Below are 452,790 nucleotides of genomic sequence, written 5' to 3'. Positions count from 1 at the left end.
CCGCCAAGATCTCCTATGCCGGTTACGACCCCGTCTTCCTGTCGATCGCGCGTTCGATCATCGGCGGCTTCTGTGTCTTCCTCTGGTGCCGCTGGCGCGGCATCGCGCTGTTCACGCGCGACGGCACCTTGCTTGCCGGCATCGCAGTGGGCGTGCTTTTCGGCGTGGAATTCCTTTGCCTTTACGTTGGCCTGGAACATACGACCGTTGCCCGCAACACGCTGCTGGTCAATACCATGCCGTTCTGGATGCTGATCGGCGGCCACTTCCTGCTTGGCGAACAGATCACCTTGCGCAAGTTCCTCGGCCTGCTCTTGGCCTTCGCCGGTCTTGCCGCGGTTTTTTCCGACAAGCTCGGCGGCGGCGGGGACATGCTGTTCGGCGATATTCTGAGCCTGGGTTCCGGCTTCTTCTGGGCCCTGACCAACATCCTCATCAAGCGCTCGAAACTGGTCGAGGCGAGTGCCGAAAAGCTGCTGCTTTACCAACTCGCCGGCGCGGCCATCGTTGGCCTCCTGGTTCTGCCTTTGGCGGGCCCGCCGGTTCGCGATCCCGCGTTGCTGCCGACCTTGGCGCTGCTGTTCCAGGCGCTCTACATCGTCGCCTTCACCTACGTGTTGTGGTTCTGGCTGCTGCGCCGCTATCCGGCGTCGGGCCTGTCCAGTTTCACCTTCCTGTCACCGGTGTTCGGTGTTTTGTGCGGCGCAATCATCTTGAACGAACCGCTGACCATCCGCATCTTCCTGGCACTTGGTCTGATTGCCGCCGGCCTGATCATCGTCAACCGGCCGGCGCGCAAGCTGACACCGGTGTGAGAGAGATTTTCATGCGCGATATCCTCAACGACCTCGAAGCGGGCAAATACCTTTCCGATCCGGACCCGGTGCGCCGCGCCCAAATCCAGATGAAGACACCGCTGCCGAAGCGCTTCTACAAGACCGTCTCGGTTGCGCCGGTGGAAGACGGGTTTGCCGTCCATCTCGACGGCAGACCGGTGCGCACACCGGGCAAGGCGCTGTTGTCGCTGCCGACCGAAGCAGCCGCGGCGCTGGTTGCCGACGAGTTCGCCGCACAGGGCGAGACCATCAATCCAGTGACAATGCCGGTGATGCGCCTGGTCAACACCGCCATCGATGGCGTCGCCAGCGATCCGCAAGCGGTGCTGGAAGACATATTGCGCTTTGCCTCGTCCGACTTGCTTTGTTACCGCGCCGATGCGCCGCAAGGGATGGTCGAGCGGCAGAACGAGCACTGGGACCCGGTGATCGATTGGGCACGCCGCAGCCTTGGTGCCCGCTTCAACCTTGCCGAAGGCATCATCCATGTCGAGCAGCCGCGCGAGACGATCGCCGTGCTGGGCGCGCATCTTGCTCAGCGCGCCGAGCCGCTGCGGCTTGCCGCCATCCACGTCATGACCTCGCTGACCGGTTCGGCGCTGCTGGCGCTGGCTGTCGATTTTGGCGAGCTCGACGTCGAGGCCGCCTGGGCCGCCGGCCATGTCGATGAGGACTGGCAGATCGAGCAGTGGGGCCAGGACGCGGAGGCGGTGGCCCGCCGCTCCGCCCGCAAGCGCGACATGATGGCCGCCGTCCAGCTCCTGGAAGCGCTCAAGGCCTGAGCGTCGCACGGCTTTGCCGCACCGCACCTAATACCAAAGTCATAATCCCATCGTCGCTCTGCCGCCGGGGGGCGCTTTCTGTCATTTTTTCCGTGACGGCTGTCGTTGAGTCCGCGTTCGGAGGAGAACGCCGACGATTAAAACGCAGCGTCGAGGACAAGGGTCTCACGGGAGGAAAACGCAATGGCATTGGCATCGACCGCCGGCGGAACGAGCCGCGGCATGACGCGGGAAGAGAAGAAGGTCATCTTCGCTTCCTCGCTCGGCACCGTCTTCGAATGGTACGATTTCTATCTCTACGGCTCGTTGGCGGCCTTCATCGGCTCGACCTTTTTCGCTCCGACGATCCCTGAGGCGACACGCAACATCTTCGCGTTGCTGGCCTTTGCCGCCGGCTTCCTGGTGCGTCCGTTCGGCGCCCTTTTGTTCGGTCGTATCGGCGACCTCGTCGGCCGCAAATATACGTTCCTAGTCACCATGACGATCATGGGCCTGTCGACCTTCCTGGTCGGCCTGCTGCCGGGGTATGCAACCTTGGGCATCGCCGCTCCGGTGATCCTGATCATCCTGCGCATGCTGCAGGGCCTGGCGCTCGGCGGCGAATATGGTGGCGCGGCGACCTATGTCGCCGAGCACGCGCCCGATGACCGCCGGGGTTTCTACACGTCATGGATCCAGACGACGGCGACGCTCGGCCTGTTCCTTTCGCTGATCGTCATCCTGATCGTTCAGGGCTCGTTGAGCAAGGAAAGCTACGCCGCCTGGGGCTGGCGCATTCCGTTCATCGTTTCCTTCCTGCTGCTCGCCGTCTCGATCTGGATCCGGCTGTCGCTTTCGGAGTCGCCGACCTTCCAGAAGATGAAGGACGAGGGCAAAGGCTCCAAGGCGCCGCTCTCCGAGGCTTTCGGTCAGTGGAAGAACGCCAAGATCGCGCTGCTGGCGCTGCTTGGCCTCACCGCCGGCCAGGCCGTCGTCTGGTACAACGGCCAGTTCTACGCACTGTTCTTCCTGCAGAACGTGCTGAAGGTCGATGCGCAGTCGGTCAACATCATGATCGCCATTGCGCTGGCCATCGGCTCGATCTTCTTCGTCGTGTTCGGCTGGCTGTCCGACAAGATCGGCCGCAAGCCGATCATCATGGCTGGCCTTGCGCTGGCCATTGTCTGTACCTTCCCGCTGTTCAAGGCATTGACCTGGGCCGCCAATCCGGCGCTCGCCAAGGCACAGCAGAGCACGCGGGCAACGGTGACGGCAGCGCCCGGCGACTGCAGGTTCCAGTTCAATCCGGTCGGCACCGCCAAGTTCACGACGTCCTGCGACATCGCGACTTCGTTCCTGACCAAGAACTCGGTTCCCTACGACGTCGTCTCGACGGCCGCGGCCGGAACAGCCGCGTCGGTCAAGATCGGCAACGAGACGGTGGAGTCCTACGACGCCGTCGCCGCCGGCGACCAGGCCAAGGCCAAGGACGCCGCCTTCGTCAAGGCCGTCAACATGTCCCTGCAGGACAGCGGTTATCCGCTGAAGCGCGCGGCAATCAAGGTTGCCGACCAGAAACTCGACGCCTTCATCGCCGCCAACCCTGAACTGAAGCTCGATGCCGCCGCCATCCGTGGCGGCGAAAAGACAGCGGTGCCGACCGAGCAGGCGGTCAAGGACAAGATCCTGACCACCGATGAGGCAGCAGGCGCGCCCGAAGTCACTGTCTATAATATACCGGGTGGCGGTCCCTTCGCCATGTTCGCGGATCCGGCAGCCGTCAACTGGCCGATGACAATCGGCATCCTGTTCATCCTGGTGCTGTTCGTGACCATGGTCTACGGCCCCATCGCGGCGATCCTGGTCGAGATGTTCCCGACCCGTATCCGCTATACCGGCATGTCGCTGCCCTACCACATCGGCAATGGCTGGTTCGGTGGCCTGCTGCCGGCAACGGTGTTCGCCCTCAGTGCCTACAAGGGCGACATCTACTACGGCCTTTGGTACCCGGTGGTGATCGCGGCGATCACGCTGGTCATCGGCATGATCTTCGTCAAGGACACGCTCGGAACCGATCTCCACACCAAGCAGTAGCCGATCGGATCCGCTTGCCAACAAAAAGCCCGGCGTGAGCAATCACGCCGGGCTTTTTCGTGTCCGACACCTGAAGAGGCGGCTCAGCTCTTCCGCTGGTCTTCTTCCTCGACGGCCGCTTCGTGATACCAGCCGTCAAAATCGGCGTGCGTGTTGCGCAGCGAGGCAAGCTCTGCCGCGAACTTGGCCTTTGCGCCCAAATTTGAGGCAGATTTGCGGGCTGCCAGAGGGAACATCAGGATCTTTGCCGACGGACGGGAGATGGTGACTTCCATAAGCGGCCTCCTTTCTTTCGCGGGAGCTTTTCGATTCAGCTTTATTGCAAGATAGGTTGTGCGATTCATTTAGGCAATATGCCTACGAAAAGATCATATTTTGCATATTATTTGTGCATTTTGCATTGTTGATCGATCTCGATCCATCCATGAGGCGGCTCAACAAATTCAACCGTGTATCGCCGCCATTTTGCCGCACCCGCCGGCGCCCGAATGGCACACGAATTGCATTTTAGTGATCCGGCAGGGCCGGCTGCTGACGGCAGACGCGTGTCGACGCTGTTCAGTGTTCGGTGATCAAGCAACGAGAGGCTAGAATGACGAAATACAAGCTCGAGTACATTTGGCTCGATGGTTACACCCCGGTCCCCAACCTTCGCGGCAAGACGCAGGTCAAGGAATTCGCCGAATTCCCGACGCTCGACCAGCTGCCGCTGTGGGGTTTCGATGGTTCCTCGACCATGCAGGCCGAAGGCCACAGCTCCGATTGCGTGCTGAAGCCGGTCGCGGTTTATCCGGACCCGACCCGCACCAACGGCGTGCTGGTCATGTGCGAAGTCATGATGCCTGACGGTGTGACACCGCACGCCTCCAACAAGCGCGCCACCATTCTCGACGACGAGGGTGCCTGGTTCGGCTTCGAGCAGGAGTATTTCTTCTACAAGGACGGTCGTCCGCTCGGCTTCCCGGAGACCGGTTATCCCGCCCCGCAGGGCCCGTACTACACCGGCGTCGGCTACAAGAACGTCGGCGATGTCGCACGCCAGATCGTCGAGGATCATCTCGACCTTTGCCTCGCGGCCGGCATCAACCATGAAGGCATCAACGCCGAAGTGGCCAAGGGCCAGTGGGAATTCCAGATCTTCGGCAAGGGCTCCAAGAAGGCCGCCGACCAGATGTGGATCGCCCGCTATCTGCTTCTGCGCCTGACCGAAAAATACCGCATCGACATCGAATTCCACTGCAAGCCGCTTGGCGACACCGACTGGAACGGCTCGGGCATGCATGCCAACTTCTCGACCGCCTACATGCGTGAAGTCGGCGGCAAGGCGTATTTCGAATCGCTGATGGCGCAGTTCGACAAGAACCTGATGGACCACATCGCCGTCTACGGCCCGGACAACGACAAGCGCCTGACCGGCAAGCACGAGACCGCGCCGTGGAACAAGTTCAGCTACGGCATCGCCGACCGCGGTGCGTCGATCCGCGTGCCGCACTCCTTCGTCAAGAATGACTACAAGGGTTACCTTGAAGACCGCCGTCCGAATTCGCAGGGCGACCCCTACCAGATCGCTTCGCAGATCCTGAAGACGATCTCGCAGGTTGCGACCGACGCATCGGTTTCGGCTGCCGCCTGATTGTTTTCGCGGCGCGGACGCAAGATCTGCGCCGCACCAGAACGACCACGAAAAAGGCCCTTGCGGAAAACGCGAGGGCCTTTTTCGTTATGCTTGTGGGGCGAGGCACGTCCGCCTTGGTCAGCCGGCGTCAGCTCCACGTGCTTTTAGCGCCGCGACAACCTTCGCATGCGGCAGGGCAGGGCTGCGGTTGCCGTCGCGGCAGATCATGTCACTGTTGGCGACGAGCGCATTGAGCACCGCCGCCTTCGGGCGCCCGAGCCTGATCGCGACGCTGCTGATCATGGCCGTGGCGGCGATCTATTACGAACTTGCTGGATAGATGTCGAACTTGCCGGATAAGTGACGACTTGCCGGATAGGCGGTCGTGGTGCTCGCCAGGCGAACCGACTGGAACCTGCACGGCCCGGACGCGTCGCCCTCCGACGTTCTGTCCTTGCGAGAACCCCGGCCTTCTGAACTGACCCCCGAAGGTTGTGTCCAACTTTTGAGGGCAGTTCGCCGGGGTTCTTTTTGCCGTGCTGGCCCGGCGGGGCGAATTCCCCCAAAAAAAGTCAGGTTGAAAAGGACGGGGCAATTTCCTGTCACGGAGAGGCTTTTGGCAGGCGCCTTTTGCCGTCACGAAATGTCCAGCGTTTCCGAGTTCGTTGAAAAAGCCCGGAAAACAGCCAGTTTCAGCTCGTCCGTAGACCAATGATCCCCTATATAAGCCACTGTTCATACAACGAAAACGGCGATTTATGCCTCGGGCTGGCGGCGTTGACAGATCACGCCGCGGCATGCGTATTCGAACCTTGGGTTACGCCAAAGCGATGCTGTTCGAACGGGGCGGGGTTTCTTGAACGACGGCATTGGCGGGGGCGCCGGACGAGCGGGCATTGCAGCCTGAGGCAGTGTGCCGCTCGCTCCTGGCGATTTTTCCGCGCGGAAAACCATCTGCCGCTCACCGCAAATGGGCCGCGATGGCCCAGTGTTCCGACCGTGACCGACGTTGCCTGCCCTCGGCAAATCCAGCTAACAAACGATCCCCGTGAACCAAAAGCGGTTGGCCGCTGTCGCATCGCTGGTCACGCAAACCATCCGCGGACATCTGGTGGCAGCAAAAAGCCCTTGAAGGCGGAAATCCTTCAAGGGCTTTGCAGGATTATGCGAACGAGATTTAGACCGAGTAGTACATGTCGTATTCGACCGGATGCGGGGTCATTTCGAAGCGCATCACCTCGGCCATTTTCAGCTCGATGTAGCTGTCGATCTGGTCGTCGTCGAAGACGCCGCCGGCCTTCAGGAAGCCGCGGTCCTTGTCGAGGCTCTGCAGGGCTTCACGCAGCGATCCGCAGACGGTCGGGATCTTCTTCAGTTCCTTCGGTGGCAGGTCGTAGAGATCCTTGTCCATCGGCTGGCCGGGATGGATCTTGTTCTTGATGCCGTCGAGACCGGCCATCAGCATGGCGGCGAAAGCGAGGTAGGGGTTCGCGCCCGGATCGGGGAAGCGGACCTCGACGCGCTTGGACTTCGGCGACGAGCCGAACGGGATGCGGCATGACGCCGAGCGGTTGCGCGCCGAATAGGCGAGCAACACCGGCGCTTCGTAGCCCGGCACCAGACGCTTGTAGGAATTGGTCAGCGGGTTGGTGAAGGCATTGATCGCCTTGGCGTGCTTGATGATGCCGCCAATGTAGAACAGGCAGCTTTCCGAAAGACCGGCGTACTCGTTGCCGGCGAAGGTCGGCTTGCCGCCCTTCCAGATCGACTGGTGGACGTGCATGCCCGAGCCATTGTCGCCGAAGATCGGCTTCGGCATGAAGGTGGCCGTCTTGCCGTAGGCGTTGGCGACCTGGTGCACGACATATTTGTAGATCAGCATCTTGTCGGCGTTGCGGACCAGCGTGTCGAACTTGATGCCGAGTTCGTGCTGGGCGGCCGCGACCTCATGGTGATGCTTCTCGACGCGCACGCCCATTTCGGCGAGCACGGTCAGCATTTCCGAGCGCATGTCCTGAGCGCTGTCGATCGGCGGCACCGGGAAATAGCCGCCCTTGATGCGCGGGCGGTGGCCAAGGTTGCCGGTCTCGTAGTCGGTGTCGTCGTTCGACGGCAGTTCGGTGGAATCGAGCTTGAAGCCTGTGTTGTAGGGGTCGGCCTTGTACTTGACGTCGTCGAACACGAAGAACTCGGCTTCCGGGCCGACATAGATGGTGTCGCCGATGCCTTCCGACTTCATGTAGGCCTCGGCCTTCTTGGCCGTGCCGCGCGGGTCGCGATTGTACGATTCGCCCGAGACCGGATCGAGGATGTCGCACAGGATGACCATGGTCGACTGCGCGAAGAACGGATCCATGTGGACCGTGTCCGCATCGGGCATCAGCACCATGTCGGACTCGTTGATGGCTTTCCAGCCGGCAATCGAGGAGCCGTCGAACATCACGCCATCGGCGAACATGTCTTCCTCGACCTCGATGACATCCATCGTCACGTGTTGCAGCTTGCCCTTCGGGTCGGTGAAGCGCAGGTCAACGAATTTCACGTCGTTGTCCTTGATCTGCTTCATGATGTCTTTGGCTGTCGTCATGTCATGTATCCCTGTTTGATGACGTTTTTTGATGATGACGTTTTTTGATGGTGACGTTGGGAAGGTGGTCGCGTCAGACGGCGTCCATGCCGGTTTCGCCGGTGCGGATGCGCACGACTTCCTCGATGTTGGAGACGAAGATCTTGCCGTCGCCGATACGGCCTGTCTGGGCCGCCTTGCGGATAGCCTCGATCGCGCCTTCGACGGCGTCGTCGCCGAGCACGACCTCGATCTTCACCTTGGGCAGGAAGTCGACGACATATTCGGCGCCGCGGTAGAGTTCGGTGTGGCCTTTCTGGCGCCCGAAGCCCTTGGCCTCGGTCACGGTGATGCCTTGCAGTCCGGCCTCCTGAAGCGCTTCCTTCACTTCGTCCAGCTTGAATGGCTTGATGATCGCTTCGATCTTTTTCATGTAAAAAGTGGCCTCCACTGCCAAAAAAACGGGTTGTGAGCCCCCGCTTGCGCCTCCATCAAGCACGAACTGTGCCAATCCGAGGGATTCGAAGCGGTCTCATGCGATTTCGAAGCCGCACCGCGCCGGGATGCAAATTCGCGTCATTCGCTGTACCGGATGCGGCACCGGCTTCCGGAACCTACACAGTGCCATCCGTCGTCGCAGCACAATAATTAGGCATGTCGCCCATCGCGTGGGCAATTTTTGCCTGTGATGCCTCTCATCCGAACATTATGGCTGCCCTCGCGCCACCTCCTCCTTGTTTGCTTCGGATCGAAAAGTGGACAATGCTTGATCGAATGCGGATCGGCAATCCATGAGCGATGAACTTCTTACTCCCGCCGAAATGGCCGAAGCGGACCGGCTGACGATCGCCGCCGGCCCAGCCGACGGCATCGGCCTGATGCGTCGTGCCGGCGAGGCCGTCGCGGCCGAGGTTTTCAAGCGCCATCCGGCAGCGGTGCACGTCCACGTGCTGTGCGGTCCAGGCAACAATGGCGGCGATGGCTATGTCGTCGCTCGCATCCTGACCGGCAGCGGCGTCGCCACGACGGTCTGGGCATCCGGCGCACCGAGGCCGAGAAGCGACGCGGCACTCGCAGCCGCGGAGTGCCCGATCAAGCCTCGGCCGCTATCCGGCTTCAAAGCCGAGCCCGGCTCGATCGTGGTCGACGCGCTGTACGGGGCAGGGCTGTCCAAGCCGCTGTCCGGCGATGAAGCCAGGGCGATCGATATTGCCACCGACATGCGTTTGCCCGTTATCGCCGTCGACCTGCCATCGGGCGTGTCCGGCGACAGCGGCAAGGTGCTCGGCAAGGCATTTGCCGCCGAAATCACCGTGACCTTCGCGCGCAGGAAGCCCGGCCATCTGCTCCTGCCTGGCCGGGAGCGATGCGGCGAGGTCGTGCTTGCCGATATCGGCATTGGCGACGATATCATCGCACGGCTCCGGCCCCGGACGTTCGAGAACACACCGGCGCTTTGGTTGCGTGGTTTTCCCGTGCCGGCCGTCGATGCGCATAAATACAAGCGCGGCCATGTCGGCGTCTTCTCCGGCGGCCCAAGCGCCACCGGCGCGGCGCGCCTGTCGGCATTGGCCGCTGCGAGGAGCGGGGCGGGGGCTGTGACCGTGCTGTCGCCGGGCAACGCCATGCAGGTCAATGCGGCCCATCTGACCTCGATCATGCTTAGCAAGGCCGATGACGTCGCCGACATCGAAGAATTTGTCGGCGAACGCCGGCCGTCGGCCTTTGTCCTCGGGCCCGGCTTTGGCGTCGGTCAGAAAACGCGGACCTTCGGGCTCGCGCTGCTTGCCTCCGGCCAAAAACAGGATGCTCCCGCCCAGGTCGATGGTCTTGTCTTTGACGCAGATGCGATCACCTCCTTTCGCGACGCGCCGGATGTCTTGTTCGAAGCCGCGCGCCGGCAAAACGCGCCGGCCTTGGTGATGACGCCGCATGACGGGGAGTTCGCCAGGCTGTTTCCGGACATCGCCGGCGACGATGCAACGTCCAAGCTCGACAAGGCGCGTGCGGCAGCCGCCAATGCCAATGCGGTCATCATCTACAAGGGTGCCGACACGGTGATCGCAGCGCCCGATGGCAGGGCGGCGATCAATGCCAACGGTGCGGCCTGGCTTGCCACCGCGGGGTCGGGCGACGTGCTGTCGGGCATATCAGCCGGTCTGCTGGCACAAGGCATGCCGGCGTTCGAGGCGGCCTGCGCGGCGGTGTGGATCCATGCCGAGGCCGGCAGCCGCCTCGGGCCAGGGCTGATTGCCGAGGATCTGCCGCAGGCGATGGTGACGGTGCTGCGCGAACTGGTCAAAGCACGCCAGAAGGCGCCCATCAGATGAACCGTTCCGCGCTCGCCGTTGCGGCCATCGCGCTATTCGCCGCAAGGCGTGCGCGCCACAGGTCCTTGACGGTTTGCGGCGGTTGAATTTTCGGGTGCCGCTGGTTCACCGCTGGAGATAGTCCGCCATCTTAGCAGTCCATGTAGCGTCGAATTCCGCAATATGCTGGTCGGCTGCGCTTGAAGTTACCTGCGTCGAGAGGGCGGTTACCTCTATTGGGTCCAGGTCAGGTGGCTCCGAGTAGCCAAGCGCCGCCAGTCTTTGCGCCCACGAAGGGTGGGTGGACTTTTCATCATCCGGACTTTTCCATGCCTTGCGAGCACAGGCATTCAGGCAAGCGGGTTCCCGCAACTGCCCAGCCGCCTCCAAGAGGCGATCGAGTGGCGGTCGCGGGGGACGCAGTGCTCCCCTCAACTCATGCTGCAAAGGATCATAGACCGCTTCTTTGAAATGCACGTCTGCCGCGGCGACAAGCAAAAGCGCTCGAGCGGCCTGCTCGGCATCTCCGGAGGACGCTGCATGCCGATCCGCCTTGATCTCGGCTTCGCGCGAAAGCCGGATTTCTTCCCGTTCGAACGATCCCGATAGCCAGCCGATCGCGGTGTGGAGTAGGCTGCCTGTAATCGTGGTGCCCGGAGGAGCATACTCGAAGACGAATCCAAAACCGTTCTCGAATTCTGCGAGATTAAGACCACCATTGGTGTCCTTGTTGCGGACATGCGCATCCTCATGGGCGAGGATCGCGGTAAGCGTCGTTTCATCGGTCACGGCAAGCAGAGGGATCCCGACGGTCAGAAACAGCCGGTTACCGAGCAGGCCGAGAAGCGTGCGCTCTTCCCTAACTGAAGCGTTAAGGTTGTTCTCCAACGAGATGACGGTGCGCGCCGCACGACGCGGTCCGGCAACGGTTCGCCAAAGCGCCCACAGGCCAGGCGCCTCTGCTTCGCTGACGCCTTTAGTCTTACTGCGCCGGAAGCCGGCAAACAACGTGCCGAACAGGAATGCCAAAGCAGTGGTCGCGATTGGCATAGCAACAAATCCACTGGTGATGAGCCAGATCGGATGGCTGTCGAGCAGGGACATCCAGGCGCAAAAGATGATGGCGGCAGGGACAATGTAAAACAGGACGGCGAACCTGCCAAACCGTCGCCCGGCGGCGATGATCATTCGCGACATGGGAGTCATAACGGTATGTTGTCGTGCTTCTTCCAGGGGTTTTGCATGTCCTTGTTGCGCAGCATCCGCAGCGCCCGCGCAATGCGGCGGCGGGTCGAGTGCGGCATGATCACCTCGTCGACATAGCCGCGCTCGGCGGCGACGAAAGGTGACAGGAAGCGATCCTCGTAAGCCTTTGTATGGGCAGCAATCTTTTCCGCGTCGCCGATGTCCTTGCGGTAGATGATCTCGACCGCGCCCCTGGCACCCATGACCGCGATCTGCGCCGTCGGCCAGGCATAATTCATGTCGCCGCGCAGGTGTTTGGACGCCATCACGTCATAGGCGCCGCCATAGGCTTTGCGGGTGATGACGGTGATTTTCGGTACGGTCGCTTCGGCGTAGGCGAACAGGAGTTTCGCGCCATGCTTGATCAGCCCGCCATACTCCTGCGCCGTACCCGGTAGGAAACCCGGAACATCGACGAAGGTGACGATCGGGGTCGAAAAACAGTCGCAGAATCGCACGAAACGTGCCGCCTTGCGGCTGGCATCGGAATCCAGAACGCCGGCCAGCACCATCGGCTGGTTGGCGACGAAGCCGACCGTGCGCCCCTCGATGCGTCCGAACCCGGTGACGATGTTCTTGGCGAAGCTCTGCTGGATCTCGAAGAAGTCGCCCTCGTCGGCGACCTTCAGGATCAATTCCTTGATGTCGTAAGGCTTGTTGGCGTTGTCGGGGATCAGCCGGTCGAGCGACAAATCGTGGTCGGTGACCGACTGGTAGCATTCGATCTCGGGGAGTTCCGATGTGTTGGAGGCCGGCAAGAGGTCGACCAGCCGGCGCATCTGCAGGAGCGCCTCGACGTCGTTGTCATAGGCGCCGTCGGCGATCGAGGATTTCGTCGTGTGGACCGAGGCGCCGCCGAGGCTCTCGGCGGTAACCGTCTCGTTGGTGACGGTCTTCACCACGTCCGGCCCCGTGACGAACATGTAGGAGGTGTCGCGCACCATGAAGATGAAGTCGGTCATGGCAGGCGAGTAGACGTCGCCGCCGGCGCACGGACCCATGATGACGGAAATCTGCGGAATGACGCCGGAAGCCAGCACGTTGCGCTGGAAGATCTCGGCATAGCCGCCAAGGGCCGCCACGCCTTCCTGGATGCGCGCGCCGCCGGCGTCGTAAAGGCCGATGATCGGCGCGCGGTTGCGCAGCGCCATCTCCTGCACCTTGATGACCTTCTCGGCATGGGCTTCCGACAGCGAGCCGCCGAACACCGTGAAGTCCTTGGCGAAGAGATAGACCGGGCGGCCGTTGACCGTGCCCCAGCCAGTGACGACGCCGTCGCCGGCGATCTTGGTCTTCTCCATGCCGAAATCGGTCGAGCGGTGCTCGACATACATGTCGAACTCCTCGAACGAACCTTCGTCGAGGAAGACCTCGATGCGTTCGCGCGCGGTGAGCTTGCCCTTCTTGTGCTGCGCATCGATGCGGGCCTGGCCACCGCCCATGCGGGCGATGTCGCGCCGCCGCTCGAGTTCCTTCAGCACGTCCTTCATCGCTTGGTCCCCAAAATGGAAGCTGCATTTGTGGTAATGATGCCCGCCGGGGAGCGCAAGCATAGGCTTTTGGTCAGTTCTTGCTGCGTTGCAACATGACACCCCTTGCATTCCGGGGCGAACTCAGCCATATGCAGCCCATAGGCGCTTGGGCCGGGAGATTCCGGCCTTCTCGACAAATGAGACTGGTTGCGTCTGTTTTCCCTCTTTCCGGTATATCGGCCCTCTTTCCGGTACATCACAAAGCGGCGAAAAAGCCCCGTGGCATGACGCCTGCGGGCACGACAGCGCAGCCGAGTGGACGTTACCGTCCGCCCGCCTTGTCGTTTCACATCGAATTTTTCGACGGCAGGTTGCGCCCTGCCGCCATTGACGTTTGCGGCCAGAGGCCGCGTGAAAGAAGATTATTTTGACCAACGAAAACACATTGTCCGGTAAGGACACCGGGCCCGACACTGCGGAACTCTCTGGTTTCGCAGCGCTGGGAATTACGGGTGCGCTGCTCAAGGCCACCCACAATGCCGGCTTCACCGAACCGAAGCCGATCCAGATGCAGGCGATCCCGCCGCAGCTGGAAGGCCGCGATATATTCGGCATCGCCCAGACCGGCTCCGGCAAGACCGCTGCCTTTGCGCTGCCGATCCTGTCCAAGATCATCGCGCTCGGCACCAAGCGGCGCGCCAAGACGACCCGGGCGCTGATCCTTGCGCCGACCCGCGAACTCGCGGTTCAGATCGAGGACACCATCAAGATCCTCGCCAAGGGCGCGCATGTCTCGACGGCACTCGTGCTGGGCGGCGTCTCGCGTTTCAGCCAGGTGAAGAAGGTTGCGCCCGGCGTCGACATCCTGATCGCCACACCCGGCCGGTTGACCGACCTGGTGCGCGAGGGCGACCTCATCCTCTCCGACACCAAATGGCTGGTGCTCGACGAGGGCGACCGCATGCTCGACATGGGCTTCATCAACGACGTCAAGCGCATCGCCAAGGCGACCGCGCCTGACCGCCAGACGGCGCTGTTTTCGGCCACCATGCCGGATGAGATCGCCGAACTGGCCAAGGGGCTTCTGAAGAACCCTGTGCGTATCGAAGTCTCGCCGCAAAGCACCGCGGCCGCCGAGATCGTGCAGGGCGTCGTGTTTGCCCGCACCAAGCAGAAGCGCCAGGTGCTGTCGACGATGCTCGCCGACGCGGCAATGAAGTCCGTCATCATCTTTTCGCGCACAAAGCATGGTGCCGACCGGGTGACCAAGGATCTCGAGCGCGATGGCTTCAAGGCCGCCGTCATCCATGGCAACAAGTCGCAGAACGCCCGTCAGAAGGCATTGAACGATTTTCGCGATGGATCGGTGCGCATCCTCGTTGCGACCGACATCGCGGCGCGCGGCATCGATGTTCCCGGCATCAGCCATGTCGTGAATTTCGACCTGCCGGACGAGGCTGAAAGCTACGTCCACCGCATCGGCCGCACCGGCCGCAACGGCATGGACGGCATTGCCATCACGCTTTGCGATCCGTCTGAAAACAGCAAGCTGCGCCAGGTCGAGCGCATCATCCGCACCAAGCTGCCTATCGTTGCCGACCATCTCGGCAGCCCCGATCCGCAGCGCAATCCGGCTGAAAGGAACGAGCGCTTCGAGCCCGCTAATGACCGCAACGACCGCAATGGCCGTCGCGACGGCAGGCGTCCAGGCGGCGAGAACAAGGGCAATGGCTTCGGCAAGAAGCGCTTCGGCGACAAGCCGGCCTTCGCCGGTGAACGCAAGCCGGAAGGCGCCAAGCCCTTCAAGGGCAACAACAAGCGCCGCTTCGGCGGCAAGCGTCCGGCGGCGCGGGCTGCCTAAACAGGCCGCCTCAGCCGAACCTTTGCATGATCGGCTGACCAGCCAGCGACAGAAAAAAGGGCGACCGCGGTGATCTCGCGGTCGCCTTTTGTGTCTGGACAATCAGCTTACTTGACCACCGCTTCGAGCCAGACGGCGATCCTTTGCGCGAGGAAGGCCGTGGTCGACGGCGACAGCGCGTCGCCGGCGATGACATGGTTGTCCGGATCGCCGGTGTCGTCGACCGGCACCAATTCGTGCGGCGCGCCCCATCGCCCGGCAATTTCGCGGGTGCGGTCGGGCCGCACCACCTTGTCCGAGTCCGAAAAGATGAACAGCGCCGGGATGGTCGCTTTCTCGACCAGTGCGCCAAAGGCAAGTTCCGTCAGCGCTTGCATCGGCAGCGTTGCGGCGATCGGATATTTGGTGGTCCAGAATCTCTGGTGCAGGGCGTTGCGCGGGGCGAAGCTGCGTTCCTTGCCCGCGACGAGTTCGGCGATCTGTTTGCCCCATGGCAGGGTAAGCATCTCGGCGCCGGATGCTTTCACGCCGAAATTGGGCGAGATGAATGCAATGGCCGCGACCCCGTCCGATGCTCCCGGCTGCGTTGCCGCCCACACCGCCAGCGAGCCGCCCGTCGAGGTGGCGATGACGACCACCTTGTCGCCGATCGCCCGGCCGATGGCGAGCGCCTCCTCATAGTCGTTGATCCAGGCGTTGACGCTGCCTTGTGTCATCGCCGCGCCGTCCTGCCCGTGACCGGTGAGGCGGGTGTAGAACAGGTTGGCGTCGAGCTGATCGGCCACATCGTCGGGCACGGGGCGAACCTCGCCCTTCGATGCGGAGAAGCCGTGGATGTAGACGATCGACAGCGGCGTCTTGGCATGCACCATCGGGTTGGCCCAGACGATCTCTTTCTCCAGCCCATCGCGTATGCCCGGTATGGCTGCTTCTGTCCTGGCCACATAGGCTTGCGGATCGTCACCGATGACGGAAGGATCGAAGCGGATCGTGGTGTCGATGGGAACGCGTGGGCCAAGGAGGAAGATCAATGGAAGGACGGCGATCAGGCCCAGCACGGCAAGCACGATCCGTCGCCCCATAGCAGACTCCACGCAACAACAATGACCCTATGGCGATGGCCGTGAACAGGCAACGGCCGTTCAGGCAGCCAAACCATCAATCCTGTGGGCATCTATTCCTTGGGCGGCGGCTTGCGCTCGTAATGCAGCGGCCGCGCCTTCCAGCTGGTCGTCAGGCTGATCACCCACCGGGTGATCGGCCTCGGCAGCAGGGCGAGAAATTTCAGCGGCCAGCTCGTCCGATACGGGAAGGTAACTTCGAAGCCACCGGATTTGATGCCCCGTACCATGCGGCGCGTCGCGCGGTTGACAGGCATCAGGCCCGGCATCGGCAGCATGTTCTTCTCGGTCAGCGGCGTGTCGACGAAGCCCGGATTGATGACCTGGACGCGAATGTTCATCTTGTCGAAATCATATTTCAGCGACTCGGCCAGGATGTTGATCGCCGCCTTGGTGCCGCCATAGGCGGCCGTGGTCGGCCAGCCGAAATAGGCGGTGACGGAGCCGACCAGCACGACATGGCCGCGCGCCCTGATCCGCATGTAGTCGAGCACCGGCACCAGCCCATTGATGATGCCGAAATAGTTGACCTCGAAGGAACGGCGAAAGTCGCGGACGACGAGCGCCTCTCCGGGCGTGGAGATGTAGTTTCCGGCATTGAAGATGGCGAGCACGATGGGGCCGAGTTCCTTCTCGATCGCGGCAACCGTTCTTGCCATGCGCGGCTCATCGGTGACATCGCAAGGAAAGGCCGTGACGCTGCCGGGCATCTGCGCGGTCTCGACTATGAGCGTGTCGATCGGATCGTCGTCGAGCGCCGTCACCGCCACGGCGTAGCCCTGGGACGCCAGATCCCTGGCCAGCGAACGGCCTATGCCGCTGCTGCCGCCGGTGACCCAGGCGACGCCGTGTTTCGGATCGGCCCGATAGAGTGTCATGCTGCGCCCTGTCGAGTTGTTGCCGTCTTGCTCTAGCGGCGAAGAAATCGAATGGAAAGAGTGCTTTTCGACGTCGGATGTAAATGAACTGTGCGATACCGATCCGGACTTGAGGGCGTCCATGCACAACAGTGCTGGAAATGCGACTGGACCAGGCGAATTCTTGCCTTGAAACCGAGGCTTGGGGTTTCTAGGGTTTCGGCGCACGCACATAAGGAATCCTGAATGCCCCGTTCTGTGATCGACGCGATCGGCAACACGCCTCTGATCCGCCTCAACAAAGCCTCCGAGGAAACCGGATGCGAGATCCTGGGCAAGGCCGAATTCATGAATCCGGGGCAGTCGGTCAAGGATCGCGCCGGCCTGTTCATCATCCGCGATGCCGAACAGCGTGGCTTGCTGAAGCCGGGCGGCGTCATCGTCGAGGGGACGGCCGGCAATACGGGCATCGGGCTGACGCTGGTCGCCAAGGCGCTGGGATACCGCACCGTCATCGTCATTCCCGACACCCAGAGCCAGGAAAAGAAGGATACGATCAGGCTGCTCGGCGCCGAGCTGATCGAGGTCCCGGCCGTGCCCTACAAGAACCCAAACAACTACGTGAAACTGTCGGGACGGCTGGCCGAGCAGATGGCCAGGACCGAGCCGAATGGCGCTATCTGGGCCAACCAGTTCGACAATGTAGCCAATCGCGACGGCCATATCCGCACCACGGCGCAGGAGATCTGGGCACAGACCGGCGGCAAGGTCGACGGTTTCGTCTCTGCAGTGGGTTCTGGCGGAACGCTGGCGGGTGTCGCGTCCGGGCTGAAGGGCAAAAACAAGGACGTGAAGATCGCGCTCGCCGATCCGCTGGGGGCTGCGCTCTACAGTTTCTATACCAGCGGCGAGCTGAAATCCGAGGGCAGTTCGATCACCGAAGGCATCGGGCAGGGGCGCATCACCGCCAATCTCGACGGGTTCACGCCGGACTTCTCGTTCCAGATCAAGGACGAGGACGCGCTGCCGATCGTCTTCGACCTGATCCAGGAGGAAGGCCTGTGCGTGGGCGGCTCCACCGGCATCAACATCGCCGGCGCGATGCGGCTGGCCAGGGAACTGGGTCCCGGCCACACCATCGTGACCATTCTTTGCGACTACGGGACGCGCTACCAGTCGAAACTATTCAACCCGCAATTTTTGCGCGAGAAAAACCTGCCAATTCCGGGCTGGATGGAGCTGCAGAGCAAGATTTCGGTGCCTTTCGAAAAGGTCGCATGATGGCGTACAGGACGGAAGCGCTGTTTCGCGACGACGCCTACCTGAAGACGGCGGATGCCACGGTGATTGCCGTCAACGATCGTGGCGGCATCATTTTCGACCGCACCATCTTCTATGCCACCTCTGGCGGCCAGCCGGGAGACTCCGGTGCATTGGAGCGCGCGGACGGCGACCGCATCGAAATTGCCGCAACCATCACCGGCGAGACCAAGGACGAGATCATCCATGTGCCGGCACCTGAACAGGCGGCCTTGGCGGTCGGCGAGAAGGTGAAACTCGCCATCGACTGGGAGCGGCGGCATCTCCTGATGCGCATGCACGCGGCCTGCCATCTGCTGACCGTCGTCTGCCCGTTCCCGATCACGGGCGCTTCCGTTTCCGAGGACGACAGCCGTGTCGATTTCGACATTCCGGACGCCAGCTTCACCAGGGAAGAGGTGACCGCTGGCTTGATGGACCTGGTGCGCGCCGATCACCCGATCTTCACCAGGCTGATCAGCGACGAGGAACTGGCCGCCAATCCGGGCCTGGTGAAGTCCAAGAACGTCAGGCCCCCGGTGGGCACCGGCAAGATCCGCCTGGTCTGCATCGGCGAAAATGCTTCCGTGGACAGCCAGCCCTGCGGCGGCACGCATGTGAAGAGCACCGGCGAAGTCGGCGAAATCCACATCGGCAAGATCGAGAAGAAGGGCCGTGAAAACCGGCGCTTCCGCATCCGCTTCGGCCCGATGCCGGCGAACTGAAGTCAGATCGCGGTCGGCCTTGTACAATTCTTCGCGCGGTCGTGAGACACCTCACGCAAGATGGCGGAAACCGGAAAGCGGTCTCTCCACCCAGGCTTCAATCTGCTCGGTGACGAACTTGGCTGCCTGATGGTGGATGAAGTGACCGGCGCCGGGCAGAGCCACCAGCGAGGTCACATTGTCGACCTCACGAAAGGTGCCATCGAAAGCGCTGACCGGAACATAGGGATCGTCGGTGCCAAACAGGATCAGGGTCGGCGCCTTGACGAGTGGCAGTTGCCCCAGGCTAGGCACCTTGCCGAGCGGAATGTTAGCCCTGTAATAGCCAAGCATTGCTTCCGGACTGGATCGCCGCAGCGAGGCCGTCAGCGCCTGCCTGTCCTGCGGATCGGCGACCCAGGTTGCGAGTTCGTCGATGTTCAGCATCTGGGCTGCGCCGGGCACCTGAAAACCGCGTATGTAAGCGATCATCTCCGCGTTGGACGGATCGGCAATGGCGTTCAGATGATTGCGCGGGTGCGGCGTCGACAGCAGGACGAGATGGCGCACGACCTGCGGCGCGCGTATAGCCAGCCACCATGCAATGATGCCGCCCCAGTCGTGGCCGACAATGGCGGTTTGGGTCAGCTTTTCCGCCGCGAGAACGGCCAGCACATCGTTGACCAGGTTCGTCAGCACATAGTTGCCGTAGCCCTGCGGCGCATCGCTTTGCCCAAAGCCCCGCAGATCGGGCGCGATCACACGGTAGCGGCCGCAAAGCGCCTCCAATTGTCGGCGCCAACCCATCCCGTGATCCGGAAAGCCGTGCAGAAACACAATCGGCGGGCCTGAGCCCGCCGCCGTGTAGTGCAATCTGACATTGCCGTTGATGGCAACTCTGGATTCGAACGCCACTTCCTGTTCCGTCAATTGCAATCCATTCGACGCAGTAGTCCGAGCCAGGAGGCTCGAATTGCTGGTCTACATCTTGACTTCCAGGCGCAGGAACGGCCCGTTGAACGTTTGGGTGCTCTTGTCGGACAGCTCCAGCAGATTGTGCCACTGCTCGACCCGGTAGCCTGCGGTGAACGTCGTGTTATCCCACGGCCTGAAGGTCACGCCGCCGGAAAGATCGATGTTCGTCACAACCTCGCTGGAATGCTGGCTTGCGCCGACATTGACGGGCGGGTCGGGCGTGGGATCCGACGGGTCGGTCTCTTCCTCATGCAAGCTGATCTTGTCCGTCCGGCGGCCCCACATGGCCGAGCCGGAAACCGCCCCGGTCAGACCCCATGTTTCGCCCAACGGATAATAGACTTCAGCCCCGACACGCGGGCCGATGCCGTAGAATTCGGACGAGCCAAGCTTGTCGGCGCTACCAGCCTTGTCCGTCGCCGGATCAGTCGGGGTAACGCCCTCGTGGAGGTTCAGCTTTTCTTTCGAGTGCAGCAAGCGCAGGCCGCCGAAGAAGCGGATATCAGCGCTTTGCGCTTGCACGTGCTTGCCGATGTCGAAGTCCAGAGTCTGGAAATTGTAGCTGTTGCCGAACGATAGGTCGACGGTACCACTACCCGTTGGGACATTAAAACCGAAGTCGTTGTCCTGTCCGGCATGGAAGGCACCGGCAAGCCGCCAGTCGACATCCGCAGAAATCGCCTTGGTCAGCGCGACCGACCCATACAGATCGCCAAAGCCGTTGTTTTCACCCAACTTATCGCTGCTGTCGCCAAGCTTGTCGACGTTGGACTGATAGACAGCGCCTTCGAAGGCAATCTTGATACGGGAATCGACCACTGCCGGATCTATTACCTGCGCATCGGCGGCATGAGCCGCGACCACACCAACAGATGTCACCGAAGCAGCTGACGCAGCAACAGTAGCAAGAAGCTTGCTTGAAACGTGATTTCGCATTTTTCCCCGCCTGGAATCAAACTGAATAGTTATTAGCCCACTCGCACATTACCGCAGCGGTACCTTGCGAGATAGCTGCTATAATAATTTAAGCAGGCAGTGTTACGCGTTTGCCACAGATGACTTTTTATCTCTGCGAATCAAATAAGATAGCTGCGAGTTTTGTAGTCGAAATTTCGGCGCGCCGCCTGCGGCGTTCGGGGTTGCCGCGGGGAGCATTGATGAACGATCAGACGCAAATCGAAGACGTTCTCAACAACCTCGTCTACGTGCTTTTTGCCCAAAGCGGGCAGATGGAAACGAATGGACAGGCTGGCAACCTTGGCAATCTGATTGTCTTCGACAATCCGGAAGCCGTTGACGCCATCGTCAAGGCGCCAGAACTCTTCCGCAAGAACTTCTCACTGATTTCGGCACTCGGTTTCAGCCGCTTCAACACCAATGGCGAGGATTGGTCCGTCCGGCGCGCCATAACCCAGGACACCTACTTGGCGGCAGCCAGGCCGGCGCAGCAGCATCCGATGGCAGAACTGTACACCGCCGTTCTTGCCGAGAGCGACCCAACGTTGCCTTCCATCCAGCAAGCTTTGTTCTCGGCATCGATGACGATATTTTATCGGGCTTTCGGCCTGGTGCCCGACATGGCGGCGACGCTCTTGCTGCTCGACAGGGTCCGCGATGTGCTGAGGCGCCTCCAGTATTATTCCTGGGTGTCGCCGACGAGCGCCGAGCGCGCGAATGTTATTCAGGACGCCCGCACGGTGGTTGCCGATTTCACATCGCTGCTGATGGCGGACCCCCGGGCGGCCGCTGAGATGGATCGCTTCAGGAGTATGGCTTCCGATCTGGAGGGCTTCTCGCCGGTGGAGGAGTTCATCATGAATTTCTTCGCCGGCGCCGAGACGACGGTGACCACCGCGCTGTGGGTGATCGACCGGCTGGGGGCCAACCAGCAGGTGCAGGAGCGTATCCATGCGGAGGTTCTCTCGGGCGAAACGCAAACGCCGTACACCGATTGCATGATCAACGAGACGATGCGCTATTTCCCGCCGATACCGTTCCTGACCCGGGAGGTTGGCACCGATACGGTTCTCGACGGCCAGAAGCTCTATGCCGGCCAACTGATCATGGTATCGATCGTCGGCGTGCACCAGCATCCGGCTTTCTGGTCAAACCCGCGTGTCTTCGACGCCAGCCGCAAGGAATTCATCGAAAACAACTTTGATCGACGGGCCTTTATTCCCTTCCTTACCGGACCGCGCATGTGCGGTGGCGCACGTCTCGGCCGGCTGGAAATCAGGGAGGCGGTCCTCGCCATCGTTCGGCAGTTCGCTTTCAGTCGAGCCGACGACGTGATCCGGTTCGACTATGCGCTGGCACTGCGCCCGGCGCAGGGGTCTTCGGTCAGTGTTTCGCGCCGATGAAACACCAGGTCAGGTATGGTCCTGCCAGAACCGCCTGACGTAGTCCCCAAATTGCCTTTTGATCATGGTCTTGAATTCGACATCATGCGCATAGCGCTTACTTGCCGCTATGGCTTTTGATCTCAGTTCGAAGCCTGGAAACCAGTGGCTCATTGTGGCCGAAGCGTTTTCCTGCTGGTTCGTGATGAAGTCCTCATAGCAAACCTCAGCCACTCTGCGCTGATCAAGGGCGTTCAGGTAATTTTTCCACCTGATCTCGCTATCGAAAATGTACTGGGCGGTATCCCGGACAACCCTCTCGGTCAAAATTGTCACCGTGGGAATTCCAGGCAGCGTCTCCTGGCTGTCGAAAGGCTGGCCGGTATGCAGCATGGAGAGCAGGCTAATAGTCTGGTCAATCTTGTTTCTCCTGGAGAGGAATACATAGAACGAGCAGTCGTCGTCATGGCCGATTGAATCGCGCGCGAATGGCAGGTTTTCGAAGAATATCTTGGCGGCGAATACGCCGTTCTCCGTCCTTTTTGCCAGGAGGTGGCGACCATAGTCCGGCGCCTGCTGATTAAGTTTTTCAAGGTCCAGGCCGTTGTCGGCCGACCACCGTCTCATCAACGGCAAGGCATACTGCCACTGAAAATACTCCGTGGGTATTCCCAGACCGAACTGCTGCAGGACCTGACAATAGGAATGCCCCGCCGTTCGCGGAGTCGTACAAATCAGGATTTTGGCAGGGTTTTCGGCAGAGCTTTGGCGATCATAGATCGCGGCGATATAGTCACTGTACAGATCGTCGAAATGCATTTCCGGAACCAACCCCACCACGATACGCCAGGTTTTCAGTCAGCAGACAAAAACCCCAAGATGAGCAGAGCTTGGTCCAGCGTCATCAGCGATGGCGGTTCGCCGGCATCGATGTTGTCGACAAGCCACAGACCAGGCCGTGCCAGCCGCGTGCGCTCGATAGCCTGCCGGTCGATGACCTGGCTGTCGCGGCCGTACATCAGCAGGATGCGGGCGTCGATCTTGGCGGCAATTGGGAAAAGATCGTATTCACGGCCGGCCAGGGCGCCGAAATTTCCCGTCGTGGCCGGGTCATACGCGAGCCGGAAGCCGTCGGGTCCGCTAGCGATCCTGTTCTCGACGTAGCGGTTGAAAACTGTGTCATCGACCGGGCCCATGACAGCTCTGGTGGCGCTTAGATAGTCCTTGGCCACCGCGCGGGTTTCGAACGCAAGCGTACTTTCTTTGAGGACTTCGTCTCTCATCGCGTCGACCTTCGGCCCTCCCATCATGGGTACGTCATTGAGAATGATTCTAGAGGCCTTGGAGCGGGTCATCTGCAGAAACAGCAGCAAAATCGTGCCGCCCCACGACGTGCCAATGAAGTGGTTCTCTGTACCGGCGAATTCGCCGAGCGCGCGCAGGCATTTGGAATAGACATTGATGTCGTATCCCGACCCCAGATAGGCGCTGCGCCCGCGTCCCAACAGGTCAGGACAAACAACCAGAAAGCCATTGCGACACAGGAAGGTGGCGAGATAATCGAAATCGGCACCATTGCCGGTGAAGCCGTGCAGGCAGAAAACCGTTGCGCGCGGCGGGCCGGAGGGGCGCCAGATGCGCACGAACATCGCGGCATAGCGATCAGCCAGCCGGATGAGGATTTCTTGTGTCAGTGCCTCGGCGGGAGCGGCCGTGTCCATCAGATGTCGCGCTTGCGGACGGCGCGCTTGACCGAGCCGCGGTTGTCGATGAAGTCGCGTTTCCAGAATACCGATTTGTCCAGGTTGATGCGCTTGGCTTCCTTGATCATCGGGAGGATGTGGGACGAGGATCGCGTCGCCAGCACGGTTACCGCAGTGGCATCGCCACCCGGAAAGGGGTTGAGCGGCCCGCCATTCGTCGCCCAAGCCTCCGCTATCTCGCGGCTTGTCTGGATCCAGCCGACGTATGCGACGATGGCGTCGTCGATCGAGCCGATCATATGTGTCTGCTGATCCAACTGATACCGCAGCGTCTTCACCATCAGGCCGAACTCGTAGCCGTCAAAAGGCGGATGATGTGCGATGAAGTTGCAAACCAGTCCCAGCGAAACCGGATTGCTGGGAACACGCGAAAACAGAAGATTGCTCATGCAGAGATTGTTGACCCCACCCGCCCCAGATCATAACGATCAATCCGTACTCGCCACGAAACATGAAAACAATCGGAATTAACGGGCCACTGCGGGTGGCCCACATCGCGTATTCAAAACGAATGTCGCGCTCTGAACGCATCCGATTGCCAAGCTATATATAGTTTTGCCAAAGACGAAGCAGGAGAACAAGATTGGCCCAGGACAGCCCTTTCACAGTCGACGCGGATTGGCTGCAGACGCGCCTCGGCGAGCCTGGCCTGACCATTGTCGACGCATCCTGGTACCTGCCGGCGCAAAAACGCGACGCGCGTGCCGAATATGACGCGGCCCACATTCCCGGCGCTCGTTTCCTGGACCAGGATGCGGTTTCGGATCCCGACGCCGCCTTGCCGCATACATTGCCGTCGCCGCAGCATTTTGCGCAATATGTCGGTTCGATGGGGGTTTCGGCCGATGACACCATCGTCGTCTACGACGGTCCAGGTTTCTTCTCGGCACCCCGGGCATGGTGGATGTTCCGCATCATGGGCGTCTTCCAGACCTATATTCTGGATGGCGGCTTCGACGGCTGGAAGGCCGCGGGCCGGCCGGTAACGGCCGAGCCGACGAAGATCGCGCCAAGCGTGTTCCATGCCGATTTCGACGCCGGTCGCGTCGCCAGCCTCGCCGACATGCGCCGGATCGTCGAGACCGGCGCCAGCCAGGTTGCCGATGCCCGTGGACCCGGCCGCTTTACCGGCGCCGAACCCGAGCCCCGTGTGGGTATCCGCTCCGGCCACATGCCGGGCGCGCGCAACGTGCCGTACTCCGCCCTGTCGGAAAAGGGCGTGCTGTTGTCGAAGGATCGTTTGCGCCAGGTGATCGAGCAGGCCGGCATTGACCTGTCGAAGCCCGTCGTCACATCTTGCGGCTCCGGTGTCACCGCCGCGGTGGTCACCCTGGCGCTGGAGACGCTTGGCCACACCGACAACAGGCTTTATGACGGCTCATGGACCGAGTGGGGTGGGCTCTCCGACACGCCTGTCGTGACCGGCCCCGCGAAGGCTGGCAAGGAATGAACGCGATGGAAAACGGCGTGCTGCAGGACATCGAAGTCACGGTGACTTTCCTCGAAATGCACGCGCCTCCCGCCGCCTCGCCGCCGGTGCCCTACAACCGCCAGGTCGCGCTGCTGAAGACCAAGGATATCCCCTTGCATTTTTACCGCTACCTGGTGGACCGGGTGGGGCGCAAATGGCATTGGGTGAACGTTCTCAGGCTGAATGACGACGAACTCTCGGCCGGAATCCACCGCGAGGATCGCGACATCAGGGTGCTCTATCTCGACGGTGCGCCGGCAGGCTTCTTCGATCTCAAGCCGCATTTGCCCGAGGAAGTCGAGCTCGCCTATTTCGGCATGATGGAACACGCGACCGGACTGGGCATCGGCCGCTGGTTCCTGGGTGCCGCGATCTCTGCTGCGTGGTCTTACGGGCCAAAGCGGGTAGTCGTGCAGACCTGCACGCTCGATCATCCGGCGGCCCTGCCGCTCTACCAGAAGCTTGGTTTCACGCCGGTCGCGCAGAAAAAGGAAACCGTGCACCCGCTGCCTTTCGCCGAGCGCTCGGCAAGCGTCATGCGGCCATGACACGAGCCGGAACCTGAATCTTTCGTTCATCGCCGATTCAGCCTGCCTTTGGCATTGTGCCCGCATCGCCAATGCGGCCGAGGCCGAAGGAGAAACATATGCTGACCCGCCGTACACTCGCCGCCGCGCTGATCGCAGCGATTGCCATGCCGAGCCTTGCCGCCGCGCAGGCGACAACACCTTCGGCCGCGACAATCGAACGGAAGCTGGAGGCGGCACCCCGCATGAAGCTGCGGCCGAACGAGCGCGTCACCATCCGCGAATTCAAGCGCCGGCCGGATCTGCGCCGCATGGCGCGCTCGATCGATATCCAGTCGATCAATTTCGCCTTCGGCTCGGCGGCCATTTCCAGTTCGCAATACGACAAGATCGAGACCATCGCCGATGCACTGAAGCGCATCCTACGCCGCGACCGCGGTGCCCGCGTGCTGATCGAGGGGCATACCGACGCCGTCGGCTCCTTCCAGTCGAACCAGGTCCTGTCCGAACAGCGCGCTGCCTCGCTGAAACGCACGCTGGTGCGGGAATTCGGCGTACCCGGTCATGCATTGGAGACTGTCGGTTACGGCGAGGAGTTCTTGCTGGTGCCGACGCAGAGTGAAAACTGGCAAAACCGCAGGGTGACGCTGCGCCGCTTTGACGATTTCATCCGGTGATTGGGTCCGGCTTGCTCTTTGGCTAGCCGGGTTACTTATTGGCTCGGCGATGCCGGCTAATTGTCGCAGCTTGCGGGGACTGATCGCTCGCATCGGATCGGTCCTTCGATCTTTGCATGAAACGGGTGGGAACCACTGGCCCGAGCCGCTAATTTCCGGTCGACAACACCGGAGATTTCACCATGGCCATCCAGTTCCAAGCTCTGCCGACCGAAGACGTCAGACCCCTGCAGCGCGGCGGACCCGACGCCTACGGTCACACGCCCGAGCGGCGGATTTCCGACGGCGACGGCATGCCTTGCCGGCATTGCCTGAAGAACATCGCAGCCGGCGATACCTATCTCGTCCTGGCCTATCGGCCATTCCCGAACCTTCAACCCTATGCCGAAACGGGGCCGATCTTCCTGCATGCCGACGAATGCGAGCGCGCCGGCGAGGCAGGAACGCTTCCCGAGATTCTCGGGAGCCCGGACTATATCGTGCGTGGCTATGGCAGGGACGACCGCATCGTCTACGGCAGCGGCGGCGTTATCGCGACCGACGCGATCGCCGCACGGGCCGAGACCTTGTTCGAGCGCGACGACATTGCCTACGTGCATGTCCGCTCGGCACGCAACAATTGCTATCAGTGCCGCATCGAGCGGGCGTGAAGCGTAGGCTTGCCGGCCGGGAAACTTGTCGTAGTTCCGTCGCATAGATGCGCTAAAAAAGCGATTGTCGATCGATTGGCCGACCGCGGATGAACCGGCGGCAATCTCGATATCGAGGAAGCGGGGCTTTGGCTCCGCTTTTTTGTTGCCCGTGTTTAGGCAAGAAAAACCCGCCGGCATGACCGGCGGGCTGACGGAGGAATAATCCAAACGAAATCAGGCGGCCAGAACGGCTTTCGGCTCGACCAGCTCGTAGCCGAGTGCCTCCGCGACCGCGCGGTTGGTGATCTTGCCCTTGTGGACATTGAGGCCGTTGCGCAGGTGATGGTCGTCGATGACAGCCTTCAGGCCCTTGTCTGCAAGCTGCAGGCCGTAGTGGAGCGTCGCGTTGTTGAGCGCATGGGCCGAGGTGACCGGCACCGCGCCCGGCATGTTGGCGACGCAATAGTGGATGACGCCGTCGACTTCATATGTGGGCTCGGCGTGGGTCGTCGCATGCGAGGTCTCGAAGCAGCCGCCCTGGTCGATGGCGACGTCGACCAGCACCGAGCCCTTCTTCATGCCCGACAGCATCTCGCGGGTGACGAGCTTCGGCGCGGCGGCACCGGGGATCAGCACGGCGCCGACGACGATGTCGGCCGAGAAGCATTCCTCCTCGAGCGCCTCGACCGTCGAGTAGCGGGTATGGACGCGGCCGGTAAAAAGATCGTCGAGCTGGCGCAGGCGAGGGATCGAGCGGTCGATGATGGTGACATCGGCGCCAAGGCCGACCGCCATGCGAGCGGCATGCAGCCCGACGACGCCACCGCCGAGCACGGTGACCTTGCCGGGCAGCACGCCGGGCACGCCGCCGAGCAGCACACCGCGGCCGCCATTGGCCTTCTGCAGCGCCGTCGCGCCGGCCTGGATCGACAGGCGGCCGGCGACTTCCGACATCGGCGCCAGCAGCGGCAGGCCGCCACGGTCGTCGGTCACGGTTTCGTAGGCGATCGCCGTCACGCCCGAAGCGAGCAGGCCCTTGGTCTGCTCCGGGTCTGGAGCCAGGTGAAGATAGGTGTACAGGATCTGGCCGTCGCGCAGCTGCACCCACTCATTTGGCTGCGGCTCCTTGACCTTGACGATCATGTCCGACTTGGCGAACACGTCGGCGGCCGTCTTGGCGATCGTGGCGCCGGCGGCGCGGTAGGCGTTGTCGTCGGCGCCGATGCCGGCACCGGCGCCGGTCTCGACCAGCACTTCATGGCCATGGGCGACATATTCGCGAACCGCTCCGGGCGTGAGGCCGACGCGGTATTCGTGGTTCTTGATTTCCTTGGGGCAGCCGACGCGCATTTTTCTTCTCCTGATCCGGCCCCTTAGGGGCTCACTCCCTGTATGCACAGAGTGAACCATGAATCGGCCTGCAGGTGTTTGCGAATGCGCTTGCGTGAACCGGCATGTTTCGATAATCGTTGCGCAAAACAGCCGGATATTCGCAGGATTCCCGAAAAATGCCGCTCGACAGGATTGATATCGCCATTCTCGAGAGTTTGCAGAAGGATGGCCGGATACCCAACGCGGCGCTTGCCGAAAAGGTTGGCCTGTCGCAATCCGCCTGTTCGCGCCGGCTTGATAATCTGGAGAAGTCCGGAACCATTCGCGGCTATCACGCCCGGCTTTCCAATGCAGCGCTCGGCCATCAGATGACGGCGATCGTGCATATATCGCTGTCAGGGCAGTTCGAGAAGACGCTGTCGGATTTCGAGGCGGCGATCAAGCGTTGCCCCAACGTGCTGTCCTGCCACCTGATGTCGGGCGAATATGACTACATCCTGCGCATCGCGGCGAAGGACCTCGTCGACTATGAGCGCATCCACAAGGAATGGCTGTCGGCCATGCCGCATGTGACCAAGATCAACTCGTCATTCGCCTTGCGTGAGATCGTCGATCGTACGGCCATGGGCATGAAGCCGGAAATGGCCTAGCGCCAAAGGCATACCCGGACGTCCTTGCCGACATAGCATGCGCCTTCGCGGCGAAGGTCTCCCCAATCTCCGGGTTCACCGTGCGTTGCGCGAATGTCCGAGTTCCCATAGCCTTCCCAAAGATCACCGTCCTTGTATACGACGGCCCAGTAATCCTTGGACATTTCACCGGCCCCGCTGTTCGTATCGGGATAGTCGATACCTGCAAAAACTTGCCTGGGCCCCTGGATATTAAAACCGCCGCCCCTCTCGATTTGATAGGAGCATCTTCCGGATATGCGTGTCTGACCGTTAACAGCAAGCAGGCAGCGGCCCCATTTATAACCGCTCGGCAAACGATGCCGTGGTTGCGCATGCAAGGGCGAAACGGAAAACGCTATTGCAACGGCAGCCGCTACAGTTCGTCCGATCATCGTGTCACCGTCGTCAACCGGTCTCATTTCCCAAACAGGTTTTTACACCTCCGTCACGATCCGATCCATCGGGATGTCGTGCGGCTGCGGATAGATGGTGGCGATGCGCTGCAGTTCGTAGCCGACGCCGATCACCAGCGGTTTGAACGGCATGGCGGCCAGCGTGCGGTCGAAGAAGCCGCCGCCATAGCCCAGGCGATAGTTTGCCGGATCGATGCCGACGATCGGTGAGATGACGATGTCGGGCAGCACCGGATCGCCCTCGGCCGGAATCGGGATGTTCCAGACGCCCTTTTCCAGCCGGTCGCCCGGTTTGTAGGCGCGGAAGATCAGCGGCTGTCCTTTCTCGATGACAATCGGCAGAGCGGTGCGGCCGCCACGCTCATTGACGGACGCCACCCATGGCCGCAAGTCCGGTTCGCCGCGAAACGGCCAGTAGAGGCTGACCATGCGCCCGGTGATGTCGCCGATGATCGCGTCGAGCCCATCCGCGATGCGTTGCGACATGGCCGTTCGCGCGTCGGCCGAAACCGCGAGCCGGGCGGTGATCAGCCGTTCGCGCTCGGCCTTGCGCCAGCGCCTCACATCGGTCCAGTCGGATAGCGGCGCTCGGAACTCCGGGTCGAGTTCGTGCATGAAGCAAGGCGGCGAGGAATACTGCGCCGGACCCGGGTCGTCATGATCATTGGCCATGCGTTACCTCGTAAGCGTGTTCGATGACGCTATACCTCGCGACACGATACAACATGTGCATTCACGACATGGAACGACGAGTCCCGGGCACTGTCCTTCTGTTGCTGCATTGCACAAAAATACCTACATCTGGGCTAGTAATCTAGCTATCAGGGTGAACGAAATGAGCCAAGCCAGCCATCATGTCGTCGTTGTCGGCGCGGGTTTCGGCGGCCTCGAATTCACCCGTGCGCTCGCCGGCGCTCCGGTGCGCATCACCATGATCGACAAGCGCAACCATCATCTGTTCCAGCCGCTGCTCTACCAGGTGGCGACGACGGCACTGGCGACCTCCGAGGTTGCCTGGCCGATCCGCCATCTCCTGCGCAAGCGCAAGGACGTGACGACGCTGCTCGCCAATGTCACTGGTGTCGACCGCGCCGGCAAGCGCGTGCTGCTCGATGACGGCAGCGCCGTCGCCTACGATACGCTGGTGCTCGCCACCGGCGCCCGCCACGCCTATTTCGGCCACGATGAATGGGAGCCGTTCGCTCCAGGCCTGAAGACGCTGGAGGACGCCACCACCATTCGGCGGCGCATTCTCCTGGCCTTCGAACAGGCCGAGCGGGAGACCGATCCCGCCAAACGCCAGGCGCTGCTGACCATCGCGATCGTTGGCGGTGGGCCGACCGGCGTGGAGCTGGCCGGTACCATCGTCGAACTGGCGCACGACGCGCTGCGGGGCGAGTTCCGCAACATCGACACGCGGCAAACGCGCGTGGTGCTGATCGAGGCCGGTGACCGCATCCTGGCCAATTTCGCGCCAAAACTCTCCGACTACGCCAGCAAGGCGCTCGAACGGCTTGGCGTGACCGTCGAGCTTGGCAGAGCCGTGACGCGCTGCGACGCCGAAGGTGTTGTTTTTGGCGACAAGCAGCTGGCGGCCCGAACGATCCTGTGGGCCGCCGGTGTTGCCGCCTCGCCAGCCGCCGAATGGCTGGGAGCGAAGGCGGACCGCGCGGGCAGGGTGCTCGTCCAGCCTGACCTCAGCGTGCCCGGCAGCCCCGAGATTTTCGTCATCGGCGACGCCGCCCTTGTGCTGCGGCCCAACGGACGGCCGGTACCCGGCGTGGCGCCTTCCGCCAAGCAGGAGGGCCGACATGTTGCGGCCACCATCAAGGCCAGGCTCGGTGGTGACACGGCAGTGCGTCCTTTCCACTACAAGCATGCCGGCGATCTGGCGACGATCGGCAAACGCGCCGCCGCGATCGATTTCGGCTGGATCAAGCTCACGGGCTGGCTCGCCTGGTGGCTGTGGGGAATTGCGCACATCTATTTTTTGATCGGTTTCCGCAACCGGCTTGCGGTTTCCCTGAGCTGGCTATGGATCTACGCCACAGGCCAGCGCAGCGCCCGGCTGATCACCCAGGGCGACGACGACAAGACCTGATTTTTTTCACTGCTCCCTTCATCCGCGCGTCATCTGTTGCTGATTGGCTGGCGCTCCAATGCACGCGACTTCTTGAATGGACTTGAGCCGATTTCGGCGCGAAGTTCGCTTCGGGGCAGGGCTTGTTACGTCGAACTAGGAGAAAACATGTCGCAGCTGCTCCATCCCGTCTCTCGTCGTGGTCTCCTCGCGGGCGCCGCCGCCACAGGGGCGCTGATCATGCTCCATCCCTTCTCCGCCCGCGCTCAAGCCAACCAGGCGCATCTTCGGATCATGGAAACCACCGACATCCATGTGAACGTGCTGCCTTATGATTACTACGCCGACAAAGCCAACGACACGATGGGCCTGTCGCGCACGGCATCGCTGATCGACGCGGTGCGCAAGGAAGCCGTCAACTCGATGCTGATCGACAATGGCGACCTGCTGCAGGGCAACCCGATGGGCGACTACATAGCCTATGAGAAGGGCCTGAAGGATGGCGACCTGCATCCGATCATGAAGGGCATGAACCTGTTCGGCTATGAGTGCTCGACGCTCGGCAACCACGAGTTCAACTATGGCCTGTCGTTCCTGGACAAGGTGCTGGCCGGCGCCAATTTTCCCTTCGTCTGCGCAAACCTGATCCGGGGCACCCAACTTGCCGCGAACCCTCGCAACGACAAGCTCTACCTCAAGCCCTATGTGATCCTCGACAGGAAGATCAAGGACGGTTCGGGCGCCGAGCACGCGATCAAGATCGGCATCATCGGTTTCGTGCCGCCGCAGATCATGGTCTGGGATCTCAAGAATCTCGAAGGCAACGTCAAGACGCGCGACATCGTCGAGGCGGCCAGGGCCTGGGTGCCGCAGATGAAGGAGGAAGGCGCCGACATCGTCATCGCGCTCTCGCATTCCGGCATCGATTTGCAGCACGGCGACATGATGGAGAACGCCTCGTTCTTCGTCGCCGGCGTCGACGGCATCGACGCGGTGTTCACCGGTCACCAGCACCTGGTGTTCCCCGGCAAGAAGGATTTCCAGGCGCTCGAAGGCGTCGACGCGCAAAAAGGCACGCTGCAGGGCAAACCCGCCGTCATGGGCGGTTTCTGGGGCTCGCATATGGGGCTGATCGACCTGATGCTGGAGCGTGACGGATCGAAATGGAAAGTTGTTTCGGCGACATCCGAGGCGCGGCCGATCTTCGAGCGCGTCGACAACAAGAACAAGCCGACGGTGCCGGACGACAAGCGCATCATCGCCGCACTCGAACAGGACCATCAGGCGACCCTGGCCTATGTGCGCCGTCCCGTCGGCAAGACGTCCGCGCCGCTCTATTCCTATTTCGCGCTGGTCGCCGACGATCCGTCGGTTCAGGTCGTCAGCCAGGCGCAGACCTGGTACCTCAGGGATATTCTCAAGAGCACGCAGTGGAAGGATGTGCCCCTGCTGTCGGCCGCCGCACCCTTCAAGGCCGGTGGGCGCAACGGCGCCGATTACTATACCGACGTGCCGGCCGGCGATATCGCCATCAAGAACGTCGCCGACCTCTATCTCTATCCCAACACCGTACGGGCTGTCGAAATCACTGGCGCCGAGGTCAAGGAATGGCTGGAAATGTCGGCCGGCATCTTCAACCGGATCGAGCCGGGCAAGGCCGACCAGGCGCTCATCAACACCGACTTCCCGTCCTACAATTTCGATGTCATCGACGGCGTCACCTACAAGATCGACCTGTCGCAGCCGCCGAAATACGACGCCAAGGGCGGCGTCGCGAATGCCGGCGCCAATCGCATCGCCGACTTGATGTTTGGTGGCAAACCAATTGATCCCAATCAGAAATTCGTCGTCGCCACCAACAATTACCGCGCCGGCGGCGGCGGCAATTTTCCCGACATCAATGCCTCGAAGATCATCTACGAGGCGCCGGACACCAATCGCGACGTCATCGTCCGCTATATCGTGAGCGAGGGCACGATCAACCCGTCGGCCGACGGCAACTGGTCGTTCGCGCCGCTGCCCGGAACCAGCGTTGTCTTCGAGACCGGCGTCAAGGCCAAGGATTTCATCGCCGATGTGAAATCGCTGAAGATCGAACCGGCGGGCGAGGGCGAAGCCGGATTTGCCAGATATCGCATACTGCTCTGATACGGCCATTTGAGGCGTTCCAGGCCACGCCGCCATGCGGCGTGGAGCCATGTCACGGCCGCCCGAAGCGCGCTTTGATCACGGGCAGGACGAGATCCGGCGCATCCGTGGAAATGCCGCCGGAGTAGCCGTCCGGCAACTGGTCGATGAGCTGTGGGTCGTCGAGTCCTTCCGAAAAGCCGCCGCCCGAATAAGGGCCGAGCAGGTAGACCTGTGTATCGACGGCCTGCATGCGGTCGAGAAACCGGTTGGGCCAACCCCACATCCATTTCGCGATATTGATCGGGATGAGCAATGTCCCCTGGCGGCAAGCATCCGGGACATAACCGCTCCAGCCCAATGCGGCGTATCGTGCGATGCACTGCGTGAGCGACGCGCGGCTCAGTGTATGCATGTCCGCAGCGCCGCCTTGACCGCGGAAATCGGCTTGTCGCCGCCATAGCCTGTCCCGGCCTCGCGTCGGGCGGTTATCGAGCACCCGCAGCGAGTTCCTCGAAAAAGACCTTTAGCGAACGCGGTTCATGCCCGAGTATCGCGCGTAGAGTCAGCGGATTACCGAGCAGGTTGTAGTGGTCGTAATGCTCGAACATAGTCCTTTGACCTGGACCAACTTCGCCGAGCACACCTGGATCACGGCGCTCCCTGATCTCCCGCCCGAGGACCTCACCCAATAGAGTGACCACATCGTGACGATTGTGCCACCCGGGCGCGCACAGCTCGAATGTGCCGTAAAGCAGACGATCCTCGGTTAGGGCAATAGCGGCGACCTCCGCGATATCACGATAGTCTACAAGAGAGAATCGGGTCTCGGCCGACCAGGGCTCGGCCAGCACGCCGGTTTCGATGACCTTCGGCCAGAATGCCTCATAATTCTGATAAAAGCGGGATGGGTGAAGGAAGGTGTATTCCAACTTCGAAGTCAGAATCGCTTCCTCGACCGGGGCTTTCGCTATGTGGTTGCCCAGCACGGAAAGTACGGGGTGGATGACAGACGAGAATACAAGCCGACGGACACCTGCGCGGATCGCGGCGTTGACCAAGCCTTTGCCGACTTCGGCTTCCTCGGCCATGAACGCAGGCGCGATGTAGAACACAGCTTCGATATCTTTCAGAGCTGCGTCCAAGCTCGCCCGGTCCCGAAGGTCGCCGACAACCGTTTCCGCGGCACCATGCTCTCGTACTTGAGCAATTTCTTCCGGCTTTCGCACAAGGCCGCGCACACGGGCGTTACGCTGGGCGAGAGCCGGGATGACATTGCCGGCAAATCGGCCGGCAGCGCCAACAGCAAGAATCGTCATCATTACCTCCTATGATTTTTCTCGTCTCCTGAGGTTTCGCGTTCCCTGGTCCAGGGTCACCTGCTCCAATAGATTGTTGCGCATCCCAAGCGGTCAAGACGACCGCTGCCGCAGCAGATCGAGCACGGTGGGTCGAGAGCTTAGCGTGGTCGGAAGTGACCTATCGCAGCAGTTTTTGCAGGCCTCGGATGGGCGCGGCGACTTTTGGAGCCCGGCGACGGAAGTTTCAAAGCGCTTCGCCGGAAAACCGAATGGCGCTTTTCCTTGGGAATTACGTAAAAACAAAGAGATAGGTCTCCGTTTCCGTGAAACGGTGAAATGCTCTAAGCCTTGTAGACCACCTGGCGTACGTCGATGTAGCTGGCACGAAAGCCGGCTTCGCAATAATGCAGGTAGAACTCCCACAGTTTCTTGAAGCGATCGTCGAAGCCGAGCGGCACGATCTTCTCCCACGATACCCAGAAGCGCTGCCGCCATTCGGCGAGCGTGCGCGCATAGTCATCGGGAAACACGCGCTCGCGCAGATGCGCAAGGCCATGATCCTTGCCGAGCGCCTTCAGGATCGACGGCGTCGGCAGCATGCCGCCCGGAAACACATAGCGCTGGATGAAATCCGGCCTGGCACGATAGGTGTCGTAGGCGGATTCGTTGATGGTGATGATCTGCAGGCCCGCGGTACCGCCGGGCTTCAGGCAGGCCTTCATCTTGCCGAAGAACACCGGCCAGTATTTCTCGCCGACCGCCTCGAACATCTCGATGGACGCGATGCGGTCGTAAGTGCCTGTTTCGTCGCGATAATCTTGCAATTTGATGTCGACCTTGTCGGCAAGTCCAGCCTTGGCGATGCGCGCCTTGGCGAAGTCGTGCTGCTCGCGGCTAATGGTCAGCCCGGTAACCCGGCAACCGATCTCGCGCGCGGCGAATTCGGCAAAGCCGCCCCAGCCGCAGCCGATCTCCAGCACGTGATCCTTGCGGCCGATGCCGATATCCTTGGCCAGCGCCCGATATTTGGCGGCCTGCGCGCTCTCCAAATCATTGGCGCCGTTGGCATAGAGCCCCGAGGAATAGGTCATGCTCGGGTCGAGCCACTCCTTGTAGAAGGCGTTGCCAAGGTCGTAATGCGCCGAGATATTGCGTTTCGAACCGGTGCGTGTGTTCTCGTTGAACCAGTGGCGGATGCGCTGGACCGTATTGATCAGCCAGCTCGCGCCGCCGGCGACCTTCTCGCCAAGGGCCGAGTTGACCACGAACAGCTCGAGGAAACTGGTCACATCAGGGCTTTCCCAGTCGCCGTCCATGTAGGATTCGGCAACGCCGATCGTGCCGCCGGAAAAGGCGCGGCCCGGTAGGCGCCAGTTCTTGAGCACCAGTTCGGCATCGGGACCTGGTCCCTTGCCGCCGACCAGGACGGAGCGTCCATCCGGCATCCTGACCTTCAGCGAACCGCGCGGCAGGTTCATCGCCGCCGACAGCACCAGGCGCGCCTTGGCCGGCAGTCCCTTGACGATCTCGGCGAAATTGAACTCGTCGAGCCTGACCGCTTCGGCAGGCATCGTGCCAGACTGTTCCTTGTGACCCATGTCCCGCCCCTGGACTTCCGCGATGCCGGCTGACAATTGCCGGTTCCGTTTCTTGCGGTTCATCGCCGGGTTCGGACGCCGTGGCCTGATCCGGGATCGGCTACGTACAGATCCGAACAAAAGCGTGCGCGCTCGACCAGAGCTTCGGCGCTTCCCAGTGAATCCCTGCGACAATCTTCCACGTCATCGCCGGGAACTTCAAGAGGCAAGCCGCGAGCTGGGCTGTGCCACGTGCGCACTCTGGTGGAGTCGAACATATCAAAACGCCTATGGTCCACACCGTGCTTGTGCGATAGCTTTAGCCATGCGTTATGTAATCGTCATTGCCGCCATCGCATTCTTCCTGATCTGGGACGGCCTGTACAATCAGGGCCGCTACCTCGACCTCTCTGTCAGGGAGCTCAATCACGCCGTCCGCTATGTCACCGGCAAAGCCTGATACCTTCCAGAGGCAGTAGCCCGCGCTGTGCGCGGTGTGCGGCGGCCGAAGCGCGTCGCATGGACGCGTGGCGCCGTGAACGGTTGACGCGAAGAGACCGCCGTCACAAAAGACCCCGCATTCAGATCGAGGAGGCGGGATTGATCCGGCATATCGTTTTCTTCAGCGCGCGGCGCAAAGAGGATGTGGAGGCGGTGCGTACCGGGCTGCTGGCGCTGGGCAACATTCCCCATTCCAGTCTCTTCGAGGTAACCCTCAACACCAAGATCGACCCGCTGTCCGACGAGATCGATGTCGTCGTCTATGCGGAGTTCGCCGACGACGCGGCGCTGGCCGCCTACAAGGCGCACCCGCTCTACGCGCAGACCACCAGCAAGGTCAGACCCTTGCGCGAATTGCGCTATTCCGCCGACGTCGTGGCCGGGAGCTGATCCAGGGCCTGTTCCAGCTGGTGCCTTTTTCGACGCCCCCTGAAATAGCCAGGCAGCACATGAAGGCCGCCAGGCAGATTGTCGGCCTTCCGCCAGGCCTGCAGTTCGGCCAGCACGACGCTGAAATGGCCCTGCATGGCTGCTTTCAGCGCGCCGCGCACCGTCAGATAGCTGAGGATCGACCCGTAGCCGCTTGATCGGTAATCGGGACAGCGGCCGACGAAATCATCCAGCCCCTTGATATAACCGGCATGGGTGCGCGAGATCGAGTTCGCCGACCGGTATTTGAGGACGTCGGTGGCCGTGCCGAAGGCGATGCGATGCTGTCTCGCCAGCCGCAGCAGCAACTCCCGGTCCTGATGGCGGCGCAGGTCCGGATCGTAGCCCCCCACCGCGTCAAAGGCCGCGCGGCGAACCGTGACGGTCGAGTTGGTCAGCGGAATGCAATGGCAGAGCAGAAGCTGCCGCAGTGTCTCGCTATCGGGGGTAAGGCGGGGCAATCGGTGTATTCGTTCGCCGCGGTCCGAAATGTCGCTGAAGCCGTCGATGGTACAGGCGACGTCCGGGTTCTCGTCGAAGAATGTGATCAGCCTGTCCACACGCCCGGGGCGGAAGGCGTCATCCGAATCGAGAAAAGCGATGAGCAGTGCGCTGGACAATGCCGCGCCCTGGTTGCGAGCTTCGTTGGCACCGGCCGCTACCGGTATGCGGCGCCATTTCAGGCGCACATCGTCGAGCGAGGCCAGATAGTTTTCGGTGCTGTCCGTCGATCCGTCATCTATCACCACCAGTTCGATATCGATTCGCGCGGTGCAAAGTACGGATGCCAGCGTGCGCGGCAGGCTTTCACGGCGATTGCGGGCAGGCACGACCACGGCAAGACGAGGCGTGGCGACAAGGCCCGCTTCCATCGCACGATTGGTCGGCAGGACTGTCATGGCCGGAACTCGTGCATGGTCGTGCGGGTGCAGCCGAAGTCCGCCTTGAAGGGTTCGTCGCCGATGGTGAAATCGAAGGCTTTGCCGCCCTCGGCGGCCCAGGCCGCCATGACCTGGTCAAGCACCACGCGGCCCGGAGAATGGCGCGCATGGGCGCGATAGTCGCAGGCCAGCAGGATGTAGCGAAAGCAGTCGCCGTCGACCAAGCCGAAGACAATAGCGACCGGACCATCCTTCGAAGCGAGGCGATAGGTTCGTGCAAGGCCGGAGCGTGCGCCGTTCGCAGCGACATCGATGTAGAATTCGAGGCCGTGCGGCGTTTGCATCGGATCATCCGGGAAGCGCCCGGCGCGGAAGTCGCGCGCTGCAACCAGGGCCTGATGCACACTGTCGGGCCCGACCAGTTCCAGCTTCAGCCCGCCAGCTTCGGCAAGCCTGCGCGCCTTACGGTCGAGGCTTCCGGCGCCGCGGCAGCCAAGGTTGGTCCTGCGCCATTCGGCATAGGGAAAGCCGTAGCGCACGGCATGCGCGCCGAAATCGAGCGCGGACGGCTCGGATCCCAGCAACTGGCGCCATTGATGCAGATGGCTGTGATGAACAGGTCCAATTCTCAAATCCGCATGGTGCCCAAGGACATCGCGAAAATGCCGCCTGGTTTGTACGCTGACTGTCACGCCCCTGGCCACGATCGGACAGGCATAATCGGTGACGCCCAGGAAGGCATATTCGATCGCCCGATCGCCGCGCCGCACCAGCGGAACCACCAGTTGGAGTTCGCCGTGGCTGTCGCGGCCGGTGATCACCAGCGGCTCGGCGCCATGCGCCGGAGCGATGTTGCGGTAGAAAGCCGTGAGCCAGTCGGGATGCTGGAAGGCCGATGCCGATGCGCCGCAGAACAGCCGCCGGTATTCCACCGAGCCGAAATCGAAGCTGTCGGACGCCTCGAGCACGATCGGCCGATCCGAGATCGGATGTCCTGGCGCGGCGCGGTCAAGCACGCTTCAGCCCCGTGAAAAGTCTCCTGAACGCCTGTTGCGGGAGAAGGGCAGGGTCGTCGAGGCCGATGCGGCCGCCGGCCGGCAGGTCCACGGCCCGCAAGGCGGCGTACAGCCTGCCCTCGGAAAGCTTCTGGGTTTCGACCCGCCCGGGGTGCGTTTCCCGATAGATCGTGCCGTGGGAGCCGTGCGCCGGATTGGTGTTGATCTCGAAGATTTGCGGATGCCCGTCGACCAGCGAGAAGTCGGCGCGCCCATAATCGATGCCGGCGAGGTCGAATGCCCTGCGAAGCACGTCTTCATACAGGTTGCCGACGACGAACCGGCGCTCGTTTGGGACGAATGTCGCCAACATGGGATGGGCAAGCAGACGCTGCTTGTCCTGCACGTCCTTGGCCGCCCAGCGGAAATCGACGACATTGTGATGGGCGATCAGCCGATCGCCGACGCGATAGGTGGCAAAGCGCTGCCAGACGCCGGGGCTGACCTCCTGGCCGGCATACTCGATCACCAGCTTGCCGGCCAGCGGTATGCCGTTCGCTTTCATCCGGCTCAGCGCCGCCTCGAGCGCCGGCTGGTCCGCAATCAGCTCGAAGTCCGCGGAAAGGTGATCGAATTCGTTGCGGATGAAGACCGGAAAGGCGTTCGGACGCGGCTGGCTTTCGCAACGCCAGGCCGAGAAGCAGTTGATGCCGGCCGCGTGCAGGGCTTTCAGCAGATCATGACGGCCAAGCACACGAGCGGGATGATTGAGAACGCGTGCCCCGCCGCGCTCGAGCCGATTGGCGACCCCGGCGGCCAATGCGATCTCGAAGTGCGAAAGCCGCTCGTGATCCGTGAAGACCCAGGTGCCGGAGCGCAGCTCCTTCTGCCGAAAGAGGCGCTCGTAGCTCCAGTGGCGTGCGTTGCCCAACTGGCGGATCAGATGGCGAACGGTATAGCCGTGGCTGCGCGTGGTGACGAAGTTGATCAAGCGCCATCCGGCGAGCCGCCGTCCTCCTGCAAGGTGAGAACGCCGGCCGGCTGCCGTGATCCGTTCACCGAGCCTGCGAGGACCGAAGCATAAAGGCAAGGTTGAGCGCCACCGCCGAATCCAGCGAGAAATCCCGCACGCGCCGGCGCCCTCGCGCGATGAGGGTGTTCCTTTCCTCGCTATCGGCAAGCAACCGAAGCGTCAGGTCGGCGAGCGCTTCGCGCCGTCCTTCCGGTACCAGCGCCAATGCCTCTGGACGACCGGCGACGTCGGTCACGCCGCCGACGCCATAGGCGACCACCGGTACTTCCGCCGCCATCGCTTCGAGCAGGACGCTGCCGAACACTTCGCGCCGGGAGGGCAGGATCATGACGTCGGAGATCTTGAGTGCCTTCTTGACCTCGGCTGGCGAGACGAATCCGGTGATTGCCCAGCAGCCTGGCCTGGAGATCGCGGCGAGCGCCGCTTCAAGCTTTCGGCGGTCGGGACCGTCCCCGCAGATCAGCAGGAACACATTTTTCCCTGACAGGCGCTCGACGAGCGCGGGCAGGTCCTGCCAACCCTTTTCACCGCTGATGCGGCCGATAAAGCTGACGATTGGCCGTTCGTCCGGGATGCCGTGCTCACGGCGAAAGGCCCGAAGCAACCCAGGTGCGACTGGACGGAGGAACGCTTCGACATCAACCGCATCGGGGATCACCTCGATGCGCGAGGCATCGAGCCCCAGCTCCGAGGCCGCGCTCCTGCCATATGTATCTGTGAGCACGACGACCCGATCGGCCGACCTCAAAGCCAGGCGTTCGAGCCACCGGCTGACGTCGTAAGATTTGCCCTTGAGCCGAAGCGCGCTCTGAAGCCCGGACCAGAGCGGCGTGTTCATCGAAACGACATGCGGTATCCTCAGCCTGCCGACAATGACGGCGATGATCCTGCACCAGACCGAGTGGTTGAAATGGATGTGGACCACATCGTAGCGGCGTCGGGCTCGAAGAAGCTCCGGGATCGCGCCCAGAAACCAGCTGAAGCAGAGCATCGGCCCGGCCAGGAACTCGGGCAGCCGGAAGCCCGTGCATGTCACCCGCATGGTCGCGGATATCCGCACATGCCTTGGGCTGCCTGGAATGTAGCTGGTCAGAACCGTCTGGGTCGCGCCGGCCTTGTCCATGGCTTGCGCGATCGTCCATGTCTGGTTCTGCAATCCGCCGACAGGATCGAACGCGATCGGCCAGTTGCCTGGTCGATAGAAATGCGGCGTGATCCGCAAGATCCTGAGCATGCCGTTGCCCGCCATCCGTCGTTCCAGCCATGCACGCAGGGCAATGGGCGCCATTCGACGTCGAATCGCGACGTCACGACAATCGTCCAAGACGGAATTCGCAGCATCCCCCATGCGGGGGATATCTTTACGTGAAATACTTTCGCTGCAGAAGAGAAAAGCGGGCGAGCATTTCTGGTGTTTTTTGCCATGCCCTGGCGCCAGGGCGCGCAATCACGTCTTGAACGGTTATACGGAATGATGCACATCGCGCCTGCATGACCCGTTCCACAGCCGCCGGAATTCATCCGCTCGATCATCTGGTGCTGCCGACGCGGAGCCTCGACATGGCGCGCGCCCGGCTCACTGCGCTGGGCTTCGTCGTCGCTCCCACCGGCATCCATCCCTTTGGAACGGAGAATTGCTGCGTTTTCCTCGCCGACGGCACCTATCTGGAGCCGCTCGCGATCGGCAGCGAACAAATAGCATTTGACGCGGCCGCCGAGGGCAATGCCTTCGTCACCCGTGATCGCATCTATCGCGACAGCCATGGCGACGAGGGGTTTTCCGCGTTGGTTCTGGGCACCGATAATGCCGATGCCGACCACGCGCGCTATGTGGAAGCCGGTCTCTCGGCGGGCGACATGCTGAGCTTTTCGCGCGCTTTCACCGACACGGCGGGCAAAAGCGATACCGCGTCATTCAAGCTCGCCTTTGCTTCGAACAGCGGCGCAAAGGATGCTTTTCTTTTTGCCTGCCAGCGGATCAACGCACCGAAAGTGGATCGGGCGGCCTTGCAGGCCCACCCCAATGGCGCCACAGGCATTGTCGAAGTGGTGGCGGTCAGCGACCGACCTGACGAGCAGCGTCGCCTGATCTCCGTGGCGGTGGACGATCCCGCCGCCATTGGGCTGGAGGGTGCGTTCCGGCTGCCGAATGCAGTTCTGAGCATCCTCGATCCCGCGTCTTTCACGGCCCGCTTCGGCAGTCCGACCGGCATGCCCACCGAACTTCGGTTCGCCGCGGTCGTCTTTGCGGTCCGCGACGCCGATGCCGTTTCAAGGCTGCTTGCAGCCAACGCCATCCCGCACGATATAGCGGGCAATGACATTGTCGTGCAGCCGGCATCAGGGCAGGGCGCGGCTTTCATCTTCCGGGAGATCCCATGAACAAGCCCCCCAATTCGATGGCGCCCAATTCGGCGGTAACCGTCGGCAACGTCGTTTTCGACAACAACGCGGCCTTGGCGCTGATCGCCGGACCGTGCCAATTTGAATCGCGTCAGCATGCTTTCGACATGGCCGGTGCGCTCAAGGAATTGACCGGCAAGCTCGGCATAGGCCTCGTCTACAAGACCAGTTACGACAAGGCCAACCGCACCTCGCTGTCGGCGACGCGCGGCGCCGGCATGGAGGCAGCACTCCCTGTCTTCGACGAACTGCGCAAGGAATTCTCGCTTCCCGTGCTGACCGATGTCCACACCGAGGAGCAGTGTGCCATCGTCGCGCCGCATGTCGATGTGTTGCAGATTCCGGCCTTCCTGTCGCGCCAGACCGATATGCTGGTCGCCGCCGCCAGGACCGGCAAGGTGATCAACGTCAAGAAGGGGCAGTTCCTCGCGCCCTGGGACATGAAGAACGTGGTCGCCAAGATCACCGGTTCCGGCAACCCCAATGTCTTGACCACCGAGCGCGGCGCCTCCTTCGGCTACAACACGCTGGTGTCCGACATGCGCGCTCTGCCCATCATGGCCGAGATCGGCGCGCCGGTGATCTTCGATGCCACGCATTCGGTGCAGCAGCCGGGCGGGCAGGGCGGGTCTTCTGGTGGCGAGCGGCGTTTCGTCGAGACCTTGGCCCGCGCGGCGGTTGCTGTCGGCGTTGCCGGCGTCTTCATCGAGACCCACCAGGATCCGGACAATTCGACCTCTTCCGACGGCCCCAACATGGTGCCGCTGAAGGACATGCCGGCACTCCTGGAGCGTTTGATGGCGTTCGACCGCATCGCCAAGGGTCGCTGAGGCGGCGCTTCTCGTCGGTGGCAAGATTGCTGCCTATCGCGTCAACATGAAGGTGACCTTCATTCTCGCGGAGTGATCGGCCGACACCGTAAAAACCGGGGAACTTTCGCCCGCCTCCGTCATTGTCGAAGCAGAGTTTGACGACAATGAGGAGCACATCATGACAACTCAAACAGGCCACACCCAAGCCATTGCCGCTTCGCGAGTCATCGGCACGACAGTTTACAATACTGCGGGCGACAGCATCGGCAGCATCGAGGACGTCATGCTCGACAAGACCTCGAACGGCATCATGTTCGCAGTCATCGGTTTTGGCGGCTTTCTCGGCATGGGCGAGAAGTATCATGCCATTCCTTGGGCAAGTCTCGATTATGATCAGGACAAGGGCGGCTATGTCGTGCCCTTCTCCAAGGAACAGCTGAAAGCAGCGCCCGCCTATTCGATCGATGAATTGACCGGCGAGGATGGCGAGCGCGCGCGCGACGCATCCTACGAGTATTACAACGTCAAGCCATACTGGCACTGATGTGACAAAAAAGGGCCTCGCTTCGGCGGGGCCCTTTTCGATTCAACGCAATGCTTGATGGGCTTACCGGGCCTTCGGGGCTATTGGTTGATGCTCAAGGCCGGCAAAGGCGCGACTGCCTTTGGCGGTGACTGCTGGTTGTCGCACGACGTCAGGAACGCCGCCGCGATCAGGAACAAACTCACGATACCGCTGAACTCGGACATGGCGAAACTCCTCCTGTTTCGCCCCGCGCTTCGAAACCATATCTCGAAACGGGCGTCTGGCAGCATGACTTATGATGACAGGAATTTGCGCTTCGTGAATCAGGCGGCCCGCACTATTTGGCCATGGCCCGATTGCCTTTTGCGACGCTTTGGCTAAGACGGGCGCGACCTTTCTTCATATCAATCGGGGACATCGCAATGACCGCCATCGTCGATATTGTCGGGCGTGAAATCCTGGACAGCCGTGGAAATCCAACCGTCGAGGTCGACGTCGTGCTCGAAGACGGCTCGATGGGCCGCGCCGCGGTGCCCTCGGGCGCATCGACCGGCGCCCATGAGGCCGTCGAACTGCGCGACGGCGGCGCCCGTTATCTCGGCAAGGGCGTGCTCAAGGCCGTCGAAGCGGTCAATGGCGAGCTGTTCGAGGCGATCGGCGGCATGGAAGCCGAAAACCAGATCCACATCGACCAGACCATGATCGAACTCGACGGCACGCCCAACAAGAGCCGACTCGGCGCCAACGCCATCCTCGGCGTGTCGCTGGCGGTTGCGAAGGCGGCGGCCGATGCCTCCGGCCTGCCGCTCTACCGTTATGTCGGCGGGACCAAGGCGCACATCCTGCCGGTGCCGATGATGAACATCATCAACGGCGGCGCGCATGCCGACAATCCGATCGATTTCCAGGAATTCATGATCCTGCCGATCGGCGCGCCGACGCTGCGCGAAGGCGTGCGCTGGGGCTCGGAAATCTTCCACACGCTCAGGAAGAAGCTGAAGGACGCCGGCCACAACACCAATGTCGGCGACGAGGGCGGCTTTGCCCCGAACCTGAAGAGCGCGCCGGTGGCACTCGATTTCATCATGGAATCGATCGAGAAAGCCGGCTTCAAGCCGGGCGAGGAGATCGCGCTCGGCCTCGACTGCGCCGCGACCGAGTTCTTCAAGGACGGCAATTACGTCTATGAGGGCGAGAAGAAGACGCGCGATCCCAAGGCACAGGCCAAGTATCTCGCCAAGCTCGCCGCCGACTATCCGATCATCTCGATCGAGGATGGCCTTGCCGAGGACGACTGGGAAGGCTGGAAGTACCTGACGGATCTGATCGGCAAGAAGACGCAACTGGTCGGCGACGACCTGTTCGTCACCAACACGGCGCGGCTGCGCGACGGCATCCGCATGGGCGTGGCCAATTCGATCCTGGTCAAGGTCAACCAGATCGGCTCGCTGACGGAAACGCTCGACGCCGTCGAGACCGCGCACAAGGCCGGCTACACCGCCGTCATGTCGCACCGCTCCGGTGAAACCGAGGACTCGACCATCGCCGATCTCGCTGTCGCCACCAACTGCGGACAGATCAAGACGGGTTCGCTGTCGCGCTCGGACCGCATGGCCAAGTACAACCAGCTGATCCGCATCGAGGAAGAGCTCGGCAAGCAGGCGCGCTACGCCGGCAAGTCGGTCGTTAAGGGCTGATCCGGAACGCGCGGGTCCGCGATATCTGGGAAAGGGCGGGATTATTCCCGCCCCTTTTTTTGGGCACGTCCTAATGCATGTTGCCCGAAACTGAACTCGGTTTTGGGAGAACGACATGCATAAAACAAAGGCCTAAAGCGGCTGTCCGTAACCGTCCGTTAAGCACAATCGGGCGAAAAAGGTCGTGAGCCGCCTGAGTTCGCGGCCGCGAGGGAACGGGCGATGTGGACGCGTCAGCACAAGCAGAGAAACACCGGCCGGCTGATCATCCCTTCGCTTTGCGTGGTATTCCTGGCCTATTTCGGCTTCCACGCCTATCACGGTGAATTCGGCATCAATTCGAAATATCAGCTCGAGGCCCAGACGGTCGCGCTGCAGGCGCAGCTCGATGCCGTCAAGGCGCGCCGGATGGAGCTTGAACGACGCGTTCGGCTCATGCATGACGGCACGCTGGAGAAAGACATGCTCGACGAGCAGGCGCGCAAAGCGCTCAACCTGTCCCAGCCTGATGAAATCACCATCATGTTGCCGGCCTCGTCAAAGTAACTGAATTTCAGTTAATCACCAATATTTTCAATGATTTTAATCGCTTAGGCGCATGCCAGCTATGCAAATTCGTCATGGCGCAACGCTGTAACGCGTGTTAGCCTCCCATAAATCGGTGGGGAGGCTGATCTCCCCGGGAGCAGATTTCCTCTAGCTCCAATGTCCGCAAAGAGACGCCAACAGGGAGTGATGCATGGCCACCGCAGCCAGAAAAGCGCCTGCCAAATCGAAATCCGACGGCAAATCGGTGCTTTCAGCACCCAAGCCTGCTGAATTCACCAAGGACGAAGAGCTTGCCGCCTACCGGCACATGCTGCTCATCCGCCGCTTCGAGGAAAAGGCCGGCCAGCTCTATGGCATGGGCTTCATCGGCGGCTTCTGCCATCTCTACATCGGCCAGGAAGCCGTCGTCACCGGCATGAAGATGGCGCTGATCGATGGCGACCAGATGATCACCGCCTATCGCGATCACGGCCACATGCTGGCGATGGAGCTGTCGCCGCGCGGTGTCATGGCCGAGCTGACCGGACGCCGCGGCGGCCTGTCGAGAGGCAAGGGCGGCTCCATGCACATGTTCTCCAAGGAGAAGCATTTTTACGGCGGCCACGGCATTGTCGGCGCGCAGGTGTCTCTGGGCACGGGCCTCGCCTTCGCCAACCGCTATCGTGAAAACAACAATGTCTCGCTGACTTATTTCGGCGACGGCGCCGCCAACCAGGGCCAGGTCTATGAAAGCTTCAACATGGCCTCGCTGTGGAAGTTGCCGGTGATCTACATCATCGAGAACAACCGTTACGCCATGGGCACCTCGGTCTCGCGCTCGTCGGCGGAAACCAATTTTTCGCATCGCGGCGCTTCGTTCAAGATTCCGGGCATCCAGGTCGACGGCATGGATGTGCGTGCGGTCAAATCCGCCGGCGATCAGGCAACCGAATGGTGCCGTGCCGGCAACGGGCCGATCATTCTCGAAATGCAGACCTATCGCTATCGCGGTCACTCGATGTCCGACCCGGCGAAATACCGCTCCAAGGAAGAGGTCCAGAAGATGCGCTCGGACCATGACCCGATCGAGCAGGTCAAGGCGCGGTTGACACAGAAGAAGTGGGCGACCGAGGACGAATTGAAGGCCATCGACAAGGAGGTGCGCGACGTCGTCGCCGACGCCGCCGAGTTTGCCCAGAACGATGCAGAGCCGGATCCGTCCGAGCTCTGGACCAATATCGTACTGTAAGGGAGCGCGAGGAACATGCCGATCGAAATTCTCATGCCCGCTCTCTCGCCGACCATGGAAGAGGGCAATCTTTCCAAATGGTTGAAGAACGAGGGCGACAAGGTCGTCGCCGGCGACGTCATCGCCGAGATCGAAACCGACAAGGCGACGATGGAAGTCGAAGCCGTCGATGAGGGCACGATTGGAAAGCTCCTGATCGCCGCCGGCACCGAAGGCGTCAAGGTCAACACACCGATCGCGGTTTTGCTGCAGGACGGCGAAAGCGCCAGCTCCATTACCTCCCCCTCTGATGGGGGAGGTCGCGCCGCAGGCGCGGGAGGGTGACGCGGCCGCCACACCCCCACCCCGGCCGGCGAGCCGGCCGACCCTCCCCACAAGGGTAAACAAGCACCAGTCGCAGCCGCACCGAAAGCGGAAATCGCCGCCGATCCCGACATTCCGGCCGGCACGGAGATGGTGTCGACCACGGTGCGCGAAGCCTTGCGCGACGCGATGGCCGAGGAAATGCGCCGCGACGGCGATGTCTTCGTCATGGGCGAGGAGGTCGCCGAATACCAGGGCGCCTACAAGATCACCCAAGGCCTGCTGCAGGAATTCGGGCCACGCCGCGTCGTCGACACGCCGATCACCGAGCATGGCTTTGCCGGCGTCGGCGTCGGTGCGGCGATGGCCGGGCTGAAGCCGATCGTCGAGTTCATGACCTTCAATTTCGCCATGCAGGCGATCGACCAGATCATCAACTCGGCCGCCAAGACGCTTTATATGTCGGGCGGCCAGATGGGCGCGCCGATCGTGTTCCGTGGCCCGAATGGTGCTGCGGCCCGCGTCGCCGCACAGCATTCGCAGTGCTACGCCGCCTGGTACAGCCACATTCCCGGCCTGAAAGTGGTGATGCCCTATACGGCCGCCGACGCCAAGGGCTTGCTGAAGGCCGCGATCCGCGATCCGAACCCGATCATCTTCCTCGAGAACGAAATCCTCTACGGCCAGTCTTTCGACGTGCCGAAGCTGGATGACTTCGTGCTGCCGATCGGCAAGGCGCGTATCCATAAGACGGGCAAGGACGTCACCATCGTCTCGTTCGGCATCGGCATGACCTATGCGGTCAAGGCGGAAGCGGAACTGCGCGGCATGGGCATCGATGCCGAGATCATCGATCTGCGCACGATCCGCCCGATCGACCTCGACACGATCATCGCATCGGTCAAGAAGACCAACCGGCTGGTGGTCGTGGAGGAAGGCTATCCGCAGAACTCGGTCGGCGACCATATCGCCAACCAGGTCTCGCAGCGCGCCTTCGATTTCCTCGACGCCCCGGTCATCACCATTGCCGGCAAGGATGTGCCGATGCCCTATGCGGCCAACCTCGAGAAACTGGCCTTGCCGAATGTCGGCGAGGTCATCGAGGCGGTCAAAGCCGTCGCGTATCGCTGAACCGGGCGGGAGGACAAAATGCCAATCAACATCACCATGCCGGCGCTCTCGCCCACGATGGAAGAGGGCAATCTGTCGAAGTGGCTCGTGAAAGAGGGCGACAAGGTTTCGCCGGGCGATGTCATCGCCGAGATCGAGACCGACAAGGCGACGATGGAAGTCGAGGCTGTCGATGAGGGTACGGTTGCAAAGCTCGTCGTTCCAGCCGGCACCGAAGGCGTCAAGGTCAACGCGCTGATCGCCGTGCTCGCAGCCGAGGGCGAGGATGTGGGGGCGGCGGCGAAAAGCGGTGGTGCTGCGCCCAAGGCGGAAGCCGAGGAAGACAAGGCGCCAATCTCCCCACCCGTGGGGGAGATGTCGGCGAAGCCGACAGAGGGGGGCGCTGTCCCGCCGTCCTCTCAGCGCGAGGCGCCCCCCTCTGGCCTGCCCTCTTTGCCACCACTTGGCATCTCCCCCACAGGGAGGGAGATCAGCCAGTCGCCTGAAGGCCGTACCTTCGCCTCGCCGCTCGCACGGCGCATTGCCAAGGAGGCCGGCCTCGATGTGTCTGTTGTGACCGGCACCGGTCCGCATGGCCGCGTGGTGAAAGCAGATGTCGATGCCGCGATTGCCGGCGGAGGAGCCAAGGCAGCACCGGCGGCCAAGGCTCCGGCTGGTGCACCGGCCGCTGCCCCGGCGGTGAAGGCGATGTCGGACGAACAGGTGCTGAAGCTGTTCGAGCAGGGCTCTTACGAACTCGTCCCGCACGACAATATGCGCAAGACCATTGCGCGGCGCCTGGTCGAGGCCAAGACCACCATCCCGCATTTCTACCTGACGCTCGACTGCGAGCTCGATGCGCTCTTGGCATTGCGTACGCAGATCAATGCGGCGGCTCCGGTGAAGAAGACCGAGAAAGGCGAGGCGCCGGCCTACAAGCTGTCGGTCAACGACATGGTGATCAAGGCAATGGCGCTGGCCTTGAAGGCGGTGCCGGATGCCAATGCCTCCTGGACCGAAAGCGCCATGGTCAAGCACAAGCATGCCGATGTCGGCGTTGCCGTCTCGATCCCCGGCGGCCTGATCACGCCGATTATTCGCAAAGCGGACGAAAAGACGTTGTCCACCATCTCCAACGAGATGAAGGACCTGGCGAGCCGCGCCCGCAGCCGCAAGCTAAAGCCGGAAGAGTATCAGGGCGGCACCACGGCGGTGTCCAACCTCGGCATGTTCGGCATCAAGGACTTTGCCGCCGTCATCAACCCCCCGCATGCGACGATCCTGGCGGTCGGTGCCGGCGAGGAGCGGGCGGTGGTCAAGAACGGCGAGATCAAAATCGCCACCGTCATGTCGGTGACGCTGTCGACCGATCATCGCGCCGTCGATGGCGCGCTCGGCGCCGAACTGCTGGTCGCCTTCAAGCGGCTGATCGAAAACCCGATGGGCATGCTGGTCTAGGAAGGAAAAGGGCGGTGCGGAAATTCTTCACCAGCCTTTTCGTCCTGATCATTTCCGGATTCGCCGGCGGGTGAAACGCGGCAAGACAGACATAGGCGGGCTGAGCGGATGAAGACGGTGCTTTGCTACGGCGACTCGCTTACCTGGGGCTACAATGCCGAAGGCGGCCGCCACGCCTTTGAGGATCGCTGGCCCAGCGTGCTGCAGGCAGGGCTCGGCGGCGGCGTCCAGGTCATCGCCGATGGTCTCAATGGCCGCACCACGGCCTTCGACGATCACCTTGCCGGTGCCGATCGCAACGGCGCGCGGCTGCTGCCGACGGTGCTGACGACGCACGCGCCGATCGACCTGATCGTCATCATGCTCGGCGCCAACGACATGAAGCCATGGATCCACGGCAATCCGGTTGCCGCCAAGCAAGGCATCCAGCGGCTGATCGACATCATACGCGGCCACGACTATCCAATCGACTGGCCCGCGCCGCAGATCCTGATTGTTTCGCCGCCTCTCGTCAGCCGCACCGAAAATGCCGACTTCAAGGAAATGTTTGCCGGCGGCGACGACGCCTCGAAGCTGTTGGCGCCGCAATATGCCGGGCTCGCCGACGAAGCCGGCTGCGGCTTCTTCGACGCCGGCACGGTCGCGCAAACCACTCCTCTCGACGGCGTCCACCTCGACGCCGAAAACACGCGGAACATCGGACAGGCGCTGACGCCGGTCGTGCGCGTCATGCTGGAACTGTGAATAAGGAGAAAAATCGTGGCTGAGAACTACGACGTCATCATCATCGGCTCCGGTCCCGGTGGCTATGTCACGGCAGTGCGTTCCGCCCAGCTTGGCTTCAAGACGGCGATCGTCGAGCGCGAGCATCTCGGCGGCATCTGCCTCAACTGGGGCTGCATCCCGACCAAGGCGCTGCTGCGCTCGGCCGAGATCATGCACTATTCCGATCATTTGAAGGACTATGGGCTGAAGCTCGACGGCAAGGTCAGCGTCGACACATCGGCTGTCGTCGATCGCTCCCGCAAGGTTTCGCTGCGCCTCAATGGCGGTGTCGGCTTCCTGATGAAGAAGAACAAGGTCGACGTTATCTGGGGCGAGGCCAAGCTTTCGAAACCGGGCGAGATCGTCGTCTCCAAGACGGGCAAGAAGCCGATGGAACCGCAGCCGCCGGTGCCGAAAGGCATCAAGGGCGAGGGCACTTACACCGCCAAGCACATCATCCTGGCGACCGGCGCCCGGCCGCGCGCGCTGCCTGGCATCGAGCCGGACGGCAAGTTGATCTGGACCTATTTCGAGGCCATGGTGCCGAAGGAGATGCCGAAGTCGCTGCTGGTGATGGGCTCGGGCGCCATCGGCATCGAATTCGCCTCCTTCTACCGCACCATGGGTGCCGAGGTGACCGTGGTCGAGCTTCTGCCCGCGGTGATGCCGGTCGAGGACGCCGAAATTTCGAAATTCGCGCAAAAACAGTTCGAGAAGCAGGGGATGAAGATCATTCTCGAAGCCAAGGTGACCAAGGTCGAGAAGGGTGCCAACTCGGTCACCGCGCATGTCGAGATGAAGGACGGCAAGGTCGAGAAGATCACCGCCGACCGCATGATCTCGGCCGTCGGCGTGCAAGGCAACATCGAGGGCCTCGGCCTGGAGACGCTTGGTGTGAAGACCGAACGCGGCTGCGTCGTCATCGACGGCTACGGCAAGACCAATGTGCCGGGCATCTATGCCATCGGCGATGTCGCCGGCCCGCCGATGCTTGCCCACAAGGCCGAGCATGAAGGCGTGGTGTGCATCGAGAAGATCGCCAATTTCCCCGGCGTGCATGCCACCGACAAGCTCAAGATCCCGGGCTGCACCTACTGCAATCCGCAGGTTGCCTCCGTCGGCCTGACGGAAGCGAAAGCCAAGGCCGAAGGCAAGGATATCCGCGTCGGCCGCTTCCAGTTCGCCGCCAACGGCAAGGCCATCGCCCTTGGCGAGGACCAGGGCTTCATCAAGACCATCTTCGACAAGAAAACCGGCCAGTTGCTCGGCGCCCACATGGTCGGCGCCGAAGTGACCGAGTTGATCCAGGGTTTCGTCGTGGCGATGAACCTCGAAACCACCGAGGAAGAGTTGATGCACACCATCTTCCCGCATCCGACGCTGTCGGAGATGATGAAGGAAAGCGTGCTCGACGCCTATGGCCGCGCGCTGAACGCATGATAGATTCGCCGCAGGAGACTCAGCCCCGAAAGCTGCGGGAACTCGGCGGCAAGGCAGTTCGTTTCCAGATGCATTTTTACGCGCGCAAGGAGAAGGCAAATGCACTTGAACGGCGTGGGCTGGATCGCAGCCATCATCATCGGCGGCCTGGCAGGCTGGTTGGCCGAAATGTTCATGAAGAGCAACACCGGCATTTTTATGAACATTATCATGGGCATCGTTGGCGCGGTGGTGCTGAACGCGATCTTGCAGGCGCTCAATTTCGGCCCATTCGGCGTCGGCTGGATCGCCTATCTGATCACCGGCTTCATCGGCGCCTGCCTGCTGATCTGGGTCGGTCGCCTGGTGCGCCGCTAGTCGATATGGTTCCGGCTATGCGAAGACGGTCGTAGCGGCATGCGCCGCTGCAGCCTTTTTCTTTGTGCCGAAAAGTCCTAGATGACGTAAAGGTGACGATCGCCGACGGGCGGTCGCAAGAAAAGCCAGGATTCAGATGGTCACTGTCCTCGACACGATCGCCAACGCGCCGCGGCTGCGGCATCCCGAGAAGGCGCACAAGCCCGACCAGGAAGTGCTGCGCAAACCCGACTGGATCCGCGTCAAGGCGCCGGTCTCCAAGGGTTACGCCGAGACACGCGAGATCGTGAAATCCCACAAGCTGGTGACGGTCTGCGAAGAGGCCGGCTGTCCCAACATCGGCGAGTGTTGGGAAAAGAAGCACGCCACCTTCATGATCATGGGCGAAATCTGCACGCGCGCCTGCGCGTTCTGCAACGTCGCCACCGGAATTCCGACCGCGCTCGACCCCGATGAGCCGGCTCGCGTCGCCCATGCCGTCAAGCAGATGGGCCTCAGCCACGTCGTCATCACCTCGGTCGATCGCGACGATCTTGCCGATGGCGGCGCACAGCATTTCGCCGAAGTCATTCGCGCCATCCGCGCGGCAACGCCTTCGACCACGATCGAAATCCTGACGCCCGATTTCCTGCGCAAGGACGGCGCCCTGGAGATCGTTGTGGCGGCCAAGCCCGACGTCTTCAATCACAATCTGGAAACCGTGCCGTCGAACTATCTGAAGGTTCGGCCGGGCGCCCGCTATTTCCATTCGATCAGGCTGCTGCAGCGGGTCAAGGAACTCGACGCGTCGATCTTCACCAAGTCAGGCATCATGGTGGGTCTGGGTGAGGAGCGGAATGAAATCCTGCAGCTGATGGACGATCTGTGTTCGGCCAATGTCGACTTCATGACCATCGGCCAGTACCTGCAGCCGTCCAAGAAGCACCATCCGGTGATCCGCTTCGTCACCCCGGAAGAGTTCAAATCCTTCGAGACGATCGGCCGGACCAAGGGTTTCCTGCTGGTGGCATCAAGCCCGCTGACGCGCTCGTCGCACCATGCCGGCGACGATTTCGCCCGGCTGCGCGCAGCGCGGGAAGCGCAGCTCCAGAAGTCGCTCTAGCCGGTCTTATGCCGAAATTCGAAGCCACCCGCCGCGTCGCCCACACGCCGCAGCAGATGTTCGCGCTGGTCGCCGATGTCGAGGCCTATCCGCAGTTCCTGCCGCTGTGCGAAGCGCTGACGGTGCGCTCGCGCAAGGAGCGTGACGGACGCACCGTCCTCCTTGCCGACATGAGCATCGGCTACAAGGCGATCCGCGAAACCTTCACGACGCAGGTGCTTTTGAAGCCCGACGAGAACGCCATCGACGTGAAATACATCGATGGCCCGTTCAAATATCTGAGCAATGTCTGGCGTTTCGAACCCGATGGCGCCGGCTGCGCCGTGCGCTTCTTCATCGACTATGAATTCAAGAGCCGCATCCTGGGCGCGCTGATGGGCACCATGTTCGACCGCGCCTTTCGCATGTTCGCCGAGGCTTTCGAAAAACGCGCCGACGTCATCTACGGTGTTGCGCGGCAGGCCTAATTCTGGCTGAGCGCTTGCAGGCCCAGCTTCAGGGCGTGTCTCACCGTCTCGTGGCGGATGAATTCGCGGCCCTTGTGGCCAAACAGCTGGCGCTCGGCGACAACCGGGTGGCCGGCCAGGGCTAGGCCGAACCAGACGAGACCGACCGGCTTGTCGGCCGAACCTCCGCCTGGACCGGCAATGCCGGTAACGGCAAGAGAAAGGCTTGCGCGTGAATGCGCCAGCGCGCCGGCCGCCATCTCCAGCACCGTTTCGCGCGACACGGCTCCATGCGCGTCGAGCGTTTCGGCGGAAACGCCGAGCATCTCCATCTTGGCTTCGTTGGAATAGGTGATGAAGCCGCGGTCGACCACAGCGGAGGAGCCGGCAATGTCGGTGAGCGCCGCGATGATCGGCCGCCGGTGCAGCTTTCCGCCGTCGCCAGCATGATGCCACGTTGCTGGCAGGCCAGCAGCAGAGAGTTTGCGAGCTCGGCGTTGCTCATTCCGGGACCTCGCCGGGAAACACGACGCTGGCGGTGGCGATCGCCGCAATGCCTTCCTCGCGGCCGACAAAGCCGAGCTTCTCGTTGGTTGTCGCCTTGATCGAGATGCGGTCGGCGGAAATGCCCAGCATCCGTGAAAGGGCCGATGTCATCGCCTCGCGGTGCGGGCCGACGCGCGGCGCCTCGCAGATCAGCGTGATATCGGCATTGGCGATGCGGCCGCCGCGCTCGCGCACCAGTCTTGCCGCATGTTCGACGAATATCCGGGACGCAGCCCCCTTCCACTGCGGATCGGACGGCGGAAAATGCGTGCCGATGTCGCCGGCGCCGCAGGTCGCCAGCAGCGCGTCCGTCAGGGCATGCAGACCGACATCGGCATCGGAATGGCCCGACAGTTTCTTCTCATGCGGAATGGCGACGCCGCACAGGGTGACATGGTCGCCCGGCTCGAACGCATGGACGTCGTAGCCGTTGCCGGTGCGGATGTCCGGAAAGTGTATCCGTTCGCTGGAAAGCCGCTGGTGCGCCATGGCGATGTCCCGTGCCCAGGTGAGTTTGACATTGTCCGGCGAGCCCGGAACGATCTTGACCGGAATATGCGCCCATTCGGCGATGGCCGCGTCGTCGGTGAAATCCAGCCTGCCCAGCTGATGGGCCCTGTCATGCGCGGCAAGGATCGGCCCGTAGGGAAAACCTTGCGGCGTTTGCGCCGCGTGCAGCCCGCTGCGGGAAACCGTCTCTGCGACCACGCCGGAGGCCGATTCGCGTTTCAGCGTGTCGGCGACGGGCAGAGCGGGCAACGCCCCTTCATGTTCGCCGATGGCGGCGATGGTGCGGTCGATCAATTCCGCGTCGAGGAACGGACGCACGGCATCGTGAATCAGAACCTGGGCCGGTTCGTGGCCTTTCAACGCAAGCAAGCCGAGCCGGACGGACTCCTGCCTGGTCGCGCCGCCGATGACGGCGGTGACGCGCTGGGCGTGGGGGCCCGCCGCTTGACGGAACAGCTCATGATCGTCGGCATGGATGGCGACGACGATCTGGCCGGTGCGTGGATGGGCGAGGAACATCTCCAGCGTATGGGCAATGACGGCGCGGCCGCCGATGCTCTGGTACTGCTTGGGCCCATTGGCCTGCCCGGCACGAGCGCCGCGGCCGGCGGCGACGATCACCACGGCAACCCCGCTTTGCGCGCTCGAGTTTTCACTTCCCTCGGTCATGCCGATTGGCTTAGCGCACGATCCCGAAAAGTGTAATCGGTTTTCGGAAAAGATCGTGCGCCAAATATGTACATCCAAAGCGTCCTTTGCGGGTCCCGGAGGAATGCGCGGCGCTCTCGTCGCGGCACAAATCCGGCGGCAGGCATTTTCCCAATTGCGCCTTAATGTGGCGTCATTCCGCGTTGCACATTGCGGCGGTTCTGGCTAGAGAATGTGCAACGAATGGACATGCTTGGTTTTTGTGCATGGTTAATGTGACCCAATTGGCCGCGCCGCTCGACGTCGGCGGCGTGAGTATCCGCAATCGCGTGTTCCTCGCGCCGATGTCCGGCATTACGGACCAGCCGTTCCGGCAGCGCGCCCATGCGCATGGCGCGGGCCTTGTCGTGTCCGAAATGGTGGCCAGCGGCGAACTCGCCAAGGGCCGGGCCGGCTTCGACCTGCGCATACGTCATTCCGGCCTGCCCGTCCATATGGTTCAGCTTGCCGGCCGCGAGGCGATCCATATGGCCGAAGGCGCGCGTATAGCCGCGGGCGAGGGCGCTGATATCATCGACATCAACATGGGCTGCCCGGCCAAGAAGGTCACCGGCGGTTATGCCGGCTCGGCATTGATGCTGGACCTCGACCATGCGCTCTCGCTGATCGAAGCCGTGGTCGGCGCGGTCAAGGTGCCGGTCACGGTCAAGATGCGATTGGGCTGGGACGAGGGCGCACTTAACGCGCCGACGCTCGCACGCCGTGCCGAGCAGGCCGGCGTCAGCATGGTCACCGTGCATGGCCGCACGCGCTGCCAGTTCTATCAGGGCAAGGCCGACTGGCGCGCGATTGCCCGCGTCAAGGAAGCCGTATCGATCCCGGTGGTCGCCAATGGCGATGTCTGTTCCCCGGCCGAGGCCGCCGCGATCCTCGAGCAGTCCGGCGCCGATGCAGTGATGGTCGGCCGCGCACATTACGGCGCGCCCTGGATCGCCGGCGGCATCGCAGCCGCGGCCAGGGGCGAAACGGCCGCCAATGTGCCGCAGGATCCCACGGCGCTGGCCGACTATGTCGTCGCCCACTACGAAGACATGCTGGCACTTTATGGCGTCGAGAGCGGCTTGCGGCAGGCGCGCAAGCACCTGGGCTGGTATCTCGATCGCCATGCCGTCGCCGACGACAGCCGGAAGGCAATATTGACCGCGTTTGAACCGCCACGCGTCATTGCCTTGCTGCGGGATGTGTTTTCGCGCGATCCGCAACCCTTGAACCTGCGGAGCGCCGCATGAACGCCACCGCTGGCCAGGGCATTGAAATGACCGATGCCGCGCAGATCGTGCTCAACACCATCCGCCGTCCGGTGATCATGATCAGCGAGGAAGGGTTCATTACCTTCGCCAATGCCGATGCCGAGGACTTCTTTCGGTCCAGCGCCACCATGCTGGCACGCAACACCCTGTCCAAGCTCATCCCGTTCGGCAGCCCGCTGCTGACCTTGGTCGACCAGGTGCGCGAGCGCCGGGCTCCGGTCAACGAGTACAGGGTCGACGTGTCGTCGCCACGCCTCGGCATCGAGAAGGTCGTCGATCTCTATGTCGCGCCAGTGCCCGAGTTTCCTGGCTCGGTGGTTGTGATGTTCCAGGAACGGTCGATGGCCGACAAGATCGACCGGCAGATGACGCATCGCGGCGCTGCGCGCTCGGTGACCGGCCTGGCGGCGATGCTTGCCCATGAGATCAAGAACCCGCTCTCGGGCATAAGGGGCGCGGCCCAGCTGCTCGAACTGTCCGCATCCGACGAGGATCGTGCGCTGACCCGGCTGATCACCGACGAGACGGACCGCATCGTCTCCCTGGTCGATCGCATGGAGGTGTTTTCCGACGAGCGGCCGATCGATCGTTACCCCGTCAACATCCATGTCGTGCTCGACCACGTGAAGGCTATCGCCAAGAACGGTTTTGCGAAAAGAATCAAGATATTGGAGGATTATGATCCATCATTGCCTCCGGTCTTCGCCAACCGCGACCAACTGATTCAGGTGTTCCTCAACCTGGTCAAGAATGCCGCCGAGGCGATCGGCAGCGACCCGCAGGGCGAGATCGTGCTTTCGACGGCGTTCCGGCCCGGCATTCGCGTTTCGGTTCCGGGCACGCAGGACCGCGTGTCGCTGCCGCTGGAGTTTTGCGTGCGCGACAATGGCTCCGGCGTCTCGGAAGATATCCTGCCGATCCTGTTCGACCCCTTCATCACCACCAAGCCGAACGGCTCGGGGCTGGGGCTTGCACTGGTCGCCAAGATCGTCGGCGAACATGGCGGCATCATCGAATGCGAATCGACGCCGCGTGCCACCACGTTTCGCATTTTGATGCCCGCCTGGAAGGAAACCCAGTTCGGTGCCGATGAAGACGGCGAAGGAGACCGCAAATGACCGTTCGCGGCAATATTCTCGTCGCCGACGACGATGCGGCGATCCGCACCGTGCTCAACCAGGCGCTCTCCCGCGTCGGCCACGAGGTGCGCGTCACCTCCAACGCCTCGACCTTGTGGCGCTGGGTGGCGGCGGGCGAGGGCGATCTGGTGATCACCGACGTGGTCATGCCGGACGAGAACGCCTTCGACATGCTGCCGCGCATCAAGAAGGCGCGGCCGGAACTGCCCGTCATCGTCATGAGCGCCCAGAATACCTTCATGACGGCGATCCGCGCATCCGAAACCGGCGCTTACGAGTATCTGCCGAAGCCCTTCGACCTGACCGAGCTCCTCAACATCGTCAACCGCGCGCTGTCGGAGCCGCGGCGGCCGAAGATCGACGCGCGGCCCGAAGAACAGCCCGACGCGATGCCGCTGGTTGGCCGTTCGGCGGCCATGCAGGACATCTACCGCATGCTGGCGCGCATGATGCAGACCGACCTGACGGTGATGATCTCCGGCGAATCGGGCACCGGCAAGGAACTTGTGGCGCGCGCGCTGCATGAATATGGCCGTCGTCGCGGCGGCCCGTTCGTTGCCATCAACATGGCGGCGATCCCGCGCGACCTGATCGAATCGGAACTGTTCGGGCACGAGAAGGGTGCTTTCACCGGCGCCCAGAACCGCTCCACCGGCCGCTTCGAGCAGGCCGAGGGCGGCACGCTGTTCCTCGACGAGATCGGCGACATGCCGATGGAGGCGCAGACGCGCCTGCTGCGTGTCCTCCAGCAGGGCGAGTACACGACCGTTGGCGGCCGCACGCCGATCAAGACCGATGTGCGCATCGTTGCCGCCACCAACAAGGATCTGCGTACGCTGATCAATCAGGGCTTGTTCCGCGAGGATCTGTTCTACCGCCTCAACGTCGTGCCGCTCAGGCTGCCGGCGTTGCGCGAGCGCTCGGAGGATGTGCCCGATCTCGTGCGCCATTTCTTCAAGCTCGGCGAGATGGAAGGGCTGCAGACCAAGCGCATCTCGTCCGGCGGCATCGAGCTGATGAAGCGCTATCCCTGGCCGGGCAATGTGCGCGAACTGGAGAATCTCGTCCGCAGGCTCGCCGCGCTCTATTCGCAGGACGAGATTTCGGCCGAGATCATCGAGGCCGAGCTCAAGACCGGCGAGCGTCCCGTGGTACCGGATGGCGGCAACCTCATTCCCGACGACCTGTCGATCGGCCAGGCCGTGGAGCACTTCCTGCAGCGCTATTTCGCCTCGTTTGCCGGTGAATTGCCGCCCGCTGGCCTTTACCAGCGCATTCTGTCCGAAGTCGAATATCCGCTGGTCCTGGCCTCGATGACGGCAACGCGCGGCAACCAGATCAAGGCGGCGGAACTGCTGGGGCTCAACCGCAACACGCTGCGCAAGAAGATTCGCGAACTGGGCGTCAATGTCTACAAATCATCGCGCCCGGGCTGAGCGCTGATCTGACGCGGTCTTTTCAGGGGACGGAACGGCGAAAGATTCCCGTCGTTGTCACACTTGTTGCATAATCGCCACAATGCGTTGCATAGATCGGACGCAATCATTGGCTCCATACGGCGACATGACTCCGCAGGCACCGAACCTCAACAAGCCGCTTTTCAGCGAACGTGGCACGCGCGACGGACGTCGCTTGCTGGCGCTGCCCGGCGTGGTGGCGGTCGTCGGCGCGCTGATCATGGCGGCCATCTCCTTCACCATCCTGGTCGGGGCGACGCCGATCGCACCCGATGCCAGGACGACCTGGGCGCTGATCGCGCTCAACGCGGTCTTCGTGCTCTTCCTCATCACGTTGGTTGCACGCGAGGTGCATCGCATCGTCATGGCGCGCCGGCATGGCAAGGCGGCCTCGCGGCTGCATGTGCGCATCGTCGCCATGTTCGCGCTTGTCGCCGCCATTCCGGCCATCATGGTGGCGATCATCGCCTCGATCACGCTCGATATCGGCCTTGATCGCTGGTTCGAGATCCGCACCAAGACGATCGTCAATTCCTCGCTGTCGATCGCCGATGCCTATGTTCAGGAGAATGCCCGCAATCTGCAGGGCACGACACTGTCGATGGCCTATGACCTCGATGCGTCACGTACGCTCTACGGCCTTGATCGCACGGGCTTTCTCGACCTCATGAGCAAGGAGGCCGTGGGCCGCTCGCTGGCTCATGCGGCGCTGATCAGGTCCGACGGCTCGTTCGTCATGAGCGCCAAGACCGATGCCGATTTCGCCATGCCGGAACCGCCGGAAGGCTCCGTCAGCGGCGCCACCGACGGCAGGCCGGTGCTGATCGAGCCGCGCACCCGCAACATCATGGGCGCCATCGTCAAGCTGCGTGAGATCGAGGGCATGTACCTCTACACCATCCGATTGGTGGACCCCGAGGTGATCAAGGCGAGGCAGATCGTCAGGTCCAATACGGACGAGTATCGCAATCTCGAAGACAACAGGCGCACCTCGCAGGTGGCTTTCGCGCTGCCTTATCTGTCGCTGACGCTGATCATCATCCTGTCCGCGATCTGGACCGGCATTGCCGTCGCCGACCGTCTGGTGCGCCCCATCCGCCAGCTCATCGGCGCCGCCGACGAGGTGGCGACCGGCAATCTCGACGTCGCGGTCGCCGTCAGGCCCTCGGACGGCGATGTCGCCTCGCTTGGCGACACCTTCAACAAGATGCTGCTGGAATTGAAATCGCAACGCAACGAGATCCTGTCGGCAAAGGATCTGATCGACGAGCGGCGGCGCTTTTCGGAAGCGGTGCTGGCCGGCGTCACCGCCGGGGTCATCGGCGTCGATCCCTTCGGCATCGTCACCATCGTCAACCGTTCGGCCGAATCGATGCTGGCCATCTCCGCCAGCGCCGCACTGGGACAAAACCTCTCCGCCATTCTGCCGCATGTTGGCCGCGTCTTCGAGATCGGCCGCCAGTCGGGCAAGCCGGTCTATCGCGAGCAGGTGACGTTCTTCCGCGCCGGCACCGAGCGCACCTTCAACGTGCAGATCACCGTCGAGGCTGGCGATGACGGCTCGGAGGAGAAATCCTACGTCGTGACGGTCGACGACATCACCGACCTGGTGCAGGCGCAGCGTTCTTCCGCTTGGGCCGACGTGGCGCGGCGCATCGCCCACGAGATCAAGAACCCGCTGACGCCCATCCAGCTTTCCGCCGAACGCATCAAACGCCGCTATGGCAAGGTCATCACCGAGGACCGCGAGGTTTTCGACCAGTGCACCGACACCATCATCCGGCAGGTCGAGGACATCGGCCGCATGGTCGACGAGTTCTCGGCTTTCGCGCGCATGCCCAAACCTGAGATGAAGGCCATCGATTTGCGCGAATCACTGCGCGAGGCTTCGTTCCTGGTCGAAGTCAGCCGCGCCGACATCACCTTCGAGCGGATCTTCGGCAACGAGCCGCTCAAGGGCACTTTCGACAGCCGGCTGATGGCGCAGGCTTTCGGCAATGTGATCAAGAATGCCGCGGAGGCGATCGATGGATCGGAACAAACGGACGGTTCGCACGGCATAATCCGGATTCAAGCCGGCCGTCAGAATGGCGCGATCAGAATCGACGTCATCGACAATGGCAAAGGCCTGCCGCGCGAGAATCGCCAACGGCTGCTCGAGCCCTATATGACCACACGCGAGAAGGGCACCGGACTTGGTCTCGCTATCGTCAAGAAGATCGTGGAGGACCATGGCGGCAAGCTGGAGCTCCATGATGCGCCTGCGGACTTCCATGGTGGGCGCGGCGCGATGATCAGCATCATCCTGCCGCCCGCCGCGGCTGCACCATCGCGTGGTGAAGCCAGGACGGAACACGAAAGAGAAACTGAAAAGGTCGGTAATGGCGTCTGATATTCTCATCGTCGATGACGAGGAAGACATCCGCGAGCTCGTCGCAGGCATCCTGAGCGACGAAGGTCACGAAACCCGTACGGCATTCGATGCCGACAGTGCGCTGGCTGCCATAGCTGATCGCGCGCCGAGGCTGATTTTCCTCGACATCTGGCTGCAGGGCTCGCGTCTGGACGGGCTGGCGCTGCTCGACGAGATCAAGACCATGCATCCCACCCTGCCGGTGGTGATGATCTCCGGCCACGGCAACATCGAAACGGCGGTCTCCGCCATCCGCCGCGGCGCCTATGACTTCATCGAGAAGCCGTTCAAGGCCGACAGGCTGATCCTCATTGCCGAGCGTGCGCTCGAGACCTCGAAATTGCGGCGCGAGGTTTCCGACCTCAAGCTGCGCAGCGGCGAAACCTTCGACCTGATCGGCATGTCGTCGGCGATGAGCCAGCTGCGCCAGACCATCGAGCGCGTCGCGCCGACCAACAGCCGCGTCATGATCATCGGCCCCTCGGGCTCGGGCAAGGAACTGGCCGCGCGCGCCATCCACACGCTGTCGGCGCGCAAGGGCGCACCGTTCGTGACGCTGAGCGCCGCCAACATCACGCCCGAACGCATGGAGATCGAGCTGTTCGGCACCGAATCCAACGGTGTCGAACGCAAGGTCGGCGCGCTCGAGGAGGCCCATCGCGGCATCCTCTATATCGACGAAGTGGCCGACATGCCGCGCGAGACGCAGAACAAGATCCTGCGCGTGCTGGTCGAGCAGCAGTTCGAGCGGGTAGGGGGCACCAAGCGGGTCAAGGTCGATGTGCGCATCATTTCCTCGACCTCGCAGAACCTCGAGGCGATGATCGCCGACGGCCGCTTCCGCGAGGATCTCTATCATCGCCTGGCGGTGGTTCCGGTCACGGTGCCGGGGCTGGCCGAGCGGCGCGAGGATATTCCCTATCTGGTCGACAATTTCATGAAGCAGATCGCCCGCCAGGCAGGCATCAAGCCGCGCCGCATCGGCGACGACGCGCTGGCCGTGCTCCAGGCGCACAACTGGCCGGGCAACGTTCGGCAGCTGCGCAACAATGTCGAGCGTTTGATGATCCTGGCGCGCGGCGACGATGTCGATGCGCCGATCACCGCTGACCTTTTGCCCGCCGAGATCGGCGATGTCATGCCGCGCACGCCGAATCAGTCCGACCAGCACATCATGGCGCTGCCGCTGCGCGAGGCGCGCGAACAGTTCGAGAAGGACTATCTGATCGCGCAGATCAACCGATTTGGCGGCAACATCTCGAAGACCGCCGAATTCATTGGCATGGAGCGCTCCGCTCTGCACCGCAAGCTGAAATCGCTGGGCGTCTGACGAACGACGTCCATTCAGCCGCGCCTGGGCCAAGCATTTGCCGGTTACGGCGACGCCGGAATCGCATAAGAACCCGTTTCGAAATTCGCTCTGGCGCCGTCAGATGGCCGCCGGAGTAGAATTGCCAAACGGTTTTCAGAAGCCCGAGAGTTATCCCAGGGGTTGCCAATGCCGCGCATTGCCTATGTCAACGGGCGCTACGTCCCCCATGCGGACGCTTCCGTGCATATCGAGGACCGTGGCTATCAATTCGCCGACGGTGTCTACGAGGTCTGCGAGGTGGCGCGCGGCTTCATCGTCGACATGCCGCGCCACCTTGCCCGGCTCAACCGCTCGCTGACCGAGCTGTCGATCGCCTGGCCGGTCACACGCAACGTGCTGCCGCTGATCCTGCGCGAGGTGGTCAACCGCAATCATGTCGCCAACGGCCTGGTCTATGTCCAGGTGACGCGCGGCGTCGCCAGCCGCGATTTTGTCTTTCCTTCGGCGGACACCAAGCCGGCTTTGGTGGTGACTGCCAGGAAGGCGGACCCGGCCGCCGGCGCAAAACGGGCCGACAGCGGTATCGCCGTCATCACCGTGCCGGAGAACCGCTGGGACCGCGTCGACATCAAGAGCGTCGGGCTGTTGCCCAACGTGCTGGCCAAGCAGAAGGCCAAGGAGGCCGGTGCGCAGGAAGCCTGGTTCGTGGATGCCGACGGCAACGTCAAGGAAGGCGGCTCGTCTAACGCCTGGATCGTCACCAGGAATGGCGTCCTGGTCACCAGGCCGGCCGACCACGGCATCCTGCGCGGCATCACCCGCACCACCATGTTCGAAGTGGCGGCAAAGCTCGGTTTGAAGATCGAGGAGCGCGGTTTTTCCATCGCCGAGGCCAAGGCGGCACGCGAGGCGTTCATCAGTTCCGCGACGACGATTGCCATGCCTGTCGTGGCCATTGACGGCGATCCGATCGCCAACGGCCACCCCGGCTCAATAACACTTTCGTTGCGGCAGGCCTTTTTTGACATTGCGGAAAAAAGTCCAGCCTGATAACCGCTCAGGTGGAATGAACATCAATATATCTCGTTCTGCTTGTCGTTACTGACGGCAAGACGGTGTTTGCGTGCTTGACATGTGCCGGCTAATTTGGCGCATTGGCTGCAAACCGAAGGGGATCGGCGAAAGACAAGAACAATGGCGGAACGATCGCAAAACCTTCAGGACCTGTTCCTGAATTCAGTTCGCAAGAGCAAGAACCCGCTCACCATCTTCCTCATCAACGGCGTGAAGCTGACCGGCGTGGTCACTTCGTTCGACAATTTTTGTGTGCTGCTGCGCCGTGACGGTCACTCCCAGCTCGTCTACAAACACGCCATTTCCACGATCATGCCGAGCCAGCCGGTTCAGATGTTCGATGGCGAGGAAAGCCAGGGCGCCTGATTGGCACGTGAGAAGGACGCGGACGCCACCGTTCGCGGAAAACCAACCCATCATCCCGGGACGGAAGCCGACGGTCCGACCCGGGCCGTCGTCATTGTGCCGGTGCTTACCCGCCAGCCTCGCGGCGACGACGAGACCAATCGTCCGCGGCTGACGCGTTCGGCCGATGCGCGCCATGACGAGGCGGTCGGCCTCGCCCGCGCCATCAACCTCGATCCGGTCCATACGGCGGTCGTGACCGTCAACGACCCGCGGCCGGCGACCTTGCTCGGCAGCGGCAAGGTTGAGGAGTTCGCCGAAATCGTCAAGGAGCGCCGTGCGGAACTGGTCATCGTCGACCACCCGCTGACGCCGGTGCAGCAGCGCAACCTCGAGAAAGAGCTGAACGCCAAGGTGCTGGATCGCACCGGGCTGATCCTCGAAATCTTCGGCGAGCGTGCCCGCACCAAGGAAGGCACGCTGCAGGTCGAACTTGCCCATCTCAACTACCAGAAGGGGCGCCTCGTTCGCAGCTGGACCCACCTTGAGCGCCAGCGCGGCGGCGCCGGCTTTCTCGGCGGTCCCGGCGAAACCCAGATCGAGTCCGACCGGCGGCAGTTGCAGGAAAAGATCATCAAGCTGAAGCACGAGCTGGAGACCGTGCGCCGCACGCGCGACCTGCACCGCGCCAAGCGCAAGAAGGTACCGTTCCCGGTGGTGGCGATCGTCGGCTACACCAATGCCGGCAAGTCGACGCTGTTCAACAGGCTGACCGGAGCGGACGTGCTGGCGCAGGACATGCTGTTCGCCACGCTCGACCCGACGCTTCGCCGCGTGCGCCTGCCGCATGGCACGCCAATCATCCTCTCGGACACGGTCGGTTTCATCTCGGACCTGCCGACGCATCTGATCGCGGCTTTCCGCGCCACGCTGGAAGAGGTAGTCGAGGCCGATCTCGTCATCCATCTGCGCGACATTTCCGACCCCGACACGGCGGCGCAGGCCGACGATGTCGAGCGCATCCTGGCCGATCTCGGCGTCGATGCCGGGGATGCAAAGCGCGTCATCGAGGTCTGGAACAAGATCGACCAGCTCGACGAAGGCAACAGGAGCCGTCTGCTTGCCCCCGACATCGCAAACGGAGGCGCCAATGGTGGCAAGGGCCCACCGATCGCCGTATCGGCGGTGACCGGCGAGGGCATCGATGCGCTGAAGGCGATCATCGAGACCCGGATGGCGGGCGAGCTGGAAGACCTGACGGTGACGATCGAGCCGGCGCAGTTCGGTCTTGTCGACTGGCTCTACCGCAATGGCGACATCGTTTCGCGAACCGACAATGAAGACGGCAGCGCCACGATCTCGCTCAAGGCCACGCACAGCGCCCGCGAAGAGATCGAAAGCAGATTGCGCCGCAAAAACAACGGCTAACCCCCAGTAATTCCAGGAAAAGTGTAGAACGGTTTTCCGTCTGGAATTGCCGCTATAGGCTCATTTCGCGCTTTTTGCTTCCTGCCAGAGTGCTTCCATCTCGGGTAGGGTCGCCTTCTCCAGCGTGCTGCCGGATTTCTCCAGGGCCTGCTCGACATAGTGGAAGCGCGACCGGAATTTTTCGTTGGTGCCGCTGAGCGCGGCTTCCGAATCCAGTTTGAGGTGACGGCCGAGATTGACGACGGCAAACAGCATGTCGCCGAACTCGTCCTTGATCGACGCCGTGTCGCCCTTGGCCAGCGCCTCGCGCAGCTCGCCGATCTCTTCCTCGATCTTGTCGAGGATGGGCGCCGCCTCGCTCCAGTCGAAGCCGACACGGGCGGCTTTTTCCTGAAGTTTCAGCGCCCGCGTCAGCGCGGGCAGGGCAACCGGAACGCTGTCCAGGAACCCCCTGCCATTGTCTTCCGGGTCGAGGCCGCGCGCCAGGCGGGCGTCTCGTTTTTCGGCCTTCTCCTGCGCCTTGATCTTCTCCCACATGCCCTTGGCCATGCCGGCGCTGCGGGCCTTCTCGTCGCCGAAGACATGCGGATGGCGGCGGATCATCTTGGTGGTGATTGCCTGGACCACATCCGGAAAGGCGAACGCGCCGGCCTCCTCGGCCATCTGTGCGTGGTAGACGACCTGCAACAGGAGATCGCCGAGCTCGTCGCGCAGATCGTCGAGGTCGCCGCGCGCGATGGCATCCGCCACCTCATATGCTTCCTCGATCGTATAGGGGGCGATGGTCGCGAAATCCTGCTCGATGTCCCACGGACAGCCGGTCTTCGGCGCACGCAGCGCCGCCATGATCTCGATCAGGCGTGAAATGTCTTTCGATGGCGTCATCTAGAGCTATTCCAGGAAAAGTGTGAAACGGTTTTCCGTCCGGAATTGCGTCAAAACGGAGAGCTAGAACGGTTCTGTGTTTTCGCGAAAACACAGAACCGCTCTATTGGATGCTACCCTGCCGCCGGTCTCGCGGCCAACGCCGTCAGCCGGCGAGGGCGCCTTGTCCACAGCTGAGCCGCTTCAGTCGAGCACGGAAACGATCGCCTTGGCGAGGTCGTCCATGCCGTCCTCCGGCAGGCCGGCGACATTGATGCGGCTGTCGCCGACCATGTAGATGCCATGCTCGGCACGCAGCCGCTCGACTTGCGCTTCCGTGAGGCCAAGCCGCGAGAACATGCCGCGATGGCTGGCGACGAAGTCGAAGCGGTCGGAATTGGACTGCCGGCGCAGCGCCTCGGCGAACTGGACACGCAGCCTCAGCATGCGCAGGCGCATCTCTTCGAGCTCGGCTTCCCAGTCGGCGCGCAAATCGGCGTCTTCCAGCACGATGCACACCGCCGCGGCTCCATGGTCCGGCGGCATCGAATACATGGCGCGCGCTGCCGACAGCATCTGGCTCATCGCTACATCGGCCTGGGCGCCATCCTTGGCCAGCACCATCGCCGCGCCGACGCGGTCGCGGTAAACGGCAAAGTTCTTCGAGCAGCTCGACGCGACGACCATTTCCGGAACCTTCGCGGCCAGCAGCCGCAAGCCCAGCGCGTCGGCCTCGAGCCCATCGCCAAAACCCTGATAGGCAATGTCGACGAACGGCAGCAGGCCGCGCTCGACGACCAGGCCGGTGACGGCCTCCCATTGGGCCGCGTCCAGATTGGCGCCGGTCGGGTTGTGGCAGCAGCCATGCAGCAGCACCACATCGCCGCTATTGGCCGTCCGCAGCGCCGCCAGCATATCGTCGAAGCGCACAGCGCCCAACGCGGCATCGAAATAGGGGTATTCACGGATCTGCAGGCCGGCGGCGCGCATCACCGGCATATGGTTTGGCCAGGTCGGATCCGACAGCCAGACCGTTGCATCCGAACGCGTCCGCTTGAGCAATTCCGCCACCAGCCGCAGCGCGCCTGAGCCGCCCGGCGCCTGTGCCGCCCGGATGCGCGTCATGTCCGCGCCCGGGCCGAAGGCGAGCTTGGCCATCACCGTGTTGAAGCCGGTATCCCCGGCAAGGCCAAGATAGGTCTTGGTGTCCTGGCCTTGCAGCAGCCGCTTCTCGGCCTCGCGCACGGCGCGCATAACCGGCGTCTTGCCGTCGCGGTCCTTGTAGACGCCAACGCCGAGGTCGACCTTGTTGGGGCGCGGATCGGCGCGATAGAGGCCGATCAGGGCAAGGATCTTGTCGGTGGGAGCTGGCTGCAGGTCTTCGAACATCACTATGGTTCCGTTGGCGCGGCGGATTGATACTGAAATCGAGCCCGCTTCACCAGCGGTTTCGGTTAAAACAAAGGCGAAAGCGACATTTGGCGATGCCACTTGTTGCGCCGCGAGATCGGCATCGGACAAACAGGACGGTTGCCCGGTTTTGTCGGTGAGGCGAGCGCCGCCGAGAACGATACCCCACGCGGTCCCAACGAAAAATTGGCAGGGACCGGATTAAAATCCCCACATGCTCCGTAAACAGGGCATGAAACGCTCGATGCCACGCTTTGACATCATTGGACAGCTCGGCTCGCTGCGACGTTACGCCCGTTCGCTGACACGGGACGGCGCGGACGCCGAGGATCTGGTGCATGACGCGCTGGTGCGCGCCTATGAGCGGCGCGGCACGTTCCGCTCCGGCGGCAATTTGCGCGCCTGGCTGCTGTCGATCGTCCACAACACGTTCATCGACCGCATGCGCTCGCGCCGCTCGGAAGCTGCACGCATCGAACAGTCCGGATATCTGGCCGAGGGCAGCACGCCGGCGCCGCAGGAGCATTCGGTGCGCCTGGCGCAAGTGCGCGACGCCTTTTTCAGTCTGCCGGAAGAGCAGCGTTCGGCGCTGCATCTGGTCGCCATCGAGGGCCTTTCCTATCAACAGGCGGCCGACGCGATTGGCGTGCCGCTGGGAACGCTGATGTCACGTATTGGCAGGGCCCGGGCAGCGCTCCGTCAGATGGAAGACGCCGCCCCGGCGCGCGGCAAAAATCACCTCAGGATCGTGGGAGGCGAGTCATGACGACCGCTGCAGTCGACCCCGTCACCGACATCGATCTCGACGCCTATGTCGACGACCAGATCGACGTCACCCGCCGCATCGAGGTCGAGGCTTTTCTGTCGGCCCGTCCGGAAGCGGCGGCGCGCGTGATGTCTGACCTGCGGACCCGCGACGAGCTGCGCGTGGCGCTTGCCGGCTCCAAGGGCATGGCGCGGCCGGCGACGGCCGACGCCGCGCGGCGGCTGGAGAGGGGGCTTGCCCGGGGGCGTATCTTCGGCGTGCTGCAGCGCGCGGCGGCGGTGGCTGCCTTCGTCGCCGCCGGCTGGCTGGCAAACGGCATTGTCGGCCCGATGTCGGTGACCAAGGTCGTCGCTTCGCCACAGCCGCCGGCCTATGTCGAAGATGCGGTGCGGGCGCACAGGACGACGCTGGTGCGCGAAACCATGCCCTCGCAGCCCGAGGCGCCCAATTACGACGCCGGCGAGATCCGCGCCGCGACCGCCATTGTCATGCCGTCGCTGCCCAAGGACTGGAAAGTGCGCGACGTGCAGATCTATCCGTCGCGCTTCGGTCCAAGTGTCGAGATGGCTGTCGATACCGGCGATATGGGACTGGTGTCGCTGTTCGCCATCCGGCCGGGAACCTTCGATGTCGTCAAGCCGACCGTCGCGCCCTCGGGCGACATTGCCTCGGCCTATTTCCAGATCGGCGAGGTCGCCTACGCGGTGGTCGCGAAAAGCGACGTCCACGACCTAGACCGTGCCGCCGAGATGCTCGCCAGAACGCTTTACTGACCGATCCACAAAGGAGAACTCAAATGAACACGCCCAATCTGGGATATCGCGTCGGTACCGGCGCCCAAACTGGAGCCGCCTTCGACGAGGGCCTGCGCCAGCATATGCTGCGCGTCTACAACTATATGGGCCTTGGCCTCGTGGTCACTGGCCTCGTCGCCTTCATGGTGTCGTCGACGCCGGCGCTCTACGTGCCGATCTTCTCCAGCCCGCTGAAATGGGTGGTGATGCTGGCGCCGCTGGCCTTCGTGATGCTGTTCTCGTTCAAGATGCAGACCATGTCGGCGGCAAGCGCGCAGATGATGTTCTGGGCCTTCTGCGGGGTGATGGGCCTGTCGCTGGCCTCCGTGTTCCTGGTTTTCACCGGCACCAGCATCGCGCGCACCTTCTTCATCGCCGCCACCATGTTCGGCGCCACCAGCCTCTACGGCTACACGACCAGGCGTGACCTGACGCAGTTCTCGTCCTTCCTGATCATGGGCCTGATCGGCGTGGTGATCGCCAGCATCGTCAACATCTTCCTCGGCTCGACCGCGCTGCAGTTCGCCATCTCGGTCATCGGCATCGCCGTCTTCATCGGCCTGACCGCCTGGGACACGCAGACGATCAAGGAGCAGTATTCCGAGAATTTCGACGGAGAATCGCGCCAGAAGCTCGCCGTCTTCGGCGCCTTCTCGCTCTACCTGAACTTCATCAACATCTTCCAGCTGTTGCTGAATTTCACCGGCGAGCGCGAATAACCACCATCCGCTGTAGGCAAGGGCGAGGATCATCGTCCTTAATGCAGGGTGGCCGGAGGGAAACCTCCGGCCACAATTCGTTTGCGTCCCAGGAGCTTGAGTCCCCTGGAGCTTTTGCTAGTCTGGCCGCCGGCCTTCAACACCGTGCGAGGACATGTGGCAGACAGCCAAACGCTTCATGGCGACGGCATCTCGGCTGTCATAGTCGGGCAGGGCGCCGAACTGGTTTCACTGCGGGACGAGCGGGGATTTGAGTTCCTGTGGCAGGCCGGACCGGAGTGGCGGCGCCATTCACCGGTGCTGTTTCCGATCGTCGGCCGCCTGAAGGGCGACCAATTGCGCCATCGTGGCCAGACGTATCCGATGACCCAGCACGGCTTCGCGCGCGACAGGCCGTTCGCATGGGCGCAGCGGAGTTCCCGGTCCTGCACGCTGGTGCTTACCGACGATGCCGACACCCGCGCCCGCTATCCCTTCGCCTTTCGCCTTGATGTGACCTACACGCTGGATAGCCGCCAGCTTGGCGTGGCCTTCGAGATCAGCAACACCGGTGACGAGCCGCTGCCGGCCTCGATCGGGGCGCATCCGGCTTTCAATTGGCCGCTGCTGCCGGATTTGGCCAAGGCGGACTACCGTCTGACCTTTGCCGAAGACGAGCCGGCGCCGGTCCGCCGCCTGAAGGATGGTCTGTTGCTGACAGCGCCGAAGCCGACGCCCATCGAGGGCAGGACGCTTGCACTGTCCGAACGGCTGTTCGATGACGACGCCGTCATCCTGGATCGGCCCGCGAGCGCCACCGTACGCTACGCTGCCGACCACGGTCCGGCGATCGAAATGTCATGGCAAGGAATGGAAGAGCTCGGCATCTGGTCCAAGCCAGGCGGCGCGCCGTTCCTGTGCATCGAGCCCTGGCACGGTATGGCAAGCCCGGCCGATTTCGACGGCGAATTCGTAGACAAGCCAGGCCTGATGCTGATCGAACCGGGCGCGAAGCGTTCGCTGAGCTATGGGATTGGGCTGGAGCAGGGGTCTAGGTAGTCTCTCAACGACTGGAAGGAGCGCCCAACGTATCTGGTCAGGATTGCACAACCGGCCGGATGCGGTCACTTTTGGCCGGGTTCGCTTGAGGCAAAGCCGTCAATTTCGCGACGCATTACAGTAGGTAATGGCTCCGCGCGTTTTCCCTTCCGGCTACCGCGGCGGTATTCGCTCTGATACTCGCGACGCTGTTTGGCAGTTTCGTAGAGAACGATACCCGAACAGGTTCCGAGGTTTAGGCTCTCGATCATCCCGAACATTGGGATTGCTACGCACATCTCGCTGCGCTCGACCGCCAGTTGGCTGATACCCCGCTTCTCGTTTCCGAACCAGACGGCAAGTTTAGTGTGCCGCGTATAATCCCCTTCATGCAGGAAGATGCTGGTCTTTCCCTTTATGTGCGGCGAGGTAACGACGGATATAAAGCCCCGCTCTTCCAGATGGTTGAGGCAGGCATCCGTGCTGTCGAAACGTTTCACAAACGTCCATTTGACAGCAGATACAGACGTTTCCGAAAGTGACTTCCGCCGGCGCATTTGCTGCCAGTCATCGGGAAGTGCTTTGCGGGGATCGACGATGTAGACTTTTTCAACACCGAGAGCGTTTGCGTTTCGAATTACCGTTCCGATGTTCCTGATGTCATTTGGATCCTCGACGACGGCTACTAAGTTCTTGCAGCGAAACGGCTTCACCGCGGTCGCGCGCCAGCGAACCGATGCTCTGGGTTTGTTAGCCTCAGGGATTTCCATAAGAGGCTTCTTACCAGAGGCGCTCCTAAATCCAAGGCCCGTGGGGACAATTTGGCCCGCAGCTCACCTCCGCAATGGTTATAACAAAAAGTCGCATAAGATAGATTATGGAACTTACGCGTTGGCGAGCAGCTGGAAATTGCTGCTGATTTTCACGGGCTTGAGACCATCGATGCGTGTTGCCTTGCGTGAATGGCCAACGCTACGCTGTGCGTATGACGACAGCAAAGCGTGAGATGGATTCGGCGATCGAGGTGTTCGTACACGGGTTCAGCACCGACAAAAGCCGCACCTTTCCTTATGAGGCCAGCCGTGTCGGGCCATTGTGGCTGATGCGCGATGCCGAGCGCAAGAATCCTCGCGAGTACCGCAGCGAGGAATGGGTCGTCCATGACGTTGCCGCCCAGCAGGCCCATGCGATCGTGCGGCAGCATGCGCGGCCGGGTTTCACCATGTCCGTCATGATCGCGAACGACGATCCGGATGGGCCGACGCGAACCGCGTACAAGGCTCTCGGCTATCGGCTGCTGCGGACGGAAGGCTTCTTCGTCCAGCCATTGCGCCGGATTCCAAGCCCGCCGATTCCAGGCCCGCCGGCAGTCGTCTCGATCGAACGCGTGCGGACAGCCGAACGGGCGGCGCAGTTGGCAAAGATCGTGCGCAGGCGGCCGATCCCGGACGAATTGCTCGGCGACGGCGCCCCGTTCCGCCAATATGTGGCGGTCGATGGCGACGACATCGTTGGACGCGTGCGCAGCGTGGACGCCGTGGGCGCCACGTGGTGCGCGGCCATGTATGTCGAGCCTTCGCACCGGCGTCGCGGCATCGGCCAGGCGCTGATGTCGAAAATGCTGCTCGACGACCGGGCCCATGGGTCGACATGCTCGGTGCTGGCTGCGACCCACGCCGGAGCGCTGCTATACAATCGTGTGGGCTATGAGCGGATCGGCACGCTGCTGATATTCCAACCGAAGAAGCAAGCGGCCAAATGAGAAAACGAGCTTATCACGCTGTTTCATAAGGGATTTCGATCACCATGCCATCGTAGGCGGGCTCGACGTCATCGGGCGTCTCGGCCGCCACCGTGGCGTAGTCGAGCGGCACATGCATATGCGTCAGGACCGAGCGTCCGGGCGCCAGCCGTTCGATCCACTCGAGCGCCTGGCCAAGCGACAGGTGGCTCGGGTGTGTCCTGTACTGCAGCGCGTCGATGATCAGCACGTCGAGGTCGCGCAGCCGCTCGACGGTGGCGTCCGGAAAGTCGCTGATATCAGGGCAATAGGCGAGCGCGCCGATGCGGAAACCGAGCGAGATGATGTCGCCATGGATCTGCGGCAATGGCTCGAGGGTGAGGGTGCCCCCCTCGCCTTCGATCACGACAGGCCTTGCGTGATCGATGATATGGGCGTCGACGATCGGCGGATAGGAACTGCCTGGCGGCGTCTCGAAGCAATAGCCGAACGCCTGGCGCAACCGCAGCATTGTCGGCAGGTCGGCATGGACATCGATCCGGTGCCGCTGGTCGAGGACGAAGCCGCGCAGATCGTCGATGCCGTGGATATGATCGGCATGCGGGTGCGTGTAGACGACCGCATCGATGCGCCTGACCGACGCCAGCAGCATCTGCTGGCGGAAATCCGGTCCGGTGTCGATGACGACGGTGGTGCGGCTGCCATTGGCCTTGATCCGTTCGACCAGGACAGCGGTGCGCATGCGCCGGTTCCTCGGATTGTCCGGGTCACAATTGCCCCAGTCGCCGGTGATGCGCGGCGTACCCGGCGACGAGCCGCAGCCGAGAATGGTGAGGCGCAGCAGGTCAGTCATCGTTCAGGCGCTTTGCTCGACGGGTCGCGGCATCTTGCCGAACAGACGGAAGAAATTGTTGGTCGTCGACGTGGCGATTTCAGCCTCGCTGACGCCGACCGTTTCAGCCAGCACCCTGGCGGTTTGCGCGACATAGGCCGGCTCGTTGCGCTTGCCGCGAAACGGTACCGGCGCCAGGTATGGCGCGTCGGTTTCGACGAGCAGGCGGTCCTGCGGGACATTGGCGGCGATGGCGCGCAATTCGACCGAATTCTTGAAGGTCAGGATACCCGAGAACGACACATAGCCGCCGAGCGCGACGCCGACCTCGGCCAGCCGGCGCCCTGACGAAAAACAATGCAGGATGAAGGGGAAGGCGCCCTTCCCTGTTTCGTCTTCGAGTATGGCCGCCATGTCGTCGTCCGCATCACGCGAATGGATGACCAGGGGCAGCCCGGTCTCGCGTGCGGCTGCGATATGAGCGCGAAATCCCTGCGCCTGCGCATCGCGTGGCGCCTTGTCGTAGAAGTAATCGAGCCCGGCCTCGCCGATCGCCACCACCTTGGGATGAGCCGAAAGGTGGACAAGATCGGCGGTGGTGACGTCGAGTTCTTCGGCTGCGTTGTGCGGATGGGTGCCGACCGAACAGTAGACCTCGTCGAAAGATTCCGCGATTTCAAGGATTTGCTGAAACCGTTTCACGCGGGTCGAGATTGTCACCATGCGGCCGATTCCGGCCGCTTTGGCGCGGGCGACAATGGCCGCCCGCTCCTCGGCGAAATCTGGAAAATCCAGATGGCAGTGGCTGTCGACAAGCATCAGGCGTTCGCGCCCGGCTGTTCGACATAGCGTGGAAAGACGCCCTCCGGCACGGGCAATGCCGTGCCGGGCACAAGCGCATGGTCGGCATGGACATGCTCGAAATCACGCTTGTCCGCCGGCACCGCCAGCAGGTCGAGCAGCTTCGCGGCCGATCCCGGGACAAAGGGCTGGCACAGCACCGTCACGCGCCGGACCACTTCGGCGGTCGTCCACAGCACCGTTTCCATGCGCTCCGGATCGGTCTTTTTCAGCGCCCATGGTGCCTGTCCGGCGAAGTAGCGATCGGCTTCCGCCACCACATCGAAGATCGCCGCCAATGCAAGATGAATGCCCTGCCCAGCCATGGCCTTTCGGGCCGTGGCAAGAGCCGCCACCGCCTGATCCAGGATCGCGCTGTCGGCCTCCGTCAGGTCGCCACGCTTCGGCACCGCACCGCCGCAGTTCTTGGCGATCATCGAAAGTGAGCGCTGCGCCAGGTTGCCGAGCCCATTGGCGAGATCGGCGTTGGTGCGGTTGACGATCGCTTCATGGCTGTAGCTGCCGTCCTGGCCGAACGGCACTTCGCGCAGGAAGAAGTAGCGCACCTGATCGAGACCGTAGTGTTCGACCATGGTGAACGGGTCGATGACGTTGCCGACCGACTTCGACATCTTCTCGCCGCGGTTGAACAGGAAACCGTGGCCGAAGACGCGCTTCGGCAGCGGGATGCCCGCCGACATCAGGAAGGCCGGCCAATAGACCGCGTGGAAGCGCACGATATCCTTGCCGATGATGTGCGCATCCGCCGGCCAGAAACGCCATTTCTCATCATTTTCATCGGGGTAACCGACACCGGTGATGTAGTTTGTCAGCGCGTCGACCCAGACATACATCACGTGCTTTTCGTCGCCGGGCACCGGCACGCCCCAGTCGAAGGTGGTGCGCGAGATCGACAGATCCTTCAGTCCTGATTTGACGAAGCTCATCACCTCGTTGCGGCGCTCGGCCGGCCCGATGAAGTCGGGCTGGCTTTCATAAAGCGCAATCAGCTTGTCCTGATAGGCCGACAGCCGGAAGAAATAGCTCTCTTCCTCGACCCATTCGACCGGCGTCCCCTGCGGGCCGTAGCGGACATTGTCGGCGCGGACCTCCGTCTCCTCCTCGCCGTAATAGGCTTCGTCGCGCACCGAATACCAGCCGGCATAGCCGCCCTTGTAGATGTCGCCATTGGCGTCCATCGCCTTCCAGATCGCCTGCGATGAGGCGTAGTGCCGCTCTTCCGTGGTGCGGATGAAATCGTCGTTGGAGGCGTTGAGGGCGGCCGCCATGCGCTTGAAATCGGCCGAATTGCGGTCGGCCAGTTCGCGCGCCGAAATGCCTTCGCGCTTGGCCGTCTGCAGCATCTTGATGCCATGCTCGTCGGTGCCCGTCAGGAAGAAGACCTGCTTGCCGTCGAGGCGCTGGAAGCGCGCCAGCGCGTCGGTGGCGATCAGTTCATAGGCATGGCCGATATGCGGCTTGCCGTTCGGATAGGAAATCGCGGTCGTGATGTAGAATGTGTCGCGTGACATGAATGAACCGTCATGAATGTCTGAATGGAAGCTGTGGCGGTGGATATCGCATCGGAATGGCGATTGCCATCCCGGTGGGGCCGTCACATTCGCATCGCAGAGTTCAGGCGGTCGATCATGGTCAAGGCGTGCTGCTTCTTGTCGAGATTGTAGGTGTCGGTCTCAGATATAGCGTCCAGCGCCTCATGCCAAGTGTCCGAAAGGTTTTTGGCCCGCGTGAGATCCCCAGACCGCGCTGCCTGGCTCGCCGCGTCTGACAACAGGTCAAGCGCACGGCGATTGAAGATGTCGAACTGGATCGCCTGGTCGCGTCCGGCGACGGCCTCGGCAAGGCGATAGGCGCCGCCGATATCGCTCTTTCCTGCCGCCACCAGCCCATCGAGGGTCCGGGCGATCTCCAGCCCGCCATACTGCGTGAGAAGGATGGCGTTGCGGGCGCTGCCCCTTGCCCGTTCGACGAGCGCCGCCCGCGCGGCCGGATCGTCCGGCGGCGGCGGCTCGGCGGTTTCCAACACGGCCAGCAACTCGTCGGCATCGAGCGGCGTCAGGCGCACCACCTGGCATCGCGAGCGGATCGTCGGCAGCAGGCTGCCTGGCGCGTGGACGATGAGAACGAACAGCGTTCGTGCCGGCGGCTCCTCAAGGTTCTTCAGCAACGCATTGGCGGCATTGGCGTTCATGTCGTCGGCCGGGTCGACGATGACGACCCGGTAGCTGCCGTCATGCGAGGTCAGCGACAGGAAGCGGCTGACCTTGCGGATCTCGTCGACGGTGACGACGGTCTTGAAGCTTTTGGTCTTGTCGTTCAGCGGACGGGTCAGATGCAGCACGCCCGGATGCGCCCCAGTGGCGATCTGGCGAAACAGCGGCGAGGCCGGATCGGGAACGGCAAGGCTTTCCGGCGCCTGCCCGAAGGCCGGGTGCTTCAGCAGATGATGCGCGAGGTGGAAGGCCAGCGTCGCCTTGCCGATGCCGACCGGCCCGGCAAAGATCAGCGCATGCGGCAGCTTTCCCGAGCGATAGGCGGCGGCGAGCATGTCCGCGGCCTGCCGATGCCCGACCAGACGAGGCGTTTCAGACGGTTCGGGCACGCCGTCCAGCGTATCGTGCTGTTCCGGCGCGATGCGTTCGAAGATCATACCGGTGCGGCCTGCCTGTTGCGCGTGGGCGCCCTCGCCTCCAGCGCCGCGAACACGGCGGCGGTGACGACGTCCTCCACTGTGTCAGGCTTGGCGGACGCATCGACGACGATGCAGCGCTCCGGCTCGGCCGCGGCGATCGCCAGAAAGGCCGCGCGGCGCGCCTGGTGGATGGCCAGCGTCTCTTTTTCGAAGCGATCGGCGCCGGCATCGCTGCCGCGCCGCAGCGTCGCCCGCCTGAGACCCTCTGCCGGGTCGATGTCGAAGATCAGCGTCATATCGGGCATCATGCCGTTGATGGCGACCTGCTCCAGCGTCGCCATGAACGCCGGGTCGATGCCGCCGGTAACCCCCTGGTAGACGCGCGAGGAATCCAGGAAACGATCGCAAAGCACAATGGAACCGCGCTCGACCGCCGGCCGGATGACCTGCTCGACATGGTCCGAACGCGCGGCGGCGAAGAGCAGCGCTTCCATCTTCGGTCCGAAGGGTTCCGCCGCACCTGAAAGCAGGACATGCCTGACCGCTTCGGCGCCCGGCGAACCGCCAGGTTCGCGCGTCAGCAGCACATCATACTTCTTGGCGCGCATTTTTCTCGCCAGCCGCTCGATCTGCGTCGACTTGCCTGCGCCCTCGCCGCCTTCGAAGGTGATGAAAAATCCGCGCGCCAATCGAAAGGGCCTTTGTCCATGTTGGAGTGGATTGTTGCGCTCTAGATAGTCCGCGTTCGGGGAAACGTCCATGCTGTCGGTGCTATCGCAGCCAGCCGATCGCCAGTTCCTTGACGGCATCGAGCGCGCGCTGCGGCAGGGTGCCAACGCTGATCGACTCGGCGGCGAAAAGCGGTGTCTCCTGGCTCAGCGTGTCGCCGATCCAGACGCGCAGCGCGCCGACCGGCTGGCCTTCCTCCACGGGTGCGGCGACCGGGCCGTTATAGACGATCTTTGCCGTCAGCTTGTCGCGGTTGGTGATCGGCAGGAAGATGGCGATCGGCCCTTTCGCCTTCAGCGTCACGCCGGATTTCGCGCCGCCGAAAACCTGGGCCTCGCCGACCACCTCGTCCTTGGCGAAGATTTCGGTTTTCTCGAAGGAGCGAACGCCCCAGTCGAGCAGCTTGCGCGCCTCTTCGGCGCGTTCCTTGTCACTGGCCAGCCCGCTCAGCGCCGCGATCACCCGCGTGCCGTTGTGGCTGACCGAGCCCACGATGCCGAAGCCGGACGCCTCGCTCGCCCCGACGGCCAGGCCATCGGCGCCGATATCCATCGCCAGCAGCGGGTTGCGGTTCCTCTGCGAGATCTTGTTCCAGGTGAAATCCTTCAGGCTGTAGTAGCGATAGAAATCCGGGTAATCGCGCCACAGATGCAGGGCGAGTTGCGTCAGCTCGCGCACGCTCGTCTGCTGGCCATCGGCCGGCAGGCCGGTCGAATTGACGAAAGTCGATGTCTTGAGGCCGATCTGGCGGGCGCGTTCGGTCATCTGCGCGGCAAAATTGTCCTCGGACCCGGCCATGCCTTCGGCGATGACGATGCAGCCGTCATTCGCGGCCTGCACGGTCACCCCCTGGATCAGATCCTCCAGGCGGATGGACGATTTGAGCTTGGCAAACATCGTCGACGTTCCAGACGGGGCGCCGCCCTTGCGCCAGGCGTTCTCGCTCACCACGAAAGTGTCGTCGAGCTTGAGGCGTCCAGACTTGATGGCGTCGAACACCACCTCCATCGTCATCAGCTTGGCCATCGAGGCCGGCTGGATCGGCTTGTCGGCATCCTTCGAGAACAGCACCGTGCCGGTGTCGGCATCGATCATGAAGGCCTGTGCGGCCTTGGTCTCGAAAAGCTGTGCGTGGGCCGGAGAAAGCAGGAGGCCGAGAAGAAGGAACCCGGCAAGAGGCTGAAGCAAGCGAAACTGCATGAAATTCGACCCGTTGGCCGGTTCCTCCCGGCAAGCCCGTGAAACTATGGGGCTTTTTCCAAGGCGGATCAACTGTGACGGATCAACTGTTCAGCGGAAAACCGGCTCTCGCAATCAGTTGCGCACGGCCAGCGCGTCGGGCGCGCCATGCGACCATGCCGCCTGCAGCATCTCGTCCAGGCCGCCATGGCCATTCGGATAGAGATTGACCGCATACCAGTCATTGCCGTCGAGATCGGAACGCTGGATCTCGGTTCGGCCAAAGGGCTGAAGTGCCGCCGCCACGCGTTTGGCTTCAGCGGCATCGTTGAACGTGCCGGCGGCGACATAATCGGAACTGGACGGCGACGCCTGCGGATTGGACTTCTTCCACGACCGCAGGATGTCGGCCGGCGACATGCCGCTGTCGTCCAGCGCGGCAAAGACATCGGCACGCTGGACGCGTTCATTCGCATAGGACAGCGAGGCCACGGCAAACGGCGATTGCGGCGGCAGGCTGATCTCCGGGCGCTCGGGCACGATCGGTCCGAAGTCGGGCAGCACCACGTCGCCGAACGCGGTCGCTTGCGCCGACAAGGCCGGCTGCGCCGCGAACGCCTCTCCGGAATTCGTCAGCTGGCCCGGAAACGGTGCGGCGGCGACACCCACCGGCAGGCTCGACGACGGTCCGTTCATGGCCACCATGACACCGGTTGGCAAGCCGTCCGACGGATCGGGTATCCTGTTGCCTGGATGGTAGGATGCCATCAGGTACTGGTCGTCGTCGCCGTCGAGCGGCGCACGACCGACATATTCGACCTTCACTTTCGCGGTGCCCACCTTGGCGTAGTCGAGCATCTGCGCCGCGCGCTCCGAGACATCGATGATGCGCCCCTCGTGATACGGCCCCCGGTCATTGACGCGCACGATGACCGAGCTGCCGGTTTCGATGTTGGTGACACGGGCGTAGCTCGGCAGCGGCATGGTCGGATGAGCAGCGGTCAGATGGGTCATGTCGTAGACTTCGCCATTGGCGGTCAGCCGACCATGAAAGGCGTCGCCATACCACGAGGCCAGGCCGACTTTGGCGTAGCGCTTGTCTTCCTTGGGATAGTACCACTTGCCGCGCACCTGGTAGGGCTTGCCGAGCTGGTCGCGACCGCCGCCGCGCCGCATGAAGGCGGCACGCGGGCTTGCCTTCACGCCATATTCGGTTTCGGCGAAATACTCCTTGGAGCGATGCCTGGGATTGACCATCCCCTTCGGCTCAGGCTGCGACGCGCAAGCAGCCAGCAAGGCGGCCGACGCGGCAAGCAGCGTGAGCGTGGAAGCGCGACGAAGACGCTGATGCGTCGTAGCCTGCATTTTTCCTGAAATCCCTTACAGTCTCACTCAAAACGCCGTCGTTTGAACATCTGAGGAGCCAAAGCACTCACTCGACAACACTAACGACGCCTTGAAACCCCGATCCTTTGTGCACAGGAATTGTTTATCACGGTATTAACCGATTGTGGCCGGAACCGGGCAAGATTGTGGCCTTCCCCTTGCTGTGCCTCGGACCGCCTCGGCGTATTTTAGCATCTGCTTGAATTTCGTCTGAAGCAGGATCATGATGCAATGGGTCCAGAGGGGTAAGACGTCATGGAATTCGCAAGCTGTTATGAGCAGAGCGCGAGCATTTTTGCGTCGTCTGCCTTCCTGAACATGACGGCTATTTTCGTGATTTTGGCCGCGTTTGCCGCTGCACGGTTGATCGCACTGTCAGGCACGGGATCTGTTGACCGGCTTCAGATCGCGTAAGGCCCGATGCATTTGGCCGGGAAAAGGGTGACCGCATGGGGCATGATGCTCTGGGCGGACTGAACAACGATGCGGTTGCGGCAGGCCTTGCTGCCCGACGTGGCAAAACCGATATCGTTGATCGAGCCGATGGCCTACTCCAAAGGCGGCTCTTCGCTAGGCGGCCCTTCGCTCGGGGGCGTCAAAACAGTGATATCCATTCTGGCGATTGTCGATGCGGCGCGCCCCTGGGCCCCAGGATCAGTATCGCCTGTTTCGGCGACCATGGCCTTGGCGCGATGTCCTACGCTATCTGCGCTTTTGCCTGGCGCAAATCCTTCGCCAGTTTCTGTCTTTGCGGGTTTCAGTAGGGTTTCCGGTGTTTGCCGATGCTGACTTCCAATCGCCGAGACCATGGATACCTCCGCTTGTGAGGCCCCTATTGTAGCTGGGTAAGCTGTCGCGAGCCTGACCATGGCGCCGGCAAGGGCAGGTTCAATAGATTTGCACGCCCAGGCGGTCGTTTCGTCTCCATCGGAGCGCTGCACGGTATCGGGCATCGTCCGCCGGCACGAGGAGGATAAAGCGTTCGGGAACAATGGCGCTCGGGTCGACCCTCAGCTCCGCGCCGTGAGCATGCTGGTTTCTGATCGAGCATTTTATGGTCGAACTCTCGGTGACTATCGTCCCTTCCTTCAGAACGGTCTGCCGAGCATGAAAGCGGCGCTCTTTCTGGGGTTGATTGGGATCGGTCATCTCGCTGCCACGACGAACTTCAGACGCATGTACAGAACTTTCACAAGAACCGCGTTTCGATCAGCATGTGCTAAAATAGTTCCGGAACACTTTATTCGATGTGGAAGCCCACCAGATCTCTCGGCCTTGCCCTGCCTTGCCCGCTGTTCAGCCGTGTAAGACCGCGCCGGACAAGCGAACCGTCGTTCACGTTGAACATTCCGGTCGCGCTGAACATTTATGCCGACCAACTGCCGGTACAGCAGGAAGGCACCGCAGCGGTGGTTGACGTGGCCCTCAATGCAGCTTTACAGGAATGAACAGCGACCGGTCGGGAATGCCTTCGGTGCCAATCCGGTGCCCGCAGGCGAAAACCCGTCGGAAGCGCACTATCCAAGTGATTGAAAAATCACGACGGAGGGATGGCCGAGCGGTTTAAGGCACCGGTCTTGAAAACCGGCGTGGGCGCAAGTTCACCGTGGGTTCGAATCCCACTCCCTCCGCCATTGAGTGCCAAGGTCCGTTTCCTCACTAGGCATTAGCCGGCTATCGACGTCGGACCAAAGTCTTGACAGCCGCAAGCAAAGGTCTGACGTAACCGCTTTGGTTCCGCACTTGTCCATTGGACGTTCTTTAATTTAGCCAATATGAATATATGATTGCGTTGAGGGAGCGCCGCTGTGTTCATTGACTACTACGAAGTTCTCGAAGTCAGCCCAAACGCCAACTCCGAAACGTTGGAACGGGTGTTTCGTTATTTTGCCATGCGTTACCACCCCGACAATCAGGCCACCGGCAATGAGGCACGCTTCAGCGAAATCGTAGAGGCTCACAACACGCTCAAGGATCCTGTCAAACGTGCGCAGTACGACATCCAGTACAAGGACCATGCGGGGCTCAGCCGGGAGTTGTCCGAGGAAGCCGGAAACACCAAGGGCATGGAGCGTGACGTCGTCATTCAAGCCAGGCTGCTCGCGCTCCTTTATGTAAAGCGCAGACAGGACGTCAACAATCCCGGCATTGGAGATGTCGAGCTTGAGCGATTGTCAGGCTGTCCGCGAGAGCATCTCGAGTTTCATCTCTGGTATATGAAGGCAAAGGGTTGGATCGCAAGGATCGAGAACGGGACGATGGCGATCACCGTCGAAGGCATCGATCGCGCCAATTCCGAACACCGCCGTGACCCGACCACCAAACTCCTGGACCATACGGTCTCTTGAAGCGCGCGCTTGGCGCCGGCCGGGCGGCGTATCCGCGGCGATGAGGAGCGTTGCGGTGCGGCGACGGTCCGATTTGCTCAGTCGGATCTCTGGGTGCGCTCGGCGATGGCAAATGCCTGCAGGTTCCTCGCCTTGCCCACGTCCTGATCCGCATTTGCGATGATCGAAAAGAAAGCCGCCCTGGCGATGTCCTTCTCCGAGGCGCCGGGATGCTCCTTCTTGGCAGCCTTGACGAGCTGCTTGGGAGACATGTCGGGCGTGACGACCCTCATGAGGGTGTCACCGATCGCACTCATTTCATTTGCGTCCATGATGGGCATCCCCTGCTGACTGCAATGCCACGATAGCAAGGACAACTCGCGGCCGCCAACATGGTTCTTGATCAACATGGGCCTTGAAACGAAAAACCCCGCCGGCAGGGACCGGTGGGGTTAATCCTGGGAGGACGCGCGTAACGCTGCGTTCGTCGACCGCGCGTTCCCCACATACCGCTCGATTGCGACACCGATGTGACACGCAGGCGGGAGCGGCTGCTCCATGCCCGGCATAACCGGGAGATCGGCATCAAGCCTTTGGAAAGGAGAGATGTGGTTCTCTCGCAAATCGCAAGCGCTGGAGGCGCTGCCGAAAGACAAGGCGATAGGCGGGCGAATGGACATCTTTGGCATCAAGACGCTGTTGATCTGCGCGCTGATCTTCATTCCGTTCGAACACCTGTTCGCCGAGCGGCCGCAGAAGATCTTCCGCGAGGGCCTTGGTGTCGATCTGCTCTATCTGATGTTCAACGCCTTCATCATCAAGGTGGCCATGGTCATCATGGCGGCGGGTGTCCTCGGCGTCGCTGCAATCCTTGTCCCGCAATCGGTAACGCAGGCCGTCAGTGGCCAGCCCATCTGGCTCCAGGTTACCGAAATCATCCTGATCACCGATGTCGGCGTCTACTGGGCACATCGGGCCTTTCACAAAATTCCGGCACTTTGGAAGTTCCACGCGGTTCACCACGGCATTGAGGAACTGGATTGGCTCGGGGCCTTCCACTCCCACCCGGTCGACGCAATCGTCACCAAGGCGATATCGCTGACCCCGATCCTTCTGCTTGGCTTTTCGGAAGGCGCGATCGCCGTCTTTTCGCTTATCTATCTCGGGCACACGATGCTCGTTCATTCGAACCTGCGGATTCCGTTCGGCCCCTTGAAGTGGCTGATCGCCGGCCCGCAGTTCCATCGCTGGCACCATGCCAACCAGCGCGAAGCCTATGACAAGAACTTCGCCGGGCAGTTGCCTTTGCTCGATGTGGTGTTCGGCACCTACAATGCCACCGGCGACAAGGTGCCCGACAAATACGGCGTCGACGATCCGATCCCGTCCACCTATTTCGGCCAGGTCGGCTATCCGTTCATGCCCCGCAAGAAACCGTCGGATCGCGTCGCGCCGGGTCCCGAAGCCCGGCAGCCGACGTCGACGGAGCACGGCCCGTTGCCTCCGGTCTTGCCCGACATTGGCGGTATCGCCCGATTGCCTCGAGGCTAAGACACCTTCCCATCGGGCAGGCATTTTGCGTCGAATCGGCTAAGTCTTGCGGCATGAACGAGACCTCACTCTATGCGCCGGTGAAGCGGTTCCTCGAAAGTCTCGACTTCGTCGTGAAAGGGGAAATCGGCGGCTGTGATATCGTCGCGCTGCGCGAGGGTGAACCGCCGGTCGTGGTCATCTGCGAGCTGAAGCTGCAGTTCAATCTGGAACTGGTGCTGCAAGGCGTCGACCGTGCGGCCGCCTGCGACGAAGTGTGGCTGGCGGCACGCATGTCGGCGCGCGGCAAGGGGCGCGAAAGCGACGCCAGGTTCCGCAATCTCTGCCGCCGGCTCGGCTTCGGCCTGCTCGGCGTGACCGCGAACGACCGGGTCGAGGTCCTGCTCAGCCCGGTCGCATTGGCGCCGCGCAAGAATGCGCGCAAACGCTCTCGGATCGTCGATGAGCACCAGCGCCGTCGCGGCGATCCCGTGGTGGGCGGCGGAACGCGCAATCCGATCATGACCGCCTACCGCCAGAGCGCCCTCACCTGCGCCGCCGCGATGATCGATGGACCCAAGCGGCCGCGCGACCTGAAGGCCTTGACGCCGATCGCGCCGAAGATTCTGCAGCACAATGTCTATGGCTGGTTCGCGCGTGTCGACCGCGGTCTCTACGGCCTCACCGATGCCGGCCGCGCCTCGCTGGTCCGTTGGCCGCAGGCTTCGCACGATGAAGCCCGACACGAGATTTTGATTGCGCCGCCCCCCTGAAAGCGGGTGCTTGCCGAGCATGAAGCGCCCCGCTTGGTTGATTTGTCAGATAAAATATGCTGCTAGTCCCGCCCATGAATAGACCCTGCATGATGGCCATCGCGTCCCTGGCGCTGGCTTTTCCGGCCAGCGCGATGGACAACGCATTGCGTGCCGGACTGATGAAACTCGATCCGCAAACCCGCCTCGAACAGCGCTGCGACGCCGAGGTCCTGGACCGGATCACGCATGACGATCGCAAGTTCAAGGCCGACCGTGTCGTTGCCTATGCCTTCGCGACGCCCGAGATGAGCGCCGACGCGATCAAGAGTTCGGGTGCGGCGTTCCGCAGCAAGGGACAATGGTACCGGCTGAAATTCAAATGCCAGACCGGGCCGGACCATATGGAAGTTCTCCAGCTCCGCTACCGCATCGGTGACGAGATTCCCGAGACCGACTGGGCGAAGTACAATCTCTACGACTAGCTCGTCCGCCGGCGATTGCTGACACCCCTGCAATGCCACGGCCACGAAAGTGGTTTTCAAGCGTTGTCCATTGCTGCGTCTTGACGCCAGCGGACCATGCCTTTAGGCCCGTCTGGACAGTCGACGACGAACACTCGGCACGAACGAGCAAGGGCCTCCTGGTCGATGGAAATATTCACTGCCGCGGGCTTATCAGCTCTTCTCCAGGTCATCGCCATCGACCTTGCGCTCGCCGGAGACAACGCCATCGTCATCGGCCTCGCCGCGGCGGGTCTGCCCGCCAACCAACGCAAACAGGCCATTCTCGTCGGCATCGCGGCGGCCACGGTCCTGCGCATTTTTTTCGCCCTGATCACGCAATGGCTGCTGACCATCGGCCCCATTCTGCTCATCGCCGGCGGCCTGCTGCTGCTCTGGGTCTGCTGGAAGATGTGGCGCGAACTGCGCGTCAGCCACGAGCAGGAGCGCGATGCGACCGAAGCGCTGTCGAATGGCGACTTCGACAAGGACGGCGTCATTGGCGGCAAGGGACCGAGCAAGACCTTCTCGCAGGCCGCGTGGCAGATTGTCATCGCCGACGTTTCGATGTCGCTCGACAACGTTCTGGCCGTAGCCGGAGCGGCCATGAACCATCCGACGGTGCTGATCATCGGGTTGGCCTTGTCGATCGCGCTGATGGGCTTTGCCGCGTCGTTTGTCGCGCGCCTGCTGCACAAATACCGCTGGATCGCCTATATCGGCCTGGCGATCATCCTCTACGTCGCGGTGAAGATGCTGCTTGATGGCGCCGTGCAGCAATTCCCCGATCACTTCGCCTTCCTGGCGCCCTGGTTTGGACCAGGAGGCGGCCACTAACCGCTGCGAGAGCAGCCTTGCCCGCGACGGTTCGCAATGACCTGGCCTGTCGTCCGGTTTGCTTGATCAGGCAAGCCATGCTATTGCGCCGCGCGTATTGGCTTGTGCCAAGCGCCTCAGACCGACATCTATAGCGACTTGAGGCCGGACCCGTTTCGGCCCGTACCCCCATTGGAAACTTGCCTATGTCCGCCCCCCGCGTCAGTTTCGTCAGCCTTGGATGCCCGAAGGCCCTTGTGGACTCCGAGCGCATCATCACGCGGTTGCGCGCCGAGGGCTATGAGATCGCCCGCAAGCATGACGGCGCCGATCTTGTCGTCGTCAACACCTGTGGCTTCCTCGATTCCGCCCGCGACGAGTCGCTCAACGCCATCGGCTCCGCGCTGTCGGAAAACGGCAGGGTCATCGTCACCGGCTGCCTCGGCGCCGAGCCGGACGTGATCCGCGAAAAGCATCCAAACGTGCTGGCGATCACCGGACCGCAGGCCTATGAGAGCGTCATGGCCGCCGTGCATGAGGCCGCTCCCCCTTCGCACGATCCCTATATCGACCTTTTGCCGCCGCAGGGCGTCAAGCTGACGCCGCGCCACTATGCCTATCTCAAGATTTCGGAAGGCTGCAACAACCGCTGCACCTTCTGCATCATTCCGGCTCTTCGCGGCGATCTCGTCTCGCGGCCCGCGGCCGACGTGTTGCGCGAGGCCGAGAAGCTGGCCAAGGCCGGCGTCAAGGAGCTGCTCGTCATCTCGCAGGACACCAGCGCCTACGGCATCGACATCAAGTACCAGACGTCGATGTTCGGCGACCGCGAAGTGCGAGCGAAATTCCTCGATTTGTCGCAGGAATTGGGCAAGCTCGGCATCTGGGTGCGCATGCACTACGTCTACCCCTACCCGCATGTCGCCGACGTCATCCCGCTGATGGCCGAGGGAAAAATCCTCCCCTATCTGGATATCCCGTTCCAGCATGCCTCGCCGCAGGTGCTGAAGAACATGCGCCGGCCCGCGCACGGCGAAAAGACGCTCGAGCGCATCCGCGGCTGGCGCGACGTGTGCCCCGATCTCGCCATCCGCTCGACCTTCATCGTCGGCTTCCCCGGTGAGACGGACGACGATTTCGAGATGCTGCTCGACTGGCTGGACGAGGCAAAAATCGACCGTGCCGGCTGCTTCAAATATGAGCCGGTCCGGGGCGCCCGCTCCAATGACCTCGGCCTGGAACAGGTGCCGCAGGAGATCAAGGAAGCGCGCTGGCATCGTTTCATGCAGCGCCAGCAGAAGATCTCGGCGACGCAGCTCGCCAAGAAGGTCGGCAAGCGCCTGCCGGTGCTGATCGACGAAGCGCACGGCACATCGGCAAAGGGCCGCACCAAATACGACGCGCCCGAGATCGACGGCTCGGTCCACATCCAGTCGCGTCGTCCGTTGCGCGCCGGCGACATCGTCACCGTCAAGATCGACCGTGCCGACGCCTACGATCTCTACGGTTCGGCGGTCTGACAGCCTCGATCTGCCGAAAGGGCGCCTTTACGGCGCCCTCGTTTTGGCAATGTTTTCGTCAGAGCTTCACGGCCTCGATTGCAGACAGAGACCGATCGATGCCCTGATTGAGGGTCTTGTCCAGCCGCGAGCCGGCGGACTGGCCTTCGATCACCGACAGCCTCGCGGCAAATCCCAGATGGTAATCCACGAACCACTCGGGCCGCGGCTCGGGCTCCGGAAACGGTCCCCACCACGGAGGCAGCTTCGGCAGCTTCGGTGGCGTCGGGCACCAATCGTCGAGGTCGCTCAGCACCCCTTTCATGTCTTGCCCGCCGCGCTCGGCGATCCATGCGTGGCGCACGAATTCGTCGGCTATCGCGGCACCCAGCTCGTGAGGCGGGAGCGGCTGAGGATTGAGGGCGATTTGTGCAAGCCGCCCCTGTGGTCCGCGCGGAATGACGTCATAGATGGCTGGAATTCGCCTGCCAATAATGGCTAGGAGTTTTTTATTCAATTGCATAAGACTTTCTCCTGATGACGTTCGTAACGCCGGTCAATTTTGTCCGGGTCGGAAGATGAGCATGTAAGTAAAAATGCAAAGCAGTCTGTGAAAGAGGTCACGGAGCTGCGTCACGGACAATTAGGCCCGGTCGATGCTTCTGCCGCCATTTACCAAATTTCGCGATAGTTGCCGCCGTTTACTCTGTTTGGCCGCGACCCGCGCTATGGCTTTGGGATCAAAAATGCGGGAATTCGGATGGATACTAGACCTGCCAGGCAGGATCACATCGCGACGCTGGATCTGCTCAGACTGGTGGCGGCACTTGCCGTCGTGCTCTTCCACTATTTCTTTCGTGGCGCTGCCGCCGAGGGCGTCCTTGCCGTGGGTTATGCCGATGCCGCGCCATTCGCCATCTACGGCTACCTTGGCGTCAATCTGTTCTTTCTGATCAGCGGCTTCGTCATCGCGTGGTCGGCGGAAAGCCGCAGCTGGCACCAGTTTGCGATCGCCCGTTTCGTTCGCCTCTATCCCGGCTTCCTGTTTTGCATGACGATCACCTTCATTGTCGTCGCTTCGGTCGGTGCACCGCTGTTTGCAACCTCTCTCAGACAGTATGCCGCCAATCTGTCGATGTTCGCGCCGGCCCTCGGCCAGCCTTTCATGGACGGCGTCTACTGGTCGATCGTGCTTGAACTGGTTTTCTACGGATGGATGACGCTGGCCCTGCTCAGCGGTGTTTTTCAGAAGCGCAAGCTTGGGCTGATCTTCGTCTGGCTGGCGATATCGGCATTGAACGAATTCTTCGTCGGCAGTCACGCGGCAAGGCTGTTGTTCATCACCGAGTTCGGCCCGTTTTTCGCCGCTGGCGTGCTGGTCCACCATCTGCATGCGCACGGCCGGTCGTGGCCGGCGTTGCTGCTGCTTGGCGCAGCTTTCCTGTTGTCCTGCGGCACGCTTTCGGTGACGCAGCACTGGATGCTGAACGAATATGGCCTCGCCGTTTCGCAGCGCCCTCTCTGGGCCGCCAATGTCGTCATGCATGGCGCATTGATCGGCGCGGTCCTGCTGCGCAATCATGTCAGGCCGTCCGCTCTGACGATGGCGCTTGGCGGGCTGACCTACCCGCTCTACCTCCTGCACCAGAACATCGGCTATCTCGCCATCGATGCCGCCGCACCGTTGGTTGGCAAATGGTTCGCGGCGTTCGGTTGCATCGCGGTTCTGCTCGCCGCTTCCTGGGCGATCTGGGGCTACTGGGAACGACCAGCCCAACGGCTGCTCAAGACATGGCTTGGCCGTGCCGTGGAAATCGTGCTGGCAAAGTATCAGGCGGCCCCCGGCCGAACCCAACCCGCCGAATGAAAAAGGGCGCCGCGCGGCGCCCTTTTCCGTTCGAGATCCGTGCAAGCTTACTGCGGCAGCTTGTCGTCGACACCCTTGACGTAGAAATTCATGCCGAGAAGCGTGCCGTCGTCGGCGACTTCGCCGTCCTTCAGCCATGCCGAGCCGTCCTGCTTGGCGATCGGTCCGGTGAAGGGGTTCCAGCCGCCGGCGATCTTCTTCTCGGTCGCCTCGGCCATCGCCTTCACGTCGTCGGGCATGTTGGTGTAGGGCGCAAGCTTCACCGCGCCGTCCTTGATGCCGAGCCAGACATTGTCCGGCTTCCAGGTGCCGTCGATGGCCGCCTGGACCCGGCTGATATAGTACGGACCCCATTCGTCGGTCAGCGAGGTCAGCTGCGCGTTCGGCGCGAACTTGATCATGTCGGAAGACTGGCCAAAGCCGTGCAGCTTGCGCTCCTCGGCCACCTGCAGGGCGGCGGTCGAATCGGTGTGCTGGACGATGATGTCGGCGCCCTGGTCGAACAGGGCCTTGGCGGCATCCGCTTCCTTGCCCGGATCGAACCATGAGTTCACCCAGACGATCTTGGCCTTGAAGTTCGGGTTGATCGACTGCGCGCCGAGCATGAAGGAGTTGATGCCCATCACCACTTCCGGGATCGGGAAGGAAACGATGTAGCCGGCGACGCCGGACTTCGATTCCTTGGCGGCGATCTGGCCGAGCACGTAGCGGCCTTCATAGAAGCGCGCATTGTAGATGCCAAGATTGTCAGCGGACTTGTAGCCGGTGGCGTGCTCGAACATCACCTTCGGGAACTTCTTGGCGACCTTCACTTCGGCGTCCATGAAGCCGAAGGAGGTACCGAAGATCAGCTTGCAGCCTTCGCGCGCCAGCCGCTCGAAGGCACGGTCGGCATCGGGACCTTCGGAGACGTTTTCCAGGTAGGCGGTTTCGACTTTGTCGCCGAGCGCCTTCTCGACTTCGAGCCGGCCCTGATCATGCTGGTAGGAATAGCCGAAATCGCCGATCGGGCCGGTGTAGACCCAGCAGGCCTTCAACTTGTCGGCAGCCTCCGCTGACACCGCCAGCGACAAGGCCGCTGTCGTCGTCATCAGGGCAATAAGCAGTTTTTTCATTGTGTTACCTCTCTGTGTTAAGCCTTGGAGCTTCCCGTTTTTTATTGTTGTCAACGATCCGGAACGAATGGCTGCCCCAGGGATGCCGGCGTGTTCATCATCGTCAGACGCTTGTTGCGCGAGATTAGAACGAGAACCACGACGGTTGCCAGATAGGGCAGAGAAGAAAGCATCTGCGAGGGCACCGGAATGCCAAAAGCCTGTGCATGAAGCTGGCCGATCCACACCGCGCCGAAGATGTAGGCGCCGGCCAGCACCCGCCACGGCCGCCATGACGCGAACACCACCAGCGCCAGCGCGATCCAGCCGCGGCCGGCGCTCATGTTCTCGACCCACTGCGGCGTATAGACCAGCGACAGATGGCCGCCGGCAAGGCCGGCGCAGGCGCCGCCGAAGATGACCGAGAGATAGCGGTAGCGGATGACCTTGATGCCGAGCGCATGCGCAGAGGTGTGGCTGTCGCCGATCGAGCGCAGCGTCAGCCCGGTGCGGGTCTTGAACAGGAACCACATCACGGCGGCCGTCAGCGCGATCGAGATGTAGAAGATCGGGTCCTGGCCGAACAGCAGCCTGCCAACGATGGGTATGGAGCTGAGGCCGGGAATATCGAGATTGGGCAGCCTGACGCCGGGCTGGCCGACGAAGCTGGTCCCGATCATGCCGGAGAGGCCGAGGCCGAGCAGTGTCAGCGACAGGCCGGTCGCCACCTGGTTGGTGGCCAGCGACAGCGTCATGACGGCAAACAGCAGCGAGAACACCGCCCCCATGGCGATCGCCGCCAAAAGGCCGATCCAGGGCGAGCCGGTCAGGTAGCCGGCGCCGAAGCCGCCGACCGCGCCCATGATCATCATGCCTTCGACGCCGAGATTGAGCACGCCGGAACGTTCGACCACCAGTTCGCCGATCGCCGCGATCAACAGCGGCGTCGCCGCCGTGGCGATGGTCAGGAGGATGTTGACGGTGATGTCCATCAGCGGGCTTCCTTCAACTTTGGCGCGGCCTCGAGCTTTGCGGGGGCTTCCTTTTTCGTCAGCGCCAGGCCGATCAGGCGGATGCGGTAATGGATGAGCGTGTCGCAGCCGAGCACGAAGAACAGCAGCATGCCCTGGAAGACGCGCGCCACCTTGTCGGAAATGCCGAGCGCGCTTTGCACCGCCTCGCCACCGAGATAGGTCAGCGCCAGCACCAGGCCGGCGGCGACGATGCCGAGCGGATTGAGCCGGCCAAGGAACGCCACGATGATGGCGGTGAAGCCGTAGCCGGGCGAAATCACCGGCTGCAATTGCCCGATGGCGCCGGAGACTTCCGAGATGCCGGCCAGGCCTGCCAGCGCGCCCGACAGCAGGAAGGCGAAGAACACCATCCGGCTGAGGCCGAAGCCGGCGAAGCGCCCTGCCCTCGGGCTGGAGCCGAGCACGCGGACCTCGAAGCCTTTCAGCATGCGGCCCATCAGGAACCAGATCAGCACCGCGGCTACCAGCGCGAAGATGAACCCCCAATTGGCGCGTCCGGCGTCCGGCATCAGTTCCGGCAGAATGGCCGAGTCGCCGAACTGGATCGTCTGCGGAAAACCATGACCCTGCGGATCGCGCCATGGGCCGCGCACCAGCCAGTCGAGGAAGAGTTGGGCGACATAGACCAGCATCAGGCTGGTCAGGATCTCGTTGGTGTTGAACCTGGTCTTCAAAAGCGCCGGGATCGCCGCGTAGGCCGCGCCGCCGACCATGCCGAGCAGAAGCATCAGCGGCAGCACCAGCGGTCCTTCGAATTGCGGGAACAGCACCGGAATGGCGGAGCCGAAGATGGCGCCGAAGATGAACTGGCCTTCGGCGCCGATGTTCCAGATGTTGGCCTTGTAGCAGACGGACAGGCCGACGCCGATCAGGATCAGCGGCGCCGCCTTGATCGCCAGCTCATGCAACTGCCAGACCTGGCTGATCGGCTCGATGAAATAGATCCGGAACGCGGTCAGCGGGTTGACGCCGAGCAGCGCGAACAGAACCGCGCCGGCAATGATGGTCAGCGCGAAGGCGATGAACGGCGAAAGTGCCGAAAACAGCGCCGAGCGCTGCGGGCGTTTGACGAGTTCGAGGCGCATCATGCCGTCTCCAGCGTGTGTTCGGCGTGGCCGGGCTCGGCGCCGCCCATCAGCAAGCCGACCTTCTCGAAGGTTGCTTCGGCGATCGGCAGCGGCTTGGAAAGTTCGCCATTGTGCATGACGGCGATGGCATCCGATATCTCGAACAGCTCGTCGAGATCCTGGCTGATGACCAGCACCGCCGATCCGCTGCGCGACAGTTCGATCAGCGCCTGCCGGATGTGAGCGGCGGCACCGGCATCGACACCCCATGTCGGCTGGTTGACCACCATGACGCTGGGCCGGCGGTCGAGCTCTCGACCGACGATGAACTTCTGCAGATTGCCGCCCGAAAGTGCCGCGGCTTCCGGATCCGGCGCGCTCTTGCGCACATCCATCGCTTCGATGATGCGTTGGGCGGCGGCGTAGACAGCGCCGCTCTTCACCATGCCGCCGGTGCCGACAAAGGCCTTGCCGTCCGTTGCATGGCGCGACAGCAGGAGGTTCTCCGAAAGTTTCATGCGCGGTGCCGCGCCATGGCCGAGGCGCTCTTCCGGCACGAAGGCGGCGCCCAGCAGCCGCCGTCCGGTGATGGTGAGACCGCCGGCATCCTTGCCGCGGATGCGCACGGAGTCGGCATCCTGCTGCAGCACCTCGCCGGAGACGGATTCAAAGAACTCGCCCTGGCCATTGCCGGCGACGCCCGCGATGCCGATCACCTCGCCGGCGCGGACATTCAAGCTGATGTTCTTGAGCGGAATGGAGAACGGCGTTGCCGGTTTGCGGGTGAGATTGCGGATTTCGAGCAGCGGCTGCGCGGTTTCGATCCCCTCGACCGGTGCGCGCACCACGGCCTGCACCTCGTTGCCGACCATCATGCGGGCCAGCGATGCCGCCGTCTCCTCGCGCGGGTTGCAGTGGCCGACCACCTTGCCGTGCCGCAGCACGGTCGCGCGGTCGCAGATGCGTTTGACCTCTTCCAGCCGGTGCGAAATGTAGAGGATCGATTTGCCTTCCGCGCGCAGCCGCTCCAGCGTCTCGAACAGCTTGTCGGCCTCCTGCGGCGTCAGCACAGAGGTCGGCTCGTCGAGGATGATGAGCTGCGGCGTCTGCAGCAGGCAGCGGATGATCTCGATGCGCTGGCGCTCGCCGACCGACAGGTCGCCGACCAGCGATTCAGGATCGAGCGGCAGGCCGTAGCTGTAGGAAAGCGCCCTCGCCTTGGCGGCGATGCTGCTGATCGGCGAGCCGTCATCCAGCGACAGCGCGATGTTCTCCGCCGCCGTCAGCGCCTCGAACAGCGAGAAATGCTGGAACACCATGCCGATGCCGAGCTTTTTGGCAGCACCCGGGCTGGTGATCCGGACCGCCTGGCCGTTCCAGAAAATCTCGCCGGAATTGGGTTCCAGCGAGCCGAACAGCATCTTGACCAGCGTCGACTTGCCGGCCCCGTTCTCGCCGAGCAGCGCGTGGATTTCACCTTTGGCGATGTTGAGATCGATATGATCGCACGCCGTCAGTGTGCCGAATATTTTGGTCAGGCCACGAACCTCGAGCAGGTTCGCCCCATCATGATTTGCACTCACAGTGCCTCCCATCCGTATTGCCGGATATGTTCTGTGTTCCCGCAAGCATGGTAGGCGCCGCCGGCTCTCAACGGAAAGCGGCACGCGTCTTGAAAGAGCTTCAAGAATTTCAGCGGAAATTCAAGGGATAACAAGGCTGGCGGGACTAAGGAACGAGAATTGTCGTTCCGGTGGTCCTGCGGCCTTCGAGATCCGAATGCGCCTTGCCTGCATCCTTCAGCGCATAACGCTGATTGATCTTGATCTCGACGGCGCCGCTCAGCACCACCTCGAACAGGGCCGCCGCCGAGGCGTCAAGGTCCTCGCGCTTTGCGTTGTAGACGAACAGCGTCGGCCTCGTGGCGAACAAGGAGCCCTTCTGGGCCAGCAGCGACATCGAGAATGGCGGGATCGGTCCCGAGGATTGGCCGAAGCTGACGAACATGCCGAGCGGCCTCAGGCAGTCGAGCGAGGCCGGAAAAGTATCGTTGCCCACTGAATCGTAGACGACGTCGCATTTCCTGCCGCCCGTGATGGCCGCGACGCCGGCGACGAAATCCTGTTCCTTGTAATTGATGACATGGTCGAAGCCGTGTGCCCTGGCGAGCTCGATCTTGTCGGACGAGCTTGCCGTGCCGATGACGGTTGCGCCCAGATGTTTCGCCCATTGACCGAGGATGAGTCCGACGCCGCCGGCGGCGGCATGAAACAGGATGGTGTCGCCTGCCTTCACCTTGAAGGTCCGGCGCAGGAGATATTCGGCGGTCATGCCTTTCAGCATCATCGCCGCGGCCTGTTCGTCGCTGATGCCATCCGGAACCTTGACGACCCGGCTGGCATCGATGACGCGCTCCTCGGCATAGGCACCTGTCGTCACCGCATAGGCGATCCGGTCGCCCGGCTTCAGCCAGTCGACATCCTGCCCCACCTTCAGCACCACCCCGGCGGCCTCGCTGCCCGCAATGAGCGGAAATCCGCCCGGCGGCGGATAGAGGCCGGAGCGATGATAGACATCGATGAAATTGAGACCGATCGCCGTATGCCTGACCAGGATCTGCCCCGAACCCGGCTGGCCGGGATCGGCATCCTCGTAGTTCAGAACTTCCGGGCCGCCATGGGCGTGGATGCGGATCGCTTTGGACATGGATGGGCTTCCTCAAGACGTGGGCTGGTCAGGCCTTCTTGGCACCAAGATTTGGAAAGAACTGCATGATGCCACCGATACAGCCGAGGTAAAGCCCGGTAACGGAAATGCCGATCTTGGTGAACGTGCCGACCTGTTCGCCAAGCACGCCGATCTGGTCATAGAAGGCCGCGAGAGCCGCCTGCGCAAGCGCAAGCGCGCCGAAAGCGCACCACAATAGCGTCATTGTCAGATTGATGCGCCGCAGCCGCACCACCCGCACCGGGTGAATGAAATTGATCGGGACGAAGGTCAGGATGCCGGCCACCACCACCACCGCGAACGAAACCCATTGTCCCGGCTCGATGACGAACAGCGTGAACACCACCATGTTCCAGACGACGGGGAACCCCTTGAAGAAATTCTCCTTCGTCTTCATGCCGGTGTCGGCATAGTAGATCGCGCTGGAGACGACGATGATCGCCGCCGACAGGAACGACAGGCCCTCGCCCATGAAGCCGCGCTGGTAAAGCGCGAAGGCCGGGATCAGCACATACGTCACGTAGTCGATGATGTTGTCGAGCATTTCGCCCGACCAGGTCGGCAGGATTTCCTTGACCTCGAGTTTCCGCGCGATCGGCCCGTCGATGCCGTCGACGAACAATGCCAGCCCGAGCCACCAGAACATAGCAGTCCAACGCTCTTCGCTCGCCGCCACAAGCGACAGGAAGGCCAGGAACGAGCCCGAGGCGGTCAGCAGATGCACCGAGAACGCCCTTGCCTGCGGCCAGGTGACTTTCTTCCTCGGCCGCGGAATCCGGTCCGCGATCTTCTTGGCGGCTTTTCTGGCAGCCGTATTCCTGGCCGCCAAGTTCCTGGGCGCCAAGTTCCTGGGCGTTGTGTTCTTGCTCACGGGCCCCGCCAATCCAGCTTGCAGATTTCGGCCGAGCGGCCGGCAAAATTCCAGTTGCGGCCAAAGGCCCGCATCTTGCTCTTGTCGGATTTGGCCACGATGATCTCCGGCGCGATCCAGTATTCCGAATTGCTGATCACCGTATCCTTCTCGCGATCCTTGCCCGCTATCGGCGTCACCGCCCCGTCGATGACCTTCGGTATCTGGAAGATGCGCGTCTTGTCCCGCGTCTCATAGGTGATCGGGACCTGTTCGACGCCCAGGAATTTTCCGACGAGGATCGACAGCAGCGACGTGGTCCCGCCCGCCTTGCCGGTGAAGATCTTGGTCAGCGCCTTGACAGCGTAGATCGAGGCGCGTTGGTCGATGAACAGGCCCGCGGTCCAGTTGCCGCGGCTCATGTAGCCGGGGATTTCCATGACCAGCCCCAGGTTGAGGCCGGAGAGGTCGACCTCTCCGAAATGACCGGCATCGATACGGAAACCCGCCCAGGTCTGGCAATAGCCCTCGGTTGGCGGATGACTGCCAAGCGACAACACGCAAGGGCAAAAAACCGTGCAATTGCAGGAGAGTACGAGCTCTCCTTTCATTGCCCAGCCCGGATCTGTCATTGAATTTCCCCCACTCCAAGCGAGACTACTAGCAGCGCGGCTGCCCAGACAAGCAGTATCGCACCGGCCAGCCGGGTTGGAAGACGGCTCGCCGTTTGTTTTTCGATGAGGGTGAACAGACCGATCAACGCCATCCAGAAGACGTTCATGACGCCAACGGCGAACATCACCAGCATCAGCGCCCAGCAGCAGCCGAGGCACCATATGCCTTGCGCAACTCCGAGCCGGAAGACGCGGACGGCTCTCGCACTCCAGTTCGAAAACAGGATCGAGAACGGGTTCCGGCATTTCTTCAGGCAGGCCTGCTTGAGGCCGCTGAACTGGTAGAGGCCGGCAACCAGCAATGCAAAGGCGCCGGCGATGCCCAGCACCGGATCGTACATCCGGCCGGACGCGGCGGATGCATGCACCGCAACCGTCAGCAGCGCGAACATCGCGGAGGCGAGGAACCAGACGCTGAGATACCCTGCGACCAGCACCAGCGGGTGGACGACGGGCTCCCCCTTGATCCGTGCCGTATCGGCGATCTCGCAATAGGTGCGGATCATCGGCGCCGCGGAAGGCAGCATCGCCGCGATCGCCATCAGGAACCACATCAGGATGAGCGCCAAGGCGCGCGGGCCGATGCTTCCCTCCAGCGGCGCCGGCGACAGGCAGAGCGCGAAGAACCGTTCCAGGACATCGGGCAGCGGCAGTTGCGGCAGGTGGCGCAGCAGAGCGTCGCCGGGCGCGCTGCCGCCGGTCTCGGCGCCGCGGATCGCCATCGCGGCCAGGAACAGCCAGGCAAGCGCGATGCCGGCGCCCACAACGACGTTGACCGTCAAGCGCGGGTTGCGTGCAATGTCGGCCATGGCGCGGCCGGCGCGGTCGAGATGGCTGAAGTCGTCCTGGTGGCCGGTCATGACAACCGAATGGGCCGAATCGCCGCGTTGATCAAGCTGCATGATCTGACCTATATGCTCAGCAACTGGCAGGCCGGGTGGCCCGCCTCGCACAGCAAGCCGGAAACCGATCTTGGAGCGTAAGCAAACAGCACGGATACTGGTCGCCGGCACAGGGCCGGCGGGACTGATCGCGGCACTTGCCTTCGCCGATGCCGGTTTCCGGGTAACGCTCGTCGGGCCGGAGGCTTCGGTCCCCGATGGGCGCACCACGGCCCTGATGAACCCTGCTTTGAAGGTGCTTGAACGGCTCGGCGTGCTCGAAGACATCAAGCCCAACGCCGCACCCTTGAAAGCGATGCGCATCGTCGATGCGACCAGCCGGCTGATCCGCAGTCCCGTCGTCACCTTCCGCGCCAGCGAGATCGATGAGGACCAGTTCGGGCTCAATCTGCCCAACGCTGTCTTCGGCCCCGCACTGGCCAGCAAGGTTGCCGCGCATCCGGGGATCGAACGGCTGGTGTCGATGGTCAAGACCTGGCATCTCGACGCAGACATGGCCCATGCCGCTCTCGCCGACGGCAGCGAGGTCGGCGCATCGCTGGCGGTCGCCGCCGATGGACGCCTGTCGCCCGCCCGCGAGGCAGCGGGCATTTCGACCGCGTCGCGCTCTTATCCTCAAGCCGCGCTCGTCCTGAACTTCCATCATAGCCGCGAACACGCTTCCACCTCGACGGAGTTCCATACCGAGACCGGTCCGTTCACGCAGGTTCCGCTGCCCGGCGATCGCTCGAGCCTTGTCTGGGTGGTCAAGCCCGAGACCGCCAGGGAACTGGCTGCATTGGACGACGCAGCGCTCTCGTTGCGGGTCGAGCAGCAGATGCAGTCGATGCTGGGCCGGGTGACCGTGGAGCCGGGCCGCCAGATTTATCCGCTTTCGACCGTGACCCCCCTGCGCTTTGCCCGGCATCGGGTGGCGCTTGTCGGCGAGGCCGCCCATGTGTTCCCGCCGATCGGCGCGCAAGGTCTCAACCTAGGCATCAGGGATATTGACGATCTTGTTGGAATCGCGAGTGAAAATCGTGACGACCCTGGCACGGCCAAGGCGCTGGCCGCTTACGATTTCAAACGCCGGCCCGACATTCTGGCGCGCAGCAGCGCTGTCAATCTGCTGAACATGTCGCTGCTTTCCGACATGCTGCCGGCGCAGATGGCGCGCGGTGCCGGTCTCGGCGTCCTCGGGGGCGTTGCACCGCTGCGTGCCTTTTTCATGCGCGAGGGACTTCGTCCCGGCAGCGGCTTTGCAGCACTTGCGGGTGGCCTGCGAAAGCCGGTGCGGCGAAACTAGCGATCTTGCGGATTTTGCCGCGATATCGCGACTTCAATCAAAAACTTTGCTCCGCGCCCTGCGTAGCTTGAAGACGCTAAAAACGCTTCGGGATTGAATTGACTCGGAGTCTGCGCCAAATAAAGCCAAGGAATTCAGTGGTGAGTACGATGAAAACGGCCAAATTCGCGATCGGACAGGTGGTTCGCCACCGGTTGTTTCCGTTTCGTGGCATCATTTTCGACGTCGATCCACAATTCGCCAACACCGACGAATGGTACGAGGCCATCCCCGCGGACGTGCGGCCACGCAAGGATCAGCCATTCTACCATCTACTCGCCGAGAATTCTGAAACCGAATACATCGCTTACGTATCCGAGCAGAATTTGCTGGCGGATCAGTCGGGCGAGCCGGTTCGTCATCCGCAGATCAAGGAGATGTTCGACAAGAGGCCGGATGGGCGCTACGAGCCGAAACGGCAGTCCAGGCACTGATTTTCCGGCATTCCGGATGCGGCCAGGAACGAAAAAAGCGGGGCATGACCCCGCTTTTTCTTTGGCTTCGGTATTGGCCCGATGCCGGTGATCAGTTGGCGGTTTTCGCCTTGTCCTGTTCGTCCTTGAGCTTCTTGGCGAAGTCCTGGTTGTTCTTGGCGACGAAGTCCTGCAGCTTCTTCTGACGGTCCTCGATGTCCGACTGCTGCAGCGGCGGGCCGTCATAGGCGCCGCTGAAGCCTTGCAGGGCGATCTTGATCGGGTTGGCCTGGTTCTGGAAATTGATCGAGGTCAGCGTGATCCCCTGGCCCTTCTTGAACGAGGCGACAAGCTGGTCGGTCAGCGGCACTTCGGCCACGCAACGGTCCGGGAAGCAGATGACATAGTCGAGCTTCTGCGCCTTGCCTGTGTCGATCTGCAGGCCGATGCCGGGAGGCACGAGGCGGCCGGTCGGGACCGTCACCTGGAACACCTTGCGGTTCACCTTGCCCTTGAGCTCGATCAGGCTGACACCAGTGACGAGCTGGCCGTTGCCCGCGGTGACGATATTCTGGACGTTGCAGATGTCGACGTCTTCCTGCTTGGTGCAGGCCTTGAACCAGCCCTGTGGAATCTGCGGCTGCTGCTGTGCGGAAGCAGTGGGAAGCCCTGCACCCAGAAAGCCGACCACGCCCGCGGCCATGACCGAAAGGCGGTACGCATTGCTGTTCAGGCTCGTCATGTCGTGCACTTCCTCTCAAATAATCCCGGGACCGGCTTCTTCGCGCCGCGTGGTCCAGCTACCTGTTGCCGAAATGAGGCAACAGAATGACTTCGGACGGCGTGTTACACTGCAAGCGGTGTCGAATCCAGCCCGCCCACTTGTAATTCTTGAAGACACCATTGGCCGGCACGCAGCCGCCTCATGCTAGTGTGCGCATCGAATCATCAAGCCGACCTGTTAAGGAGACGGTCATGGGCCGCGTTCTTGTTTGGCTGATCACCGCTATATCGTTTCTCACCCTGCCGCAGCCAGCGCTTTCGGCGCCAAAATACGCCATTGCGATGCAGGGCGAACCGGCCCTGCCGCCGGACTACACCCATTTCAGCTACGTCAATCCCGACGCGCCGAAGGGTGGCAACATCACCTATTGCGTCGTCGGCAGCTTCGACAACCTCAACCCTTTCATCCTGAAGAGCCTGCGCACGACGGCGCGCGGCATGATGGACACGATCTTCGGCAATTTGGTCTTCGAGCCGCTGATGCAGCGCAGTGCGGACGAGGCTTTTACCCTCTATGGGCTGCTGGCGGACAGCGCCGACATGGACCCGGAGCGCAAGAGCATTGAATTCCATCTCAACCCGAAGGGCAAATGGTCCGACGGGCAGCCGGTGACACCCGAAGACGTGCTGTTCACCTATGATGCCTACACGCAGAAAGGCCGTCCGCCCTACAGCGACCGCATGGCCAGGATCGCCAAGCTGGAAAAGACCGGCGACCACAGCGTACGCTTCACCTTCAACCACAAGGCTGATCGCGAGTTTCCACTGATCATCGCGCTGACGCCGATCATCCCCAGGCACGCCTTCGCCATGGACACGTTCGACAGGACGACGCTGAAGCCGTTGATCGGCAGCGGTCCCTACACGATCGCGCAGGTGCAGCCCGGCCAGCGCGTCGTCTTCAAGCGCAATCCCGACTACTGGGGCAAGGACGTTCCCGCCAAGCGCGGCTTTGACAATTACGACCAGATCACCATCGAATATTTCCTCAACGCCAACGCCAAGCTCGAAGCGTTCAAGAAGGGCCTTTGCGCCATCGACGATGACGGCGATCCGGTCAAGCGCGAGCGCGATCTCGACTTCCCCGCCTTTCACAAGGGCGAGGTGGTCTCTGAAACCTTCGACACCGGCATTCCACCTGTGGTGACCGGGTTCCTGTTCAACACCAGGCTGCCAAAGTTCTCCAATCCGGTGGTTCGGCGCGCGCTCGGCATGCTTTACGATTTCGAATGGGCCAACAAGAACCTTTTCGGCGGCAAATACGCGCGCACAATGAGCTATTGGCAGAACTCCGAGCTGTCCGCGCTCGGCCATCCGGCCGACGACAGGGAAAAGGCGCTGCTGGCGCCCTACCCCGGCCGTGTGCCGTCCGACGTGATGGACGGCACTTGGAGACCGCCGGTGACCGATGGTTCGGGCCAGGACCGCAAGGTGTTGAAGACGGCTTTCGATCTCCTGAAAAGCATCGGCTACCACCTGCAGGGCGGCACGATGCTCGATCCCGACGGCAAGCCATTCGGTTTCGAGATCATGACCTCTTCGCAAGACGAGGAGCGCCTGGCCGGTATCTACCAGCGCACATTGGAGAAGATCGGCATCAACGTCACCATTCGCAGCCTCGACGGCGACCAGATCCAGTCGCGCAAGCAGCGTTTCGATTTCGAGGTGCTGGTCGGCTCGAGCGGCTTCAACAATTCGCTCTCCCCAGGCATCGAGCAGATAGGGCGTTGGTCGTCCAACGCCGCCAAGACCGAAGGATCGTTCAATCTCGCCGGCGTCGCCGACCCGGCGATCGATGCCGCGATCGAGGCAATGCTGCGGGCTCGCTCGAAGGAGGACTATGTCGCCGCGGTCCGCGTGCTCGATCGGCTGCTGATCTCGGGCAACTATATGGTGCCGATGCAGTACAACACGCAGCAATGGCTTGCTTACTGGAATTATCTGGAACATCCGAAGAAGACGCCCATATTCGGTTATCAACTGCCAAGCTGGTGGCGCAAGCCGAACTGAAAATCCGGAGATCGAGATGAGCGAAGCGAACGCCATTACCGTCGATGTGGTGTCGGACGTCGTCTGCCCGTGGTGCTTCATTGGCCAGAAGCGGCTGGACAAGGCGGTCGCCGCGGCCGGCGATGTCGAAGTGCACATACGCTGGCGGCCATTCCAGCTCGATCCGACCATTCCGCCCCAGGGCAAGGATCGCCGTGAATACATGCTGGCCAAGTTCGGCAGCGATGAGCGCATTCGTGAAATTCACGCCCGCATCGAGCCACTTGGCGAGGCCGAGGGCATTTCCTTTGCCTTCGACGCCATCAAGGTGGCGCCCAACACGCTGGACGCGCATCGCCTGATCCGCTGGGCCGGTGCCGCCGGTGAGGCCGTACAGAACAGTCTCGTGCGCCGCCTGTTCCAGTTGAATTTCGAGGAAGGCGTCAACATTGGTGACCATGCCGTCCTGATCGAGGCCGCCCGCGAGGCCGGCATGGATGCGTCTGTCGCGGAGACACTGCTGCCGACCGACGCCGATGTCGAGGCGGTGCGCACCGAGATCGCTACCGCCGCGCGCATGGGCATATCAGGCGTGCCGTGCTTCCTGCTCGAAGGCAAATATGCCGTGATGGGCGCGCAGGATGCCGACACCCTGGCCGACGCGATCCGTCAGGTGGCGGCCGCCAAGGCGCGTGGCGAGTTGGATATGGTCGGCTGAGCCGATCACGGGCCATTTCCGGCTGCCGGCAAAGATAACCGGCGGCAAGGAATCAGGCATCCAGCACGGCGTGTTTTCGCAAATTCGGATTGGTCCGCCGCTAAAAATCGGCCTGCCGGGTAAGCCAAAAGAAGTAACGATATCGTGTAAATGCTTTCCCCAAGGGAAGGTGGAGACGTCTCGCCTCGCCATCGGGTAATCATTTGAAACTATTATGTTAAATTTCCCTTTGGTCGGCTTCCGCGCGACGCTGGGAAAGCCCGTCCTGTTGCCTTGTCGACACGCTCGCCACCACAATCCGGCTGACCCCCTACAAAAATTAATAGAAAATGATCAATTGGTGTTACCATCCGTAACAAAAGAAAAAAGGTTTGGGCGGGATCGTGATTCGGATCGGCAGACGATCGCAGGAGTCAGTACCGGATGGACTACACCGCGGCGCCGCAGGGCAGTCGCTTTTGACGCCGGTATCCTCGATGCGCAGTTTCTGGGGGCTCATGCGAGCTTACTGGATCTCGGATCGCTGGAAGGAAGCCTGGACGCTGACGGTGGTGATCGCACTGCTCACCGCGGCATCCAGCAAGGCAGGCGTCTGGTTTGCCGAAGCGTCCGGTGAACTGGTCAATTCGATCGCCTTCTTCCACGACGCCGCCAACACCACGCCGCTGCGCACACTGCTGGTCAACGCCGGCATCCTCGTATTGCTGGTCGTGCTCAAGGACGCCGGCTTCACGGGCGTCCGCAACCTTGTCTCGGTAACCTTGCACCGCAAATGGCGCGGTTGGCTGGACAGCCGTTTCAACGAGGCGCTGCTCGACGGCAACCACACGCATTTCCATGCCCAGCATGCGTCGACCGGCGGCAGCACGCCCGCTCCCGACAACATCGACCAGCGCATCCAGGAATCGATCAAGGACATGACCGGCGGCGCCATTGGGCTGGCCATGGGTGTGCTGGGCGTCGCCACCTCGCTCTATTTCGTCGGCCAGAAGCTGCTTGAAAACTCCGTCGAGGTGAAAGGGCTTGAGTTCCTCGGCAGCTATGGCAGTGCCGTCCTGGCCTTCCTGGCGGTCGCCACCTACGTGCCGTTGAACACATGGATCGCGGTCAGGCTCGGCAGCCTGCTCGAGCGCCTCAACGTTCGCATGCAGCAGGCCGAAGGCAGCTACCGCGGCGAGCTTACGACGTTCCTGCGCCGCAGCTTCCATGTCGCGGCATCCCATGGCGAAGGCGTGCAGAAGAGCATGCACCGCCGGCTCTATGTCGACATCGACGGAACCTGGTCGCGGCTGAACATCGTCAACACCGTCTATATGTCGTTCGAGCTGATCTACAATTTCATCGGCGCCCGCATTGTCGCCTACGGCCCCGGCCTCGTGCCGTTCATCCATAACGGCCTTGACCTCAAGGGCTATATCACCGGCTCCGAACTGGTCAATTCGTTGATCGGCCAGTGTTCGTGGTTCATCCATGTCATGCCGGCGATCGCCACGCTACGCGCCAACAGCCAGCGTGTCACCGAACTCGCGAATGCGATCGAGACGGTTCAGCATCCGCAGGAATTCTACAGCCAGACCGGCCGCTCCGACTTCCACTATGCCAGCCAGAATCCGGTCTTCGGCCTGACCATCCAGAAACTCGAACTGGCGCATCAGGGCGAGGATGCAACGCCGTTCCTGAGTGCCGCCAACCTGCGCTTCCGGCGCGGCGAGTGGACGTTCCTGAAGGGCGAGTCCGGTTGCGGCAAGACCTCGCTGATCAAGGCGATCAATGGCCTGTGGCCCTATGGCCGCGGAACGATCGTCTTCCCCGAAGGGGTGAAGAGTTTTTATGCCGCCCAGGAGGTCAAGCTTCAGCAGGTGTCGCTGAAACAGCTGGTCTGCCTGCCGGGCTCCGAATACCACCATGGCGACGCACAGGTAGCCGCGGCGCTGCACAAGGCCGGCCTTGGCGACTTCATCGAGCACATGGCCAACGAGCACCGTGAGGGCAAAAGCTGGGATCAGGTTCTCTCGGGCGGCCAGAAACAGAAGCTGGTGGTGGCGCGCATCATCCTGCAGCAGCCGGGGCTGCTGTTCCTCGACGAAGCGACCGGCGCGCTCGATCCCGACGGCAAGATTGCGTTCCATCAGGCCATCAAGGACAACTGCCCCGATGTCACGGTGATCAGCGTCATGCACGAAGCCGTGGCGCCGAGATCCGTTGCCGGCACCGAGTTCTACCACTCGATGGTGCTGATCGCCGATGGCGTCGCCTCAAAGAAGCCCCTGGCTCCGAGCCTGCCTGTCGAACTCACCACGATCCTCGCGCAGCCGCGGCCGGTCGAAGACAAATGGCTGCGGTTCCCGCGCCGGCTGAAGCAGAAATAACGACGCTTTCACCGAGACTTGCCGCGCCTGGCGGCGGTCGGTGATCACAGTCTCGCGATCGGAGCCGTCAGGCGCCGTTTTCCTCCCTCACGATGATTGACTCGGCAAAGCGCGCTTCTATGTTGCGCCGGCTTGCAGATAGTCGAAACGCAAACCCGCAAGCGGAAAGGTCACCGCGCCATGCCTGGCGACAGTATTAGTCGAACGCAACCGCCGTCCGCCTAGACGTGACCTGAACGGTTCATGTCCTGCCGGACGGCAAGGAGTGAACCATGAACGATTTTTTTCCCGTAGCGGACGATGAGGCCGTCGCCATCGCCCGCATCCTTGCAAACGACCATGTCGCCGACGTGGTCGAGGCACTCAATCACGAACCGCGCGAAACAGCGACCGAGTTGCTTTGGGAGGTGCCGTTCGAGCGGTTGGTCGAGATTTTCGATCAGCCGGAGCTCGATGGCGCGTCCGCACTCGCGGAAGCCTTGCCCCGCCCCAAGGCAAGCAAGCTGCTCACCGCCATGTCCGTCGACCGCGCGGCCGACATCCTGCGCGAGCTCGATGAACCGGCACGCTCGGCACTCCTCGGTACGCTGGCGCCGCCGCTGCGCGCGACCCTGCTTTCCATCCTGGGTTATCCCGAAGGCAGCGCCGCCTCGATCATGACGACGGAGTTCGTCAGCGTCCCCTCGGACTGGACCGTTGGGCGCACGCTCGACTACATCCGCAAGGTCGAGCGGACACGCGAAACCGTCTACGCGATCTACATCGTCGATCCGCAAACGCATCTCCTGGTGCGCTCGACTGGCCTGCGCCGGCTGATCACCGGCGAACCCGGCGATTCGATCATGTCCGTGGCGCCGGATCGCATCCCGGTGACGGTCACCCCGCTGACCGATCGTGAAACCCTGGCGCAGACGATCTCCAAATACGATCTGCTCGCCGTTCCCGTCGTCGACCAAGGCAAGATCCTCGGCATCGTCACCATCGACGACATCATCGACACGATGATCGAGGAGACGACCGAGGACGTGCACCGTTTCGGTGGCATGGAAGCGCTCGACGAGCCCTACATGAAGATGAGCTTCCTCGCCATGATCAAGAAGCGGGGCGGCTGGCTTTGCGCGCTGTTCATCAGCGAGATGCTGACGGCGAACGCCATGCAAAGCTATGAGGGCGAGCTGGAGAAGGCGATCGTGCTCACCTTGTTCATCCCGCTGATCATGAGCTCCGGCGGCAATTCCGGCTCGCAGGCGACGTCCCTGGTCATCCGGGCGCTGGCGTTGCGCGAGATCGGCCTGCGTGACTGGTGGCGGGTGGCGCTGCGCGAACTGCCGACCGGCCTCGTGCTGGGCGCCATGCTCGGCATGGTCGGCATCTGCCGCATCGCGCTCTGGCAATATATGGGCTTCTACGATTACGGTCCGCACTGGCCGCTGATCGCCACGACCGTCGGCGCGGCGCTGGTCGGCATCGTCACCTTCGGTTCCCTGTCGGGGTCGATGCTGCCGTTCGCCTTGAAACGGATCGGCTTCGACCCGGCCAGCGCATCGGCGCCATTTGTTGCCACGCTGGTCGATGTCACCGGGCTGGTGATCTATTTCTCGGTGGCGCTGGTGATCCTGCGCGGCACGCTGCTGTAGCAGCGTCAAAGCTTTCCGCCGCTGGCAGTCGCCGGCGGCGGAACCCTCTCTTCCCCGAAATGATCTTAGACCTGCCTGCCGTAGATGGCGTCGCGGAGTGCGTCGGGGAAGGCGCCCATCATGCCTGCTATCGCCGTGTTGGTCAGCGCCACCACCGTCAGGTCCAATGCCGGATCCACGAACCAGGAATGACCATAGACGCCGCCCCAGCGCCAGGTCCCGGCGGTCTGGGGCGTCGATGCTGCGAGCGGGTCGCGCAGGACGCCAAATCCGAGCCCCCAGCCCCAGCCGGGCATGGTGGTTTCAATACCCGGTATTGCGTCCATGGCCATCGCCGCTGCCGTCTCGGGACGGATGACCGGGCTACCGCCCGAACGCAGCGCTTCGAGCAGCTTGAGGACATCGCTTGCCGTCCCATTCATCCCGGTGCCGCCCGAGGCGAAGGAAGCAGGGTCGAAGACGCGCGCGGGCGAGAATGCGATGAAACCGTCGGCGAAGGGCACGCGGTGATACGAGCCCATCGCGACGGCCTTGCCCGGCCCATCGGCATAGGGCGTCACCAGCCGCGATCGATCGCGCACGGCAAAGGACGCATCATGCATGCCGAGCGGCTGGACGACCAGGCGATCGACCAGTTCCGGCAGGGAAGCGCCGGTGGCCCTCGCCATCACCTCGCCCAGCACATCCATCGCCACCGAATAGCCCCAGCCGGTTCCCGGCTCGTAGGACAGCGGCACCGAGGCGATACGGTCGAGGTTGTCGGCCATGGAGAGGCCGGGCTGGTCGAGGCCGTCGGAGACGCCGGCGCGATGATAGGGGCCGTCCGCCGGTTGCCGGAAACCGTAGCTCAGGCCGGCGGTGTGCGTCAGCAGCTGCCGGATGGTGATGACGGGCTCGCTGCCATCAGCCAGCTTCGGGCGGAATTCAGGGATATACTTCGATATGGGATCCTTCAGGCGGATGACATTCGCTTCGACCAGGGCAAGTGCCGCCGTCGCGACCACGGGTTTGGTCACCGACGACAGCCGGAAGATCACATCCGCCGTCATCGGTATGTTCGTCTCGCGATCGGCATGGCCGGCGGCGCGGCTGTAGAGGATTTCGCCACGCCGGGCGACAAGGATCATGGCGCCGACAATGCGCCCGTCCTCGATGGCCCGGTCGACGACCTGATCGACACGTCCGCCAAAGCCGCCGTCAAGCGGTGTGGAAATGGTGGTCCCGGACATCGATGGCTCCCTTGACCGCAAGCGCCAGACGGCGGACGAAACGTGTCAGACGCGCTCGCCGTTCTTCACACGGTATGTCGGCTTGTACATGGTGACGAGCTCTTCCGCCGCGGTCGGGTGCACGGCCATGGTGCGGTCGAAATCATCCTTGGTCAGTCCCGCCTTCAGCGGAATGCCGAGCAGCTGCGCCATTTCGCCGGCATCCGGCCCCAATATGTGGGCGCCGAGCACTTTTCGCGAAGTGCCATCGACCACCAGCTTGATCAGCATTTTCTCGTCGCGGCCCGACAGCGTATGACGCATCGGCCGGAAGCTGGCGCGGTAGATCTCGATATCGGCGAAACGCTTGACGGCTTCATCCTCCGACAGGCCCACCGTGCCGATTTCCGGCTGTGAAAAGACGGCGGTCGCGATCGTGTCGTGGTCGGGTGCGCTCGGGTTGTCCTTGAATGCCGTCTCCACGAAGCACATCGCTTCGTGGATCGCCACCGGCGTCAGCTGCACGCGGTTGGTGACGTCGCCGATCGCCCAGATGTTGTCGATGTTGGTGCGGGAATAATCGTCGACCTTGATCGCGCCGACAGGGGTCATCTCGATGCCGATGCCTTCAAGGCCCATGTTCTCGGTGTTGGGGATACGCCCGATGGCCAGCATCACCTGGTCGACCGTCAGCGTCTTGCCGCTGGTGAGAAGGGCGTCGAGCCGGCCGTCCGGGCGCTTGCGCACCCACTCGGTCACCGAATGGCAGAGTATCTTGATCCCCTTCTTCTCCATGGTCTCGTGCAATGTGCGGCGCAGATCCATGTCGAAGCGGCTGAGGATTTCCTTGCCGCGATAGACCAGCGTGGTGTCGACGCCGAGGCCGTGGAAGATGTTGGCGAACTCGACCGCGATATAGCCGCCGCCTTCGATCATGATCGCCTTCGGCAGCTCCTTGAGGTCGAAGGCCTCATTGGAAAAGATGCAGTGCTCGTGGCCGGGCAGCGCCGGATGCGCCGCCGGACGGCCGCCGGTGGCGATCAGGATCTGGTCGACGGTGATGGTGCGGTCTTCGCCCAGAAGATGGATCACATGCGGATCGACGATCACCGCCCGCGAGTGAAAGGTCTCGCCGCCGGAGCCCTCGACATTCTTCTTGTAGATCGCCTCCAGCCGGCTGATCTCGCGATCCTTGTTGGCGACCAGCGTTTGCCAGTCGAAAGTGGCTTCCGGCACGGTCCAGCCATAGCCGGCCGCATCGGCAAAATGCTCCGGAAATTGCGAGGCATAGACATAGAGCTTCTTCGGCACGCAGCCCCTGATGACGCAGGTGCCGCCGAACCGGTACTCCTCCGCGATGCCGACGCGCTTGCCGAGCGACGCCGCGACGCGCGCCGCCCTCACCCCGCCGGAACCGCCGCCGATGACGAAGAGATCGTAATCATAACCGGCCATGACGCGGCTCCTTGAACTTCAGGAAATGAGCTTCGGAAATCCCGTCACAGGTAGGCTGCAAACCGTCAAAAGAAAAGCCCGGACGAGCCGGGCTTCATGAATGGCCGCAAGGCCGTTTGCTGCATCAGTTTGCCGAATTGTCCGCGGGGGCCGCATCATCGGCCGGGGCTGCTCCGTCCGCGGGAGCGGCAGCATCGGCGGGCGCCGCCGGCGCCTTCGCCTTGGCCGCCGCGGCCAGCGTTTCGCCGACCTGCTGCGCGAGATCGCGGGCAACGCCGTTTTGCCAAATGTCGGCCGCCTTGACCAAATCACGCGTCACGGTCGGGCCGCTGTCGAGCAGCTTCTTGCCTGCCTCGGAGGTATAGAAGGCCGCGATGTCGTTGAGATCTTTTTCGGAAAACACCTTCGCGTAGGCAAGGGCTGCTTCCTTCTCGAGATCCGCACGGCGCGAGGCCATGGCCAGCGCCTTCTCGTTGATCGTCTTGCCGATCAGTTCCTGCATGTCCGGGTTCTTCTGGATGAGCTGCGATTCGAGCGCGGCCGCCGCCTGCGGCAGGATGTTGTCGAACGGGTCGGTCGCATGGATCGCCGCGACCGCCGCCCGGGCAGCCTTCAGGTGCGATTCCGTGACATCCTGTGAAAACGCCGGCGAGGAGAAGGCGATGACGGCCGAAGCCGCCAGGACGGCGCAAAGGCTGCGAACCCGGTTATGCAACATCATGGTCGGTAGAACTCCCTGGTTTTCGGGCGGCATGGACGGTTTGGATACCGTCGCCGCCGGCGATGATGGCCGCTGACGCCAGCCCGATGAAAAGACCATGCTCGACCACGCCCGGAATGGCGTGGAGAGCATTCGAAAGCGCTCTTGTATCCGGAATGCGGCCAAAAGATGCATCGAGGATAAAATGGCCGCCGTCTGTAACAAAAGCCTGGCCTCCCGTCATCCTCAATGTAATCGGACCGGAAAGGCCGAGGTTTTCAGCCGCTGCCGCCACCGCGATCTCGGTGGCGCGCAGGCCGAACTGGTTGACTTCGATCGGCAGCGGAAACCGGCCGAGCGTCTCGACCATCTTCGACAGGTCGGCAATGACGATCATGCGCCGCGAGGCCGCGGCGACGATCTTCTCGCGCAGCAGCGCGCCGCCGCCGCCCTTGATCAAGGTCAGTTCCGGATCGACCTCGTCGGCGCCGTCGACCGTGAGATCGAGTTCCGGCGTTTCCTCCAGCGTCGACAGAGGCACGCCAAGTTCAAGACACAGCGCAGCCGTGCGTTCCGAAGTCGGCACGCCGATTACCGTCATGCCGGTCGCGACCTTTTCGGCAAGCAGCCGCACGAACTCTTCCGCCGTGGTGCCGGTGCCGATGCCGAGCCGCATGCCATCCGTGACATGGGCAAGCGCCGCCCGCGCGGCCTCGACCTTCAACTGTCTTGCATCCATGCCGCTTATTGCCCAGAAATCTTGGTGTTTTGGGCTCGTAGCATTTTTGCCGCCGGGGTCAAAGCTTTTGACCGTGATCAAAGCCTTTGGCCGCCCGTCCACCCGTCTGCTTGCCTTGACGCGCGGCAGCCGCTATCGCCTGCCGATGCACAAACCTGCGCAGGATGGATCATGAGTCGCCCGATCATCGTGTTCGATCTCGACGGAACGCTGATTGATACGGCGCCGGACCTGCTCGACAGCCTCAACCACAGCCTGGCGGCAAGCGAGCTCGCGGCCGTCGACGAGGCCGGCTTCAGGCGTTTCGTCGGCCATGGCGGCCGCGTGATGATCGAGCGGGCCCACGCCGCCCAGCAGCGATCGCTCGACGTCGCCGAGCACGACCGGCTGCTGAAGCTGTTCCTGGACCACTACACCGACAACATTCCCGGCAAATCCCGCCCCTACCCCGGTGTCGTCGAGGCGATCGCGCGTTTCGAGAAGGCAGGCTATCTGCTGGCCATCTGCACCAACAAATACGAGGCCAACTCGCTGGCGCTGATCGAAGCGCTCGGCCTGACCAGGCATTTCGCGGCCATCGCCGGCCAGGACACGTTCGCGTTCCGCAAGCCCGACCCGCGCCACCTGACCGAAACCATCAAGCTCGCCGGCGGCGATCCGCACCGCGCCCTGATGGTCGGCGATTCGCAAACCGACATCGACACCGCCAAGGCAGCCGGCATTCCCGTCGTCGCCGTCGATTTCGGCTACACCGACCGCCATGTGCGCGAGTTCGAGCCCTCGGCCGTGATCTCGCATTTCGATGCGCTGACGCTCGATCTGGCGCAAAGGCTGATCGCCGCCGCGGGACACTGACGGAAAAGCGCTCGGTCCCAACCCGGCGACAGGCTCCCGACAGGCGGCAAATCCGATCCGTATCAGAACGCCGGACACCGCCTTGACTTCCCCAGCCTGCCTCCCTTATATCGCGGCTCGCTTGGCCTTCGGGCAACGAGCGGGCGATTAGCTCAGCGGGAGAGCACACCCTTCACACGGGTGGGGTCGCAGGTTCAATCCCTGCATCGCCCACCATTCTTTCCCAGACGTTTTCGGTCTTGTCTTTTTGGCGTTGACAACGGTTCGGCGAGTTTCAGTCTGCGCAACGTGGCCGGCCCCCTATTTTACCCTTCTGGAACAAACCAACCCACCAGCGAGTTTTCCTTTGTTGAACCTTGAGGGAAACCCATGTCCAGATTTCTCGTGGCCACCAGCGTTGCCGTCCTTCTCGCTACCGGACCAGCTTTTGCCGCGGACGATATGCCACTGCCGCCGCCCAACGCCAAGAAGCTGTCGGATATCCTCGCCAAGGTCGAGCAACGCGACGGCTTCCGCTATGTGAAGGAAGTCGACTGGGATGATGGCGCCTACACCGTCACCTACTACACGGCGGACAAGGCCAAGGTCGAAATCACCTATGACCCGGTGACCGCCGAGCCGAAATAAGGCTCCTCGCAAGCACCTGTCGTTCGGCTGATCGTGCGCCGGCAGCTGTCGGCGCAGTCAGCGGCGCAGCATCTGTGCGGTGGCGCCTGAGCCGCCTGCGACGCTTGCCATGATGACACGGCTTTTCGGCCTCTTGCGTTGGCTCGTCTTTGATGGCTGACTGCATCGGCGCCGCATTGGGGAATGGGCATGGCGACGGCGAAGCACATATTGAAGCGCATCCTGATGATGCTTGCCGGTTATCTGGTCGCCGTGCTGGTCGGCCTGGTTGCCGTGGCGGCGATTTACGGCGTGCTCAGTTCCCTGCCCGACGCGCCCCAGTATTTCGACGTCATGGGCGTCACCCCGATCGCGGTCCTGGTGGTGCCGCCGCTCGGCATGTTCGTCTATTTCCTGACCATCGTGGTGACCGGCTTGCAGACTCTCATCTTCGCGCTGATTGCCGAGTTCTTCTCGTTGCGCAACTTCCTGCTGCACACGTTCTTTGGCGCCGCCGCCGCTGCCGGCGGCTTCTTCCTGATCTGGCCAGGCACAACGGAGGACATGGATCCTGAACGCTGGGCCGACATCGGCATCATCGCCGCCGCCGGCCTGTTCGCTGGACTTGTCTATTGGCTTATCGCCGGCCGCGAGGCCGGCTTCCGGCGGCCCCTGTCGGCAGGTTGACTATGATCAGCTCGACGGCGAGCGCACCGCTTCGGTCGCGTCCATGGCTTGCTTCAGCCGCGAATCGCGATCGTAGACATCGCCGAAATATTCGACCTTGCCGGACATGTCGGGCCAGGCGGTGAAATAGGCGACATAGACGGGAATCTTGCGGGTCACATCCTGCGTCGAATGCCCATGCTTCAACTTCTCGGCGATATAGTCGACCGAGGTGTCGAGCACGGCGGCGGCCATGCCGCGCGGATCCTGCAGCCGCACGCAGCCATGGCTGAGCGCGCGCATATCCTGCTTGAAGAACGATTTCTGCGGCGTGTCGTGCATGTAGATCGCGTGCTTGTTGGGGAACAGGATCTTCAGTTCGCCCAACGCGTTGGCTTCGCTCGGCTGCTGGCGCACGCTGTAGGGGATGTTGGAGCCATAAGCGCCCCAGTTGACCGCCGATGACGGGATGCGCTTGCCGCGCGAATCGGTCACCTCATAGCCGGCACGGTCGAGATAGCCGGGATCGTTGCGCAGCCTGGGCAGCATTTCGTTGACGATGATCGACTGCGGCACGCCCCAATAGGGGTGAAAATCGACCTGCTTGATCTGGTCGTAGAAGAAAGCGGTCTGGTTGGTGGTCCGGCCGATCACGGCGCGCGTCTTCAGCTTTTCCTGGCCGTCGTCGATATAGCTGGCGGTGAATGCCGGCTGGTTGATGAAAACGCGCGGACTGCCAAGGTCGGAAGGCAGCCAACGCAGTTCTTCCAGCGCCACTTGCACCTTGAGCAGCCTGTCGGCCTTCGACGTCCCGGCCAGCAAGGCGACCGTGCGCGGTCCGATCACGCCGTCACCCTTCATGCCTTCCTTCTGCTGCACCGCCTTGATCAGCGGTATCAGCTCGGGAACGTACACTTCGCTCGTTGCCAGCCGCGACAGCATCTCGCCATAGGCGCCGCCCATCTCGTCATCGAGATTGCGCGCGATCAGCGTCAGCAGTTTTGGGAGTTCGGGGCTGGTGTCGCCCGGCTTCAGCAGCAGCTTGGGATCGACGACGATCTCGTTTTCGGCGCTGGCCTGCAAGGATTCCAGCTCGACGCGCAACGCCTGGTATTCGGGGTTCTGCGGATGACGCGATTCGAGATAGGTGCGCACTTCCTGTGTATGCGCCAAGGTTTTCAGCACACCGACGAGGTCGAGCGGCTTGGCCGGGAAATCATAATAGCCGGTCATGCGGTTGGGTTCGATTCGGCCGCTCTGGGCGTCATGGGCGTAGCGCAACACACGTGCCGACAGCGCCATCTCGAAGCGTACGAGTTCCTTCAGCCGTGCCGCCTCGTCGGCCGTCGCGGCGCTGGCCGCGGGCACCTCGACCGTGTAGTCGGCGGGCGTCAGGCCATAGCTCGCGGCCTCGCCCAGCACCCGCACCGCATCCTGCGCACGGCTGTTCGGGGTTGATCCGCCCACCCAGATGAAATCAGGGTTGGCCGAGTAGTAGGCGATCAGCGCCTTGGCGATGTCCGGCTCGGCGTAGAGCTCATAATCGGAAAGCCCTGCAATGGCCTCGTGGAAAGCAGCGACCGTGGCCGATGGCACGAAAGCGGCGTCTTGCGGCGTCGCCGGCTGCGGCGCGGCGGCCAGCGCCGAGAAGTCGACGCGCACCAGCCTGTCGGCCTTGTATGTATAGTAGGAGGGGCTGCTGATCCTCACGCCATCACCGCCGCCAGCCGAAACTTTCGGCTTGGGTTTGTTTGGCGGAGGAGGCGGAAAGTCGCCTTTTGGCGAGTGCTTGACGCCGCCGCCGAACAGCATGTCGAAGAGCCCTTGAGCGCCTGCCTGAGGCGTGCCGAAAGCAAGTGTCGCCGTAATCGCCATCAGCGACACTACGGTTGTTTTTTTACCGAGGAATTTCATGGATCACCCGCTCCGGCCGCAACCGGTTCCCGTTCCGCACGTAAACCGTCCCGCTCACCGCATGGCGGATGTAAAGCGCGACTATACCGATTCATACCGATTTCGTTAAGCTTTCATAAATTTCCGGAAGCCTGTTGCAGAACAGTTTCACAACATCGTGACGGCTAGAGCGAGGGTGTTCGCTCCAGCCCGGGCAACGCCCTGGAATCAGGCGTTGGCGCCTCCGTCGTCGATGGTCAGCGCTACGCCGGCGCGCGACGGTGCTTCGTGCGTCGCACTGATGGCGACGGTCGCCGGGGCGATGGCCGCCTGGCGGACGATGGCCGGCGCCGACAAGACGTGACAAACGCCAGCCATTGTGCTGGAAATCCAAACAGCAGCCAGATGCGCGATCGGGAGGAAAGCCTGTGAAGAAGGGTTATCGCGAACTGCTGGATGAGGCGAATGCCGAGATCGAAGTGGTTTCGCCGGAGGAAGCCGCCGGACTGCTTGAGGACGAAGGCACCATCTTCGTCGACCTACGCGATCCGCGCGAGATCGAACGCGACGGCAGGATTCCCGGCGCCAAGCATGTCACCCGTGGCATGCTGGAATTCTGGATCGATCCCGAAAGCCCCTACCACAAGCCGTTCTTTGCCTCGGAAAAGAGCTTCGTCTTCTTCTGTGCGGGCGGCTGGCGTTCGGCGCTGGCCACCAAGACGGCGCAGGACATGGGGCTTTCACCGGTCAAGCACATCCTTGGCGGCTATACCGCCTGGAAGGCGGCCGGATTGCCGGTCGAGCCCGCCGACAAGAAGAAATAATCTCGACGTCGCTCAATGCAGCAGCGACGGCTCGCGGGCCACGAAGGCGACGGCGCGTTCGACCACGCCCTTGTCGGCGAGAATGCGCCGGTGGCCGAGCCCGTCGGCCCAATGCAGCCGCACGTGATCACCGGCGCCGGCATAGCGCCTGGCATGATCGGCCGGCACCTCGCGGTCGTCAGGCGCGTGGATGACAAGTGTCGGCACCGGCGCCTGGGCGAGCTGGCGGTCGCCGGTGAATTCGTGCAGCGGCCGGCCGGAAAGGTGTTGGACACGGTCCGCCATCGCGACCTGTGAGCGCGGCCCGACATTGAGCATGCGGCTGAAGTCGGCGAAGATCGCTGGCAGCGAGCTTGGCGCCGCGATCAGCACCAGACGTCCGGCCGCCAGTGGCGGGATGTTCTTGACCGAACCGGCGATGGCGTTGGCCGCAACGGCGCCGCCGAAGGAATGGCCGATCGCCGCCGCGAACGGACCGAACCATTCGCCGGCAACGCGCACCGCTTCAATGGCGTTGACCATGTTGAGGTGCCTGCCCTGCGACTGGCCATGCCCCGGCAGGTCAAGCGAAACGACCCTGTAGCCGGCCGCGCGATAGCCTTCGATCAACGCGCGCATATATTCGGTGCGCGAACGCCAGCCATGAACGACGAGCACCGTGCCGGCGGCCGCCCTGCCAGGCTCCGGCCTGAATTCGTGCACCATGACGCAGCCGGTCGCGGTCTTCAGCCGATGATGGCGCGCTTCTGTCATGAACTCGGCGGCGCGGCCGATGGCGCGGCGCTCGCCGTCGGTCAGCGCCTTGGCGCTCGGCGTGCGGCAGAACAGTTCAAAGGCCGCGCGCCCGGTGATGCGTGGCGCGATATGTTCGGCCGCACCAAACACACCTCGGATGACCTTCAGCCCGAATGATGCCATAGTGAGAATCCATCCATACGTTCAAGCATGAACATAATAGTTCAAAGATGAACAATAGACAAGAGCTACCCTGGGACAACCCGCGTTTTCGCAACTGGGTCGCGGTGGCGCGCGCCTGCCATGTGCTGGAGCGTACGCTGGCGGTGAAGCTCGCGCCGCTCGATCTCAAGCCGGCACAGCTCGACGTGCTGATGAACCTCTACCGCCACCCCGGCATGTCGCAGCACGACCTTGCCCGCAAGCTGCTCGTCGGCCGCTCCAACATCACCATGCTGCTGCCGCAGCTGGAGGCACGCGGCCTGCTGCGTCGCGAGACCGACGAGAAGGACAGGCGCATCCTGCGGCTCGCTCTGACCGAAGCCGGCGAGGCACTGCTGATGCAGGCGCTGAAAGTGCACATGGCGCTGATCGAAAAGGCGATGAGCCAGTCGACGCCGGAACAGTGCGACATGATCGGCGACCAGATGCGCAAGATCTATGAAGTGCTGAAGGAAGCCTAGCACCCAAGGTGCACCGGCTACCACATCGTCTTCTTCGCCCGCTCCGGCCATTCCTTGTCGTAAGCCTCGCCGTCGATGTTCTTGCGGCTGGTGATTTCCAGGATCTGTCCGGGCGTCGGCAGCGACTTCGGATCGACATGCCTGGCCGGATTCCAGAGTTCCGATCGCACGATGGCGCGGGCGCACTGGAAATAGACCGAATCGACATCGATGACGGTCACCGAGCGCGCCGCCTTGCCCTCGATCGTGAACGACGCGCAAAGTGCTGCATCCGTGGTGATATGGGCCCGACCGTTGATGCGCAGCGTGGTGCCGGAACCCGGCACCAGGAACAGCAGCCCGACACGCGGATCCCTGATGATGTTCTTCAGCGAATCGGCGCGGTTGTTGCCACGCCGATCCGGCATCATCACCGTTCGCGGATCGACGATCCTGACGAAGCCGGCGAGATCGCCGCGTGGCGAGCAGTCGAGCCCCTCCGGCCCGCTGGTCGCCAGGGCGACGAAGGGCGAGGCCTCGATGAAGGCGGTATATTCAGGGATGAGATGATCGAGTTCCTTGACCAGCGAGGCCTCGCCCGGAATTCCATAGAGCGCCTCGAGCTGCTCGACCGTGGTGATGATGGACATCGTTTTCGCCTCCGAACCTTTGCCGGCGCTACTCCAGATATGTGACGTCCTGACGACGCCAGCATGCGGGGAATCAGCGATCCCGGCTCAAGCCCTTCTCCGCCAATTCCGCGACATAGGCATTCCAGCGCTCGTCCTTCTCGTGTCCGAGCGTGTGCAGGTAGTTCCAGGTGAATATGCCGGTGTCGTGGAAATCGTCGAAGGTGATGCGCACGGCATAATTGCCAATCGGCTCGATCTTCAGGATCGCCACATTCCGCTTGCCGGGAACCGTCACGCGCTGTTCGGGCGAATGGCCCTGCACCTCCGCCGAAGGCGACGCCACGCGCAAGAGCTCCGCCGGCAGCTCGAAAGGCTGGTGACCGGGAAACGTCACGGTGAGCTGCTTGCGGTCCTTCGAGACCCTGAGTTCTTTTGGCGCGGTCATTCTGTTCGATCCGGTGTCATCCACCCTTCCCTACGCTGCTTCGCCAGGTCGGAAAAGGCTGTTTGAGATGAGCCGACATGCAATGTCGGCCTCGAGATGTTACCAGGGATCAACACCTTCTATCTTGAATGGCTGGCCGCTTCGTATCACATAGCGGTATATAACGATGCCACTCATGGCTACGGGAAGCGCTTGAAGCATGGACATGATCGACCCCTTCGGTCGCACGATCAGCTATCTCAGAGTGTCGGTCACCGACCGCTGCGATTTCCGTTGCACCTATTGCATGGCCGAGGACATGGCCTTCCTGCCCAAGAAGGATCTGCTGTCGCTGGAAGAACTCGACCGGCTCTGTACCGTCTTCATCGAAAAGGGTGTCAGAAGGCTGCGCCTCACCGGCGGTGAACCGCTGGTACGCAAGAACATCATGCATCTGGTGCGCCAGCTGTCGAGGCACCTGGAAAGCGGCGCCTTGGAAGAATTGACGCTGACGACCAACGGCTCGCAGCTTGCGCGCTTCGCCGCCGAACTCGCCGATTGCGGCGTCAAGCGCATCAATGTTTCGCTCGATACGCTTGACGCCGACAAGTTCCACAAGATCACCCGCTGGGGCCATCTCGACAAGGTCATGGCCGGCATCGACGCCGCTCAGGCGGCCGGGCTGAAGGTCAAGCTCAACGCGGTGGCGCTGAAGGATTTCAACGACGCCGAACTGCCCGAGATGATGCGCTGGGCGCATGGCCGCGGCATGGACCTGACGGTCATCGAAACCATGCCGATGGGCGAGATCGACGCCGACCGCACGGACCAGTACCTGCCGCTGTCGCTGCTGCGTGCCTCGCTGGAGCGCCAGTTCACCTTGACCGACATCCCCTTCAAGACCGGCGGCCCGGCGCGCTACGTTCATGTCGCCGAGACCGATGGAAAACTCGGCTTCATCACGCCGATGACGCACAATTTCTGCGAGAGCTGCAACCGCGTCCGGCTGACCTGCACCGGCACGCTCTATATGTGCCTCGGCCAGGAAGATGCTGCCGATCTGCGTGCGCCCTTGCGTGCGTCCGAAGGCAATGAGTTGCTCGCCGACGCTATCGACGAAGCCATCGGCCGCAAGCCCAAAGGTCATGATTTCATCATCGACCGCCGAACCAGCCGCCCATCGGTGTCCCGGCATATGAGCGTCACCGGCGGCTGACCTTCCCACGGATTTGTGCAAGGATTGCCTCGTGGCCTTCGGACAACGGGGTAAGGCATGAGGCGGTTCTTTTCGATCGTGACGTCTTTCGCGACGATTTCGGCAAGCGCCGCGATTGCCGCGCCTTTCACCTATGTGAACGAGCGTTTCGGCACGGTCTGCACCTTCCCGGATGAGATATTCAACGATCGCCAGCCTGAGCCCGACAATGGCGACGGACAGGTATGGCTGAGCGCGGATGGTGCCAGCCTGACCTGCTCCGGCATCACCAACATCGATGACGAAACCCCGAAAGGCTTCGTCGCCGAAGAGAAGGCGAGCAAGGAGCCAGGCTACAAGATCACCTACAGCAAGACCGGCAAGGACTGGGCGGTGTTGTCGGGGCTCAAGGACGACAAGGTCTTCTACGAGCGGCGCTTGTTCGGAAAGGACGGCGTCATCCGCACGGTGTGGATCGATTACCCGCCGGCTGTGAGATCGAAATACGACCCGCTGGTCGGTGCGATCGCCGGCAGTCTCAAAGGGCCATGAGCATTCTCGGGCACATCCCAGAAAAAGTCTGATCCGCAAACGGTTGTCGGATTTACCGCCAGCACGTTCCGGCCTAGCTTTCGCTCGGCGGAATCGTCACTCACAGGGGGTTACATCATGCGCAAACTCATTCTTTCTCTCGCATTGCTCGGCCTTGCGGCCGTGCCCGCGACAGCCCAGTCGATCGGCGGCACCTACACCGTTGCCGGCACCAATTTCGACGGATCGCCCTATGGCGGCGAAGCCACAATCACGCTGACCAGCGGAACCACCTGCACGATCCATTGGGAAACGGGCGGCTCTTCTTCCGACGGTATCTGCATGCGCAACGACAATGCCTTTTCGGCCGGCTATGTAATGGACAAGGACATCGGCCTCGTCGTCTACAAGGTTCAGGATGATGGCTCGCTGCATGGCCTGTGGACGATCGCCGGCAAGGAAGGCAACGGCACCGAGATCCTGACGCCGAAGAAATAGCCATCGCGGCGGCACGGCTCGTCGGGATGCGAATTCGCTTTCCGGCAGATACGCGACGAATCCGGACATGATTTCCCACCAGGACGATGGGTGACCGGGCCCTGGTACAGCCCTTTGCCGTTGCTGTTTCGCGGCGGGCTGTTACAGGCTTGCTTGCCAAAGCAACCGGTAGATGTCTTGCCTCTTTCTCCAAATCTTCGCGGCGCGTTGTTCATGATGGTGGCGATGGTTGGCTTCACGCTCAACGACGCCATCACCAAATACTCGTCGCAATCGATGAACATGGCGCAGGTCATGCTGATCAGGGGAGCGTTTGCCTCGCTCTTCGTCGGCCTGCTGGCCTGGCAGCGTGGCGCGCTTTTCCAGCCGCGCCTGATGCTGCAGCCTTTGGTGGCAATCCGCGTCCTGGCCGAAGCCGGCGCCACGGTGTCATTCCTCGTGGCGCTGGCCCATCTGCCGATCGGCAGTGTCTCGGCCGTTCTGCAGGCGCTGCCGCTGGCGGTGACGACGGGTGCGGCGCTGTTTTTCGGCGAAGCGGTCGGCTGGCGTCGCTGGCTGGCGATCGCCGCCGGTTTCGCCGGCGTTATGATCATCGTGCGGCCGGGCTTTGACGGTTTCAGCCTGTATTCCCTTTGGGCGCTGGCCAGCGTTGCCTGCTGCACCGTGCGCGATCTCGCCACCAGGCGCATCCCTCGGGCCATCCCGACCATGCTCGTCTCGACCGCCACCGCCCTTGCGATGACCGTCGTCGGCGCGGCGTTGCTGGCGCCGATGGGCGGCTGGACGCCGATGAGCGGCAAAAGCACGGCGCTGCTGGCGCTGGCGGCGGTGCTGGTGCTCGTCGGCTATCAGTTCATCATCATGGCGATGCGCTCGGGCGAAATCTCCTTCGTCGCGCCATTCCGCTACACCGCACTCCTTTGGTCCATACTGCTCGGCTTGATCGTCTTCGGCGATTTTCCGGACGCGCCGATGATCGTCGGCGCAACAATAGTCGTCGGCTCTGGTCTCTATACGCTTTATCGCGAACGGGTGGTCGGCCGGCGAAGGATCGTCGCCGAAAGCACCGGGCCAGCCATGGCGCCAGATGGTATCTAGGAAGACGGGATCTAGCCGGATGGGATCTGGAGAGACGGGATCCAGGAAGTTGCTTGCGATTTTCGGCGGCAGGCCTACAGGCTGAGTGTCATGAAGCGAGACGTCGCAGGGATCATCCTGGCCGGTGGCCAGTCGAGACGAATGGGCGGCGGCGACAAGAGCCTGTTGCCGCTCGGCGGCGGCTGCGTGCTCGACCAGGTGCTGTCGCGCCTTGGCCCGCAGATCGAGACCCTGGCGCTGAGCGCCAATGGCGATCCGGAACGCTTTTCCCGTTTCGGTTTGCCCGTGCTTGCCGACACGGTCCCGGGCTTTGCCGGTCCGTTGGCCGGCATCCTGACCGGTCTCGAATGGGCCGTTGCCGGCAGGCTTTGCGAGGCGATCGTCACCGCGGCCGGCGATACGCCTTTCCTGCCGCTTGACCTCGTCGACCGCCTGGCGGCGGCGGCAGGCGAGCATCCAGGGTCAATTGCCGTCGCCTCTTCGGCTGGCCGGCGGCATCCGACCTTCGCGCTGTGGCCGGTCGAATGCCGTGATGCGCTGCGGCAGTTCCTGGTCGATGAGGACAACCGGCGGGTTTCGGTCTTCATCGAGCGCCATGGTCATGTCGAGGTGGAATTTCCGGTCCTGCAATCCGCCGGGCTCGACCCTTTCTTCAACATCAACGTGCCCGACGATCTTGCCCAGGCCGCGCGCCTGTTGCAGAGCATGACGCCATGAACAGACGCGTCTTCGGCATCACCGGCTGGAAAAACTCCGGCAAGACCACACTGACCGAAAAGCTGGTCGCCGAGTTCGTGCGGCGCGGCTGGAAGGTCTCGACGGTCAAACATGCTCATCATGATTTCGACATCGACAAGCCGGGGGCCGACAGCTTCCGCCATCGGCAGGCCGGCGCCACCGAGGTTGCGATCGTGTCCGGCAATCGCTGGGCGCTGATGCACGAGTTGCGTGGCGAGGACGAACCGCCGCTGGATGGCATCCTCTCGCGGCTCGCCCCGTGCCACATCGTGCTGGTCGAAGGCTACAAGCGCGAATCCCACCGCAAGATCGAAACCAGGCGGCTGGACGCAAAGGACCGGACGCCGCTTTCGGCGGATGATCCCAATATTGTCGCTGTCGCCGCGGATTTCGCCATCGCGGACAAGAGCCTGCCGGCATTCGACCTCGATGACATAAAATCGATAGCCGACTTCATCGAGCGCACGACCGGCCTCGTTGCCTGACAACTAACGTAACGGCAGAACGCGATTGCCGATCTTGGTGGTTTTGCAGTTGCTTTTTTCTTGGAAAGAGTGGGAGTATCGCCCTCAGCGGGCGGTCAAAAGCACCGCCCCACAGAGCCGTTTCGGAACGACGGCCGGGACCATAAAGAGAGGACTATCATGCGTATTGCACTGCGTATCGCGCTCGCCGCTTCGGCCGCGCTGCTGACGCTCGGCGTAGCCCAGGCCCAGGAGAAAACCCTGAGGATCGGCACCGAGGGCGCCTACCCCCCGTTCAACAACCTGACCTCTGACGGCAAGCTCGTCGGCTTCGACATCGACATCGCCCAGGCGCTTTGCGACCAGATGAAGGTCAAGTGCACCTTCGTCGCCCAGGATTGGGACGGCATCATCCCGGCGCTCCAGGCTGGCAAGTTCGACGCCATCGTCGCCTCGATGTCGATCACGCCGGAGCGGAAGGAGAAGGTCGACTTCTCGCATAAATACTACAACACACCCTCGGCGCTCGCCGTGCCGAAGGACTCGACGCTGAAGGGTGTGACCAAGGAAGATCTCGCCGGCAAGACCATCGGTGTCGCCACCACGACCACCCATTTCAACTATGCCTCGAAGACCTACACCGACAGCACCGTGAAGGGCTATCCGAGCAGCCCCGAGGAGCAGGCGGATCTTGCCAATGGTCGTCTCGACGCCATCGAGGACGATATCGTCGTGCTGCAGCAATGGCTGGATTCGCCTGATGGCGCCTGCTGCAAGATCCTCGGCCAGCCGTCGCCGCAACCCGTCGATATCTTCGGACCGGGCGCAGGCATTGCGGTGCGCAAGGGCGAGACCGACCTGGTCAACAAGCTCAATGAAGCCATCGACGCCATCCGCGCCAATGGAAAATACAAGGAAATCAACGACAAGTACTTCAAGTTCGACGTCTACGGCGCCGAGTCCTGATAGACAGGTTCAAGACGGCGGGGAACTCCCCGCCGTCTTTCTATTCATCTTGGGAACGCCGTGGGGATAAGATCCGTCGATGCCAGCCCAGAGCATATGGACACTTCTCAGTTGGGGACCTGATGGCTGGAGTGACGATATTGCGTATGGCATCGTAGTAACGGTTCTGCTTGCGCTGGCGACGCTGCCCATTGGTTTGACGATTGGCTTTTTCATTGCGCTGGGCAAGCAATCCGAAGAGCCCTCGCTGCGCCTCGCCGCCAATATCTACACCACGGTCTTCCGTGGCCTGCCGGAACTGGTGACGCTCTTCCTGTTCTTCTTCGGCGTGCCGATCCTGCTGCAGCACCTCATCCGCTATTTCCGGCCTGAAGCAACGATCGACGTCAACAGCTTCGTCGCCGGGATGATCGTGCTCTCGCTGATCTTCTCATCCTACGCCAGCGAGGTTTTCCTTTCGGCCTTTCGTGCCATCCCGAAGGGGCAATATGAGGGTGGCTACGCCATCGGACTTTCGTACGGGCAGACAATGCGCAAGGTGATCTTGCCGCAGCTGCTGCGCATCGCCTTCCCCGGTCTCGAGAATTGCTGGCTCAGCCTGTTGAAGGACACCTCGCTGGTGTCGGTCGTCGGTCTGGCGGAGACGTTGCGCAACGCCGGTGTGGCCGCTCGCGTGACAAAACATTCGTTCCTGTTTTATGGCGTGGCGGCCTTGGTCTTTCTCGGTCTGGCCATCGTGTCGTCTTTCGCCACCAGCGCCATTTTGCACTCGCTCGGCAAACGGGAGGCGCAACGATGAGTGCCACCGCCACCATGGTTGAACGGCCGCCGCCGCAGGTGCGCGGCTGGCCACGCAAGCGTATCGTCGGCTATGCGCTGGTTGGCCTGTGGATAGCCTTCGGCCTCGGCATCGTCAGCTACCTCTTCTTTGCCTGGAACGCCGCCTTCTTCGCCAAATATGCACCCGCCTATCTGCGGGGGCTGGGCGTCACCCTGTCGCTGGTGGCCATCTCGATGGTGCTTGGCGCCGTTCTGTCGATGCCTGTTGCGTATGGGCGTATGTCCAGGAACCGGATCCTGTCCGGCCTTGCCTATTGCTACGTCTACTTTTTCCGGGGCACGCCACTGCTGGTCCAGACATTCCTGGTCTATTACGGGCTGGGTTCGTTCCGGCCGGAGCTCCAGATGGTCGGGCTTTGGGATTTTTTCAAGGATGCCTTCAACTGCGGTGTCTTTGCCTTTTCACTCAACACCGCCGCCTACCAGGCGGAAATCCTGCGCGGCGCCATCGAGAGCGTGCCGAGGGGCCAGTGGGAAGGAGCTGCTTCGCTTGGCCTGCACAAATTGCAGACGCTGCGCAAGATCGTCCTGCCGCAAGCGCTGATCGTCGCCTTGCGGCCTTACGGCAATGAGCTGATCCTGATGGTCAAGGCGTCGGCGATCGTCGCCATCATCACCGTCTACGACCTGATGGGCAATGCAAAGCTCGCCTTCGCCAACTCCTTCGACATCCAGGCCTATATCTGGGTTGCCCTGGTGTACCTTGTGATGGTCGAGTTGCTGCGCCATGGCATCGAATGGATCGAGCGGCGGATCACCATCCACCTGAAGCGCTGATCATTTTTCGAATCGGCTGCACCAGTCGATCCGACCATGCGCGTCTTGACGAATTGAGCGCAGAGCCTAGAGCTTTCGCAACAATTCGATTTTCAGTCTGAAGGGCAAGCTCATGGCATCTGTGGCATTTCTCGGTCTTGGCGTCATGGGCTATCCCATGGCCGGGCACCTGAAGAACAAGGGCGGCCACGACGTCACCGTCTACAACCGCACCCGCGCGAAAGCCGAACAGTGGGTCTCTCAACATGGCGGCAGCCTTGCCGCGACGCCGGCGCAGGCCGCCGAGGGCAAGGATTTCGTCTTTTCCTGCGTCGGCAATGACGACGATCTGCGCTCGGTGACGACTGGTCCCGAAGGCGCGTTCAAGGCGATGAAGAAAGGTTCGGTCTTCATCGACAACACCACGGCCTCGGCGGAAGTCGCGCGCGAACTGGCGGAAGCCGCGCGGTCGAGCGGGTTTTCCTTCCTCGACGCGCCGGTCTCCGGTGGCCAGGCCGGCGCCGAGAACGGCGTGCTGACGGTCATGGTCGGTGGTGATCAGGCTGCTTTCGACAGCGCAAGGCCGATCATCGACGCCTATGCCCGCATGGTTGGACTGATGGGACCGGTGGGCGCCGGCCAGCTCACCAAGATGATCAACCAGATCACCATTGCCGGTCTCGTGCAGGGTTTGGCCGAAGGCATCCATTTCGGCAAAAAGGCCGGGCTCGACATCGAGAAGGTGATCGAGGTGATTTCCAAGGGCGCGGCCGGTTCGTGGCAGATGGAAAACCGGCACAAGACGATGAACGCCGGAAAATATGATTTCGGCTTCGCCGTCGACTGGATGCGCAAGGATCTCGGCATCTGCCTGGCGGAGGCCGACCGCAATGGCGCCAAACTGCCGGTGACCGCGCTCGTCGATCAGTTCTACAAGGACGTGCAGGCAATGGGCGGCAAGCGTTGGGACACGTCCTCGCTGCTGGCGCGGCTGGAGAAGTAGGCGACGATGTCCCTGCCCGTTCCAGGTTGGACCGCGCAGGACATCGTCACGCATCTGCGCTCGATCGGCACCGAGGAGAACCGCGCCGGCATGGCGCGGTTCGGCATCAACACCGCGACCGCGCTCGGCGTAGGCAACACGGATTTGCGGCCTCTGGCGCGCAAGGTGAAGCGCAACCACGAGCGCTCCCTGGCGCTGTGGAACAGCGGCATTCGCGAAGCGCGGCTGATGGCGGCGTTCACCGGCGAGCCGAAGAGGATCACCATCGAAGATTGCCGCCGCTGGGCCGGCGACTTCAATTCCTGGGAGATCGTCGACACTGTCTCCGACCTGTTCGTCGACACGCCGTTCTGGCGCGACTTGATCGAGGAGTTCGCCGCCGACGAGCGTGAATTCGTCCGCCGCACGGCCTTTGCCATGCTCGCATGGGCAGCCGTGCATCTGAAGAAGGAGCCGGACGCGACGTTCCTGTCCTACCTGCTCTTGATCGAAGCCCATGCCGGTGATGAGCGCAACTTCGTCAGGAAGGCGGTCAACTGGGCGCTGCGGCAGATCGGCAAGCGCTCGACGGACTTGCATGCCCCTGCCCTTGTCCTGGCGCGGAAACTTGCGGCCGCCACGGACAAGACCGCGCGCTGGATCGGCAAGGACGCCGCGAAGGAACTATCCGATGCCAAGACACTCGAACGCCTCGCCGCCGGAAAAGTTTGACATCGCCAATACCCGTTTCACCGACGTGACGCGGGCAACGCGCGGTGGCTTCGAGACCTTGTTCGAACAGCCCGACGCGCCGAAATACTGCTGGTGCATGGCTTGGCGGCGCTCCGGCCGCGAGCACATCCAGAGCGACGAGAAGAAACGCCTGATGACGGCGCTCATCGATACCGGCACACCAGTCGGCATCCTCGCCGAGATAGGCGGCAAGGCGGTCGGCTGGTGTTCGGTTGCGCCGCGCGAAACCTACCGCAGACTTTCAAATCGGCAAGACGACAGCGAGACCGGCGTGTGGTCGATCGTCTGCTTTTATGTGCCAAGGGCGCTGCGCGGCGGCGGCCTTGCCTCCGCATTGCTCGACGCAGCCATTGACCATGCCTTCGCCAAGGGGGCGCGCATCATCGAGGCCTATCCGGTGGAGGATGCGTCGCCGAGTTATCGTTTTATGGGCTTTCGCGATCTGTTTGCGGTTCGCGGCTTCCACGAGATCGGCATGGCCGGTTCTCGCCGACATGTGATGCGGTTGGAGCGTTGACGTCGGCGGCGGCGGCGTCTTTACTCGCCCGCAAAGGAAGCGGCCGATGAGCAATCTTCTCAAGTCAATCGTAGCGCTCGCGGCCGCACTGTTTGCATCCGCGGTCACTTCCGCCTCGGCCGAAACCGCACATATCTTCTGGAAGGATCTTCGCCCGGCGACCCAGGCGGTTGCCGAAGACGCAGGGTTGCCGATGATCGCCGCGAAACTGCCCGATCACGGCGAGACGCTGTCGCTCGATCTGAGGGACAGGACCATAGAATTGGCCGGCTATGCATTGCCAGTCGATCGCGACGGCGACCTCGTCTATCAGTTTCTGCTGGTGCCGTGGACGGGTGCGTGCAGCCACATGCCGACGCCACCGCCCAACCAGATCGTGCTGGTCACACCAGCCCATCCGTACAAGATGTCGCAAGCCTACCAGCCGGTGGCCGTCACCGGCGCCCTGAAGCCGGACATGGAGAAGAGCCAGTTGTTCATTCTGGACGGCGTCAGCGTTATCCAGTCCGGATACGCGGTACGCAAGGCGGAGGTGGTCGGCGTCGACACGGTGCCAGACACCATCACCCTGCCGGTGAATTCGCCCTGGAGTTTCCTCAACAAAAAGAAGAACTGAGCGAGCCGCCTCGTCTTAATGAATATCGCCCAAAAGTGAGCTCGGTTTTGGGAGAACGACATGCATGAAAACAAAGACCTAAAGCACGTCGCATGAATCCGTTTCAGCGCGACGCGCTTTAGGCAGCGTTGGCACCCGATTCCTTGTCCAGCACCATGTAGTCGAGCGGGATTTCGGTAGTGTACTTGATCTGCTCCATGGCGAAGGACGACGACACGTCGCGGATCTCGATCTTGGCGATCAGCCGCTTGTAGAAGGCGTCATAGGCGGCAATATCGGGCACCACGACGCGCAAGAGATAGTCGACGTCACCGCTCATGCGGTAGAACTCGACCACCTCGGGAAATTCCTGGATCACCTCGGAAAACCGCCGCAGCCATTCATGGCTGTGCGAATTGGTGCGGATCGACACGAAGACGGTGACCCGCACATTGACCTTCTCATGATCGAGGATGGCGACGCGCCGCTTGATGACGCCCTCCTCCTCGAGCTTCTGGATCCGGCGCCAGCAAGGTGTGGTCGACAGGCCGACTTTCTTGGCGACATCGGCGACCGCGAGCGTCGCGTCCTCCTGCAGGAGGCGGAGAATTTTTCTGTCGAGGCGGTCCATTGAAGCGCTCCTGGGGAATAGATTGGCTATACTCCCTCTTATTTCGGCCGTTCACAAGAAAGAAATTCTGCCGAACGGCGTAAAAGCGAGTGATTTCTTGCTGAATGCCTAACCGAGGCGATAGCGGATTTCCGACCGCAGGAAAGGCAGCAAATCCATTTCAAACCACGGATTCTGCTTCAACCAGCCGGTGTTGCGCCAGGACGGATGCGGCAGCGGCAAGACTTTCGCACCAACGGAATTCTCCCAGATGGCGCGCCAGTCCCCCACCGTTTCCGTCAGCGAGGGGCGGCGCGCGGCGCCCATGTGCCAGGATTGCGCATAGATGCCGATCGTCAGCACCAGGTCTATCCGCGGCATCAGGGCCATCAAGGGCGCGCGCCAGGCAGGCGCGCATTCGCGCCTCGGTGGCAGGTCGCCGCCCTTGGCGTCCTGTCCGGGAAAGCAGAAGCCCATCGGCACGATGGCGAATTTCTCCGTGTCGTAGAATTCGTCGCTGGTCACGCCGAGCCAGTTGCGCAGGCGGTCGCCCGAGGCATCGGTGAACGGCATGCCGGACAAGTGCACCTTGGTTCCCGGCGCCTGGCTGGCGATGAGGATGCGGGCGCTGGACGATGGCCGCAGCACCGGCCGCGGCTCATGCGGCAGCGGTTTGCCGATGGGATTTTCGACACAGATGCGGCAGGCGCGGACCGCTGCCGCGAAGCTGTCGAGTTCCTCGCTCAAGCAGCCGCACTCGGCCGGCTGGAGATCGCCTGATGCCAACGCAACACATTGGTGCATTCCTCCGGCACCTTGATGCGTGCCGGTTTCATGAAGTCGACGGCGATCAGGCCGGTAATATCGACAATCGAATAATCGTCGCCGGCGGCGAATTCCCGGTTCGCCAACTCGCCGTCGAGAAGTTTGAGAAATTCGACGGCCTTCGGCTTGTTGGCCTCGCCCCATTCGGGGATCTGGGGGATTTCCCAGTCCTTCATGGCCGGATGGATGTGGCGAAAAGCCTGCGTGATGCTGCTGAGCAGGTTGAACTCCATCCGCCTCTGCCACATCTCGACCTGCGCCTTGCCGAGCGCACCGCGTCCGAACAAGGCCGGCTCCGGATGCAACTCCTCGAAATAGCGGCAGATGGCGACGGATTCGGTGATGACGGTGCCGTCATCGAGCTCCAGCACCGGCAGCCTTTGCAAAGGGTTGCGCGAACGTACCGCCTGGCCCTTGTGCTCCAGCGCACCCATGTCGATGGGCACCAGCGGCACCGCGATCCCCTTTTCGGCAAGGAAAACACGAACCCGCCGCGGGTTGGGCGCCCGGCCACCGTCGAAGAGCTTCATTCGATCCTCCTTTTCCTTCAAACAGATACGCTTCACCAGAAGCGAAAAATCTCCCGAGCGGCGTCGCCAATCGACGCCAGCGTACCGTGTTTTCGTTCCACGACCTCGCCGTGATGGCTGTCGCGCCAGTCCTGCGGCTGATCGAACGTGCCCGCCCAGATACCAGATTTCGCCGCGCGGGCAGTCGCTTCCTCGCTTTCGAAGCCGCCATAGGCGACGGCCCAGCCGGCCTCGACCTGGGCGCGGTTGAGGTCGGTGCCCCCGGCCTTGCAGTCGCCAAGCAACCGGCCATAGCGGTCACGCTGCCAGCCGCTGCAGGTGACGGGCCTGCCGGCGATCAGGCGTACCAGCGACTGGCGCGCGAGCGTTCCACAGGGATAATCGGCGCCGTTCCTGCGGCAGGTCTGGGTGTATTCAGGGGCGTCGATGCCGCGCATGCGGATGCGTTCGGTGCCGAGCGTGATGGAATCGCCGTCATTGACGATGGCCGCGCCTTGCGTCTTGCGCGTCTCGACCCGGTCGAGGCGCGCCGCGAGCAAGATCAGCAGCCCCAGGATAATGGCAGCCAGCCCGTAGTCCAGCACCTTGCGCCACAGGCTTCTCTGGCGCGGCGCCGCGTATCGCCGGCGCGGTCTTGGCGACCAGGAACGACTCATATGGCAAACGGTTGGTTAATCATTCGAACGTAGCTTAACACCTTGAAATCGCTGCGCGCATAAATTGAAGTTTCCATGCCTTTGCAACGCTCGAACACAGCGGACAAGTTCATTGTGGACCGCAGGAAACCCCATCGCAACAGCGATGTGGCACGCGCGGTGCGCAAGACGCGCGACCGTCTTTCCCAGCAGGCCGGTAGTCTCGATTTCGACCGTGAACTCCTGAAACTGCACGCCCGCGCGATGACAAGCGGCGCCGTGGTCATCCCGCTGCTCGTCCTGGCGATCGCCGCGGCCGGCCGGCTCGCCGGTGTCGGCAACGAGATTGGGCTCTGGGCGCTGTTCACGCTCACCTGCTACACGGTCGTCGTCTTCATGGCGCGTCAGATCGAGCGCACGGAAGCTTCCGAGCTCAACCCATTGCAAGCGCGCGGGGAATTCCTGGTTGGCCATTTCCTTTGCGGTCTCGGCTGGGCATGGTTCGTCTGGCTGGGCTGCGGCGCCTGCGCGGTCGACCAGTTCCATGTGGTCAAGGCGGTGGTGCTGTTGTTTGCCATGGCAGGAACGGCGGTCATGGCCTCGTCCCTGCGCGGGGCACTGTTGGCGACCTTTGCCGTTCCGGTGGCGCTCTATGCCTATGCCGGCGCCAAGCTGTGGATGCCGCTCGAGGCGATCATGGCCGGACTGCTGGTCTTGTCATTGCCTTTCTTCGCCTATGTCGCCCGCCACCTCAACGATTCATCCCTTATGATGTTGTCGTTCCGCTCGGAGAAAGACGCGCTGATCGCCGAATTGGAGACGGCGAAATCGATGTCGGACGAGGCGCGGCGGCGGGCCGAGGATGCCAATTTGGCAAAATCGCGCTTCCTCGCTTCGATGAGCCATGAATTGCGCACGCCGCTCAACGCCATTCTCGGCTTTTCCGAGGTGATGGCGAACGAAGTGCTGGGACCGATGAGCAATCCGACCTATCGCGACTACGCGCATGACGTGCATGATTCCGGCCAGCATCTGCTCGACCTGATCAACGAGATCCTCGACCTGTCGCGCATCGAAGCCGGCCGTTACCAGCTCAATGAAGAGCCGGTGATGTTGCTCAACATCGTCGAGGATTGCTGCCACATGATGGAGCTGAAGGCACGCAACAAGGATATTCGCGTGATCCAGGATTTCGAACAGACATTGCCGCGCCTGTTCGCCGATGAGCGCGCCTTGCGCCAGATCACGCTCAACCTTCTGTCCAACGCCATCAAGTTCACCGCCACCGGCGGCGAGATCCGTGTGCGCGTCGGCTGGACGGCGGGCGGTGGACAATACATTTCGATCAAGGACAATGGCCCGGGCATCCCCGAGGACGAGATCCCGGTGGTGCTCTCGGCGTTCGGCCAGGGCTCGATCGCCATCAAGAGCGCCGAACAAGGCACGGGGCTTGGCCTGCCGATCGTGCAGGGTCTGCTTGCCATGCATGGCGGCGAGTTCGAACTTCATTCCAAGCTGCGCGAAGGTACCGAGGCGATAGCCATCTTCCCGCTGACCCGGGTGATGGAGGAACTGCCGGCGCTGCCGACCGCGGCGGTGGCGGCACGGCGGCGATAGCGGATTTCATCGAAGTGCGGAGCGTCTAGCCCCGAACCGCCGCCGCCATACCCGAGCTGGTCAGTGCCGCCGCCTTGACCAGGCCTGCGCCAAGCGCCGCCCCTGCCCCTTCGCCGTGGCTTATGCCCCAGTCGAGCAGCGGTCGAAGGCCGAGCCGTTCGGCGGCCTGGGCGTGGCCCGGCTCCGGGGACAGGCTGGCAAGAAGACAATGGTCTATTGCCGAAGGGTTCGCGGCATGCAGCACCGCCGCGGCGGCCGTCGCGGCAAAGCCGTCGAGCAGCACGGGGATATTCTGCATCCGCGCGGCGAGGATGGCGCCGGCCATCGCCGCGAACTCGCGGCCGCCGACCCGGCGCAGCACCTCCAACGGGTCATCGAGATGGTCGGCGTGAAAGGCCAGCGCCGCATCGACGACGTCCGCCTTGCGGGCCTGCATCGCCGCATCGGCGCCGGACCCTGGGCCGACCCAGTCGGCACCCCTGCCCCCGAACAGCGCGGCGAGCAGGGTAGCGGCGACGGTCGAATTGCCGACGCCCAGATCGCCGAGGCAAAGCAGATCGGTTCCGCCGGCAATCGCTTCCATGCCGAAGGCCATGGTGGCCGCGCAGCCGCGCTCGTCGAGCGCGGCGTCCTCGGTGATGTCGCCGGTCGGGATGTGCAGGGCAAGATCGAACACTTTCAGCCCGAGGTCGTTGGCAATGCAGATCTGGTTGATCGCCGCGCCGCCGGCCGCGCAAAGCTCGACCGCGTTGGCGGTCGCCGCCACCGGACGCGGCGAAATGCCGTGCCTGACAACCCCATGATTGCCGGCAAAGACCGCCATCAGTGGCCTTGTCACCGCGGGCGGAGCCCGGCCGCTCCAGGCCGCAAGCCACGCGGCGACGTCCTCTATACGGCCAAGCGAATTCCCCGGTTTGTCGGCTTTGGCGAACAGCGTGCGTACGCGTGCCTGGGCTGTCGTGTCGGCTGCTGGCAAGTTGGCGAGCAGGTTGCGAAAATCGTCGAAAGGCAGTGCGCTGGTCATGTCGGGAGCAATCGTTCCTGGAGGTGGTGAGCGGCATAACTGCCTTGCGTGATCGGCACAACCTCTCGATCGTCCTTCTTGCCCGATCGTCCTTCTTGCTTGATTGCCGCAAAGACGGCGGCGGAGGGCGCGATCGCGAGGGCTTGCATTGGCTTTGCCGTTGCACCATGTGGAGTGGAACGAGGGATTCCGAGCGGAAACCTCAAGAGAAAGTCATGACGGCCATCGAATCCCCGTGCATCCTGGTCTGCTCGATCGACATGAAGACCGGCTTCTGCTTCGGCTGCGGCCGCACGCGCGAGGAAATCGGTGCCTGGATGGGGATGACGCCGGAAACGCGCCGCAGCGTGATGGCCGAACTGCCGGCCCGGCTGGAAACGGTCGAGCGCCGGCCGCGCCGGGAAACGCGCCGCACCCGCATGGCGCGCGAACGCGACGCACTCTAAAGCAGTTGACCATTTCACGGAAACGGCGAACTGCTCTAACTCTTTGGTTTGATGAGGCACGGATGGGCCGGCTGTTCTGGATTCTGATGGCCGTGATCGGCATGGGGGCAGTCCTGCTCATGCTCAACGATTCCGCCGGCAGCACGCTCGGCGTCGACAATGACGATTTCGGCCGGCTGATCTGGCTTGGCGCCTTCGGTGCCCTTATCGGTGCCGGCCTGCTGCGGTCGGGCCGCCCGTGGGGCGATATGGCCCGCAATCTTGGCGCCTGGGCGGCAATCGTGCTCGCGCTGATCGCCGGCTATCAGTATCGCTACGAACTGCAGGACGTTGCCAGCCGGGTGACCGCGGGCCTCGTTCCCGGCAGTCCGCTGGCGCTCGGCGTCGAAGACGGCCACGCCACCGTGACCCTCGACAAGGCCGACAATGGCCACTTCGAAGCGCGCATCCTGATCAACGGCAACCCGGTGCGCGCCGTGGTCGACACCGGCGCGACCAGCACCGTGCTGACATCGCAGGACGCACAAGCCGCAGGCTTCAATCCGGCGGTGCTCAACTACACGATACCGGTTTCGACCGCCAACGGCATGGCGCGCGCCGCAGCCGTCAAGACCAACGAGGTGGCGATCGGCGGCATCGTGCGCAAGGACATGTCGGTGATGGTGGCGGCACCCGGCATGCTCAGCCAAAGCCTGCTCGGCATGAACTTCATCGGCTCGCTGTCGGGCTTCGACGTGCGCGGCGACCGCATGGTCCTCCGGGACTGAGGTGTTTCAGGCCGCTTCCGCCGCTCCGCCGAATTCCACAGCCGCGAAAGCCGTCTTCAGCACGTCCGGCCCGGCGCCGGGCCGGGTCGCGTCGGTCGACAGGATCTGGCGGTAGCGGCGCGCGCCGGGCAATCCGTGGAACAGCCCGACCATGTGGCGGGTGACATGGCCAAGCCGCCCGCCCTGTTCGATATGGCGCGCCGCATAGTCCGCCATCGCATCGATCAGGGCGGTGAAATCGAATGCCGCTGGCTCGGTGCCGTAGAACGCGGCATCGACGCCAGCCAAAATACCTGGTGTGTGGTAGGCGGCGCGGCCAAGCATGGCGCCATCGACGTGGTCGAGATGCCCACGCGCTTCGTCAAGCGACTGAATACCGCCATTGATACCAATGAATTTGTTCGGTTTTCCGGCCTTCAGCCGATAGACCCTGTTGTAGTCGAGCGGCGGGATGTCGCGGTTTTCCTTCGGGCTCAACCCTTCCAGCCATGCCTTGCGCGCATGCACCCACAAGGCGTCGGCGCCGGCTTCGAAAACCCCGTTCGCCAGCGCATCGAGCGCCGGTTCGGGATCCTGCTCGTCGACGCCGATGCGGCATTTCACGGTGACGGGGATCTTCACCGTCGCTTTCATGGCCGCGACGCAGTCGGCGACCAGGTCGGGCACTTTCATCAGACAGGCGCCGAACGTACCTGACTGGACGCGGTCCGACGGACAGCCGACATTGAGATTGATCTCGTCATAGCCGAACGCTTCGCCAATGCGCGCCGCCTCGGCAAGTTTCGCGGGGTCGGAGCCGCCGAGCTGCAGGGCGACCGGATGTTCCGCCTGATCGAAGCCAAGCAGCCGATCGCGCGCGCCCTGGATGACCGCATCGGCCACCACCATCTCGGTGTAGAGCAACGCACGGGCCGTCAGCTGGCGATGGAAGAAGCGGCAATGCCGGTCCGTCCAATCCATCATAGGCGCCACGGCCAGTCTATGGTCTTGAATTTTCAGCATTTTTTCTTTAACATCAAATCGTTAGAACCTGCCGAGTGCACACGAATTTACGCCAGAATACGACCCTTTTCGCCACGTTTCGATCTCTCAGTGCACACGGAGCGCACACGAAAAAATGGCCACCTACACAAAACTCTCGTCCGGTTCCTGGCGTGTCCAAGTCCGTCGCAAAGGTCGCTACGTCAGCGAGACCTTCCTGCGCCGAGACGACGCACGGCGCTGGGCAACCGAAACCGAGCGCCAAGTCGATCGTGGTGAGACGCCGACAAAGTCCCGCATAGCGCGCCTGAAAACCTTCGGCGAACTCATCGACCTCCATATCGGCGACATGTGCGATGTAGGCAAGTCCCCTCTCCGCTCCAAGGCCGCGACACTCGATATGCTGCAAAGGCATCTTGGAAAGTGCAATATGGCGGCTCTCGATCGCGAACGGCTCATTCGTTTCGGCCGCGATCGCGCCGCCCAAGGCGCCGGACCGGTGACTCTCGGTATCGACATCGGCCTGATAAAACTCATCCTATCCCACGCTGCTGCGGTGCACGGTCTACCGGTCAAAGTCGAACCAGTGGATCTCGCGCGTATCGCCCTAAAGAGGCTTGGCCTTGTTGGCAAAGGGCATGAGCGCGACAGGCGGCCTACCCAGGATGAGCTCGACAGGCTGATCGCTCACTTCGATGCAAACCCTCGTCAGTTTGCACCGGTTAGCCAGATCATACGTTTCGCCGTCGCAACCGCGATGCGCCAGGAGGAAATTTGCAAGGTCCGTTGGTCCGACCTGGAATCTCGCACGCGGATGCTTCTTATCCGTGACCGGAAAGACCCGCGGAACAAGAAAGGCAACAATCAGCGCATACCGCTATTCGCAGCAACCGGATACGATGCCTGGGCAATTGTCGAGGAGCAGCAGGCAAGGCGCAGCAATGACGATGATCGAATTTTCCCTTTCAATCATAGGTCAGTTGGCACCGCCTTCCGTCGAGGTTGCGTTGATCTGAGTATCCACGACCTTCATTTTCATGACTTGCGGCACGAAGGAACAAGTCGCCTTTTCGAAGCTGGATTCACGATTGAACAGGTAGCACTGGTCACGGGTCACAAGGATTGGAAGATGTTGCGGCGCTATACGCACCTCAAGCCGGAAATGCTTCACACTATCCAAGCGGCGAGGGCTGCGTAGACGAGTGAAGTTGGCTTAGCAGACAGCAGTCTCTCCGGCGGCAATAAACGCCTTCGATCAATGGCCGCGGTTACGATCACTTCAAACATGCCTCGATCGGCATCTGTCGTTAAAAGCCGCGCGGTTTTGGAGACCGAATAGCCCTCGTCCATCTCGTTGTTTGCGAACGGATTATAGCCGCTTTCACAATGGATGTGCAAGGATTTGTGTAACAAAGTCGACCCAAATTATCGCGCATCTGCGCTGGGGACACAGGGCCTCGCGAAAACGAAGCGGAAGGAAATTGGGTACCAGCTTTAGCGCTTATGCACAGGAGAAACTCCGTAAGAAAAAGACTTTCAGGTTTGTTCCTGCTATGTTCGCCGCATTTCCACCAAGCCTTTGAGGTCATAGAAAGCAATGCATACTGTTCGTTTTTTCCCGATAGGTAACGCGGACTGCTGCTTCATCCAGCTTGAAAACGGGCGTACCGCCCTTTTTGATTTTGCTGATATGCGCAACCCTGATGACGCGGCGGACAAACGCTGTGACTTGGAGAAGGAGTTGCGCGAGTGCCTAGGCGATAAAAAAGAGATCGATGTGGTCGCCTTTACTCACCTCGATACTGACCATACCAAGCGCGCCAAAGAAGTATTCCACCTGAATCATGCGGATAAGTACCAAGGCGACGGTCGGATTCGTATCAAGACCCTATGGGTACCTGCAGCCGCTGTTCTCGAGGTGGGCGTCGAAGGCGAGGCGCGGACCTTGCGTGCCGAAGCCCGCCATCGCTTCCTGGAGGGTGAAGGTGTGCGGGTGTTTTCGCGCCCTGACCCCTTGAACGAGTTCTTGCTTGATCGGGACATTGACCCTGCGAAACGCAGAAATCTGATCAGCGACGCGGGTACGTTGTGCCCAGAGTTCAACCTGGATGCCGATGGGGTCGAGTTCTTTGTTCACTCTCCCTTTGCAGAGCATTGTGAAGGTGACCTGATCATACGGAACTCCTCTGCTCTTTTTATGCAGGCCACTTTTCGGGTAGCGGAACGCCTGACACGACTCATTCTGTCGGCAGACGTCGAGCATGGCACGATCGACGACATTGTGCGTATTACCCAATTCCATGGTCACGATGACCGGCTGTTGTGGGATATCAATAATGTGCCTCACCACACCAGTTATAAGTCGTTGGCTGACGATAAGGGTGACGGCGAGACAGTCCCAGTAGACCGACTGAAGTGGCTTTACGAAACCCAAGGCGCGGAAAAGTCCCTGCTGGTTTCAACTAGCTCCGTTATACCCGAAGTTGATAGCACGCAGCCGCCACACAGGGAGGCGGCGGCCTATTATGAAAGCGTCGCAAAGGCCAAGAATGGCCAGTATTTGGTGACGATGGTACATCCGACGGTCTTTAATCCCAAGCCGCTTGTCATTGAGATTGGCGGTAGCGGCTATACCATTAAGAAAACGGCGGGCGGTTCGGCAACCATCACAAGCAGTGCCGCGCCAAGGGCTGGAGAAGCGTGACTGTTTTGAAGTCGGCCAGAGCTCGCGCGATCGTCGCCTACCTCGCAGCCCATGACTATCCCTATGCCCGCCTGGAGAACGTTGAAACAGACTCCAACCAAGATCTGATCGATCTGGTGGTTGAACCGGAATTGCCCCAAGATCGGGCGGTGGCAATCAGCGATGCAGAGCCTATTCGCCTCAGCATTCCGGTAGACGATTCCGCCTCTCCCTTCGTGTTTTCTCGACGAGCCGACTTCCCGCACAATCAGGTGCACACAAACGCCACTCCTGATTCGAACGGAATTTGTCTTTGCATATGGGAAGAGAATTGGGCGGATCTCCGTCGTGGGCTCACGGCGCAGGCCCTTATTGAGCGCATCCGCAATTGGTTCACACGTATGGCAACAAAGACCTTGCACCAGGAAGGGCAAGCGTTGGAACCCTTGCTGCGGGCAACCGCGAACAGCCTCATCTTGCCTGCTGCCCCTTTACCAACGAATTTGGCCGTTTGGAGTGCGGACAAATACAATGGTCAGTGGACAATGCTACTGGGACCGCCGAGGGCGAAGTCGCAAGAAGAGCAGTTCGAGATTTCCGTGCTGACAATCACGTTCCCTCCACAGGTTCAAGGTGCACTGCTCCAAGCACCGCAAACCCTCAGTGAGCTTATTGAATTTGCAGCGGCGCACGGCGTCCCTGATTCCCTTACCCAGATTAAGAGTTGGCTATTGCAGCCGGAGCAGCTTCAGCGAGCTGACAAACGCCACGTGCTGCTGATGTTCAAGATCCCGAAACTCGAGGAGATCGGCGGCGAGGTTGAGGGCTGCGAAGTCCGTGCATTCATGCCTGACCAAAAGCTCTCACAACTGGGTGAACTCCTGGGAGGTACCTATTTCCAACGAGGTACAGTCGTCGCACGAATCCCTTCCGGTGCAGCTGGCGATCTCAGCAAAACCTATCTGGATCAGTGGCGTGTAATCTGGAGACTCGACCGTGCAACCGCGCGCCTTTTTGCTGCATCACCAATTGGAAAGGACCGGCGCTTGGTGGCAATTGGCGCTGGTGCCATTGGGTCAAACGTCGTCGTCGGCACGACGCGCGCCGGGATCGGCATATGGACGATTATAGACGACGATATTGTGCTTCCCCACAACACCGTGCGTCAGTTTCAAGACAACCGTGCCGTGGGGGTCGGCAAGGCCCAGGCCCTAGCGCTTGATGCGAACTGTATTCTGGCTGACCATGACTCTGCGAATGAGATTAGGGCCAATATCCTTGATCCCGGAGAGTTGGGTGCAGAGATCGAGGAAAAACTTGAACAGGCCGATTTGGTCGTAGACTTCAGTGCGTCACCGGCTGTCCTTGGGTATGTAGCGGACCACGGCCGGCTTCGGCGCGCCGTAAGTTGCTTTTTCAATCCATCAGGTAGCGATCTTGTCATTTTGGCGGAGGATCCGGCGAGAGCGTTACGCTTGGACGAGATCGAGGCGCAATATTTCTTGGCAGTCGCCATCGACGACCGCCTGCAGGGGCATTTAAGCGGCGGTCGCCTCGATTTTATTCGTTACGCCAATGCGTGCCAGGATTTGTCGCGTCCTCTCCCTCCTTGGCAGGTACAGACACTGACTGGCCTTGCAGGGGGGCAGTTGATCGGATTGTTCGAACGGACGGTTGCTTCATCTCAAGTCTGGCGCCTTGATCCTAAGAATGGCGCGATTACGCCAGTTAACCTGGAACTTTCAGGCGTCGAGCGTCACACCATTGAGGATTGGCGCTTTACGATTAGTCACTTCGCCCTCAACGCGATGCAACGGCTCCGTGGTGAAGCGGCTCCCAATGAAACCGGCGGAATTCTGATTGGCACCTTTGATCTGAGCCGGCGCGTTGTACACATCCTGGCTGCACTGAGAGCGCCGCCCGATAGTGCCCAGTCCCCCACCTATTTCATCCGCGGAGCAAAGGACCTGAAGCCGATGGTGGACCGCCTTGGCGTGGCTAGTGCAGGAAGCCTTGGTTACGTTGGAGAATGGCATAGCCACCCGGATGGTGCCCCAGTGCGGCCCAGCAATGACGATGAACAGGTTTTTGCGCATCTCGCCAAGCATATGGCGCCTACCGGCGGCCCATTCCTTATGGCGATATGTGGAAGGGAGGAATTCTGGTTCAGGCTGGGAGCCGATGGGCGCACGTGTGGCGAAGCTGTGACACATGGTAAAGCTTAGTACGAGTAAGGCCATCAGCGATACAAACCAGCCTGAAAGGCTAGCGCTAGCCTTGTCTGGCGGCGGTGCACGAGCCATGGCGTTTCATCTCGGCTGTTTGCGAGCGCTGCATTCCTCAGGTATTTTGGGACGAATAGAGGTTATTTCATCCGTATCCGGCGGCAGCGTCCTAGCCGCGCTTTATTGCCATCACAAGGGCGATTTTCCTGACTTTGAAAAGACCGTCAGGCAGGTTCTCGCGAGAGGTTTCTTGCGGCCCTCGATCATCAAGGTTTTCGCGACATTGGAAGGAATCAAGGCGATCCTGTATTCCTTACCACTCGTCCTGATGCAACTATTTAAGTTGTTAATCAGGCTTGCCCTAGCGCTTCTGCCGGTACCTGCACCAGTGCGTCTGCGTCTTATTAGATTGCTCCGAGCACCGCTATTCCGCCGCCAGGCAAGCCGAACTACGATTTTGAGACGAGTTCTATCGGAAGACGTTTTCAATCACGAAACGCTGACGGACTTACGAAATGATCGCCCAAAATTAATCATTGTAGCCTGCGAGCTTCAGACAAAGTCGGCCTTCTATTTTGCCCGTGACGGTGTCGGATCTTGGCGCCTTGGTAGGGCCCAGGCGCAGGGAATTGAGATTGCCCACGCGGTCGCTGCTTCCGCGGCATTTCCCGTCCTTCTACCTGCTCTCGACGAGTATCTGGTCCTTGAGAAAAACGGCGTGTCGAGCTCTCAGCGGGTGATCCTGACGGACGGCGGTGTCTACGATAATCTTGGCCTAGCACCGTTGTGGCCAGACCGTGATCCGGCCATCAGCCTTCATGCTGAAAAGCTTGATACCATAATAGCCTGCCGCGCAGGCTATGGTCTTGATCTCTCACCACCGTCGATGCTTTGGCCATCCCGTATGATTGCGGTATTGGGGAGTATCCACGGTCGCGCCCAGAATCTCGCGATGAACCGCCTTTTTGACCTAAAGAAAGCTGGGGCTTTAAAGGGCTTCATTATCCCCTATCTCGGCCAATCTGACGATAAGTTGGCATTTCCCCCTGTAGATTTGGTGACGGCCGAAATGGCTGCGAGCTACCCCACGGACTTCTCGGCAATGCCGGTCGAATGGATTGATCGGCTGTCGATGCGAGGGGAGCAACTAACATTGGCCCTGATACGGGAGTATTTGCCACATCTTCTGTAGGTTGGAAGGATCCGTAACTGGTCCTTTACGATGCAGCGCCGTTACATTCGTCCGGGGTGGAACGGGCATCAATCAGCCGATATTTAGCGCGCTTTCCAATGCCAGTCTGGCAGTTGCCAGCTAGGATATCCGTGCAGCATGCCGGCAATGGCTTCTGTCAGCGTCATCCGCTTTATGTGCCGGCCTCTGCCGAACCTGATTGGTGGCAAAACATCGGGGTAAGTGTCCTTTCCGGCAAGTTCTATGGCAAAAGGCACTAACTCCTCGCAATCGCATAGGACCTCGCCAGTCTCACGGCGGTACTGGCTGTTTTTGTAGCTGAGGGCCTTTGTCAGACGCAAGGCAACCGGCTTCTCGGACATGATCCAACAACACCCGACACCAGAGCGCCGATAGCGGTCCGTCCTGGTTAGGAAATCGTCCAAGTGCTGGCTTGAGAGTTGAATCTCGAATGCGACTCGCCTGCCATCAGGCAGGACAACCAGCACATCTGCTATCCAATCGGCGCCTGCTCCGTCTGTCCCCCAGGCCTCAAGTTCCGCCCGAAAGCCCATAGCCCTCGCTGCCCTGACCACATCAATCTTTAGGCGCGTGTGAGCGTAGCTCTCCGGGCTGGGGAGCTGACCTGTAAATCCAGGAGCGTGCGCGAAGAATCGTAGGCCCCGGATTGACGTTTTGGGCACGGCCGGCCAGGCCGTGCGCGGCATTAGCCATGTCCCGAGCGGCGCATTGCAAATACTCAGCCAGGCGGCATCGGAGGCCGAGAACGCTTCGGCCATGTCCCTTGTCGCCGCGTTGTACGCGATCTGCCCCAATTATCCGAACCCTCTTACGTAAGATCGTGTCGTCGACGCTGTCCAAATCTCCCGCTCATGACGCAACCGCCGGCCGCAGCTGAGGCGATGCCGAACAGACGACAAGCATTTTCGATCCTCGCGTCATCGCAACATAGAGGTGTTTGGCATCCATCTCTGTCACATCGAGGATGACCGCAACGTCGGCTTCCAAGCCCTTGAGTGTCAACGTGCTCCCGACGCCACGCGCCGGAAGCGGCCTCCCGCGGAAACGGTTTTCCTCGCGTGCACGGATTGCTGCTTCATGCAATGACGACGGATCGTCTTGATTTGCTGAATTTAGCGCCCGGATGCATGCGCTCATCACGGTGGGCCGGTGCTGACGAGTGCCCGGGCGTCTGTTCGCCTCAACCAGCAGGTCGACGGCACTCTTGAATGTGCGCGCTTGCTCAAAAGCGATGGCGGCTTCTTCTGTCTCGGTCGCCTCTTTCCGTTGGCGCCCGGCCAGCAAGGTTGTGACACGCTGCTGAAGGTCGGCCGCTCCTACATTCGTCATGACGCTCTCGGCAAAGGCGAGAAGCTGGCTTAGCGCGTCAGGTGCATCGAGCCTGAACTTCAGCGCGAATTGAATGAAGTCCTTCAGGTCAACGCTTTCGACCGTGACCGCTCCCGGTGTTTGGCTGGCGAACAGCCGCTGGCCCTGCGGTTTTTTGCTGTCACCCATAATGAGCACAGTCCCCTGGCCGCCCTCCACCTTGGACAGCCCCGCCCGCAGGCGCCGCTGATGATCCTCCGTGCCGTCAAGATGCACCCAGCGGACCTCGGCTGGCGCCCCCCTTAGATCAACCACCTGCCCGGCCTTCAGAGCCTTACGGACCCCAAGTAACCATTGACCAAACTCCTCCGTCCTCGCGTTTTTCCAGCGCCATGGCGTCGTTAGCTCGCCCGCGTTCGGGAAATATTTCAGAACATTGGTATCCCAGTCTGGCAGCGGCCCGCTGAAGCCGAATACGGCCTGCATAGGGTCGCCGAGGACGCAGGTCGGCAAACTGCGGGACGAATAGTAAACCAGCCCGTGCTGGGATTGAGAACAATCCTGATATTCATCAACGATCTGCCGGGAAAAGCTGGCGGCGAGGATGTCGTCGACGTGGCCGGCTTTCGCGAGCTCAGCAGCAGCCTGCTGGATCGTCTTGTAATCAGTGCGGGCATTCGTAATACCCAGCACTTCGGGCGGAACACCGCAGCGAGCCGGGAAAGTGCTAGCCAGTTTGATGGCCCAGCCATCCAGGGTCATCAATCGGTAAGCCGCAGATGGCACGCCAAGCTGCTGCAGGCGGCCCCGCAACGCAACAACACCGGCAACGGTGTGGGTCAGTATGAGCGCTGGCTTAGCATAGTCGTGTTCCAGCAAATTGGCGGCGATGAGGTGGGTTTTGCCACAGCCTGCCGGGGCGGTGACCGATCCCCGTCTGATCGCAAAGAGATCAATTTCAGCGGCCATTGCGCATCCATGCGAAAAGCGCGTCAATGATCGCGACAAAAGACACGTCCGCGTGTTCAAGCCCTGGCGCGATAATGAGACGCGCGGCGTTTTCCATCAATGTGACCTGCTTGAACCAGCCATTGCTGCGTGTGCTGGAAGCCACGCCGAGCAATTCACGGGTGGCTTGGTCGAAATCGCCCAGTAGGAGGGCGGTGTCCACGTCGTTGTAGGTCGTCAAGCCGCCGGACTTCGACTTGATATGCTCATCAATGAGGTCTTCGCCGTGCAACTCGACGGCATAAACGACGAGATTACCTGCCGCATTCTCTCCGAGGCTCAAGAATAGCTCCTGTTCGAGTTTGCGCTTGGCGGGCCATTTTGTGACTGCGCCGCCCCCTGCGAGGAACGCAGCCTCGTCGGCAGCGTCTGGCTCGACGTCATCGTCGCGAAGCACGTGACAACGGTAGCCGAGCTTAAGCAATGCATTGGCCCGTTTGTAGATATTGCCAACCCCGCCGGCATCGAGCAACGCGATGCCAAGCGCCGTCAGTGACTGCTCGCCCTGCGCGATGCGAAACTGATCGAGCCCGCGCAGCAGGCCCACCTCGCTCGCCCCTTCACAGATGATGACGGACGGAGCAAGGAATGCTTCCGGATTACGACGGATGGTGCTCTGAACGTCATCTTCTGCGCCGACGGTTTGTACCGACACCTGACCGCCATTGCGCCTGACGATCATCAATTGTGTGCCGCTAAGCTCCTGCAAAGCCACCGGTGAATGTGTCGTCGCGAATACCTGCAAAGGCAGATTGGTATCCTTGCTTCCTAGAGATCCCAGCAGCCGATGGATGCGATGCGGCTCTAGGCCATGTTCGAGTTCATCGACAAGCACCATAGTCGCCTCTGCCGCGGCCTTGCGTTGCAGGCCTGCTGTCAGAAGGCGCGTCGAGCCCACGCCCAGAGCACGAAGGGGGATCCCAGTGTCGCCGTGCAGAGAAATGCTGCCGCCGCTGAAGGACACCGAGTGGGCGTCAAGCATGGCTTTTACATTGTCGCCCACCTGGATACCGAGTTCATCGGCCGTGTCTTTCACGACGGCCAGTGTCGCACCCAACTGGGCACCGGCACGGTCGCCAAAGCCGGCACGTGCCTCGCGCGCGGCTTTCACCAATTCTGCCGAGATGTCGGCTTTCTCTTCCGAGAGCTTGTTCAGCACGGACCCTCTGCGCCACGCGAGGTTACCGTCTGCAAACGCACCGATGCGTGTGGGCCCGATCGCCTGCCGGTCTGCCCATACGAGATTCCGGGCCAGACCTGCATCGGCAGCGCGCTTCGAGACGAGCGTCCAGACCGGCTCGAGATCACTACCGACACTGAGATTGACGGTAAGCACGGTTTCGCCCGTAGCCTCCGGCTCATCCTCCAGCTGCGCCGTTTCCGAGATGAAATTGCGGACATGGAGTCCGTAAGCCTCGATGTTCTTCAATCGGTCGGTCAATGCCCCAATAGTGCACGAGATCGAAATCGGCTGCGTCACGTCCAGGTTGAAGAAGTCGGTGTCGGTGATTTGGAGATTTCGGCGCGCACCGAGGCAAAGGTCAATAGCGTCGAGAATTGAACTTTTGCAGCTATCCCCGGGGCCAACCAGGCAATTGATTCCAGCGGATGGAGCCCATGTAAGCTCCTTGATTCCCCGGAAATTCGCGATCTCTATCAACCGTATGCGTGCCATGAGGCGTCCCCCGAACAAGAATTATAGACCGTGACGACCATCCGGTCATGAGTATTGCCTGGCTGATCGTTCCGCGAGCAAGCCCCGCCGAGGTCCGGTAGTTTTGGTAGTCGAGAACCCGGTTACACGAAAGTTAGATGAAAGAATCTAACTGGATTGGATTTCATGTAACTGATTGAAAAATATGGTGGGCGGTATAGGATTTGGACCTACGACCCCTACAGTGTGAAGGCAAATAACAGGTCAGGGATTTTCACTTTACGGCGAAGAAAAAGAGCCCACGGTAGATGGCCGGAGCGAAGCAGGTGCATGGGAACGGCCCCGCATTGATTAATGGACGAACTCGCGGGTTGCTACGAACTCCGCTGCAAGCACTTTTGAAGCCATCTTGCGGTCAGCATGAATTCCTTCGTCGGTCGCCTTGGTGTCCCTATTCGCATCGACCTCCGCCAAATTCCTCCCCCAGTGCGGCGATGGGTGAGCCATTCAATTCAGGCAGCTCGCACTCCTCGTAGAGCAGCGGCAGCACCATGACCTCCCCCCGGGCGATCCCCCTGTTCATCACCACGTCGAGTTCCTTCTTCACCCACGGCGCGCCGATCGACTTCTCGATAACACGACGGCGATGTTGCGTTAATACACGGCATCTCAAGCCGGAAACCCTGCACACGATCAGGGCTGCGAGGGCATCCTGGCCGGCGCAAGTGCGATCTGCTGTGAGCCACCAATAAAACTTCAATCTCTGCCGCTTTCTGAGGAATACCTATCCACCTCTAGCAGGCGGCTCCGTGGAAAACGCAGCGATGATCGCCTCGAGCGACACATTCAATGCCTTAGAAAAGGTCCTGCCCTTCTGCCAAATCGCCACGTAGTGATAGAGCGCGGATGGTTCCACTGGCTTTATTCCCAGGTGAAACGCCGCGTATTCGCGCGCAATGATCTCATTGGTTATCGAAATGCCCAGGCCAGCCGAGACGTATCCGGCTTCGTGACCGTTGCAATCGAATTCCACCAAAATGTCCGGCTCAACGCCGGCGAAGCGCAATGCATTGAAGTTCATTTGGTGGGCAGCGAACTGCGGATCGATATCGACGATCGTTTCGCCTGCCAGGTCGTGAGCCTCGATACAGGTCTGTTTTGAAAAGCGATGGTCGGGGTGAAAAATGCATACGTTTCGTGCCGACCCAAGCGGCGCCCACTCAAACAGACTTGGATCCAAGGGCAGCCTCGAGATTCCGAGCTCCGCCCGCCCTGCCAGAATGTGCTCGCCGATCTGCTCGTAGCTTCCCGAAATCGAGCGGACATTCGAAGCGGTCTTTGCGTGGATAATCGCCACGACCTTGGGCAAGGTCACGAAACCGAAAACAGAAGGCGCGGCAATCGCAATCCGCTGCTTTTCCTCGTTCTTCATAGCGAACATCGACGCTTCCAGCCGATCCAGGGACGTCAGGGCAAGTTCCACGTTTCGCAGGAGTTCCCAGGCTTCCTGCAAGGGGACGATGCGGTTGGCTGATCTCTTGAAGAGTGTGATGCCGAGCGTGGTCTCGAGTTGCTTCACATGTTGACTGACGGCCGGCTGGCTTATCCCGAGCGCTGCCGCCGCTCGCCTTGTCGAACCGGCCCGCAAAACTTCTCGGAAGACCTTCAGTTGACGGAGCTTCAGGTCGCTCTGCAGCAACTCCATTCCCTGCGCTCCTTTCCCTGACAACGCCACCCGGGACGCAGATAACGCCAACCTGGGGAGCAACGAAGCGCCTCAGTATATAACGGCACGTTATAGATAAAAGAATAAAAATTATAGATTGAGTATGTAATTTCAAGCGTTAGAATTGGGCAATATCTCCAATTAACTCCAAATTACCAATATAAAAGTTCGCAACCTTGGGTTATACGACTTTGTCTGCACGGACCGTCGTATCTCGCGGTATTGCGAGCCAAGGAACGCGCCCCATGGGTGGTTTTACTACTCAGTTTGTTGTCGCACTCACCGTGACCATAAGCCTGGCTCTTGTCAGCGGCTGTCTGGGTACGGCATTAGGGCTGTTTCTGGCCATTTCGAAGGGCACGGCACAGCCGCGACTCAACAGCGTCGTGACGGCCTACACGACAGTTGTCCGTGGTGTACCAGAACTTCTCATTATCCTGCTCATCTACTTCGGCGGAACGTCCCTCGCCAGCAAGATCGCCGGCCGGTACGTGGAGGTGAACGCATTCACCGCAGGCGTCATCGCGCTCTCGGTCGTCTTCAGCGGCTATGCGACCGAAGTGTTTCGCGGCGCGATTGCGGCGGTGCCAGCGGGTCAAGCCGAAGCGGCAAAGTCGCTTGGGCTGAACGCCTGGCAGCGCTGGGCGTTCGTCATCGGACCTCAGATGCTGCGGCTAGCGCTGCCTGCCTATGGCAATCTCTGGATTTCGCTCTTCAAGGATACGGCGCTGGTTTCGATCGTCGGCCTGACCGACATAATGCGCGTTGCGTATGTGGGGGCCGGATCCTTGCGCGCGCCCTTGACCTTCTACCTTGCGGCCGCCGCTCTCTACCTCTCGCTGACCACCGTCACGCTGCTGTCGATCCGGCTGGCTGAGCGACGCTATCCGGCCCTCGGCCGGTAGGAGGGAGCGACCATGAACCTCGGCTTGATGTTTGATGCAATGGTTGTCCTGCCTTCGGGCATTGGCCTCACCTTGACGCTCACGGTCCTGTCGCTGACGGCTGGATTTCTTCTGTCCGTGCCGTTGGCCTTCATCCGCGCGTTCGGACATCCCGGCCTGTCGCTCGCGGTGCTGGCATACACCTATGTGATTCGCGGAACGCCGATGCTCGTTCAGCTCTTCCTGCTCTACTATGGCCTCGGTCAGATCGAGGTGGTGCGAGCCAGCATCTTCTGGGTGATCCTGCGTGACCCTTTCTGGTGCGCCCTTCTGACATTTTCGCTGAACAGCGCGGCACACACCACCGAGATCCTGTGCCGCGGTCTCCAGTCCGTGCCTAAAGGTGTCACCGAGGCGGCCACGTCTCTCGGCCTAAAACGCTTCCAGATCGCTCGCCTGGTCACCTTCCCGATCGCTTTCAGGATATCGCTTCCGGCCTACGGCAACGAGGTCGTGGGGATGATCAAGGGTTCGTCCCTGGCGAGCACCGTGACGCTGCTCGAGATCACCGGCATGGCGAGACAGATGGTGTCTACCACGTTCGCGCCGTACGAGATCTTCATCGTCGCCGGCGCGATCTACCTATCGCTGACGTCGATTGCCGTAAAAGCGATGCAGTTCCTGGAACGGCGACTGTCGACCGACGGCCATCCTGCGCCTCGACGAAAGCCGCGATTGCGCCCGCCATTTTCTGATCCCGAGATCACGACGACGCCCCTGCCCTGACCTGCGGGTTTTTGGCGACCCTTTCCATCTTAACCAACGAAGAGGTGCATCATGCGCATACCCCTGGCTATTGCTGTTTCTATCGCATCCCTGATGTCGGCATTTCCGGCCAGCGCCGAAAGCAGGAGCGTCATATCGATTGCCACTGAAGGCGCATCGCCGCCCTGGGACGGCACCGACGCGAACGGTCAACTCTACGGCTATGATATCGATGTCGGACAGGAGTTGTGCCGTCGCATCCAGATCAAATGTACCTTCGTCCCGCAGGATTGGGACGGGATCATTCCGGCACTGCTTGTAGGCAAGTTCGACGTCATCATGTCCGGCATGGCGATCACGGAAAAGCGCAAGCAGAAGATCGCGTTCTCCGTTCCCTACGCCACCGGCTTCAACCAGTTCGTTGTGCGCAAGGACCTGGGTCTCGATCCTGGCGACATCAAGCAGAAGGTCAACCTCTCGACCATCGGCGACGAGGAGAAGGCGACCATCGAACGCCTCAGATCGACACTCGCCGGCAGGGCGATCGGGGCCCTGCGCTCGTCGAATTCGGAAGCCGTGGTGAAGGAAATGCTGGGCGATGTCGTGACCATCCGCAGTTATGACAGCCAGGACAACATGAAGCTCGATCTTGCCGCGGGTCGCATCGACGGCGGCCTCGCCGACTATTTCACCTGGCGGGATTTCCTGGAGACGCCTTCCGGTTCGGATGTGGTGTTTTTCGGGCCGGAACTGAAGGGTGGGCTCTGGGGACCGGGCGTTGGCGCCGGCATGCGCAAGGACGATACCGAGTTGCTCGCCAAGTTCAACGCGGCCATCGACGCTGCCACCAAGGACGGAACGATCAAGGCGCTGAGCCTGAAATGGTTCAAGAGCGATATCTCACCGGCCCTCTCGCAATAGCCGGCAAGCAGCTTCGACATCGACGTGGCGCTGGCCGCAACGCCACCGCCCTCCCCTCCTTCAAGGCGAGTTCCATGAAAGACCAGTTCTGCGCGGTCGTTACCGGCCAATCCCTGATCAAACACGACATCCGTGACGTCAAAGACGAGCGTTTCATCGCGGTTACGGACTTCCTGCGCCAAGGCGACGTCGTCTTCACCAACTTCGAATCGACAATCCTCGGCAAGCACGGCGGGTGGCCGACCAAGGGCAAATACTTCGGCTATTCCAGGGCTGAAGTGCTCGACGCATTGCAGGCCATCGGTTTCAACGCGCTTGCGCTCGCAAACAACCACGCCTTCGATCTCGGCGCCGGCGGCATCCTCTCGACGCTGGAGGAGGTGGAAGCGCGCGGTTTCCTGCATGCCGGCATCGGGGCCGGCGAGACGGACGCGAGGAAACCCGGCCGCCGCCGGCTGGGCGCGCGCGAGGTCGCGCTTCTGGCGATGGATGCAGGCCCCGGCCCGACCAACATGTATGCCGAAGACCGCACGGCCTTCCGGCCGGCTCGGCCCGGCGTCAATCGTCTGAGCACCGTTCGCAAGATGGGGGTGCCGGACGGTCACTTCAGCAGACTGGCAAGGCTGGGCGCGCATTTGCAGAGCTCGCCCTTTGAACTAGCCAACTATGCGCAACCGGAGGACCCGGTGGAGGTGGCAGCCGGCACGGAGATCAATTTCTACGGCACGGTGTTCACGCAAGCCGCCGATTTCGGCCGTCTGATCGAAGTCGATCAGCGGAGCGCGAGTGTCCATCTCTCCGCCATCCGGCATGCGGCGGCACAAGGCGATTTCGTCATCGCCTATCTGCACCACCATCATTGGGAACCAGGTTGGCAGGATGTGCCGCGCTGGGTGCAAACCTTCGCCCGGATGTGCATCGACGCCGGCGCCAACCTATTCGTCAGCCACGGCGCTCCGGTGCTGCAGGCGGTGGAGATCTACAACGCCTCGCCGATTTTCTACGGCCTCGGAAATTTCCTCTTCCACGTGCACCCCGACGAAACCGAATGGGACCCACCGGAAGTCTGGCAGAGCATTGTCGCCGCATGCCGCTATGATGCGGGCGGAAGCCTGGAAGGGATAGACCTTCTGCCCGTCGTGATCGGGGCGGAAGCTCAAGCTCTCGGATCAGCAACGGACAGACTGGTGCCCGTCGCCGTCACTGGAGGCGCGGCCCGAGACATCCTCGAGGGATTCGCGACCCGCTCGCGAGCTTTCGGCGTCGAAATCGAAGTATCCACGGCTTGCGGCCGCATCGCCCTGCCCGCCGCCCGAAAATTCGGCTAACAGGCCCGACCGGCCGTCAGACGGTCTTGCATTCGGCCGGCGCGGATTCGCCGGCCGTTTCTCGATCCGTCTCTGTGTCTAGCAGGGTCAGTTCTTCCCCCAACGCTGCGATCAGGGACGAGACGCGACCGCGCACACGGGGCGGAAGGTTCACTAGACCCTCAATCAGGCGCCGGCCCTCCGCGCTGGCGATGAAATCCAGGCGCTCGTCGACCGGCAGGGGCCGCGCCTCGAGGCGGGTCTCATCGTTTCCCGGCAGGCCTTCGAAGAAGCGGCCGACAGGAACGCCGAGCGAGCTGGCGATCTCGTAGAGCATCGATGCGCTCACGCGGTTTCTAGCGTTCTCGTATTTCTGGAGCTGCTGGAAACTGATGCCTATCGATCGGGCAAGCTGGGCTTGCGATACGTCGGACTGGACGCGAACGGTCGCAATCTGCCTGCCGACATGCTGATCGGCGGGATGAGGGTCACTTTCGATCCTTGGCTTCGGCTCCGTCCGTAGGAGGACGGTGCGTTGCGGTTTCAACAAGGCCTTTCGAACCTCCACTCGTCAGCCGGATAAAGTCTGTCGCCTACGCTCCGGGCTCTTCGCACCGATGTTATCTGCAGATGGAATCGCCACTTCATATACCTTACGGGGTGCAAAATAACCCTATAGGTGGCAAAGAATATCCGGCTGCCGATTGTGGACTGATGGTCAGTCCACGACAGATTCGAGCCGCGCGGGCTTTGCTTGGTTGGTCGCAGCAGGAGCTTGCTGACAAGGCCATTGTGTCGCTGAATGCGCTGGTCCGGTTGGAAAACGGCAAAGTAGACTCCCGGATTAGCACTTTGCAGGCTATTGAAGCGGCCCTGACAAAAGCGGGCGTCGAATTCTTGTCCGTCGGGCAGAGGGGTGAAGGTGTCCGGCTCTCAAATCCTCGGGCTTGATAGTGAATTTGGCGTGTGTTTTCTGTGTGATGCGGTGCTCGATTGGCACCCTTGCGTTTCGTTCGGTGACGTTGCGGAGTAGCCATTCGCTATCTGCCCGATCCACCTTCCTAGCTGCGCGATCCTGGCCTGCCTGATGGGTTGCCAGACCCGTTATGGCCGCACCAGCGCACAACTTGGTTGCAGACGGATATCCAATCGTTCCGATGGGTCTGCTCCAGACGCTGCTGCTGACAGCACACCCATTCAGTCTTTTCGTGAACCTGCCGACGTCCGCACAACGTGCTATTGCAGGACCAACTGATCGGCTCGCGCCCAGAACACTGTTAGCAAACGCGGTAAGGCTTGGCCTTGCAGCTGCAATTGTCGTTCCCACAATTTCTCTCCTGCGGGTGACGACAGACAAACTCGTGGTATTGTCGGAATCAGCCATGATCCGAGTTCCATACAGCTTGGGTTGTGCCCAGGCCGAACGATGTGTTGAAGCACGACGTTCGGCCACCAAGAGCGAACCATATTACGTACATACCGTACATTACGGACACCGCCATTGTCAAACGTTCCTGATCCTCTCGACAACAAAACTGAACGCTTCGAGTTGCGGCTCTCGACCGACTTACTTGCTCGCATAGACGAATGGCGTCGCACGCAGCCAGATCTTCCCACCAGATCGGAAGCGTTCCGGCGATTGGTGGAGGCTGGGCTAGCTTCAAAATAGGTTGCGGCTTGGTAGAACCATCTCGGGCGCGCTTGGCGAGCAAAGCTGAGTCGGTCGAAGCTGGAGGCGTCTCGCGAGCTATGGTTGTAGATTTAGAAAGAGGATTGCGTAGGCCTCACCGTGACAACGTCGAATGCTTTCGCACTCCATTGCCGACATCGATTTATTCCAGAGAACGGAGGCCGCGTGTGCGGTTAGCCAAACGGCACCTACCGACGCCAAACGCACAGTTTCGAGCGATCGTTGAAATGTGAGGCTGGCTTCCGGCACCTTTGCGCCAAGCGCCTATTGTGACGTTGAAGGATCGAAAGGAGCCGCAAGCAGTCGGAGCACTTTGGCGGTTCAGCTGGGACGGGCTGCCCGCTACCGATATGCTACAGTTCCACACTGCCATTTATGCGACTTTCCAGCACAAAAGGCGAACATAGCCTAGCGACTTATATCCGACGCTAACAATTCTGGCTCAGTTCAGCGACAGGCGGAATGTCTGAATGGGGCGGCAAGATGATCGCAAGTCCGAGGGCGATGAGGGCCAAATAAAAAGTAGCTGGGCCTGATCATGTAGACAGGGCTGAAGCGCGTCGATGTCTTGCTTCTCGATGCATGTTGACGGGCGTGGCGCGGAGAACTCGCGAAACCATTTCGCCGAGAAAAAGTCCAGGCGAAAGCTCGGTCGGTATGCGATCCTTGATAACTTTCACCTTGGGCAGACCGTTGATGATTTCGTCGATCGTGTCATCGAGCATTGGCTCCGGAACTTCTTCGGCCTCGTCCTCAAGCTCGGGGCCTGGCTCCAATATTCCATCTGCTGGAGGAACAACGTCTGCGTCTGGAAGTACAATGTCGCCTCCGTATTCCATCAAGACCAAACACGTGGCGTGGTAAGCATCGTCTTCCTGCCCAAGCTTGACAAGAAGATCGAACAGCCATTCCGCTGTCCCGGGTTCCTTGTGCAAAATATCGGAGCGCAGCCCAAAAACGAAACCGAGTGCGGCTAGCGGATGCCGCAGCCGCAAATTCTTGGCGTCACCGTACGACTCCTCGATCCTGTTCGGAGCATTCTTTGCATACGACGAGTCCATGCGCTTGGTTGAAACAAGCAGCTCCGGGCCGGTCGCCCAATCCGTAATGATGACATCGACCTGCTTCAGGTAGTTCTTGCCAAGTATGGCCGCTGACGATGATGTGACGCCACGAATCGATGAGCGTTTCTCGATCCGCTCTTCAATTTCGGCTCGAAGCTTGCCTGGCAACGAACTGATCAACGACGTAATCGCGGCAGGAAGGACGCGCGGATTGCGCGGCTTGGGCCAGACCTGGTCTGATCTGAACCCTGCTCTGCGGAGTTCGTAACTCAACCATACATCCAGGGCTAGCGCGGGAACACCTGACTGCGTTGAAGCCTTGAGATGCAGTGGAACACCCAGCAAGAGCTCAAGCGTCCCATAGTCCGGCTCAAAGCGCAGCTGGGCATCTGGCCTCTTAGTCCATGGATTGCTGTGCATCCCGCCGGTGGCCGCCCGAGCGACGATATAGTCGAAAAGTCCCCAGGCCTGACTTTTCGCAGTTTCTTTAGCGCCCATCGGCTTTTTTTACCCTTGTCCATTTGGCGACAACGCAATCAAGCCGCCGCCTCAGTCAGCATAGTGGCGCCAGCGCTGAAGAGATCCAATGGCCTCTTCAAGTTCGTCGTTATCAGTCCTATCGATAGTCGCGGCTGCTGGGAAAACAATCCGTCCGGCCTCGCGTGGCTCAAGCTTTAACATCCCTCCCCCGAGCGCGTGGCCTTCGAGTTCGCAGCTTAACCTCACGAAGGAGGACGACCATGCCGGCAGCAATTTGCTCGCAAGGGACCTATTGCGGACCCGAACCGAGTGGACGCTGTTGGTGCAGGATACGCCAGCGGCATTTTTGACAAGGTTCACGCTGCGCCCAGACATGTAACTCATCATGAAGTCAGGTATCTGGACGTCAGGCACCGCATACCAAGGCGCGCGATTGCGGCACTTGTACGCCTGCCTTGCTTCCTGGCCGACGCTGCTGTCGAGATACTTGCTCACCGAGACTGGAAGCTCTTGATGGCGCGTCAGCCGCAGCAGCAACATCGGATCGTCGCGCTGCTTCCATTTTTCGACCGTGGCCTTGGTGATCTGCTTGTCTGGCATCGCCCGGCCGTTGCGCAGCGACGGCTGCAGTAGGGCCGACGGGATTCGCAGGCGATCTGCGTCGGAAGGCCGCAAATGGAAGAAATCATTATGACCACTTACGTAACCGATGCCGACGGCCGCAAAATCGGCCAACCGGTGTGTGCGAGGGTCCGCAAGCGCTGTCGCGTATAGAGAGCGTACTGAGGCAGGCAGCAGATAAGGGCGCAGGCGCCGGTTCCAGACGGTGCGCCATTCATCGAGGTCTATCCTCATGACCGGCTTCGGCGGTGTCCTTCCCGGGACAAACTCCTCGATTACGCTCATGCCGATTGCATCGGCTTTCCCGCCAAAGCCGTCAGTGTAGAGCAGCCAGCAATCCTCGGAGAGCGTAGGGAATAACTTTTTTCGCACAGCAATGATCTGCACCTTCGAGAATGACTCGACGAGATAGTCAAGAAGCGGCGCGGCGTAAGGCGCGTGGCCGATCTCGGCGGGCACGACAAAAGCCATCCGGCCGCCGCGTTTCAGAAGGCCGGCGGTCGCGACAATGAATGGAGCCCAGGACGAGGCCAGTCCGCTGAAGCGGGCGCCAAGATCGAGGCATAGGTCAAGCGCCTGACGCCGCATTTCACCCTTGAACGTCTGGTAACGAATGAAGGGTGGGTTGCCCGCGGCGCACTCAAACCGTTCGCGGGTCTCAAGAGCCCAAGTGAAAAAATCCCCTTCGTGGACCAAGGCACCCGGTGCGCGCACTATCGCGAGATGCGCCGAGGTCGGATTCTGCTCGATGCCGACGCTGTTTCGGTGAAGGGCCAGAAACTGACCGTCGCCACAGGAGGGATCAAGCATCCGATCGGAGGGTTTATGACAGGCCCAGGCGACCAGCGCCTGGCTCACATCGTCTGGCGTGAAATACGCGCCGGAGCGCTTCCGTGAATATTCTGGAGATCTGCCCACCATCGCCCGCACCTTAGTCAGATCGAATCGCACCGCAACAGCGGAAATTGGAACATAACGCGAACAACCAGAATCGACAACCTGATGGGTGGCTGGTTGGCCCTTGAGATCGCGTGGCGGCCTGAGGAACCGGCGGGCGGAGTCTACGTTGAGGCTTGGTCGACAACGGTTTCTAACCATTTGTCAGCACTCATCAGACGTCATTTCGTTTGTCAAAGTGGACCCTTGAAAGGGTGGGTGCTATGGTATCCAAATGGCGAACTCACCATATCTAGCGTGCATGGCGCGTAGCATTGGACGCCAACTTTGGTCTTTCGCGAGGAATTGAACATGGCAACCGGCAGGGTGAAATTTTTCAGTTCGACAAAAGGGTTTGGATTCATCACGCCTGACGACGGCGGTGGTGACGTCTTTGTTCGCGCTGAGGAAGCCTCCAGAGCCGGACTATCAACATTGGATACCGGTCGTAAAGTGAGTTTCGAAGAGGTTGGTGCCGAAGGCGGGAAGGTTTCGGCGACGCAGATAATCAAAGAGGAAGGGTCCACTGGTATCCAGCGCCCTTAAGCAGCGCCAATTTTTCTTGCGCGCAGTCCGATGTTAGGTTTTATCTTGGACATCCAAACATTGGTGCGCGGGAAAACTGAGAATGGCTGCCATACCAAGTCGGTTCGTTGACCATTTTCTGCTCGGGCGGGCGAGTCCTGGCGAGCTTCAACGATTTACCCAAGATGCAGGCATTGTTGCGGACGTCTGGCTCAGCTTTGCCGAAGATCTCACCCTCCCGCGGACTATCCTGTTTACGCCCGTGGACGGCGTGCCCGCAATTGATGCCGCGACCGTCGTTCATCAAGCACTCCGCCGGTATCGGGAACAGCCGGCCCTACCGAACGACAGCCTGAAGGCACAAATCACGACCAATCGAATATGGGCAAACGTCTCGCCGCTGGAGAGCTTTGTTGCGGCTACGGTATACTTCGATGAACTCATACGGGTGGTTCTGCCACTGACCCTGTGGTGGTCAAGCAAGAACCTGAATGCGCTGCGCGAGGAACGGCTGGTACTCAGCGGATTCCGTGCAAATCTGGAAACGTACGTTTCCCGCCGCCTAGGCCAGCAAGGCTCCAACGCCCCGCCTTTTGCTGCCGATGTCGAACGTTCCTTTGCCGACAGACGGTCCTTGGACGCGAAGGTCCTGGAAGCGACCTCAATCGTTGCTCTGATCGGTCTCTTTGCGGCCGTGGCGCGTCAGCCCCATTTAATAGATCCCACTGTCGCCTCGCAGTTCGACGGCGAAGCTATTGCCAATTGGACTGCAGGCCACGCCGACACGATCGCCAAGGCGGCGGTCTCGGAACTGGATCGCTCTGTGCCAGCTCCAACTTCGAGCGTATTGGGTTCCTTTCCGGCCAATCCCCATACCCGAAGCACCGCACTTATCCAAAGAGTGTTCCTGGATCGAGAATCACAGCTGGCAGAGACAGAGGCGATCTGCACGGTGAAGGCAGACGCAGCGGACCGCGTATTCGATATTTCGTGCCGGTCTCTCACCTGGGCAATTATTGACAGCGGAATCGCAGCTAGTCATCCTGCCTTCGACGAGTTCGAGGCGGGGACGAATGGCAGCCAACCCAAGCGCGCAAGTCGGGGAAGAGTGCGTGCGACTTTCGATCTCACCCGCATCGACCTTATTCGCAACCTTGACCTGACAACGGATGACCAAGAGCTTCGCGAAGGCGTCATTGAGCACATTCTAGAGGACTTGAAAAAGGTGCCGGGACTTCGTGCGCCCGACTTTGAGAGAGTTGCAAGAAAAAACTTGAGGTTGATAGCCATGCAGCTACGGCGCCGTTTGCTTCCGGACTGGGCGCTGATCGAACCACTGATCCGGATCATGGAAGACGACGGGGTGGGCCTATCTTCCGATCACGGCACGCATGTAGCGGGCATTCTGGCCGCTGACTGGCGTGAGCTTCCGACTGGTGTACCGAATGGTGGTGCGGAGGAGGTTGTGCTGCGTGGGATATGCCCCGACATTTCACTCTACGATCTGCGCGTTCTCCACCCCAAATCCATCAAGAACACCGAGTTCGCGATTATCGCCGCCCTGGAATTCGTACGCCATCTAAACAGCCGAGCCGCGGGGCCACCTCTTATTCACGGGGTCAACATCAGCCTGTCGATACCCCACGAGGTGCGAAACTACGGATGCGGCGTGACGCCTGTATGCGTGGCCTGTGACGACTTAGTCCAATCTGGTGTCGTCGTTGTTGCCGCGGCTGGGAACCGCGGATGGAATGAACGAGAGTTGGGGTTTGGAAATTTCGTGTTCTGTTCGATCACCGACCCTGGCAATGCGCAGCGCGTCATCACTGTCGGCGCTACACACAAGGCCAAGCCACACACATATGGCGTGAGCTATTTCTCCAGCCGTGGCCCTACCGGTGATGGTCGAGTGAAGCCCGACCTTGTCGCTCCGGGCGAAAAGATTCGTGGGCCCATTCGTGGCGGTGCCGACGATGAACTCGACGGAACCAGCATGGCAGCGCCATTCGTTAGCGGCGCTGCAGCAATGCTGATGGCTCGGAACCGCGAGCTGATGCGAAATCCCCAACGGATCAAAGAGATCCTGTGCGCAAGCGCCACCGACCTCGGGCGCGAGCGCTATTTCCAGGGGCACGGCCTGGTTGACGTATTGCGCGCCTTGCAGTCGATTTGAGGAGGTGCAGGAATGTTGTTCAGCCTCGAGGTCCTGCCTGCTGCTGAAGGCGACTGCCTTCTGCTACATTGGGGCGCCCCGCCCTCGATCGCAATCGTAGATGGCGGACCCGGCAAAGTCTTCGAAAATACCCTGAGAGGACGTCTTGATGAGGTCCGTCGAAACCTTCAACTAGATACCTTGCCCATTGAGCTGATGATGGTCAGCCATGTCGACAATGACCATATTATTGGCGTCAAGAAGCTGTTTCGCGAGCTCCGCAGCGACCAAACCAACAACATTCCGGAAGACCAGCGCAAGTTCAGGGTTCTGCGACTCTGGCACAATGCCTTCACCGACATCCTCGGCGACAAATTCGATAGCTACTATACGGCACCGGTAACGGCAGCCTTGACGGCTGCGACGTCACCTGGCGCCTCCTCAGCAACACTCGCAGACGCCGGCCTCGCCAACCTCCCAGAAGATGAGGCGCGTCACTTGGCCTTCGTCCTGGCGGGGCATGCAGAAGGGCGAGACCTCCGCGACGACTATAAACTGTTATTCGACGCCGGCCAAATCAATCGACTGAATACGCCGTTTTTGCGCAATGGGGATCCAAGTCCCGTCATGCGTGTATCTCCGATGGTCAAGCCAAAGATCGCTGGATTGGAGTTGCTGGTAATCGGTCCGAGTGAGGTAGAGCTCGATCGACTTCGCGCGGATTTTGACAAATACCTCGTCAAAAATGGCCTCACGCTTCCTGAGGCCTTGGTCGCTGCAGCTGCCGAACAGGACAACAGTCCGACCAACCTTTCCAGCCTTATCTGCCTGGCAAAGTTCGGCGGAAAGACGATTCTGCTCACAGGTGACGCTCGTGGCGACCGTATCCTTGACGGTCTTGCAGCAGCCGATCTGCTTCGAGGAGGAACGATGCACGTTGATGTGTTGAAGGTGCCGCATCATGGTAGCGCCCGCAATGTCACGCCAGATTTCTTCAAGGCGATTTCTGCGGACACCTACGCAATCTCAGCCGATGGAAAGCACAGCAATCCCGACCGGGATACAATCAAGTGGTTGATCGACTCCCGCGAAAAGGATGCTCGTTACAAAATCGTGTTTACGTATCCGCTCGCCGAGATTGACGCCACGCGCCGCAAGATTCAGGAGCGCAAACAAAAGTGGGACGCGGACCGAGACGCAATAGATACCTTGCTCACCTCCTATAAGCAGAACGGGTTCGCGTTCACATTCTCGAACGGGCGTGCTGTAATTGATCTCGGCGACGACGAGCTGCGGTGGTGAGTGGTTCTGTTTAGGAGACCAATATCCTCTTACATTACGTTGTTTACAAAGCGATATTTGCTTTTTTCAATTGATGGGCAAGGATTTGTGGAACGAATGGAATACCTAGGCCCCTGCACCGAACTCGCCGCGTGGCGGCCCGGGTCACGGCATTGAATCGCGAAGTCCCCCAAGTGTAGCAGGTAGAGCCAACCGCCGGCGGAGAGGAATAAGTCCGAGACACGGCAGCCTCGTCGTTTGCGGCGTTTGCCAGTTGAGCGACATGGGCTTCAGAAGCACATCAACGAGGTGCGCGGCGTGACCCAGTGAGATCGGCAGCACGACCTCAGCGGCGATCGCCGCGGCGTCGAACGGCGCCGAGCGCTGGGATAGTGCGAGTTTATCGGTCTGCGCGCAAAGGTCGGGGAGCGCGTCACCGTCCCGATGGAGGCCAAGCTGGCCGAGTATCTTCTCGAGCCGATCGGGCGTTGCTGGAAGCGCATAACATTTCAGGAAAAGGCCCATTCCTCATCGGCGGGGGTGACCAACCCCCGCCGCAGCCGGCTGTTAAGTTCATGCCACAACGGGTCCGACACGAAGCCTTTCATGCTTCCACATGCCTCGGCGAAGGAAATGTCGCCCAGACGATCGATAAGATCACTCATCCCGCTGTCCCTACCATTGAGAATCAGCTCGAACGGATCATCGTCAAACTCAATGACCCGATGTCCCCAGGCACCCGGTATGTCGTCGGTTGCGAGAGCCTGCCGAAGATCTCCATCCACGCCTGCGGCCTCAAGCGCCCGGCAGACGACATAACGCATCAGGGGGTAGTAGATCGGCTGATAGCTGCCTCCAAGCGCGCGCACGCCGGGCAGGATCGACAAAACCAGAAACATCAGCAGGAGATTCGGGACAAGGCTGCGGTTTGCCAGCCGCTCGAGGATGTCGGGGGCGGTGAAGCACGCCACCTTCATACTGGTCGCAGGATCGATGAGCTCGCCGGCGATCAGACGCAGCGGACGGCGTTTGCCATTTTCATAGAACCAGAAGAAATCAGTGCCCCGAGCGAGCCAGCCACTCCAGGGGCCAGACGCGAGCCCGTCGAGGCCGGCAAGGATATTGGAAGCGAACTTCGGGTCTTCCAGCAGTCTCATGCGTAACCAGGAATTTTCGTCCGACAGATGGTCGGCCACCAGGTCGGCAACATCCTCGTCGTCGATCTGCAGGAAAGCAAAGCGGCCTCCGAACATTTTTGGCCACAGGATGAGATTGGCTGCCTTGATGGCGTGCGCGGGCCGCTCGAACTGCGTCTTCGGCAAAAGGCTACGCAGCAGCATGAGCGCGTCCCTCTCAGTGTTTGGCTCCGTCGGCAACAACTCGAACCTATAGGGTCCCTGCCCGGCCAACAGGCTGTATCCGATCATCCGGCTTCGGCTGAGGCCAAAGACGTTGACCGGCTTCCCGTCGACATTGAGCCAGCCTGGCCCCTTACGCGGCTTTTCAACAAGGTTCACCGTCGAAACGGCGTAGGAAACATAGGTCGAACAGCCATGCGCCGAGAGGCCGAGGAGGCTGAAGACGTGTGTGTAAAAGGCTTCCGGCTCCATGAGGAGAAACAAATGAGGGCCTGTCTGCATCACACGGCGCCTTTCGAAATCCCTGCAGATTTCCGAGGCGGCATCAGTCGATAATCCGTTTCGTGTCGCTGCCTTCCTGATGATGCCGACTAGTTTGGTGAAGGCTCGAAGCCGGCTTTCTGGCATGTAGGTGGAAGCTGGCGCCTCGAACAGGCGAAACGCATAGTCGCGTATTGGCCGGGAATGATATGGGCTCATCCAGGGGTAGAGTGCCGTCAGCGACCCCAGGACTGCCTGTTTCGCATCTGCATCTGCAGTTAGCTCTTCCACCTCACGATTCACCTTTTTCTTGTGGCTGAACGACAACGCTCAAACACAAAATACTGATGAGGAGCACCACTCCGAAGCTAAAGAAAAACGTCGAAGGAAATGCTCGATCTCCTGCAGCGGCGCCGATGCCGAAGACGAGTAACCCGAGCGCCACGGCCACACTGTGCATAATGCCTTTGGCACGGCCCAACAGATAAACGGATACATGCGACTGCAATGTGACTTCAACGCTAACGCGTCCAAGATTGTATAGAAATCCGAGCGCGGCGAAAAGGATCACTGTCCAAGGCGTGCGCAGAGATGCCAGCGCCATGAGTACAAGCGCCGTAAAGCCCAAAAGCATGAGATGCCGCGCGTGGATACTCATTGCTCCTTCAATCCGGTATAGAGAGACCGCGCCGATCAGTGAGCCCGCCGACCATGCGGCCTCGAGGTAGCCGAAATCGACGGCAGTACCCTTCTGCTCCTGGAAGACGAAGCTCGATCCCATGACGCTGACAAGCACCGCGCTTGTATAGAGAAGCGCGTAGACGACGATGAGACGACGCAGGCTCGGATCGATTAGTGCTGCAGAGATCTTGGCGATGCGGACATCGCGCAAAACCGGCTCCAGCCGCATCAAGGCAAGGCAGCCCGCTGAAAATAGGAAGAAGGCAGCAAGAACGGTGAATGGCAGGGCTGGTGAACGCTGATGTAACAAAGGCCCTGAAAGCAGAGCCGCGCCGAGGTTACCGAACTGCATGACGAAGAAGACGGTGGAATTGGCGGCTACAAGATCGCGGCCGTCAGCTATCACGGGGATCATCGATTGAGAGCTCGTAAGCGCGACACGGTCGCAAAACGAAAAGAGGGCCGCCGACAGGCAGATAATCAAAAACACGTCCATGAAAAGGAGCGCGCAAGCGGTCGCCAGCATAACGACGAAGCGGCCGAGGTCTGCCGCAACGTTCAAGCGCCGCCTGTCAAATCGATCCGCCGCCAAGCCGGCCAGAGGACTCGCGATGAATTCGACAATGCTTGCGATCGCAAGGAAGCTCGCCACGCCGGCAGTTCCGTACCCTCGCTCGACGAGAATCCAGGCGGATGCGATGTAGTAGCCGTTTCGGGCGACAGAAGCCGATAGCGTGCTGGCCAGGAATCCGAAGCGAGGATTTGACCGGTCGGCCCGTCCTTTAGCATGATGAATTCGAACCAGGTCTGACATGAGCGGCGTATCCGGGCTGACCGCCGATGAATACCTTCTTCCGCCAAGCCTGCTTTACTGTGATGTCGGGGTTTTCCGATACTTGCTGAGAACCGACAAGCGGCGGCCTAGATTCTGCATTGACGGCGAAATTCCGTCGGGGCGGCGCCGAAAGCCTGCTTAAAGGCGGTCGTGAAATGGCTCGAACTGCCGAAACCACACTCCATGGCGATCTCCGTCGCCGACAAGTTCGTCGATCGCAGCATATCCGCCGCGTGCTCCAATCGGCGCTGTGCAATGAATGCGTGCGGTGTCATGCCAGTCGACTGCTTGAAGGCCCTCCAGAAATGGAACCGGCTAACCCCAACCTCTTTCGCCAAATCGGCGAGCGTAGGTCTGGCGCCCGACAAGGCCTCGATCATTCCCACCGCTCGCTTGAGATCGAACGATGACAAACCGCCTTTTGCCGGTTCCTGATGCACGCCGTTCAACCTGAACATTTGCCCGAGCAATTGCGTGGCCTGGCACTCCGCCATCGTCGCGCTGATGGGGTCGGGCTGCTTGAGCTCCAGGACAATCCTCTGCAACGCCAACTCTACAGTCGTGTCCCGAAATCCGATCGAGGGCGGCAGCGCTGCCGCGCGATTGCGAGTCATTCCCGCAAACACGTCGTCGGCGAACCCTTTTTCAATCGAGACCAGGACGTAGGAAGCGGTCGCATCCCCCTCGTCCCACCCATTCCAATCACTGCCAGCGGGAATGAAGATTATCGAACCGGCCCTACGCGGCGAAAAGGAAATCCGGCGCCCGTCGACAATGTCTTCTCCGCGGCTCGCCGTGCCCTTCAGGTTCATCAAGAACAGATGGTTCGGCTGGAGGAGTCTTGTCTCCTGGCGCTCAAGCCCGGTTCTTTTGACCACGTCCGCCCGTACGCTGCCCCAATTCTCATACTTGTGGGCAAGCGATTGGTGGCGTGACCGGCGGTTCTCGGTCGGGTCGAGGGCAAGAGTATTCACGTATCCACAGCCTCCTTACTGGCGAGTGGCCAGTCGCTGCGTGATGTGGCGAACCAATGGTTGCTGAACAACACGCAAATAACTCTGGATTGCTAGAAGATGTGACTTTAGCGAAAAAATGGCAAGCCAGTGAAAGCCGTCTGTATCCGGCAGCCCTACCAATTGCCTCAGCCAATACTTGAGCCGGGCGAAATATTAGACGCCACTTATCTTGGTGGAATTTCCCGCCATCGACGTATCGGCATCTCACCAACGGAACGGTGCTGGAGGCATACTGCGATGCGTGGACTCGACGACTTTCTGGCTGAGTGCGACAACGGTCCACGGATCAACGGGCTGGCCGGTTTTTTCGCGGCGACCGCGGCCGGAAAGAGCGGGATGCCAATCCGCAAGCCCGTCGCCGATGCCCGGCTTCTGCCGAGCGATGAATTGCTGAGAGATGTGGTTGCCCTGCATGCGGCACGACAAGGTTTTTTCGACCAGCACTACCACGGCAGCATTCCCTACAGATTGGAGGAAGAGTGCCGGATGGCCTACGCAGTGCTGAAATATGCCCGGCACCGTGGCGCTCCGCTTTCGCTATACAGCCTTGGAACGGCAGAAGGCACGATGGCGAGAACATTGTCCGAGATTTCAGGGGGGCAGATACGCACACTGTCCTGCAGCCCCAACGCGGAGAACTACACAAGCTTCATGGCCTATGGCGAACCACCGCACGCCGACTTCTTCATTGGCCCCTTCCATAAGTTGACCAAGGACGTTCTGGGTTCAGATCCGCGACTGGCAAATTTCGCCCAGGGCTTCGATATTATTCTGGAAGATACGACCTTTCAGATGTACTCGCCAAACAGAGCAAGCCAGATCGAGTTCGTGACCCAGCACCTCAAGGCGGATGGAATCTTCGTCTTCGTCGAGAAGTTCCGGGCGGCCGAGGAGCCGGACTACAGGCGCCGCGAATACCAGAAGGATTTCGGCTTCAAGGCGCGCTATTTTCCCCCAGACGAAATCGAGAAGAAGCAAACCCTCGTTCTGGATACGATGTTCGGCAATGAGGTCACTTTGGGGCAAATGGCTGACGCGATACGCGCGCATTTCAGCTACTGCGCCCTGACCTGGAACAGCGGAAATTTCTGCAGCCTCGCGGCGAGCAATAGCGAGGAAAACCTAAACCGGTACCTCTCCCAGATGGCCACGCCAGCCATTCCGCACGAGTACGTCTATGAAACCAGTTTGTATTCGACCATGCCGGTTCGCATCGCCGCCGCCCAGGAATAGGCGCTTAAGCCTTGGGACAGGTCGATAACACGCTCCGCCGTTTGGACCATGTCTTCGCAGCGGTCGACCATGGCAGCCTGAGGCAGGCTGCCAGAGTTCTCAAAGTGAGGGAATCCTGTGTCAGCCGCAACATCGTTGCTCTCGAGCAGTCGCTGGACATGCAGTTGTTTGACCGCGACGCCCATGGCGTTCGGCTGACCGAGGCGGGTCGGGCCTGGGTCGATCTTGTCCGCGCTCACTATGAAGGCTTGCACGATGCCCTAGCCGGAGGTGGCCGCGGTCACCAGGATGCCAAAACGGTCAGGATAGGGTTATGCGCCCAGATGGGGCGCACGTTCGTGGCACGCCTGATCGATCGTTTTGGCCGTTTGCATCCGGACGTGTGCGTCGCGATCGAAGACGTTCCAGTCGAACAGTGCCTGGCGTCGATACGTCGCCGTCGCCTCGACATCGTCTTCACGCATGGGCTTGAGAACGCCGCCTTATGCCGCAGCGAGATATTTGCGCACGAGCGTTTGTTCGTTCTCCTGCCCTGTTCCCATCCGCTTGCTGAACAGCCTGCGGTGACATGGGCAGACCTTGCAGATACGTGCCTGCTGGTTTCAGGCGGATCGCCGCAGGATCCGCGTTTGCTGGAGCATATTGCTGCGAATGATGGCCCCACTGTCCAGATATGTCGCGCCAGCGAAGCAACGGTGATCCTCAAGGTGCAACTCGGTCAAGGCGTGACTCTGGCGGGCGAGGGTTTTGCCAGGACACTTGCCATCGACGCCACGGTGTGGAAACCTATCAGTGGCCAGAGCAGCATTAGCCGGATCAAGGCAGTGTGGCTGGAATCGAACCCAAAGCGCGCGCTTTTGCGGCTGGTTGGGACCGCGAGAAACATGGTGGCTGCAACGCGACCAGGCCCGACCCCGGTCATGGCAGGAAGTACGGAACGCCGCGGCGCGATTTCTGAAATCGCCATGACTGGGAGGCGCGACTGACCCGGTTCGCCTCAGTGGTCCGGTTTCTAACCACCGTTCGAACGCTTTGCCCTGGCAAAGCCCCGATCCGTCGCGATGAACCTTTCCAACATCGCAACGATGAGGCGCGTCGCGTCGGCGGGCCGTTGTCCCGCGTCGCGGCCGAGTATCTCGGCATAGGCGGTCAGGTCACGGTGCAATGCCGCGGGGAGTTCCACCATCACCTTGACAGGTTTGTCGTCGGCAATCGGGCCCAGTTTCAGCTTGGCCATTTTTTCCAGCCTCCGTAAGGTTCAAGCACGAGATCGCGCGTGACGATGACGCGCACCGGGAATCCCGGTCTGATGGTGAGCGTCGGCGCTATGTTGAGCTGCCGCTGGACGATCTGCTGGCCCGTCTGGCTGATGCTGTCGGAGGCGCCCTGGCGCAAAGCGCGCAGGATGTCGCTCTCCTGGCCCGATGAGCCAGCCTGCGCCCCGATGCTCAGGACCGTGGAAAGTGCTGCAGCCTTGAAGAGCTCGCCCCAGTGGTAGTCGACGCCATCCTCGAGGCCAGCATAGCCCTCGGCGTCCGCGCCGGGCTCACGTTCCAGGACGATGGAGCGACCGTCAGGAAAAATCAGCCTGGTCCAGACCAGCAACACGCGACGCTGGCCGAAGCCGACGCCATTGTCATACTGGCCAAGGAGGCGCGTGCCCTGCGGAATGAGAAGAATGTGGCCGGTTGGGCTGTCATAGACATTCTCCGTTACCTGCGCGGTAATCTGGCCCGGCAGGTCGGAGCGAATGCCGGTGATGAGGGCGGCTGCGATGACGGCGCCCGCCTGCAGGACGTTCTTCGATGCCGGCGGCGCGACGCGATCAGGCGAGACGGTACGCTTGTCCGGCGTCTGATCGAGGAATGCGAGCTGGCGGTCCTGCGCCGAGGGCGTCGCGGGCGGCGCGAGGCCAAGACTGGCGAGATCGGTCTGTGGCATGGCGTCTGTCGCGGCTCGGGCGACCGTTGCGTCACTGGCGGGCCGTGTTTGCGTGGACGCGAACAGACGCGCGGTCCTCGCCGCTTCCAGCTCCTGTTCCCGGCGCTGCTGCTCCGGGTCCGGTCCAACCAGGCCGGTCGATGGCGCGGGGCCGCCATTCTGTGCGGCGAGGATCGGGCGGCCGAGATCGCCGGGAAGCGGTGGGCCAAGTTTTGGAACGCCCGCATAGTCCTTAGGCAGGCCGGCGAGCCCATCGGGCGTCGAACGGTTATCGGTTGAATACAGCTCCTGCCCCTGGCCTTGCTGACGGTTCTGCAGCGCATAAAGCAACGCCCCGCCGACAGTCAGGCTGGCGGCGAGCCCCAATCCGGCCAGCGCCTTGCGGGACAGACGCGTCACGCGCGGCGGCTCGGCGCGCAGCCGCATGGCCGCGGCCGGCTCGCCCGTCAAAGGCCGGGGGTCATCCTCGACCGGTGTGTCCGGCCGGGCGTCATTCGCTGGCCCCCGGTCTTCTCCCTTCCCGGGGTCGAATGTGTTGCTCACGATGACGACCCTCCCCTGCCAGTTCGGAGGTACGTCGCAGGCGGGCTCGTACCAGGGCCACGCATCCATGAAAATCGACTGCTCTTCACCCCATCGGTGCGGGAGACGCGGACGCGCTTCTGGTTCTTGCCGGCGCCGAAACGCAACTCGGCGGCGGCAAACAGCCGGTCGACGATCATGTAGTTGCCGCGGACGCGATAGTTCACCAGTTCCGACGTGTCGCCTTGCGGCCCGACCACGAAGAGTGGCGGCATCTCGCCCTGGCCGATGCCTCGCGGGAACTCGATGAACACCTGCTTGCCATCGTCAAAGGCGCGCAGCGGCCGCCACGGTGCGCGATCGCCCGTCACGTCGTAGCGGAAATTGACGCGAGAAAGATCGATGCCCGTCGAGACCGGCTGTGCGGCTTCAGCCTCCTGGTTCTGACGGCGCAAGGCAATGAGTTGGTCCTGCGGGTATTGCCAGGAAACCGATGCCATATAAGTGGACGGCGTCGAGCGCAGTTCCATGTGGTAGGTGCGCCGATCGGTATTGATGACGAGATTGGTTATCAGTTCGGCGCGCGTGGGCTTGACGAGGATATGGACCTGCTTGGCCCCGCCCGCACCGCTCTCGGTATCGCCGATGATCCAGCGCACGGTGTCGCCGGCGGCGACGGGACCGGAGCCGACGAGCTGCTCGCCGGGCTGGAGCGCGATGTCGGTGATTTGCCCCGGCGATGCGTAGACCTGATAGAGCGCGCCATCGACGAACGGATAGACCTGCATCGAGTTGATGAAGCCATTGCGCACAGGCTGAACGCGCGCTGCGGCGTTGGCCAGGTTCACGCGCGCGGCCGGATCGGTCGGTTCCGGCTCGGGCTTTGCGCCCTTGCCGACCGGCTTCAACTGGCCGGGAAGAGGCAGCGGCTTTGACAACTCGACCACCTTGACGGGCGGGGGCGGATCGACGGCTTGCACCGCCGGGATCGGATCGTCATAGGAAATCTCCGGCGGCTTCTGCCTGGTGGCACAGCCTGCAAGCACCGACGTGCAAAGCAGAAATGCTGGAAAGGCTATCTTGCGGATAGCCGGCACTGCGTGGATGAGGAAAGTTGGACACCCCCGTAGGGCGGCCTTGAAGAGTGCGGGGGTCATTGTCCAAGCTCCTTCGACCAGTTGATGGCGTTGATGTAGATGCCGAGCGGGTTCTTCCTCAGTGCGTCGGCGTCGCGCGGGGGCTGCACGACAATTGTGAGGATCGCAGACCAACGCTCCGTCGAAGCGAGGGAACCGTCCTGATAGCGGCGTTCGACCCAGGCGATGCGGAAGCTCACCGGGGATGCGCGGATGACCGACGACACGTCGACCGCGACCTGTTGTTTGCCGACCTTGGTGAACGGGTCATTGGCGCGCGCATAGTCGTTGAGAGCCAGCGCCCCGCCCTGCGTCGCGAAGTCGTAGGCGCGCAGCCAGTTCTGCCGCACAATGACCGGATCGGCGGGGATAGACCTCACCTGTTCGATGAAGTGCGCCAGGTAGAAAGCGATCTGCGGATCATTGGGCTGATAGTCGCCGACCGCGGGGGCGACAGCCTGCGCCTGGCCGAGACGATCGACCTGCACCACCCAGGGCACGATCGAGCCGTTGGCGGATTGCCACACGAGCGCGGCGGAGAACCCGGCGGCGAGCGCCAGGCAACCGAAGGCCATGTAACGCCAATTGCGCGCCTGCACGCGAGCCGAACCGATGCGCTCGTCCCAGACCTGTGCAGCGCGTTGGTAGGGCGTCTCGGGTTGTGGGGATCTGCCGTAGTGCGTGGACGGTCGTTTGAACATGCTTAGTCTCTTTCAGAGAGGTTGATCGATGAGCCGCCGCCATGGCTGTCGCCACTGCGAACGGCGTGGGCGGCGGCCTGGACGCCATGGGTCATCTGTTGCGAGCGCTTCATGCGCTTCGCCCAGGCGGGCTGACTTTCGGCTACGGAAGACGCGACCGGAGCGGAGCCGGCTTCGCCGGTGTCCGCGCCGATTGTGCCAGCGGTGGATGATCCGCCCGTCGTCTCGAAGGCCGCGCGAGCGCCGGACTGGTAGCTGTGCTTCATGCTGCCTGCCGCATTATTGGACGCGCGCTTGAGCGGTGAGATGGCACCCTGGGCGCCGGCGCTGATGACACCGCCGAGCCCGGATGCGACGCCGGAAAAACCAGACTCTCCGGCCGCGCCGAGATTGTAGGCTGTGGATGCCCTGCCCGCGGTCGCGGCACCGCCACGGGCCGCCGCTGCAGCACCGCCGTTGACAGCCGCGCCGCCGGACATCACGGCGCCGGCGGCCGCGGCGCCCACTGCTCCCATGCCGCCGGCGGCGAGCCCGGCGCCGACCGCCGCGCCCGCGCCGAGTTGCGGGCCGCCGGAGACGAGACCGGTGGCAATACCCGGTCCAAAGATGCCAAGGCCGAGAAGCGACAGCGCGGCCAGCACGATCGCCATGGCATCGTCGATCGACGGCGTGTTGCCGCCGAAGCCTGCGGTGAACTCGGAAAAGAGGGTCGAGCCTATGCCGATGATGACGGCGAGCACCAGCACCTTGATGCCGGACGAGATGACGTTGCCAAGCACGCGCTCGGCCATGAAGGCGGACTTGCCGAACAGGCCGAAGGGGATCAGCACGAAACCGGCAAGCGTCGTCAGCTTGAACTCGATCAGCGTGACGAAGAGCTGGATCGCCAGGATGAAGAAGGCCAGCAGCACCAGCGCCCAGGCGAAGAACATGCAGGCGATCTGGATGAAGTTCTCGAAGAAGGACCAATAGCCCATCAGGTTCGAGATCGAGTCCAACAACGGCCGTCCGGCGTCAAGCCCGGTCTGCGCCACCTTGCCCGGGCGCATGAGGTCGTTGACGGTAAAACCCGTACCCGAGGCCTTCAGGCCAAGCCCGGCGAAACTTTCGAAGACGATGCGGGCGAGATTGTTCCAGTTGGAGATGAGATAGGCAAAAACCCCGACGAACAGGGTCTTCTTGACGAGGCGAGCAATGATGTCGTCGTGCGCACCCCAGGACCAGAAGAGCGCAGCCAATGTCACGTCGATGACGATCAGGGTTGTGGCGATGAAGCCGACCTCGCCGCCGAGCAGGCCGAAGCCGCTGTCGATGTAGCGCGTGAAGACTTCGAGGAAATGGTCGATGACGCCCATGCCGCCCATGTCAGCGGGCCTCCGGCCGAGGCGGCTCGACCTGCATCGCGGGAGCGGTCACATCCGTCCCCTGCCCTTCCTTCCGGGCGGCCGACGCCGCCACATTTGGAAACAAGGTTGTCGGCGCCACCGGAGCAGGCGCGGTTGCCGCGCCACGTTGACCGAGAAACCGGCGCCGGCCTTCTGCCCATGCTTTCAAGCAACCGGGATCGCGGGGGCCGGCCTCGCCGAGCCCGGAACAGCGGCGCAAAACGGCCGCGAGCGGGTCTTGTGACGCGACGGAGGGATCCCGTGTCGCCGGGGCGCCGGGCTCAACGTCCTTTCTGCTCATCTCGATTGCGGTCACTGTCAAAGCGACCGCGATGAAGACGACTGCACTGACACTAGCGAAGATCTGGCCATCCATCGCGCCGGCCTCAGTTCTTGCCTTGGAACATCTGCGCATTGCCGGGCTGGTAGCCCGAGCCCTGCGTCAGGAAGCGGCGGCGCTGCTCCCTTCCCTGCTCGGCGGCGGCGGCCTGTTCGGCCGATTGCAATGCCTGCGCCCGACCGTTGGCGGCAACCACAGCGGTGAGATCGGCGAGTTGCTGCACTTGGAGCGCGAGGAGCTGGTTGCCGGCCTGTGCTGCCTGAAGCGCGCCCGTCGCACCCTGGCTCTGGCCGACCAGCGCCGACATCTCGTTGCGATTGGTGTCGATGTTGCCAACGACGCCCGCCTGCACACGCATGGCATCCTGAAGGCCACCAACCGTGTTGCCCCAGCGCGAGCGCGCGTCGGCAATGAGTTGCTGATCCGAAGCCGACAGCGAGACGTTGCCGTATTTCTGCTGGAAAGCCTGATCGATCTGCTGGACGTCATAGGCAATGTTCTGCGCCTGGCCGAGCAATTGCTGCGTACGCTGCACCGACTGCTGGAGCTGTTGCAGCGAGGAGAACGGCAGGCTCGCGAGATTCCGGGCCTGGTTGATGAGCATCTGCGCTTCATTCTGAAGCGAGGTGATCTGGTTGGTGATCTGCTGAAGCGAGCGCGCTGCCGTCAGGACGTTCTGCGTATAGTTCGAGGGATCGAAAACGATCAACGCCTGTGCGGGCGTCGCCAGCATCGGCGAAAGCGCGGCGGGGGCGGCAAGCAGGGCGGCAGCGAACCGCACGGCAAGTGAACGGCGCATTTTCATTGGGATTTCTCCTTATTGGTGGGGGCGGGGCTGGCTAGTGCGGGAACGAGTTCGGCGGCCCAGGCGACGCCACGGTGGTTGAGCCACGCGGCGAGGAAGCCGTCGCGGCCATGCTCGGCGACGATGCGGGCGATCGCGGCCTGGTCGGTCTTGGCGGATACAGCGCAGAGCGCGAGTGCCACATCCGACAGGCCGAGCTCGAACAGCCGGTTGCCGCGACGGGACTGGCAGTAGTAATCGCGCTTCGGCATTGCGCGGGCTATGATCTCGATCTGCCGGTCGTTGAGGCCGAAGCGGCGATAGATCGATGTGATCTGCGGCTCGATGGCGCGCTCGTTGGGCAGGAGAAGCCGGGTCTGGCAGCTCTCGATGATTGCCGGCGCGATCGCCGAGCCATCGATGTCGCTGAGTGACTGCGTGGCGAAGATGACGCTGGCGTTCTTCTTGCGCAGCGTCTTCAGCCACTCGCGGAGCTGGCCGGCAAAGCCGTCATCGTCCAGCGCAAGCCAGCCTTCGTCGATGATGAGAAGGGTTGGCGAGCCATCAAGCCGGCCCTCGATGCGATGGAAGAGATAGGACAGGACCGCGGGCGCAGCACCCGTCCCGATCAGCCCTTCGGTTTCGAATGCCTGGACCGACGCCGATCCGAGATGCTCGCGCTCGGCATCGAGCAACCGGCCGTAGGGACCTCCAACGCAATAGGGGCGCAATGCCTGCTTGAGATCGTTTGATTGCAATAGCACGGCCAGACCGGTGATCGTCCGCTCCTCGACGGGCGCGGACGCCAGAGAGCTCAACGCCGTCCAGATATGCTCCTTGACTTCAGGGGTGATCGTCACATTCTCGCGCGTCAGGATCGCCACGATCCAGTCTGCGGCCCAGGCGCGCTCGGGGACATCATGAATGCGGGCGAACGGCTGAAGGCTAACGCTGTCGATCGCCCCATCGCTGAGATCGCCGCCGAGATCGTGCCAGTCGCCGCCCATGGCGAGCGCCGCGGCGCGGATCGAGCCGCCGAAATCGAAGGCGAAAACCTGTGACCCTGCGTAGCGGCGGAACTGCAGCGCCATCAGTGCCAGGAGCACGGACTTGCCGGCGCCGGTCGGGCCGACGATCAGCGTATGGCCGACGTCACCGACGTGAAGCGAAAGCCGGAACGGGGTCGAGCCTTCGGTCTTGCCGAAGAGCAGAGGGGGCGCTGCAAAATGCTCGTCCCGTTCCGGCCCCGCCCACACCGCGGAAAGCGGAATGATGTGGGCGAGATTGAGGGTGGAGATGGGAGGCTGACGGACGTTGGCGTAGACATGACCCGGCAGACTGCCGAGCCACGCGTCGACGGCGTTGATGGTCTCGATCATCGCCGTGAAATCGCGGCCCTGGATGACCTTTTCGACCCGGCGCAGTTTTTCGTCGGCGATGCCGGGATCATCGTCCCAAACCGTCACCGTCGCGGTGACATAGGCCATGCCGGCATAGTCGGCGCCGAGTTCCTGCAGCGCCATGTCGGCATCGGCGGCCTTGTTTGCGGCGTCGGTGTCCACGAGGACAGACGCCTCGTTGGTCATCACCTCCTTGAGGATCGCGGCGACCGATTTGCGCTTGGCGAACCATTGACGCCGGATCTTTGTCAGCAGCCTGGTCGCATCGGTCTTGTCGAGCAGGATCGCGCGTGTCGACCAGCGATACGGGAAGGCCAGCCGGTTCAGTTCGTCGAGCAGACCCGGCGTGGTCGCGGTCGGGAACCCCGTGACGGTCAGAATGCGCAGATGCGACGCGCCAAGCCGCGGCTCAAGACCGCCGGTCAGCGGCTGGTCGACCAGCATGGCATCGAGATACATCGGCGTTTCGGGAACGCGGACACGGTGGCGATTGGTCGAGACGCAGCCATGCAGATAGGTCAACGTCTCGGCGTCATCGAGCCAGCGGCACTCCGGCATGAAGGCTTCGACAAGGCGCAGGACGCGGTCGCTGCGGTCAGTGAACCCGGTCAGCACCGCATTGGGGTCGAGGCCCTTCTTCTCGCGGCCTTCGTAGAGCCAGCTTTCCGCACGGGCGGTGTCTTCGGCGGGCGCAAGATAGGTGAGCGTCAGGAAGTAGCTGGACTCGAAGTGCGCGCCGGCCTCCTCGAAGCCCGCCTTTCGCTCCGCATCGACCAGCGTCGAGGCCGCATCCGGAAAGTGGCTGTCGGGATAGCGGGTCGAAGCATGGCGCTGCGCCTCCACGTAGATCGCCCAGCCGGACCCCAGACGGCGGAAGGCATTGTTGAGCCGGCCGGCGACGGCGACCAGTTCGGCCGGAACGGCGCTGTCGAGATCGGGGCCGCGGAAACGCGCGGTGCGCTGGAAGCTGCCGTCCTTGTTGAGGACGATGCCGGCGCCGACCAATGCCACCCAGGGCAGGAAGTCGGCGAGCCGGCTGCTACGGTTGCGATATTCGGCAAGGTTCATCATCGTTGCGACCTCGCTCAGATCGTGAGATGCGCCGGGATGCGCAGATGCCGGCGAACGACGTCGGCGAAAAGCGGATCGCGCTTGGCGGCCCAGACGGCGGCAACATGGCCGATCGCCCAGATTGCGAGGCCGACCAGCCACAGACGCAGTCCCAGCCCCACGGCGCCCGCGAGCGTCCCGTTCATGATGGCGATGGCGCGCGGGGCGCCGCCGAGCAGGATCGGCTCGGTCAGCGCGCGGTGCACGAGGACCGTATAGCCCGGCACTGCATAATCGGGCATTGGGCCGCCCTGTTCGACCGAACCCGCCATCAGATCAGCGCTCCGCCGCCGAACGAGAAGAATGACAGGAAGAAGCTCGACGCCGCGAAGGCGATGGACAGGCCGAACACGATCTGTATGAGCCGGCGGAATCCGCCCGACGTGTCGCCGAAGGCGAGTGTCAGGCCGGTGACGATGATGATGATCACCGCCATGATCTTGGCGACCGGGCCTTCGATCGACTGGAGTATCTGTTGCAGCGGCTGTTCCCACGGCATCGACGAGCCGGAGGCAAAAGCGGGCGCGACCATCACGAGGATGAGCGTGGGAACGGAAACGGTCATGGTGAGACGATGACGCGCGAGGCGCAGGCGTTGGATCACGGATTTTCTCCTTCAGGGCTTTGGATGAGCAAGGTCGGGCTGTCGTCGCCCTCGTGGACGGCTGGAGCGACCCGGTAATCGCCGTCCGGGCGAAGGCCATCGACACGGGCGAGTTCGGACAGCCGGCGCGCGGAGCCGCGGCCGGAAAGGACGGCAATCAGGTCGATCGTTTCGGCGATCAGAGCGCGTGGAACCGTGACGACGGCTTCCTGGATGAGCTGTTCCATCCGTCGCAGCGCGCCAATGGCGCTGCCTGCGTGGATCGTGCCGAGGCCGCCGGGGTGGCCGGTGCCCCAGGCCTTCAGCAGTTCGAGCGCCTCGGCTCCGCGCACCTCGCCGACCGGAATGCGGTCGGGGCGCAGGCGCAGCGATGAACGAACGAGATCGGAGAGCGAGGCGACGCCGTCTTTCGTTCGCATCGCCACGAGATTTCGCGCGGCGCATTGCAGTTCGCGCGTATCCTCGATGATGACGACGCGATCGGCAGTCTTGGCCACTTCGGCCAGCAGCGCGTTGATAAGCGTTGTCTTGCCCGTGGATGTGCCACCCGCAACGAGGATGTTCGCGCGGTTGGCAACGCCCTGGCGCAGCGCGTCCGCCTGCTGCCCCGACATGATCCCGGTCGCGACATAATCTTCAAGGGTGAAGATGGCGACGGCAGGCTTGCGGATCGCGAAGGCAGGCGCCGCGACGACGGGAGGAAGAAGCCCCTCGAACCGCTCCCCTGTCTCGGGCAGCTCGGCCGAGACGCGTGGGGCGCCGGCATGGACTTCAGCACCGACATGATGAGCAACGAGGCGAACGATGCGCTCGCCGTCCGCCGCCGACAGGCGCTCTCCCGTGTCGGACAACCCCTCGGACAGGCGATCGATCCACAAACGTCCATCGGGGTTGAGCATTACTTCGACGATGCCCGCGTCGTCGAGATAGCTCGCGATCGCCGATCCCAGCGCTGTGCGCAGCATGCGTGCGCCGCGCGCCAGACCGTCTGAATTGTGAGGCGAAGCTGCCATCCTGTCCCCGTTTCGATCCGGGGAACATGGGCGGCCCCTGGACGGGGATGATTAAGAGAGCCGCATCTCGAGTGGTTTCAACACCTATATCGAGGCGTAGTGGCGTAGCGTGCAAATACAGGAGATTGGCGGTGCCGCTCGGCAATCAAGGCTGACGAACTTGAGGCAAATCCGTTCCAGAGAGCGTTGAGCTAGGACAACATTTGCTGACGTTGGGTTGGCGTGGGATGCTTACTACCGCAAACGGTGCCCTTCTACATTGCGTAAATGGTGATGACAGAACACAACTATCCAGGAGAGCTGGCCTCCCCGCAGCAGATCCATGAACTGGCCGAAGAGTACCGCAAGGCGGCAACCCTGCTCCTTCAGCTCGGCCGATCAGGCAAGCCGCTTACTCGGGCGCCGTTCAGACTCTCCGCCATCCACGCGATCGAACTCTATCTGACCGCGCTTTTGCTCCACCGCGGGCACAATCCCAATCAAATCCGGAAGATGCAGCACAACTTGGCGGAGCGGACGGAGCGCGCCCTGGAAGTGGGGCTGCGCCTTCGCGCGAAAACCGCCAATCATCTTCAATCCCTCAGCCAGAATCGGGAATATCTCGTCACCCGCTACGGCCCGGAACTGGCGGCAACCACCTCGCAGATCAACCGGCTTACCGCCACCCTCGAAGAGGTGGCGGTAAAGGTTACCCTTTTGATCGCGCCGTCCTCAAGAACGGTGCAACAGGCTGACGCGGCCGCAACTGACAAGGTCTGAGCCGATTATCGCCTTGGGGCGTTCAAGGCTGCGGTTCGGCGGCCTCCCTGTCTGCCTCATCCGCCAGACCAATGACATGATGCACCAGAAATACATCGACGTAGTAGGCAACCTCGTCGCGCGGCATCGGCAGCTTGTCGACTAGGTCGGTGGCCAGCCAACTGTCGATGTAGTCACCGGCATCCCAAAGGCTTCGGGTCAGTTCCTCATTGTTCGGTTCAATCCGCTCAATAACACGCTCGAACGCGGCGTTGGCGGCGTCGATCAGTACAGCGCGGTCGGCCCCTGCAACCGGCAGGGACGCAATAATGGCATTGGAATCCATGAGAGGATCATCCTTCTTGGAGTGGCGTTCTGTGACATCAGCCTGTCGGTCGCCATCCCGACGGTGGTTCTTAGTGTGGTGGCCAATCAGGGCGCCAGGCGCCACCTTATGCTCACATGCGCATAAGCAGGATACGCAGGAATTTCGCAGATGCAATCCCAGCACTGAAATGCGAGCTCGCCGCGCCTGCAGTCATAGAGACAGCAGGCACCTTCAATGCCGCCTACACTCTCGTACGGGTGGCGAAGTTGCTGGCGGTACCAACATGAGCGCGCCGGCGAACTGTCAGGTGATCGGCCGCTGGCGCATCGTCGAGGTGCCGATCTTTGGGATCGCGGCTATCTCGACCTCGGTGGACCCGCCACTATCACCATCGGAGCCGATAGCCGTGGTGAGATCGCGCTTCGCGTCGCTGCGAACCCCAGCTGCGAAATTGTCGCCGTAGGTCTGACGAAGGGTGTCCATCGTCGTGTTCCCGTGCTTTCTAATCCTACCGTCCTGGTCGCCGTTGGGCCCATCCAAACCTGGACAATCAACTGTCCGCTCGTCGGCAAGCCGCCTGATCAAGCGGCCTCAGCACGAGTTGACCGTCGAGGCTTGTGGCGAACCACTACGTCGACCTTGTAGTCGAGCCGGTCCAGACAGCGAACCAGCCTGTCTATTGAAAACTTAGCCGTGCGCCCGGTGACGATCGCGGAGACGTCGGGCTGTTTCATTCCGAGCAGTTCAGCCGACTTCGCCTGGGTCAGGCGCCGGCGCTTGATAATGGCGCGGATCTCGCGGGCCAGCTTGGCCTTGAGCAATTCCTCCTCGGGATTGTCAAAGCCGAGGTCCGCAAACACGTTGCCGCTGCTCACTTCGGCGGTGATGTCTTCTGTCATGACCTTGATCCTTTCGCGGTAGTGCGCCTCGGCCGCCTTCAATCGCACTGTCACGAGATCGATTTCGTGCTTGGGCGTCTCCCTGCCCTTCTTCGACTTCTTCTGGAAGCAATGAAGCACGTAGATCACCCCGGCAAAGCGCACCGCATAGACGGCCCGGTAGGTATCTCCGTCGAAGTCGTCGACCACCTCGAGGATGCTGCGGCCCCCAAACCCTTTCAGGGCTTTGGCAGCCGGGTGCTCCTCACCATTCTGGGCATCGTTGATTGCGACACCCATCAACCGGCGAACTTCGACCGGAAACTCGCGCAGGTCGGCCTTCGACGACCCCATCCATACAGCGGGCTTTTGGTTCTTCATTCTCCCCCTGCCTTATAGCATACAGACTATAATTTCAACGACGAATCCCGACACCGCTTGGCCGTCGAAAATAGCCGATTCGGGTGAAAACGGCTGTTTTTCGAAGTGATCGTGGAAGCTCTTGAAGAGCGTGGTCCTTCATGTTGACGGGATCTTAAATTTGCGGAGTTCGCGCCAGGTCCGTCCCGTGGTTGCCACAGCGCTCATGTGCTTCCCGTGAAGCGACCCCACCCTGCGGCTGCAAACTCAGCAGGTCGGCAAAGCGTGATCTATGACAACAACACATCATTCCAACGCCTTGATCTTTCTGCCATATCGATGCGGGCAAGATCTCATTCCGCCCGTCCATTTAGCCCACTGGCCTGCCGGGCTGGAGTGTGTCCGGGCCGCTATCGATGTCCTCGGAAATTTCCTGTCGAAGCTTTGGACCTTTCGCCAGGCGCCGGCCGAGGGCGGTGACAAAGGCATCATAGCGCTCGGCCGCTTTGGCGTGGGCAGCCTGGGCCGCAGGCTCTGGCAAAGCTGGCGTTGTCGCCAACCAGAAGCGGACGAAGACGGCGAGCGTCTCCACCGCAATTCCAACATCGCGCTCCTGGCGTGCCGTACGGCGATCGAGTTGATCGAGCCGTTTGGTGATCGCCGCCTCCTGTCGCTCGGCGGCATCGGGTGAGAGGAACGATTCGATCGCCGCCTCCGCGACGAGCGATCGCGAAAGATCTCGGCGTGCGGCATGTTCGGCGAGCCTGGTCATGACCCTCGGATCGAGATAGACGGACAGGCGTTGTTTGCGGGGTGGCTTTGCCATCGGAGCCTCACATATCCACACCGTCGCCGGGATCGAGCGACGCCTGCCGCGCAATGCCTTGCATGAGGCGCGTCAATCGACGATTGCGGGCAACACTGTCTTCCACGTCGTCCTGGTGATCGATCTCGAATTCGTTTTCGATCGCAGGCTTCGCGACCAACTCGACGCGACTGAGCTCAGGTTGCCGACGACGTTCGGAATCAGTTTGGTCCTCATCCGCTGCCGACGGCGCCGACATGGCTTCGGCAATTCGGGGACGGGAAGGCAGAGGCAGTTTGGTCCAGTCGTCGGGCCTCCCCTCCGCGGCCGCCACCAACGCCGGAGGCGGCAGGATACGCTCCTTGAAGCGTGCATCCTCATGATAGCGCGCCTTTTTGGCGCGGATCGGCGGCGCACCCGAGACCATGACAATCTCGTCGGTGGCAGGCAGCTGCATCACTTCACCCGGCGTGAGCAGCGGGCGAGCCGTCTCCGAGCGGGAGACCATGAGATGACCAAGCCACGGCGACAGCCGGTGGCCGGCATAGTTCCTCATGGCCCTCATCTCGGTCGCTGTTCCGAGCGCATCGGACACGCGCTTGGCGGTGCGCTCGTCGTTGGTGGCAAAGCTTACCCGGACGTGGCAGTTGTCGAGGATTGAGTTGTTAGCACCGTACGCCCTCTCGATCTGATTGAGGGATTGAGCGATCAGGAAGCTTTTCAGTCCGTAGCCGGCCATGAAGGCGAGCGCCGACTCGAAGAAGTCGAGACGTCCAAGGGCCGGGAACTCGTCGAGCATCAAAAGCAGCCGGTGCCCTTTCGCCCTCACCTGCAGATCTTCGGTCAAACGGCGACCGATCTGATTGAGGATCAGGCGAATGAGCGGCTTGGTCCGGTTGATGTCGGACGGCGGCACGACGAGGTAGAGTGTCGTCGGATGCTTGTCGTCGACAAGATCCGTGATGCGCCAGTCGCAGCGGCGCGTGACCTCGGCCACGACAGGATCGCGATAGAGGCCAAGGAACGACATGGCTGTGGAGAGCACGCCAGAGCGTTCGTTGTCGGATTTGTTCAAGAGTTCTCGGGCGGCGCTGGCGATGACCGGGTGCGGACCGCCCTCACCCAGATGCGCCGTTTTCATCATCGCAGACAGCGTCGATTCGATCGGACGCTTTGGATCGGAGAGGAAACCGGCAACGCCGGCAAGCGTCTTGTCCGGCTCGGCATAGAGAACATGCAGGATCGCGCCGACCAGCAGAGCATGGCTGGTTTTCTCCCAATGGTTTCGCCGCTCGAGCGAGCCTTCGGGATCGACCAGGATGTCAGCGATGTTTTGCACGTCGCGGACTTCCCATTCGCCGCGACGCACCTCGAGCAGCGGGTTGTAGGAAGAGGATTTCGGATTGGTGGGATCGAAGAGCAGGACCCGGCCATGCCTGGCGCGGAAGCCCGCGGTGAGCTGCCAGTTTTCGCCCTTGATGTCATGGACAACGGCTGAACTCGGCCAGGTCAGCAGCGACGGGACGACAAGGCCGACACCCTTGCCCGAACGTGTGGGCGCGAAGCACAGCACATGCTCCGGCCCGTCGTGGCGCAGATAGGCACCGTCATATCGTCCAAGCACCACACCATCGGGTTCGAGAAGGCCAGTTGCCTTGACCTCCTGCTTGTCGGCCCAGCGGGCGGAGCCGTAGGTCTCGACCTTCTTGGCCTCGCGTGCCCGCCAGACCGACATGCCGATGGCGACGGCGACGCAGGCGAAACCGCCGGACGCCGCAATAAAGGCGCCCTCCACGAAGATCGACGGCGCGTAGGCATCGAAGCCATACCACCACCAGAAGAAGGACGGCGGAAGGTAAAACGGAAAGCCGAGGACATGGAACCATGGCCTGCCAAGCTCGGGCTGGAATGCCAGGCGCCAGGCTACCCATTCCGTCGCGCCCCAGGTCGTAAAAAGTACGATCGCGAAGACCGCGAGGATCTGGCCCCAGAGTATCTTGGTGGCGGACATGGAAGCGGTCCTTTCTTCAACATGAGGTCAGAGGCCGAGGCCTCGCTTGCGGGCAAAACTCCACTCGATGCCGATGTCATTGCGAGCGACGCCAGAGACGTGGCGGCCAAGATGCTTTTCCAGGGACGGCGTCCAGGGCACCAGTTGGAAACCGAGGCCATCATCGATCATGGCGAATCGGCCGGAGGCGAGCAGGAAGCGTTGCCGGTAGGAACCGGCGACGAACTCGCCGCCGCGGGCGCGGTTGAAAGGCTGGCCGGTTTCGGCCGAGAGCTTTTGCCCGAGCGCCTCCACCTCGCGACGACGCAGCGTGTCGATCAGGTTGGGCGTGAACCTGACGCGTTGGCCATGCCGCTCGCCGAGACCCCGGTCGACGAGATGGTCGGCACGGCGCTGCATCGCGCGCCGCACCTCGGCGCCGAAGCCACCTTCCGAGAGTGCAATCGGTTCGCGGGCGATATTCTGACGGTCGAGCCAGGTCGCGCCGGCGGCCGTGACCTGCCGCTCAATATCGAGATCGGAACGGACAGCGAGCGCCACGCGCCCCTTCCCCTTCGCGTCATGGAACTTGCGCAGCTCGACGATCGAACCCGGAACGCTGTCGCCGGCTGCGTCGAGGTCGGACAGCTTGACGTGATGTGTGCGGCCATCGGTGCCATCGACCACGGCGTAGGCGCTGCCCTTCAGCTCGTCATCAAGGCCGCGGTCGACCAGCCGACCGACGATCGGCGTATCGAGGCGCTCCGCCGCCAGCACATAGTTGGCCGAGCCGCGCTCGATGCCCTGTTCGGACAAGGCACGGTGCATCCGCTTGATGATGTCGCCGCGTTCGCCAAGCTCACGCAGCGTCGCCTCGGCCTTGTCGTCGATCATCCACTGGCCCGGGCCGACCTGTTCGGCAAGACCAAGGGTTTCGAGCTTGCGCACCCGCCCGACCTTCAGCACCTGATACTCGTCGGGCTGGGCGTTCGCGGCGGTGGCAAGGTCGATGACGCCTCGGTCGCGCCCGTTGCGAACAAGCTGCCGGTCAAGCTGGGTCCAGCGCTCGGCTTCGACCTGGCGCTGCAGATTGCGATGGATGTCGAGATCGCTGCGCGGGCCGAGCTCCTGGGTAACGAGATCGGCCGCACGGGCGCGCATCCCCTCCTTGATGTAATCGCGGGAGATCACGAGATCCTGCCCGTCATCAGTTTGGCCGCGCAGGATGATGTGGAGGTGGGGGTTGTCGGTGTTCCAGTGATCGACGCCCGCCCAATCGAGCTTCGTGCCGAGGTCCTTTTCCATCTGGCCCATCAGGTCGCGGGCGAAGGATTTGAGATCAGCCATGTCGACGGCGTCTTCCGGCGAGACGATGAAGCGGAAGTGGTGCCGATCGTCGCCGCACCGCTCGGCAAAAGCACCGCCATCCACCTCCCCGCCTTCCGGCCCGAACAGCCTTGCCTTCTCCCCGTCACGGGTGACGCCCTCGCGGCGCAGGTAGGTGAGATGGGCGGCAAGCGGGGCGCCGCGCGCGTGATGGCGCACCAGCCGTGTCTTGATGATCACGGTTCGCGAGCGTCCGGTCAGGAGACGATTGGCGCGCACGCTGGCCGAGCGACCGCGCCCGAAGGTCGAGCGATTGCCGGGACTGATCCGGCCGGAGCGAGAGATGCGGGCGCCGGCCTTCCGGGCGGCCGCAAGCGCCTGCGCGATGAAGGGCCTGGCACGCTGGGCGCTGGGCGAGCGGATGCGGCCGGGCCGGATACGGAAACCATCCTCACCGTTCATGGCGAAGATCCGTACATCGTGTCAAGCCACGGAAATCACAGGCAAATCGGTGTTCTGGCGCGGTGCGCCAAATCTTCGCACCTCGTGGAAATGCTTCATAACCCATTGAAACAACACAACCGACCGACGCCGCACCTCGCGGCCTTTTATCTCGCCATCTTCCGGTTGTTCTGCCCACATTCCGCCTCCATCCACGCCACGGTGCGCTGGAGCTTGCGGTTGCGCGAAAACGCCCATGCGCGCTCATGGCTGGATCCCTTCGCCCGCTCGCGCCACGAAGAGGCCTCCGGACAGCGGCACGATGGCGGAGACATCGCGCACGATGGGTGCAGAGCTCGCGTCACTTGGTGGTCGTTCGGTCGGCACGAGAGCGACAGCTTGTATGCGATCCGGCTGACCTACGAAGAGCGAGCCGTGCTTCCAGGGAATGGCCTCGACAGACGTGACGGCGAAAGGGCGGGTGGTCGCGCGGCCTCCGACAAGCGGGGCAAGGGCTGCGACATAGGCGCGGGTCTCGGCCGGTAACGGACGGCCAGTGAGGTAGGCTTCGTAGCGTGCAGGCCCGGCGTTGTAGGCGGCCAGAAACCCCGGCGAACCGTAGCGATCGTGCAGTTCGCGCAGATACGCCGTTCCAGCCATGATATTGTCGCGAGGATCGAACGGATCGCGCCCAAGCGACCAGCGGGCGCGCAGATCATCCCATGTGCCGGGCATGATCTGCATCAAGCCGCGGGCACCAGCGCTGGAGACGGCGCGCGCGTCACCCCCACTCTCCTTGCGCATGACGGCGCGTATCCACGCGGTCGGAACGCCGAAGCGGTGCGAGGCTTCTGCGATATGCGCGCCGAACGGATCGCGCTGCGACGACCGCGCGAGGACCAAGTCCTGCGCCAAGGTCGCCGCCGGCATGGCGGTCGCGACGGACAGGCCGCAAAGGAGGAAGAGAGCCATGCGCCGGGCCGCGCGAAGCGGCCCGGGCGCACCGTGATGGCTCGTCGACGGACGGCGATCGCGCATCGGTCAATCCTTCTCGCTGCGGTCGCGCGGGCGCGACCAGTGTAGCGACCAGGACGACTTGTCGTCGCCATTGCGAAAAAGGTTCGCGCGTATCGGCTGCGCGAACGTCGGGTCGTCGAGCTGGATCGAGACATAGTCTCCGGCCTTCTCGCTGGAGCGTTTCCAGCCGGCGCCGATCTCGGGGCCGTCATCGCTTCCGGCGTGAACGCGGTAGTCCGGCGCATTCTCCGTTTCGCTCGCCTCTGCCGCCACGATGGCGATATCCAGGTTGAGGCTGAGCGTGTGGATGCGCCCGCTATAGCCAGTCTTCTGGCGCGTGAATTCTCCGATCTGCTGCATGTCATGCTCCTGTTTTCGATGGTGCGGTGATGATGGCTGGCGGCACGACGCGCGCCGCCGGTCGCGCGCTCACCGCGTTGACGCGCGCCATTCGAAGCGGCCGTTGCCGCCCTCGTCCGTCCACAGCGGGATGGCGCGGCCGATGATCTGGCTCGTGGAGAGGAGGCCGAAGTAACGGCCGTCGAGGCTGTCGCGGACCTGCCAGTTCATCAGGAAGACTTCGCCGGTCGGGATGCGGCGGCAGCCCTGCCAGACAGGCAGGTCACGGCCGGCCAGATCACGCTCGAGCGCCACGCCCGCCTCGACGCCATCGACGGTGATGGTGAGGTTCAAGCGACAGACACGTTGCCCCGAAACGCCAAGGATGCGCTTCAAGAGTGGCACGCCCCTCGGCAGATAGCCGCGATCAGCGAGGAACGCGGCGAGTGGCTCAGGCGCGTCGACGGCGACAAGATCGGTGACCTCGAAAGGTCCGTCGAAGTCGATCGTGTAGAAGCCGATCGGTGCGCTCGCCGACGCATTCCAGATGAGCTTCGTGGGCATCGAAGTGAGGGCGGGATAGCCGACGCTGATGGTTGCGACAACGCTGGCCAGGATGATCGCGGCGCGCGTCACGGCTCGGTCCCCTTGCGCAGCAGGAAGGCGCGATGCTGGTCGAGTGTGTAGCTGCGCGGCTCCTGGCCGGCGGTTATCCGGTTGTGGATGTGCCGCCAATGATCGGGCGACACCAACTCAGGGTCGATGTCGAGGCGCTGGATGGCGTCGATCGCCTGCAGCACGCGTTCGACCTTGGGCCAGCTCTCGACCTTCAGAAGGATGTCGCCGCCGGGGCGCACGAAGGGCAGTGTCTGATAGGCATCGCCACGTGCGACCGCACGCACGATATCTATGCGTGAGATGATCGTTCCAAAATCGTTCGCGGCCCAGCGAACGAGCGCGAAGACCGCGCCGGGGCGATAGGACAGGATGCGCCGGCGACGATCAACGATCTGTTCCTTGGCGTGGGTGCCGAAGCGTATCCAGTTCTCAATTTTCTTCTCGACCCAGGTCAGTTCGACATGGACGAGTTCGTCGCGAGCGTGGTGCGTGGCGGCGATCATCGGGTGGCTCCCGAGCGCGGATCAAGAGGCGGATTCGGGGCTTCGGAGACGCTGGTTGCCGTGCTGCTGCCGTCAGAAACCGATGGCGCATTCGAAGTCTTGTCGGTGTCTATGCTGGGTGCGTCGCTGGTTCGTCGGATGAGCCTCTGCACATCGCGCGCGCTCTCTTCAAAGTTAGACTCTGGGTTAGATTCTAAGTTAAGGGCGCGATTTCGGCTTTGCTTCCCTAGGGTTAGATCCCGTTTGGGTTCCTGATAGCACGAGCCTGCGGTTCCCGATGGCACGACAGGTCCGGTTCCCGATAGCACGAGGCCGTCCACAGGCCTTCCACAGGAGCCGATCCGCTCGAAGGCGAGCAGCGTCCGGCCGCCCATCTCCACTTCGAGGAAGAGCGTGTAGCCGGGCAGCGGCTGGCGGCGGATGATGTCGCGCAGCTCGAAGGCAAAGCGCTTGTGGGGCGACAGGCTGCCGGATTTCTGGTGAAGATGACGGAAGTCGAAGCGCCAGCCGTCGCGCTGGCGTCCGCCATGCTTGCGCACCAGCCGATATAGCCAGCGCTCCAGCCCGCCGGTCAGCTCGAAATAGGCGCGATCGATCGTCAGCACGAGCGCGTCATCGAGGACTGCCTGGTAGAACCAGTCGGGGACGATCAACTCGATCCCCGCGGGTTTGCCATGGCGATCGATGCGCTCCTGCCACTCGTTGATCCATGAGAACCGGTGACGCCTGCCCTCGGCGGGCTGACGGATGGTCGTCGAGACGGTGGTCGACTGCAGCCGGTCAAGCGCCGCCTTCAGGCGTTGATAGTCGCGCAGGCTCTTGCCGCGGCCGACGAAGGTGAGAATCTCATAGGGCGTGGCGGCCATCAGGCGCGAGGTACGAAGCCCGGTGTCGCGCGCCTCGACGATCTGGCTCGCGGCCCAGATCAGGATGTCAGCGTCCCAGATGGTCGCCATCCCATGATCGGGTACGGCTTCGACCCGGATCGTGACGTTGCCCGCTGCAAAATCGATCGGGGTGACGCGATGGGTCTTGGAAAGGGAGAAGAACGGATAGGCCATGAGATCCTGCGCGTCTCGTGGGGCGAAGTCGCCAGGCAGCGCCCGGAATAGGTCGAGTTGCCCGCGCTCCGAAAGGGATTGGTTTCGCGAAACCATTTGAAACCCGCGCGCGGTCAGCGTGCGTATCGTCCGCCGTGCGCCGGCGGCATCGATGTGTGACGCTTGGCCGGCAGGACCGATCCACGCGGATCGGATGTAGAGGTGACGGCGCCGCGTTCGGCCCAAGCCTGAAGATCGTCGACGGCATAGACGACACGGCCGCCGAGCTTGCGGTAGGAAGGACCAGTGCCATAGGTACGGTGCTTTTCGAGCGTGCGGGCGGACAGGCTGAGGAAATCCGCGGCTTCCTTGGTGCGCAGGAAGCGCGGCGGCAAAACGGCGATATCGGGTCGCATGGGTCGGACCTCCGTGGGGTTTTTGGCAGCCGCTGGCGTTCAGCGGTGGACGGGGACCACGGTGGCGGAGAATGAGCTTCGCAAGGGATGGGAAAGTTGAGGGAGGCTAAAATCCCACCCCCTGTCCACTGTCACCAACCGCTACAATCGACGGCGATGACGCAGGATCTGCAAATAGCCGCCGCCGATCAGGGCGGTGGCGCCTTCGACCAGGCCGATCACCGCATCGCGCAACGCCGAGGTCTTCCAGGGATCGGCGGCGATGCGCTTGTGTCCGTAGAACGCAATCGCAATGTCGCGGTAGCTCGCGCCGTCCGCATGGCCGTCAGCGGCCTGCATCATCAGACGAAACCGGCGGCGCTGCTGTGGGGTCATACGTGTGTCCGAAGCCGTTGGGCGCCCCTGCAAGGAACGCCAGAAACGGGTGAGTGCTTCGATCCGTCCCAACGTTTCTGCATCCAGGGGGATCAGCGCCGCCAGGTGGCCGTGCGGATCACTGCCGGGCAGAAGAAGAAGTTGGGTCGCGACACCTGCACTGTGGACAGTGTGACGTCCTTCCGGGCTGTCGTGGACCGCCCCCAGGCCGGTCAAAGGCGCCGATCGCAAGGACGACAGGAATTCCGGCGCCGGTACGAGGGAAACCACAGCTGGATCGACGTCAGGCGACCACAGAACATCTTGCGCCAAGGCGGACAAATCCGGCCTGGCCGGGAAATCGCAACCCCCACAGCCGCTGTGTCTCAGGTTTGAAGGGTGCCTTTTCGGCTCTTGTGGTCAGGAGGGCTTGGTAATGCCGTTGGTAGGGTTCGTGACGCCGCAGACACTCCCAGGCGAGCCCTTCGATGGGCAATGTATCGAAATAATCATAGCTGGCATTGTCTCGCCAATGCGACGTATCCGGCCTCATCCAAGAGCTCCTCGCAACAAACGCGTAGACCCCGCCTCCAAACGATTCCGGGTCGTAGCGATTGGCGGAAGACCCTTGCCAGGCATCGGGTGATGCCGTTTCGGCATCACTCGGGGACGACAGGAGCGGTGCTGCTAGCTGCCGGGTTGACGCAAGAGATGGCGGTAGCCAGCACGCGCCATCCAGCGCGCTCGCGCCAAGTGGCTGTCATGGATACGCCGGGCGCGTTGTGGCTCGCTTGTCAGATCAATCCCGAAGAGAATTTCGACCACCTCGCGCCAGTCGGCGCCGTCGTCGGCGGCGTCCAACAGGCGAGCATAAAGTTTCACGTGTTCCCGATCGTATTCGGTCAGTTCTTCACCGGTCGGCGCGGTGTCGTCGAATGGCTCGATCATTGCTTGCCCTCCTCTCCGGAGTGAAAACCGCATTCTATAGAAACAACAGCCGGACGGAGGATGGTTGATCGGCATCAGGCGATGCGGTTTCGGCATCGCCCAGGCTTGGGGGATGAACCGGCCGGCCGCGCAAGAAGGCCCCGGCCTTCCGGCCGGGGCCTGCGCGGGTCCTTAGTCACCCCGCCGCGCGTTCGGGCGGGACCAGATGAGGGAGAAACCCTCACCTTCCTCATCATCGAAGAGGTTGGCGTAGATCGGGGCGTTGAAGCTCGGATCGTCGAGCTTGAGACCCAGATAGTCGCGGCCCTCGTTGGAGGTCTTCGACCAGGCGGCGCCGATCTCGGCGCGGCCGACCAGGACGCGGTGGCTGGGAGCGTTCTCGCCAGTGGCGCGGGTGTCTGGGACGATGCGCACGTTCTTGGCCTGGACGCTGAGGGTGACGATTTCACCGGTGAACTCATTCGCGGCGGTCTTCTTGAAGGTGCCGATGGTAGCCATTGTAAAGTCTCCTTTTCTGTTCCCGAGCCCGCACCATGCGGCCTCGATGGCGATCACTTGGCCGGAGGCGACCGACGACGCATCGCTTGCGACCGGAGCACGCGGAGGACGGCGCAAGAACGACTTTCTTGTCTCGCGAGGAATGGCGGCGCTCGGGGTCCCCATGCGCTTGCGGCATGGGGTGGGAGCCGGCAGGGGAAGAAAGTCGAGACGCGCCGTTGCGTCCTAGGCGGTCGAGGCTTCAGCCGTCCTTCGGCCAGATCAGCCCATTGAAGAGGCCGTTTGGAGCGCTCTGGGGACGGATTGGCAACGGAGACGTTGGCGTCCAACGCGCCGCCAGCAGATCGTTACGAGTTCACTGGCATCGTCCACGCATTCCAGGCGCCGGGAACCCCACGCACCTCCAACGCCACAGCACCGGCTGCGCTGCCGTCCTGCCACCGACTGGTCCGCCTGCCATGCGGCATGGACCGAAGAACGTCCAGGTCCACAGACGGCGCCGCGCCGGCAGGTGGCCGTTGCTCGATCCTTGGCATGCAGCCCGATTGCTGCAACCACCGATGACGAGGAGGCTAGGCCTTCGTCGGTCTGGTCCACCCGCCTCGCCCGCGCGGGTCTAGACTCGAACCACGTCCCTGCCGGATTGGTCGGCGGCGGCCATGCCCGCGACCCGCAGATATGCCGTGACGCCGACGGCGGTCGCGCCAATGACGGAAAAAACGATCTGCCAAATTTCCAACGGCATCATGTGCTTCGCGATGCCATGAGTGGCATGGTAGCCGGCAAGGATCGCGGGAGCGACGAAGACCAGCGTGATCGCCAGCTTCGCCCACATGGGCCTGATAACGCTGAGAAGGAATTGGCCGACGCCGAGCGTCAACCCGGCTGCGAGGATGCGGACAAGCATCGCGCCAGGCCAGCCGGAGGAAAAGCGCGGGTGAAGCCCGCCAGTGTTCTTGCATCGCCAGGCGCGATGTCCGCCCGTCATGGGGCGAACGGGTCGATTTCGCCGATGATGGCGGTGTCGTCGCCTTCATACTCGTTCGCCGGCACGACCGAGAGAGTGCCGTCGCCGGCTCGAAAGATGACGATGGTGACCATGAGAGTGGCGGCGAGGCTGAAGGCGAAGGCATGTGCGTCGGCGAAAGACATTGATCCGGCTCCTGTTTGAGGCGGAGGACCCTCCCCCACTGACAGGCGCCCGATGTGTTCGGCCGATGGCCGCAATCACCGCAAAGGTGAAGCCGGAGCGGCGGCACGCTTCGCGTAGTCCGACCCCTTGCGGGTTGATGGCGTCAGGCCAACGGCTGAACCAAGGATCAGCGTCGTACAGCAGGGATGGTGCTTCGTTCCAGGAAACTGAGGGACGGACAATGGCCGGCGACAGGCGATCTGCCGAACTCGCCTGCCTCATTCCTTCCGAGTGAACGCCGCACCTCGGCTCGAAGAGTGGTCGTCGGCCGCCCGTCGAATAGCCGATCTGGGGCCATAACCAGATTGGCAGCTTTCGGCTGCAATCTCCGAGAACGGAATCGAGGTTCAGGCGGGTATCGACGTGATCTGATGGTGGACCTTCACGGAAACCCTTCGTGGGGAGTTGAAGATCGGCCATGGTTCGCCGAAATTTCGAAATTCGCCACCGAAATGCTGTTTAGAACCGGTCGGACCTAAAACCGGAGAGCAATGCCTTATTACTTCCGTGGACCACCTCGGCTACCAGTCGGGCCGTGATTGGTGCGAGCGTCAGCCCCAGATGGCCATGGCCGAAGGCATAGATCACGTCCGGCGACCTAGCGGAAGGTCCGATGACCGGGCGTGAGTCCGGCAGCGACGGTCGGAAGCCCAGCCATTGCGACGAAGGCTGGCCAAGATCGGGAAAGAACTGCCGCACACCACGGTCAAGCAGCGCCAGCCGGCGCGGATTGGGCGGCGCCTTGAACCCGCCGAGTTCGACGGTGCCGGCAACGCGCAGCCTGCCTTCCATTGGCGTCATGTAGAAACCGAGATCGACCGGACAGACCGGACGGTTGAGCAAAGGTGCCGCCGTCGGAAACTCGAGATGATAGCCGCGCTCGGTGTCGAGCGGAATCCGGTCGCCGGCTTGGGCGGCGAGCGCGCGCGAGCGCGCGCCCGCCGCAATTACTACTTTTTGCGCCGTGATGGCGAGGCCCGGACCACTCAGCCGCACGCCGCCGTCATCCGCTGCGAGGCCGGTCACACTCGCGCGCATGAATTGAACACCGCGAGTCGTGGCGGCAGCCGCCAGCCGCGCCATCACCGTCCTGGGATCGCTGACATTGATCGAGTCCGGGAAAAACAGGCCCCGGGCCTCGAACTCCGCAAGCCGCGGCTCCAGCGCGGCCACCTGCTCGGCGGTCAGGACCTGCTGATGGACGCCAAGCTCGGCCCGCAAAGCCCGTCCGCCCGCGGAGGCGGCAAAATCGCTGTCGTGGCGATAGACGTAGAGGCAGCCATTGCGGCGCATCAGATCCTGAAGGCCGGCCTCCTGCACCATTTCCCCCCAGGCCGGCAGGGCTTCGGTGAGCAGGCCGGCGAGCGCCAGCGCATTGGCACGGGTGGCCGCCGGCAGCGATTGCCGGACAAAGCGGACCAGCCATGGCGCGAGCTGGAAAAGTGCTGCCCAGCGCAGCGAAAAAGGGCTGTCGGGATCAAGCAGCAGCTTCGGCAGCGCGCGCAGCACGCCGGGGTTTCCGACCGGCATGCAGGCATATTCGGCGATCGTCCCGGCATTGCCGAATGAAGCGCCTGAGCCCGGCTCGTTTGGGTCGATGAGCAGAACCTCGCGGCCGTCGCCGGCAAGGCGCAAGGCGCTCGCAAGGCCGACGACGCCGGCGCCGATGATGGCGATCTCGATTGTTTTCGGCACAGTTGTGGAGGTCATGACCTTAGACGAAGCCCGGCAATTGCAGGTGACCGGCGGCAAGCAGCTCGGCCATCGTGGTGAGCGCCGAGCGCAGATCCTCTCGCGAGCGCGCCGCGCCGACATTGATGCGCACGCCGTGCTGTACCGGCTCGCGACCGACCGCGAAAGCGTCGCCCGGCAGCACGGCCACGCCTCGCTCCAGGCAGGTGCGGGCGAAGCCAGCGCCGCGCCAAGGCTCAGGCAGCCGCAGCCAGGCATGAGTCGATATCGGATGGCTCTGGATATCGAAACGGCCGAGGATCTCGCTCAGGATCGCCTGGCGCTGGCGCAATTCCTGTTTCTGGATGTCGATGATGCGCGCCGCCGCCCCTTCCTCGATCAGTCTGGCGCCGATCAGCGCCGTCAGCGGGCTGATGCTCCAGCAATTGATGCGCAGCGCCGCCGCGACCTGGCCGGCGATCGGGCGCGGCGCGATGACGAAGCCAAGGCGCAGGCCCGGCGCCAGGCATTTCGACAGCGCGCCGAGATGGATCGTCAGTTCAGGCTCGAGGCTGGCGAAGGACGGCGGGGGATCGTCGGCCAGCGGCCGGTAGACGTCGTCTTCGATGATCAACACGTTGTGGCGGCGGGCGACCGCTGCCAATTCATGCCGGCGCTCCTCGCTCAGTGTGATCGTCGTCGGATTGTGCAGCGTTGGCACCAGGAAAACGGCACGGGGGCGAAGCTGCGCGCAAGCGGCCTCGAAGGCGTCCGGACGCATGCCGCCGCGATCCATCGCGACGCCGCGCAAGTCGAGCCCATGAACGCGGCACAGCGCGTTGATGCCCTGATAGGTCACCTCGTCGGCAAGTATCACCTCACCTTGCCTGGTGACGGCGCCTAGAACGCAGTCGAGACCATGCTGGGCGCCGGCGGCGAGCACGACGCGGCCCGGGTCGCCATCGCCGGCCACCGCTTTGAACCAATCGGCGACCGCCACGCGTCCCCAGAGCGGTCCTTCCGGCGGATGATAATCCTGCAGCGAGGCGTAGTGGCGATCCTTGGAGAGGCGCGGCATCAGCGCCGCGACGGCATCGAGATAGGCCGTCGTGGCCGGCCGGTTGACGGAAAGATCGATGATGCCGCTCTGGTCGCTCGGCGCGGACACGAAACCCGGCCGCTCGACGGCGTCACGGGCGGCAACCGTCGTGCCGCGTCCGGGGCGCGCCTCGATCAGGCCTTGCTCCTGCAAGGTGGACAGCGCCCGCGTCACGGTCGTGACGTTGATGCCAAGGGCGCGGGCGATCTCGCGCTGCGGCGGCAGCCGGTCGCCGACCGCCAGCGTGCCAGCGGCAATGCGTTCGGCGATCGCGTCGGCAAGACGGCGATAGACCGGACTTTCATCCCCGGTGAGGCGAAGATCTTCGAGCATGGGGATTCGAACTGGCTGACATCTCTCTTGTCGGGCATCTAGCATAAGACAACGATCCATACAATAGAAGTTATCTGGCGCTCAACTCGACCACAATTATCATACAACGCCGCAGTTTTGGGCTTGACGGGCAAAGTTGTCCGCATTTATGGTCGATTTCAGTTAAGTTGTGTGACCATACAAGTCGGGCGGCATGCCATTCGGTGAGCCGGTACCGGGAGGACGAGGCATGGACCGCAAGTCGCATAACGAATCGCTCAGCGACAGCCGGGACTGCGCGCGATGAGCGCCAGCCAGGCCGTCGCGCCGCCCGGCGGAGCGACGACTGCGCGTCCCGCGCAGGCGAGCGCCGGCCAAGGCTTCGTCGAATTCGCCGGCGTCGAGAAATCCTATGACGGGCGCAGCTTCGCGGTAACGCGGATGAACCTTGCCGTCGCGCGCGGCGAATTCCTGACGCTGCTCGGCCCCTCCGGCTCCGGCAAGACGACGACGCTCAACATGCTTGCCGGCTTCGAGCGGCCGACGCACGGCACGATCACTCTCGAGGGTCAGCCGGTCGACCGCCTGCCGCCTTACCAGCGCAATATCGGCATGGTCTTTCAGAATTATGCGCTGTTCCCGCATATGACGGTCGAGGAGAATGTCGGCTTCCCGCTCTCCGTTCGTCAGGTGAGCAAGGCCGACATCGCGGCCCGCGTCGGCCGCGCGCTCGACATGGTGCGGCTCAAGCAATTCGGCGACCGCCGCCCGGCCCAGCTTTCCGGCGGCCAGCAGCAGCGCGTGGCGCTGGCCCGCGCGCTGGTCTTCCAGCCGAGTCTGGTGCTGATGGACGAGCCGCTCGGCGCGCTCGACAAGAAACTGCGCGAGCACATGTAGCTCGAGATCAAGCAGATCCACACGATGCTCGGCGTCACCATCGTCTATGTCACGCACGATCAGAGCGAGGCGTTGACGATGTCGGACCGCGTCGCGGTCTTCAATCAGGGCGGTATCGCCCAGCTCGGCTCCCCCGACGATCTCTACAACACCCCGCAAAACTCATTCGTCGCGAGCTTCATCGGCGAGAACAACACGCTGGAAGGCGTGGTCGACCGTGTCTCGGGTGAGCAATGCCGCGTCCGGCTGGACGGCGGCGGCGAGATTACCGCGCTGGCGGTCGGCGTGACGCAAGGCAGCATGTGCCATGTCGCCGTCCGGCCCGAGCGGCTTAGCCTGTCGGCGGCCGCCAATGGCGGCAATGCACTATCGGCGACCGTCGATGGACGCATCTATCTCGGCGACCATCTACGCCTTCTGGCCGACTCGCCAACGACCAGGTGCTGACCGTCAAGGTCGGCCCCGAAGCGACGATGGCAAACGGCGAGACCGTGACGGTCTCCTGCGCGCCCAACGATTGCCGTGCCTTTCCGGCCGATGCCGGAATGGGCGGCGCCATTCCAAAACAGGGGAAAACAAAATGACACAGATCAGAACACGCCTACTTGCGTTCGCGGCCGCCACGGCCTGCATGACCATCGCCGGCGCGGCCTTCGCCGACGAGCTGTCGATCATGGCGAGCGGCGGCGCCTGGCAGGACGCACAGCGCAAAGCCTGGTTCGAGCCGTTCGCGAAGGAAACCGGCGCCAAAATCCTAGAGCAGGAATATCTCGGCGATCTCGGCAAGGTCAAAGCCATGGTCGAGACCGGCAATGTGCCGATCGACCTGGTGACGGTCGAAACCGCCACCGTGCTGCAAGGTTGCGACGCCGGCATCCTCGTGCGGCTCGACTATTCCAAGATCGGACCGCGCGACAAGTTCATCGACGGCTCGGCGCTCGATTGCGGTGTCGGTCTCGACGCTTACGGCGACATCCTCGCCTATGACCCGACGGTGCTCAAGGAAGCGCCGACTTCGGTGCTCGACCTCTTCGACACAACGAAATTCCCCGGCAAGCGCGCCATGCGCAAGTTCCCGGCGCAGAACCTCGAATGGGCGTTGATGGCCGACGGCGTGGCGCCTGCCGATGTCTACAAGGTGCTGGCGACGCCGGAAGGCGTCGACCGCGCCTTCAAGAAGCTCGACACGATCAAGAAGGACATCGTCTGGTGGGATGCCGGCGCGCAGCCGGCACAGCTTCTCGCCTCCAAGGAAGTGGTGATGACCACCGCCTGGAACGGCCGCATCCAGAACGCCATCGACACCGATGGCAAGCCCTTCAAGGTCGTGTGGAATAACCAGATCCTCGAATATGACATGATCGCCATCCCGAAGGGCGCGCGCAATCCGGAACTCGCCTACAAATATCTCGCCTATATCAGCAAGCCGGAGAACAACGCCAAGCTCGCCAGCTATATCACCTACGGGCCGGTGCGCACCGACGCGGCGTCCTTCGTCGCGGCCGACGCGCTGCCGAAGCTGCCCAATGCTCCCGATCATCTCGCCGGCGCTTATCTGGTCGCCGACACCGAGTTCTGGGGCGATTATGGCGAGGATCTCGTCAAACGCTTCAACGCCTGGCTTGGCCAGTAGGAAAGGCGAAATGTCGGAGCTTCAGCCCAGCAAACTCGACCGGCCGACGTTGGCCCGCGACCGGTCAGCCGCCGATACGGATCTCAAATCCGAGTCGGCGGCGCTGCGGCGCGCCGAATTCGGCGACCGCATGCGCTCGCTGCTTCTGGCTGCGCCGCTGCTCGTCCTTCTGGCACTGAGCTTCGGCATCCCGATCGTGCTGCTGCTCTCGCGCGCCGTCTATGATCCGACCATCGCAGATGCTTTGCCCAAGACGACCGCGGCCCTGGCCGGCTGGAACGGCCAGGGCCTTCCCGGCGACGATGCATTGGCCGCCCTGGCGGCGGACCTCAAGGACAACCAGGCCAAAGGCACGGCCTATGAGCTGGCAAAAAGCCTCAACGCCCGCCTGCCGGGCGCGCGCAGCCAGGTGCTGAAGACGGTGCGCAAGCTTGAAAGCGCCGATGGCCAGGCCGCGCTCGACGCCATGAAATCAGTGCCGTTCTGGTCGGCGCCGTCGACCTGGCCGACGATCCAGAGCGGTACCCGCAGCCTCACTTCGTTTTATCTGCTCAGCGCGCTCGACCTGCGCTGGAACGCCGACGGCGGCATCGAGCGGGTGCCGCCGGAGCAGGCGATCTTCATCCAGGTGTTCCTGCGCACCTTCTTCGTCGCGGCAGCGGTGACGCTGGCAACACTGATCCTCGGATTCCCTCTCGCCTATCTCATCGCCAACGTGCCGAAGGGGCTGGCCGCCATCCTGATCGTCGCGGTGCTGCTGCCGTTCTGGACCTCGATCCTGGTGCGCACAGCCGCCTGGACAGTGCTGTTGCAGAAATTCGGACTGGTCAACGACTTCCTGCTGTTTGTCGGCATCGCCAGCGACCGGCTCGACCTGATGTACAGCCGCATCGGCCTGATCATCGCCATGACCCATATCCAGCTGCCGTTCACGCTGCTGCCGATCTACAGCGTCATGCGCACCATCCCGCCGTCGCAGATGAAGGCCGCCTATTCGCTGGGCGCCAGGCCGTTCACCGCGTTCCGCCGCATCTACATTCCGCAGGTGTTCCCGGGCGTGATGGCCGGTTGCATGCTCACCTTCATCCTATGCCTCGGCTATTACATAACGCCGGCGCTGATTGGTGGGGCAAGCGATCAGCTCATCAGCAATTTCATCGCGAACTACGTCAATGTGGAACTGAACTGGGAGATGGCGGCGGCGCTGTCCTTCATCCTGCTCGTCTTCACGCTGGCGCTGTTCGGCATCTTTGCCCGCATCCTCGGCCTCGATCGCCTGAAGCTGGTGTAGTCATGCTGCTCTCTCCTTATCCAACCACAGGCGAACGCATCCGCATCACGCTGCTGTGGATATGGTGCGGGCTGGTCATCCTGTTCCTGCTGGTGCCGATCCTCATCCCGGTGCCACTCTCCTTCAACAGCGGCGCTTTCTTCATCTTTCCGCTCGAGGGGATATCGACGCGCTGGTACGAGGTGGTGCTCGGCACGCAGCGCTGGCAGTCGGCGATCGGCAACAGCCTGATCGTCGCCCTCGGGACCACGGTGATTGCGACGACGCTCGGCACACTGACGGCGATCGCGCTTTCCGACGAGAAATTCCCGGGGCGTCGCATCATCATGCCGCTGCTGTTGTCGCCGCTAATCGTGCCGGTGGTGATCACAGCCGTCGGCTCATATCTGTTCTACGCCCGCGTTGGGCTCGCCAGCACCTATGCCGGCATCATCCTGGCGCATACCGCTCTGGCCAGCCCCTTCGTCGTGGTGACGGTGGGGGCCAGTCTCACCGGCTTCGACCGCAACCTGATGCGCGCCGCGGCGATCTCCGGCGCCAAGCCGCTCACCGCATTCTTTCGAGTGATGCTGCCGTTGATCCTGCCCGGCGTGCTTTCGGGAGCGGCCTTCGCCTTCGTCACCTCCTTCGACGAAGTGGTCGTCGTGCAATTCCTCGCCAGCGCCAGCCAGCGAACGATGCCGCTCGAAATGTTCATCGGGTTGCGGGAAAAATTGAGCCCGGCAATCACCGCCGCTGCGACCCTAATGATGGCGCTGTCCATCCTGCTTTTGCTGGTCGCCAACATTCTGGCGCGGCGTGGCGGAAGGGCACCGAGCCGCTGAAGGATAGTCGCTGTCGTGATCCGTCGATCGGCAAGACATTTCTTCAGCACCAATATCCCACCGGCGCCACCACGACCGCCAGCACCGGTCAGCTTTCAGGAAACAGCAAAGCTGATCTGTACGGCGCGAGATAGGCGCGTTGCTGACTGGCAGTTTGGGGGCCGGAGAACGAACCCGCTGCGCGGGATGGGCGCGTGGGGTGGGGTAGAGATCAAGAAACCGGTCGTCGCGCTCGCGTTGAGCCTCGTTCGGCTGGAGCAGAGCATGGCGGGCTTCTTCAACAAGGAGCCTGACCATGCACCATCCCGTTCTCGATGCACCCGTCAGCCCGCTGCGCCAGCGGCTGATCGACGACATGAACATGCGGCGCTTCTCACGCGAGACGCAGCGCAACTATCTCCGCGACATCGGACGCCTGGCGACATTCCTCGGGCGTTCACCAGACACCGCTACCGCCGACGACCTGCGCCGGTTCCAGATCGAGCAGCAGGAGGACGGCGTTCCCGTGCCAACGATGAACAGCATCGTTTCGGCGCTGCGCTTCTTCTTCACCCAAACGCTCGACCGCCCGGACCTGGCGCGCCGGCTCGTCCGGCTGTCGCATCCGCGCAACCTGCCCGTGGTGCTCAGTCGCGACGAGGTGGCCCGGCTGCTCAACGCCACCACCTGCCTCAAGCACCAGGCCGCACTGTCGGTTGCCTATGGCGCGGGCCTGCGCGTCGCCGAGGTGTCGATGCTGAAGGTCACCGACGTCGACAGCGAGCGCATGCTGCTGCGCGTCGAACGCGGCAAGGGCGGGCGGTATCGCAACGCCATGCTCTCGGAGGACCTGCTCACTCTTCTGCGGCAATGGTGGAAGGTCGGACGTCAGCAGGGCGTGATGCACCGCGACGGCTGGTTGTTTCCCGGGCAGCACGCGATGAAGCCGATCAGCACGAGGCAGCTCTATCGCATCGTCGTCGAGGCGGCCCAGGCCGCCGACATCGCCAAGCGGGTGGGGCCGCACACGCTGCGCCACAGCTTCGCCACCCACCTGCTGGAGGACGGCACCGACATCCGGATCATCCAGGTCCTGCTCGGGCATGCCAAGCTCAACAACACCGCCCTTTACGCGAAGGTGGCGACCCGGACGGTGCGTGCCGTCACGAGCCCGCTCGACAAGCTCGGGCTGTTCAAGCCGGGAGAGGTCTTGCCCGACATCTGAGCCGTGCGCGCCTCGATCGAGGTCGCCAACATCTTCCGTGCTGCCGGACCCGCTTACCGGGCCGCCCATGCAGGTCACCTGAGCCTCGCCCAGCTCAAGGTCATGTCGGCGATCGAGTATTGCCGCACCCCAGCCCTTGGCGGTCACGTCGAGGCTTGCGAGGACTGCGGCCAATGGCGCATCGCCTACAACTCCTGCCGCAACCGGCACTGCCCGAAGTGCCAGGGTGCTACGGCGCGGACATGGCTTGCCGAGCGCGAGGCCGACCTGCTGCCGGTCGGCTACTTCCATGTCGTGTTCACGCTGCCCGCCGAGGTCGCCGACATCGCCTTCCACAACAAGGCGCTGGTCTACGACCTGCTGTTCAAGGCGGCGTCGGAGACGATGCTGACCATCGCGGCCGATCCGAAGCATCTCGGCGCGCGCATCGGCATCACCGCCGTCCTTCACACTTGGGGCTCGGCAATGACGCACCATCCGCATGTGCACATGATCGTGCCGGGCGGTGGCATCTCGCCGGACGGAAGCCGGTGGATATCGTCGCGTCCGGGCTTCCTGCTGCCGGTGCGCGTGCTCGGCAAGCTGTTCCGCCGCCTGTTCCTCTCCCGGTTGGTCGCGCTGCACGACGCAGGACGGCTCGCCTTCTTCGGATCGATGGCTCACCTGTCCGCGCGGCAGGCATTCGTGCGGCACCTGTCGCCGGTCCGCAAGAAGCGCTGGGTGGTGTACGCCAAGGCGCCGTTCGCCGGGCCGGAGGCGGTGCTCGCCTATCTGTCCCGCTATACCCACCGGGTTGCGATCTCGAACCGCCGCCTCATCCGGTTCGATGAGGCAGGGGTCACGTTCCGCTACAAGGACTACCGCCGCGACGGCGCCGATCGGCAGCAGGTCATGACGCTCGCAACCGATGAGTTCATCCGCCGTTTCCTGCTCCACGTCCTGCCACGTGGCTTCCATCGCATCCGGCACTACGGCCTCCTCGCCAGCGGCTGCCGCAAGGCCAGCCTTGCGCTCGCCCGCGAACTGCTGAACGTCGTTGTGCCGCCCGATGACGGCGCCCCGGACGAACCGGACGACTTCCGACCGCCATGCCCGTGCTGCGGCGGACGCATGATCGTCATCGAGGTATTCGAACGGTGGGGGCAGCCGCGCGGACCGCCGGACACAACCGCAGCAAACCGGGAGAACTCTCCATGACCCGGCATGGCATGCTCCAGCCTTCAGCCGCAGGCACTCAGCCTCCGGCAACGAACCCACGCACGTCCATCGTGATCATCGACGCCGAACGGGTCGCGTCCGGCCGCGCGACGAGCCGACAATACCGCATGGCTGAAAGGCGAAGCGGTCCGGCCGCATCAAACCCGTCGCTTCCCGGCGGCGGTCGCGCCATCGCCAACACCAGCCGCAAATCGAAATCCCCATAGCCATCGCCTGTGGCCCGCGGGTTCCTTCCTCGGGGACTTTCGTACGCCTGCCGGCGCCCGAAACTCTTCACGGAAGCGGAACGGCAACTTCTGGCATATGACAGGCGATAGCAGACATTCGTCAGTTAGGATTGGCGTCTCAGGCTGACCCGGATCGGACACATAAAGAATGCCAGCAATGAACAGGCCGGGTGGAGATGCGGAGACCGTCCAAATTTCCGGGGATTTCTCGCCTCGGCTTATCTTTTGCTGGCCCGACCATCAGTCGAATGGCATCGTGGAGATTTGCGAACTCCGTCATTTCTGGCGAAAGGCGGAATGGAACGACACAACCAACGGGCCTAGAATGTAGTCGAGTGCGGTGCGTTCCTCCGTAACGACCATGACTGATGCAGGCATTCCCGGATAAAGCGCAATCTGCGGGGCTGCAGCCAATTCCACCGGGTCGACCGCCACGTCGGCAAGATAGTAGGGAAACCCGGTCTTGCTGTCGGTAATGCGATCCGCCGAAATGCGAGTGACGCGGCCATGAATTATGGGTATTGAGCGCTGCTTGTAGGATGTGAAACGAACTTCAGCGGCCATATCGGGTCGCAGGTTCGATATGTCCTCGACGCGAATCTGCGCCTGGACGATCAGCGAATTTTCAGTCGGCACGATGTCGAGGATGGTCTGGCCTGGGGCAACGATGGCGCCGATCGAGAAGACGCTGAGATCCATCACCTGGCCATCATAAGACGCGCGCACTTCGGCTCGGTCCATGGCGGCCTGGGCGGCAAACATTTTGGGCACGAGGTCGGCAAGGTTCGATTGCGTCTCGATCAGCATGGCCGACAGTTTGGCTCGGCGCTCATAGGTCAATTGGGCGATCTGGCCCTTGAGTTCGGCTTTGCTCTGTTGGCTGCCGGCTATGGCGCCGAGGTTCTCGTCGATCAGGCCCTGCAGATCCGAGGCCGATCTTTCCAATTCCAGAATGCGCGGGCGGGTCGTCAATCCAGCCTTGAGCAGCTTTGACAGACTGGCCTTCTCGTCGATCGTCGATTGCATCTGGGCCTGGTAGGATTGGACCCGAGCCTGCTTGCCCTGGATCTGCTCCTCGAGCTCGGCAATTCGCCGCTCGAGGATCTGCCTGGCGCCGGCCATCGAGGTGCGTTGGGTTTCCAGATCGGCAATCTGGTTTGCCATTGCATCCTTGAGGTAGGCCTCGTGCTCCTTGAGGATATCCTGCGGGAAGGCAACAGCCACGCTGCCGTCCAGTTCGGCCCGGATCCTTGCCTCGGTCGCGCGCAACAGCGCATATTGTTGGGCATAGAGATTGAACTCGGACCGAATCCGGGTGTCGTCCAGCATCAGCATCAAGTCGCCCTTCCTGACGACGTCGCCATCCTTGACGCGGATGTCCTTCACGGTTCCGCCGTCGAAGTGCTGTACGCTCTTGCGATTGCCTTCCACCTTGACGACGGCGTCGGCGAGTACAGCGCCGTTCAGCGGGGCAAACGCTGCCCAGCCGCCGAAGATCCCAAAGAAGGCGACGATGATGAGCAGACCGATACAGGCCGGCACCCGGATCGAATCCGGGGCAAGGATACCGGTTTCGCCGCGCAGGCTCCGGTAAGTGAGGGCGCCGTCGCTCATCGATCTCTCCGGCCACAGCTCATTGGGTCGCCACCGCCATTGGCGCCGCGCGCTGGTTGAGCAGCGCTACGATCTCGTTTCTCATCCCGAATGCCTCGACGGCGCCATCGCGCAACAGAAGGATCTTGTCGACATTGGCCAACGTCGAGGGCCGGTGCGAGACTATGATCACCGTGCTGCCGCGGCGTTTCAGCTCAAGCGCGCAGTCACTCAGCGCGCGGTCACCATCGGCGTCGAGATTGGAACTCGGCTCGTCGAGAATGATCACATTCGGTGTGCCGAACACCGCCCGGGCAAGGGCAATCCGTTGCCGATACCCTCCTGACAGCACTGCGCCGCCTTCGCCGATCTGGGTCTCGTACCCCTGCGGCAGGCGGATGATCATCTCGTGCACGCCAGCGAGCCGCGCGGCCTCGATCACCTCCTGGTCGACATTGGTCTTGAAACGGCCGATGTTGGCGGCGACCGTGTCGGAGAAGAGCTCGATATCCTGCGGCAGGTAGCCGATGTGGTCGCCGAGCGCATCGTGCCCCCATTGCGACAGGTCAGCGCCATCCAACCTGACGGTGCCGCGGCTGGGTTGCATGACGCCCGCGAGATGACGCGCCAGCGTCGACTTGCCGGCGCCGGAAGGGCCGACGATTCCCAGCGCCTCGCCTGCGTCCAGCCGGAATGATACGTCCCGGAGAAGCACTTTCTGCTGGCTGACAATTGCAAAGCTGACCTGCTCGACCGAAATCTTGCCGGTGGGCTTCGGCAGGTTGAATGATCTTTCGTTCTGCGCGCCCCCGTCGACAAGCTTCTCGACCCTTGCCAACGCCGCCCGCGCCAGGATCAGGCTGCGCCAAAGGCCAACGATCTGCTCGACCGGCTGTAGCCCCCGGCCCAGCAAGAGACTCGCGGCAAACATGGTGCCGCCGGTGATCTGCCGCTCGACCACCAGATAGGCGCCGAGGCCGAGGATCAGCGACTGCATGGTTAGCCGCAGGAAACGGATCAGGCCGGACATCAGGGCGGCGCGATCGCTTGCCTCCGCCTGGCGTCGCAGCGCCAGGTTGCGGTCGCGCCCCCAGCGGCGGATGAGACCGTCGATCATCCCCATGGCGCGAACGACTTCCGCGTTTCTGAGGCTCATCTCGGTAAAGTTATAGTTGGTCGTCGCCAGATCGTTGGCCTGCTTCAGCGGCGAACGCACGAGATACTCGTTGAGCACGGCCATCGCGATCAGGAGCAGCGAGCAGCCCAGGGCGAAGAAGCCCAGCCACGGATGGAGAAGAAAGATGATGCCGATGTAGATGGGCGACCACGGCAGATCGAACAGGGCATGGATGCCGCTGCCGGTGATCACCTGCCTGAACGTGTCGAAATCGCGGATCGGCTGGCTTTGCGAGGAGCCCGGCGATGGGGTCTCGACCGACGCGGCGAGGACTTTTGCCGAGAGCAACCGGTCGAGCCGCGCGCTGGCACGCGTCAGGATGGAGGCGCGCACCAGGTCGAGACCGGCCAATGAAAGGAAGGCCGTCAGCAACACCAGGGTCAACATCACCAGCGTGGTTTCGCTACCGCTGGTGACGACCCGGTCGTAGATCTGCAGCATGTAGAGTGGGGAGGCGAGGTAGAGCAGATTGATCGCCAGGCTGAATGCCGCCGCAACCAGGAAATAGCGGCGGCATGCCCGAAGCGCATCCTTTACAATTCGAGACTTGCTATCCACTTCCAGAACCCCACTCGATACGCGTCAGGCCAGGTGAGCCGCCGCTGACGGCGGCCCTTTTGGTTCACACCACGAAGTCACTTGAAATTGCTCCATCGCCGATGCCTGTCAGCGTGAATTCCGCCGGATTGTACGACACGGCGGTATGGCCCTGGCCATCATCGGCAAGCTTGAAGCCATTCGCATCATAGGAGCCGACCAGATGCAGCGCGGTACCGTGGGTGCCGTCCGAAACGGTCAGCGTTCCGCCGCTGCCATCCTGGTTTGCCTGATAGACGGCCGTCGTGCCCGCACCGAACAGGATATCTTCGAGCTCCAGCCTGTCGTCATTGGTAATGCCGCCGATCCGCCCGCTGAAGTCGAAGGAATCGTCGAGCTGCAGCGTGCCGGCGGCATCGTGCGCAAAGGTGACGTCCGTCGACGAGGCGCCGCCGAACTCGAGCTTCGACAGGTCGCCGATCGTGGCATCGCCCTCGCCTGTGACTTGGCCGTTGATGGCAATGTCGCCGCCATTGGCCCACAGCATGCCGGAATTCGCTAGCCCGCCGGTGATCGTCAGGCCACCTGAACCGGTCGCCTCCAATGTTCCGGAGTTGGTGACGACGCTGCCCCCTGTGTCGATGACGAGCGCATTGGCACCGGAGGCGATGATGGTGCCCCGGTTATCGAGGCTCAGCATCCCGCCGCCCAGCTGGCCGGCGCCCGATATCGTGTTGTCGACATTGACCAGAGTGACGTCCGGCCCGGTGCCGGAGATTACGTTGGCGGCGCTGTCGGACAGCAGGATCTCTCCGCCACCCTGCAGGGTCACGCCATGCTGGATGATTTGCAGCAGCGTTTCACCGCCGGTCGAGTCCAGCGAGATGACGCCGCTATTGTTGGTCGTGCCGCTCAGCGGCAGCAAGGCGCCGTCGCCGATCGTCATGGTGCCTGGATTGTCGACCACCGGTGTCTGGTCGAAGACGAAGTTGCTTGCCGTCAGCGCGCCCGAGTGCACGCCATCCAGCGTGATCGACTGCCCGTCGCCGAGCACAATCACCGCGTTGCCGTTGGCATCGTCGGCGATATGGGTCTGCAGGTCGGCAAAGTCGGCCAATCCATTGTAGCCGATAAGGTCGATCTGGTCGGCCGCGGCGTCGAAATTATGCACCGTATCGGCACCGATCGGCTGCGAGAAGACGAAGAGGTCGTTGCCGCTCGATCCGGTCAGCACGTCGTCGCCTGACCAGGCGAAGATCGGCGAACCCGGAGCGTACGCCTCGACATTGTCGGCGATCGACGCGCTGCCCGTCGTGCCGTCGGCATTGGTCCAGGTCAGTTGCACGTCGAGCACCGCGGCGCCGGTGAATTCGACCGGTGTGGTCACGGTCAGCCCGCGCAGGTCGCTGGTCTGTGTCGTCCAGCTTCCGTCGGCGTTGTGGGTTGCGCCGTCGATGGTCCAGCCCGAAGGCACGTCGTTCACCGTGACGGTGATGAGCGCACCCTCATGCGATGGATCGGTCAGGGCAAGGTTGATGGGCTCGCCGGAAGTGCCGGCAGGCAGGCTGAATGCCGGCGTACCGATCCCGGGATTGCCAGCTATGTCGGTCCAGGACGACGTTCCAGTGCCACTGGACACGACTTGCACGGTATGCGCGCCACCGCCGACCGGCTTCGTGACGTCCAAGGTGTAGATGTCGTGTCCGATGCCATCGATGCCGACATGTACGAAGGTCCCGGCCGTCGCGATTGCTCCTACCAGCGCGATGTCATTGATGTCGAAGCCCGAGACGGCCTCACTGAATGTGAAGGTGATCGTCTGCTTGGCGCCGTTGTTGTCGTGCGAAATGACGACCGTCGGCGCCGTTGTATCGCCGCCCGTCACGTTGACCGTCGCCGTGGCTGTGCCTGTGTCTGTACCCCCATTGGCCGCGCCGTCGCCGTCCACCAGTGTATAGGTCACGGTCTTTGCTATGGTTCCGCTGGTTGCGTTCGCATAGAGGATGTGATCGGCAAGGGCCTGCGCGGCCGCCGCGGTGGCATTGGTGTTAAACGTCACGACCAGGTTCGACCCGTTCGTGCCTCCGCTGAAGGTACCTATGAGCGTGCCGCCATAGCTCACATTATTGCCGCTGACAGTGATCTGGCCGGCGCCGGGGGCTTGGTTCTGAATCGTAAGCTGGTCCGTGGCCGCGCCGTTTGCCGTGAACCCGACAGTGAGCGAGCCACCGCCGAAGTTGGCAGAGTCGATATCGGTTATCGTCGCCGAAGGGGCTATGGTAGTGGCGGCGGACCCGGCCGTGTAGCTCAGGCTTGTAGATGTTCCGGCCGTCCCGCTGTTGAGATCTATGGCCGGGGCGTCGTTCGTGCCCGCTATGTTGATCGTCACCGAGGTGGTGGTGCCGTCGGCGCTGGCCACGTTGAAGGTGTCAGTGTAGGTGGTGCCGGCGACGAACTCGTTGTGCGCAGAAGACGCCGTGTAGGTCCAGGCACCGGCTGCGTTGATTGCAAACGTGCCATACGTTCCAACATTGGCCGCTTGGGCGACGAAGGTAGCCGCACTGTCGACGTCCGAGACGGTGAGAGTGCCCGAGGTCGAGATGTTGGCGACAGCATTGGTCTCGGTCAGGTTGACCGAAGCGGATGACAGCACCGCCGCATCATTTGCACCATTGATGGTGACGGTGAGTACTGCCGTGTCGGTCAGGCTGCCGTCGCTGACCGTGTAGTTGAACGTATCGGTGGTGGAGCCGCCGGTGTTGAGGGCCTGCACCGCCAAGTCGTTCTCGTTGACCACGTAGGTGTAGCTGCCGTTGGCGGCGATGGTGAGCGTGCCGTGCGCGCCGACCAGGCCGACGCCCAGCAAACCGGCCGTGCCGGCGCCTTCGGCGCCGCCGGTACGGATCGCGCTCACCGTCAGGCTGGCGCTGTCGACATCGCTGTCGTTGGTCAGCACGTTGCCGGAACCATTGTTGCCACCGGATCCGTTGAGTGTGCCGCTCTTCTCGGTTGCGGCAATCGCACCAGCACTGGCGCCGGTGTCGTTTGCACCGACAGGCGCATCATTTGCACCATTGATGGTGACGGTGAGTACTGCCGTGTCGGTCAGGCTGCCGTCGCTGACCGTGTAGTTGAACGTATCGGTGGTGGAGCCGCCGGTGTTGAGGGCCTGCACCGCCAAGTCGTTCTCGTTGACCGCGTAGGTGTAGCTGCCGTTGGCGGCGATGGTGAGCGTGCCGTGCGCGCCGACCAGGCCGACGCCCAGCAAACCGGCCGTGCCGGCGCCTTCGGCGCCGCCGGTACGGATCGCGCTCACCGTCAGGCTGGCGCTGTCGACATCGCTGTCGTTGGTCAGCACGTTGCCGGAACCATTGTTGCCACCGGATCCGTTGAGCGTGCCGCTCTTCTCGGTTGCCGCAATCGCACCAGCACTGGCGCCGGTGTCATTTGCCGCAACCGGCGCATCATTGGTGCCGACGATGTCGATCGACACCACCTGGGTGACGACACCGCCATGGTGATCGTCGACCTGCACCGTGAAGCTGTCGGCCAGATGCTCGCCGACGGCGAGCGCATCGACCGCGCCGCTGTCGCTGACCGTGTAGTGCCAGGTGCCGTCGGGATCGACGCTGGCCGTGCCATAGGTGGCGGCAGCGCTCACCGACAAGGTATGGGTGTCGCTGGTGTCGACATCGCTGAAGGTGACCTGACCGGTCGCCATCTGGGCCGCGGCCGGCAGGCCATCGCCTTCCGAGACATTGCCGGACTGGGCCGCCGAGGTGATCTCCGGCGCATCATTGGTGCCGACGATGTCGATCGACACCACCTGGGTGACGACACCGCCATGGTGATCGTCGACCTGCACCGTGAAGCTGTCGGCCAGATGCTCGCCGACGGCGAGCGCATCGACCGCGCCGCTGTCGCTGACCGTGTAGTGCCAGGTGCCGTCGGGATCGACGCTGGCCGTGCCATAGGTGGCGGCAGCGCTCACCGACAAGGTATGGGTGTCGCTGGTGTCGACATCGCTGAAGGTGACCTGACCGGTCGCCATCTGGGCCGCGGCCGGCAGGCCATCGCCTTCCGAGACATTGCCGGACTGGGCCGCCGAGGTGATCTCCGGCGCATCATTGGTGCCGACGATGTCGATCGACACCACCTGGGTGACGACACCGCCATGGTGATCGTCGACCTGCACCGTGAAGCTGTCGGCCAGATGCTCGCCGACGGCGAGCGCATCGACCGCGCCGCTGTCGCTGACCGTGTAGTGCCAGGTGCCGTCGGGATCGACGCTGGCCGTGCCATAGGTGGCGGCAGCGCTCACCGACAAGGTATGGGTGTCGCTGGTGTCGACATCGCTGAAGGTGACCTGACCGGTCGCCATCTGGGCCGCGGCCGGCAGGCCATCGCCTTCCGAGACATTGCCGGACTGGGCCGCCGAGGTGATCTCCGGCGCATCATTGGTGCCGACGATGTCGATCGACACCACCTGGGTGACGACACCGCCATGGTGATCGTCGACCTGCACCGTGAAGCTGTCGGCCAGATGCTCGCCGACGGCGAGCGCATCGACCGCGCCGCTGTCGCTGACCGTGTAGTGCCAGGTGCCGTCGGGATCGACGCTGGCCGTGCCATAGGTGGCGGCAGCGCTCACCGACAAGGTATGGGTGTCGCTGGTGTCGACATCGCTGAAGGTGACCTGACCGGTCGCCATCTGGGCCGCGGCCGGCAGGCCATCGCCTTCCGAGACATTGCCGGACTGGGCCGCCGAGGTGATCTCCGGCGCATCATTGGTGCCGACGATGTCGATCGACACCACCTGGGTGACGACACCGCCATGGTGATCGTCGACCTGCACCGTGAAGCTGTCGGCCAGATGCTCGCCGACGGCGAGCGCATCGACCGCGCCGCTGTCGCTGACCGTGTAGTGCCAGGTGCCGTCGGGATCGACGCTGGCCGTGCCATAGGTGGCGGCAGCGCTCACCGACAAGGTATGGGTGTCGCTGGTGTCGACATCGCTGAAGGTGACCTGACCGGTCGCCATCTGGGCCGCGGCCGGCAGGCCATCGCCTTCCGAGACATTGCCGGACTGGGCCGCCGAGGTGATCTCCGGCGCATCATTGGTGCCGACGATGTCGATCGACACCACCTGGGTGACGACACCGCCATGGTGATCGTCGACCTGCACCGTGAAGCTGTCGGCCAGATGCTCGCCGACGGCGAGCGCATCGACCGCGCCGCTGTCGCTGACCGTGTAGTGCCAGGTGCCGTCGGGATCGACGCTGGCCGTGCCATAGGTGGCGGCAGCGCTCACCGACAAGGTATGGGTGTCGCTGGTGTCGACATCGCTGAAGGTGACCTGACCGGTCGCCATCTGGGCCGCGGCCGGCAGGCCATCGCCTTCCGAGACATTGCCGGACTGGGCCGCCGAGGTGATCTCCGGCGCATCATTGGTGCCGACGATGTCGATCGACACCACCTGGGTGACGACACCGCCATGGTGATCGTCGACCTGCACCGTGAAGCTGTCGGCCAGATGCTCGCCGACGGCGAGCGCATCGACCGCGCCGCTGTCGCTGACCGTGTAGTGCCAGGTGCCGTCGGGATCGACGCTGGCCGTGCCATAGGTGGCGGCAGCGCTCACCGACAAGGTATGGGTGTCGCTGGTGTCGACATCGCTGAAGGTGACCTGACCGGTCGCCATCTGGGCCGCGGCCGGCAGGCCATCGCCTTCCGAGACATTGCCGGACTGGGCCGCCGAGGTGATCTCCGGCGCATCATTGGTGCCGACGATGTCGATCGACACCACCTGGGTGACGACACCGCCATGGTGATCGTCGACCTGCACCGTGAAGCTGTCGGCCAGATGCTCGCCGACGGCGAGCGCATCGACCGCGCCGCTGTCGCTGACCGTGTAGTGCCAGGTGCCGTCGGGATCGACGCTGGCCGTGCCATAGGTGGCGGCAGCGCTCACCGACAAGGTATGGGTGTCGCTGGTGTCGACATCGCTGAAGGTGACCTGACCGGTCGCCATCTGGGCCGCGGCCGGCAGGCCATCGCCTTCCGAGACATTGCCGGACTGGGCCGCCGAGGTGATCTCCGGCGCATCATTGGTGCCGACGATGTCGATCGACACCACCTGGGTGACGACACCGCCATGGTGATCGTCGACCTGCACCGTGAAGCTGTCGGCCAGATGCTCGCCGACGGCGAGCGCATCGACCGCGCCGCTGTCGCTGACCGTGTAGTGCCAGGTGCCGTCGGGATCGACGCTGGCCGTGCCATAGGTGGCGGCAGCGCTCACCGACAAGGTATGGGTGTCGCTGGTGTCGACATCGCTGAAGGTGACCTGACCGGTCGCCATCTGGGCCGCGGCCGGCAGGCCATCGCCTTCCGAGACATTGCCGGACTGGGCCGCCGAGGTGATCTCCGGCGCATCATTGGTGCCGACGATGTCGATCGACACCACCTGGGTGACGACACCGCCATGGTGATCGTCGACCTGCACCGTGAAGCTGTCGGCCAGATGCTCGCCGACGGCGAGCGCATCGACCGCGCCGCTGTCGCTGACCGTGTAGTGCCAGGTGCCGTCGGGATCGACGCTGGCCGTGCCATAGGTGGCGGCAGCGCTCACCGACAAGGTATGGGTGTCGCTGGTGTCGACATCGCTGAAGGTGACCTGACCGGTCGCCATCTGGGCCGCGGCCGGCAGGCCATCGCCTTCCGAGACATTGCCGGACTGGGCCGCCGAGGTGATCTCCGGCGCATCATTGGTGCCGACGATGTCGATCGACACCACCTGGGTGACGACACCGCCATGGTGATCGTCGACCTGCACCGTGAAGCTGTCGGCCAGATGCTCGCCGACGGCGAGCGCATCGACCGCGCCGCTGTCGCTGACCGTGTAGTGCCAGGTGCCGTCGGGATCGACGCTGGCCGTGCCATAGGTGGCGGCAGCGCTCACCGACAAGGTATGGGTGTCGCTGGTGTCGACATCGCTGAAGGTGACCTGACCGGTCGCCATCTGGGCCGCGGCCGGCAGGCCATCGCCTTCCGAGACATTGCCGGACTGGGCCGCCGAGGTGATCTCCGGCGCATCATTGGTGCCGACGATGTCGATCGACACCACCTGGGTGACGACACCGCCATGGTGATCGTCGACCTGCACCGTGAAGCTGTCGGCCAGATGCTCGCCGACGGCGAGCGCATCGACCGCGCCGCTGTCGCTGACCGTGTAGTGCCAGGTGCCGTCGGGATCGACGCTGGCCGTGCCATAGGTGGCGGCAGCGCTCACCGACAAGGTATGGGTGTCGCTGGTGTCGACATCGCTGAAGGTGACCTGACCGGTCGCCATCTGGGCCGCGGCCGGCAGGCCATCGCCTTCCGAGACATTGCCGGACTGGGCCGCCGAGGTGATCTCCGGCGCATCATTGGTGCCGACGATGTCGATCGACACCACCTGGGTGACGACACCGCCATGGTGATCGTCGACCTGCACCGGAAGCTGTCGGCCAGATGCTCGCCGACGGCGAGCGCATCGACCGCGCCGCTGTCGCTGACCGTGTAGTGCCAGGTGCCGTCGGGATCGACGCTGGCCGTGCCATAGGTGGCGGCAGCGCTCACCGACAAGGTCGCTGAAGGTGACCTCCGGTCGCCATCTGGGCCGCGGCCGGCAGGCCATCGCCTTCCGAGACATTGCCGGACTGGGCCGCCGAGGTGATCTCCGGCGCATCATTGGTGCCGACGATGTCGATCGACACCACCTGGGTGACGACACCGCCATGGTGATCGTCGACCTGCACCGTGAAGCTGTCGGCCAGATGCTCGCCGACGGCGAGCGCATCGACCGCGCCGCTGTCGCTGACCGTGTAGTGCCAGGTGCCGTCGGGATCGACGCTGGCCGTGCCATAGGTGGCGGCAGCGCTCACCGACAAGGTATGGGTGTCGCTGGTGTCGACATCGCTGAAGGTGACCTGACCGGTCGCCATCTGGGCCGCGGCCGGCAGGCCATCGCCTTCCGAGACATTGCCGGACTGGGCCGCCGAGGTGATCTCCGGCGCATCATTGGTGCCGACGATGTCGATCGACACCACCTGGGTGACGACACCGCCATGGTGATCGTCGACCTGCACCGTGAAGCTGTCGGCCAGATGCTCGCCGACGGCGAGCGCATCGACCGCGCCGCTGTCGCTGACCGTGTAGTGCCAGGTGCCGTCGGGATCGACGCTGGCCGTGCCATAGGTGGCGGCAGCGCTCACCGACAAGGTATGGGTGTCGCTGGTGTCGACATCGCTGAAGGTGACCTGACCGGTCGCCATCTGGGCCGCGGCCGGCAGGCCATCGCCTTCCGAGACATTGCCGGACTGGGCCGCCGAGGTGATCTCCGGCGCATCATTGGTGCCGACGATGTCGATCGACACCACCTGGGTGACGACACCGCCATGGTGATCGTCGACCTGCACCGTGAAGCTGTCGGCCAGATGCTCGCCGACGGCGAGCGCATCGACCGCGCCGCTGTCGCTGACCGTGTAGTGCCAGGTGCCGTCGGGATCGACGCTGGCCGTGCCATAGGTGGCGGCAGCGCTCACCGACAAGGTATGGGTGTCGCTGGTGTCGACATCGCTGAAGGTGACCTGACCGGTCGCCATCTGGGCCGCGGCCGGCAGGCCATCGCCTTCCGAGACATTGCCGGACTGGGCCGCCGAGGTGATCTCCGGCGCATCATTGGTGCCGACGATGTCGATCGACACCACCTGGGTGACGACACCGCCATGGTGATCGTCGACCTGCACCGTGAAGCTGTCGGCCAGATGCTCGCCGACGGCGAGCGCATCGACCGCGCCGCTGTCGCTGACCGTGTAGTGCCAGGTGCCGTCGGGATCGACGCTGGCCGTGCCATAGGTGGCGGCAGCGCTCACCGACAAGGTATGGGTGTCGCTGGTGTCGACATCGCTGAAGGTGACCTGACCGGTCGCCATCTGGGCCGCGGCCGGCAGGCCATCGCCTTCCGAGACATTGCCGGACTGGGCCGCCGAGGTGATCTCCGGCGCATCATTGGTGCCGACGATGTCGATCGACACCACCTGGGTGACGACACCGCCATGGTGATCGTCGACCTGCACCGTGAAGCTGTCGGCCAGATGCTCGCCGACGGCGAGCGCATCGACCGCGCCGCTGTCGCTGACCGTGTAGTGCCAGGTGCCGTCGGGATCGACGCTGGCCGTGCCATAGGTGGCGGCAGCGCTCACCGACAAGGTATGGGTGTCGCTGGTGTCGACATCGCTGAAGGTGACCTGACCGGTCGCCATCTGGGCCGCGGCCGGCAGGCCATCGCCTTCCGAGACATTGCCGGACTGGGCCGCCGAGGTGATCTCCGGCGCATCATTGGTGCCGACGATGTCGATCGACACCACCTGGGTGACGACACCGCCATGGTGATCGTCGACCTGCACCGTGAAGCTGTCGGCCAGATGCTCGCCGACGGCGAGCGCATCGACCGCGCCGCTGTCGCTGACCGTGTAGTGCCAGGTGCCGTCGGGATCGACGCTGGCCGTGCCATAGGTGGCGGCAGCGCTCACCGACAAGGTATGGGTGTCGCTGGTGTCGACATCGCTGAAGGTGACCTGACCGGTCGCCATCTGGGCCGCGGCCGGCAGGCCATCGCCTTCCGAGACATTGCCGGACTGGGCCGCCGAGGTGATCTCCGGCGCATCATTGGTGCCGACGATGTCGATCGACACCACCTGGGTGACGACACCGCCATGGTGATCGTCGACCTGCACCGTGAAGCTGTCGGCCAGATGCTCGCCGACGGCGAGCGCATCGACCGCGCCGCTGTCGCTGACCGTGTAGTGCCAGGTGCCGTCGGGATCGACGCTGGCCGTGCCATAGGTGGCGGCAGCGCTCACCGACAAGGTATGGGTGTCGCTGGTGTCGACATCGCTGAAGGTGACCTGACCGGTCGCCATCTGGGCCGCGGCCGGCAGGCCATCGCCTTCCGAGACATTGCCGGACTGGGCCGCCGAGGTGATCTCCGGCGCATCATTGGTGCCGACGATGTCGATCGACACCACCTGGGTGACGACACCGCCATGGTGATCGTCGACCTGCACCGTGAAGCTGTCGGCCAGATGCTCGCCGACGGCGAGCGCATCGACCGCGCCGCTGTCGCTGACCGTGTAGTGCCAGGTGCCGTCGGGATCGACGCTGGCCGTGCCATAGGTGGCGGCAGCGCTCACCGACAAGGTATGGGTGTCGCTGGTGTCGACATCGCTGAAGGTGACCTGACCGGTCGCCATCTGGGCCGCGGCCGGCAGGCCATCGCCTTCCGAGACATTGCCGGACTGGGCCGCCGAGGTGATCTCCGGCGCATCATTGGTGCCGACGATGTCGATCGACACCACCTGGGTGACGACACCGCCATGGTGATCGTCGACCTGCACCGTGAAGCTGTCGGCCAGATGCTCGCCGACGGCGAGCGCATCGACCGCGCCGCTGTCGCTGACCGTGTAGTGCCAGGTGCCGTCGGGATCGACGCTGGCCGTGCCATAGGTGGCGGCAGCGCTCACCGACAAGGTATGGGTGTCGCTGGTGTCGACATCGCTGAAGGTGACCTGACCGGTCGCCATCTGGGCCGCGGCCGGCAGGCCATCGCCTTCCGAGACATTGCCGGACTGGGCCGCCGAGGTGATCTCCGGCGCATCATTGGTGCCGACGATGTCGATCGACACCACCTGGGTGACGACACCGCCATGGTGATCGTCGACCTGCACCGTGAAGCTGTCGGCCAGATGCTCGCCGACGGCGAGCGCATCGACCGCGCCGCTGTCGCTGACCGTGTAGTGCCAGGTGCCGTCGGGATCGACGCTGGCCGTGCCATAGGTGGCGGCAGCGCTCACCGACAAGGTATGGGTGTCGCTGGTGTCGACATCGCTGAAGGTGACCTGACCGGTCGCCATCTGGGCCGCGGCCGGCAGGCCATCGCCTTCCGAGACATTGCCGGACTGGGCCGCCGAGGTGATCTCCGGCGCATCATTGGTGCCGACGATGTCGATCGACACCACCTGGGTGACGACACCGCCATGGTGATCGTCGACCTGCACCGTGAAGCTGTCGGCCAGATGCTCGCCGACGGCGAGCGCATCGACCGCGCCGCTGTCGCTGACCGTGTAGTGCCAGGTGCCGTCGGGATCGACGCTGGCCGTGCCATAGGTGGCGGCAGCGCTCACCGACAAGGTATGGGTGTCGCTGGTGTCGACATCGCTGAAGGTGACCTGACCGGTCGCCATCTGGGCCGCGGCCGGCAGGCCATCGCCTTCCGAGACATTGCCGGACTGGGCCGCCGAGGTGATCTCCGGCGCATCATTGGTGCCGACGATGTCGATCGACACCACCTGGGTGACGACACCGCCATGGTGATCGTCGACCTGCACCGTGAAGCTGTCGGCCAGATGCTCGCCGACGGCGAGCGCATCGACCGCGCCGCTGTCGCTGACCGTGTAGTGCCAGGTGCCGTCGGGATCGACGCTGGCCGTGCCATAGGTGGCGGCAGCGCTCACCGACAAGGTATGGGTGTCGCTGGTGTCGACATCGCTGAAGGTGACCTGACCGGTCGCCATCTGGGCCGCGGCCGGCAGGCCATCGCCTTCCGAGACATTGCCGGACTGGGCCGCCGAGGTGATCTCCGGCGCATCATTGGTGCCGACGATGTCGATCGACACCACCTGGGTGACGACACCGCCATGGTGATCGTCGACCTGCACCGTGAAGCTGTCGGCCAGATGCTCGCCGACGGCGAGCGCATCGACCGCGCCGCTGTCGCTGACCGTGTAGTGCCAGGTGCCGTCGGGATCGACGCTGGCCGTGCCATAGGTGGCGGCAGCGCTCACCGACAAGGTATGGGTGTCGCTGGTGTCGACATCGCTGAAGGTGACCTGACCGGTCGCCATCTGGGCCGCGGCCGGCAGGCCATCGCCTTCCGAGACATTGCCGGACTGGGCCGCCGAGGTGATCTCCGGCGCATCATTGGTGCCGACGATGTCGATCGACACCACCTGGGTGACGACACCGCCATGGTGATCGTCGACCTGCACCGTGAAGCTGTCGGCCAGATGCTCGCCGACGGCGAGCGCATCGACCGCGCCGCTGTCGCTGACCGTGTAGTGCCAGGTGCCGTCGGGATCGACGCTGGCCGTGCCATAGGTGGCGGCAGCGCTCACCGACAAGGTATGGGTGTCGCTGGTGTCGACATCGCTGAAGGTGACCTGACCGGTCGCCATCTGGGCCGCGGCCGGCAGGCCATCGCCTTCCGAGACATTGCCGGACTGGGCCGCCGAGGTGATCTCCGGCGCATCATTGGTGCCGACGATGTCGATCGACACCACCTGGGTGACGACACCGCCATGGTGATCGTCGACCTGCACCGTGAAGCTGTCGGCCAGATGCTCGCCGACGGCGAGCGCATCGACCGCGCCGCTGTCGCTGACCGTGTAGTGCCAGGTGCCGTCGGGATCGACGCTGGCCGTGCCATAGGTGGCGGCAGCGCTCACCGACAAGGTATGGGTGTCGCTGGTGTCGACATCGCTGAAGGTGACCTGACCGGTCGCCATCTGGGCCGCGGCCGGCAGGCCATCGCCTTCCGAGACATTGCCGGACTGGGCCGCCGAGGTGATCTCCGGCGCATCATTGGTGCCATGAATCGTGATCGTTACGGTCTGCGTGTCGGTGCCGCCATGGCCGTCGTTGGCCGTGACCATGTAGGTGAGCGTCAGCGTCTCGCCCGCCGCCAGGAAGTCGAAGGCCTGCGGTGTCGAGTTGAAGGTCCAGCTCAGATTGTGGGTTTCGCCCAGATTGGCCGTCAGCGAGGCCGGCGAAATCGTCAGCATGTTGATGACGGCAGCGCTGTTCAGGCCGCCCATGGTGCCGCCGAGCGACACCGAGGTCACGCCCGCGCTCACCGTATCGGCGACATCGGCATCGTTGACGGTCAGCGTGCCGCTGGCGGTCAGGGGCGTATTGGTCTCGGTCAGCGAGGCGGCGTCTTTGTCCGTCGTCACCAAATGGATGTCCGGCTTGTCGTTGGTGCCGGTGAACTGAATGATAGTCGTGGCCCAACTCAGCGTGCCATTTCCGAGCTGGATGGCGTAGGTCAGTTTGTCGGTGAGAATCTGCCCCTGCGCTAGTGCCTGCAATAGCCCATTTATATCCGCAGTGTTGTAATGGATCGTACCGTCACTGGCTATCCAGATATGGGCGCCCAGAAGGCTAGTGTCCGTGGTCCCGGCCAGTCCCGCGCTGTCACTGCTGTAGGTTGTGTCACGCGTGAGCAAGTCAATAGGCGAGGGTGTTTTTGTCGGCGTCAATCCGGCCTCTGCTACCGAATTGTCGATGGAATACAGCTGTTTGGCCGCTCCTCCCAGATCGTTCGCCAATACATTCAGGATCAAGACGCCATTGGCATCTTCCGAAAAGGCAAGAAGTTCGTCCTTCGCCTGCGGCGTGTTGGAGAACGACGTCGTGGTGCCGCCGGCACCGGTGACCTGAGTAGCCATTTTTCAACCCCTGTTGTTCTACGACAGACGCCCCTACGCCTGTTTATTGATAGCTCTGAACGAACCATTGCTCTGAGCGAGCAAGGATCGCACGATTGGCACACTTGGAGGTGGATTGCCGGCGCCTCATTGAGGGAGGCCGCCGCGCATGAAGGGCCAGCTGGAGCTGGCCATTCACGAACGGACAAGATTTTCCCTGATGGCGGCGCAGCGACCTGGTCGCAGCGTCTCTTTCCTACCCCAACTGCATCGTCCCAACTCGTTGGTTGCCCAACCACGAGTCTTTAGAAACTTCTTATATTAGGAGATTATTAACTCTACGACCGAGGAATCGTCAACGTGTAAAGTTTGCAAACAGTTAATAGTTAAAAGGCAAAGCAGAGCCAGAGCTCCGGCAGTGCCTCGACTCGACCAATGGTGTGGCAGCCAGGTGGGTAAAGTTCCTAGGCTGAACCCGCCCAAGGTCTGCTTTCACGAAACGGCAAAGCTGATCGCAATGGCCGACATGGGGCGCTTTGCGGTCCGGCAGCTTGGGGGCCGGGAGCGGACTGTCCGGTCAGGGCGAAACTGCCTGGAGCAGCCATAGCAAACAACCTCAAAGTTGGCTGGGTGATGATCGTTGCTGTCGCAAGATCTGAACGGTGAAGACCTCCGCGATCTGCGGTGGAACGTCGCCACCCGCATCGTCCCCTCACAACCCAGCGCCAAGAGTGGCTTGGCTGGGGTCAGATGCGATGGCGGAGCGCCTCGACGATCACCGCCATCGCAGGCGAGAGCTGCCGCCTGCTCGGGTAATAAAGGTGATAGCCCGCAAATGGCGGACTCCAATCGTCAAGCACCAACCTGAGGCGTCCGCTGGTGATATGGTGGCTTACGAGATTTTCCGGGACATAGGCGATCCCGCAACCGCGTATCGCAGCCTCGATCATGGGTATGGACGAATTGAAGGTGAGTTGTCCTTCCACCCGCACGCGAAGGTCACGTCCATCCATTGCGAACTCCCAGGCATACAATCCGCCGAAAGTCGCCTGTCGCATGTTTATGCAGTTATGATCTACGAGTTCCTGGGGTACGGTTGGCGCCGAATGGCGGGCGAAGTACTCCGGCGAAGCCACGGCCACGAGCCTCCAGTCCGGACCGATTCTCACTGCGATCATATCCCTGTCTATGCTCTCGCCGAGCCGCACGCCTGCGTCGAAGCGCTCCTCCACAATGTTCTTCATGCCGTTGTCGCTGTAGAGCTCGACGCGCACGTCGGGATAGTCGCTGAGCACGGGTTGCAGCTTCGGCCAGACTGTCGTCTGGAGCGCATGGTCGGACAGCGTGATGCGGACCGTTCCGGAGGGTTTGCCGCGAAAGGCCACCAAGCTTGCAAGGTCGGCTTCGATTTCCTCGAAGCGGGGAACAAGAGATTGGAAAAGTCGCTCGCCGGCCTCGGTCGGGGCGACACTTCTCGTCGTGCGCGTGAGCAAACGGACTCCAAGCCGAGCTTCCAGATCCTTGATTGTCGAACTCAGGGTCGACTGCGAGGTGCCGAGCTTGGCCGCCGCCTTGGTGAAGCTGCGCTCTCGGGCGACCGCCACGAACCATAGCAGATCCTTCATGCCATCGCGCTGCATAGGTCACCTCCTGACGGGCATTTATATCATGAATCGATAAGTCCATGCGAATTACTCAGTCTAATAGAATGGGTCCCGCATCGATATATTCCGGCATGGCGACGGGGGTGGCGGCTGATCCGCCCCGGTCGCCTTGCAAGGATGCCAATTATGGAAACGACCTACGACACGAGATTCGTCGAAGCCCGCTCCGCATGGGGCGCGGTGCTTTCGATGTCGCTGTGTGTCTTCGTGCTTATCGCGTCGGAATTCATGCCGGTCAGCCTGCTCTCCCCGATCGCGGCCGATCTCGGCATCACCGCAGGCCGGGCCGGACAGGCAATTTCGATTTCGGGTGCTTTTGCCGTCGTGACCAGCCTCCTAGTCGCCGGCCTCACGCGGCGAATTGACCGCCGGCTGGTCGTCACCGGCTTTACGGCTCTCCTCATTGTTTCCGGGCTCGCTGTCACCTTTGCGCCGAATTACGCGCTCCTCATGGTTGGCCGCGCGCTGCTCGGTGTCGCGATCGGCGGCTTCTGGTCGATGTCGACCGCGATCGTCATGCGCCTCGTGCCCCAAGACATGGTTCCAAAGGGCCTCGCCATGCTGAACGCTGGCAATGCCATTGCCGCCACGGTTGCCGCACCGCTGGGCAGCTTTCTTGGCGCCTATATCGGCTGGCGCGGCGCTTTCTTTCTCGTCGTGCCGCTCGGGCTGCTGGCGCTGGTCTGGCAGAGGATCAGCCTTCCAGCGCTGCCCCCGCGCCAAAGGAAACGCCCAAGCAATCCGCTGGGGCTGCTCGGCCGTCTTCCAGTCGCTATCGGCATGGCGTCGGTCATGATGATGTTCATGGGCCAGTTCGCGCTTTTCACCTATCTGCGCCCCTTCCTCGAGAGCGTGACCCGGCTCGACATCACCGCGCTTTCGGCGATCCTGCTGGGGATGGGGCTGGCGGGCGTGGCCGGCACCTGGTGCGTCGGCCGGCTTTTGCGCACGCGCCTGTTCAGCATCCTCATCGTCATCCCGCTGGTCATGGCCGCGCTGGCCGTTGCGCTTATCGCGCTCGGCGCGCTGCCGGTTCCAACAGCGCTGCTGCTCGTTGCCTGGGGCTTCTTCGGCACGGCCGCTCCTGTCGGCTGGGGCACGTGGCTCAGCCGCACGTTGCCGGATGATGCGGAGGCCGGCGGCGGACTGCAGGTGGCCGTCATCCAGCTCGCCATCACCGGCGGCGCCGCTATCGGCGGCACGCTCTTCGATACGATCGGCTGGTGGGGAGCGTTCACTTTCGGCGCGGTGCTGCTCTGCGGGTCGGCGCTCACCGCTTTCGCCGCATCGCATATGGCCTGGAGATCCTCGCAATGATCATCGAGCATGCGACGCTCAGCCGCCGGACACTGCTCGGCGCCGCGCTCGCGGTGGTGGCCTTGCCGCGCGCAGCCGCCAGCCAAGAGGGCAAGGCCCCAGCCAGCCAGGAGCCCACCGACATGAAGATCAGGATGATTTTCAACGGCCGCACCATGACCGCCATGCTCTACGACAATCCGTCGGCGCGGGATTTCTTTTCGATGCTGCCGCTCCATCTCACCATCAGTGACTACGCCCACAATGAAAAGATCGCCTATCTGCCGCGCAAGCTAACCGAGGAGGGAAGCGGTCCGTTCGCCAACGAGCAGCCTTACGACCTCTGCTACTTCATTCCCTGGGGCAACCTGGCGATGTTCTACGATGACTACCGCCATCCCGGGCTGATCAGGCTCGGCCGCTTCGACGAGGGCGAACAGGCGCTACATGTGCGCGGCGAGTTCCCGCTTCACATCGAACGCATCTGAGGACGCAAAGGAGATCATCATGGACATTCTTCGCGCGGGCAGCAGGCCTTCCGGCCAAGGACCGGCTGACTGGTTCACCGGCACGGTGCGGATCGACCCGCTCTTCAATCCCTTCGACGCCGCGCGAGTCCAAGGCGCGCAGGTGACGTTCGAGCCCGGCGCCCGCACGGCCTGGCATACGCATCCGCTTGGCCAGACGCTGATCGTCGTTTCCGGGCTCGGCCGGGTCCAGCGCGAAGGCGGCCCGATCGAGGAGGTCCGGCCCGGCGACGTCATCTGGTTCGCGCCCGGCGAAAAGCACTGGCACGGCGCGTCGCCCGTGACGGCCATGGCTCATATCGCCCTCCAGGAGGTTAAGGACGGCAAGGTCGTCGACTGGATGGAGCATGTGACGGACGCACAATACGGCGCCTGAGAAACCAACCATCAACTTTGGGGAACTGTCATGATCAAGGACAAGGTGGTAATCATCACCGGAGCTTCATCGGGCATCGGTGAGGCAACCGCGAAGCTGCTCGCCAGCAAAGGCGCCAAGGTCGTCCTTGGCGCCCGGCGCGCTGACAGGCTGAAGCGGATCGCCGACGAGATCGCGAAGGACGGCGGTCATGCGGCCTACAAGGAACTGGACGTGACGAAGCAGTCCGACAACGACGCTATCGTCGAGCTGGCCAGGAAGGCGTTCGGTCGCGTCGACGTCATGTTCCTGAACGCCGGCCTGATGCCGATCTCGCCATTATCGGCACTGAAGACCGACGACTGGCACCAGATGGTCGACGTGAACGTCAAGGGCGTCTTGAACGGCGTCGCCGCGGTGCTCCCGGAGTTTGTCGCACGCAAATCCGGGCACATCATCGCCACCTCGTCGGTCGCCGGGCTCAAGGCTTACCCGAACGGCGCGGTCTACGGAGGCACGAAATGGTTCCTGCGCGACTTCATGGAAGTCCTGCGCATGGAATCCGCCATGGAAGGGACGAACATCCGTACGGCGACCATCTATCCGGCCGCGATCAACACCGAGCTGCTTGAAACCATCAGCGATGAAGGCACGGCCGCCGCGATGCAGAATACCTATGACAAATACGGAATCTCGCCCGATCGGATTGCTGACGTGGTTGCGTTCGCCATCGACGCACCGGAAGACACCACGATCAACGAGTTCACGGTCGGGCCCGCCAACCAACCTTGGTGATCCGAACCGAAGCCCCGCAAACAACGTCATCAGATTGCTTCCGACGAATGACACACCTGCCGACATCGTCAACACCATTGCGTTCGGTAGCGGTTAGCCTGCTGGCCCCCATGGCAGCGGTGTTGGCCGGGTTTGTTGTCATCGGCGCAGCATTGCCTGTGCTTCCGCTGCACGTCAGCCACAATCTAGGGTTCGGTAGCGTCATTGTCGGCATGGTGGCAGGAACGCAGTTCGCGGCGTCCCTGGTTTCACGCGTGTGGTCGGGTTCCTTTGCCGACGAGAACGGAGGAAAACGAGCCGTTCTGGTGGGGCTGGTTACCGCAGCGGCTGGCGGGCTGTTCTATCTTGTGTCCGTTGCCGTCGCGAATTCGCCCGTTCTCTCCGTCACGATCCTTGTCGTCGGACGCGCGCTGCTCGGCGGTGCCGAGAGCTTCATCATCACTGGTGGCGTAGCTTGGGGCCTGGCGCTCGTGGACGCCGGGCATTCCGGGAAAGTCATTGCATGGGTCGGCACTGCGATGTTCGCGCCATTGGCCTTCAGCGGACCTTTCGGAACCATGTTGTTCACAGCCTACGGCTTTGCGGCGATAGGGCTGCTGACCACAATATTGCCGTTGCTTGTCATGGGATCGCTCATGCGAGCGCCAAACCCTCGGATACAGTTGCGGCAGAGAAAATCCGATCTGAGAGCGGTTTTTGGCGCGGTGTGGCTGCCAGGCTTTGGTGCGGCACTCGCCAGTGTCGGCTACTGCTCAATCCTTGCCTTCAGCTCCCTTCTGTATGCCGACAATCATTGGCGACCCATCTGGGTTGGATTTACGGCGTTTGGAGCTGCGCTGATTGCAGCGCGCATGGTCTGTGGTCATTTGCCTGACAGATATGGCGGTGCGAAGATCGCCCTGCTGTTCGTACTCGTGCAGTCAGCCGGGCTTCTGCTCATCGGGTTGGCACGAAGCAGCTTGCTTGCTTTTTTCGGAGCAGCGCTGGCGGGCCTGGGCTATTCCCTCGTCTACCCTGGGCTTGGCGTGGAGGCGGTTGGTGGCACATCGCCGGAAAACCGCGGCTTGGCGATGGGCATCTACACGGCCTTTCTGGATGTCGCGATGGCGCTAGGAAGCCCGGCGTTGGGATGGGCTGCCGATCGAGCAGGTTTGAGCGTTGTCTTCTTTATCAGCGCCGGTGTCACCTTTTGTACAACCGCCATTGCATTGCGTTTAGCGTACAATGCCCGTCGAGGCCGACAGGCGCACGGCTACCCACGTCCGTTAAACCGGGGTGGGTTCGACCGGTCACTGCAACACCTTGTGTAGCCTATCGGCGGGTGTTTCGAAGTCCAGGGTTTTTCGGGGGCGCTGATTGAGCCGCAGGGCGACGCTGTCGAGTCGGGCCTGCGGGACCTGCGAGAAGTTGGTTGTTCTGGGGAAGTACTGCCTGAGCAGGCCGTTGGTATTTTCGTTGCTGCCGCGTTGCCAGGGACTGCGCGGGTCGCAGAAGTAGACCTGGAGATCGGTTGCGACGGTGAAGCTCTTATGACGAGCCATCTCCTTGCCTTGGTCCCATGTCAGCGAGCGCCGCAGCTCTTGGGGCAATGTGCCGATTTTCTCGGCGAGGGCCGCCACGACAGTCGCTGAGTCCCTTCTGGCCAACTTCACAAGCATCGTGAACCGGCTGTGTCGCTCGACCAGGGTGACGATGTTCGTGTCGTTTGCTCCGGTGAGCAGATCACCCTCCCAATGACCTGGGATGGCACGATCCTCCGCCTCGGCGGGACGCTCGCGGATGGAGACCATATCGAGGATTTGACCTTGCCCCGTTCGGTTGCTCTGTGCACCTTTGCCGAGGCGCATCTGTCGTTTGGTGCGCAGATGGGCTGTCAGCTCCTTCTTGAGCACCCCTCGCGACTGGATGAACAGGCTGCGATAGATCGCTTCATGAGATATCCGCATGCTTGGATCGCCTGGGTACGCTCGCTTCAGCCAACCCGCAATCTGCTCTGGCGACCATTGCAGTGCCAGCTTTTGCGCCACCCGCCACCTTAGCCGTCCAGAGCATGCCAGGCGACATTGCTTCGGGCGAAGCGCGCGCTGCCAAGCCTGCTTGTCGGCTCGGGTTGCGCGATACGCTTGGGCACCGCCATTGCGCGAGATCTCGCGACTGATCGTTGATGGGGATCGCCCCAGACTTCGTGCAATAGCGCGGATGGCAAGACCTGCCGCAATCCCGCGAGAGATCTCTTCGCGCTCCCCCAGCTCGAGCGCCGAGGCCGCTCTACGCCTTGCTGACGGAGCAATGCCGCCGTGTAAGGATACGATCCGCTGAACGCCGCCCTTGGTCCGGCGGTCTAGTGCCCGCGAGATCGATGAAATGCTCTGACCCTGTTTCCACCGCTCCCAAAGCTCGGCCTTCTGCTCCGGGGTAAACCAGATCCGTGACGTCACCATGCGACACCTCCCAATCCTCTCAGATTAAAGGTGTTGCAGTGACCGGTTGAACCCACCCGGCCAAAGTAGCCATTCAATCGCAAGGTTGAAAATGACCGCGTGCGGCGCGACGGCGACCTCCCGAGCGGTCGCCTGCAACGTCGGCTTTCGGAACAGGCAAAGCTGGCCTCTCAGTCCGGCTTCGGGCGCAAAGCCGCCGTTCGCGTTGTGAAGTTCGTCCACTTGGTGAGATTGCCGAATAGGCTGCCCCGGGCGTCACGAGCTGCCGAGACGATAGACCGGGATGCCGAGCTTGCGGGCCTTGTCCGCAAGGTTCTCCTGAATGCCGGTGCCCGGAAAGATGATGACGCCGATCGGCATGACGGCCAACATCTGGTCGTTGCGCTTGAAGGGAGCGGCCTTGGCATGTTTGCTCCAGTCGGGCTTGAAGGCAACCTGCGGCACCTTGCGATGATCGGCCCAGCGGGCTGCGATCTTTTCGGCGCCTTTCGGTGATCCGCCGTGCATCAGCACCATGTCGGGGTGCTTGGCGCGGATTTGGTCGAGCTTAGCCCAGATCAGCTCGTGATCGGCGGTATCGCCGCCGGAGAAGGCGATCTTGGGGCCGGCGGGCAACATGATTTCGGTTTCCGCGCGCCGCCTTGCCGCGAGGAAGTCGCGGCTATCGATCATTGAGGCGGTGAGATGGTGGCGGTTGACCATCGACCCCGTGCGCGGTCGCCAAGCCGAGCCGGTGTACTGATCGTAGTGGTCGGCGGCCTGGTCACGCATGAGCTCGAAGGCGTCGCGCCGTTCGATCATGGTCTGGCCCTGGGCGGTGAGTGTCTCGAGTTCAACCGCCTTGATCTCGCTGCCGTCCTGCTCGCGTTGAAGGCGGTGCTGGGCCTGCTCGTTGTCGTCCAGTTGCCGCTCGATCCGTTGTACAGTGCGGTGGAAGACATTGGTGACTGACCAGAAGAGGTCATCGAGGTCGGGTTCGAGGCGCGTGTCGGCCAAGGTGGCGATGAGGGCGTCAAAGATGTCGGCCACCGCACCGGCCACCTGGTCGCCGCCGGGGAGCGGTCGCGGATCGGGCTCGTCGGCAAATGGGCGCCAGCCATAGAGCTGGAGTTCGGTGAGGATGTGATCGGTCGGAGAAGCGGCGTGGTTCGGTTCGGTGTCGTCGTGCTCGCTCATGGCGATGCTCCCGTCGGTTTTGACCGCGACCCTCGCGGCCTTCATGGCGACGAGAGCCCACGGACGGGACGGACCGACACCCACAGCGAAGCGGAGGGCCGCAGCGCAGCGGAGGATGGCTGCGGCCGACTATTTTGCCTCGCGATGGAAAGGCGCCGCAATCAATCGCTGCCATTCGCGAGCAGTAGCGCCGCCGGAAAATAGTCGGCCGCCGCCATTGCCTGACCGGCACGACTGTGGGCCCGATCGCCCTCTTGAAGGCCGGGCCGCGGTTCTCTGCCGGCGGACCACGCATCAATGCGGCGCACCGGCACCATGCGCCGCGCGCTTCCCCTCACGGCTCATGCCGCTTGTGTCAGATAGCGGTGACGATCCCTGCGCGTGAGTTGTTCAGCAATCGAGGCCCGGACGGCGGCAAGTCCGAAATGGCGGAGGTCGTCGTTGAAATCTTCCATCGCCGGCGAGAGCACGATTGCCTCGATTCCAAGGTCCGTCGCGCGCTCGATCAGGCTGTCTCGGGCACCGTCGCCGGCTGGATCGTTGTCGCGGATGACATAGAGCCGCCGCAGGTTCGGAGGGAACAGGATGGCGGCGAGATGGGCTGCCGAGAGTGCCGCAGCCATCGCCATGTCGGGCAAGGCGCATCTGAGCGATAGCGTCGTCTCGATGCCTTCGCCTGCCGCCATGACGCTGCCGGGTACGCCGAAGCGGACGGCGTGACCGAGGAGATTACCCATTGCCCTGCGCGGCGTGTCGACAAGTGCCTTGCCGGCGCCGTCCGGTGCGAGCCAGGTGCGGTGCGCGCCGGTCAGATGTCCATCGAGGTCGGTGACAGCGGCGATCATCGCCGGCAAGGTCTTGGTCGGTCCATGATCGTCTGGCCGGTAGTAGCAGTGTGGATGGAACTGCAAGGCTGCGGTTCCGTGCAAAGTCGTAATGCCACGTCCACGCAAATACGTTTCCACGACGGTGCCGATAATGGGCTTCGACATGGCGACCAGTCGGCGAGCCGCTTCCGGAGATCCAATGGGGACCCGCGTGATCGGCTCGGCGGGTCGGGGTGGCATGGCATCTGGCATAGCGAGAAACACGCGCGCCTCGTCGGCGACGTCCCGGAAATTGACCAGCCCGAGGGATTCGCGGATGACATCGAGCAGGTCGCCATGCTCGCCGGTAGCGGCGTCGGTCCATTTGCCTGGCGGTCCCTTCGGGGATGGCTGCAGACGCACGAACATCGAGCGGCCCGGCGCATTGCGGACGTCGCCGACGGTCCAATAGGTGCCTTGGCGACGGCCATTGGAGAGGTAGTGGCGGCACACCGCCTCGGCGTGTTCGCCGAGGCGGTGTGCGAGGTCGGATGCAGCGTGACGCGCAATCATGCAGCCTCCCGCTCACTGACCCGCTCGATTGGGAAGCGGTCGAGCACGCGCTCCAGCACGGCGAGCCCGCTAGCGTCGATCGGCACGAACATCCTGAGCTTCCACGAAATGATCTCGTGGAAGAGACCGTAGGCGGTGAGGCGCTCGCGCATCGTGTCGGTGAACCCGGACAATTCGATGCGCCATGCGCCCATGACGCGGCTGCGGCGAAGCTGGATATCCTCGGCTAGATCGAGGATGGTCCGGCCGTCCATTAGAGCCGCAAAAGCCTGCTCCGGCGATAGCGTAACCACGTTCGTCGCAGAGGCGTTGGCCGCCCATGCCGGAGAGACACGGCGGCCGATGAGGCGCTCGCCCTCGTCGGTCTGAAGTCGATAAACGCGGGTCGACTCGTTGGGCAGGCGCTTCCAGATCGGCAGCAGCAGGCCGGTGACCATGTGCAAGACCGAGTCCGAAAAGTCCGGCACCCTGGCGATTTCGGCCGTCCAGGCAGTTGTGAAAGCCTCGCGGTCGGCCTCGACCCAGCGTGTTTCGCCCATGGCCTTGAGCGGCATGTTCTGGCCTTCCATCGGCCGGACTAGGCGGACCCGCCGCTCGACCTCGCCATCGTCGAGCATGACGCTGGGGATCGGGATCTGCACGGCGGCGCGGCCCGATTGCTCGTTGATGAGCGGTACGGCACGCGGATCGCGGAGATGATCGAGAGCCGCATCGAGCGTGACGGGCCGATTGCGCTTGCGTTCGGTGATCGTGAGCAGGCGGCTTTCGGCGCCGGTGCGCGGATGGGTGTAGATCACCTGGCGGTCGGTGACGACGAAGTTTTCGGCCTGCAGCGTCTCCAGCCCGGCGTCGTAGGTGCCTGACGCGATCGCGCCCTCGATGCGCGCCGCCAGCAGTTGCTCGAAGGCGCCGAACAGCACGCCCTGTAGCGCAATGGTCAGTGCGAGCAGGCGATTGAGGAAGGTGGTGATCGGCGGCAACTCGTCCTTGATGCCATTGGCATCCATCAGCTTGAGACCCGTCGCCGCCTCGAAACGCTCGAGCGAACAGCCCTCGACCTTGCCGCGTATGATCAGCAGATAGAGTTGCCGTAGCGCATCGCGGGCATAGTGGCTTTCCAGATTGTCCTCTGGCCGGAACAGGCCCTGGCCGCCGGTCTGGCGCTGGCCGCGCGTGATTGCGCCGAGCGTATCGAGCCTCCGCGCGATCGTCGAGAGGAAGCGCTTTTCCGCCTTTACATTGGTCGAGATCGGCCGGAAGAGCGGCGGCTGCGCCTGATTAGTGCGATGCGTGCGGCCCAGGCCCTGAATGGCCGTGTCGGCCTTCCAGCCGGCTTCGAGCAGGTAATGCACACGCAGCCGCGTGTTCCGGGCCGACAGTTCGGCGTGGTAGCTCCTCCCCGTTCCGCCCGCGTCCGAAAACACCAGAACGCGCTTCTGGTCATCCATGAAGGCCTGGGTCTCGGCGAGGCTGGCTGACCCGGCACGGTTTTCAACAACAAGGCGCTCGCCCTTGCGGACAATGCGGCGCGAGCGGCCGGTGACCTCAGCCACGATGTCCACCCCGAAATGCTGGATGATCTGGTCGAGCGCGCCGGGGACAGGCGTCAAGCTGGCGAGTTTGGCGATCAGCTCGTCGCGCCGGGCGACCGCCTCGCGGCTCTCGACGGGTTGGCCGTCGCGGTAGACCGGGCGCGAGGACAGATTGCCTTCGGAGTCGGTGAAGGGCTCATAGAGCTGCACCGGGAAGGAATGGGCGAGATAGTCGAGGACGTATTCGCGCGGCGTGATGTCGACTCGGACGTCGTTCCATTCCTCAGTCGGCAGCTCGGCCAGCCGCCGTTCCATCAGTGCCTCGCCCGTCGAGACGATCTGGACAACGGCCGCATGGCCCTCCTCCAGATCGCGGGTGATGGAGCGGATCAGGGTCGGAGTCTTCATGCTGGTCAACAAATGACCGAAGAAGCGCTGCTTGGCGCTTTCAAAGGCGCTGCGCGCGGCCGACTTGGCCTGGGCATTGAGCGTGCCGGTGCTGCCGGTGATGTTGGCCGCCTGCATGGCCGCATCGAGATTGTTATGAATGATGCCGAAGGCGTCGGCATAGGCATCATAGATGCGGATCTGTTCCGGCGTCAGCTCATGCTCGATCAGCTCGTATTCGACGCCGTTGAAGGAAAGCGAGCGGGCCGTATAGAGGCCGAGTGCCCTGAGGTCGCGTGCCAGCACCTCCATGGCCGCCACGCCGCCGGCCTCGATCGCCTCGACGAACTCGGCGCGGGTCGAGAATGGAAAATGCTCGCCGCCCCAGAGGCCGAGCCGCTGGGCATAGGCGAGATTGTGCACGGTGGTGGCGCCAGTCGCCGACACATAGACGATGCGGGCATTCGGCAGGGCGTGCTGGAGCCTCAGGCCGGCACGGCCTTGCTGGGAGGGAGCGGCGTCGCCGCGTTCGCCCTTGCCGCCGCCGGCGTTTTGCATGGCGTGCGCCTCGTCGAAAATGATGACCCCATCGAAATTCGGACCCAACCATTCGACGATTTGTTTGACCCGCGAAACCTTCCCCCCGCGATCGTCGGAGCGCAGCGTGGCATAGGTGGTGAACAGGATGCCTTCCGCCAGCGTGACCGGCTTGCCCTGCGGGAAGCGGGAGAGTGGGGTGACCAGCAAGCGCTCCATGCCGAGCGCCGACCAGTCGCGCTGCGCATCCTCGATGAGCTTGTCGGACTTGGAGATCCAGACCGCCTTACGACGGCCCTGCATCCAATTGTCTAGGATTACGGCGGCGGACTCGCGGCCCTTGCCTACACCCGTTCCGTCGCCGATCATGAAGCCTTGCCGGAAGCGCACGGCCCCTGCGGCGTCATCGGCCGCGGCGCTAACCACGTCAAAGGTATAGTCGAGCGTCCAGGCGCCGGCGAGATATTCGGTGTGAGCCTCGCCGACATAGATGACGGTCTCGAGCTGCGCGTCCGAGAGCAGGTCAAGGACGTTGTTCGGCAGGCGGGGCCGGTAGCTCGGCTTGGGTGGCGCCACCGAGGCCATGGCCGCCGATTGAACGAGCTGGGTGGGGTGAGCCCGAGAGCCGGGAATGCGGATCGCCTGAAGCCCGTAGGCCTCATAGATGGCGTCGCTGATCTGGCCGTCCTCGGCCGCCTGCCAGTCGACGGCCTCATAGGCAAGGTCGATGGCTTCCGGTTCGGCGATCGACATGCGTGGCGTGGTTCTCGCCGAGCGTGTGAGATAGCTGTGCACGGTGCGGGGCGTAACGACCGCCGATGCCGCGCTGGAACCGGCGGCCATCACGACCGGCGGCCGCGTGGGAAGGCGCTCCTCGATCCACGCGAGGAGCGTCGCCGCATCCGGAGCGATGCCGGGAGCATCCGCGAAGACGGCGGGATCGTCCGCCGGGAGCTTGTCGATGACGGTGAGGCGTGTCGGAAAGGTCGTGCCATGCTTGGCGTAGGCCGAGCCGTCGATGGCGGCGGAGAAGACGACGCGCCCACGTTCCTGCAGCCGAGTGAACGCGGCGGTCCAGGCCGGATGGTCGGGCGCGACGTTCGCACCGGTGATTGTTACCAGCCGCCCACCGGGCGCCAGGCGCGCCAGCGCCGAGGCGACATGCCGCAAGGCCGCGTCGGCCATGCGGCCCTCGACATTGGCCATGACCGAAAAGGGCGGATTCATCAGCACCACGCTCGGCACGGCGCCCGGATCGAGATGGTCGTCGATCTGGGCGGCGTCGAAGCGGCTGGCGCAGACGGCCGGAAAGAGGCAGGAGAGAAGCGCCGCGCGCGTCTCGGCAAGCTCGTTGAGGACGAGGGAGGCGCCGGCGATCTCGGCCAGGATGGCCAGGAGCCCAGTGCCGGCGGAAGGCTCCAGCACTCGGTCGGCCGGCGTAATGGCGGCGGCCGTTGCCGCGACCAGGCCGAGCGGGATGGGAGTCGAGAACTGCTGGAAGGTCTGCGCCTCTTCGGACCGACGGGTATGCGTCGGCATGAGCCCGGCCATCTTCGACAATGCGGAAAGGCGGAGAGCCGGAGACGCGGCTTTGCGGAACAGCGCCTTTCCATACTTGCGAAGGAACAGGACCGTCGCGGCCTCGCAGGCATCGTAGGCCTGCTTCCAGTCCCAGGCGCCGGCGGCGTCGGAGGCGCCGAATGCGGCTTCCATCGCCGAGCGCAGCGTTGGCGCGTCGATGCACTCGCCGCGTTCGAGACGGGGAAGCAGCAGGCCGGCGGCGGCGAAGATAGCGCCGGCTGCGCCGGTTTGGGCGAGCGGGAGCGGCGCGGCAGCGGGAACCGTCACAGCAGGCGAGATCATGTACATGGTGTGAACCTCGGGAGAGCGGGACAGGATCGAGCCGCGCGGCGCTCTCTCTGGACCGCGCGGATTCAAACCCATCCCGGCCTACCTCTCCCTCTCAGGGCGTCGGCCGAGCCAAAAATGAAACAAACGCCCCGCCATGAGGTGGAGCGCTTGCCGGTATCAATCGATCTCGATCATATTCCGCCGTCAGGCTCCGGCTTCCGCAGGAAACGATTGCGGTCGTCGTGCTGACCCTGAAAAAGCGCCCGGCGCTCGTCCGAATCCGGGCCGCGGTGGTGGAAGGATCGACGCTGTGGGTGTGCGGTGTGACGCCGCGCGGGTCAGGCCGCCGCCCGTCCTTCGACGACATCGGCGCCGACCTCGTCGGCGGTGATGTCTTCAAGACGCGCATTGCGGTATCCGGTCTTGGCCGTCCAGAGTTCGGCCGCATCGCGGCTCTCGGCGAAGTGCAGCAACTCGTCGTGGTCGCCGATCTGCTGCAGGACCCCGACCATACCGATCGCGGGCCGCTCGACGATCTCGAAGCTGAGCGCGCTGTCGAGCGAGTAGGTGCGCATAATGGTCACGAGGATGATGCCGCCGGAGGAAAAATTCCCTTCGTTGAGCGTGATGGAGGCCGGAGCGCTGTAGGTCGGACGGTCGCGCGGGGGTGACTTGCGGACCAGCCGGCCGAGACCGTTGCGGCGGTCCCAGTCCGCGAGCTTGCGGGTGAAGCGGGCTGGCGGCTTCTGCGAACCGTCCGAATAGCGGATCAGCGAACCGAGCGGGGCGTTGTCGTAGACGATGTGGGCTGACATGGACATTATCTCCTGAAACGAAAATGGCCCGGCTTGGAGCCGGGCCGTGATGTGAAGGGGAACGTGGCGACGGGAGCCGCGCTCTCGATTGGTGCTATTCGGCAGCGACCGCGTGAGCGGTGACCTCATCGGCTGCCGCCGAGCCGTCCTCATCATATCCGGCGAGGAATTCGGGCAAGGCACCCTCCTCGCCCTCGTCCGGCTGCATGGCCGGTGCGTCCTGAGCGGTCAGACGGAGTGGTTCAGGCAGCCAGCCACTATCGGCCAGGAGGCGTTCGGCCTCCTTGGCCATGTCACCCTTCTTGAGATGATCGATGAGTTGGGCCGCCTGCTCGCCGGCGCCCTCACGCACGGCTTCGAGGATCCGGGACTTAGTGACCCGGCCGAGGTAGTTTGCGACCGTTGGGCGCCAACCCGCAGCCACCAAGTCGAGCCCGGTGGCACGAGACAGCCGATCGGCCTCGCGCAACCGCTGATCCAGCCCGTGCTGGGAGACGCCGCTGCCATAGGGGTTGGGCCGTTCGAACAGGGCGTTGATGCCATAGCTGACGCAGTGCGCCAGCAGCGCCTGCCGGCTCGCTTCATCGAGACTATCGAGCCAGACCCACAGAGTCTGGTCGTCACCGAGCGGGATGTCGCCCTTCCATGCCGCATGGCGCTCATCGACCGCTTTGGCCGCCGGGCTGTCTTTGATGTCGGCGTCTTGCGCCGGCAGGTGGATATGCCGGACAAACGCCTCGACGCAGCCGGTCGCGGAACGCTGACCGAATGTGTCGAGGACGAGCCGATGCAAGAGTGCTGTCATGGCCACATGCTGGTTCTCGGCCACGGCATTGCGCAACGCCAAGGTGCGATGAGCGGTGAGCTCGATCACCAGGCGCTCGGGCAGCGGCTTGATGGTGTCGCCGTCATCCTCATCGGGCTCGGACGCCTGCGCGCCGATGGTGATAATGGCGCGGTGAACCGAAGGATCGTCCCTGCCCTCCTCGCTCTCGGTCGCTCCGTCGGGCTCGGCGGCGTCGTCGTCGACCGCTTGCATCGCTTCGTCCTCGGGGCGCACATATCCGCGATCGACGACCAGGTCCCCGGCACGGTCGATGCTGATGAAGGCGCCGGCGCGGCCAATATCGGCGGGATCGTAGATCATCGGCCGGCTCTCGAAAGCCTCGAGCGCGGACTCGATCTCGCCGAGGCGCTGATCGACCTCATCGGGGAGCTCGTCGGCTTCGCCATACTCGGCTTCCAGCCGATCGTATTCTTTGCGCAGCGCTTCACGTTGTGCGCGCTCCGCGTCAGTTAGATCGACGGGGTTGACGGCGAGCGCCCTCAGGCCGTGACTGTGGCCATAGGGCAGATCGACATCGACCACGATCCACTTCCAGCCTTCGGCGGCGATCTCATCTGCGATCGACTTCAGCTTGTCGCAGACCAGGCGGTCAAGCAGCACAGGGTCCTCCAGCCAGCCGCCATTGTCGGCCTCAAACAGGTCGCGCAGCACCGTGCCGCCGGCTGCGACATAGGCCTCGACACCGACGAACAGCGCCCGGCGATCGCTTGCCCGAACCGTGGTTTCGGTCAGCATGCGCCGGATTTGATGCGGCTCCTTCGACCACGAATGTTCGAGCGCCTCCCAGACCTGTTCCTGACGGGCGTGATCGTCGGCCACGGTGAAGGCCATGAGTTGATCGAGCTTCATGCCGTCCTGCTCGTAGATATCGTGCAGCTTGGGCGAGACCTTCGCGAGCCGCAGGCGTTGCTGGACAAAGGTGGCGGACACGAAGAAGCGTGCGGCAATCTCGTCGCGGCTCGCGCCCTGATCGTGCAGGGTCTGGAAGGCACGGAACATATCCAGAGGATGGAGGTCCTCACGCTGGAAGTTCTCGGCCAGCGAATCTTCCTCGATCGGCACCTCGCTATCGGCGTTGGTGACGACGCAAGGCACAGGCTCGGTCTTGACCATGCGCTTCTGCCTGATCAGCAGCTCAAGGGCGCGATAGCGGCGGCCACCAGCCGGCACCTCAAACATGCCGGTCTCGTTGCCCTCGCCATCCAGCACTGGCCGGACGTTGAGGCTCTGGAGCAGGCCACGCCGTGCGATCGAGGCGGCGAGGTCCTCGATCGTTTCCCCGCGCTTGATGCGCCGGACGTTGGACTGGCTCAGCATCAGCTTGTTGAACGGGATGTCGCGCGAAGCGTTGAGGGTGATCTTCTGCTTGACGGTAGCCATCTTGATTATCTCCGCGACGGGCGGCCGAGACTCTCTCGACCTCCAAACCCGTCACAAAGACGGGCGCAGCCCTCTCACTCTGAGGACTGCGCCGCACACGGAAGATCCGGAGGGGCACAGGGCCACAGAGACGACTTTGCGCATCTGCGGCTTTGCGGATTTCAAGCTGAGATTCCACTCGCCGTCTCGGCCGGACTGGGCGGCGTTGTAGAGGATGCGTTCGGCGTCGCGAATGCTTCCGGCCAGCTGGGCGGCCTCTGCCCGCACCGAAATCGGCAGGTCTGTGGCAAAGTGAATGTCACGTTCGATGCCCATGTCGAAGGGCAGCCGGACCGACGTCATCTCGAGGAGCGAGAAACTGCCCAGTTCGGGATAGCCGAGATCGGCGAGACCGAACATGGTGTCGCGATCGGCATCCAGCTCGGTCGCGAGCCAAACTCCTGAGCCGAGCGGATTGAAGAACTTCACGACGGGTACGTGATCGGCGTTGCGCTCGCGGCCATTGGCGAGCAGGTGCTCGCGCAGTTCGTCGGTGAGGAGGATCATGCCGCCGTCCTGTCGATTTCGCTATCATCGACGTCGGCCAGGCCTGCCCTGAATGCCCCGTCAGGTTCCGGCAGGAAGGAGAGCAGCCAGTCGGCCGCCCTGGTGGCCTGGGAGGCGGCACGCACGATGGCGCGGTTGTCTTCGCGCAGAACCTGAAGCCAGGAGGCCAGGTAGTCGGCGTGGCGCACGGTCGGCACGATGCCAAGCGAGGCGCAGCAAAAGGCTGCGTTCATCTCGGCGACCAGTTCCTCGAAAGCGTATTTCTTGGTGCCGAAGGCGCCGCCGAGGTCACGGCCGACGCGCGAGGCATGGCCGGTCGCATGCCCGAGCTCGTGCAGGGCGGTGCGGTGCCAGTCGATGGTCTCGAAATAAGCCTGCGGCGGCGGCACCCGAACATAGTCATGCGCCGGAGCGTAATAGGCGCGATCGCCACCGATGCGGAAATCGATCCCGGTCGCCTTGATCAGCGCCTCGACGGCCGGCTCGATCAGTCCAGGCTCCGGTGCAGGCGGAGCCACGGCCAGATCGTCGGGGAGATTTTCGCATTGCGCGACGTTGAACACGCTAAAGCGTTTCAGGAACGGTATCGCCTGTGCTGGTTCGCCGGTTTCTCGTGCGCGATTCTTCTCATCGTCAGGAATGAAGCGGTCAGCATAGACTACGGTGGTGCCGTGTTCGCCCTTGCGGACATGACCGCCCAGCGATAGCGCCTGGCGGAAAGTCAGCCAGCTATGGACGGGAAACCCATGCTCGGCGACCGCACCCCACAGGATCAGCACATTGATCCCGGAATAGGCGCGGCCGGTCGCGGCGTTGGCCGGCATAGCCAGAGAAGCTTTCGTCGCCGTCGTGCCCCAGGGCTGCACCCATGGAAAGCGCCCAGCCTCCAGCTCGGCGATGATCTTGTTGGTGATTTCGTCATAGAGGCTTGCCCGGTCGGCGCCGGCGCGAGCGTAGTGTCTGGACATCGCGGTTCTCCGCGACGGGCGCCGGAGGCCCTCCTCCAGCTCTCAACCCGTCATGGCAAACCGCTCCGTACTCTCACTCTAGACCGGGCTGTGGGGGCTCCCGCAGAAGGGAGGACGCTCTCGAATTTGGGCAAAAGCGGTCCGAGCCAGATCGGCAAATGTCACTGACCATCTAGGATTGTCATTGCTACCGGACTGCGTGGCGGATGCGGCCAGTAAGCGTTTGTTCGACGTCGAAATAACCCTCCCAGGCTTCGGGTAGCTGAGCGCGCGCGGCGGCCGCGAAAACATCGAAACCGTTGGCGCTTTCGCAGGTGGGCAACTCCTCCCAGCTGACCGGCACCGCGCACGACGCCCCCGCGCGTGCCCGAGTCGACCAGGGACAGATTGCAGTGGAGCCCTGGCCGTTGCGCAGGTAATCGAGAAACATCCGGCCCTTGCGCTTCACCTTGCTCATGTTGGCAACGAAGCGTGATGGATCTGTGCGGGCCAGTAGTTCGGCGAAGTCTTGGCAGAAGCTCTTGACCTCGTCCCAGTTTGCCTCCGGGACGAGCGGCACGACCACATGAACGCCCTTGCCGCCGGACAGCAACGGCCACGACTGCAGTCCAAGCGCTTCCAGAATGCCCGAATGTCGAGGGCTGCCTGCTTGACGGCGGTGAACCCCAGGCCCTGGTCCGGATCGATGTCGAAGATCATGCGGTGCGGCAGATTCGGCTGCTGGCGCAGGCTCCCCCAAATGTGGAATTCGAGCACATTCATCTGGACGCCCGCGATCAGCCCCGCCAGGTCGCCGACCCAAAGGATGCGGCTTTCCTTACCGGACATCTTCGCCAACTGGCCGTCATGAATGGCCTTGGGCATGCCTGGCAGTCTGTGCTTCTGAAAAAAGGTCTGCTGAAGGTCGCCGTCGGTATCGCGCACCAGCGACAGTGGCCGATCCTGGATGTGCGGCAGCATCTTCTCGGCGACTACGGCGTAGTAGGCGGCGAGCGTGGCCTTGGTCACCTTGGTCCCCGGGTACATGACCTTGTCCGGATGCGTCAGCTTGACGCCGACAGCAGCGGCGATCTCCTTGCCGATTCCCGGATCGAGATTGGCGGAGCCAAGAGTAGCCGGCGTCTTCGGCATTTCCATCACCACCTGGTCGGCTCGCTTGTCTTCGCGCATGCCCTCAAAGCTTGGATGTCGCAAGCTGCCGTCCGGGGTCACTTCGGCATAGGTGACTTCAGCGACCAGCTCGGGCTTGACCCACCGGGCACGGCGGGCAATTTCTCTCGGAACGGATGCGAAAGCCGGTTTCTCAACATGGCGTTTCTCGAGCTTCGCCAGGATTTCCTTGCGCATCGCCGCCGTGAACCCAGTGCCGACGCGGCCGCGATAGATGAGCTTGCCATTGTCGTAAGTGCCGAGGATCAGCGAGGCCATGCCATGTCCTGTGTCACTTGGGCGATAGCCGCCGACAACGAATTCCTGTCGCTTCGTGCACTTGATCTTGAGCCAACTCCCGGTGCGATCGCCGATGTAGGAGCTGTCGGCGCGTTTGGCGATGATACCTTCGTGGCCGCCCTCGCACATGGCGTCGAACACCCTTTTGCCCTGGTCGACGATGTGGCTGGAGAATTGCAGGCAGTCGTCTGGCAGGCGAGTGCCCAGCAGGGACTCAAGTTGCTCCTTGCGCGCAAGGAGCGGCTGGTTCGACAGATCTTGGCCATCCAATTCAAGCAGATCGAAGGCGTAGAATTTGAGCAGCAGACCCGCTGCAATGCCGGTTTTCAACATGGAGAAGTTCGAGCGGCCCTGGCTGTCGATGGCGACGATCTCACCATCGATCAGTGCCGCGCCCTTTGTCAGTCTCTGAAGCGGCGGCAGGATGACCTTGAACTGTCGGGTCCAGTCGTGGCCATTGCGGGTATAGACGACGACATTCGAGCCGGAGATGGCGACTTGGGCACGATAGCCGTCGAACTTCATCTCGAAAAGCCAATCCCCGCCCACCGGGATTTGCTCTGTCAATGTGCAGAGCTGGAACGATCGAAACCCCGGCAGCGGATATGCAGGGACAGATTCCGAGTCTCTGCGCCGCGTGCGCCTTTTGCTGATGCTTAGGATGCCATCTCCAGGCGACATACGGAACTCGGATACATAGTCCGATTCAATAGCCTGCCCCGGGTTCGGTTCCATACCAAGCATCTACGCGCCGGCGACCGTCGGCGCTCCAAGGAAGAACGGCGTATAAGCCGCAGTCCTGCGCGCGTCCGCAACAGCGGACATTGTCGCGCGCTGGACGGAGGAAATTCGCCCCCGCCGCGGGCGGTGGACGGGACAGCCGTAGGAGCGTCAGCATAGCGCCGGCCGCAGGACGGGACGCGGGACCGACTGTCCCCGTCCGCGGCGGTCCGCATGGTTTGCATTCAGGATATGGATGCGACCGGTATCGTTCGCACGCATCGGCGACGATAGGATTGGCCGGTACAGCGGCGAGTTTGCCTGATGAATCGATCAGGTTGTGCTCCCTTCGGCTCTGCTCAGTTACGTGGCAGCTTGTGAATTTCAAGCCGGACAGGCCCGCCCCTGTCACAGCTCGTGCAGAAAAGCGCTCGCTCGACCGAGCTGAACAGAGCGGCTTTTCCATAGCGTTGGATCAGCCCGGCAGGCTTTACCGTTGCATGGTGCGAGCAGGATCTGCACCAGGCCCGCAACACATGCCATTCGCGAAGATCGCCGAGCGCCACATCGAGGCCGGCATGGACGCTGCCATCGATGATGGTCTGCGGCGGGATCTTCACCTCGCCCGGCGTCAGGATCTTCTCCATCACATGCCGACTGTTGTAGTGGATCAGCAACATGCCCGGCCGGCGCCGGATGGCGGCTTGCCAGGCTGCCTGACTCACCGTTGAATCGGGGGAACGCGAAATGGTTTCCGCCAAAGCCTGCTCCTCGCGATCCCAGACCTCGATCCGAAAATTGTCTTCCGCTGTCTTTGCCATAGCTTCGCCGGCCAGCGCGATTGACGCCGTGCCATGGTCCCATGCTGCTTCCAGTCACGCTGAAATAAGGAACATATTCCTCTCGCGTCAAGGGTGCGCTTGACTCTCTGTTCTCATTTTGTTCACATTGGCCGGATTAGGTCACAGGAGGCGAACCATGGAACTTCGCTTGAACATCGAGGACGCAACACCCGAAGAGCTCGCACGAGGCATCGCCGCAGCCGAAGCCGTGTTTGCACGCGCTGGCATCACAACTTTGCAAGGAGCGGAAGGGCTGTTTGCGTTGGAAGGGTGGGATATCAAAGGCTTCCCAGAAGACGACAAGCCTACCGAGGACGAGGACCGGGCCGCCGCAGTTTGGCTGGAGGCCGATGGGGCTGCGGCAGCGGCTTGTTGTGCGGGCTGGCCGGAGGACAAAATTCCGCGCCATCAAGTCATGGAACTGATCAATGTTCCTCGCACAAAGTTGCAGGCGGAGGCGCTTCCAGACACCTGGCCGGAGCGGAAACAGCTCTATCCTGACGTGGTCAAGCGGCTGGAGATCACTACCGGCCCAGATCGCCAGATCGATTTCGATATTGCCTTCGTTCTGGGTTGGGTTCCCGAGCGGCCGACGCTGGACCGCGTTGAGCCGCTTTCGGAAGATGGAGACCGTATCCCTTTCTTCACCAGCGACCTTGCCCAGGTTGAAGAGATGGCCCGCAAGGCGCTCAAGGACTGGACGATTGAGATTGACCGGGATCCTTGCGATGCCCACGTTTTCGACCCGGCGGCCAGTGATGACGATGATGAATTGCGCATGGCCGCATGGCGTGATTTCGACGGCTCCTTGTATATGGAAAAGCCGCCGGCAAATCCTGCAATCGCGCTGACGCTGGCCATGATGCGCGGGCAGTCTATGCATTTCGAATAGTGGTCAAACGCAGTCGGGGCTTACCAACACCATCGGTCATCGACCGCGACTGGCCACATCAAGTTGCGCTGCTAGATGATCTTTGCACGGACCGCAACTTCACCATGATCGCGAAGTTCTGCCGGGAACGAGGGCTCAAGCACCAGACGCGGCATGTGCAGGCGGTATGGCCGAACGGCAAATATGAAACCTATCGGCTCCATTGCTTCAGCGATGCCGAATCCGCACAGGCCTTTCTGGATCATTTTGAGGGGCTGAGGTTTGATCCGAAGCGGGATCGGGAGAATGGAAAGGTGCGAGGCGTCTGGCGCCGCGCGGGCGAATACCGGCGGGTTCTCGATCTCGGTCCGCTCAGCGTACCAGAGATTCTGCGCAGCTAAGTCGCGAGCTTTCGGGGCGAACTGTTTCGACCGAGATTGAGCCGGCTGGAAGCGGCCGCAAAAGCTCAGCCTCGGGCTTCGTCAGGTTGATCCAGGCCGCCCAATTCTCGGGCTGAAGCACCACGACCTGACGATTGTGATATGGCGCGACATCCGGCCCGGGATCGGTCGTCAGCATGGTGAAGGTGGGCGCCTTGTTGCCGACAGCTTCACGCCAAAGCCCCGCGATGGCCATGAACGGAGAGCCGTTGAGCGTGAAGCGATGTTTCGCCTTCGGATATTTCGTTCCCGTGAACTCGAAGAACGCGGACGCAGGAACGAGGCAGCGTTTGCTGTTTCCGAACTGCCGACCTTCGGAGCGGAAGTTGAACACTGGGCCGCCCTTTGGTCCGGTCGGCGGAAACCCGAACGTCATTGACGCCAGTTCGATTGTGTCATCAGCGGCCCGCATTATCGGCGCTGGATCGTTGATGCGGACGTCGTCCGCCTGTGGCAAATCGAGTTCGGTCTGGTGGCTAGGGATTTTGAGCGCCAGCGACGCCATCACCCGGCAATATTCGGCCCATGCGACATGCTGCTCGTAATCGTTGCACATGGGAGGCTCCGGACTTGGGCGGGCTCTCTATGGTAACGCTGTCGAGGGCACGTTGAAAAGCGTGTCAGCGCTCAAAGAAGATGTCTGCCTCCTTTGCGGCCTCAATGAAGGGCTTGCTAGCGTCGCGGATTTCTTTCAGGCCCTCGCCGGGGCGAACCGCTGCACACCGGCTGGCTAATCATTGACTGAAATCGCGAAGGGTAGACTTAGGTGAAAGGTTGCACCGCGCCCGTGGGAACCGATCGCCCACATGCGCCCACCATGCGACTCGATGATTGAACGGGCGACCCGAAGTCCCATGCCCGTTCCGTCTGGCTTTGTTGTAAAGAACGGATCGAATATCTGTTCCGCGAGGTCCTGGGGGAACCCTGGGCCGGTATCGCTGACAGAAACAAGTATGTGGTTGTCGACGCGCTGCGACTTGACGACGATCTCTCTTACCCCATCGACGCTCTTCATCGCTTCGATGCTGTTGACGATCAGGTTCATTGCGACCTGCTGCAATTGCACGCGATCTCCAGCGATCCGAGGAAGATCGGTCGCCAGCTCCGTTCGTACCGATATCTTGTATCGCGCTGCCTGGTCGCGCAATAGGGCCACGGTTCCTCGATTGATCTCGTTTAGATCGAGAACCTCACGATCCAGGCTGCCCCTTTCGAACTGTGAGCGTATTCGTTTCAGAATGTCGGCGGCACGTTGCGCATCTCTTACCATTCTGTTGACGGCCGTGCGCAGTTGATCGTAATCGGGCTGGTCTCGATCGAGTCCTCGCAGGCAGACGGTGGCATTGGTGAGCGCACCGGTGATCGGTTGAGTGACCTCATGCGCAAGGGATGCTGCCAGCTCTCCCATGGTTGTCACCCGATTAATGCGAGCAAGATCGCCCTGCGCTTGGCGCAAGGCTTCTTCGGCCCGCTTCAGGTCGTCGATGTCGGTCGTCGTACCGACGAATCTGAGGAGTTTGCCCTCGGAATCGCGCAAGACCACGGCTTGTTGGAGATGCCAACGATATGCCCCGTCCCGAGCGCGCAAAGATCGGGTCTCCATTGCGAAATCCTGCCCCGAATGTACCCCGTTCCAAAAGCTCTTGATCGCCATCGCCCGATCATCGGGGTGGATCGCAGTCATCCAGGCCTCGGGATGCGACCGGGCGAAATCCAGGGTCTGGCCCGCAAACTCGAGCCAGACTTGGTTCACGAAATCCGGCGTCCCATCGGGCTTGAGCGTCCAGGCGGATACCGGAAGTCGCTGCAGCAATCCAACCTGGAGCTGCAGGTCGTCATACGCTTGCTGCAGCCCTGTCCACATCTGGTTGAATGCCCCGACGAGAAAGTCAAGCTCGTCGCTTGGCCGAGACGGGCTCCGCTGGAGTCGAAGCGGTTCTTGCGAACCACGAAGATCATATCCCCTGAGTGAGGTTCCTATCGCCGTGATGTGACGTGTAACCAGCCGGTGGACCGTAAAGAGGATGAAAAAGGAAACCATGAACGTCTTTATCGCCTGAGCGACCATGATCGTCGCCGCAGTGTTGAGAAGCTGGCGATAGATTTCATCGTACGTCGCTTCGACCGCAAGAATGCCAATCAACTGCCTGGCGTCGCCTTTGGAATAATAAATCTTGAGTTCGTGCCGCTCGGGTGGATTGGGTTGGTGGGAACCTGCGGTTACGACGAGGGGGGCAGCTTGATCCGTGGTCTCTCGCAGTTCGACGTAGCGGATATTAGGCAAGCGAAGAATCCCCTCGACCTGCAATTGAAGCTGGCGCCCGTCCATCTCCCAGAGCCCTTCGCTGAGACTTTGCCGGTAGCTGCTGTCAATCTCGGACATCTTTTGATCTATTGCTTGGACGTCGCTGCGATAGTCGAGGTAGAGCTGCGCCAATGTCAGAAGAAGCGTGATCACCGAGCTGAAGATCAAGACGCGAACAAGCAGTCGCCCCCCAATGCCGCGGAGAGGGTCTGGCAACAAGCGCCAAACAGACGCGCTGCGCCTCAGCTTCGGCGATCCGCGATCGGATTTGCCGCCGCCGGTGTTGGCGTATGTCGATCCAGGTTGCAAAACACACCCTTGCGGCGACAAACTCGCACAATTCATGTTAGCATCACTGCTAGGCCGCGCGAGATGAAGACCTGTACCATCGCATAGTTCGCCTTCCTACACTATCGTGCGAATGTGGAATGCAAGGGACGCCCGCAAATGGCGAGATGGGCCGGCTTCAGGCGGTTGTTATGTGGGATTGTCGCAGTTGCCGGGACGCTCGGCGGACCAGCGTCCGCGGCGAAGCGTTTGCAGTTTGTCAATGATGATTTCTTGGGTTCTTTCGAGGGCATAGCCGACGACAAGGCGCCGGGATTCGGGGTCGAAGTCCTCAGGCAGGTCTTTGCTGGCTTGGGACAGGACGCCTCCTTCGAATTCTTCCCCGCTAGGCGCGCGTGGATGATGGTAGTCCGCGGCGAGCGCGATGGAATGCTCGCCACGTTGCGAACCGAGGGACAGCGGTTCTGCTCTTTTCCGGACGAACCGCTGATCCGGGATAGGTGGGTTTTGTTCGTGCGGACGGCCGACATCGGAAGACTGAAGTTTTCGTCGCTTGACGATCTCATTGGACACACGGTCGCCGTCCGCAGACCGATCCCCGGCGTGTCCGAACAACCGACCGTGTCGCCCGAGCTGTGGAATTTCTTGCGCGAGCATAAAAACATGGTCCCAACAAACGACACCGACGCCAGCTTGCGCATGCTGGCAGCCAGCCGTGTCGATTACGCGGTCACGAGCCTCGTCTACGGGATGAGTGAGATTACAAAATTGAGATTGTCCGGAAAGATCGAGCCAATCTTGTCCCGTGGCGTGGCGGAACAAAATGTATATGTCTGCTTCACCAAGGCGCGCGTTTCGCCCGCTCTGATCGACGCCTTCTCGATCGCTTTGAAGCAGTTCAAGCAGACCGAAAAGTTCCAGGCGATCTACCGAAAATATTTCCCGAACGGCGCTCCGTCCGATTTTCCGCGATGAGCCATTCAGCATCTTAGCCAAGACCAAGGCCTGGCTCGAGGAAAAGGTAAGCGTGCTTCCAGGACTAACCGTAGACGACATGCGGTTTACTCTGACCCACTTCGATGATGTAGCCGTCTGGATCGCGAATGTAGCAGCGAGTCTCCCCATACTTTTCCATCGGCTCCGTGATGAACTCAGCGCCCCGGCCTTGCCAGCGTCGATAGCATTCGTGGATGTCAGCAACACGGATGTTCATGAAGCTGCTGAGCGAATCGGGATCTGGGGGAACACCGAGCGTCACCGACGGTTTGTCAGGTGTGGGACCGCCGCCGATGTTGACGATGAGCCACGTGTTCGCGATCCGGATGTATCCTGGCGCGCCACTGCTATCGCCCAGGCTCAGGATGCGGCCTCCGAAGACCATCTCATAAAATCGTGCGGAGCGTTCGATGTCGGCGACTGTCAGAAAATGTGCGACGGTAAAGCCATGCTGCGGGGGCATTGTATAGATGTGATCCTCAACTCGTACTTCGGGCATTCGTGGCTCCTATTGAGAGAGTTCTTGAGGTCTTCGCGGGCCGCCACGGCCCGCGCCGACAGGTTTTAGTATGGCTTCGCCGACACGGGTTTAGTTGGCCTTTGGTATCGATCCGTCTCTCAGCCGGGGCCAGCGACGTACAGGACATTCTACCTCGACGGTGTCACACATCATGGCTGCCGACGTCGGAGACGAAACCGCCTCGGCCGAAGCCCCCAGTATGCTTTTCGCGAAACGCGATGAGGGCTCAAACGCCCTTCGCGGCCAGCAACTTGCGGTATTCGGCGACGGGCATCCCGCCCCAACCCCAATTCTCCATCTCCACTTCCTCAAACACGACCCAGGTCCAGTCCAGCGGCTTGCCGAGGACGTCGAGCAGCACCTCGCTCATGCCCTTGTAGATGGCTGCTTTCTGCTCCGCAGTTACATGGTTCACACCGGGCTCGGTGCCCTCGCGCGTGAGCTGGACGGTAACAATAGGCATGAAGAGCCTCCCTTGACTGATGGCTCAGTGGCCAGCGCTCTGGCCGCCGTCGACATGAAGTGTTTCCCCCGTCACGAAAGAAGCGTCCTCCAGGTAGAGGACCGCGCCGACGATGTCGGAAATCTCACCCAGGCGGCCTAGCGGATGCAAGGCCGCCAGCCTCTCGTAGGTCTCCGGGGCATGCATCGGCGTCCTGATGACGCCAGGAGACACGGCGTTCACCCGGATTCCGCTGCGGGCATATTCGATCGCGAGACTGCGGGTCGCTGCATCAACTCCGCCCTTGGTCAGCGAAGCAAGCACCGATGGCACCTTCGAACTGGCCTGCTTCACCAAGCTGGTTGTGACGTTGACGACATGGCCGCTACCCCGACGTTCCATTGCGGCTATCACGGCCTGGGTGACGAAGAAGAAACCGGTCAGGTTGGTGGCAACCGCGCGGGCGTAATCCTCTGCCGAATAATTCGTGAAACTGCTGGCAAGGAAGACTCCAGCGTTGTTTATCAGCGTGTCGACCCGCCCGAAACGCTGCAGTGCTTCCTCGACCACCCTTGGCCCTGTCGCGGGGTTGCCGATATCGCCCGCGATCGTGAGCAAGTCCGATCTGTCGGAAGGTTGGATAGATCGAGAGGTGGCGACAACGCGGCAATTCCGGCCGAGATACGCCTCAACCAGCGCTGCGCCAATGCCTTGCGACCCGCCGGTGATGACAACCACTTTCTGTTCAGTTTCCATGACAGACCTCAGCGAGACTGAACCCTGACGACTGGACTGCGCCGCGTCGTGTTCAAGACGAAATGTACGTGCAGTATGGTCAGGCGCCATCGTCCAATGGTGTCGCATATACTTTAGTATCGGCATTCATACGACGATCTACGCTACTTTGTAGTCGAGTGGCGCCTCCACAGTGCCGAGAATATTTGACGGGGACGAGCACTGCTCGCCAATACGCGGGGCGCCTTCCACGCGGCGTATCTCCTAAAGTCCTAAAGTATTGCCGACACCTTGGCTCAATAGAATGCTTCGGCGGGATCTGCTGTGATTTTTCCGGAACATCGCGAACGGCGTTTCCGAGGCGGGGCGGCGTTAGTGGAGGATCTGGTCATGCTAACAGGACGCGCGAATCCATCATCCGCATCGTGCCAGCCGCTGGCATCGCATCTTATAGAAGAGATCAGCCATCGGGTGATCAACGAATATGGCGAAGCGATCGCGATTCTGTCGCTGGCAGCCTCCGTGGGAGAGGCTGCGCCGGCGTTAAGGCGCGCAGCGGACCGTCTGCTGACGATGGCAGAGGCGCATCAATCGCTTCTCGTGCCCATCACTGAGGAATATATCGACCTCGGTGATCATGTTGGGAAGCTGTGTCACAGCCTTTCACGCACCTCCCTCGACGAGCGGAGCATTCAGCTGACCGTGGCAACGGACGAAATCCGGCTCGACGCCGCGCGCTGCTGGCGCGTCGGTCTGATTGTCTCCGAGTTGGTCCGGAACGCAGCACGCCACGGCCTGGGGGATAGCCATGGTTCAATCCGTGTCTCACTGAACAGGAGTGGCAACAGCGTCTGGTGTGTTGTCTGCGACGACGGATGCGCGGCCTATCATCGGCCAGAGGAAGGCGGGCGGCGGCTGATACGCGCGCTGACGGCGGAAATTGGCGGCTCTGCGCAGTGGAAATTCACCCCGCGTGGATCGGTTTCGTGTGTGTGTTTCCCTCTGATCACGTCCTAGCTTCTGCACACGAAACTGCCAGCATCGCGGTCTGCGTTCCATCGGAATGTCGGCGGAAGTCGAGCCAATTTCACGCGCCAGAGCCGATACGGATCGATACGGAACGGAGTGCGCCATCCTTGCCCACTTTTCGCTCAGGCGCGGCAAATCTCGTAGAGAAACCAGCTGCGCCGTTCGCTTTCGTCGATCCATCCTTCGATCAGGCTTGCGGTGGCAACGTCCGAATAGCTGTCGCACAGCTCATGCACGCGACGCAGCTCCGCCACCAACTGCTTGTTGTCGCCATGAAGCTCCGCGAGCATGTCTTGGGGATGAACGTAATCGGCGTTGTTGTCGAGGATGCGCTGGCGTCCCGCGATATCGGAGATCGAACGGATCGTGGTTCCGCCGATCTTACGCGCACGCTCGGCGATCGCGTCCGTCATCGCGAAGATTTGGTCGCCATGTTCATCGAGCAATAGGTGATAGTCCCGGAAATTCGGACCGCTGATGTGCCAGTGGAAATTCTTGGTCTTAAGATACAAGGCGAACACGTCAGCAAGCAGACCGGCGAGGCCGGCAGCGATGTCGCGGGTTGCCTCGGAACCAAGATCTGTCGGAGTGCGAAGGAAGCGATCCGAACCGGCTGTCTTGCTCAACTGTTGCGTCATTTTCTCACTTCCCTCTATAGGCCGCGCACCGGCGTCGTTTCGATAGACGACATAGGAAATGCCGTGTTCTGATCCAATCAGACGAAGGTGTGGGGGATCGCAGCGACGCTATGCATCTACTCTGGGCTTCACGTGTGAATTGACGCGAGGAGGATTTGGCGCGTTCACCGTCAAACCGTATCCCCGAAAAGCTACCGCATTGAAATGGTGACGCTGAAGCTGCTTGCCGACACCAAGGTGCTATGGACGGTGTCAGTCAGTACCGGCATCGTGTACGCGTCGTTAAACCGATGTCCAAGTGACGAAGACCTGTCGCCGATAACGCTTGGGGCAAGCATCAGGCGCCGCAGTATCGTCTCGCTCGATGAAGCCCACGTCATCATGATGAAAACTGCGGTTGCGCGGCGTCCCCGGTTTCTCTGTGGCGAGTGTATTCGCGGGCTGTTGGAGCGCCGGATGCCTTCAAGCCCCTTCATCTGGTTTGACCAACGCTGTTGACGCAAGGACAGGGCCATGGCTGACGAACTGGATACAAACGCGGCCGCCGTTCAGCCCGTTGCCGTGGAATCCAGCAGTCTGCGCGACCAGGTGACGACAATCAGAGCGGCGCTGGTCGGCTCGCCGGTCCGCAAATGGCTGCTGTGGACTTCGGTTGTCGTCATGGCCGTCATCGTCGCGACATCGATAGGCCAGGTGCTGCTCAACAGCTGGAACCAACCTTTCTACGATGCGCTGGCGCGCCGCGACATGGCGGCCTTCCTGCACCAGCTCATGGTGTTTGCGATGATCGCCGGCGGGCTGCTGGTGCTCAACATCGGCCAGACCTGGCTCGACCAGATGTTCCGGCTGAAGCTGCGCCAAGCGCTGACGCTCGACCTGATCGACCAGTGGATGCGCCCGGCGCGCGCCTTCCGGTTGGCCAACGCCGGGGCTATCGGCGTCAATCCCGATCAGCGCATGCAACAGGACGCCGCACATCTGTCCGACCTGTCGACCGACCTTGGCGTCGGGCTCTTACAATCGCTCATCCTTTTGGTGTCGTTCGTCGGCGTGCTTTGGCAATTGTCGTCCGGCTTCGTCTTCCACGTCAACGGCTGGTCGCTGGCGATACCGGGCTACATGGTGTGGGCCGCGTTCATCTATGCCGGCATCGCCTCGTGGCTGAGCTGGCTGGTCGGGCGCCCGCTGATCAAGCTCAACAGCGATCGCTACACCCGCGAAGCCGAGCTGCGCTCGTCGATGGTGCGCGTCAACGAGAATGTCGATGCCATGGCGCTCTACCATGGCGAAGCCGATGCCAAGCGGCGGCTCGAAATCGACCTTGGCACGGTGCTGGTCGCGATGCGCCGCATCTATACCGCGCAGATCAACCTGTCCTGGGTGACCGATACCTATGGCTGGATCACCGTCGTGGCGCCGATCCTGGTTGCCTCTCCGGTTTTTTTCGCTGGTGACATCAGTTTCGGCGGGCTGATGATGGCGGTCGGCGCCTTCAATCAGGTGCACTCGTCCTTGCGCTGGTTCGTCAACAACATCGGCAGCATCGCCGACTGGCGCGCCACGCTGATGCGCGTCGCCGACTTTCACATCGCGCTCGATGAAACGGATGTGCTGCACGACCAGGAAAGGCGCATCGAATTCGGCGACAACGCCAATGGCAGCCTGACGTTCGAGAAGCTCCAAGTCGCCTCGCCAGAAGGCTGCATCAGGCTCACCGACAAGCACGTCGAAATCCGGCCCGGCGAGCGCGTCATGATCACCGGCGAGCCGAGCGCCGGCAAAACATTGTTCTTCCGCGCCATTGCCGGCCTGTGGCCCTGGGGCGGGGGAAAGATCGGCCTGCCGGGTGGAGAAACCCTCATCTTCGTGCCGCGTGTGCCTTATTTGCCGGCCGGCACGTTGCGCGAGGTGCTCAACCACGCGAATGGGCATGCGCCCGCAAGCGATACCGATATCGCGGCGGTGCTTGCCGAGGTTGGTCTTGAACGGCTGGCGTCCTCACTCGAATGGGTCAGGCGATGGGATCATGAATTGGCCGATGACGAACAGCGCTTGCTGGGTGTGGCGAGGCTCGCCTTGCGACAGCCGAAATGGGTGATCATCGACGAGGCGATGGACGCGTTTGAAGGGCCCGTGCTTCGGCGCGTGCTGTCGATGCTGGAAAAGCACCTGAAGGGTGCCACGATCATCAACATCGGGCGCGGCCAGCATCACAACCGGTTCTTTCCGCGTGGCCTGACAATCGTCAAGGATGCCGGTGCCAAGCCGTTGAAACCTGCTCGCGTCAGGGCCGGCGCCATTGATCCGCCGCCGCCTGCCGTCGGCCGCGAGCATTAGACCGATTTCACAATCGCGCCGGCCGGCGCCATCGCCTCTTCGGTCGGCCACCGCTAGATTCTTTTACGCGATGACCAAGCGTTCGCTTGAAGCAGCGCTTATCCCGCAGAGGATCTGCAGACCAGAAGTTTGCAGCGCGATTGGGGCGTGCCGTTTGATCACCGAGGGAAAGGCCCTGCCCCGGCAGACCGACACCATGGTCTCGGCGACACGTTCGTCTAATCGCGGGCCAGCAGCCAATGCCTCATCTTCTAGGCACAGAGTAGGTAAACATCCAAGGAGCTTCCAGTGGACACCAAGGTAACTACCTCGCAGATTCGCCTGACACGCCGGACGCCCAGCTATTGGCGTGTCACGTTCGAGAATGCCCCGCTCAACGTGATGGGTCCACAGATGGTGCAAGAATTCACACATCTGATTGACGCCATTGAGGCTGACGAACACGTTCGGGTGGTGGTGTTCGACAGTAGCGTCGATGGATACTTCCTCAACCATTCAGACTTCAAGGCACGGATCGAGGATATGCTCGCGCTGCCGCCAGGGCCGACGGGCCTGCCGCCCTGGCCGGATTTTCTTGTGCGCCTGACGCGCGCGCCGGTGGCCTCGATCGCTCTCATCCGAGGTCGCGCTACCGGTAATGGCAGCGAAATCACCCTCGCCTGCGACATGGCTTTCGCTAGCAAGGAAAAGGCCATCATTTCACAGTGGGAGGTCGGCGTGGGTATGGTCGCCGGCGGGGGACCGATGGCCCGCCTGCCTCACCTGATCGGTCGCAATCGCGCCATGGAGGTTCTGCTGACCTCCCAGGACATCCGTGGAGAACAGGCCGAGGCATATGGCTACGTGAACAAAGCCCTGCCCGACGCAGATCTCGATGCGTACGTTGACGCGCTCGCCATTCGGATTTCCAGGTTCGACAAATGGGCGATCGGGCAAACCAAGCGCTTGGTCAACACCAGTCTCACGCCAGATGTCGAGCTAGGCGCCGGCTGGGAAGCCTGCATAGCCTCGCTGGGCCGACCCGCCGCTCAGGAAGGAATAAAAGCGCTGACCGCAAAGGGCTTCCAGGCCCCGGGAGACGTCGAGAATCGGCTGGCTTTCCACTTGGGCGAGTTGCCGGCGCGGTAGACCGCTGTCGATGGTAACGGCGCTCCCTCTTAAATAAGGATATCCCCCATGGATCTGCTCACCAAAGCGAAGTCGGTTGCCCAACGTGTGGAGGCAGAGGCGACAAAGGCCGATGTCCCTGTCGCAGTCTGCATCATAGACGTTCACGGCAATCTTGTGCTCCAACATCGGATGAACGGCGCGCCTGTCTTCGCGCTCGAGATCTCCGAGCGCAAGGCGTATACCTCGGCCCTCGTGCGCCTGCGCACCGCGGACATCCTGCCATTAGTACAGCCGGGGCAATCGCTGTATGCGTTGCCTACGGTCGGCGGCGGGCGCTTTTGCCCCATGGGTGGAGGTATCCCTCTGGTCGACGAGGACGGTAAAATTTATGCAGGTGTCGGCGTCAGCGGCGGCACTGCAGAAGAGGATGTCGCCATCGCCGAGGCTGCTGTCGGTTAGCCACTCTTCGGGCTGGTTCGTCAGAGCCTGGGGGAAATGTGCCCGGATCACGATCCAGTCCGACGTAGTTTTTTTTGCGAAAGACAGCTGTCCCGAACTTTCCTTAAGGTGACATACCCCCTCCTGTGCATGAACGCGTTCGCCGTGGTTTGATGGCCAGCATCACCATCGACAAGGGCCACGAGGCATATGGTCCGTTCGAGGTGCTTCCTGGCGTCTCGGCCGACGTTTCCGAACGCAAGTGGTGCTCGTCCGCCGCAACGCGTGCGGAAAATCGACGCTGCCAATTACCCCGGGCATCAAAAACATGACCTGCGGGACGGTCGGCATGGGCGGACGGGTCGCTAACGACGTGCCGCGCAAGGTAGCGCGACATCTCCACTGTGTTCCAGAACTATGCACTTTATCCGTATATGTCGGTGGCTGAGAACATGGCGTTCTCACTGAGGCTGGTCGCTCCCACCGGGTGGCGATGGATCTGTCGATCGTGCGCGACCATGTTTTCCTGTCCGATGAATCGCTCTCCGAGCTCGAGGCAAAATCTGCGCGTGGCTATGGGCGCCTAAATCAAGAGCTTGCACCGCAGGCTCGCCACCCTCGTTCACGTGACCCACAACCAGGTCGAAGCCATAAACATGATCGATCAGATTGTGGTTGTGAGCGGGCAGTATCAGCTCGGCCGGCGGCTTGACCTTATGATTACGCCGAGGATGTCGTTACCGAATTCATCGGTTCGCCGAAGATGAACCTACTGAAGGCCACTTAGAAAGCACCGATGGGCGGCCCGTTTTGTCGACCGATGGCGGCATCGTGCTGCCGCTGCCCGGCAACGTTCCAGCCTTCCGGCACGGACTCCGTCCACGGTGTCGGCCGGAATATTTCGCCATCTCCGGAACGGTCCAGCATCCCGGCCCAAATCGTAGTCGTCGAGCCGCTTGGTCCCGAAACGAAGCTAACGCGTGACCGTGGCGTGCAGACCGTGCTGACGATGGTCCACGAGCCGATCAACGGGCAACCTGACGAACATCTGCTTGCAGTTGCAGGCCATCACGTCCGCCTTCTCGACCCCACAGACGACGCCTGAACGAAGACTCTGTCAAGAAATTGGGCCCTGTCCGGCGGACCTAAGTACGCATCCTGAAGGGTAGCCTCACCGCATCGACGTTCGTTGCGTGCATGCAGCTGACTACTTCCCCTCTTTCCCCTCTGGGGGAGCGGGTAATAATGAGCCGGTCACGGCCAGAATGATTGTTCTAGCCGCCAGCCACATGATGAGCAGGTTTGCGGCCGCAAAAATTGGGAGAGCCAAGACGCCAGCCAGGCCCGCGTCGCCGCTGATGGCCAGCTTCTCAACCGTTGTCGCCAACGCCGTGGCGCCGAAGCTGACGCTCCAGAGACCGGCGGAAAAACGGCCAACGATGCGTGGAAGCACGCCGCCAAGGACAACTGCCTGCAGGATGGCGTAACCTATGAGACAGTGAACAAAAACGTCTCCGGAGGTGCCCGATGCGTTGACATAGGCTAGCGAGCAGACCGCCGGCGGCGCGAGCTGGACCCCAAGCGTCGGCCGGATCTGATCTCTAAGCGGCTCGCCAAAATAGAGCCGGTAGAATAAGACGGAATCGATCGTAAGCCATGAGAAGAGCCCAGCGCCTAAAGCCAATTGGGCCCACTCAGATCGCCCAAGTGCCGATAGCCCGATGCTAAGGACAAACGACGCAGCGGCGACAGGCAGGTACAACGCCGGCGTAGCGTCCGATAGAGCGATTGCCGCTTTCCAGATCATTTGCGAGTGCCAGAACCCGAATCCAACCGCGAACAGCCCACCGATGCCCAGGAGGATGGTGGCCGCTGTCGCGCTGAACGGCAGTACGCTCACCGCGGTTAGCATAATCCCGACACCCGCCAGGCCAGGAAAGCAATTCTGAACGGGATCCGCGAGTTCAGCGCGCACGGCCAATGGTGCTAGCCACAATTTCAAAGCGTATAGGAACAAAAGAGCGGCCCACACGCACATGGCCAATATCACCATCGCTAGAGCAATTCCTTTGGGAGCCGCCCACAGTTGACACGCAACCTGCCACATGACGGCAAAAGAGCTTGTCCCGAGGCCGATGGCGAAGAATGAGGCCGGAAACCGGGCTATTAGAGATCGCTCCGTCGGCAGATGGAGCACGGGCTGACGCTCCAATGCCGCCATTGCTCCGGCAGGCAGTCCACTCACTTGGACCACGCCGTCAGATTCGAGCAACTCTTTCATAATTGCACCTCACGGATCTGCACGGAATCGCAGGGCATTCCAACCAAGTCTAGCGGCCCGAGCCCATCGAGCCGCTACGTATCGCGGGCAATTTCAGCGTCACGACTGTGCCTGACCCCAGGGTGCTTTCAACATCGATGCTCCCTCCCGATTCTTCAACGAAACGTTTCACCATCGGCAATCCAACGCCGCCCAGGCCGTCGCCTTTTGTCGTGAAGAAGAGATCGAATGCCCGGACCATCGTCTCGCTTGTCATTCCAATTCCATGGTCTTCAACGCAAAGATCCACGTGGCTGGAATTTGCAGATACAGAGGCACGAACTGAGATCAAACCGCCGTCAGGCATGGCATCGCGCGCATTAAACAGAAGGTTGAGGACCGCATTTTGCAAGCCAACCCGATCGCACGTTACCAAAGGAAGGTTGGAGCCGACGCAAATCTCGAGATGAATGTTCTCATTCCAGGCGCTTCGAACCAGGGAATGGACGTCCGCCAAGCAAATGGCCACGTTTGCGTGCGCAATCACGCCTTCGATTTCTTTAGCTGTCCTGATGGTTTGCCTGACAAGGCAACCAGCTCTTTCCAGCGCGCTTTTGGCACCGGCAATTACGGTCACTGCTCCCGGAGCCGTTGCGATGTTCGGGTCTCGACACAGGTGGTTCAACGCCGACGAGGCGACCTGGATGAGATTTCCCAGATCATGAACGATGCCGGCGGTCGACATCTGCAGGGCCAGACGATCCTGGGGAAAATTCGTCCGGGCGGCAGATACATCTATCTCTGTACCCGACATTCCATTCCTCCGTTTGCTCGGTCGACAGTACTCGCGTTACAAGTGCACACGCCGTCTCGACCGTCCTGGTTGAGCCGGTCTAACTGGATGCCAGAAGCACTCTTCTCTGGGCCGGGTTCAAATAACTCCCGCGCACAGTCCGGCCCCGACGGCCACGCAGATCACGCCGGCAATGCGGTTGATCGGACCCGGGGCCACGCGTTGCAGAGTGAACCCCAAGCCGATGCCGATCGCATGCAGGACGGCCGTTGCGAGCAAAAAACCCGCGACGTATTCCAGCCCATTCACGCTATGGGCGACCTCCGCTCCGTGAGCATGTCCATGCAGCAGCGCAAAAACACCAATGATCGAGGCGCCGACCCATACCGGCGGATTGACCACCAACGCCACCATAAGTCCCAGCATGACGACTGAAGCCAGAATGCCGGCCTCGACGAAGGGGACGGCAATCTGCGCCAGGCCAAGCAAGCCGCCGACCAACATGATTGCGACGAAGGTAGATGGCCACACCCAGAGAGCGCGTCCTCCTTTGACGGTTGCCCATAAGCCGACTGCCGTCATAGCGGCGATATGATCGAGCCCGCTTATCGGGTGTGCGACGCCGGCTGCGAAGGAGGCGCCCAAACCGATGCCCGGATGCGCCGAGGCGGACGTCACGAAGGCTAAGGTTAGAACTATCCAAGTCGAGATCACGCGCATTGTAGTCTCCTTCGGTTCAACAGATGGAAAGTCGTTACGCGTCTCCTTGCAGAAAGGGCACGCAGAGATCACAGGGCACTGCTGTTAATCGTGAGCACTGTGAGGGGGACCCAAATAAGGGAACTCAGCTAGCAGATCGCTATGCGGCCCAACCCCGTCTTGCGGCATCTTGCCGTTGGTAAGGATGGCCATAAAAGCATCCGCGGCATCATCCGTAAGGGTCCTGCCATTTTCGGGAAAGGACGCAGGCCGTCTGGGGTCATAGGGCATGATGTCTGGGAGCAATGTTCTTGCCACCCGCTCGGCTTCGTCCGGCACATATCCACCCGTGTGCTCTAGCGCGTGCGCGAATGTTGCGACAAACCGGGCATCATCTGCAGGTTCGCCTGCAAGGTAAGCGCCTTGCTCCTCACCGGGCAGAAATACGGCCTGCTGAGGGCGCGCGCCCCGTTCAACCTGCACCCAGCCCTCATCCTTCTTGTCAAGCGTGCGTGCCCACAGGCCAACCGGTTTGGTTCCCAGCGTGGAGTTGGGCACTTCCAGAACAATGCTGCAGACGTCTTTGTCGGCAAAGAAATCAGCACCAGTAAAATGCAGATCGTTCACGGCACCCAAGGTGTCAAAGAAAAATGCTTCGCTTCGCCAGCCCGCGAAAAAACGATAGCCACCGGCCTCGGTCACCTGCGCATCCCTGCCTGTCGACACCGGAGCATCCTGAAAGAGAAGCTCTCCACCGTCGCCTATACCAGCGGCCAATGGGCCATCAACGCGGCGTACCGTGGCGATCTGCATCGGTCCTTGTAAGGAGGAGACGCGGACACGAAACGCAATGTCGGCGACTGCATCACCATTGGTGTCAATCTTGATCTCATAGAGGCCGTCAGGCGAGAACGGTTCGTTGGTCGTAGGCTCCGGATCGATTACCGTAGAGGACGGATGCACATTCATGATCAGGATCGACTTCTCCGGGTCTCCCGGCTTCGCAAAGGCATAGAGATCCGTGAGGTCCAGGCGTGCGTCCGCACGGGGGAACCCGAAATTGGGACCTGAATAGTGATGTGACATCGTGATATCCTCCTCGGCGGAAATTGAGCGACCCGGTCGAGATCCGAAACGACAGTCTTTTTTGTCGTCCAAATTCAGCTGCTGGCACCGACTACAATCAACGGCTTCAACCAATAGAGTACTGACAGCGGTCAAGGACCAGATATATTGAACGAAGGTATTCCCGATACTTTGGTGTCGATCGCTTCGGTGGCCCGGCGTGCTAGTCTCCATTGGTGGGCGCTGACGCTGAGCATGAGGGCTCGCCGAGCGCGACTGGCTGGTGGTGGCTGGCAGAAAGGACGCAGTGATGGCTCGCTTGTTGTCGGTCAATGTGGGTTTGCCGCGTGGCATTCCTTGGAACGGAAGGACCGTCGACACTTCAGTCTGGAAAACATCAGTCGAGGGCCCACGCCAGGTGCGACGGCTCAACGTCGATGGCGACAGGCAGGGAGACATGGCAGGGCACGGCGGCGAACAGCGGGCCGTTTTGGTCTACCAATCCGAATCCTATGAGTATTGGCAACGCGAGCTGGGCCGCAACAATTTTTCCTACGGACAGTTTGGCGAGAACTTCACAGTCGATGGCCTGCCGGATCATGATGTGTGCATCGGCGATCGCTACCGGATTGGGAGCGCCTTGTTCGAAGTGACCCAACCGCGCGTCACTTGTTACCGGATCGGTATTCGCATGAATGAGCCGCGTATGGCCGCGCTGCTGGTTGCGCGAGGCAGGCCCGGCTTCTATCTGCGCGTCCTGGAGGAAGGCCAGGTCGAGGCTGGAGACGAAATCGTCCAAGTCGGGAACGGCCCTGAGCAAATGACCGTGTCGGAGGTCAATGCCCTGCTATATTTGCCCAGTCATCCTCGCAGCCAGATTGAGCGAGCATTGCGCATCCCCGCGCTCAGCGAAGGCTGGCAGGGATCCTTCCGGGCGTTGCTCTCACAAAACAACGACCGTGATGCCACGACAGCCAATGCGGGGCTTGATCCGATGTCTGAACCACCTCCTGCGTGGACAGGATTTCGCCCGCTGCGTGTGGTGCACAAGATCCGCGAGAGCATCAGTGTGATGTCGCTGGTCCTGGAGTCCGTCGATGGGTCCCGCCTCACAGCAGCGCTTCCTGGACAGTTTGTCGTGCTGCGCCTGCAAGTGACGCCCGACGCCCCGGCCGTTATGCGCAGTTATTCTTTGTCGAGTGAACCTGGTGAGCCCTACTACCGAATAAGCGTAAAACGGGAAGTCCAAGGTGTGGCGAGTGCCTACATTGATGACCGGGTCGAAATGGGAGACGTGCTGGACGTCAGCGCACCACGCGGCAGCTTCACTCTGCGCCCAGGCGATGGTCCAATCGTGCTTCTAAGTGCCGGGGTGGGTGCGACGCCCGTGATTGCGATGCTCCATGCGTTGGCCGCAACGGGTTCGACAAGGGAAGTCTGGTGGCTCCACGGAGCTCGATGTGGCAACGAACATGTTTTCGCTCAAGAGGTTCGAGACTTGCTGAAAGACCTGCCGCACAGTCACAGCCATGTAAGCTACAGCGCGCCCGATCGCGAGGACAGGCAAGGTGTCGATTTTGATGCCGCGGGACACCTGAATATCGAGGTGCTTCGAAAACTCGACGTTCCGCGCCATGGGAATTTCTATCTCTGCGGGCCATCTGCGTTTATGGGCGACCTGAGCGCAGCGCTTGCAGCCTGGGGTGTCGCCGCAGACGCAATCCATACGGAGCCGTTCGGCCCAGGTCCTTCGAGTACACCGGGTATTGCTACATCCCCGAGCCGGCGGCCCCATCCACCTGCGGAATCGGCCGGCACGGGACCTCTGGTTTCGTTCGCACGGAGTGGCTTGAGCGTCCATTGGGGGGCAGGATTCCAGAGTCTGCTTGAACTTGCTGAAGCCTGCGACGTCCCCACGCGATGGTCGTGCCGCACGGGCGTTTGTCACATTTGCCAGACTGGCCTTGTGGCTGGAACGGTTGCCTTTCGGCCTGATCCAATCGAGCCGCCGACAAGCGGCACCACCTTGATCTGCTGTTCCCAGCCCAGTGGCGACGTCGTCCTTGATCTCTAAAGGTAGCCAGACAGGACTTGTCGGACAGTCATGTCCCCGCACCGAGCTCGATTACTGCCTCGGCGAAGGCCCGCGGCGCTTCCTGCGGCAGATTGTGCCCTATGCCGCCCGTGATCAGGCGGTGAGAGTACCTTCCTGAGAACATCTTCGCGTAGGCGCTGGCTTCCGGGTGAGGCGCACCATTAGCGTCGCCCTCCAGCGTGATTGTAGGCACGGTGATGACGGGCGCCTGCGCAAGCCGCTTCTCCAGGTTCTCATATTGAGGTTCGCCCTCCGCGAGGCCGAGACGCCAACGGTAGTTATGTATCACAATCGCCACATGATCGGGATTGTCGAAGGCGAGCGCGCTACGGTCGAAGGTCGCATCGTCGAAATCCCATCGCGGCGAGGCGAGACGCCAGATCAGCTTTGCGAATTCGCGAGTAAATTTCCCATAGCCAGCCTGCCCGCGGTCGGTCGCAAAATAGTACTGATACCACCATTGCAATTCCGCGCTCGGTGGCAGCGGCTGCCTGCCTGCCTGCTGACTGCCGATCAGATAGCCGCTCACCGAGACCATGGCCTTGCAGCGTTCTGGCCATAGCGCTGCCACTATATTGGCCGTTCGGGCGCCCCAGTCACAGCCGGCAATAATTGCCCGTTCAATTCCGAGGGCATCCATCAGCTCAACGACGTCCAGGGCAACTGCCGACTGCTGACCGTTGCGCATCGTATTGTCCGAAAGGAACCGTGTTGTGCCGTATCCGCGCAGATATGGAACGATCACGCGATAGCCTTTGGAGACCAACAAAGGCGCGACACCGGCATAGGTCTGGATGTCGTATGGCCAGCCATGGAGCAGGACCACCGGCGCGGCGGTTCGCGATCCCATATCCGCGTATCCGATGTTAAGCATTCCGGCGTCGATCTGCCTCAAAGAACCCAGCAACTCTTGTGTCGCTTTGGTCGCGAGACCCTTGCTTGCGTGATCGACAGAGGATCTCGCCGCCGCGGGCCTCTCTGTCCCGAGCTCGAACGCAGTCATAGCCGCAACGGCCGTGCCGAGTAGGCGACGGCGATTGTGGTCGATTTGTTGGGGCACGCCATTCATGTTTCAAGCCTCCTCAGGGAAATGATCCGTGTCTTCTTGCCCCACCTGCAACTCAAACGCGCGGCCGGGTGGAGGGGCGACCCGGCCGCGCTACTGGGCGAAGGCGATGGGGGGAGGATCGCCTCTTTCGCCTCAGATTGATCGGCGTAGCGATCTGAACGCCTCTCTTAGCTCGGCACAGAAAACGTAAGGCTGCTCCCACGCCGCGAAATGCCCGCCTCTATCCACTTCATTCCAGTAAATGAGGTTGCGGAAGCTTCTCTCGCCCCAACTCCGCGGTGCGCGGTAGATCTCGGCCGGATACACGGTGACCGCCACAGGGACCTTCGGGATGTCAAACGCGTCGAACGGGCCACCGCCTGCTTGCGCGCCTTCCCAATACGATCGCGACGATGAGGCTCCCGAGTTGGTAAACCAGTAGAAAGAGATGGCATCCAGCATCTCGTTGTAGGTGAAGATCCGTTCTGGCTCTCCATCGCTATCCGTCCACTCGGAGAATTTCTCGTAGAAGTAAGCTGCCATCGCGACCGGAGAGTCGCAGAGGGCATAGCCGACGGTTTGCGGGCTCTGATTCATCATCGCCGCGTAGCCAAAACCGTCGCGATAGAAGTGCAGCAGCCGATCGTAGGCACTCTTCTCCCGGTCGGATAATTCCGCTGGCGCCGGGTCGAAATTGCGGAGATGCCGAACAATCTCAAGAGGTACAGTCCCTGGCATATTAATATGAATGCCGAGAAGACCTTTCGGAGCCTGAACGGCCAACAACTGCGAGACAATCGCGCCCCAGTCGCCTCCCTCCGAGACGTACCCGGTGTATTCCAGCCTGAGCATCAACTCATGAAACGCGGCAGCCATCCGCGCCGGAGCCCAACCGGTCGCGGTCGGCTTACCCGAGAAGCCGTAACCCGGCATAGTTGGAAGCACGAGATGGAATGCATCTTCTGCCCGCCCCCCGTGCACAGTCGGATTGGTCAGCGGACCAATGACCTTCAAAAACTCCACAATCGAGCCGGGCCAACCATGGGTCATAAGCAAGGGCATTGCCCCTTCGTGCGGTGAGCGAACGTGCGCGAACTGAAGATCCAATCCGTCAACGCAGGTGATGAATTGCGGCAACTTGTTCAGTTTGGCCTCCACCTTGCGCCAATCGTACCGGCTGCCCCAGTAGTCAACGAGCGTTTGAAGCTTTGCCAGTTGGACGCCTTGCGATCGATCATTGACGGTCTCCCTCTCCGGCCATCGTACCGCTTTGATGCGCCTGCGGAGATCTGCAAGCGCCCAAGTCGGGACATGGATACTGAACGGGCGGATGGATTCTTCTCCGGCCGCAGCCCGCAACGCTTTTGGCACCAGATTGACAGCTCCAACTGCGGTAGCTCCAACAATGACATCGCGCCGAGTTGGTGATAGCGATATCGCTGACATTATTTCTTCCTCGGTCGTGTTTTATGCGGACAGCAATTGGAAGATCTATATCCGAGGCGCGCAAGTCTATCGCACCATAGTATCGGCAATACCTTCTGGTCAGTCAGACAAAATCGTCTGCAGCCGTGACGATTTCATTCCCGGACGTTACGCACCGTGTATTATTCAGGAAAATACAACCGCTATGCGTCGATACCATCTTCCGATGACCGTGATACCGACCGGCGAGGAGCAGCAACTCCATTGCCGGAACACTACAAACTTCAATGATCGACCCCGCGCATCCTCAGACGCGTTCGTGGGCATCGTCCCTGTCGCCCGCGTGCGCGGCTACACCACCGCTCAGGTCGGCAGCGGTTTACCGGCCTGTTCCGCTACCATGTACTCAGCGTACCAATCGGGCCAGTTCTCATCCGCTTTGTCCCCCGGTCCGCTTCTCATGCTCACCATGGGCTCCCGCCGCGCGTCGGAGCGCGGCTGCAAGTTCGGCCGGCGCGGTAAACCTGGTATCGGCATCGATGCGTCCGGGGAGTCTCGTGGTGATTTCCTGTAACAGCCACGCATTGCCGTCGGGATCATTGAACGAAGTGAAAGAGTTGTAGGTTCGCCGCTCCGGATCCCTGCCTTTGATCGCCGGCTGTCCAGGCCCTGTACGGTATGACACTTCGCTCGCGTCGACCCCGCGAGCCACGAGTTCAGCGTGCGCCGCTTCGATATCGGAGACAACGAGATAGAGCCCCTGTACCGATCCGGGCAAGGCCGACGTGAGGCCGATACCGAAGTGGATCGAGCTTGGCGAGCCGGGGGGCGTGAACTGGACGACCCGAAATGTGTCACCAACGGCAAAGTCGGCGTCGAGCCTCCAACCCAAGTTACCGTAGAATCGCTTGGCCCGGTCGACATCCGAAACAGGAATGACAACGACCTCGAGCTTCATATCGACTGCCGGCGATCCCTGGCGCTTTTTCGCGGCCTCGGTGCGCACTACATCATTGCTCATATCGAGCTCCCTCGGTTCGGCGGCGATACCCGCCCAAACGCGAACACGAGAGCAGAGCAGCGCAACGGCATCAATTGCCCGATGGTATCGGTGTGCGGCCTTCCACTGCACACGATGACTGGAGCGAGCAGCGACCTCACCATGGCGCGCGCCCGCTCGCGCAGAGTCATCTTCGATCCATATCTTGAGCGTTCCGGGAGGGGCGCCGACGATCCCCACGGTCGCCAATGCCGAAAGGAACTCGCGCTCTGCAGGCAACAATGATCTCCTTGGCATGACTCCAGCCTCATCCGATGGAGAACAAATCTAAGATCTACCGCTGGGCGGGGCGACCCGCGTAGATGAAACGATGTCCCGCTCGCACCGAAATTGTGGGTCGCTTAAAGTGCGAGGTCCATGACGCTTTGGTATCGGTCCCCAGGCGGCGTGGCATTGGCATTGCGCCAAGGAAGTTCCTGCACATGGCGGGAAGCAATTGGAGAGCTGAGGAAGAATGGCCAACGTACTGAATCCTTCCGCGGAATCCGGCTAACGCACATCGGATCAGCATCTCCCGACCGATCGATGCCAAAGTATCGGCAATACCATTGAACAATAGATTCACGACGATCTACAGATACATAAAAATTCATCCGGTTAAGTTCTGACCGGGGGAGGTTAATAGAAATCGTCACCAGCGTCGTCGATCCGGCGACTGCCTCATTGAGGAGAAGGAACACGTCATGAACGTTACCGCTAAATGTCTCGTCACAGTATTTGCACTCTCAATAATCGGGGGAAGCGCATTTGCCGGCGCACTTGATGTCATCGACCCGATCAACCAGCAGTCGTCTACCTACACCAGTTCCATCAAGGGTCCGACCCATACCGATCCGGTTATGAGGAGCAGGTTCAGGGCAGCGTTGGAAACCCTGCCGATGGGTAAGCGCAAGGCGATGATGAGAGAATGCCAGGACCCGGGGATGACCAAACCGTACGGGGAATTCTGTGCTGATCTGAATGCTCTTGGTCACGGCCATTGAAAGCCGTTCCGACCAGACAGCGGTGTGCTTGCTGCCCGCCACTGTTGTTCGAGGTACCAGGTGAATCGGCCTATCGCATCGGTTCGAGCGGATTGCCGGGTCGGTGAGTTTCGCTTTCTCACAATCGTGAGAAGCTCGCAGGGGAATTTTGAAATCAAAGTATCCGCAATATCCGAGACCAGCAAAACCTTTGGTTTACCGACAAGTCGTCCCCGACGAACAATATTTAAAAATAGGAGATTTGTTATGCTTCTCTACCGTTCCGCTCTTTCGAGGGCAGCGGCAAATGCCGGTTGCCTTATGCTCACTGTTGGATTCGGCTTGGCGCCAATCGGCGGTGCCTGCGCCGACACCTTGCCAGGACAGCCTGGCGTCCCTTACCAGGGCATGCCGTCGTTGGCGCCGATAGGTTCGCGCGTCGATCACTACCTTCCGATTCCCAAGGAAGACGTAACCCCGGCCATCGACCCGAAGAAGGGATACCGGAGCCAAAAGCTGGGTCGTGGCCTCTACATGGTCACCGACAACGGGTACCAGTCGATGTTCCTGGTGTATGAAACGGGTGTGGTTGTGATCGACGCCCCTCCGGGGTACTCGGCTCACATACGCCAGGCGATCACCGAGGTGACGGATCAGCCTATCACACATGTCATCTACAGCCACGCGCACGTGGATCATATTGGCGGCGCGAACGATCTCGGCGGCCATCCAATTATCATCGCCCAGGAAGAAACCCTTAGGCTGCTCGAACGGGCGAAAGATACCAGGCGCCCTCTACCGACCGTCACCTTCAAGGACCACTATACTTTGAAGGTTGGAAGTCAGGTTCTTGAGCTGAGCTATCCCGGCAGCAGTCCCCATGAGCCGGGCAACATCTTCATCTATGCTCCAGAACAGAAGGTGTTGATGGTGGTGGATGTGATCTTTCCCGGCTGGATGCCCTGGCGTCGCTTCGCACTTGCCAAGGACATCCCCGGCTACTTCGAGCAGGTGGGCTATATCGACACCTTGCCGTTCGAAACCCTTGTCGGGGGTCATGTCAATCGCGTGGGCACGCATTCCGATGTCCGTACCCAGCTCGAATTCATGAATGACCTGAAGGCCGCGGCCGCTGCTGCGCTGAAGTCAACACCCCCCGGCGAAGAAATGGAAGCAGAAGACAGGGGCAACCTCTGGGCCGTCTACGACAACTATATCGATCGCGTCGTCGTGAAATGCGTCAATGAGGTCACGCCCAAGTGGCAGTCCCGACTGGCCGGGTATGACGTGTTCATCTGGGACCAGTGCTACGCCATGGAGCAGAGCCTTCGTATCGACTGAAGGCTTGCAAATTCGAGGGTTCAGGCCGGGTCGTCGTTATGGGCGGTCCCGCCGGAAGGTGGTGCGGTCCAAGGGATTTACCGGAGCAGCAGCCGACATGGCGACTGGTCGGTGATCCCGGGCACCACCAAGCAATCTTGCAAGTCGACTAGCCACATGTTGGAGATTGGATCGTTGAGATGCTCCGAGCTGAAGGCTTTGTACCCGCGCAACCGCCGTTGAGGAGTGATGACCAATCGCAACCAGCGGCATCTCGCGCATTCGGTCCTGTGGCCTCGCCTGCATCAACGCGGGCGCCGATAGGTCGGGCCCGGAAGGTCGCTATCCTGGTGGTCGCGGCTGTAACGATGTCGCTGTCGGCAGCCTGGGCCTGGCAATGGTATTTTCACGGCCGTTTCGAGGAAACCACCGACAACGCTTATCTGCGCGGCGATATAACGAGCATCGCGCCCAAGCTCTCCGGCTATGTGGTGGAAGTCCCGGTTGGAGACAACGCCGGCGTTCGCAAGGGGAATTTGCTGTTTCGCATCGACGACAGTGACTACCGCGCGAAAGTTGACCAAGCCCTTGCCACTCTGTCCACGCGACAGGCCGATATCGCAAACATTGAAGCAACGCAGAAACTGCAAGATGCATTGATCGGACAAGCGGCGGCACAGGAGCGGTCGGTCTCAGCGGATCTGCTGTTCGCGAGAGCCAATCTTGACCGCTACACCGCGCTCCAAAAGAGCGGAACGGCCAGCGAACAAAAACTCCAGGATGCGCAGACCGGGTTTGCAAAGGCCGAGGCTGCGGATAAAGCCGCGGCGGCCAATACTCTAGCGCAGAAGCTCAGGCTTGGCGTGCTCCAGGCGCAACTTGCCGGCGCCCAAGCAGCGATGGCTCAGGCGAAAGCGTCTGTCAGCCTGGCCCGGATGGATCTTGCCAACACTCTCATCCAGTCGCCAATCGACGGTGTCGTCGGCAACCGGCAAGTTCGCGTCGGGCGGTATGTCACTCCCGGCACCCCGGCGATGGACATCGTTCCGGTACAAGATGTTTGGGTCGTCGCCAATTTCAAGGAGATCCAACTAGATCGAATGGAAATCGGACAGCCAGTTCGGGTGACGATTGACGAGTACCCTGGTGTTCAGATTGATGGTGTCGTCGACAGCTTCGCCCCGGGTAGCGGAGCTGCCTTCAGCGTGCTGCCACCGGACAATGCGACCGGTAACTTCATCCGCGTCGTTCAGCGCGTTCCAGTCAAGATAAGACTTACACACAATCCGTTGCCTGGTCGGCTGGTTCCTGGACTTTCAGCTCGCATTGCTGTCCGGGTGGGCCGAGCAACCGATCCCGCAACCACCTCGTCGAACCCGGCCGGCGACGTTGCCGGAAAGCGGCCCGGTGCGGCACAATGAGCCGTCAGGTCGAACCGCGACAGGCGAAGCCCGGAGCGCTGGGCGACGCGTTGGTCTTGATCGGAGTTGTACTGACCGCCGTCATGGATTCGATCGCCAGCACGGCGCTCTCTATCGGGCGCCTGGATATGCTGGGCGACATACATGCCACGAGCGACGAATTCGCGACTTTCGACATCGCCTTTCTCGCGGCCAAGCTGACCGGTTTTTTGGTCGCGCCGCTGTTTGTTGCGGCGCTGAAGCCTACGCCCTGTTTGCGCGCCGGCGCGGTCGCGCTTCTGTTGGCGTCCGCTGCAATGATCTCTTCCGCCGATATTGCCTGGATTGACTTCTGCCGCATCGTTCAGGGTTTTGCAGGCGCGACTGTGCTCGTGGCAGGCCAGACGCTGCTGTTCTTGCGCTTCCCGAGCCGTCAGCAACCGATAGTGCAAGCTGTTTTGGCCCTTGGCTCGGTCATGGCCCCGACAACCGTGACGCCAGCGCTGCAAGGTTGGCTTGTCGACCACTTGTCATGGGACTGGATATTCCTGAGCAACGTGCCGGTGGGTATCGTCGCCCTGGTCATGCTTGCGGCGGACCGCAGGCAAACGTTCCGCGACAAGATCCGCCTCCCCTATCCCCAGGTCGCGCTAGCTGGACTCGCCGCCGCATCCTTGACGTATGTGTCGCAGCAAGGCAGCAGGTTCAATTGGTTCGACGACGGGCACATCACCCTTTTCACCCTTAGCGGCCTGCTGGCGGTCATCCTCCTGCTGCTGTGGGAATTTGAATTTACATCGGACCGTTCGATCCTCCCCACGTCGCCTTTGGGTGATCCCGACTTTCGCTTCGCACTTGTCGTCAGTCTGGTAGCCGGATTCGCCTTGTCCGGCAGCGCCTTCCTCATCCCGGCCTTTGCCCTAAACGTTCTCGCTTTCACGGCTACAGATGCTGGAACACTTCTCTTGCCGAGTGGAGTAATCTTGGGTTGCACACTGCTGGTTGCCGGAGTCGGCGTTCAGAAATGCGGAATAAATCCGCTTGCTTTGGCCCCTGTCGGCGTCGTGTTTTTCGCCTCGTCAATGTGGTTCCTGTCGGGTTCGACAAGCGACAGCGGGACTGTGGATCTGGAGTTTCCACTGCTCCTGCGCGGCTTTGGGCTGGGTCTCTTGTTCATCAGCCTGACGCTGTTTGCCTTAATGCGGCTTCCTGCCAAGGCCCTGCCGTTCGGCATCGGTCTTTTCGCTCTTGGCAAACAGGTTGGTGGTCTGACGGGCACCGCTCTGCTGCAAACTTATCTTGATCGACAACTTGCCTATAACAGGACAATCCTGGCGTCCCATCTGGCCATTGGCGACGTCTCCCTCGAAGAGCGTCTGAAGGCCGTGGCGGGCCAACTTGCCGCCAGGGGCCTCGACAGTGTTGTCTCTGGTAGGGCCGCGCTATCGCTTCTGCGGCAGGCTCTCGATAGGCAGGCGATCGCCATTTCCTTCAATGAGGCCTTCTTCGCGCTTGTCCTGTTGTTCTTGATCGCGGCGCCTTGCCTGGTCATCGCCAGGAGGGTTCTTGGCCGTCGATCTTCGGCCCAAAGTTTATCGAGGATCTAGGCTGCTATTGCTGGGAAACGCCGGTGAGACATGTGTCCTCAACTGATGACGAAAAAATAGTCGACATGACTCAGGCCTCGTCCTGCGGCGTTCCCATAGCCGCCTGGGCTTCCTGGGCATTGGCTGGGCCTCGGAGAACCTTGGCAGCCAATACGGCAACAATCGTGCCGACGACCGGTCCCACGACGTAGACCCACCACGTGGACAGATCGCCTCGCGCCAGGTCGGGTCCGAAAGCACGGGCAGGGTTCATCGCCGCTCCTTCGTAGGGGCCACCCAGGGTTCCTAGCGACATCACGTACGCACCCACGGCGATAGGGGTAAACTGGCCATTGAGCTTTGGGCCGTTTGCCATCGAGATCACCATCAAAACCATTCCAAATGTCAGAATGGCCTCGAAGAACACCGCTTGGATGAGTTGTTCAGGTTGCGGAATCGTGGCCGCGAGATTGCCTTCGATGCCGAAGAATGAACGAGCAAGAAATGATCCCGCCGCCGCGGCAATGAGCTGCACAACGACGTAGGCCGCGCACATCGGCCAACCCATATCGCCGCGCAAGGCAAACGCTAATGTCATGGCGGGATTAAAGTGCGAACTAATGTCGCCGAGAAAATAGATCGCTGCGACCAGCCATAGTGCAGAAATCGCCGACAGAATGAAGGCAGTGACGATGGGCTCAACCTTTATCCCGCCGTGCAAAACCAGAATCGCTGCACCGGCTGACAGCACGAACGTCAATCCTGCAGTACCGATAAATTCTGACAATAGGCGCCGGAATCGATGTCCGGGACTTTTCCAGTCTGCGTTGAACCGAGGCTCGCCGATCTGCAGTGCGAGAGCGGCCTCGCCGAGGCCAACAGGATGGGTGCTCATGGATATCCTCCTGGAATAACTAACTGAAGGTGATGAACGCCTTGACCAGGCCGGCAGCGGCCGCCTGTAAGTTGTGTCGACGAGCGAACGCTCACCTATCCGGATGTCGCGACGTAGGGTCTCACCATCATTTCTGGTTCAACCACGCGGTCGAACACTGCTTCGGAAACGAGGCCGAGCTTCAGAGCAGCCGCCCTCAGTGTGAGATCGTTGTCCATCGCATAGTGCGCAATCTTTGAAGCTTTGTCATAGCCGACCACAGGCGAGAGTGCGGTAACGAGCATCAGCGAATCGCGGACATCCTGGGCAATCTTCTTCCTGTTGGGCTGCGTACCCTCGACCAGGAACCTACGGAAGTTCGTGCAGCTGTCGGTGACGATCGTGATCGAGTGGGTGATGTTGTGGATGATCAGTGGCTTATAGACGTTCATCTCGAGATATCCGCCGGCACCGCCGAACCCCACTGCAACATCATTGGCCATCACCTGCACGGCAGCCATGGTTAGCGCTTCGGCCTGGGTGGGATTCACTTTGCCGGGCATAATCGAGGAGCCCGGCTCGTTCTGCGGTATTACAAGTTCGGCAAAGCCTGTTCGGGGTCCGCACGACATGAGACGAATGTCGTTGCCTATCTTGTAAAGTGAAGTTGCCAGCGTGCGCATCGTGCCAGAAAACTGTACCAGGGCATCATGTGCGCCCTGGACAGCGAACTTGTTGGGCGCGGTTACAAACGGAAGCTGGGTTTGCCTAGCGATTTCGGACGCGGCGGCTTCTGCGAAACCTGGTGCGGAATTGATCCCGGTGCCAACCGCCGTCCCGCCGAGGGCGAGCCGATAGATGCCGCCCAGTGAACTCTCGAGCCGATCCAGGTTGTCGGTAAGCATTTCGGCATATCCAGACCATTCCTGGCCCAAAGTCAGCGGCGTTGCATCCTGCATATGGGTGCGGCCGATCTTGACGATGTCTTTCCACTCCTCGGACTTGGAGCGGATAGCTTCCGCAAGCTGCTTGACAGCCGGGATCAGGCGCCGTTTGGCGTTGGTCGAGGTCGCGATGTTCATCGCGGACGGAAATGAATCGTTCGACGATTGCGCCATATTGACATGGTCGTTTGGATGAACTGGTGTCTTACTGCCGAGGACGGTCCCGGCCAGCTGGCAGCACCGGTTAGAAATCACCTCATTAACGTTCATGTTGAACTGAGTGCCGCTGCCCGTCATCCACACGTGGAGCGGAAACATGTCCTGATGCTGCCCCGCCAAGATCTCGTCACATGCCTGGACAATCAGTCGATGGACTTGAGGATCGAGCCGTCCGCCTGCATGATTGGCGTTGGCAGCGGCTTTCTTCAGCACCGCATAAGCTGTTATCATTTCGCGCGGAATCAGATCTCGCCCGATGGAAAAATGATGGAGAGACCTCTGCGTCTGGGCACCCCAAAGCTTGTCGGCTGGGACGTCTACCTCACCCAGACTGTCGGTCTCCTTGCGCATGCGAGTCACGGTCCGTCCTCTTCATAACCCTTGACGTTGCTCCGTTTCCCAGTCTCCGCAACCGCTACCGATACTTGGCTGTATATTCGTTGAGGTTTCTCTCGACGTTCCCGGGCCGCTGCAGTCCTTCCTCGACGAGCACCTTCAGACGCGCCTGGGCCGCAGGCCGTTGTACGGAAGTGATGAACGCGTCCCACCCCGGCTGCATCTCAGAATCCGGTGGCAGGCTAGCTTGATTGATCAGAGTCTTGGCGTCGGCAATCGCCTGCCCGTCGAACGACGCAATTCGCGTCGCCAAGGCGTCGACAAAACTGTCCAATTGTGAATCGGGCAACGCCCGATTCACATAACCGTAGCGCTCGGCAAGTTCGCCATCAAAGCCCTCGGCACCGATCAACATCTCCATGGCGCGGCCGCGGCCGACCAGCCGAGGCAGCCGCGCCATAGGGCCGCCTCCAGGAACAAAGCCGGCGCCGACTTCAAACTGCGACACAACCGCTTTCTCTCGACTTGCAAAACGCATATCCGCCGCGAGCGCAAGCTCGCTGCCTATGCCACTCGCCCGCCCCCGAATTGAAACAATCGTCGCAGCCTTCAGCCGGCTTATGCGTACCATGACGTCAGGCACGGGATGCATACCCGTTGGCCCGGGCTCCATGCCGGTGGAATCCTTAAGGGGACCTAGCAGGTCGTAGTGAGCTATGAAATAGCCCGGGACCGCGCTGTCAAACACCACGACCTTGACCCTCCCGTCGGCTTCGATCTGACCAACAATTTTTGCAAGCTCGCGGACTTCGGACGGGCCGACGATATTGAGTGGAGGATTGTTGAAAGTGACTTCCCAGTAGGCCTCGCTCTTGCGTGTCAGTCGGATCTTCTCCGTCGTTGTGCTCAGTGTCGCTGCAGGCGGTGCGCTAGCAGCACTGGGCAACTTTGATTCCTCTGCGAAAACATGCGCGGACCCTTGCAGGACGGCGACAACGGAAAACAACAATGCCGACTTCTGAATCTTACAATACGTCATAGCCACTTTACCTCGCCAAACGTTAAAACCCGCAACATCCGCCATGATCAAACAACGGCGCCATAGGCTGCGTTAAGTCATCCCGATACGTAAAAACCATCTGCCACGGCGTCTCATCGCCAGCCATAAGTCCGATCTTCAATTAATATTTCAGTCTATCTTGCCCATCAAAATAGATGTACCAAGATCGCGCGCGCGACCATAGTACGATGGTATCGTCAATACCTTGGGATTGATGGGCTTCCCATTGCGCGATGTCGTTTGGATCGAGGCGCCAGGCGCGGTGAAAAGTCTCTACTGAGTGATGCCCAGTCGGGCCGCCATATTCACCAGCTGGGCCAGTGAGCGAGCCTGCATCTTGCGCATAGCTTGGCCACGATGCGCCTTGACTGTGATCTCGCTGATACCGAGCTCAAAGCCGATTTGTTTGTTCAATAGACCCGAGACAACCAGCGTCATAACCTCTTGTTCGCGACGGCTAAGCGACGTATGGCGATCCTTGAGGGCCTGGAATTCAGAATCGAGAGCAAGCGCGCTCTTGCTTCTTTCAAGTGCCAGCTTGATCGCACTCAAAAGTTCCTCGTCGTCGAATGGTTTGGTCAAAAACTCGATAGCCCCAGCCTTCATCGCCTTGACTGTCATTGGTACGTCGCCATAGCCGGTTATGAAGATGATGGGCATAGGGGTACGCTCGTTAGCCATCAGACTCTGCAGGTCGAGCCCACTCAGATCCGGCAGATTGACATCCAAGATGAGACAGCTCGAAACCAGGGCCATCTGGGGTCGATCGAGGAAATCTTTTGCTGAACCGAAGGTCTGCGGCCGCCAACCCGACGAGCAGATTAGCAACTCTAGCGATTCGCGCACCGAAACGTCGTCGTCTACAATAAACACCACGGATGCTTCGTCCGACATTGCGACGCTGCCCAGTTCAGCTGCTCCACCCGTGTACATGGCAAATTATCCTCCTAGACCGGCATTAACAATCACCACCTTCAAGGCTTACAGACCGCCAGTTGGAGAGCCTCCTGAAGGGCCCTGTCGCTGAACGGCTTGAATAAACACTCGACCGCACCCTGTTCGATGAGACGAAGCCGCATGGCGCTGCTCCGCTGCGCGGTAATGTAGACGATCGGAATCTCTTGCCCGCGACGCGCTAGTTCCTCTTGCAGTTCGGGGCCTGTCATGACGGGCATGGTCACATCGAGAACCAGGCACTTGGTTTCATGGATGCTGTCAGACGCCAGAAACTCCGTTGCCGAAGCGAACGTGTCCACCCTGAAACCCAGCTCCTTGACCAAATCTGGTAAGGACTCGCGCACCGATTTATCGTCGTCAACAACTGAGACCAGTGCACCCGCAGGCTTCATCTCGTTCCCACCGATCTTCGAACACCACCGACCGCGGACGCCGTACCAACACTCACATCCTGCACAGACGATCGCTCTCTGGAGTATTCGGGCACAGAAAACGTGAACGTCACTCCCGGGCCATCATTTGCCGCTGCCCATAGACGCCCGCAGTGGCTCTCGATGATGGAACGGCTAACGGACAATCCCATCCCCATGCCTTCATTCTTGGTGGTGTAGAAAGGTTCAAAGAGCCGCTCCGCATTATCTGGGCCGAAACCCGTGCCGGAATCCCGTACAGATAAGCGCACATGATCATCTTCATCGGGCTCGGTCTTGATTATTAACTTCCTGGGGCGATCATCGACCCCGTTCATGGCGTCCACTGCGTTGCGCAGCAGATTCATGATCACCTGCTGAAGCTGGACACGATCTCCCGCAACGAGCGGCAGACCCTCCGCAAATTCAGGCTGAAGAACCACGCGACTGCTCTGAAGGTCACCCGACGACAAGGCGATCACCTCCCTTGCCGCCTCGTTCAAATCCACCGACTGAACGGTAGGAGCTCGCTTGCTGAAGAGAGCGCGCAATCGCGTTATTACATCTGAGGCTAGATTGCCGTCGCGTATGGTTCGCCGGGCGGTTTCGCGTGCGCCGTCAATGTTTGGAGGATCGGCTGCCAACATGCGGAGGCAGGTGCTGGCGTTGGTGATGATCCCCGACAACGGTTGACTGACTTCATGGGCAATCGAAGCGGTCAAGACTCCGAGGCTCGAAACCCTGGTTACATGTGCGAGTTCAGATCGGGCCCTGCCAAGTGCTTCTTCAGCCTGCCGCCGCTCCGTCACGTCCTGAACCGCGGTGAGGCATTCCATGCGGTCATCCTGATGACGAATGACCCTGCCAAACGTGCGTAGATATTTGACCCTGCTATCCGGCATCCGCAGCCGGATCTCATAGCCCAGATAACTCTGCCCGGTGCGAACCCGAGCCATCTGGGCAGACAGCGACTGGAGGTCATCCGCGTGGATTCGCTCACGCAGGCGCTCAAGCGTCACAGGGGAGTTCGGATCGAGTTCGAAGATATGATAGAGTTCCTCGGAAAAGGCGATCTCGTCAGTATCCAGCCGCCAGGAGAACGCGCCGGTGGAACTTAAGCGTTGTGCTTCCGAAAGCAACGTTTCGCTCCGCCGGAGCGCTGCCTCTATAAGGGAACGTTCGATCGCAATGCTGGCGATCTGTGTGGCGTGCGCGATGAGATCCTGATGGTGCGGCGAAGGGCTCGCAGGCTTCCGTTGGACGATGCAAAAGGTGGCAAGCACCCGCCCCTCTCTGGAACAAATCGGCGTGCTCCACACCGACCTGTATCCGTGCTTCAGAACATGTAGCCGCACAGGCGACGTATACCAGCGGGGATCGGATTCCATGTCCACTGCGACCACCTGCGTTTTTTGATAAGCCGCTATGCCACATGGCAACAGATCGCCGTCGACCGGCATGCCGGCAATCGGCGCGATGTAGTCGGGAGACAAAGAAGGAGCCACGGCATATTCGAATGTCGAGCTGCTCCAATTTATCAGGTGGACGTCACAGAAGCAGTCGGGGGCGGCGTCTTCGACAAAAACGCACAACGCGCTGAGAACATCCCGAAGCAAACTGCCCGACGCGATCATCTCCAGCAAATGCTTTTCGCTGGCGACAAAAGCTTCCGCCCTTTTACGACCCTCAATATCGTGACTGATGCCGTACCATCGGATCACTTTTCCAGCTTTGTCGTGGACCGGCACGCGACGGGCAATGTGCCAGCGATATGCCCCGTCACTTGCACGCACGCGGTACTCATGCTCGAACGGTTCTCCGGACGCGACACATTCGTGCCATTTGCGCTCTTCGAGTTCGATGTCATCTGGGTGGATCGTGTTTCTCCAGCCACCACCCGCCAAATCGTCGGTTGAGAGCCCTGTAAATTCTCGTCCGCGCTCGTTGATAAAAATACGCGTGCCGTCGGCCGCGAAAGCCCCAACCAGGGCTGGAATGCCGTCGACCGTTCGTTGAAGCTCGCGTTCGGCTTCAATTGCTTTTTCCTCGGCGCGTTTGCGTTCATCGATGTCGACGTTCACCCCATACCATTTCACGACGTCGCCGCGTTCATCCCGCGTCGGATTGGCGCGGAGCAGAAACCACCGATAACTCCCATCAGATCCACGCAACCGAGCTTCAGCCTCCCCTCCTTCACCCGAAGTCAAGAAGGTGTTCCACGCTGCGAGCAGACCTGTTACGTCGTCAGAATGGATCGCAGCCGTCCAGCCCCAACCTTGCCCCTGCTCCGCTGAAAGCCCCGCGTAGTCGAGGTAGTGCTGGCTCAGAAACTCGGTATACCCATCTGGGCGAGTCGCCCAAGCCAAGGCCGGAATTGTATTGATAATCAGCTTCAGATCGTGCTGACTTGCCGCCAGGGCTTCCTCGCTTCTGCGCAGTGCTTCTTCCGTCCGGCGCCTGTCCTCGACTTCCTGAGTCAACGTTTGATTGGCCGCGACAAGTTCACCTGTTCGTTCCGTAACACGCCCGTCAAGTTCCGACGCCAGTCGCTTCTGTTCGCCTAGTTGACGGGCCCCCTGCAGGGCAACGACAGCCTGATTTGCGGCAACTTTCAAGAGAAGCCCGTCGGTCTGGTTCGGAAAGTCGGAGCTCTGCGACCCGGTGACCACGACACCGACCTCTCCTTGCAGGCCGAGCAACGCCAACCCAGCGAAGAACTCGACGCCTCCAATATGGATCTGCCCGCTCGGCGGCCATTTCGACGCGGCATCGCCAAACATCTGATAAAGGGCTCGCCCAATCTCCTCCGGCTTTACTTGGACGATCGAATGAGCGAACCGCGCGATCTCGATCGGCCATTCCGTGTCCGCGTCGAACAGACGCACATAAACAAAATCAACCGGCAACATGGCAACAAGCACGTCAAGCAAGGTCTCAGCGATCTGAGGAGGACTTCCTCCGGCCCAAATGGCGGGTAGAGCAAGCAGGCTCACCAAATCGTTCATCGAGCGCTTAAGCCGTTGAATCTCTTCGCCAAGGGTGGCCAGCGCAGGTTCCATGCTAGCTCGTCGTCTTGTCGGGCGACACCTGACCCAGCCGCCGTTGACGGAGCTCGCGAAGGAAGTCCTCAGGCGGCATAAAGAATGGATTCTGTTGCAAGATGCCGCCAATGACGATCATCGGATGGGTCCGCATGATGTCAACGACCGTATCGCCACCAAATTTTGCCAAGTCGTACACGCAGATTACCGCGTCATCGTGACGGGACCATACGTCGTTTACCCGAGCTTCAAACTCCACCAGGTCGTCAATATGCGACCTCACCTCGGAGGCCCAATCCATGTGGCAGACAATGCGACTGAGGGGAAATCCACTCTCGGCATTCCCGCTGGCCAGCGTTTCAAACACCTCCAGCATCCGGTCTTGATCGAACCGACCGTCCCGGAGGTAGGCTTCGGTGTTGGTGCGAAATTCAAGCTGACCGCTTTGCTCCGCAGTTGTCGTGTCGATGCCCGCCATTCTTAGTCGGTGCAAATGCCTGCAGCGCTCGCCTGGATTAACAATGTGAATGATTTTGTCGCCGCATGCGAAACCATCCTGCATGAAGGGAAACAACACACGAAAGGCATCATCGTCGCCGTTGAAAAATGCACAGGCATGACGCATGTCCCCAAGTTGGGATCCCGCAAAAGGAATGGGATGTGGGGTCTTCCTCATGAAGCGTCGCCTAGCGGAACGTGCCTACCTCCGAACCATGAATGCACCCGGCCGACACGAACGTCTATTATGCGTTGGTGTCGATTTTGGATGGGCGAGATCGACACCCTTATCGAAAAAGAGGGCACCATGCCGTTTGGCGTCTAGCGAGGTTCGGGTGCCAGCGCGTTATGATGGAAGCGTCACTGCTTCAGGGCGGCCATCGTGGTCGGGAAGACCATCCGTGGACAAGACCGAAGGCCTGGGATCCGGGCTGGAGGCGGACCGGCTCATGAGCGACGTCCGCTCGGGCGGTCAGCGCATTACAGCGTTGATCGCATCGAGTAGTGCAGTGTCCGTGAATGGCTTCAGCAGGCATTCGATTGTCCCGCTTTGGCGCAGACGACGGCAAAATTGCTCATCTCCATGGGCCGTTATAAAAACAATTGGTATCTGTCGGCCTTGTTGCGTCAGCTCGCGTTGGAGCTCGATCCCCGACATCCCTGGCATTGCGATGTCAAGGACCAAGCACTTGGTGTGATCGACTAGTCTCGAGGCCAGGAACTCTTCCGCGGAGGAGAACGCTTCGGCTCCGTGACCAAACATGCCAATGAGGTCAGGAAGCGCCTCGCGCACGGACTCATCATCATCGACAACAGCGATAATTGCGCGTTCCATCATCATACGCTTCCGATATTCTCCGCCAAACTCGGCGGCATGCCCCTAAAGCAGTTCGACGAAATTCTCACACTGCGCGAAAGAAACGCAAGCCACAAAGAAGAGGCAGAGTGCGTCAAGGCAAAACGCCCCGCCGCCGGCACGCTGATGCTGACTGCGACCGCCGCGCCAGCTTGGTAAGCCGAACGTACCCAGGACCGCTCCGGCAGAAAATGCGCACAATCGGGCCCGCGTCTGGTAAAAATGATTTTGAGAAATAGTGCGGCAACCTGATCGAGTTCGGCATGTAGGCCGCATAGCATAGCCATATTGTTTGCATCTTTGAGGCGGCGGAGTGGAAGCTCTCTGTACTCAGCCAAGAGAGCGCCGGATGTCATCATTATCTCGCAGTTCGCTTAGAGCGCTCATTCATAGCCAGTATCGCCTGCAATGACGTCCTCACCACAGGTTACGGTGCCCCTGCTTAGCCAGAGAATCCATAGCACTTTGGTATCGACCGGGATCTTTCCATGTTGCTGAGTGCTATTGGTTGGTGAGCCGACACCAAGGCATAATGGACCAGCGCACCGAGTGGGTGCAAACTCGCTCGCGCGTATGTGCCAGCATCTTGGGAGGGCGGGTACATGATACGACGGGGCACCGACACAAACGTCGCCGGCAGGGGCTTTTTCGGAGATCACAGTTTAACATGGGACGTCAACGCGAGGGCGCTAGCGCGGAAACTGAGCGTCTGTATCGGTGCATGAATAACCTAGCCAGGTTGGTTGAGGTTCCCATCTTGCTAAGCGGCGACATGGCTTCCGAAGTCGTTTGCAAATTGCTCGATACGCTCGTCGATATGCTGAGGCTCGATTTTGCTTACATTCGACTGAACCAATCGTCGTACGAGGAACCCGTCGAAGTGGCCCGTGCAGGCCAGCAATTTGCCGTCTCACCCGAAGCGATCATCCGTGAGTTTCACGGACTAAACGAGGTTGATCTGGCTGACTGGCCATTGCTGAACAGCTTTCAAGGAGACGTTCCTATATCGGTCGCGGCCTTGCGGCTGGGGATACTCGCCGACATCGGAGTTTTGTTCACAGGGTCAAGAAGGGTCGATTTTCCACTGCAGACCGACAGCCTTGTTCTGAACGTAGCCGCAAACCAAGCGGGCGTGAGGTTACAGGAGCTGAAACTGTCGAGTGACAGGAGACGTCTGGCCAAGGAATCCTATGAGATCGCGGCTGAAGAGCCATCTGAAGTGGCCGTCCGCGAAAATGAAGACGACGCCAAACTGATAGCGGACAGCATTCCGGCCGGAATTGCTGTTTTGACGCCGACCGGCGAGATCGAAGCCGTGAACAGCTATATCGCTGGATACTTCGGCAAACCTAAGGATGAACTAAAGGGATGGGGAACAGCGGAGACGGTTCACCCCGCGGATATTCAGCGCGTCGTCGAATCTTTCAGATATTCGATAAAGGCGGGGATGCCTTATGAAGTCGAGGCGCGACTTCTCGGCGCCGACAACAAGTACCGTTGGTTTCAGATTAGAGGGCTTCCACTCGAGGATCGAAATGGGCGCATCATGCGCTGGTACTCCCTGCACATTGATATCGACGAGAGGAAGCAAGCCGAAGAGGCACTGCGGGAGAGCGAGGTCAATCTCCGAAAGATCATCAATACGATCCCCACATCCGCATGGTCTACCCTGCCGGACGGGTATTGCGACTTCCTCAACGACCGCTGGCTCGACTATGCGGGGTTCACATCCGACCAGGCCGTGGGATGGGCTTGGGCGGCCGCAATTCATCCGGATGACGCCAGTGGTCTGGCCGAGTATTGGCAATCGTGCCTCGCATCCGGCACACCAGTCTCGACGGAAGCCCGCATTCGTCGATTCGATGGAGAGTATCGATGGTTCCTGTTTCTCGCCAATCCGTTGCGAGATGAGGCTGGTACCATAATCAGATGGTACGGGACGAATGTGGACATAGAAGATCGCAAACGCGCAGACCAGGCGCTGCGGGACAGCGAAGTCAATCTCCGCAAGATCATCAATACGATTCCGACATCCGCGTGGTCTACCCTGCCGGACGGGTATTGCGACTTCCTCAATGACCGCTGGCTCGACTATGCGGGATTCACAGAAGACCAGGCGGTGGGATGGGCCTGGGCGGCCGCGATTCATCCAGACGACGCCAGTGGTCTGGCTGAGTATTGGCAATCGTGCCTCGCATCCGGCACACCAGTCTCGACGGAAGCCCGCATTCGTCGATACGATGGAGAGTACCGATGGTTCCTGTTTCTCGCCAACCCGTTGCGAGATGAGGCGGGTACCATAATCAGATGGTACGGGACGAATGTCGACATAGAGGACCGCAAACGAGCGGACCAGGCACTGCGCGAGAGTGAGCGCAACCTGAGACAGATTATCAACACGATTCCGACAGCTATATGGTCTACCCGTCCGGACGGCTACTGCGACTTCCTTCACGATCGCTGGCTTGACTTCACCGGTCTCTCGATGGAGCAGGCGGAGGGATGGGGCTGGCGGGTTGCAATCCATCCAGATGACTTTGACGAGCTTGTGCGATTTTGGAAGGCATCCCTCGCATCAGGCAGTCCAGGTGAAACCGAAGCGCGCATGCGCCGTTTCGATGGCGAGTATCGGTGGTTCCTCTTTCTCGGCGACACTTTGCGCGACGAAGGCGGAAACATCGTCAGATGGTATGGGACCAACGTTGAGATTGACGATCGAAAACGCGCGGAGCAAGCGCTGGTTGAGAGCGAGCGCCAGTCACGGCTTATCGTCAATACGATTCCGGGTCTCGTGGCTATTTTTGACGAAGATGGCGAACCGGAAAGTCTCAACGAGCAATTTCTCGAGTATCTTGGCCAGACCCTGGAAGAATTCGCGCACTGGGCGACCAACGGCACGGTCCATCCGGATGATCTCAGCCGCCACATTGACGCTCTAACGCAGTCGCTCGGGACTGGTCGGGGGATTGACTTTGAAACCCGGCTTCGACGTTTCGACGGCACCTATCGCTGGTTCCAGCTCCGAGGCCAGCCACTTCGAGCCAGCAATGGATGCATCGTCCGGTGGTACGTGCTGATGACCGACATCGACGATCGTAAACGCGCCGAAGAAGAGCTCCGGCGCAGCGAGGCGTTTCTAGCCGAGGGTCAGAATCTTGCACGAATGGGGAGTTTCTCCTGGGATGTCTCGAAAGCGGAGATGGTGTGGTCGGAGCAGCTCTATCGTATCTTTGATCTGCAGCCGGGCCTTCATGTGACTTTCCAGCTGATTGCGAGCCGCTTCCATCCCGAGGACATGCCAATGCTAGGCGATATGGTTGAACGGGCAGAGCGCGGTGAGAACGACCTGGAATACCGGCACCGGATCATCACGTCCGACCGGTCTATCAAACACCTGCACCTCATTGCACATGGCGTGCGAAACTCGATTGGCGCGATGGAGTATATTGGCGCGGTCCTCGACATCACACAACGTAGGCTCTCTGAAGAGGCGCTTGAGAAGGTGCGAACAGAGCTTGGATTGGCTATGCGGATCATGAGCCTGGGCGCCCTGACCGCATCTATTGCACACGAGGTCAACCAGCCACTGGCTGGCATCATTACGAATGCCGGAACCTGTCTGCGGATGCTGGCCGACGACCCACCAAACATAAATGGCGCTCGCGAAACGGCACGCCGGACCATCCGCGACGGCAATCGTGCGGCCGACGTGATAACGCGACTGCGAGCGCTCTTTAGCAAGCGAGCGGCCGTCATGGAACCCGTGGATCTGAATGAGGCGATCCGCGAAGTGATTGCGTTGTCCTTGGGAGAACTTCAGCGAAACAGCATTTCACTTATTACTAAACTTGCCACCGGACTCCCAATGGCGGCCGGCGATCGTGTCCAACTTCAACAGGTCATCATGAACCTGCTGCGCAACGCGATAGACGCCGTGATGACCGTCAGTGATCGCCCGAGGCGGGTGGTCATCGCGACCGAGCTTGGCGAAGACGGCAACATCCGGCTTTCCGTAGAAGATGCCGGTATTGGCTTCGGCGCTCAGGACATGGAGCAAATTTTTGAAGCCTTTTACACCACCAAAGCCGACGGCATGGGCATAGGGCTTTCGGTTAGTCGTTCAATCATCGAGAACCATCGCGGCCGCATTTGGGCAGAGGCGAATGATGGCTCAGGCGTAACCGTTTGCTTTTCAATTCCCGAATTCCTGGAGGATCGGACATCCCAACTTGATGGACGCGTGCCGACGCCAGGTGGCGCCGGCATGCAGAGGGGATTTTAGACCAGTTGGGACCGTCCCGATCTGGCGATAAGATCGGCCTGCGAGAGGAACTACCCCTCGCCGGCAATGCCGATGACCATACGATCTGAGCATCACCCTCCAAGGCCGTCACGACCTGTCCGAATTCCCAACGACTTCCGGCTCCATTACATTCAGAGCGGGCTGTGAAAAGTCGCTCCCTAACACGACGGTGAGAATGGAGAGAGGCGAATCTGCGGCGTCTTCGCATCCATCTAAAGGCCTCTGCGCTGACGCGGTGACAAGGTGTGGATTTTGTGGCTGATCGCGGGCGGCCACCATTGGAGGATCGTATTGCTAAGACCATATTTCGTACCAGAAGCTTCCATGTTACGATCACCACCTCATTCAATGGTATCGGCAACACTAACGTATAAATAGATTTGATCCCGCTCCCGCTTTGTAATCTCCTTTGTCTACAAGTTTGGTGACTCGAGTTTTGCGACTTGTCAGCGAGGATGAACATGCGGTCCAATGTCGTACCTGGCTCTATTTTCCCGGACTATGAGCTTTCGGATCACACCGCTGCACGGCGCAGGCTTTCCGAGTTGCAGGGAAGCGACCCTCTGGTCCTTGTTCTCGGCAGGGGTGGCTATTGCCCCAGGGATCGCCGGCAGGCGGAAGGGCTGGTCCAGCTGCATCGTGAAATGGAAGTGGGTTACTGCCGGCTTGTAACCATCACGACGGACAATCTTCTGGAGACGAACGAATATCGTTCCGGGGTAGGCGCCCATTGGTCTTTTCTCTCGGACCCGCGGCGCGTTGTACAGCAGGACCTCGATATTGCCGAGTACACGGATCCCGCGCACAACCCCATGATCCCTCACGTTATCGTCATGGAACCGGGGCTGATCGTTTACAAGATCTACAACGGGTATTGGTTCTTCGGGCGACCCACCGTGGAAGAACTGCGACAGGACATGCGTGCGGTTACGATGAAATGCCGGCCGGATTGGGATATCACCACGCCGGACCTCAGGAACGCGTGGCAGGCGGGTCGTAAGGAGCTCTTCTACCCCTACGGAAAGACTCGCGCTCAAACGCTTCGCGAACAGGAATGACTGGAAGATCACCCGCACGTATGTCGGGTGCATGTCAGCCGTTCAATCGCTTGTTCCGCCCGCCGCGACTGCGCTTGCGATCCGACGAGTGATGGATTGCTCCTAAACTTCCCAGCCGGGCCACCGATGCACGACAACGTGGATCAGCTCGGCGAAACTCAGCCCCCGCTTTACGACCCGTGATGCCAGGGCGCAGGGAGGTAGCTCATCATCCATGCAAGTCGTCGGCTGGCGATTGGCGTCGCTTGATCGGAGAGTGGACCAAGACCAGCCAGCAACGGCGAGCATACACACGTAAGGAGGCGCCGTGCTCGCCCCACCAAAGTGGAACGGCCACGGCGCCAAACGGCCCTGAAATTGGAGGACCGGAGCAGTTCTCTACACGGGCAGGATCAGGCGCTACGCAACGACCCGAACGCGGCCCGAAGCTCATTGGCGAAAACCTGCGGCTGTTCCCAAGCTGCGAAGTGACCACCTTTCGGGAGACGATTGTAGTAGATCAGCTTGGGATATGCCTTCTCGGTCCAACTCCGCGGCGCCGTGTAGATCTCGTCCGGAAACGCACTCACTGCGGTGGGGAGAGGCACGCCTTTTGGCGCGAAGAAGGCCAGCTTGCTTTCCCAGTAGAGGCGCGCCGATGAGACCGCGGTATTGGTCAGCCAGTAGAGCGCGATGTTGTCGACGACGTCTTCCTTGGACAGACCTTCGGACTTTCCGTCGAAGACGCGAGCGATCAGGTCGTAGCTGCGTGCATCGTGGTCGAGCATCCAGGCTGCCAGCCCAATAGGTGAATCGGCCAGGGCGTACAGCGTCTGCGGTCGGTTCGCCATCTCTTGCGCGTAGGCCAACCCATGCTTCCAAAAGAAGTCGAGTTGATCCCAAGCATAGCGTTCGTCGGCGGACAGATCGGAGGGCGCAGGGCCGCCCGTGGCGAGCGCGCTCGACACTTGATCCGGCAACGTGGCTGGCATGTTCGTGTGGATCCCGACAAGACCAGACGGCATCTGGAGGGCCATCTGCTCGGTAACGGCATTCCCCCAATCGCCACCCTGCGCTACATACCGCGTGTACCCGAGGCGGATCATCAGCTCGCCCCAGGCCCGCGCGATCCGGATCGGATCCCAGCCAGGCGCCGTCGGCTTTCCTGAAAACCCATGCCCCGGGAGCGAGGGGATCACCAGGTCGAAGGCGTCGGCAGCACTACCCCCATGGGCCGTCGGATCTGTCAGAGGACCGATGATCTTCAACTGCTCAATAATGGAGCCGGGCCATCCATGGGTAACGATGATCGGCAGCGCGTTCGCATGCTTCGAGCGAATGTGGATGAAGTGGATATCAAGCCCATCAATCTCAGTAACGAACTGCGGCAAACCGTTCAGATAAGTCTCGCAATTGCGCCAATCATATTCGGTCTCCCAGTAATGCGCGAGAGCCCGCATTGTCGCGAGCCGAACGCCCTGACTGGTATCTTTCACCGTCTCGCGCTCGGGCCAACGCGTGGCTTTGAGACGGTGCTTGAGGTCGACGAGATCCGCGTCTGCAACTTGGACGCGGAATGGACGAATGGCAGCAGTTCCGCCACTCGTCGAAATCGCTCCGGCGACACCCGGCGAGGTAACTATTGCAATAGCCCCTACGGCGGATGCCGCGAGAACTTCCCGACGGGTGGACATTGAAGATAATGATGACATCTGTACCTCCTCATAACCTGACCAAAGCTGCTCGCGTCGAGACAGCATCAGCCCATGAGGCCAGTAAGTACCGGTAGGCTCTATTGAACGTTGGTATCGCCGATACGTTGGTATGCTCCGGCGTCAAGCGGATCTCGCAGCAAGCCGAGGATCCGCCACGCTGATGCGGAGGCGCTCGCGGCAGGACAGCGCCAATGGCGGCGTACCCACGTCGTCGCCGGAACAAAGGTATCGGCGATACCTGGGTCCAATGGATTTTGCGGGGCAGCGCGGGTCTGATAGCCGCGAAATGATAATTCGGCGGTGACGTCGATTTTCCGAAATGGATTTATGTTGAGTAAAGAAATCAAAGCAGCGGCGCTGACTCGTTCCTGCCGGGCCGCTGGCCATGGACCGGCGGTCCAATGACCGCCGTAAAATCCGCAGTATGTTGGCCGGGACGGAGAAACAGGCGAGCCTGACTGTCCGCTCCGCCCGCCTGGCCAAGGGTTGGAGGCAGGCGATGTCGGAGACGATTTCAATATTGCATCGGCAAGGGAGAAGAAGATGGCTGAAGATCATATCAAACCGAATGGACCGGATCTGGCCAACGGCATCGCCTTATCCGACCTTCCCGACGGCGGAAATCTCGTCGGCCATTCTGGCGGTGAACAGGTGTTGTTGGTACGCCGTGGGACTGAGGTCTTCGCCGTCGGGGCGAAATGCACCCACTACGGCGGGCCACTCGTTGATGGTCTGGTGGTTGAGAACACGGTTCGGTGCCCTTGGCATCACGCCTGTTTCGACTTGCGCACGGGCGAAGCCTTGCGCGCGCCTGCCTTCAATCCACTCACTTGCTGGTCGGTGGAGCTGCGCGATGATCGGATATTCGTAAGAGAGAAACAAAAACGGATGGCATCGAAGCAGCGCGTAGGTGGCTTCGGCCAGGCTGCCGGAAAGATCGTCATTGTCGGCGGCGGCGCGGCCGGTTTTGCAGCAGCCGAAAAACTGCGACGCGAACACTACCAAGGCAGTATCGTCATGCTAAGCAACGACGACGCGCCGCCGGTTGATCGGCCTAATCTTTCCAAGGAGTATCTGGCTGGCAAAGCGCCGGAAGATTGGGTTCCGCTTCGCGACGAAAGCTTTTACGCAAAGAACGATATCGACCTGCGTCTCAATGCGGAAGTCGCCAGCATCGATGCACGCTCTCGCGAGGTTGTACTCGCGGACGGGACCCGGACACCTTACGACAGGCTACTGCTTGCGACCGGAGCCGAGCCGGTTCACCTGGGCATAGCCGGCGCAGACCAGCCACACGTTCACACGCTCCGGTCGTTCGCAGATTGCAAGGCCATCATCGAGCACGCATCGAGCGCGCGCCGCGCTGTCGTGCTCGGCGCCAGTTTCATTGGCCTGGAAGTTGCCTCGGCCCTGCGCTCGCGCGGTATTGAAATTCATGTCGTGGCGCCGGATAAACGCCCCATGGAACGAATTCTTGGTTCGCAAATGGGCGACTTCATCCGCGCCCTCCACGAGGAGAATGGTGTCGTATTCCATCTCGAGGACACCGCGATCAGCATCGATGGCAAGAAGCTGAAACTCAACAGCGGAAATACGCTTGAGGCGGATTTCGTCGTCGGCGGCATCGGCGTGCGACCCCGGATCGGGCTCGCCGAAAGGGCCGGGCTCAACATCGATCGCGGTGTCGCAGTAAATGCTTTTCTGGAGACGAGCGCACCTGGGATCTTCGCGGCAGGCGACATTGCGCGGTGGCCAGATCCGCATAGTGGCGAGAATATTCGTGTCGAGCATTGGGTGGTGGCAGAGAGACAAGGGCAAACTGCAGCACTCAATATGCTCGGCCATCGCGAGAAATTCCTCGCAGTGCCGTTCTTTTGGAGTCAGCATTACGACGTCCCGATCAACTACGTAGGTCACGCCGAGCGATGGGACGAGATCGTAGTTGATGGAGACATTGGCGCAAAAGACTGCCTGCTGCGCTTCAAGCGCGCAGGCCGTACGGTGGCCGTTGCATCGATCTTCCGCGACATCGAGAGCCTCGAAGCTGAGGCGGCAATGGAGCGGCAATTGAGTGTTGGAAAGCCGTAGGGGTTTCGGGACGACCCACAGCGCTTTCAGTGCGCGAAGAATCGCCACAGAGATGAGGCGGCGAGCGTTGCCGTCCAAAATCCATAAACGAGAGAAGTCTCCTCGAACGCCGCAGCGCATTTTCGCCATTGGGTAGGAGAGATTTCTCGGACGCTGGCTAGCTCGGGGTCTTCACATCTCCTTAAGACCGCAGTCGGCAGTGGCACTGAAATTCAAGCCAGGTTCACGTGTTTCAATGTTGAGAACCAGGCACGGCAAAAGGGCTGCTACGCGAGTCCGATCCTGCCATCCAACTGAGCACACCAACACCAAGGTATCGGCGACACTTTGGTGCGATAGATTTGGCGCCGCTCAGCGGTTCTGATGGTGAGACATTTATCAGAAAGGTTGGGTCATGTGCAGCTTCGTCAATATTGGTGCGATCGTTGGGGCATTTAGTCTGGCCGGCGCCACTGTCGCCCTCGCCGGCGAGCCGAAGCCCACCATCGTCTTGGTCCACGGCGCATTCGCGGAGTCCGCCAGCTGGAACGGCGTGATCGCGGATCTGACGCAAGATGGATTCACAGTGATCGCGGCGGCCAATCCTTTGCGAAGCGTCTCTGGAGACGCGGCTCATGTCGCAAGCGTCGTTGGTTCGGTAAAGGGACCGGTCATTCTTGTGGGCCACTCTTACGCTGGGACGGTGATCTCCGATATGGCGGGCCAGTTACCCAACGTGAAGGCACTCGTCTATGTTGCTGCCTTTGAGCCCGACGTTGGTGAGAGCAGTCTCGAGCTGACTGACAAATTTCCGGGAAGCACGCTCGGGCCCACCCTTGCGCCCCCAGTCAATCTGGCAAACGGTGAGCAGGATTTGTACATCCAGCAGGACAAATTCCATGGGCAGTTCGCTGCCGACCTCCCCGAGGTGGACGCGCGGCTGATGGCTGCGGCGCAACGACCGGTGAATCAGGCCGCCCTGGCCGACCGCGCAGTTCGTGCGGCGTGGAAGACCCTGCCGTCCTGGTCGATTTACGGGGCTGCAGACCGCAACATTCCGCCGGTCGCGATGGCTTTCATGGCCGGCCGTGCCCATGCGCGGAAAACAGTGGTCGTCCCAGGCGCTTCCCATTTGGTTATGGTCTCCCACGCTCGGGAAGTGGCTGCTCTGATCGAGGATGCGGCGAGCGCAAAATGATAACGCGCAACGGCGCCGGAATAAGCGGTCGAACTTCGACGAACCTACACTGCAGCATTCGCAACACTGAATAGGGGCGCGACCCGGGTTGCTACGACAGCCCTCAATAGGCCCGAGTGGAGGCGGCGCTGAAGCTTCCCCGTACCGTCACGAGCCTGTTACTCGCTTCGTAAACCTTCGCTTCGCAGTGCGACAGGTCGGTCAAGAATCAAGCTATGCGTCCACTGGACAACGAATGTCTTTTTTCGTTGCCCACGAGGATCATTAAGCCCCGCACGTCGGAGCGAAATATAGGCCCGAAGACGCCGGCTCGAGGCTCTCGATAGCGCGATCAGCCCTCTCGGATGCATCGGCAAACCTCGGCGGTTGAACGCAAAACTTCGCCTTGACGCCCGATCCGATGCACTTTAATACGTATTAGGAGCTTATTGTTACGTATAAGGGACGAGTTTCACTTGCGTACGGGCCGGGCCACACAGAAAGACGTCGCACGGCTGGCCGGTGTGTCGCAGGCCAGCGTGTCGATGGTGATGAGCGGCGGCGGGTCTCCGGCGCTGTCGTCCGAGACCTGGCAGCGGATCACCAATGCGGCGGCGAAGCTCGGCTATACGCCCAATCGGTTCGCGCAGGCGCTCAAGACCAATCGCACCATGACCATCGCCTGCATCGTGCCCGACATCACCAACCCCTTCTATCCGGCATTGATGCGCGGCATCCAGTCGGTGGCCGAGGATCTCAACTATGACGTGATCGCGGTCAGCACCGATGGGTCGCCCGAGCGGGAGCGCCATTTTCTCGACTGGTCCAGGCAGGGGCGCGTGGACGGTGTGATAGGCGTGTTCTTCACGTTGCGCGCCGGCGACTTCAAGCCGCTGGTCGATGCGGGCGTGCCGGTGGTGCGCATCGAATCGAGCAAGAAACGCGGCGGCGATATCGCCATCGACGATATTTTTATCGACAGCTACGCCGCCGCCCTTGCGGTAACACAGTTTCTCATCGGCCGGGGCCATCGCCGCATCGCCATGGTCGCCGGCCGGGGCGGCCCCCAGGGCGTTCGGGTCGAAGGCTACCGCACCGCGCTCACCGAGGCCGGTGGCACGCCCCATATCGTGATCGACGAAGAATTCAGCGAAACCGGCGGAGCCCGGGCGGCCGAGACGGTGCTTGCCAGCGGCTATGCGCCGACGGCGATCTTCGCTGCCAACGATCTCATGGCCATCGGTGTGATGCAGGCGCTGCGCGAGCGCGGCATCGCTATTCCGGGGGATATCGCCGTCGCAGGCTTCGACGATATTTCAGCGGCACGACTGGTCACGCCGTCGCTCACCACGGTTTCCCAATTCCAGGGCGACATCGGCATCAAGGCCGCACAGATCCTGATGGAACGGCTGCGCGGCTCCACGCCCGGCGCCGGCACCGCGCTCGAGATGCCCTTCAGCCTGATCGAACGCGGCTCAACCTGAAACAAGAAACGAGAAAGATCGGAGGAGAAAACATGGAACGCCGTACATTGCTCAAGACCGGCCTCGGCCTCGCCGCCCTGCCGCTGCTGTCGCGCCTGGCCTTTGCAGACGACAAGAAGCCTATCGGTTTCTGGTACGAATCCGCCTCGCCGGAAAACCAGGACAATCTCAAGACCATTCTGATCGACCCATTCAATGCCGCACATCCACAGGATGATCTTTCGATCGACTTCCGCGGCTCCGACCTCGACAAGCAGTTGCGCATTGCGATGCTCTCGGGCAATGGCCCCGATGTCGTCTTCACCGCCGGACCGAGCTATGTCGCGTCGATGGCGCAGGCGGGGCAGTTGCTGCCGCTCGACGACTATGCCGCGAAGCTCGGCTGGGACGACCGGCTGCTGCCGCTGTTCATGGAACTGGGAAAATACGAAGGAAAGCTCTACGCGCTTGCCAAGACCTATGAGACGCTGGGCCTGTTCTACAACAAGACGCTGTTCGACAAGAACGGCTGGAAGGCGCCGACCACAATCGCCGAACTCGAGGCGCTCGCCGACGAGATGAAGGGCAAGGGCCTGGTCCCGTTCGGCTGCGGCAATGCGGACTGGCGGCCGGCCAACGAGCACCATGTCTCGATCGTGCTCAACTCGGTGGCCGGCCCCGACAATGTCTACAAGGCGCTGACCGGCGCCATTCCGTGGACCGACCCGTCCATTCAGGCGGCGATCGATAAGCTCGATGAGTGGTGGCAGAAGGGTTATTACGGCCCGAACTATTTTTCGCTGACGCTGGAGCAGGCATTCGCCCAGGTGGCGACCGGCCAGGCCGGGATGGCGCCGAGCGGCACCTGGAGTTTCACCAACATCCCGACCTATTTCCCGCCCAACAATGCCGAGCCGGCCTTCGTTGGTTTTCCGAGCACGAGCGGCCCGCCGGTCTATGCGCTCGGCATCGGCTCGACGCTCTCCATCAACGCGAAATCCGAAAATGCCGATGGAGCGGCGGCGGTGCTCGACACTATTTTCAGCGATAAATTCTACGGCGACATGAACTCGGTGTGGCAAGGCGAGTGGAACCTGCCGCTGAAGGATCTGTCGGGAGTGAAGCTTTCCGACAAGGTGTTGCCGCTCTACACCGAAACGATGAAGAACCTGTCGTCGGCCGTCGGCGCCGGCCAGTACGGCTACACGACATGGACCTTCCTGCCGCCCGCCACCGACACCTATCTGGTCAGCGGCATGGAGGAAGTCTGGCTGAAGAAGATCAGCTCGAAGGACTACCTTAAGAAGCTCGACGACGCCTTCCAGCAGGAAAAGGCGGCCGGCAAGGTGCCGGCGGTCCCGAAGCGGGCTTGAGGCCGGCACCGGTATCAGCCACGAACCATCCGAACCAGCGAAGGAGCGGCGCCTGACAGGGCGCCCTCTGAAAACCCAGGGCAATTGTCCATGCACCGGCTCTATCTCGTCCCGACGCTGATCATCAATTTCGTCATCGTGCTGGTTCCGGCATTGCTGACGGTCGTCCTGGCGTTCTGCAACTGGGACGGAATTTCGACGCCGACCTTTTCCGGGCTGGACAATTTCCGGGCATTGTTTGCCGACGGCGTCTTCTGGTCGGCGCTGACCAACAATATCATCTGGACCGCCATCTTCCTTGTCGTGCCGATCGCCATGGGACTGCTGGCGGCCTCGATGCTGCTGATCGTCAGGCGCGGCAGCAATTTCTTCCAGGTCATCTATTTCCTGCCCGTCGTCATCGCCACGGTCATCACCGCGCGCGTCTGGCAAGGCATGATCTACAGCCCCGTCACCGGTGTGTTCGGCATGCTGGCGCGCATGGGCTTGCCCGTGGCCAATCCGCTGGCGCAACCATCGACGGCATTGTTCGGCGTGGCGACTGTCGACCTCTGGCATTGGTGGGGATTTCTGTGCGTCATCTTCTTCGCGGCCCTTCGGCAGGTGCCGCAGGAGCAGATCGAGGCGGCGCGCATCGAGGGCGCCAGCTACGCGCAGATGATGCGCTACGTGCTTTTGCCGGCGATCCGGCCGACCATCATGCTGATGATGATCATGACGGTGATCTGGAGCTTCCTCGCCTTCGACTTCGTCTACATCCTGACCCAGGGGGGGCCGGCGTTTTCCAGCGAGGTGCTGTCGACGCTGGCCTATCGCCACGCCTTCTACGATCTCAATGTCGGCGAAGCGGCGGCAGCGGCGCTGGTGATCAGCCTGTTCGGCCTCGTCGGCACGTTCTTCTATGTGCGCCTGCAGACGCAGGAGGGCGAGCAATGAGAATGGTCGAAAGCCGGGCCACGCTCACCATCTCCTACATCGTGCTCGGCATCGGCGCCTTCATCGCGCTGTTTCCGAATGCGCTTTTGGTGCTCAATTCGCTGAAGCCGGCGGCGCAGATCGTGCAGAGCCCTCTGTCACTGCCGAACCCGATCCGTTGGGAGAATTTCGTCAACGCCTGGACCCACGCCAAGTTTTCGAAGACCTTCGTCAATTCGCTGCTGCTTTCGGGAACGACGATCGTCCTCGTCTGCTCGACATCCTCGCTGTCGGCCTACGTGCTGGCGCGCAGGAAAATCGCCTCGTGGAAGATCTGGACGTTCTATCTGCTGGCGACGACCACGGCGCCGATCCAGCTCTACATCTTCCCGCTCTATTTCGGCTTCGCCAAGCTTGGGCTGATCAACAACGTGTTCGGCGTCGCGCTGATCTACACCGCCCTCTACAGCCCGTTCGCGGTGATGCTGCTGAGGACGTATTTCATCGCCGTGCCGAAGGAACTCGAGGAGGCCGCGCTGATCGACGGCGCCACCCACTGGCAGGTCTTTTCCAAGGTCATGCTGCCCATCGTGTCACCCGGCATCCTGACGGTCGCGCTGATCATCGGGCTCAATTCCTGGAACGAATTCCTGATCGCGACCACGTTCCTGCAGAAGGCGGACAAGGTCACCGCGGTGATCGGCTTCTACCTGCTCAGCGGCCAATACAGTTCCGATTGGGGTGAGATCATGGCCGCCGCGCTGATCATCGTGGTGCCGGTGGTGGTGCTGTTCGTCGCCATGCAGAAGCGGTTCATCGAAGGCATGGCGGGCGGCTCGGTCAAGGGCTGAACTTTTTCGATCATCTGGAGCAGAACATGCAGTTGCCAAACGACTATCTGGAACGGGTCTATGCCGGCGTGCTCGGCAAGCTGGTGGGTGTCTATCTCGGCCGGCCGTTCGAGGGCTGGACCTACCAGAAGATCATGAAGGAGCTCGGGCCGATCGACTATTACGTGCATGAGCGCCTGAACCAGCCGCTGGTGGTGACCGATGACGATGTCGCCGGCACCTTCACCTTCATCCGTGCACTCGAGGATTACGGCATCTCGCCAGATCTGCCGGCCGAGGCCATCGGCAAGGCCTGGCTGAACTATATCGTCGAGGAGCGTTCGATCCTGTGGTGGGGCGGCAGCGGCAACTCGACCGAGCATACCGCCTGGCTCAATCTCAAAAAGGGCATACCGGCCCCGCATTCGGGGTCAATCGCCACCAATGGTGCGACCGTCGCCGAGCAGATCGGCGCGCAGATCTTCATCGACGGCTGGGCGATGGTGGCGCCGGGGCAGCCGCTTCTGGCGGCAAAACTTGCCGAACAGGCCGGCAGGGTCTCGCATGACGGCGAATCCGTCTACGCGGCGATGCTGTGGGCGGCCATGGAAGCTGAGGCCTTCGTGTCCAGCGACATCGACCACCTCATCGACACCGGCCTGTCGGTGATCCCGCGCGACAGCCTGATCGCCAAGCTCATCGCCGATATCAGAGGCTGGGTGAAACAGCATCCGGACTGGCACGACACGCGCCAGAAGATCGAGGACAAATATGGCTACGACAAATATCCCGGCAATTGCCATGTCGTGCCCAACCACGCGCTGATGGTGATGGCCGTGCTTTATGCTCCTGACGATTTCCAGAAGGCGCAGATGATCGTCAACACTTCCGGTTGGGATACCGATTGCAATGCCGGCAATGTCGGCTGCCTACTGGCGCTGATGCTCGGCCTCGACGGCATCGAGGCCGGCCCGGACTGGCGGGGGCCGATCGCCGACCGCCTGCTGATCTCGTCGGCTGATGGCGGCAACTCGATCAACGACGCGGTGCGCACCGCGTATTACATCGCCAATCTCGGCATGACGCTTGCCGGCGGCACTCCGCTCGATGCACCCAAGGACGGCGCACAGTTCCATTTCTCGCTGTCCGGCAGCCAGCAGGGTTTTCGGCCCGTCGAAGGTCATGGTTCGGCGATCGGCGTTCGCGTCGGCAATGTCGAGTTCGAGAATGCCCGTGCGCTGACCATAAACTACGAGGCACTGGCGCCTGGGCTGAGCGCCGCGGTGACGACGCCGACATTCTCGCCGCACGAGGTGCTGTCGATGCGCACCTACGATTTGATGGCGACGCCGCTGGTCTATCCCGGGCAAGTGGTCAAGGCGCGCGTCGTCGCCGATCGCCACAACAAGGGCGCGGTGTCGGTGCGGCTGCGCATCCGCGCCTTTGATGGCGAGGATCGTCTGCGCGACATCGATGGCGATGCGGTCACCGTGAAGGCGGGCGAAGAGCGCGTCCTGTCTTGGCGCCTGCCGGATCTGGACGGCCAGCCGATCGCCGAGATCGGCATCGTGCTCGCCAGCGACGGCAGGCGCGCCGATGGCAGCGTGCTACTCGACTACCTCAGGTGGGACGGAGCGCCGGAACTCACGCTGCACCGCCCCGCCGGCGACTGCGATTTCTGGCGCATGGCCTGGGTCAATGGCGTCAGTTTCTTTTCCAAGCGCTATCCGCCGAGCTTCCGCGTTTCGCAAAGCCGCGACGAAGGGATCGTCATTCACGGCACGCGGCAATGGACCGACTACAAAGTTTCGGGCGACATCGTCATTCATCTCGGCAATTACGGCGGCGTCTGCGCGCGCGTTCAGGGCCTGCGGCGCTACTACGCCGTGCGCGCCACCCGCGACGGCAAGCTGCAGATCGTGCGCACACGGGATGCCGACACGGTCGTGCTGGCGGAGACGACTTACGACTTCGTCTTCGAACAGAGGATCCCGGTGGCGCTGACCGTCAAGGGCAGCCGAATCAAAGCGTTGTTCGGTGGTGTGGCGATCGAGGCTGATGACACCAGCGCCGAGGCGTTTGCCAACGGTGGCATCGGACTGCTGATTGCCGAAGGCGCGCTGTCCACCGATGAATTGCATGTGAGCGGCGCCTGAGCGTCCCACGATCACAGGGAAGACCTCGATGGCTTCAGTCGAAATCGACAATGTCCTGAAATCCTACGCCGGGCACGCCGTGCTGCACGGCGTCTCGGTCAAGATACCGGACGGCCAGTTTGTGGTGCTGGTGGGCCCCTCGGGCTGCGGCAAGTCTACATTGCTGCGCATGATCGCCGGACTGGAGGACATTTCGGGCGGAACGATCAGCATCGGCGGCAAGGTGGTCAACAATCTGCCGCCGAAGCAACGCGACATCTCCATGGTGTTCCAGAATTATGCGCTCTACCCGCACATGACGGTTGCCGAGAACATGGCGTTCTCGATGACGCTTGCCAAGGCGCCCAAGGCCGAGAAGGACGAGCGGGTCGCGAAGGCGGCGGAAATCCTCGGCCTGACGCCGCTGCTCGATCGCTACCCGCGCCAGCTGTCAGGCGGCCAGCGGCAGCGCGTCGCCATGGGCCGCTCCATCGTGCGCAACCCGCAGGTCTTCCTGTTCGACGAGCCGCTGTCGAACCTGGACGCCAAACTGCGCGTGGCCATGCGCGCCGAGATCAAGGCGTTGCACCAGCGCCTGCGCACCACCACCGTCTACGTAACGCACGACCAGATCGAAGCCATGACAATGGCCGACCAGATCGTCGTGTTGAACAACGGACGGGTGGAGCAGATCGGCACGCCGCTCGATCTCTACGATCATCCGGTGAACATGTTCGTCGCGACATTCATCGGCTCGCCGTCGATGAACATCATCAGCGGCGTGGTCGCACGCGACAACGGCGCGCCAGTGGTGCGAACAGCTGACGGAACGCCACTGCCGGTCGGTTCAGCCTTTAGCGCGCCAGACGGAAAGCCGGTCCAATACGGGTTCCGGCCAGAGCATTTGAGCGTCTGTGCACCGGGCAAGGGGACCGCCGCGTTGGTTGGCGTGGTTGAGCCGATGGGTTCGGAGACCCAGGTTCATCTGACAATCGGCGGCGAACCAGCGGTCGCCGTGTTTCGCGACAGAATCGGCGCCCGTCCCGGGGAAACCCTCTTCGTCGCTCCCGACATCGCCAAGTTGAACCTGTTCGACGCCGAGACCGGTCAAGCTTTGGATCGATGGTAACGAGATCTCGCCTGGCCAGATGCATTGTCTCGAGATCAAAAGAGCGTGTCGCGACTGATCGGCCTCACATCACGCAGTTTTGAAGAGTTTCGAGTAAGCCATTCGCCATGCGCCCCTGTGGCGAACCAGTTGTGTGGCGCGGTCCTTCCTGTGCAAGACTCATCGTCGAGAATGACGAATTGCCGGGGCGACGGTTCGGGAGCGAGCTGCGCCGTGCCGAGTTGCGGGATCAGAACGGTTCGCTTCATCAATGCGCCGGACTTCTGACACGAGGAACTCCAGGACAAAAGACTCTTTGTGGAGAGTAGCGTTTTGTCCGGCAAGGCTAGGATCGGGCCGCAGCGCATTCGCAGCAAACCAATAAAGATTGGACGCTCCGGCAGATTGACAGTAGGGTCGTGCTCGACTTCGGATTTCGCGGGCCAATCTCTTTCTGTGACAAGGGCTCATTCTCCTAGCAACAAGAAGCTTGATGGCCGAGGATTCCGAGTACGCCTTGGAGGTGCTTCGCGAAGGGCCGGAGTTCACGCTCTACCGCGGCAAAGAGCTCGGCAACCAGACACCGATTCTAGCGGTGTCGGTCGCTGCTGAGCAGCCGTCACTTCAGAGTATCCGGCGGCTCGAACACGAATACGCGCTGGCGAGCGGACTTGATGCAGCATGGGCGGCCCGGCCCCTCGCCATGGCTCGCCACCGAGGACGAATGCTCCTCATCCTTGAGGATTCAGGAGGTGAACCCTTAGATCAAGCAATAGAGCAGCACAAAGAACTCCCCATCGATTTATCCCGCTTCCTGCGTATTGCCATTGGTTTGGCAGTGGCGCTCGGCCAAGTCCATAAACAAGGGCTCATCCATAAGGACATCAAGCCGGCGAACGCACTTGTAGACGAGCGCGGTCGCGTTTGGCTCACCGGCTTTGGGGTTGCGTCTCGGCTTCCGCGGGAGCGTCAGCAGCTTGAAGCGCCCCAATTCATCGCTGGATCGCTTCCGTACATGGCTCCCGAACAGACGGGGCGTATGAACCGGTCTATCGATTCCCGGAGCGATCTCTATTCTCTTGGTGTCACGCTGTACGAAATTTTGACCAGCCGGCTCCCGTTCACCGCTTCTGATCCGATGGAATGGGTGCACTGCCATATTGCGAGGCGTGCTGTGTCGCCCACTGAGAGGATAAGCGAAATTCCTCAGGTGCTCTCGTCAATCGTGATGAAGCTTCTCCTGAAGACGGCCGAGGAGCGCTATCAGACCGCAGGGGGGGTCGAGGTCGACCTGCGTCGGTGCCTGGTGGAATGGCAGCTACATGGTCGCATCGAACCATTCCCGCTAGCCATCCACGACACATCGGGCCAGCTGATGATCCCGGAGCAGCTCTATGGGCGCGAAACCGAGATCGACTCTCTGCTCGCGTCGTTCGATCGGGTAGTGGTCGAAGGCACCTCCGAGCTAGTATTGATATCCGGCTATTCCGGTGTCGGCAAATCCTCGGTGGTGAACGAGTTACACAAGGTCCTCGTTCCATCGCGGGGACTTTTCGCTGCAGGCAAGTTCGACCAGTACAAGCGCGATAGCCCATACTCAACCCTGGCACAGGCCTTCCAGACCCTGGTCCGTCAGATTCTCGTCAAGAGCGAAGGGGAAGTGGATCGGTGGCGGCGTATCTTGTCAGATGCGGTCGGTGTGCACGGACAGCTGATCGTCAACCTCGTTCCCGAACTGGAGTTCATCATCGGGAAACAACCGCCCGTTTCCGACCTGTCATCCCAAGAGGCACAAAACCGATTTAAGGCTGTGTTCCGTCGCTTCCTTGGCGCGTTTGCCACGCCGGAGCACCCACTCGTGCTGTTCCTAGATGATCTGCAATGGCTGGACGCAGCCACACTCGACCTCATCGGGCACCTGATCACGCATTCGGAAGTGCGCCACCTTCTGCTGGTTGGCGCCTATCGAGACGACGAGGTCGGTCCCGCTCACCTGCTTTTGCATACGCTGGATACGATCAAAAAAACGGATGCGAGGATCGGTGAGATAAAGCTGGGTCCCCTCCGGTCCAACGAGATCGGCCAGCTTACCGCGAGTGCAATCCGCTGTGACATCCAGCGGGCGCGGCCTTTGTCGCAGCTGGTTCAGGAGAAGACCGGGGGAAACCCATTCTTTGCAATCCAATTTTTGACGGAATTGGCCGACGAGGCATTGCTCACATTTGATCCTGTTGCGCAAGCTTGGCATTGGGAAATCGATCGCATACACGCCAAGGGCTATACCGATAATGTGGTGGATCTCATGGTGGAGAAGCTGAAGCGGCTTTCTCCCCCGACCCAAGACGTGTTGAAACAACTCGCCTGTCTTGGCCACGCCACCGACGTCGCCATCCTGACTCTGGTTCAGAAAGAGACAGAGGAAGCAATGCACGAGACGCTCCGGGAAGCCGTCTATGCTGGTCTCATCGATCAGCAGGATGGCGCGTACAGGTTTCTGCATGATCGAATTCAACAGGCGGTTTATTCGCTTATCCCCGACGAGCATCGAGTTGACGCTCACCTGCTCGTGGGCCGCACGCTTCTAGCGAACATGACTGATGACCAGCTCGTCGAGCACCTGTTCGATGTCGCCGGCCAGCTCAATCGGGGCGCTGGACAACTGATTGAACCTCGGGAGAAATTCCAGTTGGCGACGCTCAACCTGCGCGCAGGGAGAAAGGCCAAAGCGTCCGCTGCCTACGTGTCCGCATCCGTGTATCTAGCGGCCGGCATGGCTATGCTCGACAAAACAAGCTGGAACAACCAATACGAACTGACATTCGGCCTCTGGTTAGAACGTGCGGAATGCGAATTCTTGAGCGGCAACTTCGAAGAAGCCGAGCAATTGATAATTGATTTGCTGCAACGCGCGGCGTCGAAAGTCGACCTGGCGACTACCTATCATCTGAAAGTCCTGCTCCACACTCTGAAATCGGAAAACGCCCAAGCCGTCGACAGCGCACTCTCATGCCTGCGCCTGTTCGGCATTGACATCTCGGCGCACCCGACTGAGGCGCAAGTCCAGGCCGAATACGAAACGGTCTGGCAAACTCTTGGCGGACAGCCGATCGAAAACTTGATCGATCTGCCAATGATGACGGATCCAGAAATGCTGGCCGCGATGGATGTGCTGTCAGTGCTCCTCTCCCCTGCTAATCATACCGACTTCCATTTGTGGTCGCTGCTCGCGTGCCGGATTGCGAAGATGACAATGCAGCACGGAACCTGCGGCGCATCGGCCCATGGCTATGCCGATCTCGGCCAAATCCTCGGACCGGTATTTCGCCGTTACAGAGACGGTTATCGATTCGCCGAGCTCGCCTGCGATGTTGTCGATAAGCAAGGTTTCGTCGCGTACCGCGGGAAGGCCTATCATGCGAAAGGCGTTGTCGCCGTCTGGACCCAACCGATCGCAACCTCGATAGATTTTCTGCAAACGGCCTTTCGCATAGCAACTGAAACCGGTGATCTGACTGTCGCCTGCTACTGCATGGACAAGTCGATAACGAATTTTCTGGCGCGGAACGATCCGCTGGAGGCAGTGTGGCGGGAGTCGGAAAGGGGCCTGGACCTTGTCCGGAAAGCTCGGTTTCATGACGTCGCTACCGTGATCGAGGCCCAGCAACGCTTCGTTGCGACCATGCAGGGCCGAACCTTAACTTTCTCTACCTTCAGCGATGCGCAATTTGACGAAGTGGATTTCGAAGCGCAAATCACCGCAGATGGGACGGCCACGGCGGCCTGCCTGTACTGGATCTTGAAGTTACAAGCCCGGTTCTTGTCAGGCGATTACGTCGAGGCGCTCGCATCAGCCGAGACGGCGAAAGAATTGTTGTGGGCTGCACCGGTCCATTTCCAGCGACTCGATTATATTTACTATACCGCGCTGACCTTGACCACGCTCTATGAAAACGCTTCGGTCGGCGAGAAGGGAGCATGGAATGATCTGCTGGCTCTGCACCTGGAGCAACTTAGAGAGTGGGCCGAAAACTACCCACCGACCTTCGGCGACAAACACGCACTCGTAGCTGCAGAGATCGCCCGTATCGAAGGACGCGACGCTGACGCCATGCGGCTCTACGAGGAGGCAATTTCCTCTGCTCACGATCAAGGGTTCGTACAGACCGAAGGCTTGGCCTATGAGTTGGCCGCGAGGTTTTACAATGCGCGCGGCTCACAGATTTCCGCCATCGCCCATCTGCGTCATGCTCGGCGGTGTTATCTCCGCTGGGGCGCCGAGGGCAAGGCGCGGCAGTTAGACCGGCTTTATCCGCACCTGGCCCCTTCGGAAGCGCAAGGTCGTGACGTGGCCACCGGCTCCCGGGTTCAACATCTGGACGCAGAGAGTGTCATAATAGCCTCTCAGGCTTTGTCTGGCGAGATCGAGTTGCCCAAGTTGATCAAGCGGCTGATGAGAACCTTGATCGAGAACGCGGGCGCGGATCGTGGGCTTCTTATTCTGCCCTCAGGCGGTGAATATTTGATCCATGCGGAAGCGCGGGCCGCCGGAAATCAGATCGAAGTCGCGCTCCATCAAGAGCCGATCACCCCAATCACGTGTCCAGAATCCCTCGTCCGCTACGTCATCCGTACACAGGAAAGCGTCATTCTCGACGATGCCTCGAAACCTAACCTGTTCTCCGTGGACGACTATCTGAGCCATCGACAATCGAAGTCAATCCTGTGCGTTCCGCTGATCAAACAGGGAGAGTTGACCGGAATTCTGCTCCTGGAAAACGCGCTGACGTCACACGCGTTCACGCCGGCGCGAATCGCGGTGCTGGAACTGCTGGCGGCGCAAGCAGCGATCTCGCTCGAGAACACACGCTTGTACAGCGATCTCCAAGAACGGGAGGCGAAGGTTCGACGCCTTGTCGACTCCAATATCATCGGAATATGTATTTTCGATCTAGATGGTCGCATTACGGAAGCCAACGAGGCCTTTCTCCAAATCGTGGGATATGGCCGCGACGATGTTACTTCGGGCTCGTTGCGCTGGAACTCCTTGACCCCCTCCGAATGGAGCGGGGCCGACGAACGAGCATTCGCGGACATGGCTTCCAGTGGAACCTGCAGACCGTATGAGAAGGATCTTCTTCGGAAAAATAACGATCTCGTGCCCGTACTTGTGGGTGGAGCGACCTTCGACGAACTGCGACATCAGGGCGTGGCCTTCGTTGTGGACCTGACGGAGCGAAAACGCGCCGAGGCAGAGCTGGCGCACGCCAACCGCGTAGCGACAATGGGTCAACTGGCAGCCTCCATTGTCCACGAAGTCAATCAACCTATCGCTGCCACGCTTACGAATGCTGGAACCGCGATGCGCTTTCTCGCTCGTCAGCCGCCAGATTTGGAAGGGGCGAAGCACGCCATTGACCGCATCATCAGAGACGGTAAGAGGACCGCCGATATTGTGAGCCGGATTCGTGACTTTTCCAAAAATGCGCCGGCTCGGAAGGAAAATTTGGAAATCAACGAAACAATTTTGGAAATTTCGGCTCTAGCCCGTCTTCCAATGTCAGAGAGGGCCGTCGTAGCGAAGATGCAACTGGCAGAAGGGTTGCCACGCATTTTAGGGGACAGAGTCCAATTACAACAGGTGATCCTGAATTTGATTATGAACGCCATCGAAGCCATGAGCGAGGGTGGGCAGCCACTGCGCGAATTGTCGATCAGCACCAGCAAGGCTGACTCGGACGCCGTGCTTGTCGCGGTAAGTGATACGGGTCCGGGCCTGTCTCAGTCCAATCCCGACAGCATCTTCGAGGCCTTCTACACGACCAAGTCCAGTGGGTTGGGGATGGGATTGCCGATCTGTCGCTCGATCGTGGAAGCGCATGGCGGCAGGCTATGGGCAACGCCGAACAAACCTCATGGCGCAGTGTTTTCCGTTTTGCTGCCAATCGGCGAAAAATCACTAGAGAACCCACCTGAGACTCTGGCTGAGTTCCCCCCCATCGTTGCGCAGTCGGAGACAAGATAAGGTTTGCGGCACCAACGGGAGCTGCGAACCCGTGCCGCGAAACTTTCCCCGCGATAAGTCCGCCCGCTAGCGAATTCGGGTCGGTGCGAGAAGAATGGACCCGCGACAAGCTCGCCGGCAATTCAGGCGTGGATCCGTTGGTCATCGAAGAATTCGAGCGTCGGATCACCCTCCCCAACTGGGACATCTGCGACAAGCTACAAACCGCGCTCGAAAACACCGGTGCCGCTTTCATTGAGGAGAACGGTGGCGGTATCGGAGTTCGCCTGAAGCTCAACCGCTCCGAAGTCAGACGGATCGACGTTCTGGAAAATGAAGGCGGCATCGTCGGGATAGATGCCGTTCCATTGGCTCAATTGCTTCGAAGTGAGATTGACCTACACGAGCCATCGGTTTGCGACCAAGGAGATCCTATCAGTGGCTATGACCGACAACGCACTGTACCTTTCGCCGGGGAATCCCCTCCACCCGCGGAGAGAGGAGCGGCAGCGGGCCCTGCCCCGACTTCGAGCCTGAGAAGTGAGTCTCGTCGGTGATCGCGTCACCGTGGTCGTACGCTGGCGTGTGGCCGCGTATCCCTTCGACCTGAAGCCAGTTGCCGGACAAGCCCCAGCAGATCATCGTGCATTCAGGGTGCCTTGGCGCATCCTCTCGTCGAAACAGAAGCAAACCAGAGGGTGAGACCTCGCGTGTGCACGGTGCGGTATAAGTGGTTGTTTACTTACCTCTCTGTCCAGTCCATCCGATTTATATCCGGCCCTATCCGTCGCTACTACGCCATGGAACGCCGAGGTTGTCGGTCCAGCACATGGCTCGTAAACAACCGAGGTCTATTGCGGCTGGATTTGAAAGCCAAGGTGTGCGCCGGCTCGGATGTGCAGACCAATACACTACGCCTCGTTTGTTCTGTCGTGAACACTCGGCTTCGAGCATCCCGACGCGAGACCGCCACCGACGCTAATGATAATGAGCGTGGGAAGAAAGCGGACTCATTTCCAACCGCTGCACACCGGCTGGCTGCTCATTGACCTGAAATCGCGAAGGGTAGGCTTAGGTGAAGGTTGCACCGTGCCCCGTGGGAACCGATCGCCCACATTCAACCCTGTGCGGATCAAGGCCGCATTGAAGCTGCAGATGCTGAGCCCCAGCAGCGCGCGGCGGTAAATGGCAGCCATTACAGAATAGCTCGAGCGGGCTTTGTGTTGTTGCGAGGGCCGTTGCCTCATCGCTCTCCTGGCAATCTCGAACGATATCTGCGCGCATCCACCGCCTCAGCCGGTACCCTCGACCACACTGGTTCTGGTTGGCATTCCGCTAGACCGTCTGGAGCGACCTCCTCGGATTTAAGCATGTGAGAGTGCGCCGAATGCCGGGCGGCTTATTAGGCAAAGCCACAGCCATAGGCGTTCGACAAGGCAGATGTTCAGGAGAATCCAGATGAATACCAAAGTGTTGATAATCGCCGCGTTTGCTTTGGCCATGCCAGCGACGCAGGCGCAAAGCGCCCAGCCCAGCGCTATGAACGGAATGAACATGAAAGGAGCAACCGCCCCTGCATGCAGGAGAAGATGCAGGCAATGACGCCGACGAACGAACCGAACAAAGACTTCGTCGTGATGATGGAGCCCCACCATCAGGCGGCAGTCGACATCGCCGAGGCTTACCCCAAATATGGATTTGACCCGACTTTAAAGAAAATGGCCCTGACATTGTGAAGAGCCAGACGAAGGAGATTTCCGCAATGGAGAAATGGAAGTCCAAGCACGATATGGCAGGAGAATAATCATGCATCAATCATCCGAGATGAGGGCCTGTATCGACGACTGTCTGGCCTGTTACTCCACCTGTCTGAAGACGGCGATGAACCATTGCCTCGAATTGGGAGGCAAGCACACGGAACCTGGACATTTCCGGCTGATGATGGCTTGCGCGGAAATCTGCCGTACCAGCGCGCATTTCATGCTGATAGGTGCACCGCATCACAAACACACATGCCGCGAATGCGCAGAAATTTGCGAAGAATGTGCGCGAAGCTGCGAACAGATCGGCGACATGCAAGAATGCGTTGATGATTGCCGCCAATGCGCTGAGAGTTGTCGCAAAATGGCAGCTTAGTCTGAAAAGGGGAGCAGTCAGCTCCCCTTTTCTACATGAACCGATGGCGGCGGGGGGAGCTTGACAACGGATCACGTCCGTGGCTGCGACGTAGCGCCCTCCCCGCACTCACGTCATGACCACATTATTCTGTCGGAGGCACCCTAGCTGGAGACAGGGAAGCCCGCCACCGTGAGGCAGCGGGCCAAATTGCGTCATCCAACTCAACGCGCTGCCGTGCCCTAACCAGCGCCACCTTCCTCGGTCGTTTCCGCCATCATCGAGCCGAGGAACACGGAAATGACGGGCCTTTCCGTCGCCAAGGAGCTCGAGAACGCCGCCGATAGCATCGGCGACATGTCTCGGACGGATCTTCAGATCATCTTCGGCGGGCTGCGTTTGATGCTCCGGAACGTCGCAGGCCTCCCGCTAGAGCCAGCCACGGAGGAAGCACTGAACTCCATTGCCGCCGAAATGAAAATCGGCCGTCGGATCTCTCTCAGATCGTCCTGCGTGAGTGGCTGCAGACGAATGCTTATCTGCCAGTCCGGATGATTGACGAGAAAAGGGAGACCGACGGGAGCGCTTACCAACATGGCTCTCAAGGGAATGACCTGCAGAAAAAGGCCCGTGCCTAGCAGGGGCCAACTACGTTTCGGGAACTATGCCTAGAGCGGTTATTCTTAGCCGCCCATCTTCTTCGCCATGGCGCAGAAATCCGCGTGCGACTTGTTGAGCGTGGTGTCGCCGCAGTCTTTCAGCACCGCCTTTTGTTCATCCGGTTTCATGGACATCCACGCGGTCTTGAAATCCGCTTCCGACCTCAAGGTTTTCATGCCGGCATCCGTGAAGAAAGGTGACATCTTTGCAGGATCATCGAGCGCGGAAGTGGTGCTGCTGCCTGCCAGCGCTGAGCCAGTCATCATTGCGAGGGCCATCGCGCCCATCGTAAGCATTTTGATGCTCATTTTTTCCTCCGTTAGTTCTACACGCGCAAATCGCGTGACCTGGGGAAAAACGTCGGCGTCTGAACTCTGTTCCCGCATCTTGCCGATTCCTCATCGACAGCCGTCTGACGCGCGCTGGCAGGTCTCGTGGAGGAATGGCCGGTGCAGTGGGGGATCCACCGTGGGGCAACGGACAAACCGGCCAATACGGATGCGATCGGCAAACCTGGTCCCATTAACCGCGACCGCGGACTTGATGCCGTCGCTATGCGCATCGCGGGCATTGTCAGATCTGCAGGCTCGGCCTGATCGATCTCCGCCGACCCGCAACAACTGGCCCAGATCCTGTGCATCGAGGAGGAGCGCGTCGTTGCCCGTGACAACACGGTCGCCTTCGAGCGGCTGCGATTGCAGCTCCCGCACAGCCTGATCCGGCATCACTTCGTCAAGGCCACGGTCAAGATCAGGCGGTACCCGGACGGCACCCTCGCGATCTTCCACGGGCCGCGCCGCATTGCGCGATACAGGCCTGACGGCGTCGCAATCGAAGAAACTTGCCCCATCAGGCAAGCCGCGTGAACCGCTTCGAAGGGGCTTTTCTATGAAATCTATCCTGCTTGCGACCACTGTTCTCATGGGACTCTCCGGCGGCGCTTATGCTGCCGATGCCATAGTGTCAGAGCCAATTGCCGCTTCATTTGATTGGACTGGCGCTTACATTGGTGTGAATGCCGGCGGCGGCTTTGGCAAGTTCAAGTACGACCCCAATTTCGGCACTGGTCTCGATCTCACGGCAAGTGGATTCCTGGGGGGCGTCCAGGCTGGCTACAACTGGCAGTCTGGGCAAATGGTCTACGGCGTGGAAGCGGACTTCCAGGGATCCGCCGTCAAGGCTTCCATTTCCGGCATAGGCGGCCCCGGCACTGCTCTCGAAACAAAGATTGACTGGTTCGGTACGGTGCGCGCCCGCATCGGCTACACGCCCGTCGATCGCTTCCTGGTTTATGGCACTGGCGGCTTGGCCTATGGTCACGATAAGACCACTTTTGGCGCCGGGGGCGACTTCTCCAAGACCAAAACCGGCTGGACCGTTGGTGCAGGCGTTGAGTACGCCATCAACACGAATTGGACGATCAAGTCTGAATATCTCTACACCGACTTGGGCAAATCGACCTTCACTGTTGGGCCGAGCAGCATTGACGTCACCGATAAGTTCCACGTCGTTCGGGTCGGCCTGAATTACAAGTTCTAGTCCATCAGCAGACCACAACACCAAGGCCCCGGACGATGCCGGGGCCCTTTGTTTCCCACGACGAGCCCAGGCTCCCACTTTACGGCGCGCTCCCGGTATTCTTGAAAGAGGCAGTCATTTCTCCCTGAAATCCAGCAGCTTGGCATGGCGCAGCTTCTCCTCGCCCTTCAGGAACCGCACCCGGCCGACTAGACCAGGCTTCAGCCATTCGGCCTTGTCGCTCTTGAGCCTTACAGGCGCCGGTCCGCCTATCTTGCCTTGGACACGGTCCCAAAGGCGCTGCCGCTTGTCTGCCTTGAAGGTAACGAAGGCGGCGCCGGCATACCGACCCTTGTCGGCCATCAGCACCATCGCAGGCTTGCCGGCTTCCCGCTGCACGCCAATGATGTCCATGTCCTTTTCGGCATAGCACTTGATCTTGCGCCAGTTCATCGTCGGGCCGCTGCGGTACGGGCTGTCCTTGCGCTTCGACACCATCCCCTCCAGACCAGCCTGGTCGACAAGGTGATAGACAGCATCCCCCGTGCCTGGCATAGCCTCGCTGAACTGAATGCGGTCGCCGGTAGGAACAAGCTCCTGAAGGATCTCGCGACGGTCCGCTGCCGGCATGTCGCGCAGATCGTGTCCGTTCAGGTGTAGAAGATCGAATGCAACCAGATACAGGTCGCGCGATGGATTGCGGCTGGTGACGGCTGACTGAAGCGCGTGGAAGTCGGACAGGCCCGCCTCATTAATGGTGATCGCCTCGCCATCGATGATGAAGTCTTCCGCCTCGATCGCCGCCGCTTCGCCTGCGAGCTGGATGTAGCGGCCCGTCCAGTCGTAGCCGTTCTTGGTGATCAGCCGGATGCCGTCTTCGTCCTTGATGACCTGGGTGCGGTAGCCATCAAACTTGATCTCGTGGAGCCAGTCATCGCCGTGCGGTGGCGTATCGACCAGTTCGGGCTCCATCGGATGGATAAACTTCAAACGCATGAAACTGACTCGCTACAGACGCGATTCAATCAGCTTTAGCTAAACTAGTTCCGAATTTGCAAATCGAAGCGGGTTGCAACAAACCTGCTGCCTATGCGTTGCGAAGCGACGGACCGCCAGGAGACCGCCATGGCAGACGACAAGAGCAAGCGCGACTTCCGCGACCGCGACCGCGTTTCGACCGATGAAGACTACGAGGTCGAGCATTTCGCGATTGGAGGTATGTTCCACGACGAGCGATCACATTTTAGCATCTGCTTACGAAACAAACTCGCCTGCTCCGAGTTTGAATCCGCATGGCTAATGGCAGCATCAAAATAGGCGATGAGGTGGCAATCGAGCTTATCGGCAACGTCACTCACATCGATGGTGATCTGGCGACTGTGAACTTTGGCGTGACTATCACCGTCAACCTAGACAGCCTGCGCCTGGTGAATGCCTATAAGCCGCCGCCCAGGAAGAAACCGCTGGTGGACGAACCGACATGACCAAACTATCTGACCTCGGTCCGCCCGTGCTTGGCAAGCGCCACGGCGCAAGGGGAAACGGCCCCGACAATTTCTATTCATGCGCAACTTGCGGCCAGAAAGTCGACATGCGCGACTTCCGACAGGTGATGTGGCACGAGCAGCAAAATCATGGAGCATTAGAGCCGGAAGACAGCGCCCAAATAATCAACTTCCCGAAGCGGCCGAAATAACCGCCATGTGCGCCGCCGGCCAGAAGCCAGCAGCCATGAAAAGCAGAACCAGCAGACCGAATAACCACAGCCTCATCGCTTCACGCTACCACGCCGAAACGAAAAAGCCCGCCCATTCCCAGGAATTGCCTATTTCTTCGCCAGGCGGCAGCACATCCCAACAACTTGCCGCCGATTAGGCCCAGCGCCTTTCGCTGGGTGCCCCGCCGCAACTAGACTAAGCCGTCGGGCCGCAGGTTATGGAATCGGCCGGCACGAAAGCTGTCGAAGACAAAGAAGTGTTGCCCGAGTTCCGGACAGACAGGGGCGTTGAGCTGTCGGCGGGCGGCTCTTCCCAAATTGAGGGTTGGGTGGCATAATGACCCTAGGGCCAACCTCTTCTATGGCCCCCTTTCCTATGGGTGACCGACGAGTCCCCAACCCCACCCCCGCCCAACGTCGGTCGCCCTGTTTTTCGACAAGCCACCGGCTTCATTTGCTCGATAGGGCCAAAGGGTGTTGTGTAACGAGCACCCAGGAGGATCGTTTTGATGCTTCTGACAGACAATGGTGCTGCGCTGCGGCTCTCAGATTTCGTCGGCCCTGACGATGCAGTGAAGGCGGCTCTTGAGCTCTACGGCCCGGAAGCGCAGACCGCAGTGGCCTATTGTGCTTTGGAAGCTCACTATCATGGTCGGTCGGCTGATTTCCGATCTGGTCGTCAGTCTTCCGAGATCTAGTCGGCGCTGTTCATTGAGAAGACGCCGGTGGTGGAAAAACCGAAGTCACCGATCGTCTCCGATGTGGATTGTCGCCAGCTTCATCGGCCCGTGCTCTCCTCCCTATTGCTGTTCTCGTACTTCATTCTGATAGCTTTGATGTAATTAGCATTTTCGCATAAATAATCGAGCCGACGGCTCCGTGCGCACAGACAGCCCGACGGTTAGGCCCGGTTCCTGTTCGCCCCAACCCACAGGCGCCGGGCCGCATCAATTGCCGGTTAACCAGCCCCCAGCAGGTAGAGCAAGGCACAGCGAGCGATCCGCCGCCTATGAGCACCACGCGGCGCCGCCGTTTGCGTCGAATTACCGGCTTCTTTTCGTCAGAAGCGGCATATGCGCTATAGATGCGCCGGCCGTCCTCTCCATAGCGGTCGCTATTTGGATATGCCTTTTTGGCTTCGGTCTCGGTCGAAGTATTCCCATGGGCCTTGCCCCTGCACTATCACCGACCTCAGTTTAGCTGGGTCTTATGTGCGGACTCGACCGTTGAATGGAAGCGCCATTCTCTACCCTTCAAAGCCGCTGCCGCTTATCTATCAATCGGGCCGGTTTCGTCTTGTGCTCACTACCCATGTCTAGGAACACCGTGCTTCAGCTTATTGCCGCTGTCATCTTCGTTGTCATTCTTGTCGGCATCCACCAGGGCCTTGGCTGGATTCTCGACCAGATGATAATCCAATTCATCTACGGCGCCGCTTCGGCGTCGATCGTCATCCTGAGCGTGTTCGCCGTCGCCTTCTGGATGGAAGGTTCGGTCGAGGAAAGCAAAAGCGCCCGCGCGACACGATCGACCTGTGACTGTTGCAAGCGGGAGCCTTGGCCGGCCTTCATGAGTGCCGCAAGGACGGGACTCTGCTGACCACTTGTGAGTGCAGCGGCCATCTGAAAAATTGCTTTGTCATTTCCAGCGGGTCGATCTGCCAGCCCCAGCCTGCCCAATAATATTCGATCGTGTGAACGGGCCGACGATATTTGAAGCGTTCGGTTCGTCCTCTGGTTGCCAACCGCTCGCTGTTCGATCGCCCGAGCAGCCTTTGCGCCATCCGCAATTCTTGAGCGTCCAGGCCGGTGAGCGCCGACAACGGCTTCCCGCCTGCCAGCAGCAAGGCTCCCCTCTAGGCCCCCCTGAAGTTCTCCCGAGGTATGGCCTAGGGGATCCGGTACTCAGTTGTCCAGCTCATACGCAGCGAGGAGCATCCCTTCCTCGATAGCAGCCAGCCTGAAGAACCTCCTGGCCTCCTGGGCTTTCGCATTGCCCTCGATAGTGGCGCTTGCTGCTGACCCGTCAGGCGAATCGCCCGTATGAGAGCCTGCTCTTCAGGTCGTTGGCGTTGAGGAGTATCACCAAGTCAGTCGCGTAGGTGACGTCCAGGCCGACCGCTGGGTGACCTTCGGGCTCCGCTGGTTTGCCGGTGTGTCGGTCGACCACCGACCACCCCTTCGGGTCCCTCTTTAGTTCGTACCTTGGTTCCATGGGACGATACGTTGTGCTTCCGATTAAGCTCGTCAAGCTTGGACCGCTGCTCCTCGGAGAGATCCGGGTCTGCAGGGAATTTCAGCAGTTGGAAGATGTAACGACGCAGGGTCTCAGAAGTAATCCACTTCCGAATGAGACGCGATATAGCCTGCTGTTGCTCGGTAGACAGTTCTTGCATGGTCGGCCTGCACGGTTGCACTGAGCCCAACCATTGGTGGCCTTGATGGTTCCCTGATTGGACTGCCTCAAATCGGCTATTTGAGTTCCAACGATTGCGCGAGTTCGTCACCGCGCAGCCCAGCCTTGTAGCGGGCAATCAGCGCCAGGGCCGCCGCTTCAGCTTCATGGCTTTGGCGCTCTATCCCGCGCAGCAAACAGAGTTGGTCCATCATTTCGTACAGAAAGGTCAGATCTTCAGGTTCAAAGACGCTGTCTTTCGCGAGGCGTGCTATCGGCATGTAATCCCCTGCCCCCGATTTGGCGGATCATTTGAGCGGCCTCGCGTGAATGTCAACTCGGACTAAAGCCCGACCGATGGTGTCGGAATTAGTGCAAATCTCTGCGCGGGTGATCGGAGCCAGGCAAGGCTCAGGCTAGCCAACTACATGGAGGGTTTTAGAGACGAGCCGCGAGCGTTAGAAGCTAAGAATGATCGAGTGCGGGTCCCAGAATATGGCGACCTTCTCCGATAGCACCGGCAAAAAGCCCGTCGCTTGCGGGAGACGGGCTTTCTGACTGGCCGAAGGCTAGGAGAGTGTCATACCGCCTTACGGCTGGTTCGCACTTCCGTCCCGGCTGTCCAGGTCAACGGCCGCCGATCAGTAGGCAGAGCTGGCGCAGGTCGCGGTCATAAGTCTCTTGGCTGCCAAGCACGTCTACGCACCGCTTCTTCATGCGAGCCAACTTGCCATCCGATATATTAGCGACGGCACTGGCTACTTTGGGACCGGTCGGATTGCTCGGGTTGCTTGGGCTGCTCGGACTGTGTCCGACGCCGATGCCGAGAGCCATATTGACGCCGTTGCCAATGCCTACACCCGCCCCAGTACCAACGCCGCTCGTGCCGCCCACGGTTGTACCCAATCCGGCCGTCACACCGTTCGTTCCGCCTACCCGCGCACCGGCTCCGGCATTAATACCGCTGGAGCCGCCGACCGACGCCCCGAGACCGGCATTGACGCCGCTTGAGCCACCGACCGAAGCCCCTGCCCGCAATGTATTGGGGCCACCGATCTTTGCGCCAATTCTAGCCTTCAAAACCTTCGGGCTGCCCACCGTCGCAGCGGCTCCGGCACTGATGCCATTGGTGCCACCAACTGATGTTCCGAGGCCGGCGTTCACGCCGCCTGCCCCTGCAACCGAAACACCAGCACCGGCATTGACGCCGCCCGCGCTACCGACCGAGGCGCCGACGCCAGCGTTCACTCCGCCCGAACCGCCGATGGAAGCACCCACCCCGGCATTCACGCCGCCGCTCCCACCGACCGAGGCTCCGGCTCCGACGCCTATCCCGCCCGCATACGCCGGCATGCACATAACTGCAATCATTGCACCACTCGCCAATGCTTTGGCGGTTCTCGCAAGGATACTGGCCATGACACTCTCCTGTGGCTGTCTAACTAAGTGCAGCAAGCGCAGGGCCCGCTACTCACATTAGTACGCGCTAAGGTGCCACTTCGTTGCCGAATAGACAGGATATTCGGCGGCATAGTGTCCTTTGCATATAGGACAACGATAAGATTTTACTTAATTACTTGGGAATGCAGGCCCAGGGCTGGTCGAGGTGTTCAGCCGGTGCCCCCACTCATCAGCCGGCTGCCCGGTGAACACGTCGAACACCGTCCAGCTCCCATCCGGGTCTCGCCTCAAGTCGTACCTCTGCTGGCTCATGAGGGTAATTTAGGGCTTCCTGATGAGCCTGTTCAATGGCGTCGAGGAGTGAGGCTAACGTCGGCGGCAACTCAGGTTCGACCTCCAAACCGAAGGCCCTCCGAACCTGACGACGGTTGTCCTCGTTTCGGATCAGTTCTTGAAGAGAGCCGGCGACGGTCTTGTGGCCGGCTTTGTCACGTTTCGCCAAGGGAGCCCCCATGAGTCCTGGCGCCTATAACTTATTGTCGGACAAATGGTTCCATTGCGGGTCGGAATTGCGATCCGCTGATATGATAGGTTTAAACAGCGGGCGCTGGTCTACTCGTGCAGGTCGAAGAGGACGGCTTTCCCAGTCTGCGCAGCGATTTGAACCACCTTTTCACATAGTGGGTTGTCGTGGCCGAGTTCGTCCAGATCGCCCTTTAGGTCAGGGCGCTTCGTTCGGATGAATGCGATGGCCTTCTTAAGGGAGACGATATCGCCCTGAATAGCCTGGTCTATCGCTTGTTGTATGACGTCGTCGGACTTCAACAGGCGTTCCATCCACGTGACCTCCCAATCAGTGGCATATTGGGAGAACCTGCTGAAAAACCAAATCACATTATGGGGTCGGAATATTTGGTAAAAATTTCTGCGTCGGTGATCGGATAATTGGGCCGCGCGCCGGCCCCCGTGGGGGTGCCTCCCGGCCGTCATTGATCCGCGCCCGCTTGGGACATGATGCGCGCTCTGGGTTCGCTGCTCGCCATTCTCGACCGTGTATTCAGTCCACGCGTCCCTGACGACCCGCTCAGCAATTCGTCGGTGGCTTTCCTTCATCTGGAAGCCGGGCAAACTATCGGGCTGTGAAATCTGCCGCTCTTTCCCGGAGACCCTCAAGGGAAGCGTCGCGGCTCGCCGAGTCGTGCCGGCTAACAATCCAGACAGGACCCAAAGTGTGCAAACGATGTTTATTGAACGAAGGGCATCTTACTTCCTTGGAGAGTTGAACATGAAAACCACCCTGATTCTGGGCGCGCTGGCGCTTTGCTTGGTCGCTTCCATTGCCTCGGCGGATGCGATCGTTCTCACCACGAACCAGCACCGCCATCACCATCGTGCGGACGCTGTCGTCATCAATGAGGACGGAGCTCGCCTCCATCATCGCCGTCATGGCACCGAGGCGTTTTACGACAATGGCAATCGCCATTATTGGCGCAGACATCATCGTCCCGATACCATCATCATTAAACGTTCGGACGACCGCCCGATGCACCGCCGGCATCGTCACGTCGTGATCGAGAACAACGACTACTAATCCCGACTCCGGACCCGGCTCTCAGATCGGAGCCGGGTCACACGGCGCTGCCTCCGGGGCGCTGACCCTGTCCAGATCGCAGCCAAAGCTCGCGCTGATCGGAGTTGTGGAACTCGCGAAGTTCGCGGTTGATGGTGCCCCCCTCAAAGCCTGCGCGCTGCATCTGCCCGCCCGGTCGCACGATCTGCTTCCAGCAATTCGTGGCAGCGGCGCCCCGCTTTGCCGAAAGCACCTTGCTAAATCGGCATGCCGCAGCAGTTGCCGGGGCCCCTAGACTGATCTCTCCAGTCCTCGCGTGACGAGGTTGAAGCCGCGCCGGTTCTCCGCTGCCTTCGCCACGTAAGTCGACATAACAGTGGACATCTCCCGCAAACAGGCCAGGTTTCACCTGTTCGCTAGACGAATGGCGGCACGCAAGCCGAGCGTCGCGTAGCCACTGCCGACCGTGTGTTCCCAGAAGTGCGGCAGTTCCGTTGCCGGTCCTTGGCAGCGTCATCGAGTTGGCGCCGGCGAAGCCGTTTCAGCAGTTCACGTGATCCCGCAATCACCTGTAGGATGTGATCCACATCCGGGCGAAATGCGTGGGCTCCGACCATTGAATTGTGCTGTGACTGGAAAGCGGCTTCGACAACCGCCCGAGCGACTCTTTCCATGATGATCGGATACCTCGGGCTCGGCGCACCGTTCCAGATCGGGAAAGCATTCCCCATGTGCTCGACATCGCCGGGATGAGCAAATTCGAAACGCCGCACCATGTCCGGGATTGTCGTTTTGACGAAAACGAGCCCACACATGAGATCACCAGCCTGCCGTTGCGGAAGACCAAAATGGGAACGCGTCGGGAACGAGTGAAGCGGTACCGATCTTTGGTTCGCGGTGATCCATGGCCTCGGCGATGACGTCGAACACGCTGGGCACTTCGTCAATGATTTCCGTGGTGGCGATGCCGGCCTCATCGGCCGCTTTCATCGCGCTATCCGCAAGGTCGCTGATCGCAACCGGATCGTCAGTCATTGCGTCGGCAGTTTTTCTGCTATCCAACGGTCGAGGAATTAATGCCGCGCGTGCTGATCGAGCACATAAGCCAAAGCTAAGAGCTAGGTTCCGGAGTCAGGACGGTCGACTGCTGTTTCGTCCACCTCCGCTTCCATGCTGGCGCTCATCGGCTTGGGCTCGCTGCCTAGTGGCACGCCGTCGAAGCCATGCAGCCAGGCTTCGGCGTGCTCGGTCCAATAGCTTGGCACGGCGCGTTCCTTGCCATCCTTGTGCGCCTGCTGACCGTACATCCAGGCGTACGTGACGCGCTCCTGATCCTTCTTAGCCAATGCCATCGTCGTCCTTCCAGAAATCGCGCAGCATCGCTTGGTGCAACGTCTCTTCGTTTTTAGGGAAGCGCGCCTTCGCCTGAAAGGCCCGCCTTCAGCCACTCGGCTTTTTGCTTTTTGAGGCCCTTCGGCGGCGGCGCACCGACCTTGCCCTGGACGCGATTCCAGAGCGCCTGGCCTTGAAGGTAACAAAAGCGCCGCCCGTGTAGCGGCCCTTGTCGGCCATCAGCACATCCGAAGCTATCGTATGCAATTCAAACGGTAGGGTTCCTGTCCTGCAAAGTACCGCGTCTTGATGCCACGGGCGATGGACCTGTTTCGACCATATGTCCTTTCCATCGGGGATCTCACCTACGGCATCTCAAGCCGGAAACCCTCCACACGATCCGGGTTGCGAGGGCGTCCTGGCCGCCGCAAGTGCGATCCGCTATGAGCTGCCAACAAAACCTCAATCTCTGGCGCTTCCTAAGGAAAACTCTAGCAACCTCTAGCAGGCGGCTGCTTGGAAAACGCAGCGATGATCGCCTCGAGCGATACATTCAATGCGCTGGAAAAGGCCCTGCCCTTCTGCCAAATCGCCACGTAGTGATACAGCGCGGATGGTTCCACAGGCTTTATTCCCAAGTGAAACGCCGCGTATTCGCGTGCAATGATCTCATTAGTTATCGAAATGCCTAGGCGAGCCTGTATTCCACGGTCGCACAAATCGTTAGCTTCTGATGCTGGCACCGCGATTGCAGCGCCATTCGATCATCAAAGCAGGTGTCATAGGAGATGGCTTGTTGTGGGACGTATGGGGCCGTTAGGAGTTAGAGGACGCCCCTCCGTACCGGCGCAACTTTGTGGAACACGGATGCCTCGCGGGTCTTCAACTGCATAGAAGTCCTGTGAGCAATGGCAGGCCGGGTTCAATCGCGATACTGCCCCCCGCCGCCAGCCTGAATGTTCAAATACCGTGCGCAAGCAATTGTCAGCTTTCGGGAGACGATGAAGTTAGTTTGTATGACCGTTGTTGGGCGCAAGGCTGCTGTCCGCCAGAAATGGAGATCTGTGTCCAGTCAAAACCCGCCTATTCGCACGTCGTTACCGCCGATCACCGCACTCATCACTGGGATTCTTTCAGAGTAAGAGCATCTGCACTACGTGTCGCTGGTGTTAACGAGCAGGAGAATTTAGCTCCCGGATGAGGATGAGCGTTTGCCCTTACGCTGCACCGCTTCCGGGAAACGATCAGATGTACGAATAACTAACAACAGCTCTCGATAGCCCACTTTTGCGGCGGATTCGGGTTAACCCGCTGAAATCTAAGAATCTTGGTGGGCCCGGAGGAGTTTTGGAAAAGACGCTAAATCAAGCAGTTAGGAACTAGTGGGACAGCAAAGCGTTCAAATCTGCTCCGATGTTTTTCGATGTTCTTGTCCCACCTACAACGCTGCATTTCGCCCGATGAACGCCTCACTCGCGCTATCTCGCGAACATCGTGACGGTGTTCAGTCCCTCATTGGAAAGGCGCGGTACGAGCAAGGAGCGTCTCGATGGGGTCGGAAGCGGGCCCGGACGATTCGGGCATGGGACCTTCAAGGGCGGACTCTCAGTTCGGCGAGCATCACCGCAAGTGAACGATGCAGACTCTCTCGCTGCTTTTCAGAACCGGGTAGAACGCTCTGCCGGTTGGGGCGACTTCAAGCCGTGGCAAGAGCATTCAGGATTAGCCGGAAGACACGCCGCGGTCTCCAGCGCCACCCGCGAGGCTGTCATGGAGAGGCTCGGCAACACGTCCTCCTGCAATAATGCCTGGCGATTGCGGTCCATATAGTCGTTGAAACCTGCCGTTACGAACGCAAGAGGCACGAAACACGCTCCAATTTCGCGCGACAAGGTGGCCTCAGGGGCGATCGAATGGTTGAGCACATCCGCCCCCAGGTTTCGAAACGCCAAGGCTTCGGCCGGGGTGGTCAGCCGCGGACCGTAACAGTGGCCAGCGACTAACTGCTGCTCGATGCCATGAACGCGGCATTCGGCTGGCCAATGACGGCGGGCGGTTTCGACCAGAACCGCTGCACATCTTGGACATACCATCTGTTTGCCCGAGCAGTCGAAGCTCTGGCGGCCGGGAAGCAGTGAAAACGGCGTCTGCGTCAGTTCGATGATATCGGCGTTCACCACCATGTCGCCGGGCTTGATCGCCTTGTTGACGGCGCCGATGGTCGAGCAGGACAGCACTTGCTTTACACCCGCTTCCATCAAGACCCAGAACGCGCGGCGGTGGCAGGAATGGTCTATATGATCGCGGGGATTGCCGTGCGAATACATGCACAACGCACGCTTGGTGTTGCCTTCGGCGGTAATCGAGGCATCGAACTCGAGAAGCTTCCAGTTGTCTGAACGACCGAAAGGCGTTTCAAAACTCATGTCGCGCCGCAACGTGCGCACGCCCAAGAATTCGACATCTTCCGGGAAGGCAAGCCCCCAGTTTGCCGAGCCGGTGATGATGGCCAGCCCCACCTGAGGGATGTCCGTTGAATGATACGCCGGAGCAACGGCTGCGTGATGGTTGTGGGGCATGTTTCCAGTCTCTGTCAGGATTTTTGGCGAAGGCTCACGATCAGGACAGCGATCAGGACGATGACGGTCCACAAGGTCGAGATCGCCGCAATAGTCGGATCGATCTGATCGCGCAGCGACAGGAACATGAGCTTCGGCAGCGTGCTGTTTTGACCGCTGGCGACGAAGATCGAAATAACGGACTCGTCGAGTGACGTCAGAAAGGCCATCAGCGTGGCCGACAACAGACTGATCTGAAGTTGCGGGACGATTATCCCGCCTATGGCTCTCGCCCAGTTCGCGCCGAGGCTTCGCGCCGCCTGCACCTGGTTCCAGTCAAAGCGGGCCAGGGCCGGCAACAACACAATGCAGGCGACAGGAATGGCCAGCACCACATGCCCGACCAGCACGCCGAACAGCGTTCCGACCAGACGTTGCGCCGCGAGCACAAAGAAGAGACCGATCGCGAGCAGGATGCCCGGCACAATAGACGGGGTGAGCAGAACGCCCTGAATGGTTGCGGCGGCCTTTCCGCCGAGCCTGTTTATTGAGATGCAGGCCAGCAGCCCCAAGGGCACTGCGAGCGTCGCCGTCAATGTCCCAAGGATCAGGCTCGTTCTGAGCCCGGCCATCCATGTCGCCGAACCGAAGAAATTCTCGTACCAGCGCAACGAGTATGCGCGCGGCGGAAACTCGAGGAGATCGGACGCTGAAAAGGAGAGCGGCACGACCACCAGCGTCGGCAGCATCAGGAACGCCAATATGAGCGCGCAAAAGCTCCACAGGAGGATACGGGCCAGGCTGTTGTCTGGATAGGCTTCAAGCATGGGCTGTACCGACTTTGCGCCCGGCAATCAGCCGCTGCGCAGCCAGAAACATCACCCCCACCAAGGCTATCAAGATGAGCAGCAGAATGCCCAGGACGCTCGCCGATCCCCAGTCCTGAAAGGTCGACAGCGTGCGCTCGATCCGGATGGAGAGAGGATTTACCTTGCCGCCGCCGAGCACCGCCGGCGTGATGAAAAAGCCTATGGTGTAGATGAAGACGATCAATGAGCCCGAGAAGATACCGCCGGTCGAAAGCGGCAGGATGACGGTGCGGATCGTTTGCCCGAGCGTGGCGCCCATGCTCGCCGAAGCGCGGACAAGGTTGGCGTCGATATCGCGCATCGCGGCATAAACGGGCAGCAGAAAGAGCGGCAGCATGTAGTGAACCATGCCGATGAGCGTCCCGGTGAAGTTGTAGACCAGCGGCGATGGCTCGGCCGTCAGGCCTGAACCCGTCAAAGCCGCGTTGATCAGGCCATCGCGCCGCAATAGGACGAGCCAGCCATAGGTGCGCACCAGAATGGAGGTCCACAAGGGCAGCATCACGAAGGCCATCAGCAAATTGGCCACCCTTGGTCTGGCGCTGGCCAGGGCGAGCGCCAGGGGGGTACCGAGAAGAATGCAGATCGCCAGCGTGCCCAGGGACAGTTCAACGGTTGTGACCAGCGCCGACCATGTCAGTCCGCTCGAAAGCACCTTCTCGTAGTTGCCGACCGTGTACTCGCCCGCCGTGGTCAGGAAGGATTGCCGGATAATCCATAGGATAGGCAGGATCGCCGCCAGTCCTACGATGAACAGCGCAGGCAGTGAAAGCGAGAGGAAGAACCGCCGCTCGCGTCGAGCGTCTGCCGCGAGAGCAGGATCGGCAAGGAAGGTCACGGCACCGCTCCCGGTATCGCGTGAACTTTCGCTGCTGGTGCATAGGCGGTCACCCGCTGACCGGCGGCAAGGTCGGCGCAGTCTCTGGCCAGCGCCGCCGGAATGCAGACAAGGACTTCTTGCCCGCCGTCAAGCGCCAGTGTCAAAAGCCAGTTCTCACCGCGAAACGCCTTGGCGCGCAGCATTCCCTCAAGCGCCACTCCGTCTCGCCCGACGAGGGTCGCATCAAGATGAAAGCTTTCCGCGCGGATCATCAGGGTCTCGCGTGACGCATCGGCGCCGTCGATTCTGCGTGCTGCTCCTGGGGCCACAATGTTGGCCTCGCCCATGAACTCCGCGACGAAGCGGGTCGATGGACGATCATAAATCTGCTGTGGCGTATCGATCTGCTGAATGCGGCCGGAGTTCATCACCGCAACCCGGTCTGACATGATCAGTGCTTCGCGCTGGTCATGCGTCACATAGATGGTGGTGATCCCGAGATCATCGTGCAGACGTCGGATCTCGTACTGCATGGTTTCGCGCAGATTCTTGTCGAGCGCCGACAACGGCTCATCCATCAGCATCACGCGTGGCTCGAAGACGATCGCCCGCGCCAACGCCACCCGCTGGCGCTGGCCGCCGGACAATGCGGCGATGTTGCGCTCCGCCAGGCCGTCCAGCTTCACGCGGGCCAAAGTGTCGAGCGCCCTCTGGCGGGCCTCGGCTTTCGGCGTTTTGCGCAGCACCAAGGGATACTCGACATTTGCCAGAACGCTCATGTGTGGAAACAGGGCATAGTTCTGGAAGACTATGCCGATGTCCCGCTTGTTGGGGGCCAGGCGAGTGATGTCGCGATCCCCCAACAAGAGTTTACCGCGATCGGGCCGGACAAAACCGGCCAGAGCCATGAGCAACGTGGTCTTGCCCGACCCGGACGGCCCCAGCAGCGTGAGGAATTCGCCAGCCTGAATGTCGAGTGAGACATCGTCCAGCGCGACGTAAGATCCATAGGCCTTGCGCACGCCGTCGATGGTGATCGGGAGCGACTTCATCATGTGCTGCAACCCTGGAGTTGACGAATTCGAGGCTCAGCGGTTCATCATTTCATCGAAGGCCTTTTGAGCGGCCTCGCCGTTCTTGAGCCACCAGTCGGCATTTGAGAACACCGAAGTGCCTGCGTTTTCAGGCGCGGTCGCCAGGGTCTTCAGACGGTCTTTGGGGATAAGGCCACCCTCATAGCCGGCAGGATTGACCGGTCCATAGGCGATGAAATCGGTCAGCTTCGCCACGCGGGCGGGCTGTGTCATCGCCGCGATGAGCTTCATGGCCGCTTCCTTGTTCGGCGCCCCCTTCGGCACCGCGAGGCAGTCCGTGCCGATGACGGAACCCTTGAACGTGTAGTCGGCTGCGCCGCCATCCGCTTTCACGGTCTGGGCTCGTCCATTCCAAGTAACCAGCAAGTCCGCCTCGCCATCTTTCAGCATTTGCGCGGACTGCGCTCCCGAGGTCCACCAGACCGAGACATTCGGCTTGATCGCTTCAAGCCGCTTGATGGCGCGATCCAGACCCTCCGGCGTGCTGAGCACGGGATAGACGTCGGCCGGCGACACGCCGTCGGAGAGCAGCGCGATCTCTATCAGATCCTGCGCATTGGCGCGCAGGGCGCGACGGCCCGGGAACTTGGCGACATCCCAGAACTCCGCCCAGGTCTTCGGCGGGTTCTCGCCATAGGTCTTGGTGTTCCACGACATGACGGTGCCATAGGAGTCGAACGGATAGCAGTAGTCGGACTTTGCGCCTTCCGGCACGGACTTTGGATCGATGATCTTGTAGTCGAGCGGCTCCAGCAGCGACTGTGCGGCTGCCTGCGCACCTTCCGGTGAGCCCAGGTGGATGATGTCTGTCGAGACCGCGCCCGAGGTGACTTGCATCTTGAGCGCTGCTAGGCCGTCGCTCTGCGTCTCCTCGCGAACATCATAGCCAAGCTCTTTTGCAGCGGGGGCCCACATGGCCTCCTTTATGGCGTTGCCATAATCACCGCCTGCGGTGGTGATGGTGACCGTCTGGGCCGAAACGGGGAAGGCAACGGTGACCGCAATTGCGGCCAATGAAATGCGTAGCCAAGACATATGTTCTCCTCCCTGGGATTTATAGAAATGGCGCTCAAAAGCGCTATTTTTGTTAATCGTAACGTTACGATTACATCCAAAGACAATGGAGTCAAGTTGCTTTAGCAAGAGCTTGGATTGACCGTGAGTTGGAATCCGGTAACGTTGCGACGGTCTGCAAAATCAGCCGGCGCTTTCGCAAATGAATTCAGGCGATGATGGCCAATCTAAAACAGATCGCGGCGGAACTTTCCCTTTCAGTGACCACGGTATCGCGGGCGCTCAAGGACGGGCCGGAAGTGCATCCCTCGACCACGGCGCGCGTCAAGGAGGTAGCGAAGCGGGTCGGCTATGTCCCGAACCATCATGGTCGTGCGCTGAAAACCGGACGAACCCTGACCTTGACGGCAGTGCTGCCCATGGAAACGCGCGACTACCTTTCCGATCTGGCGAAGCTCCCTCTGGTCGAGGGCATGACGCTGGCGGCGAGGAGAGCGGGTTATAGTTTGTCCATCTATTCCACCACGCCCGACGACGACCCGGTCGAAAGCGTGCAGCGCCTGCTTCAGGCGCATAGCGCGGACGGCCTCATCATCACACGCCTGGTGTCGGGTGATCCGCGCGTCAAGCTGCTGCTGGACGAACGCATCCCATTCGTCGCGTTTGGAAGAACCGACCTGGCTACCGCGTATCCCTATGTCGATATCGACAATGAACAGATTGCCTACGAGGCGACCCGACGGCTCATGGACAAGGGCTGCCGACGTATTGCGCTGCAGCTTCTCGTTCCGGAGGATCAGGCGAGCACCATGCGTCTCGCCGGCTATGGAAAGGCGATGGCCGAGGCCGGTATTTCGATAGACCAGTCGCTTATCGGTCACGGCATGTTCACGGTGGAATCGAGCGCAGCCTGGTTCGATCGCTTGCTGGCGTCGTCAAATCCGCCGACAGGCTTGGCATGCGCCAACGAACTGGGCCTTTTAGGGGCGTTACACGCTGTTGGCAGAAAAGGCTTTGTGCCAGGCAGCGACATCCACATTGTCACTCGGGACAGCACGCGACTGGCACGCTTCCTACCGGCGAACATCGGCGTTCATTTCGTGGACATAGCGGGGGTCGGACGCAAACTCGTCGAAGTCCTGGAGAGCCGGATTGCCAATCCGCTTGGACCGGTCGCGACAGTCCTATTCAAAGGTGAGTTCGATCCTGGCGAATAGTCGGATCGGAAGAAGTCGGCGAGCGGGATGTCCGCTTTCAGGAGCAGCTAGGTTTACCTCTACGTCCGAGATCGGGCGCATTGCCGTCCCATCCGATCCATATGCATCTTCGGAAGGAGGCCAAGCACGACTCGTCCGCCTGGCTTGAGCACACGTCCGAGTTCCGCGGACCCAGCTTTAAGGCTTTGCCAGAAAACACTGTGTGGACGCTGAGAGCCTTGGAATGTCGCATCCGGCAAGGGCAGGCCCTCAACTGTGTCGACCCGAAACTCGGCTCACCCGGCATTGACTGCATCAGTGAACCGACGCGCGGCGGCGTCCACGACGCTCTCAGAGCGATCAACGCCGCAGACGAATAGTGCGCCCTCGAGAAGTCGCGGCAGCACCGTCCCACCGCCGAATCCGACTTCCACGGCACGATCTTCCGGAACCAACAGCAATTGATCTAGGGCGTAAGTGTTCAGCCGGGCATTGCCGCGGTTCATGCCTGCCCGGACAAGCCAACCACCGATCCCAGTCGGCCATGAAAGCTGTTTGGCTATGAATCTTGGCGTCATCCAATCCCACCCCGCGCCGGATCATAGGGCGGTTCCTCTGCCAGGGGCCATTTGCCCGATTAGTCCTGTGAGAGCACCTCTCGCAAGAGTGGGTCACCACGCCGGAACGCGCGATGCTGATGCGTTGCGATGAGAGGGCGCGCTTCGGGCTTGTTATGTTTTGAAGGGCCTCGAGGGTGGCTCCGCAAGAGTGATGCGATTTCCGTCAGGGTCCGCAAACTGAGCGATCCTTCCGTAGTCGCCCTCCGATTCGGCGGTCAGCCTCACTCCAATTTCTTCGAGCGATTTGCGGGCATCATCTATTCTGGGCACGACAATGGTCAGTCTACCTGACCCTGCATTCTCTTTGTCCTGGAAGATCTGGATGTTAGCGCCTGCCACGCCACGCCATTGGATCAACCCTTGCATGGGACGATCATCCGGCCCCCGGCCGAACAGGTGAGTATAGAACTTCTCTGCATCGCCCATGCTCGATGTCGCGAGCGCGGCGTATATTCCTTGGATTTCCATTGTGCGCGTCCTTCCAGTCGCCTGACCTGTAATGGGAGAACGCTGGTTCGGTTCCACGCGGGGAGCGCCGGGTAGGGATCGATGCGGCAAAGTCACTCTCCCGTGGTTAGCTACCTGACATACGCTAATCCGTTCTAACCCGGCATCATCAAGAATATGATCCTGCCAAGGGCGCCGAAAAGTAGGGCGAATGCGGCGAGAGCTTGAATAAAGAAGCCGGGGTACCGCTTCAGCGGCGCGGACCGGTAACCGACGAAATAGGCAAGCCTCCCGACTATCCATAGCAGCCCCAGTGCAGCCGCCCATGGAGCGTTCCAGTAGACAGCGAAAAGCCACATCGACGGCAGAAAGATCGGCAGCCATTCGATTGAGTTTGAATGGGCGCGGATTGTCCGCTCAAGCAGCGGATCGCCAGTCATCGTCGGGGCAAGAATCCCCGCCTTCTTGTGGGTTCTGGCGACTGTCAGCGCCATGCCAAAGGTCATCAGGCTGCAAAGCAGCGTCACAATAGCCACCGAGAAATACCGTTCCATGCCTGCCTCCTTTCATTGCGGAACGGGTAGGCAAGCAAAGGTTGTCGCCAGTGGCAAGCTTGCCTCTCTGTCATTCCTGACAAACAACGGTCAGGCGCCTTCCAGCTCCTCCACGGCCGACTCAGGACCGACTGGCTAAAGGCCACGCAATAATACAATTCCATAATAGCCGCTGATAGCCGGTCAGTTCGTACGGGTAGCTCCCGCCTTATCAGCTATCCGCTCTAGCAGCTTGCGAGATTCCTCGATTGTGTGCCGCGTCTCTTCACTTGCCAAAATAGCGTCGGTTATGTGGCCCAAAGTCCGCTGAATGCGCCATCGGGCGACGTTCAGGAATAGCTGCAGTTGGGCCTCATCCATCGCGTACCTCACGTGACAGTTCGAACGTGACCTTGACGACGAACAGCTGGCTCGCTTGGTCTCGGACGCGGAAGGCAACTTCTCTGAAGCCGTGCGACTTCTGATCCTTGACTATTTCGAGAAGGGCTCTAGTCGCTTCGTTCTCAACGGATTCCAAGGTGGGAAGGTCGACACCTTCGGTGTCGGGGTGAATTTCGCCGTCATCGGCTAAGTCGAAGAAAAAACGGGGCATTCCCTTCTAAGTTCGGATCGCGAAAAAAGTTCTCTGTACGATTTTTACGGAGCGAAGCGTTGCGGCGGCGAGGCCGCCTATAAGGCCGTCGATCATGTGCATTGGTCGTGAATGGCATGCGCTTTTTTGTCCTTTGTAGAACCTCGTGTTCAAGAACCCGTTCCAGCGGTGGCAGCGCCTAGCGCTGCTGGTCAAGGAAAGGCAACCCTTGGCCGGGCTCGCACCTCCCCAAGTGGGGCGAGCCCTCTAGACGCCAATCGGGTATGCGCCCGCGCGTTCGCTCGTGCTGGCGACACCAAGATGTTCCGGAACAGTCCATCCTTGAACGAGATCAGGGAGAAAGCGCCGAAACAGAAGCCGGTCGCCGAGAAATCCTGCCCATAATTAAGGCCCGCAAACTGCTTTCTTGACCGCTACCTCTCATTTGATGAGCATGAATCACGCGGCCTCTCGAATGTCTACGCACTTGGCGCTAACCTGCTCTCGCGACAGGTCAGGCCGCCTAGCCCAGTTCCTCTCAGCGTCGAGCAGTTCGCTCTCCGCAGTCAGGCCATTCATAAAAAGCCGGAGTACGTGCGCAGCTATGCGCTCTCCGTCCTGCGAAGCAAGCGCTACGCCGCGCTCATTGCAGACCGTCACACACACGTGGGCAAGCTTCACGATATCGCTCGGCCCCAAAAATCGACCCGGATACAACATACGGTCCTCTCTCGGAAACTACTGTGAGCTGTCCATTACGCAGCGTCACCCGCAGGCACAATCACCTATGATAGTCATGCACCTCGAGTCTGCCTAAAAATACAGAGTGGCCACGGCATGCGTTTGCGCTCGGTCCCCATTCCCGGATGCATAGGTACTGAACCGGAATATCTACTGGCAGCCGGAACTGACCCGCGCCGACAATAGGGATCTGTCGGTGTCGGCCATCAGGCGACTCTCCCTTGCGACAAACGACGCTTGAGGTCTTCTGAATTCAGGAGGGCTGCCAAATCCTCGGCGTACCCCTGATCTAGGTATTCAGCCGGTGCCCCCCATGCATCGGCTGGCTGTCCGGTAAACACGTCGAATACGGTCCAACTCCCGTCTGAGTCTTGCCTTAAGCCGTACCTCGGTTGCATCATGAGGATAGTTTAAGAGGCCGGATTGTTTGGCGCAAATGTCCGAGCGAGGGCTCGTGCGTTGCGGGCACGGGCATGTAGTCAATCAAGAACCGTCAGGCCTGCTTGTTGATTGAGAAGGGTTGCCACCCCGGTGATGATCTGGGGCATGGCGAACGGCTTGGTTATCATGAGGCTATTTGGTACCCCGAGTGAGGGCCAGTCCTCCGCACCATCGGCACTCATGTAGATGACCGGCAAAGTGGGGTTGACGGATCGCATGTGACGCGCGACTTCCCAGCCGGTGGAACCGTCGCCAATTCGCACATCGGTCACCAAGGCCGCGACACGCTCCGGGTTAAGATCAAAGGCCGCGATGGCATCATGGCCTGTATAAACCGCGATGGCCTCGAACCCTGCCTCAACGAGGGATTGCTCGACGTCCAACAGGATGAGGCTCTCATCCTCCACAACTAGGACAGCACCTGAGGTCATCGGAAGCTAGCGGCTTGTTGTTGCGCCCGACGCGCAACGAACGGAAGTCCCGAAGGTTCCTCGCGGACTAACACATGTTAATCGGGCAGCAGCATCTCCTCCTCCTGAGCCGCGTCCTTAAACAGCAGTCGGAACTCGTTGGCTGGCATCTTGCCATCCATGGCCGAAAGGCATGCCTCAGCCGCCAGTCGCCATCTGGATCCACGGTTGGGCCACTTCAGGAGTTCCTCGGCGGCAGTATCGACACGGCTGACCCCAAGGCGAACCCCCGGAACGTCGGTCCTCACATAGACCGGGGGATTGAACCAGCGCAGCGGCATCAGGGCTCGCGGATGTCGAACGCCACGAACAGCCTGTGTCTGGTGGCAAAGTCGACGATCATCGCGACCAACTGGCAATCGGTCTCGTGAAGATCACGGACACGCTCGCGGACCTCTGCAATGGTCGCCTTTACGGATATCATGTCGCCCGGTTGGAAGCCCAGGAGAGCCTCGCAAACCAGCTCTTTGGCTGTTTGCCGTGCAGGCCAGACAGGTGCTTGTTTGTCCATCCCACCCTCCCAGAGAGACAGAACCTCAATCACCTATTCTGTGGCGCAGCTTCCCGATAAATCAAGAGTCGAAAACGTACACAAAGCTTGCGGCCCTTCTCACGCTCTAGCGGCTGCATCACTCTGCGATTTCGCGGCGCGTCCAAGCGCGTCCTGCTGACCTGAGTTGCCCTTAAAATCGGGGAGATAGAGAGGAACATTTATCAAATGCTACGGTTGGGGCGATCCTGAAAGGATCTGTCACATGACACCCTCCGAGCGTGGCCTTGCCAAGAAGCTCTTGGAAGAAACCGGCATCACTGAGGCGCAGGCGCTCGAGTTGATCTCGCTTTTAGGAGCGAGTTGGTCGTCCCTGATACGAGAGGCAAAAGCCATCAAGAAGGATCGGAGGGCGTCGCCCTCGCGGATGTAATGCTGACCGCTGGCTGTCCTCTCTTCGGCTGGACAGCGGGGGAACATTAGTGCCCACTGTAAGTTGGGCACCAACCCCAATCAGGTTCTTGATGACAAAGATTCCCTCCTCGAACATTTTGATCCGCAAGCTCCAGACGATCTCTGACCTCGGACCATCAGACACTGCGATCTTGGGAAACGTCGCAATTCAGGAGAAGGAATATCAGGCCAATGCAGACATTCTGCGCGAGGGCGACCATCCGACGCTTTCGTTTGTTGTTCTGGACGGTCTGATAGGCTCGACCAAAATGACAGGCGACGGCAAGCGCCAGATCACCTCCTTTTTTGTTCCCGGCGACATTCCCGACCTTCATGGACTGCACCTCTCGGTAATGGATTGCACCTTTGCGCCTCTGATGGCCTCTCGGGTGGGCTTCATGCGGCATGACGCTCTTCGCGCTATTTGCGACCAGCATCCTTCGATAACCACAGTGTTTTGGCGCTCGACGCTTGTCGATGCGGCGATCTATCGAGAGTGGGTCACCAACGTCGGAAGACGCGACGCCTATGCTGGCATGGCTCACATTCTGTGCGAACTCATTGTCCGCCTCCGCGCGGTCGGCCGCATCGAAGATCATGCGGCCCGTCTTCCGATAACGCAGGCTGCACTTGGCGATGCGCTTGGCCTTTCCACCGTGCATGTGAACCGAGTCCTTCAGGAACTTAGACGCGACGGTTTGATATCCACCGTGGGCTCGCGTTTTCATGCTACCGACTGGTCAGGGCTCGTTCGCGCCGGGGATTTTGATGGCACGTATCTGCACCAAAGGGCCGCTGACGCGTTGTGGCAGTAGAGGTGTTCCATGGCCAGATATTTCTTTGACAGCAGTGTCCGCGACGAAGTCATGAAAGATGATGAGGGGATCGAATGTGATGGGTTGGACGGAGCATGCCGAGAGGGCATGGACGGGCTCAGAGATTTGGCGCGAGAATGCCTCAAGGACCTCGATGGCCAGCAATTGGCGATCTACGTCAGGGACGAGACTGGTGAAAGGCTGCTGAGCTTGAGCATCACCCTTCAGAAGAAGCTGAGCGGGCTTTGAGCTTACCCGGTTTTCCTTCTAAGTCGTGCGAGCGCGTGAAGCCGCCATAGGCATCGTTGGGGCCTGCCAACAGGCCGCCGGGCCATTGCGCCACAACCAGTGAGCTGGTTTCGGCTTGCGCACGAGTCATGCGCCTCCTAGCCTGCCACAAAAATCCGGCGCACCTTCTTCGTACCTTTTGAGGTGCGCTTTATCAGCGAGGGCACGGTTGGTTCCTGTGCCAGACGGGCTTCTTTCAACCGCGCAGTTTTGGCAGCACGTTCGGCCCTTTCTTTTTCTACAATAAGTGTCGCAGCCGCTGTAGCTCGCTCGTTACGGCCGTCATCGCTCGACCACGGCATCTCAGTGTTTCCCCTTAAGTTTCATCGCCCGCCGTGCCATTTTGTATCTGAGCCGCGCTCTGGCTTCTTCTATTTGATCCTTAAGCGTGGTTTCAGTCGCCTTGACCGGCTTCTTGCTTGAAAGATTATTGTCGTTGAAAGCTGGATTGATGCGCATCTCGGTTCTCCAATGCGAGCCCGAACTTCGAGACGCCGGAAGAGTTCCCTCTTCGCACTCAGGAATCCTGCGCATCGTATGGAGTGATCGAACGTCTATGCTGGGCAGTGGTCGACCTCGCAGCGGCGGGCAGCAATGTCGCCGACATCACGATGGCCAAGCCGCTGCTGGATGCCGCCGGACGCGCGCTATACCTGATCGCCGACAATGGCGTATCGAAGCTGCCTTCTGCAGGCTCAAGGATTTCCGCCGCATCGCAACCCGCTAGGACAGTAAGCGATGTTCTCAGGCCACTGCGCTGAGTTCGTGAGCCTGGATGTAGGCCCATGGCAAGAGGTCGTCGATCTGGCTGTTCGGGTGGCCATTGACGATCCTGGTGAGGACATCGGCGAGATAGCCGAGGGGCTCGACGCCGTTGAGTTTGCAGGTTTCGATTAGCGAAGCGACGACGGCCCAGTGCTCGGCGCCGCCGTCCGATCCGGCAAAGAGTGCATTCTTGCGGTTTAGCGCGATAGGACGGATCGAGCGTTCAACAGAGTTGCTATCGATCTCGATGCGGCCATCATCGAGGAAGCGCGAGAGGCCTTCCCAACGCGACAGCGTGTAGCGGATTGCCTCGGCGAGCTTGGTCTTCTGGCTGATCAGCCCGAGCTTCTCGCGCAGCCAGGGCTCGAGAGCGACGGTGATCGGCAGGCTCTTTTCCTGGCGCACGGCACGACGCTGCTCCGCCGATCGTCCACGGATGTCGTCTTCGATGCGATAAAGTTCGGCGATCTGTCTCAGCGCCTCGCAGGCGATTGGCGCGGGACCGGCCGCGGCGAGTTCGTAGAAGCGCCGGCGCACGTGCGCCCAGCAGAAGGCGAGCGTCACGCCGCTCTTGTCGGCGAGCACGCGATAGCCGCCATAGCCGTCCACCTGCAGGATTCCTGTGAAGCCCGCGAGATGAGCGATCGGACGCTCAGCTTTGCGGTCGGGCGCGTAGACATAGGCGACGCCGGGCGGATCGGCTCCGTCCCATGGCCGATCATCGCGGGCATAGGCCCAGAGCTGGCCGGTCTTCGTTTTGCCGCGACCGGGATCGAGCACCGGCGCCGTGGTCTCGTCGGCGAAGAGCTTTGGCGAGGACTTCAGCTTCGCCAGCAGCCGTTCGTGAACCGGACGCAGGTGCCAGGCGACACGGCCAACCCAGTCCGCGAGTGTCGAGCGGTCGAGATTGATGCCCTGCCGGGCGTAGATCTGCGCCTGGCGATACAGCGGCAGGTGGTCGGCATATTTGGAGACCAGAACCTGGGCAACCGTCGCCTCGGTCGGCAGGCCGCCTTCGATCAGCCGGGCGGGCGCGGGAGCCTGAACGATCACGTCTTCGCAGGCTCGGCAGGCATATTTGGGTCGGCGCACGACGATCACACGCAGCTGCGCCGGAACGATGTCGAGCCGCTCGCTTACGTCCTCGCCGATCCGATGCAAGTCCTTGCGGCAGCACGGGCAGGCATGGTCCTCGATGTCGACCACCATCTCCGTGCGTGGCAGATGGGGTGGCAACGCACCGCGGTTCGCCCGACGCTTGTGACACGCGCCTGACGCTCCATGGGAGCAGCCTGTTCGTTCTCCTCCTCGCCGGCCGCCTCGATCTGCTCGGCTTCTTCAAGTCCCAGCAGCAGCTGGTCTTCCGGCAGCGTCTCAGCACGACGGCCGAAGCGGTGGCGCTGCAATTCCTTGATGATCTGGATCAACCGGGCGTTCTCGACGTCGCGCGCCAGCACCATCGCCTTCAGCGCATCCGGATCGTCGGGAAGCTGGTCCGCCGTCATCGCCATGAGTGGATCAGACCATATTCGTCGACAGCCCGCGACAGCGGAATCCAGGCTGATTCACTTGGTCGCGGGTCAGCCCGCCTGGGCTGGAACACGGGTCCGGCGCGCCTCGTGGACGCGCCGCCAGTCGAGTCCTTCGAGCAGCGCCGAGAACTGCGCCGCCGTCAGCTGCATCACGCCATCCTGAACCTTTGGCCAGCGGAACTCCCCGTCCTCCAAGCGCTTGGCATAGAGGCAGACGCCGGTGCCGTCCCAGAAGATCAGCTTGATCCGATCCGTGCGTTTGGCGCGGAAGACGTAGATCGCGCCGCTGAACGGATCGGCGCCCATCGTCTCGCGCACCAGCGCCGCCAGGCCCTCCGCGCCCTTGCGGAAGTCCACCGGCTTCGTCGCCACCATGACCTTGACCGCACCCGTCGGCTCGATCACGACGTCGCCTTCAGCGCGCGGATCACCGCCGCCACCGTCTTGGCGTCGGCGCCACGGCCGACCCGCATGGCGACGCCGTCGATCTCCAACTCGATACGCCGGCGTCGCGAGCAGCTTTCCGTTTGCGTTGTGGCTGTTGTTTCCCCGTCGGTTCCGGCTTCGGAGCCGGCACCACTGCCGGCACGAACAACGGTTCCGGTGCCAGCGCTTCCGCCAACGGCACACGAGCAGCCCGACGCCAGGCGAACAACTGCTGCGGGGACAATGCATACCGGCGGGCCACGGCACTCACGGTCTCGCCGGCATCGTAACTTTCAGCCACGATCCGGGCTTTCTCTTCCGGCAGCCATTCGCGCCGCCGACCGGAACCCGTGAACACCTCGAAACGGCGCGCGGGCTCAAGATTGCTGGATTTAAGCGTAAGCTCTGAAATCGTCATGTGTCGAAGCCCTCAAAGGCTCCGAACATCGTTCCTCACGACCACGCGCGAAAGGTGCCACCAGAACAGCGCTTACCTAGGACAAGCTCGCAAGGAATTTTCTCTCCGCCGTCGCACTCGCAACGCTCATCGCATTCTGGTCTGATGGATCACGCTCTTCTCGCCGTACAAGTTGAAGCGTCAACTGTTGGAAGTTTCAGAACCAGTGTCAGACCAATAGTCGGACAAAAGCCGCTCAATCTTACCCAGTCGTTCGATAACATCGAGCAAAACGCTCACACTCTCCTGGCTCGCGACACCTTCGGATCGGCGAATTTCACTGATGACCTCGGAGAGACGGTTGCGCACGCTTTTGCCACCCGTCGAGAGCCCCAACTCCATCTCGATCAAATCGATCAGACCAATCAGGTCGCTTACCGGGTCAGCGGCGCCAACTGGCACTCTCTCAACTATTTTCTTGAACATTGATCCTCACGAGTCCGCTCGATAGGCAGAGAATTTGCCTTCTCGGAACTGAAGGCAAGATCAGCCCTCTACGTTGATTGAGTCTGAACGCTAGTGCACTGCCCGTTCATCCCTACGGCTGGGTAGCGCCTGAGACAATCCAGTCAACCAAGCCAGCTTTAATCTGCTCGCACCCGGTGAACTCGAAAACCAAGCTCTTAGCCAGATCCCGCCATGACAGTCAGGCACTCCCGTTTCCAATACCATATCGTGGAACACCTTGCGGATAATGTCGGCGTCGAATGCGGACACTGTTGTTGGGGCCGGTTCTGCATCTGCCCTCGCCTTGTGAGCATCATCGCGCTGGCGCTGGCGAAGCCTTTTCAGCAGTTCTCGTGATACCGCAATCGTCCGTCTGGTTCGATCCATCCTGGCGGAATGCAGCGGCTCCGACCAAGGAATTGTGTCGCGACAGGAAGCTGGCTTCGATAGCCGCTCGGGCGATGTCTGTTTGCGTTGAAATCATCGCGGCGTCCCTTCCAGCGAAGGGTAATTGCTACACTGTTTGGAAGCGCGTTTCAAAATGATTCAAAGTGCGTTCTTTACCAAGTGAAGGAGGCCCGGCCTGTCGTGCCCCCGAAGCCAATCTGTTGAGAAAGTCTGCCCAGAGGCGTCCCTGACATCCATGCGAAACGGGCAAGTTCCTCAAGCAAAGCACGCGTTAGCGCCCGCTGCTGCGCTAGGCTTGACCGCAGGGCGCGAGCGAGCACGATCTCATTGAAGGCGGGGGCGGCAAGCATGGCCGGAAAAACGGCCATTGGGGAAATCTTCATCCCCCATATAGCACGCCTCGCTGCTTATCTCGTAATCGGTCTGCCAAAAACAATACGGTCGCCTAGGATAGGGACAAGGCAGCCAAACGCGTTCTGCCGTTCTGCGGATGGAGAATGAAATGCAAGCTTCGGACCGTGCGACTGGTGACGAGACAATCACTCCGTCGGAGACTTCGCGAAAGCTGTTTGCTGTTCTCGAATGCAGGTTTATCGAATTTTGGACGGCAGGACTAAACTTCAACATGACCCAACCAACCTAACGCAGCAAAGCTCGGCAGCATTCCGACATGGGGCCGTAACCCGTCTGTCAGCTATTAGCACGCGTTGAACCAACGGCCGCCATTAGGCGTGGGGGCATGCGCGTCGTCAAATGGGCAAATCGCCGAAAGTTTTGGCCAACTTGTGAATCGTGTGCATCGCCACAAGCCGCGGTTCCAGGCCGAAGCAAAAATGTGTAGATGCAAAACATGACAGGGGCCGCTGATATTTTGGCAACCCATTACATGGCTGGACTAAGCGCTGACGAAGCCGCGAGTGGCTTGCCGTCTCCAATTAACCAGAAGCAATAGTTCCCCGGCGTCCGGCAGTGCCGCTCGACTCCCCGGCCCTGCCCTCACAGGGTCCGACCGAACAGCGTCACGATCAGGAGTCGCCGATCCGAGCCTGTGGGTTGACTGGATTAATCAGGAAAAGCTAATGAAGCAGCGATTGAGCGCGATGGATCTCGCGCCTGCTTCTTGGATTTCGACATGATTTTGTCGCGATCGCAATTCCTGGTGAGGCGGCTGGGAACGCCCGAGTAATTTTCGCCGCGAATTCGCCGATCATTGAAGAGCAGTACTGACAGCATGGCAGCACAGCCGTTTTTACCGTTCCGGGGGGAGAAAACGAAGTCGCCGATGATCCAGGACAAAGCCACGGTTGGCGTCATAGTCCCTATGTTCAATGCCGAGCGAACCATTCGCTCCACCCTGACCAGCATCTGCCAGCAGACCTACCAGGCATTGGACATTATCGTGGTGGACGATGGTTCGACGGACGAGTCTCCATCAATTGTAGCCTCCTATGCCGAGAAAGATCGACGTATACGCCTCATAGGGCAGTCGAATGGCGGCGTTGCGCACGCTCGCAACCGCGGCGCGGCTTCCACGGACGCGGAGTTTCTGGCGTTTGTCGACGCAGATGATCTTTGGGCTCCCTCGAAAATCGCACTGCAATTGCGCGCCTTGCGGGAAGGTGGCTCCTCGGCGGGCTTGGCATATTGCTGGTTTGCGCATATCGACCAGGATGGCCGGGTATTCTCGCTGCGCCATCAGCCTGACGCCGAAGGTCACGTTCTCCAGCGCATGTGCAGACAAAACCTGGTCGGCAACGGAAGTTCGATGCTCCTACGTCGCTCCGCATTCGAGCGGGTGGGACAATTCGATCCGTCCTTGCGAGCCAGGAACGCACAAGGCTGCGAGGACCTTCTAATGTGCCTAAGGATAGCCGAAAATTACGAATTTCGCCTCGTGCCTCAGTACCTTGTCGGTTACCGGATGACAAACGTCAATATGTCGAGCGATGTCATGCAAATGCTTCGTTCCTGCGAAATCGTCCTTGCCGAATTTCGTGAAAAATATCCGTCATTCGCGAGCGATTTCGACGCCCATTTCTTCGACATGATTCATTGGCTTGCTACACGAGCTTTGATTGAGGGACGATTTTTCGCAGCCGGCGAGCTGCTGAGGAGGTTCTTTGTGATGGAACCGGGCGTTGCGATCTCTCGCATGCCCAATATGCTCGAAGAGTATTGCAGGGCCCGACTGGTTCCTCAATGGCTCAAGATATGCGTGAGACGAATGCGGAACGACAAGAACGAATTTCGGCCCCTCTATGGCGAAATGAGCTGGTGAAGATGTCCGTCACGCCGAATCGGCGCGCAAATTTGTTGAACTCAGAACTGCACAAGCTGTTTGGCCCGGATGGCTGCTCAGGTATCCGGCACGTGGATTTAGACACTGAAGCTGCTCCCAAGGATTGCGATTCTGGCATGATCGTGCTGTGGCGCGGCGGGCTTCCAGTCGGGCATCTTCTTAGAGGGAGCGACGGTGAATGCCGCGCCGCCCCAATCGCGGCCTCGCCTGACCGAAGACCAGCTCCACCGTTTCCGGACCTACCGAACGCCAGCGTGATCATATGCACACGCGACAGGCCGGATGAGTTGCGTCGTTGCCTCTCCTCGCTTCCACAGCAAAGCGTCCCGCCGGCAGAAGTCATCGTGGTCGACAACGCATCGACAGGCAGCCAAACGCGCGAGGTAGCACTCGCTGCCGGCGCAATATACGTCCGCGAGGATCGACCTGGCTTGGATATTGCCCGCAATCGGGGCGCTAAGCGCGCATCCTCGGAAATCATCGCCTACACCGACGACGACGTCTTGCTTCATCCGCAATGGCTTGAGCAGCTGATCACGGCATTCGACAGACCTTCGATCGGCGCAGTGACGGGCCTTGTACTGCCCGCCGAAATTGCCACCGAAGCCCAGCTTTATTTCGAGACGTTCTGGAGCTTCGGGCAAGGCTACAGGCCTCAATTTTTCCGCGCGGCCGACTTTGCTGCCAGCAAGCACGACGTGTTCCCGGCCTGGAAAATCGGCGCCGGTGCCAGCATGGCCTTTCGACGCGAGGTGTTTGACCGCGCGGGATTGTTTGACGAACGCCTCGACGTCGGCCAGGCTGGGTGTTCAGGCGACTCCGAATATTGGTATCGGTTGCTCGCCAACGGATATGACTGCCTTTACCAGCCAACCTCCGTCGCGTTCCATTTCCACAGGCGGACGATGGACGGTCTGGCTAAGCAAATCTACTTCTACATGCGCGGTCACTCGGCCGCATTGCTCGTCCAGCATGAACGAACTGGCGTCAAGGCGAATTTAAAACAGGCTTTCAAATGGAAGCCGCTTTGGTACCTCGGCAGAGTTCGCAGAAGGCTGCTTGGACGCAGGATTCCCGAGGATCGGTTCCTTTGGCATGAAATCGCCGGCTATGCTTCAGGAATCCTGTTCTACCTCCGAACCAAGCGCGGGTAGGGAGACGTGGCGGACAATCCCTTGGTTTCAATCGTGGTGCCCGCGCGCAACGCGCAACTGACGCTCGCACCCAGAGGGTGGCGGCGAGGCTGAAGGCGAAGGCATGTGCGTCGGCAACGGACATTGATCGGCTCCTGTTTGAAGCGGAGGATCATCCCCCCGCTGACAGGCGCCCGATGTGTTCGGCTGACGGCCGCAATTACCGCGAAGGTGAAGCCGGAGCGGCGGCACGCTTCGCGTAGTCCGGCCCTTTGCGGGTTATTGGCGTCAAGCCATCAACGATCAGCGAGGGATGGTGCTTCGTTCCTGGAGATTGATGGACGGACAATGGCTGGCGAGATACGACAAGCGATCTGCCGAACCCGCCTGTCCCATTCCGTCCGCGCGAACGCCGCACCTCGGCTCGAAGAGTGATCTCCGCCGCCAGCGAATAACCGATTTGGGGCCGCAAGTAGACTGTCCCCATTAGAAGCAATCTCGCGCAAGCAGTCGCCGCGCCTTTGATCAAGCCAAACTCGACCAGAGTTCGTGTCTCCCGGCGCGCCATTTGTGAACAAAAACTGGGCACCCCAGCCGGGAGACGCGCCGCCGTCCATCGCCCTAAGCCAGCTTGGTCGAGGTCAATCGGCGACTTTTGCTTCCGAAACGCCCCCTTGCCTTCGGCCACCGTCTGACCGGCGAACTACTCGATAACGGCCAGGTGATAGGCCATGGTGTCGATGGAACAGCTTCGAAAATGCGGCCGCGGTCTCATAGCCGACACGGGTCGCAATCCGAGCAATTCCCTCGTCGCTTGTTTCGAGCAGAAAAGCGGCCTCCGACATTCGGCGTGCGATAAGATAGCGGTACATGGGCTCGCCAACGAGCTTGGTGAAACGAGCCGAAAACGCCGACCGACCAAGCCCCACGCTTTGCCCAAGCTCGCCAAGCGTCCAGGGCCGATCCGGTCGTTCATGGATCAACTGAAGTGCCGGTCCTATGTGCGGGTCCGCCATCGCCCCCAGCCAACCGCCTTCCCCGGGGCCGAGCGACTTGATCCAGCTTCGCAACACCTCGACGAAGAGCACTTCTGTCAGTCGTGAGAGTGCAACGCCTTGGCCAGGACGCGCGTGCGCCGCCTCGCTCACCATGCGTTGCAGAATCGCCTCGAGCCATCCTCCGTCTTCCGTCGGCTTGAGGAGAAGCAGGGGCGGAAGCAACTCCAAAACACTGCCGCGCGAGGGCCGTGCCACAGTGAAATTGCCACAGATCATCGTCGCGTGCGGCTGCTCGCCGCCTCCGTGACGAACGAGCCCAAGACGCCCGTCCAGTCGATCGATATGGAGAATCGGTAACGGTTCGATCCGGCTGTCCGAGTAGAGCGCATGGGGCTCGCCACGCGTGACGACAACAAAGTCGCCCTCCGTCATGTGGAGTTCTCGTCCACTTTCGAGCGCGAGGGTGGCTGAGCCACGGCTGAGATAGTGGAACAGGGCGTAGGGGCGCTTTGCCAACGCAAGATTCCAGGGATGGCCGAGCTCGAAGTGGAACAGCAAGGTTCCGCCCAGGCGAACGCGATCGAGCACTTCAGCGAGGATGTCCATCGTCCCGATGGTAGTGCGACGGACGGTCAGACACAATATTCGGACGATTGAGGCCTAACGTCCAAATGCTCCACGTACTAGTTGATCGCAAGTCGAGCCAACGGGTCGCGCGGCAACCATCACCCGAACGGCAGATGGGAGAACCGCGGCTGTTGCCGACACGCCTGCCCTTCCCCGGACCCGCCGTCGTCCGTCATCTCAACAGGAGCAACCAATGCGAAATCTTCTACTCACCGTCGCCACCGTCCTCATGGCCGGAGCAGCAGTTGCCGCCCCGGCCCAATCAGCTCAGCTGCCCAAGGGGGCGGCCCACAATATCGTGCTCGTCCACGGCGCTTTCGTCGACCAGACGAGCTGGAAGGCGGTTGCCGATATCCTCACGAAGAAGGGCTATAATGTAACGCTCGTCGAAAACCCGCTCACCTCCCTGGCGGCGGACGTCGATGCCACCAAACAGGCGCTCGCCAGACAGAACGGCAAGACCGTTCTCGTTGGCCACTCCTGGGGCGGTGTGGTCATCACGCAGGCAGGTGGCGATCCCAACGTCTCGGCGCTCGTCTACGTCTCCGCATTCGCGCCTGACGTGGGAGAATCTCTGGCGAGCTTAGCCAAGAGCGGCCCGGCAACCGAAGGAGCCGCGGCGATTCATCCCGACGAAAAGGGCAACCTCTACATCGATCCCAAAGTGTTTCCTGCGGCAGTCGCGGCCGACCTTCCTCCGGAGATCGCAGAATCCTTGGCAAATCATCAGCTCCCGTTGAACCACACGGCGTTCGAGGCCCCCGTCGATAGGGCAGCTTGGCACGACAAGCCGACGTTCTATGTGATCAGCACGAAGGACAAGGTCATCGCACCCGAGGTCCAGAAGATCTTCGCCAACAGGATGAAGGCACAGACGACGGAGGTCGCCGGCAGCCATGCCTCCCTGGTCATCCACGCCAAGGAAGTCGCCGCAGTGATTGAAAAGGCCGCGCTCGTGAAGTGACGATACCGCTCCCGGCACTTCGTGCCGGGAGCGCCTCGCGTGCTGGGCGGACTACGCGATGCCTTGGGCCGCGAGCGGCTCGGACCTGGCTGAACCGCACCAGCTACTCTCACCCAACTATTTTACGCCAAGCATCCGGAGGATGACATGACTGAGTTCGACACCGCGAGCCAGGACGACGCCACGCTGGAAACGGCGCCTACCCGTTACATCGAAGGCGCCGGTATCCGCTTTGCCTATCGCCGCCTCGGCCCATCGACCGGAACGCCGCTGGTTTTTCTGCAGCATTTCTCGGGGAACATCGATGCATGGGATCCCGCAGTCGTGAATGCCCTGGCCGCCGATCGCCCGGTGATCGTTTTTGACAACGCCGGGGTCGGCCGCTCGACAGGACAAACGCCGGACAATATCGAAGCAATGGCCCGAGACGCGGTCGCCTTTATCAACCTGCACGGGCTCTCCGAAGTCGACCTTCTGGGGTTTTCTCTCGGCGGATGCGTCGCCCAGCAGATCGCCGCCGAGCACACAACGCTGGTCCGCAAGCTCATCCTCGTCGGCACGGCTCCGAAAGGTGGTGAGGAGCATCTGTTGGCGGTTCTGCAGGACGCGTTTTCCCAAACCGAGGCGCCGGACCCCCGCCTGCCGCTGTTCTTCACGAAGTCGTCCGCCAGCCAGCAGGCCGGCCTGGCGTTTCTGAAGCGGGCGAAGGTGCGTAAGGAAGATCGTGATACCGACAACGGCAGCACGGTGACCGATCCGCAGGCCAAGGCGCTGATTACCTGGTGCGCAACTCCTGATCCCGAGCACGCCACTCTGCGCGCCATCCATCAGCCAGCCCTTGTGCTCAGCGGCAGCCACGACACCATGCTGCCCGCAGACAACGCCTACGCAATGTTCAAGGCTCTAAGCGACGCCCAGCTGGTAATCTATCCCGATTCCGGCCATGGCTCGCTATTTCAGTATCCCGAATTGTTCGTCAACCACGTCCGAACCTTCCTGGAAGCGTAGTGGGCGGTTGTCACACCTTATTCTTGAGAGCTGTTGCGGAGAAAGAAATGACAATCGCAAAGGTCGAGGTTGAGCGTTTCAGCCTGACGTGTTCCAAACCATTCGACGCCGTTGTTGCCGCGCTCAAGTCAGCGGTCGGGCAACCTGACATGGTCGAATTTTTCAAGGCGACGAGGGCTGCAAATTCCTTTCCGGATTTGGAGCGCATTGTGCAAGGCGGCCTCGGCCGCACAGCTCTCATGCTCTTCGCGGAATTCGACTTGGGTGCCATTCTGCGCCGCGAAACCGGGGCCGAGACTCACAAGAGCATGCGGCTTTTGGTGGGCAATCCACTCATCATGAAAGAAATGGTCAAGCACGTTCCCGATGCTGGATCTTACGCTCCAGTTACAGTTCTCGTTGATGAACGTCCCGATGGCGTGCATGTCTCCTACGACAAAATGGAGAGTTATCTGCTCTCCTATGGTAGTTTGGAGGCTCTTGCTGTCGCCCGCAGACTTGATGCGAAAATCACAACTTTGTTACGCGAATGCGCAAGCTAAACTCTCCTGATGATGCTTCAGACGCATGGAAGTGAAAGCCCGTCCCGAACACGGACGACGCGCATGGGTAACGTGCGGCGACGGCTTGGAGCAATGCGGTCGCCGAAGTGATTGTGGGCTCGGCATCACCTGCGTCACGACGCGCCCCGCGTTTTCCCAAGCGAACTCGCTGGCTCGGTCGAACTCCCCGCAGGCGGCAGCTGTCATTCTTTAAGCGCATCGAATGAACGGCTGCCTTTAGGCGCGGCGACTATCACTTCGAGCGACCGAAATCGGGCGGTGGGTTCAACCGGTCACTGCAACACCTTGTGTAGCCTATCGGCGGGTGTTTCGAAGTCCAGGGTTTTTCGGGGGCGCTGATTGAGCCGCAGGGCGACGCTGTCGAGTCGGGCCTGCGGGACCTGCGAGAAGTTGGTTGTTCTGGGGAAGTACTGCCTGAGCAGGCCGTTGGTATTTTCGTTGCTGCCGCGTTGCCAGGGACTGCGCGGGTCGCAGAAGTAGACCTGGAGATCGGTTGCGACGGTGAAGCTCTTATGACGAGCCATCTCCTTGCCTTGGTCCCATGTCAGCGAGCGCCGCAGCTCTTGGGGCAATGTGCCGATTTTCTCGGCGAGGGCCGCCACGACAGTCGCTGAGTCCCTTCTGGCCAACTTCACAAGCATCGTGAACCGGCTGTGTCGCTCGACCAGGGTGACGATGTTCGTGTCGTTTGCTCCGGTGAGCAGATCACCCTCCCAATGACCTGGGATGGCACGATCCTCCGCCTCGGCGGGACGCTCGCGGATGGAGACCATATCGAGGATTTGACCTTGCCCCGTTCGGTTGCTCTGTGCACCTTTGCCGAGGCGCATCTGTCGTTTGGTGCGCAGATGGGCTGTCAGCTCCTTCTTGAGCACCCCTCGCGACTGGATGAACAGGCTGCGATAGATCGCTTCATGAGATATCCGCATGCTTGGATCGCCTGGGTACGCTCGCTTCAGCCAACCCGCAATATCCGGCGACCATTGCAGTGCCAGCTTTTGCGCCACCCGCCACTTTAGCCGTCCAGAGCATGCCAGGCGACATTGCTTCGGGCGAAGCGCGCGCTGCCAAGCCTGCTTGTCGGCTCGGGTTGCTCGATACGCTTGGGCACCGCCATTGCGCGAGATCTCGCGACTGATCGTTGATGGGATCGCCCCAGACTTCGTGCAATAGCGCGGATGGCAAGACCTGCCGCAATCCCGCGAGAGACCTCTTCGCGCTCCCCCAGCTCGAGCGCCGAGGCCGCTCTACGCCTTGCTGACGGAGCAATGCCGCCGTGTAAGGATACGATCCGCTGAACGCCGCCCTTGGTCCGGCGGTCTAGTGCCCGCGAGATCGATGAAATGCTCTGACCCTGCTTCCACCGCTCCCAAAGCTCGGCCTTCTGCTCCGGGGTAAACCAGATCCGTGACGTCACCATGCGACACCTCCCAATCCTCTCAGATTAAAGGTGTTGCGGCGACCGGTTGAACCCACCGGCGCAAAGCCGCCGTTCGCGTTGTGACGTTCGTCCACTTCGGTGAGCTTGTCGAAAAGCGCTGACCACACCTCGACTGGGATTTGGTATGTGAGCGGCGCTACGAGCTGCCGAGCCGATAGACCGGAATGCCGAGCTTGCGGGCCTTGTCCGCCAGGTTCTCCTGAATGCCGGTGCCCCGAAAGATGATGACCCCGATCGGCATGACCGCCAACATCTGGTCGTTGCGCTTGAAGGGGGCGGCCTTGGCATGCTTGCTCCAGTCGGGCTTGAAGGCGACCTGCGGCACCTTGCGATGATCGGCCCAGCGGGCGGCGATCTTTTCAGGACCTTTCGGTGATCCGCCGTGCATCAGCACCATGTCGGGGTGTTTGGCGCGGATTTGGTCGAGCTTTGCCCAGATCAGCTCGTGATCAGCAGTATCGCCGCCGGAGAAGGCGATCTTGGGGCCGGCGGGTAACATGATTTCGGTTTCCGCGCGCCGCCTTGCAGCGAGGAAGTCGCGGCTATCGATCATCGCGGCGGTGAGATGGTGGCGGTTGACCATCGACCCGGTGCGCGGTCGCCAAGCCGAGCCGGTATGCTGATCGTAGTGTTCGGCGGCCTGGTCACGCATGATCTCGAAGGCGTCGCGCCGTTCGATCATGGTCTGGCCTTGGGCGGTGAGTGTCTCGAGTTCAACCGCTTTGATTTCGGTGCCGTCTTGTTCGCGCTGCAGGCGGCGCTAGACCTGCTCGTTGTCGTCCAGTTGCCGCTCGATCCGTTGTACAGCACGGTGGAAGACGTTGGTGACGGACCAGAGGACGTCATCGAGGTCGGGTTCAAGGCGCGTGTCGGCCAATGTGGCGATAAGGGCGTCAAAGATGTCGGCCACGGCTCCGGCCACGCGGTCGCCGCCGGGGAGCGGTCGCGGATCGGGCTCGTCGGCAAATGGGCGCCAGCCAAAGAGCTGGAGTTCGGTCAGGATGTGATCGGTCGGAGAAGCGGCGTGGTGCGGTTCGGTGTCGTCGTGCTCGCTCATGGGGATGCTCCCGTCGGTTTAACCGCGACCCTCGCGGCCTTCATGGCGACGAGAGCCCACGGGGGGGACGGTTCGACAACCGCAGCGAAGCGGAGGGTCGGAGCGTAGCGGAGAATGGCGGCGGCCGGCTATTTTGCCTCGCGATGGAACGGCGTCGCGCCCAATCGCTGCCATTCGCGATTGTAGCGCGCCGCCGGAAAATAGTCGGCCGCCGCCATTGCCTGACCGGCACGCCTGTGGGCCGATCGCCCTCTTGAAGGCCTGGCCGCAGTTTTCTGCCGGCGGGCTCCCATCCATGCCATGGGGCCACACCGCACGCCGCACGTTTCCCCTCCCGGCTTATGCTGCCTGTGTAAGATAGCGGACGCGATCTTTGCGCATGAGCTGGTCCGCAATCGAGGCCCGGAAGGCGGCAAGTCCGAAATGGCGGAGGTCTTCGTTGAAGTCCTCCGTGAACGGCGAAAGAACGATCGCCTCGATCCCGGCGTCCGTCGCGCGCTCGAGCAGGCTGTCTCGGGCACTAGAGCGGTTATTTTTAGCCGCCCATCTTCTTCGCCATGGCGCAGAAATCTGCGTGCGACTTGTTGAGTGTGGTGTCGCCGCAGTCTTTCAGCACCGCCTTTTGTTCATCCGGTTTCATGGACATCCACGCGGTCTTGAAATCCGCTTCCGACCTCAAGGTTTTCATGCCGGCATCCGTGAAGAAAGGTGACATCTTTGCAGGATCATCGAGCGCGGAAGTGGTGCTGCTGCCTGCCAGCGCTGAGCCCGTCATCATTGCGAGCGCCATCGCGCCCATCGTAAGCATTTTGATGCCCATTTTTTCCTCCGTTAGTTCTACACGCGCAAATCGCGTGACCTGGGGAAAAACGTCGGCGTCTGAACTCTGTTCCCGCATCTTGCCGATTCCTCATCGACAGCCGTCTGCGCGCGCTGGCAGGTCTCGTGGAGGAATGGCCGGTGCAGTGGGGGATCCACCGTGGGGCAACGGACAAACCGGCCAATACGGATGCGATCGGCAAACGTGGTCCCATTAACCACCTTCCTGGATAGATTGCGACGGATCGTGGGGAGTTTGGGGTTGCGCCGCCAACAGGCCGGCAAAGGTTGGGCGGTGGCGACCTTCTCGGGTGCACTGCCCAAGGGCTGAACCTGCGGAACACGTCCTGACGAGAATTTACGACGGCGGACTTGATGCCGTCGCTATGCGCATCGCGTAGGGGGCAGCACCGGACCTGTAGTGTTCCACCGGATGAACTCGACTTCCTTCCCGGTCACTTCCCGCACGGCTTTCAACAGAGCCTCATGCAAGACACGCGTCTGCCTGTAGTGGTCGCAGTGTGGCGATATGAACGGCTTGATGATGCTCAGGTGCAGCGCTTCCGCAGCCGCCAGAAAACGCTCGATTTCAGCCTGTGCTAATTGCTTGGAAGGTTTTGCCCTGGCCATGGTAGCGAACTCCGTTTGAGGGTGATCGCCGCAACGAGGACTATACTCCTGAAACTCGTCGGGGCGGCAACCGCGCCCAGCAAAACCGCCGCGCCAACCCCATTGTATGAAATCAACCAACCATCTCAGCCGGGAACACGCTCAGCGACTGAGCGTTGATGGGATCATATAACGCCGCCGCCGCACTGAGGCGGGGCTGAAGGTTCGTATGCTGAACCAGCGTAGCTTTAGAACCTGCCTCAGCCCTCACGATCTGGCTGTTTGCCAACGTGTCTTCGACAGGGTTTGCGCCGCCGAAAATCTCGATCCCCTAAGCCGAGACGCTGCGATAATAGCGTCGATGGTAGTTGGAATTTTTCGAAATGCTCACACCACCGAACGCGAATTGCTCGAAGCAGTCATGTCTCGTCGCCTTCCAAAGGTCACATCCCCCTAAGGTTGCTCCCTGTAATCCAGCAGCTTGGCATAGCGCAGCTTCTCCTCGCCCTTCAGGAACCGCACGCGGCCTACCAAACCAGGCTTCAGCCATTCGGCCTTTTCCTTCTTTAGATCGATTGGCGCTGGCCCGCCGACTTTCCCTTGCACGCGATCCCATAGGCGCTGGCGCATATCGGCCTTGAAGGTGACGAAAGCGCTGCCGGCATATCTGCCCTTGTCGGCCATGAGCACCTTTCCCACCTCGCGCTGCACGCTAATGATATCCATTTCCTTTTCGGCATAGCATTTGATCTTGCGCCAGTTCATCGTCGGCCCGCTGCGGTAGACGCTGTCCTTACGCTTTGAGACCATGCGGTGCCGGGCATGGCTTTGCTGAACTGAATGCGGCCGACGGCTGGTATCAATTCCTGCAGGATTTCGCGGCGGTCTTCCATCGGCATGTTGCGCAAATCATGCCCGTTCAGGTGCAGGAGATCGAAGGCCACCAAATACAGGGCGCGCGATGGCTTACGGCTGGTGACGGCTGATTGTAGGGCGGGGAAGTCGGACAAGCCAGCCTCGTTGACGAAGCTACCCGATCTTGGACCACCGATCCCCGGCAAGCAGCATGGCGGCGAGCCGGCCGACAAGAACGACAATTTCTATACCTGCCCGACTTGCGGGCAGCAGGTCGACATGCGCGACCTGCGCCAGGTGATTTGGCACGAACGGCCAATACACAAACCGCTCCTCATGGTGGGACCAAAGTCCCATCGGCGGACGCAAAGGTCCTATCCCAGAAACATAAGGCGTGCCGCTTCATTGACACGGAACTGACGGACAAACGTCCCTTCACCGTCAGTTCACAAGATGCCCGCCGCCTCCTGGTGAGGCAGCGGGCATTTTGTTTGCGGAGAGCAGGATGCAATTTGGAGAGATCATCGCGAATGTCTTGGCCACCGCCCTTCTCGCGTGCGGCCTGGCAGCCGTATTGTTTCTGTTTGGAAGGCCGATTTGGCCCGAGCCCAAGGCCAGGATGGTAATCCTTCTCCCGGCCGATGCCATGACGACGGCTTCAGTCAGGAAAGGCAACGAACCGAGCTTGCCAGAGACGTTTGATATTAAACGCGCGCTGCCCCGACCCAAACTGCATTAGACGCCCCCGTCTGCTATGTTAGGTATCCCTAATGAATGATTCGTGAGGGGTGGCGGTGTCGTATCAGATACGTGAGCTTTTGGCGGGGCGCGTGATAGCGGAATTTCGCGCGGAAGCGCCGACATCTTTTCGTGCAGCGGAAGTGGCAACAGGTCGACCTTTGACGCTCCACAGGACGGGAGACTACTTCATCGAGGTGACTGACGAGGCCAGCGGGAGAGTGTCCGAGTTTCAGTTCGCCGACTTGCTGTACTGAACAACCAGGCGCTGCGAGCCGCAGGTGGGTCCGCCCCCACTGGCGGGCAGAGGCGGACCCGGCCGAGGGTTGGGGCCACTCGGCTGGCAGCGGGGGACGCTGCCGCCTTTAAAACCTGCTTCGAAATATCAAGCTCCGCTAATGCACAAAAAAGCCCGCCACCGGGTGGCAGCGGGCAGGGTCTGGAGTGCTGGGATCAACCAGCATGAGAACCGCGGCAGGGTTGGTTGCGATAGTCGGGCGGACGCATGTCGACCCGCCAACGCTCGGTTCACCCGCCCTGCGCCGTGTGCGCCTTTTGCTGATGCTTAGGGTGCCATCTACAGGCGACATGCGGAACTCGGATACATAGTCCGATTCAATACCCTGCCCCGCGGTTCGGTTCCATGCCCAGGCATCTGCGCGCCGGCGACCGTCGGCGCTCTAAGGAAGAACGGCGTATAAGCCGCAGTCCTGCGCGCGTCCGCAACAGCGGGCATTGTCGCGCGGTGGACGGAGGAAATTCGCCCCCGACGCGGGCGGTGAACGGGACAGCCGCAGGAGCGTCAGCATAGCGCCGGCCGCAAGACGGGACGCGGGACCGACTGTCCCCGTCCGCGGCGGTCCGCATGGCTTGCATTCAGGATATGAATCGGGTGTCGTTGGCGCGCATCGGCGACTGGAACCGATCAACGTTCCGAGCACGAAGTTGCAAGCTGAGGCCATTCAAGACATGTGGCCAGAGCGCGCAAAGCAGCTCTATCCTGACGTCGTCAAGCGGCTGGAGATCGCGGCCGGCCCGGACCGCCAGATCGATTTCGACATTGCCTTCGTTCCGGGTTGGGTTCCCGAGCGGCCGAATCCTCTTCTTCACCAGCGACCTTGCCCAGGTCGAAGAGATGGCTCGCAAGGCGCTTAAGGACTGGACAATCGAAATTGACCGGGATCCATGTGACGCCCACGTTTTCGACCCGGCGGCCAGCGATGACGATGATGCATTGCGCATGGCGGCATGGCGTGATTTCGACGGCTCCTTGTATATGAAAAGCCGCCGGCAAATCCTGCCATCGCGCTGACGCTTGCCATGATGCGCGGCCAGTCCATGCATTCCTTCGGGCCCGTTGGCCTTCATCAGGTCGACATAGAACTGCAGCGTCTTCTTCCACTCGGGCTGATCGAATTGCGGCTTCCAGTTCTCGTCGGACCAGCGCGCGCCGAACGAGTTCGACATGGCGGTCAGGAACGCCATGTTCTCGCCCCAGCCTGCCTTGCCGCGCAGGCACACGCCGTTCACGCCGCTGGCGCGGTGCCACTCAACCGGACAAGAGAAGATGATGAACCTTGAGGTCGAGACATCTCAAGCCTTAGACGCGCGCCTGGCTGATCTCCAGGCGAGAGTGCGGGCAGCAAGCATAACCAACCCGAAATGAAAACCTTCCAGAAGGTCGCAGCCATCATGGATAACGGGCGCGGCCAGATTGCTGCCGAGACTTGATCGCAGCAACATTCCTCGTCGAACAAGAGCCCTTGAATGGGTAGGCGCATGTTGGCAAGGAATCGGCGGCCAAAGGGCGCGAAGCCTGGTGCGACTGGCACTAACGAAAATCGCGCTCTCGTCCCCTTGAAGGACCGACTTTGACGGTCATATCGTCCTATATGCCGAGGGAAAACAGCAAACGCCCTTCGATCCTCGACCTTGACGCGCTGCGGGAGGCTTTCATGGAGTCTGTCCGCGAAAACAACGTCACAGCGGCTGAATGGGACAAACACGCCGAAACAGTTCATTCGCCAGCTGGCGGACCACAATCTTAGCGAAGATGCCGTTAGCCAGATCACAGGGCCGCAGGACGCCAGCCAGCCGTAGGCGAGATGGCCGGTGCGGTGGGGGCATCGGGGCTACGACCACACCGGCCACTACGGGAGGGGTTTAAGTTCCCCGCGTCGTTAAAATTATAGCCATATTAGAAATCGCACAATTAACCCTATAGGGCTACCCAGCCGTCGACGGTCGCCCATGTCGAAGCAAAAAAGCCCGGCACCGTAAGGCACCGGGCAAAGTTCCAACAAGGGGAATCATGCACCGATGGGAGACGGTGCAGAGCCGGAAGCGATTGGGCGCGTAAATGTTCCTCAAAACACCTACAGACCGCCACCTGGCGGAAGATCCTGCTGCACGCCGCCTGGCCGGAAATATGCCGCAAGCACGGGCTGACATCGATTTTGAAATTTCGGACGGAATGCTCTGCCATCGGGCGCTCCTTGACAGCCCGGCTAACTGCGCCTTACCCGATTGTTCCAGCCGGATACTGCACCCGCAACTACTTTCAGGGATCAACGCTTGCATCCCGCTCTATCCCAACCATCTTCGCCAGCCGGCCGAGGAAGTCCACCAAAGCAGCTTGCGGGTCATCGACTTCGCCGATGACCACTGAAATGCCCCAGCGCTCAAGCACGGCTTCCTCCACAGGGTTTCGGCTGGTCATGAAAATGAACGAGGGAGGACGATCTTTCTCATAGCCAGAGCGATGCCACGTCTGCCAAAGGCGGTGCAACAACAGCCGAATGTTCGGATCGGAAAGGCTATAGCCGATGAAGAGGATCGTGCTGCCGAGCGCGTCCGAGCGAAAACGCACGTCCAGCGGTGAATTGAAGGAAAGGCGATCGAGGTAGTCCGTTTCGGTAAGGACGAGGGAAGTATCGTCGTCGAAGTCACCATGAAACTTGACGATGTGGGGAATGCCCTGGCGGGCCTGAGCCACATCGCGTGCATTGCCCACTTTGGCATAATCCCTGCCGTATATCTCAAACGCCATTTCCAGGTTCCGGTCATAGTTAGTCGTGTAGATGACGGGAAAATCGAGGCTCACGATCAGACGGTGCAATTCCGACTTCCCGATCCGGTCCTTGGTGACCGACCAGTTTCTATCCATCCAACTGCGAAGCGGCCCGATGCTGCCGTGTTTGATCCGATAGTATTCGGCCAAGGTCTGAAAACGATCCCGCCGCATGGAAAATTCATCGTCGACGCCGAGCTCCTTTGCCATTCGCTGTATGAGCTTCTCCCACGAGGGAAGCCCGACGCTCATCGATACCCCCGCCCCCACGAACAAAATTGCGCTGCGACGACGAATTGCATTGGCGAGCGAGCCTATAGGATCATCGTTCATGAACAGGTCTTTCGAGGAAACTTGCACAGGTCGAACCTGAAGACGCCTGAAACACTCCGGTGCGAGCAAACTTGGACCCGGCCCGGCGTTTCGAGCCCACACGGCACACTTCGGAAGCAATGGGCTTCGTCGTCGTCGACTGAACCGGCTCCGTGACGGTCCGCCAGCGCATAAGAGCCGGCGCTCGCCGTCCTGGCGAGCCGCTTGCCACCAAAGCTGAAGTGGCGGACGCGGCGGCGGCGGAGAAATGGCAATGGTCCTGTCGCGGTTTACCGGTCATGTTGGTCCGGTTCCGAGCCAGCCATATTGCCCTGAATTCCATCCGGTTCGGCATTCACCAACAGGTCGCGTCGTTTCGAGCCGATAAAGATGATGATGCAGTAGATCATTGTCATACAGCGATGATTGTCATTGCGGCCTAAACATTAGTTGGCCGACATGTTCCTTGTGCCTGGAAAAATCCTTCGTGTGCCGGAGCTTTCGACGTTCAAGATACCGCCGCATCGCGTCTGCCCGTCGATCTTTGATCCAAACGTCCCAATGTCGAAGCACACCCACTGTCACCGCTGGAAGCGTATCCTAGAGCGAGCCGGCCCGCCGCACATCGGCACGCACGGTATCCGCCACCGCTCGGCGAGCGACATCGCCAATTCCGGCGTGCCGGTGAAGGTCGGCATGGAGCTGACCACGCTGGGCTATAGGGGCGGCCAACTGTTCCGACGGGTCCTCTTTCCCCAGGTGGCTTTGACGGCAATCCCCAACCTCACAACCATCGATGATGGTCATCATGAAGGCGCTTTCGCTCTCATTCGCCATCAAGGTTGTCGATATCTTCACCCAGTCCCAACTAACCGCGGCGCTGAATTACTATTACCTCGAAGCGTTCGTGATTGCTGTCGTGCTCTACATGGTGATTGCCTATACTGTCACCCAGAATGCCGACAAGCTGGAACGGGCGCTTAGGGTGCGAACGTGAGCGGGATTTGGGATAGAATCGTTTTGCGCAACACAGCAGGACTAGAGCGTCGGAATCCGCGACCGATCAAAACGGACAATGCGAAGTCTACCTGATGTTGTGCAAGAGGTTTGGATATTGCGAAAAAACGTACTATGTGCCTCGTGGTGGCCAATGAACGTCGCTCAAATTCTCCGATACAATAAGAGGAAATTATATGACCACTGCTCTCGAACACGACGGCCAACTTGACACTGTGTCCATCGCAGCCGACATCGTCGCCGCCTATGTGTCAAACAATCCATTGCCGGTCGGCGAGTTACCGAAGCTGATCGGCGATATCCATGCCGCTCTGAAAGGCATTGGCACTCCGGCGAGAGAACCTGTGGTCACGCGGGAACCAGCGGTATCGATCAGGAAATCGGTGACGCCGGATTTCATCATCTGTCTGGAAGACGGGAAAAAGTTCAAGTCGCTCAAGCGCCATCTCCAGCATTTTAATCTGACCCCCGACCAATATCGGCAGAAATGGAATCTGCCCTCCGACTATCCGATGGTGGCGCCGAACTACGCGGCAACCCGCTCGGCTCTGGCGAAATCCATAGGGCTCGGGCGCAAGGCGACTGTGCCCACCCCTGCCGCGGGGAAAGCAAAACGGGCCGTTCGTGCTGCCGCAGCGACGACGACAGCGGCAGCCATCAAGTCGCCGCTGAAGAAGACGCGCAAGGCACCGGCCAAAACCTAAGTTCTTCGTCTGGTCGGGGTGTCAGGCTGGGTCGGACTTGAATCGCGAAGCCCCGCCTTGCAGCGGGGCTCGTGTTCCGTGCCTCTCAATGGCTGGCCGCGCGACAAGCCCCATAGGTGCAGACGCCCGGCCGAGGGGGTGTCCTATGGCGGCACGCAACCACCAAGTAGGAGTTCTGAGCAACGGGCACGCTCAGCTGCTCTCGGCCAGGAAATGATTGACCAAGTGCCAGTCCGCATCGCCTGCCGTAACTGCCCGTTCACCGGCCACTCCGCACCCGAATTCGGCGACCTCAGGGGGAAGCGAGCCTTGTTGCGGACGATCGCAACCACCAGTGTCACGATGGTGATGAGCAAAGCCGCTCTCAACAGGAAGAGACGGCTGGGTGGTGCAACAACATGCCCTACGTGGACCGTTGAAGGCGCCCGCTGCGAGGGTGCAGCGGGTGAGCAACTGTGGTGTTAAACCTGATGATAGGTGGACCTGCCGTTGATGGCGCCGCGCTAAGAGATCGAGCCAGGAAGGTCACCAAACGTACCCAGCAAGCCAAGGCGGTATTGCCCGTCAGTAATGCGACTTGGTGCCGCTGCCTGAGCGTTTCAGGAGATGGCGACCCACGTCCAACACGCGAGCATGACGAGCGGCGCCATTGTTCTTCCATTAGCGATGAGGGACATTCTCGGCCCAGCGAGGTTCCTGGCGTCAAAGGGGGACCAGCCAGCCATGACCCGCGACAGGACGCCATGGAATATCCGAGCCCGCAGCAGGGTTTCCGACAGGTCGAGAGGATGAACCGGACCATTAAGGATGCAACCGTCAAGCGCTTCTACTATGAGAGCCACCACCAGCTCCGCCAGCACCTTGCCGACTTCATCTCGGCCTACAACTTCGGTCGCAGGCTCAAGACTCTCAAAGGCCTCACACCCTATGAGTCGATCTGCAAGGCTTGGGCCGATCAGCCCGAACGCTTCAAGCGTGATCCGCTCCAGCAAATGCCGGGACTAAACATCTAACCTTTGTTGCCATGGTCGTCGTGACGATTGTTCCGATCGGGATGCCGCCTGTGTCAGGCTTTGGACCGGAACCCGCGCGAATAGCCGCTTTTGTGGCCTTTGGCTTGCTGTTCGGGTTCGCATATCATCGCAATTGGGCTCCTGACCCTCTGCCTTGTCGTTGCTGCCGGATTCGGCATAGAGGCCTTGCAGCTGTAAGCCCAACACGACACCCAGCCGTCGATGACGCTGTCATTGAGGCTGCTACGAGTGGTGCCGGGGTCATGGCGGTTGTCTAATTGCGAGGAACGGTCAGTCACAACAGAGCCCGCAACAACTCTCTTGCCCACGTATTCACAACTGAGGTTTTGCCGATACGGGTGAGGACGCACAATCCGTGGACCTGGGGTGCAAAACCGTTCGGTGGTGAATCGCTTGGGAATTTGAATAGATCAAACCTTGGGACGACAGGGCTAGTCCCTTTGCATGCCTGCATCATCCAAGTTGTGGAATGGACTGACCGTAGTGCCGGACTGTACGCTCACCAGGGGCATTGTACCCGAGCCGAGATCCTCCCGCTTGCCGCCCGTTTAGGTTGCATGCCGGTTTATGATTTGTTGGAGAATTCGGCGCACCGTTCTATGCGGACATGCCATGTGATTCGTTCATGTCCAAAGGCCTCGGCGGCTCACCCACCGCCGAGGCCTATTGGTGCCTAAAACTGTTGGCTCGACAAGCCTCGGTCCGTTTCGTGCAACGCATGCCACTGGCTCAAACGACGGTTGTCCAAGGTGAGTTTTTAGCAATTGCTTGACTAACGACCCGCACGCGGTGATTTTGCCCCCGAAGGGAGGATCTGAGCATGGCTCCATGCGTGAGACCGCGATTGGTGGAAATTCAGGCCAACCGCGCTCTGCGGCGTCGGCCGGCCAAACGTGTTTGCTCCGGCAAACGGCTGGAAGCCGCAGCTCGTTTGCTTACAGTCCTAGGGAATGGCAGGCGCCTGCTTACTGTCATGCATCTGATGGAAGGTGAGAGGACGGTGACGGGCCTGCGCTCGCGAGTTGGCGTAAGCCGGTCCTCCGTGTCACAGCATCTGGCCATTCTCGTTGAACACGGAATCGTGGAAAGCCGGACTAAAGGAGCCCGGCGATATTATTCCTGCAGATCGGAGGACGCCAAGGCTCTCATCGCGGTCCTTGATGTTCTAGCCAGAGACGACGCGCTTCCTGCGCTCTCCGGCGTCCCTGCAGCGCCACCCGCCGCTAATTGAGGAATGCTGGCTAAGCCCCGCTCCAGAGCCTGCCCGCTGCTAATCCGCTAACAGGCCTTTTGTCGCCATCGGGACATTGCGCATGGGAATTCGGGACCTGCACGGTTCCCGTTCAATGCGTCTTCTTTACTTTTGCACAGGCCCGCTGCCGACAGGTGGCGGGCCACTTTACCGGACGGAGCTCTGACGAAGGCCCGTCATGCGGTGGCGGGCTTTTCCATTTCAGCGGTTGAACACAGATTGGTAGAACTCGTACCGAACCATCCGTCGATAACCCGCCCGTCGTTCGCTATCTTGCCCGGAATTCCCTGAGACCCTATCTCAATTCAGAAGATGACTGCCCACCAGCCACAGCCTAGCCACGACGTTGACGCGGTGGCGCCGATGCTGTTCGTGACTGACGCCGGTCCGGTTTCCCAGCAATAATGTTGCTTCGTTCTCGCCGATTGCCGATGTGCTGATCACCGGGATTAGTGACGGCGCTGCAGTCTTATCTCGGCGCTTTTTCAGCGCTTCGATTTCGTCGTCACGCCGCGCGATCCGGCTTTCCAGATTGGCGATGCGCTCGGTGAGTAAATAACGGCCCACGGCAAAGCCTCCCGATCCGAAAAGGACTGCGAAGGTTGTAAATGCGACCGGGTTGGCCAGAACCAGCGAGGCATTCGTCTGCAAGAAGGCGATCAAGTCGTGCATTTTCCAAATCCTCTCAGTTTCGCGGCAGCTTGTGAATTTCCAGCCTGACGGGTCCGCCCCTGTCGCAATTCGTGCAGAACAGCGCTCTTTCGACACTGCTGAACAGCGCACCCTTGCCATATCTGCGGATCAGCCCTGCCGGCTTCACCTCGGCATGATGTGAACAGTTCTTGCACCAAGCTCGCAACGTGTGCCATTCGCGGAGGTCGCCGAGGGCGACGTCCAGTCCTGCATGGATGCTGCCGTTGATGATCGTCTGAGGAAGGATCTTCACCTCGCCTGGCGTGATGATCTTTTCCATAATGTGACGGCTGTTGTAGTGGATCAGCAGCATGCCCGGCCGACGGCGTATCGCCGCCTGCCATGCCGCCTGGCTGACCATTGCATCCGGTGATCGACAGATCGTTTCGAGCTGCGTCTTCTCCTCGCTATCCCAGACCTCGATCCGGAAATTGTCTTCGGCTGTGTCCACCATATCAAGAACACGCCTTGTGCCAGCCGCGTGAAAAGCCGTTCGAGGCCGCCCCTCGCGACAGCGCCAGCTCGCCCTCGAGCCGGGCGCATCTGGCCAGGACATTGAGCAAGGCAACCACAGCATCCCCGTCGGCAGCAGCAAGTGCCTGCTGGGCCGCCAATTCCAATTCCGATATAGCTTCGCCATCCGGCGCGTTTTGGCGCTTTCCCATGGACCTTTCCTGCTCGGATACCGACAGGATTAAGGAACATATTCCTGCTAGGTCAAGAGGTGCTTGACTCTTTTGTTCTCATTTTGTTCGCCATTGGCTGGGATAGCCACAGCGGGCGAGCAATGAAGCTTCGCCTGGAGATCGAGAACGCTTCGCCGGAAGAGCGCGAGCGCCGCATCGAGGTATCTCGGCCGAACAGGGAACAATCAGATCGAGCTCCAGTTTGGCCCTCCAAGAAAACACGAGCGATGGATGGAGCACGCCATGAGATATTCACACAGGACGACGGCCGCGGCCGCTTTCATAGCTCTCACCTTCCCCGCGATGGCCCAGACAAGCGGAACACCGGCCCCCTCGACACCTGCACCCACTCCGGCGACCGAACAGCCGGTCGGCGGGCAGTTGCCGGATGCGAACCAACAAGCGGACGGACCAACACGCGAAATGATCCGCCAGATGGTTGAGCAAGCGGTCCGGGAGAGAATGCAGCAGGATCGCGGTTCTGAGAAAGGTTACCGCGACGAGGAAGATCGCTACATGGACCAGGACGGCCGGAACAAGGATGCTGATCTCGCCGATGAAGCCGACCGTCAGGGCGACGGGTGGCGGAGCCACGGTGATCGAGCGCGCGGACAAAGAATGGCTGGACAAAGGCATCATCAGATCATGCGCGGGGCCGGCATGCGACTGGTGTTTGGGCTGTTGGACATGGATGGCGACGGTTCATTGTCCCAGAACGAGGTTGAAGGCGCGGTAGGCAGGATCTTCAGCAACATCGACGAGAATGGTGATGGCAAGATCGATCTGGACGAAGTCCAGTCCTTCATGCACGACTCCAACATGCATGGCCCAAACAGCGAAGACATGCCGTAGCTGTTTTAAAGGTGAAGACCTACTTCAGACGAGGCGGCGAGCGGGTGGCGGTCGAGCGCAAGGTTGCTTCTTCGCTGGTAGGCGCTCGGCTGCTACTGAGTTGCTCAAGCTATACTGAGAGCAGGATTGGGCGAGCGACGCTTTGTCCTCGCTGTCCAGGAGACAAAAACCGGCGAGCTAGAAGTCCGGGGCGTCGTCGTATTGCGCGACCCAAGCGGTGAGCGCCTGACCGCTGACGCAAAGGCCGTACCCGCGCCGCCGCAAATTCACGCCGTTGCCATGGCCACTGAATCGGAAGCGGACTTCAGCTTCGCGAGCGACTTGGGAATTCACGACTCTCTCCTGGACGATCGCCGAAGCCGCAAGCTGGTCGAGCGTACCGCCCGGTGACGTTCGTGATGAGATGGGCCGCATCATCGGAGACTTCGAAAAAGCCGGTGATCTTTTTCAAAAAGAATGGCTGCACAGCCGCAAGAGCGTCGTTTCGGCCCGCCCCGGCACGGATCGAATCGCGTTCCAGGCCGCAGTGCGCGATTTTCTGGGAGAGCAGTTCGGGAGGCATCGGTATGTGTTCGCACTGCATGATCCAGCCGATGACACCAGGGAGGTGTGGCGGGGCGGACGCCGGCCGCATGTTCATGCCCATGCCATCGTTACCATGCGATCCGACACAGGCGAGCGGGGTCGTAACAAGCCCGCAAGTCTTTCGGCAATGGCGCGCGTTGATGGCCGAGAAGGCGGGGAGCATGGTATAGACATGGAGATGACCGACCGCCGCGAATTTGGCAACCCGCCGGCATTTGCGCGAAACCAGGTGCGACCGGTGAATTATGCTGGTCGTACCAAACATAAAGGGACGAGCAGCGCTGCACGGTTCGTTACGACGGCAAGCGCGCCAACCGGCACTCCGCGCCGAAGTCATGGCGCAGCGTCGGATATACGACATGCTACAGCTTCGTGCGATGGCGCAAAGCCGGGGTCTGGGATCGGCTGCTGGCGGCGGTTTCCAAGGCTTTTGACGGCGAGATCATCATGATCGACTCCTCCTGTGTCCGCGTTCACCAGCACGCGGCCACGGCAAAAAAGGGGGCGATGACGATGTTTGCATGGGACGTTCCCGCGGCGGGCTCACCACCAAGATCCATGCGCTTGTCGATGCCGAAGGGCGGCCAATCGATCTCGTCCTGACGGCCGGACAGGCGCATGACGGCAAGCCCGCTCTCGCCATGCTCGACGCCCTCCAACCCGATGCGATCCTGCTCGCCGACCGTGCTTACGAAGTCGCTTGGCCAAGAACCTATTCGTGGCCAATTGCACCGTCCGGTCTCGCATTCAGTTCCAGCAGTCCGACAGGCTGCTGGGCCGAACAACAGCGTCGTGTCTGCGGGCGAGCAGTTTGCTAATCAGCTCTTGCCCGGCTTTGTTGCCTCGAGTAGGCGGACCGGGCGTTAGGTTCCGGGCCGAAGCGACCACCGACCACCAATTTCACTAGGTCGAAACCTAGCGCTTTTGGTTCAGCCAAGGATCATCTGAGCTATTACAATCGTGAGAACCATTGAAGCCGGAACGGCTATGAGACAACACGTCTCAACGATAATGTTTTGTCGCTTGTCCATCTTCGCCGCCTCGCGTTTTCGTTCTCATCTTGGCGTCAACGTAATGCCATAGGAAGCGGTTAAGTCGGGGTGGGGTCAAAGAACTCGTCGGTGATGCATATTAGCTACACCTTGTTAACCAGCGGCCGCCCGCGTTCATCCGGAACTCGGCCTCCAGCCCGACTCTAACGCCTGCTGAACGAGCGACGTCTTGTCCGCGATACGGCATGAGAGCTCTCTTTGGGACCCAAGTGGCCGAACAGAGGATCAACATCGGCATCGCAACATGCGCTTGCCCGTTGATGACGGCAAGATGCAGCGTATAAATGGCCAGGAATTCTTCAGCAACTGCGCAGAACGACGCTAGCACCTAAGCAAGCAACGCTCTGGCGGGTCGATGGCGCCCGATGATCTTTGATATCGAAAGAACGCCTGCTGTGCCAGTCAGTGACGATGCCTGGCCATTTTCGTACGCTCTTTCAACAAAACCTTGTTTAATTCCCTCACCGTGCACACTCCCCGCGCATTCTCTCAGAGCCGCGAGAATCAGCGAGCAATCGATCTCCTCGGTACAAGAAACCTGTAAATCAGCTTCCGCCAATAAAGACTGAGTACGAAGCGATTTCAATCTGGCCATCTTGGCGGCACGTGCGGCGCGCTCAGCTTCGGCGACCGCCATCTCGGACCGACCATTTTCGCCAAATCGCAGCTCCGGGAACACTTAACCGAAGCTGCCATGGCCGATCCCGACGCCTTCGGCTTGGTATCGGGCCGACCGAGGCATTTCCTCATCGAAACAGACGTGGAGGCCGTTTGGCTTGGAGGAGCGGCCTGACAGAGGAGCGCATTATGTCCGCAAGGCATTCCTCATTGCCTCGTTTCACCACTGCCGGAAGCGCAGACCGCCGTGGCCTACTGTGCTTTGGATGCACACAATGACGGTCGGTCGGCCTTTCCGTTTCTGCTGCGCAGTCTTTCGAGACCCGACTGGCGCCGTTTCTCGCCTAGTGAATGCCTAGGAGCCGCCGACCAGGAAGATGCCGCTGAGGCCAAACCGAATGACCACATCCTGCCGGAAAAGGCGCTCCAGCTCTGCCCGGCGGTCCCGAAAGGCCGCCCACTGATCCGAATCCTGCGCCAGGATGAAACCCGGAGGGATATCGAATGTAAAGCCAAGCTGCCGGACGCCGAAGGGCTTCCAGGCTTCGGCCTGAACCCACGTGGTTGAGATGAGAAAGGCTGTAAGGGCTGGCAGTAAGCGGCACATTGTTTGATGTAGCTTCGCCTGACATGGCGTCCAGACCGAAAGAGGGTCCGTGACGCAAATTTGCAGTTCGAAGCTGGAGCGCGAGCGCGTACCGCGGGATTGGCACAAACGATCTTTGCCCGGGGGACTTCGATGTTGGCGGTGTCGAGACGGGAGCAAGCAAGTTGCGCAATTTGGGGGCTATTGCTGTCGTTGATCTCGTCGGCCCTTTTGCCGTTTTAAGGGATCCTGCCGCTCGACGAGTTTAGGTCAGATATCAGCGGGAGGCAGGGCCCGGGGGAAGGTGTAGCTGCCCACCCAGTTTATAGCGTCCCCAATCGTATCCAAGCTCTCGTGCTGCTCGCTCGGCAACCCGAAGCCTGTCTCAAGAACCATTTGCCCCTCGTGGAGTAGGTTTCCTCGTCGATCCGAGTAAGAACTGCATCCAGTTGATCAAATTTCCAGACCAGAAGCCTCAATTCTCCGCCCTTGACCGTTCCGATTCGGCCTCGTTGAGCCAAAATCCAGGAGTAAACTTTGCTTTTCCCCCCTTGATAAATCTCTTCATCGCGGAGCCTGGGTATGTAGTGGGCGTGAATTCATCAGCTCCCGACAAAGCGATCACATCGGATGGCCGTTCTCGAGAAAGGGGTACCCCTTCTGTGCTTCAAATAGATCTTGCGGACGTGTCATCTTTTCGTTCCCTGACGGGCCAGACGCGAGAGTGAGCACACCATGGTTCATCGCCCAAACTGCAGCCTGCGTACGGTTGCGAACCCGAATCTTTCGAAGGATCGCCTTCACATGTACCTTCACTGTAGCTTCGGCTATTCTAATCTCGCGCGCGATGGTTTTGTTGGACTCCCCTTCGACCAAGCAACGTAGAATACATTTTTCCCTGGTTGACAAAAGTGATAGGTCTCTCTCCACATTCTCGATTTTAACAGCCGCGCTTGTAAAATCATCTGTCACAGCATCATATTTAAGACTACGCCTTATATCTTGAATGAACGCTGAAGGTTCTACAGGTAGTACCGTCTGCCCAAGCATAACCAATTCCAGAGCTTTGATGAACGTTTCGGAAGGAGCGGCTTTTGTCAAATATGCGTCAGCCCCCGCACGAAAAGCCGAAACTATATCGCTCGATTGACAGTGATCGGCTAGAACAACAACATGACTGTTCGCACAAATTGCCTTAAAGTCAGCAATTTGTGCGAATTCGGCATCTGCATCAGTACCGCCGACATCCATGATGAGTAAGATGGGCCGGTGCTGGGGTAGCGGCTTCTGCAGAAGATCGTGAACACAAGCCGCAGAAAAAAGAATACGAAAATTTGCTGTATCCAAGATTCGCCTAATGCCTTCTCGGAGTAACTCGCTCGGCCCGACAAGCACTGTTACAAAGGATTGTTTTGTCATCGTAGCTCCCCAGCGCACCTGGTAAGGCGCTCGGCGCGCCAACCGCATTAACGTTAACGTTACGCTAGGAAAACCCTAAGCCAAAATACCGCCCTTAGGCGTAGGGCAGCATCGCTGCCAAGTGCTCGGCGTAGGGCTGGTCGAGGTGTTCAGCCTGTGACCCCCACTCATCAGCCGGCTGCCCGGTGAACACGTCGAACACCGTCCAGCTCCCATCCGGGTCTCGCCTCAAGTCGTACCTCTGCTGGCTATGAGGGTAATTTAGGGTTTCCTGATGAGCCTGTTCAATGGCGTCGAGGAGTGAGGCTAACGTCGGCGGCAACTCAGGTTCGACCTCCAACCGGAAGGCCCTCCGAACCTGACGACGGTTGTCCTCGTTTCGGATCAGTTCCTGAAGAGAGCCGGCGACGGTCTTGTGGCCGGCTTTGTCGCGCATTGCCAAGGGAGCCCCCATGAGTCCTGGCGCCTATAACTTATTGTCGGACAAATGGTTCCATTGCGGGTCGGAATTGCGATCCGCTGATATGATAGGTTGAACAACGGGCGCTGGTCTACTCGTGCAGGTCGAAGAGGACGGCTTTCCCAGTCTGCGCAGCGATTTGAACCACCTTTTCACATAGTGGGTTGTCGTGGCCGAGTTCGTCCAGCTCGCCCTTTAGGTCAGGGCGCTTCGTTCGGATGAATGCGATGGCCTTCTTAAGGGAGACGATATCGCCCTGAATAGCCTGGTCTATGGCGTGTTGTATGACGTCGTCGGACTTCAACAGGCGTTCCATCCGCGTGAGTCAGGTATGCGCCCGCCCGTTCGCTCGTGCTGGCGACACCAGATGTTCCGTTCGGAACGGTCCATCCTTGAACGAGATCAGGGAGAAAGCGCCGAAAACAGAAGCCGGTCGCTGCGAAATCCTGCCCACAATTATAGGCCCGGCAAACCGCTTTCCGCCACCTTCATTTGAGGAACATCAATCATGCGGCCTCTCTGATGTCTGCGGAGTTGGCAGGAACCTGCTGTCGCGACAGGTCAGGCCGCCTAGCCCAGTTCCTCTGAGCGTTTAGTAGTTCATACTCCCCAGTCAGGCCATTCATAAACAGCTTGAGGACGTGCGCCGTCCTGCGAAGCAAGCGCTCGTCTCGTGGACGGCGGCGCAGCGGCTGAAACGCTGCGGCGAGATGAGTACCGGGGCAGTATCAGCATGATCAGCGATGGCCAATCTCGATCCGTTGATCGGCCGGATCTCTCCACGGACTGCCTCGCTGGGGCCCAAGCACGGGCATGATGCGTTGGTGACCCTCGGAAGGGGCCATGTTCGGGAAGTCCGACCGGCCCGATCCGTGAGAACGAAGCCGAATGGCTGACCTCCCAGCCAAAGACCGGTTTCAAGCCGTTCACGTTCGTCGGCCTCGGATGGCGGGGAGTGTGGGCTCCCCATTTGCGAGATTTTACGCAACCAACTTGGTTTGCCAGCATTAATCTGGAAAGCACCGGATGTTCCCCATGCTGCATTACAGTGTGCCTCGGGAGTTCGAGATTGGCGACGAGGTCGCGTTGACCTCTACCGTCATCACGGTTCTCCCTAGCGGACGCGCCAGGGTCAGCATTCCGTCCTACGACCATCCTTATCCGGTGGATGCACCACCTAAAGCCCGAGCTGGGGATAAACTTGTTCTTGTTGGAGACATCATCCGCATCGATCGCGAAGCCAATAAGCTGACGGTGCGGATTGATTGCGGCGGGGTGATAACCATCGACAAGTCTGCCATCGCTAGGCTAAGAAAGCACCGTCAGCGTTCGCGGCCTGACGCTCACTAGGAAGCCGGCTCATGCGATCGCTGGGACGGGCGCATGCCTACCTGCCTTCGCTTCGAACGCTTCGCCGCGCCGGGTTGCCGCGAACGCCCGCAACGTTCCCGGTGCAGTATACGGGAGCGAACGTTCCGCAAGCTGGGCGGCGGGGTCGTGCTTTTCACTTTTGCAGGCGATCATCGGCTTCCAGCCCGACGCTCCAAATGGCAAGCTGTACATCGATCCCAGGCTGCCGGACTGGATGCCTGAATTCACCTTAAAAGACGTGCGGCTTGGGAAAGAGCGGCTCGAACTCCATTTCTAGCGCTCCGGCGCCGAGAGCTGTTGGGAAGTTCGAAGCGGCGATCCGTCCTTGGTGGAGGCGCGCAGTTGCGGCGCTACCGGTGCCCTCCTTGCGCTAGGCTGCCGGTCGCGGTGCGCGTTCGGCGTTCTGGTTAGGTGTCGCCTTACTGCACAAGTCGCAACTTATAGCCAGGCCAGATCGAAGCCCGCCCAGACAGTTTTGCTCCCGTCCGGGGCGGGCTGTTGAATCTGAATGGAGGCAGCTCCGACCTTGGCTACGGGGATTCAACCAAGGCAGATTCCGAACTTCACGCGTCTACGAATGTTCCAAATGTCGGTTGGAGACCAGGCTAACCGGTTGGCGCAAGATGAGGCGATGACGAACGCCAGCCAGTGGCTGGCCGCCCCGGTCAACAGACCTCAAAGACCACGCTCGAGACCGCCGGATGATCACGGTGACGAGCATCGTCCCGGTGTTCGGCTATGCATGGATGAAGAGACCTTCCGCACCCTCACAACAGGTCTGCGTTGCTGATCTTTGGCCCTGTCATCCACGGCGGTGCTGTAGGCACATCCTCGATGATGCCGATCTTGCGGGCCCAAGTCGTGAAGGCCTTGTGCGCAGCCTCGACAGGCTTGCGGCCATCGTAAGCCGAGTAGCACGCCTCACAGGCCGCCGCGTGAAGGAGACCACGTTTTTCGACAGGCCATTCTTCCAGAAACTCAATAGCATTCATCACGCAGTCGATTTTTTGGATGTAGCCATTCTCCCCTACGAAGACTGGCTGCTTGAAAGCATCACTTTCCATAGTGACCTCCCTTCAACAACTGGACCTGGTGATCGTTTCCGCAGATGCACTGCTCGTTCTCGAACCGCTGAATGCCGGTTGGACATCACAGAAGAGATTGGAAGCACCTCTTTTACATTCAAGACCAGCTCGCCAGGCAAACGCCAGCAGTATCTCGAAGCCGATTGCAGGCACTCCGGCTGCGATTGCTAAGAGCGAACGGCCAGCGGCACCAGGCCCTCGTGCCGTTCACCGAGATAGCAGACGACCCGGTCGCCGACGCGCTGGAAATTGAGATCGACCTTCGCCTCCCCAACGGCTAAATGCCGGATGACGATGTTGTCGATGCCGATCGGCAACCGTGGGCGTTCGACATTGATCTCGCGCTTCCAACCATCGATGCGGATCCCAAGACAGGCCTGCAACATCATGAAGGCCGAACCGGCAGACCACGCCTGCGGCAGACAGGCAACCGGATAAGCAATCGGCGCGTCGCCGATGGCGCGCGTAAAGCCGCAGAACAGCTCCGGAAGCCGCATGTTGAACTGGACCGCCGCCTCGAACATGCTGCTCAAAAGCTTCACGACGCTGGTGCGCTGCTGATAGCGGGCTAGTCCTGCGGCACAGATTGCGGTGTCATGCGGCCAGATCGAGCCGTTATGATAGGACATCGGATTGAACGGGAGCTCGTCGTCGGCCAAGGTGCGAACGCCCCAACCGCTGTGGAGATGCGCCGACAGCAACTGCTCGGCAATTGATTGCGCCCGTTCCGCCGATGGCAGCCCGACATAAAGGAGGTGCGCCGCGTTGGAGGCGCGCACCGCGCATTGCTTGCCTTCCCCATCGATTGCTAAGGCGTAGAAGTTTCGCTCCGGCATCCAGAACCGGGTCTCCACTGCGCTGCGGATTTTTTCCGCCATGGCGCTCCAGTGCGCTGCCTTGGCCGCGTCGCCGCGTTTGGCTGCCAATGCAGCCATGCCTTGATAGGCTGCGAAGACATAGCCTTGCACCTCCACCAGTGCGATCGGCCCCTTCGGTATCGTACCATCGGCATGGAAGATCGCGTCGGCGCTGTCCTTCCAGCCTTGGTTGAAAAGCCCGGTATCGGCCGCCCTGCTGTAGGTCACGAAGCCGTCCCCGTTGCGAGCTCCCACCTCCTCCATCCACCCGATTGCCGCACATAGCGAATCCCACATGCGGTCGACGAATTCCTGATCTCCGGTGCGATCAGCGTAGGAACAACCCAGATAGACATAGAGCGGAGTGGTGTCGACGCCACCATAGTAGCGGCCGAACGGCAGTTCGCGCAGGACAGCCATTTCCCCCTTGCGGGTCTCGTGCATGATCTTGCCGGGTTCGGCATCGTCAAATATCGAAGTCTCTGTCGACTGATAGCGGGCAAGGAACGCCAGGACTCCGCGAGCGAGCGCGGGGTTCAGCCACAGCATCTGCAAGGCGGAAATGACGCCGTCGCGGCCAAAAGCGGTCGAAAACCAGGGAATGCCGGCATACGGATATGGCCCGGTCTCCAGATCGGTGGTCAGCAGGGCAATGTCGGCCCGTGTTCGCGTGAGCCAGTCGTTGAACACGCGGCCCGAGCTGAAGATAGTGGCGCCCTGCCGACGCTTTGAGCGCATGGCAAAGCGAGCTCGCGCCGCCGCCGCGCGGAAGCGATCGCTGGATGGCACTTCTTCGTTTTGACCGACCTCCAGGTACAATGCTCTTCTGGCGCGCCTTTCCACCCGAATGAGGAACTCGGCGTGATTGGGATGCACCTGATCAGGCCTCATCGAAAACGCGATAACAGATTGGCGCGAAACATTGTCGAGGCCTTCGTACCGGAACGTGACGCTCGTCTCACCGACCAGCGCGTCATGGGCGCGACCACGGCGGCTTCGAGTGGTGCCGCGCACCTCGAACATGTCACGAAAATCGGCGTCAAAGTCGAAACGAACCGGCAGCAGGACCTCGCGTCGGGAGTAGTTCGAGAACGCGATTCGCTCGAACATGCGGTCTTGCCAGATGAACCTGGTCCGCTCGATGTGCACGACGCCCGGCAGCGCCTCACTACCGCCCGATCCGATTGTGGACAGATTTGTGAGATTGGCTGTGAATAGGATGTTGTCCTGCGACAGCGAGGCGCCGAGCAGCGAGGGCATGTGGTCGCCGACGAACAGCCGGAAGCGCGACAGCACACGCGTATCATCGCGGAAAAGCCCGTCGCCAGTGCCGCGTATGTCGCCATAACTGTCCGCAACGACGAAACAGTCCTCGTGCTTCAGCGCGAATTGTCTATGCGGCTCGCGCGGCGCCGATTCATCGAGTGCGGGAAGAGCAACGGCTGGATCAAGCTTACGTTCTTCGACTTCGATGCTCATCTCAACCCTCCTGTTCAGACGGCCGATGCTGGCGCTTATTCCATTATGGTTGCGCCCGGCCATATCCTATCAATGGTGTTTCGCATCAAACCCGCGATGCGCGGTTGCGGAGAGCGTCCTTCGAATCCTTGGCGGATTTTCGGCGAAGTTCCGCTGTTGAAAGTCGACTGAGGCCGGCGCGAATCTGGCGGCTCAGACAGCCAACACTCCCGAAACAGGGCTGGTTAGCGTATCTGCTTTTGCCGCGACGCCATTTCGCGAGCCCAGTGAGAATCGTTGGTCGCGCGCCAGCGAGTGGTAGATTTCCAAATAATCGCTGCACATGCGCTCCACCGTGAATCGCTTTTCAAAAGCTTTCCGCACTCGGACGCGATCGAGACCGCCTATCCGCCGTACAGCCTCTACGGCCTCGTCAACGCTTTCCACGATCAGTCCGGACACACCATCATCGACGACCTCTGGAACGGCGCCGCGGTTGAACGCTATCACCGGGGTGCCGCAAGCCATCGCCTCGATGGTTACGAGGCCGAATGGCTCCGGCCAGTCTATAGGAAACAGCAGCGCTGCCGCATTGCCGAGAAACTCCGCCTTCTGCCGCTCATCGATCTCGCCAATGAACTCGACCTTCGAATTTCGAAGCAACTGGGGTTCGACTTTCTCACTCCAAAATGATTGGTCCACGGCGTCGATTTTGGCCGCGATCTTCAGTGGCATTCCGGCGCGCGCAGCGATTTCCATCGCGACTTCAGGCCCTTTTTCCGGCGAGATGCGGCCAAGGAACGCCAGATAGCCCGAGGCCTTGGGCTGGAAAGGGAGAATGTCGGGCGGCAAACCATGATAGACGGTTCCGAGCCAATTGACCGGCGGCATCGGCTGCCGCTGGTCATTGGAAATCGAGACCAGCGGAATGTCGTCGAACATCGCGTAAAGCTGCGCCAGATCCGGAAGGTCGAGCCGACCATGAAGGGTGGTAACGGTTCGCTGCGCGAACTCACGGATTATCGGAAAGTGCAGGACATCAACGTGAAAATGCAGAACGTCGAATTCATCCGCCCGTCGGCGAACCTGTTCCAGCATCATGACATGGTACGGGATGTGATTATGGGCGTTCGGGTTCAGGCGCAGTGCAGTATCGCAACACGCCACAAGTTCGGCCGAAGTGCTTGAATCGCCGCTGGCGAACAACGTCACATCGTGGCCCTGTCGAACCAGCTCTTCGGTCAAATAGGAAACGATACGCTCGGTCCCGCCATAAAGCCTCGGCGGCACCGACTCCATCAGAGGTGCGATCTGGGCTATCTTCATCTGCACATAGTCGCTCAAGAGTTTGAGACGGCCACGAAAAGCGATTGTCCCTGCCGTTCGATGCGGAACAGGATCGGCTTGTTCTGCTGCCGGGATTTCGCCCACTCCTGTCGGACATCCGAAGGCTGGGTAACATTCTGGTTGTTCGCCGAGACGATCACATCGCCGGGCTTGAGACCGCTTTCAGCCGCAAGACTGTTCGGCGCGACCTCCTGGACAAACACGCCGGTGGTACCCGGCTGGAGACCGAGCTGCTGGCGCGCTTCATCTGGAATTGGGCTGAGCGACAGCCCGAGACCTTGATCCGCCGCTTCTGGATTCGGAACAGCACCGGTCCGCATCTCCTCGTCCTTGCGCTGGCCCACGGTCAATTCCACCTCCTGCTGGGAGCCGCCGCGGTTCCTTGTCAGCGTCGCTCTCGACCCCGGCTTTTCGTTCGCCGCAGCCAGCGTCAAGTCATGGACACCCTGGATGTCCTTGCCGTTGAACCGAGTGATTACGTCGCCTGATCGTAAGCCGGCCTTCTCCGCTGGACTGCCGGGCTCGACGGAGGCGACCAGCGCTCCCTTGGTGCCAGACATTCCAAGCGCCTCGGCAAGCGACGGAGTCACCTCTTGGAGACGCACACCGATGAAACCGCGCTCGATCCGGCCGGTGCGGATCAGTTGATCGGCGACGCTCCGTGCCGTTCGCGACGGCACGGCGAAGCCGATGCCTATGCTGCCGCCTGACGGCGAGACGATGGCCGTGTTGACGCCGATCACTTCGCCGCGTGCGTTAAATAGGGGACCGCCGGAATTGCCTCTGTTGATCGAGGCGTCTGTCTGGAGGAAATCGTCATAAGGGCCGGCCTGGATGTCGCGCGAGCGGGCCGAAAGAACACCGACGGTAACGGTTCCCCCGAGCCCGAAGGGACTGCCGATCGCGATCGTCCAGCCACCCGGCTGCATTGCGTCCGAGTCACCCCAGGCGGTCGTGGTCATGTTCGGCCGGGGATCCACTTTCAAAACCGCGATGTCGGTTGCTGGATCGCGGCCCACAAGTCGCGCGGGCGAAGTCTCCTTGTCGGAGAAGACGACGTGGATTTCGGTGGAGTCGGCCACGACATGATTGTTGGTGACGATATAGCCCTCGGGACTGATGACGAAGCCGGAGCCAAGCGCTTCCCGCACCTGCGGCTGGACAGGCCCGCGGCCGTCGAAGGGATTCAGAAAATCGTCGAGCGTCGTTTGGTCCTGGATGATCTGCCTGGTCGTGATGGCGACCACCGCCGGCAGTTTCTGACGCACGATGGCGCTGAAGTCGTTTGGGATTTCTTGTGCTGAAACCGGAGCAAAGCCGCCAGCCGAGAGCGTCAAAACTCCTGCGAGGAGGCCAATGCACAGCCGCTTCCTGGAAATGTAAGACATGATTGGCTCTCCTGCCCGACTGCCCTGGCGCTGCTGCGCGCCTTGTTCAGACGCCAGAACTGACATTCACGCGGATTGTTTCACCGGTTCGAAAAAATGTTGATGCTGGGCTGAACCGTGAGGATGCGGCCTTGTTGGCGCCATTGAAATTTGGTCGAAACTCTCCAAAATTTCAGCCGGTGGAAATCACGAGAGCCACCAAGATGACGTCAACAGAGGAGCCTATTGCAAGCGGAGGGACCACCGATGGAAAGAGCCATTTCGACGAGTTTTGCCCCAGTCGGGCCCGAAGCCCCTGATGTTTTTCTTGATCGCTTGCTGCATCCGGCACGGCATTTCAAGCGGCCTCAGGACGTGCTGGACGACATGACGCTGGACGTCCAGGAGAAGCGTGCAATCCTGTCATCATGGGCATCGGATGCCTGTGCAGTGGAATTGATGCCGGCGCTGCGCATGCCGCCCGGGTCACCGAACCCGTTAGCTTCGATGCCATCATGGATGCGTTGCGCCAATTGGATCAATGCGAGACGCTTCCCGCCAGTCGCAGTCATGACCTCGACATCGCTGCCGCCGGATTCACAGCATTGGTAGATCGACTTTGAGCGAATGCCGCCTTTCAGGAATCCCAGGGGTCTTCCGCTGACGAGGAATTCGCCAGCGGAAAAACCGAGTGCGTCCCTCCTGCCCATCCCCCCTACGTCGGATCTTGCCTGAAAATTTTCCTAAGCGCCCTCTTGAACGCGCAACCCGCCGTTCTAAATCGACAATCGCCGGCCGCCTCATGGGGCCGGCGCTAAGTCAGGAGGCGTCAAGGCTCTCTTGGCGTCCTTTTGTATCCATGTTGCTCAAAGGAGGATGTGGCTATGAAGACAAACCTCGATTTTACCCCCTTGTTCCGGTCCAGCATCGGCTTCGATCGCATTTTCAACCTGCTTGAAAATGCGAGCCGTGTCACCGCGATAGACAATTGGCCGCCCTACGACATCGCCAAGACCGGCGAGGACGACTATCGCATCACAATGGCGGTAGCCGGTTTCTCGCAGGATCAACTGACCATCACTCATCAACCGAACTTGCTGCTCGTGAGCGGCTCGCAATCGGGTGAGGACGACGGCCAGTATCTTTATCGCGGTGTTCCCGGGCGCGCCTTCGAGCGGCAGTTCGAACTGGCAGACCATGTGAAGGTCGTCGGCGCCAGCCTGGAAAACGGGTTGCTGAACATCGATCTCAAGCGCGAGCTTCCCGAAGAGATGAAACCGCGCCGGATCGCCATCGCCGGCAGCATGGCCCAGGCGAAGCCACGGCAGATCGAAGCTGAGAAGAACGCCGCCTGAAGTCAGAGTGAACCAGAAGCGACAGGCACCGGCGCTCGTCCGGTGCCGCGCTTTTGAACATGGAGGTGAATGAAGATGAACATGCGTGACCTTATCCCGTGGGGCCGCAACAACAACCAGGCCCCCAACATCTATGGCGGTGGCGATCCCTTTGTTTCGCTTCACCGTGAGGTAAACAGGCTCTTTGACGATGTGTTGAGGAGCTTCGAGACGCGTCTGCCTTCCGTGGGGCAGCTCTCGTCTTTCGACAATGGCTGGCCGAAGGTGGAGATTTCGGAGTCGGACAATGAGCTTCGCGTCACCGCCGAGGTTCCCGGTATGGAAGAGAAGGACATCGAAGTCCTGCTCGATGAGGACGTGCTGACCCTGCGTGGCGAAAAGCGGTCGGAGACCGAAGAGAAGGGCTACTCCGAGCGCTTCTACGGTCGCTTCGAGCGGCGCATACCTCTCGGCTACGAGGTCGAGGACGACAAGGTCAAGGCGTCCTTTGCCAATGGCGTCCTGACCTTGACGCTGCCGAAGAACCCAGACGCGCAATCGAAGGTGAAGCGCATCCCGATCACCCACTGACGCATGGAGCAAGTCGGGGGCGGCAGGCAGCCGCCTCCGACGCATCCTTCGCAAAATGGGAGGATGGAATGATGCAGAAGCAAGAAGAAAGAGAAGTCACACAAGCCGCAGAAAATCTCGCACCGGCAAACGACAATCGCAAGCGCGCGCTGTCATTCGGCAGATCCGAGTTCCCGCGTGATGCGGTCGCGCGGATCTACAAGCCTTCCCGTTCAGTCACGACCTCGGGCCGTGCGCGGCCGAAAGGCTGGCGTCTGGTGTTCGAGCGGCGTATGGCGCCGGTCATCGAACCGCTGATGGGCTACACCGGAAGTGGTGACACGCTGACTCAGGTGGAGCTCGATTTTCCGACGGTTCAGGCGGCCATCGACTATGCCGAACGTCAAGGCCTCGCTTATTCGGTTCAGGTAAATCCCGCGGCGGAAAAATCCGCGGAATCCTCCAGTGCCGAAAAGCGGCTGCAGGCCGGCGGGGACCTTGTCTGGAACCGTCTGCAACTGGCGTTGCTCACGAGCAGCTACGGTGCCGTTTCACAGGCCTCGCATTATGGACCGGCATTGGCCGATCCTGAGGCGCTTTATGCATCGCCGATGGACCTCGTTGTCGATCCTCTTCTGACAGTCGACGAGAAACGCGCCATCCTGCGCAACTGGGCGTGGAACGAGTATCTTGTGGATCTCGCGACGGCCGAAGGGATGCCTGAAAACGCGCGTCCGACACGGCTCGACGAAGTGGAATCGGCACTGCTCGCACTGGAGCAGCTTACGACAGCGAAACTGGCCGTTTCCGTTCCTGAACAGAAGCAGAAGGCAGCGTGAGGTGGCATCATGGATCCGATGATCGTGCTCGATTGTGAAAATTCAGAGCCCGGAAATACCCCACTTCAGTGCAGTGTCGCGGACGTGCGACCAATCAGTGCTTGGTCAGAACTAGGGGGTTCGAGTCCACGTGGTGGACCCCTTCTGGCAGGGAAGCCGATCGATCATCGCTGGCTCGGAGATGTCTCTCACACAGCCCGGTTATCCGGGTTGTCCTGCGGCTTTCAGAATGAGCTGGGTTATCTCGTCTGGATGAGAGATCAGTGAGAGATGACTCGCCTTGAGTTCGATTGTCTTGGCACCCATGCGCTTGGCCATGAAGCGTTCGAGATCGGGATTGATCGTCCGATCTTCCGTCGAAACGGCATAGAAACTCGGCTTCGACCGCCAGGCCGCGTGCATGGTCTTTCCCGTCAGCAGGGCCTTTTGGAACGGCTGCTGGACAGCATAGAGAATCCTGGCCTTCGCTTCCGGCAGGTCGCCAGCGAAGTCACGCAGGAACGCCGTCTCGCTGAGACGCCCCTCATCGCCGTCATAGACGATGCCGGCGGATGCCGGGGGCGTCGGAAAAGTCTTCGCCAGAGCCGTATAGTCCTCACCGGCATCCGGCGCCCGCGCCGCCACATAGACAAGGGCCGAGACGTTCGGATGAACCCCGGCTTCCGTCACGATCATTCCGGAGAATGAATGCCCAACGAGCACGGTCGGGCCGTCCTGCCGATCCAGCACGCGCTGTGCTGACGCCACTGCTTCCGGGAGCGTCGTCAGGGGATTTTGCACGGAAGTGGCGTTAAGCCCGGCCGCCTGCAAGCGCGCGATGACCTCGGACCAGCATGAGCCGTCGGCGAATAGCCCATGGACAAGGACGACATTGCGCGCCTTCGCAGGAACGGGAATTGCGGCCAGGCCACGGCTGGCGACCAGCGAGGCGGCTGCGCCGGCAACCATGGTGGCAGAGAAGGTTCGCCTGTTCATCATCCGGTTCACTCCTTCACGGCAGGCGCTGGTGGGACCGGCAGGATCACTTCGGAGGCGATCTTCCATTTCTTTCCTACCTTTATCCAGTTCATGATCATCAGAAACGGCTTCGGCGTGCCGTCCTGACCCGCGTATGAAACCGTAATGGTTATCGGCGCATAGGATTCCGCCACGTCATGCGTCAGGCCAACGACCTTGAGCTTTGAAAGGTCCGGCTGAAGCACGACCGGCCCGGATGCAGCGATAGCGTGGAGTTTTTGATCGATTGCCTCGTTGCCCCAAAAGCCCGCCCAATTCCCTTCTGACGACGGATTCGCGCTCTTTGCGACAATAACGGCCGACGGCGATTGCCAAAACATCTCGTGCAGAGCGTTCACATCATGTCGATTAGCCAGCTCCATGACCTTGGTGAACTGTGACCTAATGATCGTCAGGGTGGACGGGTCGAGAGGATCTTTATAATCGGCCGGTGCGGCGGAGACAGATTCACTGGCGAGGGCTATCAGACCGACAGCGGCAAAGAGCGTCTTGCGCATTTCAGTAATCCCTTGTGTGATTCACAGTCACTTCGCTGATGAAGCGTACCTTGCCGGCGATCGCCGGCAAGGTTCGCTCGCTCCTGCGAACGTCTCTACTGGCCTTCGAAAGGAAAGGACGGTCGCGGCCTCCCCGCTTTCATCGCATCCACGGCCGATGCAATGCCGCCGGTTGCGTCCCGCGTATCGAAAACCGGCCTTGCGATGTCGAACATTATTTCGTCGGCCGCCGCGACCCCGCCATTCGCCCAGGCGCAAAGCAACACCTTGTGCGCCGCGTAGGCGCGGGTCGGCCCCATAGCGAGTTTTTCCACGAAGGCGCGCGACTCCGCGAGCAGGTCCGCGTCAGGAAAAACTTTGTTGACGACGCCGGCGTGCTCCATGGCTGCGGCGGAGATCTGCTCGGACGTGAGTGCCCATTCCAATGCGCGCGCGCGCCCGGCCCGTTCCGCAACGCGGTAGATACCGCCGAGCAAAGTCACGATGCCCAGCGTCTGCTCGGGATGGCCAAACCGGGCCGAGCTCGACGCGAATATCATGTCGGCGCGCAAGGCGAGCTCAAGCCCACCTCCGAAGCAAAGTCCCTGCACGGCCGCCAAGACGGGCAACGGCAGACGTTCGAACTGGTTGAATACGTCCATGTAGCGCTCGAAGGTCGCCCGGAGCTCCGAGCGGCTGCGCTCCGGCCAGGGTAAGATGTCGCCGCCAAAGCTGAAGTCGGGCCCCGCCGCGCACAGCAGTGCAGCCCTGGCTTCGCTGCTTGCGATACGCGCCATCGCGACAGCGAGCTCTTCGACCATCTGGTCCCCGATGCGGTTCTGCGGAGCGTTGTCGAGTGTGATGATTGCGACATGATGGTCGATGGTGCAGGTCAGATGGGTCATAGTGAGCGCCTCATGCTTGATATCGGTGATGCCAGTCACTGCGCCGGGACGGGAACGATGGCCGAGATGCGCCAGCCTTCGGGGGTGCGGATCGCGAACTCGTTGACCAGAAACGTGTAGGTCACCGCTTCCTGGCCAGCCGGACCCGCGGTGATGCGCGTCGGCGCATAGATATGCGCGACGTCGGGGCCGAGCGGCACGACCCGGATTGCTTCCTCGTCTGGCTCGAAGCGCCAAGTCCCGGTGAAGACGGTACGGAAGTGATCGATGACCGCCTCGCGCCCCCAGAAGCGATAGGCCCGGGCCACGAAGTTGACGGGATCCGGCTGCCCCGGCAGTGGTCGCGCAAGAACAGCCTCGATCACCTCAATATCATGGGCGGCCTCGCCCGCGGCTTGGCGCAAGAACAGAGCCCGAATTTCCTCGACGTCGGCCGCGTTGATCGCGGTGGAATGCTTGGCATTTGTCATAATCTCACTCGGCTCATTTGGATTGACATGAATATTTACGACCGGTGAACGACCCTGGCGCGTCGAAGCGGGTTACCGAGATGCTCGCAAAACCACTCTGTTGCGGCGCCTTCGGCGAGCGAAAACTGGTCCAGATAAGGGTCGAAATGACCGCCCGCTATCAAGGCGAGCCGTTTGGGTTCCTGCGCGCGCTCATAAGCAGCAAGCGCCAGATCGGTCACGGTCATCCGGTCGTCGCGCGCGACAATCATCATCAACGGCGTCGGCGAAACGCGGGCAATCCAATTGCCGGGTTCGTACATGCGCGCCGCCCGTGTCGAGCGCAGCGTGATCTCGTTTTCCCAAAGGCCTGCGGGAAGAGACTGAAGATAAAAATCAATGGCGTCCGGAGACCGGTAGGCGGCCGGTACCGAAGGGTCGGCGCTCACAATGGCCTGTCGGCGAGGCGCCTCTCCTCGCAACTGCGCCCGCTCATCGTCGTCGAAGGCGTGCTCCAACGTTGGCAGAGCGTCGGGCGAGATTCGTCGCAATCCCTGCTCATAGCCGCTGATCGTCGGAACTTGCGCAACGATACAGCGGAGACGTCGATCTGTGGCGCCCAGCACCAGAGCGTGTCCGCCGGCATAGCTCGTGCCCCACAAGCCGATGCGCGTTGGATCGACTTCCGGTCGCGCCTCGAGATAGGGGATTGCGCGACGCCAGTCCGCGACTTGCCGCCACGGATCGATGTCCCCTCGAAGATCTCCCCCACTCGTCCCGAAATTGCGATGATCATGGACCAGAACGACAAACCCCGCCGCGGCAAAGGCTTGGGCGAACAGCTCGATGCCGTGCTCCCTGGTCCCGGCAAAGCCGTGGGCCATCGTAATGGCCGCGCGAGCGCCAGCGCCTTCGGGCACGAACAGCCAAGCACCGAGGTCGATTCCACCTTCCGCAGGCACCGTCACGTCAATTTTGCGAACCATGTCCGGTCTTCCTAACGGCAGCTTTCGCCATCGGCGCAATACTCGCTCTCTCAACCGCGCAGCATGTCTTGACGGACCGGCAGCAACGTCCCTGTTGACATGCGCGTTTGAACGGCAATAAATACCAGATGACCGGTCGTCTTTAATTAGTCAAGGGGTTTTTCATGAAATCTCATCCAGCCCGACGGGGCCCGAAGCCGAAGCCTGACACCCGGCACAATCTCGTCGCCGCGGGCATCCGGATGATTCACGCCGAGGGATATGCCGCGACTGGTATACAGAGCATCGTCGAGGGAGCCGGCACGCCCAAAGGGTCGTTCTACACCTACTTTGCCAGCAAGGAGGCGTTTGGAGCCGAGGTGATCGATGGATATTCTGAGCGCGGCCAGATCAAGCTCCGCGAGTTCCTTTGTAATCCGAAGATCGCGCCACTCGCCCGGTTGGAGGCTTTTTTTGACGACAGGATCGAGAGCTTCAGGGCCTCTAACTATGTCCGTGGCTGCTTGATGGGCAATTTCAGCGCCGAGGCTGCAGATCACAGCTCATTGATACGCGAGCGCTTGGCTAAGCACTTCGATGCCTGGACCGGCGTAATTGAGAATTGCATTTCAGAAGCGCAGGACCAGGGGGCGATTGACCGTCAATTCACTGCATCGTCGCTGGCCCGCTTCATATTAAATAGTTGGGAGGGAACTCTATTGCGGATGCGCGCCGAAAAGAGTGACGGTCCCTTATTAGATTTTAAAGAACTCGTATTCGGTAAGATACTTGGATAAGCATTCCACTGTACTCCCCGTCACTCCCAGTCATTCTTTTGGTTTCAAAGGGAAAATCGCTGCAATAAACATTTTGTGTTTTCACCAACGATCGGGGACCAATCGGACGATTTGCACCCTCAGCCTCCGACGAGGCGCCCAAGCATCTCGAAAAGTCCGTCACCACTCATTCTCTCGGATAGTCTAGCAAGCCCCATGCATGTCGCCCTCTCCAAACAGGGCGGCATTCGAGCGACACGTCATCAATCTTCCAGAGCATAGCCCTTGCGATGGGAAAGCGGCTCGGTGCCGACCACCTTGGTGATGACCTGGTTGGCAGCTACCAGCTTCTTCAACCTGCGGGTGACGACTACGCTACTCGCTTTGGCGAAATCATGGAGGACGAGGATCAGCGCTTGAGTGAGCGCCCGAACCGGTCCTCGATCCGCGACTGCAGGAACTCGAGTCCCATCGAGAGCAGCCAATAGATCATCGAGGCGGTGATGAGCATCTCGATGTGGCGAAACTCGGTCTGGCCCTGTGTGCGTGCGAGGTACATGATCTCCCACACCCCGACCACGGAGACCAGCGAAGAATCCTTCAACATCGCAATGAACTGGTTGCCGGTCGGCGGCACGATGACACGCATCGCCTGCGGCAGGATGACCAGGAACATCGTCTGGTTGGCGCTAAGGCCGAGTGCCGTAGCACCCTCGGTCTGGCCGCGCGAGATGCTTTCGATGCCGGCACGGAAAATCTCGGTCATGTACGCGCCGTAGCAGAGCGATAGCGCCATGATGCCGGCCGGCACGGCGCCTATCACGTAGCCAATCTGCGGCAGGCCGAGATAGATAATGTAGATCTGCATCAGCAGCGGCAAGCCACGAAATAGAGAGGTATAGAAGGTTGCCAAGCCATAGACCACGCCGTTGCGGGAAAGTTTGGCGATGGCGCCCACGAAGGCGATGAGGGTGGCGATCGCGATCGAAATGGCCGAAATGTAGAGGGTTGTCACTACGCCCTTCGAGACGAGGAAGCCAATCTTTTTGGCGATGAACGCGAACGACAGGTCGAAGGAGTAGAAAAACAGCATTAACAGCACGAACAGCTCTATCCACACCGCCACAATCTGCTGTTTGCGGCTGAGATACCGCAACGCGTTCCAGTTCGCCGCCACGATCGATGCAATCAGCACCGCCGAGACCGCCCGCCCGACCTCAGGGTTGGCGGCGAGCCACCCGACTGCCCCCGGAACAAGCTTCCCCAGCCAACTGCCTTTGATGCCGAGCCCGTACAAGCCGGCGGCGATGGTGGCGAGCACGAAGAACACGCCAACACGGCGCGCCGCGTCCGGGTGGTTGAGCAACAGTCGGCCGATCACGTCCTCAATCTCCCTGTGGTCAGCGGGCGCGCTCGCGCCACCAATCCTGTGCCTGCAGCTTCCAATAGGTAAGTTGCGCGACTGCAAGTCCAGCCGGTCCGCCCGCCCAGGCAAGCCCAAATGGTGCGAACAGCCGGTAGCGGTCCGATTCTCCCAATATGGCTTCGGCGATCAGCTTGCCGGCAATTGCCGTGGTGTTGATGCCATGGCCACCAAAAGCCGTGAGGTACCAGACGCCCGGCTGCAACGCGCCGATTTGGGGCATCAGGTGACGGGCATAAGACATGAGCCCGGACCAGGCGAGTTCGGTCTTGAGCTTTTCGAGCTGCGGATAGGTGGTGACCATCTCGCGGCGCAATTGCCTCGCCAACACGCTAGGTGAGGCTGCCCGCGTGGTGATGCGCCCGCCCCAGAGCAGCCGTCTGCCGTCTTCGACAATGCGGTAATAATCGCCAGCGCGACGGTTGTCGCCAACGGCGTCGGTTGTCGTAATCGCCTCGGCGATCAGGTCAGGCGCATCCTCGCTCACCATGACGTAAGTGGCGATAGGCAGGAATGCCCGCTTCAGGCGGCCGACCAGTGGCCCCGTGTAGCCACCGGTGGCAAATACGGCCTGGCGGGCGCGCACGTCACCGCCGTCGGTGCGCACGATCTTTTCCGCGCCGTCAAGGTTGGCTTCAACGGCCCCGGATCTCTCGTGGATCCTGCCACCCAGCCGTTCGATCTCGACCGCGACAGCGCGCAGATAGTTGAGTGGATGCATGTGGAAGGCGTTGGGGTCGCGCAGGCCTTGATGATAGCGCTCGGAATGCAGCACCGTTCGCACCTTTTCGCGCTCGAGATAGTCGAGCCGATAGTTGAAATCCCGCGCCAGTTGCTCGGCATATGCCTTGAGCGCGGCGCCGCCATCATGGCGAAGCACGCTCAACATACCGGAGCGCGGCTCCGCCGCCTTGATGTCGAGATCACGGATCGTCTTCCGCACGAAATCGACGCCTTCGATGGACAAGCGGTGCAGTTTTTGTGCCGCGTCCACGCCGGCCATCGCGGCGATGCTGTCGGTGCCGGTGGCGAAACCGGGATTGACGAAGCCCCCATTGCGACCGGAAGCGCCAAAGCCGATGCGTTGCGCCTCAAGCACGACGACCTGCTGGCCGGCGCGAGCCAGCTGCAACGCCGTCGTCAGGCCGGCCAATCCGCCGCCGACAACGACTGTTTCGCACTCGGAAACGTCGCGCAACGGCGGTCTGATGGTGTTGTCGACAAGCGTGCGCCGGTAATAAGTGTCAGGATATGTCATGATTGGCATGATGAGGTGGCGGCACTAGAGCGTTTTGCGGTCAGGCGGAGCCGCCCGGTTTCGTTGAAATGCGGCTGAAACAAAAGAGATGGCGCGGGATGTCAATTGAAATGCATCCCGCTCACGCTTCGTCCACGACGCTCCTCAGTCGGCGCTGTAATCCTTGCCGTACCACTTTGTGGTCAGCTTCGTGAGGGTACCGTCCTTCTTCATCTCGTCGAGAATGCCGCCGATCTTGGCATTCCACTCGGCATCACCTTTTTCCGCGATCACCACCAGTGGCTCACGGAAGGCATAGCCGCCCTCCAGAATACGCAACGGGTAACCGTTCTTTATCGCGTTCTGAGCTGTCTGTTCTGGTGCGATGACCGCGTTGAGGCGCACGCCGTCGCCGAGCCTCAAATCATCGAACGGCAGCATTGAATCTGCGAAAGTCCTGATCTCACCGGGCTCCAGCTTGTATTCGATGGGCGGCAGGCCGGGGGCATCAATCTCGAGCTGTCTGCGGATGAAATCCTCCGACGTGGTGGCAGTCTCGACGCCAATGATCTTACCGTTCAGGTCGACGACCGATTTGGCCGGGCTGTCCTTGTGAACCACATAAACGTAGGGGCTGTAATAATAGACGCCTTCGAAATCGATTACCTTGGCCCGCGCCTTGGTCGGCGTTACCGAGCCGACCCCCAGATCGTAGCGCCCCTGCCAATGGCCGCCTGTCATCGTCGCCCAGTCCGGCGTGTCGAAACTGACCTCGACACCGAGGCGCCTTGCGATCTCCTTTGAGACATCAATGTCGAAGCCGACCAACTGATTGCTGTCGTCGAGGAAACTCTGCGGCGGCCAGCCGCTGTTTGTGGCGACGACCATCGCCTTCTTCGAGGTAACCCGGTCCATGGTTTCACCCGCCGACGCCGCAGACGCTAACGCAAGCGTGGTGGTGGCCAGCGCCAGCCACGTGATCAATTTCCTCACCTAAACCTCCCTGTTCATCCTCATTCAAACAATGCTCCCCAGTAGAGAAAGAGTTAACTTGAGAGCGCCACATGAGATCGATCTCATATCGAATTAGGTACACATATCGGCGAGGCGATCAAGCCCTTTTGTAGCGATTGGAAAGAAACCCAGGCCAGCTTCTTTTTTGCCGCGCCGCGCCAACGATCGGAGCTACAGCGACGCTTCGGCGGCATTGTCGTGAAGTTTTCGTGACTTGCATCAAGCGCAGGTCGGCCATCGTGTCCTCCTCGGCAGCGTCACGGACAAGACGCTTTGGCCGCCGCCTATTTCTTCCGGCGGCCCGGCTTCAGCCCAGCCATCAGATTGGTGATCCGGTCCGCCTTGCGGTTGTGGATCTCGGCTTCGTTCTTGCGGCGCACCGCGCCGCGGACGAGCTTGGCGCCGAGGTAGCGGAATGGCTCGGGCGGCAGCGACATGCGTCGCTCGATGCCGACCAGACCGCTGGCGCTCCAGCGATCCTTTCGCTCCAGCACCAGGCTGGCCAGGATGCGTCCGCCAATCGGCGTCTGCGCGATGCCGGTTCCGTTGAACCCCATACCGTAGAAGATGTTGGGATATCCGCGCAGATGATCGAACACCGGAACGTGTTCGGGCACACAGTCGATTGGACCTGACCAGTCATACTCGACCGCCACGCCACGCAGCGATGGATAGACCCGGTGCAGCTCTCGCACATTGTCGCGGCCGTGCTGCGGGCTGCGATTGAAGCTGGCGCCGAAATTCCCCCTGAAGGCAACGGTACCGCTGCCGCGACCGAAGACCACCCTGCCCGGGCTGGTGCGTTGATAATACAGTACCTGCGCCTGCGCATCGCAGATCGATGCGCCGTCGCGCCAGCCAATGCTGTCGAGCAGTTCGGGCACGGCCGCGGTGGCGATGACCTCGCTGCCGACGACGTAGAGATGACGTCGCAGTTCCGGCAAAGCCGAGAGCCATGCGTTGGCGGCAAGCACGACCTTCTCCGCTTGGACTGTGCCCTGCGCGGTGCGTGCCTTGCATATCCTTCCGGGTTCAATGTCGAGGACGGGGCTGCGCTCGTGAATGGTCACGCCGCGTGCCAACGCCAGATCTCGCAATCCGACTGCCAGCTTGGCTGGATGGACCGTGCCTGCATTGGTCTCCACGACGCCCACATAGGAGGCAGACGAACCGGTCCTGCGTTCCATCTCCTCGGCCATCATCGGCTTGAAACGGTTTTCTCCGACCGCCGCCGCCATGCCGACGGCCTTGTCCCAGGCGCCTTCCTGGGCAATCGAGCTCGCCGTCCACAACCATCCATCCAGCCGTAGATCCATGTCGATCGTACCGTCTCGTTGAAGAGTTTTCAGCTCCGCAATCGACGCCACGGTATCGGCGCAGAGCTGCCGCGCCTCTTCGAGGCCGACGACGGCGCTGATGTGATCGAGTTCAGCGAACCACGAGTGGACCTGGCCGCCGTTGCGCCCCGAAGCGCCCGAACCGCAGAGGTCGGCCTCAAGCACGACGACCCGTGTTTCCGGAGCAAGCTCGCGGATACGCAGCGCCGTCCACAAACCGGTGTAACCGCCACCGACGATCAGCACTTCGGCGCGCTGATTCCCCTGTAACGGCTCGGTGACCGCGTCGGCGCCGATATCCTGCAGCCAGAACGAGCGGTCGGAAGGGAGCGCTACCGCCGGCTGGCGCAAACGAAAAGTCGTCACGGTCAAGCTCCCAAGGCGTCGATGATGAATCTGGCGTATTTGGTTGGCAGCCAGTCCGGTATGGGACGCGGCTTCTGCGGAAACCCGCCGAGATGCGTGCAGGTCCGCGCCGCCGCCACCGCGGCGGCGTGCAGCGCTTCGGCTGGCCGCAGACCTTCGAACCGGAACGCGGTCAGGAATGTCGCGATGAAACTGTCGCCGGCGCCGCATGTGTCGACCACGTCGACAATCTTGGCCGGCGCATGCACGACAGCCTGGCCGTCGTCGAAATAGGAGCCGCGCCGCCCGCAGGTCACGACAACCTGCCTTGCACCAGCGGCCCTGAGCGCGGTGAGCAACGGCTCGACCGGTCGATCGACCTCATCTGGACCGGAGGCGAAGAGCAGCGGCACGCCCTCGAGCGGCAGCGCCAGGTGCGCCGTCGAGACGTCGATGCTGAACGGGACATCATCCGCGACCAATCGGCGAAGGAGGTCCTTGTTGGCGTTGGTGCCGAGATGCACCCAGTCAGCGGCGGCGACAACCGCATAGTGCTCCGGCGTCGGCATGTAGTTTTCACCAACTCCGAAGGATTCGTGCAGGAACTTCCGGTCGCCGGATTCGTCGCGAAGCAAGGTGACGGCCGTGTCACCAGGGCGGCGTTCGACATCGTCCGGCGACAGGCCGACGCCGCTAAGCTCGGAAAGCACCACCTCGCCCTCTGGATCCTCGCCGACGGCGCCGAAATACCTTGCTGCCCAGCCATTGCGTCGCCATTGCGCGGCGACGTTGAGCGCGTTGCCGCCGACCGTGAGCAGGCCGTTGGTGAGGTAGGCGTCCAGACAATTGTCGCCGACTGCCACCAGATTCGGCGGAGTCATGCTGGCACCGTTGCGCGATTTAGATAGGGCTCTATCGCGTCGAGGCAGCGTGTCCAGGCCCTTACCGGATCCAGTGCGTAGGAGCCGTTGCCAAAGGGCTCGAAGCTGAGCTTTCCCGCATAGCCGAGGCGCGCCAGTTCGCTGACATAGTCGCCGAGCGGCAGCGTCCCGTCGCCCCACACCAGATGCCCGCCTGGTGTGCCGTCGACAAGATGGACGTGTGCCAGCCGTGCGCCGAACAGATCGACATACCCGGCTACGGTGTCGCCGGCGGTGGCCATGGCCACGCAATCCAGCACGATGTCGATGTTTTCCGCGCCCAACGCGTCCAGCATTCGGCGCAGACCCGCCGCGTCGTTGACGATGTTGCTCTCGAAGCGCTGCAACGGCTCAAGCAGGCAGCGCACACCGACGTCGTCGGCATGTCCGGCTATCGCGCCAAGTGCCTCCACCGAGCGATCCCACACCGAATTCGTGGCTTCGTCCTCGTAGCCCCGACCGGGCGTCAGGAACAGATAGCGCGCGCCCAGCGCTGCGCAGATATCAGCGGCATGGCAGAACCGCTTGATGCTGTCACGGCGCAGATCCGGGTCGCCCGAAGCGATGTTGATCGGATACAGCACCTGCTCAGGAGTGAAGCACCAGGCAGACAGGCCGTTATCGGCGAGCACCCGGCGGACAGAATCGATGCGCGCGTCGGTGGCGTGGAAGAGGTCGAGGTGCTGGGCAATGCCCCATAATTCGATCTCTTTCATGCCGAAGTCGCGGATCAGCTTGGCTACCCGTTCGAACGGAAAGTGCTGGAAGCTGAAATTGGCTCCGATCAGCTGATGGAATGCAAGCTGCGGCATGAAGGCTCCTTTCGGGAATGGCTACTTGCCGATGCCTTCGGACAGCCCACGAATGAAGTAGCGCTGCGCGGCAAAGAACACGATTACGATGGGCAGGGCCGAGATCGTCATGGCGGCGAACACCACGGCATAGTTAGTCCCGTGCGTTGCCATGATCGACGTGAGGCCGACGGGCAGCGTCTGCACGTCGCTGCCGCTCGTGAAGATCATGGCGAACAGATATTCGTTCCAGGCGAACAGGACATGCAGGATGACGCACGAGATGATGATCGGGCGGCACAATGGCAGGGTTATGCGCCAGAATATCTGGCCCTCGCTGGCGCCGTCCATCGTCGCCGCCTCGTCGAGATCGCTGGGTAGATCCAGCATGTAGGCGCGGATGAGAAAGGTTGTGAACGGCACCCGGAACGCGGTGTATAGAATGATCAGCGCCCAGTAGGTGTTGTAGAGCCCGAGCGCCTGCAGCATCTTCACCAAGGGAATGATTGCCACGGTGGGACTGAGCATCAACCCGCCTAGCACAATGGCGACGACCAACGGTTTTGCGGGCATCCTGGTCCGGGTCAGTCCGAAAGCGGTCCAGGCGCTGATGAGAACGGTGCATATGGCGGAGGCGACAGTCACCAGGACGGAGACGGTTACATAGCCGCGAACGCCCTGGTTCCAGGCCTGCACATAATTGTTCCACGACCAATGGGCAGGCAGGGCGAAGGGATCGCCGAAGATCTGCGCATTATCCTTGAAGCCGCTAAGCGCCATCCAGATCAGTGGATAGATGACGACGACGCCGAGACAGACGAGGAATGAATAGAGCGATGTCCTGGCAATGACTGACCATAGATTGACATGCCGGGCCCGCCCGACTGCGACCGTCGCACTCATAGCTGCACCCTGCGGCGCTTCGTGTACCAGAGCTGTGCCGCGCCGGTGAGCATGGTCAGCACGAAAATGACGGCCGCAATCGCCGCGCCGTAGCCGAAATTGTCCTCGATGAACGCCTTCTGGTAGAGCCATGTGCCCAGCACCTGGCTGCTGTTGTTGGGCCCGCCGGCGGTCATCACCATGACCTCGTTGAAGACCTGGAAAGCGCCGGTGATGGTGACGATGATCATCAGCCCGGTCATTTCCCGGGTCAGTGGAAAGGTGATGCTCCACAAGCGGCGAAGCGGGCCGGCGCCATCAATTGTGGCTGCGTCGTAGAGGTCGCGCGGGATTTTTTGAATGGCGATGGCAAACAGCAGCGTCGAGTAGCCGAAGCCCTGCCATTGGCTCATGGCAATGATGGCGTAGATGGCGGTGTGCTCGTTGCCGAGCCAGGGCATGACGAACTGGCTGAGACCTGCGCGGCTCAGAACCGCATCCAGCAGACCGATCTGCGGCTGGTAGATGAAGTAGAACAGCAGGCCGGTCACGGTGATCGATATGGCCGAAGGCACGAAGTACAGGGCGCGCCACAGACGGCGCCAGCGTTCGCTCCTTAGATCCTCGATGATCGCCGCCAGCAGGAACGCGCCGAAGACCTGGAACACGACGGAGATGACGGCGTAGAGGCAATTGTTCCAGAGCGCGACCAGCACGACGGGGTCGTGCAGAAGCCGGTCGTAATTGGCGAGGCCGACATTGGTCACTTCACCGGTATAGATATCCTGATCGGTCGTGCTGACGATAAAGTTGTCAACGATCGGATAGTAGACGAACCAGCCGATGAGGATCAGTGCCGCTGCCGCCCATCGAAACGACAACAGGTTGCCGAAGCGCACCCGCAGGCTTCTTGGCCTCTGCGATCTGGCAGCGCCGTGAACCACGGCGCCGCTCTCTATTGTGTCCGATGTCCTGGCCATGGTCCGCTTATTTGGCTGCGGATGCGGCCTTGCGCACCTCGCCCATCACTTGCTCGGGCGTCATCGAACCGCCCGCCAGTGCCTGCAGGCTGGACAGCCAGACGGCGGCGACGCGCGGCGGATTGGCCGTGTCCAGCCAGGGCATGAGGTACGAGGCCGCGTTGATGTCCTTGAGACCGTCGACCACAGCCGCGCTCATATTCTTTTCCGAGGCGCCGCCGATGGTCGCGCTCGGCTGGCCATAAGGTGGCGCTGACAGGATTTGCGCGTTTTCCTTCGAGGTAACGAATTTCATGAAGTCGATCGCCAACGGGATGTTCTTCGACGCCGCGCTGATCATGTAGCCTTCCGGCGCGCCCTCGATCGACTTGAGGTCACCCTTGGCGCCAGCCGGTACGGGCAGCCTGAAAAAGCCGAAATCGGCGGGCTTGAGCGCCGAATCCGACGTGGCGGCCTGATCGAACTCGATGATCTCTTGATAGTACATGGCCGACTGCCCGTTGGTGAACGCCTGGAGAGCCGAGGCATAGGATGTGCCGTTGACGCCAGCGCCGTCAGTGCAACGCTCGACAAGCTGACTGAACTGCTTGAGCGCCGCGACATAGCCCGGATCGGTATATTCAGCCGTGGTCGGATCGAAGTCGCGTTCCAGCGTTGCCTGCGGCACATTGTAGGCGAGCAGCTGGCCCGCAAAGTGGATCGCCGGCCAGGCCTCCTTGTTACCGAACGAAATCGGTGTCGCGCCGGACTTGCGGATGGCGTCGCAACTGGTCAGCAATTCCTCGAAGCTGGCTGGCGCCTTCAGGCCGAGCTTGCCGAATATCTGCTTGTTGTAACCCACGAACTTGGCGTCTTGGTAAAGCGGGATGCCATAGAACTTGCCATTGTATTGGAACGCTTTGACGGCCGCGGGAGAAAGCGTCTTGCCCCACTCGGTATGGGGACCGATGACGGCGCTCAGGTCGACGGCGCGATTGCCCCGCACGAAATTGCCGCCCCAACTGCCCGTCCAGGAGAAATAGACATCGGGCAGCGAGTTCGAAGCGACCAGGGTCTTGGTCTTGCCCTTCACGCTGTCGTCGCTCTCCTGGATGAGTTCGACCTTCACGCCCGGATGGAGCTTTTCGTATTGCTGCGCCACGTTGACGAAGTAAGGCGACAGTTGCTGCAGCCCGAACTTGGTCAGCACCGAGAGTGTGCCGGTGTACTCCACCTTGGCGCTGGGATCGGCCGCGACCGCAACTGAGGCGGCGGAACTGCCGCCGATCGAAAAACCGAATGATGATACCGCGGCCACTGTGACCGTCACGACTTGCAGCGAACGTTTCATAAGCAGCTCCTTCAAAGGTGAGAGGGGATCAGTATTCAACGCGTTTGTAGTAGCGACGGGTGGTCAGCGGGTGATTGCGCAGCACTTCGAGATGCGCGCTCAGTCGCTCGAGCAGGGTGGCGAGCAGTACCGGCGAGATCATGCCGCGCACCTCTTGGGAGATGCCCGGCAGCTGGACCGAAGCAGCATCCAGCGTACGGACGCGGTCCGTGTAGCGCCTGGCGAAATTCTCGACCCGGTCGGCCAGTGGGCGAAGGCGATCCTCGCCCTTGAACACGAAGACGCTGACGCCCGGCTCGACGAGTTCGAGCGTGCCGTGGAAAAAGTCGGCGGCATGCACTGGGCGGGTCCGGATCCACTGCATCTCTTCAAGGATGCACATGCCGTAATAGTTGGCTTCCGGCCACACCGAGCCGGCGCCGGTAAAGATGTGGTAGGTCTCGTCCTTGATTGTCGCGGCCAGTTCGGCGGCTTTGTCCTCGAAGGCGGCCTTCGCATCGGCAAGAAGGCCGGGAAGAAGCTGAAGTTCCGCGACACTAGCGTCGAAATTGTCATATTCGCCGCGCTCCGCCAGCAGTGCCAGGACGATCAGCAGCGTCTGCAGGTAGAATGATTCCGATGAGGTGTCGTCTTCGGCGAAGTTCGTGAAATTGTGGTCTGCTTCCTGTGCGATCGGGGTGTCCGAATGACCGGTGAGCGAGATCGTTCGCACGCCACGCCTTTTCAGGAACGCCATGAGCTCCACGCCTTCCTTGGTCGTGCCTGACAGCGAGGGAATGACGACCGCAGCCTTGTTGTCGAGGCCGGCCGGCGGATCGAGCACGACCTGTGCCGGATATTCGGCGCTCACCGGGAACGCGGAGTAGCATTTCGCCAGTTCGATCGCAGGCAGAGTGAGAAGCTGCACACCGCCGGTGCCCATGAAAAACAGCCTCTCGACGCCGTCCGCAAGCAGCGCGCGCATGAGCGTGCGCGCCTCGCCAGCTATGGAAACGGCCCCGCTCTGTATCCTTACGAAGCGATCCCTATCGAAATTCAACATGTCTTTGTTCCTTGTACTCGCATTCGGCGGAATCCTACCGGGCCGCCAAAATCGAGGCGTCCAGCCAGCCTTTATTAACCGTTAGGTTGTGAGATCGATCTCACATCCAAATAATGGCCATGCCTTTTTGCGGTTGGCAAGCCCCCCCGCGAGCAAATGTCTGAAACGGAAGTTCTGTGCCGGTCAGCGCAGGTGTGCGACCGAGCCACGAATGACGAGGCGCGTCGGGAACCGGATGTGACGCGGCGCAACTTTCTTTCCGGCGAGCCGTTCGAGCAGCAGCTTGGCCGCGAGCGGTCCGATCTCGGAGATGGGCTGGGCTACGACGGTGATCTGCGGATCGGTGAAAGTGGCGAGATTGAAGTCGTCGAAGCCGACCAGTGACACGTCGTTGGGGATTGCGAGCCCCAGTGAGCGCAGGCCGAGAAGGGCGCCTTGGGTCATCATGCTGTCCACCGTGAAAAGCGCTGTAGGACGGTTACGTCGGCTGAACAGGCGGATGGTGGCTTCGACGGCATGTTCGACCGTGGAGCGCGACACGCTGATCAGCGATTCATCCAGCGCGATGCCATGCGACTGCAGTGAGTTCCGGTACCCGGCAAGACGCTCCTGCGCGGTGAAGATACGGGATTCGTCGCGCAACAGCCCGATCCGTTTGTGACCGTTGGCGACTAGGTAATCCACGGCCTCGCCCGCGCCGCCCTCGTTGTCGACGCCGACGCTGTCGCAGTGCACCTCTTTGACGACGCGGTCGATCAGCACGACCGGTGCGCCGTCACGCACCAGCCGCACGATGTGCTCGCTGTCGGTCGCTGAGGTTGGCGCCAGGATGAAGCCGCGAATGCTCAGTGAGCGCAGACTCTCCAGCAGCTCCTTTTCCTGTTCGATATTCTCTTCGCTGCTTGCGATCAGCAGGTTGTGCCGGTGCTTGCGCAATTCCACCTCGATGTCGTGAGCGATGCGCGCGAAGAACGGATTCTGGATGTCGCCGGGCACGAAGCCGACGATCGGCAACTGACCGCTGCGGAGGGCCTGCGCTACGAGATTGGCCCGATAACCCAGTCTTTCAGCCGCCTCCAGCACCCGAAGTGCGGTCTCATCGCCGACATAACCGTAGCTGTTGAGCGCCCGCGCGGCCGTAGCGCGCGATACATTGGCTGCGGCAGCAACGTCCCTCAAGGTGATCCCCTTCTGCGTCACGGCTACTTGTCCTCCTGCGAAGCTGACATTGCTCGGGCGTGTTCCGGCTCGGCGTTGCATTTATCGTTGTGCGGCATATCGGCGAATTCTCAAACTGCCAACACAGCTTGTGCACCCTCTTTCCCCAAAGGGCCTGTGTCATCGATTTTGGAAGACCGGATTTTCGAACTCTGGCCGATCGGCAAATGCCAGGACATCAGCCACAGACACATGGGGCTTCTGCGGCCGTTGCCAGTTCGCTGCAGTCCGACGGTCAACAACCCTTCGGCCAGGCCGAAATTCCGGTGCACGGCTTCGGCGCCGAAACCCGATGATCGGCATCGAATCCAGGGCAGCGAGCGAGCTGCATAGATGATCGCCGCGGAGCCTTGCGTCTCCAGTGTCATAAACAAGAAGCGCGACAATCTGTTGCCCGCCGGCGACCATCCTGAACGGACCGGCAGCTTTCAGGAAAGATGGTAGCCCGCCTGAACGAGAGTGATGAGGCGCATTGCTGCTATTCGGGAGAAGATAAATGCGGTCAGCGAACGGCTGGATCAGCTTCTTGAATCAATTCGGGCGAACCGCTCCGTAACCCTTTGACCAATAACGATTATATTAGTCTCTGAGGGTCAACGTTTTCGACAGAAAATCAGCACGTTAGCGGCTGGTTCGCCAACCCATATCTCTCGTATTCTCTCGTATGGTCTGGCGAACCAAAGGACCAAGAAGACGACTAGTTTTTACCGGAGCGGTGCCTCAGTTCTATCCACAAAGAAGGTCAATCAATGCATACTGACCATAACGCTACGAGCGCGGCCGCTTGGGGCCGGGAGCGGACTTTCGACTTTTGATTCCGAGCAGGAAACTGCCGTTCCAGTACCGACTTCATGTTGACTGGGGAGAGAGGAACCACCCTGCCCCCCCGAGCCCTCACTGACGAGCACGGATGACCGTTTTCCCGCACGCCGCTCGGTCGAGCTGAAGGCGGCGACCGCCTCGTCGAGGGTCGCGACTTTGCCGATATTCGTCCGCAGTCGTCCGTCCCGGATGCGCTGAACGATCTCCCAGAGCTGGCCGCGATCAGCCTCGACGACGAAGTCAACCGTCAGGCCATCTGCAGGTCGAATATCCGTCGGTCCGACGACTGTCACAAGCGTTCCTCCGGCCCGGATCAGGGCTGCGGACCGCTTCTGGATATCGCCGCCGATGACGTCGAACACCAGATCGACGCCGCCAACCTCCTCTAGTTTGTCGTTGTCGAGATCGACGAATTCATTCGCGCCGAAGTCGAGCGCCTTCTGGCGGTCGGCGGCGCGTCCGGTGCCGATGACATAGGCCCCGGCCTCCCTTGCAAGCTGCGTCACCATCGAACCGACGGCACCGGCCGCGCCGTGCGCGAGCACGCTTTGCCCCGCCCGAAGGCGGCCATGCTGGAACAGCCCCTGCCACGCGGTCAGGCCGGAGATCGGCAGGCTCGCACCCATCGTGAAGTCGACGTCGCCGGGCAGCGGCGCGAGATCGCGTGCCTCCATGGCGACATACTCGGCGAGCGTGCCGTCGCGATGCCAGTCGGCGAGGCCGTAGCCGAGCGCAGTGACCACACCGGCCAGCTCATGGCCGAGGATCGACGGCGTCCGCTCACGGAAGGCTCGATCGGCCCAGGTCGAAGGCCACTCCAGTTCGGTGTTGACGAATCCCGCCGCATGAACCTCAACCACGACATCGTTTATTGCCGCCTGCGGCTCGGCCCGCTGCACGAGCTGCATCCCGGCCGTTCCGGCAGCCTGGTCCGTCACTACGATCGCTTTCATGAAAATTGTCTCCTTAGACATTTGTTGGCGCGGGTGATTCTGGGGAAATGGAAGATCTTCGATCTCCCACGCGATTGGCTATCGGCTCGACGCTTTCCACCATGACGTTGACATGGAATACTGTGTGATGCCGTTGAGGGCTCTCAGCACCTTGAAGGTACTCAAGGATGTCGAGCCTGACAAATTTGTGACAGGATCGAAGCGATGACAGTCCTAGGTGATTGTTGCTCCGGTGACCCGGTGTAATCAAACCTCGCGGTAGTATTCGAACAGCGGAAGGTATGTTGTATCCGGGTCGATTTTCGGAACCGAGGTTTGTGAGCCGCATGCAAAGGGCGCGGCGCACCGGTCGCTTCGCAGCACGGCGAGCGCATTGCTGCGCACGTCCTCTGGCTTTATGAGCGGCCTGGTGAGGATGAACTGCTCCACGCTCAGACCAACTGGGCTCGGTCGGAAGGACGATCCAAGGGGATCACCGAAGACCCGAATGCCAGCCTTCGTGACTTGGTTCTGACGAGGAATTAGACGTTTATCTTGGCGAAGGCCTGCTCGATCAGATGAAGGGCGGTCATCGTTGCGCTCCCGCAGCCACCGCAGGGCGACAACGCCCCGCCGAATTGGACTCTGCCTCTGCGCGAAATGCGACAGACGGAGGACTGTCAGCCGATGCGTTCAGGTCGGACCTGCTGCCGTGTCGAATAGGCGCGCGTGAATTCGGCCCCGAGCAGGAAAATTTCCGACGAGTAGTAAACCCAAAGGAGGATCACGAGCAGGCCACCGGCGGCACCATATGAGGATGCCACTGCGCTGGTACCGATATACCAGCCGATAAGGGATTTTCCGAGCGTGAACAGAGCCGCGGTCACAACGGCCCCAACCCGGACATTGCGCCATTCGAGAGTTCGGTCGGGTAGAACCTTGTAGATGGCGGCGAACATCACCGAGATCAGGACGAAGGAAACGACCGCGTTGATCACACTAAGGACGATTTTGCCGAATGGCAGATGCGCGTTGATGATGTTTCCCACTGCCGATATCGCTGCGCTCGCAACCAGAGAGACGAGCAACATGAAGCCAAGCGCGGCCACCAAGCCGAGGCTTGCGGCACGGGCGCGGACCAGGCGTGAAAACGAACTTCCCTGAGGCTTAACCTTCCATATCGTATTCAGCGATTGCTGCATTTCGCCAAAGACTCCCGACGCAGCCACCAACAAGGTGACTATTCCGATCACCGCAGCCCAGCTTCCGGAGAACCGGCTTGACGCGCTCTGCAGCGCTGCCTGGAGGATATTTGCGCTCTGTGGGCCCATCAGGCCCGAAATCTGAGCGGATAAAGCCAATTGTGCAGCGTCGTGACCGAAAACAAGGCCTGCAATGGCGACGACGATCAGCAAAATTGGCGCCAGAGAAGTGGTGGCATAGAAAGCCATTGCCGCGCCATGACTGAGAGCATTGTCGTTGATGAACCCGACCACGCTTTCTTTCACCAGACACCAGACAGTCATGAGCAAGCTGCCCATTTTTGGCATCCCTTGCATTTGCAACGGCATCCGTCACAAATGTCCCAGCATCCGCGATGTTCCAACATCGCGCGCGCGATTGGCTTTGGAATGCTTGCTGTGCAGTTGGGTGTACACGGGTGAGACATTGCGGATGCTGAGGCGCCGTTCCCTAAAGACCACACGTCGTTGCGCCGCTCTTGGAGTTTGGCGCGAAAGAGTGGCAGAGCAGTTCCGCTTGGGCTAAAGACGCCAAAAGCTGTCAAGATCGGCCCGGACGCGTCGTGACCTTTCAGGCCTGCTTAGACCAACGCCATGGGCAGGTATCGGATGATCACCATGTCCTGCCGGAACAGGCGCTCCAACTCCGCTCGGCGCCTCCGCCAATCGGGAAGATCGACCTCTTCCGTCATCACCTCGAAGATGACGATCTCGTCCAGGCCGGACTCTTTGCCCTGCCTCCACACCCCTTCCGCGGGCGCTCGAAAATACGCAGTGACACCTTCGAAGGTATTGGCGAGTTCTTCCTTCACACGGTCGAAGTCCTCGTTGGCGAAGGGCTCTCCGGCGTTGTCGGAACGAGGAAGCAGTATCTGGACAAGGTGCATGCGGCCGCCTCCCCGATCATTAACGGCCGCGGCATTGACGATGTTCCATCGGCCGACGCATTGCACGCGCCGAGGCGCAGCGGCATAATTTGCAGATCGCGTTCGAACCCGTTTGGAACTGATGTTCGCCCCTAGGCACTGTGTTGCCGACACCAACGGTGCTCTGACCCACACTAGTGGTCCTCCCGCTGCAGTGAAGGCCGCACGCGATTCTAGCGCTGGCCCTTCGGCCGCGGCTGCAAATCTATCGTGTCGCCATCACCGTGCACCTGGTCTCGATCCCAGTCATTCGTTTTGTCCGGGGGTCTTGGCGGCAGCCTCCTGCGTGTCCCTGGCCTTGTCCTTGCGAGGCTTGGGCTGGGGAAAATCGCGTGATGATTGGGCGCCCATGGATGCTTTTTCCTTCGGATTTTTGCTTGCCCGGGCGAAACACGTCTGGGGATTTTAAGTTCCCTCACCCGCGCCGAGCACGCGCCGGATATTCCAGCGATAGGCGATCACGAGCCCATCCCGTGGCGGTGCGCTTGTGCCGGCCACCCGGAACCTCATCAACAGCCTTGTGCCTTCAGGGACCTCACCATACGCTCGACAATAGGATCATACGGTTCCTTTTCCGATTTCCTATAATTCATGGTGAAAAGTGCCGCGCGTTGGTCGCAGACCAATATCGCGCGGACATAGCGAATCTCGCCATTCCTGATCCCGGAGTAGCTCGCCCATCTTGGAGCTATGCGCCGATAGGTCAGACGCCAACCGGCCTTTGCGTCCTCGATCATGCGATGCGCGATCTCGGCACGAAAGCTGGCTTTGCCCAGTCGCGCGCCCCAAACGGCCAGAAACGCATCTCTTGGGCCCTCAAAAGCCGCTCCGTGGTCCGATTGCTGCGCCAGCACGAAACCGGGAGGGATATCGAACGTGAAGCCAAGCTGCCGGACACCGAAGGGCTGCCAGGCTTCGGCCTGTAGCATGGTGGTGCAAAAGAGAAAGACCATAAGGCCCAGCATTGAACGTCGCATTGCTCTGATTTAGCGTCGGCCAATATGGCGTCCAGAGGAAGAGGAGGTCCGAGGCGAAATAGAGCAAGCGCGTGAACGGGAGGATGGCCACAACGATCTTTGCTGGGAGGCTGCAGCGCGGCCGCATGTCGAGGCCGCCTGGAAAATCGCCCGGAACACGCTGTTGATACTCATTGGTCTGGCCACCCAATTTCCACAATGCGGACTCGCCCCAGTGAAGGGGCGGTGTACGGAGGGTGGTGCGCTCAGGTTGAAGTGTCGCAGCAACGGAGCCGTCGTGAATGACCGAGATGAGGCGCAAAACTGCCATTCGGTATAAGTTAAGTAATGTCAGCGGATGGCCGGATCAGCCTCTTGAATCAATTTGGGCAAGCCGCTTGGTAACGAACTGATAAACAAGAGTTATTTAGACGCGTAGGGTCGTCGTTCCTATCGAAAATAAATATATCAGCAGCTGGTTCGCCAAGCCGTTTCTTTCGTATTCTCTCGTATGGTCTGGCGAACCAAAGGGCGACGCCTCCGAATAGGTCGGCCCGACGGACTCGGGCCAGCGATCAATCACCGCTTGCCCCGTCGCAACGCTCTCCAGGAATGTCGCCGACGGTATGAAGAACAAAGTACCGGTGACTGCGCGGCTGAAGTCCAGCAACCGGTCGTAGTTGCCTTGCGGCCCGCCAATGAACATGTTCTCCAGCGTTTGCTCTATTCTGCGCGGCGAACGGGCGTAGCCGATGAAATAGGTGCCGAACTCACCCTTGCCGACGTCGCCGACTGCGTGTTGTGGCGTACAATCTCCAACTGCTCTCCGTGCTCGATAATCGTGGTCAGCGCATTGTGGGCCGGAGGTCGGTTTTATGGCATCATCCAGCTCGATATCGGAGAGTTTTTTCCTGCGAATGTGCCGGCACCTCGCGGCAGTTTCGTGATGTTCAGCATTGGCGAGCGACCATATCTCGTCGCAACGCGGTAGTGCCCATCTTGCCTATCTGAAAGCCGGCATCCGTGACGTCCAGATCGCCAAGCCGATGATCACGATTAAAATCCAGAAAAGCGAGTTGAAGAGCATGCGAACAAGGTCGCGGTTTTGTTCTTTCGTAACACCGAGCCGATCTGAGATAATGTCGCCTGGGGCGATCAACAGCCAGAGTATGAACCGACCCAGCCTTGCCATACGATTCCTTGCCTCGCAAGCAAGACAGCAAAGCACCATCCTGAGCGCGAGTCGAGCGAACCGTGCCCGAAACATCGGACGGTCGGTGCCTCCATGTCGCAGTACATTTGGCCCAAACGAGTTCTCCTGCCTTATGCCAACTCGCGAGGTCGGTTTCGATGTGCCGGACTTCAGGCTATCGGAAGATGGCTTCGCGATTGGGGTCGAAAGGCTCGGCTGGCTTTTTAACTATGCTGATTTGCGGCTCTTGGCGGTTGGCCGGTCTTGCTTGACGCCTTCCTTGGCAAGGCTCTTTCGAAGCACCGAGGCTAGGTCGATCACGTTCTCCTTGGGCTGCGGGACCGGTTTCGGGGGCTTTTTGCCCTTGCGCTTGGCGTCGATCATGGCGATCAACGCGTCCTCGTAGGTGTCCTTGAATTTCGAGGGCTCGAACTTTGTCGCCTTCTTGTGGATGAGCAGCCCCGCGATTTCGAGCAAATCCGCATCGTACTTTGGGCTTTTCACGTCATCGAAGACGGTGTCTTCCGACGTCATCTCATTGTGGGTGCGCAGCTCGGTCAGCAGCATTCCCTTTCCAAGGGGCTGTATCAGCACTTCGCGCCCGCGCTGATAGAGCACGACGCAGGAGCGGGCCGCGACGCGCTTCTTGGCCATCGCATCGCGCAGGACGGCAAAGGCCTCCACAGAGGCGCCGTCTGCGGGGATCAGGTAGTAGGGTTTCTCCAGATAACGTGTGTCGATCTCGGCAACCGGGACAAAGGAATCGACATCGAGTGTATGCTGCGATGTCAGTTTCAGTTTTTTGATCTCGTCCGGTTCCACGTGTATGAAATCACCCTTGTCGGCCTCGTAGCCTTTGATCTGATCCGCGGCTTCGACGATGTCGCCTGTCTCTTCATCGACATAGGCGCTCTTGACGGGCAAGCCGTCCTTGCGGTTCAAAATCTTGAAGTGGATCTTGGATGCCTCGCTTGTGGCGCCAACGATCTTCACCCCGCATGCCACCGAGTCGACCCTCAGAAACCCCTTCCAGACCGCGCGTGGCGCCACCATGCCGTTTCTCCAGACGTGCCGATGTCGCACAACGTCAGGCACACGGTTCTGTTCCGCAACGTGGGCAGTACTCGATCACGCCTTCTTGGCAAACGCCCAGACCATCAACGGATATTCCTCGTCGTTGCTCAGATCCCGCCACAGGCCATAGGCGCGGACGGGGCCGCCGATATGGGCCCTTGCGCAGGCCTTGTTGCCCCAACCGTGGACCTTGACATTGGCTTCGGGAAAGCCGCCCTCGACCATCAGCTGTTTCAGGCCGGCAGGCGTCCATCGGTTGTAGTCGTGCGGCCTGGCGTGGACCCTAAACAGAAAGGGCGTCGCCACCATCGCCCAGCCGCCGGGCCGGGTCATGGCATGGATATTGGCCACTGCCGCCAGCGGCCGCTGCACATGTTCCAGCACCTGGTCGGCGATGACGATGGAATATTGCTCGTCTGTGCGGTCGCTGCAGATGTCGAAGCCGGGGAAGTCGACCGATCTGTAGTTGGGGCACATCGCCCGCCAGTAGCGGTTCCAGCCGGGCGAGATCTCGATCACGTCGGAGGCTTTGCGGTTGCCGGCCTCGAGGAAGAGGGTGAACGCCTCGATCTGGCGGATGCGCAGCCAGTTTCGGGAATCGTAGCCGATGAGCCGTTTGACGGCGCGTTTGCTTTGGTTTTTCAGGGCGGCAAGGCTTGTCGTCGTCACATCGACCTCCTCCAAAGCGCCCGCCTCAAAGACAAGGTAGTCCAGGCAAGTGGGCAAAAAATGACAGTGAGCCCACTTTCATCACCGCTTAGGGGCGCCGATAGCGCGGACATGAAAAAGGCGGATCCGGGGACGGGATCCGCCTTGCCTGTCGACGGGGCTTCGGGGGGAAGACAGGTGTCGGCAAGCGTCCGATAGCAATGTCAGCAGGCGTCTACTGGGCTTCGGATAACTAGAGTGTCGGCGCGTTTAGCGGCCGACACAATTAGTCCGATGGACGTAGCCTGCCATACCCATATCGCGGACGAGCGTCGGCCAAGGTCTATCGGGGCGTCAGTGCCGGCGAACACCGCCCTTCAATAGTTGCCGTTGTAGTAACGGTCATCGCATGGTGCTGTGTAGATACGCCCGTAACGGTCCTGGTAGCGGCACATCTCATCGCCGCGACGCTGCGGGGTGGTCGCGCTACCCACCACCGCACCCAGCAGGGCTCCGCTGGCCGCGCCGATGACCGTGCTCTTGGTGTTGCCGCCGATGGCCTGGCCGACGAGGGCGCCGCCGGCGCCGCCGATCAGCGCGCCGGTTCCGGCCCGTTGCTGGCCCTCGGTTTGCGCGCAGCCGGCGAGTGCTGCGGTCATAAGCACCGCCAGAATGGCCTTCTTGATGATCATCTCCAGAACTCCTTTGTAGCCCCGGGACTGCACATGGGGCAATTTCGCTCAAGTGCGGTCGGATTGCGGCCGAACAGCGGCGTGCCGGCTCACGAAGTGAGTCAGGGTTTCCCGGCAGTTGAACGCCATGGTTTCCAAACAGAAAAGCCCGGCATTCGACGCAAACTGGACAGGAATTTTCAACCAAACCATAGCGCTGTGGTCGCTAACATGACCGATCGGCAGGACAGCGCGAGCGATGGACGAGGTTGCCAAAACCCCACAAGTTCCTTCAGGCAAACGCCTCGTTCGCGCCGCTCAGTACCTGCGCATGTCGAAAGAGCACCAGACCTACTCGATCGACAATCAGAAAGATGCCATCCGCAACTATGCCGAAATCATGGGCTACGACATCGTCACCACTTACGAGGATGCCGGTCGCAGCGGTCTCAACTTAGGCGGTCGTCCCGGCCTCCAGCGGATGCTGGCCGATGTAGAAAGTGGGCGCGCCGAGTTCGAAACGGTCGTGATTTATGATGTCAGCCGCTGGGGACGTTTCCAGAACATCAATGAAAGCGCCGCCTACGAATACCGTTGCCAGATGGCCGGCGTGCGGATCGAATTTTGCGCCGAGCAATTCGCAAATGACGGCAGCGTCGGCTCCGATGTGCTTATGGCTATCAAACGCAGCATGGCCGCCGAGCACAGCCGCATGCTCTCTCAAAAGACGTTCATAGGCCAGGCGAGGCTGATCCGGCTGGGCTTCCGTCAAGGTGGCAAGCCGGGGCTCGGCCTAAGACGCCAGTTGGTGGACCAGTCAGGACGTCCCAAATTTATCCTCTGCCCGCACGAACAAAAGAGCCTGCACACCGACAGAATGATCTTGGTGCCCGGGCCGCCAGAAGAAATCGCGACGGTGCGCTGGATCTTCGGTCAGTTCGTCAAAACGCATAAGACAGAGCTTGAGATTGCAAGGCTGTTGAACGAGCGCGGCGTCGTCACAGACCTTGGGCGGCCATGGAAGCGGGAAACGGTGCGCGGAGTTCTGACCAATGAGAAATACATCGGCAACAATGTCTGGAACAGGCGCTCGCGCAAGCTTAAAGCAAAGGCAACGAACAATCCTCCTGAACACTGGGCTCGAGCGGACGGCGCATTCGAGCCCATCATTGACCGCAGGCTGTTCGAACGGGCGCAACTCATCCACCAAACGCTCTATTCGCGCATCAGGTTGAGCAACGAAGAGATACTGCTTGCGTTGAAGAAAGTTCTGGCGCGCCGAGGCTATTTATCTGCCTCGATCATTGACGATGCGCCGGATTGCCCCGCGGCGAGCCTGTATTTCCATCGCTTCGGAAGCCTTCTGAAGACCTACGAATTGATCGGATATCGGTCGCCCAGGCAGTTCATTGCCTCGAAAAGGCGATTGGCGACGGTGCGTATACAGGCGATAGAAGGCTTACTGGGCGCGATCGGAAGCGCTGGCGGACAGGCGGCCTATGACAAAGAGAACGAGATCCTCCGGATCAACGACGAGTTCACGGTTGCAATCGAAGTCCTACATTGCACCGCTTCCGACTACGGATATCCCTTCTGGTCCCTGAAAACCCGACGCCAGTCGGTGGCTGACATTTTCATCTTGGTCCGGATGCGCCCCGGTGACCTTGTCATTCGAGACTATCTGATTGCCCCTATGTCTAAAATCGTCGGCAAATCGGAATTGCGCGCTAACAATGGGGCTCAACTGGACACCTACCTCTTCCCCACGCTCACCCCAATTACCAGACTGGCAGCGCGAGCAAGTGTGGAGACCATATTGTGAGTTCGAAGTATCGTATGACCCGCATAGCCGCCTACAAAGCTTTCCAGGATAACGGCCAGAGACACGCTCGGAATATTGCCACTGATCAACCGGGATCAAAGGTAAAGCTCTTTGGGCCAGATCTTTTGGCAACCTATGAATCTGAGTGCAGACGCAAGCGCCATTTCATAAAGGAAACACTGGAAGCAGAACAGCGCTTGGGGCGTATGGTCAAAGCGCTTCGTGTGATCATGAGCGACACGAAATTTCGCTCATTGCTGGTGTCCGAAAGCCTTGCCACTATGCCAAAATCCCTGGCCCAGCGGTTGCAAGGCACGACGGTCGAATCTCAGACAGCCGCGCATGCCTGCGAGTCCCCTTCTGACAGCAGTGCTCAATCTGTCGGCGGGATTTGCCCCGACGTCCTCAATTTTCTTCAGGACTACCCTGTGAAGGTGAAGATCTTCGGCTTACTGCGGCATGTGCTCCCGGCCAGGCAATTGGAAATTGCCAAGTTGATGGTTGCCATGGAGCGGGTCACGTTCACGTACGAAAAGTTGCTTGTCGCCTTTACGCCTCGTGCGCTGCTGGCCGAGGGTTTCGATCCGACGACGGTTGCCAACGCGTCTAAAGATCAACTGGACGCGATGACGCCAGAACTTGACCGGCTAAGCCGTGAGTTTCTGAGCGCTGTGGAGCGACGTGGTTCGGTGAGCCTGGAACTGTTGGCTGCCGGCCGCTATCTCGATCGGCTGATGAATAACCCCAGGGCCGTGCGGTATCTGGCGCGCAATCTTTCCGGCCATTTTGAAGAGTTCCACAATTTGTCGGTGCCCTACAAATAGGTGGATCGAATGACATACCGGGCCGGCTTGGATAGCCCACGTCCGCGGCCATGCTGCTTGTGCCACTTTTGGCGCGACAGCACCACATGGCTCATTCTATTTTCTGATCAATCGCTTTCTCATCAAAAAGATGCCTGCCACCACCAGCCATAGCTTAGCCACGACGTTGACGCGGTGGCGCTGACAGTGGTCCTAGCCGAGGCCGGTCCGGCCATGTTCCCAGCAGTGGTGTGGTTTCGTTCTCGCCGATCGCCGATGTGCCGATGACAGGGATTAAGGACGGCCCTCCCGTCTTATCCCGGCGCTTTTTCAGCGCATCGATTTCGTCGTCACGCCGGGCGATGCGGCTTTCCAGATTGGCGATGCGCTCGGTTAGAAAATAGCGACCCACAACGAACCCTCCACTCCCGAAAAGAATCGCGAACGTCGCGAACGCAATAGGATTGGCAATGATCAACGTCGCATTGGCCTGGAAGAACCTGATCAAATCATGCATTCTCAAACCCGCTCAATCCCTTGGCATCCTCTGGATTTCCAACCGGACCGACGGTCCCTTCTGTGCTCCTCGGCGGTTGCCGACACCAGAGGTGCTGCTCGTGTCAGTCTCGCGAAAAACGTTCGAATCGCACCACACGACAAGCCAAGCTCGCGTTCCGGTTCTGTCTTCCTCGCCACCCGGGCGCTGCGTCTAGTGCGCTGCCGGGCTGCGGGTTCCAATTTCGACAGAGCTCCGCCCGCCGCCCCGTTTTGGGACTTTGCCATGGACGCTCTCTGGTTTCATGCTGCCACAAATAAGGAATATATTCCTGCCTCGTCAAGACCGCAGCGGTCTATCGTTCTCTTTTTGCTCCGAATGGGAGCGGTACAGACTGCGGGATTTGGGCAGCCCCGGGGAGCCGCTTCGAATTGAAACCGTGAACGCGCATGCCGCCGTCTATCTTCCGATCCCTCTACACGCCCGGCCTGAGTTTTTCCCTGCACCGTTGCTTCATCGTGATCCTGGAGATCGTCTACCAACCACTCGTCAGGCCATCGCGGTGATTGGCGGCGTGCGCAGTGCGTCCTGTGAACAACGGCAGATATCCACGAAATGTTGGCTAGGCCAATCGCACAGAACAGCGCACTGTCGCTAACATGGTGGCTGGACATGTTGAAATGGTTCTGTTTGAGCAATCGATGGCCAATGCGGATGGCATTCAGCAGCCGTTTTCCGACCGGGTGATCGACGCTGCGGAGAAAACTGCTGGCGAGGTGCTGTTCGATGTGCGTGTCGATGGTGACGCCAACATTTATAGAATGGCCGCCATCGGATACGGTGACGCAGATACGGCGATAGTCGTGCTCGAGAAGAGTGGCCAATTAAGGTGCGCCTCAGTGAATGGCGCCGCGTCGTCTTTCGTCGCGGCGCTCGCTGCATGGGAGGCTTCCCCATTGAGCGAACATGTGCGAGCTGAATACCATGGCACAGCACTGATCTTGCTGGCGAAGCTTCGCGCGACTGGTCACCTCAAATGATCAAAACTACGCCATCACTCTGGTAGCATTCTGGCATCATCCGAACCCAATCTTGCAAAGTTCGCGGGTCAAACAGGTCAACCGTTTGTCTTTGACCAAGCCCTATACGATCGACGAATTGGCGGAGAAGATCCGGAAGGTGCTGGATAGAAAGTGAATGGCAACGGCCGCCGGTGCTCGCTCACCAACCCTCTCCGCTTCAGTCGCGTCACCGGAGCCCGCGCTTGCCGCGTAAGGTTTGCAGCGAAACGGGCCGGAAGTCCCAGCAGTCGACACCAACATCATATTGGCGCGTCAGCGGCTTCAATTTGCCGTGCGAATGTCCCGTGCAGATTTATCGACTTCTTGCCCATCCGGTTCCACGTCCGGAACGGATAATGGCACAACACGATGAGTTGGTGCTCCTGCGTCAGCTCCCTATAGTGCTGGACGCTGTTCCACCCGTGTGCGGCCGTTGTTTCGGAAGCATCATTGTTGCCGACGATGAGGTTCTTGCGGCCGTTTAGGTGTGTCAGCAGGGCTTCGACGTTCGATTTGCCGTGGCGCGCGAAGTCGCCCAGATGCCAGACTTCATCCTCGGGGCCGACGGTCTCGTTCCACCGGGCAATCAGCGCTTCATCATGCTCGGCCAGCGATCCGAACGGCCGGCGATCGATCCTGAGAATGCGGGGATCGTTGAAATGCGTGTCGGTTTGGGGGCGACATGCATAAGCGGGGAGATCCCGACGGTCGCGCGCTTTTTGTGGCTACTCGCAGGTTCGCCAACAGTCCTAAATCGTTCCTCTGTACTGGGTTGCCTCAATCCATAGTAAGAGTGCAACAGCTGGCGACCGCCCCTTAACTTCCAAATCCCGACCTCGATAGCCCCCAGCCACGATCCATACCGTCTTTGAACGCTGATATATTTTGATGCCCCGTGCACTCGCCCAATCACACAGGTATGCAAAGTCTCGCTTCATGATCTTCCCACACTTCGCAAAATCGGAACGCTAATAACCGCGAAGGTAGAGGTATGTTCCAAGAGGGGCGATCACACTTTAGCATCTCCTTACGAATCAAACTCGCCTGCTCCGAGTTTGAATCGGCATGGCTAAGGGCAGCATCAGCATAGGCGATGAGGTGGCAATCGTGGCGACCGTGAGGCGGCGCGTCACCGCAGACCGCGTAAGCGTCTCGATCCCCTCTTATGGCTTCCCGCATTCCATCATCGACCGCACTTCCCAAGTGCAGCAGGGCCAGCCGATCGAGCTTATCGGCAGCGTCACTCACATCGATGGTGATCTGGCGACGGTGAACTTTGGCGTGCCTATCACCGTCAACCTGGACACGCTGCGCCTGGTGAATGCCTACAAGCCGCCGACGAAGAAGACGCCGCTGGTGGACAAACCGACATGACGAAGCTTTCAAAGCTTGACCCGCCTAGCCCGGCAAGTTGCACGGCGGCGAAGACATCTCGGAAGAGCGGCATTTCTATCCGTGCCCCAATTGTGGGCAAGAGGTGGACCAGTGGGATTTGCGCCAATGCCGTTGCCGTCACATACGAATACAGCTTGGCCGACCCAAGCGACCCGACTCATTCCTCCGAATTCATGCTCTCCGAACTTGGTCCGCCTATTCCCGGCAACAGGCGCGAAGGCGATCCGGCTGACGAACAGGAGGATTTCTAACCCTGCCAGTTTCCCGTCAGCAAGTCGACATCGGGAGCTGTACCAGGTCCATATGAGCAGCCAGGCTACAGTCCGTTTCGGATTGGCAGCGGCAGACGACAACTTGGCCGGCGATGCATTTCCGGGGATTTCCGACGGCGGGACGAGCATCCCCGGCCCCCGACTTCGCCGCGTCGCAAAAGCTAGGACAGCAAAGAACCCGCAGGCCGGAGCCAGCGGGTGTACGTTCAGGCGATAGGACGCTCCCAGCCGGCACGTGTTTGCGGCCCTTTTTGGGGCCGGGAGCGGAACGAAAGGGCCAAGTGACGATTTTCTAATGGAAGGGTGATGATCGAGGAAGCCTGGAATGGTTGAACTTCTGAACCTGGAAATGGCAGTCGCCAGGCAACACGCTAGGCGCGCCGAACTCTCCCTCGATCAGCCACAGACAATGAACAACGACAACCACGGGCTTGCGACCAGTCTTGCGCTGTGCAGCCGCATGCGAGCCGGGCAGGCGCGGGCAAAAGCAGCCCGTCGGCGGCTACTCAAAATAGCGCACCCGACAAGCATGCCTTGAGGAGCCAAAACCATGATGTTGTTCGAACCACTCAATTGGGATGGTCACAAGCGAAGCGAGGTCTACCATGCCGCGCGGTTGTCGATGCTCCATGATCGCGTCCTGAAGCGCATGGATCGACTCGACCACTCGGCCGATGAAGTTGAGCGAGCGGCAGCCATTCTGGTCGACCTCACCCACGCCTCTGCTGCCGAGGCTTTTCAGGACGCGGTTTTCAGGAATCCGTCGGCAGCCTTCCTTCAGCTTGAAGCAGGTCAAACACTTGGGCTCTGATCGGTGAGGCAGGGCGCCACCGCCGCCTCACGCTTCTTCCACTGCGAAAGCTGCGGCTTGTGGCCAAACTTTGGGTTATGCCGCCCTTCGGCTATCGGGTCTGAAGGGATTGGCGAGTGTGAAGGCGTCTGGCCTGATACCTCGTTCAACCTGTCCCCATGTGACAGGATGGGAAATGGGGAAGCCCCGGCCGCGCTCGCGGAGAAAAAGCCCCGACGGCGGTGTTGCCCCGGCCGTTGCGTAGATAGTCGAGGAAGATGCGGCTTTTTCGGGCCGCCGGGTCGGCTGACAGCAGGTATCGGTCGGGTTCGGCATCCATGAGGCATTGAGCCAGCGATCTGGCCAGTTGCCGGACCTCGTCGTGGGTCATCCTGGAGGCGAGCGGCGTCATCAGGTGGATGCCTTTGCCGCCGGTCACCTTCGGCCAACTCTCCAAGCCAGCCGCTTCCAAGATACGGCGCAGCGACAGCGCGGCCTCAACCACCGCTTGCCACGGAACGCCTTCACCGGGATCAAGGTCGAGGACGAGCCGGTCAGCATGTTCGACATCGTCAATGGTGGCGTTCCGAGGATGCAGCTCGACGGCATCCATTTCGACTAAGCCAAGCAGACCGTCCAGATCGTCAATCCACACTCGGATACCTTCGCCACCTTCGCGCTTTTGGACCCGAAGCTGGTGCACCGAAGCCGGTATCGGAGGCAATTGCCCCTTGTGATAGAAGGTGGCGCCGAAGGCGTGGCGGACCAGCTTCAGCGGCCGCCGGCCCAGATGAATCAAAGCCTGATCGGCCACCCGCTCCCAATAGCGCGCGAGCTCTTCCTTGGGCGGCGCGATAGCATCGGGCAGAAGCTGCAGAATGTTTTCGCGAGGGACGCCATGCCGGCCTTCCGATTTGCGCTTGGAGGGAGACGGCGGCTTGGCCGGGATCGCCTGAAGATCTTCCCGCAGCCCCTTGAACACGGCTTCCCGCAAGATGCCGCGATCCGTGACACCGCTGAATTGCACCTCCGCCAGCACGTCGGGCCTGACCCAGGTCGCCTTCGGCTTCTCAACCGGTTCGGACAAGGGGGATTTGCCGACGACCAGCGGATCTAGCCGTTCCCTGACCCTCCGTGCTGCGTCCAGCGTATAGCCGCTCTGAGCTTTCCCGGCATAAAGCAGCCGGTCGCCTTGCCATCTGCCGATATACAGCGAGGCGATACGGCGGGGGTGAGCACCAAGCTTCTCGACAAAGGCGACAATCGGGAACGTGTCGCTCTTGATGCATTTCACCTTGAGCCAGCTCGTCTGGATGCCGGAGCGGTACGGCGAAGCGGCTCGCTTGGATACGATGCCTTCCAGGCCCATCCGGCACGCGTGGTCGAACACGTCGCGACCGCATGCCTCTAGGTGCTCGGCATAGGTCAGCGTCGGCGCCGTGTCCTTCAGCACCTTCTGGAGGGCGGCCTTGCGTGCAATCAGTGGTTCTCGCCGAAGATCGCGGCCGTTGAGGTGCAGAAGGTCGAATGCAAAGAACATAAGCTTATGCGAGTTCGCATTCCCCAGTTCCCGCTCAAGAGCTTGAAAATCCGGCAGGCCGGTGCTGCCCAGAACAACGGCTTCGCCATCGAGGATCGCGGATTTGACGGGCAGCTGCGCCGCCGCCTGAACAATCCGCTTGTAGCGGTGCGACCAGTCGTAGCCCCGGCGGGTAAATGCGCGCGCCTGCCTGCCCTCGACGACAAGCTCCGTCCGGTAGCCGTCATATTTGATTTCATGCAGCCAGTCGGCCTCCTCGGGCGTGTTTAGAACCAGCGTTGGCGACTGGAACGCGATGAAAGCGAGTTGGCCTTCCGGTTTACGCATGCACTTGCGACTCCCTGACCGGAGTCAAATCGGATAGCAGCAATCGGCTCCTGGAATTTTAGAAAAAATGAGTATGACCTGCTCGGGCGACCAGCATGCCCACCCAAGCCGGCCAGTGCTCGTATGCATTCCAGCGAACTATTCACCCTGTCAGGCCGATCCCCGCCCGGGCAAGTTCGTCTCATCCTTCACCTGTCGTCCCAAATCTCTGCGGAGGCGTTCGGTTTCGTCGGAGCCGTCCTTGGCGTCTGTCCGTTCGAGTTCGCGGTCGATTGTTTCGCGCGACCCCTCCACGGGATCCTGTTCTGGAGATCCGTCAGGGGCGTTGTCGACCTTGCCTTTGTTGCCCGGCCCGCTTGGGTAGAAAGATCTCGACATATTCAGTTCCTTTCCGTCTGTCCGCAAAGCCCGAGTTCCAGCTCTCAGTGCTTGCCTATCAAACCAGACCGCCAGTGCATTGTTCCAAGTCCGGCACCGCCCTGGTGCACTGTCGCGCCTGCGAAGAATGCGACGAACCGGGAGAGTCATCACGCCGCTAGGCCGGGGCTAAAGTGAGCTCCAATACAAGACGGCTGTTGCCGCCCCCCGGGCCGTGCTTAGACCGCTTTGCTTCGGGCCGCCCGTCGCCGGCCATCGTCGGGGCTGACGACCCAAGTCTCATCTGACGTGAGGCGCAAACTTTGGCCATAGCCATCTCGTTAACCATGACCATCGAGAGGCCAGGCGGCCTCGGACCGACTTGGCAAGAATGCCGACTGGTGCGACGTGCACGATGTTCCTCGGCAAAGGCCAGATGCCAGCCAAATTCCGCCGCCACACGCGGCCGGGGAACATTTCCTCTTGCTTGACGTTTTGCGCCACCCTCGTACAGGAAGTATGGCCATGCATAGTCGCAAACCGGTGATGGCCGCGCTCGTCAAAAAGATCGACGCGGTCCGCCTCAGTATTTCGCTGCTTCAAATCGATCAATGCAGAGACGCACGACCCGGGAGAAGCGCATGGCGTTCCGGCTATGAACTGAACGCCCAAAAGGCCCGCCTGGCTCGCCTGGAGACGGTGCTCGCGAGCTATCCGTCGGCACCGGCAGCCCGGAGATTGGAACATCAACAGAGTGAGTGACAAGCAACGCGGCAACGTTTCTATGGAAAACGGCATGGGAGGCAGGCGCAACCACAAAGTGGAGGTTCTGGGCGACGGGTGCTCAGCTCCCCTCGGCCAGGAAATGTGCTGGCCGATTTTGACCGAGTGCCAGAACCGCATCGCCTGCCACAAGCCCGTTAAGGGCCACCCGAATCCGCATTCAGCGGCCTCAGGCGGAAGCGCGCCTTGTTGCGCCCGTTATGAGATTCTCGATCTCTTGCTTGGGCACGGGCCTGGACAGCAAGAATCCCTGTAGCTGGTCACAGCCGAGTTTGCGCAGAAAATCGCATTGGCTGTCCGTCTCCACACCTTCCGCCGTGGTGCTGAGGCCCGTGGCGCGGGCCAGGTCAATTATCGCCTGAACAATAGCCTCGTCTCCATTTGAGTGACCAAAGCCCTGCACAAAGCTTCGGTCGATCTTGATCCGGTCGACTTCCAAGGTCTGCAGGCGTCCAAGTGAGGAGAAGCCCGTCCCAAAATCATCAAGAGCAAAGCGCACGCCGATGCTGCGCAACGCTTCGACGTTCTGCTGGCATTCAGTTCGGTGCTGAGACAGCGTGCTTTCGGTGACCTCGAGTTCAAGCCGTCGAGGGTCCATCTGGGTCTCCAGCAGGATGCTCGTGACCTTCATGGCAAAGCTCGGATTGTTCAACTGCAAAGCCGACACGTTCACCGCCAATGTCTCGATTGGCCAGTGTACCGCATCCAGACACGCCTGGCGGAGAACCAGTTCGCCCAATTGTTCAACCAGTCCCATTTCTTCGGCCAACGGTACGAACAAGTCGGGCGCAACCCAACCACGCTCCACATGCGACCAGCGGGCAAGCGCTTCAACACCTGCCATCCGGTTTGTGTCTGCGGTGTATAGCGGCTGGTAGTAGACCTGAATCTGGCCGGGCGCTTGCAAAGCACTGCGCAGGTCCTGTTCGAGACCCTTGCGCATTGCCAGGGTTTGGTCCATCTCGGTTGCGAAGAATGCATAGCTGCTGCGGCCGCGAGCCTTGGCGTGATACAGTGCGACGTCGGCTTTACGCACCAGCTCTATCCACTCCAATCCGTCCCTTGGAGCGAACGCTGCGCCAACACTCACCCCTACAAAGACCTGAGCTCCGGCGACCTGAAATGGACGGCGCGCGGACTCGAGCAAATGTTCGCATAACGTCCTGACCTCATCTTCGCCTGCGACCGAACGCTTGATGATGATGAATTCGTCGCCACCCAGGCGCGCGACCGTGTCTGCCTCTGTGGTTAGCCGCCTCAACCGGTCTGCAAACTCCCTAAGCAGCTCATCGCCAGCGGGGTGACCGAGGGTATCATTAACCTGCTTGAACCTGTCGAGGTCGAGGTAAAGAACTGCCAGTTGCTCGCCCGTCGAGGGCAGCCGCGACAGCGCGTCGGCCAAACGGTCGTTGAATTGCCCGCGATTGGGGAGCGCGGTAAGCAGATCGTTGTGGGCGAGTTGAAAGATTCGATCTTCCGATTCAATTAGCTTCAAAGTTCGCCTGCGCAACGTTCTGAGAGCTACAATGACACCGCCCAGAACCAGCCCGCACAAGGCGACCAGAATTGGAACCAGTTGAAAGAGAACGAAGGTCCCGGGCCGGTATGGCTGCCAGACGAAGAAGCCGATGGTCGAGCCGGATCGGTCGACGAGGGGATAAGATGCCTCTGCCGAGGCGAGCTTGTTGACCCAGGAGAAACGCGCACCCTCGAGCAGATAATCCTGGCGCAGCAAGGTAAGCAGGCTGCCATCGAGATATCGAATCGCGACGTGCAGGAACTCCTCCCCTGGTATTTGCGCGATGTGGCCACTGTCGGAAACGACCGGCTTTACACTCACAATGGCGGGGTGGCCCGAGATGACGGCCATGTCGGAAGCACCTATCGTGAGCACCTGCTCCGTCACTCCGTCGGTGTCCTCACGTTTCAACCTTGCCCTAAGATTAAGGACAAGAGGCGCTGTCATAGGACTTGCGGAACGGTAGCTGGAGGAAGCGACAATAGAGCCGTCGACGAATGCGTAGACTGGCGCGTCATTGGCGTCGAGAATGTAGACCTGGTCGTGGCCAAAGTAAGTGTGCATCCAGCTGCCGAGATTGGCGTCGATCCATTTTGCGTCGCGGCTCCGCAGCGCATTGACCGCATCGTCCCAAACCGTGACGCTCTCCTGGTCATGCGCTACTCCGCTCTCCAGGTTGGATACGATCAGCGCAACCAAGCTTTTTTGCCGCGACACGGCAACACGGTCAGTCTGGATAGCCGACCACAGCAAAAGTCCCGCAGTGACGATCGCAACTATCAGCGTCACCACGGTGATGGGCAAAGCCGTTCTCAAGAGGAAGAGACGGCGGGTTGGTTCGCCAAAATGCCGTAGCGGTTTCATGAACCTGCTGTACGCCAGGAAAACTTCTGGATCGTTAAAGGCGCCCCCGCCAAGGACGGCTTGCAGTGAGCAACTGTGCCGTTAAACTCGATGATAGGTGACCTGCCCAGGTGATGGCACCGCGCGAAGAGATCGAGCCAGGAAGGGCACTAAACGTGTCCAGCAAGCCAAGCGGTATTGCCCTCCAATACTCCGACCTCTGCTGCTGCCCCGAGCGTTTCAGGAAATTGGCGACCTACATCCTACACGCGAATATGACGGGCGGGCGCCACTGTTTCTTCGATCAGCGATGGGTTGATTAAGCGCGGGAACATTGGTGGAGGTTTGTCCGCCAGATCATTCGAACGACCGCGGCGGCAACCCGGGCCTGCCCCAATCGTATTGCTGATTCAATTATAGTTCAGCCCCATCGCCGGTAGCGTAGACGCCTCGCGTGGCAGTTCTTTGGGATCGTCAACGATGCCGCATCAATTTGGCTCTGCAGCCTGCTCGCGTGAATAGACGGCGCCAAATGCAGGCATGGGGGATAGGGTTGCCTTGACCCTGTCAAAACCCTGCCGCATGGTCCGCGCCCAAACGCGTTCGCAACCGAGAGCTCCCCGTTGAACGAATATTTCCTGCTGCCGCTGGCCTCGCTGCCTTTCCCCAACATCAACCCGATCCTCATTCAGATCGGGCCGCTGGCGGTGCACTGGTACGGCGTCGGCTATATCGTCGGCATCCTGTTCGCCTGGTGGTATGCCAAGCGGCTCGCCGCCAACCCGAAGCTGTGGCCCGACGGCATCCTGCCGATGAAGCCGGAGGACCTCGACGATTTCATCATCTGGGCGGCCATCGGCGTCGTGCTCGGCGGCCGCACCGGCTACGTCCTGTTCTACGACCTGGCGCGCTACATTGCGCATCCCCTCGACATCTTCGCCGTCTGGCAAGGCGGCATGTCGTTCCATGGTGGCCTGCTCGGCGTCATCCTCGCCATGACGTTGTTTTCCATCAAGCGCGGCATCCGCACCTGGTCGCTGTTCGATGTCGTGGCCGCCGGCGTGCCGGTCGGCCTTGGCCTGGTGCGCGTCGCCAACTTCATCAATTCGGAACTCTGGGGCCGGCCGACGGACGTGCCCTGGGCAATCGAATTTCCCAATGGCGGGCCGTTTGCCCGCCATCCCAGCCAGCTCTACGAGGCCCTGCTCGAAGGCGTCGTGCTGTTCCTCGTGCTGCGCATCCTCACCCATTCGCGCCTCAAGCTTAAGACGCCGCGCTTCGTCGGCGGCGCCTTCATCTGCGGTTATGGCCTGTCGCGCATCTTCGTCGAATTCTTCCGTGAGCCCGACCAGCAGCTCGGCTACCTCCTCGGCACCAACTGGCTGACCATGGGCATGATCCTGTCGACGCCGATGGTGCTGGCCGGCATCTGGGCGATGGCGACAGCCAAGCCGGTGGCGCAGCCGCTGCCGGCATGACACGGCTGAAAACCCGTATCGTCGACCTGATCGGTATGGTAGGGCCGACCTGGGACAACAAGACGCAAAGTGACGGTTGTTCCGAGATGGCGGACTGACGCCGTTCGGTACCAATTTGCTCTCGTTATCCTTGCGCTCTAATGGACGCTGGCGACCGCGTCTTCACGGCCCTCGTTGATCGTCACCCAAACGCCTGAATTCTCGTCAGATTGGCGCTTCAGGTAAGTGTTGTCGGTGTCGATCCAGACGAGCACCGTGGATTCCAGATTGTCGAGGATGAAATCGCCGAGGTTGGTGCGCATGGTGAGCACCGCGTGGCCATCGCCGTTCGACCGGCGCGCCACCGTCATCAGCAGATCTCCGGCCGGAACACCCTGGCTCATCAACTCGAGACGCTTCTCCAGCGCATAGTCCTCGCCGAAGGCTGTGGCAGAACCCGATTAGTAGTGGGTCGTTGCCGCCGTTGCAGCGCGCATCGCTAAGAGGTTCTGCTAGCGCGCTCGCCCGCAGCGGCTTAGCTGCCTACCTGCCTGGCTGCTTTCATTCCGGGAATGGAGGTTCTGAGCTACCCGAGATTTGACTTGGCGAGGCGCAGACGCGATTGCTTTTGTGTCAATCTTACCAAACCATCAGACCTGCAGGGCGAAAGACCCTCCCCTGCCGTTCGGAGGAGCGAGAGCGCGTTACCGCCAGGATAGCTGGTCCTTGGGCAACCGACCGCTCGGGTCGAATACAGCTATCTTGTGCGGCAGATCCGGCCCCCAGTCCCAAAGGACCAGATTGCGATCCTCCATCTCGGCGCTCGGCGCGAAACTTGGGACAACGATGCCGCCAACATTTCGAGGCCGCAGCCGGTCGTAGACGGACCAGGACGCCGGACGCTCCCCGTCGCTAAGCGCCGTCGCCCAGGCGCAGGCCATGTCTTCGAGCGCGACAGAAAATTCTCCCCTCGTCTCTTTCGTTGTCAGATCCGCGATGTCGTCGCAGTCGACCTCATACGAACACAGCACACAGGGATCGATTCGCTGCGCGAAGCCCTGGTTGGCTTCCTTGATGGCTGTCATCAGGCTCAACGCCAGATAGAGCGCCGGCACACCTTTGGGATTGAATCGGGCCCCTCGGATTGCCGCTCCTTCACCGGAAGTCGGTTTGAATGCCCAACGTGGATCGTGCGCCCGATAGCAGGTTCCGACAAACTTCACGCAAAGCCACCAACGGCCATGTGATCGAGATAATCACGAACCGCAACGGCCTTGCCGTCCTTCACCAGCGCCTCAGCCGTGCGTCCGCCGAATGCTGCAAGCGGCTGAGCCCGATACCAGGCCATCGCCTGCTCCTTGCCGCCCGCCCAATCCGTCACGCGACTGATAATCTCGAGCATCTCCCGCAGACGCCCCTGTGTTTTTACCGCAGCGCTGCGCTCTGACCGATAAAGGGTCTCGCGAGCAAGACCAGCGGTTTGGGCCAACTGGCTCTTGGACATGCCAAAACCATCCGCGACTTGTCCGATCGCAATCTTCCCGTTCCGGTCCATATAGGACAGGATGAGAGGTCCGTTCTGTTCGGGGATCTTGAGTGCCTGGGCCACAGAATTCATCCTGCCACAGTGAGAGTCAGATTTCTTGGGCAAAAGATATGGCAGTCTTCGACGGCTTTCAAGCCCAGGTCTGAGCCAATTCAAGCTCACAGTCTCGCCTTGGTGCTCCACGCGCCTGCTTGGGACCGCATCTCGCAAGCCACGGCCGACAGTCAGCAACCCCAAGCACCTTATACAGGGAATCTGGTCATGCGACTTGCAAGCGAGCAACCGTGACTGTCTATCCGACCGGCGGAGATGAACTCGTGCTGTTTAGACCTGACAGCGCGGCAATCACTGCAGCGGTGACCTCGGCGGTGGGGGCCATCCCCCCAAGATCCGGACTGAGATGCTCCCCCCGGCCGGTGACGGTTTCAATCGCTACCATCAGGCGCCGCGCCGCGGCGTGCTCGCCGAGATGGTCGAGCATCAGGCTTGCCGTCCAGAACGATCCAAGCGGATTGGCGATGCCTTTGCCGGTGATGTCGAACGCCGAGCCATGGATCGGCTCAAACATCGACGGACGGTTGCGCGACGGTTCAATGTTCGCGGTTGAGCCGATTCCCAGCGAACCCCCAAGCGCCGACGCCAGATCCGACAGGATGTCGGCGTGCAGGTTGGTCGCCAGCACAGTGTCGATGCTGCCGGGCCTGTTGACCATTCTTTGCGTCATGGCGTCGACCAGCATCCAGTCAACGGTCAGCCCTCGGTAGCCGCGGACCACTTCGCGCACGACTTCGTCCCAGAGCACCATGCCATGGCGCTGTGCGTTCGATTTGGTTACGACGGTCAGCAGCTTGCGAGGGCGCGACAAGGCAAGATCGCAGGCAAAACGTGCGATACGCTCAATACCGGCGCGGGTGAAGACAGCAACGTCCATGCCGACTTCGATGGGCAATCCACGATGGGCGCGACCGCCAACCCCCGCGTATTCGCCTTCGCTGTTCTCGCGTACGATCACCCAGTCGATCTGTTGGCCGAGGTCGGGCCGCAGCGGGCCTGTCAACCCGGGCAGAAGGCGTGTTGGCCGCACATTCGCATACTGGTCAAACCCCTGGCAGATCGCCAGGCGCAAGCCCCACAGCGTGATGTCGTCGGGGAGCTCCGGGTCGCCGACCGCGCCGAAATAGATCGCGTCGAAATTCTCAAGCCGAGCAAGCCCATCCTGCGGCATCATGCGGCCATTGCGGCGATAATAGTCCGAGCCCCAATCGAAGCGCTTGAACTCGAAGGCAAGACCGAATTCCGCGGCAGCCAAGGTCTCCAGCACCTCGACGCCGGCCTCAACCACCTCGGGGCCGATTCCGTCGCACCGATCACCGCGATCCTATGCAAGGACATTTTCAGTTTCCTTCTCAGCGGCAGCGACCTTGGCGCTAATTTAGTCATTGGTTCGGAGTTGGCGGTCAGGTATATCGTCAGTCCGCGTCTCTTGCCACGCGAGAGCGGCAACAGTGGTCTTGCCCTGATCAGCGAGGCGGATGGCGATGCCACGGCAATGGCCGCTCCATCCGTCATCAGCTGCTTCAATCGCCGCGCAAGGATTTGACGATACTCCAGCGGGCCGGTCGCCTTCCACCAACTTGGCCGCAGCCGAGTTCCAAGATGGCGCCCTTCGGCCACGGATTTGGACTATAGACCCGCTGTTCTGCGGTTCCTGCATGCTCGCTTTACAGGCGGATTTGGTAGCGCTACCGTTTCAGAGTCGCGTGACCTGGGGGAACTGGAGGCAGACGTCGCCGACGCAAGTGGTGGATCGCCGCACTGCCGGCATCCGTTTCAAGCCACGCCTGATACAACGGCTCCCAGCGACGTTTTCGCAGGGACCATCGGGAGGAGTTCGATGGCGGCTGTCGCGATTGGCGATGTCTACAAATCCTTCGGGGCCACTGAGGTCCTGCATGGCGTCAGCGTCGATATTGAAGACGGCGAGTTCGTCACGCTCGTCGGACCCTCCGGCTGCGGGAAATCGACGCTTCTGCGGATGATTGCCGGTCTGGAAAAGATTTCGCGGGGCCATATCTCGATTGGCAGCCGGATCGTCAATGACGTTGCTCCTAAGGAACGCGACGTGGCCATGGTCTTTCAGAATTACGCGCTCTACCCGCACATGACGGTTGCGGAGAACATGGCGTTCTCGCTCATGCTCAAGGGTGTTCCGAAGGCGGAGAGCGATGCAGGCGTCGGTCGGGCAGCCGAAATCCTTGGGCTGGTCCCGCTTCTGTCACGGTATCCGCGGCAGCTTTCTGGAGGCCAACGTCAACGCGTCGCCATGGGCCGCGCGATCGTGCGCAATCCGCAGGTATTCCTGTTTGATGAGCCGCTCAGCAATCTCGATGCCAAGCTCAGGGTGCAAATGCGCGCCGAGATCAAGGAGTTGCACCAGCGGCTGAAGACCACGACGGTGTATGTCACGCACGACCAGATCGAGGCCATGACCATGGCCGACAAGATTGTGGTCATGCACGACGGTATGGTCGAGCAAATCGGGTCGCCGCTGGAGCTCTACGACCGCCCGAACAACCTGTTCGTGGCAAGCTTCATCGGCTCTCCCGCCATGAATATGCTCAAGGGAACCATCCTGACCGAAGGCACGCCGCGTTTTCAGGGCGCGGGAGGGATTTCGGTGCCTTTGGCCGGCCCGTTGTCCATTGGCAATGGCGAACCCGTCGTGCTGGGGATACGGCCAGAGCATCTGCGGCTCGGCGACAATGGCATTGCGGTCACCGTGGTGGTGATCGAGCCAACCGGCTCGGAGGTACAGATCATAGGCCGGACGGCGGGAGGCGAGGATGTGGTCGCCAATTTTCGGGAACGCCATTCCTTCGCGCCGGGAGAAACCATCCGGCTGTCGGTCGAGCCCGGTCTCGTTCATCTCTTTCACGGCGAAACCGGCAAGCGCATGAGCCTCCCGCAGCAGTAGGGCAACACGCAACGAGGAAAACACAGGAGGAAACGATCATGAGATTCACCAGACGCGACGTGATCCGCACGACGGCCGGCGCCGCCGCCGGCGCGTTGGGGAGCCGGTTCGTCGGCTCTCCGGCCTTCGCCAAGGAGGCTTTGACGTACAAACCGGAGGATGGCGCGAAGCTCAGACTGCTGCGCTGGTCTCCTTTCGTGCAGGGCGACGAGGACCAGTGGCTGAAAAACACCAAACGGTTCACGGAAGCGACGGGGGTGGAGGTCCGCGTCGACAAGGAGAGTTGGGAAGACATTCGCCCCAAGGCTGCGGTCGCCGCTAATGTCGGCTCGGGTCCGGACCTGATGTTCGTCTGGTTCGATGATCCGCACCAGTACCCCGACAAGCTGCTCGATGTGACGGAACTGGGCGATTATCTCGGCAACAAATATGGCGGCTGGTATGAGGGGCCAAAACAATATGCGACGCGGGAGGGCAAGTTCGTGGGCCTGCCTCTGGCCACCATCGGCAACGCCATCGTCTACCGGGAAAGCTGGGTGAAGGAGGCCGGTTTCTCGGACTTTCCGAAGGACACGGCCGGCTTCCTCGAGCTCTGCAAGGCGCTCAAGGCCAAAGGTCATCCGGCCGGCTTTACCCATGGCCACGGCGTCGGCGACGGCAACAACTATGCGCATTGGCTGCTGTGGAGCCATGGCGGCCAGATGGTCGACGAGAAAGGCAAGGTCACGATCAACAGCCCCGAGACGCTCAAGGCAATCCAGTATGCGCAGGAGCTCTACAAGACCTTCATCCCCGGCACCGAAAGCTGGCTCGATGTCAACAACAACCGGGCCTTCCTCGCCGGCGAAGTGAGCGTCATCGCCAACGGGATTTCCGTCTACAACACCGCCAAGGTCAACAAGGACAATGATCCGAAGCTGACCGAGATTGCCAAGGACATGCGCACGACCAACTTGCCGATCGGTCCGGTCGGGAAATCCGTCGAGCTGTTCCAGGTGACCACGGCCGTCATTTTCAACTACACGCCCTACCCCAACGCGGCCAAAGCCTATCTGCAGTTCATGTTCGAGGATCCGCAAATGGCGGACTGGATCACCTCCTCGGCATGCTACTGTTGCCAGACGCTCAAAGCCTTCGCCAACAATCCGGTCTGGAAGGCTGACCCGAACAATGCGGCATATGCGAAAGCCTCCGAGACGCTGCGTCCCAACGGCTATGCCGGGCCGCTCGGCTACGCCTCGGCGGCCACCATGGCCGACTATGTTCTGGTCGACATGTTCGCCAAGGCCGTGACAGGCCAGGCCACGCCGCAGGAAGCGATGGAAGAGGCGGAAAAGCGGGCCAACCGTTATTATCGCGTTTGACCACAGCTGAACCGGGCGGCGGACCATGTTGCCCGGTTCGGTTTCGGACGGCGGCTTGCGTCGCCATGCAACCAGACCTCGTGAGGAGCCGGCCATGGCCGTGACGTCCGCTGCGGTTCGGCCGCGCCCATCAATCCTGTCGCGTCTGGCCGAAAGCCGAAATGTCCTGGGCTTCGGCTTCATGCTGCCGGCGGCGGCGCTGCTGCTGGTCTTCCTGACCTACCCGCTGGGGCTTGGCGTCTGGCTCGGTTTCACCGATGCGCGCATCGGTCGCCCTGGCATCTTCGTAGGTATTGAGAACTATGAGTATCTGTGGAGCGACAGCATCTTTTGGCTCTCGGTCTTCAACACGCTGCTCTATACGGTCAGCGCTTCGATCCTGAAATTTGCGCTCGGGCTCTGGCTGGCGCTCATCCTCAACGAGAACATTCGCTTCAAGTCCTTCTTTCGTGCAGTGGTGCTTTTGCCCTGGGTGGTGCCGACGGTGCTTTCGGCGATCGCTTTCTGGTGGATCTACGATTCGCAGTTCTCGATCCTGTCATGGGCGCTGCAGCAGATGGGACTGATTGATCATCGCATCAACTTCCTCGGCGACCCGACCAATGCGCGCGCGTCGGTTATTGCCGCCAACGTGTGGCGCGGCATTCCATTCGTCGCCATCACTCTGCTGGCGGGTCTGCAGACCATCCCGCAATCGCTATACGAGGCCGCCACCCTCGACGGCGCCAGTCGGTCGCAGTTGTTCCGCTACGTGACCCTGCCGCTGCTGACGCCGATCATTGCCATCACCATGACCTTCTCAGTGCTGTTCACCTTCACCGACTTCCAACTGATCTATGTGCTCACTCGTGGCGGCCCGGTAAACGCCACTCATTTGATGGCGACATTATCGTTCCAGCGCGGCATTTCCGGAGGCCAACTCGGCGAAGGTGCGGCAATCGCCGTCGCCATGATCCCCTTCCTGCTGGCGGCGATCCTGTTCAGCTATTTCGGCTTGCAACGGCGCAAATGGCAGCAAGGCGGCGGAGACTGATATGGCCACGATCAGGCAAGCGGAGCGCATCGAGACCGACGATGGCGGCATGGGCTATTTGCAAAGCCTGCCCCGCCGGGTTGTGACGGTCTATCTGCCGCTTCTGGTGTTTATGATCGTGCTCCTGTTTCCCTTCTACTGGATGACCATCACGGCAATCAAGCCGAATGCCGAGATGACCGACTACGTGAACTACAACCCGTTCTGGGTTGTTCACCCGACATTGCAGCACATACGTTATCTGCTGTTCGAGACCTCCTATCCTGGTTGGCTGCTCAACACGATCATCATCTCGACCGCCGCCACTTTCCTGTCACTGTTGGCAGCGGTGCTGGCGGCCTATGCGATCGAACGCCTGAGATTCTCGGGCGCGCGGCAGGTCGGCCTTGCAGTGTTCCTGGCCTATCTTGTGCCGCCTTCGATTCTATTCATCCCGCTATCGCTGATGGTGTTCAACCTCGGCCTCTATGACACCCCGTTCGCGCTGATCCTCACCTACCCCACGTTCCTCGTCCCCTTCTGCACCTGGCTGCTGATGGGCTATTTCCGCTCGATCCCGTTCGAACTTGAAGAATGTGCTCTCATCGACGGGGCGAGCCGCTGGCAGATCCTCACCAAGATCGTGCTGCCGCTGTCAGTCCCTGGCCTGATTTCCGCCGGCATCTTCGCTTTCACGCTATCCTGGAACGAGTTCATCTACGCGTTGACCTTCATTCAATCGTCGGAAAAGAAGACGGTGCCAGTCGGCGTGCTCACCGAGCTGGTTCGCTCCGACGTCTATGAGTGGGGCGCGCTGATGGCAGGCGCGCTGATCGGGTCGTTGCCAGTGGTGGTGCTCTATTCATTCTTTGTCGAGCACTACGTTTCCTCAATGACCGGCGCGGTAAAGGAATAACGCCGTGCGACGAACGCCGTTGGCAGATTAGCCACGGGAGGCGAGCAATGAAACTTCGCTTGGAGATCGAGAAGCTTCTATTTGACGATAGCCCTACGAGCGCGGCCGCATTGGGGCCGTTAACGGCCTGGCAGCTTTCAAGATGACTGGCAAGAAAGCCGACCGTTAGGTCGAGCGTAGTGCGCGCCGCTTGGCGCCAAAAACGGTCCTTGTTGGTTCCGCGCCAAAGGCGGACGAGCTCGTAACCGATTGAAGCAACCGGACTCAGTTATTTGCACGAGTAAGCGCAGTGACTCCGGAGGGCTCGGGCGCGCACGGATCTGATCGCCGAAGTCATCGAACGGGCTACCGCGGTAGCTTTCACTGCGGAGCGACAACTGACGTTCGGCGTCATCAGAAAAAGGCGGACTCTGGGACGGTTCTGGTCTATGCCGACGCTCGTTGCCGGTCCGCCGGCCTTTGCAACTGGTCCATGAATGAAGCGCCAGCCCACGACGTCGAGCCTGTTACGCCGACTCAATCGTTCGGCGGTGGTGGATTTGATCCGCACCGAAGGAGTGGCATCACCTTCGAGCCTCGCCGAGCGACTGAACATCAGCATCCCGACGGTGATGCGGGTGATCGAGGATTTGATTGCCGAGGATTTGGTGGCGTATGACGGGTTTGACGAGGCCAATGTCCGTGGCCGTCCCCGGGCACGCATCAAGTTCCGCGGCGCGGCGCATGCGATCATCGGCATCGAGGCCGGCAAGGGCGAGTTCTATGGCGCCGTGGCCAATCTCCAGGGCGTCGTGCAGACCGAAATGCACGAGACCGCCGACGATGATGGCGAGCGCAATTTGGAGAAGCTGGTCGGCCTGATCCGCCGACTGATGGCGGCCCCCCGCCCGCGCGGCCAGACCATTCGCGGCATCGGCATTGGCCTGCCCTCTATCGTTAGGCAGCCGCAGGGCGAAGTGGTGCTGACGCTCGGGCTCGGCTGGCGCGACATGCCGTTGCGGGCGCGGCTCAGCGAATATTTTCAGATGCCAATCGTCGTCGAGAACGGGCGCAACCTCGCCGCCGTGGGCGAATGGGGATTCGGGGCCGGGCGTGGCGCCGACAGCGTCGTGAGCCTCTCGATCGGGCCCGGCGCCGGCGCGGGCGTCGTGATCGACGGCAAGCTCTATGGCGGGCACTCGCATGCGGCGGGCGAGCTCGGCTGGTATCTCGATGACCCCCTCCTCACCGGGCGGCCGTTCGAACATCTGGGCGACAAGCAATCGCTGCGCTTTTTCGGCATTCCCGAGGAGGCGACCAAGATGCTCGAAGAGGCCAACACGCAATATGCGGCGGGGAAGCTCACCCTGGCTGCCGTCACCGACCGGCAGGCGGGCAAAATCGCGCCAGTCGTGACCGAACTGCTCGACTATGCGACGATGGCGGTGGGCAGCGTTGCTGCCTTTATGAACCCCGAAATCATCGTACTGGCGGGCCGGGTCGTCGGCGGCGGTGATCTGGTGCTCGATGTGCTGCGGCACCGCCTCAAGGGCAATGTGTATGACCCGCCGCGCCTCGTGATCGGCGCGCTGGGGCACCGCGACGTCGTGCTTGGAGCGGTGCGCCTGGTGCTCGATGCGACGACCCTCAACCCTGCCGACAGCCTCGTGATGGCCGACTGAAGATCAATCGATCGCAATTGACAGCGACTGTATGTCGGCATTAAGTTTCTAACTGAAAGAAAAACGTGGCTTGCATCGTGCGGGAGCGTATCTTTCGTGGGAGGAATTCAATGACGAAGATTTTCAATCCGCTGGGGCGGACGATGCAGCGTCGTGACTTCTTGAAAGTTGCGGGTGCGAGCTTTGCGGTAGCAGCCCTGCCGACGGCAGTTCGCGCTGCCGATCCCGTCAAGGTGGTGCTGTGGTCGTGGGTGCCGGATCTCCAGCTTCAGGTCGACATGTTCAACGCCGCGCATCCGGGCATCCAGGTCGAACTCGTGAATGCCGGCCAGGGGAACCCAGAATATCAGGCGGTCCGTGCCGGCCTGAAGGCGGGCAGCGGCCTGCCCGACGTCGTCCAGATCGAATACCAGCTCCTCGAGACCTTCCGCCAGGTCGACGCCTTCGCCGACATCGGCCCGTACGCCAATGCCCATAAGAGCGAGTTCCCCGAAGGCTTGTGGACGCAGGTCGCCAAGGGCGATGTGGTCAACGGCATGCCGCAGGATTACGGTCCGATGGCGATGCTCTATCACAAGGACATCTTCGACAAGCATGGGATCACGCCGCCCACCACCTGGGCCGAGTTTGCCGATGCGGGCAAGAAGATCCATGCGGCCGATCCGAATGTGTTCATCACCGACGCGCCGTTCGGAGCCAATGCCGACTGGGTCTTGGGTCTTTTGTGGCCGATGGGCTGGAAGCCGGTCAGCCGCGATGGCGACAAGCTCGCGATCAACATCAACGACAAGATTGCTAAGGACTTCGCCGCCTATTGGCAGGACCTTATTGCCGCGGGTGTCATCGAGACCAAGCCGGGCTTCAACAATGAGTGGTACACCGGCCTCGACTCGGGCCGCTATGCCACCTGGCTCGCTGCCGGCTGGGGTCCTCTGTTCCTGACCTCGGTCGCCAAGACCAGCGTGGGCAAGTGGCGCGCCGCCGATCTGCCGCAGTGGGACGCGAGCAAGTTCGCGACTGGCGCTTGGGGTGGCTCAGCGCTGGCCGTGATGAAAACGACCCAGCATCTGCCCGAGGCCGCCGAAGTCGCGATCTGGCTGAACATTAATCCCGAAGCCACAAAGCTCTACACCACCAAGCAAAACTTCTTTCCTTGTACCCGCGCGCTGCTGTCGGATCCGGAATGGGCGAACGCGAAGCCGGATTTCTTCGGCGGCCAAGCGGTGAACAAAGTGTTCGCCAAATCGGCGAATGCCGTGGCGCCGTTTGAGTGGAGCCCGTTCCAGGACTTCCTCTACCAGTCGATGTCCGATGAATTCGGCGCCTCGATCGGCGGCAAGGGCACGCTGTCGGATGCGTTCGACCGCATCCAGGACGCCGTGGTCACCTACGCGAAGGAACAAGGCTTCACCGTCGGCTAACTCCTCCCGGGCAACCGCCGGGCGCGCTTGACCGGCGCGCCCGGCCTCTTCATCTTGCCGGACGGGGGACCATGGCAATGTCGAATTCGCCAGCCGCAGCGATGCGCCCAACGCGATCGGGCGGTTTTACGTTACGAAAGCTCACGCCCTATCTGTTCCTGGCGCCCTTCGTGCTGCTGTTTATCGCCTTCATCGTCGCGCCGCTGGTCTATGCGTTCTATATGAGCCTCTACCGCGACACGCTGGTGGGCGGACGGCAATTCGCGGGTGCAGCCAGCTACATCAAGGTCACAGGCGACGCCAAATTCTGGGGCGGCGTGTGGAACCTCGTTCTGTTCGGCATCGTGCAGGTGCCGATCATGCTGGGCCTGGCACTGTTGTTCGCCATTGTGCTCGATCGTGGCCAGGTCTATGGCAAGGGCGTCTTCCGGCTCGGCTTCTTTCTCCCCTACGTTGTGCCGAGCGTGATCGCGACGATCATCTGGGGTTATCTCTACGGCCCCAACTTCGGCCCGTTCACGCAGATGGCCAAGGCGTTCAACCTGCCACCGCCGGACTTCCTATCGCCGGGCGTGATGATCTTCTCATTGGCCAATATGGTGACGTGGGAATATGTCGGCTACAATATGGTGATCTACTACGCCGCGCTGAAGGCGATCCCGTCCGACCTCGCGGAGGCCGCGCGGATCGATGGCGCCTCGCCCTGGCAATTTGCGCGGCTGATCCAGTTGCCGCTGCTGTGGCCGGCGATCCTGCTCACCATCATCTTTTCGATCAACGGCACACTGCAGCTGTTCAATGAGCCGTATTTGATGCGCTCGCTCGCCAGTAACACCATCAATTCGAGCTACACGCCGAACCTTTATGCCTATTCGCTGGCGACTCAGAACCAGCAGTATGGCTATGCGGCCGCCGTCTCGTTCGTGCTTGGCATCGTGATCGCCGGTGCCTCCTACATCTTCACCCTGATCGTCAACCGCCGTCGGCCAGAGCAATGATGACTGCGACCACCGACATTGCCACTTTCGAAGCTGCCAGACGCCGGCCCGGCGAACGGCGGCGCTCTCGGATCATCCTCACGCTGCTGCTGTCACTGTTCCTCGTCTATAGCTTCGTGCCGCTGGTCTATCTGGTCCTATCGGCAACGAAGACGAACGGCGACCTGTTCACCACGTTCGGCTTCGGCTTCGGCACCGAGTTCAACCTCTGGCAGAATCTGAGTGATCTGTTCAGCCGCGACAATGGCATCTTCTCGCGCTGGATGTTCAACAGCGTGCTCTATTCGAGCGTCGCCGGGCTCGGTGCCGCGATCTTTTCTACTGCGGCAGGCTATGCGTTCGCCAAGTTCAAGTTCCGCGGGCGAAATCTGACCTTTGGGCTCGTGCTGGGCGCGGTGTTTGTCCCGCAGACGGCCCTCGTCGTGCCGATCTTCCTGCTGCTGGCACTGTCGGGTCTCAGCGACAATCCGCTGGGTGTGATCCTGCCCTCGATGATCTCGCCGATCGGCGTCTATCTGATGCGCGTCTATATCGAGCAGGGCGTCGACGACGAACTGCTCGACGCAGCGCGTCTCGATGGCGCCAGCGAGTTCGTGATCTTCCGTGCCATCGTGCTGCGGCTGGTGGCGCCGGGCATGGTGACCGTGGCGCTGCTCTCGTTCGTCGGGACCTGGAACAATTACTTCCTGCCGCTGATCGTGCTGCGCTCGCCGGAGTATCAGCCGATCACGGTGGGCCTTGCGAGCTGGTATCAGCTCGCGCAGCAGGGCGGTGGCGGCGGACAGGTGCTGTTCTCGATCATCATCACCGGCGCGCTGGTCAGCATCATCCCGGTCATCGTGGTGTTCCTGCTGCTGCAGCGGTTCTGGCAGGGCGGCCTCACCGCCGGCGCCGTCAAATAGACTATCGCCTGGAGTTTTCCGATTATGACGACTACCTCGAAATCCGCGCCTCTCTCTGTCTGGCGGCCGATCGCGACCGACACTTTCCTCGTCGGTACCCCGCATTACCCGGAGCATGTCGATGAGAGCTATTGGCAGCGCGACGCCGACCGCATGGCAGCCGCGGGCTTCAACGCGGTGCGACTTGCCGAATTCGCTTGGCATATTATCGAGCCGCATGAGGGGACGTTCGACTTCGATTTGTTCGACCACGCCATAGATCTGCTGGGCAAGGCTGGCATCAAGACCATTATGTGCACGCCGACGGCGACGCCACCGCGCTGGCTGACGGCGCGTTATCCCGAAGTGTTGCGCGTCGATGCCAATGGCCGCGCCATGAGCCATGGCTCGCGCCAGCACGCCAATCTTGCGAGCGGAGTGTTCCGCGAGCATTCGAAGCGCATCACTAAAGCGATGGCCGAGCATTATCGCGGCAATTCGCACATCATCGGCTGGCAGACGGACAATGAGCTCAATACCTCTGGATCGCTGTCCTACGGGGCGGTGACCCTGGCCGAGTTCCAGGCCTTCCTCAAGGACAAGTACAAGACCATCGCCGCGCTCAACGTTGCGTGGGGCGGGCATTTCTGGGCCACCGCCTACGACGATTTCGATCAAGTGGTGCTGCCGCTCGACTACGCCCCTGCGCCGGTCGGGCCGACCCATGTGGTCGACTATCACCGCTTCCTCGCCTTCGTCACGGCGCGGTTCCAGCACGATCAGGTGCTGATCCTGCGCGCCACCAATCTAGACTGGTTCGTCTTCCACAATCTGGGGCGGATCGATGACATCGACTTCCGCGGCGAGTTCTCGACCGATCTCGATTTTCTCGGCTTCGACATCTACCCGCATCTCGATGACGAGATGCAGCGGGTCGGCAGCGTCGGCGAGGCGCAGGCGCTGCGTCTCGACATCTGCCGCGGCTTCACCGGCAACTTCATCGTGCCAGAGCAGCAATCGGGCTTCGGTGCGCAGCCGAACTTCTCGACGCTGACGCCCGAACCCGGCGAGATGCGCCGCATGGCCTATACGTCAGTGGCGCGCGGCGCCGATGGCGTGATGTTCTTCCGCTGGCGGCCGGCGCATTTCGGCGCCGAGATCTATTGGATGGGCATCATCGATCACGACGACATCCCGCGGCGGCGCTATGACGAGGCCAAGCAGTTTGCGGGAGAGGTCACGGCGCTCAAGGACAAGATCCTCGGCACGCATGTGCGCATGGATTTGGGCATCGCCGGATCAGATTTCGACAATCAGGAGATGCACCGCTCCTGCCCCATCGGCATGCCGAGCCCGCAGGACGATGCGACGCTGCTGCATCGCTATTGCTACCGCCACAACATCGCCTGCGGCTTCATCCATCCCGAGGATGATCTCAGCAAGCTCAAGGCGCTCTACGTGCCGCATTGGCTGAAATGGACCGATGCATGGACGGCGCGGGTCGAGGCCTTCGCTAAGGCGGGCGGAACGGTAATCCTGGGCGGCCGCACCGGATCACGCGACGTTAACAACCACGTCATCCGCGACACCTCGCCGGGCAAGACGCTCTCGGCGCTGGCCGGGATCACGGTCGAGGAGTTCGGGTTGCTGACGCCGATCGGGGGCGAGGGCCTGTTCGAGCATGGCGGCCGCTTCGGCGCCAACACGGTGCGCAAGAAGCTGCCGGCGACGTCGGCGAGCCGCCAATACGAGCTCAAGATCGGGAATGCGCAGGTGACGGCGGCGCATCTTTATGAGCTGCTTAACGTCGCGCCCGGCACGGAGGTTATCGGCAGCTGGGCCAGCCGCTTCGCCGAGGGCCACGCCGCAATGACTTCGCGCAAAGTCGGCAAGGGCAATGTGATCTACCTCGGCACGTACCTCAGCGATGCTCTGGTCGAGGTGCTGGCCGATCAGGTGCTGTCGCACGCCGGTATCGTGCCGCTCATCGCCGACATGCCGGCCGGCGTCGAAGCGACAATCCGCGAGAGCAAGGACCGCCGCCTGCTGTTCATCCTCAACACGCTGGGCGAGCCGGCAAGCATCGGCAATGTCCCCGCTGGCAAGGATTTGCTCGGCGATGGCAAAGTACGCGGCGGTAAGCGGTCGCTCCCGGCCTATGGCTGCAGCATCATCGAACTCGACTAGGGATGTTGTCGAAGTCCTTCAAGCTCCAACGCCAAGGCCTTCAGGCTGCGTGTCAGCGTCTCCCTGTCCATGCCTGCATTCAATCCTTCGAATGCTATCACGGCGAGCGCCGTGGTCCGACGCTGCGCCTCACGCGTTCTCAGTGCTCCAAGCCATATGCGCAAAGGGCACCAAGGTGTACGACTTGCCCGGCAGGGATTCGCATCTGGAAGAAGAATCCCGAGTCTTCGCGCCATAGATACATCGCCCGCTCCAGGTGTACGTTTTAGGTGTACGTTTCTGGACAAGACGCGGCAATTGTGAAACAAAATCAAATATTTAGCAATAGTTGGCCCGGAGGACGTATCCGGATGATTGGCTTTATTGGGTTTTTCGCGGGCCAAGATCAGAAGTCTTCCCGTATTGTTCCGTGTCGTCTGGCCACCGATTGGCGACTGGATGAAGAATTCGTCTGGAAGCAAGCCTGAACCCGCAACCAGCGTGGTCCGGCCAGCATAGACGCCGCGGTCGCGGCCAAAAATGAATGCCATAGGCGATTGGTCGGCGAATTCCGCTTCGCCTTCAGCCGCTATGTCTCCGGCGCCGACGGGGTTTGGCGTCCGCCAGGTGCCCGAGGCTTCGATAGCAGCAAGGGCGCTGGCGCGCCTTCGGCGTGTGCGGCGCGGCCAAATTCGCCACCATCCGCGTCCTTTGACCATATCCCGGAATTGCGCGCTCTTCATCGCTTTTCATCCGACAGCCTCGTCAGATGGACGGCAACAACACCCAAGATGGGCGTAAGGCAAAGCTGATTGCCTTGTCCGCCCCTCCTCCGAGATCGACCTTTCCCGGTTCGTGCAAGGAACAAAGCCGGCCTGTGGCTGGTTATACCAAGGCGCGAGCAGAAGCCGCTCAACAGGAGAGAGCAATGAAAAAGAACTGGAAGAAGCCGACCATGTGCCAGGTTGCAGCGGGCTTCGAAATTTCGCGGTATCTGCCGGCTGAAATCCCGCCCAGGAAATAAGCAGCAAACGTTCAGGTTCCTCTCAACAGGTGCATGCGCCTCCGTGCCGTGTGAGGACTTCGCGACAGGCTATCGCGCGGAAAACGCGGACAGGAAACCGTTTGTCGCGGAGAACTGGCTGCCGGTCAAATGGACTGCGGAGCAGGCATCGCCATGCGCGTGAAGATTATCGGGTCTGCGGCGGGGGGCGGCTTTCCGCAGTGGAACTGCAACTATCACCTGAGCCGTGTGGCTCGCGCCGCGATGGCCGGCGTGCGGTCGCGAACCCAATCAAGCCTTGCCGCATCAGTGAATGGGGTTGACTGGGTTCTCTTCAACGCCTCCCCGGACATTCGCCAGCAGATTGCACAAACGGCCGAACTGCAACCCGCAGCCGACGCACCGCTGCGCTCCACTCCAATCCGGGCGGTGGTGCTGACCAATGCCGATGTCGACCATATCGCCGGCCTACTCAGCCTGCGCGAGCGACAGCCTTTCGCTGTCTATGCGACCGGAGAGGTGCTGGCGACGCTGGAGGCGAATTCGATTTTCAACGTTCTCGATCCGGCGATCGTGCCGCGGCGTCTCCTGGCGGCCGAAGAGCAAGTTGTGCTCTGCGACGCCCACGGCCATGAGACCGCCATGGTCCTCGAGAGCTTTCCCGTGCCCGGGAAGATCGCGCTCTATCTCGAGGACAGAGCCCATCCAGACGCCGATTACAGCTCAGACGCCTGCGACACGATCGGAGTCCGGATCACCTGGGCCGGCAGTCGCGGCGCCATCGTCTACATCCCGGGCTGCGCGCGCGTCGATGCCGCCTTGCGCGAGCACCTGGCCGATGCCGCCTGCCTACTGTTCGACGGCACCGTCTACACAGACGACGAGATGATCACTGCCGGCGTCGGCCAGAAAACCGGTACGCGGATGGGGCACATAGCAATGTCTGGGGAAGCAGGTTCGATCGCCGGTCTCGCCGATGTGAAGATCGGCCGCCGGGTCTTCGTCCATATCAACAACACCAATCCTGTCCTCGATGAGAATTCCGCCGAACACGCGGCAGTCACGGCGGCTGGCTGGGAAGTCGCCTACGACGGGATGGAGATGGAGTTTTGAGCCATTTCCGCAACGCGACCAGAGGTGGCCTGTCCAAGAGCGAACTCGAGGCCGTGCTGCGGCAGGTCGGTGCCGAGCGCTATCACATCCATCATCCGTTCCATCACAGGATGACCAGTGGCGCCCTGTCGAAGTGGGAAATGCAGGCCTGGGCGCTGAACCGATACTGTTATCAGGCCGTCATTCCGCGCAAGGACGCCATGATCCTGGCTCATGCCGAGGACCCGGCGTTTCGCGCCGCCTGGCGCAAGCGGATCGAGGACCACGACGGCGAGGACGGCTGGAGCGGCGGCATCGCGCGTTGGCTGTATCTAGCCACCTCGCTCGGGCTCGATACAGAAACCGTTAGGAGCGAAAGGCTGGCGCTGCCGGCGACCCGCTTCGCCGTCGGCGCCTATCTTTCTTTCTGCACGAACCGCACGCTGCTCGAGGCGGTCGCCTCCTCGCTGACGGAGATGTTCTCGCCGACCATCATTGACGAGCGGGTGTCGGCGATGCTGGCCAGATACGATTACATCACCGAGGACACGGTGGCCTATTTCAGCCGGCGGCCAGAACAGGCATCGCGCGATGCCGACTTCGCCCTCGCCTACGTCCTCGATCATGCCGACACGGCGGAGCGCCAGCAGCAGGCGATCGATGCGCTGGTTTTCAAATGCGACATACTCTGGGCCATGCTCGATGCGCTTCAACATGCCTATGGCGAACCGGGAAACCTACCGCCAGGCGCCTTCCGCCCGGGGGCGGCCAGATGATGGCGCAGCGCGAAAGAGCCGTGGTGTCGCTGCGATCGGCGCCGTCGCTGCCGAGGCACGTGCGCATACAATACGATTCCGTGCGGCAGGCCTTCGCCGTGCTTTCGCCGGAGAAGGTGTTCTGGCCGAACGAGATCAGCCTTGACATATTGCGTCGCTGCAATGGTCAGTCGACGGTCGGCCACATCATCGCCGATCTTGCCGCCGAATATGACGCCGAGGAGGAGGCCGTGGCGGCCGACGTCATCGCCTTCCTGCAGGAATGGACGGACAAGTTGCTGGTGAAGTTATGAGCGAGTCCCTCCTGCCTCCGATCGGAATGCTTGCGGAATTGACACATCGCTGCCCGCTGCAGTGCCCTTATTGCTCCAATCCGCTTGAACTGCTGAAGGCAAACCGCGAGCTTGATACGCAGACTTGGCTCGATCTCTTCTCGCAGACCGCCGATCTCGGCGTCCTCCAGGTGCACCTTTCCGGGGGCGAGCCGACGCTTCGACGCGACCTCGAGCAACTGATCGCCGGACTTTCGGCGCGCGGCGTGTACACCAACCTCATAACTGCCGGCGTCGGCCTTGCCGAGGGCCGCATCGAGGCTTTTGCCGAAGCCGGGCTCGACCACCTACAACTGAGCTTTCAGGGTGCCCGGCCGGCGACCACCGACCTTATCGGCAACCACCGGGGTAGCCATGAAAAAAAGCTGGAGGCGGCACGCCGCGCCCGCGCGGCCGGCCTGCCGCTCACAATCAACGCGCCGATCCATCGTCACAACATCGAGGAAGTGCCGGAATTCATCGATATGGCTCTTTCATTGGGCGCCGAGCGGCTCGAGATCGCCAACGTCCAGTATGCCGGCTGGGCGCTGGCCAATCGCAATGTGCTGATGCCCGAACGTGCCGCGGTCGACCGACAGGCGAAGATCGTCGCGGCGGCGCAGGAGCGGCTTGCCGGCGTCATCAACATCGATTTCGTCCCGCCGGATTATTTCGCCATCTATCCCAAGCCATGCATGGGCGGCTGGGCGCGCGACGCCTTCATAGTGGCTCCTGACGGCACCGTGCTGCCGTGCCATGCCGCGCAGACGATTCCTTCGCTACGCTTCGAGCGCTTCGGAGAGCGCACGCTTGCCGAAATCTGGGCCGATTCAGCGGCCTTCAATGCCTTCCGCGGCAGCGGGTGGATGCAGGAGCCGTGTCGAAGCTGCGAGCGCCGCGACGTCGACTGGGGCGGCTGTAGGTGTCAGGCGATGGCGATTGCCGGTGACGCCGCAGCTGCGGATCCGGCCTGCATCAAGTCGCCGATTCACGAGCGACTGGCCATGCTTATCGCCGGAACAGGCCGCGCAGCGGAAACTGCTGCCGCGGAGGAAGCCTTCATCTATCGGCGAATAGGCGTGGCCGACGTCGCCTGAACCATTTTACGCTGAATCGCGAGCCGAGCCAAAGCTGGAGCCGAACTGCCGGATCATGCCCGTGCCAATAAACACTGCGTCAGTTCGCCTGCCGAAAGCGGACGGTTAACCCCGATCCGCCAGACTGCAGGTTGCTCGCGCGATCAGAGGCAATGGCAGGTCCTTACAAGAAAGAACACGCCGACCCCGTACGGCACGACCAGCAACCCCAGAGCAATCCAGTAGCCGGGCTGGAGCATGGCCGCGAAATCTGAACAAAGCTGTTCCATCGAGAACCGAACGACGCGGTCGTGTGGTTGTTCCAAGCGGGTCCAGACAAACGCTTTGTCAATTGTGCCGGCAAATGGAACACGTTTTGGGCTTCGGTTTGAGGCAACATCGACTGCAACGAAGACGTTGGGCGGCCCCTTTAAGGCCAGAGCGGCCAACAGCAGCCCAAACTCTGCTGACGGCCGCGGTTTGAACTGTGCGTAGCTACGGTCGTCGCGACATGTGCGTCCGGTCAGCGAAACGGCCCGACCCAGCGACCGTTTTCTGATTCAGCTCCGCCCAATCCGTTTCAGGATTTACTCGCCGCAGCCGGCGGAATGGTCGGTTACAAACTTTTTCGCATCGAGGAACAAAGGAACCGACTACCAGTTGGGATGATGTTCAACAACATGCATCGAGGCCATGGCACATCGTCGGTTCTCGCCACTAACTCTTGGTTTCCTGGCTTTGGCGTTCGGCTCGATGCCGCAAGGTGCTGCTTGGGCGCAGGCGCCTTGCCCTTCCGATCACGACAGGCTGCTCTCGGCGTTGAAGGCCAACGTAAAGGCGAGCGGCGGCCCGGCAAATGGCGGCTTCGAGACCAACGAATGGGCGGCGATCGTCGCCCGCGACGGTATAGTCTGCGCCATTGCCTTCAGCGGGCCCGCGGTCGATGCGCAGTGGCCCGGCAGCAGGTTGATCGCGGCTGAGAAGGCCAACACAGCCAATGGCCTCAGCTTGGCTAACATGGCCCTGTCCACCTCCAACCTTTATGCCGGGGTGCAGCCAGGGGGTCCGCTGTTCGGCTTACAGTTCACCAATCCCCCCAATCAAGCCGCGGCCTTTGCCGGCGACGCCAAGAGGTTCGGCAGCGCCAACGACCCGCTGATCGGCAAGTCGATCGGAGGCGTGGTGGTGTTTGGCGGCGGCCTAGCCCTTTACGACGGCAAGGGAATTGTGGGCGGCCTCGGCGTCAGCGGCGATTCTTCCTGCGCCGACCACAATGTCGCCTGGCGCGTCCGCGCGGCCCTCGGCCTCGACAAGGTTCCGGCCGGTGTCAATCCCAATCGCAAGGACGCCATTATCTACGATCTCAACCCCGGCGGGAAAAGCGCTTCCGGCTGGGGTCATCCGCTGTGTGCCGGGCACGAGGCCGACATAGCGGATGAACTGGGCGCCGGCGTCGGTGGTTCGACGCCAAAATGACGCAAGCAGCGCAATCGTCAAGACCCTGCGCTCACGCGGCACCTATCAAGCGCTCGGCGGCACCCCGGAAATATTCTGAGGGAATTCTTGCGGTGCTGCTGCTGGCCTGCGCTCCCTTGGTGACAGCCGCCTCGGACGCTCCGCCGTCGCCAACTATCTCGCCGCCCGCCGCGGCCGCACCGCCCGACGATGGGCAATGGACTATGCCCGCCAAGAATTATGCCTCGACCCGCTACAGCGAACTCGCCGAAATCAACGAAGGCAACGCCAAGAACCTTCAGGTGGCCTTCACTTTTTCGACCGGGGTGAACAAAGGCCAGGAAGCGGCGCCGCTTGTCGTCGGCAGCACCATGTATATCGTGACGCCGTTTCCCAACATCGTCTACGCGCTCGACCTCTCGAAGCCCGGCGCGCCGATGAAATGGAAGTACGAGCCCAATCCCGAGCCCGCCGCGCAAGGGGTTGCCTGTTGCGATGTCGTCAATCGCGGCGCGGCTTTCGCCGACGGGCGCATCTTCTTCAATACGCTCGACGGCCATACCATCGCGCTCGATGTCAATGGTGGCCAGCCAATCTGGAACGCCCATATCGGCAACATCAATATCGGCGAGACCATCACCATGGCGCCACTGGTGGTGAAAGGCAAAGTTCTGGTCGGCAATTCCGGCGGCGAGATGGGCGTTCGCGGCTGGGTCAAGGCGCTCGACGCCGACGACGGTCATGTCGTCTGGACGGCTTACAATACCGGCCCCGACAAGGATGTGCTGATCGGGCCGGACTTCAAACCGCATTACGACATGGACAAAGGCAAGGATCTTGGCGTCACGACATGGCCGCCAGAAGCATGGAAGATCGGCGGCGGCAACATGTGGGGCTGGATCTCCTACGACCCCGATCTCAACCTGATCTTCCACGGCACCGGCAATCCCGGGCCTTGGAATCCGGATCTGCGGCCCGGCGACAACAAATGGACATCCGGCATTTTTGCCCGAGATCCCGATACCGGAGCGGCGAAATGGTTCTATCAGTGGAGCCCGCACGACCTGCACGACTATGACGGCATCAACGAACAGGTCCTGCTCGACATGAGCTGGCAGGGCAAGCCGCGCAAGGTGCTGGTCCGGCCGGAGCGCAATGGCTATCTCTACGTCCTCGACCGGACCACCGGTGAGGTCTTGTCTGCAAAACCCTATGGCCCTGTCAATTCCAGCAAGGGCGTCGATCTCAAAACCGGGAAGTTGGCGGAAAACCCGGATAAGAAGACCGGCACTGGTAAGGTCGTCCGCGACATCTGCCCAACTGCCTCGGGCCTCAAGGATTGGCAGCCCTCCGCCTTCTCGCCGAAAACCGGCCTGCTCTACATCCCGCACAACAATCTGTGCATGGACGAAGAAGGCGTAGAGGTGAACTACATCGCCGGCACGCCCTACGTCGGAATGAACGTGCGCATGATCCCAGGCCCAGGCGGCAATCGCGGCGCCTTCACCGCTTGGGACATCGCCGCCGAGAAACCAGCCTGGAGCCTCAAGGAGAACTTCCCGGTATGGAGCGGCGCGGTGGTGACCGCCGGCGACGTGGTCTTCTATGGAACGATGGAAGGTTGGTTCAAGGCGGTGAGCGCGAAGACTGGCGACCTGCTTTGGCAGTTCAAGACCTCTTCGGGCATCATCGGTCAACCCATCACCTATCGTGGCCCGGACGGCCACCAATATGTCGCCATATTGTCCGGCGTCGGCGGTTGGGCCGGCGCGATCGTATCGGGCGATCTCGACCCGCGCGATGCCACCGCCGCGCTCGGCTTTGTCAATGCGATGAAGGACCTGAAGAACGCGACCACGGCGGGAGGCACGCTTTATGTGTTCCGTCTGCCCTGATGTATTCGGCTTGATCCACAGCGTGGCACGGAATGTATTCCCGCGGATGGCGCGTGGCATCACCGCACTCGTCTTGCTGGTCTTACCAGCGACAGCCGGCACCCGCGAGCTCAGGGTCTGCGCCGACCCGAACAACCTGCCCTTTTCCAACGCGGCCGGTCAGGGCTTCGAGAACAGGATCGCGGAAATCATCGCCGGCGATCTCGGCGCCAAGCTGACCTACACCTGGTGGGCGCAGCGCCGCGGCTTTATCCGCAACACGCTGAAGGCAGGTCGCTGCGATCTCGTGCCCGGCACGCCGGCCAATCTGGAGATGCTGCGCACCACCGCGCCCTACTATCGTTCGTCTTATGTTTTTGTGACCCGCCAGAGCGGCCCGGATGTGACCTCCTTCAATGATCCGCGGCTGCGCGACCTGCGGATCGGTGTTCAGCTCATCGGCGACGACGGCGCCAACTCGCCGCCTGTCCAGGCGCTCGGCCGCCGCGGCATCGTCGGGCATCTCGTCGGCTACCCTGTCTATGGCGATTACTCCGCTCCCAATCCTCCGGCGCGCATCGTCGAGGCGGTGGCGAGCGGCGAAATCGACCTCGCGGTGGTCTGGGGTCCGCTCGCGGGCTATTTCGCCCAGAAGCAGAGGGTACCCCTCCGGATCACCCCTGTCACGCCTCGCATCGACGGACCGCAACTGCCGCTGATGTATGACATCTCGATGGGTGTTCGGCGCGAGGATGATGCGCTGCGCGGCGATGTGAACAGCGCGCTTGCCAGACACAAGGCCGAGATCGATGCGGTTCTGGCGCAATACGGCGTACCGCGTCTGGACATGCCCGGGAGTCCGGTGCGATGAGGCTGGCTCTGGCGATGGTGCTGCCCTTGACGATGGCCCTGGCCGCCTGCCAGCGTGAGGAGCGCGACACGCGGCCGCAATCGGCGCTCGGCTCAGGCGAGCAGCCGGCGCCTGTGACCACGCTGGAGCCGGGCGGCCAGCGACCCTCACCTTCCGACAATAAGGCGGCGAGCTTCGAGGCCAACGCCTTCCACATGAGCGAGGGCAAACGCCTGTTCAGCTGGTTCAACTGCTCCGGCTGCCATGCCAATGGCGGCGGCGGCATGGGACCGGCCCTGATGGACGAGAAGTGGATCTATGGCAGCTCGATGGAAAGCATTCATGCCACCATCCGCGACGGCCGGCCGAACGGCATGCCGAGCTTCCGCGACAAGATCCCCGACGACCAGATATGGGAGCTTGCTGCCTTCGTTCGGTCGCTGGGCGGCAATGCACCCTCGTCCGCTGCGCCATCGCGCAATGACGACATGATGGTGCATCCCTCGGAAAACCGAATGCCGGACGCCGCCACGCTGGGGAAGTCGCCGTGAAGCGCCTCGTCTCGATGGCGTTCGCCACCGCCAGCGCTCTATTGCTCCAGGGATGCGCAGGCTGGCAATCGGCTCTCGACCCGAAAGGTCCAGCGGCGAGCGAGCTGGCATGGCTGATCTGGTTTTTCACCGGCCTCTGCGCGGTAGTGTGGGTGCTGGTGATGATCTCGGTTGCCGCGCCGTTGATGATGCGGTCGCGCGCGCAGGCGGAACCGCTTGCGATCGACGTCGGCGCGGACGGCCGGAAGCTTCGCGTGGTTCTGATCGCCGTCGCGCTGACCGCGGTGATACTGGTCGGGCTGACCTTGCTGAGCTTCTTCGCCAACAGGACGCTCGCCGCGATCGGCTTGGATGCAGCGCTGACCATTCGGGTCACGGGGCATCAATGGTGGTGGGAGGTGCGCTATGAGGATGCCACGCCGGGCCGCATCCTGACGACCGCGAACGAGATCCATATCCCTGCCGGCGAGCCGGTGAGGCTTCTTCTGACCTCGACCGATGTCATCCATTCCTTCTGGATCCCGAGCCTTTCCGGCAAGCTCGACCTCATTCCGGGCCACATGAACGTGCTCGACATCAAGGCCGACAAGCCCGGCGTCTATCGAGGCCAATGCGCCGAGTTCTGTGGCGCGCAGCACGCCAACATGGGCACCTTCATCATCGCCGAAACGCGTGAAAAGTTCGACGCGTGGTGGAACGACCAGTTGCAGCCGGCCGCGGCGCCGACCGATGCCGAGGCGAAAGCCGGCCAAGATCTGTTTCTGAGGCGCCCCTGCGTGATGTGCCACAGAATAGGCGGCACGCCGGCGGGAGGAACGGTCGCTCCCGATCTGACCCATATAGCCAGCCGGCAAACCCTGGCCGCCGGAACATTGACGATGAGCCGCGGCAATCTCGCCGCCTGGATAGCCGACCCACAAGGTGTCAAGCCCGGATCCCATATGCCGGTGGTCGATCTTAGCGGCGACGAGCTCAACGCCATCGTGGCTTATCTCGAGGGTCTGAAATGAGCAGCGCCGATATCACAGGCGAGCGCGAAATCCCGGAACCGGACACAGCGTCCAAGGGCGACATTGTTCCCGAACGCGACGGACCTCGCGACACCGGCATGGACGAAGCCAGCCTGCATCGCTGGCTGGCGCGGACATGGCGCACGCCTCCCGGCATCGTCGGGGCGCTGTCGAGCGTCGATCACAAGGTCATCGCACGGCGCTATCTGATCACCGCCTTCGTATTTCTGTGCCTGGGCGGGCTCAATGCCGTCGCCATGCGCATCCAGCTCTCAGGTCCACGGCGCGGCCTGATCGGGCCGGACCTCTACAACCAGCTGTTCACAATGCACGGCGTTACGATGATGTTTCTGTTCGCTGTGCCAATCGTGCAGGCGACCGGCATCTATCTCGTGCCGCTGATGGTCGGCACCCGCAACATCGCGTTCCCTCGCCTGATCGCCTTCAGCTACTGGATCTACGTTTCGGGTGGCGCTTTCGCCTGGGTGTCTTTCGCGCTCAACATGGCGCCCGATGTCGGCTGGTTTGCTTACGTGCCGCTGTCCGGTCCCGAATTCGCACCGGGCAAGCGCGCTGACGTGTGGGCGCAGATGATCACCTATACCGAAGTGTCGTCACTGGCCGTCGCGGTGGCGACCATCGTCACAGTGTTCAAGCAGCGAGCCCCCGGCATGTCGCTGGACAAGATCCCGCTCTTTGTCTGGGCGATGCTAGTCACTTCCTTCGTCGTCGTCTTCGCGATGCCGGCGGTGATGATCACCTCCACGTTCCTGATCCTGGACCGTCTGGTCGGCACGCACATCTTCAACCCGGCGGAAGGTGGGGATGCTCTGCTGTTCCAACATCTCTTCTGGTTCTTTGGCCATCCGGAAGTCTACATCATCTTCCTGCCGGCCACTGGCATGGTCTCTTCAATTATCCCCGCCTTCGCTAGGCGGCCGACCTTCGGACACCTCGGGCTTGTCCTGTCGCTGATCGCGGTCGGCTTCCTGTCGTTCGGCCTTTGGGTTCATCACATGTTCGCCACCGGCTTGCCCAAGCTTGGCGCCAGCTTCTTCACCGCATCCAGCATGATGATCGCCATTCCGAACGGCGTGCAGATCTTCTGCTGGCTCGCGACACTGTGGGATGGCCGGCCGGTGATCCGGACGCCATTGCTGTTCGTCTTCGGTTTCTTCTTCATCTTCGTGATCGGGGGCCTAAGCGGCGTGATGCTCGCCTCGGTGCCCTTGGATCTTCAGGTCCACGATACTTATTTCGTCGTCGCGCATTTCCACTACGTGCTGATTGGCGGCTCGGTGTTTCCGCTGCTTGGCGCGGCTTATTTCTGGTTCCCGAAGATCAGCGGCCGCATGATGAGCGAACGCCTCGGCCGCTGGCATTTCTGGCTGGCGTTTATCGGCTTTAATGCCACCTTTTTCCCGATGCATCTCGTCGGGCTGTGGGGCATGCCGCGAAGGGTTTACACCTATCCGGCCGAACTTGGTTGGGGAAACATCAACCTTTTCATCTCGGCCGGGGCGGTGCTCTTCTTCCTGAGCTTCGTCCTGTTCACTTTCAACCTTGCGCATGGCGCGCTGAAGGGCGCACCGGCCGGAAACAATCCCTGGGATGCCGGCACGTTGGAATGGGCGACGTCTTCGCCGCCGCCAAGCTATAATTTCGCGCGCATTCCGATTGTCACGCATGTCGAGCCGCTCTGGGCCGAGCGCGAAGCGCTGCCCGTGGCGACCGGGTTGCGGGTCGATGCACGCGAGCTTCTCATTTCGACTGTTGCCGAAGCCCATCCAGACATTCGCGAGAAATCGGCGACGCCGTCGATCTGGCCGCTGCTTGCGGCGCTCTCCGTCGGCGGTACATTTGTCTATTCGATATTTACGCCATGGGCAGTTGTCTGGGGCGCCGCACCGATCGCCATCACTTTGGTCGGATGGTTTTGGCCCAAGGGCGATCCGGAGGACGAGGAATGAACCAGCGCCCCGCCGCCGATATTTCCGGCCTGCCGACCTTTGGACATGGTCCGCGCAGCCCGACGTGGTGGGGCACGCTAGGCTTCATGGCACTCGAAGGCACCGGCTTCGCGCTGGCGGCAGGCGCTTATCTCTATCTCGCGACCCTGTGGCCCAACTGGCGTCTAAGCGCTCCGCAGCCCAACCATTGGCCGGGGACGATCGTGACGCTGCTCCTCATCCTCAGCCTGGTGCCGAACCACATCCTCAAACGTTACGCGAAGCAATGCGCGATCGGGCCGGTGCGGATCGGCATGGTGGTGATGTCGCTGCTCGGTCTGGCTCCGCTTGTCGTGCGCTGGTTCGAGTTTCCGGCGCTGAACATCTATTGGGACACCAATGCTTATGGATCGATGCTCTGGGTCCTCCTCGGGCTGCACACCACGCATCTCATAACCGATGTCGGCGACACCATCGTGCTGGCTGTGCTGATGTTCACGCGCCATGGCTATAGCGGCCGTCGCTTCGGCGATGTCGGCGACAATGTCTTCTACTGGGACTTCGTGGTCCTGACCTGGATTCCGATCTACCTGCTCATCTATTGGCTGCCGAGGCTAGGCTGAAATGCGTGCATTGCGTGTGGGAACGTCCTGGGGTGGCCTTCTGTCGGGCCCGCTGGCATGGGCACTCTCGACGCAACTGAATTATGCGCTGGTCCCCTGGCAGTGCAACCGGCAGGTCCCGGTAGTGCTTCCCTTGGCGCTACTGCTCGTCTTGTTTTCTCTGCTCGGCGGGGCGCTGTCCTGGCGGGCGAAGCGCCGAGGCGGTGCCGCTTTCAAGCCGGAGCGTACGGGCGGCACCGAACGGTTTGTCGCCAATCTCGGCATGCTATCGGCGCTGCTGTTTGCACTTGTCATCGTCACGCAAGGCAGCGCCGCGCTCATCCTGGACGAGTGCCTGCGATGAACCTCGACGCGCTGTTCTCAACATCGATCTGCTATGGTGCCGGCGCGCCAGAAGCCGGATGGACGCTGGCACTGCCGATTACGCTGCCGCTTGCCGCCCTCGGTCTCGTCTATGTCGTGGGCGCGAGCCGGCTTTGGCGGCGCAGCCGCCGCGGCAGGACTTTGCGGCTGCGCCAGGCGCTGCTGTTCACGGCCGGATGGGGCGTGTTAACAGCCGCATTGGTCAGCCCCATTCACGCGCTCGGCGAGCAGGTGTTTGCGGCGCATATGATCGAGCATGAACTGCTGATGGCCCTGGCGGCGCCGCTGTTGGTCGCGGCCTGCCCGGCCGCGGCCTTGATGTGGGGCCTCCCCACCCGCTTCCGCCACATTCTGGGAATTGCCGGGCACGCCGGATGGTTGCAGGCGGTCTGGGCTTTCGCAACCCGGCCGCTCAGCGCGACCATTATTCACGGCGTCGCTATATGGATCTGGCACATTCCGACGGTGTTCGAGGCAGCGCTGGAGCGCGGCGTGCTGCACTATGCCCAGCACGCGAGCTTCCTTGGAACCGGCCTGCTGTTCTGGCGGGCGATCTTGCCGCGCTCCGGCCGTCAGCACAACTATGGCGGCGCGGTGATGCATCTCTTCGTCACCTCGCTGCACACTGGCCTGCTCGGCGTTCTCCTGTTGTTTTCGCCACGGCTCTGGTACCCGGAGAACGCCGTGGGGGCGGCGCTGTGGAATTTGAGCCCCCTCGAAGACCAGCAGCTTGCCGGGCTGGTGATGTGGGTGCCGGCCGGATTGATCTATGGCGGGGCGGCATTGCTGCTGGCCGGGCTGTGGATCAGGGCGAGCGGAAGGAGGGAGGCGGCGCATGCGCTCTGGCCTGTCTAAATTGCTTGCCACCGCCAGTGCCTTGCTGGTGCTGCTCACCGCGGCTGTTGCCGGGCTGACCTTGTGGTCCGATCGGGCCGCGCGCATCCGGCATGAGGCGGAGGCGGCTACAGGCGGTAACGTTGCGCGCGCTTTGCCGATCATGACCACGAACGGCTGCTCTGGCTGCCATACGATTACGGGGGTGCCGGGCGCGCAGGGGCAAGTCGGTCCTCGCCTCGATTCCAGCCTCGCCGACCGTGTCATAATCGGCGGCGTCCTGACCAACAATCCAGAGAACCTGGTCCGCTGGATACGATCGGCCAGGGACATCAATCCGCACACAGCCATGCCATCGACCAGGATTACGGAGCAGCAGGCGCGCGATATCGCGGCCTACCTCTATGCTCTGAAGTGACTAACCTCCGGGGCGCCGTGACCAAAGGCCGCGACCGGGGTCATAACCGAGCCCGGCTGCCAGGAAGAATGCGAGCAGGCAGAAGAGAACGACGAGGGCTGAAACGGCATCGAAGCGCAGATATAGCGCAAAGCGGATCAACTCGACCGCGGAGCTGAACGGGTTCCAGGCGGCGATGGTTGCCAAGACCGGCCCCGCCTCGGCCAGACGCCATAGCGGATAGAGCGCTGTCGAGGCGAAGAACATTGGGAAGATCACGAAATTCATCACGCCGGCGAAGTTCTCCATCTGGGTCGAGATGGACGATACGAGCAATCCGAAGGCACCAAGCATCAGGCCGGACAGCAAAAGCGCTGGAAATACCGCCACGTAGCCGAGAGCAGGCGGCCGAACGTCCCAATAGCGCGCAATAACCAAGAACAGATAAACCAGCGGCAGGCCGACGACGACGCTGGCCAGCAGCCGCGCGGCAAGCAGGTACCAGCGCGGCAACGGCGCCGTCAGCAACAGGCGCATACTGCCCATCTCGCGGTCGTAGACCATGGCCAGCGAGCTCGCCATGGCGTGGAAGAGCAGCATCATGGCCGCCAGGCCGGGCACGACATAGACATCGTAAAGAACGTAGGTCTGGTAGGGCGGCGTGATCGAGAGGCCCAGCACGGATCGGAAGCCGGCGGCGAAGATCGCCAGCCAGACCAGCGGCCGTACGATTGCCGAGAACAGCCGACCGCGCTGCCTGAGCGTGCGCAGCGTTTCTCGCAGGACGATGCCCGTGAGTGCCCGCAACGCGTGATCCAACTTCATGGCGAGCCCGTCAGCGAGGCGAACGCCTCGGCCGTATTGGCCACTCCGACAGCGGCAGCGAGGCGGTCGGCGCGGCCGCCCCAACGCACCCTTCCCTCGTGCAGAACCACGACGCGGTCGGCCGAGCTCACTTCTTCGAGGAAGTGCGTGGCCCAAAGCACGGCAATGCCACGGTCCCAGCAGAGGTCGCGCACATGCCGCTCGAGGGCGCGCCGGCCCGGCACATCAAGACCGGTGGTCGGCTCGTCGAGCAACAGAAGACGCGGCCGGTGCATCAACGCCCGTGCGATCTCGACACGCCGCCGCTGGCCGCCAGACAGAGCGCGAGCAGGATCGTCAATCCTGTCAGCCACTTCGAGCCGGCTGAGCTCCTCGACGGAACGCTCTTTGCTCAACGCCTTGGGAAGGCCATGCAGGGCAGCATGGTAGCGCAGGTTCTCGCCGGCTGTCAGGTCGAGGTCAAGCGTCGGCTGTTGGAAGACAACGCCCATTTCGGCAAGCGCAGTTGACGGGTTCGCGTTCATCGCGTGGCCGAAGACCAGGACCGACCCGGCGCCGGCGTGGTAGAGGCCGGTGATCAGCGAGAACAGTGTCGTCTTGCCGGCGCCATTGCGTCCAAGCAGAATGCACATTCCGCCCTCCGGCACCGAAAACGAAACGTCATCCAGAACCCGCCGGCTTCCGAAACTGTGGCTAAGATGGTCGACCGACAGGGCGTTCATGGGCCGATCACCACGCCCCAGGGACCGCGGCCCACCGGCAGCGATTTCACCACTTCCTCGTTCTCGAGATCGATGAAGGAGATGTCGCCTGAATTGCCGTTTGCGCTGATCAGACGCTTCTGATCGGCGGAGAGCGCAACGTGCCATGGCCGTTGGCCAACCAGATAGAGCCGACGGACCGTCAGCGTCTTGACGTCCACTTCGGCCACCCTGTTGGCGGGTCCAAGCGCCACGTAGGCGGTCGCGCCCCCGCGGGAGATCTCCATGCCGACCGCCTGCACGCCTTCGCGTCGAATACCCGGCACGGCGAACTCGATCTTGCCAGTTTGCGCTCGAGTTGCCGTGTCAAAAACGGTGACGGTGCCCCGAATCTCCGACGAGACCCACAATTGCTTGCCGTCTGGCGTGAACAAGGCCGCGCGCGGTCTGGTGTCGACCAGCAGATTGTCGACGAGTTCGAGGGTGGCTGCATCGATCAGATGGACCATGCTGGTGGTCTCCGACGTACAGGCGACATAGCGGCCATCAGCGCTGGCCGCCATCCCTTCCGGTTCCACGCCGACATCCACCGTGCCGATGACCTTGGCCGCGGCGATGTCCACCACCGACACCAGATTGTCGTTCTCGTTGGCCACGAACAGCCTCTTGCCGTCCGGATGGACCACAAAGAATTCCGGATCGGCTCCCGAGGGCAACTGCCCGACCACCCGACGTTTCGCGACGTCGACCACGTCGATGCGGTTGTCGTCACCTTCCGCGACGAACAGCAACTTGTTGTCGATCGAGAGCGCCAGTCCGCGCGGACGTCGGCCAACGTCGATCGTCGCCAGCAACGTCATCGTCGCGCCATCGACAACCGCGACGGCATTGTCCTGCTCATTGGACACATAGACGGTCTCGGCGGCGGCGGGAGCGGCAAGAGCGAGCGCCGCCAAAAGCAGCGCGATCAGAACTTGCATGTGCTCTCCTCCAGGTCGATGCCCAACGTGTCCAGCGGCGTGCGCTGGTGCAGGAAGCCCGGTTGGGGCGAGCTGGAAACCAGCAGGCGCGGCCCTGCGATGAAGATGGGCTGGCGCATCTGTCCGTCCCAGGCACGGAAACTGAGCCCCTGCCCCTTGAAGCCGGAGAGAAGAAACGCGTCGTCGCGTATGTATTGCGCGATCGCCGCGGGATCGAGACTGTGCAGGCGCGTCGCTACCTCGCCAATGCTGCGCATCGCGAGCCAGGCGGCATAGTCGCTGGGCAGCATCCAGCGCCCGGCCTGCCTGTGGAAACGATCCTGCAGTTGGGTTGCGCCCCACTCCTCGCTGACCGGGCTCCAGCCGGTGGCGACCAGCCCTTGGGTGCCGGCGACGATCCTCGGCAGAGCAGTGCGCTCCTCCAGATAGGCGCCGAACTCATCCGCCTCGTCGGCGACCACGAGAACATCATAGTCGCTGACCTGCGTGACCGCGGGTATTTCGGTCTGCAGCGTGACATGCCCGGTATCGGCACGACCGTTGGCGGGCCTGAATGTCCACGGCTGATCGGTCGTAATCTCGGCTCCGAAGCGAGCCGCCGCCCGTCGAAAGGCGGCCGCCATCGCCTGGTCCCCGGGATGCGGCCCGACCAGCAGAAACCAGTGCTGCCAGCGTTTCCAGATCAGGTATTGCGCCAACGCATCGGCGAGCATGGCGCGGCTTGGTATCGTATGCAGCACGTTCCTGCGGCAATCGTCCTGGCGGAGCCGGTCATCCGGGGCGCGGCTGTTGAATAGCGTCATCCGCTCGGCGCCTGGGGCGGCGCTCGCCTGCAGCAACCGGTCGGCGTCGACATCGGCGACGACGAAGCTGATGTTCGCGGCGGCGAACTCCTTGACGGCCTCGGCCGGAGCCTCGCCCGGCTTCAGGATCTTTTCCTGCAATCGGAATTGCTGGCCGAGAAACCGGCCGGTGCTGGCGTCGTCGGCAATGCCGAGCCGAGCGCCCTGCAGGCCTTCATCGGCAACGGCCTCATCCAGCGGCCCGAGCGGCAGAGGCGATTTGCGCTGTTCACCGAGATAACCGATCACCATCGTCGGCGGCTCGGCAAGTGTCGGAGCGGCTAGGGCAAGGAGCATGAGAAAAGCCAGCGCGATCTTCATTCGCGTTGGCCTTCCCGTCCGCACGGTTGGTCCGGAATAGTCGTCAGGCCCCGAGCGGTCGCGGGCTGCCCATCTCCCGGCACGACAAGGTGGTGGCTCGCCGTTGACGCCATGGCCGCGAGAGGCCCGTCAAACGACTGCTCCTGGAGATTCGAAAGCAACACGAGCGCTCCGGTAACGCGGAGCAATACTAACCCCCTGGGCAAAGGAATGTTCCTGGATTCGAACGGCGCTCGTGCCGAGCCACGGCTTCGTGATAGCCGACCACTGGCTGAGCATCCCGCCCGCGGCACCGCGGCAGGCTCCGGGTTTAAGTCGATCCTCCGCCTGGCGCTGTCGCTATCGGCTCCACGCGCGTCAGAAAGGTCTCGGCGCCTTGCAGAAGGTTGTCCTTCAGCCACTCGGCCATGGCTTGCTCCTTTGCGCAGGTACTGTTCACACACACGTGCAATCTCGCCCTCGCCCGCGGCATTGGAGCCGATGATGAGGATCGTATAGGACGCGATTCCATAGGTTCGAACGTGAAGCTCGCCAGAGACCTTTCATGGCCTCGTCGCCGGCGAACACGCCGCTGATCGACTGCGCCGTGGCGGTCAGAGCGCAACTAGGATGTCTTGCCCGCCGAGGCTTCGACGTCCGAAAGCTTCTCGCGCACGGACGCGTCCTTCTTGTCGGCCGCAGACCAGACGAGAAAGCGAGTGACGCCGGCGGTCTTGGCCACGACCCCATCGAAAAGCTGCCGTCGTCTAGGATTCTTCCTCCGAAAGGCGCGAAGTCCGCTCGCGCACGGACTGCTCCGTCGCGTCGGCCGCAGACTTGACGATCCCGCCGAGTTGGTCGGCCAATGTGCCTGCGTCCTTGTCCTGCCGGCCAGCTTCGTGCTTGACCGTTTCATAGCCGTCGGCGGCAACCTGTTTGGCCTGCTCAAGGCCCTGGTTGAGCATGTCCTGAGAAGTGTTGCGAAGCTGTTCGCGATAGCCGCCCAGTTGCTCATCCTCGATTGCGGTGTGGGGTAGCATGGCACCTATCGCGGCGCCGATCGCGAGACCGACCGCCGCGACCGCCAAGGGCTGGTCATTCAGTAGCTCCTGAGCCGAGCGGCCGGCCTTCGCAGCCATGTCGCCAGTCGCCGATCCTGCACTCGCCGCGTTGCTCGTCAGCCCCTCGGCGGCGATCGATGCCGCGCTCGATAAGGTGTCGCCGACGCTACTTGCAGCCGAGGAGAGCGACGTGGCGGCGTCGGCGAGCGTACTGCCCGACGCTCCACCATCCGCATCGTCACGACGGCCGGGCGCCATAGCCGCCGCGTAACCGGCCGGGCGTCGGCCGCCGGTTGAAGGACCGCTGCCCAGCATGAGCCAAGCCAGGCCCGCACCTACCATCGTCACGGGCAAGGGATTGTCCCTGACCTGCGTTCTCAGGTTGTCGAGCATGGCCGAACTCTCTCCGCCTGAGAAGATGCCGGTGAATTCGTCCAGCAATTGTCCCGGTGTCATTTTGCCTCGGATGGATTCGGCCGTTTCCACTACCCTGGCGCGCGCGGCCTCCGCCTCGCGTTCAAATTCGGCTGCGGATTTCTCGTTCATCTCACTTGTTCCTTGATCACATTCGCGTCGCGCCTGAGCTGTTCCTGGGTTCGGTCGGGAGTAAGTTCGGAAGGCGCCATGCTTGCCATTCCGGTCCGCAGCAGGATGATGCCAAGAATTGCCACGACCACACCGACCAACAGGGAGGACCACCCGGCGCCCAGCCCTGCCCGTGTCAGAGCGATGACGAGTGCCTGCAGCAGCACCAGTAGGGCGGCGAGCAGGCAGATCGCGCCGCCCAGCACCTCGGCGGCGCCCGATCCCGCTTTGGTAAGCTTTTCGGACAGCTCTGCCCGCAAAAGTCGGGCTTCGGTTTGCACCAGCGTGGTGGCGTGCTGGGCCAGGTCGGTTACCAGGGTCGCGAGGCTGGGATTGTCTTGCGTGTTCATCTGTCTTGCTCCGCATGCTGCGTGGCGACATCATCGCCGATACGGTCGAATCCCCACGAGCCGTCAGCCCGTTCAGCCGGTTGAGCAGTGTGCGAGTTGGCGTCTTCCGAAGCATTCTGAGATGCTTGACGGCTTGCCGGTGGAGAAGCCTTGATGAACCGGCCGAGCGCCAGTCCGGCCAGCACCGATCCAGCAAGGAGGACACCGGGATTTTGTCGGCCAAAAGACTGCATGTCCTCAAGCACCTGTCCGAACGGCTTTTGTTTCAGTGACGAGGAAAGCCGCTCCAGGCCACCGGCGGCGTCCAGCGCAAATTTCGATGCGGTCCTTTCGTCGTTGTTGGCCAGGTGATCGCTGGCCGCGCGCAGTGCGCCGCCCAGTGCCGCCAGGCTCGATCCGACGTCGCGCTGCGCCTCCTCCGCCTTGTCGGAAATGACCTGCGTGGCTTCTGTTGCGTACTCGCCAGCCTTGCTGGTCAGTTCGTCGCGAGCATCGTGAAGCAACTCGTTCGCGCGTTCTTTTTCCTGACGAAGCCTGTCGGAGACATCACGTTTCGCCTGGTCGAAATCAGAGGGTTTACGGCCCTGGCCGTCATCACTTTGCATGGTCACCACCTAGCGAAAACCGAGGAAAGAGAGGACAGCAAGCACGACAACGACAAGGCCGATAAGATAGATAACACTGTTCATGGCACGTTCCTCCTTGGCTGCCCAACTTCGAGAAACGTTGGATGTTCCATGAACGAAAGGTTTTGCGATCGAGCCGTGGTGCGTTGCTTTGTCAGCAAAACATGTCAGGAATGGCCTGCCCGGCCCTGGCGTGTTCGATGCCATTGTTCGACATTCGACAGGGATGCAACGATATGCCGGGCTGGGGTAATCAGCGCCGTCGCCGGGCGCCAAACCAGCAGCGCGACCTCTGCCGCTATCCCTGTTTCAACAGCCTAACGCGCCGGAGAGCCTGGCTGTTGCCTTCTGTCGGCAGGAAGAGGGACCACATTATCTTGCCCTGCCCCAGCGTCTCCGACCGGATTTGGTCCGGCCTGCTCAAAGCCGGCGCCATTATATGATTGCAGGTCTGCGACGCCAGCTGCCTTCAAGGCGGCGCGCACCTGAAACAGCCGGATGAGTTCCGGTCGCAACCCGTCGCTTCTCCGGGCGGCGATCGCATGCAGTGACATGAAATTGTACATCTAACTGGCCTTCCACCTGCAAAGCTGGGCGATCAGCTCCTTCGTCCAGCGACCGCCTTCGCTCGTCTTGCGGCCTCGAAATCAATGGATACGGATACGGCTATGTTGCCGCTGCCATCGCGAACCCGCACCGCCCAACCGTTCCGAGCGGCCGCGATGCCGAACAGCGCACTGGACCATCATCTGCCGAGCGACCAGCGCGGCTTCAGCGAGCGGCAGTTGCCGGTCGGACAAGACAGTGGTGGTGGCGATCTTTTGGCCGCCTTCGCCGAGAAACTCGACCACGATATTCTCCGGCCCGATATGTACGGCTGTATCGAGCACCTGCATCTTCGCCTCATCGTTTGCGTGTGATCAAAACAAAAGCTGCCCCGGGTCCGAAAGTTCCTCCGAGCAGGAATGTTTCCGCGGGGGATTTTCCTGGAACACACCGAACCGTGCTTGAGAGATGGCGCTTGCCCAAGCTACTGTTCACCGCGCCAACCCGAATGTCAGGACGATAATGATCCAAAGGTTTCCCGTGACGCTGTCCAGCCACGCGCGGCGCTGGGCCGTTGAACTCACCGAACAGAAAAGCGTCACCGGGACGGACGGCGAGGCCGCTTTCGGCCCGTGGTTGGCGGGCGAACTGCGACGGGAGACAGCATTCCGGAACGCCGAGGTGTGGACGATCCAGAGATCGGACCTCGGGACGGCCGTCACTGCGTGGCGATGCTGCTTCGCGGCACAGGACGCTCAACGGTGCTTTTGACAGGTCACTACGACACCGTTGGAACCAGCGACTATAGGCACTTGGAGCATCTGGCCACTCGGCCAGAGGCCCTGACACGAGCACTTCGCGATTCCCTCGTCGCAGCCGAGGCTCCAGCCGCCAGATTGGCCCATCGCGATCTCGCGGGCGGCGATTTCCTGGCCGGACGTGGCCTTCTCGACATGAAGGCCGGCCTTGCGGCGGGCCTATCCGTATGCGCCGACTTCGCCGGAGAGGCGAAGCCGTCTGGAAACCTGCTTTTTATCGCCGTGCCGGACGAGGAGAACAATTCCGCCGGTGCCCGCAAGGCGGCACGGATGCTGCCCGAAATCTGCGAAGAGCGCGACCTCGATCTGATCGCGGCAATCAATCTCGACGCGATCGCTGATGACGGCGACGGCAGCAAGGGGCGCGTGATCGCCCTGGGAACAGTGGGCAAGCTGCTTCCCACCGCCTTTGTCGTTGGCGTTCCCACACATAGCGGTTTTCCCCTGAATGGCCTCAACGCGGCGGCCATCGCCGCCGCAATCGCTGCTCGGCTGGAATGGGCGCCCGAACTCACCGAAGAGGGTGGATCGGCACCAGGCACGCCGCCCAGCCTGCTTGGGATACGGGACGGAAAGACCGGATACGATGTCACCACGCCGCGGGTGGCCTATGCCAGCTTCAATGTGCTGAGCTATCGCCGGACACCCACTGAGATGCTCGACCGGTTCGACAAATTATGCGCCGAAGCGGCCTCGCGCCTTCTCCAGGAACTGCAGAGCCGCGTCAGTGCAACGACAGGCCAGGTCGACACGGCAAGGTCTGTTCCGGTCCACCGGTACGAGACTTTGATAGAGCGTCTGGGCCAGCCGGAGCGGGCGCAACTCGAAGCTGTTGCCGCCTCGATTGCTGCCGGCGATCTCGCGCTGCCTGAGAAATGCCGATTGATAACGGAGCAGGCTTGGGAACTCAGCCGGTTGACGGGGCCGGCCATCGTTACAGGCTTCGGGTCAATCCCTTATCTGCCGACGAACCTTTCCGAACTGCCGGCCGCCGCCCGGTTGCGAGCCGCCGCCGTCACCGTCGCCGCCGAGGCGATGGCGCGCCACGGCAGCGCGGTCGGTTGCACGGACTATTTCGCCGGCATCTCCGACATGAGCTTCCTTGGCGAAGCCGAGGAATCCTCTCTCGACATCGTTGCCCGCAACACGCCGGCCTGGAAGGACAGCGTGCGATGGCCACCGCGGCGAGCCCTGGCCAACATTCCGACGATCAATATCGGTCCCTGGGGACGAGACTATCACACGCCGCTCGAGCGACTGCATGTCGGGTATGCGTTCGAGGTCCTGCCACAGCTCGTTCGCGACATTTGCCGCAAGCTCCTTGGATAGGACGCGGCGTGCAGAATGGCAGTGATCATGCAACCTTTGAAAACAGAGCGACGTCGCATCTGGCCAAGCCGTAACGCCACCGGTGATCGGTTGCGGCAACCCGGCTCTGGTAGAACAGTGAAAGCTGGCTGCCTTCGATCATCACCGTCGAGTGACCATTCTCTCCCGGCTGCCCCGGTTCGAGCACCGGGCCGATGGAGACGTAGGGTCCGCTGACCTCGTCCGCGATGGCAAAAAACACCCGTTGCCGGTTCCCCCGAAGGCCATTCGGAAGAAAGCAAGTTGCGTTGAGCAGCACTCGGCCATCCGGCAACTCGACCAATTGTGCGCCTTCTATGCCCCATTCGTAATCTGGATCCTCTCTCGTATTGTGATGAGGAACATCGTTGTGGTCGAGGATCTTGCCGATCCGCTTCCAGGGACCGAACCAGGAATCGGACTGGCTGCGCGCCAGATAGATGTCGGGCTGAGGCACCCTGGTGAATTTCGGCATGGCCGAATAGGCGAGGTAGCGCTTGCCGCCAATGACCGCTGGATGCGGATCGTAGATACCATCCTCCTCCGTGTCCGGGATGGCAAGGATGGCCGGGCTGAGAACCACCCAATGGAACCCGTCGTTGGAAACCGCGTGCTCGCAACGGCCACCAGACTTCATGAACTCGGTCTGAATAAACATGTGGAACACCCCGCTTTCGTGGATCACACCGGGAGCCGCGACACCAGTGCCGTTGATCGGAAGTTCGATCGGCTCATGCTCGGTCCACGGGCCATAGAGGTCGGGCGCCGTGGCATGCAGGATTCTCCACGTCTCGGTGGTGACCGTGCCGCTTGAACCGAAGACGTGCCACACACTGCCATCGAAGACAGGGCACGGGTCCTTGAGATCATCCACGCTTTGCGGATGGAACAGCGGGAAAACGTTGGTTTCAAAATCGATCTTCATGTCAGCCCCGGAATTCGCCCTAGCACTCGGACCCGCGCAGCGATGCAGGCGAATCAATTTGATGTCTCGCGCACTTTATAACCAACGAGTTCAGCGCAAATGCGGCAATGCCGCTCTCCACCGCATTCCTCTGGTCGACCGCGCTTTCAATGGCAAGCAAGCGCCGACAGCCATTCCCGACGCGGCAGTTTGAGCTTCGCGCTCGTCGACCAACGGATGGGCTGAGCCTCTCCATTTCACCTTGGAACAACTCACCCGATCGAAAGTTAGAAGCTTGAATCGAAGTTTAGTTCTCCTTCACCCGCGATTAACAAATGTTAGTCGTAAAATAAATTAGCGTCTATAAAAAGGAATATGTCAATGGAAGCAGCCTTGGGCAGGGTGGCCAGAAGTAAATACCCCCGTCGCGAAAATCTATTGGTTTGCTTCTCACACCTTCGATGGAATTTTGTTCATCAACGCCCACAGCATATTCTCACTCTCGCGTCCAAGCAGCAGCAAGTGGTCTACTTTGAAGAACCTGTTTTCGAAGACCTGACACATCCGCTTATGCGGACGAGCGAGGCGTCGTCAAACATTCTGATTGTGACACCGGTGCTCCCGCTCGGCACGTCGCCCACGAAAGCAGATGCCGTCCAGCGGAGATTTGTTCAGCAGGCAATCGCTGCCATGCCGCATAGTCGCTTGATCGCTTGGTACTACACCCCCATGGCTCTTCGCTTCACGGAGTATCTCGACGCAGACATATGCGTCTATGACTGCATGGACGAACTCTCCGCGTTCAAGAATGCTCCGCCAGAACTGGGGCAGATGGAAAAGGCCCTTCTGCGCCGCGCCGATCTCGTCTTCACCGGCGGCCTGAGCCTGTTCGAGACCAAGCGCCGCTTGCATCATGAGATCTACCCCTTCCCCAGCAGCATCGATGTGCAGCACTTCCACAGGGCGAGGAAGCCGGGAAAGGACCCAGCCGATCAGGCCGACATTCCCCACCCGAGGGTGGGATATTTCGGCGTCATCGACGAGAGACTGGACGTTCGTCTCGTGGTGCTGGCGGCAAAGACCATGCCCGACGTCCATTTCGTGATGCTCGGCCCCGTGGTCAAGATTGATCCTTCAAGCCTGCCGCAAGCCGAAAATCTGCACTGGTTGGGTGCGAAGCCCTATTGCGAGCTACCCGACTATTTGCGCCATTGGGATGCCGGGTGGATGCCGTTTGCGCTCAACGAAGCGACCCGTTTCATCAGCCCGACCAAGACGCCGGAGTTCCTGGCTGCGGGCCTGCCGGTCGTCTCGACGGCAATCGTGGATGTGGTGCGCAGCTACGGTGCCGCCGGCCTGGTGGAAATCGCCGACGGTGACGATCTGGAAATCAAGCTGCGCTCCGTTCTTTCGCGACCGCATCAAACCCTCTGGCCGCGAGTCGACGCCTATCTCGCGAACATCTCCTGGGAGAAAACATGGAATGCCATGGCAGCTCACATTGAGCGTGCCCATCAAGGCAAGAAGGTCGTCCCCCTTCGCAGGAGCGCATAGCCATGTTCGACTGGCTGATCGTCGGCGCAGGGTTTGCCGGCAGCGTGCTTGCCGAAAGGATAGCTTCGCAACGTCATGAGAGCGTGCTCGTGGTCGACCGCCGCGGCCATATCGGCGGCAACGCCTATGATTGCTACAATGAAGCCGGCATCCTCATCCATCGCTACGGGCCGCATATCTTCCACACCAACAGCCAAGCGATCGTGGAGTACCTGTCGCAGTTCACCGAATGGCGGCCGTACGAGCATAGGGTGCTGGCGGCGGTGGACGGGAAACTGGTTCCCATCCCGATCAATCTCGACACGATCAACCGCCTTTATGGGCTCAACCTAACCTCGACGCAGCTGGAAGATTTCTTTGCGTCACGACGCGAGACGGTAGAGGACGTTCGCACGGCCGAGGACGTCGTCGTCAGCACCGTGGGACGAGAGCTCTATGAGAAGTTCTTCCGTGGCTACACAAGGAAGCAATGGGGCGTCGATCCCAGTCAATTGAGCAAATCGGTGACAGCACGAGTGCCGACCCGAACCAATCGCGACGATCGCTATTTCAACGACAGCTTCCAAAAAATGCCTGCTGGCGGGTACACACGGATGTTCGAACGCATGCTCGATCATCCGAATATCAAGATCCTGCTCCAGACCGATTTCCGCGAAATTCGTGAGAAGATACCATTCAGGCGCCTGGTTTATACCGGCCCGATCGATGAATATTTCGGCTGGCAGCTTGGGCACCTTCCCTATCGCTCGCTTCGTTTCGAGCACGTTACGCTGGACCGCGAACAGTTTCAGCCGGTCGCCGTCGTCAATTATCCCCAGACGGAAGATTACACACGCATCACGGAATACAAACATCTTACCGGCCAGCAGAGCTCGCGGACCAGCCTGACCTACGAATATCCCACCGACATCGGGGATCCATACTATCCGGTGCCGCGGGCCGAAAACGAAGCGCTCTACAAGCGCTATGAAGCGCTCTCCGCAACCTGTCCCGACGTGTGGTTTGTCGGTCGCCTGGCAACATACCGCTATTACAACATGGACCAGGTGGTCGGGCAGGCCTTGGCTACTTTCTCCCGCATCCAGAAGAGCGTCCCGGGTCCGCCATTGGCGGAGTTGGCGGTAAGCTCCCCCGCATACAGGACCTAAGCTCGGGGGCGCAAAATCAAAAGGAGAACTACGATGGACACAAACTTCGATTCAGAAAGCCGTGAGATATTCGTTGTTGGTTTGCGCAACGCCCACGCCATGGAAAACCAGGCGCTATCGATAATGAAACCCCAAGTCGAGCGTATCGAGAATTATCCAGAGGTGGCCGATCGTTTGCGTCGGCACATTCAGGAAACCGAAGGCCAGATCACGCGACTTGAGGCCGTCCTGGACGGTCTCGACGAGGAGCACTCCACTCTCAAGGATACGGCGTTGTCGATGGTTGGCAGCATGGCTGCCATGGGGCATTCCATGGCCGGCGACGAGATCATCAAGAACAGCCTGGCGAATTTCGCATTCGAAAACTACGAGATCGCCGCTTACAATTCGCTGTTGGTGCTGGCCGAGGCCGGTGGTTTTCAGGACGCCGAAAGGGTTCTCAAGCAGAATCTGAGCGAAGAGGAAGCCATGGCCAATTGGCTGAAGGAAAACCTGAGCGACGTCACCTTGCGCTATGCCAAGTTGCGCGAGGCCGGGGAAACCGCAAAGAGCTGATCCATAGGGGCGCGGGCGTTCATGACAGACGCCCTGCCCCGGACCACACCCGTCAGCCCGTCCGTTCCGCGGTGAACAGATTTCGCTGACGGACCAGTTCGTCCGCGATGGGCTGACGGAGGCGTCGCATGCCATCCGCTTGAATGACAGAAAACAGCCCTACCTCCGCATGTCGCGAATTGTCCCAGCCGGGGTAGGCTGTTATCGGGTACAGGCAAATGCCCTCGATCGGCGCTTCCGAACTCATGGCGGCGCGCACCTCGTCGCAGACATAGTGGAGCCAAGCCGGCCCGCCGGATCCCTCGGAACCGGTCTCGGCGATGAACATCGGCTTACCGTACCGACGAGCGACTTCGAGCAACATTTCCGACAAAGCGCGGTACTCATGATGTCCCATCGGTATCGTCGGCCCGTTCAGGTACCATTGATTGTGCGGGTAAAAATTCAGGCCCACGACATCGACAACATCTTCGCTCCCACCCAACTCGGGTTCGACGCGGCCCAGCAACATGTCGTAAGCTTCGAACTGCCCCTGACGGGCGTTTTCGGCCCGACGCCGTTCGCCGCGGGTTCCGTCGCGAGGAGCGATATGGATAAGCGGCTCGGCCCAGACAAATCTGCAGGCGGGGTCGATCTCGCGCATTGCACGCACGCCCGCGATGGCAGCCTTCACGAGATGCCGCTTGAACCATCCCCGTTTTTCCGGCCCCACGCGCGGGAAGTAACCGACCTCGACAGCCCATGCGAAAAAGGAGATCTCGTTGATCGGGCAAAACAGAGGCGATGTTCCGGCGATCGTACGGTGCACTCTCACGGCTTCCGCCGCGAACGAGGCATAGGCATCGATGAAATCCAGCGATCCCTGGTCGACATGGTCTGGAGATCCGTAGTGGAAGATGTCCCAGATGACCTGGACACCTGCCGACCGGGCGGCCTCGACCATCGGTGCCCAACTTGACCAGTCATAGGTCCCGGGAGCGGTTTCGATCAAATGCCACCGCAGCCCGTCGCGAATGGTGCGAAGGCCGAGTTCGGCGCAGCCGCGGTAGTCGCCTAGGGCATGCAAATTATGCGAGGTCGCGCGGATAAGGTCGAGGCGAACGCCGTCCTTGCGTCGGTGCGAGGAGCACTCAAAGCCCGCCATGAAAAAACTGGCGAACCGCGAAACTTCCGTATCCGAAGCCTCCGCCTGGTGCTCGTGCCTGCGTCCCATATCGCTCATTCGAAGTCTCCTTCGGCCATTCGGCTTCAACCGCCTTGCTCGGACCGGGACCGCGTGGCGAAATACTGCGCATCCAACTGGGCGCGTTCTTCGTTGCTCAGTCCGGCATACCCTCATCCCCTCGCCCTTGCCTGACCGGGTAATGCCGAACCGATTGGTCAAGGCTTTGTTCCTGTGGTGATGCCGGGAGCTGGGTTGCGAATGAGGAACAAGCAGGCCCGCGCCAAGTTCGGGCGATGTACACGGCCGCCGATCAACCCGAGCGGCTGCTCGGCAACAACAGAGGCACGGGATCACATGACCGTTCAGATTCAACTTTCCGAGATCGACCACGCCAGACGCGAGGATCGTGGCGATGGCGCTTGGAGCATCGCACCGGATTTGGGCTATTTGCGGCTGGCAATCGTCAACGTCGTGTTCTTCGGCGCGCCAGGCGGCGGTGATCGGAACTGGGTGCTGATCGACACGGGGTTGCCGACGTCACGCAGCAGCATTCTCGCGGTCGCGGAAAAGCGGTTTGGCACGAACACACGGCCAGCCGCAATTATCCTGACCCACGGCC

At 61.2% G+C, this 452,790-nt stretch carries 417 protein-coding genes, 2 tRNA genes and 23 pseudogenes (2 of these 442 only partly in view); 201 read left to right on the top strand and 241 right to left on the bottom strand.

Features of this window, described 5'->3' with window-relative positions; translation table 11 throughout:
- From AC0NIH_RS22290 to AC0NIH_RS22280, 3 genes are all read left to right on the top strand, one after another.
- A protein-coding gene (locus tag AC0NIH_RS22290; protein WP_473464852.1) for a DMT family transporter crosses the window boundary here: on the top strand, positions 1-815 show its 3' portion. It extends 58 nt beyond the left edge of the window; only the last 815 of its 873 coding nucleotides appear in the window; its start codon lies beyond the left edge, outside the window; it ends in the stop codon at positions 813-815.
- Positions 816-826: 11 nt separating this feature from the next.
- Entirely contained in the window at positions 827-1,618 is a 792-nt protein-coding gene (locus AC0NIH_RS22285; RefSeq protein ID WP_473464460.1) for an ATP12 family chaperone protein, read from the top strand.
- Between the two features lie 183 nt (positions 1,619-1,801).
- Positions 1,802-3,691: an MFS transporter gene (locus tag AC0NIH_RS22280; RefSeq protein WP_473464463.1), complete on the top strand. Its 1,890-nt coding sequence runs from the start codon at positions 1,802-1,804 to the stop codon at positions 3,689-3,691.
- Positions 3,692-3,774: 83 nt separating this feature from the next.
- Here the strand turns inward: AC0NIH_RS22280 and AC0NIH_RS22275 are convergent, their stop codons facing one another.
- Positions 3,775-3,966, bottom strand: a complete 192-nt coding sequence (locus tag AC0NIH_RS22275; RefSeq protein WP_473464466.1) for a DUF2735 domain-containing protein — start codon at positions 3,964-3,966, stop codon at positions 3,775-3,777.
- Positions 3,967-4,283: 317 nt separating this feature from the next.
- On the opposite strand from AC0NIH_RS22275, the gene AC0NIH_RS22270 reads away from it, so the two are divergent.
- Positions 4,284-5,324, top strand: a complete 1,041-nt coding sequence (locus AC0NIH_RS22270) for a glutamine synthetase beta-grasp domain-containing protein (protein ID WP_023776139.1) — start codon at positions 4,284-4,286, stop codon at positions 5,322-5,324.
- A 120-nt stretch (positions 5,325-5,444) separates the two neighbouring features.
- Here AC0NIH_RS22270 and AC0NIH_RS22265 read toward each other — a convergent pair whose 3' ends face one another.
- The 3 genes from AC0NIH_RS22265 to AC0NIH_RS22255 form a co-directional block, all read right to left on the bottom strand.
- Complete coding sequence (locus AC0NIH_RS22265) at positions 5,445-5,609, bottom strand: hypothetical protein (protein WP_473464469.1); 165 nt, start codon at positions 5,607-5,609, stop codon at positions 5,445-5,447.
- A gap of 874 nt (positions 5,610-6,483) precedes the next feature.
- A complete protein-coding gene (gene glnA, locus AC0NIH_RS22260; RefSeq protein WP_023768587.1) occupies positions 6,484-7,893 on the bottom strand; it encodes a type I glutamate--ammonia ligase in 1,410 nt (469 codons plus the stop codon).
- Positions 7,894-7,966: 73 nt separating this feature from the next.
- Positions 7,967-8,305, bottom strand: a complete 339-nt coding sequence (locus AC0NIH_RS22255; protein WP_006205430.1) for a P-II family nitrogen regulator — start codon at positions 8,303-8,305, stop codon at positions 7,967-7,969.
- 358 nt (positions 8,306-8,663) lie between these two features.
- On the opposite strand from AC0NIH_RS22255, the gene AC0NIH_RS22250 reads away from it, so the two are divergent.
- Positions 8,664-10,202 carry an NAD(P)H-hydrate dehydratase gene (locus AC0NIH_RS22250; RefSeq protein ID WP_473464472.1) on the top strand — a complete coding sequence of 513 codons (1,539 nt, stop codon included), beginning with the start codon at positions 8,664-8,666 and terminating at the stop codon, positions 10,200-10,202.
- Between the two features lie 105 nt (positions 10,203-10,307).
- Here the strand turns inward: AC0NIH_RS22250 and AC0NIH_RS22245 are convergent, their stop codons facing one another.
- Both AC0NIH_RS22245 and AC0NIH_RS22240 read right to left on the bottom strand, forming a co-directional pair.
- Positions 10,308-11,378, bottom strand: a complete 1,071-nt coding sequence (locus tag AC0NIH_RS22245; protein WP_473464474.1) for a M48 family metallopeptidase — start codon at positions 11,376-11,378, stop codon at positions 10,308-10,310.
- A 5-nt stretch (positions 11,379-11,383) separates the two neighbouring features.
- Positions 11,384-12,916: an acyl-CoA carboxylase subunit beta gene (locus AC0NIH_RS22240; RefSeq protein ID WP_473464477.1), complete on the bottom strand. Its 1,533-nt coding sequence runs from the start codon at positions 12,914-12,916 to the stop codon at positions 11,384-11,386.
- Between the two features lie 409 nt (positions 12,917-13,325).
- Here AC0NIH_RS22240 and AC0NIH_RS22235 point away from each other — a divergent pair, with 409 nt between their 5' ends.
- Positions 13,326-14,759 (top strand): DEAD/DEAH box helicase, encoded by a 1,434-nt coding sequence (locus AC0NIH_RS22235; RefSeq protein WP_473464479.1) that lies wholly within the window; start codon positions 13,326-13,328, stop codon positions 14,757-14,759.
- A gap of 107 nt (positions 14,760-14,866) precedes the next feature.
- Here the strand turns inward: AC0NIH_RS22235 and AC0NIH_RS22230 are convergent, their stop codons facing one another.
- Positions 14,867-15,841, bottom strand: a complete 975-nt coding sequence (locus AC0NIH_RS22230; protein ID WP_473464482.1) for an alpha/beta hydrolase — start codon at positions 15,839-15,841, stop codon at positions 14,867-14,869.
- 92 nt (positions 15,842-15,933) lie between these two features.
- Positions 15,934-16,758 (bottom strand): SDR family oxidoreductase, encoded by an 825-nt coding sequence (locus AC0NIH_RS22225; RefSeq protein ID WP_287269087.1) that lies wholly within the window; start codon positions 16,756-16,758, stop codon positions 15,934-15,936.
- Between the two features lie 225 nt (positions 16,759-16,983).
- On the opposite strand from AC0NIH_RS22225, the gene AC0NIH_RS22220 reads away from it, so the two are divergent.
- Both AC0NIH_RS22220 and AC0NIH_RS22215 read left to right on the top strand, forming a co-directional pair.
- Complete coding sequence (locus AC0NIH_RS22220) at positions 16,984-18,018, top strand: cysteine synthase A (RefSeq protein WP_473464486.1); 1,035 nt, start codon at positions 16,984-16,986, stop codon at positions 18,016-18,018.
- Positions 18,018-18,761, top strand: a complete 744-nt coding sequence (locus AC0NIH_RS22215; protein WP_473464855.1) for an alanyl-tRNA editing protein — start codon at positions 18,018-18,020, stop codon at positions 18,759-18,761. The genes AC0NIH_RS22220 and AC0NIH_RS22215 overlap by 1 nt, the downstream gene beginning before the upstream one ends.
- A gap of 51 nt (positions 18,762-18,812) precedes the next feature.
- On the opposite strand, the gene AC0NIH_RS22210 is transcribed toward AC0NIH_RS22215, so the two are convergent.
- The gene (locus tag AC0NIH_RS22210; protein ID WP_473464488.1) at positions 18,813-19,655 is read right to left on the bottom strand and encodes an alpha/beta fold hydrolase; all 843 of its coding nucleotides are present in this window, start codon (positions 19,653-19,655) and stop codon (positions 18,813-18,815) included.
- Between the two features lie 66 nt (positions 19,656-19,721).
- Positions 19,722-20,651 (bottom strand): Lpg1974 family pore-forming outer membrane protein, encoded by a 930-nt coding sequence (locus AC0NIH_RS22205; protein ID WP_473464491.1) that lies wholly within the window; start codon positions 20,649-20,651, stop codon positions 19,722-19,724.
- Positions 20,652-20,872: 221 nt separating this feature from the next.
- Between AC0NIH_RS22205 and AC0NIH_RS22200 the strand changes: the two genes are divergently transcribed.
- The gene (locus AC0NIH_RS22200) at positions 20,873-22,075 is read left to right on the top strand and encodes a cytochrome P450 (protein ID WP_473464493.1); all 1,203 of its coding nucleotides are present in this window, start codon (positions 20,873-20,875) and stop codon (positions 22,073-22,075) included.
- A 9-nt stretch (positions 22,076-22,084) separates the two neighbouring features.
- Here the strand turns inward: AC0NIH_RS22200 and AC0NIH_RS22195 are convergent, their stop codons facing one another.
- The 3 genes from AC0NIH_RS22195 to AC0NIH_RS22185 are packed head-to-tail and all read right to left on the bottom strand — an operon-like array spanning position 22,085 to position 24,206.
- Positions 22,085-22,873: a Stf0 family sulfotransferase gene (locus tag AC0NIH_RS22195; protein ID WP_473464496.1), complete on the bottom strand. Its 789-nt coding sequence runs from the start codon at positions 22,871-22,873 to the stop codon at positions 22,085-22,087.
- 35 nt (positions 22,874-22,908) lie between these two features.
- Positions 22,909-23,775 (bottom strand): alpha/beta fold hydrolase, encoded by an 867-nt coding sequence (locus tag AC0NIH_RS22190; RefSeq protein ID WP_473464499.1) that lies wholly within the window; start codon positions 23,773-23,775, stop codon positions 22,909-22,911.
- Complete coding sequence (locus AC0NIH_RS22185; RefSeq protein ID WP_473562694.1) at positions 23,775-24,206, bottom strand: hypothetical protein; 432 nt, start codon at positions 24,204-24,206, stop codon at positions 23,775-23,777. The genes AC0NIH_RS22190 and AC0NIH_RS22185 overlap by 1 nt, the downstream gene beginning before the upstream one ends.
- A gap of 194 nt (positions 24,207-24,400) precedes the next feature.
- Between AC0NIH_RS22185 and sseA the strand changes: the two genes are divergently transcribed.
- The 4 genes from sseA to AC0NIH_RS22165 all read left to right on the top strand — a co-directional run bounded on the left by sseA (position 24,401) and on the right by AC0NIH_RS22165 (position 27,142).
- Positions 24,401-25,267: a 3-mercaptopyruvate sulfurtransferase gene (gene sseA, locus AC0NIH_RS22180; protein WP_473464503.1), complete on the top strand. Its 867-nt coding sequence runs from the start codon at positions 24,401-24,403 to the stop codon at positions 25,265-25,267.
- 5 nt (positions 25,268-25,272) lie between these two features.
- On the top strand, positions 25,273-25,836 hold the full coding sequence (locus AC0NIH_RS22175) for a GNAT family N-acetyltransferase (protein ID WP_473464858.1): 564 nt from the start codon (positions 25,273-25,275) through the stop codon (positions 25,834-25,836).
- A gap of 98 nt (positions 25,837-25,934) precedes the next feature.
- Positions 25,935-26,492, top strand: coding sequence for an OmpA family protein (locus tag AC0NIH_RS22170; RefSeq protein WP_352692657.1), 558 nt, complete (start codon positions 25,935-25,937; stop codon positions 26,490-26,492).
- Positions 26,493-26,674: 182 nt separating this feature from the next.
- Positions 26,675-27,142 carry a DUF1203 domain-containing protein gene (locus tag AC0NIH_RS22165; RefSeq protein WP_473464505.1) on the top strand — a complete coding sequence of 156 codons (468 nt, stop codon included), beginning with the start codon at positions 26,675-26,677 and terminating at the stop codon, positions 27,140-27,142.
- Between the two features lie 216 nt (positions 27,143-27,358).
- Here the strand turns inward: AC0NIH_RS22165 and ald are convergent, their stop codons facing one another.
- Positions 27,359-28,474: an alanine dehydrogenase gene (gene ald, locus AC0NIH_RS22160; RefSeq protein ID WP_224690162.1), complete on the bottom strand. Its 1,116-nt coding sequence runs from the start codon at positions 28,472-28,474 to the stop codon at positions 27,359-27,361.
- A 158-nt stretch (positions 28,475-28,632) separates the two neighbouring features.
- Between ald and AC0NIH_RS22155 the strand changes: the two genes are divergently transcribed.
- Entirely contained in the window at positions 28,633-29,106 is a 474-nt protein-coding gene (locus AC0NIH_RS22155) for an Lrp/AsnC family transcriptional regulator (protein WP_013895662.1), read from the top strand.
- A gap of 455 nt (positions 29,107-29,561) precedes the next feature.
- On the opposite strand, the gene AC0NIH_RS22150 is transcribed toward AC0NIH_RS22155, so the two are convergent.
- Positions 29,562-30,212: a 5-formyltetrahydrofolate cyclo-ligase gene (locus tag AC0NIH_RS22150; RefSeq protein ID WP_287269108.1), complete on the bottom strand. Its 651-nt coding sequence runs from the start codon at positions 30,210-30,212 to the stop codon at positions 29,562-29,564.
- Positions 30,213-30,375: 163 nt separating this feature from the next.
- Between AC0NIH_RS22150 and AC0NIH_RS22145 the strand changes: the two genes are divergently transcribed.
- Together AC0NIH_RS22145 and AC0NIH_RS22140 are read left to right on the top strand one after the other, a co-directional pair.
- Entirely contained in the window at positions 30,376-31,641 is a 1,266-nt protein-coding gene (locus AC0NIH_RS22145) for an NAD(P)/FAD-dependent oxidoreductase (protein ID WP_473464509.1), read from the top strand.
- 147 nt (positions 31,642-31,788) lie between these two features.
- Complete coding sequence (locus AC0NIH_RS22140) at positions 31,789-33,768, top strand: bifunctional 2',3'-cyclic-nucleotide 2'-phosphodiesterase/3'-nucleotidase (protein WP_473464512.1); 1,980 nt, start codon at positions 31,789-31,791, stop codon at positions 33,766-33,768.
- 52 nt (positions 33,769-33,820) lie between these two features.
- Here AC0NIH_RS22140 and AC0NIH_RS22135 read toward each other — a convergent pair whose 3' ends face one another.
- The 4 genes from AC0NIH_RS22135 to AC0NIH_RS22120 all read right to left on the bottom strand — a co-directional run bounded on the left by AC0NIH_RS22135 (position 33,821) and on the right by AC0NIH_RS22120 (position 36,833).
- A complete protein-coding gene (locus tag AC0NIH_RS22135) occupies positions 33,821-34,162 on the bottom strand; it encodes a hypothetical protein (protein ID WP_473464514.1) in 342 nt (113 codons plus the stop codon).
- Positions 34,163-34,235: 73 nt separating this feature from the next.
- Entirely contained in the window at positions 34,236-35,066 is an 831-nt protein-coding gene (locus tag AC0NIH_RS22130) for an NmrA family NAD(P)-binding protein (RefSeq protein ID WP_352692543.1), read from the bottom strand.
- Positions 35,067-35,389: 323 nt separating this feature from the next.
- Positions 35,390-36,646 (bottom strand): SAM-dependent methyltransferase, encoded by a 1,257-nt coding sequence (locus AC0NIH_RS22125; RefSeq protein ID WP_031249682.1) that lies wholly within the window; start codon positions 36,644-36,646, stop codon positions 35,390-35,392.
- A 100-nt stretch (positions 36,647-36,746) separates the two neighbouring features.
- On the bottom strand, positions 36,747-36,833 hold the full coding sequence (locus AC0NIH_RS22120; RefSeq protein WP_430011167.1) for a hypothetical protein: 87 nt from the start codon (positions 36,831-36,833) through the stop codon (positions 36,747-36,749).
- A gap of 117 nt (positions 36,834-36,950) precedes the next feature.
- On the opposite strand from AC0NIH_RS22120, the gene AC0NIH_RS22115 reads away from it, so the two are divergent.
- Together AC0NIH_RS22115 and AC0NIH_RS22110 are read left to right on the top strand one after the other, a co-directional pair.
- Positions 36,951-37,085 (top strand): hypothetical protein, encoded by a 135-nt coding sequence (locus AC0NIH_RS22115; RefSeq protein WP_013895655.1) that lies wholly within the window; start codon positions 36,951-36,953, stop codon positions 37,083-37,085.
- A gap of 140 nt (positions 37,086-37,225) precedes the next feature.
- Positions 37,226-37,516, top strand: a complete 291-nt coding sequence (locus AC0NIH_RS22110) for a Dabb family protein (RefSeq protein ID WP_473464517.1) — start codon at positions 37,226-37,228, stop codon at positions 37,514-37,516.
- Here AC0NIH_RS22110 and AC0NIH_RS22105 read toward each other — a convergent pair.
- The 4 genes from AC0NIH_RS22105 to AC0NIH_RS22090 form a co-directional block, all read right to left on the bottom strand.
- The gene (locus AC0NIH_RS22105) at positions 37,486-38,454 is read right to left on the bottom strand and encodes a glycosyltransferase family 2 protein (RefSeq protein ID WP_473464519.1); all 969 of its coding nucleotides are present in this window, start codon (positions 38,452-38,454) and stop codon (positions 37,486-37,488) included. The genes AC0NIH_RS22110 and AC0NIH_RS22105 overlap by 31 nt on opposite strands.
- The gene (locus AC0NIH_RS22100) at positions 38,451-39,452 is read right to left on the bottom strand and encodes a GNAT family N-acetyltransferase (RefSeq protein ID WP_473464522.1); all 1,002 of its coding nucleotides are present in this window, start codon (positions 39,450-39,452) and stop codon (positions 38,451-38,453) included. Before AC0NIH_RS22100 ends, AC0NIH_RS22105 begins: the two co-directional genes overlap by 4 nt.
- Positions 39,445-40,422 carry a hypothetical protein gene (locus AC0NIH_RS22095; RefSeq protein WP_473464524.1) on the bottom strand — a complete coding sequence of 326 codons (978 nt, stop codon included), beginning with the start codon at positions 40,420-40,422 and terminating at the stop codon, positions 39,445-39,447. Before AC0NIH_RS22095 ends, AC0NIH_RS22100 begins: the two co-directional genes overlap by 8 nt.
- A gap of 64 nt (positions 40,423-40,486) precedes the next feature.
- The gene (locus AC0NIH_RS22090; protein WP_473464526.1) at positions 40,487-41,911 is read right to left on the bottom strand and encodes a glycosyltransferase; all 1,425 of its coding nucleotides are present in this window, start codon (positions 41,909-41,911) and stop codon (positions 40,487-40,489) included.
- A gap of 44 nt (positions 41,912-41,955) precedes the next feature.
- Between AC0NIH_RS22090 and AC0NIH_RS22085 the strand changes: the two genes are divergently transcribed.
- The 3 genes from AC0NIH_RS22085 (at position 41,956) to AC0NIH_RS22075 (ending at position 44,223) form a co-directional block, all read left to right on the top strand.
- A complete protein-coding gene (locus tag AC0NIH_RS22085; protein ID WP_473464528.1) occupies positions 41,956-42,846 on the top strand; it encodes a VOC family protein in 891 nt (296 codons plus the stop codon).
- Positions 42,843-43,697 (top strand): 3-deoxy-8-phosphooctulonate synthase, encoded by an 855-nt coding sequence (gene kdsA, locus AC0NIH_RS22080; RefSeq protein ID WP_031249678.1) that lies wholly within the window; start codon positions 42,843-42,845, stop codon positions 43,695-43,697. Before AC0NIH_RS22085 ends, kdsA begins: the two co-directional genes overlap by 4 nt.
- A gap of 160 nt (positions 43,698-43,857) precedes the next feature.
- The gene (locus AC0NIH_RS22075) at positions 43,858-44,223 is read left to right on the top strand and encodes a PRC-barrel domain-containing protein (protein ID WP_023768861.1); all 366 of its coding nucleotides are present in this window, start codon (positions 43,858-43,860) and stop codon (positions 44,221-44,223) included.
- A gap of 80 nt (positions 44,224-44,303) precedes the next feature.
- On the opposite strand, the gene AC0NIH_RS22070 is transcribed toward AC0NIH_RS22075, so the two are convergent.
- On the bottom strand, positions 44,304-44,429 hold the full coding sequence (locus AC0NIH_RS22070) for a hypothetical protein (protein ID WP_473464530.1): 126 nt from the start codon (positions 44,427-44,429) through the stop codon (positions 44,304-44,306).
- Positions 44,430-44,627: 198 nt separating this feature from the next.
- Between AC0NIH_RS22070 and eno the strand changes: the two genes are divergently transcribed.
- The 10 genes and pseudogenes from eno (at position 44,628) to AC0NIH_RS22020 (ending at position 54,681) form a co-directional block, all read left to right on the top strand.
- Positions 44,628-45,902 carry a phosphopyruvate hydratase gene (eno, locus tag AC0NIH_RS22065; protein WP_023768859.1) on the top strand — a complete coding sequence of 425 codons (1,275 nt, stop codon included), beginning with the start codon at positions 44,628-44,630 and terminating at the stop codon, positions 45,900-45,902.
- 222 nt (positions 45,903-46,124) lie between these two features.
- Positions 46,125-46,448, top strand: a complete 324-nt coding sequence (locus AC0NIH_RS22060; protein WP_023768858.1) for an FtsB family cell division protein — start codon at positions 46,125-46,127, stop codon at positions 46,446-46,448.
- Between the two features lie 193 nt (positions 46,449-46,641).
- The gene (gene pdhA / locus AC0NIH_RS22055; protein ID WP_224731314.1) at positions 46,642-47,679 is read left to right on the top strand and encodes a pyruvate dehydrogenase (acetyl-transferring) E1 component subunit alpha; all 1,038 of its coding nucleotides are present in this window, start codon (positions 46,642-46,644) and stop codon (positions 47,677-47,679) included.
- A 15-nt stretch (positions 47,680-47,694) separates the two neighbouring features.
- Positions 47,695-49,113 (top strand): annotated as a pseudogene (locus AC0NIH_RS22050) (pyruvate dehydrogenase complex E1 component subunit beta).
- Between the two features lie 18 nt (positions 49,114-49,131).
- A complete protein-coding gene (locus tag AC0NIH_RS22045; RefSeq protein WP_473464537.1) occupies positions 49,132-50,550 on the top strand; it encodes a pyruvate dehydrogenase complex dihydrolipoamide acetyltransferase in 1,419 nt (472 codons plus the stop codon).
- Between the two features lie 108 nt (positions 50,551-50,658).
- Positions 50,659-51,294 (top strand): SGNH/GDSL hydrolase family protein, encoded by a 636-nt coding sequence (locus AC0NIH_RS22040; protein ID WP_473464540.1) that lies wholly within the window; start codon positions 50,659-50,661, stop codon positions 51,292-51,294.
- Between the two features lie 15 nt (positions 51,295-51,309).
- Entirely contained in the window at positions 51,310-52,755 is a 1,446-nt protein-coding gene (lpdA, locus tag AC0NIH_RS22035) for a dihydrolipoyl dehydrogenase (RefSeq protein WP_473464542.1), read from the top strand.
- Between the two features lie 99 nt (positions 52,756-52,854).
- Positions 52,855-53,112 (top strand): GlsB/YeaQ/YmgE family stress response membrane protein, encoded by a 258-nt coding sequence (locus AC0NIH_RS22030; protein WP_013895637.1) that lies wholly within the window; start codon positions 52,855-52,857, stop codon positions 53,110-53,112.
- Positions 53,113-53,248: 136 nt separating this feature from the next.
- Entirely contained in the window at positions 53,249-54,214 is a 966-nt protein-coding gene (lipA, locus tag AC0NIH_RS22025; protein WP_473464545.1) for a lipoyl synthase, read from the top strand.
- A gap of 8 nt (positions 54,215-54,222) precedes the next feature.
- Entirely contained in the window at positions 54,223-54,681 is a 459-nt protein-coding gene (locus AC0NIH_RS22020) for a type II toxin-antitoxin system RatA family toxin (RefSeq protein WP_013895635.1), read from the top strand.
- On the opposite strand, the pseudogene AC0NIH_RS22015 reads toward AC0NIH_RS22020, so the two are convergent.
- Both AC0NIH_RS22015 and AC0NIH_RS22010 read right to left on the bottom strand, forming a co-directional pair.
- Positions 54,678-55,165: pseudogene (locus tag AC0NIH_RS22015) on the bottom strand (CinA family protein). The gene AC0NIH_RS22020 and the pseudogene AC0NIH_RS22015 overlap by 4 nt on opposite strands.
- On the bottom strand, positions 55,162-56,385 hold the full coding sequence (locus AC0NIH_RS22010; RefSeq protein WP_023776103.1) for a bifunctional 2-C-methyl-D-erythritol 4-phosphate cytidylyltransferase/2-C-methyl-D-erythritol 2,4-cyclodiphosphate synthase: 1,224 nt from the start codon (positions 56,383-56,385) through the stop codon (positions 55,162-55,164). The pseudogene AC0NIH_RS22015 and the gene AC0NIH_RS22010 overlap by 4 nt, the downstream one beginning before the upstream one ends.
- Positions 56,386-56,630: 245 nt before the next feature.
- Here AC0NIH_RS22010 and dusB point away from each other — a divergent pair, with 245 nt between their 5' ends.
- The 8 genes from dusB to hflX all read left to right on the top strand — a co-directional run bounded on the left by dusB (position 56,631) and on the right by hflX (position 66,842).
- Positions 56,631-57,653, top strand: coding sequence for a tRNA dihydrouridine synthase DusB (gene dusB / locus AC0NIH_RS22005; protein WP_023776102.1), 1,023 nt, complete (start codon positions 56,631-56,633; stop codon positions 57,651-57,653).
- Positions 57,650-58,792, top strand: coding sequence for a two-component system sensor histidine kinase NtrB (locus AC0NIH_RS22000; protein ID WP_013895631.1), 1,143 nt, complete (start codon positions 57,650-57,652; stop codon positions 58,790-58,792). The genes dusB and AC0NIH_RS22000 overlap by 4 nt, the downstream gene beginning before the upstream one ends.
- The gene (gene ntrC / locus AC0NIH_RS21995) at positions 58,789-60,249 is read left to right on the top strand and encodes a nitrogen regulation protein NR(I) (protein WP_013895630.1); all 1,461 of its coding nucleotides are present in this window, start codon (positions 58,789-58,791) and stop codon (positions 60,247-60,249) included. Before AC0NIH_RS22000 ends, ntrC begins: the two co-directional genes overlap by 4 nt.
- An 82-nt stretch (positions 60,250-60,331) precedes the next feature.
- Positions 60,332-62,662 (top strand): sensor histidine kinase NtrY-like, encoded by a 2,331-nt coding sequence (locus tag AC0NIH_RS21990; protein ID WP_411969189.1) that lies wholly within the window; start codon positions 60,332-60,334, stop codon positions 62,660-62,662.
- On the top strand, positions 62,652-64,013 hold the full coding sequence (gene ntrX, locus AC0NIH_RS21985) for a nitrogen assimilation response regulator NtrX (RefSeq protein ID WP_023768848.1): 1,362 nt from the start codon (positions 62,652-62,654) through the stop codon (positions 64,011-64,013). The genes AC0NIH_RS21990 and ntrX overlap by 11 nt, the downstream gene beginning before the upstream one ends.
- 168 nt (positions 64,014-64,181) lie before the next feature.
- The gene (locus AC0NIH_RS21980; RefSeq protein WP_473464550.1) at positions 64,182-65,045 is read left to right on the top strand and encodes a D-amino-acid transaminase; all 864 of its coding nucleotides are present in this window, start codon (positions 64,182-64,184) and stop codon (positions 65,043-65,045) included.
- A 144-nt stretch (positions 65,046-65,189) separates the two neighbouring features.
- Complete coding sequence (gene hfq / locus AC0NIH_RS21975; RefSeq protein WP_006202172.1) at positions 65,190-65,435, top strand: RNA chaperone Hfq; 246 nt, start codon at positions 65,190-65,192, stop codon at positions 65,433-65,435.
- Positions 65,436-66,842 carry a GTPase HflX gene (gene hflX, locus AC0NIH_RS21970; protein WP_473464553.1) on the top strand — a complete coding sequence of 469 codons (1,407 nt, stop codon included), beginning with the start codon at positions 65,436-65,438 and terminating at the stop codon, positions 66,840-66,842.
- Positions 66,843-66,902: 60 nt separating this feature from the next.
- Here the strand turns inward: hflX and mazG are convergent, their stop codons facing one another.
- The gene (mazG, locus tag AC0NIH_RS21965; RefSeq protein ID WP_473464555.1) at positions 66,903-67,727 is read right to left on the bottom strand and encodes a nucleoside triphosphate pyrophosphohydrolase; all 825 of its coding nucleotides are present in this window, start codon (positions 67,725-67,727) and stop codon (positions 66,903-66,905) included.
- A 183-nt stretch (positions 67,728-67,910) separates the two neighbouring features.
- Positions 67,911-69,095, bottom strand: coding sequence for an amino acid aminotransferase (locus AC0NIH_RS21960; protein WP_473464558.1), 1,185 nt, complete (start codon positions 69,093-69,095; stop codon positions 67,911-67,913).
- Between the two features lie 253 nt (positions 69,096-69,348).
- Here AC0NIH_RS21960 and AC0NIH_RS21955 point away from each other — a divergent pair, with 253 nt between their 5' ends.
- The 4 genes from AC0NIH_RS21955 (at position 69,349) to AC0NIH_RS21940 (ending at position 72,433) form a co-directional block, all read left to right on the top strand.
- Positions 69,349-69,882: a sigma-70 family RNA polymerase sigma factor gene (locus tag AC0NIH_RS21955; protein WP_473464862.1), complete on the top strand. Its 534-nt coding sequence runs from the start codon at positions 69,349-69,351 to the stop codon at positions 69,880-69,882.
- Positions 69,879-70,655: an anti-sigma factor family protein gene (locus AC0NIH_RS21950; RefSeq protein ID WP_473464560.1), complete on the top strand. Its 777-nt coding sequence runs from the start codon at positions 69,879-69,881 to the stop codon at positions 70,653-70,655. Before AC0NIH_RS21955 ends, AC0NIH_RS21950 begins: the two co-directional genes overlap by 4 nt.
- 23 nt (positions 70,656-70,678) lie before the next feature.
- Entirely contained in the window at positions 70,679-71,395 is a 717-nt protein-coding gene (locus tag AC0NIH_RS21945; protein ID WP_023777278.1) for a Bax inhibitor-1/YccA family protein, read from the top strand.
- A 156-nt stretch (positions 71,396-71,551) separates the two neighbouring features.
- Positions 71,552-72,433: an aldose 1-epimerase family protein gene (locus AC0NIH_RS21940; protein WP_473464563.1), complete on the top strand. Its 882-nt coding sequence runs from the start codon at positions 71,552-71,554 to the stop codon at positions 72,431-72,433.
- A gap of 65 nt (positions 72,434-72,498) precedes the next feature.
- Here AC0NIH_RS21940 and AC0NIH_RS21935 read toward each other — a convergent pair whose 3' ends face one another.
- Positions 72,499-73,182 (bottom strand): TrmH family RNA methyltransferase, encoded by a 684-nt coding sequence (locus AC0NIH_RS21935; protein WP_473464566.1) that lies wholly within the window; start codon positions 73,180-73,182, stop codon positions 72,499-72,501.
- Between the two features lie 215 nt (positions 73,183-73,397).
- On the opposite strand from AC0NIH_RS21935, the gene AC0NIH_RS21930 reads away from it, so the two are divergent.
- The gene (locus AC0NIH_RS21930) at positions 73,398-74,174 is read left to right on the top strand and encodes a GNAT family N-acetyltransferase (protein ID WP_473464569.1); all 777 of its coding nucleotides are present in this window, start codon (positions 73,398-73,400) and stop codon (positions 74,172-74,174) included.
- A 13-nt stretch (positions 74,175-74,187) separates the two neighbouring features.
- Here AC0NIH_RS21930 and AC0NIH_RS21925 read toward each other — a convergent pair whose 3' ends face one another.
- The 7 genes from AC0NIH_RS21925 to AC0NIH_RS21895 all read right to left on the bottom strand — a co-directional run bounded on the left by AC0NIH_RS21925 (position 74,188) and on the right by AC0NIH_RS21895 (position 81,751).
- On the bottom strand, positions 74,188-75,006 hold the full coding sequence (locus tag AC0NIH_RS21925) for an MBL fold metallo-hydrolase (protein WP_023769407.1): 819 nt from the start codon (positions 75,004-75,006) through the stop codon (positions 74,188-74,190).
- Positions 75,007-75,009: 3 nt separating this feature from the next.
- On the bottom strand, positions 75,010-75,804 hold the full coding sequence (locus AC0NIH_RS21920; RefSeq protein WP_473464572.1) for a TatD family hydrolase: 795 nt from the start codon (positions 75,802-75,804) through the stop codon (positions 75,010-75,012).
- Entirely contained in the window at positions 75,804-77,357 is a 1,554-nt protein-coding gene (metG, locus tag AC0NIH_RS21915) for a methionine--tRNA ligase (protein WP_473464574.1), read from the bottom strand. Before metG ends, AC0NIH_RS21920 begins: the two co-directional genes overlap by 1 nt.
- An 83-nt stretch (positions 77,358-77,440) precedes the next feature.
- The gene (locus AC0NIH_RS21910; protein WP_473464576.1) at positions 77,441-78,496 is read right to left on the bottom strand and encodes a DNA polymerase III subunit delta'; all 1,056 of its coding nucleotides are present in this window, start codon (positions 78,494-78,496) and stop codon (positions 77,441-77,443) included.
- Positions 78,493-79,167 carry a dTMP kinase gene (gene tmk, locus AC0NIH_RS21905; RefSeq protein ID WP_140569820.1) on the bottom strand — a complete coding sequence of 225 codons (675 nt, stop codon included), beginning with the start codon at positions 79,165-79,167 and terminating at the stop codon, positions 78,493-78,495. Before tmk ends, AC0NIH_RS21910 begins: the two co-directional genes overlap by 4 nt.
- Positions 79,168-79,249: 82 nt before the next feature.
- Complete coding sequence (locus tag AC0NIH_RS21900; protein ID WP_473464580.1) at positions 79,250-80,407, bottom strand: D-alanyl-D-alanine carboxypeptidase family protein; 1,158 nt, start codon at positions 80,405-80,407, stop codon at positions 79,250-79,252.
- A gap of 114 nt (positions 80,408-80,521) precedes the next feature.
- A complete protein-coding gene (locus tag AC0NIH_RS21895) occupies positions 80,522-81,751 on the bottom strand; it encodes a septal ring lytic transglycosylase RlpA family protein (RefSeq protein WP_473464583.1) in 1,230 nt (409 codons plus the stop codon).
- Positions 81,752-82,027: 276 nt separating this feature from the next.
- On the opposite strand from AC0NIH_RS21895, the gene AC0NIH_RS21890 reads away from it, so the two are divergent.
- Positions 82,028-82,186: a hypothetical protein gene (locus tag AC0NIH_RS21890; RefSeq protein WP_023769414.1), complete on the top strand. Its 159-nt coding sequence runs from the start codon at positions 82,028-82,030 to the stop codon at positions 82,184-82,186.
- A gap of 474 nt (positions 82,187-82,660) precedes the next feature.
- Here the strand turns inward: AC0NIH_RS21890 and AC0NIH_RS21885 are convergent, their stop codons facing one another.
- A complete protein-coding gene (locus tag AC0NIH_RS21885; RefSeq protein WP_023769415.1) occupies positions 82,661-82,921 on the bottom strand; it encodes a hypothetical protein in 261 nt (86 codons plus the stop codon).
- Between the two features lie 98 nt (positions 82,922-83,019).
- Between AC0NIH_RS21885 and AC0NIH_RS21880 the strand changes: the two genes are divergently transcribed.
- The 3 genes from AC0NIH_RS21880 to AC0NIH_RS21870 all read left to right on the top strand — a co-directional run bounded on the left by AC0NIH_RS21880 (position 83,020) and on the right by AC0NIH_RS21870 (position 84,120).
- Positions 83,020-83,220 carry a hypothetical protein gene (locus AC0NIH_RS21880; RefSeq protein WP_473464586.1) on the top strand — a complete coding sequence of 67 codons (201 nt, stop codon included), beginning with the start codon at positions 83,020-83,022 and terminating at the stop codon, positions 83,218-83,220.
- A 96-nt stretch (positions 83,221-83,316) separates the two neighbouring features.
- Positions 83,317-83,406, top strand: a tRNA-Ser gene (locus AC0NIH_RS21875).
- Between the two features lie 174 nt (positions 83,407-83,580).
- A complete protein-coding gene (locus AC0NIH_RS21870) occupies positions 83,581-84,120 on the top strand; it encodes a DnaJ domain-containing protein (protein ID WP_023767720.1) in 540 nt (179 codons plus the stop codon).
- A 77-nt stretch (positions 84,121-84,197) separates the two neighbouring features.
- On the opposite strand, the gene AC0NIH_RS21865 is transcribed toward AC0NIH_RS21870, so the two are convergent.
- Positions 84,198-84,509, bottom strand: coding sequence for a hypothetical protein (locus AC0NIH_RS21865; protein WP_473464589.1), 312 nt, complete (start codon positions 84,507-84,509; stop codon positions 84,198-84,200).
- A 196-nt stretch (positions 84,510-84,705) separates the two neighbouring features.
- Here AC0NIH_RS21865 and AC0NIH_RS21860 point away from each other — a divergent pair, with 196 nt between their 5' ends.
- The 5 genes from AC0NIH_RS21860 (at position 84,706) to rimO (ending at position 89,220) form a co-directional block, all read left to right on the top strand.
- Positions 84,706-85,650, top strand: coding sequence for a sterol desaturase family protein (locus tag AC0NIH_RS21860; RefSeq protein ID WP_473464591.1), 945 nt, complete (start codon positions 84,706-84,708; stop codon positions 85,648-85,650).
- 53 nt (positions 85,651-85,703) lie between these two features.
- Positions 85,704-86,402 (top strand): DUF2161 domain-containing phosphodiesterase, encoded by a 699-nt coding sequence (locus tag AC0NIH_RS21855; RefSeq protein ID WP_473464594.1) that lies wholly within the window; start codon positions 85,704-85,706, stop codon positions 86,400-86,402.
- Between the two features lie 56 nt (positions 86,403-86,458).
- The gene (locus AC0NIH_RS21850) at positions 86,459-86,866 is read left to right on the top strand and encodes a DUF930 domain-containing protein (protein ID WP_032927719.1); all 408 of its coding nucleotides are present in this window, start codon (positions 86,459-86,461) and stop codon (positions 86,864-86,866) included.
- A 165-nt stretch (positions 86,867-87,031) separates the two neighbouring features.
- Complete coding sequence (locus tag AC0NIH_RS21845; protein ID WP_013895598.1) at positions 87,032-87,721, top strand: TerC family protein; 690 nt, start codon at positions 87,032-87,034, stop codon at positions 87,719-87,721.
- A 185-nt stretch (positions 87,722-87,906) separates the two neighbouring features.
- Positions 87,907-89,220 carry a 30S ribosomal protein S12 methylthiotransferase RimO gene (rimO, locus tag AC0NIH_RS21840; RefSeq protein ID WP_023767715.1) on the top strand — a complete coding sequence of 438 codons (1,314 nt, stop codon included), beginning with the start codon at positions 87,907-87,909 and terminating at the stop codon, positions 89,218-89,220.
- Positions 89,221-89,278: 58 nt separating this feature from the next.
- On the opposite strand, the gene AC0NIH_RS21835 is transcribed toward rimO, so the two are convergent.
- Positions 89,279-89,722 (bottom strand): hypothetical protein, encoded by a 444-nt coding sequence (locus AC0NIH_RS21835; RefSeq protein WP_352690405.1) that lies wholly within the window; start codon positions 89,720-89,722, stop codon positions 89,279-89,281.
- 237 nt (positions 89,723-89,959) lie between these two features.
- On the opposite strand from AC0NIH_RS21835, the gene AC0NIH_RS21830 reads away from it, so the two are divergent.
- On the top strand, positions 89,960-91,066 hold the full coding sequence (locus tag AC0NIH_RS21830) for an acyltransferase family protein (protein ID WP_473464598.1): 1,107 nt from the start codon (positions 89,960-89,962) through the stop codon (positions 91,064-91,066).
- A gap of 47 nt (positions 91,067-91,113) precedes the next feature.
- Here AC0NIH_RS21830 and AC0NIH_RS21825 read toward each other — a convergent pair whose 3' ends face one another.
- The 8 genes from AC0NIH_RS21825 to AC0NIH_RS21790 form a co-directional block, all read right to left on the bottom strand.
- The gene (locus AC0NIH_RS21825; protein WP_473464600.1) at positions 91,114-92,181 is read right to left on the bottom strand and encodes a BMP family ABC transporter substrate-binding protein; all 1,068 of its coding nucleotides are present in this window, start codon (positions 92,179-92,181) and stop codon (positions 91,114-91,116) included.
- Between the two features lie 50 nt (positions 92,182-92,231).
- Positions 92,232-93,152 carry an ABC transporter permease gene (locus AC0NIH_RS21820; RefSeq protein ID WP_473464603.1) on the bottom strand — a complete coding sequence of 307 codons (921 nt, stop codon included), beginning with the start codon at positions 93,150-93,152 and terminating at the stop codon, positions 92,232-92,234.
- Entirely contained in the window at positions 93,152-94,282 is a 1,131-nt protein-coding gene (locus tag AC0NIH_RS21815) for an ABC transporter permease (protein WP_473464606.1), read from the bottom strand. Before AC0NIH_RS21815 ends, AC0NIH_RS21820 begins: the two co-directional genes overlap by 1 nt.
- A complete protein-coding gene (locus AC0NIH_RS21810) occupies positions 94,279-95,856 on the bottom strand; it encodes an ABC transporter ATP-binding protein (RefSeq protein ID WP_473464609.1) in 1,578 nt (525 codons plus the stop codon). The genes AC0NIH_RS21815 and AC0NIH_RS21810 overlap by 4 nt, the downstream gene beginning before the upstream one ends.
- Positions 95,857-95,989: 133 nt before the next feature.
- Positions 95,990-96,967 carry a quinone oxidoreductase family protein gene (locus AC0NIH_RS21805; RefSeq protein ID WP_473464612.1) on the bottom strand — a complete coding sequence of 326 codons (978 nt, stop codon included), beginning with the start codon at positions 96,965-96,967 and terminating at the stop codon, positions 95,990-95,992.
- 28 nt (positions 96,968-96,995) lie between these two features.
- Positions 96,996-97,859, bottom strand: a complete 864-nt coding sequence (pcsA, locus tag AC0NIH_RS21800) for a phosphatidylcholine synthase (protein ID WP_473464615.1) — start codon at positions 97,857-97,859, stop codon at positions 96,996-96,998.
- On the bottom strand, positions 97,856-98,470 hold the full coding sequence (locus AC0NIH_RS21795; protein ID WP_473464617.1) for a DUF1326 domain-containing protein: 615 nt from the start codon (positions 98,468-98,470) through the stop codon (positions 97,856-97,858). Before AC0NIH_RS21795 ends, pcsA begins: the two co-directional genes overlap by 4 nt.
- Entirely contained in the window at positions 98,467-99,414 is a 948-nt protein-coding gene (locus tag AC0NIH_RS21790; protein ID WP_473464620.1) for a DUF2182 domain-containing protein, read from the bottom strand. Before AC0NIH_RS21790 ends, AC0NIH_RS21795 begins: the two co-directional genes overlap by 4 nt.
- Positions 99,415-99,484: 70 nt before the next feature.
- Between AC0NIH_RS21790 and AC0NIH_RS21785 the strand changes: the two genes are divergently transcribed.
- Complete coding sequence (locus tag AC0NIH_RS21785) at positions 99,485-100,699, top strand: UbiH/UbiF family hydroxylase (RefSeq protein ID WP_473464624.1); 1,215 nt, start codon at positions 99,485-99,487, stop codon at positions 100,697-100,699.
- Between the two features lie 149 nt (positions 100,700-100,848).
- Entirely contained in the window at positions 100,849-101,172 is a 324-nt protein-coding gene (hspQ, locus tag AC0NIH_RS21780; RefSeq protein ID WP_023767703.1) for a heat shock protein HspQ, read from the top strand.
- Between the two features lie 91 nt (positions 101,173-101,263).
- Here hspQ and AC0NIH_RS21775 read toward each other — a convergent pair whose 3' ends face one another.
- Positions 101,264-101,893, bottom strand: a complete 630-nt coding sequence (locus AC0NIH_RS21775) for an invasion associated locus B family protein (protein WP_473464627.1) — start codon at positions 101,891-101,893, stop codon at positions 101,264-101,266.
- Positions 101,894-102,126: 233 nt separating this feature from the next.
- Between AC0NIH_RS21775 and AC0NIH_RS21770 the strand changes: the two genes are divergently transcribed.
- From AC0NIH_RS21770 to mgtE, 4 genes are all read left to right on the top strand, one after another.
- Entirely contained in the window at positions 102,127-103,944 is a 1,818-nt protein-coding gene (locus AC0NIH_RS21770; RefSeq protein WP_473464629.1) for an extracellular solute-binding protein, read from the top strand.
- A 16-nt stretch (positions 103,945-103,960) separates the two neighbouring features.
- Positions 103,961-104,641 (top strand): DsbA family oxidoreductase, encoded by a 681-nt coding sequence (locus AC0NIH_RS21765; protein ID WP_473464632.1) that lies wholly within the window; start codon positions 103,961-103,963, stop codon positions 104,639-104,641.
- Between the two features lie 476 nt (positions 104,642-105,117).
- Positions 105,118-107,010, top strand: a complete 1,893-nt coding sequence (locus AC0NIH_RS21760) for an ABC transporter ATP-binding protein/permease (RefSeq protein WP_023777308.1) — start codon at positions 105,118-105,120, stop codon at positions 107,008-107,010.
- Between the two features lie 272 nt (positions 107,011-107,282).
- On the top strand, positions 107,283-108,647 hold the full coding sequence (gene mgtE, locus AC0NIH_RS21755; RefSeq protein WP_473464635.1) for a magnesium transporter: 1,365 nt from the start codon (positions 107,283-107,285) through the stop codon (positions 108,645-108,647).
- 65 nt (positions 108,648-108,712) lie between these two features.
- Here mgtE and AC0NIH_RS21750 read toward each other — a convergent pair whose 3' ends face one another.
- The 4 genes from AC0NIH_RS21750 to rpiA all read right to left on the bottom strand — a co-directional run bounded on the left by AC0NIH_RS21750 (position 108,713) and on the right by rpiA (position 112,749).
- Positions 108,713-109,876, bottom strand: a complete 1,164-nt coding sequence (locus AC0NIH_RS21750) for a serine hydrolase domain-containing protein (protein ID WP_473464638.1) — start codon at positions 109,874-109,876, stop codon at positions 108,713-108,715.
- 45 nt (positions 109,877-109,921) lie between these two features.
- Positions 109,922-111,310, bottom strand: a complete 1,389-nt coding sequence (gor, locus tag AC0NIH_RS21745; RefSeq protein WP_473464640.1) for a glutathione-disulfide reductase — start codon at positions 111,308-111,310, stop codon at positions 109,922-109,924.
- 124 nt (positions 111,311-111,434) lie between these two features.
- Complete coding sequence (locus tag AC0NIH_RS21740) at positions 111,435-112,031, bottom strand: DUF2059 domain-containing protein (protein ID WP_473464643.1); 597 nt, start codon at positions 112,029-112,031, stop codon at positions 111,435-111,437.
- Complete coding sequence (gene rpiA / locus AC0NIH_RS21735) at positions 112,018-112,749, bottom strand: ribose-5-phosphate isomerase RpiA (protein ID WP_473464645.1); 732 nt, start codon at positions 112,747-112,749, stop codon at positions 112,018-112,020. The genes AC0NIH_RS21740 and rpiA overlap by 14 nt, the downstream gene beginning before the upstream one ends.
- A 171-nt stretch (positions 112,750-112,920) precedes the next feature.
- Between rpiA and AC0NIH_RS21730 the strand changes: the two genes are divergently transcribed.
- The 4 genes from AC0NIH_RS21730 to AC0NIH_RS21715 all read left to right on the top strand — a co-directional run bounded on the left by AC0NIH_RS21730 (position 112,921) and on the right by AC0NIH_RS21715 (position 114,897).
- Positions 112,921-113,604 (top strand): phosphoglycolate phosphatase, encoded by a 684-nt coding sequence (locus AC0NIH_RS21730; RefSeq protein ID WP_473464647.1) that lies wholly within the window; start codon positions 112,921-112,923, stop codon positions 113,602-113,604.
- A gap of 141 nt (positions 113,605-113,745) precedes the next feature.
- Positions 113,746-113,820, top strand: a tRNA-Val gene (locus tag AC0NIH_RS21725).
- Between the two features lie 153 nt (positions 113,821-113,973).
- Positions 113,974-114,231 (top strand): PepSY domain-containing protein, encoded by a 258-nt coding sequence (locus tag AC0NIH_RS21720; protein ID WP_224685662.1) that lies wholly within the window; start codon positions 113,974-113,976, stop codon positions 114,229-114,231.
- A 183-nt stretch (positions 114,232-114,414) separates the two neighbouring features.
- Positions 114,415-114,897 carry a hypothetical protein gene (locus tag AC0NIH_RS21715; protein WP_473464649.1) on the top strand — a complete coding sequence of 161 codons (483 nt, stop codon included), beginning with the start codon at positions 114,415-114,417 and terminating at the stop codon, positions 114,895-114,897.
- A gap of 6 nt (positions 114,898-114,903) precedes the next feature.
- Here the strand turns inward: AC0NIH_RS21715 and AC0NIH_RS21710 are convergent, their stop codons facing one another.
- Positions 114,904-116,790 carry a L,D-transpeptidase family protein gene (locus AC0NIH_RS21710; RefSeq protein WP_473464651.1) on the bottom strand — a complete coding sequence of 629 codons (1,887 nt, stop codon included), beginning with the start codon at positions 116,788-116,790 and terminating at the stop codon, positions 114,904-114,906.
- 207 nt (positions 116,791-116,997) lie between these two features.
- The gene (locus AC0NIH_RS21705; RefSeq protein WP_473464654.1) at positions 116,998-117,147 is read right to left on the bottom strand and encodes a hypothetical protein; all 150 of its coding nucleotides are present in this window, start codon (positions 117,145-117,147) and stop codon (positions 116,998-117,000) included.
- A 50-nt stretch (positions 117,148-117,197) separates the two neighbouring features.
- Here AC0NIH_RS21705 and AC0NIH_RS21700 point away from each other — a divergent pair, with 50 nt between their 5' ends.
- Complete coding sequence (locus AC0NIH_RS21700; RefSeq protein ID WP_473464657.1) at positions 117,198-117,593, top strand: rhodanese-like domain-containing protein; 396 nt, start codon at positions 117,198-117,200, stop codon at positions 117,591-117,593.
- A gap of 12 nt (positions 117,594-117,605) precedes the next feature.
- Here AC0NIH_RS21700 and AC0NIH_RS21695 read toward each other — a convergent pair whose 3' ends face one another.
- Complete coding sequence (locus tag AC0NIH_RS21695; protein ID WP_473464659.1) at positions 117,606-118,511, bottom strand: alpha/beta hydrolase; 906 nt, start codon at positions 118,509-118,511, stop codon at positions 117,606-117,608.
- Between the two features lie 47 nt (positions 118,512-118,558).
- On the opposite strand from AC0NIH_RS21695, the gene AC0NIH_RS21690 reads away from it, so the two are divergent.
- Positions 118,559-119,011, top strand: a complete 453-nt coding sequence (locus tag AC0NIH_RS21690; RefSeq protein ID WP_013895566.1) for a MarR family winged helix-turn-helix transcriptional regulator — start codon at positions 118,559-118,561, stop codon at positions 119,009-119,011.
- 17 nt (positions 119,012-119,028) lie between these two features.
- Here the strand turns inward: AC0NIH_RS21690 and AC0NIH_RS21685 are convergent, their stop codons facing one another.
- Both AC0NIH_RS21685 and AC0NIH_RS21680 read right to left on the bottom strand, forming a co-directional pair.
- Entirely contained in the window at positions 119,029-119,640 is a 612-nt protein-coding gene (locus AC0NIH_RS21685) for a pyridoxamine 5'-phosphate oxidase family protein (RefSeq protein WP_023767684.1), read from the bottom strand.
- A gap of 73 nt (positions 119,641-119,713) precedes the next feature.
- Positions 119,714-120,067, bottom strand: a complete 354-nt coding sequence (locus AC0NIH_RS21680) for a gamma-butyrobetaine hydroxylase family protein (protein WP_023767683.1) — start codon at positions 120,065-120,067, stop codon at positions 119,714-119,716.
- Between the two features lie 199 nt (positions 120,068-120,266).
- Here AC0NIH_RS21680 and moaA point away from each other — a divergent pair, with 199 nt between their 5' ends.
- The 13 genes from moaA (at position 120,267) to AC0NIH_RS21615 (ending at position 130,000) form a co-directional block, all read left to right on the top strand.
- Entirely contained in the window at positions 120,267-121,262 is a 996-nt protein-coding gene (gene moaA, locus AC0NIH_RS21675; protein ID WP_023777323.1) for a GTP 3',8-cyclase MoaA, read from the top strand.
- A gap of 57 nt (positions 121,263-121,319) precedes the next feature.
- Positions 121,320-121,793, top strand: coding sequence for a hypothetical protein (locus tag AC0NIH_RS21670; protein ID WP_473464663.1), 474 nt, complete (start codon positions 121,320-121,322; stop codon positions 121,791-121,793).
- A gap of 117 nt (positions 121,794-121,910) precedes the next feature.
- Positions 121,911-122,270: a hypothetical protein gene (locus AC0NIH_RS21665; RefSeq protein ID WP_287277175.1), complete on the top strand. Its 360-nt coding sequence runs from the start codon at positions 121,911-121,913 to the stop codon at positions 122,268-122,270.
- 177 nt (positions 122,271-122,447) lie between these two features.
- Positions 122,448-123,368: a DMT family transporter gene (locus AC0NIH_RS21660; RefSeq protein WP_473464665.1), complete on the top strand. Its 921-nt coding sequence runs from the start codon at positions 122,448-122,450 to the stop codon at positions 123,366-123,368.
- 90 nt (positions 123,369-123,458) lie between these two features.
- Positions 123,459-124,085 carry a molybdenum cofactor guanylyltransferase MobA gene (mobA, locus tag AC0NIH_RS21655; RefSeq protein WP_473464668.1) on the top strand — a complete coding sequence of 209 codons (627 nt, stop codon included), beginning with the start codon at positions 123,459-123,461 and terminating at the stop codon, positions 124,083-124,085.
- Positions 124,082-124,591 (top strand): molybdopterin-guanine dinucleotide biosynthesis protein B, encoded by a 510-nt coding sequence (gene mobB / locus AC0NIH_RS21650; RefSeq protein ID WP_473464670.1) that lies wholly within the window; start codon positions 124,082-124,084, stop codon positions 124,589-124,591. Before mobA ends, mobB begins: the two co-directional genes overlap by 4 nt.
- Positions 124,592-124,750: 159 nt before the next feature.
- Positions 124,751-125,536, top strand: coding sequence for an ABC transporter substrate-binding protein (locus tag AC0NIH_RS21645; RefSeq protein ID WP_013895557.1), 786 nt, complete (start codon positions 124,751-124,753; stop codon positions 125,534-125,536).
- 79 nt (positions 125,537-125,615) lie between these two features.
- Positions 125,616-126,335 carry an ABC transporter permease gene (locus tag AC0NIH_RS21640; protein ID WP_352690344.1) on the top strand — a complete coding sequence of 240 codons (720 nt, stop codon included), beginning with the start codon at positions 125,616-125,618 and terminating at the stop codon, positions 126,333-126,335.
- Positions 126,332-127,153 (top strand): ABC transporter permease, encoded by an 822-nt coding sequence (locus AC0NIH_RS21635; RefSeq protein WP_013895555.1) that lies wholly within the window; start codon positions 126,332-126,334, stop codon positions 127,151-127,153. Before AC0NIH_RS21640 ends, AC0NIH_RS21635 begins: the two co-directional genes overlap by 4 nt.
- Positions 127,154-127,265: 112 nt before the next feature.
- Positions 127,266-128,135: an NAD(P)-dependent oxidoreductase gene (locus AC0NIH_RS21630; RefSeq protein WP_473464674.1), complete on the top strand. Its 870-nt coding sequence runs from the start codon at positions 127,266-127,268 to the stop codon at positions 128,133-128,135.
- Between the two features lie 6 nt (positions 128,136-128,141).
- Entirely contained in the window at positions 128,142-128,846 is a 705-nt protein-coding gene (locus AC0NIH_RS21625) for a DNA alkylation repair protein (protein ID WP_473464678.1), read from the top strand.
- On the top strand, positions 128,806-129,384 hold the full coding sequence (locus AC0NIH_RS21620; RefSeq protein WP_473464681.1) for a GNAT family N-acetyltransferase: 579 nt from the start codon (positions 128,806-128,808) through the stop codon (positions 129,382-129,384). The genes AC0NIH_RS21625 and AC0NIH_RS21620 overlap by 41 nt, the downstream gene beginning before the upstream one ends.
- A 46-nt stretch (positions 129,385-129,430) precedes the next feature.
- Positions 129,431-130,000, top strand: coding sequence for a DUF3299 domain-containing protein (locus AC0NIH_RS21615; RefSeq protein WP_473464683.1), 570 nt, complete (start codon positions 129,431-129,433; stop codon positions 129,998-130,000).
- A gap of 118 nt (positions 130,001-130,118) precedes the next feature.
- Here the strand turns inward: AC0NIH_RS21615 and AC0NIH_RS21610 are convergent, their stop codons facing one another.
- From AC0NIH_RS21610 to AC0NIH_RS21595, 4 genes are all read right to left on the bottom strand, one after another.
- Positions 130,119-130,610, bottom strand: coding sequence for an Lrp/AsnC family transcriptional regulator (locus tag AC0NIH_RS21610; protein ID WP_006205209.1), 492 nt, complete (start codon positions 130,608-130,610; stop codon positions 130,119-130,121).
- Positions 130,611-130,718: 108 nt separating this feature from the next.
- On the bottom strand, positions 130,719-131,393 hold the full coding sequence (locus AC0NIH_RS21605) for a uracil-DNA glycosylase family protein (RefSeq protein WP_473464686.1): 675 nt from the start codon (positions 131,391-131,393) through the stop codon (positions 130,719-130,721).
- Positions 131,333-131,944 carry a glutathione S-transferase gene (locus AC0NIH_RS21600; protein ID WP_473464688.1) on the bottom strand — a complete coding sequence of 204 codons (612 nt, stop codon included), beginning with the start codon at positions 131,942-131,944 and terminating at the stop codon, positions 131,333-131,335. Before AC0NIH_RS21600 ends, AC0NIH_RS21605 begins: the two co-directional genes overlap by 61 nt.
- A gap of 32 nt (positions 131,945-131,976) precedes the next feature.
- Positions 131,977-132,600, bottom strand: a complete 624-nt coding sequence (locus tag AC0NIH_RS21595; protein WP_473464690.1) for a thermonuclease family protein — start codon at positions 132,598-132,600, stop codon at positions 131,977-131,979.
- 75 nt (positions 132,601-132,675) lie between these two features.
- On the opposite strand from AC0NIH_RS21595, the gene AC0NIH_RS21590 reads away from it, so the two are divergent.
- Positions 132,676-134,196, top strand: coding sequence for a sensor histidine kinase (locus AC0NIH_RS21590; RefSeq protein ID WP_473464692.1), 1,521 nt, complete (start codon positions 132,676-132,678; stop codon positions 134,194-134,196).
- A 25-nt stretch (positions 134,197-134,221) separates the two neighbouring features.
- Here AC0NIH_RS21590 and AC0NIH_RS21585 read toward each other — a convergent pair whose 3' ends face one another.
- A complete protein-coding gene (locus AC0NIH_RS21585) occupies positions 134,222-135,220 on the bottom strand; it encodes a nicotinate-nucleotide--dimethylbenzimidazole phosphoribosyltransferase (protein WP_473464694.1) in 999 nt (332 codons plus the stop codon).
- Positions 135,221-135,435: 215 nt separating this feature from the next.
- Between AC0NIH_RS21585 and AC0NIH_RS21580 the strand changes: the two genes are divergently transcribed.
- Positions 135,436-135,666 carry a DUF1289 domain-containing protein gene (locus tag AC0NIH_RS21580; RefSeq protein WP_013895544.1) on the top strand — a complete coding sequence of 77 codons (231 nt, stop codon included), beginning with the start codon at positions 135,436-135,438 and terminating at the stop codon, positions 135,664-135,666.
- A gap of 62 nt (positions 135,667-135,728) precedes the next feature.
- Positions 135,729-136,433 carry a TIGR02281 family clan AA aspartic protease gene (locus AC0NIH_RS21575; protein ID WP_473464697.1) on the top strand — a complete coding sequence of 235 codons (705 nt, stop codon included), beginning with the start codon at positions 135,729-135,731 and terminating at the stop codon, positions 136,431-136,433.
- A gap of 6 nt (positions 136,434-136,439) precedes the next feature.
- Here AC0NIH_RS21575 and dusA read toward each other — a convergent pair whose 3' ends face one another.
- A complete protein-coding gene (dusA, locus tag AC0NIH_RS21570; protein WP_473464699.1) occupies positions 136,440-137,435 on the bottom strand; it encodes a tRNA dihydrouridine(20/20a) synthase DusA in 996 nt (331 codons plus the stop codon).
- A 115-nt stretch (positions 137,436-137,550) separates the two neighbouring features.
- On the opposite strand from dusA, the gene AC0NIH_RS21565 reads away from it, so the two are divergent.
- The 4 genes from AC0NIH_RS21565 (at position 137,551) to AC0NIH_RS21550 (ending at position 143,514) form a co-directional block, all read left to right on the top strand.
- Complete coding sequence (locus tag AC0NIH_RS21565; protein WP_473464701.1) at positions 137,551-138,612, top strand: site-specific integrase; 1,062 nt, start codon at positions 137,551-137,553, stop codon at positions 138,610-138,612.
- A 399-nt stretch (positions 138,613-139,011) separates the two neighbouring features.
- Entirely contained in the window at positions 139,012-140,118 is a 1,107-nt protein-coding gene (locus AC0NIH_RS21560) for a hypothetical protein (protein WP_473464704.1), read from the top strand.
- Complete coding sequence (locus AC0NIH_RS21555) at positions 140,115-142,322, top strand: Mov34/MPN/PAD-1 family protein (protein ID WP_473464707.1); 2,208 nt, start codon at positions 140,115-140,117, stop codon at positions 142,320-142,322. The genes AC0NIH_RS21560 and AC0NIH_RS21555 overlap by 4 nt, the downstream gene beginning before the upstream one ends.
- Before the next feature lie 76 nt (positions 142,323-142,398).
- Entirely contained in the window at positions 142,399-143,514 is a 1,116-nt protein-coding gene (locus AC0NIH_RS21550; RefSeq protein WP_474025057.1) for a patatin-like phospholipase family protein, read from the top strand.
- Between the two features lie 83 nt (positions 143,515-143,597).
- Here the strand turns inward: AC0NIH_RS21550 and AC0NIH_RS21545 are convergent, their stop codons facing one another.
- The 5 genes from AC0NIH_RS21545 to AC0NIH_RS21525 all read right to left on the bottom strand — a co-directional run bounded on the left by AC0NIH_RS21545 (position 143,598) and on the right by AC0NIH_RS21525 (position 149,210).
- Positions 143,598-144,293, bottom strand: a complete 696-nt coding sequence (locus tag AC0NIH_RS21545; RefSeq protein WP_473464711.1) for a competence protein CoiA family protein — start codon at positions 144,291-144,293, stop codon at positions 143,598-143,600.
- 91 nt (positions 144,294-144,384) lie between these two features.
- Positions 144,385-145,812, bottom strand: coding sequence for a UvrD-helicase domain-containing protein (locus tag AC0NIH_RS21540; RefSeq protein ID WP_473464714.1), 1,428 nt, complete (start codon positions 145,810-145,812; stop codon positions 144,385-144,387).
- On the bottom strand, positions 145,802-147,526 hold the full coding sequence (locus tag AC0NIH_RS21535) for an ATP-dependent nuclease (RefSeq protein WP_473464717.1): 1,725 nt from the start codon (positions 147,524-147,526) through the stop codon (positions 145,802-145,804). Before AC0NIH_RS21535 ends, AC0NIH_RS21540 begins: the two co-directional genes overlap by 11 nt.
- A gap of 430 nt (positions 147,527-147,956) precedes the next feature.
- Positions 147,957-148,265 carry a hypothetical protein gene (locus AC0NIH_RS21530; protein WP_473464719.1) on the bottom strand — a complete coding sequence of 103 codons (309 nt, stop codon included), beginning with the start codon at positions 148,263-148,265 and terminating at the stop codon, positions 147,957-147,959.
- 24 nt (positions 148,266-148,289) lie between these two features.
- Entirely contained in the window at positions 148,290-149,210 is a 921-nt protein-coding gene (locus tag AC0NIH_RS21525; protein ID WP_473464722.1) for a LysR family transcriptional regulator, read from the bottom strand.
- Positions 149,211-149,476: 266 nt separating this feature from the next.
- On the opposite strand from AC0NIH_RS21525, the gene AC0NIH_RS21520 reads away from it, so the two are divergent.
- From AC0NIH_RS21520 to AC0NIH_RS21505, 4 genes are all read left to right on the top strand, one after another.
- On the top strand, positions 149,477-150,136 hold the full coding sequence (locus tag AC0NIH_RS21520; protein WP_473464724.1) for an ABC transporter permease subunit: 660 nt from the start codon (positions 149,477-149,479) through the stop codon (positions 150,134-150,136).
- 12 nt (positions 150,137-150,148) lie between these two features.
- Positions 150,149-150,901 carry an ABC transporter permease gene (locus AC0NIH_RS21515; protein WP_473464726.1) on the top strand — a complete coding sequence of 251 codons (753 nt, stop codon included), beginning with the start codon at positions 150,149-150,151 and terminating at the stop codon, positions 150,899-150,901.
- Between the two features lie 51 nt (positions 150,902-150,952).
- The gene (locus AC0NIH_RS21510; protein ID WP_473464729.1) at positions 150,953-151,801 is read left to right on the top strand and encodes a transporter substrate-binding domain-containing protein; all 849 of its coding nucleotides are present in this window, start codon (positions 150,953-150,955) and stop codon (positions 151,799-151,801) included.
- 74 nt (positions 151,802-151,875) lie between these two features.
- Positions 151,876-153,129 carry a CapA family protein gene (locus AC0NIH_RS21505; protein ID WP_473464732.1) on the top strand — a complete coding sequence of 418 codons (1,254 nt, stop codon included), beginning with the start codon at positions 151,876-151,878 and terminating at the stop codon, positions 153,127-153,129.
- A 16-nt stretch (positions 153,130-153,145) separates the two neighbouring features.
- On the opposite strand, the gene AC0NIH_RS21500 is transcribed toward AC0NIH_RS21505, so the two are convergent.
- The gene (locus tag AC0NIH_RS21500; RefSeq protein WP_473562695.1) at positions 153,146-153,676 is read right to left on the bottom strand and encodes a helix-turn-helix domain-containing protein; all 531 of its coding nucleotides are present in this window, start codon (positions 153,674-153,676) and stop codon (positions 153,146-153,148) included.
- 62 nt (positions 153,677-153,738) lie between these two features.
- Here AC0NIH_RS21500 and AC0NIH_RS21495 point away from each other — a divergent pair, with 62 nt between their 5' ends.
- Positions 153,739-154,059: a helix-turn-helix domain-containing protein gene (locus AC0NIH_RS21495; protein WP_473464737.1), complete on the top strand. Its 321-nt coding sequence runs from the start codon at positions 153,739-153,741 to the stop codon at positions 154,057-154,059.
- A 1,275-nt stretch (positions 154,060-155,334) separates the two neighbouring features.
- Here the strand turns inward: AC0NIH_RS21495 and AC0NIH_RS21490 are convergent.
- Complete coding sequence (locus tag AC0NIH_RS21490; RefSeq protein ID WP_473464739.1) at positions 155,335-156,360, bottom strand: hypothetical protein; 1,026 nt, start codon at positions 156,358-156,360, stop codon at positions 155,335-155,337.
- A 51-nt stretch (positions 156,361-156,411) separates the two neighbouring features.
- Positions 156,412-157,884, bottom strand: coding sequence for an N-6 DNA methylase (locus AC0NIH_RS21485; RefSeq protein WP_473464742.1), 1,473 nt, complete (start codon positions 157,882-157,884; stop codon positions 156,412-156,414).
- 327 nt (positions 157,885-158,211) lie between these two features.
- Here AC0NIH_RS21485 and AC0NIH_RS21480 point away from each other — a divergent pair, with 327 nt between their 5' ends.
- The 3 genes from AC0NIH_RS21480 to AC0NIH_RS21470 all read left to right on the top strand — a co-directional run bounded on the left by AC0NIH_RS21480 (position 158,212) and on the right by AC0NIH_RS21470 (position 161,878).
- Positions 158,212-158,445: a cold-shock protein gene (locus AC0NIH_RS21480; RefSeq protein WP_473464744.1), complete on the top strand. Its 234-nt coding sequence runs from the start codon at positions 158,212-158,214 to the stop codon at positions 158,443-158,445.
- Positions 158,446-158,527: 82 nt separating this feature from the next.
- Entirely contained in the window at positions 158,528-160,597 is a 2,070-nt protein-coding gene (locus tag AC0NIH_RS21475) for a S8 family serine peptidase (protein WP_473464747.1), read from the top strand.
- Between the two features lie 12 nt (positions 160,598-160,609).
- A complete protein-coding gene (locus AC0NIH_RS21470; RefSeq protein WP_473464750.1) occupies positions 160,610-161,878 on the top strand; it encodes a hypothetical protein in 1,269 nt (422 codons plus the stop codon).
- A gap of 144 nt (positions 161,879-162,022) precedes the next feature.
- On the opposite strand, the gene AC0NIH_RS21465 is transcribed toward AC0NIH_RS21470, so the two are convergent.
- From AC0NIH_RS21465 to AC0NIH_RS21450, 4 genes are all read right to left on the bottom strand, one after another.
- A complete protein-coding gene (locus AC0NIH_RS21465; RefSeq protein WP_473464752.1) occupies positions 162,023-162,382 on the bottom strand; it encodes a hypothetical protein in 360 nt (119 codons plus the stop codon).
- Positions 162,367-163,767: a hypothetical protein gene (locus AC0NIH_RS21460; RefSeq protein ID WP_473464755.1), complete on the bottom strand. Its 1,401-nt coding sequence runs from the start codon at positions 163,765-163,767 to the stop codon at positions 162,367-162,369. Before AC0NIH_RS21460 ends, AC0NIH_RS21465 begins: the two co-directional genes overlap by 16 nt.
- A 1-nt stretch (position 163,768) precedes the next feature.
- Positions 163,769-164,971 carry an MFS transporter gene (locus AC0NIH_RS21455; RefSeq protein ID WP_473464757.1) on the bottom strand — a complete coding sequence of 401 codons (1,203 nt, stop codon included), beginning with the start codon at positions 164,969-164,971 and terminating at the stop codon, positions 163,769-163,771.
- A gap of 107 nt (positions 164,972-165,078) precedes the next feature.
- Positions 165,079-165,966 (bottom strand): helix-turn-helix transcriptional regulator, encoded by an 888-nt coding sequence (locus tag AC0NIH_RS21450; RefSeq protein ID WP_473464761.1) that lies wholly within the window; start codon positions 165,964-165,966, stop codon positions 165,079-165,081.
- 279 nt (positions 165,967-166,245) lie between these two features.
- On the opposite strand from AC0NIH_RS21450, the gene AC0NIH_RS21445 reads away from it, so the two are divergent.
- Positions 166,246-167,241, top strand: coding sequence for a class I SAM-dependent methyltransferase (locus tag AC0NIH_RS21445; protein WP_473464763.1), 996 nt, complete (start codon positions 166,246-166,248; stop codon positions 167,239-167,241).
- A gap of 11 nt (positions 167,242-167,252) precedes the next feature.
- Positions 167,253-168,227, top strand: a complete 975-nt coding sequence (locus AC0NIH_RS21440; RefSeq protein ID WP_473464767.1) for a LysR family transcriptional regulator — start codon at positions 167,253-167,255, stop codon at positions 168,225-168,227.
- Positions 168,228-168,253: 26 nt separating this feature from the next.
- Here the strand turns inward: AC0NIH_RS21440 and AC0NIH_RS21435 are convergent, their stop codons facing one another.
- From AC0NIH_RS21435 to trbB, 11 genes are read right to left on the bottom strand one after another with little or no spacing between them, the layout of a single operon-like run.
- Positions 168,254-168,478, bottom strand: a complete 225-nt coding sequence (locus AC0NIH_RS21435) for a DUF2274 domain-containing protein (RefSeq protein WP_473464769.1) — start codon at positions 168,476-168,478, stop codon at positions 168,254-168,256.
- Positions 168,466-169,725 (bottom strand): TraB/TrbI/VirB10 family type IV secretion system protein, encoded by a 1,260-nt coding sequence (locus AC0NIH_RS21430; protein WP_473464865.1) that lies wholly within the window; start codon positions 169,723-169,725, stop codon positions 168,466-168,468. Before AC0NIH_RS21430 ends, AC0NIH_RS21435 begins: the two co-directional genes overlap by 13 nt.
- Positions 169,722-170,861 carry a P-type conjugative transfer protein TrbG gene (gene trbG / locus AC0NIH_RS21425; RefSeq protein WP_473464772.1) on the bottom strand — a complete coding sequence of 380 codons (1,140 nt, stop codon included), beginning with the start codon at positions 170,859-170,861 and terminating at the stop codon, positions 169,722-169,724. Before trbG ends, AC0NIH_RS21430 begins: the two co-directional genes overlap by 4 nt.
- Positions 170,858-171,541 carry a conjugal transfer protein TrbF gene (gene trbF, locus AC0NIH_RS21420; RefSeq protein ID WP_473464775.1) on the bottom strand — a complete coding sequence of 228 codons (684 nt, stop codon included), beginning with the start codon at positions 171,539-171,541 and terminating at the stop codon, positions 170,858-170,860. Before trbF ends, trbG begins: the two co-directional genes overlap by 4 nt.
- A 2-nt stretch (positions 171,542-171,543) precedes the next feature.
- Positions 171,544-172,905 (bottom strand): P-type conjugative transfer protein TrbL, encoded by a 1,362-nt coding sequence (gene trbL, locus AC0NIH_RS21415; RefSeq protein ID WP_473464777.1) that lies wholly within the window; start codon positions 172,903-172,905, stop codon positions 171,544-171,546.
- A gap of 1 nt (position 172,906) precedes the next feature.
- Entirely contained in the window at positions 172,907-173,302 is a 396-nt protein-coding gene (gene trbK-alt / locus AC0NIH_RS21410) for a putative entry exclusion protein TrbK-alt (protein WP_474025056.1), read from the bottom strand.
- Between the two features lie 10 nt (positions 173,303-173,312).
- On the bottom strand, positions 173,313-174,071 hold the full coding sequence (gene trbJ / locus AC0NIH_RS21405) for a P-type conjugative transfer protein TrbJ (RefSeq protein WP_473464782.1): 759 nt from the start codon (positions 174,069-174,071) through the stop codon (positions 173,313-173,315).
- Entirely contained in the window at positions 174,068-176,521 is a 2,454-nt protein-coding gene (gene trbE, locus AC0NIH_RS21400; RefSeq protein ID WP_473464784.1) for a conjugal transfer protein TrbE, read from the bottom strand. Before trbE ends, trbJ begins: the two co-directional genes overlap by 4 nt.
- A gap of 14 nt (positions 176,522-176,535) precedes the next feature.
- Positions 176,536-176,832 (bottom strand): VirB3 family type IV secretion system protein, encoded by a 297-nt coding sequence (locus AC0NIH_RS21395; protein ID WP_473464787.1) that lies wholly within the window; start codon positions 176,830-176,832, stop codon positions 176,536-176,538.
- On the bottom strand, positions 176,832-177,125 hold the full coding sequence (locus tag AC0NIH_RS21390) for a TrbC/VirB2 family type IV secretion system protein (protein WP_473464867.1): 294 nt from the start codon (positions 177,123-177,125) through the stop codon (positions 176,832-176,834). The genes AC0NIH_RS21395 and AC0NIH_RS21390 overlap by 1 nt, the downstream gene beginning before the upstream one ends.
- A gap of 35 nt (positions 177,126-177,160) precedes the next feature.
- Positions 177,161-178,177, bottom strand: a complete 1,017-nt coding sequence (gene trbB, locus AC0NIH_RS21385; RefSeq protein ID WP_473464789.1) for a P-type conjugative transfer ATPase TrbB — start codon at positions 178,175-178,177, stop codon at positions 177,161-177,163.
- Positions 178,178-178,450: 273 nt separating this feature from the next.
- Between trbB and AC0NIH_RS21380 the strand changes: the two genes are divergently transcribed.
- The gene (locus AC0NIH_RS21380; protein ID WP_473464792.1) at positions 178,451-178,936 is read left to right on the top strand and encodes a hypothetical protein; all 486 of its coding nucleotides are present in this window, start codon (positions 178,451-178,453) and stop codon (positions 178,934-178,936) included.
- A gap of 22 nt (positions 178,937-178,958) precedes the next feature.
- Here the strand turns inward: AC0NIH_RS21380 and AC0NIH_RS21375 are convergent, their stop codons facing one another.
- The 21 genes from AC0NIH_RS21375 to AC0NIH_RS21275 all read right to left on the bottom strand — a co-directional run bounded on the left by AC0NIH_RS21375 (position 178,959) and on the right by AC0NIH_RS21275 (position 195,071).
- Positions 178,959-179,261: a hypothetical protein gene (locus tag AC0NIH_RS21375; RefSeq protein WP_473464795.1), complete on the bottom strand. Its 303-nt coding sequence runs from the start codon at positions 179,259-179,261 to the stop codon at positions 178,959-178,961.
- A gap of 285 nt (positions 179,262-179,546) precedes the next feature.
- Entirely contained in the window at positions 179,547-179,726 is a 180-nt protein-coding gene (locus AC0NIH_RS21370; RefSeq protein WP_473464798.1) for a hypothetical protein, read from the bottom strand.
- Between the two features lie 98 nt (positions 179,727-179,824).
- Positions 179,825-180,502 carry an XRE family transcriptional regulator gene (locus tag AC0NIH_RS21365; RefSeq protein ID WP_473464800.1) on the bottom strand — a complete coding sequence of 226 codons (678 nt, stop codon included), beginning with the start codon at positions 180,500-180,502 and terminating at the stop codon, positions 179,825-179,827.
- A 349-nt stretch (positions 180,503-180,851) separates the two neighbouring features.
- Positions 180,852-181,307, bottom strand: a complete 456-nt coding sequence (locus AC0NIH_RS21360) for a CopG family transcriptional regulator (protein ID WP_473464803.1) — start codon at positions 181,305-181,307, stop codon at positions 180,852-180,854.
- Positions 181,308-181,314: 7 nt separating this feature from the next.
- Complete coding sequence (locus tag AC0NIH_RS21355) at positions 181,315-183,297, bottom strand: conjugal transfer protein TraG (protein ID WP_473464806.1); 1,983 nt, start codon at positions 183,295-183,297, stop codon at positions 181,315-181,317.
- 27 nt (positions 183,298-183,324) lie between these two features.
- A complete protein-coding gene (locus tag AC0NIH_RS21350; protein ID WP_473464808.1) occupies positions 183,325-185,064 on the bottom strand; it encodes a relaxase/mobilization nuclease domain-containing protein in 1,740 nt (579 codons plus the stop codon).
- Between the two features lie 21 nt (positions 185,065-185,085).
- A complete protein-coding gene (locus tag AC0NIH_RS21345) occupies positions 185,086-185,244 on the bottom strand; it encodes a hypothetical protein (RefSeq protein WP_473562696.1) in 159 nt (52 codons plus the stop codon).
- 63 nt (positions 185,245-185,307) lie between these two features.
- Positions 185,308-186,081, bottom strand: coding sequence for a lytic transglycosylase domain-containing protein (locus AC0NIH_RS21340; RefSeq protein ID WP_473464810.1), 774 nt, complete (start codon positions 186,079-186,081; stop codon positions 185,308-185,310).
- Between the two features lie 3 nt (positions 186,082-186,084).
- Positions 186,085-186,420 carry a DUF736 domain-containing protein gene (locus AC0NIH_RS21335; RefSeq protein ID WP_473464813.1) on the bottom strand — a complete coding sequence of 112 codons (336 nt, stop codon included), beginning with the start codon at positions 186,418-186,420 and terminating at the stop codon, positions 186,085-186,087.
- A 69-nt stretch (positions 186,421-186,489) separates the two neighbouring features.
- Positions 186,490-187,035, bottom strand: a complete 546-nt coding sequence (locus AC0NIH_RS21330) for a S26 family signal peptidase (RefSeq protein ID WP_473464816.1) — start codon at positions 187,033-187,035, stop codon at positions 186,490-186,492.
- Positions 187,032-187,520 (bottom strand): DUF2840 domain-containing protein, encoded by a 489-nt coding sequence (locus tag AC0NIH_RS21325; RefSeq protein WP_473464818.1) that lies wholly within the window; start codon positions 187,518-187,520, stop codon positions 187,032-187,034. Before AC0NIH_RS21325 ends, AC0NIH_RS21330 begins: the two co-directional genes overlap by 4 nt.
- Entirely contained in the window at positions 187,517-188,677 is a 1,161-nt protein-coding gene (locus AC0NIH_RS21320) for a replication initiator protein A (protein WP_473464821.1), read from the bottom strand. Before AC0NIH_RS21320 ends, AC0NIH_RS21325 begins: the two co-directional genes overlap by 4 nt.
- 17 nt (positions 188,678-188,694) lie before the next feature.
- Positions 188,695-188,976, bottom strand: coding sequence for a helix-turn-helix transcriptional regulator (locus AC0NIH_RS21315; protein ID WP_457152988.1), 282 nt, complete (start codon positions 188,974-188,976; stop codon positions 188,695-188,697).
- 141 nt (positions 188,977-189,117) lie between these two features.
- Positions 189,118-189,663 carry a DUF2285 domain-containing protein gene (locus tag AC0NIH_RS21310; protein ID WP_473464823.1) on the bottom strand — a complete coding sequence of 182 codons (546 nt, stop codon included), beginning with the start codon at positions 189,661-189,663 and terminating at the stop codon, positions 189,118-189,120.
- Positions 189,635-189,883 (bottom strand): transcriptional regulator domain-containing protein, encoded by a 249-nt coding sequence (locus AC0NIH_RS21305; RefSeq protein ID WP_473464826.1) that lies wholly within the window; start codon positions 189,881-189,883, stop codon positions 189,635-189,637. The genes AC0NIH_RS21310 and AC0NIH_RS21305 overlap by 29 nt, the downstream gene beginning before the upstream one ends.
- 134 nt (positions 189,884-190,017) lie before the next feature.
- On the bottom strand, positions 190,018-190,278 hold the full coding sequence (locus tag AC0NIH_RS21300) for a DNA -binding domain-containing protein (RefSeq protein ID WP_473464828.1): 261 nt from the start codon (positions 190,276-190,278) through the stop codon (positions 190,018-190,020).
- A 171-nt stretch (positions 190,279-190,449) separates the two neighbouring features.
- Complete coding sequence (locus AC0NIH_RS21295) at positions 190,450-190,776, bottom strand: DUF736 domain-containing protein (RefSeq protein WP_473464831.1); 327 nt, start codon at positions 190,774-190,776, stop codon at positions 190,450-190,452.
- Positions 190,777-191,392: 616 nt separating this feature from the next.
- A complete protein-coding gene (locus AC0NIH_RS21290; RefSeq protein ID WP_473464832.1) occupies positions 191,393-191,656 on the bottom strand; it encodes a hypothetical protein in 264 nt (87 codons plus the stop codon).
- A gap of 104 nt (positions 191,657-191,760) precedes the next feature.
- Positions 191,761-191,928, bottom strand: coding sequence for a hypothetical protein (locus AC0NIH_RS21285; RefSeq protein ID WP_473464834.1), 168 nt, complete (start codon positions 191,926-191,928; stop codon positions 191,761-191,763).
- Between the two features lie 499 nt (positions 191,929-192,427).
- The gene (locus AC0NIH_RS21280; RefSeq protein WP_473464837.1) at positions 192,428-193,678 is read right to left on the bottom strand and encodes an NAD(P)/FAD-dependent oxidoreductase; all 1,251 of its coding nucleotides are present in this window, start codon (positions 193,676-193,678) and stop codon (positions 192,428-192,430) included.
- A 4-nt stretch (positions 193,679-193,682) separates the two neighbouring features.
- Entirely contained in the window at positions 193,683-195,071 is a 1,389-nt protein-coding gene (locus AC0NIH_RS21275) for an aminotransferase-like domain-containing protein (protein ID WP_473464840.1), read from the bottom strand.
- A gap of 282 nt (positions 195,072-195,353) precedes the next feature.
- On the opposite strand from AC0NIH_RS21275, the pseudogene AC0NIH_RS21270 reads away from it, so the two are divergent.
- From AC0NIH_RS21270 to AC0NIH_RS21245, 6 genes and pseudogenes are all read left to right on the top strand, one after another.
- Positions 195,354-196,531 (top strand): annotated as a pseudogene (locus AC0NIH_RS21270) (ABC transporter ATP-binding protein).
- Positions 196,528-197,580 (top strand): ABC transporter substrate-binding protein, encoded by a 1,053-nt coding sequence (locus tag AC0NIH_RS21265; protein WP_473464842.1) that lies wholly within the window; start codon positions 196,528-196,530, stop codon positions 197,578-197,580. Before AC0NIH_RS21270 ends, AC0NIH_RS21265 begins: the two are co-directional and overlap by 4 nt.
- Positions 197,581-197,590: 10 nt before the next feature.
- The gene (locus AC0NIH_RS21260) at positions 197,591-198,871 is read left to right on the top strand and encodes an ABC transporter permease (RefSeq protein ID WP_473464845.1); all 1,281 of its coding nucleotides are present in this window, start codon (positions 197,591-197,593) and stop codon (positions 198,869-198,871) included.
- 2 nt (positions 198,872-198,873) lie between these two features.
- Positions 198,874-199,695 (top strand): ABC transporter permease, encoded by an 822-nt coding sequence (locus tag AC0NIH_RS21255; RefSeq protein WP_473464847.1) that lies wholly within the window; start codon positions 198,874-198,876, stop codon positions 199,693-199,695.
- Between the two features lie 295 nt (positions 199,696-199,990).
- Positions 199,991-200,899 carry a tyrosine-type recombinase/integrase gene (locus AC0NIH_RS21250; protein ID WP_473469829.1) on the top strand — a complete coding sequence of 303 codons (909 nt, stop codon included), beginning with the start codon at positions 199,991-199,993 and terminating at the stop codon, positions 200,897-200,899.
- A 3-nt stretch (positions 200,900-200,902) separates the two neighbouring features.
- Entirely contained in the window at positions 200,903-202,096 is a 1,194-nt protein-coding gene (locus AC0NIH_RS21245) for an IS91 family transposase (protein WP_473469827.1), read from the top strand.
- 524 nt (positions 202,097-202,620) lie between these two features.
- On the opposite strand, the gene AC0NIH_RS21240 is transcribed toward AC0NIH_RS21245, so the two are convergent.
- The 6 genes and pseudogenes from AC0NIH_RS21240 to AC0NIH_RS21215 form a co-directional block, all read right to left on the bottom strand.
- Entirely contained in the window at positions 202,621-203,958 is a 1,338-nt protein-coding gene (locus AC0NIH_RS21240) for an HlyD family type I secretion periplasmic adaptor subunit (RefSeq protein WP_473469729.1), read from the bottom strand.
- A gap of 19 nt (positions 203,959-203,977) precedes the next feature.
- Positions 203,978-205,672 (bottom strand): type I secretion system permease/ATPase, encoded by a 1,695-nt coding sequence (locus AC0NIH_RS21235; protein WP_473469731.1) that lies wholly within the window; start codon positions 205,670-205,672, stop codon positions 203,978-203,980.
- Positions 205,673-205,736: 64 nt separating this feature from the next.
- The gene (locus tag AC0NIH_RS21230; RefSeq protein WP_474025053.1) at positions 205,737-213,146 is read right to left on the bottom strand and encodes a VCBS domain-containing protein; all 7,410 of its coding nucleotides are present in this window, start codon (positions 213,144-213,146) and stop codon (positions 205,737-205,739) included.
- A 50-nt stretch (positions 213,147-213,196) separates the two neighbouring features.
- A pseudogene (locus tag AC0NIH_RS21225) lies at positions 213,197-213,271 on the bottom strand (VCBS domain-containing protein); the annotation flags it as partial.
- A complete protein-coding gene (locus tag AC0NIH_RS21220; protein WP_474025051.1) occupies positions 213,268-219,198 on the bottom strand; it encodes a VCBS domain-containing protein in 5,931 nt (1,976 codons plus the stop codon). The gene AC0NIH_RS21220 and the pseudogene AC0NIH_RS21225, both read right to left, overlap by 4 nt.
- Positions 219,199-219,923: 725 nt before the next feature.
- Entirely contained in the window at positions 219,924-220,817 is an 894-nt protein-coding gene (locus tag AC0NIH_RS21215) for a LysR family transcriptional regulator (RefSeq protein ID WP_473469690.1), read from the bottom strand.
- A gap of 150 nt (positions 220,818-220,967) precedes the next feature.
- Here AC0NIH_RS21215 and AC0NIH_RS21210 point away from each other — a divergent pair, with 150 nt between their 5' ends.
- The 5 genes and pseudogenes from AC0NIH_RS21210 to AC0NIH_RS21190 form a co-directional block, all read left to right on the top strand.
- Positions 220,968-222,158: an MFS transporter gene (locus AC0NIH_RS21210; protein ID WP_473469692.1), complete on the top strand. Its 1,191-nt coding sequence runs from the start codon at positions 220,968-220,970 to the stop codon at positions 222,156-222,158.
- Complete coding sequence (locus AC0NIH_RS21205) at positions 222,155-222,625, top strand: cyclophilin-like fold protein (RefSeq protein ID WP_473469693.1); 471 nt, start codon at positions 222,155-222,157, stop codon at positions 222,623-222,625. The genes AC0NIH_RS21210 and AC0NIH_RS21205 overlap by 4 nt, the downstream gene beginning before the upstream one ends.
- A 19-nt stretch (positions 222,626-222,644) precedes the next feature.
- Entirely contained in the window at positions 222,645-223,040 is a 396-nt protein-coding gene (locus AC0NIH_RS21200) for a (R)-mandelonitrile lyase (RefSeq protein WP_473469695.1), read from the top strand.
- 30 nt (positions 223,041-223,070) lie between these two features.
- Positions 223,071-223,814: an SDR family oxidoreductase gene (locus AC0NIH_RS21195; protein ID WP_473469697.1), complete on the top strand. Its 744-nt coding sequence runs from the start codon at positions 223,071-223,073 to the stop codon at positions 223,812-223,814.
- 47 nt (positions 223,815-223,861) lie between these two features.
- A pseudogene (locus tag AC0NIH_RS21190) lies at positions 223,862-224,980 on the top strand (arabinose transporter); the annotation flags it as partial.
- Between the two features lie 118 nt (positions 224,981-225,098).
- Here the strand turns inward: AC0NIH_RS21190 and AC0NIH_RS21185 are convergent.
- From AC0NIH_RS21185 to AC0NIH_RS21140, 10 genes and pseudogenes are all read right to left on the bottom strand, one after another.
- A pseudogene (locus AC0NIH_RS21185) lies at positions 225,099-226,255 on the bottom strand (IS30 family transposase); the annotation flags it as partial.
- Positions 226,256-226,510: 255 nt separating this feature from the next.
- A complete protein-coding gene (locus tag AC0NIH_RS21180) occupies positions 226,511-227,431 on the bottom strand; it encodes a DUF2493 domain-containing protein (protein WP_473468022.1) in 921 nt (306 codons plus the stop codon).
- A 341-nt stretch (positions 227,432-227,772) separates the two neighbouring features.
- Positions 227,773-228,810 (bottom strand): DUF7146 domain-containing protein, encoded by a 1,038-nt coding sequence (locus AC0NIH_RS21175; RefSeq protein WP_473468024.1) that lies wholly within the window; start codon positions 228,808-228,810, stop codon positions 227,773-227,775.
- A complete protein-coding gene (locus tag AC0NIH_RS21170) occupies positions 228,807-233,129 on the bottom strand; it encodes a strawberry notch-like NTP hydrolase domain-containing protein (protein WP_473468110.1) in 4,323 nt (1,440 codons plus the stop codon). Before AC0NIH_RS21170 ends, AC0NIH_RS21175 begins: the two co-directional genes overlap by 4 nt.
- A 326-nt stretch (positions 233,130-233,455) precedes the next feature.
- Positions 233,456-233,932: a hypothetical protein gene (locus AC0NIH_RS21165; RefSeq protein WP_473468026.1), complete on the bottom strand. Its 477-nt coding sequence runs from the start codon at positions 233,930-233,932 to the stop codon at positions 233,456-233,458.
- A gap of 94 nt (positions 233,933-234,026) precedes the next feature.
- Positions 234,027-236,159, bottom strand: a complete 2,133-nt coding sequence (locus AC0NIH_RS21160) for a ParB/RepB/Spo0J family partition protein (RefSeq protein ID WP_473468028.1) — start codon at positions 236,157-236,159, stop codon at positions 234,027-234,029.
- 180 nt (positions 236,160-236,339) lie between these two features.
- Positions 236,340-236,705 (bottom strand): annotated as a pseudogene (locus AC0NIH_RS21155) (DUF2958 domain-containing protein); the annotation flags it as partial.
- Entirely contained in the window at positions 236,702-237,673 is a 972-nt protein-coding gene (locus tag AC0NIH_RS21150; RefSeq protein ID WP_473468030.1) for an ArdC family protein, read from the bottom strand. The pseudogene AC0NIH_RS21155 and the gene AC0NIH_RS21150, both read right to left, overlap by 4 nt.
- 187 nt (positions 237,674-237,860) lie before the next feature.
- Positions 237,861-239,647: pseudogene (gene ligD, locus AC0NIH_RS21145) on the bottom strand (DNA ligase D).
- Positions 239,648-240,201: 554 nt separating this feature from the next.
- The gene (locus tag AC0NIH_RS21140) at positions 240,202-240,603 is read right to left on the bottom strand and encodes a hypothetical protein (protein ID WP_084018490.1); all 402 of its coding nucleotides are present in this window, start codon (positions 240,601-240,603) and stop codon (positions 240,202-240,204) included.
- A gap of 217 nt (positions 240,604-240,820) precedes the next feature.
- Here AC0NIH_RS21140 and AC0NIH_RS21135 point away from each other — a divergent pair, with 217 nt between their 5' ends.
- Together AC0NIH_RS21135 and AC0NIH_RS21130 are read left to right on the top strand one after the other, a co-directional pair.
- The gene (locus tag AC0NIH_RS21135; RefSeq protein WP_473468032.1) at positions 240,821-241,576 is read left to right on the top strand and encodes a hypothetical protein; all 756 of its coding nucleotides are present in this window, start codon (positions 240,821-240,823) and stop codon (positions 241,574-241,576) included.
- 104 nt (positions 241,577-241,680) lie between these two features.
- Positions 241,681-241,956: a hypothetical protein gene (locus tag AC0NIH_RS21130; protein ID WP_023777354.1), complete on the top strand. Its 276-nt coding sequence runs from the start codon at positions 241,681-241,683 to the stop codon at positions 241,954-241,956.
- Here the strand turns inward: AC0NIH_RS21130 and AC0NIH_RS21125 are convergent.
- Entirely contained in the window at positions 241,928-242,551 is a 624-nt protein-coding gene (locus tag AC0NIH_RS21125) for an SOS response-associated peptidase (RefSeq protein ID WP_473468034.1), read from the bottom strand. The genes AC0NIH_RS21130 and AC0NIH_RS21125 overlap by 29 nt on opposite strands.
- A 174-nt stretch (positions 242,552-242,725) precedes the next feature.
- Positions 242,726-244,453 carry a sensor histidine kinase gene (locus AC0NIH_RS21120; protein ID WP_473468036.1) on the bottom strand — a complete coding sequence of 576 codons (1,728 nt, stop codon included), beginning with the start codon at positions 244,451-244,453 and terminating at the stop codon, positions 242,726-242,728.
- A 294-nt stretch (positions 244,454-244,747) separates the two neighbouring features.
- Here AC0NIH_RS21120 and AC0NIH_RS21115 point away from each other — a divergent pair, with 294 nt between their 5' ends.
- Entirely contained in the window at positions 244,748-245,563 is an 816-nt protein-coding gene (locus AC0NIH_RS21115) for a substrate-binding periplasmic protein (protein WP_473468038.1), read from the top strand.
- 64 nt (positions 245,564-245,627) lie between these two features.
- Here AC0NIH_RS21115 and AC0NIH_RS21110 read toward each other — a convergent pair whose 3' ends face one another.
- The 3 genes from AC0NIH_RS21110 to AC0NIH_RS21100 all read right to left on the bottom strand — a co-directional run bounded on the left by AC0NIH_RS21110 (position 245,628) and on the right by AC0NIH_RS21100 (position 247,302).
- Positions 245,628-246,083 carry a VOC family protein gene (locus tag AC0NIH_RS21110; RefSeq protein ID WP_473468040.1) on the bottom strand — a complete coding sequence of 152 codons (456 nt, stop codon included), beginning with the start codon at positions 246,081-246,083 and terminating at the stop codon, positions 245,628-245,630.
- Between the two features lie 247 nt (positions 246,084-246,330).
- Positions 246,331-246,567, bottom strand: coding sequence for a tautomerase family protein (locus AC0NIH_RS21105; RefSeq protein ID WP_224685780.1), 237 nt, complete (start codon positions 246,565-246,567; stop codon positions 246,331-246,333).
- Positions 246,568-246,591: 24 nt separating this feature from the next.
- On the bottom strand, positions 246,592-247,302 hold the full coding sequence (locus AC0NIH_RS21100) for an SDR family NAD(P)-dependent oxidoreductase (protein ID WP_473468042.1): 711 nt from the start codon (positions 247,300-247,302) through the stop codon (positions 246,592-246,594).
- A gap of 369 nt (positions 247,303-247,671) precedes the next feature.
- On the opposite strand from AC0NIH_RS21100, the gene AC0NIH_RS21095 reads away from it, so the two are divergent.
- Positions 247,672-248,298, top strand: a complete 627-nt coding sequence (locus AC0NIH_RS21095; protein ID WP_473468043.1) for a sensor histidine kinase — start codon at positions 247,672-247,674, stop codon at positions 248,296-248,298.
- A 134-nt stretch (positions 248,299-248,432) separates the two neighbouring features.
- On the opposite strand, the gene AC0NIH_RS21090 is transcribed toward AC0NIH_RS21095, so the two are convergent.
- Complete coding sequence (locus tag AC0NIH_RS21090; RefSeq protein ID WP_473468045.1) at positions 248,433-248,948, bottom strand: Dps family protein; 516 nt, start codon at positions 248,946-248,948, stop codon at positions 248,433-248,435.
- 204 nt (positions 248,949-249,152) lie between these two features.
- On the opposite strand from AC0NIH_RS21090, the gene AC0NIH_RS21085 reads away from it, so the two are divergent.
- The 4 genes from AC0NIH_RS21085 to AC0NIH_RS21070 all read left to right on the top strand — a co-directional run bounded on the left by AC0NIH_RS21085 (position 249,153) and on the right by AC0NIH_RS21070 (position 252,854).
- Positions 249,153-249,446, top strand: coding sequence for a hypothetical protein (locus AC0NIH_RS21085; protein ID WP_473468047.1), 294 nt, complete (start codon positions 249,153-249,155; stop codon positions 249,444-249,446).
- A 15-nt stretch (positions 249,447-249,461) separates the two neighbouring features.
- Complete coding sequence (locus AC0NIH_RS21080; RefSeq protein WP_473468049.1) at positions 249,462-251,285, top strand: ABC transporter ATP-binding protein/permease; 1,824 nt, start codon at positions 249,462-249,464, stop codon at positions 251,283-251,285.
- 288 nt (positions 251,286-251,573) lie between these two features.
- Entirely contained in the window at positions 251,574-252,413 is an 840-nt protein-coding gene (locus AC0NIH_RS21075; RefSeq protein ID WP_473468052.1) for an enoyl-CoA hydratase/isomerase family protein, read from the top strand.
- 48 nt (positions 252,414-252,461) lie between these two features.
- A complete protein-coding gene (locus tag AC0NIH_RS21070) occupies positions 252,462-252,854 on the top strand; it encodes a GlcG/HbpS family heme-binding protein (RefSeq protein ID WP_013895523.1) in 393 nt (130 codons plus the stop codon).
- 1,186 nt (positions 252,855-254,040) lie between these two features.
- On the opposite strand, the gene AC0NIH_RS21065 is transcribed toward AC0NIH_RS21070, so the two are convergent.
- The 4 genes from AC0NIH_RS21065 to AC0NIH_RS21050 form a co-directional block, all read right to left on the bottom strand.
- Entirely contained in the window at positions 254,041-255,114 is a 1,074-nt protein-coding gene (locus tag AC0NIH_RS21065) for an SLAC1 family transporter (protein WP_473468055.1), read from the bottom strand.
- Positions 255,115-255,163: 49 nt separating this feature from the next.
- Positions 255,164-255,907, bottom strand: a complete 744-nt coding sequence (locus AC0NIH_RS21060; protein WP_473468058.1) for a sensor histidine kinase — start codon at positions 255,905-255,907, stop codon at positions 255,164-255,166.
- A gap of 117 nt (positions 255,908-256,024) precedes the next feature.
- A complete protein-coding gene (locus tag AC0NIH_RS21055; RefSeq protein WP_473468060.1) occupies positions 256,025-256,606 on the bottom strand; it encodes a HupE/UreJ family protein in 582 nt (193 codons plus the stop codon).
- Positions 256,607-256,690: 84 nt separating this feature from the next.
- A complete protein-coding gene (locus AC0NIH_RS21050) occupies positions 256,691-257,671 on the bottom strand; it encodes a DUF4331 family protein (protein ID WP_473468061.1) in 981 nt (326 codons plus the stop codon).
- A 289-nt stretch (positions 257,672-257,960) separates the two neighbouring features.
- Between AC0NIH_RS21050 and AC0NIH_RS21045 the strand changes: the two genes are divergently transcribed.
- Positions 257,961-259,724, top strand: coding sequence for an MOSC domain-containing protein (locus tag AC0NIH_RS21045; RefSeq protein WP_473468062.1), 1,764 nt, complete (start codon positions 257,961-257,963; stop codon positions 259,722-259,724).
- Positions 259,725-259,752: 28 nt separating this feature from the next.
- On the opposite strand, the gene AC0NIH_RS21040 is transcribed toward AC0NIH_RS21045, so the two are convergent.
- The 3 genes and pseudogenes from AC0NIH_RS21040 to AC0NIH_RS21030 form a co-directional block, all read right to left on the bottom strand.
- Complete coding sequence (locus AC0NIH_RS21040; protein WP_473468111.1) at positions 259,753-260,805, bottom strand: alpha/beta fold hydrolase; 1,053 nt, start codon at positions 260,803-260,805, stop codon at positions 259,753-259,755.
- Positions 260,806-260,946: 141 nt separating this feature from the next.
- Positions 260,947-262,239 (bottom strand): epoxide hydrolase family protein, encoded by a 1,293-nt coding sequence (locus AC0NIH_RS21035; protein WP_473468065.1) that lies wholly within the window; start codon positions 262,237-262,239, stop codon positions 260,947-260,949.
- Positions 262,240-262,581: 342 nt separating this feature from the next.
- Positions 262,582-263,239, bottom strand: a pseudogene (locus AC0NIH_RS21030) (VOC family protein).
- A gap of 722 nt (positions 263,240-263,961) precedes the next feature.
- Here AC0NIH_RS21030 and AC0NIH_RS21025 point away from each other — a divergent pair.
- The 4 genes from AC0NIH_RS21025 to AC0NIH_RS21010 all read left to right on the top strand — a co-directional run bounded on the left by AC0NIH_RS21025 (position 263,962) and on the right by AC0NIH_RS21010 (position 268,567).
- Positions 263,962-264,261, top strand: coding sequence for a hypothetical protein (locus AC0NIH_RS21025; protein ID WP_473468068.1), 300 nt, complete (start codon positions 263,962-263,964; stop codon positions 264,259-264,261).
- 246 nt (positions 264,262-264,507) lie between these two features.
- Complete coding sequence (locus AC0NIH_RS21020; protein ID WP_473468071.1) at positions 264,508-265,581, top strand: MBL fold metallo-hydrolase; 1,074 nt, start codon at positions 264,508-264,510, stop codon at positions 265,579-265,581.
- Between the two features lie 347 nt (positions 265,582-265,928).
- Positions 265,929-266,981, top strand: coding sequence for an HlyD family secretion protein (locus AC0NIH_RS21015; protein WP_473468073.1), 1,053 nt, complete (start codon positions 265,929-265,931; stop codon positions 266,979-266,981).
- Entirely contained in the window at positions 266,978-268,567 is a 1,590-nt protein-coding gene (locus tag AC0NIH_RS21010) for an MFS transporter (protein WP_473468074.1), read from the top strand. The genes AC0NIH_RS21015 and AC0NIH_RS21010 overlap by 4 nt, the downstream gene beginning before the upstream one ends.
- A gap of 70 nt (positions 268,568-268,637) precedes the next feature.
- Here AC0NIH_RS21010 and AC0NIH_RS21005 read toward each other — a convergent pair whose 3' ends face one another.
- The 8 genes from AC0NIH_RS21005 to AC0NIH_RS20970 all read right to left on the bottom strand — a co-directional run bounded on the left by AC0NIH_RS21005 (position 268,638) and on the right by AC0NIH_RS20970 (position 277,648).
- Complete coding sequence (locus AC0NIH_RS21005) at positions 268,638-269,441, bottom strand: MIP/aquaporin family protein (RefSeq protein WP_473468076.1); 804 nt, start codon at positions 269,439-269,441, stop codon at positions 268,638-268,640.
- Positions 269,442-269,536: 95 nt separating this feature from the next.
- A complete protein-coding gene (gene fumC / locus AC0NIH_RS21000) occupies positions 269,537-270,934 on the bottom strand; it encodes a class II fumarate hydratase (RefSeq protein WP_473468079.1) in 1,398 nt (465 codons plus the stop codon).
- 64 nt (positions 270,935-270,998) lie between these two features.
- Positions 270,999-272,003 carry an enoyl-CoA hydratase/isomerase family protein gene (locus tag AC0NIH_RS20995; RefSeq protein WP_473468113.1) on the bottom strand — a complete coding sequence of 335 codons (1,005 nt, stop codon included), beginning with the start codon at positions 272,001-272,003 and terminating at the stop codon, positions 270,999-271,001.
- Positions 272,004-272,252: 249 nt separating this feature from the next.
- Entirely contained in the window at positions 272,253-272,912 is a 660-nt protein-coding gene (locus AC0NIH_RS20990; protein ID WP_473468081.1) for a response regulator transcription factor, read from the bottom strand.
- A 41-nt stretch (positions 272,913-272,953) separates the two neighbouring features.
- Positions 272,954-273,328 (bottom strand): response regulator, encoded by a 375-nt coding sequence (locus AC0NIH_RS20985; RefSeq protein ID WP_473468083.1) that lies wholly within the window; start codon positions 273,326-273,328, stop codon positions 272,954-272,956.
- Positions 273,325-276,405, bottom strand: a complete 3,081-nt coding sequence (locus tag AC0NIH_RS20980; protein WP_473468086.1) for a PAS domain-containing protein — start codon at positions 276,403-276,405, stop codon at positions 273,325-273,327. Before AC0NIH_RS20980 ends, AC0NIH_RS20985 begins: the two co-directional genes overlap by 4 nt.
- Before the next feature lies 1 nt (position 276,406).
- Entirely contained in the window at positions 276,407-277,063 is a 657-nt protein-coding gene (locus tag AC0NIH_RS20975; protein ID WP_031249958.1) for an MEDS domain-containing protein, read from the bottom strand.
- A gap of 294 nt (positions 277,064-277,357) precedes the next feature.
- Positions 277,358-277,648, bottom strand: a complete 291-nt coding sequence (locus AC0NIH_RS20970) for a response regulator transcription factor (protein ID WP_342447485.1) — start codon at positions 277,646-277,648, stop codon at positions 277,358-277,360.
- On the opposite strand from AC0NIH_RS20970, the gene AC0NIH_RS20965 reads away from it, so the two are divergent.
- From AC0NIH_RS20965 to AC0NIH_RS20955, 3 genes are all read left to right on the top strand, one after another.
- Positions 277,637-277,900 carry a hypothetical protein gene (locus tag AC0NIH_RS20965; RefSeq protein ID WP_473468115.1) on the top strand — a complete coding sequence of 88 codons (264 nt, stop codon included), beginning with the start codon at positions 277,637-277,639 and terminating at the stop codon, positions 277,898-277,900. The two genes, AC0NIH_RS20970 and AC0NIH_RS20965, sit on opposite strands and share 12 nt — an antisense overlap.
- Positions 277,901-278,513: 613 nt before the next feature.
- On the top strand, positions 278,514-282,023 hold the full coding sequence (locus AC0NIH_RS20960) for a PAS domain-containing sensor histidine kinase (protein WP_473468088.1): 3,510 nt from the start codon (positions 278,514-278,516) through the stop codon (positions 282,021-282,023).
- Positions 282,024-282,505: 482 nt separating this feature from the next.
- The gene (locus AC0NIH_RS20955; protein ID WP_013895499.1) at positions 282,506-283,102 is read left to right on the top strand and encodes a redoxin domain-containing protein; all 597 of its coding nucleotides are present in this window, start codon (positions 282,506-282,508) and stop codon (positions 283,100-283,102) included.
- Between the two features lie 392 nt (positions 283,103-283,494).
- Here AC0NIH_RS20955 and AC0NIH_RS20950 read toward each other — a convergent pair whose 3' ends face one another.
- Positions 283,495-284,793: an epoxide hydrolase family protein gene (locus AC0NIH_RS20950; protein WP_473468090.1), complete on the bottom strand. Its 1,299-nt coding sequence runs from the start codon at positions 284,791-284,793 to the stop codon at positions 283,495-283,497.
- A 546-nt stretch (positions 284,794-285,339) separates the two neighbouring features.
- On the opposite strand from AC0NIH_RS20950, the gene AC0NIH_RS20945 reads away from it, so the two are divergent.
- The 9 genes from AC0NIH_RS20945 (at position 285,340) to AC0NIH_RS20905 (ending at position 301,886) form a co-directional block, all read left to right on the top strand.
- Positions 285,340-286,884, top strand: coding sequence for an FAD-dependent oxidoreductase (locus tag AC0NIH_RS20945; protein WP_473468092.1), 1,545 nt, complete (start codon positions 285,340-285,342; stop codon positions 286,882-286,884).
- Between the two features lie 394 nt (positions 286,885-287,278).
- Positions 287,279-288,061, top strand: a complete 783-nt coding sequence (locus AC0NIH_RS20940) for an alpha/beta fold hydrolase (protein ID WP_473468094.1) — start codon at positions 287,279-287,281, stop codon at positions 288,059-288,061.
- A gap of 455 nt (positions 288,062-288,516) precedes the next feature.
- Positions 288,517-289,524 (top strand): LacI family DNA-binding transcriptional regulator, encoded by a 1,008-nt coding sequence (locus tag AC0NIH_RS20935; RefSeq protein WP_473468096.1) that lies wholly within the window; start codon positions 288,517-288,519, stop codon positions 289,522-289,524.
- A 32-nt stretch (positions 289,525-289,556) separates the two neighbouring features.
- Positions 289,557-290,876, top strand: a complete 1,320-nt coding sequence (locus AC0NIH_RS20930; protein WP_013895494.1) for an ABC transporter substrate-binding protein — start codon at positions 289,557-289,559, stop codon at positions 290,874-290,876.
- Between the two features lie 90 nt (positions 290,877-290,966).
- Complete coding sequence (locus AC0NIH_RS20925) at positions 290,967-291,812, top strand: carbohydrate ABC transporter permease (protein ID WP_473468098.1); 846 nt, start codon at positions 290,967-290,969, stop codon at positions 291,810-291,812.
- A complete protein-coding gene (locus AC0NIH_RS20920; protein ID WP_023777398.1) occupies positions 291,809-292,642 on the top strand; it encodes a carbohydrate ABC transporter permease in 834 nt (277 codons plus the stop codon). The genes AC0NIH_RS20925 and AC0NIH_RS20920 overlap by 4 nt, the downstream gene beginning before the upstream one ends.
- A gap of 26 nt (positions 292,643-292,668) precedes the next feature.
- Positions 292,669-294,777, top strand: a complete 2,109-nt coding sequence (locus AC0NIH_RS20915; protein ID WP_473468100.1) for an ADP-ribosylglycohydrolase family protein — start codon at positions 292,669-292,671, stop codon at positions 294,775-294,777.
- A 28-nt stretch (positions 294,778-294,805) separates the two neighbouring features.
- Positions 294,806-295,885: an ABC transporter ATP-binding protein gene (locus tag AC0NIH_RS20910; RefSeq protein ID WP_023777400.1), complete on the top strand. Its 1,080-nt coding sequence runs from the start codon at positions 294,806-294,808 to the stop codon at positions 295,883-295,885.
- Positions 295,886-296,357: 472 nt separating this feature from the next.
- A complete protein-coding gene (locus AC0NIH_RS20905; RefSeq protein ID WP_473468102.1) occupies positions 296,358-301,886 on the top strand; it encodes an AAA family ATPase in 5,529 nt (1,842 codons plus the stop codon).
- A gap of 197 nt (positions 301,887-302,083) precedes the next feature.
- On the opposite strand, the gene AC0NIH_RS20900 is transcribed toward AC0NIH_RS20905, so the two are convergent.
- Positions 302,084-302,242: a hypothetical protein gene (locus AC0NIH_RS20900; protein WP_473468104.1), complete on the bottom strand. Its 159-nt coding sequence runs from the start codon at positions 302,240-302,242 to the stop codon at positions 302,084-302,086.
- Positions 302,243-303,442: 1,200 nt separating this feature from the next.
- On the opposite strand from AC0NIH_RS20900, the gene AC0NIH_RS20895 reads away from it, so the two are divergent.
- The 3 genes from AC0NIH_RS20895 to AC0NIH_RS20885 all read left to right on the top strand — a co-directional run bounded on the left by AC0NIH_RS20895 (position 303,443) and on the right by AC0NIH_RS20885 (position 304,535).
- Complete coding sequence (locus AC0NIH_RS20895; protein WP_474025048.1) at positions 303,443-303,601, top strand: DUF305 domain-containing protein; 159 nt, start codon at positions 303,443-303,445, stop codon at positions 303,599-303,601.
- Positions 303,602-303,671: 70 nt separating this feature from the next.
- Complete coding sequence (locus AC0NIH_RS20890; protein WP_473468106.1) at positions 303,672-304,001, top strand: four-helix bundle copper-binding protein; 330 nt, start codon at positions 303,672-303,674, stop codon at positions 303,999-304,001.
- Between the two features lie 279 nt (positions 304,002-304,280).
- Positions 304,281-304,535 carry a hypothetical protein gene (locus AC0NIH_RS20885; RefSeq protein WP_473468108.1) on the top strand — a complete coding sequence of 85 codons (255 nt, stop codon included), beginning with the start codon at positions 304,281-304,283 and terminating at the stop codon, positions 304,533-304,535.
- A gap of 128 nt (positions 304,536-304,663) precedes the next feature.
- Here AC0NIH_RS20885 and AC0NIH_RS20880 read toward each other — a convergent pair whose 3' ends face one another.
- Complete coding sequence (locus tag AC0NIH_RS20880) at positions 304,664-304,948, bottom strand: hypothetical protein (protein WP_023769064.1); 285 nt, start codon at positions 304,946-304,948, stop codon at positions 304,664-304,666.
- 90 nt (positions 304,949-305,038) lie between these two features.
- Entirely contained in the window at positions 305,039-305,563 is a 525-nt protein-coding gene (locus AC0NIH_RS20875) for a hypothetical protein (RefSeq protein WP_474025047.1), read from the bottom strand.
- Here AC0NIH_RS20875 and AC0NIH_RS20870 point away from each other — a divergent pair.
- Positions 305,529-306,179, top strand: a complete 651-nt coding sequence (locus AC0NIH_RS20870) for an outer membrane protein (RefSeq protein ID WP_473469866.1) — start codon at positions 305,529-305,531, stop codon at positions 306,177-306,179. The two genes, AC0NIH_RS20875 and AC0NIH_RS20870, sit on opposite strands and share 35 nt — an antisense overlap.
- Positions 306,180-306,293: 114 nt before the next feature.
- Here AC0NIH_RS20870 and AC0NIH_RS20865 read toward each other — a convergent pair whose 3' ends face one another.
- Positions 306,294-307,154 (bottom strand): ATP-dependent DNA ligase, encoded by an 861-nt coding sequence (locus AC0NIH_RS20865; RefSeq protein ID WP_474025046.1) that lies wholly within the window; start codon positions 307,152-307,154, stop codon positions 306,294-306,296.
- Positions 307,155-307,283: 129 nt separating this feature from the next.
- Between AC0NIH_RS20865 and AC0NIH_RS20860 the strand changes: the two genes are divergently transcribed.
- From AC0NIH_RS20860 to AC0NIH_RS20845, 4 genes are all read left to right on the top strand, one after another.
- Positions 307,284-307,475 (top strand): hypothetical protein, encoded by a 192-nt coding sequence (locus AC0NIH_RS20860; RefSeq protein WP_473469779.1) that lies wholly within the window; start codon positions 307,284-307,286, stop codon positions 307,473-307,475.
- A gap of 8 nt (positions 307,476-307,483) precedes the next feature.
- Positions 307,484-307,642: a hypothetical protein gene (locus AC0NIH_RS20855; RefSeq protein WP_473469777.1), complete on the top strand. Its 159-nt coding sequence runs from the start codon at positions 307,484-307,486 to the stop codon at positions 307,640-307,642.
- On the top strand, positions 307,639-307,854 hold the full coding sequence (locus tag AC0NIH_RS20850) for a hypothetical protein (protein WP_473469776.1): 216 nt from the start codon (positions 307,639-307,641) through the stop codon (positions 307,852-307,854). The genes AC0NIH_RS20855 and AC0NIH_RS20850 overlap by 4 nt, the downstream gene beginning before the upstream one ends.
- 530 nt (positions 307,855-308,384) lie before the next feature.
- Positions 308,385-308,573, top strand: coding sequence for a hypothetical protein (locus AC0NIH_RS20845; RefSeq protein ID WP_473469774.1), 189 nt, complete (start codon positions 308,385-308,387; stop codon positions 308,571-308,573).
- A 726-nt stretch (positions 308,574-309,299) separates the two neighbouring features.
- Here AC0NIH_RS20845 and AC0NIH_RS20840 read toward each other — a convergent pair.
- From AC0NIH_RS20840 to AC0NIH_RS20820, 5 genes are all read right to left on the bottom strand, one after another.
- Positions 309,300-309,422: a hypothetical protein gene (locus tag AC0NIH_RS20840; RefSeq protein ID WP_473469772.1), complete on the bottom strand. Its 123-nt coding sequence runs from the start codon at positions 309,420-309,422 to the stop codon at positions 309,300-309,302.
- Positions 309,423-309,442: 20 nt separating this feature from the next.
- Positions 309,443-309,721, bottom strand: coding sequence for a hypothetical protein (locus AC0NIH_RS20835; RefSeq protein ID WP_473469771.1), 279 nt, complete (start codon positions 309,719-309,721; stop codon positions 309,443-309,445).
- A gap of 625 nt (positions 309,722-310,346) precedes the next feature.
- The gene (locus tag AC0NIH_RS20830) at positions 310,347-310,550 is read right to left on the bottom strand and encodes a hypothetical protein (RefSeq protein WP_023780923.1); all 204 of its coding nucleotides are present in this window, start codon (positions 310,548-310,550) and stop codon (positions 310,347-310,349) included.
- Positions 310,551-310,896: 346 nt separating this feature from the next.
- Positions 310,897-311,688: a hypothetical protein gene (locus AC0NIH_RS20825; RefSeq protein ID WP_473469769.1), complete on the bottom strand. Its 792-nt coding sequence runs from the start codon at positions 311,686-311,688 to the stop codon at positions 310,897-310,899.
- A gap of 594 nt (positions 311,689-312,282) precedes the next feature.
- On the bottom strand, positions 312,283-312,507 hold the full coding sequence (locus AC0NIH_RS20820; protein ID WP_474025044.1) for a hypothetical protein: 225 nt from the start codon (positions 312,505-312,507) through the stop codon (positions 312,283-312,285).
- Between the two features lie 448 nt (positions 312,508-312,955).
- On the opposite strand from AC0NIH_RS20820, the gene AC0NIH_RS20815 reads away from it, so the two are divergent.
- Positions 312,956-313,261, top strand: a complete 306-nt coding sequence (locus tag AC0NIH_RS20815) for a hypothetical protein (RefSeq protein WP_473469462.1) — start codon at positions 312,956-312,958, stop codon at positions 313,259-313,261.
- Positions 313,262-314,059: 798 nt separating this feature from the next.
- Here the strand turns inward: AC0NIH_RS20815 and AC0NIH_RS20810 are convergent.
- From AC0NIH_RS20810 to AC0NIH_RS20780, 7 genes are all read right to left on the bottom strand, one after another.
- Positions 314,060-314,275 carry a hypothetical protein gene (locus AC0NIH_RS20810; protein WP_473469464.1) on the bottom strand — a complete coding sequence of 72 codons (216 nt, stop codon included), beginning with the start codon at positions 314,273-314,275 and terminating at the stop codon, positions 314,060-314,062.
- Positions 314,276-314,358: 83 nt separating this feature from the next.
- Complete coding sequence (locus AC0NIH_RS20805) at positions 314,359-314,592, bottom strand: hypothetical protein (protein WP_224687932.1); 234 nt, start codon at positions 314,590-314,592, stop codon at positions 314,359-314,361.
- A 1,638-nt stretch (positions 314,593-316,230) separates the two neighbouring features.
- On the bottom strand, positions 316,231-317,151 hold the full coding sequence (locus tag AC0NIH_RS20800) for a phosphorylase family protein (RefSeq protein ID WP_473469466.1): 921 nt from the start codon (positions 317,149-317,151) through the stop codon (positions 316,231-316,233).
- 14 nt (positions 317,152-317,165) lie between these two features.
- Positions 317,166-317,957 (bottom strand): ABC transporter permease, encoded by a 792-nt coding sequence (locus tag AC0NIH_RS20795; protein ID WP_473469468.1) that lies wholly within the window; start codon positions 317,955-317,957, stop codon positions 317,166-317,168.
- Positions 317,950-318,837: an ABC transporter permease gene (locus AC0NIH_RS20790; protein ID WP_473469470.1), complete on the bottom strand. Its 888-nt coding sequence runs from the start codon at positions 318,835-318,837 to the stop codon at positions 317,950-317,952. The genes AC0NIH_RS20795 and AC0NIH_RS20790 overlap by 8 nt, the downstream gene beginning before the upstream one ends.
- On the bottom strand, positions 318,834-319,871 hold the full coding sequence (locus tag AC0NIH_RS20785; protein WP_473469495.1) for an ABC transporter ATP-binding protein: 1,038 nt from the start codon (positions 319,869-319,871) through the stop codon (positions 318,834-318,836). The genes AC0NIH_RS20790 and AC0NIH_RS20785 overlap by 4 nt, the downstream gene beginning before the upstream one ends.
- Before the next feature lie 36 nt (positions 319,872-319,907).
- Complete coding sequence (locus AC0NIH_RS20780; protein ID WP_473469472.1) at positions 319,908-321,056, bottom strand: ABC transporter substrate-binding protein; 1,149 nt, start codon at positions 321,054-321,056, stop codon at positions 319,908-319,910.
- Between the two features lie 86 nt (positions 321,057-321,142).
- Here AC0NIH_RS20780 and AC0NIH_RS20775 point away from each other — a divergent pair, with 86 nt between their 5' ends.
- Positions 321,143-322,144, top strand: a complete 1,002-nt coding sequence (locus AC0NIH_RS20775; RefSeq protein WP_473469474.1) for a LacI family DNA-binding transcriptional regulator — start codon at positions 321,143-321,145, stop codon at positions 322,142-322,144.
- 275 nt (positions 322,145-322,419) lie between these two features.
- On the opposite strand, the gene AC0NIH_RS20770 is transcribed toward AC0NIH_RS20775, so the two are convergent.
- The 7 genes from AC0NIH_RS20770 to AC0NIH_RS20740 all read right to left on the bottom strand — a co-directional run bounded on the left by AC0NIH_RS20770 (position 322,420) and on the right by AC0NIH_RS20740 (position 326,478).
- Positions 322,420-322,629, bottom strand: a complete 210-nt coding sequence (locus AC0NIH_RS20770) for a class I SAM-dependent methyltransferase (protein WP_473469476.1) — start codon at positions 322,627-322,629, stop codon at positions 322,420-322,422.
- A gap of 225 nt (positions 322,630-322,854) precedes the next feature.
- Entirely contained in the window at positions 322,855-323,211 is a 357-nt protein-coding gene (locus AC0NIH_RS20765; protein ID WP_224685736.1) for a VOC family protein, read from the bottom strand.
- Positions 323,212-323,345: 134 nt separating this feature from the next.
- The gene (locus AC0NIH_RS20760; RefSeq protein ID WP_473469478.1) at positions 323,346-323,744 is read right to left on the bottom strand and encodes an MAPEG family protein; all 399 of its coding nucleotides are present in this window, start codon (positions 323,742-323,744) and stop codon (positions 323,346-323,348) included.
- 352 nt (positions 323,745-324,096) lie between these two features.
- Positions 324,097-324,336: a DUF6894 family protein gene (locus AC0NIH_RS20755; RefSeq protein ID WP_224687929.1), complete on the bottom strand. Its 240-nt coding sequence runs from the start codon at positions 324,334-324,336 to the stop codon at positions 324,097-324,099.
- A gap of 1,199 nt (positions 324,337-325,535) precedes the next feature.
- On the bottom strand, positions 325,536-325,880 hold the full coding sequence (locus tag AC0NIH_RS20750) for a response regulator (protein ID WP_474025042.1): 345 nt from the start codon (positions 325,878-325,880) through the stop codon (positions 325,536-325,538).
- Positions 325,881-326,005: 125 nt separating this feature from the next.
- Positions 326,006-326,248 (bottom strand): DUF982 domain-containing protein, encoded by a 243-nt coding sequence (locus AC0NIH_RS20745; protein ID WP_473469482.1) that lies wholly within the window; start codon positions 326,246-326,248, stop codon positions 326,006-326,008.
- Positions 326,248-326,478, bottom strand: a complete 231-nt coding sequence (locus AC0NIH_RS20740) for a hypothetical protein (RefSeq protein WP_473469483.1) — start codon at positions 326,476-326,478, stop codon at positions 326,248-326,250. The genes AC0NIH_RS20745 and AC0NIH_RS20740 overlap by 1 nt, the downstream gene beginning before the upstream one ends.
- Positions 326,479-326,981: 503 nt before the next feature.
- Here AC0NIH_RS20740 and AC0NIH_RS20735 point away from each other — a divergent pair.
- The gene (locus AC0NIH_RS20735; RefSeq protein ID WP_473469485.1) at positions 326,982-327,725 is read left to right on the top strand and encodes a Crp/Fnr family transcriptional regulator; all 744 of its coding nucleotides are present in this window, start codon (positions 326,982-326,984) and stop codon (positions 327,723-327,725) included.
- 9 nt (positions 327,726-327,734) lie between these two features.
- Positions 327,735-327,974 carry a DUF6894 family protein gene (locus tag AC0NIH_RS20730; protein WP_473469486.1) on the top strand — a complete coding sequence of 80 codons (240 nt, stop codon included), beginning with the start codon at positions 327,735-327,737 and terminating at the stop codon, positions 327,972-327,974.
- A gap of 137 nt (positions 327,975-328,111) precedes the next feature.
- On the opposite strand, the gene AC0NIH_RS20725 is transcribed toward AC0NIH_RS20730, so the two are convergent.
- Together AC0NIH_RS20725 and AC0NIH_RS20720 are read right to left on the bottom strand one after the other, a co-directional pair.
- On the bottom strand, positions 328,112-328,315 hold the full coding sequence (locus tag AC0NIH_RS20725) for a hypothetical protein (protein ID WP_473469488.1): 204 nt from the start codon (positions 328,313-328,315) through the stop codon (positions 328,112-328,114).
- Position 328,316: 1 nt separating this feature from the next.
- Positions 328,317-328,472 (bottom strand): hypothetical protein, encoded by a 156-nt coding sequence (locus AC0NIH_RS20720; protein ID WP_473469490.1) that lies wholly within the window; start codon positions 328,470-328,472, stop codon positions 328,317-328,319.
- Positions 328,473-328,555: 83 nt separating this feature from the next.
- Here AC0NIH_RS20720 and AC0NIH_RS20715 point away from each other — a divergent pair, with 83 nt between their 5' ends.
- The gene (locus tag AC0NIH_RS20715) at positions 328,556-328,774 is read left to right on the top strand and encodes a hypothetical protein (protein ID WP_473469491.1); all 219 of its coding nucleotides are present in this window, start codon (positions 328,556-328,558) and stop codon (positions 328,772-328,774) included.
- Here AC0NIH_RS20715 and tnpC read toward each other — a convergent pair.
- The 4 genes and pseudogenes from tnpC to AC0NIH_RS20695 form a co-directional block, all read right to left on the bottom strand.
- Positions 328,758-330,289: pseudogene (tnpC, locus tag AC0NIH_RS20710) on the bottom strand (IS66 family transposase). The gene AC0NIH_RS20715 and the pseudogene tnpC overlap by 17 nt on opposite strands.
- Positions 330,290-330,358: 69 nt before the next feature.
- Positions 330,359-330,685 (bottom strand): IS66 family insertion sequence element accessory protein TnpB, encoded by a 327-nt coding sequence (gene tnpB / locus AC0NIH_RS20705; protein WP_473469497.1) that lies wholly within the window; start codon positions 330,683-330,685, stop codon positions 330,359-330,361.
- A 202-nt stretch (positions 330,686-330,887) separates the two neighbouring features.
- A pseudogene (locus AC0NIH_RS20700) lies at positions 330,888-331,154 on the bottom strand (transposase); the annotation flags it as partial.
- A 180-nt stretch (positions 331,155-331,334) separates the two neighbouring features.
- A complete protein-coding gene (locus tag AC0NIH_RS20695) occupies positions 331,335-331,619 on the bottom strand; it encodes a hypothetical protein (RefSeq protein WP_473469493.1) in 285 nt (94 codons plus the stop codon).
- A 1,660-nt stretch (positions 331,620-333,279) separates the two neighbouring features.
- Here AC0NIH_RS20695 and AC0NIH_RS20690 point away from each other — a divergent pair.
- Entirely contained in the window at positions 333,280-334,326 is a 1,047-nt protein-coding gene (locus AC0NIH_RS20690) for a glycosyltransferase family 2 protein (protein ID WP_474025041.1), read from the top strand.
- Between the two features lie 2 nt (positions 334,327-334,328).
- Positions 334,329-335,501, top strand: coding sequence for a glycosyltransferase family 2 protein (locus AC0NIH_RS20685; protein ID WP_474025270.1), 1,173 nt, complete (start codon positions 334,329-334,331; stop codon positions 335,499-335,501).
- Between the two features lie 620 nt (positions 335,502-336,121).
- On the opposite strand, the gene AC0NIH_RS20680 is transcribed toward AC0NIH_RS20685, so the two are convergent.
- Entirely contained in the window at positions 336,122-337,084 is a 963-nt protein-coding gene (locus AC0NIH_RS20680) for a cupin domain-containing protein (RefSeq protein ID WP_473469796.1), read from the bottom strand.
- 214 nt (positions 337,085-337,298) lie between these two features.
- On the opposite strand from AC0NIH_RS20680, the gene AC0NIH_RS20675 reads away from it, so the two are divergent.
- From AC0NIH_RS20675 to AC0NIH_RS20665, 3 genes are all read left to right on the top strand, one after another.
- Positions 337,299-338,069 (top strand): alpha/beta hydrolase, encoded by a 771-nt coding sequence (locus AC0NIH_RS20675; protein ID WP_473469798.1) that lies wholly within the window; start codon positions 337,299-337,301, stop codon positions 338,067-338,069.
- 147 nt (positions 338,070-338,216) lie between these two features.
- Complete coding sequence (locus AC0NIH_RS20670) at positions 338,217-339,077, top strand: alpha/beta fold hydrolase (protein WP_473469799.1); 861 nt, start codon at positions 338,217-338,219, stop codon at positions 339,075-339,077.
- A 47-nt stretch (positions 339,078-339,124) separates the two neighbouring features.
- Positions 339,125-339,619, top strand: coding sequence for a DUF302 domain-containing protein (locus AC0NIH_RS20665; protein ID WP_473469801.1), 495 nt, complete (start codon positions 339,125-339,127; stop codon positions 339,617-339,619).
- 285 nt (positions 339,620-339,904) lie between these two features.
- On the opposite strand, the pseudogene AC0NIH_RS20660 reads toward AC0NIH_RS20665, so the two are convergent.
- The 8 genes and pseudogenes from AC0NIH_RS20660 to AC0NIH_RS20625 form a co-directional block, all read right to left on the bottom strand.
- Positions 339,905-341,060, bottom strand: a pseudogene (locus AC0NIH_RS20660) (IS30 family transposase).
- Positions 341,061-341,217: 157 nt separating this feature from the next.
- Positions 341,218-342,138, bottom strand: a pseudogene (locus AC0NIH_RS20655) (DUF2493 domain-containing protein).
- A gap of 535 nt (positions 342,139-342,673) precedes the next feature.
- Positions 342,674-342,958: a hypothetical protein gene (locus tag AC0NIH_RS20650; RefSeq protein ID WP_474025040.1), complete on the bottom strand. Its 285-nt coding sequence runs from the start codon at positions 342,956-342,958 to the stop codon at positions 342,674-342,676.
- 383 nt (positions 342,959-343,341) lie between these two features.
- Complete coding sequence (locus tag AC0NIH_RS20645) at positions 343,342-343,587, bottom strand: hypothetical protein (RefSeq protein ID WP_473469839.1); 246 nt, start codon at positions 343,585-343,587, stop codon at positions 343,342-343,344.
- A gap of 432 nt (positions 343,588-344,019) precedes the next feature.
- Entirely contained in the window at positions 344,020-344,331 is a 312-nt protein-coding gene (locus tag AC0NIH_RS20640) for a hypothetical protein (protein ID WP_473469837.1), read from the bottom strand.
- Positions 344,328-344,576, bottom strand: a complete 249-nt coding sequence (locus AC0NIH_RS20635; protein ID WP_473469835.1) for an ATP-dependent DNA ligase — start codon at positions 344,574-344,576, stop codon at positions 344,328-344,330. The genes AC0NIH_RS20640 and AC0NIH_RS20635 overlap by 4 nt, the downstream gene beginning before the upstream one ends.
- 1,927 nt (positions 344,577-346,503) lie before the next feature.
- Positions 346,504-346,686, bottom strand: a pseudogene (locus AC0NIH_RS20630) (extracellular solute-binding protein); the annotation flags it as partial.
- A 1,033-nt stretch (positions 346,687-347,719) separates the two neighbouring features.
- Positions 347,720-348,562, bottom strand: a complete 843-nt coding sequence (locus tag AC0NIH_RS20625; protein ID WP_473469615.1) for an SIR2 family NAD-dependent protein deacylase — start codon at positions 348,560-348,562, stop codon at positions 347,720-347,722.
- A 687-nt stretch (positions 348,563-349,249) separates the two neighbouring features.
- Here AC0NIH_RS20625 and AC0NIH_RS20620 point away from each other — a divergent pair.
- The 4 genes and pseudogenes from AC0NIH_RS20620 to AC0NIH_RS20605 form a co-directional block, all read left to right on the top strand.
- Positions 349,250-349,538 (top strand): annotated as a pseudogene (locus AC0NIH_RS20620) (amino acid ABC transporter permease); the annotation flags it as partial.
- A gap of 196 nt (positions 349,539-349,734) precedes the next feature.
- Entirely contained in the window at positions 349,735-350,262 is a 528-nt protein-coding gene (locus AC0NIH_RS20615; RefSeq protein ID WP_473469613.1) for a Ros/MucR family transcriptional regulator, read from the top strand.
- A 776-nt stretch (positions 350,263-351,038) separates the two neighbouring features.
- Positions 351,039-351,275: pseudogene (locus AC0NIH_RS20610) on the top strand (integrase core domain-containing protein); the annotation flags it as partial.
- A gap of 841 nt (positions 351,276-352,116) precedes the next feature.
- Positions 352,117-352,527, top strand: a complete 411-nt coding sequence (locus AC0NIH_RS20605) for an ArsR/SmtB family transcription factor (RefSeq protein ID WP_473469611.1) — start codon at positions 352,117-352,119, stop codon at positions 352,525-352,527.
- Between the two features lie 321 nt (positions 352,528-352,848).
- Here the strand turns inward: AC0NIH_RS20605 and AC0NIH_RS20600 are convergent, their stop codons facing one another.
- The 3 genes from AC0NIH_RS20600 to AC0NIH_RS20590 are packed head-to-tail and all read right to left on the bottom strand — an operon-like array spanning position 352,849 to position 353,906.
- The gene (locus AC0NIH_RS20600) at positions 352,849-353,220 is read right to left on the bottom strand and encodes a hypothetical protein (protein ID WP_473469610.1); all 372 of its coding nucleotides are present in this window, start codon (positions 353,218-353,220) and stop codon (positions 352,849-352,851) included.
- 13 nt (positions 353,221-353,233) lie between these two features.
- A complete protein-coding gene (locus AC0NIH_RS20595; RefSeq protein ID WP_473469608.1) occupies positions 353,234-353,695 on the bottom strand; it encodes a hypothetical protein in 462 nt (153 codons plus the stop codon).
- A gap of 1 nt (position 353,696) precedes the next feature.
- Positions 353,697-353,906: a hypothetical protein gene (locus AC0NIH_RS20590; protein WP_473469606.1), complete on the bottom strand. Its 210-nt coding sequence runs from the start codon at positions 353,904-353,906 to the stop codon at positions 353,697-353,699.
- Between the two features lie 264 nt (positions 353,907-354,170).
- Here AC0NIH_RS20590 and AC0NIH_RS20585 point away from each other — a divergent pair, with 264 nt between their 5' ends.
- Positions 354,171-354,779 carry an EF-hand domain-containing protein gene (locus AC0NIH_RS20585; RefSeq protein ID WP_473469604.1) on the top strand — a complete coding sequence of 203 codons (609 nt, stop codon included), beginning with the start codon at positions 354,171-354,173 and terminating at the stop codon, positions 354,777-354,779.
- A gap of 304 nt (positions 354,780-355,083) precedes the next feature.
- Here AC0NIH_RS20585 and AC0NIH_RS20580 read toward each other — a convergent pair whose 3' ends face one another.
- On the bottom strand, positions 355,084-355,425 hold the full coding sequence (locus AC0NIH_RS20580) for a hypothetical protein (RefSeq protein ID WP_473469602.1): 342 nt from the start codon (positions 355,423-355,425) through the stop codon (positions 355,084-355,086).
- A 293-nt stretch (positions 355,426-355,718) separates the two neighbouring features.
- Between AC0NIH_RS20580 and AC0NIH_RS20575 the strand changes: the two are divergent.
- Positions 355,719-356,059, top strand: a pseudogene (locus AC0NIH_RS20575) (IS5 family transposase); the annotation flags it as partial.
- 685 nt (positions 356,060-356,744) lie between these two features.
- On the opposite strand, the gene AC0NIH_RS20570 reads toward AC0NIH_RS20575, so the two are convergent.
- The gene (locus tag AC0NIH_RS20570; RefSeq protein WP_473469601.1) at positions 356,745-357,053 is read right to left on the bottom strand and encodes a hypothetical protein; all 309 of its coding nucleotides are present in this window, start codon (positions 357,051-357,053) and stop codon (positions 356,745-356,747) included.
- 228 nt (positions 357,054-357,281) lie between these two features.
- On the opposite strand from AC0NIH_RS20570, the gene AC0NIH_RS20565 reads away from it, so the two are divergent.
- On the top strand, positions 357,282-357,602 hold the full coding sequence (locus tag AC0NIH_RS20565) for a hypothetical protein (protein WP_473469599.1): 321 nt from the start codon (positions 357,282-357,284) through the stop codon (positions 357,600-357,602).
- Positions 357,603-358,241: 639 nt separating this feature from the next.
- Here the strand turns inward: AC0NIH_RS20565 and AC0NIH_RS20560 are convergent.
- From AC0NIH_RS20560 to AC0NIH_RS20550, 3 genes are all read right to left on the bottom strand, one after another.
- Entirely contained in the window at positions 358,242-359,039 is a 798-nt protein-coding gene (locus AC0NIH_RS20560; protein ID WP_474025038.1) for a LuxR C-terminal-related transcriptional regulator, read from the bottom strand.
- 94 nt (positions 359,040-359,133) lie between these two features.
- On the bottom strand, positions 359,134-359,475 hold the full coding sequence (locus tag AC0NIH_RS20555; protein ID WP_474025036.1) for a hypothetical protein: 342 nt from the start codon (positions 359,473-359,475) through the stop codon (positions 359,134-359,136).
- A gap of 115 nt (positions 359,476-359,590) precedes the next feature.
- Positions 359,591-359,803: a hypothetical protein gene (locus tag AC0NIH_RS20550; protein ID WP_474025034.1), complete on the bottom strand. Its 213-nt coding sequence runs from the start codon at positions 359,801-359,803 to the stop codon at positions 359,591-359,593.
- 731 nt (positions 359,804-360,534) lie between these two features.
- Here AC0NIH_RS20550 and AC0NIH_RS20545 point away from each other — a divergent pair.
- Together AC0NIH_RS20545 and AC0NIH_RS20540 are read left to right on the top strand one after the other, a co-directional pair.
- On the top strand, positions 360,535-360,849 hold the full coding sequence (locus tag AC0NIH_RS20545) for a preprotein translocase subunit YajC (protein WP_287278147.1): 315 nt from the start codon (positions 360,535-360,537) through the stop codon (positions 360,847-360,849).
- A gap of 160 nt (positions 360,850-361,009) precedes the next feature.
- Complete coding sequence (locus tag AC0NIH_RS20540) at positions 361,010-361,147, top strand: hypothetical protein (protein WP_224687923.1); 138 nt, start codon at positions 361,010-361,012, stop codon at positions 361,145-361,147.
- A gap of 490 nt (positions 361,148-361,637) precedes the next feature.
- On the opposite strand, the gene AC0NIH_RS20535 is transcribed toward AC0NIH_RS20540, so the two are convergent.
- The 5 genes from AC0NIH_RS20535 to AC0NIH_RS20515 all read right to left on the bottom strand — a co-directional run bounded on the left by AC0NIH_RS20535 (position 361,638) and on the right by AC0NIH_RS20515 (position 367,556).
- A complete protein-coding gene (locus AC0NIH_RS20535; RefSeq protein ID WP_473469667.1) occupies positions 361,638-361,934 on the bottom strand; it encodes a DUF982 domain-containing protein in 297 nt (98 codons plus the stop codon).
- A gap of 188 nt (positions 361,935-362,122) precedes the next feature.
- The gene (locus tag AC0NIH_RS20530; protein WP_473469665.1) at positions 362,123-364,291 is read right to left on the bottom strand and encodes an amylo-alpha-1,6-glucosidase; all 2,169 of its coding nucleotides are present in this window, start codon (positions 364,289-364,291) and stop codon (positions 362,123-362,125) included.
- A 192-nt stretch (positions 364,292-364,483) separates the two neighbouring features.
- On the bottom strand, positions 364,484-365,596 hold the full coding sequence (locus AC0NIH_RS20525) for a glycosyltransferase family 4 protein (RefSeq protein ID WP_473469671.1): 1,113 nt from the start codon (positions 365,594-365,596) through the stop codon (positions 364,484-364,486).
- A 14-nt stretch (positions 365,597-365,610) separates the two neighbouring features.
- A complete protein-coding gene (locus AC0NIH_RS20520; RefSeq protein ID WP_473469663.1) occupies positions 365,611-367,005 on the bottom strand; it encodes a Do family serine endopeptidase in 1,395 nt (464 codons plus the stop codon).
- Between the two features lie 347 nt (positions 367,006-367,352).
- On the bottom strand, positions 367,353-367,556 hold the full coding sequence (locus AC0NIH_RS20515; protein ID WP_473469661.1) for a hypothetical protein: 204 nt from the start codon (positions 367,554-367,556) through the stop codon (positions 367,353-367,355).
- 312 nt (positions 367,557-367,868) lie between these two features.
- On the opposite strand from AC0NIH_RS20515, the gene AC0NIH_RS20510 reads away from it, so the two are divergent.
- The 3 genes from AC0NIH_RS20510 (at position 367,869) to AC0NIH_RS20500 (ending at position 369,727) form a co-directional block, all read left to right on the top strand.
- Positions 367,869-368,339, top strand: coding sequence for an Hsp20 family protein (locus AC0NIH_RS20510; RefSeq protein WP_474025033.1), 471 nt, complete (start codon positions 367,869-367,871; stop codon positions 368,337-368,339).
- A gap of 75 nt (positions 368,340-368,414) precedes the next feature.
- Entirely contained in the window at positions 368,415-368,909 is a 495-nt protein-coding gene (locus tag AC0NIH_RS20505) for an Hsp20/alpha crystallin family protein (RefSeq protein ID WP_474025032.1), read from the top strand.
- A gap of 71 nt (positions 368,910-368,980) precedes the next feature.
- Entirely contained in the window at positions 368,981-369,727 is a 747-nt protein-coding gene (locus AC0NIH_RS20500; protein WP_023778597.1) for an NADH dehydrogenase ubiquinone Fe-S protein 4, read from the top strand.
- Positions 369,728-369,928: 201 nt separating this feature from the next.
- On the opposite strand, the gene AC0NIH_RS20495 is transcribed toward AC0NIH_RS20500, so the two are convergent.
- The 5 genes from AC0NIH_RS20495 to AC0NIH_RS20475 form a co-directional block, all read right to left on the bottom strand.
- A complete protein-coding gene (locus AC0NIH_RS20495; protein WP_031250747.1) occupies positions 369,929-370,705 on the bottom strand; it encodes an alpha/beta fold hydrolase in 777 nt (258 codons plus the stop codon).
- A gap of 5 nt (positions 370,706-370,710) precedes the next feature.
- Positions 370,711-371,241 carry a nuclear transport factor 2 family protein gene (locus AC0NIH_RS20490; protein ID WP_473469528.1) on the bottom strand — a complete coding sequence of 177 codons (531 nt, stop codon included), beginning with the start codon at positions 371,239-371,241 and terminating at the stop codon, positions 370,711-370,713.
- Between the two features lie 95 nt (positions 371,242-371,336).
- On the bottom strand, positions 371,337-372,125 hold the full coding sequence (locus AC0NIH_RS20485) for an enoyl-CoA hydratase/isomerase family protein (RefSeq protein ID WP_473469526.1): 789 nt from the start codon (positions 372,123-372,125) through the stop codon (positions 371,337-371,339).
- A gap of 35 nt (positions 372,126-372,160) precedes the next feature.
- Positions 372,161-372,595, bottom strand: coding sequence for a YybH family protein (locus tag AC0NIH_RS20480; RefSeq protein ID WP_473469524.1), 435 nt, complete (start codon positions 372,593-372,595; stop codon positions 372,161-372,163).
- A gap of 35 nt (positions 372,596-372,630) precedes the next feature.
- On the bottom strand, positions 372,631-373,560 hold the full coding sequence (locus AC0NIH_RS20475; RefSeq protein ID WP_473469522.1) for an alpha/beta hydrolase: 930 nt from the start codon (positions 373,558-373,560) through the stop codon (positions 372,631-372,633).
- Positions 373,561-373,724: 164 nt separating this feature from the next.
- On the opposite strand from AC0NIH_RS20475, the gene AC0NIH_RS20470 reads away from it, so the two are divergent.
- Entirely contained in the window at positions 373,725-374,336 is a 612-nt protein-coding gene (locus AC0NIH_RS20470; protein ID WP_287389282.1) for a TetR/AcrR family transcriptional regulator, read from the top strand.
- A gap of 388 nt (positions 374,337-374,724) precedes the next feature.
- On the opposite strand, the gene AC0NIH_RS20465 is transcribed toward AC0NIH_RS20470, so the two are convergent.
- The 20 genes and pseudogenes from AC0NIH_RS20465 to AC0NIH_RS20370 form a co-directional block, all read right to left on the bottom strand.
- Positions 374,725-375,696: an amino acid ABC transporter permease gene (locus AC0NIH_RS20465; RefSeq protein WP_473469520.1), complete on the bottom strand. Its 972-nt coding sequence runs from the start codon at positions 375,694-375,696 to the stop codon at positions 374,725-374,727.
- Between the two features lie 19 nt (positions 375,697-375,715).
- Positions 375,716-376,996, bottom strand: a complete 1,281-nt coding sequence (locus AC0NIH_RS20460; protein WP_287389279.1) for an NAD(P)/FAD-dependent oxidoreductase — start codon at positions 376,994-376,996, stop codon at positions 375,716-375,718.
- A gap of 144 nt (positions 376,997-377,140) precedes the next feature.
- The gene (locus AC0NIH_RS20455) at positions 377,141-377,968 is read right to left on the bottom strand and encodes a transporter substrate-binding domain-containing protein (protein ID WP_031250745.1); all 828 of its coding nucleotides are present in this window, start codon (positions 377,966-377,968) and stop codon (positions 377,141-377,143) included.
- Between the two features lie 305 nt (positions 377,969-378,273).
- Complete coding sequence (locus AC0NIH_RS20450; RefSeq protein WP_473469530.1) at positions 378,274-379,692, bottom strand: NAD(P)/FAD-dependent oxidoreductase; 1,419 nt, start codon at positions 379,690-379,692, stop codon at positions 378,274-378,276.
- 2 nt (positions 379,693-379,694) lie between these two features.
- Positions 379,695-380,552: a PfkB family carbohydrate kinase gene (locus tag AC0NIH_RS20445; protein WP_023780837.1), complete on the bottom strand. Its 858-nt coding sequence runs from the start codon at positions 380,550-380,552 to the stop codon at positions 379,695-379,697.
- Positions 380,549-381,403 carry a sugar phosphate isomerase/epimerase family protein gene (locus AC0NIH_RS20440; RefSeq protein ID WP_473469517.1) on the bottom strand — a complete coding sequence of 285 codons (855 nt, stop codon included), beginning with the start codon at positions 381,401-381,403 and terminating at the stop codon, positions 380,549-380,551. Before AC0NIH_RS20440 ends, AC0NIH_RS20445 begins: the two co-directional genes overlap by 4 nt.
- Positions 381,404-381,424: 21 nt before the next feature.
- A complete protein-coding gene (locus tag AC0NIH_RS20435) occupies positions 381,425-382,285 on the bottom strand; it encodes a carbohydrate ABC transporter permease (RefSeq protein WP_023766288.1) in 861 nt (286 codons plus the stop codon).
- Entirely contained in the window at positions 382,282-383,244 is a 963-nt protein-coding gene (locus AC0NIH_RS20430) for a carbohydrate ABC transporter permease (protein WP_473469515.1), read from the bottom strand. The genes AC0NIH_RS20435 and AC0NIH_RS20430 overlap by 4 nt, the downstream gene beginning before the upstream one ends.
- 7 nt (positions 383,245-383,251) lie before the next feature.
- The gene (locus tag AC0NIH_RS20425; RefSeq protein ID WP_023780834.1) at positions 383,252-384,574 is read right to left on the bottom strand and encodes an ABC transporter substrate-binding protein; all 1,323 of its coding nucleotides are present in this window, start codon (positions 384,572-384,574) and stop codon (positions 383,252-383,254) included.
- 28 nt (positions 384,575-384,602) lie between these two features.
- Complete coding sequence (locus AC0NIH_RS20420; protein WP_473469513.1) at positions 384,603-385,616, bottom strand: SIS domain-containing protein; 1,014 nt, start codon at positions 385,614-385,616, stop codon at positions 384,603-384,605.
- Positions 385,617-385,799: 183 nt separating this feature from the next.
- On the bottom strand, positions 385,800-386,816 hold the full coding sequence (locus AC0NIH_RS20415) for a LacI family DNA-binding transcriptional regulator (protein ID WP_023780832.1): 1,017 nt from the start codon (positions 386,814-386,816) through the stop codon (positions 385,800-385,802).
- Positions 386,817-386,954: 138 nt separating this feature from the next.
- Positions 386,955-387,190 (bottom strand): annotated as a pseudogene (locus AC0NIH_RS20410) (hypothetical protein); the annotation flags it as partial.
- 561 nt (positions 387,191-387,751) lie between these two features.
- Positions 387,752-388,609 (bottom strand): annotated as a pseudogene (locus AC0NIH_RS20405) (NADP-dependent oxidoreductase); the annotation flags it as partial.
- A 659-nt stretch (positions 388,610-389,268) separates the two neighbouring features.
- On the bottom strand, positions 389,269-390,129 hold the full coding sequence (locus AC0NIH_RS20400) for a YihY/virulence factor BrkB family protein (RefSeq protein WP_224687906.1): 861 nt from the start codon (positions 390,127-390,129) through the stop codon (positions 389,269-389,271).
- Positions 390,130-390,410: 281 nt separating this feature from the next.
- Complete coding sequence (locus tag AC0NIH_RS20395; protein ID WP_473467537.1) at positions 390,411-390,716, bottom strand: hypothetical protein; 306 nt, start codon at positions 390,714-390,716, stop codon at positions 390,411-390,413.
- A 548-nt stretch (positions 390,717-391,264) separates the two neighbouring features.
- The gene (locus AC0NIH_RS20390) at positions 391,265-391,720 is read right to left on the bottom strand and encodes a hypothetical protein (protein WP_473467535.1); all 456 of its coding nucleotides are present in this window, start codon (positions 391,718-391,720) and stop codon (positions 391,265-391,267) included.
- 418 nt (positions 391,721-392,138) lie between these two features.
- Positions 392,139-392,600: a Dyp-type peroxidase gene (locus AC0NIH_RS20385; RefSeq protein WP_474025269.1), complete on the bottom strand. Its 462-nt coding sequence runs from the start codon at positions 392,598-392,600 to the stop codon at positions 392,139-392,141.
- Between the two features lie 531 nt (positions 392,601-393,131).
- On the bottom strand, positions 393,132-393,956 hold the full coding sequence (gene ku, locus AC0NIH_RS20380) for a non-homologous end joining protein Ku (RefSeq protein WP_473467532.1): 825 nt from the start codon (positions 393,954-393,956) through the stop codon (positions 393,132-393,134).
- A 75-nt stretch (positions 393,957-394,031) separates the two neighbouring features.
- Positions 394,032-394,646, bottom strand: a complete 615-nt coding sequence (locus AC0NIH_RS20375) for a class I SAM-dependent methyltransferase (RefSeq protein WP_473467529.1) — start codon at positions 394,644-394,646, stop codon at positions 394,032-394,034.
- A gap of 356 nt (positions 394,647-395,002) precedes the next feature.
- A complete protein-coding gene (locus tag AC0NIH_RS20370) occupies positions 395,003-395,317 on the bottom strand; it encodes a YMGG-like glycine zipper-containing protein (RefSeq protein ID WP_224687901.1) in 315 nt (104 codons plus the stop codon).
- A 238-nt stretch (positions 395,318-395,555) separates the two neighbouring features.
- Here AC0NIH_RS20370 and AC0NIH_RS20365 point away from each other — a divergent pair, with 238 nt between their 5' ends.
- Positions 395,556-397,118, top strand: coding sequence for a recombinase family protein (locus AC0NIH_RS20365; RefSeq protein ID WP_023766298.1), 1,563 nt, complete (start codon positions 395,556-395,558; stop codon positions 397,116-397,118).
- A 14-nt stretch (positions 397,119-397,132) separates the two neighbouring features.
- Complete coding sequence (locus AC0NIH_RS20360) at positions 397,133-397,942, top strand: plasmid partitioning protein RepB C-terminal domain-containing protein (RefSeq protein ID WP_473467526.1); 810 nt, start codon at positions 397,133-397,135, stop codon at positions 397,940-397,942.
- A 154-nt stretch (positions 397,943-398,096) separates the two neighbouring features.
- Here AC0NIH_RS20360 and AC0NIH_RS20355 read toward each other — a convergent pair whose 3' ends face one another.
- Positions 398,097-398,438: a hypothetical protein gene (locus AC0NIH_RS20355; RefSeq protein WP_023766300.1), complete on the bottom strand. Its 342-nt coding sequence runs from the start codon at positions 398,436-398,438 to the stop codon at positions 398,097-398,099.
- 638 nt (positions 398,439-399,076) lie between these two features.
- On the opposite strand from AC0NIH_RS20355, the gene AC0NIH_RS20350 reads away from it, so the two are divergent.
- On the top strand, positions 399,077-399,457 hold the full coding sequence (locus AC0NIH_RS20350) for a hypothetical protein (RefSeq protein WP_023766301.1): 381 nt from the start codon (positions 399,077-399,079) through the stop codon (positions 399,455-399,457).
- A 208-nt stretch (positions 399,458-399,665) separates the two neighbouring features.
- Here AC0NIH_RS20350 and AC0NIH_RS20345 read toward each other — a convergent pair.
- Positions 399,666-400,122, bottom strand: a pseudogene (locus AC0NIH_RS20345) (metallophosphoesterase).
- Between AC0NIH_RS20345 and AC0NIH_RS20340 the strand changes: the two are divergent.
- The 4 genes from AC0NIH_RS20340 to AC0NIH_RS20325 all read left to right on the top strand — a co-directional run bounded on the left by AC0NIH_RS20340 (position 400,018) and on the right by AC0NIH_RS20325 (position 401,956).
- Positions 400,018-400,266: a hypothetical protein gene (locus tag AC0NIH_RS20340; protein ID WP_474025031.1), complete on the top strand. Its 249-nt coding sequence runs from the start codon at positions 400,018-400,020 to the stop codon at positions 400,264-400,266. The pseudogene AC0NIH_RS20345 and the gene AC0NIH_RS20340 overlap by 105 nt on opposite strands.
- Before the next feature lie 277 nt (positions 400,267-400,543).
- Entirely contained in the window at positions 400,544-400,852 is a 309-nt protein-coding gene (locus tag AC0NIH_RS20335) for a hypothetical protein (RefSeq protein ID WP_224687895.1), read from the top strand.
- Positions 400,849-401,124, top strand: coding sequence for a hypothetical protein (locus AC0NIH_RS20330; RefSeq protein ID WP_473467521.1), 276 nt, complete (start codon positions 400,849-400,851; stop codon positions 401,122-401,124). Before AC0NIH_RS20335 ends, AC0NIH_RS20330 begins: the two co-directional genes overlap by 4 nt.
- Before the next feature lie 571 nt (positions 401,125-401,695).
- The gene (locus AC0NIH_RS20325; RefSeq protein ID WP_023767887.1) at positions 401,696-401,956 is read left to right on the top strand and encodes a hypothetical protein; all 261 of its coding nucleotides are present in this window, start codon (positions 401,696-401,698) and stop codon (positions 401,954-401,956) included.
- Positions 401,957-402,031: 75 nt separating this feature from the next.
- Here AC0NIH_RS20325 and ligD (AC0NIH_RS20320) read toward each other — a convergent pair.
- Positions 402,032-403,802, bottom strand: a pseudogene (ligD, locus tag AC0NIH_RS20320) (DNA ligase D).
- Positions 403,803-404,684: 882 nt separating this feature from the next.
- On the opposite strand from ligD (AC0NIH_RS20320), the gene AC0NIH_RS20315 reads away from it, so the two are divergent.
- On the top strand, positions 404,685-404,921 hold the full coding sequence (locus AC0NIH_RS20315) for a hypothetical protein (RefSeq protein WP_473467517.1): 237 nt from the start codon (positions 404,685-404,687) through the stop codon (positions 404,919-404,921).
- A gap of 190 nt (positions 404,922-405,111) precedes the next feature.
- Here the strand turns inward: AC0NIH_RS20315 and AC0NIH_RS20310 are convergent, their stop codons facing one another.
- Complete coding sequence (locus AC0NIH_RS20310; protein WP_473467514.1) at positions 405,112-407,265, bottom strand: putative bifunctional diguanylate cyclase/phosphodiesterase; 2,154 nt, start codon at positions 407,263-407,265, stop codon at positions 405,112-405,114.
- Positions 407,266-407,927: 662 nt separating this feature from the next.
- Here AC0NIH_RS20310 and lgt point away from each other — a divergent pair.
- Positions 407,928-408,782, top strand: a complete 855-nt coding sequence (gene lgt, locus AC0NIH_RS20305) for a prolipoprotein diacylglyceryl transferase (RefSeq protein ID WP_473467512.1) — start codon at positions 407,928-407,930, stop codon at positions 408,780-408,782.
- A 137-nt stretch (positions 408,783-408,919) separates the two neighbouring features.
- Here the strand turns inward: lgt and AC0NIH_RS20300 are convergent.
- The 4 genes and pseudogenes from AC0NIH_RS20300 to AC0NIH_RS20285 form a co-directional block, all read right to left on the bottom strand.
- Positions 408,920-409,198 (bottom strand): annotated as a pseudogene (locus tag AC0NIH_RS20300) (transglutaminase-like cysteine peptidase); the annotation flags it as partial.
- Positions 409,199-409,465: 267 nt separating this feature from the next.
- Positions 409,466-409,984, bottom strand: a complete 519-nt coding sequence (locus AC0NIH_RS20295) for an RES family NAD+ phosphorylase (RefSeq protein WP_473467510.1) — start codon at positions 409,982-409,984, stop codon at positions 409,466-409,468.
- Entirely contained in the window at positions 409,981-410,370 is a 390-nt protein-coding gene (locus AC0NIH_RS20290; RefSeq protein ID WP_224687890.1) for an MbcA/ParS/Xre antitoxin family protein, read from the bottom strand. The genes AC0NIH_RS20295 and AC0NIH_RS20290 overlap by 4 nt, the downstream gene beginning before the upstream one ends.
- 229 nt (positions 410,371-410,599) lie before the next feature.
- Positions 410,600-411,699 (bottom strand): annotated as a pseudogene (locus AC0NIH_RS20285) (tartrate dehydrogenase).
- 502 nt (positions 411,700-412,201) lie between these two features.
- Between AC0NIH_RS20285 and AC0NIH_RS20280 the strand changes: the two are divergent.
- The 9 genes from AC0NIH_RS20280 (at position 412,202) to AC0NIH_RS20240 (ending at position 423,721) form a co-directional block, all read left to right on the top strand.
- Positions 412,202-413,281 (top strand): ABC transporter ATP-binding protein, encoded by a 1,080-nt coding sequence (locus AC0NIH_RS20280; protein ID WP_224687888.1) that lies wholly within the window; start codon positions 412,202-412,204, stop codon positions 413,279-413,281.
- A 38-nt stretch (positions 413,282-413,319) separates the two neighbouring features.
- Positions 413,320-414,645, top strand: coding sequence for an ABC transporter substrate-binding protein (locus tag AC0NIH_RS20275; protein WP_473467507.1), 1,326 nt, complete (start codon positions 413,320-413,322; stop codon positions 414,643-414,645).
- 94 nt (positions 414,646-414,739) lie between these two features.
- Positions 414,740-415,678, top strand: coding sequence for a carbohydrate ABC transporter permease (locus AC0NIH_RS20270; RefSeq protein WP_031258236.1), 939 nt, complete (start codon positions 414,740-414,742; stop codon positions 415,676-415,678).
- A 1-nt stretch (position 415,679) separates the two neighbouring features.
- The gene (locus tag AC0NIH_RS20265; protein WP_023767874.1) at positions 415,680-416,573 is read left to right on the top strand and encodes a carbohydrate ABC transporter permease; all 894 of its coding nucleotides are present in this window, start codon (positions 415,680-415,682) and stop codon (positions 416,571-416,573) included.
- 476 nt (positions 416,574-417,049) lie between these two features.
- The gene (locus tag AC0NIH_RS20260) at positions 417,050-418,234 is read left to right on the top strand and encodes an ROK family transcriptional regulator (protein ID WP_224687886.1); all 1,185 of its coding nucleotides are present in this window, start codon (positions 417,050-417,052) and stop codon (positions 418,232-418,234) included.
- Between the two features lie 110 nt (positions 418,235-418,344).
- A complete protein-coding gene (locus tag AC0NIH_RS20255; RefSeq protein ID WP_287277094.1) occupies positions 418,345-419,655 on the top strand; it encodes an ABC transporter substrate-binding protein in 1,311 nt (436 codons plus the stop codon).
- 77 nt (positions 419,656-419,732) lie between these two features.
- The gene (locus AC0NIH_RS20250; RefSeq protein ID WP_473467504.1) at positions 419,733-420,653 is read left to right on the top strand and encodes a carbohydrate ABC transporter permease; all 921 of its coding nucleotides are present in this window, start codon (positions 419,733-419,735) and stop codon (positions 420,651-420,653) included.
- Positions 420,650-421,555, top strand: coding sequence for a carbohydrate ABC transporter permease (locus AC0NIH_RS20245; protein ID WP_224687883.1), 906 nt, complete (start codon positions 420,650-420,652; stop codon positions 421,553-421,555). Before AC0NIH_RS20250 ends, AC0NIH_RS20245 begins: the two co-directional genes overlap by 4 nt.
- Positions 421,556-421,579: 24 nt before the next feature.
- The gene (locus AC0NIH_RS20240; protein ID WP_473467501.1) at positions 421,580-423,721 is read left to right on the top strand and encodes a beta-galactosidase; all 2,142 of its coding nucleotides are present in this window, start codon (positions 421,580-421,582) and stop codon (positions 423,719-423,721) included.
- Here AC0NIH_RS20240 and AC0NIH_RS20235 read toward each other — a convergent pair.
- Positions 423,718-424,443 (bottom strand): hypothetical protein, encoded by a 726-nt coding sequence (locus AC0NIH_RS20235; RefSeq protein ID WP_473467499.1) that lies wholly within the window; start codon positions 424,441-424,443, stop codon positions 423,718-423,720. The genes AC0NIH_RS20240 and AC0NIH_RS20235 overlap by 4 nt on opposite strands.
- Positions 424,444-424,877: 434 nt before the next feature.
- On the opposite strand from AC0NIH_RS20235, the gene pqqB reads away from it, so the two are divergent.
- From pqqB to pqqE, 4 genes are read left to right on the top strand one after another with little or no spacing between them, the layout of a single operon-like run.
- Complete coding sequence (pqqB, locus tag AC0NIH_RS20230) at positions 424,878-425,816, top strand: pyrroloquinoline quinone biosynthesis protein PqqB (RefSeq protein WP_473467497.1); 939 nt, start codon at positions 424,878-424,880, stop codon at positions 425,814-425,816.
- Positions 425,813-426,571, top strand: a complete 759-nt coding sequence (pqqC, locus tag AC0NIH_RS20225; RefSeq protein WP_224687880.1) for a pyrroloquinoline-quinone synthase PqqC — start codon at positions 425,813-425,815, stop codon at positions 426,569-426,571. The genes pqqB and pqqC overlap by 4 nt, the downstream gene beginning before the upstream one ends.
- Positions 426,568-426,864: a pyrroloquinoline quinone biosynthesis peptide chaperone PqqD gene (pqqD, locus tag AC0NIH_RS20220; protein ID WP_224687879.1), complete on the top strand. Its 297-nt coding sequence runs from the start codon at positions 426,568-426,570 to the stop codon at positions 426,862-426,864. Before pqqC ends, pqqD begins: the two co-directional genes overlap by 4 nt.
- Positions 426,861-427,979, top strand: coding sequence for a pyrroloquinoline quinone biosynthesis protein PqqE (gene pqqE, locus AC0NIH_RS20215; protein ID WP_224687878.1), 1,119 nt, complete (start codon positions 426,861-426,863; stop codon positions 427,977-427,979). Before pqqD ends, pqqE begins: the two co-directional genes overlap by 4 nt.
- Positions 427,980-428,122: 143 nt before the next feature.
- On the opposite strand, the gene AC0NIH_RS20210 is transcribed toward pqqE, so the two are convergent.
- A complete protein-coding gene (locus AC0NIH_RS20210; RefSeq protein WP_474025030.1) occupies positions 428,123-428,407 on the bottom strand; it encodes a hypothetical protein in 285 nt (94 codons plus the stop codon).
- Between the two features lie 304 nt (positions 428,408-428,711).
- On the opposite strand from AC0NIH_RS20210, the gene AC0NIH_RS20205 reads away from it, so the two are divergent.
- From AC0NIH_RS20205 to AC0NIH_RS20160, 10 genes are all read left to right on the top strand, one after another.
- Entirely contained in the window at positions 428,712-429,434 is a 723-nt protein-coding gene (locus tag AC0NIH_RS20205) for a heme-binding protein (RefSeq protein WP_032928282.1), read from the top strand.
- A gap of 203 nt (positions 429,435-429,637) precedes the next feature.
- Entirely contained in the window at positions 429,638-431,308 is a 1,671-nt protein-coding gene (locus AC0NIH_RS20200; protein ID WP_474025029.1) for a methanol/ethanol family PQQ-dependent dehydrogenase, read from the top strand.
- 46 nt (positions 431,309-431,354) lie between these two features.
- Positions 431,355-432,158 (top strand): substrate-binding domain-containing protein, encoded by an 804-nt coding sequence (locus AC0NIH_RS20195; protein ID WP_023767860.1) that lies wholly within the window; start codon positions 431,355-431,357, stop codon positions 432,156-432,158.
- The gene (locus AC0NIH_RS20190; protein WP_287277079.1) at positions 432,155-432,688 is read left to right on the top strand and encodes a c-type cytochrome; all 534 of its coding nucleotides are present in this window, start codon (positions 432,155-432,157) and stop codon (positions 432,686-432,688) included. The genes AC0NIH_RS20195 and AC0NIH_RS20190 overlap by 4 nt, the downstream gene beginning before the upstream one ends.
- Entirely contained in the window at positions 432,685-433,698 is a 1,014-nt protein-coding gene (coxB, locus tag AC0NIH_RS20185; RefSeq protein WP_473467493.1) for a cytochrome c oxidase subunit II, read from the top strand. Before AC0NIH_RS20190 ends, coxB begins: the two co-directional genes overlap by 4 nt.
- Positions 433,695-435,668: a cytochrome c oxidase subunit I gene (gene ctaD / locus AC0NIH_RS20180; protein ID WP_473467491.1), complete on the top strand. Its 1,974-nt coding sequence runs from the start codon at positions 433,695-433,697 to the stop codon at positions 435,666-435,668. The genes coxB and ctaD overlap by 4 nt, the downstream gene beginning before the upstream one ends.
- Positions 435,665-436,270: a cytochrome c oxidase subunit 3 gene (locus tag AC0NIH_RS20175; RefSeq protein WP_023767856.1), complete on the top strand. Its 606-nt coding sequence runs from the start codon at positions 435,665-435,667 to the stop codon at positions 436,268-436,270. Before ctaD ends, AC0NIH_RS20175 begins: the two co-directional genes overlap by 4 nt.
- 1 nt (position 436,271) lies before the next feature.
- Positions 436,272-436,613 (top strand): hypothetical protein, encoded by a 342-nt coding sequence (locus tag AC0NIH_RS20170; RefSeq protein ID WP_473467489.1) that lies wholly within the window; start codon positions 436,272-436,274, stop codon positions 436,611-436,613.
- Entirely contained in the window at positions 436,610-437,488 is an 879-nt protein-coding gene (locus AC0NIH_RS20165) for a cytochrome c oxidase assembly protein (protein ID WP_473467487.1), read from the top strand. Before AC0NIH_RS20170 ends, AC0NIH_RS20165 begins: the two co-directional genes overlap by 4 nt.
- The gene (locus AC0NIH_RS20160) at positions 437,469-437,885 is read left to right on the top strand and encodes a c-type cytochrome (RefSeq protein ID WP_473467485.1); all 417 of its coding nucleotides are present in this window, start codon (positions 437,469-437,471) and stop codon (positions 437,883-437,885) included. The genes AC0NIH_RS20165 and AC0NIH_RS20160 overlap by 20 nt, the downstream gene beginning before the upstream one ends.
- Here the strand turns inward: AC0NIH_RS20160 and AC0NIH_RS20155 are convergent, their stop codons facing one another.
- The 8 genes from AC0NIH_RS20155 to AC0NIH_RS20120 all read right to left on the bottom strand — a co-directional run bounded on the left by AC0NIH_RS20155 (position 437,886) and on the right by AC0NIH_RS20120 (position 445,030).
- Positions 437,886-438,689, bottom strand: a complete 804-nt coding sequence (locus AC0NIH_RS20155; RefSeq protein ID WP_473467482.1) for an ABC transporter permease — start codon at positions 438,687-438,689, stop codon at positions 437,886-437,888. It lies immediately after the preceding gene.
- Positions 438,686-439,411: an ABC transporter ATP-binding protein gene (locus AC0NIH_RS20150; protein ID WP_473467481.1), complete on the bottom strand. Its 726-nt coding sequence runs from the start codon at positions 439,409-439,411 to the stop codon at positions 438,686-438,688. Before AC0NIH_RS20150 ends, AC0NIH_RS20155 begins: the two co-directional genes overlap by 4 nt.
- Entirely contained in the window at positions 439,408-440,370 is a 963-nt protein-coding gene (locus tag AC0NIH_RS20145) for a PQQ-dependent catabolism-associated beta-propeller protein (protein ID WP_473467480.1), read from the bottom strand. Before AC0NIH_RS20145 ends, AC0NIH_RS20150 begins: the two co-directional genes overlap by 4 nt.
- Positions 440,358-441,533: an ABC transporter substrate-binding protein gene (locus AC0NIH_RS20140; protein ID WP_473467478.1), complete on the bottom strand. Its 1,176-nt coding sequence runs from the start codon at positions 441,531-441,533 to the stop codon at positions 440,358-440,360. Before AC0NIH_RS20140 ends, AC0NIH_RS20145 begins: the two co-directional genes overlap by 13 nt.
- 746 nt (positions 441,534-442,279) lie before the next feature.
- A complete protein-coding gene (locus AC0NIH_RS20135) occupies positions 442,280-443,119 on the bottom strand; it encodes a hypothetical protein (RefSeq protein ID WP_473467476.1) in 840 nt (279 codons plus the stop codon).
- The gene (locus AC0NIH_RS20130) at positions 443,116-443,508 is read right to left on the bottom strand and encodes a phage holin family protein (protein ID WP_023767847.1); all 393 of its coding nucleotides are present in this window, start codon (positions 443,506-443,508) and stop codon (positions 443,116-443,118) included. The genes AC0NIH_RS20135 and AC0NIH_RS20130 overlap by 4 nt, the downstream gene beginning before the upstream one ends.
- Positions 443,505-444,113 (bottom strand): hypothetical protein, encoded by a 609-nt coding sequence (locus AC0NIH_RS20125; protein WP_473467473.1) that lies wholly within the window; start codon positions 444,111-444,113, stop codon positions 443,505-443,507. The genes AC0NIH_RS20130 and AC0NIH_RS20125 overlap by 4 nt, the downstream gene beginning before the upstream one ends.
- Positions 444,114-444,781: 668 nt before the next feature.
- On the bottom strand, positions 444,782-445,030 hold the full coding sequence (locus tag AC0NIH_RS20120; protein WP_474025028.1) for a hypothetical protein: 249 nt from the start codon (positions 445,028-445,030) through the stop codon (positions 444,782-444,784).
- Positions 445,031-445,441: 411 nt separating this feature from the next.
- Between AC0NIH_RS20120 and AC0NIH_RS20115 the strand changes: the two genes are divergently transcribed.
- On the top strand, positions 445,442-446,827 hold the full coding sequence (locus AC0NIH_RS20115; protein WP_474025027.1) for a M20/M25/M40 family metallo-hydrolase: 1,386 nt from the start codon (positions 445,442-445,444) through the stop codon (positions 446,825-446,827).
- Between the two features lie 25 nt (positions 446,828-446,852).
- Here AC0NIH_RS20115 and AC0NIH_RS20110 read toward each other — a convergent pair whose 3' ends face one another.
- Entirely contained in the window at positions 446,853-447,770 is a 918-nt protein-coding gene (locus AC0NIH_RS20110; protein ID WP_286437946.1) for a glycoside hydrolase family protein, read from the bottom strand.
- A 360-nt stretch (positions 447,771-448,130) separates the two neighbouring features.
- Between AC0NIH_RS20110 and AC0NIH_RS20105 the strand changes: the two genes are divergently transcribed.
- The 3 genes from AC0NIH_RS20105 to AC0NIH_RS20095 are packed head-to-tail and all read left to right on the top strand — an operon-like array spanning position 448,131 to position 451,006.
- Positions 448,131-449,303, top strand: coding sequence for a glycosyltransferase family protein (locus tag AC0NIH_RS20105; protein ID WP_473467469.1), 1,173 nt, complete (start codon positions 448,131-448,133; stop codon positions 449,301-449,303).
- Positions 449,304-449,305: 2 nt separating this feature from the next.
- The gene (gene glf, locus AC0NIH_RS20100) at positions 449,306-450,451 is read left to right on the top strand and encodes a UDP-galactopyranose mutase (protein ID WP_224687863.1); all 1,146 of its coding nucleotides are present in this window, start codon (positions 449,306-449,308) and stop codon (positions 450,449-450,451) included.
- A gap of 33 nt (positions 450,452-450,484) precedes the next feature.
- Positions 450,485-451,006 carry a ferritin-like domain-containing protein gene (locus AC0NIH_RS20095; RefSeq protein ID WP_031250463.1) on the top strand — a complete coding sequence of 174 codons (522 nt, stop codon included), beginning with the start codon at positions 450,485-450,487 and terminating at the stop codon, positions 451,004-451,006.
- 52 nt (positions 451,007-451,058) lie between these two features.
- On the opposite strand, the gene AC0NIH_RS20090 is transcribed toward AC0NIH_RS20095, so the two are convergent.
- The gene (locus tag AC0NIH_RS20090) at positions 451,059-452,228 is read right to left on the bottom strand and encodes a beta-glucosidase (protein ID WP_224687861.1); all 1,170 of its coding nucleotides are present in this window, start codon (positions 452,226-452,228) and stop codon (positions 451,059-451,061) included.
- A gap of 297 nt (positions 452,229-452,525) precedes the next feature.
- Between AC0NIH_RS20090 and AC0NIH_RS20085 the strand changes: the two genes are divergently transcribed.
- Positions 452,526-452,790 carry the beginning of an MBL fold metallo-hydrolase gene (locus AC0NIH_RS20085; protein WP_224687940.1) on the top strand. 605 nt of this gene lie beyond the right edge of the window, so 265 of the gene's 870 nt are visible here — the first part of the coding sequence; the start codon lies at positions 452,526-452,528; its stop codon lies beyond the right edge, outside the window.

This window comes from Mesorhizobium sp. WSM1386, from assembly GCF_055901595.1.
Note: the sequence above shows the minus strand (reverse complement) of the source record. Positions and strands in the feature narration are given on the sequence as shown.

What these genes read in the sequence shown, in the direction of transcription:
- AC0NIH_RS22285 (WP_473464460.1), top strand. Translation starts at nt 827, where the DNA reads ATGCGCGATATCCTCAACGACCTCGAAGCGGGCAAATACCTTTCCGAT.
- AC0NIH_RS22280 (WP_473464463.1), top strand. Translation starts at nt 1,802, where the DNA reads ATGGCATTGGCATCGACCGCCGGCGGAACGAGCCGCGGCATGACGCGG.
- AC0NIH_RS22275 (WP_473464466.1), bottom strand. Translation starts at nt 3,966, where the DNA reads ATGGAAGTCACCATCTCCCGTCCGTCGGCAAAGATCCTGATGTTCCCT.
- AC0NIH_RS22270 (WP_023776139.1), top strand. Translation starts at nt 4,284, where the DNA reads ATGACGAAATACAAGCTCGAGTACATTTGGCTCGATGGTTACACCCCG.
- AC0NIH_RS22265 (WP_473464469.1), bottom strand. Translation starts at nt 5,609, where the DNA reads ATGATCAGCAGCGTCGCGATCAGGCTCGGGCGCCCGAAGGCGGCGGTG.
- glnA (WP_023768587.1), bottom strand. Translation starts at nt 7,893, where the DNA reads ATGACGACAGCCAAAGACATCATGAAGCAGATCAAGGACAACGACGTG.
- AC0NIH_RS22255 (WP_006205430.1), bottom strand. Translation starts at nt 8,305, where the DNA reads ATGAAAAAGATCGAAGCGATCATCAAGCCATTCAAGCTGGACGAAGTG.
- AC0NIH_RS22250 (WP_473464472.1), top strand. Translation starts at nt 8,664, where the DNA reads ATGAGCGATGAACTTCTTACTCCCGCCGAAATGGCCGAAGCGGACCGG.
- AC0NIH_RS22245 (WP_473464474.1), bottom strand. Translation starts at nt 11,378, where the DNA reads ATGTCGCGAATGATCATCGCCGCCGGGCGACGGTTTGGCAGGTTCGCC.
- AC0NIH_RS22240 (WP_473464477.1), bottom strand. Translation starts at nt 12,916, where the DNA reads ATGAAGGACGTGCTGAAGGAACTCGAGCGGCGGCGCGACATCGCCCGC.
- AC0NIH_RS22230 (WP_473464482.1), bottom strand. Translation starts at nt 15,841, where the DNA reads ATGGGGCGACGGATCGTGCTTGCCGTGCTGGGCCTGATCGCCGTCCTT.
- AC0NIH_RS22225 (WP_287269087.1), bottom strand. Translation starts at nt 16,758, where the DNA reads ATGACACTCTATCGGGCCGATCCGAAACACGGCGTCGCCTGGGTCACC.
- AC0NIH_RS22220 (WP_473464486.1), top strand. Translation starts at nt 16,984, where the DNA reads ATGCCCCGTTCTGTGATCGACGCGATCGGCAACACGCCTCTGATCCGC.
- AC0NIH_RS22215 (WP_473464855.1), top strand. Translation starts at nt 18,018, where the DNA reads ATGGCGTACAGGACGGAAGCGCTGTTTCGCGACGACGCCTACCTGAAG.
- AC0NIH_RS22205 (WP_473464491.1), bottom strand. Translation starts at nt 20,651, where the DNA reads ATGCGAAATCACGTTTCAAGCAAGCTTCTTGCTACTGTTGCTGCGTCA.
- AC0NIH_RS22200 (WP_473464493.1), top strand. Translation starts at nt 20,873, where the DNA reads ATGAACGATCAGACGCAAATCGAAGACGTTCTCAACAACCTCGTCTAC.
- AC0NIH_RS22195 (WP_473464496.1), bottom strand. Translation starts at nt 22,873, where the DNA reads ATGCATTTCGACGATCTGTACAGTGACTATATCGCCGCGATCTATGAT.
- AC0NIH_RS22190 (WP_473464499.1), bottom strand. Translation starts at nt 23,775, where the DNA reads ATGGACACGGCCGCTCCCGCCGAGGCACTGACACAAGAAATCCTCATC.
- AC0NIH_RS22185 (WP_473562694.1), bottom strand. Translation starts at nt 24,206, where the DNA reads ATGAGCAATCTTCTGTTTTCGCGTGTTCCCAGCAATCCGGTTTCGCTG.
- AC0NIH_RS22175 (WP_473464858.1), top strand. Translation starts at nt 25,273, where the DNA reads ATGGAAAACGGCGTGCTGCAGGACATCGAAGTCACGGTGACTTTCCTC.
- AC0NIH_RS22170 (WP_352692657.1), top strand. Translation starts at nt 25,935, where the DNA reads ATGCTGACCCGCCGTACACTCGCCGCCGCGCTGATCGCAGCGATTGCC.
- AC0NIH_RS22165 (WP_473464505.1), top strand. Translation starts at nt 26,675, where the DNA reads ATGGCCATCCAGTTCCAAGCTCTGCCGACCGAAGACGTCAGACCCCTG.
- ald (WP_224690162.1), bottom strand. Translation starts at nt 28,474, where the DNA reads ATGCGCGTCGGCTGCCCCAAGGAAATCAAGAACCACGAATACCGCGTC.
- AC0NIH_RS22155 (WP_013895662.1), top strand. Translation starts at nt 28,633, where the DNA reads ATGCCGCTCGACAGGATTGATATCGCCATTCTCGAGAGTTTGCAGAAG.
- AC0NIH_RS22150 (WP_287269108.1), bottom strand. Translation starts at nt 30,212, where the DNA reads ATGGCCAATGATCATGACGACCCGGGTCCGGCGCAGTATTCCTCGCCG.
- AC0NIH_RS22145 (WP_473464509.1), top strand. Translation starts at nt 30,376, where the DNA reads ATGAGCCAAGCCAGCCATCATGTCGTCGTTGTCGGCGCGGGTTTCGGC.
- AC0NIH_RS22140 (WP_473464512.1), top strand. Translation starts at nt 31,789, where the DNA reads ATGTCGCAGCTGCTCCATCCCGTCTCTCGTCGTGGTCTCCTCGCGGGC.
- AC0NIH_RS22135 (WP_473464514.1), bottom strand. Translation starts at nt 34,162, where the DNA reads ATGCATACACTGAGCCGCGCGTCGCTCACGCAGTGCATCGCACGATAC.
- AC0NIH_RS22130 (WP_352692543.1), bottom strand. Translation starts at nt 35,066, where the DNA reads ATGACGATTCTTGCTGTTGGCGCTGCCGGCCGATTTGCCGGCAATGTC.
- AC0NIH_RS22125 (WP_031249682.1), bottom strand. Translation starts at nt 36,646, where the DNA reads ATGGGTCACAAGGAACAGTCTGGCACGATGCCTGCCGAAGCGGTCAGG.
- AC0NIH_RS22120 (WP_430011167.1), bottom strand. Translation starts at nt 36,833, where the DNA reads ATGACGTGGAAGATTGTCGCAGGGATTCACTGGGAAGCGCCGAAGCTC.
- AC0NIH_RS22115 (WP_013895655.1), top strand. Translation starts at nt 36,951, where the DNA reads ATGCGTTATGTAATCGTCATTGCCGCCATCGCATTCTTCCTGATCTGG.
- AC0NIH_RS22105 (WP_473464519.1), bottom strand. Translation starts at nt 38,454, where the DNA reads ATGACAGTCCTGCCGACCAATCGTGCGATGGAAGCGGGCCTTGTCGCC.
- AC0NIH_RS22085 (WP_473464528.1), top strand. Translation starts at nt 41,956, where the DNA reads ATGACCCGTTCCACAGCCGCCGGAATTCATCCGCTCGATCATCTGGTG.
- kdsA (WP_031249678.1), top strand. Translation starts at nt 42,843, where the DNA reads ATGAACAAGCCCCCCAATTCGATGGCGCCCAATTCGGCGGTAACCGTC.
- AC0NIH_RS22075 (WP_023768861.1), top strand. Translation starts at nt 43,858, where the DNA reads ATGACAACTCAAACAGGCCACACCCAAGCCATTGCCGCTTCGCGAGTC.
- AC0NIH_RS22070 (WP_473464530.1), bottom strand. Translation starts at nt 44,429, where the DNA reads ATGTCCGAGTTCAGCGGTATCGTGAGTTTGTTCCTGATCGCGGCGGCG.
- eno (WP_023768859.1), top strand. Translation starts at nt 44,628, where the DNA reads ATGACCGCCATCGTCGATATTGTCGGGCGTGAAATCCTGGACAGCCGT.
- AC0NIH_RS22060 (WP_023768858.1), top strand. Translation starts at nt 46,125, where the DNA reads ATGTGGACGCGTCAGCACAAGCAGAGAAACACCGGCCGGCTGATCATC.
- pdhA (WP_224731314.1), top strand. Translation starts at nt 46,642, where the DNA reads ATGGCCACCGCAGCCAGAAAAGCGCCTGCCAAATCGAAATCCGACGGC.
- AC0NIH_RS22045 (WP_473464537.1), top strand. Translation starts at nt 49,132, where the DNA reads ATGCCAATCAACATCACCATGCCGGCGCTCTCGCCCACGATGGAAGAG.
- AC0NIH_RS22040 (WP_473464540.1), top strand. Translation starts at nt 50,659, where the DNA reads ATGAAGACGGTGCTTTGCTACGGCGACTCGCTTACCTGGGGCTACAAT.
- AC0NIH_RS22030 (WP_013895637.1), top strand. Translation starts at nt 52,855, where the DNA reads ATGCACTTGAACGGCGTGGGCTGGATCGCAGCCATCATCATCGGCGGC.
- lipA (WP_473464545.1), top strand. Translation starts at nt 53,249, where the DNA reads ATGGTCACTGTCCTCGACACGATCGCCAACGCGCCGCGGCTGCGGCAT.
- AC0NIH_RS22020 (WP_013895635.1), top strand. Translation starts at nt 54,223, where the DNA reads ATGCCGAAATTCGAAGCCACCCGCCGCGTCGCCCACACGCCGCAGCAG.
- AC0NIH_RS22010 (WP_023776103.1), bottom strand. Translation starts at nt 56,385, where the DNA reads ATGACCGAGGGAAGTGAAAACTCGAGCGCGCAAAGCGGGGTTGCCGTG.
- dusB (WP_023776102.1), top strand. Translation starts at nt 56,631, where the DNA reads ATGGTTAATGTGACCCAATTGGCCGCGCCGCTCGACGTCGGCGGCGTG.
- AC0NIH_RS22000 (WP_013895631.1), top strand. Translation starts at nt 57,650, where the DNA reads ATGAACGCCACCGCTGGCCAGGGCATTGAAATGACCGATGCCGCGCAG.
- ntrC (WP_013895630.1), top strand. Translation starts at nt 58,789, where the DNA reads ATGACCGTTCGCGGCAATATTCTCGTCGCCGACGACGATGCGGCGATC.
- AC0NIH_RS21990 (WP_411969189.1), top strand. Translation starts at nt 60,332, where the DNA reads ATGCGTTGCATAGATCGGACGCAATCATTGGCTCCATACGGCGACATG.
- ntrX (WP_023768848.1), top strand. Translation starts at nt 62,652, where the DNA reads ATGGCGTCTGATATTCTCATCGTCGATGACGAGGAAGACATCCGCGAG.
- AC0NIH_RS21980 (WP_473464550.1), top strand. Translation starts at nt 64,182, where the DNA reads ATGCCGCGCATTGCCTATGTCAACGGGCGCTACGTCCCCCATGCGGAC.
- hfq (WP_006202172.1), top strand. Translation starts at nt 65,190, where the DNA reads ATGGCGGAACGATCGCAAAACCTTCAGGACCTGTTCCTGAATTCAGTT.
- mazG (WP_473464555.1), bottom strand. Translation starts at nt 67,727, where the DNA reads ATGACGCCATCGAAAGACATTTCACGCCTGATCGAGATCATGGCGGCG.
- AC0NIH_RS21960 (WP_473464558.1), bottom strand. Translation starts at nt 69,095, where the DNA reads ATGTTCGAAGACCTGCAGCCAGCTCCCACCGACAAGATCCTTGCCCTG.
- AC0NIH_RS21955 (WP_473464862.1), top strand. Translation starts at nt 69,349, where the DNA reads ATGAAACGCTCGATGCCACGCTTTGACATCATTGGACAGCTCGGCTCG.
- AC0NIH_RS21950 (WP_473464560.1), top strand. Translation starts at nt 69,879, where the DNA reads ATGACGACCGCTGCAGTCGACCCCGTCACCGACATCGATCTCGACGCC.
- AC0NIH_RS21945 (WP_023777278.1), top strand. Translation starts at nt 70,679, where the DNA reads ATGAACACGCCCAATCTGGGATATCGCGTCGGTACCGGCGCCCAAACT.
- AC0NIH_RS21935 (WP_473464566.1), bottom strand. Translation starts at nt 73,182, where the DNA reads ATGGAAATCCCTGAGGCTAACAAACCCAGAGCATCGGTTCGCTGGCGC.
- AC0NIH_RS21930 (WP_473464569.1), top strand. Translation starts at nt 73,398, where the DNA reads ATGACGACAGCAAAGCGTGAGATGGATTCGGCGATCGAGGTGTTCGTA.
- AC0NIH_RS21925 (WP_023769407.1), bottom strand. Translation starts at nt 75,006, where the DNA reads ATGACTGACCTGCTGCGCCTCACCATTCTCGGCTGCGGCTCGTCGCCG.
- AC0NIH_RS21920 (WP_473464572.1), bottom strand. Translation starts at nt 75,804, where the DNA reads ATGCTTGTCGACAGCCACTGCCATCTGGATTTTCCAGATTTCGCCGAG.
- metG (WP_473464574.1), bottom strand. Translation starts at nt 77,357, where the DNA reads ATGTCACGCGACACATTCTACATCACGACCGCGATTTCCTATCCGAAC.
- AC0NIH_RS21910 (WP_473464576.1), bottom strand. Translation starts at nt 78,496, where the DNA reads ATGATCTTCGAACGCATCGCGCCGGAACAGCACGATACGCTGGACGGC.
- AC0NIH_RS21900 (WP_473464580.1), bottom strand. Translation starts at nt 80,407, where the DNA reads ATGCAGTTTCGCTTGCTTCAGCCTCTTGCCGGGTTCCTTCTTCTCGGC.
- AC0NIH_RS21895 (WP_473464583.1), bottom strand. Translation starts at nt 81,751, where the DNA reads ATGCAGGCTACGACGCATCAGCGTCTTCGTCGCGCTTCCACGCTCACG.
- AC0NIH_RS21890 (WP_023769414.1), top strand. Translation starts at nt 82,028, where the DNA reads ATGGAATTCGCAAGCTGTTATGAGCAGAGCGCGAGCATTTTTGCGTCG.
- AC0NIH_RS21885 (WP_023769415.1), bottom strand. Translation starts at nt 82,921, where the DNA reads ATGACCGATCCCAATCAACCCCAGAAAGAGCGCCGCTTTCATGCTCGG.
- AC0NIH_RS21880 (WP_473464586.1), top strand. Translation starts at nt 83,020, where the DNA reads ATGTGGAAGCCCACCAGATCTCTCGGCCTTGCCCTGCCTTGCCCGCTG.
- AC0NIH_RS21865 (WP_473464589.1), bottom strand. Translation starts at nt 84,509, where the DNA reads ATGTTGATCAAGAACCATGTTGGCGGCCGCGAGTTGTCCTTGCTATCG.
- AC0NIH_RS21860 (WP_473464591.1), top strand. Translation starts at nt 84,706, where the DNA reads ATGTGGTTCTCTCGCAAATCGCAAGCGCTGGAGGCGCTGCCGAAAGAC.
- AC0NIH_RS21855 (WP_473464594.1), top strand. Translation starts at nt 85,704, where the DNA reads ATGAACGAGACCTCACTCTATGCGCCGGTGAAGCGGTTCCTCGAAAGT.
- AC0NIH_RS21850 (WP_032927719.1), top strand. Translation starts at nt 86,459, where the DNA reads ATGCTGCTAGTCCCGCCCATGAATAGACCCTGCATGATGGCCATCGCG.
- AC0NIH_RS21845 (WP_013895598.1), top strand. Translation starts at nt 87,032, where the DNA reads ATGGAAATATTCACTGCCGCGGGCTTATCAGCTCTTCTCCAGGTCATC.
- rimO (WP_023767715.1), top strand. Translation starts at nt 87,907, where the DNA reads ATGTCCGCCCCCCGCGTCAGTTTCGTCAGCCTTGGATGCCCGAAGGCC.
- AC0NIH_RS21835 (WP_352690405.1), bottom strand. Translation starts at nt 89,722, where the DNA reads ATGCAATTGAATAAAAAACTCCTAGCCATTATTGGCAGGCGAATTCCA.
- AC0NIH_RS21830 (WP_473464598.1), top strand. Translation starts at nt 89,960, where the DNA reads ATGGATACTAGACCTGCCAGGCAGGATCACATCGCGACGCTGGATCTG.
- AC0NIH_RS21825 (WP_473464600.1), bottom strand. Translation starts at nt 92,181, where the DNA reads ATGAAAAAACTGCTTATTGCCCTGATGACGACGACAGCGGCCTTGTCG.
- AC0NIH_RS21820 (WP_473464603.1), bottom strand. Translation starts at nt 93,152, where the DNA reads ATGGACATCACCGTCAACATCCTCCTGACCATCGCCACGGCGGCGACG.
- AC0NIH_RS21815 (WP_473464606.1), bottom strand. Translation starts at nt 94,282, where the DNA reads ATGATGCGCCTCGAACTCGTCAAACGCCCGCAGCGCTCGGCGCTGTTT.
- AC0NIH_RS21810 (WP_473464609.1), bottom strand. Translation starts at nt 95,856, where the DNA reads ATGGGAGGCACTGTGAGTGCAAATCATGATGGGGCGAACCTGCTCGAG.
- AC0NIH_RS21805 (WP_473464612.1), bottom strand. Translation starts at nt 96,967, where the DNA reads ATGTCCAAAGCGATCCGCATCCACGCCCATGGCGGCCCGGAAGTTCTG.
- AC0NIH_RS21795 (WP_473464617.1), bottom strand. Translation starts at nt 98,470, where the DNA reads ATGACAGATCCGGGCTGGGCAATGAAAGGAGAGCTCGTACTCTCCTGC.
- AC0NIH_RS21790 (WP_473464620.1), bottom strand. Translation starts at nt 99,414, where the DNA reads ATGCAGCTTGATCAACGCGGCGATTCGGCCCATTCGGTTGTCATGACC.
- hspQ (WP_023767703.1), top strand. Translation starts at nt 100,849, where the DNA reads ATGAAAACGGCCAAATTCGCGATCGGACAGGTGGTTCGCCACCGGTTG.
- AC0NIH_RS21775 (WP_473464627.1), bottom strand. Translation starts at nt 101,893, where the DNA reads ATGACGAGCCTGAACAGCAATGCGTACCGCCTTTCGGTCATGGCCGCG.
- AC0NIH_RS21770 (WP_473464629.1), top strand. Translation starts at nt 102,127, where the DNA reads ATGGGCCGCGTTCTTGTTTGGCTGATCACCGCTATATCGTTTCTCACC.
- AC0NIH_RS21765 (WP_473464632.1), top strand. Translation starts at nt 103,961, where the DNA reads ATGAGCGAAGCGAACGCCATTACCGTCGATGTGGTGTCGGACGTCGTC.
- AC0NIH_RS21760 (WP_023777308.1), top strand. Translation starts at nt 105,118, where the DNA reads ATGCGCAGTTTCTGGGGGCTCATGCGAGCTTACTGGATCTCGGATCGC.
- mgtE (WP_473464635.1), top strand. Translation starts at nt 107,283, where the DNA reads ATGAACGATTTTTTTCCCGTAGCGGACGATGAGGCCGTCGCCATCGCC.
- AC0NIH_RS21750 (WP_473464638.1), bottom strand. Translation starts at nt 109,876, where the DNA reads ATGTCCGGGACCACCATTTCCACACCGCTTGACGGCGGCTTTGGCGGA.
- gor (WP_473464640.1), bottom strand. Translation starts at nt 111,310, where the DNA reads ATGGCCGGTTATGATTACGATCTCTTCGTCATCGGCGGCGGTTCCGGC.
- AC0NIH_RS21740 (WP_473464643.1), bottom strand. Translation starts at nt 112,031, where the DNA reads ATGATGTTGCATAACCGGGTTCGCAGCCTTTGCGCCGTCCTGGCGGCT.
- rpiA (WP_473464645.1), bottom strand. Translation starts at nt 112,749, where the DNA reads ATGGATGCAAGACAGTTGAAGGTCGAGGCCGCGCGGGCGGCGCTTGCC.
- AC0NIH_RS21730 (WP_473464647.1), top strand. Translation starts at nt 112,921, where the DNA reads ATGAGTCGCCCGATCATCGTGTTCGATCTCGACGGAACGCTGATTGAT.
- AC0NIH_RS21720 (WP_224685662.1), top strand. Translation starts at nt 113,974, where the DNA reads ATGTCCAGATTTCTCGTGGCCACCAGCGTTGCCGTCCTTCTCGCTACC.
- AC0NIH_RS21715 (WP_473464649.1), top strand. Translation starts at nt 114,415, where the DNA reads ATGGGCATGGCGACGGCGAAGCACATATTGAAGCGCATCCTGATGATG.
- AC0NIH_RS21710 (WP_473464651.1), bottom strand. Translation starts at nt 116,790, where the DNA reads ATGAAATTCCTCGGTAAAAAAACAACCGTAGTGTCGCTGATGGCGATT.
- AC0NIH_RS21705 (WP_473464654.1), bottom strand. Translation starts at nt 117,147, where the DNA reads ATGGCTGGCGTTTGTCACGTCTTGTCGGCGCCGGCCATCGTCCGCCAG.
- AC0NIH_RS21695 (WP_473464659.1), bottom strand. Translation starts at nt 118,511, where the DNA reads ATGGCATCATTCGGGCTGAAGGTCATCCGAGGTGTGTTTGGTGCGGCC.
- AC0NIH_RS21690 (WP_013895566.1), top strand. Translation starts at nt 118,559, where the DNA reads ATGAACAATAGACAAGAGCTACCCTGGGACAACCCGCGTTTTCGCAAC.
- AC0NIH_RS21685 (WP_023767684.1), bottom strand. Translation starts at nt 119,640, where the DNA reads ATGTCCATCATCACCACGGTCGAGCAGCTCGAGGCGCTCTATGGAATT.
- AC0NIH_RS21680 (WP_023767683.1), bottom strand. Translation starts at nt 120,067, where the DNA reads ATGACCGCGCCAAAAGAACTCAGGGTCTCGAAGGACCGCAAGCAGCTC.
- moaA (WP_023777323.1), top strand. Translation starts at nt 120,267, where the DNA reads ATGGACATGATCGACCCCTTCGGTCGCACGATCAGCTATCTCAGAGTG.
- AC0NIH_RS21670 (WP_473464663.1), top strand. Translation starts at nt 121,320, where the DNA reads ATGAGGCGGTTCTTTTCGATCGTGACGTCTTTCGCGACGATTTCGGCA.
- AC0NIH_RS21665 (WP_287277175.1), top strand. Translation starts at nt 121,911, where the DNA reads ATGCGCAAACTCATTCTTTCTCTCGCATTGCTCGGCCTTGCGGCCGTG.
- mobA (WP_473464668.1), top strand. Translation starts at nt 123,459, where the DNA reads ATGAAGCGAGACGTCGCAGGGATCATCCTGGCCGGTGGCCAGTCGAGA.
- mobB (WP_473464670.1), top strand. Translation starts at nt 124,082, where the DNA reads ATGAACAGACGCGTCTTCGGCATCACCGGCTGGAAAAACTCCGGCAAG.
- AC0NIH_RS21645 (WP_013895557.1), top strand. Translation starts at nt 124,751, where the DNA reads ATGCGTATTGCACTGCGTATCGCGCTCGCCGCTTCGGCCGCGCTGCTG.
- AC0NIH_RS21640 (WP_352690344.1), top strand. Translation starts at nt 125,616, where the DNA reads ATGCCAGCCCAGAGCATATGGACACTTCTCAGTTGGGGACCTGATGGC.
- AC0NIH_RS21635 (WP_013895555.1), top strand. Translation starts at nt 126,332, where the DNA reads ATGAGTGCCACCGCCACCATGGTTGAACGGCCGCCGCCGCAGGTGCGC.
- AC0NIH_RS21630 (WP_473464674.1), top strand. Translation starts at nt 127,266, where the DNA reads ATGGCATCTGTGGCATTTCTCGGTCTTGGCGTCATGGGCTATCCCATG.
- AC0NIH_RS21625 (WP_473464678.1), top strand. Translation starts at nt 128,142, where the DNA reads ATGTCCCTGCCCGTTCCAGGTTGGACCGCGCAGGACATCGTCACGCAT.
- AC0NIH_RS21620 (WP_473464681.1), top strand. Translation starts at nt 128,806, where the DNA reads ATGCCAAGACACTCGAACGCCTCGCCGCCGGAAAAGTTTGACATCGCC.
- AC0NIH_RS21615 (WP_473464683.1), top strand. Translation starts at nt 129,431, where the DNA reads ATGAGCAATCTTCTCAAGTCAATCGTAGCGCTCGCGGCCGCACTGTTT.
- AC0NIH_RS21610 (WP_006205209.1), bottom strand. Translation starts at nt 130,610, where the DNA reads ATGGACCGCCTCGACAGAAAAATTCTCCGCCTCCTGCAGGAGGACGCG.
- AC0NIH_RS21605 (WP_473464686.1), bottom strand. Translation starts at nt 131,393, where the DNA reads ATGCACCAATGTGTTGCGTTGGCATCAGGCGATCTCCAGCCGGCCGAG.
- AC0NIH_RS21600 (WP_473464688.1), bottom strand. Translation starts at nt 131,944, where the DNA reads ATGAAGCTCTTCGACGGTGGCCGGGCGCCCAACCCGCGGCGGGTTCGT.
- AC0NIH_RS21595 (WP_473464690.1), bottom strand. Translation starts at nt 132,600, where the DNA reads ATGAGTCGTTCCTGGTCGCCAAGACCGCGCCGGCGATACGCGGCGCCG.
- AC0NIH_RS21590 (WP_473464692.1), top strand. Translation starts at nt 132,676, where the DNA reads ATGCCTTTGCAACGCTCGAACACAGCGGACAAGTTCATTGTGGACCGC.
- AC0NIH_RS21585 (WP_473464694.1), bottom strand. Translation starts at nt 135,220, where the DNA reads ATGACCAGCGCACTGCCTTTCGACGATTTTCGCAACCTGCTCGCCAAC.
- AC0NIH_RS21580 (WP_013895544.1), top strand. Translation starts at nt 135,436, where the DNA reads ATGACGGCCATCGAATCCCCGTGCATCCTGGTCTGCTCGATCGACATG.
- AC0NIH_RS21575 (WP_473464697.1), top strand. Translation starts at nt 135,729, where the DNA reads ATGGGCCGGCTGTTCTGGATTCTGATGGCCGTGATCGGCATGGGGGCA.
- dusA (WP_473464699.1), bottom strand. Translation starts at nt 137,435, where the DNA reads ATGCTGAAAATTCAAGACCATAGACTGGCCGTGGCGCCTATGATGGAT.
- AC0NIH_RS21565 (WP_473464701.1), top strand. Translation starts at nt 137,551, where the DNA reads ATGGCCACCTACACAAAACTCTCGTCCGGTTCCTGGCGTGTCCAAGTC.
- AC0NIH_RS21560 (WP_473464704.1), top strand. Translation starts at nt 139,012, where the DNA reads ATGCATACTGTTCGTTTTTTCCCGATAGGTAACGCGGACTGCTGCTTC.
- AC0NIH_RS21550 (WP_474025057.1), top strand. Translation starts at nt 142,399, where the DNA reads ATGGCGTTTCATCTCGGCTGTTTGCGAGCGCTGCATTCCTCAGGTATT.
- AC0NIH_RS21545 (WP_473464711.1), bottom strand. Translation starts at nt 144,293, where the DNA reads ATGGCCGAAGCGTTCTCGGCCTCCGATGCCGCCTGGCTGAGTATTTGC.
- AC0NIH_RS21540 (WP_473464714.1), bottom strand. Translation starts at nt 145,812, where the DNA reads ATGGCCGCTGAAATTGATCTCTTTGCGATCAGACGGGGATCGGTCACC.
- AC0NIH_RS21535 (WP_473464717.1), bottom strand. Translation starts at nt 147,526, where the DNA reads ATGGCACGCATACGGTTGATAGAGATCGCGAATTTCCGGGGAATCAAG.
- AC0NIH_RS21525 (WP_473464722.1), bottom strand. Translation starts at nt 149,210, where the DNA reads ATGGAGTTGCTGCAGAGCGACCTGAAGCTCCGTCAACTGAAGGTCTTC.
- AC0NIH_RS21520 (WP_473464724.1), top strand. Translation starts at nt 149,477, where the DNA reads ATGGGTGGTTTTACTACTCAGTTTGTTGTCGCACTCACCGTGACCATA.
- AC0NIH_RS21515 (WP_473464726.1), top strand. Translation starts at nt 150,149, where the DNA reads ATGAACCTCGGCTTGATGTTTGATGCAATGGTTGTCCTGCCTTCGGGC.
- AC0NIH_RS21510 (WP_473464729.1), top strand. Translation starts at nt 150,953, where the DNA reads ATGCGCATACCCCTGGCTATTGCTGTTTCTATCGCATCCCTGATGTCG.
- AC0NIH_RS21505 (WP_473464732.1), top strand. Translation starts at nt 151,876, where the DNA reads ATGAAAGACCAGTTCTGCGCGGTCGTTACCGGCCAATCCCTGATCAAA.
- AC0NIH_RS21495 (WP_473464737.1), top strand. Translation starts at nt 153,739, where the DNA reads ATGGAATCGCCACTTCATATACCTTACGGGGTGCAAAATAACCCTATA.
- AC0NIH_RS21490 (WP_473464739.1), bottom strand. Translation starts at nt 156,360, where the DNA reads ATGGGCGCTAAAGAAACTGCGAAAAGTCAGGCCTGGGGACTTTTCGAC.
- AC0NIH_RS21485 (WP_473464742.1), bottom strand. Translation starts at nt 157,884, where the DNA reads ATGGTGGGCAGATCTCCAGAATATTCACGGAAGCGCTCCGGCGCGTAT.
- AC0NIH_RS21480 (WP_473464744.1), top strand. Translation starts at nt 158,212, where the DNA reads ATGGCAACCGGCAGGGTGAAATTTTTCAGTTCGACAAAAGGGTTTGGA.
- AC0NIH_RS21475 (WP_473464747.1), top strand. Translation starts at nt 158,528, where the DNA reads ATGGCTGCCATACCAAGTCGGTTCGTTGACCATTTTCTGCTCGGGCGG.
- AC0NIH_RS21470 (WP_473464750.1), top strand. Translation starts at nt 160,610, where the DNA reads ATGTTGTTCAGCCTCGAGGTCCTGCCTGCTGCTGAAGGCGACTGCCTT.
- AC0NIH_RS21465 (WP_473464752.1), bottom strand. Translation starts at nt 162,382, where the DNA reads ATGGGCCTTTTCCTGAAATGTTATGCGCTTCCAGCAACGCCCGATCGG.
- AC0NIH_RS21455 (WP_473464757.1), bottom strand. Translation starts at nt 164,971, where the DNA reads ATGTCAGACCTGGTTCGAATTCATCATGCTAAAGGACGGGCCGACCGG.
- AC0NIH_RS21445 (WP_473464763.1), top strand. Translation starts at nt 166,246, where the DNA reads ATGCGTGGACTCGACGACTTTCTGGCTGAGTGCGACAACGGTCCACGG.
- AC0NIH_RS21435 (WP_473464769.1), bottom strand. Translation starts at nt 168,478, where the DNA reads ATGGCCAAGCTGAAACTGGGCCCGATTGCCGACGACAAACCTGTCAAG.
- trbG (WP_473464772.1), bottom strand. Translation starts at nt 170,861, where the DNA reads ATGACCCCCGCACTCTTCAAGGCCGCCCTACGGGGGTGTCCAACTTTC.
- trbF (WP_473464775.1), bottom strand. Translation starts at nt 171,541, where the DNA reads ATGTTCAAACGACCGTCCACGCACTACGGCAGATCCCCACAACCCGAG.
- trbL (WP_473464777.1), bottom strand. Translation starts at nt 172,905, where the DNA reads ATGGGCGGCATGGGCGTCATCGACCATTTCCTCGAAGTCTTCACGCGC.
- trbK-alt (WP_474025056.1), bottom strand. Translation starts at nt 173,302, where the DNA reads ATGGATGGCCAGATCTTCGCTAGTGTCAGTGCAGTCGTCTTCATCGCG.
- trbJ (WP_473464782.1), bottom strand. Translation starts at nt 174,071, where the DNA reads ATGAAAATGCGCCGTTCACTTGCCGTGCGGTTCGCTGCCGCCCTGCTT.
- trbE (WP_473464784.1), bottom strand. Translation starts at nt 176,521, where the DNA reads ATGATGAACCTTGCCGAATATCGCAACCGTAGCAGCCGGCTCGCCGAC.
- AC0NIH_RS21395 (WP_473464787.1), bottom strand. Translation starts at nt 176,832, where the DNA reads ATGGCGGGTTCGGTCGAACAGGGCGGCCCAATGCCCGATTATGCAGTG.
- AC0NIH_RS21390 (WP_473464867.1), bottom strand. Translation starts at nt 177,125, where the DNA reads ATGACCGTTTCCGTTCCCACGCTCATCCTCGTGATGGTCGCGCCCGCT.
- trbB (WP_473464789.1), bottom strand. Translation starts at nt 178,177, where the DNA reads ATGGCAGCTTCGCCTCACAATTCAGACGGTCTGGCGCGCGGCGCACGC.
- AC0NIH_RS21380 (WP_473464792.1), top strand. Translation starts at nt 178,451, where the DNA reads ATGACAGAACACAACTATCCAGGAGAGCTGGCCTCCCCGCAGCAGATC.
- AC0NIH_RS21375 (WP_473464795.1), bottom strand. Translation starts at nt 179,261, where the DNA reads ATGGATTCCAATGCCATTATTGCGTCCCTGCCGGTTGCAGGGGCCGAC.
- AC0NIH_RS21370 (WP_473464798.1), bottom strand. Translation starts at nt 179,726, where the DNA reads ATGGACACCCTTCGTCAGACCTACGGCGACAATTTCGCAGCTGGGGTT.
- AC0NIH_RS21365 (WP_473464800.1), bottom strand. Translation starts at nt 180,502, where the DNA reads ATGAAGAACCAAAAGCCCGCTGTATGGATGGGGTCGTCGAAGGCCGAC.
- AC0NIH_RS21360 (WP_473464803.1), bottom strand. Translation starts at nt 181,307, where the DNA reads ATGGCAAAGCCACCCCGCAAACAACGCCTGTCCGTCTATCTCGATCCG.
- AC0NIH_RS21355 (WP_473464806.1), bottom strand. Translation starts at nt 183,297, where the DNA reads ATGTCCGCCACCAAGATACTCTGGGGCCAGATCCTCGCGGTCTTCGCG.
- AC0NIH_RS21350 (WP_473464808.1), bottom strand. Translation starts at nt 185,064, where the DNA reads ATGAACGGTGAGGATGGTTTCCGTATCCGGCCCGGCCGCATCCGCTCG.
- AC0NIH_RS21345 (WP_473562696.1), bottom strand. Translation starts at nt 185,244, where the DNA reads ATGTGGGCAGAACAACCGGAAGATGGCGAGATAAAAGGCCGCGAGGTG.
- AC0NIH_RS21340 (WP_473464810.1), bottom strand. Translation starts at nt 186,081, where the DNA reads ATGCGCGATCGCCGTCCGTCGACGAGCCATCACGGTGCGCCCGGGCCG.
- AC0NIH_RS21335 (WP_473464813.1), bottom strand. Translation starts at nt 186,420, where the DNA reads ATGCAGCAGATCGGAGAATTCACGCGCCAGAAGACTGGCTATAGCGGG.
- AC0NIH_RS21325 (WP_473464818.1), bottom strand. Translation starts at nt 187,520, where the DNA reads ATGATCGCCGCCACGCACCACGCTCGCGACGAACTCGTCCATGTCGAA.
- AC0NIH_RS21320 (WP_473464821.1), bottom strand. Translation starts at nt 188,677, where the DNA reads ATGGTTTCGCGAAACCAATCCCTTTCGGAGCGCGGGCAACTCGACCTA.
- AC0NIH_RS21315 (WP_457152988.1), bottom strand. Translation starts at nt 188,976, where the DNA reads ATGCGACCCGATATCGCCGTTTTGCCGCCGCGCTTCCTGCGCACCAAG.
- AC0NIH_RS21305 (WP_473464826.1), bottom strand. Translation starts at nt 189,883, where the DNA reads ATGAGGCCGGATACGTCGCATTGGCGAGACAATGCCAGCTATGATTAT.
- AC0NIH_RS21300 (WP_473464828.1), bottom strand. Translation starts at nt 190,278, where the DNA reads ATGATCGAGCCATTCGACGACACCGCGCCGACCGGTGAAGAACTGACC.
- AC0NIH_RS21295 (WP_473464831.1), bottom strand. Translation starts at nt 190,776, where the DNA reads ATGGCTACCATCGGCACCTTCAAGAAGACCGCCGCGAATGAGTTCACC.
- AC0NIH_RS21285 (WP_473464834.1), bottom strand. Translation starts at nt 191,928, where the DNA reads ATGTCTTTCGCCGACGCACATGCCTTCGCCTTCAGCCTCGCCGCCACT.
- AC0NIH_RS21280 (WP_473464837.1), bottom strand. Translation starts at nt 193,678, where the DNA reads ATGACCTCCACAACTGTGCCGAAAACAATCGAGATCGCCATCATCGGC.
- AC0NIH_RS21275 (WP_473464840.1), bottom strand. Translation starts at nt 195,071, where the DNA reads ATGCTCGAAGATCTTCGCCTCACCGGGGATGAAAGTCCGGTCTATCGC.
- AC0NIH_RS21265 (WP_473464842.1), top strand. Translation starts at nt 196,528, where the DNA reads ATGACACAGATCAGAACACGCCTACTTGCGTTCGCGGCCGCCACGGCC.
- AC0NIH_RS21260 (WP_473464845.1), top strand. Translation starts at nt 197,591, where the DNA reads ATGTCGGAGCTTCAGCCCAGCAAACTCGACCGGCCGACGTTGGCCCGC.
- AC0NIH_RS21255 (WP_473464847.1), top strand. Translation starts at nt 198,874, where the DNA reads ATGCTGCTCTCTCCTTATCCAACCACAGGCGAACGCATCCGCATCACG.
- AC0NIH_RS21250 (WP_473469829.1), top strand. Translation starts at nt 199,991, where the DNA reads ATGCACCATCCCGTTCTCGATGCACCCGTCAGCCCGCTGCGCCAGCGG.
- AC0NIH_RS21240 (WP_473469729.1), bottom strand. Translation starts at nt 203,958, where the DNA reads ATGAGCGACGGCGCCCTCACTTACCGGAGCCTGCGCGGCGAAACCGGT.
- AC0NIH_RS21220 (WP_474025051.1), bottom strand. Translation starts at nt 219,198, where the DNA reads ATGGCTACTCAGGTCACCGGTGCCGGCGGCACCACGACGTCGTTCTCC.
- AC0NIH_RS21215 (WP_473469690.1), bottom strand. Translation starts at nt 220,817, where the DNA reads ATGCAGCGCGATGGCATGAAGGATCTGCTATGGTTCGTGGCGGTCGCC.
- AC0NIH_RS21210 (WP_473469692.1), top strand. Translation starts at nt 220,968, where the DNA reads ATGGAAACGACCTACGACACGAGATTCGTCGAAGCCCGCTCCGCATGG.
- AC0NIH_RS21205 (WP_473469693.1), top strand. Translation starts at nt 222,155, where the DNA reads ATGATCATCGAGCATGCGACGCTCAGCCGCCGGACACTGCTCGGCGCC.
- AC0NIH_RS21200 (WP_473469695.1), top strand. Translation starts at nt 222,645, where the DNA reads ATGGACATTCTTCGCGCGGGCAGCAGGCCTTCCGGCCAAGGACCGGCT.
- AC0NIH_RS21195 (WP_473469697.1), top strand. Translation starts at nt 223,071, where the DNA reads ATGATCAAGGACAAGGTGGTAATCATCACCGGAGCTTCATCGGGCATC.
- AC0NIH_RS21180 (WP_473468022.1), bottom strand. Translation starts at nt 227,431, where the DNA reads ATGAGCGAGCACGACGACACCGAACCGAACCACGCCGCTTCTCCGACC.
- AC0NIH_RS21175 (WP_473468024.1), bottom strand. Translation starts at nt 228,810, where the DNA reads ATGATTGCGCGTCACGCTGCATCCGACCTCGCACACCGCCTCGGCGAA.
- AC0NIH_RS21170 (WP_473468110.1), bottom strand. Translation starts at nt 233,129, where the DNA reads ATGATCTCGCCTGCTGTGACGGTTCCCGCTGCCGCGCCGCTCCCGCTC.
- AC0NIH_RS21165 (WP_473468026.1), bottom strand. Translation starts at nt 233,932, where the DNA reads ATGTCAGCCCACATCGTCTACGACAACGCCCCGCTCGGTTCGCTGATC.
- AC0NIH_RS21160 (WP_473468028.1), bottom strand. Translation starts at nt 236,159, where the DNA reads ATGGCTACCGTCAAGCAGAAGATCACCCTCAACGCTTCGCGCGACATC.
- AC0NIH_RS21150 (WP_473468030.1), bottom strand. Translation starts at nt 237,673, where the DNA reads ATGTCCAGACACTACGCTCGCGCCGGCGCCGACCGGGCAAGCCTCTAT.
- AC0NIH_RS21135 (WP_473468032.1), top strand. Translation starts at nt 240,821, where the DNA reads ATGGAACTTCGCTTGAACATCGAGGACGCAACACCCGAAGAGCTCGCA.
- AC0NIH_RS21130 (WP_023777354.1), top strand. Translation starts at nt 241,681, where the DNA reads ATGATCGCGAAGTTCTGCCGGGAACGAGGGCTCAAGCACCAGACGCGG.
- AC0NIH_RS21125 (WP_473468034.1), bottom strand. Translation starts at nt 242,551, where the DNA reads ATGTGCAACGATTACGAGCAGCATGTCGCATGGGCCGAATATTGCCGG.
- AC0NIH_RS21115 (WP_473468038.1), top strand. Translation starts at nt 244,748, where the DNA reads ATGGCGAGATGGGCCGGCTTCAGGCGGTTGTTATGTGGGATTGTCGCA.
- AC0NIH_RS21110 (WP_473468040.1), bottom strand. Translation starts at nt 246,083, where the DNA reads ATGCCCGAAGTACGAGTTGAGGATCACATCTATACAATGCCCCCGCAG.
- AC0NIH_RS21105 (WP_224685780.1), bottom strand. Translation starts at nt 246,567, where the DNA reads ATGCCTATTGTTACCGTCCAGCTCACGCGCGAGGGCACCGAGCCCGGT.
- AC0NIH_RS21100 (WP_473468042.1), bottom strand. Translation starts at nt 247,302, where the DNA reads ATGGAAACTGAACAGAAAGTGGTTGTCATCACCGGCGGGTCGCAAGGC.
- AC0NIH_RS21095 (WP_473468043.1), top strand. Translation starts at nt 247,672, where the DNA reads ATGCTAACAGGACGCGCGAATCCATCATCCGCATCGTGCCAGCCGCTG.
- AC0NIH_RS21090 (WP_473468045.1), bottom strand. Translation starts at nt 248,948, where the DNA reads ATGACGCAACAGTTGAGCAAGACAGCCGGTTCGGATCGCTTCCTTCGC.
- AC0NIH_RS21085 (WP_473468047.1), top strand. Translation starts at nt 249,153, where the DNA reads ATGGTGACGCTGAAGCTGCTTGCCGACACCAAGGTGCTATGGACGGTG.
- AC0NIH_RS21080 (WP_473468049.1), top strand. Translation starts at nt 249,462, where the DNA reads ATGGCTGACGAACTGGATACAAACGCGGCCGCCGTTCAGCCCGTTGCC.
- AC0NIH_RS21070 (WP_013895523.1), top strand. Translation starts at nt 252,462, where the DNA reads ATGGATCTGCTCACCAAAGCGAAGTCGGTTGCCCAACGTGTGGAGGCA.
- AC0NIH_RS21065 (WP_473468055.1), bottom strand. Translation starts at nt 255,114, where the DNA reads ATGAAAGAGTTGCTCGAATCTGACGGCGTGGTCCAAGTGAGTGGACTG.
- AC0NIH_RS21060 (WP_473468058.1), bottom strand. Translation starts at nt 255,907, where the DNA reads ATGTCGGGTACAGAGATAGATGTATCTGCCGCCCGGACGAATTTTCCC.
- AC0NIH_RS21055 (WP_473468060.1), bottom strand. Translation starts at nt 256,606, where the DNA reads ATGCGCGTGATCTCGACTTGGATAGTTCTAACCTTAGCCTTCGTGACG.
- AC0NIH_RS21050 (WP_473468061.1), bottom strand. Translation starts at nt 257,671, where the DNA reads ATGTCACATCACTATTCAGGTCCCAATTTCGGGTTCCCCCGTGCGGAC.
- AC0NIH_RS21045 (WP_473468062.1), top strand. Translation starts at nt 257,961, where the DNA reads ATGGCTCGCTTGTTGTCGGTCAATGTGGGTTTGCCGCGTGGCATTCCT.
- AC0NIH_RS21035 (WP_473468065.1), bottom strand. Translation starts at nt 262,239, where the DNA reads ATGTCAGCGATATCGCTATCACCAACTCGGCGCGATGTCATTGTTGGA.
- AC0NIH_RS21025 (WP_473468068.1), top strand. Translation starts at nt 263,962, where the DNA reads ATGAACGTTACCGCTAAATGTCTCGTCACAGTATTTGCACTCTCAATA.
- AC0NIH_RS21020 (WP_473468071.1), top strand. Translation starts at nt 264,508, where the DNA reads ATGCTTCTCTACCGTTCCGCTCTTTCGAGGGCAGCGGCAAATGCCGGT.
- AC0NIH_RS21015 (WP_473468073.1), top strand. Translation starts at nt 265,929, where the DNA reads ATGTCGCTGTCGGCAGCCTGGGCCTGGCAATGGTATTTTCACGGCCGT.
- AC0NIH_RS21010 (WP_473468074.1), top strand. Translation starts at nt 266,978, where the DNA reads ATGAGCCGTCAGGTCGAACCGCGACAGGCGAAGCCCGGAGCGCTGGGC.
- AC0NIH_RS21005 (WP_473468076.1), bottom strand. Translation starts at nt 269,441, where the DNA reads ATGAGCACCCATCCTGTTGGCCTCGGCGAGGCCGCTCTCGCACTGCAG.
- fumC (WP_473468079.1), bottom strand. Translation starts at nt 270,934, where the DNA reads ATGCGCAAGGAGACCGACAGTCTGGGTGAGGTAGACGTCCCAGCCGAC.
- AC0NIH_RS20995 (WP_473468113.1), bottom strand. Translation starts at nt 272,003, where the DNA reads ATGGCGGATGTTGCGGGTTTTAACGTTTGGCGAGGTAAAGTGGCTATG.
- AC0NIH_RS20990 (WP_473468081.1), bottom strand. Translation starts at nt 272,912, where the DNA reads ATGTACACGGGTGGAGCAGCTGAACTGGGCAGCGTCGCAATGTCGGAC.
- AC0NIH_RS20985 (WP_473468083.1), bottom strand. Translation starts at nt 273,328, where the DNA reads ATGAAGCCTGCGGGTGCACTGGTCTCAGTTGTTGACGACGATAAATCG.
- AC0NIH_RS20980 (WP_473468086.1), bottom strand. Translation starts at nt 276,405, where the DNA reads ATGGAACCTGCGCTGGCCACCCTTGGCGAAGAGATTCAACGGCTTAAG.
- AC0NIH_RS20975 (WP_031249958.1), bottom strand. Translation starts at nt 277,063, where the DNA reads ATGAGGAAGACCCCACATCCCATTCCTTTTGCGGGATCCCAACTTGGG.
- AC0NIH_RS20970 (WP_342447485.1), bottom strand. Translation starts at nt 277,648, where the DNA reads ATGTTTGGTCACGGAGCCGAAGCGTTCTCCTCCGCGGAAGAGTTCCTG.
- AC0NIH_RS20960 (WP_473468088.1), top strand. Translation starts at nt 278,514, where the DNA reads ATGGCTTCCGAAGTCGTTTGCAAATTGCTCGATACGCTCGTCGATATG.
- AC0NIH_RS20955 (WP_013895499.1), top strand. Translation starts at nt 282,506, where the DNA reads ATGCGGTCCAATGTCGTACCTGGCTCTATTTTCCCGGACTATGAGCTT.
- AC0NIH_RS20950 (WP_473468090.1), bottom strand. Translation starts at nt 284,793, where the DNA reads ATGTCATCATTATCTTCAATGTCCACCCGTCGGGAAGTTCTCGCGGCA.
- AC0NIH_RS20945 (WP_473468092.1), top strand. Translation starts at nt 285,340, where the DNA reads ATGGCTGAAGATCATATCAAACCGAATGGACCGGATCTGGCCAACGGC.
- AC0NIH_RS20940 (WP_473468094.1), top strand. Translation starts at nt 287,279, where the DNA reads ATGTGCAGCTTCGTCAATATTGGTGCGATCGTTGGGGCATTTAGTCTG.
- AC0NIH_RS20930 (WP_013895494.1), top strand. Translation starts at nt 289,557, where the DNA reads ATGGAACGCCGTACATTGCTCAAGACCGGCCTCGGCCTCGCCGCCCTG.
- AC0NIH_RS20925 (WP_473468098.1), top strand. Translation starts at nt 290,967, where the DNA reads ATGCACCGGCTCTATCTCGTCCCGACGCTGATCATCAATTTCGTCATC.
- AC0NIH_RS20920 (WP_023777398.1), top strand. Translation starts at nt 291,809, where the DNA reads ATGAGAATGGTCGAAAGCCGGGCCACGCTCACCATCTCCTACATCGTG.
- AC0NIH_RS20915 (WP_473468100.1), top strand. Translation starts at nt 292,669, where the DNA reads ATGCAGTTGCCAAACGACTATCTGGAACGGGTCTATGCCGGCGTGCTC.
- AC0NIH_RS20910 (WP_023777400.1), top strand. Translation starts at nt 294,806, where the DNA reads ATGGCTTCAGTCGAAATCGACAATGTCCTGAAATCCTACGCCGGGCAC.
- AC0NIH_RS20905 (WP_473468102.1), top strand. Translation starts at nt 296,358, where the DNA reads ATGGCCGAGGATTCCGAGTACGCCTTGGAGGTGCTTCGCGAAGGGCCG.
- AC0NIH_RS20895 (WP_474025048.1), top strand. Translation starts at nt 303,443, where the DNA reads ATGCAGGAGAAGATGCAGGCAATGACGCCGACGAACGAACCGAACAAA.
- AC0NIH_RS20890 (WP_473468106.1), top strand. Translation starts at nt 303,672, where the DNA reads ATGCATCAATCATCCGAGATGAGGGCCTGTATCGACGACTGTCTGGCC.
- AC0NIH_RS20885 (WP_473468108.1), top strand. Translation starts at nt 304,281, where the DNA reads ATGACGGGCCTTTCCGTCGCCAAGGAGCTCGAGAACGCCGCCGATAGC.
- AC0NIH_RS20880 (WP_023769064.1), bottom strand. Translation starts at nt 304,948, where the DNA reads ATGAGCATCAAAATGCTTACGATGGGCGCGATGGCCCTCGCAATGATG.
- AC0NIH_RS20870 (WP_473469866.1), top strand. Translation starts at nt 305,529, where the DNA reads ATGAAATCTATCCTGCTTGCGACCACTGTTCTCATGGGACTCTCCGGC.
- AC0NIH_RS20875 (WP_474025047.1), bottom strand. Translation starts at nt 305,563, where the DNA reads ATGAGAACAGTGGTCGCAAGCAGGATAGATTTCATAGAAAAGCCCCTT.
- AC0NIH_RS20865 (WP_474025046.1), bottom strand. Translation starts at nt 307,154, where the DNA reads ATGCGTTTGAAGTTTATCCATCCGATGGAGCCCGAACTGGTCGATACG.
- AC0NIH_RS20860 (WP_473469779.1), top strand. Translation starts at nt 307,284, where the DNA reads ATGGCAGACGACAAGAGCAAGCGCGACTTCCGCGACCGCGACCGCGTT.
- AC0NIH_RS20850 (WP_473469776.1), top strand. Translation starts at nt 307,639, where the DNA reads ATGACCAAACTATCTGACCTCGGTCCGCCCGTGCTTGGCAAGCGCCAC.
- AC0NIH_RS20845 (WP_473469774.1), top strand. Translation starts at nt 308,385, where the DNA reads ATGCTTCTGACAGACAATGGTGCTGCGCTGCGGCTCTCAGATTTCGTC.
- AC0NIH_RS20830 (WP_023780923.1), bottom strand. Translation starts at nt 310,550, where the DNA reads ATGCCGATAGCACGCCTCGCGAAAGACAGCGTCTTTGAACCTGAAGAT.
- AC0NIH_RS20825 (WP_473469769.1), bottom strand. Translation starts at nt 311,688, where the DNA reads ATGGCCAGTATCCTTGCGAGAACCGCCAAAGCATTGGCGAGTGGTGCA.
- AC0NIH_RS20820 (WP_474025044.1), bottom strand. Translation starts at nt 312,507, where the DNA reads ATGGAACGCCTGTTGAAGTCCGACGACGTCATACAACAAGCGATAGAC.
- AC0NIH_RS20815 (WP_473469462.1), top strand. Translation starts at nt 312,956, where the DNA reads ATGAAAACCACCCTGATTCTGGGCGCGCTGGCGCTTTGCTTGGTCGCT.
- AC0NIH_RS20810 (WP_473469464.1), bottom strand. Translation starts at nt 314,275, where the DNA reads ATGACTGACGATCCGGTTGCGATCAGCGACCTTGCGGATAGCGCGATG.
- AC0NIH_RS20805 (WP_224687932.1), bottom strand. Translation starts at nt 314,592, where the DNA reads ATGGCATTGGCTAAGAAGGATCAGGAGCGCGTCACGTACGCCTGGATG.
- AC0NIH_RS20800 (WP_473469466.1), bottom strand. Translation starts at nt 317,151, where the DNA reads ATGCCCCACAACCATCACGCAGCCGTTGCTCCGGCGTATCATTCAACG.
- AC0NIH_RS20795 (WP_473469468.1), bottom strand. Translation starts at nt 317,957, where the DNA reads ATGCTTGAAGCCTATCCAGACAACAGCCTGGCCCGTATCCTCCTGTGG.
- AC0NIH_RS20785 (WP_473469495.1), bottom strand. Translation starts at nt 319,871, where the DNA reads ATGAAGTCGCTCCCGATCACCATCGACGGCGTGCGCAAGGCCTATGGA.
- AC0NIH_RS20775 (WP_473469474.1), top strand. Translation starts at nt 321,143, where the DNA reads ATGATGGCCAATCTAAAACAGATCGCGGCGGAACTTTCCCTTTCAGTG.
- AC0NIH_RS20770 (WP_473469476.1), bottom strand. Translation starts at nt 322,629, where the DNA reads ATGAACCGCGGCAATGCCCGGCTGAACACTTACGCCCTAGATCAATTG.
- AC0NIH_RS20765 (WP_224685736.1), bottom strand. Translation starts at nt 323,211, where the DNA reads ATGGAAATCCAAGGAATATACGCCGCGCTCGCGACATCGAGCATGGGC.
- AC0NIH_RS20760 (WP_473469478.1), bottom strand. Translation starts at nt 323,744, where the DNA reads ATGGAACGGTATTTCTCGGTGGCTATTGTGACGCTGCTTTGCAGCCTG.
- AC0NIH_RS20755 (WP_224687929.1), bottom strand. Translation starts at nt 324,336, where the DNA reads ATGCCCCGTTTTTTCTTCGACTTAGCCGATGACGGCGAAATTCACCCC.
- AC0NIH_RS20745 (WP_473469482.1), bottom strand. Translation starts at nt 326,248, where the DNA reads ATGCCGCTGCGCTGGTTCAATCCCCCGGTCTATGTGAGGACCGACGTT.
- AC0NIH_RS20740 (WP_473469483.1), bottom strand. Translation starts at nt 326,478, where the DNA reads ATGGACAAACAAGCACCTGTCTGGCCTGCACGGCAAACAGCCAAAGAG.
- AC0NIH_RS20735 (WP_473469485.1), top strand. Translation starts at nt 326,982, where the DNA reads ATGACAAAGATTCCCTCCTCGAACATTTTGATCCGCAAGCTCCAGACG.
- AC0NIH_RS20730 (WP_473469486.1), top strand. Translation starts at nt 327,735, where the DNA reads ATGGCCAGATATTTCTTTGACAGCAGTGTCCGCGACGAAGTCATGAAA.
- AC0NIH_RS20725 (WP_473469488.1), bottom strand. Translation starts at nt 328,315, where the DNA reads ATGCCGTGGTCGAGCGATGACGGCCGTAACGAGCGAGCTACAGCGGCT.
- AC0NIH_RS20720 (WP_473469490.1), bottom strand. Translation starts at nt 328,472, where the DNA reads ATGCGCATCAATCCAGCTTTCAACGACAATAATCTTTCAAGCAAGAAG.
- tnpB (WP_473469497.1), bottom strand. Translation starts at nt 330,685, where the DNA reads ATGGTGGCGACGAAGCCGGTGGACTTCCGCAAGGGCGCGGAGGGCCTG.
- AC0NIH_RS20695 (WP_473469493.1), bottom strand. Translation starts at nt 331,619, where the DNA reads ATGTTCAAGAAAATAGTTGAGAGAGTGCCAGTTGGCGCCGCTGACCCG.
- AC0NIH_RS20690 (WP_474025041.1), top strand. Translation starts at nt 333,280, where the DNA reads ATGGCAGCACAGCCGTTTTTACCGTTCCGGGGGGAGAAAACGAAGTCG.
- AC0NIH_RS20685 (WP_474025270.1), top strand. Translation starts at nt 334,329, where the DNA reads ATGTCCGTCACGCCGAATCGGCGCGCAAATTTGTTGAACTCAGAACTG.
- AC0NIH_RS20680 (WP_473469796.1), bottom strand. Translation starts at nt 337,084, where the DNA reads ATGGACATCCTCGCTGAAGTGCTCGATCGCGTTCGCCTGGGCGGAACC.
- AC0NIH_RS20675 (WP_473469798.1), top strand. Translation starts at nt 337,299, where the DNA reads ATGCGAAATCTTCTACTCACCGTCGCCACCGTCCTCATGGCCGGAGCA.
- AC0NIH_RS20670 (WP_473469799.1), top strand. Translation starts at nt 338,217, where the DNA reads ATGACTGAGTTCGACACCGCGAGCCAGGACGACGCCACGCTGGAAACG.
- AC0NIH_RS20665 (WP_473469801.1), top strand. Translation starts at nt 339,125, where the DNA reads ATGACAATCGCAAAGGTCGAGGTTGAGCGTTTCAGCCTGACGTGTTCC.
- AC0NIH_RS20650 (WP_474025040.1), bottom strand. Translation starts at nt 342,958, where the DNA reads ATGGGCATCAAAATGCTTACGATGGGCGCGATGGCGCTCGCAATGATG.
- AC0NIH_RS20645 (WP_473469839.1), bottom strand. Translation starts at nt 343,587, where the DNA reads ATGGCCAGGGCAAAACCTTCCAAGCAATTAGCACAGGCTGAAATCGAG.
- AC0NIH_RS20640 (WP_473469837.1), bottom strand. Translation starts at nt 344,331, where the DNA reads ATGAACTGGCGCAAGATCAAATGCTATGCCGAAAAGGAAATGGATATC.
- AC0NIH_RS20625 (WP_473469615.1), bottom strand. Translation starts at nt 348,562, where the DNA reads ATGAACGATGATCCTATAGGCTCGCTCGCCAATGCAATTCGTCGTCGC.
- AC0NIH_RS20615 (WP_473469613.1), top strand. Translation starts at nt 349,735, where the DNA reads ATGACCACTGCTCTCGAACACGACGGCCAACTTGACACTGTGTCCATC.
- AC0NIH_RS20605 (WP_473469611.1), top strand. Translation starts at nt 352,117, where the DNA reads ATGGCTCCATGCGTGAGACCGCGATTGGTGGAAATTCAGGCCAACCGC.
- AC0NIH_RS20600 (WP_473469610.1), bottom strand. Translation starts at nt 353,220, where the DNA reads ATGCACGACTTGATCGCCTTCTTGCAGACGAATGCCTCGCTGGTTCTG.
- AC0NIH_RS20595 (WP_473469608.1), bottom strand. Translation starts at nt 353,695, where the DNA reads ATGGTGGACACAGCCGAAGACAATTTCCGGATCGAGGTCTGGGATAGC.
- AC0NIH_RS20590 (WP_473469606.1), bottom strand. Translation starts at nt 353,906, where the DNA reads ATGGGAAAGCGCCAAAACGCGCCGGATGGCGAAGCTATATCGGAATTG.
- AC0NIH_RS20585 (WP_473469604.1), top strand. Translation starts at nt 354,171, where the DNA reads ATGAGATATTCACACAGGACGACGGCCGCGGCCGCTTTCATAGCTCTC.
- AC0NIH_RS20580 (WP_473469602.1), bottom strand. Translation starts at nt 355,425, where the DNA reads ATGGGCATGAACATGCGGCCGGCGTCCGCCCCGCCACACCTCCCTGGT.
- AC0NIH_RS20570 (WP_473469601.1), bottom strand. Translation starts at nt 357,053, where the DNA reads ATGGCGGTCGCCGAAGCTGAGCGCGCCGCACGTGCCGCCAAGATGGCC.
- AC0NIH_RS20560 (WP_474025038.1), bottom strand. Translation starts at nt 359,039, where the DNA reads ATGACAAAACAATCCTTTGTAACAGTGCTTGTCGGGCCGAGCGAGTTA.
- AC0NIH_RS20555 (WP_474025036.1), bottom strand. Translation starts at nt 359,475, where the DNA reads ATGCGCGACAAAGCCGGCCACAAGACCGTCGCCGGCTCTCTTCAGGAA.
- AC0NIH_RS20545 (WP_287278147.1), top strand. Translation starts at nt 360,535, where the DNA reads ATGCTGCATTACAGTGTGCCTCGGGAGTTCGAGATTGGCGACGAGGTC.
- AC0NIH_RS20535 (WP_473469667.1), bottom strand. Translation starts at nt 361,934, where the DNA reads ATGGAAAGTGATGCTTTCAAGCAGCCAGTCTTCGTAGGGGAGAATGGC.
- AC0NIH_RS20530 (WP_473469665.1), bottom strand. Translation starts at nt 364,291, where the DNA reads ATGAGCATCGAAGTCGAAGAACGTAAGCTTGATCCAGCCGTTGCTCTT.
- AC0NIH_RS20525 (WP_473469671.1), bottom strand. Translation starts at nt 365,596, where the DNA reads ATGAAGATAGCCCAGATCGCACCTCTGATGGAGTCGGTGCCGCCGAGG.
- AC0NIH_RS20520 (WP_473469663.1), bottom strand. Translation starts at nt 367,005, where the DNA reads ATGTCTTACATTTCCAGGAAGCGGCTGTGCATTGGCCTCCTCGCAGGA.
- AC0NIH_RS20515 (WP_473469661.1), bottom strand. Translation starts at nt 367,556, where the DNA reads ATGACTGCGACTGGCGGGAAGCGTCTCGCATTGATCCAATTGGCGCAA.
- AC0NIH_RS20510 (WP_474025033.1), top strand. Translation starts at nt 367,869, where the DNA reads ATGAAGACAAACCTCGATTTTACCCCCTTGTTCCGGTCCAGCATCGGC.
- AC0NIH_RS20505 (WP_474025032.1), top strand. Translation starts at nt 368,415, where the DNA reads ATGAACATGCGTGACCTTATCCCGTGGGGCCGCAACAACAACCAGGCC.
- AC0NIH_RS20500 (WP_023778597.1), top strand. Translation starts at nt 368,981, where the DNA reads ATGCAGAAGCAAGAAGAAAGAGAAGTCACACAAGCCGCAGAAAATCTC.
- AC0NIH_RS20495 (WP_031250747.1), bottom strand. Translation starts at nt 370,705, where the DNA reads ATGATGAACAGGCGAACCTTCTCTGCCACCATGGTTGCCGGCGCAGCC.
- AC0NIH_RS20490 (WP_473469528.1), bottom strand. Translation starts at nt 371,241, where the DNA reads ATGCGCAAGACGCTCTTTGCCGCTGTCGGTCTGATAGCCCTCGCCAGT.
- AC0NIH_RS20485 (WP_473469526.1), bottom strand. Translation starts at nt 372,125, where the DNA reads ATGACCCATCTGACCTGCACCATCGACCATCATGTCGCAATCATCACA.
- AC0NIH_RS20480 (WP_473469524.1), bottom strand. Translation starts at nt 372,595, where the DNA reads ATGACAAATGCCAAGCATTCCACCGCGATCAACGCGGCCGACGTCGAG.
- AC0NIH_RS20475 (WP_473469522.1), bottom strand. Translation starts at nt 373,560, where the DNA reads ATGGTTCGCAAAATTGACGTGACGGTGCCTGCGGAAGGTGGAATCGAC.
- AC0NIH_RS20470 (WP_287389282.1), top strand. Translation starts at nt 373,725, where the DNA reads ATGAAATCTCATCCAGCCCGACGGGGCCCGAAGCCGAAGCCTGACACC.
- AC0NIH_RS20460 (WP_287389279.1), bottom strand. Translation starts at nt 376,996, where the DNA reads ATGACATATCCTGACACTTATTACCGGCGCACGCTTGTCGACAACACC.
- AC0NIH_RS20445 (WP_023780837.1), bottom strand. Translation starts at nt 380,552, where the DNA reads ATGACTCCGCCGAATCTGGTGGCAGTCGGCGACAATTGTCTGGACGCC.
- AC0NIH_RS20440 (WP_473469517.1), bottom strand. Translation starts at nt 381,403, where the DNA reads ATGCCGCAGCTTGCATTCCATCAGCTGATCGGAGCCAATTTCAGCTTC.
- AC0NIH_RS20435 (WP_023766288.1), bottom strand. Translation starts at nt 382,285, where the DNA reads ATGAGTGCGACGGTCGCAGTCGGGCGGGCCCGGCATGTCAATCTATGG.
- AC0NIH_RS20430 (WP_473469515.1), bottom strand. Translation starts at nt 383,244, where the DNA reads ATGGCCAGGACATCGGACACAATAGAGAGCGGCGCCGTGGTTCACGGC.
- AC0NIH_RS20425 (WP_023780834.1), bottom strand. Translation starts at nt 384,574, where the DNA reads ATGAAACGTTCGCTGCAAGTCGTGACGGTCACAGTGGCCGCGGTATCA.
- AC0NIH_RS20420 (WP_473469513.1), bottom strand. Translation starts at nt 385,616, where the DNA reads ATGTTGAATTTCGATAGGGATCGCTTCGTAAGGATACAGAGCGGGGCC.
- AC0NIH_RS20400 (WP_224687906.1), bottom strand. Translation starts at nt 390,129, where the DNA reads ATGGGCAGCTTGCTCATGACTGTCTGGTGTCTGGTGAAAGAAAGCGTG.
- AC0NIH_RS20395 (WP_473467537.1), bottom strand. Translation starts at nt 390,716, where the DNA reads ATGCACCTTGTCCAGATACTGCTTCCTCGTTCCGACAACGCCGGAGAG.
- AC0NIH_RS20390 (WP_473467535.1), bottom strand. Translation starts at nt 391,720, where the DNA reads ATGCTGGGCCTTATGGTCTTTCTCTTTTGCACCACCATGCTACAGGCC.
- ku (WP_473467532.1), bottom strand. Translation starts at nt 393,956, where the DNA reads ATGGTGGCGCCACGCGCGGTCTGGAAGGGGTTTCTGAGGGTCGACTCG.
- AC0NIH_RS20370 (WP_224687901.1), bottom strand. Translation starts at nt 395,317, where the DNA reads ATGATCATCAAGAAGGCCATTCTGGCGGTGCTTATGACCGCAGCACTC.
- AC0NIH_RS20365 (WP_023766298.1), top strand. Translation starts at nt 395,556, where the DNA reads ATGGACGAGGTTGCCAAAACCCCACAAGTTCCTTCAGGCAAACGCCTC.
- AC0NIH_RS20360 (WP_473467526.1), top strand. Translation starts at nt 397,133, where the DNA reads ATGACCCGCATAGCCGCCTACAAAGCTTTCCAGGATAACGGCCAGAGA.
- AC0NIH_RS20355 (WP_023766300.1), bottom strand. Translation starts at nt 398,438, where the DNA reads ATGCATGATTTGATCAGGTTCTTCCAGGCCAATGCGACGTTGATCATT.
- AC0NIH_RS20350 (WP_023766301.1), top strand. Translation starts at nt 399,077, where the DNA reads ATGGTGGCTGGACATGTTGAAATGGTTCTGTTTGAGCAATCGATGGCC.
- AC0NIH_RS20340 (WP_474025031.1), top strand. Translation starts at nt 400,018, where the DNA reads ATGCCAGACTTCATCCTCGGGGCCGACGGTCTCGTTCCACCGGGCAAT.
- AC0NIH_RS20335 (WP_224687895.1), top strand. Translation starts at nt 400,544, where the DNA reads ATGGCTAAGGGCAGCATCAGCATAGGCGATGAGGTGGCAATCGTGGCG.
- AC0NIH_RS20330 (WP_473467521.1), top strand. Translation starts at nt 400,849, where the DNA reads ATGACGAAGCTTTCAAAGCTTGACCCGCCTAGCCCGGCAAGTTGCACG.
- AC0NIH_RS20325 (WP_023767887.1), top strand. Translation starts at nt 401,696, where the DNA reads ATGATGTTGTTCGAACCACTCAATTGGGATGGTCACAAGCGAAGCGAG.
- AC0NIH_RS20315 (WP_473467517.1), top strand. Translation starts at nt 404,685, where the DNA reads ATGCATAGTCGCAAACCGGTGATGGCCGCGCTCGTCAAAAAGATCGAC.
- AC0NIH_RS20280 (WP_224687888.1), top strand. Translation starts at nt 412,202, where the DNA reads ATGGCGGCTGTCGCGATTGGCGATGTCTACAAATCCTTCGGGGCCACT.
- AC0NIH_RS20275 (WP_473467507.1), top strand. Translation starts at nt 413,320, where the DNA reads ATGAGATTCACCAGACGCGACGTGATCCGCACGACGGCCGGCGCCGCC.
- AC0NIH_RS20270 (WP_031258236.1), top strand. Translation starts at nt 414,740, where the DNA reads ATGGCCGTGACGTCCGCTGCGGTTCGGCCGCGCCCATCAATCCTGTCG.
- AC0NIH_RS20265 (WP_023767874.1), top strand. Translation starts at nt 415,680, where the DNA reads ATGGCCACGATCAGGCAAGCGGAGCGCATCGAGACCGACGATGGCGGC.
- AC0NIH_RS20260 (WP_224687886.1), top strand. Translation starts at nt 417,050, where the DNA reads ATGAAGCGCCAGCCCACGACGTCGAGCCTGTTACGCCGACTCAATCGT.
- AC0NIH_RS20255 (WP_287277094.1), top strand. Translation starts at nt 418,345, where the DNA reads ATGACGAAGATTTTCAATCCGCTGGGGCGGACGATGCAGCGTCGTGAC.
- AC0NIH_RS20250 (WP_473467504.1), top strand. Translation starts at nt 419,733, where the DNA reads ATGTCGAATTCGCCAGCCGCAGCGATGCGCCCAACGCGATCGGGCGGT.
- AC0NIH_RS20245 (WP_224687883.1), top strand. Translation starts at nt 420,650, where the DNA reads ATGATGACTGCGACCACCGACATTGCCACTTTCGAAGCTGCCAGACGC.
- AC0NIH_RS20240 (WP_473467501.1), top strand. Translation starts at nt 421,580, where the DNA reads ATGACGACTACCTCGAAATCCGCGCCTCTCTCTGTCTGGCGGCCGATC.
- AC0NIH_RS20235 (WP_473467499.1), bottom strand. Translation starts at nt 424,443, where the DNA reads ATGAAGAGCGCGCAATTCCGGGATATGGTCAAAGGACGCGGATGGTGG.
- pqqB (WP_473467497.1), top strand. Translation starts at nt 424,878, where the DNA reads ATGCGCGTGAAGATTATCGGGTCTGCGGCGGGGGGCGGCTTTCCGCAG.
- pqqD (WP_224687879.1), top strand. Translation starts at nt 426,568, where the DNA reads ATGATGGCGCAGCGCGAAAGAGCCGTGGTGTCGCTGCGATCGGCGCCG.
- pqqE (WP_224687878.1), top strand. Translation starts at nt 426,861, where the DNA reads ATGAGCGAGTCCCTCCTGCCTCCGATCGGAATGCTTGCGGAATTGACA.
- AC0NIH_RS20205 (WP_032928282.1), top strand. Translation starts at nt 428,712, where the DNA reads ATGCCGCAAGGTGCTGCTTGGGCGCAGGCGCCTTGCCCTTCCGATCAC.
- AC0NIH_RS20200 (WP_474025029.1), top strand. Translation starts at nt 429,638, where the DNA reads ATGCCCGCCAAGAATTATGCCTCGACCCGCTACAGCGAACTCGCCGAA.
- AC0NIH_RS20195 (WP_023767860.1), top strand. Translation starts at nt 431,355, where the DNA reads ATGGCGCGTGGCATCACCGCACTCGTCTTGCTGGTCTTACCAGCGACA.
- AC0NIH_RS20190 (WP_287277079.1), top strand. Translation starts at nt 432,155, where the DNA reads ATGAGGCTGGCTCTGGCGATGGTGCTGCCCTTGACGATGGCCCTGGCC.
- ctaD (WP_473467491.1), top strand. Translation starts at nt 433,695, where the DNA reads ATGAGCAGCGCCGATATCACAGGCGAGCGCGAAATCCCGGAACCGGAC.
- AC0NIH_RS20175 (WP_023767856.1), top strand. Translation starts at nt 435,665, where the DNA reads ATGAACCAGCGCCCCGCCGCCGATATTTCCGGCCTGCCGACCTTTGGA.
- AC0NIH_RS20170 (WP_473467489.1), top strand. Translation starts at nt 436,272, where the DNA reads ATGCGTGCATTGCGTGTGGGAACGTCCTGGGGTGGCCTTCTGTCGGGC.
- AC0NIH_RS20165 (WP_473467487.1), top strand. Translation starts at nt 436,610, where the DNA reads ATGAACCTCGACGCGCTGTTCTCAACATCGATCTGCTATGGTGCCGGC.
- AC0NIH_RS20160 (WP_473467485.1), top strand. Translation starts at nt 437,469, where the DNA reads ATGCGCTCTGGCCTGTCTAAATTGCTTGCCACCGCCAGTGCCTTGCTG.
- AC0NIH_RS20155 (WP_473467482.1), bottom strand. Translation starts at nt 438,689, where the DNA reads ATGAAGTTGGATCACGCGTTGCGGGCACTCACGGGCATCGTCCTGCGA.
- AC0NIH_RS20150 (WP_473467481.1), bottom strand. Translation starts at nt 439,411, where the DNA reads ATGAACGCCCTGTCGGTCGACCATCTTAGCCACAGTTTCGGAAGCCGG.
- AC0NIH_RS20145 (WP_473467480.1), bottom strand. Translation starts at nt 440,370, where the DNA reads ATGCAAGTTCTGATCGCGCTGCTTTTGGCGGCGCTCGCTCTTGCCGCT.
- AC0NIH_RS20140 (WP_473467478.1), bottom strand. Translation starts at nt 441,533, where the DNA reads ATGAAGATCGCGCTGGCTTTTCTCATGCTCCTTGCCCTAGCCGCTCCG.
- AC0NIH_RS20135 (WP_473467476.1), bottom strand. Translation starts at nt 443,119, where the DNA reads ATGAACGAGAAATCCGCAGCCGAATTTGAACGCGAGGCGGAGGCCGCG.
- AC0NIH_RS20130 (WP_023767847.1), bottom strand. Translation starts at nt 443,508, where the DNA reads ATGAACACGCAAGACAATCCCAGCCTCGCGACCCTGGTAACCGACCTG.
- AC0NIH_RS20125 (WP_473467473.1), bottom strand. Translation starts at nt 444,113, where the DNA reads ATGCAAAGTGATGACGGCCAGGGCCGTAAACCCTCTGATTTCGACCAG.
- AC0NIH_RS20120 (WP_474025028.1), bottom strand. Translation starts at nt 445,030, where the DNA reads ATGCAGGTGCTCGATACAGCCGTACATATCGGGCCGGAGAATATCGTG.
- AC0NIH_RS20110 (WP_286437946.1), bottom strand. Translation starts at nt 447,770, where the DNA reads ATGAAGATCGATTTTGAAACCAACGTTTTCCCGCTGTTCCATCCGCAA.
- AC0NIH_RS20105 (WP_473467469.1), top strand. Translation starts at nt 448,131, where the DNA reads ATGGAAGCAGCCTTGGGCAGGGTGGCCAGAAGTAAATACCCCCGTCGC.
- glf (WP_224687863.1), top strand. Translation starts at nt 449,306, where the DNA reads ATGTTCGACTGGCTGATCGTCGGCGCAGGGTTTGCCGGCAGCGTGCTT.
- AC0NIH_RS20095 (WP_031250463.1), top strand. Translation starts at nt 450,485, where the DNA reads ATGGACACAAACTTCGATTCAGAAAGCCGTGAGATATTCGTTGTTGGT.
- AC0NIH_RS20090 (WP_224687861.1), bottom strand. Translation starts at nt 452,228, where the DNA reads ATGAGCGATATGGGACGCAGGCACGAGCACCAGGCGGAGGCTTCGGAT.